Genomic DNA, 447,039 nt, shown 5'->3' on the forward strand with positions numbered 1-447,039 from the left:
GACAACCTGAAGTTCACGGTCGAACTCATCGCGCCCATTGCGATGGAAGACGGCCTGCGCTTCGCCATCCGCGAAGGCGGCCGCACCGTCGGCGCAGGCGTCGTCAGCAAAATCCTCGAGTGATCATATACTCCGGGTTCGAAGAGGGAGGCCGGGTGGTCCGGCCTCCCTCCTATCAACTCCAACGCCGCGAAAGGCTAAGACAATGCAAAGCCAAAATATTCGCATTCGGCTAAAGGCATTCGATTACCGCGTACTGGATGCCAGCACGCAGGAAATCGTCAACACCGCAAAGCGCACCGGCGCTGATGTGCGTGGCCCGATCCCGCTGCCGAACAAGATTGAGAAATTCACCGTTCTGCGTGGTCCCCACGTGAACAAGAAATCCCGCGATCAGTTCGAGATCCGCACGCACAAGCGTCTTCTCGACATCGTGGACCCGACCCCGCAAACCGTGGACGCGCTTATGAAGCTCGACCTCGCGGCGGGTGTCGATGTTCAGATTTCGGTGTAAGGAGGGCAGTGGATCATGTTGCGCTCTGGTGTAATCGCAAAGAAAGTCGGTATGACCCGGCTTTTCATGGAAGACGGTAAACAGGTTCCTGTCACCGTTCTTCAATTGGACAAACTTCAGGTCGTCGCTCAGCGCACGCCCGAGGATCATGGGTATTCGGCGGTTCAGCTGGGCTCCGGATCGATCAAGGCGAAGCGTGTTTCAAAGGCCATGCGTGGGCATTTCTCGGTCGCTAAGGTCGAGCCCAAGCGCAAGGTCGCGGAATTCCGCGTCGCGCCTGAAAACCTGATCAATGTCGGTGAAGAAATCACGGCGGACCATTATTTCGAAGGTCAGTTCGTGGACGTCTCGGGCACGTCGATCGGTAAAGGTTTTGCCGGTGCCATGAAGCGGCACAATTTCGGCGGCTTGCGGGCCACGCACGGTGTGTCGATCTCGCACCGCTCGCACGGCTCCACCGGGCAGTGTCAGGATCCTGGCAAGGTCTTCAAAGGCAAGAAAATGGCCGGTCACATGGGGGCTGCGAAGGTGACGACGCAGAACCTTCAGGTGGTCAAGACCGACGCGGACCGTGGCCTGATCATGATCAAGGGCGCGGTTCCGGGCTCCAAGGGTGGCTGGGTGACGATCAAGGATGCGGTCAAGAAGCCGTTCCCCGAGAACGCGATCCTGCCCGCGGCCCTGAGATCGGCCGCCGAGGAAGCCGCGAAAGCCGCTGAGGAAGCCGCCGCACAGGCCGCAGCCGAAGAAGAAGCCGCAGCCAAGGCCGCAGCCGAAGAACAGGCCGCAGCCGAGGCCGAGGCCCTCAAAGAAGCGGAGGCCGAAATCGAGGCCGAGAAGAAGGAAGGCGAAGAATGAAACTCGACGTGATCAAACTGGACGGCGGCAAGGCCGGCTCGGTCGATCTGGGCGAAGACATCTTCGGCCTGGACCCGCGCGCGGACATCCTGCACCGTGTCGTCCGCTGGCAGCGCAACAAGGCGCAGCAGGGGACGCACAAGGTCAAGACCCGCTCGGAAGTGAGCTACTCGACCAAGAAGATCTATCGCCAGAAGGGCACCGGCGGCGCACGCCACGGCGCGCGGTCGGCCCCGATTTTCCGCAAGGGTGGTATCTACAAGGGCCCCGTACCGCGCAGCCATGCGCATGATCTGCCTAAAAAGGTTCGTATGCTTGGTCTCAAGCACGCGCTCAGCGCCAAGGCGAAAGCCGGTGAGCTGGTCGTGATCGACACGGCCGAAGCGGAGGGCAAGACCGCCGCATTGGCCAAGCAGGTCAGGGATCTGGGCTGGAAACGTGCCCTGGTGATCGACGGTGCCGCGGTGAACGAAGGCTTCGCCAAGGCCGCACGCAACATCGAGGGGCTCGATGTGCTGCCGTCGGTGGGCGCAAATGTCTATGACATCCTCAAGCGCGATACGCTCGTGCTGACCAAGGCGGGTGTCGAAGCACTGGAGGCTCGACTGAAATGAGCGCGAAGGCAGAACATTACGATGTGATCCGCAAGCCGGTGATCACCGAGAAGGCGACCATGGCGTCCGAGAACGGCGCGGTTGTGTTCGAGGTCTCGATCGACGCGGCCAAGCCCCAGATCAAAGAGGCCATTGAGGCGCTCTTTGGTGTGAAGGTGAAAGCGGTGAACACGACGATCACCAAAGGCAAGACCAAGCGTTTCCGTGGCCAACCCGGCAAGCGGAAAGACGTGAAGAAAGCCTATGTGACGCTCGAAGAGGGCAACACGATCGACGTGACCACGGGTCTGTGACCCGAGGTGGGGTGAAACCCCACCCTACGGAATGAAACCCCCGGCTGCCGAAAGGTAGTCGGGGTTTTTTTCGTTCTGGTCTCGTCGGGGACTGCGCAGTGGCAAGGGCGACACCTGCCGCTTGAACTCCATAGGGATTTGGCCTGGGATAAAGTGCCCCGAACCAGCGTTGAACCGCCCCCGCGGGCGTCGTTCACGCGGCTTGGGGGCTTTGTTTCTGCCCACATTTACACTGGGACGTCGTCATAGCCGCGCTTCGTGCTGGTCTTGGCGTCCTTGACCGTGTCGCCCGTGGCCTCGGTCATGATGTCATACATCCGCTGCGCCTCGGAGGTGTATTGCTCCACAGCCTTGCGGAAAGATTCCGATTGCAGTTGCACCAGATCGGCCGGGTTCTGGCAGTGCAGCAGCGCCTGCTGAGTCTCGAAATCGTTCTGTAGACGTTCAGAGATGAAGCGGGTGCTTTCGGCCATGATGTCGAGCCAGAGCGTGGCCGCCGGGTGCCCGATCGCCATAGCGGAGGTGAAGGCCGTGGTGTCGGTTTTGGGGGCGGTTTTCTTTGCGGATTTTGTCATGATCTTTCTCCCTTGTCCGGGCTGATCGTGGGCCCGCTTGATGTCGCGTGCGTTCTCGCTGTCTTGTTGTTCCAGAAGCGTAGTTTAAACAGGTTCGGTGGGGTCGGCCTTGATCTGTGTCTAATGGTGGCGCGATAGGCGTGTTTGGGGCGCGATTGTGTGTCCACCCCCTTGACCGCACCCGCCACCTCCCCTATCAGACCCCATCCGCAAGGCCCCGGATTCGTCCGGGGCTTCGCTGTTGTTCGCAAGAACAAAGAGTCGGGCACCTTCGGGGGCCTATAACGATGGTGGGTTGAAAACTCACCCTACATAGGAGGAATTGGTTTCACCAATCCCTTCGTTTGCTAAACGGAAGACAGAAAGCATGGCACTCAAGTCGTATAAGCCAACGACGCCGGGCCAGCGCGGGCTGGTGCTGATCGACCGTTCGGAGCTCTGGAAAGGACGCCCCGTCAAATCCCTCACCGAGGGTCTGACGAAATCGGGTGGCCGGAACAATACCGGACGTATCACATCACGCCGACGCGGTGGTGGGGCGAAACGCCTTTACCGGATCGTTGATTTCAAACGCAACAAGTTTGACGTGGCGGCCACGGTCGTTCGCATCGAATATGATCCGAACCGGACCGCGTTCATCGCGCTGTTGCAATACGAGGACGGCGAAAAGTCGTATATCCTCGCGCCTCAGCGCCTCGCCATCGGCGACAGGATTTACTCGGGCAACAAGGTCGACATCAAGCCGGGCAACTGCATGCCATTTGCCGGCATGCCGATCGGCACGATCGTTCACAACATCGAGCTCAAGCCCGGTAAGGGTGGTCAGATCGCACGCGCCGCGGGCACATATGCTCAATTCGTCGGCCGCGATGGTGGCTATGCTCAGATCCGTCTGTCTTCGGGCGAGCTGCGCATGGTGCGCCAAGAGTGCAAGGCGACCGTCGGTGCCGTTAGCAACCCCGACAACAGCAACCAGAATTACGGCAAAGCCGGCCGCATGCGTCACAAGGGCATCCGCCCGAGCGTCCGCGGCGTGGTCATGAACCCCATCGATCACCCCCATGGCGGTGGTGAAGGTCGGACCTCGGGTGGCCGTCACCCGGTCACGCCTTGGGGCAAGCCGACAAAGGGTGCGCGCACCCGTAACAAGAACAAGGCGTCGCAGAAGCTTATCATCCGCTCGCGTCACGCCAAGAAGAAGGGCCGCTAACACATGGCACGTTCTGTATGGAAAGGCCCCTTCGTCGATGCCTACGTCCTGAAAAAGGCCGAGGCAGCGCGCGAGTCGGGCCGCAACGAAGTCATCAAAATCTGGTCGCGCCGTTCGACCATCCTGCCCCAGTTCGTGGGCCTGACGTTCGGCGTTTACAATGGTCACAAGCATGTTCCCGTCAACGTGAGCGAGGACATGATCGGTCAGAAGTTCGGTGAGTATTCGCCGACGCGCACCTATTACGGGCATGCGGCCGACAAAAAAGCGAAGCGGAAGTAAGTCATGGGCAAGGAAAAGAACCCCCGCCGCGTGGCAGACAACGAAGCAATGGCGAAATTGCGCATGCTTCGCACCAGCCCGCAAAAACTCAATCTGGTTGCGGCGATGATCCGTGGCAAGAAGGTGGACAAGGCGCTCAACGACCTCACCTTTAGCCAAAAGCGTATCGCGGCAGACGTGAAGAAGTGCCTTCAGTCGGCCATCGCCAACGCTGAAAACAACCATAACCTTGATGTGGACGAGCTTATCGTCGCCGAGGCCTATGTCGGCAAGAACCTTGTCATGAAGCGCGGACGCCCGCGTGCCCGTGGCCGGTTTGGCGCGTTGCGCAAGCCGTTCTCGGAACTGACAATCAAGGTGCGTGAAGTTGAGGAGCAAGCCTAATGGGTAACAAAGTCAATCCGATTGGCATGCGCCTGCAGGTGAACCGCACCTGGGACAGCCGCTGGTATGCCAACACCAAGGACTACGGCAATCTTCTGCTTGAGGATATCGCGATCCGCGAGTTCATCGAGAAAGAGTGCAAGCAAGCCGGCATCAGCCGCGTGATCATCGAGCGTCCGCACAAAAAGTGCCGCGTCACGGTGCACACTGCGCGTCCCGGCGTGATCATCGGCAAAAAAGGCGCCGATATCGAAGGTTTGCGCAAGAAGCTGGCCAATATCACCGACAGCGAACTGCATCTCAATATCGTTGAAGTGCGCAAGCCTGAGCTGGATGCGGCCCTTGTGGGTGACAGCATCGCACAACAGCTTGAGCGTCGTGTGTCCTTCCGCCGTGCGATGAAGCGCGCCGTGCAGAACGCCATGCGCATGGGGGCCCTTGGTATCCGGGTCACCGTGTCCGGTCGTCTTGGCGGGGCCGAGATCGCCCGGACCGAATGGTATCGTGAAGGCCGGGTTCCGCTGCATACGCTGCGCGCGGACATCGACTATGCGAACTCCGAAGCCATGACGCCCTACGGCATCATCGGCATCAAGGTATGGATCTTCAAGGGTGAGATCATGGAGCACGATCCCGGTGCCCGTGATCGCAAGGCCCAAGAGCTCCAGGATGGTCCCGCGCCCCGTGGCGCCGGCGGCCGTCGCTAAGGAGGACTGGATATGCTGCAACCGAAGCGTACAAAATTCCGCAAGATGCACAAAGGCCGGATCAAGGGCGAAGCCAAGGGCGGCTCTGATCTCAACTTTGGGTCTTTCGGTCTGAAAGCCACCCAGCCCGAGCGTGTCACCGCCCGGCAGATCGAGGCCGCACGCCGTGCCATGACGCGTCACATGAAGCGTCAGGGCCGCGTCTGGATCCGTATCTTCCCGGACACCCCGGTAACCGCGAAGCCCATCGAAGTACGTATGGGTAAAGGTAAGGGATCGGTCGATCGTTGGGCCTGCAAGGTCAAACCGGGCCGTGTGATGTTCGAGATCGACGGCGTCAGCGAAGGCATCGCGATGGAGGCCCTGCGCCTTGCCGCGATGAAGCTTCCGATCAAGACACGGGTCGTCGTTCGCGAGGACTGGTAATCGGTGGGGTGAAACCCCACCCTACGGTTTGCCCCCGTGCGAGCGATCGCGCGGGGGCTTTCGTTTGAGCGCTACCAGCAAGCCCGTTGCAACGGGCCTCTATCGCGGCGTCCAAGCCGCGTGTGAAGCGCCTTGCAAGACGCTTGGCCATGCCGCCTGCAAGCGGCCTGCACGGTGAATTTGCCTCTCGCCTCGGGGCAGAGGCTGCGCTAGGAACGGGGCATGTCCCAGATCCGCTCCCTCTTCGTGACCCGCCTTTACCGTGCCGCCCTCAACGAGCACGCGCCCACCATCGACGCCGCCGAGCTTGAGGCGTCTTGTTATTCCATCGCCGAGGATGACGAGGCAGGGCAAGCGTGGTGCGAAACCGAGGGTTATCCCGGCTATACCTCCTATGCGTCGCTGACCGATCTGCCTTGGCGGTTTCCCATCTTTGCCGATCTGGTGAGGGTGCTCGATGCGCATGTGGCGGCCTTTGCCGAGGATCTCGAGTTCGATCTTGATGGGCGGGACCTGAAGCTAGAAGATATCTGGATCAATATCCTTCCTGAAGGTGGCACCCATGGCAGCCATATTCACCCGCATTCGGTGATATCCGGGACCACATATGTCTCCATGCCCGGTGGCGCCAGCGCGCTCAAGCTCGAAGATCCGCGGTCGTCCCGGATGATGGCGGCTCCAGCCCGCAAGAAGGGCGCGCGCGAGGAGCTGCGGACGTTTGTTTATGCGACACCCAAGGTGGGTGATGTCTTGCTCTGGGAATCCTGGCTGCGCCACGAGGTGCCCATGAACATGTCCGAAGACGACCGGATTTCGGTCAGCTTCAACTACGCGTGGGAATGATCGACGTTCTTTCTGATCTCGGGCTCAAGACTCGCGTGTTTTGCAAACAAGCCGGTTAAACCCCAAGTACAACACATATTAAAAATTATATATGTTTTAGGGTTCACACCTACGCTCGAATGAATAGATTGTCATCATGGGAGGAGGAGCAAATTTATGTCTAACGAAACAACATTGAAAAACCTCAATACCGCGCTGCAAATGGAACTGACGGCAGCCCATCAATACCAATTGCATGGGCATCTTCTGGATGATTGGGGGCTCGACAAGCTTGCCACCCAAATGCGTGGTGAATTTGAAGAAGAGAACGGCCACGCCGACCGTTTTCTTGAACGTATTTTCAGCTTGGGCGGTTCGCCGGAAATGGCGTTCGCCGCAACGCCGAAAGTTTCAAAATCCCTTCGCGACATGTTCGAAAGCGATCTGGTCGACGAAAAAGAGGCGATCAAATTCTATACCCGAGCCGCCAAAGCCGCATATGAAGCAGATGACTTGGCCTCGAAGGCGTTGTTTGAAACCATCGCGATCGAAGAAGAAGGGCACCGCGAATGGCTTGAGCTACAGCTAAGCCTGCTGGATCGCTTGGGCGAAGAGCGGTATTCCTCCAAATACGTCTCGGCAGGCGATACCGAAGGCGAATAATGGCCCTTCGCAGGGTAAGGCGTAGTTTACGGTAAACTCCCCCTTGCCCTAACTCCCCACCTCGCTTATAGAGCGCCAATCCATGGGTTCCCCGCGTTGCGGGGATTCGTGTTTTGCAATTCATCCACCGGGCTACCGCGTGACCCTGAGCCGAAATCAGGGGCCGGCCGGTGTTTTGAGAAAGGAATAGGCGATGAACGCCAGTGAACTGCGTGAAAAGACGCCGGACCAGCTTCGCGAGGAGCTGTCCAACCTCAAGAAAGAGCACTTCAACCTGCGCTTTCAGGCCGCGACCGGCCAGCTGGAAAACCCGGCCCGGATGCGTCAGGCCCGTCGTGACGCCGCGCGCGTCAAGACAATCCTCAATGAAAAAGCCCACGCCGCAGCCGAGTAAGGAGCGAGAGACATGCCCAAACGTATCCTTCAAGGCCGCGTGACCAGCGACGCCAACGAACAGACCGTCACCGTTTCGGTCGAACGCCGTTTCAAGCACCCTGTGCTTCAGAAAACCATCCGTAAGTCCAAGAAATACCGGGCTCACGATGAACAGAATACCTACAAAGTAGGTGACAAGGTCCGCATCATCGAATGCGCACCCAAATCCAAGACGAAACGCTGGGAGGTTCTGGAGGCGTAAGCCCTCAGAGCCTTTCAGTTTGATCGAAACCATGGGGCCAACGACACGCAAGTGCGACCCCAAAGGTCAGGAGAAACCAAATGATCCAGATGCAGACCAATCTGGATGTTGCTGACAACTCCGGCGCCCGCCGGGTTCAGTGCATCAAGGTCCTGGGTGGTTCCAAGCGTAAATACGCGTCCGTGGGCGACATCATCGTCGTCTCGGTCAAGGAAGCCATCCCGCGCGGCCGCGTAAAGAAGGGCGATGTCCGCAAGGCCGTCGTCGTGCGCACCGCCAAAGAAGTTCGCCGTGAAGACGGCACCGCCATCCGTTTCGACCGCAATGCCGCCGTCATCCTGAATAACGCAGGTGAACCGCTCGGCACGCGGATTTTCGGCCCGGTGGTGCGCGAATTGCGCGCCAAGAACTTCATGAAGATCATCTCGCTCGCCCCGGAGGTGCTGTGACATGGCTGCCAAACTGAAAAAAGGCGATAAAGTCGTCGTTCTTGCCGGCAAGGACAAGGGCAAGGAAGGCACAATCTCATCCGTCGATCCCAAGGCTGGAAAGGCCGTTGTGGACGGCGTGAACATGGTTGTTCGTCACACCCGCCAGAGCCAAACGAGTCAGGGTGGGCGCATCCCGAAGGCGATGCCAATCGACCTGAGCAACCTTGCACTGCTTGATGCCAACGGCAAACCCACGCGCGTTGGCTTTAAAATCGACGGCGAAAAGAAAGTCCGTTTCGCCAAGACCACGGGGGACGTGATCGATGCTTGATACCGAAACCTATACCCCGCGTCTGCGCGAGGCATTTCGCGAAACCGTTCGCCCCGCGCTCAAGGAAGAGTTCGGCTATAAGAACGACATGCAGATCCCGCGTCTGGACAAGATCGTCCTCAACATCGGCTGTGGCCGTGAGGCGGTGAAGGACAGCAAGAAGGCCAAATCGGCTGTTGAGGATCTGACGCTCATCGCTGGCCAGCGCGCCGTGATGACCGTTGCGAAAAACTCGATCGCTGGCTTTCGCGTTCGTGATGGCATGCCCATGGGCGCCAAGGTCACGCTGCGCGGCGACCGGATGTATGATTTCCTCGACAGGCTGATCACAATCGCTTTGCCCCGTGTCCGCGACTTCCGCGGCGTTTCGGGCAAAAGCTTTGACGGTCGCGGAAATTATGCCATGGGCCTCAAAGAGCACATGGTTTTCCCCGAGATCAACTTCGACAACATCGATGAATCCTGGGGCATGGACATCGTTATCACAACCACGGCTCAGACTGATGCCGAAGCCAAGGCGCTGTTGAAGCATTTCAACATGCCCTTCACTAGCTGATGCCGCGGGAGGATTTGAAAAATGGCTAAGAAAGCAATGATCGAACGCGAGAAGAAGCGTCAGAAACTGGTGGAAAAATATGCCGCCAAGCGCGCCGCGTTGAAAGAGATCATCTCTGATGAGAGCAAGCCGATGGAGGAGCGTTTCCGCGCGTCTCTCAAGCTTGCGCAACTGCCGCGCAACAGCTCGGCAACCCGGCTGCATAACCGCTGCCAGCTCACCGGGCGTCCGCACGCCTACTACCGTAAACTCAAGATCAGCCGGATCGCTCTGCGCGACCTCGGTTCCGCCGGGCAACTGCCCGGTGTGGTCAAGTCGAGCTGGTAAGGAGGGTACGAGATGAACGATCCAATCGGCGATATGCTCACCCGTCTCCGCAATGCGGGGATGCGTGGCAAATCCACCGTCATGGTTCCAGCGTCGAAAATGCGTGTACGCGTTCTCGATGTTCTGGCGGACGAAGGCTATATCCGTGGCTACGAAGAAGCCCCGGGCAAGAACGGCCACCCGGCCCTCGAAGTCAGCCTGAAGTATTTCGAAGGCGCTCCTGTCATTCGCGAAATGAAGCGGGTCTCCAAACCCGGTCGTCGCGTCTATATGGGCGTTAAGGACATTCCCACGGTTCGTCAGGGCCTGGGCGTGTCGATTGTCTCCACCCCGAAGGGTGTGATGTCGGATGCAGCCGCGCGCGCAGCCAATGTTGGCGGCGAAGTGCTCTGCACGGTATTCTGAGGAGGCCCAGATTATGTCTCGTATCGGAAAACAGCCCGTGGCCCTTCCCGATGGCGTTTCGGCCAGTGTATCTGGCCAGACCATCGAAGTGAAAGGCCCCAAGGACAGCAAGTCCTTCACCGCCACCGACGATGTCACAATCGAAGTGGCCGACGGTTCGATCACTGTGACGCCGCGCGGCAAGTCCAAGCGCGCCCGTCAGCAGTGGGGAATGACCCGCACCGTCGTGGCCAACATGGTCCATGGGGCGAATGAAACGTTCAAGAAAGAGCTGGAAATTCGCGGTGTTGGGTATCGGGCACAGCTTCAGGGCAACGTCCTGAAACTGAACCTCGGGCTTAGCCACGATGTCGATTTTCAAATTCCGGAAGGTGTGACTGTCACCGTGCCGAAGCCGACGGAACTGACCGTCGAAGGCACGGACAAGCAGCTCGTCGGTCAGGTTGCGGCCAACATCCGCGACTGGCGGCGGCCCGAGCCCTACAAGGGCAAAGGCATCCGCTACAAGGACGAGTATATCTTCCAGAAGGAAGGCAAGAAGAAGTAAGGACGCGAAAAGATGGCAAACAGCAAACTACAACTGTTTCAGAAACGCCGCCTGCGCGTTCGAAGCAAGCTTCGTAAGGTCAATTCCGGGCGTCCGCGCCTGAGCGTTCACCGTTCCAACAAGAATATCAGTGTTCAGCTGATTGACGATGTGAACGGTGTCACTCTCGCGGCGGCCTCGAGCCTTGAGAAGGATCTTGGGGTTGTCGGCAAGAACAATGCCGAAGCCGCGACCAAGGTGGGCACGGCAATCGCCGAGCGCGCCAAAAAGGCCGGTGTGACCGAGGCACAGTTCGACCGTGGTGGATTCCTCTTCCACGGCAATATCGAGGCTCTGGCCGATGCCGCCCGCGAGGGTGGTCTGAAAATCTGAAGGTGCAGGCGGCCTTTCGGGGCCGCCTCGATGATCCGGGGGCGCATAATCTGCCCACTGGGATCGAGAGTAGACCGGGGCCAATGTGCGCCTCGACTGGAAAGGAAGCCGAATGGCAAGAGATGATAACCGCCGGGGTGGTCGCGATCGCGATGAAACCCCAGAATTCGCTGATCGCCTTGTTGCGATCAATCGCGTCAGCAAAACCGTCAAGGGTGGTAAGCGTTTCGGCTTCGCCGCGCTTGTCGTGGTTGGCGATCAGAAAGGCCGCGTCGGCTTTGGCAAGGGTAAGGCCAAGGAGGTCCCCGAGGCCATCCGCAAGGCCACCGAGCAGGCCAAGCGTCAGATGATCCGTGTGCCGCTGCGCGAAGGCCGCACGCTGCACCATGACATGCAGGGCCGTCATGGCGCCGGCAAGGTTGTGATGCGCACCGCGCCCACCGGGACCGGTATCATCGCAGGTGGTCCGATGCGGGCTGTCTTCGAGATGCTGGGTGTTCAGGACGTGGTGGCGAAATCCGTCGGGTCGCAAAACCCCTACAACATGATCCGCGCCACGCTGAACGGTCTTCAGAAAGAAACCAGCCCGCGCATGGTCGCACAACGTCGTGGCAAGAAGGTCGCTGATATCCTGCGTAAGGATGACGCACCCCAAGCCAGCCCGCCGGACGCTCCGGTCGACATGGCCTCGCCGAGCTAAGGAGACGGAACCATGGCAAAAACCATTATCGTCAAGCAGGTGGGTTCACCGATCCGCCGCCCCGCCAAGCAGCGTCAGACGCTGATCGGCCTCGGCCTCAACAAGATGCACAAGACAAGCGAGCTTGAGGATACCCCCTCGGTTCGCGGCATGATCCGCAAGATCCCGCATCTGGTTCAGGTCGTCGAAGAAAAAGGTTGAGGGTCAGCCTCGACTTGAAAATGAGTGCGCCCCGGTCAGCGATGTCCGGGGCGTTTCGCGTCTTGTGGGCAGCTGGGTGACGCGGCCCTCAAAGCGCTTCTTTTCCGCCGTCCAAGGCACCCACGAAAGACAGCGCAATGGTGGTATTCGACCGGTCCGCTAAGATGTGATAATCTCTCATCTGAGTTCGAGGCTGGTCCAAGCGTCAGCGGGGCTTGATCCACCTATCCATCCCGTCTATACGCGCCCGGTGGCCCGGCACGGGCGACTCGAAAAATCAAGAAACGCCGCGGTTGGCCCATACGCTTCGGGGGTCACATCCGGCAAAGGAGAAGCGACATGAAACTCAATGAATTGCGCGACAATCCCGGCGCAACCCAAAAGAAAAAGCGCGTTGGCCGCGGCCCTGGTTCGGGCATGGGCAAAACCGCCGGCCGCGGGATCAAAGGTCAGAAATCCCGCTCGGGTGTGGCGATCAAGGGCTACGAGGGTGGCCAGATGCCACTCTACCAACGTCTGCCCAAGCGCGGCTTCAACAAGCCGAACCGCAAGAAATACGCGGTGGTCAACCTTGGTATGATCCAGAAATTCGTGGATGCCGAGAAACTTGACGCCAAAGGCACGATCAACGAAGAATCACTGATCGAGGCGGGCCTCGTGCGCCGCAAACTCGATGGGGTGCGTGTTCTGGCCAAAGGCGACGTGACCGCCAAGCTGACTCTGGAAGTCTCCGGGGCTTCGAAATCCGCGGTCGACGCGGTCGAGAAGGCGGGCGGCTCACTCAAGGTCACTTCCGCGCAGGCGGCCGAATAAGAGGTTGTGGGCGCCGTCCGCGGCGCTTACATAACCTCCAGTTTTCCCATTGACGCCGCCTGAGCCGGAAAACGGCTTTGGCGGCGTCTGCACATGAAAGAGACGCCTGAATGGTTTCCGCAGCAGAGCAAATGGCGGCCAACACGAGCTGGTCCGCATTCGGCAAGGCCACCGACCTTCGCAAACGTATCTTCTTCACGATCGGGCTTCTGATCATTTACCGGCTGGGCACGTTTATCCCGGTGCCGGGGATCGACGGTGCCGAGCTTCGCGAGTTCATGGAAGGTGCAGCGGCAAGTATCGGCGGCATGCTCAGCATGTTCACCGGCGGCGCGCTCGGGCGGATGGGCATCTTTGCTCTGGGCATCATGCCTTACATCTCGGCCTCGATCATCGTTCAGCTTTTGACAGCCATGGTGCCGAAGCTTGAACAGCTCAAGAAAGAGGGTGAGCAGGGGCGCAAGAAAATCAACCAATACACGCGCTATGGCACTGTGGGCCTTGCGACACTGCAATCCTACGGGCTTGCCGTCAGCCTGCAATCCGGCGGGCTCGTGACCGATCCGGGCATGTTCTTCATCGCGTCCTGCATGATTACCCTCGTCGGGGGCACAATGTTCCTAATGTGGATCGGGGAGCAGATCACGGCGCGTGGCATCGGCAACGGCATCTCGCTCATCATTTTTGTTGGCATCATCGCCGAAGTTCCCGCGGCACTGGCACAGTTCTTCGCCAGTGGTCGCAGTGGTGCGATCAGTCCTGCGGTGATCGTAGGCGTGATCGTGATGGTCGTGGCGGTCATCGCTTTCGTGGTGTTCATGGAGCGTAGCCTCCGCAAGATTCATATTCAGTATCCGCGTCGGCAGGTGGGTATGAAAGTCTATGACGGAGGCTCGTCGCATCTTCCGGTCAAGGTGAACCCGGCGGGCGTCATCCCCGCGATCTTCGCCTCGTCGCTCCTGCTTCTTCCGACGACGATCAGCACGTTCTCGGGGGGCGAGGGGGCAAGCCCGGTCATGTCGACCATCCTTGCGTATTTTGGACCCGGACAGCCGCTTTACCTTGTGTTCTTTACCGGCATGATCGTGTTCTTCGCGTATTTCTATACATATAACGTGGCCTTCAAGACCGACGACGTTGCCGACAACCTCAAGAACCAGAATGGTTTCATTCCCGGTATCCGTCCGGGCAAGAAAACCGCCGAGTATCTTGAGTATGTCGTGACGCGTGTTCTTGTTCTGGGCTCGGCTTACCTTGCGGCAGTTTGTCTCCTTCCTGAAATTCTGCGTTCACAATTTGCCATTCCCTTCTATTTTGGGGGCACTTCGGTCTTGATCGTGGTTTCGGTCACGATGGATACGATCCAGCAGGTGCAGTCGCATCTGCTGGCTCATCAGTATGAGGGCCTCATTGAAAAGTCGCAGCTTAGCGGTAAAGGAAAACGCCGCGCGCGCAGAAAAGGGACACAACGCAAATGAACATTATCCTTCTCGGACCGCCGGGCGCGGGCAAAGGCACGCAGGCGCATCTTCTAGTGGAAGAACGCGACATGATCCAGCTCAGCACGGGCGACATGCTTCGCGAAGCCAAGGACAGCGGTACCGAGATGGGTAAGGTTGTGGCGGATGTGATGGCGCGGGGCGATCTTGTGACAGACGAGATCGTGATCGGCCTCATTCGCGAAAAGCTTCAGGGCGAGAAGGGTGGCGGTTTCATCTTTGACGGTTTCCCGCGCACGCTTGCTCAGGCTGATGCTCTGGGCGATCTGCTTGGCGAATGCGGTGAAACGCTCGACGCCGTGATCGAAATGCGCGTCGATGACGATGCACTCGTTGATCGGATTACCGCGCGGTCAACCTGTGGCGGTTGCGGTGAGGTTTATAACGACAACACCAAACCCATCCCCGCCGACGGCAAATGCATCAAATGCGGTGGGACCGAGTTCAATCGCCGCGCGGATGACAACGAGGAAGCGCTGCGCAACCGCCTCATGGAATATTACAAGAAAACGTCGCCGCTTATCGGTTACTACTACGCCAAGGACATGCTGCGCACTGTCGATGGTCTGGGTGAGATTGACGACGTGAAGATGGCCATCGCCGGTCTGCTCGACTGAAGATTTCAGCGCAGCGGCGGCTTTGCGCCGCCACGCGCCAAGCCACCTTATTTTTTGTTGCCACTGGAACGGTGTGAACAATCATGCCTTAATAGGGTCGTTAAAACGGCCGAGGCATCGCGTTGCCGAAACGCATTGGTCGCCATGACACACCGAGAAGGTGATTTATGCGAAGTTTTTTGAGTGACATCTTGATTTTTGCGTCCGTTTCCTTGCTCGGAACCACAGCTTGGGCCGAAGAGATATGGACCTCGCGACCGGATATCTGCGGCGCGGGGTTCCCCATTCAGGAACTCGAAGGCGTGACCTTTCTGCGTGCAGGTGTTGTGTCGGACCATTTCATCGATTGCCGCTGGTCCCCTGATCTTGATTTGACGGCGGATGCGCCGGCCCGTCAGCCGCGCAAGGCCCGCTGTGCCAACGGCACGAATGAATGGGGTGTGGACACTGTTTTCATACGCACCGCTGACGGCCAGTTGTCACTGCGTTCCGCCGATAAGCGTTTGCCACGGAAAACATACGGACCTTGCCCCGAAGCGCCGGATGCCAAGTCGCATGATCGCGCCACATCGATAAAGCCAAAGGAAGAGACCGCAGATGATTGATCGACTGATCCGAGGGGGTGCGATGGCCGTCGCTTTCGGCCTTGGGACCATCGCCCAGGGCGAGGCCAATCTCATGTATGTCAAAGAGGGCACGCCGGCCATCGTGGACAACCCCGGCTTCTGTGAGGCACCGGGCGAGGAGCAGGAACTGGTGGATCTTGCCTTTCTGGCTCCCGACGGCATCTATAGCCATTCCGAAAGTTGCACGTGGATCGACACACCGCTTTCCTATGTTACGGGGCTTGAAATCCAAGTCGATGCAAAATGTGACGACGGTGCCGGACAGTGGGCGGCACCCTTTGAAATCACCGTGAACGCGCGTGGTCGTGTTCATGCCGCCGCCTATGCTCAAAGCAGCTTGTCGGGATACTATTTCCCCTGTGAGCAATGGGGATGGAAGGGCGATGACGGGACGGCCAAGCAATAAGAGAGGGGGCTGTCGAGGAACCTTGTGCTCAGGGGTTGACGCTCCTGGCTTATGGCTCTAACCAGCGCTATCTCGATAGAGAGTTGATTCCCGAACGGGTCGCACCCGTGGCGAATCGATCACCTTAAATCAGCTGCGGCCCGGAGCGTTATGCCTCGGGCCTACGTTGTGAAAAAAGGGTCTGGAACTACGGATCCGCAACGAAAAGGAAAGTGACACGTGGCACGTATCGCCGGCGTAAACATCCCGACCCACAAACGGGTCCCGATCGCCCTTACTTATATCACCGGAATTGGCGACACTTCCGCCAAAGACATCTGCGATGCCGTCGGCATCGAGCAGAGCCGTCGCGTCAACGAACTCTCGGACTCCGAGCTTCTCGCGGTGCGCGAACATATCGACGCCAACTACATGGTCGAAGGCGACCTGCGCCGTGAAAGGCAGATGAACATCAAGCGTCTGATGGATCTCGGCAGCTATCGTGGTCTGCGTCATCGTCGCAACCTTCCCGTCCGCGGTCAGCGGACTCATACCAATGCGCGCACGCGCAAAGGTCCGGCGAAAGCTATCGCCGGCAAGAAGAAGTAAGGGAGGGCATTCGACATGGCACGTGATACCCGTCGCACAAAGCGCAAGGTCTCCAAGAACATCGCCACAGGCGTGGCGCATGTGAACTCTTCGTTCAACAACACCAAGATCCTGATCTCGGATGTGCAAGGCAATGCGATCGCTTGGTCGTCGGCTGGCACCATGGGGTTTAAGGGATCGCGCAAATCAACCCCCTACGCCGCCCAGATGGCCGCAGAAGACGCGGGCCGCAAGGCGCAGGAACATGGCATGCGCACGCTCGAAGTCGAAGTGCAGGGGCCCGGTTCGGGCCGCGAGTCCGCGCTGCGCGCACTCGCTGCTGTCGGTTTCAACATCACCTCGATCCGTGATGTGACCCCGATGGCGCATAACGGCTGCCGCCCGCCGAAACGCCGCCGGGTCTGAGACGTATTTCCGGAGTGGGGCCGCGTGTTTTGGCACGGCCCCATTCCGTCTTTTTGAAACCTCGGGCGTTTCCGGCCTTTGGACATGGGGCCGGAAACAGGAATGGAGGGACGCATGATCCATAAGAATTGGGCAGAATTGATCAAGCCGACACAGCTTGACGTTAAGCCGGGCAATGACCCGCTGCGTCAGGCAACCGTCGTTGCCGAACCGCTTGAGCGTGGTTTTGGCCTGACTCTGGGCAACGCGCTGCGCCGTGTGTTGCTCAGCTCACTTCAGGGGGCCGCGATCACCAGCGTTCAAATCGACAACGTGCTTCACGAGTTCTCGTCGGTTGCTGGTGTCCGTGAAGATGTCACCGATGTGGTGCTGAACCTCAAGGGTGTCGCGCTGCGCATGGATGTCGAAGGGCCCAAGCGTATCTCGGTGTCCGCCAAGGGACCGGGCGTTGTCACCGCCGCCGACATCTCTGAAACCGCCGGGATCGAAGTCCTGAACCGCGATCACGTGATCTGTCACCTCGACGATGGTGCGGACCTCTACATGGAACTGACGGTTAATACCGGCAAGGGCTATGTCGCGGCGGACAAGAACAAACCCGAGGACGCGCCCATCGGCATGATCCCCGTGGATGCGATCTATAGTCCCGTGCGCCGTGTCAGCTATGACGTACAGCCCACCCGCGAGGGACAGGTGCTCGATTATGACAAGCTGACGATGAAGATCGAAACCGACGGTTCGATCTCGCCCGATGACGCGGTGGCATTCGCCGCCCGCATCCTTCAGGATCAGCTGAGCATCTTCGTCAACTTCGACGAGCCGGAATCGGCCCAGCGTCAGGATGATGACGACGGTCTCGAGTTCAATCCGCTGCTGCTCAAGAAAGTCGATGAGCTTGAGCTTTCGGTGCGTTCCGCCAACTGCCTCAAGAACGACAACATCGTTTATATCGGCGATCTGATTCAGAAGACCGAAGCAGAGATGCTCCGCACTCCGAACTTTGGCCGCAAATCCTTGAACGAAATCAAGGAAGTGCTGTCGGGCATGGGGCTGCATCTTGGTATGGACGTCGAGGACTGGCCGCCGGACAACATCGAGGATCTGGCGAAGAAGTTCGAAGACGCCTTTTAAGATTTCGCAAGCCGGGGATGACCCGGCTTGCGCTCACCCCCGGGCAATCCCGCCCCAAGGACAGCGGCTGACACGCATCAGACCGCCGGACAAAGCAAAATCAAGCTAGGAGATAGAAAATGCGTCACGCAAGAGGATACCGCCGCCTGAACCGCACCCATGAGCACCGCAAGGCGCTCTTTGCGAACATGGCAGGCTCGCTCATCGAACATGAGCAGATCAAGACCACGCTGCCGAAGGCCAAAGAACTGCGCCGGATCGTGGAAAAGCTTGTGACACTGGGCAAACGCGGTGATGTTCACGCCCGTCGTCAGGCCGCAGCTCAACTCAAGCAGGACATGCATGTGTCCAAACTCTTTGATGTGCTTGGGCCGCGCTACAAGGACCGTCAGGGCGGTTATGTCCGCGTCCTCAAGGCCGGATTCCGCTATGGTGACATGGCGCCCATGGCGATCATCGAGTTCGTTGAGCGTGATGTGGATGCCAAAGGCGCGGCCGACAAGGCGCGTATGGCAGAAGAAGACATGGCAGACGACGACGCATAAATCGCGCGTATCTGTTTAAAACGCATTAAAAAGCCGCCGGAGAGATCCGGCGGCTTTTTCAGTCTCGGGGCCAAGTATCAGGCCGCGTCAAGTTCGGCCTTGATGATGGTCTCGATTTCGTCGACCGGATGATTGGTTAGCGTCTTGGGGATATCCATCACCAGCTTGCTAAGCACTTCCTTGTGCATTTCGTCGCGCAGAACACCCAGAACCTGTGGCGATGCGGCGATGACCAAATGTTCGAAATCTCCCGCGTGTGCCTCTTTGTAAAGAAGATCGGACAGGTCTTTTGCAAAGCGGTCCTTGGCCAATTCGTGCCAATCCGTGTCATCCATTGCCGATCTGTGACCAACACCGGTGTCGGGCATGCGGCCCGGTCGATTGGCGGACTGATCAATATCCGAGGGATTATTTTGCCCTTCCTGATCCTTAACCTCAAAATTCGGATTCTGGTGGTCCGTCAGGTTGCGCAGAAAGAGGGCTTTTTCACTGTCCATGACCACGACCAGCGTGTTCTTCTTGAGTTTCGCCATATTCACTTCTCCTTGCCTTTGTCCTCGCCAGTGCCGTGATGGCCGCCAAGATTGCCTTCGCCCTTTTCGTCGGACTTGTGGACGCGGGTTGCGCCTGCATCGGCGTCGCGGCTTCGTTTCAGGGTGTCACGCGTTCCAACCTTGCGCTCAAGATTGCCTTGGGCGCGGCCTTGCTGCGACGGCGTCTCTGCCTTGTCTAGAAACTCTTCGGTTTCACTTTTTCCGTCTTGGCTTCGTTTGCGATCTGCCATGATGCACCTTCCTTTCTTGCCTCTCAACGTGCGAAGGTGTGCCCGGGTTCCGGTGTCCGCGCTTGCATTTTGGGCGTGCGCCGACATATCAGACGGCATCGTCATCCGCCCCCGGGAGGGACCATGCGACGCGTTTTATTCTCTCTTTCGATGTTTCTTGCAGCGCTGCCTACGGCGCTGAGGCGGGCGCCGTTCCACGCCTTTAGTGTCGGAGTCTGAGGTATGGCCGATCTTTTCGACACATCCTCGGACACCGGAAAAGAGACGCAGGGAAGCGCGCCGCGTCCGTTGGCCGATCTGTTGCGGCCCAAATCGCTGGGTGAGGTCATCGGACAGGAGCAGGTTCTCGGTCCTGATGCTCCACTTGGCGTTATGCTGGCCAATGGCAGCCTTGGATCGCTCGTGTTCTGGGGGCCACCGGGCGTGGGCAAGACAACCATCGCGCGGCTATTAGCAGATGAGACGGATTTGCATTTCATTCAGATCAGCGCGATTTTCACGGGCGTGCCGGAGCTTCGCAAGGTCTTCGATGAAGCCCGTCTCAGGCGCACGAACGGGCGTGGCACCCTTCTGTTTGTTGATGAGATACACCGCTTCAACAAGGCGCAGCAGGACAGTTTCCTGCCGCATATGGAGGACGGGACGATCCTTCTGGTCGGTGCGACGACCGAAAACCCGAGTTTCGAACTGAACGCGGCGCTTCTTAGCCGGTCACAGGTTCTGGTGCTTGAACGTCTTTCTCCCGCCGATCTGGAACGGCTCGTGCAGCGTGCGGAAAAGGCGCTGGACAAAGCTTTGCCATTGACCGGAGAGGCGCGCGAGGCGCTTCTTGACATGGCTGATGGCGACGGGCGCGCATTGCTTAATCTGGTTGAGCAGATCGCCGCATGGAAAGTTGACGGCAAACTTGATCCGACCGCGCTTTCGACACGGTTGATGAAGCGCGCGACGGTATATGACAAAAGCGGGGACGAGCATTTCAACCTGATATCCGCGCTGCACAAATCAGTGCGCGGATCGGACCCTGACGCGGCGCTTTATTGGCTTGCGCGCATGCTGAAGGGTGGGGAAGATCCACGCTACCTTGCCCGGCGCATCACCCGTATGGCGATCGAGGATATCGGCCTTGCCGACCCACAGGCGCAGGCGCATTGCCTTCAGGCATGGCAAACCTTCGAAAGATTGGGCAGCCCAGAGGGCGAATTGGCGCTGGCACAGGCAGTGATCTATCTCGCTCTGGCACCCAAATCGAACGCGGCATACGCGGCCTACAAGGCGGCCATGCGCGAGGCCGGCAAAACGGGAAGCCTGCGACCGCCGAAACACATTCTGAATGCGCCGACCAAACTGATGAAAGAGCAGGGGTATGGCGATGGCTATGCCTATGATCACGATGCCGAAGCCGGCTTCTCGGGTCAGAACTATTTTCCCGATGGGATGGACCGGCTACAGGCCTATTTTCCTGTCGAAAGGGGCTTCGAACGTGAGCTCAAAAAGCGGTTGGATTGGTTCACCAAGCAGCGTTTGAAGCGGGACTGACCCACCGCGTTCGCCGGTCGATTTGCCCCGGCGGCGGGGCTTGGAAACAGTCAAGTTTGCTTGATGGGGTAGAAACTTGGGCATTTTCGTGTTTGTCTAAGACATAATGTGGAGGGGACGCTGCCCTGCGCGCACGAAATTTATGTGTCAAGCAGGGGGTCCAGTGGGCCCACCACGACAACGAAACCCAAGGAGATATGATGACAAAGCCAAGAGATAACGCTCTTATTGACAAGCTGGCGAGCGCAGCGCGCCAAGGAACCATTTCCCGCCGGTCCTTTATGCATTACTCCATGGCCGCAGGTATGACGGCCTCGGCGGCGACGGGACTTTGGACCTCCAAGGCCAATGCACAGCCCTCGCGCGGCGGCACCTTCCGCTTTGGTGTTCATGACGGGAATACGTCTGACACACACGATCCCGGCACATATGTGACCCGTCAGATGATCTATCTGGCGCATCAGTATCGCAGCTATCTGACCATGATCAATCCTGACGGATCGCTTGGCCCGGACCTTGCGACCGAATGGGCCGCCAATGACGACGCGTCGCAGTGGACGTTCGAGATCAATTCCGATGCGTCGTTCCACAGCGGCAAGCCGGTAACGGCGGAAGACGTGATCGCCTCGATGAACCATCACCGTGGCGAGGATAGCGGGTCGGCGGCCAAGGCGCTGCTGTCATCCGTGACCGACGTCAAGGCCGATGGCGATCATACGGTTGTCGTGACCCTGAGCAGCGGTAACGCGGACCTTCCATGGCTGATGACCGACTATCACCTTGCGATCTGCCCGGCAGATGGCAACGGCGGCATCGACTGGAAATCCGGCGACGGCTCGGGCCCCTACAAGATTGATTCGGGCGAATTCGGCGTTCAGTGGCGTCTCAGCCGTCATGAAGGCTGGCACCTTGAAGGCGCCTATTTCGACAATCTGGTCATGCTGGTGCTGAACGATTCGAACGCACGTCAGACCGCACTTGTTACGGGCGATGTGGACGCTGTTTCCCTGGTCGATCTCAAGACCAAGTCGCTGCTTGAACGTGACCCGACCATCGTGGTCGAGAGTGTGCCATCCGCGGCCGCGATCACCATGCCGATGCACTGTGACACCGCACCCTATGACGATGTGAATGTGCGTAACGCGCTGAAGCTTACGATGGACCGTGACGAGGTGATCAACAAGATCGCCTTTGGCGAAGCCACCAAAGGCAACGACTTCCACCATTCGCCGGCCATGCCATACTGGCCCGACGACATCGAACAGCGCGAGTATGATCCGGACAAGGCGAAGTCGCTGCTCAAGAAAGCTGGAGCCGAAGGGCTCGAGGTTTCGATCAGCACTGCGGATTCGGTCTTCTCGGGTGCGGTCGACATGGCTGTGCTCTATGCAGAGCAATCCAAGGCGGCGGGTATCACGGTCAATGTTGTCCGTGAACCAAGCGACGGCTACTACTCGGATGTCTGGCTCAAGAAGCCCTACAGCCTCGTGTCCTGGGGCGCGCGTCCCACGCCGGATGTCATGTACACGCTGGCCTACAAGGACGACGCCGCATGGAACGAAAGCCGGTGGCAGAACGAGAGGTTCAACGAACTTCTGCTTCAGGCGAAATCGGAACTCGACAACAGCCTGCGTGCGGAAATGTATCGCGAAATGGCGCAGATCGCACGGGACGATGGCGGCACGCTTCTGCCGTTCTTCAACAACTTCGTCTATGCGCGCCGCGACAATGTGATGCGCGGCGAAAACCTTGCGGCAAGCTGGGAACTGGATGGGGGCCGTGCCCCGAGCCGGTGGTGGTTCGCGAGCTAAGCTGAACTTTCCGGGGGCCCGTTATCACTATGGGCCCCCGATTTGCCAAGCGGCGCATGATACGAAAACGACACGAACATGCGGCGTGGACCCGAAAGCGACAGGCAATGGCGCTCACAAAAGGGTTAGTAAGCCGATATAAGGCTGGAACGAAAGAAAATTTCGTGTTTTGGTAAATGCATGTCGTTTTTGTGCCGCCAAAAAAACTCAATACAGGAAATTCTCGGCCACTAGCCGCGACCGATCTACGGACGCGGCAGGCGACTTTCGCTCAATAAGAACTCAGGGAGATGATATGAGCTATTCGGAAAAAGATTTCATGATTGACCGGCTTGCGGCCGAGGCCAAGACGGGCCGCATTTCGCGCCGGTCATTCATGCACTATTCGATGGCGGCGGGCCTCACGGCATCGGCTGCAACGGGTCTTTGGACCGGGTCGGCAAAGGCCGCCCCTCAGCGCGGCGGCACGTTGCGTGTCGCCCAGCACGACGGCAACACCTCGGATCAGCATGATCCCGGCCAGTATCAGTCGAACTTCGAGATTGGCTATGGCCACACGGTGCGCGCCTATTTGACCATGATCAATTCCGACGGCACGCTTGGCCCCGACGTGGCCAAGGAATGGACGGCAACGCCCGATGCTGCCGAATGGACCTTCATGATCGACGGCAACGCCACGTTCCATGACGGCAACAAGGTGACGGCAGCGGATGTGATCGCCTCGCTCAACCACCATCGCGGAGACACCACTTCGGCGGCCAAATCGCTTCTGACCGACGTGGTAGACCTCAAGGACAATGGCGACAACTCGGTCACAGTGGTGCTTTCGGGTGCGAACGCGGATCTTCCATGGCTCATGACCGATTATCACCTTACGATTCTGCCAGCCAACGAAGATGGCACGATCAACTGGCAATCAGGTATCGGCTGTGGCCCTTACAAGACGGTCGAGCTTGAATTCGGTGTGGGCGGCAGGTTTGTCCGCCACGAGGAGTGGCACGGCGAAGGCGCGTATTTCGACGAAGTTCAGGTGCTTGTCATCAACGACCCGAACGCGCGTCAGACGGCACTGGTGACCGGTGATGTGGATACCGCCAGCCTTCTCGACAACAAGACGCTGTCGCTTCTATCGCGCAACCCGAATGTCGAAATCGACAATATTGCGTCGGCACAGGCCATCACGATGCCGATGCATTGCGATGTGGCGCCGTTCGACAATGTCGATGTGCGCAACGCCCTGAAACTCGCAATCAACCGCGAAGAACTAGTCGAGAAGATCACCTTCGGTGCGGCCACGGTCGGTAACGATTTTCACCACTCGCCCGCTATGCCCTATTTCCCTGAGGAGATTCCGCAGCGCGAATACGACCCCGAGCAAGCCAAGGCGCTGCTCAAGAAGGCCGGGATGGAAGGGCTCACAGTCAACTTCTCGACCGCCGATTCGATCACCACGGGCGCCGTCGACGCCGCGGTCCTTTATGCCGAGCATGCCAAGGCAGCGGGCATCACGATCAACGTCATCCGTGAACCAAACGATGGCTATTGGTCGGATGTCTGGCTGAACAAACCTTGGTGCATGGTCACTTGGGGCGCGCGCCCAACGCCGGACGTGATGTACAGCCTTGCCTACAAGGAAGGCGCGGACTGGAACGAATCGCACTGGGTCAATGACGAGTTCAACAAGCTGCTTCAGCAGGGCAAGGCCGAGCTCGACAACGAGAAGCGCAAGGAAATCTATCACGACATGGGGATGTTGGCCCGTAATGATGGTGGCACTGTCATTCCGTACTTCCCGAACTTCATCTACGGTCGCCGTTCCAACGTGAAGCATATCGGCAAACTGGCTCCGGCCTGGCAGATGGATGGCTATCGTTATGCCAGCCGCTGGTGGTTCGAGGGCTGATTGAAATACCGGGCCCGGCGCTGAAAGGCGCCGGGCTTTTCAATGGCAGGAGCCGGCCGCCCGCAATAAGAGGCCCGCTACATAGCGACCCCCCAATGTCAATGACAATATCCGGCACCGAAAAGACATGATTTCGGGACAATTCATTGACGCATGGCATCATTTGCCTAAGCTGGGACAAAATAAATAAAAACAACAGGAGGGATACATGGGAGACATACTGAGCCTCGTTGCGAAACGACTCGGTCTCGGTCTTTTCATCTTGTTCGTAATCTCGATCATCATTTTCTTTATGGTCGAATTGCTGCCAGGTGACATCGCACAGGCCGTTTTGGGACAGGGTGCAACACCTGAGAACCTTGCCGCGCTGCGCAAGGAGATGGGCCTAGATCAACCCGCGATACTGCGCTATTTCGATTGGCTCAAAGGCGCTGTGACCTTTGACTTCGGCCAGTCGATTGTCACCGGGAATTCAGTTTCCGCAATTATTGGCGATCGCTTCACCAAGACCTTGTTCCTTGCGGCATATGCCGCGGTGATCGCGGTTCCGGTCGCGATCGTCCTCGGGGTCGTCGTCGCGCTTCTGCGCAACTCGATCTTCGACCGGGTGGCCAACGTCGTGACGCTGAGCTTCATCTCGTCGCCCGAATTCTTTCTGGGCTATATCCTGATCCTCTACTTCGCCGTCAATTGGGGCATGTTCCCGGCGATTTCGACCGTCCGGGAGGGGATGGGCTTTTTCGAGCTTCTTGAGCGCACATTCCTGCCGGCCCTGACGCTGGTTCTGGTTGTCGTGGCGCATATGATGCGCATGACCCGAGCCTCGATCATCAACCTTCTCGCCTCGCCATATGTCGAGATGGCAAAGCTCAAGGGGGCGCCCCCTTGGAAGGTGATCGTGCGGCACGCGCTGCCCAATGCCTGGGCCCCGATCATCAACGTGATCGCCCTGAACCTCGCCTATTTGATTACCGGCGTGGTTCTGGTCGAGGTGGTGTTCGTCTATCCGGGCATCGGTCAGGCACTTGTCGATGCGGTGTCCAAGCGTGACTTCCCCATCGTTCAGGCGGTGTGCCTTATCTTCGCGGGGACATTCATTCTGCTCAATCTTGCGGCGGATGTCGGCTCCATTCTCACCAACCCGCGTTTGCGGCATCCGAAGTAAGGAGGGCTGAGATATGGACGGAACAGAACAGTCGACAATATTCGGCATCTCAACAATAGCTTTCTTGCTCTTTTACTTCGCGATCATTCTCGGGGGGGCATGCATAGCGGCTTATAATGACAAGAGAGCGCCTTTCATGCTTCTCTTTGGCCTGACGCTCGTGTCCATCGTAATGGGCATTGTCGGAGGGGCAGATGCACTACGGTCGGTGTCTATCGGGGCGTTCCTGCTGGCATTCGCCGCAATGGTTTCCTACGGCTTCCGAGAGTTCCTTGTGAACATAGTGAGCACGGAAATGGCGAAGGAGTTGCGCACCGCGCCGCTCACGGCCGGATTCGGGATGTTCGTGATCTTCGTGTATGCGGTCGCGGCCATCTTCGCGCCATTCATCGCGCCCTATGGTGAGGCCGAGGTCATCTCGTCGGCGTTTGCGCCGGCGGATGAAAACATGCTTCTGGGCGCCGATCAGCTTGGCAGGGACATGTTCAGCCGATTGATCTATGGCGCGCGGAACACGGTTTCGCTGGCTCTGGTGGGAACGATCCTGGCCTTCATGCTGGGCGCGTTGGCCGGACTTCTGGCCGCTGTGCGCGGCGGTTGGTTCGATCAGGCGATGGGCCGCACGGCAGACGTCATCATGTCGATCCCGTCGTTGATCTTCGGGCTTCTGATGGTGTCGATCTTCGGGTCACTCGCGACGAACCCCGCATGGTTGCGGATGTTCGGTGGCAATGTGGGGCAGGCGGATTTTGCCCTCGGCGTGGCGCTCATGTGCTTCTTCGGTCTGCTTGTGGGGCTTCTCGTCCTCGCGACAGTAGCAGAGTCGTTCGTGGGCTGGCTCATCGCCGGTGCGATCACCGCGGGCGTCGTGCTTGCCTTCGCAATGGGCATCTCGACGATCTTCAACTCATCCGAGGTCATCCTGATCCTCGTCGTGTCGATCATCTACTCTCCGCGCGTCTATCGACTTACGCGGGCGGTGGCGGGCAACGTCGTCGTAATGGACTATATCGAGGCCGCCCGTCTTCGTGGTGAGCGTCGGTGGTACCTGATCCGTCGCGAAATCCTGCCCAATTCGACCGCCCCGCTGGTGGCCGAGTTCGGTTTGGAGTTCTGCTTCGTGTTCCTGTTGATTTCCGGCCTGTCGTTCCTTGGCCTTGGCATTCAGCCGCCCACGGCGGACTGGGGATCCATGGTGAAGGAAAACGCGACCCTGATCTCGTTCGGGGAAATCACGCCGCTCATTCCGGCGGCTGCGATCGCTCTTTTGACGGTTGCGGTAAACTTCGTGGTTGACTGGATGTTGTTCCGGTCCTCTGGACTGAAGGAGCAATAAGATGCCGAAAGAAAAAAGTGTTCTTCTGGAGATCGAAAACCTGAGAATCCAGGGTTATTCGGATGAAACGTGGGTCGACATCATCAAGGGTGTCGACCTGACCCTCCACCGCGGCGAGGTGATGGGCCTGATCGGGGAATCCGGCGCAGGCAAATCGACCATCGGCGCGGCGGCTATGGGCTATGCCCGAGATGGCACGCGGATCGTCGAGGGATCGTCGATCGAGTTTGACGGCATGGAACTGACAACTGCGTCAGAGGCCGACAAACGCAGTTTGCGTGGGTCCCGGATCGCTTATGTGGCACAATCCGCCGCGGCGTCGTTCAACCCTGCGCACAAGCTGATTGATCAGCATACAGAAGCACCGCTTCAGTATCGGATCAAAAAACGCATGGAGGCGCAGGAGGACGCGGTTGACCTCTACCGTCGTCTCAGGCTGCCCAATCCCGAAGAGATCGGGTTTCGCTATCCGCATCAGGTTTCGGGTGGACAGTTGCAAAGGGCAATGACGGCCATGGCGATGTCATGTCGTCCCGACCTGATCATCTTCGATGAGCCGACCACCGCGCTTGACGTGACAACGCAGATCGAGGTTCTGGCCGCGATTCGCGACATCGTTGAGCAGTTTGATACAGCCGCGCTCTACATCACTCATGACCTTGCGGTCGTGGCGCAGATGGCGGACACGATCAAGGTTCTGCTGAAGGGCAACGAGGTTGAGCAGGCGCCGACCGATGAGATGCTGAAGAATCCCAAGGAGGACTATACAAAGTCGCTTTGGGCCGTGCGCAGCTTCGAGAGCCCGCAACGGTATCGCAAGGAAGGCGCGACGCCGCTCATTTCGGTGCAGAATGTGGATGCCTCTTATACCGGGGGTGAGAAGGTGCTCGACGATGTGTCCTTCGATATCCACGAGGGTATGACCGTCGCGGTGGTGGGCGAATCCGGCTCGGGTAAATCTACGACGGCGCGGGTCATAACCGGCCTTTTGCCACCGTCGAGCGGTCAGGTGCTTTTCAAGGGTGAACCGCTTCCGCCAAGCTACAAACAGCGGACACGCGAACAGTTGCGCCAGTCTCAGATGATCTATCAGATGGCTGATACCGCCTTGAATCCAAAGGTGAAAATCCATGAGATCATCGGTCGTCCTGCCTCATTCTATTCGGGGCTGAAGGGGGCGGCGCTCAAGAACCGGGTGGATGAGTTGCTCGACCTGATCGAGCTTGAACCGGCGCAGTATTACAACCGCTATCCGCCGGAGCTGTCGGGCGGCCAGAAACAGCGTATCGGGATTGCCCGCGCGCTTGCCGCTGAGCCGACTTTCATCGTGTGTGACGAGGTCACATCGGCGCTCGACCAACTCGTCGCCGAGGGTATCCTTCGGCTTCTGGACCGGCTTCAGAACGAGCTTAACCTTGCCTACATGTTCATCACACATGACCTTGCGACGGTTCGGGCCATCTCGGACGAGGTGGTCGTGATGCAGCAGGGTAAAGTTATCGAACAGGGTCCGAAGGACGATATGTTCACCCCGCCGCACCATCCTTACACCGATCTGCTTCTTAGTTCGGTGCCGGAAATGGATCCCAACTGGCTTACCACGCTGCTTGAAGAACGGGGTGTGGACAACGTTGGAGATGCGGCATCGTCCAAGATTGATCCCAAGGATGAAAAGGTTAAGTAATCCTACGATAAATATATGAAAAGGGCGCCCAATGGGCGCCCTTTTATTTTTAGAATCAGCGGGTTATCGGGTCAGGTGATGGCCATAGCCGACAGGACCAGCGTGGCCACGATAGACCCGTACACAATCACCACAGCTTGCCATGTGGCGCTGTGCATACGCAGTTCACGGTTCAGTTCATCGCGTGTCATGGCGATCTCCCTCAAAGCAGGGGACCCCTTGGGGTGTTTTCAATTAAAAACGACGCATGGAGCAAAGCCCAGACGCCGTTTAACGGTGATTTGTGTGAAAAGGCTTTCGCCTTTTATTTCAATGGGTTGACCGTCTTAGACGATTGCCATTGCGGACAGCACCAGTGCGCCTACCATGCCGCCATATACGACGACGACGGCCTGCCAAGAGGCGCTGTGCATACGAAGTTCGCGGTTAAGTTCGTCGCGGGTCATTTTGGCCTCCTGCATTCTTGAGCTTCCAGTCGCGAGAGACGCGTTTGCACCTCTGACCCCCATTTAGTCGAAAAATCTTAATGCGCAATTAAAATCGTATGAAAAATACATGCGTTTCTTGCATGCCTGAAAGACCCGGAACGCATGGCTCGGAGTTTCTGTCTTACCTGTTGAAAACATGGGTAATTTTCAGCATCAAAAAAATGCGTATCGTCAAGCGGGCCGGTTGATTGCCGTCCGCTTGCCGCGTGCAATGCAGTCTTTGGCGCAAAATGTCCAGAGGTTAACGGGCCGAACACGACGTCGGTATTCACATCGGTATTCACGTCGGTATTGCGTCGGTGCGCTGCGATTCGCGAAACCTGTGAACAAAGCGTTCGGTCCTTGCCCGAAAGAGGTGTGGCAGAACGTGCGAGGGCCGCTTGAACATGGCGTTGACGCGGGCTACCCATCGTCAACTGGAATGCCGGACACACGGGGTGATCGACCATGGCCGAAACGCGCAGCCAAGCGCCCGAATATGACTATATCATTGTTGGTGCCGGCTCGGCCGGTGGTCCGCTTGCCGATCGGCTTAGCGAGAGCGGTGCGGCATCCGTTCTTGTCCTCGAGGCGGGGGGCAGCGACCTGCATCCGTGGGTCCGCATGCCCATCGGATACGGCAAAGCCTACTACCACAAGAGGCTCAACTGGAAATTCTCGACCCAGCCGGTTGAGGCGCTGGGCGGGCGTGAAAGCTATTGGCCGCGCGGGAAGGTGATCGGCGGATCGAGTTCGATCAACGCAATGGTCTGGGCCCGTGGCCACCGTGAGGATTTCGACGACTGGGCCGAACAGGCGAACGCACCGGGATGGAATTGGAGCGAAGTCGCCCGAGTCTATCGCCGGGTCGAAGACTGGCGGGGTGCCCCGGATCAGATCAGGGGGCAGGATGGAAAGGTGTCGGTCGAACCGATCGCGGACCGTATGCACCCGCTATGCCATACCTATCTTGAGGCGGCCGAACAGGCGGGCATCCCGTTCAACCCCGATTACAACGGCGCAGAGATGAACGGCGCGTCGATCTATCAGATTTCCACCAAGGGCGGGGTGCGTGCCTCGACCGCCGCGGCCTATCTGCGGCCTGCGTTACGCCGTGCGAACCTGCGGCTTGAAACGGGGGCGCACGTGACCCGTGTGCTGTTCGACGGGCGGCGCGCGGTGGGTGTCGCTTATCGCAGGGGCGGGCGTGATCATGTCGCGCGCGTGCGCGGCGAGGTTATCCTTGCGGCGGGAGCGATCATGAGCCCGGCCATCCTTCAGCATTCAGGCGTTGGCGCTGGCGCGCATCTTCGGGACCTTGGGATCGATGTGGTGCATGACGCGCCTCACGTGGGGCAGAACCTTCAGGATCATTTGGGGGCCGACAATCTTTATCGTGCGAATACCCCGACGCTCAATCAGGAACTGGGCCCTTGGTGGGGCAAGCTGCGAGCCGGGTTGCGCTATGTGCTGACGCGCGGCGGCCCCCTGAGCCTGAGTGTCAATCAGGGCGGCGGATTCGTGCGGTTGCACGATGGGCCGGGTCGGCCCGACCTGCAACTCTATTTCTCACCCGTCAGCTATACGCGCGCGCCCAAGGGCAAGCGGGCGCTGATGTCGCCCGATCCGTTTCCGGGGTTCCTCATGGGGATGAATCCGTGCCGCCCGACAAGCAAGGGGCATCTCGGCATCACCTCGCCCGATCCGATGGCCGCGCCGGAGATACATCCCAACTATCTTGATACCGAAGAGGACCGTGCGGCGATGGTCGAAGGGTTGCACCTTGTGCGGAAGATCGCCGGGTCGCCGGCCATGGCGCAGGTCATCGAGGAGGAGATCGCGCCCGGCCCGGCGGCGACGGATGATGCCACGCTCCTGCAATATGCGCGCGATGCGGCATGGACGGTTTTTCATCCGTGCGGCACCTGCCGGATGGGGCGCGATGCGGCGCAGGCCGTTGTCGATCCGCGCCTGAAGGTGCATGGGGTCGAGGGGCTTCGGGTGGCGGATGCGTCGATCTTTCCGGTTATCCCGTCGGGCAATACCAACGCACCGGCGATCATGGTGGGTGAAAAGGCCGCCGAGATGGTGCTTGAGGACGCGCGCTGAGTCCAAGGACCTGTCAGGCGGCGGGCCTGCTGTCGCGGGCGATGTCCATGAAGGCCCGGATGACGCGCACGTCTCGCCGCTGGGTCAGGTGGGCCATCACCTCGGTCATCGAAAGGTCGGCATCGGTCAGAGGCAAGAGGCGCATCCGGTCGTCGTGGCGATATTCGGCGCGGGAGACAAAGCCGATGCCAGCCCCCGAGGCCACCACCTCGCGCACGGTTTCACGGCCTTCGGCAGAGATGGCGGGACGTAGTTTGATTTTCTGACGGGCGGCCTCATCCGCGAGTTTCTGACGGGTCTTGGAGCCTTCTTCACGCCAGATGAGGGGCCAGTCGGCAAGCTCGCGGAAACGAAAGCTCTGACGGGAGGGGGGAACGAGGTCATGCGCCGCGAAGGCCACGATCTCGGTCGTGGAAAGTTCGAGCGTTTCCATGTCGCCGCCGGGTGGGGGGCTTCCCACCACGCCGATCTCAGCTTTGTAGGAGCGGAGCGCATCGAGGATTTCCTCGGTGTTTCCGGCGCTCAGGGTGACGGTGATACCGGGATGGCGGCGGCGAAAGCGGGTCAGGATATCGGTGATGTGGTGGGCCGCGTCCGCGATGATGCGAAGCTCTCCTTCCAGGGCGGCGCGCGATTCCGACAGGTAATCCTCGATCTGGCGCTCGGTCTCGAAGAAGCCGCGTGTCAGGCGCAGAAGCTCTTCTCCTGCGGTTGTGAGGCGCACGTTGCGGCGGTCGCGATAAAAGAGGAGGACGTCGTGGTCCTGCTCAAGCTTGCGCACCTGTTCGGAGATGGCCGGTTGGGAGATCCTGAGCGCCTCGGCGGCGCGGGAAAACCCCCCGAGCAGGGCGACGTGGTGAAAGGCGCGGAGTTGGCTGTAGCGCATGGGGGCTCTTATATAGGTTAAGCTTATAATATCATCTGAATTAGATATTTCACATATATTCGTGACTCGGTCATTGAGTGAATGCAAGATGCCAGAGGAGGTCCGCATGAGCACCACATCCACCCAGATCGAAGCCCCCCCTCTGGGCGAGCCGTATTTGCTGACGCCCGGACCCCTGACCACGGCCTATGCCACCAAGCAGGCGATGCTGCGCGATTGGGGAAGCTGGGACGCGGATTTCCGTGCCATGACCCGCGAGATGCGCGACCGGCTTCTGGCTCTGCTGGGGCCGGGGGGCGAGGCCTATGATTGCGTGCCGATACAGGGGTCCGGATCATACTGCGTGGAGGCGATGCTGGGATCTTTCGTACCACGCGATGGTAAGGTTCTGGTTCTTGCGAACGGGGCTTACGGGCTTCGCGCCGCCAAGACGATGGAGTATCTCGGGCGCGCGTTTCACACGCTGGACAAGGGCGATTACCTACCTCCAAGAGGCGCGGAAGTGGCGCGGATACTGGCGGATGATCCGGCGATCACCCATGTTCTGGCCATTCATTGCGAGACGTCCTCGGGCATTCTGAACCCGGTTCACGAAATCGCCGAGGCGACCTATGCGGCGGGGCGCAAGCTCTTGATTGACAGCATGTCGGCCTTTGGCGCGATCGAGCTGCGGCCCGACGATATCCGCTATGAGGCGATGGTCAGTTCCGCCAACAAATGCATCGAGGGCGTGCCGGGCTTCGGCTTCGTCATCGCCAAGACCGCCGAGCTTGAGGCCGCCCAAGGCAACAGCCATTCGCTGAGCCTCGATGTGCATGCGCAATGGGCGCATATGGAGAAGACCGGACAGTGGCGGTTCACCCCGCCCACCCATGTGGTTGCCGCCTTCCTTGAGGCGCTGCGCCTGCATGAGGCGGAAGGCGGGGTTGCGGGGCGCGGCGCGCGGTATGTGCGAAACCGTGATGTGATGGTGCAGGGGATGCGCGATCTGGGTTTTGAGACGTTGTTGGCAGAACGGTGGCTGAGCCCGATCATCGTGACCTTTTTCTGCCCCGCCGACGACAGGTTCGTCTTTGACCGCTTTTACGAGTTGATGAAGGACAAGGGGTTCATCATCTATCCCGGCAAACTGACCGTGGTGGAGAGCTTTCGTGTCGGTTGTATCGGACGGATGGACGAGGCGGTGATGCGGCAGGTTGTCGAAGCCGCGAAGCATTCTCTGGCGGACATGGGTGTCGCGAGCGCCGCACCCCCCGCCAAGGCATTGGAAGAACGGGCCAAACTGGCCGCGTGAGCAGGAGATAACACATGAATATTCAAGCGCCCGTGGAGGCCAATCAACGTATCTACCCCGGCCCAAAGGTGGCCGCCATTGCGATCTGTCTTGATGGGTGTGAGCCGGAGTATCTTGAGGTTGCCATTGCCGAAGGGTTGATGCCGACGCTCGCGCGGATGCGCGCGGAGGGGACCGACCGGCTTGCGCATTCGGTGATCCCGAGCTTCACCAACCCCAACAACCTGAGCATCGCGACGGGCCGTCCGCCAGCGGTGCACGGCATTTGCGGCAATTACCTCATCGACCCGGACAGCGGCGAGGAGGTGATGATGAACGACGTGCGGTTCCTGCGCGCGCCGACGATCTTCAAGCAGTTCTACGATGCGGGCGCGAAAGTGGCCGTTGTGACCGCCAAGGACAAGCTGCGCGCGCTTCTTGGGGCCGGGCTTCGGTTTGATGACGGACGGGCCAAATGTTTTTCGGCCGAGAAATCCGACAGCACGACGCAGGCCGAGCATGGGCAGGAGAAGGCAAGCGAATGGTTGGGCATGGCGCAGCCTGAGGTGTATTCCGCCGAGCTTTCGGAATTTGTCTTTGCGGCGGGGGTCAAGCTTCTGAAGGAGTGGCAGCCCGACGTGATGTACCTGACCACGACGGATTATATCCAGCACAAGTTCGCCCCCGAGGATGCCGAGGCGAAAGCATTCTACGAGATGTTCGACCGCTATCTCGCACAGCTTGACGAGATGGGAGCCGCGATTGTCGTGACCGCAGACCACGGGATGAAACCCAAGCATCACGCCGATGGCAGCCCCAACGTGATCTATGTTCAGGACCTGATGGACGAGTGGCTGGGCGTAGGACAGGCCCGGGTGATCCTGCCCATCACCGACCCCTATGTGGTGCATCATGGTGCGCTGGGCAGCTTTGCCACCGCCTATCTTCCCGAGGGCGCGGACCGCGACGAGATCATTGCCAAGCTGCAAGCGCAAGACGCGCTGATCCTCGTGGTGGACAAGGAGGAGGCGATGCGGAAATTCGAGCTTCCGGGTGATCGGATCGGGGATATCGTCATGATTTCAGGAGAGAATATCTGTATCGGGACCAGTGCGGACCGGCACGACCTTGCCGCGCTCAAGGAGCCGCTGCGCAGCCATGGCGGCCTGACCGAGCAGGAGGTTCCCTTCATCGTGAACCGCAAGATGGACCTGCCTGACGCCCCCGAGCTGCGCAACTTCGACGCGTTTTTCTGTGTCACCACAGCGGCGGCGCTTTGATATGGGCGGGGTCATGGCCAAGGATGAGATACGCCACGACGGCATGCGGATCGGCGGCGAGGTGGTGCATACCGATGACGTGATCGAGGTGCGATATCCCTATACCGATGAGGTGGTGGGCACAGTGCCCGCCGGGCAAGCCGAGCATGCCCGGCGCGCCTTCGACATCGCGGCGCGCTACACCCCAAAGCTGACGCGCTATGAGCGCAGTCAGATTTTGCGCCGCGCCGGTGGTCTTATCGGAGAGCGGCGCGCGTATCTGGCGAAATGGCTGGTGCTGGAGCTTGGCATCTGTCACCAGCACGCGATCTACGAGACCAAGCGCGCGCAGGATGTGTATGATTTCGCGGCCGCGGAAGCGATGAAGGATGATGGTGAGATTTTCTCGTGCGACCTGACCCATAACGGCAAGGATCGCAAGATATTCACCAAGCGCGAGCCGGTGCGCGCGATCAGCGCGATCACACCGTTCAATCACCCGCTCAACATGGTGAGCCACAAGATCGCACCGTCGATCGCCACGAATAATTGCATGGTTTGCAAGCCTACGGACCTGACACCGCTGACCTGTCTGGCCCTGGCCGACATCCTTTATGAGGCGGGTCTGCCGCCCGAGATGTTTCAGGTGGTGACCGGACGGCCCGACGCGATCGGCGAGGAGATGATCACCAACGAGCATATCGACATCATCACCTTCACCGGCGGCGTGCAGGTGGGCAAGATGATCGCCGCCAAGGCGGTCTACAAGCGGCAGGCGCTGGAGTTGGGGGGGAATGATCCGCTCATCGTGTGCAATGACCTTGGTCCGGCCGATCTTGACCGTGCCGCGCAGATCGCGGTGGCCGGCGCCACCGGCAATTCGGGCCAGCGCTGCACGGCGATCAAGCGCATCCTCGTGCAGGAGAGCGTGGCCGACAGGTTCGTGCCACTGGTGCTTGAGAAAGCCAAAGCCATCAGGTTCGGCGATCCGCAAGACCCCGAGACGGAGCTGGGCTGTGTGATCCATGCCGAGGCCGCCGCGCTTTTCGAAACGCGGGTGACCATGGCCGAGACGCAGGGCGCGAAGGTGCTTTACAATCCCGGTCGGCGGGGCGCGCTCCTGCCGCCCATCGTGGTGGACCATGTGCCCCATGACAGCGAGCTGGTGATGGAGGAGACCTTCGGGCCCATCGTGCCGATCGTGCGGGTGCCCGATGACGATGCCGAGGTGATGCGTATTTCTAACGGCACCGATTTCGGGCTGTCGTCGGGGGTTTGCACCAACGACCTGAACCGCGCCATCGCCTATATCAACGGGCTCGACGTCGGCACCTGCAACATCTGGGAGCAACCGGGATACCGGATCGAGATGTCGCCCTTCGGCGGCATCAAGGATAGCGGTAACGGCGTGAAGGAAGGGGTCATCGAGGCGATGAAGTTCTTCACCAACGTCAAGACCTATTCGCTACCCTGGCCGCGCTGAGGGTCGCGGGCACAGTGACACCGCCTCCGGCGGGGATATTTTGAGCAAGAAGAAAGGGCGGGCGCGTGCAGCATACCGAAGGTGAGGCCAACACCAGCGCCGCCCGGGCAACCTGGCGTGCGGCGCAGGGCGAGGGACCGGGTGAGGCGCTTTTGGCGCGGGATGCCGGGGCGTTTTTGCACCAAAGCCTGTCGAGCCCCTGTGTGAGCACCATCGCGCGCGCCGAGGGCATCTGGATCGAGGACGTCGCGGGGCGGCGCTTCATGGATTTCCATGGGAACTCGGTGCATCATATCGGCTATGGGCATCCGCGCCTTGTGCGGGCGATCAAGGATCAGCTGGACAGTTTGCCGTTTTCGCCGCGCCGTTTCACCAATGAGGTGGCGGTAGAGCTTGCCGAGAAGCTGGGCGCGATCGCGCCGGGGGCGTTGTCGAAGGTGCTGTTCACGACCGGTGGGTCGGATGCCAACGAGGTGGCGCTTCGCATTGCGCGTGCGGCGACGGGGCGGTTCAAGACGCTGAGTTTCTGGGATGCGTTTCATGGTGCGGGGTTCGGCGCGTCGAGCGTGGGCGGCGAGGCGACGTTCCGCAGCCATATCGCCGGGCCGCTTCTGCCCGGAGCCGAGCATGTGGCGCCATTTCACTGTTATCACTGCGCTTATGGGCACCCGGGGCCCGAGAATTGTGGATTGGCCTGCGCGAAGATGGTGGATTACGTGCTGGGCCGAGAGGGCGATGTGGCGGCGGTCATTGCCGAGCCGATGCGCGCAGTGCCCGTTGTGCCGCCGCCGGGCTACTGGAAAGCGGTGCAGGAGGCCTGTCACAGGCATGGCGCGTTGCTGATCATGGATGAAATTCCCACCGGACTTGGCAAGACCGGCGAGATGTTCGCGTTTGAACATGACGGGATCGTTCCCGATATCGTGACGTTGGGCAAGGCGCTTGGCGGGGGTGTCCTGCCGGTGGCGGCGGTGGTGGCGCGGCGCGATCTTGACGTGTGTGGCGATTATGCGATCGGGCATTATACCCATGAGAAGAACCCCGTGACGGCGCGTGCGGCGCTTACCACGCTGCAGATCATCGAAGATGAAGGGCTTGTGGCGCGGTCGGCGCGGCTGGGCGCGTGGGCGCAGGAGATGCTGCACGACCGTCTGGAGCGGCACCCGAACGTGGGCGATATCCGGGGCCGGGGCCTCATGTTCGGCGTGGAGATGGTCGAGGACCGCGCCACGAGGGCGCCCGCGAGCGAACTGGCCGAGCGGGTGTATTACCGGGCGCTTGAGAATGGGGTGAGTTTCAAGATCAGCGCGGGCAGCACCCTGACGCTATCACCGCCCCTGACCATCGAAGAGAGTGATCTTGAACAGGCGCTGAATGTTGTGATGTCGGCCATCGAAGACATCTGCCCCGAGCGTTAAAGCGTTTCGCGACACGCTCCGGACAACAAAAACCGCGCGCAGACCGGACTGGCTCTGCGCGCGGTTTTGGCTTTCGTGGCACAAGAGGCCTTTGCTTAAAACGGTTCGCCTTTGACCTGAGACATCAGCGAAACGCTTTAGGTGTCGGCCTCGATGGCCGCATCAGTGACGGCCTCGCCGGCATCTTCAACATCTTGACCGGCGCCTTTCACGGTTTCGCAGGCTGCGACGCCGAGAAACGCGGTCAACGAGAGAGCGGTCATCAAGAAACGGGTCATGGTATCCTCCTGTAATGCGTCACTTGGCGAACGCAGCGTCGGAACAATGGTTCCGTGAGGACCCGCCTTTCGTGTGGCTGTCACTTCCGATCGGTGAAATAGCGGTCTTCGTCATAGCGGGCATGGAGCGGATCCTCCACTTCGAGGGGGGTGAAGGTCACGTGAAGCTCGTAATGTTCTTCGTTTTCTTCGATCTCGAGCGTGCCATTGAGCTGTGACGCGAAGGATTCGATGAGTTTGGAGCCGAGTCCGCTTGACGCGAGATCCGAGGCATCGACCGCGCGCGTGCCATCAGGTGAGAGCGAATTGACCACGCTGAGTGTCACCTCGCCATTGGGGGTGCGTTTGAGCGCCACGTTGATCCACGCGTGCCCGCTGCTGTCATGGCCGCAATACTTGACCGCATTCATCGTGGCCTCGGTCGCCAGAAGGGTCAGCGGCACGGATTGGTCGGGGTCGATATTGATCTTGTCGAGGGCGGTGGCAAAGTCGATCTTGCCGCCCTGACCTTCGACAAAACTAACCACGACAAGCTTTTGTATGATCTCTTCGAGAAGTTCGTCGGCCTCGATCACAGCGAGTTTGCGTGCCATGTAGAGGTGGCGGTGGATGGAGGAGAGCGCCAGCACCCGGTCCTGAACCCGGCGCAGGAGGCGTTTGGCCTCCTCGCTCTGGGTGGTTCTGATCTGCATGTTCATCATGCTCGAGATGAGTTGAAGGTTGTTTTTGACCCTGTGATGGACCTCTTTGAACAATGTGGAAATCTGATTCAGATCTTCCTGTTGTCGCCGTTCGTGTTCGGAGATGCGCCAAGTCATCGCTCGGAACGCGTCGGCCAAGACTTCGATTTCGGACGGTGCATTGTCGAGCGTGGCATTGTCCAGACCGCCATGGCCTGCGGAATAGAGATACATCCAGTGCCTGAGGCGCTTCACATGGCGGATCACGAGGCGGTTGATTCCGGCATATCCGATGACGAGCGCGATGACCCACATCACGAGCGGGAAGAACAGGGCAAACACCTCGTCAGGGCCTGAGAAAAAACTGCGGCTGTTGATCTGTGGCCAGCTTCCCAAGGCATAGACGCGATCATCAATGATCGGCACGACAGCGAAATCGCGGGTTTCGCCCGCGCGGTTCACACCCCGGAAGGCGTTGCGGCCGCGCTCGGCCAATTCGGCGGGGGTAATATCGACGGGAAGCAGCTCTCGGCGGTCATTGTCGTCGTTCCGTCTGGCAAGAACGTCGCCATCGGCGTTGAACACCGCGAGATCGACCGTGACGCCGGGCCCAGTCAGGGTTTCGCTGGCGACGTCGAGTGGCACCGCAATCCAGATAACGCCGAGCCGCTCACCATCAGAATAGACGGGGGCGGTCGCGCTCAGGGTCGCGAAATTGGCAAAGAATGCCTGTGGTAGAACCACCAAATTACTAGAATCACTGGAAAAATCGGTGTTCAATATGTCGATCCCGCTCAGGTCGCGACGCTCTCCGGTGGAGGAGCAGACGACCTGCATGTCATTATCGACAAACCCGGCAAAGACGTAGTGAGGTGCGGCCTTCACCAGTTCGGAGAAGACGCGATTGCATTGATCGTCTTCGGTTTGCAGCATGATCGTAGACGCGGTGAGCGCCTGGGCCGCGCTGATGGCGGAGCGGATGAGTTCGCGGCTGGAGGCCACCGAGCGTTGTGTCCGTTCCAGCAGGGCGGCTTCGGAGGCGGCGCGGCGTTCGGCCATGACCGATGAAGTTTGATAAACCGAGATAAGTCCGAGTGGCAGCAATGCCAACGAAAGCACAAGGCCGAGTTTCAATGCCAGCCCCAGCCGCGGCGAGCGCGGCGAAGACGGGGATGGCTTGGTCATGCTGCGGAAATCTGGGAAATGACGGCCAGTGTCGCGGAGTCCGTCATCACGAGTTCGTCATCGTCGTCAAGTTTCATCAATTCCGCCAGACGCTTGCGCGCCCGGTTGGTGCGGCTTTTGATGGTTCCGACGGCGCATCCGCACATCTTGGCGGCATCGTCGTAGGAGAAGCCCTCGGCCCCGACGAGAATCAGCACTTCGCGCTGCTCGTCGGTGAGCTGTGCAAAGGCTTCGCGGAACTCATTCATGGCAAGCCGCCCGTCATGCGCCGGTTTTTCCGACAAGGCGCCGGCCATCACGCCATCGGGGTCCTCGACCTCGCGGCGGCGTTTGCGATACTGCGAATAATAGGTATTGCGCAGGATCGTGAAGAGCCAGGCGCGCATGTTCGTGCCGACCGTGAATTTATCGAGATTACCCCAGGCTTTGACGACCGTGTCCTGAACCAGATCGTCGGCGCCGGCGGTGTTGCGTGTCAACGACATGGCGAAGGCACGCAAGGCCTGAAGGTGTTCAACCATTTCTTCTTTGGGGTCGCGATGTTCAGACGTCACTTAGAACCCTCCGATGAATCGCCCGGATCTATGGCTGCATCGGTCTCGGCTTCCTTATCGCGTAATTGCTGCAAAAGAGCAGTCAGCCGGTCCGGGACCGGCTCTTGCGTCATTTCCGAATACACACGACGGAGGTTTTCGTCTATTTGTCTGTCCAACACGGTTTGCCTGCGTTTTTGCGTCATTTCAATTTTGCCCACGCTGAAGGGTTTGCTTTTTTCCCATCAAGCGGGAACCTAACATGCGCAACGGAGTTTGGTTCCAATGAAGCGAAAAAAAATTGAGGATGTCCATGATTGATGCACCGAAACAAGGCGATCTAACCAACGCGATCGCACAGGAGTTGCCTTACCTGAGGCGGTACGCACGGGCCTTGACCGGAAATCAGCAAAGCGGCGATCACTATGCCGCTGTAACTCTGGAGGCCATTTTGCAGGACATGGATGCCGTTTCGGGGGCCTCGACAACACGCGTGGGCCTCTTTCGGACATTTCATCATATCTGGTCGACCTCCGGGTCGCCCGTCGAGGAGGCCGGGACCGGGGAGTCGCCCGAGGCGCAGACGCAGAAACGGTTGGCCTCGTTGACATCGAATACACGCGAAGCGTTGCTTCTTAACAGCATCGAGGGATTTTCGGCGGCGCAGATCGGGGAGATTGTGGACGTCCCCAAAAGCGAGGCGATCGAATTGATCAATATCGCGCGCATCGAGATGGCGCAGGGCGTGAAAGGTCGCATCATGATCATCGAAGACGAGGCCATCATCGCGATGGACATTTCGGCCATCGTCGAAAGCATGGGGCATGACGTGACCGGGATCGCGCGCACACGCGATCAGGCGGTGGACCTTGCCCGCAAACATCCGCCAGAGATGATCCTTGCCGACATTCAACTTGCCGACAAGTCGTCGGGCATTGATGCCGTGGCGCATATTCTTGAGGAAATGGGCGATATCCCGGTGGTCTTCATCACCGCCTTCCCCGAGCGTCTTTTGACAGGAGAGCGGCCCGAGCCTGCCTTCCTGATCACCAAGCCCTATTCCGAGGATCAGGTGCAATCGGCCGTGAGCCAAGCGATGTTCTTTGCCAGCACAGAGACGCTCAAAGCCGGCTGAGCCGGAGGGCCCTGTGAACGGCGCGAAAATGAAAGCCCGGTCGCGTGGCGACCGGGCCTTGTCATGCCGTTTGAATGAGTCGTGTGTCAGCGTCGTCCACGCACCACGTGGGTGATGATGGCCACGATGAACAGTACCAGAAAGATAGTGAACAACACCTGTGCGATACCGGCGGACGCCGAAGCGACCCCGCCAAAACCGAAGATACCGGCCACGATGGCCACGATTAGAAAGAGAATTGCCCAGTACAGCATTTGTTTACTCCTTACTCACATTTACTTCACTCGTTGCGATGAATGGCCAACGTGCCGTCTGGCGGTGCGGTTCCATAAGGGACCAGTTTGTCCGCGCGCCTTGAGGCGATTCTCTCGGGCGTTTAGCATGCAGTCATTTTGCCTGTTGTTTCTGCGGCTGCGTAAAAAATGAGGCCCGCCGTGGAACCCATTGGCGAGCTTGACGTTTGAGCAAGAAGATCGAGAATTTTAAAATCAGGAGCGATATCATGGCACAAACCAAAGCCGCAGACCCGAAAAAGGACTTCGAAGAGCTGTCAGAACAGATTGCCACTTTGCGCAATGATCTGGGCGCGATCACCGAGACGCTGAAGAATGCCGGAGTTCACAGCCGTGACGCCGCGGTGAACAACGCGCGCCAAACCGCGGCCGATCTTCAGGCCCGTGGACAGGACGGCCTTCGCCACGCGCAATCCTCGGCCGAGGAGATGGGTGCGCAGGCCGCACAAGCGGTTCGCAATCAGCCTGCGGCGGCTGTCGGCCTTGCGGTCGGTGTGGGCTTCCTTCTCGGCTTCATGTCGGGCCGGAAGTAACGGATGCTGGGTATCGTCAATGACGTCAAACAGCGCGCGCGCCAAACGGCGCGTGCGGCCGCTCTGTCGGTCGTGGGGGCCGTTTTCTGCCTCGTGGGGTTGGGATTTCTGACCACGGCACTGTGGATCATCATCGAGATTGAATACGGTGCGTTGATGGCGGCACTTCTGCTTGGGGGATTATACCTTGTGCTGGGTGGCGCGATCTTGGCCTTTGGGGGAAAATCCCAGAGCGACGTGGATTACGGCCCGTCCGACACACATCCCGAGTCGCCCCCTGCGGGCCAAGCCAAAGACCCGATCTTTCAAATGGCGGAGGGATTTGCCGTAGGTCTTCAGGCGGGCCGGGAAGCACGAAAACGGGGCTGACGCGGATCATATCGTGCCATGTCTGTTCAGATGTTGAAGCGTGACAGCGCCTCTTCGAGCATTTCATCGTTGAACGGTCTGGGCAGCATTGCCCAGCCCCGAGCTGCGGCAAGCTGTTGTTCATCCTCGCCGTTGGTAAAGATGACGTTGGTCGTTCGCAGAGCTTGATCAAGCTGATTCTGGTAGCTTTCGTATTCGCTGGGCCGAAGCTCGACAATCGCGGCGTGCAACTGTTTGATCCCGTGAAGTGCCTTGGCGCAGTCCTCGGGTGAGGCGACGTGTATCACATGCAGGTTTCGACGTGACTTCAGCGCCTCAGTAAGATCGGCGGCAATAATCATGTCCCGTTCCAAAATCAGAACGACCATATCGCTCGAATCATTTCCGTGCATGTGGCTCATCGTGCGGTGGGATTCAAAATCTTTCATGACAAGGTCCATGGTGGAACATTCACGGCTGCTGCGCATTTAACTATGACATATGCGGGAGCAAAGAAATGAGTACCAAATGCGTGAACTGTCCACTTCGAAACCTGCCGATCTTTGATCCGATGTCGGCTGAAGAGGTCAAATTCATGCAGCACTTCAAATCAGGAGAGATGCGTGTCGAGCCCGGCACGACACTCATGCTTGAGGGATCGAACAGCCCGCAACTTTATACGGCATTGGAAGGTCTCGGTCTTAGATACAAGACCCTCGCATCAGGCCACCGGCAAGTTATAAACTTTGTATTCCCCGGCGATTTCATTGGGTTGCAGGCCGGTGTGATGAAAAAAATGCAGCATTCAGTGGAGGCAAGCACCCCCATGACGCTATGCGTGTTTGACCGCCGGTCGCTGTGGGATTTGTTCCAGAACCACCCGGACCGCGCTTATGATCTGACATGGGTTGCAGCCGTGGAAGAACATATCCTAGGCGAGAGCCTTGCCATGGTTGGTCATATGAGCGGAATTGAGCGCATCGCCCGTGCCTTCGTAAGGCTGCATGACCGCGCCGCGGCCACCGGCCTTGTTAAAGGCAAGGGGATGCCGCTCCCCTACAAGCAACAGGATCTGGCCGATGCGCTTGGCCTGTCACTTGTTCATACCAACAAGACATTGGCCAAGCTTCGGGAAAAGGGTGCCGTCGACTGGAGCGGTGGCACACTGACAATTCATCAATATGAAATGCTTTGCGACATCGCGGATATAGACCCCGGACGCGCCCCCATGAAGCGGCCCCTTATCTGAAATAGACTCACCAACACCGCCGCAAAAATGACGGAGCGCGAACCAGTGGGAGTCGTGAGATGAGACAACCTTTTGAAGACCCGGTGGCGCGGGTTTCCCTGATCTTGATCGCGGCGACCGTGACGCTGGCCGCGCTCAAGATCGCAGCGGATATCTTTGCGCCACTGGTTCTCGCGCTGGTGACCGGCGTCATTCTCGCGCCTGTTACCGACTTCCTTGAGCGGCTTGGCCTTCCAAGCCGCTTTGCCGCCGTGACGGTGCTGATTGTCGGACTTGTCTGTTTCGGCGCGCTGGTCTTTCTGCTTGAACCGATGATCTGGCGCATTGCCGATGCCTTGCCGCAGATACGGCTCGAGCTTCGAAGCTGGGTGGCGGAGTTTCGCGGCCTGGTGCGTGGCCTTGATGAGGTTAACCGCGAAGTCGAGGAGGCGCTTGGAGGAAACGGAAGCGAAAAGGAAAACGGCGAGGCGGCTGCGAGCGGGGTGCCTGATATGTCTACCGCGCTTTTCCACGCGCCGGTGATCATCATGCAGGTGCTGATATTCGTCGGGACGTTGTTTTTCTTTTTGATGACGCGCAAGGGCATCTATCGCTGGCTGTCGGGGCATATCGGCACGGAGGCTGAAACCGACATGATCCTCAATCGGTTCACCACGGTCGAGCGGCTTATCTCGCAATATTTTGTCGCCATTTCCTCGATCAATGCAGCGCTTGGGGCCGCGCTCGGGGCGGCACTCATGGCGATCGGGATGCCCGGCGCCTGGATCTGGGGCGTGGCCGCGTTCCTGCTTAACTTCATCCTTTACCTTGGCCCGGTTGTCGTGATTCTGGGGCTTCTGGTGTCGGGCGTGGTTGTCTTCAGCGGTCTAATGAGCCTTGTTCCGGCGGCGATCTTCCTGTTTCTCAACATGATGGAAGCACAGTTCGTGACGCCCACGCTTGTCGGGCGATATATTTCGGTCAATCCGCTTTTGATCTTTGTTTCGCTCGTGTTCTGGTTGTGGCTCTGGGGGCCGATCGGCGGCATCATCGCGATCCCCATTCTGGTGTTCGTGCTGGTGATGCCGGACATTTTCGACCCAGGCGAGAAAACGGATGTCTCGGCGGCGAAAGCGGACTGAGCCAAGGCGCGGTCAATCGGGGGTCATACGGCCTCTTCTGGGATGCCGGGCACCGTAACCGCCGCGTCGCGCGCGGCATCGGAATCGTAACGGACCAGAAACCCCCTGCGTGACTTCGGCGGCAGGTTGCTGTTGCCCTCAATGAGGGCTTTCCACGACTCGAACCCCTGTTTTGTATCGAAAAACCTGTCGCGGTTGGCCAAGTCCTTTGGAAGCCAATGCCCCATGACCCGGCTGCGAAGATGCGCGACTTGATCAGGGTCGGTCAGGTGCAAACCTGCCTCGGTATCCCATTTCATGCTGCGACCGTTGAGATTGCCAGAGGAGACGATGCCGCGCGTATCGTCAAAGATCGACACTTTGGAATGCACATATATGAGGGGCGCCTGGTGAAGTGTCGCGCGGCCATCGTGATCTTCGTGATCTGTGCGTGGCTGAACCGGGGAGGCGATCATCATCCGGTGCCTGCCAAAGCCGCGGCTGAGGATCGACACACAGCGCGTCTGAAGCGCCTCGCCATAGCGGGCGTCGAGCCCCCAGTTGCCTGAAAAGGCCATGTCTTCCGGTGCGGCGGGCAGAACGAGCAGAATGCGCAGAGAGGGGCATTCGCCGGCCCGGCGGGCAAGCGCGCGGGCAATCGGGACGTGCCTGAGGAACTGCGTTTCAAGATAGATGAAGTGTTCGGCCTTGGCGATATTTTCGAGATGTTGCTGACAGAGTTCGTCAACCAGTGTTTCAGGTGCGACGCGCCAGAGATTGCGCAAGCGCACCTTCGAGATCGTGCGCAGAAAATTGTCTGCCTGCGGCTGCGGACTGGTCTCACCGGCGACGTTGTCGAGGAAGGTGTCGAGATGCCGGGCCACGGTTTCGGCAATGGGGCCGGTCACGAAGGCCTGAACGTCATGCCATGTCTGTTCTGCGGCACGGTCATGGGCCCGCGTGTCATAGCGGCGTTCATTTACGTCGAGCCCCCCGATCGACACGTAACGCCTGTCGAATACGGCAATCTTCTGATGATGGGTGGCGGGCACTAGGGTCACACGACGCGGAAACATGCGCAACTCGCCGCCCTTTTCCGGATGTATGACGTCGCGCAGGCGCGGGGTCTCATCGCGAAACCGGCTGCGCTGTGGATGGGTCATGTTGTTCCAGAGCTGACGTATCTCTTTCAACTTCCGGCGCACGAGTGGCGCGAAGAGAAGGCGCGGGAACGGACCGATAGCGGCGTTGTGCAGCGCCCCGATATAGGTCAGGTTGTGAGCGCTGCCGCTCAGTTCTTGCAACGCCGCCACTTGGCGACATGTGCGCCATGTATTCTGATGCAGTTTAGGCGCGGCGACCGGATCGAAATCCGAAATGACAAGGCGAACCTTGATGCCGCGGTCCAGTGTATGCTCCATCAGATCGAACCACGTCTCACCGATCTTGCGGGCCTCTGCGGACCGCAGCCCTGTGCAAAAATCGAACATCCGAAAGCTGCAACTGATCTCTTGCGTTGCGTTCAGGAAGGCCTGCTCGAGCTTGGGATAAGCCTCGCCCGCTGTGAGAGCGATTTCAAGGTCGTCGATCGTGTCGTCGCCGGATCTGTTCTCCGGGCGACCGGTGTTGTCCATCGTGCTGGTTTCAATCGGGCGCATGATGGCGGTCAGCCTCCTGTCACATTTAAAGTCGGTCAGGCAACGGCGCATCCTGCCGACATTTGGAATCGTCGTCGCAGTCTTTTTTCCGTCTATTCGGTCGCCGCTATCTTGGGCGCGCCCAAGGCGGGGCGCTTCGCATGGATCAAAAAGAATGCCCCCGCCAAGTAAGTGACGGGGGCAGTCATCCGAGGGACAGTCGGATGAAAGCACGCGTGGTTAAATGGGATGGGACGCCACGCGCGCAGGGGAAGACGCAATTTTCAACGCCTTGTAATCTAAACAAATCAACTGCGGCTTGGTTCCCGTTTGTGTCATGTTTTTTTCACCTCTTCGGAGTCGCTCTCGTCGTGGTCTTCGGCAGGCGCTTCGGGGCCCGTCGCGTCAAGCACCTCGGCGGGGGCGGCGGGGTGGACGTCCCCTTCGTCATTTACCATGTAATCGGCCACAAACGCCTCTCGATCACCGGGGGGACGGTGCGCGCCGACGGTCGTGTCTTCGGCGGTTTGCAGTTCAAGCTCGGCATTGATTTGTGCCCCGATCAGCACGACGAAGGCGCTTAGATAAAGCCAAAATAACAGCGCGACCAATGCCCCGAGCGAGCCATAAACCTCGTTGAATGAGCCGAAGTTGCGCAGGTAGATGGAAAAGGCGATGGACCCGGCCAGCCACGTCACCAGAGCGAAGACCGCGCCCGGTGTGAGCCATGGCATTACCGCGCCACGGCGGTTCGGGCCATAGCGATAGAGCAGTCCGATGCACAGCAGCATCACGCCCAAGAGCACCATCCATTTGAGACCGGTAATAAGAAGTTCAACCTTGAACGGGAGGTTCAACAAGGCCAGCGCCACCGGCAGCGCGATTACGAGGCCGACAGCGATGATCGCGGCTATCATCATCAGAAGCGTCAGACCGATGGAAACGCCGTAGCGGATCAATGTATTCTGACGGTGACTTTCGCGGTAAACCGAGTTCAGGCCACGGATGATCGCAGCTGTGGCGTTTTTGGCGGACCAGATCGACACCGCAAGCGACAGCAGCGAGGTCCATTGAAGTGTGGTGCTGTCGGTGCTCACCAGTTTGTTCACCTGATCGAAGATCAGCATATAGGCTTCTTCGGGCAGGAATTGCCGCGCCATTTCGAATTGTCCCATCAGCACGGCGGGGTCACCCGCAAAGCCCCAGATCGCAACCAGCGCTGCAATCGCGGGAAAGAGGGACAGAAGCGCATAGAACGCCACCCCGGCGGAGATGAGGCCAAGGTTGCGATTGTCGATCTCGGTGATCACGCGCAACAGAACGTGCCACCACACCTTTGGGGAAAACTGTCCCGGGGTCACGACAAACTTCCGGTTCACCGCGCTGTCGCTGTGGATCGGGGCCCGGCAATGAGCCAAATGATGAAGCCCAGAAGAGGCAGCAATATGACCAGCAAGACCCAAAGCACCTTCTTGCCCGTGGAAACAGATGATCCGACGATGGACACGATGGCCCAGATATCGAGGACCAACAGGATCAGCCCGCCGATTCCACTTACTTCTAACATGGATTTACCCTTTCGTCTTTGACCGGCGCAGGCGCGCGCGGAGTGTCAAACGACGAACGCGCGCTTGGCGGATTGGTTCCGAAAGGCGCAGGCGGAAAAGGGGCAGGGGGCGCGACCTTTTAGCGGTCACGCTCTCCCTGAAGGGGCAGGACGCCGAGATCGCCTTCAAGCCGCGCCTGCATGGCCTGTGCGGCGGCATGGGCAGCGGCGGCGGTGGTGAAATACGGAAGTTTGTCATAGAGCGCGACCGACCGGATTTCGCGGCTGTCCTCGACCGATTGCGCGCCCTCGGTGGTGTTGATCACGAGGTCGATCTGACTGTCCTTGAGCATGTCAACGATGTTGGGGCGGCCCTCGTAGACCTTGTTCACAACGTCACAGGCCAGCCCGGCCTCGGTCAGGAAGGCAGCGGTGCCGCGTGTCGCCACGAGGCTGAAGCCCAGGTCGGTGAGCACTTGGGCTGCGTCTACAAGCTGTGGGGTTTTGTCGCTGTCCTTGATCGAGATGAACACCCGCCCGCTTTGGGGCAGGTCCACCCCCGCGCCCATCTGTGCCTTGAGGAAGGCGCGCGGGAAGGACACGTCCCAGCCCATCACCTCGCCTGTGGAGCGCATTTCCGGCCCAAGGATCGTATCGACGCCGGGGAAGCGTGCGAAGGGCAGCACCGCTTCCTTGACCGAGAACCACGGCATCGCCGGATCGGCGAGGGACAACGGATCGGCCATGGGCAGGGTGCCGGGTTTGGTGTCCGCCGGATAAGCGCCGCGATGGGGGAAGTTCGACATCGGTTCGCCCGCCATGAGGCGCGCCGCGATGGACGCGATGGCGCTGTCGGTGGCCTTGGCCACGAAGGGCACGGTGCGCGAGGCGCGGGGGTTTACCTCGATCAGGTAGATCTCACCGTCCTTAACCGCGAATTGCACGTTCATCAGGCCCACGACATTGAGCGCGAGCGCCAGATCGCGGGTTTGCCGCTCGATCTCGTCTATGATGTCACGCGAGAGCGAATAGGGGGGCAGTGAACAGGCGCTGTCGCCGGAATGAACGCCCGCCTCCTCGATGTGCTGCATGATGCCTGCGACATGCACGGTTTTACCATCCGAAAGCGCATCCACGTCGCATTCGATGGCCCCCGAGAGATAGCCGTCGAGCAATACCGGACTTTTGCCCGAAACGACGACCGCCTCGGCGATGTAGCGTTCGAGATGGGCCATGTCGCGCACGATTTCCATCGCCCGGCCGCCCAGAACATAGGACGGACGGATGACCAGCGGAAATCCAATATCCTTGGCGATTTCAAGCGCCTGTGCGTCAGTCGAGGCGATGCCGTTCTGCGGTTGCTTGAGGTCCAGCTTGGTCACGAGCGCCTGAAACCGTTCACGATCCTCGGCGAGGTCGATGGCGTCGGGTGTGGTGCCAAGGATTGGTATCCCCTCGGCCTCGAGCGCGTTGGCAAGCTTGAGCGGGGTTTGGCCACCGAACTGAACGATGACACCATGCAGCGTGCCGCGCTCCTGCTCGACGCGCAGGATTTCCATCACGTGCTCAAATGTCAGCGGTTCGAAGTAGAGCCGATCTGAGGTGTCGTAATCGGTCGACACCGTCTCGGGGTTGCAGTTGACCATGATCGTTTCATAGCCCGCATCCGATAGCGCGAAACAGGCGTGACAACAGCAGTAATCGAACTCGATCCCCTGACCGATCCGGTTCGGACCACCGCCGAGGATCACGACCTTTTTGGCGTCCGAGGGCCGCGCCTCGCATTCCACGTCCCCCATCATCGGGGCCTCGTAGGTGGAATACATGTAGGGGGTCTGCGCCTCGAATTCGGCGGCGCAGGTGTCGATCCGCTTGAAGACCGCGGTGACGCCGGCGGCATGGCGCGCGGCGCGCACATCGTGTTCGGAGATATCGGTGAGCATGGCCAGCCGCGCATCGGTGAAGCCCATCATCTTGAGGTGCCGCAATCCGGCCTCGTCGGTGGGCAGGCCGTTGGCGCGGACGCGGGCTTCGGCATCGACGATTTCGCGAATCCGGGCAAGGAACCACGGATCAAAAGAGGTGGCGGCGTGAATGTCGTCATCCGACAGGCCTTCGCGCATCGCCTGCGCGATGGTGCGCATCCGGTCCGGGGTCTGTGCGCTTATGGCGCGGATGATGGCGGCGTGATCCGGGGCCCCTTCGATGGCCACCTCGTCAAAACCCGACAGGCCGGTCTCCATCGAGGCCAGCGCCTTTTGCAGCGATTCATGGATCGTGCGGCCGATGGCCATGGCCTCTCCGACCGATTTCATCGCCGTCGTCAGGTTGGGCTCGGCGCCGGGGAATTTTTCGAAGGCGAAGCGCGGAATCTTGGTCACGACATAGTCGATGGTTGGCTCGAAAGACGCGGGCGTCACCTTGGTGATGTCGTTGTCCAACTCATCGAGCGTATAGCCAACCGCAAGCTTGGCCGCGATCTTGGCAATCGGGAAACCCGTGGCCTTCGAGGCCAGCGCCGAGGAGCGCGACACGCGCGGGTTCATCTCGATCACCACCATGCGGCCATCGTCGGGGTTCACCGCCCATTGCACGTTCGAGCCGCCGGTCTCGACCCCGATCTCGCGCAGCACGGCGATGGAGCCGTTGCGCATGATCTGATATTCCTTGTCCGTGAGCGTGAGGGCAGGGGCCACGGTGATCGAATCGCCAGTGTGCACGCCCATCGGGTCGACGTTTTCGATGGCGCAGACGATGATCGCGTTGTCCGCCTTGTCGCGGACGACCTCCATCTCGAACTCTTTCCAGCCCAGCAGAGACTCGTCGATGAGGATCTGGCTGACCGGTGAGGCATCAAGGCCGGATTTGCAGTAAAACTCGTAATCGTCGCGATTATAGGCGACACCGCCGCCGGTCCCCCCAAGGGTAAAGGCGGGGCGGATAATCGCGGGCAGACCCACGTAATCAATCGCCGCCATGCATTCTTCCATGTTGTTGGCGATGGTGGCCTTGGGGTTTTCAATGCCTAGCCGGTCCATCGCCTCGCGGAAGAGTTTGCGATCCTCGGCCATCTCGATGGCCTCGCGGTTGGCACCGATCAGTTCCACGTCGAATTTTTCGAGCACGCCCATATCGGCCACGGCGAGCGCGGTGTTGAGCCCGGTCTGCCCGCCCATGGTGGGCAAAAGCGCGTCTGGACGTTCCTTTTCGATGATCTTGGCGACAATCTCGGGGGTGATGGGTTCGATATAGGTCGCGTCGGCCAGCTCGGGGTCGGTCATGATCGTGGCCGGGTTGGAATTCACGAGGATGACGCGATACCCTTCTTCGCGAAGAGCCTTGCAAGCCTGTGCGCCGGAGTAGTCGAATTCGCAAGCCTGACCGATTATGATGGGGCCGGCTCCGATGATCATGATGGATTTGATATCGGTTCTTTTCGGCATGACGACCCCCGGGTGATGCGCAAATTGAAGCGGGTTATATCCATCGCGCGAGGCGGCGCAAGGGGGCGAAGGCCGTTTTCAGGGTGTCAATGGCGCGCGGGGGTATTACATAGCGCGAAGTCGAGCAAGAAGGGTGGCGCTGACGTGCGAATTCGCTTTGATCATGGACCCGAAGGCGAAGCGTGTGTCTTTGCCGGGGCTGAGCATGAGATCGTCGCCGAAGCGGCCGACGAGGTGCCTGATGCGCTGAAGGCTCTGGAAGCGGCGCGGGATGCGGGGTTTTGGCTTGCGGGGTATGCCAGCTATGAATTGGGCTATGTGCTGGAACCCAAGCTTGCGCCGTTGTTGCCGGAGGGGCGGCGGCTCCCGCTTTTGCGATTCGGCGCCTTCTGCCGCCCCGATGCGGCGGCGCCGCTCGTGGCGGGCAAGGCGGGGCTGACCGGATTCGCGCCGCGCTGGACCGCGGCGCGCTATGAGGCGGCCTTTGCGAAGGTGCAGGACTATATCAGCGCGGGTGATATCTATCAGGTGAACCTGACCTTTCCCATCGAGGTCGGGACCGAGGGTTCACCGCAAGCGATTCATGCCGCGCTGAGTGCCGTGCAACCGGTCCGCTATGGCGTGATGATCGAGGCCGAGGATACGCCCGCCATTTTGTCGCGCTCCCCCGAGCTTTTCTTTCGAACCGACCGAAAAGGCCGGATCGAGACGCGCCCGATGAAAGGCACGCAACCGCGCAGTGATGACCCGACCGAGGATGCGCGGCGGCGGTATTTCCTGCAATCGGACGAGAAAAACCGCGCCGAGAACCTGATGATCGTGGACCTTCTCCGCAACGACCTGAGCCGGGTGAGCGAGGCGGGTAGCGTGCGCGTGCCAGAGCTTTTTACCGTTGAAAGCTATGAGACGGTGCATCAGATGACGTCGCTCATTTCGGCGCAGATGGTGCCGGGAACCGGGCTGGGTGAAATCTTTGCCGCGCTCTTTCCCTGTGGGTCGATTACCGGCGCGCCCAAGGTTCGGGCGATGGAGATCATCCGCGAACTGGAGCCGTGGCCGCGTGATGTTTACTGTGGCACGATCGGCTGGGCCGCGCCGGATGGCCGGTCGGAGTTCAACGTGGCCATTCGCACGCTTCTGGTCGAGCAGGACGGCACGGCGCGGCTTAATGTCGGCGGTGGCGTGGTCCATGACAGCACCGGCGAAGGAGAATATGAGGAGGCGCTGTGGAAGGCCCGGTTTGCCCGCCAGATGACCCCGGTTTCCGCCTGATCGAAACGCTGCACTGGGCGCCGGATGCGGGGTTTCGCCATGGCGCGCGGCATCTTGCGCGTCTTGAGCGGGCGGCGGCGCGCATGGGCATCGACACCACGCAGGTGCCGGACGCGATGGCGGCGGTAAGAGGCGACGGGCCATTGCGCGTGCGTCTGACGGTCGCGGCAGATGGCCGCGCCGAGACGACCGCCGCGCCCTTCACGCCGCTTGAGGACGGGGCGGTATGGCGTGTGGCGATCACACATCACGGTATCATCAACGCGGATGACCCATGGCGTCGGGTGAAAAGCACGCAGCGCGGGCTTTATGACGCGGCGCGGGCCGACCTGCCCGAAAACGTGGACGAGGTGATCTTTCTCAACGATCGGGGCCGCCTGTGCGAGGGGAGCATCACCAGCCTTTTCGTGGCGCGAGAGGGTCACCTCTTGACGCCGCCAGTCAGCGAAGGCGCGCTTCCGGGTATTTTGCGCGAGGTGTTGCTGAGCGAAGGCCGCGCACGTGAAGCGCCGCTTGAGCCCGAGGATTTGCAAGGCGCTGCGCTTTACGTGGGAAACGCGCTCAGGGGGTTGATCCCGGCGAGGATGACAGATGACTGACTGTCATTCTGCCGCCTCCCGCGTGGTGGTGTCATCCTCCTGTGGGGCATACATGTAATCGCGCGTCTGTGGCACCGCATACCGGTCGCGCGTGAGCTGAAACTGAAAGACGACCTGCGCCGCGTGACGAAACATCATTTCGCAGGCCAGCAGATAGAACCGCCACATCCGGCAAAACCGCTCGTCATAGAGCGCGCGTGCCTTGTCTTCGTTTTCGACGAAGCGAGTGTGCCAGTGTTTGAGCGTTTCGGCATAGTGAAGGCGCCAGATTTCGACATCCGTTGCGATCAGTTCCTGTTTTTCCACGGCGCGCATGGTTTCGGACATGGCGGGCACATAGCCGCCGGGGAAGATATACTTCCTGAGCCAAGGACTTGTGGTTCCCGGCGGATCGGCGCGCCCGATGGTATGGATGAGCGCCACGCCGTCGGAAGTGAGCAGATCATGCACCGACCGGAAATAGGTGTTGTAATGCGGAACGCCCACATGTTCGAACATCCCGACAGAGACGATACGGTCGAACCTGCCCTGAACGTCGCGGTAGTCGATCATCTCAAAGCGGGCACTGTCCGAAAGACCGGCCTTTTGGGCGCGGGCATTCGCCATTGCGTGCTGTTCGGTTGAAAGGGTAACCCCGGTGACGTCGGCGCCGTAATCCCGCGCAAGTGTCAGGCCCATCCCGCCCCAACCACAGCCGATATCGAGGACGCGCATCCCCGGCTCGATCATGAGCTTGCGGGCGATGTGGTGCTTTTTGGCCTCCTGCGCGGCCTCAAGCGACATGTCGGGATCCCGAAAGTAGGCGCATGAATACTGCCGGTCCGTGTCGAGGAAAAGGTCGTAAAGCTCACCCGAGAGATCGTAGTGATGTGCGACATTGGCGCGGGCACGCGGCGCCGGGTTGAACTGTTGCAAGAAGCGTCCGGCGTTCCGGGCCCATTCCATCGGCGTCCGATACCAGGGTTCACCGGCCAGCGACATGTTGAACACCGTGAGGTCGAGGAAGCCGCGCAGGTCGTCGTTCTCGATCGTCAGACGTTTGTCCATATACGCCTCGCCCGCCGCGAGGTCGGGGCTCATGACGATCTTGCGGGGCAAGGTTTCGTCATGAAAGGCAATCGCCACGGACGGACCGAGAGAGGCGTCGCCGTATCTGCGTGTCTGGCCATCCGCCAGCGTCACGGTCAGTTCTCCTCGCTGAATCATATGCGCGAGAAAAGTATCCAATACGCGTGTCCACATACTCTTGTCTCCCTTGGCGTCCGATGTTCCTTTCCCTCGGTTCGGCATCGGGTTATGAATGTAAGGTGCCCTGCGAGCCAAGCGGACCTGACCGCCCGTAAGAAGCACCATGTGATCTGTGCGTGCTCCGAATACCGCGTGGCGACACGGAACACCTTACCCAAAACCCTGCTACATTTACCCAAACGCCCGATTTTGTAAACGGGCTTGAACGTCGGGCCGGGACCATGCCGTGGCGGTTCTGTCCGGCGCATGGTCTTGACTTTGCCCGCGTGGCAAGGTGTATCGGCGCGACCACTGACACCAGAGCGCACGCCGCACCAAGGACGACATCATGCACGCATATCGCAGCCACACCTGCGCCGACCTCGACAAGAGCCATGTAGGAGAGACAGTGCGTCTTTCGGGATGGGTTCACCGTATCCGTGACCACGGCGGGGTGCTCTTCGTAGATCTGCGGGACCATTACGGCGTGACGCAAGTGCTGTGCGATTCCGACAGCCCCGTCTTTGCCGAGGTGGAGAAGTTGCGTAGTGAATGGTGCATTCGTATCGACGGTGAGGTCAAGGCACGCGACGAAAGCCTTGTGAACCCCAAGCTGCCGACCGGCGAGATCGAGGTCTATATCCGTGACATGGCGGTTCTGGGCGCGGCACAGGAGCTTCCTCTGCTGGTCTTCGGCGATCAGGAATACCCCGAGGAGACGCGCCTGCGCTATCGCTATCTCGACCTGCGCCGCGAGGCGATGCAGCGCAACATGGCGCTGCGGTCGGATGTTGTCGCGTCTATCCGGCGACGCATGTGGGACACCGGATTCCGTGAATATCAGACGCCGATCATCACCGCCTCTTCGCCCGAGGGCGCGCGCGACTTTCTCGTGCCGTCGCGCCTGCATCCCGGCAAGTTCTATGCGTTGCCGCAGGCACCGCAGCTTTTCAAACAGCTGATCATGGTGTCGGGCTTTGACCGGTATTTCCAGATCGCGCCGTGTTTCCGCGACGAAGATCCGCGCGCCGACCGGTCGCCCACGGATTTCTATCAGCTTGACATGGAAATGAGCTTTGTCGAGCAGCAGGACGTGTTCGATACGATCCAGCCGGTGATCCAAAGCATCTTTGAAGAGTTCGGCGGGGGCCGCAAGGTTGACGCGGTCTGGCCGCAGATTTCCTATGCCGATGCGGCACTCTGGTATGGGTCGGACAAGCCCGACCTGCGCAACCCGATCAAGATGGAGCGGGTGAGCGAGCATTTCCGCGGCTCGGGCTTTGCGATCTTTGCCAAGCTTCTTGAGCAGGACGGCACCGAGATCCGTGCCATTCCGGCGCCGGGTGGCGGCAGCCGCAAGTTCTGTGACCGGATGAACGCCTTCGCCCAGAAAGAGGGCTTGCCGGGGATGGGGTATATCTTCTGGCGCGATCAAGGTGATGGGCTTGAAGCCGCAGGCCCCCTTGCCAAGAACATCGGGCCCGAGCGGACCGAGGCGATCCGTCAGCAGCTTGGCCTTGGCGTGGGCGATGCGGCGTTTTTCCTTGGGGGCAAGCCTAAGGCGTTCGAGGCTGTCGCGGGACGTGCGCGCAATGTCATCGGGGAAGAGCTTAACCTGACCGAGACCGACCGTTTCGCCTTTGCGTGGGTGGTGGATTTCCCGATCTACGAGCGCGACGAAGAGACCGGCGAAATTGATTTCGAGCACAACCCGTTCTCGATGCCGCAAGGCGGGATGGCCGCGCTTGAGGGTGATCCGCTCGAGGTGAAGGGCTATCAGTACGATCTGGCCTGCAACGGCTATGAGCTTGTCTCGGGTGCGATCCGGAATCACAGGCCCGAAGTCATGCTCAAGGCGTTCGAGATCGCGGGCTACGGCGAGGACGAGGTAAAGAAACGCTTCGGCGGCCTTTACGGGGCGTTCCAATACGGCGCCCCGCCGCATGGCGGCTGTGCCGCCGGGATCGACCGGATCGTGATGCTTCTGGCCGACACTGCCAATATCCGCGAAGTGATCATGTTCCCGATGAACCAGCGTGCCGAAGACCTGATGATGGACGCACCGAGCGAGCCCATGTCTGATCAGCTGATGGAGCTGGGGCTGCGGGTGCTGCCGCGGGAGGAGTGAGCGGTGTATGAGCGTCTGCGATCCCTCGGTTTTGCCTTCGAGACGAAGAACCATGCCGAGGCGATACTGACGGTTGACTTCCCTGATGTTGCCTCAGATCTTGTTGAAGTTCTTTCGGAATTTCACATTGCGGCAAAGGAAATCATCGGTAGCGGTGGTGGGCAGGCGGCTTCCACGATGCGGCTGCGTGATGCACTATATTCGCGCGGTTGGCCGAAGCATGAATTTACCGTCCAAACGATTGTTGATGGTTCAGAACGGGAAGCCATTACTCATGAAATTGATCATGTATTGAGTGCTGACAACGGAACGTTGGCGCTCGAGATCGAGTGGAACAACAAAGACCCTTTCTTTGATCGCGACCTTGAGAACTTCCAGCGACTTCACGCGCAGGGTGCAATTTCGCTGGGAATACTGATCACGCGTGGACCGGACATGCAGGCGCGGATGGCCGATATCGTCGAATGGGTTATCTGCGATGCAGGGATTAACGATGTGGCCGAATTGGAAGCTTGGGGTATGAAAGAACGCACTGCGCGACAGAAGAAGATGCTCGAGGAACGCATCGGACGCAACGTCTCGTTCGCCCGCGCCTTTGCCGAATCGTTTGTCAGCGACAAATACGGCATGGCAACAACTCATTGGGATAAACTGATGACACGTGTATCGCGTGGTGTCGGTAACCCTTGCCCTCTACTACTAATCGGATTGCCGGTGAGCGTGGTTGCCGACTACTCCGCTGCGACACTTGAATTGTAAGCATAAGTTTTCCAGCCCGGCTTGTAGTCAGCATCGGCCTGATTGCCCCACACCGTCCAGCCTTCACGAATACCGCGCCCGAAGAGTTCCAGATACGGACCCCATGAGCAGCTTTCAATCAATTCGTACTGCTCATCCGGTTTTCGCGAATGTTCGCGTTTGCGGGTCTGCATCATGTTGACCTGACGCCGACCGGGTGGAAGCGTGCGAACACTTTTCCCACGGGTGCCGAACAACAATATTTCGGTAACGTTGCGGAAATAGAAACCCACGCCTCGCCCGTCGGAACCACCGTCTTTCCGGATTTTATGCCAGATTATGTTTGATTTGTATTCAAAGCCCCAAGCCGACAAGACGCGCAACCCCTCCGGCAAGAGCGCGTTTGGAACCCATATGTAACAATGCGCGCGGTCTCCCATGAAATCAGCGACCGGCAAATGACAGATATCGTCAACGGTCATCGTCGGGTATCGGGAAAGCCGCTTATGCTCAGGGGCGACCTTGCCTGTCCGGTTCGTGAAGCGCCAAGGTGGATCTGCCATCACGGTACCAAAGCGATCATCGCCCAAGAAGTTGCACAAATCTTGTGAAGCACCGTGTTGCATGTCCAACATATTGCCGATCCAGTTGCTGATGTCACTAGAACATTAGTAGAACAAATGATCTTTCGCAAATGTTAATGCAGCCACTGCATATCCAGCTCGTCAATCCTCCAGGCTGTCTTCGCGCTTTTTCGCGATCAGGGCGCGTTCCTCTTCCTTGCGTTTGAGGAAGCGTTCGCCGTAGCCCTTGATCTCGTTGTCGTCGATGATCTTGCGGGCGCGGCCGAAGACCTCGTCTTCTTCCTCGTCGATATGATGCTGATAGTCGTGGTCGAGCTTCTTGAACTTCTCGAGCCAGGCGCCTTCGGACATGTCCATTTCGTTCAGCTCTTCCATGATATCGTCAAGCTGCTGATGTTCGTGAACGGAGTGCCGGGCGGAATCCTGACCCCATGTCTTGGAGATGAGCTTGGAATAGAAGGTTTCCTCTTCGGCGGCGGCGTGGCTTTTGACGTCGTGATAGAGTTCGTCCCACGCCTCGCGCCGCTTGGCGCTGTCGCCGCTGGTGTCGCCAATCGTGTCGAGCAGTTGGCGATGGCGCTCATGGTCGGATTTGATGGCTGTGTAGATATCTGTCATGGCAGGTCTCCGCTTGGGGTGACCTCAGAACGCTCCAATGTGCTGCCAAGTTCCGCTCGGATCGCTCAGAGGTCGGGATCATCCGCCGCCCGGACGAGCCTTGTCAGATCCGAAAGCGCCTCGTGCTGTTGGCCCGTCGCGTTGAAATTCGCGGGGTCGAGCCAGAGACGGAAAGCTTCGGACAGGGCGGGCCATTCGGTGTCGATGACCGAGAACCACGCGGTATCGCGGTTGCGGCCTTTGACCACGGTCGCCTGCCGAAAGATGCCCTCGAAGCTGAAGCCGAGGCGCTGCGCCGCGCGGCGTGATGGCCGGTTGAGCGCGTCGCATTTCCATTCGTAGCGACGGTATCCGGCCTCGAATGCCCAGCGCATCATCAGATACATCGCTTCGGTCGCGGCGCGTGTGCGTTGCAGGGCGGGGGCCATGGCGATGAAGCCGACCTCGATCGCGCCCGAGGCAGGCTTGATCCTCAGATAGGAGGCAAAGCCGCCCCAGCGGTCACGCTCGGTGTCGTGGATGGCGAAAAAGAGCGGATCGTCACCCGCCGCCGCCTCGCGCATCCAGCGGTGAAACTGCGCGGCGGAGGCGAATGGCCCGACGGGCATGTAATCCCAGACCCAGTCATGCCCGTCATAAGCATTGAACAGAAGTGCGGCATGCGCCTCGGCGTTCAATGCCACAAGCCGGGCATAGCGCCCCTCAAGCGTGAGGGTGCTGTCGGGGCGGGGCGGCGGGGCCCAGTTTCGAAGAGTGGGCCCAACCGGGCGCGGGTCGGTCATGTGGTGATCTCCGTGCGTGTTGCGCAGAGACTACTGTGGAACGCGCGAAACTGGAACCGGAACCATGCTTCTGATGGCGGTGGCCGTGTGGCCGCCGATCAGATCGCCGCGCGCCCCGCGAGACGTTGTTGCACAAGGCCCGCGATCTGGGCCACCGGGCCGGTGGCGGGGGCGCCTTTCTTGCGGGTCTGTGCCAACAAGCTTGCGGCGCAGGCCATTTGCCTGTCATCCGCCGCGCGCGCCACGCCCGCCAGAAACTGCGCCACGTAGTCGAGCATCGCGCCCTCGGGCTGTTCATCGAGAAGGCTTGCGACATGGGCCATGTCATCCCGGTAGGCCACTGGATCAGCCTCGATCACGTCAGTCCTGAACCGGCGGGGGCCGTTTGGCTGACGCTCGGGCGGGAGAAGGCGGAGCACGGTTTCCTGAAACCGGCCCAGATGGGTCACCGGTTTCGGCAGGAAGGCATCGGCACCCGCCGCCATGGCCAGATCCTCGGCCCCGTCATCGCCGCTTGTTCCGATGATGACCGCGACACGCGGCACCCCGTCGTTCAGTTCGGTTATGAGATCGGCGCCCGACCCGTCAGGCAAGCCGAGGTCGATCACCACCGCAGAGGGGCGATACACCTGAAGGTGGCGGCGTGCCGAGCGGAGGCAATCGGCGCGCCGGATGCGCGCGCCGGAATGCAAACACATCAGCCGCATCGCGTCACAGGCAAAAAGGCTGTCCTCGACCACGAGGATGGTCATGCCGAGAAGCGGGCGACCCGCGGTCGGCGCATAGGGCGGGGGGAATGTCGTGTCGTCATCCATTGTAGAGAGCCTCCTGAAAGGGTGTGCCCCAAGGATTACGCAGCCATGGTGAACGTGGGGTTAACCGCTGGATGCTGTTCGCGACGGTGGTGGGCTGCGGCGGTTCGTCCCTTGTCTCGGACGGCTCATATCCCCATAACAACACCAAACGAGAGCTATGAGGAGCCATCCATGATCGGCCGTCTGAACCATGTCGCCATTGCCGTGCCCGATCTCGAGGCCGCAGCCGCGCAATACCGGGGTGCTTTGGGGGCCCAAGTGGGCGCGCCGCAGGACGAACCGGATCACGGCGTCACCGTCATCTTCATCGAGTTGCCCAACACCAAGATCGAGCTTCTGTATCCACTGGGCGAGGACAGCCCGATCAACAGCTTTCTTGAGAAGAACCCGGCGGGGGGCATCCATCATATCTGTTATGAGGTCGATGATATCATTGCCGCGCGCGACCGGCTTGAGCAAAGCGGGGCGCGGGTGCTGGGCAGTGGTGACCCCAAGATCGGGGCACATGGCAAGCCCGTCCTGTTTTTGCACCCCAAGGATTTCAATGGCTGCCTTGTGGAACTGGAGGAAGTCTGATGGGAATTGCGTCGGGGATCGTGCTCTATCTTGTCGTGTGGTTCATGACATTCTTCGTGGCTTTGCCTATCCGGATCGAAACCCAAGGCGAGGCCGGAGACATCGTGGACGGCACGCATTCAGGGTCGCCCCAGCAGCACCACCTCAAGAAGAAAGCCTGGATCACCACGTGGATCGCCTTGGCGATATGGGCGGTGCTGGCCTATATCATCATCACCGGCACGATCTCGGTGCGCGATTTTGACTGGTTCAACCGGATGGGGTGATCGCCTTGTCGCGCGTGACCGCGTGAAAGAGGTGGGTGAACGTCGCCGCGCCGAGGATCGGGATCACGAGATTCAACAGCGGAATCGAAAGCGGCATCGCCATGAGCGTGCCTGCGAGCCAAATCTTGCCACGGTGTTCGCGCCGAAGCTCTTTGGCGCGGGCCCGCCCGATGCGGCGCATCGCGGCGAGTTGAAAATATTCCCGTCCGAGCAAAAACCCGTTCACCGCCCAGAAGATGAATATCGCGGCGGGCGCGAAGAGCAGGTAGAGGATGATCGCGAGAAGATTGACGACGATCAGCACCCCCAGAAACGACAGCGTGTCTGTCAGCGCATCGGTCCATGAAATGCGGGGCACCGGCGGTAGATCGGGATAATGCCGGTCTTCGACCGCCTGCGCCACATCCTCGAGGAACATGGACGTGATGGCCGATGCCACGGGCACCATCAGGAAAACCGACAGCACGAGCATCAGGAAAAGGCTTCCCCAGCTTAGCAGGTCGTCGACCCATGTGACCTGTCCGATCAGCGGAAGTTCGGCCCCGTCGCCGAGTATCCATTGCAGCCACACCAGAAAAAGCGCGTAGACCGCCACCAGAAGCGCAAAGGTGAGGCCGATCCCAAGATAGAGCACGCGGCGGAAGCGCGGGTCACTGATTTGAGATACAGCTTTGATAAAGCTCGAAAATATCATTCCGGCATCCATGTGGTGATCGCCTCGACTTCGGGGCGGGGCCGGTCTGGAGGAGTGGAAGAGGCGGTGCCAATATGAATGACACCCGCCACCCGTTCATGCGGCGCAAGCCCGAGGCCCGTTTCAACGAAGGACCTGTCGAAGACCGGCCAACCGGTAAGCCAATTCGCCCCCCAGCCCGAGGCCAGCGCGGCATTGAGCAGCGCAAGGCACACGGCGCCGGCGGAGTAGGTCTGTTCGATTTCGGGGATGTTGTCCGAGGTTTGCGGCGCTTCGACCACGACCACCGCAAGATGGCTGCCGTCATAAGCCGAGCGCGCCTTGGCGATGTCCTCGGGGTCGCGGCCCAAGGCGGTGCCGCGCATCTCCACAAGGTCCGCCAGCCGCGACAGGGCCCCGCGCTCAAGCACGACAAAGCGCCACGGCACCAGCTTTCCGTGATCCGGCGTGCGGGCTGCGGCGGTCAGAATGGGGGCCAGGGCCGCGCGGTCGGGAACGGGGGCCCGCAGAAGCTTGGCAGGACGCGACCGGCGGTTGAGCAGAAATTCCATCACTGGATTGGTCTCGGACATTTGGGGCGGGCCTCCTTCGCGGTGTGAGCGATATGTCGGATGTGGCGCGCGTGGGGTCAAGCCCCGTGCTTGCCCGGTTTCTCGATTCGGCGCAGTATCCGGTGCATGTCCCGCCCCGACCTGAGCCATCTTGCCGTGCCCGGAGCGCGCATCGCGGTGCGCGCCACGCCACGCGCGTCCCGTGACCGGATCGAAGCCGCGAATGGCGAATTGCGGGTCTATGTCACCGCACCGCCGGACAAGGGCAAGGCCAACACGGCGATCCGCACTCTTCTGGCGCGGGCGATCGGAGTGCCCAAAACGCGGCTGCGCCTTGTCTCGGGCGCGCTCTCGCGGGAGAAGGTGTTCGTGCTTGAGCCGGATTAGAGCATCTCGCCCGGTCTTCTGCGGATGAGCGGCGACGAGGGCCTGTGCCCTCAAAGCGGTCGTTGCATGCCGCGCCGTTCACAAGGTGCGGTGGTGGGGCCGGATCATCAACGGCTTGCCCGGCAAAGGCCGCCGCCAATCGGCACCGCCCGCCCGCAGCGTAAAAGCCAGACCCATAAATCAATTCATTGGATCGGCACCATTTCTTGAAAGATCAAGTTTGGTTGTCTTGAAGTGACTTGGCGCGGGTCACGCCTCGCCCTGACTGGGATGCGCCGCGATGTCGCGCCGATCACGGGTCATCATTCGGGTCAGCATAAAGCCCGCGAACAACAAGAGGCCGCCGCCAAAGATCATCCCCTTGGCCGGCACCTCGCCAAAAATCAGGAAGCCCAGCGTGCTCGCGACGATGGGCGAGACAATGATGTCGACCAGGGAATAGACATTCGCGTTGAGCCGTTTGAGGACGATCGAGATGCCGAAATAGGCAAACCCCGTGGACACCAGCCCAAGCGCCAGCGCCCAAAGACCGGCGGGTGCGGTGATGCCCAGCCTCTCGTTGTCCACCATGCTGAGAATATTTCCGGTCCCGTAAATCAAAAGCGCCGGTGACAATACGAGAGCCGCAGTGAGCATCGACCAGGCGATGTCATTGCCGGTTTCGGTTTTGCCTTCGTAGCGCATGTAGGTCACCATCGCCGCATAAATCGCGCCATCCGCAAGGGCGACAAGATTGCCCATCATGTATCCGCCCGCCAAGGGCTTGGCGATAACGATGCCGACAATGGCGATGCCGAACACCACGACATGACCCAAACCTGCCTTCTCGCCCAGAAAAATCGCCGAGAATATGAAGGTAAAGAATGGTGCCACGCTCCAGAAAATGACGGCATTGGCAATCGGCACCAGCGTCATTGCGTAATTGAATACGCTGATCTGCGCCGCGATAAGAACACCGATAACGAGAGTGTCCTTCAGGTTTCCCCAAGGCACGCGGATCGGCCGACCTGTTGCAAGTGGCAATGCGATCATCAGGAATGCGGCTGCGGTCAGAACCGCATAGAAGTTCAACGTCTGAATCGGGATTCTGCCATCGGTCAATTTGACGAATACGCCGATCGTCGCCTCCGACAAGGTGATCAGCATTAGCAGAAAAATGGTTCGCATATCCGGTGTCCGGTCATGAGATCGCGAGGCCGACGATCAGCGCCGCAGTCTATCTGCAACTCCGTGCGGGCGTGCTGGTTCTGGCCTGCGGGCGAAAACGTCGCAAGATCGGGCACGGCCCTCTGGCAAAAGCATCGCGCGCGTGCCCGATTCCCGTTTTTTCACCCATACCCAAGACGCCGTCCGACCCCGCCGGTTTATTCGGCCTTTCCGCGCGCGCGCTGATAGACGCCCTCGGGAAGGTCGAGCGCGGCGCCCAGATCGTGCAACTGCGTAACTGAGAGCGTGATCGTCTGGGTGCGGTCGGTGCGCGGATCGTGCTGAGTGATGGTCACACACTCTTCGAAGGCGTTGATGATCACGTCCTCCCCAAGGGGTGCGTCCCCTTCATCGACAAGGGTGATGACGGTGGAATCGAATTCGTGCTCGATGGAAAACATGGTGGTAACGTGACCCGCGCGGCGGCGGATTGCAAGTCCACAAGGCGGGGGCTGGTGCTTGGCCGCTGCCATGCTAAATTAAGCGAAACACAAGTTCTCCGAGGGTCTCATGCGCAAACTTATCTGTGTCAGTTTATTCGTTCTTGCGGCGTGTGGCGCACCGCCTGCGGATGCGCCCAGCACCTCGCAGCCACAGGGGCAGCAGGCGACCCGCGCACTGACGCCGACCAGCGCCGAGATGAACCGCTTTCGCACCGTGGTGAGCCGGGTTGAGCCGGTGGCCGAGCGGATCTGCCGGGCGCAGTCACAGGGCATCAACTGTGACTTCAAGGTGGTGATCGACGACCGACCGCAGAAATCGCCCAACGCCTTTCAGACCGTGGATAAAAGCGGGCGCCCGATACTCGCCTTCAACCTTCCGATCATCGCGTCGGTGCGCAATGGCGACGAGCTTGCCTTTGTGATGGGGCACGAGGCGGCGCACCATATCGAGAAGCACCTCGCACAACAGCGCAACAACGCGATTGCGGGTGCGATCATTCTTGGCGGGTTGGCCGCTCTGACCGGCGCAAGCTCGAGCGGGGTGGATGCCGCCGCCGATCTGGGCGCCAATGTCGGTGCGCGCAGCTATTCCAAGGATCACGAACTTGAGGCCGATGCGCTGGGCACGGTGATCACCCGGCGGGCTGGCTATAACCCGGTCAAAGGCGCGGAATTCTTCACCCAGATCGCCGATCCGGGCGACCGTTTTCTCGGGACGCATCCACGCAACAAGGACCGGATCGACACCGTGCGGCGGGTGGATGCCTCTCTGCAATGAACCAACTGATGAACGTGGTCAGTGACCGGGGCTCGAAATACGCGGTCTCGGGCGCGCCGGCTCGGGACCGAGAGTCCGCCGAGGCATTTCTCAAGGAGCTGAAGAGAAACAAGAAGTTCGCCAAGGCCACGCATAACAGCTGGGCCCTGATCCTGAAGGATGGCACGCAGATCAAGGTCGATGACGGCGAATCGGGCGCGGGTGCGGTCATTCTCAGGATGCAGGAGCGCGAAGACCTGCTTGGGCATGTCATCGTCGTGACCCGGTGGTATGGCGGCAAGCACCTTGGTGGAGATCGCTTTCGCCATGTTCAGGACTGCGTGCGCGCCTATCTTGAGAGCTTTGTCTGAACGCTCGGGCGCGATTGATCTGGGTCAATGTCAGTAGCGCAGAGCTATGCGAGCATCGTGTGTGCGGTGCATGTCGTTGTGCCGCTCAGACAGGGAGATGTGATCATGAGCACTCAGACACGGTTCAAACAGGCTGCTGACCTTGTTGACAGGATGGCGTCGCAGCAGGCGCTCGATCTGGAGACGTTGGTGTTGCGCGGGCAGCTTTCGATGGATGCGATCGGCGAGGCGGTTGTCCGCTGTGCCGGCTGCACGGACCCCGAAGGATGCGATGCGTGGCTTGGCTTGCAGACGGTGCCGGTGGCACGCGGCCCGGAGATGTGCCGCAATCAGCCGTTGTTCGATCTTCTGAAAGACGGCAAATCCGCCTGAGCGCGGGGAATGGTCAACGTCAGGTGAGCCGGCAGCGATGCTAAGCTGGTCAACCTGCGGCGGCACGCAGCGCGGATGCGATGCCGGTGAACACGCAGCCCGAGGCCAGCAGGATGAAGCCGTGCCAGATGGCCGTGGCGAAGCGCAGCTTTTCGGTCGTGTAGAACACGATGCCGGCACAATACAGTAATCCGCCGATGCAGAGCGACCACAGGCTGAGGGCCGGCAAAATATCCATCAGCGGGATGATCAGGGCAATCGCGATCCAGCCCAATGCGACGTAAGAGACCCAGCCCGAAGTCATCTTACCCCGTTCGGCGCGAAACTTGGCCCACATGCCCAAAAGCGCCAGTCCCCAGACCAAAATCAGCACACCATAGCCAAGTGCGGTGCCCAGCAGCACCCCGAGCGGAGTGATCGTGCCGGCAATCTTCATGTAGATCGCCGCGTGATCAAGCCGGCGCAGAAGGGGCCGGGCCCGGGTGTGCGCGGCGAGGTGATAGGCGGCGGAGGCACCAAGCATGCACAGAAGACCCACGGCATAGACCACGGCGGCAGTCAGCGCGCCACCGCTCAGCTGCGCGCCGGAGGCCACGAAAAGGACCACGACCGCGGCGATTGCCGCGATGACACCGATCACGTGGATAATCCCGTCGGCAACGCGTTCAGCCCGTGTATATGCAGGATAAGTCATATTTGGCGCCTTCGTCTCGGGGTTTGCGGTTCCGGAATATCCCGGATCATATCGCCATCCGCCATGAAGTTCGTGTTGATTTCCGCCACGGGTCAGTCTGAACACATGGCGCGGTGCAGAAAGGATCGCACACCTTTGTGCCGCCAGCGTGGCACAAAGTCGTGATGAATTGGTTCACGGGATGGGCCGGTATGTTTACGTTCCACAAACTGTCGCCAAAGCTGGCTCAGAGCCGTCCCCAAAGGTCATATTCGCCCGCTTCGTCGACGGTGACCGTGACGATGTCCCCCACGCGCAGCCGATCTGTGCCTTCATCAATGAACAGACAGCCGTCGATCTCGGGGGCGTCGGCCTTGGTTCGGCAGGTGGCGACACCATCTTCGTCGATGTCATCGATAATCACCTCTTGCCGGGAACCAACCTTGGATGCCAGCTTATCCACAGAAATGGCCTGTGCTTTTTCCATAAACCGCTGCCAGCGTTCTTCTTTCACAGGCTCGGGCACATGGTCGGGAAGGTCGTTCGACCGCGCCCCGGCCACGTTCTCGTATTTGAAACAGCCGACCCGGTCGAGCTTGGCCTCGTCGAGCCAATCAAGAAGGGTCTCGAACTCCTGTTCGGTTTCACCGGGATAGCCCACGATGAACGTCGAGCGCAGGGTGATGTCGGGACACATATCGCGCCACGCGGCGATTTCGTCGAGGGTCTTGGCCGCGGCGGCGGGCCGTGCCATGCGCCTTAGTGTTTCGGGATGGGCATGCTGAAACGGGATGTCGAGATAGGGCAGGACAAGCCCTTCGGCCATCAGCGGCACGAGGTTGCGAACATGCGGATAAGGATAGACATAATGCAGCCGGACCCACGCCCCGAGCGAGCCCAGATCGCGTGCAAGATCGGTGATATGCGCACGGTGGCCGCGATCTTCGTTATGTTTTATGTCAACGCCATAGGCCGAGGTGTCCTGAGAGATCACCAGCAATTCGCGCACGCCGCTGTCGACCAGCTTTTCGGCTTCGCGCAGCACGGCGTGTGCCGGTCGCGAGGCAAGACGACCGCGCATGTCGGGAATGATGCAGAACTTGCACTTGTGGTTACAGCCCTCTGAAATCTTGAGATAACTGTAATGCCGCGGTGTCAGTTTCACACCCGATGCCGGTAGCAGATCGACGAACGGATCGGGTGCGGGCGGCACGGCCTGATGAACCGCGTCGAGAACCTGTTCGTATTGGTGCGGGCCGGTCACCGCGAGAACGCGGGGATGCGCGCCGGTGATGTAGTCGGGTTCGGCCCCGAGACACCCCGTGACGATCACGCGGCCGTTTTCGGCCAGTGCTTCTCCGATGGCTTCGAGGCTTTCGGCCTTGGCGCTGTCGAGAAAGCCGCAGGTGTTCACGATGACCGCGTCCGCGCCGCTGTAATCCGGCGAGATGCCGTAGCCTTCGGCGCGGAGCCGCGTGAGGATACGCTCACTGTCCACCAGCGCCTTGGGACAGCCCAGTGACACCATGCCGATGCTGGGTTGTCCGGTGCGGGTGGTTTCGCTCACGCGCGCACGGGCGAGGTCGGGGCGGAGGTCTGGGGGATTGGTGCTCATATCGGCGCCATATAAGCCCGCAGAGGGCGCACGAAAAGCCTTAAACGGTTGTTCATGTCGTGCAGGCGATCTAAATCTTCGACATAAGACTAATAACAAGAGCAGTAGGGAGGCCCTTGTCATGCTGCGCTGGCTTATTCGGCTTGTGGTTCTTGTCATCCTGGTGGTGGCTGTCGCCCTTGTTTCTTTCATCATGCTGCCCGGAGAGCGGATTGCGGGTATCGCGGCGGACCAGATTGCCAAGGCGACGGGCCGGACCGTTGAGATGGAAGGCGACACGACAGTCAGTTTCTATCCCATTCTGGGTGTCAGCACGGGGCGCACTACCGTGTCCAACGCCGATTGGTCGGATAATGGTCCGATGTTCGTGGCCGATAGCTTTAAGGTGGGGGTCGATCCCATTGGCCTGATCAAGGGCTCGATCCGGATCACCGGACTCGAGGCGGTCAACCCCGACATCCTTCTTGAACGGTCCAAGGACGGGCGCGTGAATTGGGAACTCAATGTCGAGGGGGTTGCGCCATCGGGGCAGGGAGATGCTGAGCAGCCCGCGCGCTCGGATCAGCTTGCCCTGACGCTTGATCGCGCGCTGATCACCGGGGCGTCGCTGCGCTATGTGGATGGGCAGGCCGGAACCGAAACGACGGTCAATGATATCGACCTCGATCTGCGTTGGCCGTCCTATACCGGTGAGGCGACGTTCGATGTCTCGCTCAATCCCGCCGGTGAACAGGTCAATCTGAACGGCACGGTCGCACGCCTCGATCAGTTGATCGAAGGCGAGCTTTCTGCGGTGAGTGTGCAGGCCGGAACGCGGGGCGGCGAGATCGCGTTTGACGGACGGGTCAGTTCCCGCCCGAGCCTTGCCGGCAGTTTGCGTGCCAATCTGAGCAGCACATCGCGGTTTCTGGCCTCGCTTGGACTTGGAGCGGTGGAACTGCCCGAAGGGTTGGGCCGCACCGCAGAGATGCGCGGAGAGTTGACCGTCACCGAAGGGCCGGTCATCGCGCTGAGGAATATGACCGCAACGCTGGATCAGAATACATTGACCGGCGGCATGGATATTACGCTCGGAGGGGATCGCCCGCGCGTCACGGCGCAATTGAATGCAGGCGCGCTCGATCTGAGTGCGCTTGACCCGAAAAGCGGCGGCGAAAGCGATGCGGCGGCAAGCGGCACGGCGGTTGATACAGGTTGGTCAAAGGCCCCCATAGATGCCAGCGCGCTTGGTCTTGCAGACGCGGAAATCGCGCTGTCCGCCGAAAGTCTGGACCTTGGGACATTCAAGTTCGGCAGGGCGCGTGTTCTGACCACCGTTGACCGCTCGCGCGCCGTCTTCGCGCTGAACGACCTCAGCGGCTATGGCGGGCGTGTTTCCGGAGAGTTCGTGGCGAATAATCGCAACGGCCTGTCTGTGGGTGGGGACATGACTGCGCGGAATATCGACATGGAGGCGCTTTTGACGGACGCGGCGGGCATTACGCGGTTCGCGACCGATGGCAATGTCACACTGGATTTTCTTGGGGTTGGGCAATCTGTCGATGCGATCATGAACAGCCTGCGGGGCAGCGTCTCGCTTTCGACCGGCAAGGGCGTCATTTCCGGGATCGACCTTGATCGGCTGATGCGATCAGGAGATGTGAGCGGTGGCACGACGGTATTTGATGAAATGTCGGCAAGCTTTGATATCGAGGACGGCAATATGCGGGGCGACGACCTTAGCATGTCGATGCCGCTTGCCAAGGCCACGGGTGAGGGGCGCATCGGCCTTGGGGCCCGCGACCTGAATTATACTTTCACGCCCAGCCTTCTTGAAGGCGAAAACCGCAAGGGGCTTGCCATTCCGGTTCGGATCAAGGGGCCATGGGCCGATCCGAAAATCTATCCCGATATCGAGGCCGCCATAGACCTCAATTTCAAGGAAGAGAAGGAGGAGCTTGAGAAGAAGGCGCGCGAGGAGGTCGACAAGGAGATCAACAAGCTTGTCGAGAAAGAGCTTGGCGTTACTGTCGAGGAGGGACAGTCGGTCGAAGATGCGATCCGCGACGAGGCTGAAGGCGCGCTCAAGAAAGAGTTGCTGAAATTGTTCGAGTGATCGGGTGGCGCATTGTATTTTGGCGCCCGGTGCCTTGGTGTGCATGACCAAAAACAAAGGGTGCGCGCCGAACGCACACCCTTCGCTGTTTCAGGCGGCTGAACCGAGTTAGCGGCGGCGGTCGCGGCGCGAGCTCATCGGTTGAAACGCGACGCCCACATGTGCCTCGCAGTAGGGTTTGCCGGATTGCACTGGTAGTCCGCAGAACCAGAACTCCTCGGTGGCGGGGTCGCCAACGGGCCATTTGCAGGTCCGCGAGGTCAGTTCCATCAGGGTCAGCTTCTTGGCCTTCTTTTCGATCTCGGACACCTTTGCCAGCGCCTTGGGATCAATCTCGTTCGCCGAAGGCTGCGGCGGAAGCGGCTGACCAGCAGGGATGATCGGTTTCATGCGGCTGACCGGGGCGGGCGCGGCCGCCGGCGTCTCCTCGGTTTCCGGCGTCGGCTCTGGCTGAGCGGGTTTCTTGGCCTTGGGGGCGGGCTTTGGCGCGGCCTTCGCTGGTTTCGGCTTGGCCTCGGCGGCGGGGCTTGCCGCTGCTGCTGCACCGCCCCCGCCGTTACGGTTCGAAAGACCGAGGCGGTGAACCTTGCCTATGACGGCGTTGCGCGTGACGCCCCCCAGTTCCTTGGCGATCTGGCTGGCGGACTGGCCTTCTCCCCACATTTTCTTGAGTATCTCGACGCGCTCATCGTTCCAGGACATAGCTTTCGCTCCAATGGGGCGGCGCGATCCGCTCGGGCCACCCTGAAAAATTCGTATGAGGCCCTATTCTAATCACTGAGTGCCGAGATACAAGGCAAGAGCAGCGGATTCGGCGGGGGATTGCGATGGCATATCAACAGATGGGTGAACGGCGTTTCGGGCGCATGAACTGGCTTGGCCTCGCGACGCTGGCCGAGCGTGAAGTCCTGCGCTTCCTTGCGGTCTGGACCCAAACGGTTCTCGCGCCGCTGGTGACGTCGGCGCTTTTCCTTTTGATCTTTACCATCGCGATCGGACCGCGCCGGGGCGAGGTGATGGGGGTGAGTTTCACCACATTCATCGCGCCCGGCATCCTGATGATGACGGTGATACAGAACGCATTCGCCAACACTTCGTCCTCGATCGTGATCTCGAAGGTGCAGGGCAATATCGTCGACACGCTCATGCCGCCGCTCAGCGCCTTCGAAATGGTGCTGGGATATCTTGCCGGTTCTGTCGCGCGCGGCGTGATCGTGGCGCTTGCCATCGCGCTTGGCCTTTGGGCCGTGCTTGGCATCGTCCCGGCGCATCCGGTCTGGGCCTTTGTTTTTGTCATGCTGGGCGCGATCTTCGTGGGCGGCCTCGGTATCGTGGCCGGCATTTTCGCCAACAAGTTCGATCAGATGGCCGCGATCACGAATTTCGTGGTGACGCCGCTCGCATTTCTGTCGGGCACGTTCTACTCGGTCGAGGCGTTGCCGCCGGTGCTGCGTGATATCACCAATGTGAATCCGATCTTCTACGTGATCGACGGTGTGCGATTTGGCGTAATCGGGGTGTCGGACGCCAGCCCGTGGCTGGGCCTTGCGATCGCTGTTGGATCATCTTTCGCCATTGTCGGGGCTGGCTGGGCGATGTTCGCGCGCGGCTATAGGCTCAAATCCTGATGCGACAGTCTTGGCCGGACCGCGCACAAGAGGGCCACATCGTTCGTCATTGAAATTGGCGAGTGGCGGGTTCTGACGGGCGGCGCCGGGGAAGCTTTGCCAAACTGATCCCACGAGGCACCACGAAGTCGCGCGGACGTGGATTTTTTGCTTCCCCCAACGTCATGCGGAAGCTAAAGACGTCTCATGACATTGCGACGCCCTCATCTCCCCGCCCGACGCCGACGCCTTAGCGCCTGACGTCCACGTCGCCTGTCGCGTCGCACCGTGTTAGGTGCCTATCCTTCAAATCATCGCCGGTGCATGCCGCACCCCCTCTCGTTCAGCAAAGGATATGTCCGATGATCCCGTCTATTCTGCCGACCTATAACCGCGCCCCCCTCAGCTTTGTCAAAGGCGAGGGCAGCTGGCTCATCGAGGCGGATGGGCGACGGTTTCTGGACCTTGGCGCGGGCATTGCCGTGAATGCGATGGGTCACGCGCATCCGGCGCTTGTCGAGGCGCTGACCACTCAGGCACAGGCGCTGTGGCACACCTCGAACCTGTATCACATACCGGCGCAGGAGGCGCTGGCCGATGCGCTGGTCGAGGCCACGTTCGCCGACACGGTCTTTTTCACCAATTCCGGCACCGAGTCCTGCGAGTTGGCGGTCAAGATGGTGCGCAAGTTCTTTCACGACGCAGGTTCGCCGGAGCGGACCGAGATCATCGCTTTCGAGGCCTCGTTCCATGGCCGGTCAAGCGCGGGCATCGCCGCCGCAGGCTCCGAGAAGATGACCAAGGGGTTTGGCCCCCTTTTGCCCGGTTTCAAGCATGTGGCGTGGGGGGATCACGATGCGCTCCATGCCGCGATCGACAAGAACACCGCCGCGATCCTGATCGAGCCGGTGCAGGGCGAAGGCGGCATCCGACCGCTACCCGATCAGTGCCTCAAGGGGTTGCGCGATCTGTGTGATGAGCATGGTATCCTGCTTGTCCTTGACGAGGTGCAATGCGGTGTGGGCCGGACCGGGCGGCTTTTCGCCCATGAGTGGGCCGGGGTCGACCCCGATATCATGATGGTCGCGAAGGGGATCGGCGGTGGTTTTCCTTTGGGTGCGGTGCTGGCCACAGAGCGCGCCGCACGGGGTATGGTCGCGGGCACCCACGGTTCGACCTATGGGGGTAATCCGCTGGGGTGTGCGGTTGGTTATGCGGTGATGCAGCATGTGACCGCCCCCGAATTCCTTGAGGAGGTGCGGCGCAAGTCGGGCCTTTTGCGGCAAAAGTTGGAAGGGCTGGTGGCGGCCCATCCCGACATCTTCGAAGACGTGCGCGGCAGTGGTCTCATGCTGGGTCTGATCTGCAAAGCAACCAACACCGATGTGGTGCAGGCCGGGTATGATGCGCTTGTCGTGACGGTGCCGGCGGCCGACAACGTGGTGCGCCTTTTGCCGCCTCTCACGATTTCGGATGACGAGATCGCGGAGGCCGTAAAGCGCCTTGATCATGCGGCAACGCAACTTGAAGGGGCGGCATGATCCGCTTGTCTTTTCCTTGAACACACGAACATGATCCGGTCGAACGAAAGGACCGCAAATATGGCTGATTTTCTCGACATCAACAAAACCTCTCCCGAAGATTTGCGGGCGATTATCGACACTGCGCAGGCGATGAAAATCGCGCGTCAGGGCGCAAAACGCGGCACCTTTGATGCCGAGCAACCCTTGTCGGACCACATGGTCGCGCTCATCTTCGAAAAACCGTCGACGCGAACCCGGGTCAGTTTTGATGTCGGCGTGCGCCAGATGGGCGGTCAGACCATGACCCTTTCGGGGGCCGAACTTCAGCTGGGCCATGGTGAGACGATCGCCGATACCGCCCGTGTTCTGAGCCGTTACGTCGACCTGATCATGATCCGCACATTCGACGAATCCGTTCTGCTCGAGCTATCCGAATATGCCGAGGTGCCGGTGATCAACGGCCTGACGGACCGCACCCACCCCTGTCAGATCATGGCCGACGTCATGACCTACGAAGAGCATCGCGGGCCGATCGCAGGCAAGAAGGTCGTATGGTCGGGTGACGGAAACAACGTCTGCGCGTCGTTCCTGCATGCGGCAGGCCGGTTCGGGTTCGATTTCACCTTTACCGGCCCGCACCAATTCGACCCCGAAGATGCGTTTGTGGGCGAGGCGCGCCGCGCGGGATCAAAGGTCACCATCGAGCGCGACCCGGTCAAGGCCGTCGAGGACGCGGACCTGATTGTCACCGACACATGGGTGAGCATGCATGACAGCCAGTCCACCAAGGAGCGGCGTCACAACACGTTGCGTCCCTATCAAGTGAACGACGCGCTGATGGCGCATGCGAAACCCGATGCGCTTTTCATGCACTGCCTGCCCGCCCACCGCGAGGATGAGGTCACAAGCTCGGTCATGGACGGGCCCAATTCAGTCATCTGGGACGAGGCCGAAAACCGGTTGCATGCGCAAAAGGCGATCATGCGCTGGTGCCTTGGTGTCTGACTTGGGATATCGTGCGCGTTACGCGGCGATCATGTAGATCTTGCGCAGCGTCTCGGTGATTTCCCAGAGAACAGGCGTGCCCTTGGCGATGAAGAACGTATCGCCGGGGCCGAACTCTTCGACCCGGCCATCGGCGTGGGTGAGCCTCAGCTTTCCGGACAGGACGGTCATCATTTCATGCACCGGGTAGCCGTCGATCTTTTCTCGGCACGGGGCGCATTCCCACGTGCCGGTCAGGATCGACTCGTCCCCGGTGGCGAAATGGGTGTGGTTGAGTTCGGTTGTGTCGTCCGTGGTGAAGGCGCTTTTGTCGGTCATGTCCGAGGGATCGAGCCCGCCTGCGGGGGCCGGTGAAATCAGAAATCCTTGCTCACTCATTGCGGTTCTCCTTTGGAATGGATGATCGTCCATCACCAAAGCACATTCTGCGCCTCTTGCAAATCCCGTGCGACAGCCTAGCCTGAGCGCAGGCAAATCACGGGGGCCACATGGGCAAGGCGCAAATCGGTGTTTACGGTCTGGGCACCATGGGCAGCGCCCTGGCCCTCAACATCGCCGGGCACGGTTTCCGCGTCGCGGTGACCAACCGCGAGACTGAGTGGGTCGATGATTTCCTGAACGAATCCGGGGAGTTGTCCGACAACTTTGTCGGAACAAAAACGCTTGACGCTTTCGTTGCGGCGCTGGATGTGCCGCGGGTGATCTTGTTCATGATCCCGTCGGGCGCCCCGATGGACGCGATGATAGACGCGGTGGCCCCGATGCTGACCGCCGGTGACACGATCATCGACGGCGGCAATGCCGATTTCCACGACACGCGCAGGCGCGCCGCCATGCTGGCGGAACAGGATTTGCATTTTGTCGGCATGGGCGTCTCGGGTGGCGAGGCCGGGGCGCGGCGTGGGCCGTCGATGATGGTGGGGGGAAGTGATCACAGCTGGACACAGCTTAGACCGGTGTTGGAGGCCATCGCCGCGCGCTATGAGGGCGCGCCGTGTGTGGCGCATCTGGGGCCTGACGGCGCAGGGCATTTCGTCAAGACCGTGCATAACGGAATCGAATATGCCGACATGCAGGCGATCGCGGAAATCTACGGCTTGGAACGCTATGGCGCGGCCCGGTCCCCGGCCGAGATCGGCGAGATGTTCGAGCGTTGGAATGCCGGGCGACTGCGATCCTACCTTATTGAAATAACCGGTAAAATCCTGTCCTATACCGACCCTGTGACCGGTCACCCGATGGTCGATGTGATCAAGGATGCGGCGGGGCAGAAGGGGACCGGGCGCTGGACCGTGGTCGAAGCGGTGAAGATGGGGCAGGCGGCCAGCACGATCGAGGCCGCCGTGGGGGCGCGAAGCTGGTCTTCGGAAAAGGCGACCCGCCTGAAATCACAGGATATTCTGGGCGGCGCCCGCGGTGCGGTCCACTGTGACGAGGAGACATTGGCCGAGGCCTTTTTGGCCGTGCGTATCCTGTGCCATGCACAAGGGTTCCGCATTCTCGAGGCGGCATCGCGAGACTATGACTGGGAGCTGGATCATGCGCGGATCGCGGAAATCTGGCGTGCGGGATGTATCATCCGCTCGGCCCTTCTGGACGATATTTCCGAGGCTTTTCAAGAAGGTGCGCCCGAGGGCGAGCTTATCCTAGCCCCCGCCTTCGCGGCGATGCTGGCGCAGTGTGTGCCGGCGCTGCGGCAGGTGGTGGGGCAGGCGGTGCATGCGGGGCACGCGGTGCCGGTGCTGGCTTCTGCGCTGAGCTTTTATGACAGTATGCGGCAGGGATACGGCACCGCGAACATCATACAGGCGCAGCGGGATTTCTTCGGTCATCACGGGTTTGAACGGCTGGGCGAAGACGGCAAACATCACGGCCCTTGGTGGGACTGATACCCAAAGGTTAACAGGGTGCCCGCCACGTCGGTATTGCGTCGGTATCATGTCTGTATCGCGTCGGTCCCGGGTGAGTCTGGGCAATCGTGAAGTGACCGGACGGTGCGGTGCCCATCCGCCGCGTTATCCTGTGGATCGCGACGCCTCTGGCGGGGATATTTTGAGCAAGAAGAAGGGCGGGGCGTTACCCGACGATGAGCGCCTGCGCGGCGGGGGTGGACGCCCAGTCACGCAGCGCGTCCAGCATGGCGGCTGCGGCCCGGCGGGGGTGTTTGACGGCGGTGCCGCAGGAAAGACGCAGGCGCGGCAGCGCCGGTTCGAGCGGGATGGCGCGCAGCGTATCCCCCGCATATGACAGGTCCGTCGCCGGACGCATGGCCAGAACCGCAAGACCCAAGCCCGCGCCCACAAGGCTCCGCACCATTTCGGTCGAACCAGCCCGTGCCACGATACGCGGTGAGAGCGCGGCCTGGGCAAAGAGCGCATCGGTGAAGGGCCGGGCAAGCGGACGGTCAAGCAGCACCATGGGATATCGCGCCACCGTGTCGAGCGCGACCGGCGATCCGTCGCAGACCGGATGCCCGTCCGGGGCCAGAACATAGGGTGGCAGATCGAACAGCGGGTGTGCGGTGATCCCCGGCCGCACGTCGTTGCCGGCAAAGAGGATGACATCAAGTTGACCGGCGAGCAGAGCCTCCTGCACGCTGTCATTGTCATGTTCATGCAGGGCCACGTCGAGCGCCGGATGGTCGCGCATCAGCGGGGCGAGCAATCCGGGCAGGAAGGCCGGTGCGACAGGCGCGTAATAGCCGATCCGCAAGGTTCCGGTCAGACCTTGCGCCGTGTCGCGCCCTGCCGCGAGCGCGCCGGTGTAGGTTTCGAACACGTCGCGGAACCGCGCGGCGAGCTGATGCGCCTCGGGGGTGGCGGAAATGCCCCGCGCCCGGGTGCGCACCAGAAGTTGCGCGCCCAGTTCTTCTTCGACCTGGGTGAGGGCGGCGGCGACCGCCGAGGGCGCGATGTTGAGCCGCGATGCTGCGCCGGTGATCGACCCTTCCTCGACCACGGCGACGAAAGCGCGGAGGGCACGCAGGGACAGGCGGAGATCGGGGAGCATGGCATAACCTCGGAAAATCAGAGGTAGTGTTGCGATAAATTCTATTTTTTCAAGGTATGGGTGTTGTGCCATCTTATGCAGGTCAGCACAGGAGGGCCGGGCATGACCGACGAAACCGCGAAACGGGACAACGAGCTACCGGGGTGGAACCACGTGCCGGATGTGCCGATCGAGGTTTCGCCTTTCTTCTCATGGCCGCCCGATCCGGGCCGGATGCTTCGGTGGCTGCGCCTGCGCTGGTTCGCGGTGGCGGAAAACGTGATCATCGCGGGCATCGCGCTCATTGCCTGGACATGGTTTCAGCCATCGCTTGAGACGACGAAGACGCTTGGCTTTGGCTGGATCGCCGGCATCTGGCTACGCAATATGGTGCTGATGATCCTGATTGCGGGCGGATTGCACTGGTTTTTCTACATGCGCAAGGCGCAGGGCAAAGACCTGCGATACGACGCGCGGCCACTGATGATAAAGGGGCGGCAGTTCAACCTTGGCGGACAGGTGCGGGACAACATGTTCTGGAGCCTGACAAGCGGCGTGGGCTTCTGGACCGCGTATGAAGTGCTGATGTTCTGGGCCATGGGCAATGGCTGGGCGCCGGCTCTGGTGTGGTCGGACAGCCCGGTCTGGTTCTTGGCGCTGTTCCTTCTCACGCCGGTGTGGATTTCATTCCATTTCTACTGGATACACCGTGCGCTGCATTGGGGGCCGCTTTACCGGATGGCCCACGCGCTGCATCACCGGAATGTCAATGTTGGCCCGTGGTCTGGCCTGTCGATGCATCCCGTCGAGCACGCGATCTTTTTCAGTGCGGTCCTCATTCATTTCGTCGTGCCTGCAAATCCGTTGCATATCCTCTTTCACATGCAGCATCAGGCGTTGACCGCCGCCACGTCGCATACCGGATATGAAAGTCTTCTGGTTCGGGATCGCAAGGCGCTGGCGCTGGGCACGTTCCATCACCAGATGCACCACCGTTTCTTCGAGGTGAATTACGGCAATCTGGAGGTGCCGTGGGACAAGTGGTTCGGATCGTTCCATGACGGCACGGCCGAAGCGCATGAGCGGCTTAAGTCGCGGCGGGGGCGGCGGGCCTGATGGCGGGCCGGATCAAATGGCGAGCATGTTCAGAAGATAAAAGATCACCGCCGACATGAGCGCCGCCGCCGGCACTGTGATGACCCAGGCCGCGACGATGGTCAGAAAGTGGCTGCGCCGCACGAGCTTGCGCCGGGCGCGTTCCTCGGCTGGCAGGCGGCGCAGGTTGCCCTGCCCGGTGAGGCCCTTCTTGAGGCGCCGTTCCATATACCATTCGCGGAAGAACCCAACGCCAAAAACACCGCCCACGGCGATATGGGTCGAGCTGACCGGGAGGCCCAGCCAACTTGCCACGATGACGGTGATCGCCGCCGAGAGCGCCACGCAATAGGCGCGCATCGGGTTCAGCTTGGTGATCTGGCTGCCCACCATGCGGATCAGTTTGGGCCCGAAGAGAAAGAGCCCGAAGGAAATGCCGAGCGCGCCGATCACCATGACCCAGAGCGGGATCGAGACCTGACCGGCGAACCCGCCCGCTTCGGAGGCGTGAACGATCGCCGCAAGTGGCCCGACCGCGTTGGCCACGTCATTGGCGCCGTGAGCAAAGGACAGCAGTGCCGCCGACAGGATGAGCGGCAGGCCAAACAGCGTCTTGAGCGAGCGGTTGCGGTTTTCGAGGCCGCGCGATTGGCGGCGGATGAGCGGGATCGTGACGAGCCATGACGCCACCCCGAGCGCGACCCCGATGGCGAGCGCCATTGGCAGGTCGATGTTGATCACACGTTTGAGCCCCTTGAGCGCGAGATAGGCGGCAAAGGCCCCGGCCATGATGCCGACGAGGATCGGCACCCAGCGGCGCGCCGCCGCGATCTTGTCCTCGCGGTAGATGATGCGCGACTTGATCAGTGCGAGGAACGCCGCCGCGATGGCACCGCCCAGCACCGGGCTGATCACCCACGAAGCCGCGATCATGGTCATGGTGGCCCAGTTGACCGCCGCGAAGCCCGCCGCCGCAATCCCGGCGCCCATGACGCCGCCCACCACCGAGTGGGTGGTCGAGACGGGTGCGCCGACGCGCGTTGCGAGATTGACCCAGAGCGCGGCCGACAGCAGCGCCGCCATCATCGCCCAGATGAAAATGTGTGCCTCGGCGACGCTCCGGGGGTCGATGATGTCCTTGGAGATGGTCGAGACCACGTCACCGCCCGCCAGCAGCGCCCCCGCGCTTTCGCAGATGGCCGCGATAATGATGGCCCCGCCCATCGAAAGCGCATTGGCGCCCACGGCGGGGCCCATGTTGTTGGCGACATCGTTCGCGCCGATATTGAGCGCCATGTAGGCGCCGAAGACCGCTGCGGCGATCACCACGATGCTGGAGGAGGACGTGTCGAAGAAAAAGCCCGCCGCGAGCCCGGTCAGCACGATGAATATCAGCGCGATACCCATGCCCACCAAGGGCCGCGAGACATAGGCGGTCGCATATTCGACATGGGAAATGCGCCCGAGATCGGTGTCGAGGGTTTTCCACTGGTTGGTGTCTGGGGTCTCGCTCACGCGGGCCTCACGCTTTGGTTCGGTGTCGGGGGCTACCGGGCGCGGGCGCGAAGTTCAACCATGTTGCCGAACAACAGCAGGGGCCGGATCAGAGATTGCGCAGGATCGCGGCAAGCTCGGGTTCGTCAACGCGACTGGCGGCCTGTTCGGGGCTGAGCCACAGGCGGGCCCGTTCATCCGCTTCGGGATAGCTGTCGGAAAGCTCGGGGGCATCGACCTGATAAAGCTCGACCCGGACCGGGGCGGAATATCCACCGTCAAGTTGCTTGTCGTAATGGTAGTGGCCGATATGGACGGGCGCGGATTTGGGCGGCTGCACACCGGCCTCTTCCCATGCTTCCTGCAATGCGGCCTCATATGCGGCCATCCCTTCGATGGGCCATCCCTTCGGGACGATCCAGCGCCCGGTGTCGCGGCTCGTGATCATGAGAACCTCGGTCTGGCCGTTCTCACCCTTGCGCAGACAAAGGGCCGCCACCTGCAATTCCGGCGGGCGGCGCAGGAGGGGGGCAACAACTTCGGTCAAGGCACGTCTTAATCCATCGTTCATAGCGTCTGGGTCCGTTCGGCTGCTCTTTTTCTTTATTATTGAGGTAACTTAGGGCGTCACGCGGCAGATTTCAAACCGATGGCTCGGGACGCAGCACAGATTGGCCTATCACCGCTTCGTTCTGAGCGTCGGATCGGCCTGCGTGGGGTCCTCGGGCCAAGGGTGTTTGGGGTAGCGTCCGCGCATGTCGCGGCGGACATCGGCGTAGGACGATGCCCAGAAGCCGGGCAGGTCCATTGTCGTCTGCACCGGCCGCCCTGCGGGCGACAGCAGCGTCACGCGCAGCGGTGTGCCGCCCACGCTGGGATGGGTGGTCTGGCCGAACATCTCTTGCAGGCGGAGCGAAATTTCGGGGTGTTCGCCCGAATAGTCGATGGGGATATCGCGCCCCAGCGGCGTGGTGAAGGCGGCGGGCACGGCCCGGTCAAGCGCCCGCATCGCGTTCCAGTCGAGCATGGCGCGCAGCGCCGGCAGCATATCGAACCGCTTCCAGTCCTGCGCGGTGCGGATGCCCGCAAGATGCGGCAAGAGCCAGTGTTCGAGCGTGTCCATCAGGGCGGTCTCGGACATGTCGGGCAGGTCGAGCCCGGAGGACCGCGCCAGTGTGACGCGCGCGACGAAGCGTCGGGGCGCGTCCGACCATGCAAGACCGAGTTCGCGCACACCATCGAGCATGGCGCGCGCAAGGGCATCGGGGGGCGCGTCCTTCCAGATGCGATCATCGAGGACGAGCGCGACGAAGCATTCCTGCCGCCGGGCGGTGACGCGCCTTTCGCGGCTGTCCCACCGGCAGATGTCATGCCACGAGATTTCACCCGCAAAAAGATCGCGCAGGTCGCTTTCGGACAGGGCGACCGCTGCGCGAATACGGGCCTCGCGCCGGTCGCCATCGAGATCGGTGGCGACGAGCAGGCGGGTTGCGGCGAGTGTGTCGTCCTCGGGCAGCACGGCCCCCTTGCCGCCCGAGAGCACGTAGCGGGGGACATCGCCGGGCCGGCGCAGGCCGACGCGGTCGGGATAGGCGAGTGCGACCATCTGGGCCGCGCTGAGGGCGGGGGCGGCAGGGGTGCGCCCCGCCGCCCGGGCAAGGCGACCGGCCTCGGTGCGGACACGCGCAAGGGCGGCGCGGTTGGGCGTAAAGGGATACCGGTTCGCAAAGCCCTTGGGATCCTCAAGCGCGGCAAGCCTCAGGGTCAGGTCCACGGGTGCGCCTCGCGGTAGCGGATCGCGGTCAGCCATGAGCGCGGCGAGCGGGGCAGCATCACGTCCGGCGATGGTCAGCATATGTCCAAGGCGCGGATGCAGCGGCAGCGCCGCCAGTGCGCGGCCGTGTTCGGTGATCAGGCCACCGGGATCGAGCGCGCCGAGCAATCTCAGGAGCGATTGAGCTTCGGAGAAGCTTTTGGCGTTGGGCTGGGTGAGAAAGGGCATGTCAGCCGGGGATGCCCCCCAGAGCGCGAGGTCGAGGGCGAGACCGGCAAGGTCCGCGGCCTCGATCTCGGCGGGTGGGAAGGCGGCGAGCGCGCCCTCTTCGCCGCGCGTCCAGAGCCGGTAGGCCGCCCCCGGCGCAACGCGGCCCGCCCGGCCCGCCCGCTGGGTCGCCTCGGCGCGGGTGACGCGCTCGGTCACGAGGCGGGACATGCCTGAGCCGGGATCGAAGCGGGCGCGCCGGGCGCGACCCGCGTCGATCACCACGCGGATATCCTCGATGGTGAGCGAGGTTTCGGCGATGGCTGTGGCCAGCACGATCTTGCGACCCGAGGGCGCGGGGGCGATCGCCGCGCGCTGATCCGCGAAGGGCATCGCCCCGTAAAGCGGGCGCAGGTGGCAGTCCGGTGGCAGGCGTCCCTTCAAAAGCGCCTCGGTGCGGCGGATTTCCCCCTCACCCGGCAGAAAGACGAGCGCGCCACCCCGCGTTTCGGTCAATGCGGTCAGGACAAGCTCGGCCGTGGCCTCTTCGATCCGGACGCGTGGCCCGAGTGGCCGGTCGCGCCAGTGGATGTCTACCGGGTATGTGCGCCCTTCGGAGGTGACAACCGGCGCGCCGCCCATCAGGTCGGCGACCGGGGCTGCGTCAAGCGTGGCGGACATGGGCAGCACGATCAGATCGTCGCGCAGCGCCTCGGCGATCTCAAGGCACAGGGCAAGCCCCAGATCGGCATTGAGAGAGCGTTCGTGAAATTCGTCAAAGAGGACGGCGCCGATGCCGGGCAGGTCCGGTTCGGACTGGATCATGCGGGTGAGGATGCCTTCGGTCACGACCTCGATCCGTGTGGCGGCGGAGGTCACGCGTTCGCCCCGAATGCGGTAGCCCACGGTTTCGCCCGTCCGCTCGCCCAGCGTTTCGGCCATCCGCTCGGCTGCGGCGCGGGCGGCGAGGCGGCGCGGCTCAAGCATGAGGATGCGCCCTTCGGTCAGGCCCGCATCGAGCAGTGCGAGCGGCACCACGGTCGTTTTGCCTGCGCCGGGAGGGGCCTGAAGCACAGCACGGCGGTGGCGCCGCAGCGCGGCCACGAGATCGGGAATGCAGTCATGGATGGGCAGGCGTGTCATGCAGGGGTTATTGCCGGGACAGGGTGACTTTGCCATAGGAGGATTGCATTTCCATCGTTTCCGCCCGCATCAGCCCGCCGCGCGGCGCATAGGTGATCGCGAAGGGAAAGACCGTCTGACGCCTGAGTTCTTTGTCGGAAAACCCCTTGAGCCGTCGGTAGGTTCCTGAACAGGTGATCCGGCCCTGCGCCCCGGCCCGACGGTCCGTGAAGGCAAAGCCCGAGCGGCGCGCGCCGTCGAAGATGGTCGCACGAAGATCGCAGAGCCCCTCGCGCGGCTGGGTGCGCAAGGCGGAAAAGAGCGCGGTCATCGGATCGAGCGAGCCGCGCTCGTCCTTTGGGTCGAGGCGGTCGGTCTTGGAGGCGAGCGTGCCGCCGATAACGCGCGGGGTGCCCCCTTGGTAAGTCATGCGCGCCGACGATTGCCGGCGGCCCGTGTCCACATCCTCGGAATAGCGGCGCGGGGCAAGGCCAGATGCCGCGGCGCGCCCGGAGGACCGCGTGGTAAAGCGCGCGCGGGCAAGCGCCCCGGCCACGCCTGTCGACCGAAAGGATGAGGCGGCGGTGTAGTGCCCACGCGCAACGCGCCCGACGATCTGCATCTCGCCCAGCTTGAGCCCCAGAAGGCGCAGATCGAAGGTGGCGCGGGTGTCCTGTGCCTGCGCCTCGGGCGGCGTAAGGCAAAGCGCGAGGATGAGGGTCAGGGCATGTCGCATCAAGGTTCCTCTTCGAGGCTGGACAACGGCGCGGGCGCCGGGGCATGGTCCGCGCGAAATTAACAAACGGACCCGCCCATGGACATTGCACAACTGAGCGAGCGGATTGTCAAAGGGGACCGGCGTGCGCTGGCCCGTGCCATCACGTTGATCGAGAGCCGCAGGCCGGATCACCGCGAGACGGCGACCGAACTTCTGGACAGTCTGCGCGGCACAGGGCGTCAGGCGATGCGCGTCGGGCTTTCGGGCACGCCCGGTGTGGGAAAATCGACCTTCATCGAAGGGTTCGGCATGTATCTGACCGGGCAGGGCCTCAAGGTGGCGGTGCTGGCGGTCGATCCGTCGAGCGCGCGCTCGGGCGGGTCGATCCTTGGGGATAAAACGCGGATGGAGCGGCTGAGCCGGGATCCCCGCGCGTTCATCCGCCCCTCGCCCAGCCAGAGCCAGTTGGGCGGTGTGGCCCGGCGCACGCGCGAAGCGGTGAGCCTGTGCGAGGCGGCGGGGTTCGACGTGGTGCTGATCGAGACCGTGGGGGTGGGTCAGTCGGAAACCATGGTGGCCGAGATGGCCGATCTGTTCGTGCTCTTGCTCGCGCCGGCGGGCGGGGACGAGTTGCAGGGCGTGAAGCGCGGGATCATGGAGATCGCCGACATGATCCTCATCAACAAGGCCGATGGCGATCTGAAAGCCGCCGCCGTGCGCACCTGTGCCGACTATGCCGGGGCGCTGCGCCTGTTGCGCAAGCGACCGCAGGACCCCAAGGGGTTTCCCAAGGCGATGACGGTCTCGGCGCTCGAGGAGGACGGGTTCGAACCGGCGTGGCACGAGATGCAGGCCCTGACCGACTGGCGCCGCGAGAACGGATTCTTCGATGCCCGCCGGGCCGAGCAGGCGCGCTACTGGTTCGGGGAGGAAGTGCGCCACGCGCTTCTGGCGCAGCTTGAAACCGGCGCGGCGCGGGCCGAAATGGCGCGGCTGGCCGAAGCGGTGGCCGAGGGTGAGATCGCCATCGGCCTCGCCGCCCGCGAGATGGTGGAGACGCTCGGACGAGAGTGAACCGCGCGGACCGGGGCGGCGCTGAGCAGGCTTTGATGGCCGGTGTGACGGGAGGCAGGTTCTGAGCCCGGTTCGGACCCGAATGCAAAGCGTAGCGTTTGTGGCTGTGGGGGGAGGGGGTGATAGGTGCATTCGCGAGCTGATAAATATTAGGAGCAGAAAGCCGACCCTCGTAGACCGATCACAAAGAGAGCCCCATCGGGACATTTTGTTGGTTGTTGAGTTGATGGAATGTGTTTGCGCGATACAATCCAACGCGGCGCACAGTAGTCTAGTTCGCCAAGTGTTCTGTCTTTAGTCTGATGAGTGAAGCCCGAGTGGTCTGTCAGCCGAGTTGGCTTCACATGGTCGATTTTTGAACCAAAAAATGAACCGGGGCGGCTAAAGCGTTTCACGAAAAACTGTGAGTCAGGCTTTTCGTGAAACGCTTTAGATGACGGTCAGATAGAAGAATTGGTAGCGAGATGATCTGAATTGGAATGATCCATGCGGGGTCGCTACTCGCGTGCTGTGCAATGGTCAGGATCGCTAGTCTATGCGTTGCGTTGTCGCTTTGTGACTGACTATCTTGGACCGATAATTTCCGTCAGGAACACCGAACGCGCTAGACGGCGCTACAGTCAGCACGCCCGCAGATGGACAACCTCCTGCGGACGCGCCATAACATCAAGCCAGACGAGGTTAGTTTTGGAGCTTGGAGGTCAACTCGGCCTGCAGATCGGGATCAGCCTGCGCGAGCTCCACGATTTCGATATAGCGATCAACCTCGATATCCGGAGCGTCTTCGACGGCCTGCGTCATCTTGGTCTGCGCCTCTTTGATCAGCGCCTGCTTTTCGGCTTCGTCCGAAACGGTCTGCAGTCGGCTGTTGTAGTCCTGTTCGATGGCGAGGACATTTTCAAAAGCGATGACGAAAGCATCAAGCTCTGACTCCGAAACCTCAGCTTGTGTGCTGCTTTGCTGAGCCATGGCGGGCATCGTGGTAACAGGTGCGCCTGCAATCATCAGGGCGGCGATAGCGGTGGTGACCGTCTTGGCCTTGAGCATTTCAATAATCTCCTTCAACGTTGCGTTCGACAGACAACCTAATCGCCCTGAATATGGACACAAATCGACCGTGCGGGAATTTGCCGACGCGAACATAGAGACCTACGCGAACGGTTCGCGGAAATCCGCCACTGCACCCTCGGCGCGCATGAAACCGTGTTGAACATCCGAAGGGCGACGATACTTTCGGTTCCATGATCACTGCACCCAGCCCTATCGGCGCAGTCTGCGCCGTGGCCCCGCCCCGCACCGTGATAGACGGTTTTTCATTTCGTCGACTTCGCGGTCACGTCAGGGACATGCTCTTCGGCCTTGTGCTGTCTCTCTTCGCGACGGTGATCGTCTATGCCGATGAGATGCCCCAAGGCTGGGTGCCAGAGGTGCTGACGCTGCCCGGTGACGCCGAGGTGCAAATGGATCGGGCAATCGGGTCCAGCATCCGGATGTTTTCATTCAGCACCGCTGCTGATGTGAATGAACTCTTCGGAGACTGGTCTGCGGCTCTTGAGAATCACGGCTATAATATCCGTCCACAACAGGCCGATCTCGAAGAAACGGCGATCGAGTTCTCGGGACGAAACATCCTGAATGCCAAGATCGCGACCGAGGTCGCGAGTGACGGTGACCGCGTGGTGATCACCTTTGATGCAACGCTTGAGTAGCTGACTGGCCGGATCGCGAATTCGTTGATGCGTTGAACGAACCGGTATTTTATTGCCGATCAATTTACCAGTAGCGGCACCTTCATGCTCAGAAACCAGCATAATAGTCGATGGTTGTTCCGCGAGCCGAAGCGCGTGCCTACCTTCATGCATATGAAAGGAGGACGTCATGTATCCACCCAATGAAGAACTGCAACGCTATCCTCGACACGGGACGGACCCTTACAATTCACCGGTTACCAGCACGTCGGGGCGCGGCGGTCTTATCACGATGCTAGTCATTGTAGTGTTCGTCGGCAGTCTGATCGCCTACAGCAGCCTGAGCGGGCCGCCGGCAGACGCTCCGCCTGCTGTCGATACTGAGGCCCCTGAAAGTATTACCGGCAGCGGCGCAACCGAGATTAACTAAGCCGTTCTCCCCGTGGTCGCGCGCCCTGTCGCTTTGTTCAAAAAGGGCACGCGACCATCACTTCGTAGATGCAGTCACCTTTGTAGCAAACACACGAGCGGATCAGTGGAATCTGACGTCAGCTTTGTCCGCACAGCTGACGCTGTGGCGTGTCGCGGGGAATGACGGGTCGCCCTTATCCGACCGGTTGATGCGCGCATCGCGCCGTGGACATGGCCGGAACAGAAACCCATCGGCCACATGCCCGGCCCCTTGAGCGCAAAGCGGCGTGACAGGCGCGCGGGCTTGCGCTAGGAGTATGTCCAGACATGCAAGGAGGGTGCGCGATGTACAGAGGGATCTCGAACAGCTTTAGCTGAGACACCCGGAGTCCGTCTGATGGCCGGGTGATTTCACACCGCTGCCACCGCATCGCATTTTCCCTGAGTAATCGCCCGTGAAAGGCGTTCGACATGTCCCCGCTTTATCGTTTCTTCGAATCCCTCATCAATCCTTTTGCGACCTTTGCTGCGCGCACACCGCCGGATAGCCTCTGGGCCTATCTGCGCACGCAATATGCGCCGTTTCGTAAATGGATGGTGGCGCTTGCCGCCTCCGGCGTGCTTGTGGCGCTGATTGAGACCGGGCTCATTTTCTATTCCGGCCGGGTCATCGACCTGATCAGCGAGGGCCGGCCCGAAACCTTCTGGAGCCGGCATGGCGCCGAGCTTTTGCTGGCCGGGCTGTTCATCCTGCTTCTGCGGCCGGTGTTCATTGTCCTCAATCACCTGCTGCTCGAGCAGATGCTGGCTTCGAACATGCAAGAGCAGGTGCGCTGGCGGGCGCATAAGCACTTGCTGGGCCAATCCTCGGGGTTCTTTCAGAACGAGTTCGCCGGGCGGCTCACCAACCGGGTGATGCAGGTGGGCGAGGCCGTCGAGGACGGCACCTATATGGCGTTCGAGGGTATCTGGTATGCCCTGACCTATGTGCTGAGCGCGGCGGTCATTCTGGGCGGGGTCGATCCTGTGCTGGCGCTGCCGCTTTTGGGGTGGGTCGTGCTCTATTCCGGCTATGTGCGCTATGTCGCGCGGCGGGTCGGGATCGCGTCGGAAAAATGGTCGGATGCGCGGTCAATGGTGACGGCGCGGATCGTGGATGCCTATGCCAATATCGAGACCATCAAGCTTTTCGCGCGGGACGGGGCCGAGGAACGCTATGTTCTGAGCGCGATGCGGCGGCTGCGGCTGAGGTTTCAGCGGTTCCTGCGGCTGATGACCGAGCTGACGCTTGGGCTGAACCTGATCAACGGGGTGCTGATCCTGGGGGTGCTGGGCCCGGCGCTGTGGCTGTGGTCAACGGGTGCGATCACGGTGGGCGAGGTCTCGGCGGCGGCGGCGCTGACGATCCGGCTGAACGGGATGAGCGGCTGGATCATGTGGGTCGTGATCCGCCTCTTTGAGCATGCGGGCGTCATCCGCGAGGCGCTTCGGTCGCTTTCGGTGCCGCATGCGGTGGTGGATGCCGAGGATGCCCGGCCCCTGCAGGTGCGGGACACGGCCATCGCGTTTGAGGGGGTGACGCATCACTACGGCAAGGGGCATGGCGGTCTGGACGATGTCACCCTGCGGATCGCGCCGGGCGAGAAGGTCGGCCTTGTGGGCCGGTCAGGCGCCGGTAAATCGAGCCTTGTCAATCTTCTCTTGCGGTTCCGCGACGCCGAGGCCGGGCGGATCGAGATCGACGGGCAGGATGTGAGCCGCGTCACTCAAAGTTCGCTCAGGCAGGCGATCGGGATGGTCAGTCAGGACAGCTCGCTTCTGCATCGGTCGATCCGGGCGAACATCCTGATCGGCAACCCGGATGCGGGCGACGACGCGATGATCGCCGCCGCGCGCCGGGCCGAGGCCGACACGTTCATCCGCGAACTGGCCGATGCGGAGGGACGCCGGGGGTATGCCGCCCATGTGGGCGAACGGGGTGTCAAGCTTTCGGGGGGTCAGCGTCAGCGTATCGCGATCGCGCGGGTGATCCTGAAGGATGCGCCGATCCTTGTGCTGGATGAAGCGACGAGCGCGCTTGACAGCGAGGTCGAGGCCGCCATTCAGGGCACGCTTTTCGGACTGATGGAGGGCAAGACCGTGATCGCCATTGCGCACCGTCTGTCGACCATCGCGCAGATGGACCGGATCGTTGTTCTGGATCGGGGCCGGACCGTCGAAGAGGGCACGCATGACGCGCTGCTGGCACGGGGCGGGGTATATGCGGGGCTCTGGGCGCGGCAATCGGGCGGGTTCCTTGGCGCTGGCGATGGGTGATGCAGGGAGGGGGCGCTGCCCCCTCGGCCTGCGGCCTCACCCCCGGGATATTTCCGGCAAGAAGAAAGACGCGCGTAACTGCAAGAAGCGGGGGAGGCGGGTCTTGACGGGGCGGGCGATTCCGCCTAATAACCCGCAACGGATTTAAGGGCGCTGCCTGTGGCGGTGCCCGTTTCATTTCCCGGCAGGCCCCGGCCTGCATGGACTAGCTACGAGGATGACCCCATGTCGCGCCGCTGCGAACTAACCGGAAAAGGCCCGATGGTTGGCAATAATTCCAGCCATGCCAACAACAAGACCAAGCGTCGGTATCTGCCGAACCTGAATGATGTGACGTTGCAGTCGGAATCGCTGAAGCGCGGCATCAAGCTGCGGATCTCGGCGCATGCGCTGCGCTCTGTCGATCACCGTGGCGGGCTTGACGCCTATCTCGCCAAGGCGAAGGACACCGACCTGTCGGCTGCCGCCCTGAAGGTGAAGAAAGAAATCGCCAAGGCGCTGACCGCCGAGGCGTAAGCCACAGCGACCCTATCGGTATTGAGACCTCGCCCCATTGGGCGGGGTCTTTGCATTTTGGGGGGCAGCATGGCGGGACACTGCACCTTGCGCCCGGGCGCGGCTTGAAGTGTGAGGGGTGGGGTCGCTCGGGATGAGCCGATGCTGTGGTTTGCGGGCTAAGACCCTTAACCGACAGTTGCCCCGGTTGCCGCGCAGACCAAAGGCGCGCAATCGCCGAGACCGGGCCGCCGCGATTGGCCTCAGCGGTGGTCGGGCGGGATCCAGTCTTGGGCCGGTCTGTTCCAGAAGCGATTCGGATTGTCCTCGTCCATGCCGCGAATATGCAGCGTGCGCAGGCAGTCGGACACATGGATCACGGGTTCTTCGTAGGGGTGCGCGGCATAGATCGCCTCGATGCAGCGGCGCGCGAGTGCCGTATCCTCGGGCAGGAAAACGGCAAGCTCGGTGCAGGGCACCTCGACCGTTTCAGCCGTGGCGCTGTTGCGGCCCGTGCCGAGCGAGCGGAAGCGTTGCCGACCGGGTGCCGTGACGTAGGTAACGCGATCATAATCACCATGCTTGAGCGGGCAGACCGACAGGATCGCGGCGGTCACCTCGTCGAGGTGGGCCTCGGGTATCTGCACGGCAAGGCGCAGGCCGCGCTCGGTCTCGTACCTGGGCGAGGCGGGGAGGGTGCGGGTCATGGGCGGAGTCCTTGTTGTTGCCGCCTGACCCTAGCGCCGCGCGGGCGGATTGTGCAGGCGATCGCTTCGCTGTGAGCCGAACTGTGGTGAGGTGGGCAGAAGCCCCAGCCTACGCACCCAACAGGCGATCGACCCACGCCGGCACAACCTCGCTTGCCGGTCCGTAGGCGCGCTCATTGAAGTCGCGTGCGCCGCGCGACGGTTCAAGGTTGAGTTCGACCGTATGCGCGCCGAGGCGGTGGCAATGCTGGGCGTAGGCGGCGGCGGGATAGACCTGACCCGAGGTGCCGATGGAAACGAAGGTCGAGGCCGTGGCCAGGGCCGCGTCGATCACCTCGGCGCCATAGGGGATTTCCCCGAACCAGACGACATCGGGCCGGGTGGCGGCGGCGCTACAGGCCGGACAGGGGGCCTCCGCAGTCATCTCGGGCGGGGCCGTCCAGCGGTGATCGCAGGCATGGCAGAGCGCGCCGGCAAGCGTGCCGTGCATGTGCAGAACGTTGCGTGACCCCGCGCGTTTATGCAGGTCGTCGATATTCTGGGTGATGATCAGCACCTCACCGGGATAGCCGGCCTCAAGCCGGGCCAGCGCCGCATGTGCGGGGTTCGGTGTGGCGGCGGCGGCCTGCGCGCGGCGCGCATTGTAGAAGGCATGGACGAGGCCGGGGTCGCGGGCGAAGCCTTCGGGTGTGGCGACATCTTCGATCGCATGGCGGGCCCAGAGCCCGTCTTCGTCGCGAAAGGTGCCAAGCCCGCTTTCGGCCGAGATGCCTGCGCCGGTGAGGATGACGATATTGCCCTGTCCCATGTCGCGCCCCCGAAAATCGCTGCTGCAACGTATAGCATAAGGCGCTGTGCGATATGCGCAAACGCCCGGCTCACCTTTTTGGTTGGGGATGCGTGTTGGCGGACGGAGCTTCGGGTTTTCTGAAACTGTGCTTCCGCACGCGAAAAATGACTGTGCGCAAGTCGGCAGAGGGGTTGCCCATCACAGGCCGAGAGGCCCATTCCTCTGGGTGAGGAGAATGCCGATGACAGTGACCTATCTCAAGCATGCGGATGGCAACGCGCCCGCGAGCGGGACCGACGTGGCCGACACGGTTCAGGTGATGCTCGCGCGGTTGAAGGCCGGGGGCGCTCAGGTGGCGCTCGACTATGCCCGGGAGCTGGATGGCTGGACCGCGGAGATCGTTGTCACGCGGGCCGAGATCGAGGCCGCCAAGGCCCGCGTTCCGGAGGCGCTCAGGGCTGATATAGACTGGGCGCATGGCAATATCCGTCGTTTTGCCGAGGCCCAACGCGCCACGGCGCAGGACATGGAGATCGAGCTTCGCCCCGGCCTTGTGGCGGGACAGAAGCAGATTCCGGTAAGGGCTGCGGGATGTTACGTGCCCGGGGGGCGGTATACCCATGTCGCCAGCGCGCTGATGAGCATCGCGACCGCGCAGGTTGCCGGGGTGGCCGACATCACCGCCGTCTCACCGCCAAGCGGGGGGCGGGGCATACCGGATGAAATGCTCTATGCGATGGATGTTGCGGGGGCCACACGCATCCTGTGTCTGGGGGGTGTGCAAGGCATTGCCGCCATGGCCTTTGGCCTGTTCGAGGCCCCCGAGGCGGACATCCTTGTCGGTCCGGGCAATGCCTATGTGGCCGAGGCAAAGCGACAGCTTTTCGGGCCCTTGGGGATCGACATGTTCGCAGGCCCCACCGACAGCCTTGTTCTGGCTGATGAAACGGCGGATCCAGACGTGGTTGCCATCGACCTTGTGGGACAGGCCGAACACGGCGCGACAAGCCCGGTTTGGATGGCGACGACGCACCGGCCATTGGCCGAGGCGGTGATGGCGCGTATTCCGAACCTCATCAACGAGTTACCCGAACCCAACCGAAGCGTTGCGCATACCGCCTGGGCCGATCTTGGCGAGGTTGTCCTGTGCGACACCCGCGAGACGATGGCCGCTTATGCCGATGACAAGGGGGCCGAGCACCTGCATGTGCAGGCGCGCGATCTTGTTTGGTGGCTGGACCGGTTGGCCTGTTACGGGTCGCTCTTTCTTGGAGAAGAGACCACGGTGGCGTTCGGGGACAAGGCATCTGGCCCCAATCACGTGCTACCCACCAGTGGCGCGGCACGCTATACCGGGGGTCTGTCGGTGCATAAGTTCCTCAAGACCGTGACATGGCAGCGTGTCGACGCGCGGGTTCTTCCCGACCTCGTGCGGGTCAGCGGAGAGATCAGCCGCGCCGAACGCATGGAAGGCCATGCACGGTCGGCGGATATCCGGCTTGAAAAATTCACAACGCCCGCGGTGCGGGCCGTCAACACCTGAGCGCGCCGCGTCTCAGCCAATCAGAAAGAGACAGTCTCATGAATCTCGCCAAGTTTCCCCGTGTCCGTCTGGCGCATCTGGCCACGCCGCTTGAATACATGCCGCGCCTGACCGAGGCACTGGGGGGCCCTGAAATCTGGATCAAGCGCGACGACTGCACGGGGCTTTCGACCGGGGGCAACAAGACCCGAAAGCTGGAATTCCTGATGGCCGAGGCGCAGGCGCAGGAGGCCGACCTTGTGATGACGCAAGGGGCCACGCAATCAAACCACGCGCGGCAAACGGCGGCGGCGGCGGCCAAGCTTGGCATGGAGTGTCATATCCTGCTTGAGGACCGGACCGGCTATAATCACGAGAACTACAAGTATAACGGTAATGTCCTTCTGGATCACCTGCATGGTGCGACGATGGAGCATCGCGGCCCCGACCTTGATATGAATGCCGAGATGGAAGCGGCCGCCGAAAAGGCGCGCGCGCAGGGGCGCAACGTTTACACAATTCCCGGCGGCGGGTCGAATGCGACGGGCGCGCTGGGGTATGTGAACTGTGCGTTCGAGCTTTTGCATCAGTTTGTCGAGATGGAACTGAATGTGGATCACATTGTGCATGCCACCGGCAGTGCTGGCACGCAGGCAGGGCTGATCACCGGGCTTAAGGCGATGAACGCGCAGATCCCGCTTCTGGGGATCGGGGTGCGGGCACCGAAGGACAAGCAGGAGGCGAATGTCTTTGCCCTGGCCGAGAAGACCGCCGAAAAGCTTGGCTGTCCGGGTGTCGTCACGCGCGAGGATGTGGTGGCCAACACCGATTATGTCGGACCGGGCTATGGCATGCCCGCCGAAGATACGCTTGAGGCGATTGATATTTTTGCGAGGACCGAGGCGATCCTGCTTGATCCGGTCTATTCGGCCAAGGGGGCCGCGGGCCTCATCGACCTCATTCGCAAGGGGCAGTTCAAGAAGGGTGAGCGTATCGTCTTTCTGCATACCGGGGGCGCGATCGGCCTTACGGGCTATACGCATTGTTTTGACGTTCCGAAATGAGACCGGTGGGCATCCTTGGCGGGATGGGGCCTGAGGCCACCATCCTGCTGATGCAGAAGGTTCTGGAGGCCGTGCCGGCACGGGATGACGCGGATCACATACCGTTGATCGTGCATCAGAACCCACAAGTGCCGAGCCGGATTTCCGCGCTGATCGACGGGGCGGGCGACGATCCCGGCCCGGTGCTAGAGCGAATGACGCACGATCTAGAGCGCGCCGGGGCTCAAGCGCTGGCGATGCCGTGCAACACCGCGCATCATTATGCGGGGGCCGTGCGTGCGGCGAGCGATCTGCCGTTTCTCGACATGCTGGCGCTGACCACTGCCGCGCTGAGTGCGAAGGGCGCGCGACGGATCGGAATGCTTGCCTCGCCGGCGGTGCGGCAGGTGGGGATCTTTGCCCCGCATTTTGAGAGCGCGGGGCTTGTGCCGGTATGGACACAAGACGAGGCCGAGATGCTGGCCATTATCCGCAGCGTAAAGGCGGGCGCGCAGACCGGTCCGCTTGAGCCGCGGCTTGCGGCGCTGGCGCAGGGAATGCTGCGCGACGGCGCGGATCATCTGCTTGTGGCCTGCACCGAGCTATCACTTCTGACACAGGCGCTTGGCCCGGCGGAAGGCTGGACCGACAGCCTGGATTGCCTTGTGACGGGGATCACGGTCTTTGCGCGGGGCGATGACGAGGCGGCGCTTTCTTGAAAAGAAAGCGGTGCGAAATCTTTTCAGGATTTCAGGCTGTGGGTCACACGTGCTGTCCGCCGTTCACCTCGATCTCGGTCCCCGAGACGTAGGCGCTGGCGTCGGCGCAAAGAAAATAGATGACATCGGCCACTTCGGAGGGTTGTCCGAGGCGGCGCAGAGGCAGGCCCTCGACGATCTTGTCGGTGCCGTCGCTGAGGATCGAGGTTTCGACCTCGCCCGGGGCGATGGCATTGACGCGCACGCCCAAGGGGCCGAAATCATGCGCCATTTCGCGGGTGAGGGCGGCCAGCGCGGCCTTGGAGGTGGCATAGGCCGCACCGGCGAAAGGATGCACCCGCGCGCCCGCGATGGAGGTGACGTTCACCACCGCGCCACGCGCTGCCGCCAGTTCCTCCTTGAGCCCCCGCGCGAGGACGACGGAGGCGAAGAAGTTGACGTGGAACACATGTCCCCATGTGCGCAGGTCGGTGTCGAGCGTGTTGAGCCGCCCGCCATCGTCTGATTTGGGTGATATGCCCGCGTTGTTGACCAGCGCGTGCAGCCGCCCGCCATCCAGCCGTGCGCGTATGTCTTCGACCGCCGCGATGGTCGCCTCGGGGTCGCTCAGGTCAAGCTGAATGTGGTTGCGCTCGCCGCCGGGCCACGGGCAGTCGGACGAGAACGGCTGCCGTGAACAGGTGAGCACGCGCCACCCTTCGGCCGCGAACTTGCGTACCGTGGCATGGCCGATGCCGCGACTGGCACCAGTCAGGAGCAGCGTCTTCTGGTCCGGGGTGTCAGGCATGGCAGGTCCGATCTGTTGGCTGGCGCTTGACGGGAATGTAGCGGGCCGCAGGGTTTCGGCAATCGCAATCACGCTGGCCTGTCGGAACGACCCGCCTTATCGCGTCGGCACCGGCTCGTCTCCGCGATAGTCGTAGAACCCGCGCCCCGTTTTGCGGCCAAGCCAGCCGGCCTCGACATATTTCGTCAGGAGGGGGCAGGGGCGATACTTGGTGTCGGCCAGCCCGTCATGCAGCACGTTCATGATCGCAAGGCAGGTGTCGAGCCCGATGAAATCGGCCAGTTCGAGCGGCCCCATCGGGTGATTGGTGCCAAGCTTCATCGCCTTGTCGATGGACGAGACATTGCCGACGCCTTCGTAGAGCGTATAGACCGCCTCGTTGATCATGGGCATAAGAATGCGGTTCACGATGAACGCCGGGAAATCTTCGGCAGAGGCGGCGGTCTTGCCAAGCTTCTGAACGACTTCGTGACAGGCGTCGAAGGTTTCCTTGTCGGTGGCGATGCCCCGGATAAGCTCAACCAAGCTCATTACCGGGACCGGGTTCATGAAGTGAAACCCCATGAATTTCTCGGGCCGGTCGGTCCGGCTCGCCAGCCGGGTGATCGATATGGACGAGGTGTTGGAGGTCAGAATCGTATGGTCGGCCAGATGCGGCACGAGATCCTCGAAGATCGCCTGCTTGAGGGTCTCTTTTTCGGTCGCGGCCTCGATCACCAGATCGGATTTGCCCAGATCGGCAAGCGTGAGGGTGGTCGAGATACGCGCGAGTGCCGCGTCACGGTCGCTTTGCTCGGCTTTGCCGCGGCTCACCTGCCTGTCCATATTGGCGGTGATCGTCTCGATGGCGCGGTCTAGCGCCTCCTGGCTGATATCGGTCATCAGCACGTCATAGCCGGCCAGTGCCATGACATGAGCAATGCCGTTGCCCATCTGGCCCGCGCCTACGACGCCTATTTTCCGGATGTCCATACTGCTGCGCTCCGCGTTCTTGAGTTGGCCGCAGGATAGGCATGCCCGGCGAGTGGCCGCAAGGGGCGGCAATGTGGAAAGATTGAGACGAATGCACGCATTAGCCTTTTCTCAACGGGATTGGCCGAATCTCTCCTCGGGAAAATTTGGTGGGTGACATGGCTTATGAACGTCCGGGGGAAACCTCGCTTGATTACATGCCGTGCCGGTATGGTGCGTCAAAATTACTCTTTCGTGGTCCACGAAGAAGCCTGAGCGGGCGATACGCCGCGTTCCTTGGCGGGACCGAAACATATGGGAAATTTGTGCCGCGCCCCTATCCGGCACTGGTTGAGGCGCGAACCGGGTTAAAATGTGTGAATTTCGGCTGGCCGAATGCGGGGATCGACGTGTTTCTGAACGACGCCGACGTGCTGGCCGCGGCGGCAAACAGTGCGGTCAGTGTTCTTCAGGTTCCGCCTGCGCAGAACATGTCGAACCGGTTTTACCGGGTGCATCCGCGACGCAATGATCGTTTTCTCGAAGCGTCGGCCATGCTGCGTGCGATCTATCCCGAGGTGGATTTCACCGAATTTCACTTTAACCGGCACATGCTCGCGCGGTTACAGGAGACTTCACCCGAGCGGTTTTGCCTGCTGCGCGAGGAGTTGCAGACGGCATGGCGCGCCCGGATGCGCCTTCTGATTGAGCAGATCGCGGCCCCGGTCATCCTTCTGTGGATGTCGCGCCACCCGATGGAAGGGGCGGCGGAGGTGCCGGATATCTGCGCCGATCCGGCCTTTGTCACGCGCGAGATGATTGACGATCTTGCACGCGTCGCGTTGACGGTGGTGGATGCCACGGCCAGCGTGAACGCGATCCGCGCAGGCACGCATGGCATGGTATTTTCCGAGTTTGAGACGGTCGCGGCAGGTGAGCTTCTGGGCCCTGCGGCGCATGACGAGGCGGCGGCGAAGCTTGCCGCCGTGCTGGCGGACCGGGCAGGCCCAAATGAAAAGGCCCGCCGGTAAGGGCGGGCCTTTGATCTTGTGTCGCAGCCGTCACGGCTTCAGAGTTTCTCGGTCAGTTCCGGGACAGCTTCGAAAAGGTCGGCCACGAGGCCATAATCGGCCACCTGGAAGATCGGCGCCTCTTCGTCCTTGTTGATCGCGACGATGACCTTGGAGTCCTTCATGCCGGCAAGGTGCTGAATAGCGCCCGAGATGCCAACCGCGATATAGAGGTCCGGTGCCACGACCTTGCCGGTTTGACCAACCTGCCAGTCATTGGGTGCATAGCCCGAATCGACAGCGGCACGCGAAGCCCCGACAGCGGCGCCAAGCTTGTCGGCGAGGCCCTCGATCATCTTGAAGTCTTCTTCCGAGCCGACACCGCGGCCGCCCGAGACGACGATCCCCGCCGAGGTGAGGTCGGGGCGGTCGCTTTCGGCGACCTTGTCCTCGACCCATTCGGACAGGCCGGGGTTGTCGGCCGCCGAAATGGTTTCGACCGAAGCCGAGCCACCTTCGCCCGCGGCATCGAAGGTCGATGTGCGGATCGAGACGACTTTCTTGGCGTCCGAGGATTTGACCGTCTGGACCGCGTTACCGGCATAGATCGGACGTTCAAACGTGTTGCCGTCGACAACGCCGGACACATCCGAGATGACCATCGCGTCCAGAAGCGCCGCAACGCGGGGCAGGACGTTCTTGGCGTCGGTGGTGGCGGGCGCGACGATATGCTCGTAATCGCCGGCGAGGCTGACCATCAGCGCGGCCGTCGGTTCGGCGAGGCGATGCCCCAGCGACGCGTCCTCGGCCACGAGAACCTTGGCCACGCCGTCGATCTTGGCGGCGGCCTCACCGGCCGCAGCCGCGGACGCCCCGGCACACAGGACGGTCACATCGCCCATCTTGGTGGCGGCGGTCACGGCCTTGGCGGTCGCGTCCATGTTGAGTTCGCCATCGGTGACTTCTGCGAGAAGAAGAACAGCCATTATACAGCCCCCGCTTCCTTGAGTTTCGACACAAGCTCATCGACCGAGCCCACGATTTCGCCGGCCTTCCGGGCCTCGGGTTCGTCGGTCTTGACGATTTCGAGACGCGGGCTGACATCGACGCCGTAATCATCGGCGGTCTTTTCGTCGAGCGGCTTTTTCTTGGCTTTCATGATGTTGGGAAGCGACGCGTAGCGCGGATCGTTGAGGCGCAAGTCAACGGTGATGATCGCCGGCATCTTGACGCTGATCGTCTGAAGGCCGCCATCCACTTCGCGTGTCACCTTGGCACTGTCGCCGTCGATGTCGAGACCGGAGGCAAAGGTGCCTTGGCTCCAGCCGAGCAGCGCGGAGAGCATCTGACCGGTGGCGTTCATGTCGTTGTCGATCGCCTGTTTGCCCGCGAGAACAAGGCCGGGCTGCTCTTCCTCGACGATCTTGGCGAGGATTTTGGCCACGGCGAGCGGCTCGATATCGGTGTGGACATCATCGGCGGCGACGACAAGGATCGCGCGGTCCGCGCCCATCGCAAGTGCCGTGCGCAGCGTTTCCTGCGCCTGTTTGACGCCGATTGAGACGGCGATGACTTCGTCCGCCTTGCCGGCTTCCTTGAGGCGGATGGCCTCTTCGACGGCAATCTCGTCAAAGGGGTTCATCGACATTTTCACATTGGCGAGATCGACACCCGATCCGTCCGCCTTGACGCGGACTTTCACGTTGTAGTCGATCACGCGCTTGACAGGCACGAGCACCTTCATTGGCATGGTCTCCTCATTTTGCCACCGCGCCCCGTAGAGTCGGGAGCGCAGTCTCCGGCGTGGTTCTACAGGCTCAGTCCCATGCGGGACAGTGCAAAATCGTCACGTTTGGGCCCTGTGACGTCGTGTTGCGGTGCGTATCGGAAACTGCGTTGCTTTCGGCACCGGGTTTCGGTTGGGCCTAAGCCCCGGGTCTCAGCCGTTCGCCCCCGGCTCCCACAGCACATCGGCGCGGCCATTGTCGTTGGCGATGCGCGAGGCCACAAAGAACCAGTCGCTCAGACGGTTGAGGTATTTGACCGCAGCGGGGTTCACCTCTTCCATGGTGGCGAGTTCGACCGACATCCGCTCGGCGCGGCGCGAGACGGTGCGGCAGAGATGCAACTGCGCCGCGAGGCGTGAACCGCCCGGCAGCACGAAGCTTCGCAGCGGTTCGAGGTCGGCATTCATCTTGTCGATCTCGGCTTCGAGGCGCGCAACCTGAGCGTCGGTGACACGCAGTGGGGTGTATTCGGCCTCGGCGTCGCTGGCCATGTCCGGGCGGCAGAGATCTGCGCCCAGATCGAAAAGGTCGTTCTGGATGCGCCCGAGTGCCGTGTGCATGTCGCCCTCGGCTTCGAGGCTGGCAAGCCCGACGGCGGCGTTGGTTTCATCCACGGTGCCATAGGCCGTAACGCGCATCGAATGCTTGGCCACGCGAATGCCGTTGCCCAGCGCGGTTTCCCCTGCGTCGCCGGTTTTCGTGTAAATCTTGTTGAGAACGATCATGTCATTGCCCCCCAGAGCGCAGCCAGACAAATGCGAGAATCACGATCACGGCGATGAATTGCGCCCCGATTCGCCAACGCATGATCCGGTTTGCATGTTTGCGGTTGAATTCGCCGCCACGTCCGAACGTGCCGATCCCGAAGATCAGGATGGCACCGACGCCAAGGCAGGCGATTGCCACCACCCAGAAGAGGGGATCATTGGCCATGGACCGGTCCTTTCCGTGCGTTTCTGAGGCCCATGTAGTCCGCCCCGCACAAAAAGCGAAAGGGAAAATCGCGCGGGCGCGACGAAATGCGCGGCGCCGCGGTTCAGTCGCCCTCGAAGGCGCAAAGCACCTGCACATCGAGGCCCATCGCCTCAAGCCGGGCATGTCCGCCAAGGTCCGGCAGATCGACAAGAAAGCTACAGGCGACGATTTGACCGCCCAGACGCTCGATCAGGCGCACGCCCGCCGCTGCGGTGCCGCCGGTCGCCAGCAAATCGTCCATGACAAGGATTCGCGCACCGGGCTCGATGGCATCCTCGTGCAGCTCCAGTTCGGCTTCGCCATATTCAAGGGAATAGCGTTCGGAAATCGTGGCACCCGGAAGCTTGCCCGCCTTGCGGACAGGGACAAAGGCGGTGCCCAGCCGGTCGGCCACCGCACCGCCGAGGATGAAGCCGCGCGCCTCGAGCCCGGCCACGGCATCCACCGTGTGCCCGTCCAGCCGCTCGACCAGTTGTTCGATCGCCATGCGAAAGCCCGCGGCGTTGCTGAACAGCGTGGTCACGTCGCGGAACATGATGCCCGGCTTGGGGAAATCCGGGATGGTGCGAATATAGTCGCGAACTGTTTTGTCGGTCATGGGAGCGTCCTTACCAAAGTGCGGGTTTCGTGACCATGAGCCAGAACACCACGAGAAGGGCAGCGAAAGCAGGCCAGCCCAGCGCGAACCAGACCCGATAGGCACGGTGCGCCGCGTCGGGAAGGGGCGCGTTCGCCGCCGATGCCGCGCCTGCAAGGTCGCGGATGCGCATTTGCAGGTGGACCACCGGCACCCAGCAGGCGAACGCCAAGGCATAAAGCGCATAACTGGTAAGCAGCCACGGCTCGGTCAGTGAATATCCCGCGAGATGGACGAGCCATACCCCGGTGAGAGGCTGCACGATCCCTGCGGGAGTGGTGAATAGCCAGTCGGCCACGACAACGCCGGAGGCCACGGAGCGCACCGTCTCGGCCCGCGCGCCGCGCATGGCCCAGACCATCTGAAACGCGGTGCCGATCCCGGTGCCGAAGAGGACGGTCGCAGACAGGATGTGAAGCCATTTGGCGATGAGATAGGGGTCGCTCATCTTTCATCCTCGAGAATGCCATGAACCCATATGAGCACAAGCAGCAAGGGATTCTTGAGCAGGCCACCGAGTGGCAGCAGCCAGAGCGCCGGGTTGAGCATTGTGAAAGCCACGGTATAGCCCAGAACGACCGCCGCTTGCCCCCAGGCCATGAGCCGGGGCCGCCAGCCGCGCAGGAGGGCCACCGCGATACCGAGGTCAAGCACACCCCCCAGCCGCGCCATCGCGATGAGGGTGCCGTCAGACAAAGGTGCTTCGGGCAGAAGCGGCAGGAAATCCGCGGCAGGCAACAGCAGGCCCACAAGGCCCGAGGCCAGCCACAAGAGCGCCAGCGCGATGCGCAAAAGCGGTCGCATCAAATAGAGGCGGGCATGCCACAGGTCTTGTGTGCCTGCGGGGCGCGACGCGATGAAGTCCGAGAAGGCGCGCGGTGGCCGGGGCAAGGTGCTGATGGCGGGGCCGGGATTGGCCAAAACGCCGGACTGAAGCTGTGTGACCGCCGTGGCCGAGATGGGCCCCATGCGCAGCGCATCGCCAATTCGGCCCATGGCGCGGGCCAGAGGCACGGGCAGGCGTATGAGCCACGCGGGCCGCAGGCCCAGCCAGCGGCGCAGACCGCGCGCCATTTCGGCCTGTGTCACCGTTTCGGGGCCGCCGATCTCATGCACGCCCGGACCGGGCGGGTGACGCAGAAGGTGGTCGACAGCTTGGGTCAGGTCGGCGGCGTGGACCGGGTTGAAGGGCTGTGTTCCGTCCCCGACGACCGGCGTGACCAGAGGCAGTGCGGCCAGCGCCCGCGCAAGGGATGATCCGCCGTAGGACGTCTCGCCCAGCACAAGCCCGGCGCGCAGGATGGTGATATCCTGTGCGGCTGCCACGGCTTCGGCCTCGCGGCGGATGCGGGCAAAGCCGGTCTCGCTCCAGTCGATGCCCACGGCCGAGATGAGCAGGCCCGCCGCACCCTCGGGCAATGCGGCGTAGAGCGCGGATGGTGCGGTAACATGGACCGTGCGGGCCGCCGCATCCGGGGCCGACAGGACGCCCGCGGCATTCACCACATGTGTCACATCCTGCAGATGCGGGGCCCAGAAGGCCGGGTCATGCGTGGCCGGATCCGTCAGGTCCGCGGTCAGTGTTTCAAACCCCATACGCGCAAGCCGCGCACTACGTCGCGCCGAGGCGATCACCCGCCATCCCTTGGTGCGCAGCCCGAAGGCGAGGTGCCGCCCGATGAACCCGTCGGCTCCGAGAACGAGGATTGTGCCGGGTGAGGTCATCCGGCGCGCCGCATGGTGGCGGTGAGAAGCCCCATGGCGACGAGCGCGGCCCCGCCTGCGCGGGTGATCCATGTGATCACTCCGGGGCGGCGGATCACTGCGCGCAGCCTGTCGGCCAGAAGCGCGTAGGCCAGCGCGTTGAGCGCCGCGAGGGTCACGAAGGTGCCGACAAGGATCGTGAACTGTGGCAGCAGCGGCGCATCGAGTGTTACGAATTGCGGCACGAAGGCGATGAAAAATGCGATGGATTTGGGATTGAGCGCGGTCACCGCCGCCGCGTGCCAGAAGATGCTACGCCCTGTAATGTCACGGGGTCCAGACACGGCAAGCCTCGTGGAGGGTGCGCTTCGCAGAAGCCTGATCCCGAGCCAGACGAGATAGATCGCGCCAATCCATTTGAGCATCGTAAAGAGCGCCGCCGAGGCAAGAACAAGCGCGCCAAGCCCGGCAAGTGATGCCGTCATCGCGACGAAATCGCCAAGTGCCACCCCTGCGGCGCTGGCCACTGCGACACTGCGCCCCTTGGAAAGCGCGTAACTCAGCACCAGAAGGACGGTCGGGCCGGGGATAAGCAGAAGCGCCGTGGTCGCGGCGCAGAAGGTCAGCCAAAGATCGAGGGGCATTGCGTAACTCCTTGCAGCTTGGGTGATAAAGCCCCAAGAGATGTGCCTCGATCAAGGTGGATTCACACTAAGTCCGGGTCATGCGCCGGCGAAACGCCTGATTGCATGGGTCCGGCCCGCGGCGAACCCTCTGCCCCTATGCCTCTGGCGCCGCATCTCAGAGCACGCGCCCCGCCACCGCATCGAGCCGGGCGACAAGGCCCGGATCGCGCGATTCGGGTGCTGTGAGCACGGCGAAATCGAGGGCGCGGTCACAACCATGCGGGCAAGGCGCGCGGTCAGGCGCGAGCGTTGTCGCGATCCGGCGGACCATGTTGCGGGCCTTTTCGGCATTGCCGCTTAGCGTGGCGATGATTTGGGCCACGTCCACCTCTCCGTGATCGGGATGCCAACTGTCGTAATCCGTGACCATGGCGGCGGAGGCGTAGCAAAGCTCGGCCTCGCGGGCGAGCTTGGCTTCGGGCATGCCGGTCATGCCGATGACATCCGCGCCCCAATGGTCGCGATACATCCGGCTTTCGGCCAGAGTCGAGAATTGTGGACCTTCCATGGCAAGGTATGTGCCACTGTCATGCACGGTGACACCGCTGGCGCGGGCGGCGTCTGCACAGACCCCAGAGAGACGGGGGCAGGTCGGATGGGCCACCGAAACATGCCCCACACAGCCCGGCCCGAAGAAGGATTTCGCACGGTCAAAGGTGCGGTCGATATACTGATCCACGATGACGAAATCCCCCGGCGCCATCTCGTCGCGGAATGAGCCGCAGGCCGAGACCGAGATCACATCGGTCACGCCCAGCCGTTTGAGCGCGTCGATATTGGCGCGATAGGGGACAGAGCCGGGGGTGTGCACATGTCCGCGCCCGTGCCGGGGCAGGAAGACAACATCGAGGCCCGAGAGCCGCCCGGTGAGCAGCGCATCCGAGGGCGGACCCCATGGCGTCTCGACCGTTTGCCACTCTGTGGCCTCAAGTCCGTCCATGTCGTAAACGCCCGAGCCGCCGATAATGCCGAGTTTTGTCTGTGTCATATGCCTGCCTCCTGCACCCTGCCGGATCGTGGCCGGGTGCGCAGGGGAATTCAACCACGTTCCAAGATGTGCGGACGTGGACAGGTCGCGTGGCGTTCTCGTGGAATGCGGCATGCACCCCGGCGCGGACCGCCGCGCCGGGGGCTTTGGTCAGGCCAGCATGTCGGCCACCTCATCGGTGGTCCAGACAGCGTTGGCCATATAGCGGAAATTGGTCAAAGCGGCGAGATAGCCATCCCCCTCGGGCAACATGGCCGCGGCGGTGGCATCCTTGACCACGGCCACCTCAAAGCCCTGTTCCAGCAATTCGCGCATGTGGCTTTCGGTGCAAAGGTTGGCGGACATACCGGCCAAAATTACCTGATCCACACCATTCTTGCGCAGTTGCAAGGTCAGGTCGTTGCTTTCGTTGCCATAAAGCTTGTGCGGTGAGGTGATGATGGTCTTGCCGTCCTCGATATAGGGTTTGTATTGCGGCATGAAATCGGCACCAGACCCTTCGAACCCGTCGGTCGTCAGCGGGCCTTTCCGGTCGAACATGCCGATCTTGTGCATCAACTTTTCCAGCGCACCCTCAAAGCGCCATCCCTTGTCGGTGGGATAGTAGTAGTGCGGCGAGACGGCGACGGTTATGTCGGCGGCCTTGGCAGCCTTGAACAGATTTTCGATGTTGGCGACCGTGTTGTTGCGTTCGACCGATGCGCCGACCACGCCCCAGGTCACGCCATCGGGGCTTAGAAAGTCGATCTGCGGGTCGGTCACCACCAGCGCGGCGCGCGACGGATCAAGCTTCATGGTGCTGGGCGGCAGTGCCGGTTCGGCCGGGGCGGCGTAGGGGTTTTCCTGCGCCTCCGCGGCTCCGGCGGTGAGCCCCGCGCCAGCGGCGAGCGCGGCCGTCCCTGTCAGGGCCGCCCGGCGGGTAAATCTGGGGGAGTCGTCGTTATCGTGACAATTGCACATTGTGGTCTCCTTGGTTCGTGTGGTGTCATCCAGACAAAGGGTGGCAGGGCCAATGTGCCTTTGCGTCCCGGATACGTGGCACACGGGGTTGTGAATATGCCTTTCCCGCTTTCACGTGGCATCGTGGCGGGGATGACAGCCTCGGACGATCATGAACGACTGCTCGGTGAACTCGAGATCAGCGCGGACCCCTTCGCGGTCTGTGCGCTTGAGGGCGCCTGTAGCTTGGGGCTTGGTCGAAATCCGGGGGCGACGTTGCATTACGTGCTTGGCGGGCGTGGAGACCTGCGGCTTCAGTCTTGGGCTCCTATCCCGTTGATGCCGGGGCGCCTTGTTCTGGTTCCGTCGAGCATGCGCCATAGCCTTCTGAATGCCGGGGGGCCGCAAACGGGGTTGTCGACATGTGAGCCTGCGGGTCTGAACCTTGCCAGTCATGTTGCGAAGGGGGCCAAAGACGGCAACATGCTGGTGCTGTGTTCGACCATATCGCTGGGGTTGCGCAATACGCACGGCCTCATTGATTTGTTGCGAACGCCGCTTAGCCTTGACCTTGCCGCCTCACCGCTTGCTGATCGTGCGATGGAGGGTCTGATCATGGAAATGACGCATCCGCGCCCCGGACGCCGGGCGATGATCCGCGCCCTGCTTCTGCAATGCATGATCGAGATGCTGCGCAGCCGGCTTGAGGCGAGAGATACGGCAGTGACATGGATGCGGGGTCTGGTGGATCCGGGGTTGTGGCAGGCCTTGCGCGTGATGCTGGATGATCCCGGCGCGCCCCATTCTCTGGAAACGCTCGCGATTGAGGCCGGCATGAGCCGGTCCCGGTTCGCGGCCCGGTTTCAGACCGCCTATGGGCAGGGCCCGATGGGGTTTCTGCGTGCATTACGGCTGGCGCGTGCGGCGCAACTTCTCACCCAAGGGCAAGAGCCGGTGGAGCGTATCGCGCGGAAAGTCGGGTTTGCCAGCCGCAGCGCATTTACCCGCGCCTTTACCGAGGTTTGGGGTGTCACCCCCCGGGGGTTGCGCCGGGACGCGGCGGCCTCGGCTACGACTCGGGACGGGGGAGCGTGAATATCTCGCGCACGGCGGTGTAATCCATGTAACCTAGCCGCGCGATGGGCACATAGGCCGCCGGGTCGATCCGACCGTCCTTTAGGATATCGTCGCGGATATGCACGCCCGTGACCTCACCAAAGACCACGATATTGGCAACGCCCGGAAGAGTCACCATCTGTGTCAGGCGGCATTCGAGAGCGGCGGGGGCATCCGCGACACGCGGACAGGCCACCGTGTCGCAGGCGACCGGGGTGAGGCCCGCGCGCTGAAATTCGTCCGCGTCACGCGGCATGGTGGCCGAGCTTTCGTTCATGGCGGTCAGCATCGCCTCGCCCACCACGTTGACACAGAAAACGCCGGTGTCACGAATGTTGGCCACGCTGTCCTTGGTGCCATCTGCGTCCGGCTTCTCGCCGGTGGAGGCGAACATCACCTGTGGTGGAACATAGGCCACGGCGTTGAAGAAGGAGTAGGGCGCGAGGTTGAACCTGCCATCAGCCTCTTGGCTGGATATCCAGCCGATGGGCCGTGGCGTGACGATGGCATTGAAGGGGTTGTGCGGCAGGCCGTGGCCGTCCTCGGGGCGATAAAACATCGGTGATACGCTTCCTTGCAACAGGGTTTGTGCAAGGCTTACGCGCGTGCTAACCGCTTGGCCAGCCAGAAACACTTGCCCGAGACGCGATGGAACTGACCCCGGAAACCGATGACGACTGGTGGGAGGTCGAAGCACTTTACGATCTGTGCTTTGCCCCCGGTCGCGAGGCGCTGTCGTCTTACCGGCTGCGCGATGGTGTGCCGCCGGTCGCCGGGTTGAGCCTTGTGGCGCGCGACCCGGACGGTATTCTGGGCGGGGCGATCAGATATTGGCCGGTGCGGCTTGGGGACCATCGCGCGCTTCTGCTGGGCCCTGTGGCCGTACACCCGACGCGGCAGGGCGAGGGGCTGGGCGGATGGCTGATCCGTGACAGCCTTGGGCGCGCGGGGGCGCAGGGCTGGTCGCGGGTGATGCTGGTGGGTGACGCGCCTTACTACTCGCGCTTCGGCTTTGAGCGGTTGCCGGGGGTCGAGATGCCGCCGCCGACAAACCCGGCGCGCGTTCTGGGCGTGGCTATCGAGCCCGGCGCCTGGACCGGGATAAGGGGTAAAGTCACGCGGGCGGCTTGAATTTCGCGGCCCGCACGCCGATCTATTGCCCGACACAGGAGGCGCATATGCAGGTTCTTGGGCCGCCGCCCGCCGAAGAAGAGATTGACGCCCGGCTGCGCGCCCTCGCCGACCGTCATGCGCGGGCGGAAAATCTCGGGATGCAACTCCTTAATGCCATTGGCGGGTCGGCCTCGAACCTTCTCGACCGGCTTCCGCGTGAGGTGCGTGGGCGCCTTGACGGGGCCACAGCCGAGGCGCTCCGCCTCGCGATGGAGGCGGCGCACCGGTCGCGCGGCGTCGTCAAAGGTCAGCCCGGTTGGCTTAACCGCGCGGTGACCACCGCAATGGGCGCGGCGGGCGGCTTTGGCGGTTTGCCAAGCGCGATGGCCGAGCTTCCGGTTACCACCGCGATCCTGCTGCGTACGATTCAGGACGTCGCCGAGGAATATGGCTTTGATCCCGAAGAGGAAAGCGTGCGGTTCGACTGTGTTCAGGTCTTCGCGGCGGCGGGTCCGCTTGAGGATGATGACGATGCTGATCTCGCTTTTCTCAGCACACGGGTGGCTGTCTCGGGGGCCGCGGTTCAGGCGGTGATTGCGCGCGTCGCGCCGCGCCTTGCTATGGTGCTGGGTCAGAAACTCGCCGCTCAGACGATTCCGGTGCTGGGCGCCGCGGCGGGGGCGGCCACCAATTATGCCTTTACCGGCTATTACAGCCAGATGGCGCATGTCCATTTCGGCCTGCGTCAACTTGCCATTGAAGCCGACCGCGATCATGCAGAATTGGTTGCGGAGTTTCGCAAACTCATTGTCAAAACGCCGGTCGCGCGCGCCTGATCTTTTTGGTCTTGGTGCCTGATGCCCTCCGCCGGGGGCCCTTGAAACCGGGTCAGAGTTTGCCGCGCAAATAGTCCATGACCGCCGGGCGCACCGATTGATCGCCACGCGCACGGGCCTCGACGATGATATCGTAGAGTTCGGTCAGATCGGTGCGGCGCAGGATCGACTTCACAGGGCCGATCGAAGCGGGCCGCATTGAGAGTGTGCGCATTCCTATGGCGGCAAGGCAGGCGGCCTCGATCGGGCGGCCCGCATCCTCGCCACAGAAGCTGAGGGGGGTGTTGCTGGCCTTGCAGCGCGCGACAATGGTTTCAAGAAAGGTCAGGAAAGAGACGTTGAGCGTGTCATAGCGACGGCGCACCAGTTCGTTCTCACGGTCGGCGGCGAAGAAGAACTGCTTGAGATCGTTGCCCCCGATCGAAAGGAAATCGACCTTGGCGTAGAACGCGTCAGGCGCATAGGCGAGCGAGGGCGTCTCGAGCATTGCCCCGACCTTCAGCTCGGAGGGCAGGGGGTGTCCCAACCTGCGCTCACGATCCAGCGCCTTGTCCATTTCGGCGCGCGCGGCGTCGTATTCCTCGCGCTGGGCGACGAAGGGAAACATCACCGAAAGCGGTCGTCCGGCGGCCGCGCGCACCAGCGCCTGAAGCTGCATGCGCATGACGCCCGGTCGGTCGAGGCCGATGCGGATCGCCCGCCATCCCAGAGCGGGGTTGGGCTCATCGACCGCCTTCATGTAAGGCAGCACCTTGTCCGAGCCGATATCGAGTGTTCGGAACACCACGTGCTTGCCCATCGCCGCATCCATCACCCGCGCATAAAGCTCGCTCAGTTCGGCGCGTTTGGGCATGTGGTTGCGGATCAGGAACTGAAGCTCGGTGCGAAATAGCCCGACACCCTCTGCCCCTGACCCGGCAAGGCTGGGAAGATCGGCCATAAGCCCCGCGTTCATGTGAAGCGCGATACGCGCCCCGCAAAGCGTTTTGGCCGGTTTCTCGCGAATCGAGGCGTAGCGTTCCTGTGCTTTGGCCTGCATCGCCATCTTGTCGCGGAACGCGGTCTGCACGCTGTCATCGGGGCGTAGATGCACGATCCCCTGTTCGCCATCCACAAGAATTGTGTCACCGTTAAGCGCCTCGGTCGTGATCCGTTCGGCATGAATGACGAGCGGAATGGCCAGCGCGCGCGCCACGATGGTCGCGTGACTGCCCACCGCACCCTCTTCGAGCACGATCCCCTTGAGGGAGCGACCATAATCCAGCAGTTCCGCAGGCCCGATATTGCGTGCGATGAGGATCGGATCGGCAGGCATTTCCGCTCCGGTTTCCTTGCCTTGCCCTGTCAGGATGCGCAAAAGGCGGTTCGACAGATCGTCGAGATCATGAAGCCGGTCGCGAAGGTAAGGGTCTGTGGCCTTTTCCATACGCGCCCGTGCGGTGGATTGCTCTTTTTCCACGGCAGCCTCGGCCGAAAGACCGCGCTCGATGTCCTCTTCCATGCGCCGCATCCAGCCCTTGGAGTTGGCGAACATGCGATATGTTTCGAGCACTTGAAGCTGTTCGCTATCGCCCGAGCGCGCGCCCGTCAGCATTCGGTCAACGCCGATGCGAAGCTCGTCCACAGCCTCGGTCAGTCGCTCGGTTTCACGAACCGGATCCTCGGCGATGGGGTTGGTGACGACGACACGCGGTTCGTGCAGCCAGACATGGCCCTGCGCCACGCCTTCCTGTGCCGCGTGGCCGCGAAAGAGCACAGCCTGCTGGTGACGTGCGGACATCGCGGCGCCTTCGCCCACGAAGGCGCCAAGTTCGGCCATCTCGGCGATGACCATGGCCACGACTTCGACGGCGTAGACTTCTTCATCCGAGAAGATGCGTGAATCCTTGGATTGCACGATGAGCACGCCCAGACGTTCTCCGAGCCGCTGGATCGGGACACCCAGAAACGAGCTATAGGCCTCTTCCCCGGTTTCGGGCATGTAGCGAAAGCCGCGCGTGCCGGGTGCGTCATCGGTATTGATGAGTTTGCCTGTGCGGGCGACCTGACCCACCAGCCCTTCGCCGAGGCGCATTCGCGTCTGGTGCACCGCGTCCGGGTTGAGACCTTCGGTCGCGCATAGCTCAAGCGTGTCCTCGTCCCGAAAAAGGTAGATTGAGCAGACCTCGGTATGCATCTCCTGAGAGATGAGCGCGGTGATCGCGTCAAGCCGATCCTGACCGCCCGTGTCGGCCGAAAGAGCCTCGCGGAGACGGCCAAGCATCTGCCTGCTGTCGGTGACAGCATCGCCCTGTGCGGTGCTGGACATGTGATGCACCTCCCCCGGTGGTGCCGGCCTCCGTCAGGCGCGGCTCGGGCCACCATGCCGTTTTTTGGCAGTGAATTCCATGGCTTTCCATGTGAATTCAAGGCCGAGCGTGCAAGCGCTCAAAAAAGCGGCATCACCTTGCAGTTGAATCGGCAATATTCGCCGTATCGCGCGTTTTTTCAACGCCGCGCGCATATGGTTGGCTGTTTCGTAGCTCTTGCTGGCGCGCGGGTCATGTCTGATCTGGGCTTGCTGCGGAGTGGTTTATCCCGCCTTGTCCAGTTCGAATGCATCATGCAGCGCCTGCACGGCCAACTCCATGTATTTCCTGTCGATCAGCACGGAAATCTTGATCTCGGAGGTGGCGATGACCTTGATGTTGACGCCTTCATCCGAGAGTGTCTTGAACATCTTGGCGGCGACGCCCGACTGGCTGCGCATGCCGATGCCCACCGCCGAGACCTTGGATACATCGGTATCTGCCACGAAATCGTGATAGTTGATCTCACCGCGTGTCTTGGCCGCCTGAATCGCCTTTTCCGCGCGCATCACCTGATCGGTGGGACACGAAAAAGTCATGTCGGTGCGCCCTTCTTCGGAAATGTTCTGAATGATCATATCCACGTTGACGCCGGCATCCGAGAGCGGTCCGAAGATCGCAGCGGCGATACCGGGTCGGTCGGCGACCGAAATGAGCGTCATCTTCGCCTCGTCGCGGCTGTAGGCGATCCCGTTCACGACGTTTGATTCCATGATTTCCTCCTCGGCGCAGACCAGCGTGCCCGCCTCGTCCGACTGTTCTTCGAAACTGCTCAGCACCCGCAGCTTCACATTGTAGCGCATCGCCAGCTCGACCGAGCGGGTTTGCAGAACCTTGGCCCCGAGCGAGGCCAGTTCGAGCATCTCCTCGAAGGCGATCCGGTCAAGCTTGCGGGCCTTCGACGTGATGCGCGGATCGGTGGTATAGACGCCGTCCACATCGGTATATATGTCGCAGCGTTCAGCCTCGAACGCGGCAGCGAAGGCCACAGCCGTGGTGTCTGATCCGCCCCGGCCAAGCGTGGTGATCCGGCCTTCGGGGCTAATTCCCTGAAAGCCCGCGACAACGGCCACGCGCATGCCTTCGCCGAACTTGGCGTTGATGTTGTCGGGGGGGATGTCTTCGATCCGCGCTGCCGAATGCGCCGATGTGGTGCGCAGTGGCACCTGCCAGCCCTGCCACGAGCGGGCGGGAACATCCATTTCCTGAAGGGTCAGTGCCATGAGGCCCGCCGTTACGTTTTCGCCCGAACTCACCACCGCGTCGTATTCGCGCGCATCATAAAGCGGTGACGTCTCGTTGACCCAGCCGACCAGCTCGTTCGTCTTGCCGGACATGGCCGATACGATAACGATCACGTCATAGCCTTTGGCCACCTCCACGCCCACGCGTTTGGCGGCACGGCGGATGCGGTCGGGATTGGCAACTGAGGTGCCGCCGAATTTCATCACGAGAACGGGCATGGTCCGGGTCCTTGGCCTTGCGGTCGCGCGGGGTTTAGCCGTGGTTGCGCGCAAGAGCAAGCGTGGCCGAGGGCGGGCTCGCAAAATGGATCGCATGTTCGCGTCGGCTTTCCAGCCCCTTATCCGGGCAAGAGGGCTGTCGCGCCATCAGCCCCGGGACGTGAGCGATATGAGAATCGCCATTGCCTCGTCGGCCCGGTCCGCCGGCACGAAAAGGTGGTCATGAAAGAAACCCGCCACGGGATTGACGCCCATCCCCTGCGCGGCAAGCTCAGAGGCGATGCGCGCGATGAACCCCACGGCCTCAAGCGCGGAATGCACGTTGAGCGTGATCATGCGGCAGGGGAAATGATGCGCGATACTGGCGGCGCGGGCTTGGCTTTGCGTCAAGATAAGGGTTGTGCCCTCGCTCTCGTGGAAGATCATGCGCGGGGTCAGATCTTTGGGCCATGTGCCATCGGGCCGTGTCGCGAAGACATAAATCTCGGGGGCCAGCGCGGGCGACATGCCGGCAAGCAACGTATCAAGCTTCGTTTCACCCTGCATGCGGGGCCCCCTTTGATGGTGTTCGCGTCAGAACGGATGATCCTGTCCGTCCCATGTCCGAAACGCGCCCGTGCTTGCAAGCGACAGGGCGGTGAATTCAGACATCAGCCCCTTGGCGGCCTCGGCAGCACCGATATCGGCGGCGTCACCGCCCATGTCGGTGCGCACCCAGCCGGGATGATAAATGCCCACGGCAATGCCGCGTGGCCCGAGATCCACCGCAAGGTTGCGCCCGAGATTGAGCGCCGCCGCCTTGGAGGCGCGGTAGATGTAACTGCCGCCTGGGGCGCGGCTGTCACTGGCCATCTGGCTCGAGATGATGGCGATCTTGGGCGCGGTCGCCCGGGCCAGATGCGGCAGAAGTGCCTGAACCGTGAGGAAAACGCCCGTGACATTTGTCGCGAACGCTTCGGCCCACATTTCGGGCGGATATCCTGTGTCGAGGTTCTGGCCCTTGTCCGGATAGACGCCCGCGTTGCACACCAGAAGATCAACGGCCCGGTCCCCGAGCCCCCGGGCGAACGCCGCGCAGCTTTCGGGGTCGGTGACGTCAAGGCGGGGGCCATCATCGCCGCTTCGGGCCGTGCCGGTTACGTCCTCTCCGGCCTGAGCATACCCTTGGGCCAGCGCGCGCCCGATGCCCCGGTTGGCCCCCGTGATCACCACATGCATGGCGGCTCCTTCTCTCAATTGGTTTTGCGGTTCGGGATGAAGGGCAGGGGCGCAACTGGCACCCCCTCCTCGATCAAGCGTTTGGCCTCGTCGGGGCGCGCTTCGCCGTAAATCGCGCGTGTGGGGATCACCCCGTCATGCATGTCACGCGCTTCGCGTGCGAAATTGCCGCCGACATAATCGGAATTGGCCTCGACATGCTTGCGCAGCTCGGCCAGTGCCTGAGTCCTGATATCCGGCGCGGATGCTTCGGTTGGAGCCGGCGGCGCGCCTCGGGCTTCGTGAACGCGCGGCGCCATCAGCGCCTTGTCGACATCGGAGGATCCGCAAACGGCGCAAGTCACGTGCCCCGCCTTGTGCAGCGTCTCGTAGGCGTCGGTCGACTGGAACCAGCTTTCGAACCGGTGGTCGTTATCGCATTTCAACGTGAACTTGATCATCTTGCATCCGCAGAAAACCCTAAGGTTTAAATAGCCATCCGGCGCCCAAGATCAACCTTGGACGCGTGCGGATTTGCGAAGGGCGCTTGGATCGAAACCGCGTAGGATCTGGGATAGCTCGGGTTCGCTGACCTTCTCGGCCGCGGCCTTGAGGCGGAACCATTTGCGCCTGCGCTGTCCCATTTCGGGGTATTTCCGCGATATGGAATCAACTTTTACCGGGTAAACAAGCGCGAGGCATGGCGCCTCGTGAATCGGAGTCAGTTCCTTGTGATAGGAAAAGACGCCAAGGCATTGATCATAAACCCTTCCCTTGACGCCAGCTTCTTCCCACGCTTCGGTCAGCGCGGCCTCGGCGGGGGTTTTGCCCTGCATGGGCCAGCCCTTTGGCACGATCCAGCGCCCGGTGCCGCGCGTGGTGATCAACAGCACCTCGGGTTTGTTCTTGCGCATCCGAAAACATAGCGCGGCGAACTGCGAACGCATGTCGCGCTTGTCGCCTATGTCGAGTGCGAGAGGGGCCTGTCTGATCATCGCTTTTTTCATCCCGGAGCAGTCCGCACGGGTGTCTGCGCAATAAAGGTATGACCACAATATATTGTGGTCAGGGGGATTCTGACCAGAGGCTTCTTGCCCCGGCGTCGCCTGACGGTAAAATCGCCACAGAGGGCGTCTTGTGCCGGCGTTACGTTTGAGAGAAACTTTAGCTATGATACGAATTTTCGCTCTTCTGACAGGTGTTTGGACCCTCATCGCGGGGGCCGCAATAGGTGAGCCTCTCAGGGTGTTCGCGGCTGCCTCGCTGAGTGATGCGCTGGAGGATGTCGCCGAAGGATGGTCCGGCGAGGTTGTTGCCTCCTACGGTGGCTCCGGGGGCATCGCCCGGCAGATCGCGCTGGGCGCCCCAGCGGATGTGGTGATTCTCGCCAATACCGACTGGCTTGACTGGCTGGCCGAACAGGGCGTGCTGCGCGCGGGAAGCATGACCGCAGTAGCGGCCAACCGGCTCGTGCTGATCGGTCCGGCGAATGCACCCGACCTTGACCGAGCAGATGCCCCGGGGCTGATCGGGCGATTGGCTGGACGGCGTATGGCCCTGGGGCAGGTTTTATCCGTTCCCGCAGGTATTTACGCGAAGGAATGGATGCAAGCGGCGGACCTGTGGGAGGCGCTTGTGCCCCATCTGGCCGAAACCGAGAATGTCCGCGCGGCGCTGGCCCTTGTCGAACGCGCGGAAACGCCGCTCGGTGTGGTCTATGCGAGCGATGCACAAGCCGGCCATGTGCGTGTGCTGCATGAGATTGACCCCGGTCTGCACGGTCCCATCCGCTATGGTGCTGCGGTTGTCGACTCGAGCTCACACCCCGAAGCCGCTGATTTCCTGAGATTTATCCTGAGCGACGGTCAGGTGATTCTCAAAAAATACGGATTTTTGCCCGTGGCGGACGGATGACGTTGCGCCCGGACGAATGGCAGGCGCTTATTCTGTCGTTAAAGGTCTCTTTCTGGGCGACGGTGCTTACCTTGCCGTTGGCTCTCGCCGTGGCGTGGCTTCTGGCGCGGCGTGAATTTCCGGGCAAGTCGGTGCTGAGCGCGCTGGTGCATTTGCCGCTGGTGCTCCCGCCGGTGGTGGTTGGTTATCTTCTCTTGCTGACATTCGGGCGGCAAGGGGCCATCGGCGGGTTTCTCGAAGAGATCGGGATCGTGCTGGCGTTCCGCTGGACCGGCGCCGCGCTTGCTGCGGGGGTTATGGGATTTCCGTTGATGGTAAGGGCGATACGTCTCGCTTTTGAAGCTGTGGATCCACGGCTTGAGGCGGCGGCCGAGACGCTGGGCGCGGGGCGGGCGCAGGTTTTCGGGCTGATCACATTGCCGCTGATCGCACCGGGGATCCTTGCGGGCGCGTTACTTGGTTTCGCGAAGGCCATGGGCGAATTCGGCGCGACCATTACCTTCGTCGCGAACATTCCCGGTGAGACGCGCACCCTGCCATCGGCAATCTACACCTTTCTTCAGGTGCCGGGCGGCGAGGAAGGGGCAATTCGCCTTCTCGTGCTCTCGGTGGTTGTGGCGGTCGGCGCCGTCCTTGTCTCCGAATGGCTGGCGCGGCGGGTCGCGCGCAGGATCGGTCGGCCATGATACTCTCGGTCGATATTCGCCATGCCTTCGCGGGCTTTGACATCGAAGCCCGGTTCGACGCCGGACCGGGGGTCACGGCGATTTTCGGACCCTCCGGCTCGGGCAAGACCACGGTCGTGAACGCCGTTGCGGGGCTTTTGCGGCCACAAGGGGGGCGGATCACACTGCGTGACAGGGTGCTCTTTGATGCGCAGGCGGGCCGGTCGGTGCCGGTCGCGCGCAGGCGCGTGGGATATGTTTTTCAGGACAGCCGCCTTTTCCCGCACATGAGCGTTGCGCGCAATATTCGCTTCGGTCAGCGATTCGCGCGGGGCGTGACGCCGCCCGAGGACGAACGCGGGATCATCGACATGCTGGGGCTTGGCCCCTTGATGGAGCGACGCACCCAGACGCTTTCAGGCGGTGAAACTCAGCGTGTCGCATTGGCGCGGGCGTTGCTGTCGCGACCTGATATTCTTCTTATGGATGAACCGCTTGCGGCACTCGACGCCCGGCGGAAGGAAGATATCCTTCCCTACCTCGAAGGGCTTCGCGACCGGTTCGACATTCCTATCCTTTACGTGAGTCATGCGCTCTCGGAGGTGACGCGGCTGGCGGACCGGATTGTCGTGATGAACGAGGGGCGCGTCATGCTGAACGGACCGGTGCGCGAGGTGCTAAGCGATCCTGCGGCGCTGCCCTTCGTAGGTGTGCGCGAGGCAGGCGCGGTGCTTGAGGCGCGGGTGATCGCGCATGACCATGATGGGCTGACGCGGCTTGGGCTTGAGACAGGCGAGCTTCTTTTGCCGCATATCGGTGCGGCGCCCGGAACCTCGGTGCGCGTGCGCATCATGGCAAGCGACGTGCTCATTTCCCTTGGTCGGCCCGAGGGCCTTTCGTCGCGCAACGTTCTGCGGGCGGTCGTCCGGTCGCTGCACAAGGGGGTGGGACCGGGCGTTGCCGTTCAGCTTGCGCTTGGGCGCGACCTGATCCTCGCGCGGATTACGGCCCGGGCGGCGGAGGAGCTAGATTTGCGGCCCGGACGCGAGGTTTTCGCGATCCTGAAGGCCACCGCCGTGCCACGAGGAGATATCTCAAGCGTTCGGAACGACTGAGTTATCCACAGATTCACCGGTCGATTTGTCCAAAGGCAACTTTAGGCGCAGTTGTGCATAGCGCGCGTTATTCCGTATGATGACAGGCAACCTGCGTGGCCGTAGTCTCAAGCTGGCGGAGGCGCGGGCGTTCCTTCCGGCACAGATCTGTGGCCAGCGGGCAGCGCGCTGCGAAGGGGCAGCCCTTGGGCAGGTTCACCGGATCGGGAAGTTCACCCGGTGTGCGAGGTTTGTCGAACGATCCGCCCTCAAGCTGTGGAATGGCGTCAAGTAGGAGGCGCGTGTAAGGGTGCTTGGGCGTGGCGAAAAGTGTTGTGGTATCCGCAAGCTCCATCACCTGACCGAGATACATCACGGCGACGCGGGTGCCGAAATGCTCAACCACGCTAAGATCGTGGGTGATAAACAGGTAGGTCAGGCCGCGCTCGGTCTGCAAATCGGTCAGCAAGTTGAGAATCTGCGCCTGAATCGACACGTCGAGCGCCGAAATAGGCTCGTCCGCGACAATAAAGGCCGGGTTCGTCACCAGCGCGCGGGCGATCGCGATACGCTGGCGCTGACCGCCGGAAAACTCGTGCGGCAGGCGGCGCTGCCATGAGGGGTCGCATCCCGTCGCGCTCAGCACGTCTTCAACCTGTGCGCGCACCTCGCTCGAGGATTTTTCGGGCATCAGGTGGCGCACCGGCTCGGCCAGCGTGTCAAATACGTTGCGGCGCGGGTTGAGCGATGCGTAGGGGTTCTGAAACACCATCTGCATATCGCGGCGGATGGGTTTGCGGGTGCGCTCGTCCATCTGGTCGATGCGCTGACCGTTGAAATAGATCTCGCCTGCCGATGGCTCTTGGAGGCCGATGATCGCGCGGCCGAGCGTTGTCTTGCCACAGCCGGATTCGCCTACGACACAGAAGGTTTCACCGGGTTTGATCGCCACGTCCACGGTGTTGAGCGCGTGCAGCACGGGCTTTTCACGGCTGAGAAAATGCGTGGGCAGGGCGAAACGCACCTCAAGGCCGCGCGTCTCGACGATGGGCTGATCGGTTTCGCCGCCGGTCGCGGCCATTGGTTCGGGGGCGGTCTTGACCTCGGTCATACGGTTTCCTCCGCGCTGAGCAGCGGGTGATAGCAGGCAACGCCCTGTTTCATGTCAGGCATGAAGGCGCGGCATTCCTCGGTCGCGCGCGGACAGCGCGGATGATAGGGACAGCCGTTCGGCAGGGCGGTGATCGGCGGCATGGAGCCGGGAATCTGATAGAGTTTCGTGCCGCGTTCTGCTTTCTGCGGCAGAGCTTGCAGCAACCCCGAGGTGTAGGGGTGCTTGGGATTTCCGATGATCGTCTGGGTGTCGCCCGCCTCGACACATTTTCCGGCATACATGATCATGAGTTTCTGCGTCACCTCGGCCACGACACCAAGATCATGGGTGATCAGGATGAGCGCCACGTCATTTTCGCGGCAAAGCTTGAGGATGAGGGCCATGATTTCGGCCTGAATCGTCACGTCGAGCGCGGTCGTGGGTTCGTCGGCGATGATCAACTCGGGATCTGTCAGCAACGCGATGGCGATCACCACCCGCTGACGCAGACCGCCACTGAGTTCGTGCGGATAGGCGTCCATGCGGCTTTCGGCCGAGGGGATGGCCACCATCTTGAGCTTTTCGACAGAAAGGCGGTGCGCCTCGCGGCGCGAGATGCGGCGATGCGCCTTCAGGGTTTCGATCATCTGTTGGCCGATCGTCAGCACGGGATTCAGTGTGACCATCGGATCCTGAAAGATCATCGAGATGCGATTACCCCGGATCGACCGAATCTGGCGGTCCGACAAGTCGAGAAGGTTCTCGCCCTCGAACCGCACCTCACCATGGCTTACGCGGCCCGGTTCGGCGATCAGGTTGAGGATCGCGAAGGCCAGCATGGATTTGCCCGCGCCGCTCTCGCCCACGACGCCCAGCCGCTCGCCTTTTTCAAGCCTGAGAGAGACGCCGCGAAGGGCCTCGATCTCGTCCGTCTTGCCACGCGGGAAGGCCACGCGAAGATCGTCGATTTCCAGCATCGCCATCAGTCGTCCCCCCTGCGAAGTTTGGGATTAAGCACGTCACGCAGCCAGTCCCCCAGCAGGTTCAATGCCAACACCAGCGCGATCAGAACGAGCGCGGGATAGAGCGTGATCCAATACTGTCCCGAGAACACGAATTCGAAACCCGACCGGATGAGCGAGCCGAGCGAGGGCCGGTCCACTGGCATACCGAGCCCGAGAAAGCTGAGAGCGGCCTCGGTCATGATCGCTTCGGCCACCTGAATCGTCGAGATCACCAGCACCGGGGTCAGAGTGTTGGGCAGGATATGGCCCCACATGACCTTGCGCGGGGGCAGTCCGATAACGCGGGCAGCGTCGACATATTCCTTCTTCCGCTCGCCCAGAACCGACGAGCGCACGGTGCGGGCGAATTTGGGCCATTCGGCCATGCCGATGATCAGGATCAGCATGAAGATCGCGTAGTCGGCATAGATATTCGCGTCGAACGCCGCCTGAAACAGCGCGAGCACGATGATTGCGATCATAAGCGTCGAGAGCGACATCTGAATATCTGCAAGCCGCATCAGGAAGCTGTCGATCCAGCCACCCTTGTAGCCAGCAATCAGGCCCAGCGTGACGCCGAGAATACCCTGAACCACCACGGCGCCGATCCCGATGATAAGCGAGATGCCAGTGCCATACATGATGGTCGACAGAACACCGCGCCCTTGCGTGTCGGTGCCAAGCAGGTAGCGCGGATCGCCTTCGCCGGTCCACACCGGCGGCAGTTCACTGTCCATGATGTCGAGCTGCATCAGGTCATAGGGATTCTGCGGCGCAAGAAGCGGCGCGAACACGGCCATCAGCACGAGGATGAGAAGGACACCGCCGGCGGCGACCGCCACAGGGTCCGACATGAAGCGTTTGAAAAGGGTGCGCCAGTTGATCATGCCTTGGCCCCCGGCAGTTTCACCATCGGATTGATGAGTGTGTAGATGAAATCGACAATGGTGTTCACGACCACAAAGATCAGACCCACGACGATGATATAGGCAATGATGAGCGGTGTATCGACACGGTTCACGGCCTCAAGAAAGAGAAAGCCCATGCCCGGCCACTGAAACACGGTTTCGGTCAGGATCGTATAGGCGATGAGCGTCCCGATCATCAGGCCACCCACGGTTACGACCGGCAGGAGCGTATTGCGGAAGGCGTGGACATAGCGCACGCGCGCGGTGCTGAGGCCCTTGGCCCTAGCGAAGCGCACATAATCGGTGCCCATGGTCTCCATCATCTCGGCCCGGATAAGCCGGATGAAAAGCGGTAGCATGATCGAGCTGAGCGCGACCGAGGGCAGGATCAGATGCGACAGCCCATCCAGCGTCAGGAACCCGGTTTCCCAGCCCCATGGCAACTCATAGGTGTCGCCGCGCCCGAAAGCCGGGAGCCAGCCGAGTTCCACCCCGAAAAGCCAGACCAAGAGGATCGCAGTCAGGAACACAGGCACCGAAATACCGATGATCGAGCCGGTCATGATGATCCGCGTCAGCCACGAATCGCGGTGGATCGCACAATAGATGCCTGCGGGGATCGACAAGCTGAGGAAGATGAAGACCGCGCCAATGACAAGTTCGAAGGTGGCCGGAAACTTGTCCATGATCACCTCGAGCGCCGGGCGCTTGAAGAAATAGGAGGTGCCAAGGTCGCCCTGAACGGCATTACCGAGAAAACGGAAATATTGCACGAAGAACGGATCGTTCAGGCCCAACTGCTCGCGGAGCGCCTGCCGTTCGGCTTCGGATACGGATTGACCCACCAATTCGCGCAGTGGATCGCCAAGGTTGCCTTGAATTGAGAACCCGATAATCGAGATGACGAACATCACGATCACCGCCTGAAGCGTGCGTCGGATGAGGAAGGCGAGAATATGCATGGCGTCTCTGGCGTGGGGGCTTGAGGATGTGGCGGATAGTTGTTCGGGAAAACCGGCCCCATTCGGTATCTTGGGGCCGCCTGCCGATCATGATGTCCCGGGATGCGCCCGGAAGGGATAGAGTTGGGTCGGGCGGCCTGGGCCGCCCCACCCGAATGCTATTATTCCTCGATGACCAGATCGCCCAGATAGGGGAAGTTCATCACATTGAGGACCGGCTCGATTTTCACGCCATTGCGTGCGGCCCAAGCAAGATCCTGCCAATGCAGCGGGATAAAGGCTGCTTCCTCATAGAGGATCTTCTCGACCTCCTGAAGCATCTCGGCACGCTTTTCCGGGTCCGTCTCGGTAAGCGATGCCTCGGTGAGTTCGTCCACGCGCGGGTTCGAGTAGTTGCCCGAGTTATACTGGCCACGGCCCGTGTCTTCGTTGGGCGTCATGGTCAGGAACTCGTTGAAGTTGGCGCTGTCCTCGGTGTCCGAATGCCAGCCGATCATCATGATGTCAGCTGCGCGCTCGTCGAATTTGGGCCAGTATTGCGCCTTGGGCATGGTGGTCAGGTCAACGTCGATGTTGATCTTGGCCAGCATCGCCGCCGCCGCTTCGCAGATTTTGAAATCGTTCACGTAGCGGTTGTTCGGGCACATCATCGTGGCCGAGAACCCATCGGCGTAACCGGCTTCTTCCATCAACGACTTGGCTTTGGCCACGTCGAAGCGGGGCTCGAGGTTGGGGTTATGGCCGACATAGCCCTCGGGCGACTGTTGTGCCGCCACGGTGCCGAAGCCTTTCATGATCTTCTGCACGATGCCTTCGTTGTTGATGGCATAGGCGATGGCCTGACGCACCTTGGGATTGGCAAGGGCCTCGCTGCGCTTCTGGTTGAGCTGAAGCGTGATGATCCGCGTGCCGGTCATGGTCACGAGGTTCACGTCTTCGTTGTTCTCGATACGCTCAAGGTCTGTCGGCGGCACCGGCGCGATGAAATCGACGTCCCCGGCCAAGAGGGCGGCGACGCGTGTCGGCGCTTCCTTGATCGGCGTCAGAACGGCGGTCTCGACGTTGCCCGGGCTGTTTTCATCCCAATAGTCGGGATTGCGTTCGAAAACGACTTTCACACCCTGCTCACGCTCGGAGATGGTGAAAGGGCCGGTGCCCGAGATGTTCTGGCTGGCGAAGCTGTCGCCATGCTTCACGATCTCGTCGCCACCCTCGGTGTAGAAATCCTTGTCCATTGGAAAGACATAGGTCGCCGTGTGCAGCACGAGCGGCGAGGGGCCGGCCGTTTTGATTTCAACGGTGTAGTCATCAACCGCGGTGGCCGATGTCCAGCCCGAGAAGATGCCTTTGAAGTCGGGCGAGGATTTCAGGCGTTCGATGGTATAGACCACGTCTTCGGCTGTCATCTCGTCGCCGGAGTGGAACTTGACGCCTTCACGCAGATTGAAACGCATCGTGGTCTCGTCCACGCGCTCCCAGCTTTTCGCAAGGCGCGGGTCAAAGCCCAGATCCTTGTTCCAGCGGACCAGCGGGTCAAACACCATGTGAGACAGTTGCAATGTGCCGCCGGAAAGCTGCTCATGCGGATCGAGCGAGACCGGATCGGCGTCGTACGCGAAGGTAAGAGTCTGCGCCGACGCAAGCCCTGCGGCACCAAGCATCAGCGCCGTCGCAGCGGCAAGGTTACGGATTGTTTTCATGAAGTATCTCCCTGAATGGATGGTCGGAAACAGCCCTGAAAGACCTGTTCCAGCCAGTCATGTGCGCCAAGGTGTCGCAATTGTAAGGGACTGTAAAGGTTCATGGAGCAAAGGTAACTTTAGGTCATTTTTGACCGGATGGTTGGAATCTTGTGTTCCCAACGGCTTGTCCGGATTTGGCAAAATTTCCCGTGCCAGTTGCGCGCGGCCTGTGCGTTGAGGGAATCACCCGGCCTCCTGTGTGCGGCGTGCGATTGACCCGGCGGGCGGGGGCGAATATTGATCGAAAAGCTCGGAATTAAGGGCGTGTCAGCAGGATGCGCCATTGGAAAGGACCCATGACCGAACGTCTTTTGCATGGCCTGGCCTGGATCGTGGCGCTTTTGTGCGTGGCGCCTATCGTGGCGGCCGCACTCGCCGCTGTGACCGGCGATATGAGTGTCTGGCGCGATATCCTCGCGCCGGTGCTGCCGCGATATACCGCGACGACTCTCGTTCTTGTGGCGATCGTGGGGGTGGCGACGGCGGCCATCGGAACCGGCGCTGCGTGGCTCGTGACGGTCTACCGGTTCCCCGGTGCCCGTCTGCTTGAAATCGCTTTGGCGCTGCCTCTTGCCTTTCCGGCCTATGTGCTCGCCTATGCGTATACGTCGTTCCTTGATCATTCCGGCCCGGTTCAAAGCCTCTTGCGTGAGGTGATGGGGTGGGGTCCGCGTGGCTACTGGTTCCCCGAAATCCGGAGCCTCGGCGGTGCGGCGGCGATGTTGACCGTCGTTCTATACCCCTATGTCTATCTTCTGGCGCGGGCCTCGTTCCGGCAGCAATCCTCTAACGCATATCTCGTGGCGCGCACGCTGGGTCACAGCCCGATGGCGGCGTTCTGGCGGGTGGCCTTGCCCATGGCCCGGCCCGCCATTGTGGGCGGTGTGCTTCTGGCGATCATGGAAACCATCGCGGATTTTGGCACCGTGGCGTTCTTCAACGTGGATACCTTCGCCACCGGCATCTATCAGGCATGGTTCAGCCTTGGTGATCGCGCGGCGGCGGCGCAACTGGCGCTCTGCCTGCTGAGTTTCGCGCTGCTTCTCGCAGGGCTTGAGCGCGCGCAACGCGGCCGCGTGCGCACGGCGGGGCGGGGCGCGCGATTCGACGCGATGGAGCGCGGGCACCTGACAGGGCTTCGCGGCTGGCTCGTGACGGCGCTTTGCGCCGCGCCCGTTGTGGTCGGCTTCGTGATCCCCGTTGTTATGCTGGGCTCGATGGCGATTGATTCCGGGCAAAGCCTTCTGACCGCGCGCTATCGTGACCTGATGATCAACTCGGTGACGCTTGCGGGGCTTGCGGCGGTGCTGACCGTGGCGGGTGCGATTATCATCGGCTTTCGGGCGCGCACCCGGCCCACACGCGCGTCAAAGGGTCTCGTGATCGGTGCGGGACTTGGATATGCGGTGCCGGGCGGCGTGATCGCGGTGGGTCTCATGGTGCCCTTTGCGGCGCTTGATAATGCCATCGACGCGGTGATGGAGGCGCGGTTCGGAATCGATACCGGTCTCCTGATCACCGGGTCCATCTGGCTCATGGTGTTGGCCTATATGGCGCGGTTCATGGCCGCCGCACTCAACGCCTATGACAGCGGGATGGCCACCGTGCCCGCGCATTTCGACGCGATTGGCCGGTCGCTTGGCCAAAGCGGGCCGCGCCTGTTGATGCGGGTGCATCTGCCGGTGGCGCGGACGAGTGTTCTGACAGCACTTCTGATCGTGTTCGTGGACGTGATGAAGGAGTTGCCCGCGACGCTGATTCTACATCCTTTCAACTTTCAGACCCTCGCGGTTCAGGCCCACAGGCTCGCCGCCGACGAGCGTCTGGCCGAGGCGGCGGTGCCATCGCTCGCGCTCATGGCGTTCGGGCTGATCCCCGTGCTCATCCTCTGCCGGTCCATCGGACGTGAGGAGCCGGGTCGCCGGGCGGCGCGCATGGGGGTTGCGGTCAAACCGGGGTGAGAGCGACATTTCAACTCATGTCATCACTATGCCTGTATGACCAAGATTTGCGGCGACTTTGCTGCTTTGCCGCAGGTGCCACCGCGATTCCGCCCCTTGCGGGTCCATGGGCGCAATACTAAGACTCCCTTAGCACATCGGACGTATGGTCCGGCGACAACATCAGCAGGCAGGCGAATATGAAAGATCCTTTTGAGACGTATATGAACACACTCGTGCCCATGGTGGTCGAACAGACCAGCCGGGGTGAACGCGCCTATGATATTTTCTCGCGCCTGCTCAAGGAGCGGATCATCTTTCTCAACGGCCCGGTTCATGATGGCATGTCCTCGCTCATCGTGGCGCAGCTTCTCCATCTCGAGGCCGAGAATCCCTCGAAAGAGATCAGCATGTATATCAACAGCCCCGGCGGCGTCGTGACGTCCGGCCTGTCGATTTACGACACGATGCAGTATATCCGGCCCGCCGTTTCGACGCTGGTGATTGGGCAGGCGGCCTCGATGGGATCGCTCCTTCTTACGGCCGGTCAGTCCGGCATGCGCTATTCGCTTCCCAACAGCCGGATCATGGTCCACCAGCCCTCCGGCGGCTATCAGGGTCAGGCGACGGATATCATGATTCACGCCGAAGAAACGCTCAAGCTCAAGCGGCGGCTCAATGAAATTTACGTGAAGCACACGGGTCAAGGCCTCAAGAAAGTCGAGGAGGCGCTTGAGCGCGACAATTTCATGTCCCCAGAGGAAGCCAAGGAATGGGGCCTCATCGACGACATCGTAGAAAGCCGCGAGAAGCCGGAAGGCGACGACAAGTCATAGGAGCGTGCGGGTGCGGATTTTCGGATTGTGGCGGCAAGGCACCTGTCCTAAGCTGCCACGACATGACACCGACCCGCGCCCCAAAAGGTGAGAGACCGAAAGGTAAGAAATGTCCCAAAGCTCAGGCAATGACAGCAAGAACACCCTCTATTGCAGCTTTTGCGGAAAGAGCCAGCATGAGGTGCGAAAGCTTATCGCGGGCCCGACGGTGTTCATCTGCGACGAATGCGTCGAGCTGTGCATGGACATCATCCGCGAGGAAACGCGCACGGCTGGCCTCAAATCCGGCGAAGGCGTGCCAAGCCCGCGGGAAATCTGCGATGTGCTCGATGACTATGTGATTGGGCAGGCGATGGCCAAGCGTGTGCTGTCGGTCGCGGTGCACAACCACTACAAGCGGCTCAATCACGCGGGCAAAAGCGACATCGAGCTTCAGAAGTCGAATATCCTGCTCATCGGGCCTACCGGCTGCGGCAAGACGCTTCTGGCGCAGACGTTGGCGCGAATCCTCGATGTGCCCTTCACCATGGCCGATGCGACCACGCTGACCGAGGCCGGGTATGTGGGCGAGGATGTCGAGAATATCATTCTCAAGCTTCTCCAATCCTCGGAGTATAATGTCGAACGCGCGCAGCGCGGCATCGTCTATATCGACGAGGTCGACAAGATCACCCGCAAGTCGGAAAACCCCTCGATCACCCGCGACGTGTCGGGCGAGGGCGTGCAGCAGGCGCTTCTGAAACTGATGGAAGGGACCGTGGCCGCGGTGCCGCCGCAGGGCGGGCGCAAGCATCCACAGCAGGAATTCCTGCAGGTGGACACCACGAACATCCTCTTCATTTGCGGTGGTGCCTTTGCCGGGCTCGACAAGATCATTGCACAGCGCGGCAAGGGGAGCGCGATGGGCTTTGGCGCCGATGTGCGGGGCGATGACGAACGCGGCGTAGGCGAAATCTTCCGCGATCTGGAACCTGAGGACCTTTTGAAGTTCGGTCTTATCCCCGAATTCGTGGGTCGTTTGCCGGTGATCGCGACGCTCGAAGACCTTGATGAGGACGCGCTTGTCACCATTCTGACCGAGCCCAAGAACGCGCTTGTCAAACAGTATCAGCGCCTCTTCGAACTTGAGAGTGCGGAACTCAACTTCACCGACGACGCCCTCAAGGCCATTGCCAAGCGCGCGATCGCGCGCAAAACCGGCGCTCGGGGTCTGCGGTCGATCCTCGAAGATATCCTGCTTGATACGATGTTCGAACTGCCGGGCATGGAAAGCGTGGAAGAGGTTGTCGTGAATGAGGAGGCCGTGACGTCAGAAGCGGCCCCCCTGATGATCTATGCCGATGCCAAGAAGGAAGAGGCGAGCGCCAGCGCGGGCTAAGCCCGCATTGGCCTTGCCTCTCGGACCGGTTCGGGCGGCGACACCCGGCAAAGAGCGCCGCCGCGCTGCCTCAGCCACTGGACCTTTGGCCACCAATGCGCCATATCTGGGGCAATCAAATCCGGAGGACCCGATGGGCATTCTCAAGTCGCTATTGCGCGCGGCCACATGGTGGCACGGCGGCACGCTCAATACCCAGTTCTATACTTGGCGCAAGGGCGTCAAGGTGGGCGAGGATAACGAGGGCAATATCTTTTATCGCAACGCTGACGATACCCGACGGTGGGTCATGTTCAACGGCGAGGCCGAGGCGAGCCGGGTGAGCCCTGATTGGCATGGCTGGCTGCATCACACCTATCGGGAACCGCCGACTGACCGCCCGCTGCCGCGCAAGGCGTGGGAAAAACCACATCAGGAAAATCTGACAGGCACCGCGCTGGCGTATGCGCCGGCCGGGTCGATCCGGCGGGCCGAACCTGCCAAACGGTCGGATTACGAGGCTTGGAGCCCGGAGTAACACAATGTCGGAAAACAAGACCGAAGTCGCGGTCGGCGGTGTCGTCCTTGCGGTGGCCATCGGCTTTCTTGTCTATGCAGGACAGCTTACCGGCCTGAGCCGCGCACCCGAAGGCTATGAACTGCATGCCAGTTTCCGGTCTGCGGACGGGGTGAGCATCGGAACGGATGTGCGCATGGCGGGCGTCAAGGTGGGGCGTGTGACCGGTCTCGATCTTGATCCACAGACCTTCCGCGCAAGTGCGACCTTCACCGTTCAGAACGATATCGAGCTTCCGGATGACAGCGCCGTCGCCGTCGCGTCCGAAGGTCTTTTGGGCGGCAATTTCGTCGAGCTTCTGCCGGGCGGATCGCCCTTCGCTTTCGAACCGGGCGACACGGTCGAGTTCACCCAAGGGTCGGTCAGCCTGATCTCGCTTTTGATGAAGTTCGTCTCGGGTGATGGGTCATCGGAGAGCGACGGATGAAACGACTGATGTCGCTTGTGCTCTGTGCCGGGCTTGCTGTTGCGGGCCCGCTGGCGGCGCAAGAAGAGGTCGAGACCGGCGCAGGCGCGACATTGCGCGCGCTGGACAAGGTCAATGGCTCTGTCCGCGATATCAAAATGCGCAACGCCAGTTCAGCCCGGTTCGGGCGGCTCACGATCAATCTGGGCGAATGCCGCTATCCGGTAGGCGATCCGGCGGGCGATGCCTATGCCTTTCTCACGATCCAGGAAGACGGCCGTGCCGAGCCTCGTTTCTCGGGCTGGATGGTGGCCTCGGCGCCCGCTCTGAACGCGCTGGATCATCCGCGCTACGACGTTTGGGTCATGCGCTGCAACACCAACGCGTGATCAGGGTCCAGCGGTAGGGCGGTGATATCCGCATCATGGGCCAGCGCATCCGCCAGCGCGAGGTGATATGCCGCGCGGCTTATCTCCACCGCGCCCAATGACGCGAGATGATCGGTCAAAAACTGCGTGTCGAAGAGGCGAAATCCACAGCGTCCCAAGTGATCGACAAGGTGCAGCAAGGCGCGCTTTGACCCGTCGGTCCTGAGTGAGAACATCGACTCGCCGAAAAATGCGGCTCCGAGACTCACTCCATAAACGCCACCGCAAAGCACGCCACCCTCGTATATTTCAAGGCTGTGGGCGTGACCGGCGCGATGCAAATCAAGGTAAAGCGCCCGGATCGTCGCGTTGATCCATGTGTTTTCGCGATCCGCGCAGGCATCCATCACGCCCGCGAAATCGCTGTTGAGGGCGGCGCGATAGGCCCCGCGCCGCACCCGCCGGGCAAGGCTCCGCGACACGTGAAAGCCATTGAGGGGGATGATCCCGCGCATTTCGGGATCGACCCAGAAAAGCTCGGGATCGTCGCGGCCTTCGGCCATCGGAAAGATACCAGCCGCATAGGCCCTGAGCACAAGGCCGGGGGTCAGGTCGGGCAGGCCGGACATTCAGGCCTACCCCTGCACGCGAACGACACGCGCGCTCACGATAGCGGGTTGGTCTCCAACCATTGTTCCAGCCAGTGAATGTTATAATCCCCCTCAAGCACGGCTTCTTCCTGAAGCAGCGCATGGAAGAGCGGCACGGTGGTATCCACGCCATCAACGATCAACTCGCCCAGTGCCCGGTGTAGACGGGCGAGCGCCGCCTTGCGGTTCGGGCCATGCACGATCAGCTTGGCGATCAGGCTGTCGTAATAAGGTGGAATCGAATAGCCGTCATAGAGTGCCGAATCCATGCGCACACCAAGCCCGCCGGGGGCGTGAAACTGAGTGATGCGCCCGGGGCGAGGTGAAAACTCCGGCACCTTCTCGGCATTGATGCGAACTTCGATCGCGTGCCCGTTGATGCTTAGGTCTTCTTGCGTGAACGACATGGGAAGTCCCTCGGCCACGCGAATCTGCTCCTGAACGAGATCGACACCAAAGATGGCTTCGGTCACCGGATGCTCAACCTGTAGGCGGGTGTTCATCTCGATGAAATAGAACTCACCTTTTTCATACAGAAATTCGACCGTGCCCGCGCCAGCATAGTTGATCCGCGCCACCGCGTCGGCACAGACCTTGCCGATGCGCGCACGCTCTTCTTCGGTGATGCAGGGGCCGGGGGCCTCTTCGAAAACCTTTTGGTGACGCCGCTGAAGCGAGCAGTCACGCTCGCCCAGATGAACAGCGCGGCCTTTGCCGTCACCGAAGACCTGTATTTCGATATGACGCGGCGTGGTGAGGTATTTCTCGATATAGACTTCGTCATTGCCGAATGCCGCCTTGGCCTCGGAGCGCGCGGTCAGGAAGGCGCGCTCGATCTCGGAGGCCGATTGCGCCACTTTCATGCCGCGCCCGCCGCCACCCGCAGTGGCCTTGACGATCACCGGATAGCCGATCTCGTCACACAGCGCCTTGGCGGCGGCCACGTCGGTGATACCACCTTCCGAACCGGGCACGCAGGGCACGCCAAGTTCTTTCATGGTCTCCTTGGCGGCGATCTTGTCGCCCATAACGCGGATATGCTCGGCGGTGGGGCCGATAAACGTGAGATCGTGGTCTTCGACAATCTGCACGAAATTGGCATTCTCGCTTAGAAAGCCATAGCCGGGATGGATCGCCTGTGCGCCCGTCACCTCGCAGGCCGCGATGATTGACGGTATCGACAAATAGCTGTCGGTGCTCGGCGGGGGGCCGATACAGACGGATTCATCGGCCATGCGCACATGCATCGCGTCGGTGTCGGCGGTGGAGTGTACGGCGACGGATCTGATGCCCATCTCGCGGGCGGCGCGGATGACTCGGAGGGCGATCTCGCCCCGGTTGGCCACAAGGATCTTGTCAAACATGACGCGGCGGGCCTTATTCGATGATCATCAGGGGCGCGCCATATTCGACCGCCGCGCCATCCTCGACAAGGATACGGTTGACGGTACCGGCACGCGGGGCGGGGATGTGGTTCATCGTCTTCATCGCCTCGACGATAAGGAGGGTGTCTCCTTCGCTGACCTTGTCGCCCACCTTGACGAAGCTGGGCGCGCCCGGCTCGGCCTGCATGTAGATTGTGCCCACCATCGGTGACGTGACGGCACCCGGATGGCTTGCCGGATCCTCGGCAACCTCGGTCGGGGCGGAGGGAGTGGTGCCTCCCGTTGGCTGTGGTGCCGACGGGGCAGCGTGCGGTGCTGCTGCGGGAGCGGCGGAGACGTGGTTCACGATCTCCTGGCGGCGGCTGACACGCACGTTGAGGCTGTCATCCTCGCCATAGTCGCGTTTGACCTGAAGTTCGGTCAGGTCGTTTTCGTTCAGGAGCTCCGCCAGCGCCTTGATGAAGGCGACATCGTCTTCGTGCTTGTTCTGTGCCATCAGGTTCCTCGACCAATGCAGCGGCCCTGTCTCGTCCCCGGACCCTGCCTTTTGTTTTCTGCCGCCTATATGCAGCTTATTTGCCGCTTATAGGCCAAGCGCGGGGCCGATGAAAGCGGGGTTGTGAGGTTCAAAATGGGGTAATCGGGGGGAAATTGCGAGAGGTTTAGGTAAAAAACTGCCCTTGCGTCAGCATCAGAAGGCCATACCCGAAAGTTTCGCCACCGGTTCGGCCAATTTGGCCGCCTGAAACGTCGTGAGATAGGGGGCGGGTCGCGCGCATGATGTCGGGGCTGCGCGCACCGACGTGATACCGACGTGACTACCGACGTGAATACCGATAACGAGTCTGATCGATTTCAGAGGGTGGGACGTGCGGATATTGCCTTGGGTCAGACATGTGGCGGTGGGCGTTTGCGCCGAGCCCCCAGCATTGCGTTTCCGGCGATCGCGGCCAGAAGAACCGCGCCGCCTATCAGCGTGTTACGGGAAACTTGCTCACCTAGGGCGAGCCAGACCCACACAGGCCCGAGCACGACCTCGGCCAGCGACAGAAGCGTCAATTCCGCAGCGGGTACGGATTTTGATCCGATCGTATAAAGCACAAGCCCTGCGCCTACCTGAAAGACACCCATCGTCAGCGCGATGCCGGTGTCCCGCGCGGCCATGACCAAGGGCAGTCCGAGAGCAAGGCAAACAGCCACCATGAGCACGATGCCAGCAAGGCCCGAGATGAACACCAGCGGCAGCATGTCGCCCATGCGCCCCTTGCGGATGATCACGGTGAACACCGCAAATCCGACAGCCGCACCAAGCGCGGCAAGGTTGCCCGTAAGCGAGGCGGCGGCGGTTTGGTCGCGCACCATCATCGCAATGCCAAGCATTGCCACCCCGATGGCGATCCAAGTGTGCGGGCGCACACGTTCGGCCAGAAAGATTTGCCCCAAAACTGCGGCCATGAACGGTGCGCTGGCAAACAGCAGCATCGCGTTGGCGACGGAAGTCGTCTGAATCGCATAGATGCCGCCGCCGTAGGCCCCGACAAGCGAAAGGCCACCCAACAGGCCCGACCACCCTGTCGCACGGGCAAGCCCGAACGGGTCGCGCCCGGTGCGCAGGCGAATGACAACATAAAGAAGCACGCACAGCCCCACCGACCGGACGAGCAGGATTTGCCACGCCGCGCCGTCTTCGATCATACGGATGCCGAGCCCCACGGTGGACCAGAGTACACCGGCCATGAACACAAGCGCCATACCACGGCCGCGCCCGGCCTCAGGTGCGATGGATATGTCGGCATGGGTGCTCATGTATGGGGGCTGTCTGTGACGAATGGTGCGGTGGGCGCGATATGCACCGCTTTGGCGCGTCGGGCGGTCACGATCTCGCGGTAGCCGATGAACACGCCGCTGCCGACGATGAGGGTCATCCCCGCCAGCGTGTTCCATGGCGGCACCTCGCCCCAAAGCACGAAGCCCAGCACCGCGGCGATGGGAAGATAGGAATAATCGAACGGCGCCATGAGACTTGCCGGGGCCACCTGATAGGCGCGGGAATTGAGAAGGTAACCGATCATCCCGGTCACGCCGATGCCGATCAGCCAGATCGCACCTTCGGCATCGGGCATGGGAAAGGCAAAGCGCAGATGCGAAAATTCGGGTTCGATATCGACCAGTTGATTTAGCCCCCAGCCCACAAGCGCCACGATCGGTGCCGATGGAGCAAGCGTATAGAGCCCCACAGTCAGAGTGCTTTCCCGATCACCGATCTTGCGCGCGACAATTTGGCTGGCCGCGTAGGAGACCGCACAGAAAAGTGGCAGGGTCGCCACCCATGTGAACGTATCTCCGCCCGGCTTCATCGCGATCAATACGCCCACAAAGCCGATGATCAATGCGGCCCCGCGCAAGAAACCGATGCTTTCACGCAAAAACAGCGCGGCGAAGATAGCGGTTATGAGCGGCGCGGAAAAGAAGATCGTGGTGACTTCGGCCAGCCCCATGAAGGGAAAGGCGGTGTAGAACAGGCTGAATCCCAAGGCGAACAAGGTCGCGCGGATCAGGTGCAAGGGCCAGAGCGGTGTAAGCAGGCGGTGCGGACCGCCAAGAAAGGCGATGAGCGGCAAGAGAATCGACACGCTGACCAAGGCGCGCGCACCGATCAGCATCCAAACCGAATAATCGCCCAACAGCCATTTCATCATGGCGTCTTGACCCACAAAGAAGAACATACCGACGATGAGGCATGTCATTCCTTCGCTGAATCGAAGACCTGTGCTGTGTGTGATGGCCGTCATGCGCCTTGAATGGAGCGCCAAAGCGACCATGTCTTGCTGGTTTCCGACAGCCGAGTCGCAAAAAACCCCGCACACCTAAGGAATGCGGGGTAATGCTTTGAATTATAGCGCTTTTACTGTCCGCGATTCATCCGGTTTTCGATCAGATCTTCGACCACGGACGGATCTGCCAAGGTCGAGGTGTCGCCAAGGCTGCCGTAGTCATTTTCGGCGATCTTGCGCAGGATGCGGCGCATGATCTTGCCCGAGCGCGTTTTGGGAAGGCCGGGGGCCCATTGGATGAGATCGGGGCTGGCTATGGGGCCGATTTCCTGACGCACCCAGTTGCGCAATTCTGTCTTGAGCTCGTCGCTGTAGGTCTCGCCGCCCATGAGCGTGACATAGCAGTAGATGCCTTGGCCCTTGATCTCGTGGGGGTAGCCGACGACCGCGGCCTCTGAGACCTTGGGATGAGCCACCAGCGCGCTTTCGACTTCGGCGGTGCCCATCCGGTGCCCGGAGACGTTGATCACGTCATCCACGCGCCCGGTGATCCAATAATCGCCATCGGCGTCACGGCGACACCCGTCGCCAGCAAAATAGTAGCCTTTGTAGTCCGAGAAATAGGTCTTCTCGAACCTTTGATGATCGCCCCATATCGTGCGCATCTGGCCAGGCCAGCTGTCCTTGATGCAAAGCACGCCTTCGGTCGGGCTTTCGTCGATTTCCTTGCCCGATTGCGGATCGAGCACGACCGGCTGAACGCCGAAGAACGGCTTCATTGCCGCGCCCGGCTTGGTCGCATGGGCGCCGGGCAGCGGGGTCATCATGTGACCACCGGTCTCGGTCTGCCACCAGGTGTCGACGATGGGGCAGGTGCCTTTGCCCACCACCTCGTTATACCAGTTCCAAGCCTCCGGGTTGATCGGCTCGCCCACGGTGCCCAGCACCTTGAGCGAGGACAGATCGCATTTGGTGACGTAGTCGTCGCCCTGTCCCATCAGGGCGCGGATCGCGGTAGGGGCGGTATAGAACTGGTTGACCTTGTGCTTCTCACAGACCTGCCAAAAGCGCGAAGCGTCCGGGTAGGTCGGCACACCCTCGAACATGAGCGTCGTGGCTCCATTGGCCAGCGGCCCGTAGACGATATAGCTGTGGCCCGTGACCCAGCCCACATCCGCGGTGCACCAATAAACGTCGCCTTGATGATAATCGAAGGTGATCTCGTGGGTCATCGCGGCCCAGGCAAGATAGCCGCCTGAGCTGTGGACCACGCCCTTGGGTTGGCCGGTTGAGCCCGATGTGTAAAGGATGAAGAGCGGATCTTCGGCGTTCATGTCTTCGGGCGGGCAATCTGCGCTGACGTTCTCGGCCTCTTCATGCCACCAGAAATCCAAGTCTGGACGCCAGGCCACCTGATCGCCGGTGCGCTGAACCACGAGGCATTTGACGTCGTCGGTGTCATGCAGCAGCGCTTGGTTTACGTTGTCCTTGAGCTTGGTACTGCGACCGCCGCGCGGAGCATGATCAGCCGTGATCACCAGCTTGGCGTCACAGCCGTTTACCCGCGCGGAGAGCGCATCGGGCGAGAAGCCCGCGAAAACGACAGAATGAATGGCGCCAATACGGGCGCAGGCCAGCATGGCATAGGCGGCCTCGGGGATCATCGGCATGTAGATGACGACCCGGTCGCCACGGCCCACGCCAAGCGCCTTGAGGACATTGGCCATTGTGCCGACCTGTTCGGCCAACTCGTTATAGGTGATGTGCAGGGCGTCGGCATCGGGGTCATCGGGTTCCCAGATGATCGCGGTTTGCGTTCCGCGATCCTTGAGGTGGCGATCAACACAGTTTGCCGCGACGTTGAGCTTTCCATCCTCGAACCATTTGATCGACACGTTGCCGAGATCAAAGTTGACGTCTTTCACCTTGGTGAAGGGTTTGGTCCAATCGATGCGCTGGGCGTGCTCGGACCAGAAGGTATCGGGGTCGCTGATGGATGCCGCATACATCTTGTCGTAGGTCGCGGCATCGACATGCGCGTTTGCTGCGAAATCGTCGGAGGGCGGGTAGGTTTTATCGGACATTGTGTCCCCTTTGTCTCTGGGTGACGCTATGGGAAGCGATACTGGCGCGGGAAAGGCGGGCTTGCAACCCGCCCTTCATCGGCGCCTCAGATCGCAAGGTATTCGGAGCGAAGCTCTTCGTTCTCGAGCACTTCGGCGGCACTACCGTCAAATACGATGCCCCCGGTATCGAGAATGATCGCACGATCCGCGAGGTTGAGCGCACGCACCGCGTTCTGTTCAACCAGCACGGTGGTGATACCCTGATCCTTGATGATCGACAGGGTCTTTTCGATTTCATCCACGATCACGGGTGCGAGCCCTTCATAAGGTTCGTCCAGAAGCAGAACCTTGATGTCACGGGCAAGCGCGCGGGCCACGGCAAGCATCTGCTGTTCGCCGCCAGATAGAGTCACGCCTTCCTGCCTGCGCCGTTCGGCAAGCCGGGGGAACAGGTCGTAAAGACGCTCGATTGACCAGCCCACCGGGGGGGCGATCTGGGCCAGTTGCAGATTTTCCTCGACGGTGAGGCCGGGGATGATGGACCGATCTTCGGGCACGAGGCCGATCCCCGCGATCGAGGCCTCATGCGATCTCATGTTGTGAAGCGGCTGATGGTCCAGCCAGATTTCTCCATGCAAGACCTGCGGATTGTCCATGCGTGCGATAGAGCGCAGCGTGGTGGTCTTGCCGGCGCCATTGCGGCCCAGAAGTGCGAGGATCTCACCTTCGTGGACGTTAAAGCTGATGTCCTGAACGATATAGCTTTCGCCGTAATAGGACTGAAGCCCCCAGACCGAAAGGAAGGCAGGTGCCGTCGAGGCCATGTTGCGGTTCTTGGAATAGTCGGTTTTCGCGTTCATGTCATTCATCCCTCATGCCGCGCTCAAGCGGTTTCGCCAAGATAGGCTTCGCGCACCTTGGGGTGGCCCTTGATTTTTTCCGGCGTATCCTCGACCAGCGGACTGCCCTGCGCCAGAACGGTGATCCGTTCCGCCAAAGAGAAGACCACGTGCATGTCATGCTCGATCACCGCGATGGTGATGTCGCGCTCGTCCCGGATCTGCTTGAGCAGGTCGATCGTGTTGTTGGTGTCCGCCCGCGCCATGCCTGCTGTCGGCTCATCGAGAAGCAGAAGGCGGGGGTTTTGCGACAGGCACATCCCGATTTCGAGGCGTCGCTTGTCACCCCGGCTCATGGAGGCGGAGTGCATGTGGCGCTTGTCTGCCATGTTGAGGCTTTCGAGGATATGCTCGGCCTGTTCGATGATCTCGCGCTCGCTTCCGGTCATTTCGATCGCGTGCATGCGGAAGGCCCCGTCACGCTTGGCGAAGATCGGGATCATCATGTTTTCCAGCACACTCAGGTCGGCAAATATCTCGGGCGTTTGAAACACGCGGGAGATTCCCATCTGGCAAATCTCATAGGGTTTGCGCCCCAGCACCGATTGACCGTCGAACATGACGCTTCCGGTGTCGGGGATAAGCTTTCCGATGAGGCAGTTGAGCAAGGTGGATTTGCCCGCGCCGTTCGGTCCGATAATTGCATGGACCGAGTTTTCTTCGATGCTGAGGTTCACGTCACCCAGGGCCTGTAGCCCGCCGAAGCGTTTGTTCACGTTCTTGACTTCGAGAATTCCCATCTGTCGGTCTCCTTATTCGGCGGGGTTGCGTTTTTTGGCGGCGTCGCCTTCGGCGTCGCCAGCGTTCTTGTCACGACGGCGGAACATACCACCGATGCGTTGCCCCCCCTCGACAAGGCCGCCCGGCAGGAAGATCACCACCAGCATGAACATAAGGCCAAGCGTCAGGTGCCAGCCTTTGCCGACAAAGGGGTAGATGATTGCGACGACCACGTCCTCAAGTCCGTCAGGCATCCAGTAGACCCACTGGTGCAGGATTTCGCTGTTGATCTTGGAGACGATGTTTTCCATGTAGCGGATCATACCAGCGCCCAGAACCGGCCCGATAAGTGATCCGGCACCGCCAAGGATGGTCATCAGAACAACCTCGCCGGAGGCCGTCCAGAACATCCGCTCGGGACCGACCTGTGTGTCCATCGCGACGAGAAGCCCACCGGCAAGCCCCGCATACATGCCCGAAATCACGAACGCCGCCAGCGTATAGGGCCGGGTGTTGAGGCCGGTATAATTCATCCGCTGCTGGTTCGATTTGACCGCCCGGAGCATCATCCCGAAAGGCGACCGGAAGATGCGGATCGAGAGGTAGAAGCTAAGCAGCATGATCAGCGCGGCGATGTAATATCCCGCGTTGAAGGTGAAGAGCCAGCTGCCCGCCGACATCTCATAGCTTGCGCCCATGTCTAGGCCGAAGAGGTTGGCCTGCGGCGTGGTCCCTGTGGGAATCGCCCCGTCGAGGATACGCGGATCTGAGTATTTGGGTTGAAGCCCGGTTTCGCCGCCGGTGATCGGCGTCAGAACCGAATAGGCCAGCGCATAGGACATCTGGGCGAAGGCCAGTGTCAGGATCGAAAAGTAGATGCCCGATCTGCGCAGTGAAATCCAGCCCACGAGGAGAGAGAAAATGCCGGCCACCACGATCGCCATGATCATTGCGGGCAGAACGTTCATCGTCAGCAGTTTCATCATCCAGATCGCGGCGTATGAACCCACCCCGAGGAAGGCTGCATGGCCGAAGGAGAGGTATCCGGTAAGCCCGAAGAGGATGTTGAAACCGATGGCGAAGATGCCGAAGATCACGAACCGCTGCATCAGGTCGGGATAGCCCGCGTTGAACTGTGCCATGCCGGAGCCTTCGGGGAAAGGGTTCAGGATGAACGGTGCGAGGATCGTTATCACCGCCACCAGTGCGAGAAGGGTGAAATCTTTCTTTGAAAGTCCGAGCATGGGTTAGTCCTCCATCACGCCCTTGCGACCCATGAGGCCACGCGGACGTGTGAGCAGAATGATGATTGCCACGAGATAGATGATGATCTGGTTCAGGCCCGGCAGGGTCTCGAGAACGATCGACATGGATGCGAAACTTTCGAGGATGCCAAGCAGGAACCCGGCCAGAACCGCACCGGGCAGCGATCCCATGCCGCCCACCACGACCACCACGAAGCTGAGGACCAGAAAGTCCATGCCCATGTGATAGTTTGGTGAGTTGATGGGCGTGTACATAACCCCGGCGAGCCCGGCCACCGCGGCGGCGATGCCGAACATAATGGTGAACCGCTTGTCGATATTGATGCCCAGAAGTTGCACCGTCTCGCGGTCGGCCATGCCGGCGCGCACCACCATGCCGAAAGTGGTGAATTGCAGGAAGGCGAAGACGGCTCCGATGATCAGCACCGCGAAGGCGAAATAGACAAGGCGCCAGTAGGGATAGATGATCGTGTTGATGTCAAAACCCAGCATCGCGCCGAAATCGAACGACCCCCGGAAGGCGTCGGGCGCAGGTGTCGGGATCGGGTTGGCGCCGTAGAAATACTTGATGATCTCTTGCAACACGATCGCAAGGCCGAAGGTCACGAGAATCTGATCGGCATGGGGGCGCTTGTAGAAGTGCTTGATCAGGCCGCGTTCCATCAGCACACCAATCCCGATCATGACGGGAATGGCGAAAAGTATCGACAGGGGGACCGCCCAATCTATGATCGCGTCGCCCGTTTCCTTGCCCAGCCAATCGTGCAGGTAAGGCACCTGAACTTTGAGCGGATTGCCGAGAAAGTCGGTCTGTGTCTCATCTATGACGGTCCGACTGAGCGTGAGGATGCGGCTGAGGGTGACGGAGCAGAATGCACCGATCATGAAAAGCGCCCCATGCGCGAAGTTGACCACGCCAAGGGTGCCGAAAATGAGGGTCAGGCCAAGGGCGATCAGCGCATAGGCCGAACCTTTGTCCAGTCCGTTCAGAATTTGCAGGATGATTGCGTCCATGTCGTCCGTCCCACCATGTCAGGTTTTGGCCCGAGACATCGTTGTCGCGGGATGCTTGGGTCGTGTCGCGCCACGTTGCCGCGTATGACCTGTGTCAGGGGTAGGCCGCCCCGGTGAGGGGGCGGCCGGGCGGCGCTTATGCGCCGTTATTGCAGGTGCCGAGGCTTGCGTCCGCGCCACCCATTTGCGGGTGATCGGGGGGATACATGACCTGTTCCACCGGGGTGACTTCGACCACTTCGAGAAGGTCGAACTCCGAAGTCGGGTTCTCTTTCCCTTTCACGACCAGCACGTCCTTGAAGCACTGGTGATCTTCGGCGCGATAAAGCGTCTTGCCGTTGCCAAGCCCGTCGAATTCGTAACCTTCGAGAGCTTCGGCCACGGCGCAGGGCGCGAAGGAGCCGGCACGTTCGACCGCATCCGCATAAAGCAGGGTCTGCACATAGGTGGTGTGCGCGGCCTGGCTCGGCGGGAAGCCGTATTTCTCACCGAAGGATTTGACGAAGGTCTTGGAGCCCTCATCGCTGAGCGACCAGTGCCAGTTGGTCGAGCCGAAGATGCCCTTGACGTTCTCGCCGGCACCGCGTGCCATTAGGCGCGAGTAGAGCGGGACGACGATCTGGAAGTCCTTGCCGTTGACTTGCTTGTCGCGCAGGCCGAACTGCACGGCGTTGGTCAGCGAGTTGACCATGTTGCCGCCGTAGTGGTTGAGCACGAGCGTATCCGCACCCGACTGCAGGACGGGTGTGATGTAGGCAGAGAAGTCTGTCGCCGTCAGCGGTGTCTTGACCGCGTTGACCGTCTCCCAGCCCATCGCCTCGGTCGAGGCGCGCACGGCTTCTTCGGTTGTGTAGCCCCAGTTGTAGTCCGCGGTCAGGTGATACGCCTTGCGGTCGGTGCCGTAGTTGGCCGCCAGAACCGGCGCGAGCGCCGCGCCCGACATGTAGGAGTTGAAGAAGTGGCGGAAGCCATTGGCCTTGCGGTCCTTGCCGGTCGTGTCGTTCGAGTGGGTGAGACCCGCCATGAAGATGACACCGGCCTCTTGGCAGAGGGCCTGAACGGCCACGGCCACGCCCGAGGACGAGCCGCCGGTGATCATGATGGCGCCGTCTTTTTCGATCATCGACTTGGCCGAGGCGCGCGCGGCGTCCGACTTGGTCTGTGTGTCGCCGGTGACGTATTCGACCTTCTTGCCCAGAATACCGTTGCCCTGAAGAGCCTTGGACGAGAACGTGTTCATCATGCCGCCGTCACCACCACCATTGAGGTGTTCGACCGCGAGCTTGTAGGCACGCAGCTCATCCGCGCCTTCATCTGCATAAGCGCCCGTTTGGGGCACGTTGAAGCCCAGCGTGACAGTGCTGCCAGTGGGTTCATTGGTGAAGGCGTGGGCCGAAGATGCCGTGAAGATGGTCGGCATCGCGAGACCAACACCGGCGATGGTGCCGGTCTTGAGCAGGCCACGACGCGTGAAATTGGATTGTGACATGTAGTCCTCCCAGTGAGTTGAAAGCTTGGGAGCTGCACTCCTCCATGAAGCGCCCAAGCAGCAATTTAATGCAAAGAGAATATGACACGAGGTAGGAAAATTACTCAACAAGTAGTTATGGGGTAACGATTATTTTGTAAAGAAATCCACATTTGGATGTTGTAAACTGTAAATAACTTCTCTTATTCCCGGCTAGGGCTTTTGAAACATGGCAAAAAATGACGTAGCGGCAAGCGGTCTTGCCGGCACGCGAATCCGCGAACGGCGGCTTCTGGCGGGGATCAAGCAGGCGGAACTGGCCGTTCGTGCGGAAATCTCACCATCCTATCTTAACCTGATCGAGCACAACCGGCGTAGAATCGGCGGGAGCGTTCTACTGCGTCTTGCCGAGGCTTTGGGCGTGGAACCCGCGGTTCTTACCCAAGGCCCCGCAGCGGCACTCGTGAGTGGATTGCGAGAAATTGCCGCCCGTGCGCCCGAGCGCGCCGATGAGGCGGAAACCGTTGAAGAGTTCGCGGAGCGGTTTCCGGTGTGGGCAGGACGATTGATCCAGAGCCAGGCCGAGATCGCTCGGCTGGAACAGTCGGTGGACGCGCTGACCGATCGTCTGACACATGACCCGGACCTTGCCGGGCGTCTTCACGAAGTTTTGAGCGTGGTGACCGCCATCCGCTCCACGGCCTCGATCCTTGTCGAGACACCCGAGATCGAACCACAATGGCGCGATCGCTTCCATCGCAATATCCATCAGGACAGTCGCAGGCTTGCCGAAGGGGCCGAGGCGCTTGTCAGCTATCTGGATGCCGCGCCGGGCGAGGCGCTTGGCGCGGTCAGCCCGCAGGAGGAGCTTGACGCGTTTCTTGATGTGCATGGCCATCATTTTCCCCCGCTTGAGCGCCGCGATGGCGGTACGGTGGCACGCATTCTTGACGGTGCCGAGGAGTTGAGATCGGATGCGGCGCGCATGATGGCGCTTGAGTGGTTGAACCAATATCGGCGTGATGCGCGCGATCTGCCTCTTGATGCGATGGCGCGCGCCGTGGCCGATCTCGGGCCGGACCCGTTGGCGATTGCTGCGCATCTTAAAGCGGATGCTGTCATGGTGTGCCGAAGGCTTGCCGCATTGCCACAGGATATGGTGGGGGAGATCGGCTATGTGCTTTGTGACGGGGCGGGGGCACTTGTCCGGCGCCGGGCCGTCGCCGGTTTTGCCACCCCGCGCGGCACCGGTGCTTGCCCGTTGTGGCCAGTGTTCCATGCGCTGGGCCAGGCAAGCACGCCGTTGAAAGCAACCGTCATGCAGGCAACGCGGGACGCCCGGCCCATGACCGCATATGCGGTGTGCGAGGTGACGGGGCCAAGCACATATGGAAGCCCTGCTCCGCGCCGCGCGCATATGCTGCTCATTCCTGAACGACAACCGAGCGAGAGCGTGCCCGAGGCGGCCGAAGAGGTCGGTATCACCTGCCGGGTCTGTTCACGATCGGCGTGCCCCGCCCGGCGCGAGCCGTCGATCCTTCGAGAGGCCTTTTGACAGGGCCGTTCGCTTTGGTGATAGTGCATCACCAGTATCTGATCGGAGGGGAGGCCGATTGAATGGCCGCCAAGGTCCTTCTCATCGAGGATGAGCCCAACATCATCGAGGCTATAGGGTTCGTTCTCAAGCGTGACGGCCTGAACGTGCGGACGCATTCCAACGGCGTCGACGCGATCGAGGCCGTCCGCCGCGAAAGCCCGGATTTGGTTATACTCGATGTGATGCTGCCCGGGCGCAGCGGATACGAAATTCTAGAAGAGTTGCGCGACGATGCCCAGATCGGCGACATACCTGTTCTGATGCTGACGGCACGCGGGCAGGCGCGCGATCGCGAGATGGCAGAACGCGCCGGAGCGAGCCGATATATGACCAAGCCTTTTGCAAATGCCGCCGTCCTCGAGGCTGTGCGGGAGTTGCTTGGGCAATGAACGGGGACCACGACACCGCCTTTTATACAGAGCGGCGCACCTACCGGCGCCGTCGCATGGCGGATGCCGCAACCTTCGTTCCCTTCCTTGGTGGCGCGTTGTTCTTGTTGCCGGTGATCTGGACTGGCCCGGCTGTGTTGACCAGTTCGGTGATGATCTATCTTTTTCCGGTCTGGGCGGGCTTGAGTGTGCTGTCGGTCGTTCTGTCGCGTGACCTTGCGCGCGGCGACGCGGACGAGGCCGACGCGAGCGATGCCTCGCCCCAAGGTCCGGCTGACGAAGACCCGCAGGAATGAGCGTTCTCAACCTGCTTCTTGTCGTGGCGCTGGCCTATGTGGTGCTGCTTTTCTCGGTGGCATTTGCCGCGGATCGCGCGGCCCGGCTTGGCCGCGGTGGGTGGCTGCGATCGCCGGTGGTCTACACGCTGTCCTTGTCGATCTACTGCACGGCATGGACGTTTTACGGCGCCGTGGGCTTTGCCGCGCGTTCAGGCCTCGAATTCGTGACGATCTATCTTGGGCCGACGCTCGTGATGATCGGCTGGTGGACTCTTCTGCGCAAGATGGTCCGTATCGGACGATCGCAAAGGATCACCTCGATCGCCGACATGATGTCGTCGCGCTATGGCAAGTCCAACCTGCTGGCGGTGTTCGTGACGATCATAGCGGTCATCGGCACCACGCCTTATATCGCCCTGCAATTGCAATCGGTGACGCTGTCGATCAACGCCTTTGCGCAAATGGACCCGGCGGGCGGTGCTGCTCCCGACACGGCCACAACGGCGCTTTGGATCGCGGCGGGGCTTGCGGTATTCACTGTGCTTTTCGGCACCCGCAATCTCGACGTGAACGAGCGCCATCACGGCGTCGTCATGGCTATTGCGCTCGAAGCGGTGGTCAAGTTGTGTGCCCTTCTTGCTGTCGGCGTGTTCGTGGTCTGGGGACTGGGGCAGGGGCCCGGCGACGTGATGGCGCGGATCGACGCCTCGAAAATCGCGATGTGGGAGGTCTCCGGCGGACGTTGGGTGGGGCTTACAATGCTGTCGGCGGCCGCGTTCCTGTGTCTGCCGCGCATGTTTCAGGTGATGATCGTGGAAAATCAGGACGAAGGCCACCTGCGCACCGCATCCTGGGCGTTTCCGGCTTATCTCATGCTCATGAGCCTTTTTGTGGTGCCGATCGCGGTCACGGGCCTTGATCTTTTGCCGCCGGGCTCGAACCCAGACCTTTTCGTGCTGACGCTACCGCTGACTGCGGGACAGGACGGGTTGGCGATCTTCAGCTTTCTCGGAGGCTTCTCTTCGGCCACGTCGATGGTGATCGTGGCCGCGATCGCGCTGTCGACGATGGTATCGAACCATATCGTGATGCCGGTCTGGCTTCGGCTTACGGGGGGAACGGCGATGATGTCGGGCGACGTGCGGAGCGTGGCCCTTCTGGCCCGCCGGTTTTCAATCGCGGCTGTGGTGTTGCTGGGGTATCTTTACTTCCGCGTCTCGGGCGGGGGCGCGGCGCTTGCGGCCATCGGCCTGATCGCCTTTGTCGGTGTGGCTCAGTTTCTTCCGGCGCTGGTTGGCGGACTTGTCTGGCGGGGCGCCTCCCGTAACGGCGCGATGGCCGGGCTTGCCGCCGGTTTTGTGCTTTGGCTTTATTGTCTGTTCCTGCCGGGGTTGGGGCCCGGCGTCGTGTTGCCGCAATCGGTGTTCGATACGGGCCTGTTCGGGGTAGGCTGGTTGCGACCTTACGCCATGTTCGGGGCCGAGGGTCTCGATGTCGTGTTGCACGCAATGCTCTGGAGCCTGTCGTTCAATCTGCTGGCATTTGTGCTGGTATCGCTGCTCAGCTTTCCATCACCGCAGGAGCGATTGCAGGGCGCGCAATTCGTGAATGTGTTCGATCATTCACGCACCACCGGTGGCTGGAGCGCCGGTATGGCGCAGAGCGAAGATCTGCTGATCATGGCGCAGCGTATCATGGGCCCTGAAGAAGCCCGCAAGCTCTTTTCGCGTGCCGCCACGGTTCAGGGTCTGCCCGGGTTCCTGCCGGAGCCGACGACGGATTTCATCGAACTGCTTGAGCGGGAACTGTCGGGCTCGGTCGGGTCGGCGACCGCGCACGCGATGATTTCACAGATCATCGGCGGGGCGAATGTGTCTGTCGAGGATCTTTTGGCGGTGGCGGATGAAACAGCCCAGATCATGCAGTATTCATCGCAACTTGAGGCGAAATCGGCCGAGCTTGCCGATACGGCCCGGCAGCTCAGGGTTGTGAACACCAAGTTGACTCAGATTTCGGTGCAAAAAGACGCCTTCCTATCGCAGATCAGCCATGAGCTTCGAACCCCGATGACTTCGATCCGCGCGTTTTCCGAGATCATGCGTGACACCGCTGGCCTCAGCGACGAGGAGCAGGCGAAGTATTCCGGCATCATTCATGACGAGGCGTTGCGACTGACCCGGTTGCTGGATGATCTTCTGGACCTCAGCGTGCTGGAAAGCGGCGAGGTGGTCTTGCATCGCCGTGAGGGCGCGCTTGCGGACCTTCTGGATCGGGCGATTGCTGTCACGGGTGGGTCAGGGCCCGGTATGATCATCCGGCGTGACCGACCTGAGGAAGACGTCATGCTGAACACCGATCAGGACAGGCTGGCGCAGGTTTTCATCAACCTTATCGCCAATGCGCGGAAATATTGCGACGCGGAAGCCCCGGAACTCAGGATCGAGGTTCGAAAGACGGATCACGCATTGACCATCGACTTTCTGGACAACGGATCGGGGGTGCCGGATGATCACCAAAGCGTCATTTTCGAAAAGTTTTCGCGGGTGGGTGAAACCAAGGCCGGGGGCGCCGGTCTCGGTCTGGCGATTTGCCGCGAGATCATGGTGCGGCTCGGAGGCGACATCACCTATCTGCCGGGGCGTGGCGGTGCGGGCTTCCGCGTGAGGCTCCCGCTTGGGGAAAGCATGACACCTTCCGCACCAGAGTGAGGCGGGATTTCACGGCTGTAAGGGTTTTGGTAACCCCGGTTGCGGTAGGCTCGTCAAAACGAAAAACACCCGGCAAGGTTGGACGCTTCATGGAAACGGCTGCTGCCGATACTGTCATTCACAGAAAGGCCCGCGTCGCGCGCGAAGAGTTCGATGCGCGCGCGATGTCCCCTGCCAAAGCGTTGCGGCTTGGTCTTGCCAAGGCCGCTGATGTCGAAATGGACCTTGCGCTTTCCGTGACGACGCTGGAACAGACGATGGTCGCGCGTGCGGACCTCTCTCCCGCTTGTGGCGAATCCGGCTTGCTCCTTCTGGTTGAGGGGGAGGCAGGCCGCCGAGGGGCCGTTCGGATCGATTTCGCCGCTCTGACCTCGGTGATCGAGCAACTGACCATCGGTCATGTGACCGAAAGACAGGTGACTGAGCGCGCCTTGACAAGGACGGATGCGGCCCTGATCGCGCCGCTGATCGACGCGACATTCAAGGAGTTCGATGCACGTCTTGCCGAGTTGCCTGAGGCCGAAGCTTGGGTGGGATATCGCTTTGGCGCCATGCTTGAAGATGTGCACGCACTGGAGCTGTCCCTTGATGGAGAAACTTTTCAACACTTCCGTGTGTCGGTTTCACTCGCCAATGGGAGGCGTGCGGGCGTGTTGGATTTTATAATTCCGAATTGTGCTGCGGTCCGAACAGAAACCGAAGGCCCCCCGTCTGACACGGCCCTCGCCGAGGCGTTGGGCGCAATCGTCATGGAGGCGCCCGTGGCACTTCAGGCGGTGCTGGGACGGGTCACAATGCCTCTTGAACAGGCGCTTGGCCTCACTGTGGGCGATAGTGTCCAGGTGCAGGGTGGCTCGGCGCTAAGCTTGCGACTTGAAGGGACGCGGGGGCATCTGGTCTCTGAGGCGCGATTGGGCCAGTTGAACGGCGCGCGCGCGGTGCGGTTGCTTTCGGATGTGCGCGGGCCCGAAGACTCGATGCCGAAGCGTGATGCCCCCGCGCAAGACGACGGAATGCAGGCATTGACCAATGCAATGACCACGCCGGATAGGCCCGGGAAAGAGGTGAAGGGCAACCCTGCCGCGACCACTGACATCGGTAAGGCGCCAGAGCACGCCGCTGACAAATCCAAGCATGAAAGCACCAGTTACATCGAAGCACAGGATGCGCAACAGCCTGACCAAGCGCCGCTTCCGACGGACCCCTGACAAGATGAGGAGAGTGAACAGGCGGAGTTTCGCAGGAACGGCGCGTATTTGATACCAGTCAAACTGTTGGCGACATTCCTGTGTTACACTCTTGGGTAGAATAGGCGAACGTGCAGACCGCACGTTGCAAGATCGGGGGGATCACACATGTCGACTCAGCACCAAGAAAGCCTGACGAGCCTGATGCGGACCATTGAAACATGCCCGCCAAACGCGCGCTATACGCATATACCCAAGTTGCGCCGCATGATCGCACAGCGTGAAGCCCATGGCGATACGCCCCCACAAGGCGCGCGCCACATGCTCAAATCACTTGAGGAAGAGGCGATCGAATCGCTGTTCGATAACATGCCGATTTGACACTTCGTTATTGAGACGTTTCGCCTTTAACCTGAGCCATCAGCGAAGGGCGAAACGCCTGCAACGCCTGAATGTCGGGCTGCGCTTCGCGAAACGCTTTAATCACACTTGCCCAAGCTGCTCCGGATCGGTCAAATGAAACCGGGTTATGCAAGGGCACAAAAGTGTGAGTGTTGAAGCGCGCCAAGAAGGCGATATCGCCGTCCTGACGATACTGCACCCGCCGGCAAACGGCCTGACCGAGGGCGTTCGGCGGGACTTGGAAGATGCCTTCTCCAAGGCGATCGCGATGCCGGGTGTGGCGGGCGTGGTGCTGTGCGGCGCGAACGGGAATTTCTCGGCCGGGCTCGACATCGAGTCGCTGGCCCGTCCCGAAGCCCTGTCGGATGTGGCAAATCTTTGCGACATGATCGAAGCTTCGGAGGTTCCGGTCGTTGCGGCCCTTTCGGGTCTGGTGAGCGGAGCCGGGGCCTCGCTCGCGCTTGCCGCTCATGCGCGCATTGCCGCGCCAACGGCTCGGTTGGCCTGGCCCGAGGTGAAGATGCACCTGATCCCATGTGGCGGTGCGACACAGCGCTTACCCCGGCTGATCGGTGCGCAGAGGGCCTTGCAGCTTATGTTGTCGGGACAGCCGACGGCGGCATCGGATCCGATCCTAAAGCGGGTGATCAACGGCATTGCGGGCGGTGACGTTGTCGCACAATCGGTCGCCCATGCGCGTAAGATGGCGCAACCGCTGCAAACACGGCTCCAAACTGCGGGCTTCTCGGACCCCGGTGCGTATCTCCTGTCGATGCGTGACATCGAAAATCAGATCACCCAGCAGTCAGGCGGGGCCGCCGCCGCAATCGTGCGGGCGGTAGAGACCGCACTTTTGCTTCCCTTTGATCAGGGTGTCGCATTGGAAACCTGTCTCGGCGAAGACTGCGCAATGTCCAAAGCGGCGCAGACGGCCCGTCACCTTGCCAAGGCACGGCAACGCGCCCGAAGCTTACCCGGCTTGAGGCCGGTTCCGAATAACGCGCGGCACCTTTGCCTTGGTGGGAATGGCGCCGAGTTGCCGGATCTGATCCGGCTTGCGCTTGATACCGGTTGGGCGGTGGCCGTAAAGGGCCCCGAAGCGCGGGCCGCGTCCCAGAGAGTCGAGCAGATGTATAGACAGGCAGAGGCCAAAGGGGCCTTGCCGCCCGAGACCCGTGCGGCACGCCTGTCGCGTCTGTCGTTGCAGGATGAAGGTGGCGATCAAGCGGCGCTCACGATACATACGGGCACCGCGCCGCTTTCCCAAGGGGATGCTGTGATGCGGCTTGGCCCGCCACCTGATCTGGCAACGCCCGCGATCTGGTTCAGGACACTCGCGCAGGGGACCGGTATCGCAGAGATTTCGGCCCCAAGCGGCACCAATGACAGCGTGCTGTCCAAGGCTGTCGCCTTTGCGCGTGGAGCAGGGAAACTGCTTCTGCGGTCCGATCTTGGGGCCGGAAATGCGACGGCATGGATCGAATACGGGCTCTACGCCTCGGCCCTCGATTTGCGGGTGGCCGGTTGGCAGGAAGCACAGATTGATGCGGCGGCCCGTGATCTGGGCTGTTCGCAGAGGCCTTTCGCGGCCATGAACGCGATGGGACAGACCCGACTTGCTCAGGCGGTCACGCGGTTTTCGGATTTGACGGGCTGGCCAATTCCCGAGGCCGCACCCCAAGACCCGCCATCAGAGGTGCCATTGACGCAGGCGTTGCATGCCGCGATGGTCAATGTCGCGCTGCATGGTTTGGCGCGCGGGGCGGTGATGCGCCCATCCGACATTGATCTTATCCATGTTGTTGCGCTCGGGCATGACGTTTCTCGTGGCGGGCCACTTTTCGAGGCGGACGAAGTGGGGTTGCTGCCCCTGTTGCGGACGCTCGAAAAGGTGAATGCGCCGCAGCACAGCACGCTATCGCCTGTGGACGCCTGGAGTTTGATGATCCGCGAGGGGCAGGACTTCTATTCCCGGCCCTACAGCTTTGAAGCGCAGGTCAGGACGTCAGAATGATCCCGAGCACGACAAGCATCAGCCCCGACATCGAGAGCAGAAGAGCCGCGGTGTTGACCGGGACGACCTTCTGAACCTCGGCGCGCAAGGCTTCATCGGAAAGGCCCGCTTTGCGTGCCTTCCATATGCGGAAGATGCACCACAAAAGCCCGAGTAGCCCGACCAGTGATACGGCGGCTCCAAGCCAGATCAGCGTCTCCATAACGGCATCTCTCCTTTGGTGCGCGCGTGACCGGTATCCGAGGTTTCGCTGTCTGACAAGAGGCGGGGGAGACTGCGGGCGTAGGGTTCTTTGATGCCTTTGCGAATGTCAGGTTGCGCGCGCGCCCCGAAACGCACTAAAGCGTGCGATGAATAGATGCCGCGAACCCACGTGTTGGCGCGTCATGACCCGAACGCCTTGCCGGCCAAGATATATCAGAGGAGATGCCCCATGCAGGATGCAGCCGACAGCACCTATCGCGTGACCGCCGACGAACTTCGACAGTTTATCGAACGCTTCGAACGCCTCGAGGCCGAGAAAAAGGATCTCGCGGATCAGCAGAAAGAGGTGATGGCCGAAGCTAAGGCACGCGGCTATGACACCAAGGTAATGCGCAAGGTGATTTCGCTGCGCAAGCGCGACAAGGACGATATCGCCGAAGAAGAGGCGGTGCTGGAGATGTATAAGGAAGCTCTGGGCATGAGCTGATTTCGGTTGGCGCTTGAAACCGGTCGCCGATACCTGAAAAGAGAAAGCCGCGCAAAGGATGCGCGGCTTTCTGCATTTCAGAGGCGTGTCGATTGAAGATCAGTCGTTCGACCGGTCTTCGTCCCCATCTTCGGGAAGGGCCTCTTCGACAGTCTCGGCAAGGTCTTCGTCGTCGGATGCCGCAGCACCGATATCGTCGAAGAGTTCGGCGATTTCGTAATCCGCCGCCGCTTCTTCTTCGGCTGCGAGTTCCTGGATCGACTTGCCAGATGCCTGAAGTTCGGCTTCTTCGGGCGAGCGTGCGACATTCAGAATGATCGTGGCTTCCACTTCGGGGTGAAGCGTCACATGCACTTCGTGCAGACCCAGTTCCTTGATCGGCTGCCGGATGAGCACTTGCTTGCGGTCTAGCGAGAAACCTTCGGCGGTTGCGGTCTGTGCCGCGTCGCGCGTCGTGACCGACCCGTAGAGAGCACCCGAGTCCGCCGCCTGACGAATCACGGTGAACTGTTTGCCGTCGAGATCGGAGGCCAGCTTCTCGGCCTCTTTCTTGGTTTCGAGGTTGCGCGCCTCAAGCTGTGCCTTCTGCTCTTCGAAAGCGGCGATGTTGGCTTCGGAAGCACTCAGCGCCTTGCCCTGAAGCAGGAGGTAGTTGCGGGCATAACCGGGTTTCACGTCCACGACTTCGCCCATTTGGCCAAGCTTGGCGACGCGTTCAAGAAGAATAACTTGCATGTCTCTCTCCTTACTTCACGGCGTAGGGCAGAAGGGCGAGGAAGCGTGCGCGCTTGATGGCGCGGGCCAGTTCGCGTTGCTTCTTGGCTGATACCGCGGTGATGCGCGAGGGCACGATCTTGCCGCGTTCGCTGACGTAGCGTTGCAGCAGCTTGGTGTCCTTGTAGTCGATCTTGGGTGCATTCTCACCAGAGAAGGGGCAGACCTTGCGACGGCGGAAAAATGGTTTTGCAGCCATGAGTTAGTCTCCTTCTCTTAGGCGCGGCGTTCGCGGCGTTCGCCACGTTCTTCGCGTTTTTGCATCTGGACCGAGGGGCCTTCGGCGTGCTCGTCCACCTTGATCGTCAGAACGCGCATGACATCGTCATGCAGACGCATCAGGCGTTCCATTTCCTGCACGGCCCCTGCGGGCGCGTCGGTACGCATGAACGCGTAATGGCCCTTGCGGTTCTTGTTGATCTTGTAGGCCATTGTCTTGATACCCCAGTATTCGGTATCAACGACTTTGCCATCATTGTCGGTCACGACCCCGCTGAAGTGCTCCACGAGGCCCTCGGCCTGCGTGTTCGACAGGTCCTGACGCGAGATAAACACATGCTCATAAAGCGGCATGTCAGCTCCATTTTTATCAAGGCGCATTTCAAAGGACGGGTCTGTTACATCCGGATCGCGACCCATCCACGAGAGACTGCGCGGTTCAACTTTTCTGCGACCGGACGCGCGCTGTTACCGCGAATCCGGCAGGCGCACAAGAGCCGGGGACCAGCACCGCGCAAGGCCGTCCGACAATGGCCAAGCCCGCGCCCAAATCAGGTCGCATTTGCCCCTCATGGTTAACACGATCTGAACGAAGGACGCACCATGACAGCTTTGCCCGATACGATCATGCCGGAACGAGCACGACCTCCGATGATGGAGATAACGCTACCTGACGGGATGGACGCGACGCACCTTATCAAGGTGGTGGTCTGGCGCTTTCTCAGTGTTGTCTCGCTGCTTGCCGCGATTGGTGTATGGATCGTGCCAAGCGCACCGCAAGATACGCTGATGCCGCTTATCAAGCTTGTTTTTTCCGTAGGGTTCGCCGGCGGCGCCTTGTATTTTATCACGGCGACGCCCCAAGAGACGACGCCAGAGATCACCATCGACCCCCGGAACCGCCGGATCAGCATGTGTGAATACGATGCCAAGGGAGCCCGCAGCAAAGAAATCGTCCACGATTTCGATATGTTGAGCGATGTCGTGCTGCGCGATGGGTGGCTGACGGCGCAGGATGTCGACGGGCGCAGGGTTCTTTCGCTCCCGGTGCGTGATCCCGCGGCGGTCGCGGCACTACGTGAGGCGTTCGCTCCGACGCGCGCCTGAGTGCTGACATGCAAGTCAACGGCGCGAATGTTCGCCAGCACACAGGTTTTGTGACCACCTGAGGGATTGTCCAAAGCCCAATCGCGATTACACTCCTTGTCATGCGTAAAACATATCCGGGAGATACCTAATGAAATCTTTAGTAATGGCAGCCGCCGCCGCGTTGACACTGACGGCGGGGACGGCGTTGGCCGGGCCTGAAAAATACACGCTGGATGCGAGCCACAGCCAAGTCCTATTTACCTACAACCATCTTGGCTATTCCACGACTTACAATATTTTTTCGGGCTTTAACGGCGAGATCATGTTCGATCAGGAGGACCCGGCAAATTCTTCTGTGAACGTGTCGATCCCTGTGATGTCACTTTTTACCGGCTGGGAGGAGCGGTTCAAGCACCTCATGTCGGATGACTTTTTCGGGGCGAGCGAAGGCGACTTGATCACTTTCACGTCCACTGGGATTGAGGTGACGGGCGATGAGACCGCCAAGATCACCGGCGATCTGACAATCAACGGTGAAACAAAATCCGTGACGCTTGATGCGTCGCTGAACAAATCGGCTGAACATCCGATGAGCGGCAAGATGACCGCGGGGTTTGATGCTACGACCACGATCAACCGGTCTGATTATGGTCTGGGCAAATTTGCCCCGCCGGTCAGCGATGAGTTGGAGGTCATGATCTCGATCGAGGCGCAGAAAGCCGAATAAGGCACGCGCGATAAGTGTTATAGCCGCCCCGTCATGTCGACGGGGCGGCTTTTTTGTGCATCACTCCTGCCGTGTGGCGGTCAGATCGAACATGATGACCACCTCATAGGCAAGGGAGTCTGCATCATTGACGCTTTGCCCGATATTGAACTCACGCCGGTCAACGGTGACGCGACCCGAGGCTGTCGCCGTGCCGTTCTCGATCGCGAGGTCGACAGGAATGTCGAGCGGTTGTGTCATGTCGCGAATGGTCAGAGTGCCGTCTGCCATCAGCCCCTCGGGCGTTTCAACAAGGTCTGCTTCGTAGCGGGCCGTGGGGTGTTCCTCGGTTGCCAGAAAATCGCTACCCATCGCCTGATCCGTTACTGATCCGAGTGAGAGCGTCGGCGTGGCGACCGTGACATCCACAGAGCCGTGACGCCCTTCGGCATCGGCAGTTTCCTCATACGAGATATCCGCGCTCCAGTCCGAAAACTGCCCCCGAACAGTAGAGCCCATCTGAGTGATCTCGATGGCGAGCGTGCCGGATTGAACCTGCCACTGGCTGTTGACTGCGCTGGCTCCTGAAGCCTGAGTTGCGGCGTGGTGTTGTGGAAACCAGCCAAGCCAGGCCCCACCGCCGAGCGCCGCCATCCAGATGATCAAAGCCGCCACAGCGGGAAGGGCATGGCCGGGTTGTTCGCGTGTTGGCTCAGCGCCGCCATGCCCCGGCAGCATACGCCGCAATGTTGCGTCGCCATCAAGGACATGGTGCTTGATCGCGCCCGCGACGTGGGCGGCGATCGCGCCGATCAGAACCCATTGCAGGATATAGTGCAGGGTCGAAGCCGTTTCCGAGACGAACGCGCTTTTGGGGACGAATGGCAGGCCTTGACCAAAGGGCCACCAGATCGGAGCGAAACCCGTGGCCGCCGCGTGATGGACCCAGCCGGTAAGCGGCACGAGGACGAGCGAGCCATAGAGTAACCAGTGAACGGTCTCCGCCAGCCACGCCTCGGGCCGGTTGTCACCGTTCAGAAGGCCGGGTTTGACATGTGTCACCGCCCACAGGATACGCGCAAGTGCGACGAAGAAGATGGTCACGCCAATCGTCTTGTGCAGGGAAAAGAGAAATGTGGCACGCGCGACCATCGCATCGGTCGAGGTTATGGCCGGATCCTCGATGGCTTCGGCAATATTGGTGGCCCATAAGCCCAGACCCAGATTGCTCAGGATCAGCAAGGCGGTCAGCCAGTGAAATGTCTTGGAGACTGCCCCGTAGGTGGTGTGGGAATTGGTCAGTTGCATCTGTTTTCCTTGTCGCCACGCTTTGAGTCAAAAGGTCCTGTTTCAACATAGCTTACTGTCGCACTGCCGCAATCCGCGCCTCCGCACATCGCAGGTGCGAGGATGATTGCGTTGCCGTGGCCTGCGTGGCACGCTATCCGACGGGCAGAACACGCAAGGGAGCGCGCAGGATGAGCCGAGCATTTGTTTTTCCGGGGCAGGGGGCACAAACCATCGGGATGGGGCGTGCCCTGACCGAAACATATTCGGCGTCCCGCGCTATTTTTGAAGAGGTGGACGATGCTCTGGGCGAGAAGTTATCGCACCTGATCTGGGAAGGCGATCAAGATGCACTCACCCTCACCCGGAACGCACAGCCTGCGCTGATGGCGACCTCCTTGGCTGCGATGGCGGCGCTCGAATCGGAGGGCGTGAACGTCGAGGCGGCGCGTTTCGTGGCTGGGCACTCGTTGGGTGAGTATTCGGCATTGGCGGCGGCCGGGTCGCTCTCGGTGGCCGATACGGCGCGGCTTCTGCGCACGCGAGGCGCGGCCATGCAGGAGGCGGTGCCGGTCGGAGTAGGGGCAATGGCAGCTATTCTGGGTCTTGGCCTTGACGATGTCCGTGCGATCGCGGCCGAGGCCGCTGATGATGATGTCTGTCAGGCCGCAAACGACAACGATCCCGGACAAGTTGTTGTGTCGGGCGACAAGGCCGCGGTCGAGCGTGCCGTGACGCTCGCCAAGGAGAAGGGCGCGAAGAGAGCCATGCTTTTGCCTGTCAGTGCGCCCTTCCATTGCGAGTTGATGGCGCCTGCCGCCAAGGTGATGGCCGAGGCGCTTGAAAGTGTCGAGATCAAGACGCCACGTGTGCCACTCGTGGCGAATGTGGAGGCCAGCGAGGTTGAAGACCCGGATAAGATCCGCGCGCTCTTGGTTCGGCAGGTCACCGGTGCGGTACGCTGGCGCGAGTCGGTGAAGTTCATGGTGGCGCAAGGTGTCACGGAAATCTGGGAGATCGGTGCGGGCAAAGCCCTGAGCGGCATGATCCGGCGCATCGCGCGTGACGTGACCTGCCGCACGGTGGGTGCCCCGGACGATGTCACGGCGGCGGTCGAGGCTGCGAACGCAGAGTAAACCGGCGCTCGCAAAGGAGAGGAATATACCGTGTGCCAACACACGGTCCGGCTGGGCAGAAAGGAAGAACCATGTTTGATCTGACGGGAAAGCGGGCGCTTGTCACAGGTGCATCCGGGGGAATTGGCGGCGCTATCGCGCGGGCTTTGCACGGGGCTGGCGCAACTGTCAGCCTGAGTGGCACGCGGGTCGAGCCGCTTGAGGCGCTGGCCGCAGAGCTGGGCGAGCGGGCGCATGTGCTGCCCTGCAATCTTGGCGATGCCGAGGCGGTCGACGCCTTGCCGAAACAAGCGATTGAGGCGATGGGCGGGCTCGATATTCTTGTGAACAACGCCGGGATCACCAAGGATCAGATTTTCATGCGCATGTCGGATGAGGAATGGCAGTCGGTCATCGACGTCAACCTCACCAGCACGATGCGGCTTTGCCGCGCCGTGATGCGGCCGATGATGAAGGCGCGCTGGGGCCGGATCGTCAACATAAGCTCGATCGTGGGCGCCACGGGCAACCCCGGTCAGGTGAACTATGCCGCGTCAAAGGCCGGCATGGTAGGGATGACCAAATCCATCGCCTACGAGGTGGCCAGCCGGGGCATCACGGCGAATGCGGTTGCGCCGGGTTTCATCGCCACGGCCATGACCCAGAAGCTGACGGATGAGCAGAAAGCCGCCATCAACGAGAAGATCCCGGCTGCGCGCATGGGCGAGCCCGATGAAATTGCCGCGGCCGTCGTCTATTTGGCCAGCAACGAGGCAGGCTATGTCACAGGTGCCACACTGCATGTGAACGGCGGTATGGCAATGCTCTGAAATGCGTCTGCGGAGGGCGCCCTCTTGCCATTCCGGCTCCGAGTGCCCACACTGGACAAATCATTTGCCAACGGCGTGGCATGTGCTATAGGCGGCGCTGATTGGCCGGGGCGGTTCTGAGGGAGCCGGGCCGCGAACGCTGCCCGTAGGGCAAAACCGAAACCCGGAGCCGGACAAAACCGGGACCGGCGAATGGGCCAAGAGCCCGAGAGAAACGAAAAGGATTTTGGCATGAGCGATATCGCAGACCGCGTGAAAAAGATCGTTGTGGAACATCTGGGCGTTGACGAAGACAAGGTCACCGAAAACGCATCTTTCATCGACGATCTGGGCGCAGACAGCCTAGACACGGTCGAACTGGTCATGGCGTTCGAAGAAGAGTTCGGTATCGAAATCCCGGATGATGCCGCCGAGAACATCCAGACCTTCGGTGATGCGGTGAAGTTCATCAAAGAAGCCTCGTAAGGCGACTTTGACTGGCTGGCGTCCAAGCCGCCGGACGAAAGATTGAAAAGAGGCGCGGGTGCTCCCCGCGCCTTTTTTCGTTTCAATGCAGGTTTGCTGTCGGGTGGACAGTCAATCCCAAAAACCTTCATCAACGCTGGTCAATGCTTCGAGCTCTTCCTCGCTCAGGCGCGTGACATAGGCATAAGACCTGTCGTCGACCGGCACGAGTTTCATGTCGTCGATCGCAATGGCCACATGCTTGTCACCGACGTCAAGAAATCCGCCGACTTCGGCGACAACGCCCACGAGTTGTCCGTCCTTCGACAGGACCAGATCCTCGACTTCACCCACTTCGTTCCAGTCCGCGCCGACATTTTCGTAGGTGGCCTCGTCGGTCCATCCTTCATCATCGGCGGCATCTGTGGTATAGATTTCTGCATCGGTTATGTCACGGCTACGGATAAGTTCACCCTTTTTCGAACCAAGATCCGTCATGTCACCGTACTCATCTGCCATAAGGCCAGTGGCGGTCATAGTCATGGCGATTGCTGTCGTCGTAAGGAATTTCATTGCGTAGTGCTCCGTGTGCTTGGTTTTGTTTCCACTGCGTTACCAACGGAGCCCTGTGGCACAGGTTCCTGAATTTCTCTGCCGAAGGATAATTTCTGTTCCGCCGCGAATTGACGTGTCGATGCCGATTTGAGAACATCTGAACCGTCAAAATCCCCACATACATGCGATGCCGACCGCCCGGTCGCGGAGCTGTCATTAAAAGGGCCAAAGACTCATGATCATCTATCCCACCCTTGAACTTCTGAACGGCAAATGCGTTTCGCTTGTGCGGGGGCGTATCGACGAGCCCGTATTGTGGCATGTCGATCCGGTTGAAACCGCGCGCAGCTTTGTGGAAGCCGGCGCCGAGTGGATGCATATCACCGACATGGACGGTCTTTCCGGTGAAAACGGCAATCACGATTTGATCGAGAACATCATTCGCAGCGTGGGAATTCCCGTTCAACTGGGTGGCGGTTTTCGCACGCGTGAACAGGTCGAGCAATGGATCGACAAGGGCGCGGGCCGGATCGTCATCGGGACCATGGCCGCTCATGACCCTGATCTTCTCAAGGAGATGGCCAAATTCCATCCCGATCAGATTGTTCTTGCCGTGGACGTATTCGAAGGATCGGTGATGACCGAGGGTTGGCGCAGCAAAAGCGCCTTTGACCCGGCCGACTTCATCAGATCATTCGAAGAGGCGCCTCTCGCGGGGGTGATCGTGACCGACATCGACGCCAATATCGCAGATGCCGATTCCAGCCTTGGTCTGATCACCAGCCTTGCGGGGCAGACTCGCCATCCGGTGATCGCCCGCGGTACGGTCCGTAACGTCGATGACGTGGCACGCCTGAGATATGTGCAGAACGTGGCCGGCACGCTGATCGGTCGCGCGCTTCTGTCGCGTGATGTCGATCTGAAAGAGGCGCTGGCCATTGCTCAGCCCTCTTCCGAGCCCACGGCTGAATTCACCTGAGGCCCGCAAGGCTCCGCCGATTTGCGGGGCAGATACGTTCCGGCCTGCAGCCGGTCTTGCCCATTGGGGGCAAGCCGGGGTATGAGGCGCAGAACTTGACTGAAAAAAGGGCAGCATCATGCGTCGTGTCGTCGTAACGGGTCTGGGATTGGTCACGCCTCTCGCGGATGGCGTGGAAGATAGCTGGAGCCGTCTTCTGGAAGGGCAATCAGGGGCGGGCACGATTACGCGGTTCGATCCCTCCCGCGTCGCAACGACCTACGCCTGCGAGGTGCCGCTTGGCGATGGCAGCGACGGCACATTCAACGCCGACGCCTACATGGAGCCGAAAGAACGGCGCAAGGTCGATGATTTCATTCTTTACGGCATTGCCGCTGCGGATCAGGCGGTGCGCGACGCCGGCTGGCTTCCCGAAGACGAAGAAGATCGACTGCGTACGGGTGTCATGCTCGGGTCGGGCATCGGCGGATTGCGGTCGATCGAAGAAACAACGCTTATTATCAATGAAAAAGGGCCCCGCCGTGTCTCGCCGTTCTTTATTCCTGGGGCGCTTATCAACCTGATCTCGGGACAGGTGGGTATCCGCTTTGGCTTCAAGGGCCCGAACCACTCGGTCGTGACGGCCTGTTCAACGGGCGCACATGCGATTGGTGATGCCGCGCGGCTGATCATGTTCGGGGATGCTGAAGTGATGGTGGCAGGCGGGGCTGAGGCGGCGATCTGTGAAATCGGCATCGCGGGCTTCAACGCCTGCAAGGCGCTGTCGACCAAGCGCGCGGACGATCCCAAAGCCGCGAGCCGCCCCTATGATGCCGATCGCGACGGATTCGTGATGGGCGAGGGTGCAGGCGTGGTCGTGCTTGAGGAATACGAACATGCCAAGGCCCGTGGAGCCAAGATCTATGCTGAAATTTTGGGATATGGCCTCTCTGGCGACGCCTACCATATCACCGCGCCCAGCGAAGATGGCGACGGTGGGTTCCGGGCCATGAAAATGGCTTTGGGCCACGCAGGCATAGAGCCTTCGGAAGTCGATTACATCAATGCTCACGGCACATCGACGATGGCCGATACCATTGAACTGAAGGCGGTCGAGCGTCTGCTTGGGGATGCGGCCTCGGGCGCGGCCATGAGTTCGACCAAATCCGCCACCGGCCATCTGCTTGGTGCTGCGGGCGCGATCGAAGCGATCTTCACGATTCTCGCGGTCCGCGATCAGGTCGTGCCGCCAACGATCAACCTCGACAATCCGGCGGTTGAAACACCACTGGATCTTGTGCCGAACACCAAGAAAGAGCGTCAGGTGCGCGTGGTCATGTCCAACAGCTTCGGCTTTGGGGGCACGAACGCAAGCTTGTGTATCGGAGCTCTCCGCTGATGTGGCGGCATATCGCCTCGAACGCGCTTACTTTCTTAGTGGTCATCGCCTTCCTTCTGGGAGGCGTAATCCTCTGGGGGCAAAGCACTTATCACGCGGAAGGATCGTTGGACGAAGCCATGTGCCTCCGGGTGAAGAGTGGCGCGAACATGCGTGGCGTGTCGCAGCAACTTGCCGTAGAGGGGGCGATCTCTCATCCTTCGATCCTTCGGGTTGGCGCGGATTACACTGACAAGACCCAGTTGCTGAAGGCCGGGAGCTGGCTCATTCCCGAAAACGCGAGCATGAGCGAGATTGTCGATATCATCACCCGTGGTGGCGCCAGCACCTGTGGCACCGAAGTCATTTACCGGATCGGTGTTACGAGTTCGGAAATCGAAGTGCGCGAACTTGATCCCACGACGAATCGCTTCGTCGAAAAGGCGGAATTTACGCCGGGTGAGGGTGAGCCACCGGCGGAATACGTCAAAGTGCGTGATCAGGCGGATACGCGTTACCGTGTCGCGATCGCCGAAGGCACGACAAGCTGGCAGATCGTAAATGCGTTGCAATCGGTCGATGCCCTGAGCGGTGACGTCGAGGAGGTGCCGGCGGAAGGCATGCTTGCGCCCGACAGCTACGAGGTGAGCGAAGGTGACGAGCGGACCGCCCTGCTTGACCGGATGCGAGCGGCTCAGGAGGCCATTCTCGCCGCCGTATGGGAGGATCGCGATCCCGATCTGCCGCTTGAGACGCCTGAAGATTTGCTCAAGCTTGCGTCGATTGTGGAAAAAGAAACCGGCCTAGCCGAGGAGCGCGAGCAGGTGGCCAGCGTGTTCGTGAACCGGCTGAATCAGGGCATGCGGCTTCAGACCGACCCAACGGTGATCTACGGGATCACCGAGGGGCAGGGCACGCTGGGACGCGGGCTTCGTCAGTCGGAATTGCGCAAGGAAACGCCTTGGAACACCTATGTGATCAATGGGCTGCCTGCGACGCCTATCGCAAACCCCGGTCGTGCCAGCATCGAAGCAGCGGCCCAGCCCGCAAGCACCGACTTTATCTTCTTCGTGGCGGACGGGTCCGGCGGGCACGCTTTCGCGGAAACGCTGGCCGAGCATAACGAGAATGTTGCGCGCTGGCGTCAGATCGAGGCGGAGCGCAACAACCAGTAATCCGTGCCGTATCGGGTTCTCAAGCGCGGCATCTTGGCGCTTGACCCAGCGGCGGGCCCGCTTCAAGAACGGGCAGAAAAAAGGGGACTGCAATGCCACGGCGCGCCGCAAGCGACGCAAAAATCGCCGACCGCGAAACGTCGAAGCGCGTTGGGTCTCTGTCCGCGCTCTGGCCGTTCCTGAGGCCTTACAAACTTCTGATGGGCGCAGCAGTCCTTGCGCTTGTTCTAACGGCCTGCATCTCGTTGATCCTGCCCATGGCGGTGCGGCGCGTTGTCGATAATTTCAATGCGCAGAGCGGTGAAATCCTAGATCAGTATTTTACCGCCGCACTCGCGGTGGCGGCGCTTCTCGCGTTGGGAACCGGCCTGCGTTACGCATTGGTCACCCGACTTGGCGAGCGGGTCGTCGCGGATATCCGCAAGGGTGTTTTCGATCGTGTCATCGAGATGAGCCCGGCGTTCTTCGAGCGGATCATGACCGGAGAGGTGCTTAGCCGCATCACCACCGACACCACGCTCATTCTGAGCGTCATCGGATCGTCCGTGTCGATCGCCCTACGCAATTTCCTGATCTTCTTGGGCGGCCTTGTCCTCATGGTCTTCACCTCGGCCAAGCTGACCGGTCTGGTGTTGCTGATCGTGCCGCTGATCATCGTGCCCATCCTCACCTTGGGGCGGCGTCTTCGCGGCCTGAGCCGTGAGAATCAGGATTGGATCGCGCAAAGCTCGGGCAATGCGTCCGAGGCGCTGCTGAGCGTGCAGACGGTGCAGGCCTTCACCCATGAACGGGCGAGCCGAAAGCTCTTTGCGGTGCTGACCGAACAAAGTTTTGATGCCGCGCGCCGCCGTATTTTCACACGCGCGCTTATGACGGTGATCGTGATCTTTCTTGTCTTTGCGGGCGTGGTTTCCGTGCTCTGGATCGGCGCGCGCGATGTGCGCGAGGGGACAATGACGGCCGGAATGTTGGTGCAATTCGTGATTTACGCGATCATGGTCGCGGGCTCGGTTGCGGCCTTGTCGGAAATTTGGGGTGAGCTTCAGCGTGCCGCCGGGGCGACCGAACGGCTGGTCGAACTTCTGGGAACCGATGACGCGGTGCAAGACCCCGAAAATCCGGTTCAGGTGCCGTCACCAGTGGCGGGCGCGCTGCGCTTTGAGAATGTACAGTTTTCCTATCCTGCGCGCCGTGATTTGCCCGCTCTGAACGACCTTGATCTTGATATCGCACCGGGCGAAACGGTGGCGCTCGTGGGCCCTTCGGGTGCGGGCAAGACCACGATCATCCAACTGCTTCAGCGCTTTTATGATCCGGACGAAGGCACGGTCACGCTTGATGGGGTGGCGTTGCGTGACATGGCGCGCCGTGAGTTCCGCGCGCACATGGCGCTTGTCCCCCAAGATCCTGTGATCTTCGCCACGTCCGCGCGTGAAAACATTCGTTTCGGCCGCCTTGATGCCAGTGACGAAGAGGTGGAGGATGCCGCCCGCGCCGCTGCTGCGCATGATTTCATCGCCGCTCTGCCCGAAGGGTATAATACCTATGTCGGTGAGCGGGGCGTGATGCTCTCGGGTGGTCAGAAACAGCGCATCGCCATTGCGCGTGCCATCCTGCGCGATGCCCCCGTGTTGCTTCTGGACGAGGCCACAAGCGCACTGGATGCTGAAAGCGAACGGGCGGTTCAGCAAGCTGTCGATGCCATGGCGCGCACCCGGACCACGGTGATCGTGGCGCATAGGCTTGCCACTGTGAAAAAGGCCGATCGGATCGTCGTCATGGACGAGGGCCGCATCGTCGCAACCGGGTCCCACGACAGTCTCGTGGCCGAAGGTGGGCTCTATGCACGGCTTGCGCGCCTTCAGTTCACCGATGGTGAGGCGGCCTGAGACGGCTGACCATTGCGCCTGCATTCTGCGCACGCTACCCGTAGGGCAAAGCGTTTCGCGAAACGCTATGTGCCTTTGAAAGAGAGCCCGACATGAGAGTTGCTACCGCTGCATATCCGCTTGACCCCGTTGAAAGCTGGGACGCTTACGCCGAAAAGCTTGAACGCTGGGTGGCCAGCGGCGCCAAAACCGGGGCTGAGCTTCTGGTTTTCCCCGAGTATGGCATCATGGAGCTTGCCATGCTGGCAGGGGCGAAGGTGGCCAATGATCTCGAAGGTTGTCTGCATGCTGTTTCGGACCGTATCCCAGACGCCGATTCGCTGCATTCCGACCTTGCGACAAAGTACAAGGTTCACATCCTTGCCGCCTCGGCTCCGGTCTTTGATGCGCAATATGGCGAACGGCCGGTGAATCGCGCGCGTCTTTTCACACCAACCGGCGCAATGGGCATTCAGGACAAGCAGATCATGACCCGGTTCGAGCGTGATCCATGGGGTGTGGTTCCGGGTGGGCCACTCCGCCTTTTTGACACTGCCTTGGGCAGGATCGGCGTGCTGATATGCTATGATGCCGAGTATCCGCTTTTTGGCCGCGCCCTGAGCGATGCGGAGGTCATCCTTGTTCCGTCCTGCACCGAGGCGCTGGCGGGCTACTGGCGGGTGCGTGTCGGGGCGATGGCCCGGGCGCTCGAGCAGCAATGCGTAACGGTCATGTCGTCGATTGTAGGCCCTGCTCCCTGGTGCGAGGCGGTGGACGAAAATACCGGCATGGGCGGCGTGTTTGGCCCGCCCGATACCGGGTTTCCGTCGACGGGGGTGTTCGCCGAGGGAACGCTTGATGCGCCGGGCTGGACCATCGCAGATATCGACCTTGGGGCCATCGAACATGTCCGCCGTGACGGTGGTGTTCTCAACCGCGCGCACTGGGATGAACAGCCGGCACGCGACGGGCATGTCACACCTGAGGCCCTGAGGTAACAATGTGCTTGAAAAAGGCTGAGAACCGCACCATTTAAGGGTCGATCCGCGAGAAGGCGGAATTCATGTCAATGAGGAGACAACATGGCCAAGGAAGATACGCTCGAATTTCCCGGTGTCGTGAAGGAACTCCTGCCCAATGCGACATTTCGGGTCGAGCTTGAGAACGGCCATGAGATCATCGCACACACGGCAGGCAAGATGCGCAAGAACCGCATCCGTGTTCTGGCTGGCGACAAAGTGCAAGTCGAGATGACCCCCTATGATTTGACCAAGGGTCGGATCAACTATCGCTTTAAATAAGTACGAAACGGCGCGGCCCGACCCATGCGACTGATCCTCGGATCCGCAAGCCCGCGCCGTCGCGATCTGCTGGCGCAGATCGGTGTGACACCTGATGATATTCGCCCTGCGGATATCGACGAAACTCCCTTGAAAACCGAGCTTCCTCGGCCCTAGTGCCTGCGCATGGCCACCGAGAAGGCGCATGCCATCGCAACCGCTGAGGACGACCTGGATTAGTCGGCGGACACGACCGTCGCTTTGGGGCGCCGCATTCTGGGTAAGCCCGAGAACGCGGCCGAGGCGCGGGCGTTTCTTCGTGCTTTGTCGGGGCGCAGGCACCGGGTGATCACCGCTGTGGCCCTGCGCCGGGGCAACACCCTCTGGCAAACCGATGTCGTCACTGCGGTCCGGATGAAACGTCTTTCCGAGCCCGAAATCTCTGGCTATCTCGCCACTGGCGACTGGCACGGCAAGGCCGGCGGGTATGGCATTCAGGGCCCCGCCGGGGCATTCGTGCCGTGGATCAGCGGCTCGTTTTCGGCCGTTGTCGGCCTGCCCCTGGCCGAGACCGCCAACCTCCTGCAAACTGCAGGGTATCCTATCTGGAAAGTTTAATCATGAGACGCCACACCATCATTCTTGATCATATCGATGGCCGTGAGGCGGCGGCCCTGCTCGAGAATGGACGTCTTGACGATCTGCTGTTGGCGATGGATGCCACACCAGCCGTAGGCACGATCTATAGGGCCGTGGCACAGAGGCCGGTCAAAGGGCAGGGGGGGATGTTCGTCTCGACGCCTGATGGCCCTGCGTTCCTGCGTCAGGTCAAGGGGCTGTCCCCTGGTCAAACTGTTCTGGTGCAAGTCACAGGCCGCGCGGAACCCGGCAAGGCGATCCCCGTGACGTCCAAAGTGCTGTTCAAAAGCCGCTATGCAATTGTCACGCCCGAGGCGCCGGGACTCAATATTTCGCGCAGCATCAAGGACGAGGCGCGGAGAGACGCGCTTCTCGAACTGGCGCACGAGATGATGGAGGCCGATGGAATGGGGCTGATCCTGCGATCCTCCTGTCTTGAGGCAGGGGATGCCGAGATCGCCGAGGATATCGAGGCCATGGCCGCAACCGCGGGCCGGATCATGCCAGAGAATGAGGGCACGGAGGCGACCCTTCTTGAAGGGGACGGGCCGCATGCTCTGGCTTGGCGTGAATGGGCCATGCCGGCCGATGTGATCACCCAAGCTGGCGGCTTTGCGCGCGAAGGAGTTTTGGATCAACTTGAGAACCTTGAGGTCGCCTGTGCGGATCTGCCCGGTGCCGGATCGCTCTGGATCGAGCCGACGCGCGCGCTCATTGCCGTGGACGTCAATACTGGCGGCGATACATCGCCCGCCGCCGGCCTCAAAGCCAATCTAGCAGCGGCCCGCGAACTTCCACGCCAACTGCGCCTGCGCGGCCTCGGGGGGCAGGTGACGGTTGACCTTGCGCCCATGACCAAGAAAGATCGCAAAGCGTTCGAGAGTACGCTCCGCGTCGCCTTCCGAACCGATCAGATTGAAACTGCGCTCGTCGGCTGGACGCCCCTTGGCCATTTCGAGCTTCAGCGCAAACGCGATCGCATTCCGATATCGGAGATCCTGTCATGAGTTGTCCCATCTGCGCAAAACCCACCGACCCCAAGACGCGCCCATTCTGTTCACGACGGTGCGCAGACGTCGATCTGGCCAAGTGGCTGTCGGGGGATTACGCTGTTCCCTCGCGCGAGCCCGAGGACATCGAGGCGGCCATCGAGGCGGTGGAAAACCTTCCGCCAAAACCGCATTGATTTTTTACACAAATCCTCTGGACACCCTATCTGCGCTGCCCTAGAACGCCTGCACCCGAACGGTCTTCCGTTCCCCGTGCCCGGGTAGCTCAGGGGTAGAGCAGTGGATTGAAAATCCTCGTGTCGGTGGTTCGATTCCGCCCCCGGGCACCACTTTAAGTCATAACCTGCTGTTCTCCCTCAGTCTCTTTGGGAAGCCGCGCGGGCGTAGGTTGCGTATGGCAATTCGGTGCTTTTCTCTGTCACCAAGCACCACGTCTCATGGTTCGAGAAACGGGGCCCAGCGGACCTCTTGACGCGCCGTGACACACGGAAATTTGTTATTCTCTGAGGCCATGTTCCGCGACCCTTGCGCAAGAAAACGAGCAAAGCCCTGATGCAATGGGCTACGTTCGCATGCGCTCATCGCTCAAACCCGTGACGCCAGGCGAACTTGCGGCGATGCAGGACATGACCATACCGATCCCGCAAAAGAGTGGCGTATCAGGAATCGAAACCGACACCGAACCTGTCCATCAGCTTCAGAAAAGTTGAGCGTTTCCCGGTCTGATCCTCATGGGCCAGATCGCGCTGTGCACGGCCAATGGCCAGCGCCCTGAAAGGCTCGGGGGGGAAGGGGACGGCACGGCTGCGCACCATCCTGAGTGCCGTGCGCTCGGTCGTCTTTCCCTCGATCAGGTCAAGCATGGTCAGCGCGGCAAAGCGCGACGCCGATACCCCCTGCCCGGTGAAGCCCATCGCATAGGCCAGCCGCCCGCCATGAGCGGATCCGGCAAAGAATGTGGTGCGTGCCGATGTGTCGATGACCCCGCCCCAGGAATGACTGAAATGAATGGTCTCAAGGCTCGGGAATGCCGCGTCGAAATTCGCGGCCAGACGCTCAAGGCTTTCGGGCCGATGCAGCAGTGCCGCATCGCGTCGGCTCCCTTTTTGGTAGATCGCGTCGAAGCCGCCCCAGAGTATGCGGTTGTCATCGGTTTTGCGAAAATAGTGAAACTGATTGCCGCTGTCGGCGATGCCATGCGCCCCCGTCCAGCCGATCTGCGCCAGTTGTGCATCGGTCAAGGGGGCGGTTACCAGCGTATAGTCGAAGATCGGAACAACCGTCTGACGCAACCGCCGGAGAAGCGGCACAGATGCGTTTGACGCGAGCACGACCCGCCCGGCGTGCACCCGTCCCGTGGGTGTGCGCAGAACAAGCGTGTCCCCGTCGCGCATCAGTGCGGTGGCCTCGGTGCTTTCGTGGATGAGCACCCTAGCTGCCAGCGCTGCGGCCCGAAGCCCGTAAACAAGCTTGCCGGGGTGAACCAGCGCATAATTCGGCTCGAACAGGCCCGCGGAATAGACCGGACTGTCGAACCGTTCTCGCAGTGCGTCTCCCTCAAGGAACGTGCTGTCGATGCCAAGGCGGGTATAGGTGTCGTGCATGGACCGCAGGCCTGCCACTTGCCAAGGGGTCGCGGCCACGCTGAGCTTGCCGGGTCTCGCAAACCCTCCGTCGATACCATGGTGGTCGAGATCACGTTCCAGACCGTCGAGGTTTTCACGCCCCAGACGGATCAAACTCTCGGCCTCGTTTGGCCAGCGTTGTAGCGCGTTGCCCACTCCGTGCGAGATGCTGGGCGCGCAAAATCCGCCATTGCGCCCGCTTGCCGCGTGCCCGCATGCTGCGGCCTCGATCACCACGATCCGGGCCTCGGGCCATCGCTCGCGCGCCTTGATCGCAGTCCAAAGCCCGGTGAAGCCGCCGCCCACGATGGCGAGGTCGGCTCGCACCTCTCCTGTCAGCGGAGAGAGGTTTGGCCCCGTGGCCATGTCATCGAACCAGACCGGATGCCGCGCGGCCCCGTCAAAGCGGGCCGCGCGCGAGGCGGGCTCAGGCATGTTTGCGACCACCGGATTCCAGAAACCAGTCATCGGGATAGGGATACCACCAGTCATGACGTACCGGCTTGTGATCGAGGATCACCATCTTGGAACGGCGGAAGGTATCAAGGCCCATCCGCCCCAATTCGCGCCCAAGGCCGCTTGCCTTCCAGCCGCCAAAGGGCAGGGCGTCGTTGTCGATCAAGGGGTTGTTGATCCAGACCATCCCCGACTCCAGCCGTTCGGAGGCCTCATGCGTTTCGGCCAGATCGGTCGTGAAAATCGACGCACCCAGCCCGAAGCGCGTGGCATTCGCACCGTTGAGCGCGGCCTCGAAATCCGGCACGCGCACAATGGCCACCACCGGTCCGAAGGCCTCTTCGTTGAGGATATCCATCTTGGGCGTGCATCCGGTCAGAATCGTGGGCTCATAGAACCAACCTGTGTTTCTGTCCTCGGGCCGCTTGCCGCCGCACGCGATCGTCGCGCCCTTCGCGGTGGCGTCGGCGACAAGCCTTTCGACCTTGTCGCGCGCGGCTTCGCTGACAAGCGGGCCGATCTCGGACTTGTCGAGGCCGTTGCCGATCCGCAGGCGCCGGGTTTCGGCCACGAAAGCTTCGACAAAGGCGTCATGCACGGCATCCACCGCATAAATCCGCTCGGTCGAGGTGCAGACCTGCCCTGACATGTGAAAGGCGCCGGTCACGGCCCCGGCGGCGGCAATCTCGACGGGCGCGTGTGCGCTTATGATCATCGGGTCTGATCCGCCCGCCTCGATCACGGCAGGTTTCAGTCGCGCCCCCGCCGCTTCGGCCACAGCGCGGCCTGCGGCCACCGAGCCGGTGAACGCCACCGCATGCGTGTGGTCGCTTTCGACAAGAGCGCGGCCAAGATCGGCCCCGCCCGGCAGACAGGCCACCAGATCTGAGGGAAGGTCGTTGAAGACCTCCATAAACTTGAGCGTCGAAAGCGTCGTGGCCTCGGCGGGCTTGATCACACAGGCATTTCCAGCCGCCAATGATGCCGCCACGGTCCAGCACATGAGCAGGATGGGAAAGTTGAACGGCATGATATGGGCCGACACGCCCAGCGGTTCATAGCGGGCATATTGCAGCGATCCGGCCTGTGTGGTTCCGGCGAGCTTGCCCGCCTCGTCGCGCGCCATTTCCGCGAAATACCGGAAGACCGGTGCGCAATTGGCCACCTCACCAATCGCTTCGGGATAGGGCTTGCCCATCTCGCGGCTCATCAGGATGGCGCAGTCGGTCATGTCCGTGGCTTCGATCCGATTGGCAAGCCGGTGCAGCGCCTGCGCGCGGCTTTTGGCATCCAGCGCGGCCCATTCTTTCTGAGCAGCGTTCAACCGGTCCAGCACCTGTGCCAACTCGGCCTTGGTCACGGTGGCGCGGGCGCCAACGCGGTCAAGCGTGGCGGGGTCTATGACATCGCGCGTGGCGCCTTCGCTCGCGTGATGGTCCGGGCAAATATAGTAGCGTGCCTCGGTCATGCCGGTCATGGGCTGTCCTTTCGCTTAGCGGATCATGTAAACCTTCTTGACGGTCTCGTGCACGGTGCACACGCCTTTCCAGTCTTTGGGAAAGAAGGCGGCGGTGTCGGGTGTGATCTCGATCACGTTGCCCGAGTCGTGCTCGTAGGTGCAGCGTCCTTCAAGGAAATGGCAGAACTCGTCCGAGGTCACGTGGCAGGTCCACTTGCCGGGCGTACAGATCCAGAGGCCGCATTCGCTTTGGCCATCGGGGCCCTTGTGAAGAACCTTGCCGCTTGTCCGGCTTTCGCCTTCGATCATGGTCGGGATCACGCCCCAATCCACGACATCCGTGATGTCGCACGGGTTGTGCATTACGGGTGTTTTCATTCTCACGGTTCCTTCAGGTCAGCATGTAGATGTTTCGGATCGTCTCGTGAACGTCGCACTCGCCTGTCCAACCCTGCGGAAAAAGAACGCAGGTTCCGGGGCTTACCTCGATTTTCTCACCTGTGTCGGGCTGGTAGGTCGCGCGGCCCGAGACGAAATGGCAAAACTCATCGCGCGGCAGGCTGAGCCGCCAGCGTCCGGGGGTGCAGACCCAGATGCCGGTCTCGGGCGAGTTTCCCGGCCCCTTGTAGAGGAGCCGGCCTGTCGACTGTGATTGCCCCTCGGTCATGTCGGGCTGAGGCCCCCAATCCGCGAGATCATCAAAAGTGGTCGCCCCGTGGATATGCGGGGCGCTTGAGGCAAGATCCGTCACGCCTGTTTCTCCGCCACGTCGATCAGGAGTCGCGCGGCTTTTTCCTGACCGTTCTCGGCCTGCATATGGCGTGACGTTTTTTCAAGGCGCGCTGCCATCTCCTTGTCATTAAGGCACTTTTCGATCTTTTCGATCATCTCGTCTTCGGTCCACTCATAGCGATCGGACCGGAAGCCATGGCCGGTTTCCTGCACGCGCATGGCGTTGTCGTGGCCGTCCCAGACATAGGACATGATGATCGCGGGTTTGCCGAAATACAGGCACTCGGTGAACGAATTGTTGCCGCCGTGGTGGATCACCAGATCGACCTGCGGAATGACAGACGGTTGTGGATACCAGCCGGCCAGATGAACATTTCCCGGAACCTCGCCATACTCCTCCATGTAGTCGCCCACATTGACCAGAGCGCGGTATCGTGTCTTGCCGATCAGCTCGATAAGGCGCTTGATCAGATCGGTGTCACCCGCCCCGAGTGAGCCGAACGAGATGTAGAGCAGAGGGCCGTCGTTGTTCTTGTCGAACTGTGGCACCTCGTAGGGTTCGTCCTGACGCACGCAGCCCTCAAGATACTGAAAGCGCTTGGGGTCAAGTGGCTCCTCGCGGTCGTATTTCACCTGTTCGGGATAGAGCAAAAGATTGAGATAGGGGGAGGCTTCGAAGAATTCGCCCACCGGATACGGGTCTTCTCCGGTTGATTTCAGGAATTCGTTGAAATCGTCATGGATGGGCTTGATTACCTCGTTGAATTTACTGCGAAATTCGGCGTGTCCCTCGGTGTCGTTCTCGGACATACCCGACAGGTGGGGCGGGATGGCGGCGTCTTCGATTTCGTTCTCTGAGCAGGAAATGATCCGCACCCAAGGCACGCCATGCTGCTTGATCGCGGGGAAGAGAATGACATTATCCACCGAGATCACATCGGGTTTGATCTTGGCCAGAATACCGGGGAGATCCTGCTCGGCCCACTTGGCGCTGTCGACGATCGCTTCCCAGCATTCCTTGACGTAATTGTCGATCTGGTCGATCGGTTTCTTGCGGAAGTTGGGAATGTGCGAGTTGATGAAATCCTCCCAGAATTTTGCCATCTTCTCGGGTGGCATCGGCTCGGACAGGGCGACGGGATGGGCCTCGAAACCGTAGCCTTCGTAGATCTCCACAAAGCCCGGATCGCTGAGGAATACTGCCTTGTGGCCCATGCGCTCGACGGCCTGAGCGATGCCGACGGAGTTCAGCGCGGGACCGAATGCGGCCTCGGGGAAGAATGCGAATGTTTTCTGTGCCATGGTCTCTCTCCTGTCAGTTTTCAGTGTCGGCATTCACGTCGGTATTCACGTCGGTATTGCGTCGGTGCATTGGTTAATCAGGCGTTAAAGACCCGCGTATCCCGCGCGGTCCAGCCCAAGGTAATCGCGGTGCCGGTTTCAAGGGTCTGGCCCTCGGCCTCGGAGGCGGTGAGGCGGACGAGAATGGGCTCCTGAGACAAACCCGTCTCAAGGTGCAGTTGCAGATCGAGGCCGTGATAGGCTTTGGCGATGAGGCGCCCGTGCAATCGGTTTTCATGTGTGCCTTCGCCGAGATGCAGGCGCTCGGGGCGAACGGCGGCGATCATCCGGTCGCCGTTATGCGCGTCGTCGGGCAGGGGGGCGACAATGCGGCTTCCGTCACGGGCGAGCAGCGCCCCATCGGCAACGGTTGCCGGCATGAAGTTCATCAGCCCGATGAAATCGGCGGCAAACCGACTTTGCGGGTGTTCGTAAATCTCGCGCGGGGTGCCGCATTGCAGAAGTCCGCCATCCTTGAGGATCGCGACGCGGTCGGCCATCACGAGCGCCTCTTCCTGATCGTGGGTCACGACGATGAAGGTGATGCCGAACTGATCCTGAATGCGCTTCAACTCAAGCTGCATGGCGCCGCGCAACTTCTTGTCGAGGGCGCCGAGAGGTTCATCGAGCAAGAGCAGGCGGGGGCGTTTGACCAATGCGCGGGCCAGCGCCACGCGCTGACGCTGACCGCCCGAAAGCTGATCCGGTTTGCGCCCGGCCAGATCCGAAAGCTGGATCATCTCGAGTATTTCATCGACACGGGCGTTGATCTCGGAGCGTGGCAGGCGCTCCATCTCAAGGCCGTAGGCGATGTTTCGGGCGACACTCATATGCGGGAAAAGCGCGTAGGACTGAAACATCAGATTCACGGGCCGGTGGTTGGGTGAAACATGGGATATGTCGCGCCCATCGAGCCGGACTTCGCCGCTTGTCGGTGTTTCGAACCCGGCCAGCATTCGCAGCAGAGTCGTCTTGCCTGAACCGGATGCGCCCAGCAGCGCGAAGAATTCATTCTCGGCGATGTCGAGGTTCACGCCATCGACGGCGCGGACCGATCCAAATTCCTTCGTGACATTCGACAGCGATAGAAGAGGTTCACTCATTGGCCCGGAAGCCTCCCCCGGTTGAGACGTTGCGACAAGGTGAGCATGAGGACCGACAGCCCCATGACGATGGTCGAGAGCGCGTTGATCTCGGGTGTTACGCCAAAGCGGATCATTGCGAAAATCTGCATTGGCAGGGTGATTGAATCCCGGCCCGCGCCCGCCGTGAAAAAGGCGATGATGAACTCATCGACCGAGAGGGTGAAGGCCAGAAGCGCCCCCGCGACTACCGCCGGGCTGAGGACCGGCAAGACCACGCGGCGGAGCGTTGTCAGGGTGGATGCGCCAAGATCCTGTGAGGCTTCGACCACGGACCAGTCGAAGGTCTTGAGCCGTGCGCGCACAACAGCGCAGACGAAAGCGAGGTTGAAGACCACATGGCTCACGATGATGGTGTGCAGACCCATCGTCACGTTAAGCAGGGAAAAGAAACTGAGAAGTGCAATGGCCAGCACGATGTCGGGGATGATCATTGGCGCAAAGATGATGGTTTCGAGGAAGCGGCCCTTGCGGCGGCGGATTTCGACCCCGACAGCGAGCAGGGTGCCAAGCGTCGTCGCCACCACGGTCGAGGCAAGCGCGACAATAAGCGTGTTGCCTGCAGCCTTGAGGATGTCACCATTGCGCGCCAGTTCCCCGTACCATTTCACCGAGAAGCCGGTCCACGCGGTGGGCAGGCCGCTTTCGTTGAACGAAAGCGCGACAAGCACCGAAATCGGCACGTAGAGAAACGCGTAAGTCAGCCCGAGGATGAGCAGCATGAGAGGCAGGGGCGCCGATTTCATGTCAGCGCTCCTCGGTCCGGCCGCCAGAGCCGCGCTCGGCGGCAAAGGTCTGGGCGGTGAGCAGCATCATCATGATCGCGATGAGCACCATCGACAGCGCCGCGCCGAAAGGCCAATCATTCGCGGTGAGGAACTGGGCATAGATGAGATTGCCGATCATCTGAAACTGCCCGCCCCCCAGAAGCGCGGGGGTGACGAAATTGCCGATGGAGAGGACAAAGACGAAGACAAAGCCCGTGGCGATCCCCGGCACCGTCATCGGCAGGGTCACACGGCGGAAGGTGGTCCAGCCCGATCCGCCAAGGTCGCGCGATGCCTCTTCGATCTCGGGGTTGAGGCGCGAGAGGGGCGCATAGCAGGCAAGGATCACGAAGGGCAGGTAGTTGTAGACAAGCCCCACCACGACGGCGGGTTCGGTATAAAGCATCTTGGGCAATTCGCCTTCGAACCCGAACCAGCGGGCCAGCGCGGTGATCAACCCCTCGCGGTTGAGAAGGACAATCCACGCGTAGGTCCGCACGAGGTAGTTTGACCAGAAGGGCAACACCGCCAGAAACAGCAGCTTGGGCTGATGCTTGCGTGGCATTGCGGAGATGGCGTAGGCCGCTGCATAGCCGATCACCACCGCGATGAGGGCCGAAAGCCCGGCGATCCATGCCGATTTGAGGAAGATCGACGCATAGAGCGGATCGACCACGAGCGCGAGGTTTTCAAGCGTCAGGGTGTATTCGATCCCGCCGTAAAGCCCCCGCCGGAAGAATGCGAGCGCGAGGATCAGCACGCAGGGCACGACCATGAAGGCGCTGAGCCACATGAGGGCTGGCGACATCAGGTAAAGCGGCTTGCGGTCATTCATCGGGGCGGTCGCAATCGGAATGAGGAGAGAGGAAGGCTATGGGCCGGCGCGAGGGAGAGCGCACGCCGGCCCGGTCGTTCAAGGCGTTCCGGTCAGTCGGCGGCCTTGATCTCGGACACGGTGCGCGAATAGGCGCGCTGTGCCTCGCCCACGTCGCGAAGCTGTTCGTATTGCATCATCTCGTCGGGGGAGAGACCCATGTTGGGGAATGTCTCGATCAGGCTCGGGTCGAGTCCGTCCATCGCGGCCTTGTTGGGCACCTTGTAAAGGATGTTTTCCGCCGCCCAGCGATGGGTCTCGGCACCAAGGATGTAGTTCACGAAATCATAGGCCGCGTCTTTGTTTTCGGACGCCTTGAGGATGACCATCGTGTCCACCCAAAGGTCCGATCCTTCTTCGGGGATCACGTATTTGATGTCGCTGTTCTCGGCGATGCCGTAGTTGCACCAACCGTCCCATGCGTGGACCATCTCGGCCTCGCCCGAGACGAGCTTGGCGTAGAAGGTCGTGTCGTCATAGGCCAGTAGCGTGTCCTTGGCCTCGATCAGGAGGTCGCGCACCTCGGCCATCTTCTCGGGGTCGGTTTCGTTGACCGAATACCCCTTGGCCAGTTGCCCCGCCGCCAGAAGCCAGCGGTCGGTGGCCAGCATCGTTGTTTTGCCGGCAAGCTCATCGGACGGTTGCAGCAGCGCCATCCAGCTTTGCGGCGCGTCGGTAAGGTCGGAACGATAGCACAGGCCCGTCGTGCCCCATGCATAGGGGACCGAGAACTGATTGCCGGTGTCGTGCTCAAGCTGGGTCGCGGCGTCGTAGAGGTTATCGAGATTGGGGAGCCTGGAATGGTCGAGCTCTTCTGCGAGGCCGAGGTTGTGCAGCACTTCGGCGAAGGGCGACGAGACGAAGACCACGTCATATCCCTTGCCCTTGGAGGCGATGAGCTTGCCCATGATCTCTTCGTTGGTGGCGTGCAGGACAAGCTCGGCGTCGTGGCCGGTTTCCTGATTGAATGCGTCGATCGCGTCGGGGGCCATGTAGCCGTCCCAGTTCGAGACGACGAGGTCTTCGGCCATTGCTGTGCCGGCACCCAAGGCAAGGCCGGTGGTCAGCAGGGCGGGGGTGATGAATTTCTGTCGGATCATTCCGAACCTCCATTCTGTCGGACATGCGCCCGGTGGTCGGGCGCTGAAAATGTTTGGCACGGTTCTTTTTGACCGCTATGCAGAGAGTATTCTTGACCGAAAAAATACGTCAATGTGTATTCGGTGTTCTTTTGTGGAATGCCCGGCGGCGGATAGGGGTCACGGCACGGAGGGCGAGATCATGGCAGAGGTGCGGCGCAATGCGCGGCAGAACCACATCGCGCTGGCCAAGCAGGTACTGGATGCGGTGCTAGAGCATGGTCTGCGGGCGGGTGATCATCTTCCCGAGCAGAGGTTCTCAAAGGTATGCGGCGTGTCGCGGACGCCTATGCGCGCTGCCTTCAAGCTTCTTGAAAGCAAGGAAATTCTTGAGTGGCGGGAGGAAGAGGGATTTTTTCTGACGGTGGCCGAACCCGATGCCCTGGCCGAGGCGGCGAGGGGGCTTGAGGATATGGACGGCTCGCTTGCGGCGCGTATTCTTTCGGACCGGGCGGACCGGCGGATTGGCGATGTGCAGTCGGTAAGCGGGCTTGTGCGGCGATACAATGCGTCGCGCCACATGGTATTAAATGCATTAAAAATACTTTCTCGTGACGGCGTTTTGACCCAACTTCCCGGACGTGCATGGGCATTTCAGCCGATGTTCGATTCCCCCAAGGCCATTGATGACAGCTTTGCCATGCGGCTTACGCTTGAACCGCAGGCGATCACGGCGCCCGGTTTCGCGCTTGATCCCAAGCGGGCGGGCCTCATGCGCGGGCAGATGGATGAACTTCTGCGCAGCCGTGAGGGCGCGATCACCGCTGCCGGGTTTCTGCGTGTGGACACGGATTTCCACGGGCTGATTGCCGAATGCTGCCGGAACCGCTTTCTGCGCGGCACGTTGCTCACCCATCATAGATTGCGCCAAGCCACGCAAAAGGATACGGCCATCCCCGATTTCCGTTTGCGACAGGCGCTTGAGGAACATCTCGATATCCTCGACAGCCTGGAGCGGGGGCAATTCGACCTTGCCGCAGATCAGATGACGCTGCACCTGCGCAGGTCACGCAACCGCCGGTCCGAGGCCGCAACCCGGGGCTTTGCACCCATGATGAGAGGCCCGCGCCGATGACCGCACCGACCATCGCCCTCTTTCCCGAGGCGAGCTTTGGCGCCGCTTTGAATTGCGTGGGGATCGCGCAACAGCTTCAGCGGATGGGCGCGCGGCCCGTATTCATCTGCCATCCGGGGTTCACCGGCGTATTCGCGGAATACGGGTTCAGGGAATATCACCTGCCCGACCCACCGAGTGAGCAAAGCGAGGATGCCGAAGATTATTGGCAAGGGTTCATAAACACCCACCTGCCGCATTTCGATCTGGACCCGCTGGCGCAATTGCCGGCCTATGTGGCCCCCACTTGGGAGGCGATCGTCGATACCGCGGAAACAGCCGAGCCCGGGCTTCGGGCCCTTCTCGACCGGATTCGCCCGGATGCCATACTTCTTGACAATGTGATCATGTTTCCCGCCATCGCCAACGCGGGATGTCCTTGGGTGCGCATCGTGTCCTGTGCTGAAACCGAAATCCCCGACCCGGCTGTGCCGCCCTATCTGTCGGGGCTCGCGCCGGAGGAGACGGCGGCCTGTGCCACCTTCGACAGAGCCTATCGCGCGGCCACCGCATCGGCGCATATGCGCTATAACCAGTTTCGTGCGCGCAACGGCCTGACGACCCTGCCCGACGGTGAGTTTCTTGAGCCGTCGCCGTCGCTCAACCTGCTTCTGGCGCCTTCGGCGGTGCGGTATGACCGCGATGTGCCGCTACGCGAGGACAGTTTCGTCTTTCTTGAGGGTTGTGTCCGCGAGGAAACGCGCTTTGATCCGCCGCCATTCGCGGTCGGGGAGGGGCCTCTGATCTATATGAGTTTCGGGAGCCTTGGAGCCATCGACACGGCCCTGACGCGGCGCATGCTGAATGTATTCGCCGGAATGGATGCGCGGTTTCTGGTGAATGCGGGCGGGTTTCTTGAGGCCTATGACGCGGTGCCAGACAATGTCAGCCTTGCCAGTTGGTTTCCGCAGCCTTCGGTGGTGGCCCAATCGGCGTTATTCATCCATCACGGTGGCAATAACAGCTTTTGCGAGGCGCTGTATTACGGTGTGCCGTCATTGGTGATGCCCTATTGCTGGGATGGTCATGACAATGCACAGCGGGCCGAGGCCACGGGCACGGGCCGGCGTCTTGACCGGGCGAATTGGGACGAAGATGACCTGCGCTATGCGATCCTCGGGCTTTTGAACGATCACCCCATGCATGCCCGTCTGTCGGGCATTTCGCGGCAGATGCAGGACACCCCCGGCACGCATGTCGCCGCCCGCGCGGTCCTGTCGCTTCTGTAAGACACCTGTGCGGTAAGGCGTTTGCGTGCGCCGCTCTGTCAGGGCCGGGGCCCTTACACTTGGGTGGACGGTTTCAGCATGGCCAAGGCCGAGATCACGCTGTCGATCTTGGCCAGAAGGTCGGGCGAGGGGGCGCCGGTTGCCGGGTCGCGCTGATCTATGGCGTCGTCAATCTCGGACGCTTGGGCCCCCAGTTCGGGATATCCGAGTGTGGCCGCCGTGCCCGCGATCTTGTGGGTGATTTGCCCGATTTCCTTTAACGCCGCCTGGTCTTGCGTCATTTCCGAGAGTTGCTGTCTCAACACTCTGAGCCGCGCACAGCGAAGGTTCGCTTCTGTCAGGAAGCTTTGCTGGATGCGGGCAAGACCGGCGGATATGCGTGCATGATCTGTCGTGTGCTGCATCGAACCCTTCATTCTCACTACCACCCAAAGAGCTGCTTGAGGGCGCTGGTGGGGGCCGTTTCCCGTTGGGTGCGTGGCGCGCGTGCGACCGCCTCGGCATCGGCCAGCGCCTGCACCAACACATTCGCAACGCCGCGCGACGATTTCAACTGTAAAGAAATCGGGTTGCCGACCACCGGCTCAAGGGTCATGGCGCGACCATCGCAGAAGTGCAGATCCATATCCCGGATCGTTTCGCACAGCGTGGTTTCGAATGCGACCGGATCAATCGTGTCACCATCTGTGAGCACGCAGACAAATTCGCCCGACCCGGCATGAGCCGCCAGAAAGCTTCGGGGTTTCAGGCAATCCGAGATCGCCTCGGCGAAGTCTGAAACCGTGGATTGGTATTCGTAGACGCTGCTGGCCTGAAAGGCGCGCTCCAGCCCCGGAACCACGATGCCGAAGGCGCGCATGCCAAAGAGCGAAACGCGGGACACCTGAAAAAGGTAATTTTCAAGCGCAAGGTATTCGACGAAGGCGTCGATATCCGAAAGCGGCAGCCGCGATTGAAAGTCGGATGCGGTGACGATCGACGTGGCATCGCGCGGGGCCGAGACCGGATTGCGGTCTTCGCGTTGTTTGTGGGCGAGCACGCGTTCGTGGATTTGACCCAGCCGCGCGTGAACCTCGCCGATTTCAAAGGGTTTGGTCACATAATCGCTGGCACCCGCAGCGAAGGCGTTGTCGATATAGGAGCGATCGGACATCGCGGTGATCATCACGATGGGGCTGACCTTGTGCGCGGGGAGTTTGCGAATGGCCCGCGTAAGCTCAATCCCGTCCATGCCGGGCATCTGGATGTCGAGCAGAAAACAGTCGAACGGCACATCGGCGCGTTCGATTTCGCCAAGTGCATCATGTGCTGACTCACATGTCGTCAGATTGGTGAAGCCCACCACCCGCAGCACCTCGGTGAGCAGTTGGAGAATGAGGGGATCGTCGTCGACAGCAAGAATTTTCATTTTGGCCTCCATCTCGTCTGTGCGGGGCCTGAACAAGTGGCGCCCGCAACGGATACCCCATAATCGCAGCAGAATTGGACGAAACTAGGGTCATCAGAGGAGAATTGGCAGATATGCAGGAGGTGGCGGGCATCCTGTAATGAATTGATAATAAATGTTTTATATTGGGTCGGGTGATCCCGCTGGCGCCCGCCGCTCTCAGGACGCCTTATTTATGACGCTTCTCAGCGGGCTTTGCGGGGCTCTGACGTCGCTTCGGGCGGCAAGATCGCGGGCCGGGGTATTGGTCGCGCCGGCAATCCTGGGCAGGTCGATGTAGAAAGTCGTGCCTTCGCCCTCGTTCTTGTAATAATCGAGATTGCCGCAATGGGCATCGACGATACGTTTGGAGATGTTCATCCCAAGGCCGGTTCCGCCAATCTTGCGGCGATCCGATGAGTCAAGCTGACTGAACCTCTCGAACACGGTTTCACGATCGTCATCATCCAACCCGATACCATGATCGCTGACTTCGATCCGGACCCATTTGTCACCGAGCGGTTTGGCATTGATGGTCACGGTGTCACCCGCGCTTGAGAATTTGGCGGCGTTGGACAGGATGTTGGCCACGACCTGTTCCAGCCTCTTCTCATCGCCATAGACATAAAGGTCGTCCGGCACAGATCCGAGCACAAGCTCAACCTCGAGGTTTGTCGCGAATGGCTGATTGGAGGAGACGACCTGTGAGAGGAAGGGGGCCATCGACAGGGTGTCGCAATCAAAAGTCATCCGCCCCGCGTCAAGCTTTTGCAGATCAAGCAGGTCATTGATCAGCGTGTTCAGGCGGTTGGCGTTCCGTTGTGCGATATTCAGCGTCTTGTCCATCTGATCGGGGATTTTGCCGAATGCGCCATGCCCGATCAGATCGAGCGATCCCTTTATCGAGGTGAGCGGTGTTCGCAGTTCGTGGCTGACCGTGGCGAGGAACTGGGATTTGGCGGTGTAGGCCGCTTTGGTCTTTTCATGCTCGCGCTTGATCTCTTCCATATGCTCGAGCGTTTTTGCATAGAGCCCCGTCGAGACGCGTGAGGAGTCGACGATGAAGAACATCACGAAAATGCTCGTGAAGAACTGTGCCCAAAGCTCGGATGAGAGGGGCGCGCTTGTGGCGACGATGTCGTAGATCGGAATAAAGAGGAAGGCCGCAAGGTAGATCGCGAGGCGGAGATGCAATACCGGCCTGATCTGATTGTTATTCATAGTGGCAAAGAGGCCTGCCGCGAAGAGGAAGAAGAGCGGCAAGAAATGAGTTGTATGCCCTTGGATAAGCGCAACCGATACCGCGAGCCCGGCGATGTTCGCCGCACTCAAAACCGTTGACAAAAGCACCATCCGAAAGCACTTGCGTGTGTCTTCGACGTCGCGTTTTTTCAGGCGCATGATGCGGTGATATGTCCGTCGGTCGAACCATTCGGACACGGTCAGGATCAGTGCGGCGATCGCGGCGAGGACGGTGCTGTAATAGAACGCCACAAGCACCAGGGCCGCGACGTAGATGACGATCCGCTGGGCCAAGAGCCCGAATCCTGCGCGTGCGTAGTCCTTGAGCTCGGCATTCAGGAGAAAGAGATGCCGAGAGCTTCGGACGTTGATCTGATAAAAATCGGAAAGTGTCATCGTTACCCGCTTATGCCTTTCGCCTCATATTCGCGGCAGTCGTTCCAAAGACGTAATCCGCAACGTTGCGGATATTTTTCTTTTTTCCGCTTTACTTAGTTGTCTCCATAGATAGTTCTTGAAAGTGGCAGGACTATGGTTATTTGATGCAACTATTGGTTTTTGAATTAGGAGGTCGAGCAACCATAGGGAATGCACAACGATGCAGAGCCAACTACAGCGCAACCACGAAACCTACGAGGCTTTTCCGGATATCCTTCCTCAGGCAAGTATCTCACCGCCTGTAGCCGTTCGAAAAGTCGAACATCAGGAAAACCAGTTCTCGCGCTTGGCGCCCGAGATGACGGGCGAAGTTCAGGGGACGACGTTGTCTTTCGGCAACATGCACCGATATGGCACCCTCTGTGCCAATTACCTCAAGGCCCGCCGCAAGGTGTTCATCGACGACAAGGGATGGGACCTGCCGCAGACCGAGGGAATGGAATTCGACCAATACGACACACCACAGAGCCGTTGGGTCGTGATCCATGAATACGGGCGGGTTCTTGCCGGTATGCGGCTGTTGCCGACCACGGCCAGGTGTGGCCAATATACCTACATGCTGAAGGATGCGCAGGAAGGGCTGCTGGACAACATTCCGCGCGATATCCTGTTTTTCGATGCACCTGTGCGGCCCGACATATGGGAGGCGACGCGGCTTTTCCTCGCTCCGTCTGTCGGAGCGAAGCGGCGGCTGATCATTCAGACCATACTTCTTGAACATATGGCCGCCGCCGCCAGAGAGATGGGCGCGAGCGCGGTGATAGGGATCGTTCCGGCGGTCTTTCACCGCTGGATGAAGCGTATTCGGATGAGTGCGACCCCTGTGGGCCCCGCGATGACCATCGACGGAGACAAAATTCAGGCCGCGCTTATGATCGTGGCCAAGCGAGAGGAACGCTGACCCCTGCTTCGGGATGCGGCGGGGGCATACATCAAAGTGTTTCGCCTTTGACCCGGACCTGATGCGCCATTGCGCACAAAGCGGCGCATCAGGACATTCGCGAACCGCTTCAGTCACTGTCAAAGCTCGCTCCTTCGAATTCTTCGATCTTGGCAAAGATCCGGTCTTCGATGAGATTGACCTCGGGCAGGCCCGTCGGAGATGCGTCGCCGACGGCTTTGAATTCTTCGCGCACAAGCGACAGCGCGACATCCCTTTGCAGAACGTTCTGACGGGACAGCGCGGTCACCTCGAGCGGCGGTTCGTTGTTGGCGTCGGTCGCTAGACCTTGAAGCGCATCGCATGCCGAAGCCTGCTGTGAATTTGCGAAGATGCCTGAAACATTGGCCCCGCGCCCCACGATGCAACAGACGAAATGGCCGTGCCCAATATAGCTGAGCAGCATGTGCCGGGCAGGAACCTCTTCGGAGATGCGGGTGCTGACGGCGTGCAACTCCTTGAGAAGTTTTGCACGGTCCGTCCGCCGGTTCCGCTTGTTGAAATTCTTTATCCTGATGCGGAACACGGCCAGATGATATTGCCCCCGCTGCATCGTGAGAAGCTGGTTTTCGAGCTGATAGTAGTCGAGCATGCCATCGACATCGGGAAAACAGACCCGTTCCCCAAGGTCGATCAGGTTGAAATTGGACCCGTAGGAAATGAGTGCGCGCAAGGCGCTGCGGCCGCGCTTCTCTTGTTTGGCCGTCTGGACAAGAAGCATCGCCATCTTGATGCGGCCCGCGATCTCGATTTCATCGAGCGGCTTGCGCAGGAAATCGGTGGCTCCTGCCGCGAATGCGCGGTCCATCAGGTGCGTCGCCTTGTTGGACGTGATCATGATGATGGGCGCCAGACGCGCATCGACGCGGTCACGCAGGCGGCGGCAAAGCTCGATCCCGTCCATTTCGCCCAGCATGATGTCGAGCAGATAACAATCGAATGGTATCCGCTGCGCTTCGACGATCTCGAGCGCCTCCTCGGCCGAGCAGGCAAAGGTGATCTGGGTCAGGTTCTGAGCCGTCAGCTTGCCCGCGGCCAGTTCCCGGAATATCGGATCATCGTCGACCAAGAGAATCCGCATGTTGAAGACCTCCCCCCAAGGGAATGGATGAGTTCGCTATTCTTTAGAGTGAATACAGAGAAATATTGGCATTTTATGGGTGACAGGTGAAAACCGCAAAAAATGTTAATATTCGTGTAACCTTATGAAATGCAAAGAAAACTTTCGAATTCGAGAAAACTTGGCGAAGATTCGAGCCCAAATGTCGCCTTTCTTTGCCGCGGGGGGCGCCGGCGGGCGGCGCGTTGAGGGGCCTAATCGCCATGCAAATAAGGGTTTTTTGCCTTCGATACACCTAAGTGACTTCTTCCTTAATTTGGTCAAACTGAGCGGATATCAAAGTTATAAGCGCGACAGCGCATTCGGAAGGGCAACGCACCATAAAAACAAATAACGGTGACACGTAAGGAGCGAAAAACCCATGAAAATTATGGTTGTCGATGATGACAAGGTTGCACTGGACTTGCTGAATGAATGTCTGACGCAGGGCGGCTATGAGCATGTGACGTTGATGGATTCGTCCTGCAAGGTCATTCGAAAGATCACGGACACGGCGATTGCCTATGACTGCATCCTTCTGGATGTGGAGATGCCCGGCAAGAACGGCATAGACCTTTGTGCCGAGATACGAGAGTTGGCGCGTTATCGGAACACGCCGATCATCATGATCACGAAACACAAGGATCGTGTCGCGGTGGAGCAGGCGTTCAAGAATGGCGCCACGGATTACGTGACCAAACCCTTCGAGTTTTTCGAGGTGTTGACCCGTATGCGCGTCGCCGAGCGTCTCGTGCAGGAGCGGCAGGCGGCGATGGACAGCTATGTCGCCGTGCAATCGGCGACGCGGCAGGAAAACCGGCAGGAGCCCGCAGCCGCCGCATACAGGGCCGGGCGCGCGCAGGTCGTGCCGCAGCAGGAGATCACGAGCGAGGAAATCATGTCGCTCGCGACCTTCCAGAACTATCTCGAGCAGGTCACGCGGACCGAGGATTGCGCGATCAACCTCCTCGCGGTAAAGGTTCGCAGGATCGCCGAGATATTCGCCAAATCCGACCCCGTCGAGTTCGTGGCGTTTCTGAAGGCCACGGCGGACGCGATGATCGAGCACACCGCCCCCGAAAAGGCGTTCGTGACACATTTCGGCAACGGAATCTTTCTTTGGGCGGCGGCGCCTGAGGACGGGCAGGGCAGTTTGAGAACTGAACAGTCGTTGCACGCTCTTCTGGCCAAGGCGAAACTGCCTGTGATCTGTCAGAAAGACATCCCGCCCGAGGTGATCGTGGGCGAGCCACTCACGCTGACCACGACGCCCAAGCTCAATTTCAAGCGCGCCTGCAAGGCCGCGGTGGCGCGCGTGGAGCAGCGCGACCGAGGTCGGGCGAATGTCACCCCGCTGAAGTCGCGCGGAAAAGACACACGTGCGTCCGAAAACGAGCGGCTCGCCAAAGCACAGGGCCGTTGACGCGGCGCGACCGTTAAGGGCGCTTGCCGGCCACCCTGTAGTCGCTGACCCACATGACCTTCTTGCAAGAGACCGTGATCCCACTGATCACGGTCTTTTCCGTATGACCGGGGCGTTTTCGGTATTGCGATGCCGCGCGAGACTTGCAAGCGTCTGCGTGGCGGCGCGCGGTGCGGGTCCTAAAATGGGTTTGCTTCCCGGGGCACAGACAAAAACGGAGGCTTTGGTGATGTGGCAATTTTGGGTGGATCGTGGCGGCACATTTACCGATATCGTGGCCCGCAGGCCCGATGGCAGCCTCGAGACGCGCAAGCTTTTGTCCGAAAACCCTGAGCAATATCGCGATGCCGCTGTGCAGGGCATTCGGGATTGTCTTGAGTTGACAGCAGGAGAGCCGGTTCCTGATGGGGTGATAGACGCGGTCAAGATGGGCACGACCGTTGCCACCAACGCGCTTCTTGAGCGCAAGGGCGACCGGACGCTTTTGTTGATTACCAAGGGGTTTGGCGATCTACTGCGGATCGGGTATCAGAATAGGCCCCGGATTTTCGATCTGAACATCCGGCTGCCCGAAATGCTGTTTGAGCGTGTGGGAGAGATCGACGAGCGGGTCGATGCACAGGGCGATGTGGTGCGCCCCTTTGACGAAACCGGCACGCGCGAGGTTTTGCAGAAGGCCTATGACGACGGTATTCGCGCTGTCGCGATTGCCTTCATGCATGGCTACAAGATGCCCGATCACGAAAAGCAGGCCGCCGGGATCGCGGAGGATATCGGGTTCACCCAGATATCGACCAGCCATGGCACATCCCCTTTGATGAAACTGGTGGGGCGCGGCGATACGACCGTGGTGGATGCCTATCTCAGCCCGATCCTGCGGCGCTATGTGGGGCAGGTGCGTGATGCGCTTGATAACGGAACCGAGACTGAGGACCGCAAGCGCCTCTTGTTCATGCAGTCGAGCGGTGGATTGACCGATGCCGATCTCTTTCAGGGCAAGGATGCCATCCTTTCGGGGCCAGCGGGGGGCGTCGTGGGGATGGTCAAGACGGCGGAACATGCGGGCCATGAGAAGCTGATCGGGTTCGATATGGGCGGCACCTCGACGGATGTGTGTCACTATGCCGGACAGTTCGAGCGCAGCCTTGAGACAGAGATCGCGGGCGTTCGGATGCGCGCGCCGATGATGAACATCCACACGGTTGCAGCCGGGGGTGGCTCGATCCTGAGTTTTCGGGATGGCCGTTTTCAGGTGGGACCGGAAAGCGCGGGCGCCGATCCCGGTCCGGCCTGCTATCGCCGGGGTGGGCCGCTTACGGTTACGGATTGCAATGTTCTTCTGGGCAAGCTTCAGCCACAGCATTTTCCTCATGTCTTTGGCCCCGGCGCGGACGAGGCGCTTGATACAGATGCAGTGCGCGAGAAGTTCGCCGAGATGGCGCAGGTGATCGCGGATGACACCGGGGAAGCGCCCAAACCCGTCGAGGAGGTGGCCGAAGGGTTCCTGCGAATCGCGGTCGAGAACATGGCGCGCGCCATCAAGAAGATCAGCGTCGAGCGCGGCTATGACGTGACTGGCTACACGCTCAATTGTTTTGGCGGCGCGGGGGGGCAACACGCCTGCCTTGTGGCGGATTCGCTGGGGATGAAGCGGGTCTTCCTGCATCCGTTTTCGGGTGTCTTGTCGGCCTATGGCATGGGGCTGGCCGAAGTGCGGGGCCTGAGGCAGGTGCAGTTCGACAGGACGCTGAGCCCAGACAGCCACGATGAGGCCGAGGGCCTGCTTGGCGATATGGCCGATGAGGCCAAGTCGGAACTCAGGGCTCAGGGCAACGCGGAAAACGACATGACGACTGTGGCGCAGGCGCTTTTGCGGTATTCCGGGTCGCATCAGACGCTTGCCGTGGATTTCGGTGCCGAAGCCGGCATGCGCGAGGCGTTCGAGAGTGCCCACAAACAGCTTTATGGCTTTGCCGACAGCGCGCGGGATGTCTATTTTGAGGCGCTGACACTGGAGGCGATCGGCGCGCAATCCGCGCTTCCCGAGGACAAGACCGAGACATCGGACAGCACACCCGACCCGATTGACCGCGTGGACATGGTGGCCGATGGCGCGGCCACGCAAACGCCGCTTTATGATCGCGAGACCCTGCGCCACGGCCATGCGATCGACGGCCCCGCAATCATCCGCGAGGAGACCGGCACCGTCATCGTCGAGCCGGAATGGCGCGCCCGTGTCGATGCTTTCGCCAATCTGGTTCTTGAGCGGGCGGTGCCGCGCAAAGGGTCTGAAAACATTGGCAAGACCGCCGATCCGGTCATGCTTGAGGTGTTCAACAACCTGTTCATGTCCATCGCCGAGCAGATGGGTGCGACACTGGCCAAGACGGCCTATTCGGTCAACATCAAGGAGCGGCTCGATTTTTCCTGTGCGCTCTTTGATCCCGAAGGGGGCCTTGTGGCCAATGCGCCGCATGTGCCCGTGCATCTGGGCTCAATGGGCGAGGCGGTGCGCACCGTGATCCGCGAGAACCCCGATATGCAGGCGGGCGATGTCTTTATGCTGAACGCGCCGTTCAACGGCGGGACGCATTTGCCGGATGTGACGGTGATCACGCCTGTCTTTGATACCGACGAAGAAACGGTGCTGTTCTACGTGGGCTCGCGCGGGCATCATGCGGATATCGGTGGCCGCACGCCCGGATCGGCCCCGCCGGATAGCACGCATATCGATGAAGAGGGCGTGTTGATCGACAATTTCAAGATGGTCGATCGCGGGCGATTCCTTGAGGAGAAAACCCGCGCGCTTCTGGCGTCGGGAGCCTATCCGTGCCGCAACATCGACGACAATGTTGCCGACCTTCTGGCGCAGATGGCCGCGAACGAGACCGGCGCGCGCGAGGTGCGCAAGACGCTGGATCAGTTCGGGGTGGATGTGGTTCAGGCCTATATGCACCACGTACAGGACAACGCAGAGGAAAGCGTGCGCCGGGTCATCGACAAGTTGAAGGCGGGGCACAACGTCTATGAACTCGATAGCGGGGCGACCATCGAGGTCGATATCTCGGTGGATCGCGAGGCGCGAACCGCGATGCTCGATTTCACGGGGACAAGTCCGCAGGATGACGGCAATTACAACGCGCCGCTCTCGATCTGTCGCGCGGTCGCGCTTTATGTGTTCCGCACACTCGTGGGTAGTGACATCCCCCTGAACGAAGGATGTCTCAAGCCGCTCAACCTGATCGTGCCGGAGGGGTGTTTCATCAATCCCCAATACCCTGCGGCGGTGATCGCCGGGAATACCGAAGTCAGCCAGTCGATTGCGGATGCGCTTTATGGCGCGCTTGGTGTGATCGCCGGGTCGCAGGGCACGATGAACAATCACATCTGGGGAAATGACACGTTTCAGAACTATGAGACGATTTGCGGCGGCACTGGGGCGGGCCCCGATTTCGATGGCACGGATGCTGTGCATTCGCACATGACCAACACGCGGATGACGGACCCCGAGGTTCTTGAATGGCGGTTCCCTGTGCGGATCGAGGAATTCACCATACGGCAGGGTTCGGGCGGTGAGGGCCGTCATCGCGGGGGCAACGGAATCACGCGCAAGCTCAGGTTTCTGGAACCGATGACCACCACTGTTCTGACCTCGCATCGCGTTGTGCCGCCACGGGGCATGGAGGGCGGTGCGCCCGGCGCGCTTGGGCGGAATGCGATCATCCGCAAGGATGGCACGCGCGAGGAATTGGGCGGCAATGACATGGCCGAGGTCGCCGAGGGCGACGTCTTTGTGATGGAGACCCCCGGTGGTGGTGGCTATGGTGCTTCGGAGGGATGATCGCGATAGATGCGGGCATCAAGCGGCGTGCGGGCGATGCGCGCCTCCAAGTTGTCGACAAAGAGCGCCTCGGCGCGATTGAGGCGTTTGCGCGGACTGCGGATCAGGAAAATGTCCACCTCGGGGGGGTCGTCATAGGGCGGCAGGCGCCACAACAGGCCGCGCGCCACGTCCTGTTCCACCACATGGATCGGCAGTGAGCCGATGCCCATGCCGCATTGTATCATCCGGCGCACCTCCTCAAGCTGGGAAGAGCGTCCGACAATGTCGTAATCCAGTCCCCATTTGCTTCGCAACAAGGCCACCGGGCGCAGCGCGTCGTTGAGGTCGTCGGTGTCGAAGGACACGGCCGGGTATTGCCGCAGATCGTGCAGCGATAGCCCCTTTCGACCGAAGAGAGGGTGCGTCGGACCACAATAGAAGCCGAAAAATTCGCGATACATATGCGTGTATGTCAGGTCAGAGAACCGGCGGTTCACGAGGCAGATGCCGAAGCTCGCCATGCGTTCGCGCACCGAATGGATGACGCGCGCGCTGGTGTCGATGCGGATGCTGAAGCGCATCTTGGGATGCGCGGCGCTCATCGCGCTCAACTCCGCATCAAGAAGCGGGGTGACCACGTGGCTGGCAAGCAAGATGTTCACCTCGCCCGACACTTCGTTCGAGGCGGCATGCGTCAACTCGGGGATGCGGGCGACACCGGAGAAAAGCTCGGTGCATTCGGTGTGAAGCTGTCGACCTGCGGCGGTGAGGCGAAAGGTGCCGTGACCGCGATCAATGAGACGGCAGCCAAGATCGGTTTCGAGGCGCTGCAAGGCGAGACTGACAGAGGGCTGTCCCCGCAACAGACGGTGCGCGGCGCCGGTGATGCTGCCTTCTTCGGCAATCACGAGAAAGGTGCGGAGCAGGTTCCAATCAAGCTGAAACGCGAATTTGGTGTCGAGGTCGAATGACATTAACAAAATCAATCTTGTGTATTCCCAGTATCAATTTTGGCAATTTGCAGTCATCATGCAATGGTGAATCAGGGAGTGTTTGAAACTTGTCTCAACAAAGTCTGATCGCGGATCGCCGCCCATGGATACTTTTGTCGCCTGCGCTTGTGTTTATCACGGCTCTGGTGGTGATCCCGATGGGGTTCATCCTTGTCTATTCTTTCTATGAAAACATCGACCTCGCGGTGGATCGCCCGGCCTTTCAGTTCGGCAACTGGCAAGAGATTTTAACCGATGGATACTATCACACCGCGATCTGGAAAACCTTGCGGCTTTCGGTGATCGTGACGGTTCTGGCCGCCGTGATGGGATATATTCCGGCCTATGTGATCGCGATGACGCGATACCGGCACAAATGGCTTTTGCTGCTTCTTCTGATCCTGCCGTTCTGGATCAGCTTCATCATCAGAACGCTGAGCTGGATTCATATTTTCGGCAATCAGGGCGCGCTCAACGGTCTTTTGACATGGCTGGGTCTGATCGATGTGCCGCTTCAGGTGATGTATACCGAGTTCACCGTGATCGTCGGCTTCATCCACGTGTTCCTGCCCTACATGATCCTGAACATATATGTCAGCCTTGAGGGGATCGACACCAACCTTGAGCCAGCCGCGCGCACCCTTGGGGCGACACCATGGCAAGCCTTTCGCGAGGTGACTTTGCCGCTGTCGATGCCGGGGCTGGCGGCGGGAAGCCTTCTGGTCTTTGTTCTGACCGGCGGAAGCTATGTGACGCCGCTGATCCTCGGGGGGCCGGGTGATTATCTGTTCGGCAACCTTGTCTACGATGCGATCGTGACCGAGTTGAACTGGCCGATGGGTGCCACGCTGTCGTTCACCCTGCTGATCCTGCTGGGGAGTGTCGTTGTTCTTTACAGCCGGCTCATGGGTATGAACCAGCTGTCCAAGGCATTCGGGTAAGGGGGCGGATATGCGGGTCTGGTCGCTTCTGAAATTCTATACGTTCCTTGTCTATGCGTTCATGTTCGCGCCGATCGCCGTGGTGCTGATCCTCGCGTTCAACTCGTCGCAATTCGGCGGCTTTCCGATCGAAGGGTTTTCGCTACGGTGGTTCCGCGAGCTAGCCGAGAACGATGCGATCATTCGCGCGCTGCGCACATCGATCCTTTTGGGCCTGCTGACCGCGCTCATTGCCACGACGCTTGGCGTGCTCGCCAGTGTGGCGCTGGTGCGCTATAAATTCCGTGGAAAGCAGTGGATCACCACGTTTCTCATCACCCCTGTGCTGGTGCCTGAAACGGTGCTGGCCGTGGGTCTTCTCATTTTCCTGAGATGGCTGCACATGCCGCGCAGTTTCGGCCTGCTTTTGATCGGGCATTCGATCATTGCATTGCCGTTTGTCGTGCTTGTCGTGCAGGCCCGGCTTGTCGGTATTCGCAAGGATTACGAAGAGGCGGCGCGGTCGCTGGGGGCAAGCCCGCTTCAGACATTTTTTCAGGTGACGCTTCCGCTCCTGCTTCCTGCGGTTTTTGCGGGTGCGCTTTTCGCCTTCACCATTTCGTTCGACAATATCACCGCGACGATCTTCTGGCGGCCATCAGGCATGGAAACCGTGCCGACACAAATCTTCGGCATGCTGCGCAACTCGGTCAGCCCCGAGATCAACGCATTGGGCTTCGTGATGATCTGTATCACCGTCGGCCTGCCGCTTCTGGCGGGCGCGGTGGCACGGTATTTCTCACGCAAGAAAGTATGAAACCAAGTCAACAAGGGAGACTGACAATGAAAAAGATAGACAATACCACCCGCTATGAGCGGCTGCGCGAAAGGATGGGCAATGGCGACATTGACCGCCGTTCGTTCTTTGGGTTGCTGGGGGCTGCGGGGATCACCGCGGGTGTGTCCGGCGGCATGATGACGGCCATGACCACGCAGGCGCGTGCCATGGGCAAAGAGCTTCACTTCGAAGGGTGGGGCGGTGTCGTCTCCGAGGCGTTGCGCGAACACGCCTTCAACCCCTACGAGGAAGCGACCGGCAATGAGGTTATTGATGCGACCTTCGGTGGCGAAAGCGAAGTTCTGACCAAGGTAAAGGCCGCAGGCAATACCAGTGGGCATAACATTCTGCATAGTTCCGGGGTCACATGGTACAAGCGCTGGGTCGATAGCGGCTACAACGTCAAGCTGAACCTCGATAATATTCCGAACATGCAATACGTCATGGAGGCGATGATCGAGCCCTTCCGCGCGATTACGCCCGATGGGCTTTCGGCGGTGCCTTATGACTATGGCACGACGGGGATCGCGTATAACAAGAAATACGTCTCCGAAGAGAAAGCCCGCGAACTGGGCGCCGACCTTCTGCTCGACAAGGAGCTCAAGGGCAAGATCGGCGGCTGGGGTGGCGACTGGGCCAACCGGGCATGGTACGGGGCGCTTCAGACCGGGCAAGACCCCAACAACATTCAGGATTGGGATGCTGTCTGGGACAAGGCACGAGAGCATCGCGACCTTGTGCTGAAATACTGGTCTTCGGGTGCCGAGCTTATGGATCTGCTGGCCAAGGAAGAGATCTATGTGACCGAAGCCTGGTCCGGTCGTGTGGCCGCGCTTCAGGCACAGGGGCATCCGATCGGCTATATCGATCCGCCCAACGGCCTTGCCTGGATGGAAACGATGTTCGTGCTCGAAGGGTCGCCGATGGAGGCCGCGGAGGAGCTTCTGAACTTCATGCTTGAACCCGAGACCGCCATCGCCGTGGCCGTGGGTCAGAAATATCCGCCATCGCTTGATCCGACCAAGGTCGACATGCCCGAGGAGGTCAAGAACCTGCCGGCCTTCGATCCGACCGGTGAACTCGAGGGGCTCGTGTTCCGCGATCCGGCCAAGTGGAACACGGTCGAGAAAGAGCAAAGCAAGATGTGGAACAGGGTCCAGAAGGGCGCCTGATCCATTCTCCCGGACGGGCCGTTCCCTAGGTGGGGCGGCCCGTTTCCCAGAACAGAATTTGGAAACTATTCATGGCACGTGTCGAACTGAACGATATCCGCAAGTCCTTTGGCGCCGTGCAGGCGGTCAGGGATGCCAATATCGTTTTCGAGGAAGGCTCGTTCACCACGCTGCTGGGCCCGTCGGGCTGTGGCAAGACGACGATCCTGCGCATGATTTCGGGCCTCGAGTCACCGACGAGCGGTGACATCCTGGTTGCGGGACAAAGGGTGAATGATGTGCCCATCCACAAGCGCAACCTGGGGCTCGTCTTTCAGAACTATGCGTTGTTTCCGCATCGCACCATCGGTGAGAATATCGCCTTTGGCCTGAAATATCGCGACGTGTCCAAGTCTGACGTGGCGCGCAAGGTGACCGAGGCGCTTGAGATCGTGCGCCTGCCCGGTGTCGAGGATCGTTATCCCAGCCAGCTTTCGGGGGGGCAGCAACAACGTATCGCGCTGGCGCGGGCCATCGTGATCGAGCCGGACGTGCTTTTGCTCGATGAGCCGCTTTCGGCGCTTGATGCCAACCTGCGCGAGGATATGCGCGTGGAGTTGAAGGCCATTCAGGACCGGATCGGGGTGACTTCGATTTTCGTGACGCATGATCAATCCGAGGCGCTTGCCATGTCCGACAAGATCATCGTGATGAGCTCGGGTCGGGTCGAGCAGGTCGGCTCTCCTTCTGAGGTTTACAACACGCCGGCATCCGAGTTTGTCGCGCGGTTTCTCGGGGCGTCAAACCTTCTTGATGCGCGGGTCGTGGCGCGCGAGGCGGACCACGTCGTGCTTGAGACCACCGAGTTCGGCAAGACCCCGGTCCCGATGTCGCATGCCGCCACGCTGGGTGAACGTGCGGATGCCAAGCTCATGGTGCGCGCCGAAAAGCTCACGCTGGGCCCGACGGGGCAGGAGGGTGCCGAGGCCGTGGTCGAGGCGGTCGATTATCAGGGTCAGCTTGCGCGCTATTTCCTGCGGGTGGGTGACACGCAGCTTCAGGCGATGAACATGATCGACGAGGCGCCATATCGCGCTGGCGACACCGTGTCTCTCGCGCTTAATCCCAATGCGTGCAGCGCGCTTCCGCCAGACGAGGACCGGGATGTCTGATCACCTTTTCTATCAGTCCCGGCTTGAGCGACCGCATCTTGACCGGGCTGACGGCATCTACATGTGGGACAAAAGCGGCAAGCGCTATATCGACGGATCAAGCGGAGCGATGGTCAGCAACATAGGCCATTCGAACCCCCGCGTTCTCGAGGCGATGCGCCGCCAGATGGATCAATCCACATTCGGCTATCGCCTGCATTTTCAGACCGAGGCGTCCGAAGCGTTGGCCAGCCGTGCGGCGGCGCTGGCGCCTGAGGGCCTGAACCGCGTGTTCTTTGTGTCGGGTGGTTCCGAGGCCACGGAAAGTGCGATGAAGCTGGCGCGGCAATACGCGCTGGCCCGTGGCGAGGCACAAAGGTCCAAGGTCATTGCGCGGCATCCCGGTTATCACGGGTCCACGCTTGGCGCGCTTTCGGTCACTGGCTATGCGCCGCTTTCCGCGCCTTTTGATCCGATGATGCGGGCGATGCCCAAGATCCCTGCGCCGCGCGCCTATCTTGACGGGCTTGATCCCGAGGATCCGGCCACCGGCGCATATTACGCGCAGATGCTGGAGGACCGTATTCTCGAAGAAGGACCGCAGACCGTGCTGGCCTTCATCGTGGAGCCCATTGGCGGGGCATCCACCGGCGCGCTTGTGCCACCGGCGGGATACCTCACGCGTATCCGGAAGATTTGCGACCGCTATGGCGTGCTTTTGATCCACGATGAGGTGATGAGCGGCGGCGGGCGCACAGGCCTCTTTTTCGGGGCGGACCACTGGCAGGTGACGCCTGATTTGATCTGCCTTTCCAAGGGGTTCGGTGGCGGCTATGTGCCGCTTGGTGCCGTGATCGCCAAGGACGGGATCGTTGACGCCGTGCTTGATGCGGGCGGGTTTGCGCATGGCCATACATATGCGGGCAACCCGCTGGCCTGTGCCGCAGGCCTTGCGGTGCTTGATGAGATCGAGCGCGGTGACCTGACCGCCAATGCCGCGCGGGTGGGTGCGATTCTGGCCGAGCGGTTGCGCGACATGATGCAGAAATACCCGGTGATTGGCGATGTGCGCGGCAAGGGCCTTTTGATGGCATTCGAACTCATGCAGGACCGGCAGAGCAAGGCACCGCTGCCGCCCGAGTTGAACGCTTACAACCGGCTGGTGGATATCGCATATGCCAATGGGCTGATCATCTATTCACGGCGCACGCGGGGCGGCCTGAGCGGGGATCATTTCATGGTGTGTCCGCCGATGATCACAACCGATGAGCAGCTTGAGGAAATAACCGAGCTTCTGGACCGGTCATTGGGTGAATTCGTGGAGACGCTTCCGGCGTCGGCCCTCTCGGAAACCTGAGGCGGGCGCATGAAGAAGACGATCATCACCTGCGCGATCACCGGCTCGATCCATACGCCGTCCATGTCGCCCTACCTGCCTTACCGGTCCGACGATATCGCGGATCAGGCAATCGACGCGGCGGTGGCGGGGGCCACGATCCTGCATCTTCATGCCCGCGACCCGGAGGACGGGCGCCCTTCGGGCGACCCCGATCATTATGCGGCCTTTCTGCCGAAGATCACCCAAGCGTGTGACGCCGTGGTGAACCTGACCACTGGGGGCAGCGCGATCATGACACTTGAGGACCGGTTGCGCGCGGCGGTGCGGTTCTGTCCCGAGATGTGTTCGCTCAACATGGGCACGATGAATTTCGCCTTGTATCCCATGGCCGAGAAGCCGCGCGACTGGCGCTTTGAGTGGGAAGAGCCGTTCCTGCGCGCGTCCGACGATCTGGTTTTCAAGAACACGCCGCGTGACATCGCGGGTGTGCTGAACCTCATGGGGCGTGAGCGCGGCGCGCGCTTTGAATTCGAATGCTATGATATCGGCCATCTCTATATGTTGCGGCATTTCGCGGATCGGGGCCTCGTGGAGCCGCCTTATTTCATCCAGTTCGTCTTTGGCGTTCTGGGCGGTATGGGGCCGGATGCCGATACGCTTGATCATATGGTCGATCTCGCGGGCAAGCTTTTTGGTGACGATTACATGTTCTCGGTTCTGGCGGCAGGGCGTCACCAGATACCGATGGCGACACGCAGCCTTGAGCGGGGGGGGCATGTGCGCGTGGGCCTTGAGGATAATTTGATGATCGCGCGGGGCGAACTTGCGCGCTCAAACGCGCAGCAGGTCACGCAGATACGTCGCATCATCGAAGATATGGGCCGCGAGGTGGCCAGCCCCGAAGAGGCGCGGGCGATGCTTGCGCTCAAGGGTGCCGACAAGATAGCGGTCGGCGCATGAAACCGGTGATCGACCCTGTCACGCCCGAGACATTGGGACTTCTGGAGCGTGGCCTGCGCGCGCTGGCCACGGATATCGGCGATCCGTTCCATGCGGATGCGAAAACGCTTTCGGCGGCACTGTTCGGTGACGCTCCGGCGTGTCACGGACTTGTTGCCCATCTCTCCTCCGAGGATGCCCCGCTGGGTGTTGCGCTCTATTCTCCGGTCTTTTCAACCGTGGGCGGCGCGGCGGGTGTCTACGTGTCGGACCTATGGGTGGCCGAGCGGGCGCGCGGCCAAGCCTTGGGTCGGCAGCTTCTGGCACGGGTGGCGGATGACGGCGCACGGCTGTGGCAGGCTGGATATATCCGTCTGGCGGCGTATGACGACAATCACGGCGCGCTCGCGGCTTATGACAGCATGGGGTTCGACGTGGTCCGCGGCGAAACCGGCCTCCGCCTCAGCGGTGCGGCCTTCGACAAGATCAGGAGCAGTTGAATGAAAGCTTTTTTCGACGAGCGTCAGTGGACACATGACCCCAAGCATTTCATGGCCAACGGCACCCTACAGCCGAGCCCGGAACAGCCCGAGCGCATTGCGCGGCTCAAGTCCGGTGCCGAGGCGGCGGGCTGTGCGTTCGAGGCCCCCGTAGATGCGGGGCTTGGTCCCATCGCGGCGGTGCATTCTTCGGAATACCTGACATTTCTGCAAAACATCTACACGCGCTGGCAGCGGATCGAGGGCGCGGGCGCCGAAGTCATACCGAACATTCACCCCGCCAACCGCAGCGACAGCTATCCGAAATCCGCCGTGGGGCAGGCCGGCTATCATCAGGCGGACACAGCCTGTCCCATCGCCGAGCATACATGGGATGCCGCCTATTGGTCGGCTCAATCGGCTGTGGCGGGTGCCGATGCACTGATAGGCGGCACGCGCGCGGCCTATGTCCTGTCGCGTCCCCCGGGGCATCACGCCTTTGGAGACCTTGCCGGTGGGTTCTGCTTTTTGAACAACTCGGGCATCGCCGCCCAGCGGCTGCGCGCGGCGGGCTACCGGCCCGCCATTCTTGACGTGGATGTGCATCACGGCAACGGCACGCAAGGCATGTTCTATGGGCGCGATGATATTTTGACCGTCTCGATTCATGCCGATCCGGCACGGTTCTACCCGTTCTTTTGGGGCCATGCCCAAGAGCGGGGAGAGGGCGCCGGTTTGGGGGCCAATCTAAACCTGCCATTGCCGCGCGGCACCGGGGATGACGACTATCTCGAGACGCTTCGGGCGGCGTTTCGGCGCATCAGCGCCTTTGGCTGTGATGCGCTTGTCGTTGCTCTGGGGCTTGATGCGCATATCGACGATCCGTTCAAGGGGCTGGCGATCACGACGCCGGGATTTGCCCGGATCGGAGCGGCCATTGCCGAGGCTGGCCTTCCAACACTTCTGGTGCAGGAGGGCGGCTATCTGTCCGACGCGCTGAGCGAGAACCTGACAAGTGTGCTAACGGGGTTTAAGGGCAAATGACCGAGACCACGGATATTCTTGTTATCGGCGGGGGCATCGCCGGGATCAGCGCGGCAGCCGAACTTGCTCAGGATGCTTCTGTCACGGTGCTCGAGTCCGAGGCGCAGCTTGGCTATCATTCCACGGGACGGTCGGCGGCGATCTTCATCCGCAATTATGGCAATGATACCTTGCGCGGACTGAATGACCTGTCGCACCCGGCCTTGTCAGGTGATCTTCTGGGGGAAAGCGTTCTGAGCCCGCGGGGCGAGATGCTTGTCGTGCAGGACCACGAGTTGGATACGCTCGCCTCGTATCTTGAGGGCACGGCAAATGTCGAACGTCTCAGCGCCGCCGAAGCGGTCGCGCTTGTGCCCATTCTACGGCGCGACAAGATAGCGGCGGCTGTGATCGAACGCGATGCGCAGGATATCGACGTAGACCGGCTTCTTCAGGGGTGTGCGCGCCTTTTGCGGGCCCGCGCGGGCACCGTGCGCACGGGCCAGACCATCACAGCCATTTCCAAGGATGGCGATGGCTGGCGGGTCGAAACCGGCGATGACGTGTATTCCGCGAAGATCGTGATCAACGCGGCAGGCGCATGGGCCGATCCGGTTGCGAAGCTTGCCGGTCTGGCGCCCATGGGCATTCAGCCGATGCGCCGGTCCGCCGTTCTGATGGCGGTGCCCGAAGATGTCGGGCCGATTGCCCACTGGCCCCTCTTTGGGTCCGTCGTCGAGGGGGAGGGATGGTATGCCAAGCCCGATGGCAATCGCCTGATGATCTCACCCGCCGATGAAGACCCGGTCGATCCCGGGGATGCGTGGCCCGATGACATGGTGCTTGCCGAAGGGCTTTACCGGTTTGAGCAGATGGTGGATCTGCCTATTGTCAAACCCTCGCATAGCTGGGCTGGGCTGCGAAGTTTCGCGCCAGACCGCACGCCTGTCGTGGGGTTCGACCCCGATGCAAGCGGGTTTTTCTGGCTTGCCGGTCAGGGAGGATACGGCGTGCAGACCGCCCCCGCGCTTGCCGCGATCGTGCGGGCGCTTTGCACCGGCGGTGGGTCCGGGGCCGCGAAGCCCGACCTTGTTCAGGCGCTGTCGCCTGAGCGGCTCAGGTCCTGAAGCGTCGCGCGCTGGGCCGCCTGCGCGCGTTTCTCCTGCTGATGACTTGCGCACGTCCAGAAGGGCGATACCAGCCATCAAGCTCTCACGAAACGCGTTGCTTCCCCCGGTGTCAGGCGGGCGACGATGTGACGTCTGCGCCGTGGCGCTTGGCGCGTCTCGCTTCGCGCCAGTCTTTGAGATTTTCACCCAACATGAGCATCGCCGGCGTCACGACGAGCGTGAGAATTGTCGCCACGACCAGCCCGCCCGCGATCGCGCTGGAAAGTTCGGTCCACCATTGTGTCGAGGGCGCGCCGTAGACCACCTCGCGGGTGAAGAAGTTGAGGTTGAGACCGATCACCATCGGCATCAGCCCCAATGCGGTTGTCACCGAGGTCAGAACGACTGGCCTGAGGCGCTGTGCCCCGGTGCGCAGTGCCGCCTCCAGCGCGGACTGACCATTGGCCCGAAGGTCGTTGTAGGTGTCGATCAGGACGATGTTGTTGTTGACCACGATCCCGGCAAGAGCGATTACACCGACGCCCCCCATCACGATCCCGAAGGGCCGCCCGGTGACGATCAGCCCAAGCAGGACACCGGCGATCGAAAAGATGATCGCACTCATGACCACGAAGGCTTGGTAGAAGCTGTTGAATTGCATCACGAGCATCACGAGCATGAGAAAGATCGCCGCGATGAACGCGCCGATAAGGAAGGTCATGGCCTCCTGCTGATCCTCGGCTTCGCCCGCGAATTCATAGCTGACGTCTTCGGGAAGGTCGGCGGCCTCCAGCGCGGTGCGCAGGGCGGTGATCTGATCGTTGACCAGAACGCCCGGAGCCACGTTCGCTTCGATCGTGACCACGCGGCGTTCGTCCACCCGGCGCAGTGTGCCGACGCGCTCGGACGGCTCGAACGTCACGAAATTCGAAATCGGCACGAGGCCCGCCTGTGTCGGCACCCGAAGATTGCCCAACTGGGACAGGGACCGTTCGTCACGCGGAAACCGCACGCGGATGTCCATTTCGCCATCCGTGTCATCGGGCCGGTAATCGGCCACCGTGATCCCCTGAGTCAGAAGTTGGACCGCCTGTCCAAGCAGGCTCACATCCGCGCCATAGCGCGCGGCCTCGGCCCGGTTCACGAGGATTGAAACCTCCACTCCGGGAAGGGGGCGTGTGTCTGTGACATCGGTGAACCCGCCAATGCGTTCCATGATCTCGCGCACGTTTTCGACCACATCGGCCTGTGTTTCGGGGGTGCGCGCCTGAATTTGAAGCTTGACCGGTTTTCCGGAATTCGGGCCGCCGCTTTCGGTTTGCACCTGAACGTCGATACCGGCGATGTCCGCCACGTCTTGCCGGATGTCCTTACCGATCTCTTGGGCGGGGGGGCGTTCATCCCATTCGATCAGGTCGAGTTGCAGTGTCCCGATGGTTTCCTCATCGCCCTGACCCGCGCTCATGGTTGAGCGGGCATAGATGCTCTCGATGGCCTCATACCCGATCAGCCGGCTTTCGACCTCACGCACCAGCGCGTCCCGCTCCCAGATCGAGAAATTATCGCGGGCGCGCACCTGAACCTGCATGAACTCGGGCTCGACAGAGGGAAAGAAGCTAACCCCGCGACCGAAATCAGCATAGAGCGCGGCCCCGCCCAGAAGCAGCGCGATTGCGAAGAGCAGCGTGGCGCCGGGGCGCAGGATGGCACGTTCCAACAGGCGGACATAGGCCCCTGTCAGGCCGGAAATCTCGCGCGGGTCGCCCGTTTCCGCGGCGTGCAGAGCGCGTTTGGCCGTGGCTGTCTGCGGCTGACGTTTGCCGATCATGCCGCCGGTGACCGGAATGAAGATGAGCGCCATGAAGAGGGAGGCGAAAAGGGTGAAGATCACTGTCGTGGGCAGAAACTTCATGAATTCGCCGGTAAGGCCGGTCCAGAACAACAGTGGAAAGAACACACTGAGCGTGGTGGCCGTGGACGCGATGATCGGCCAGGCCATGCGCTTGGCCGCGAACGCGTAGGCGGTGCGCGGGTCGTCCCCTTCCTGCAATCGCCGGTCGGCCAGTTCAACGGTTACGATGGCCCCGTCCACCAGCATCCCGACCACGAGAATGAGCGAGAACAGCACAACGATATTCATCGTGTAATCGAGCACCCAAAGCATGGCGACACCCGCAAGAAACGCACCGGGAATGGCCAGTCCGACAAGGATCGCCGAGCGAAACCCAAGCGCAAAGACGATCACGATCATCACGAGTATGATCGCGGCGATGACATTCGCCTCAAGATCGGAAAGCAGGGTTTTCACCTGATCGCTCTGGTCCTGAAGATAGGTCACTTCAAGGCTTTCGGGCCAGTCCTTGCGCATCTCCTCGATCAATGCGCGGGATTCGGACACGGTGTCGATGATGTTGGCACCCGATCGCTTTTTGATTTCGAGCGCCAGTGCCGGCTGTCCGTCGATGCGGGCAAAGCCTGTGGGGTCTTCGAAACTGCGGCGCACGGTGGCCACGTCCCCGAAGGTGACAACCGCGTTGCCATCCACCTTGATGGGCATGGACATCACATCGCCGACCCCTTCGATCAGCCCCGGCACCTTGAGCACGATCCGGCCGCCGCCGGTCTCGATGGCGCCCGCCGCGATCAGGCGGTTATTGCGCTGAAGCTGACCTATGACTTCGTCAAAGCTCAGGTTGTAGGTCTGAAAGATCGTGGGGTCGATCAACACTTCGAGAAACTCATCGCGCGCCCCGCCGATATCCACCTCGAGCACACCGGAAAGCCCTTCGAGCTTGTCCTGCATATCCTCGGCCAGCGAATTCAACGTGCGTTCGGGCACAGGGCCGGACAGAACGGCGGTGATGATGGGGAAAAGCGCGGTGTTGATCTCGGTGATCGTGAGGTCATAGGCGTCTTCGGGCACTTCATTCTCGGCCCGGTCCGCGGCTTCCCGAACCTTGTCGAGGGCCTCGTCGATGTCGCCCCCGGCCGTGAACTCAAGCTGGACGCTGGCAAAGCCTTCGGCGGCCTCGCTTGTCATTTTCTCCAACCCCTCGATGGCCCCGAACTCGGTTTCCATGGGTTCGATCAGAAGGCGTTCGGCGTCTGCAGGACTGATTCCGTCAAGGCCCGTTGACACATAGACAAGCGGCAGAGGCACTTCGGGATTGGCCTCCTTGGGGATGAAGACATAAGCCGAGGCACCCACGGTCAGGATCATGACCAATGCCATGATCACCACGCGCGAGCGGGAGAATGCGGCGTCGATGATCCGGTTCATTGTTTCTTGTCCTCGGCAAGTTGTTCGGCGCTCTGATCCACCTCTTTAGGGCGGGCGCGGACGGCTTCGCCATCCCGGACAAAGCCCTGGCCCACAGTGATAAGCGCCGCCTCCTGAGGGAGGCCCTTGACCCACACCCCGTCAACTTCGGCGCGCACGACTTCGATCTCGTGAAAGGCGACCTTGCCGTCCTGAACCGTTTTCACGCCTGTCTCACCTTCTGGGCTGAGTGAGACGATGGAGGGCGAGATGAAATGCGCGGCTTCCTCGCCTGTCGGTATCCGGACATTGGCCGAAATGCCCGCCGGGATCGTTCCGTCCTCATTGGCCACGGTGATTTCCGCAAGAAACGTCCGCGTTGCCGAGGCCGCCGACGTGCCAACGAAGGTCACTCTGCCTTGACGCTTCTCGCCGGTGATGAAGGTCACCCTCGCCATCTGTCCGCTTTTGATACGGTTCAACATCTGCTGGGGCACCCGGATTTCGACGGTCAGGGGGTGGTTGTCCACGATCCGGCCGACATCGCTGCCGGCCTGAACAAATTCGCCCTCATCAAGAATGAGGGTTTCGATCCGCCCGGCGAAGGGGGCCACGATCTGTGCGTTTTCAAGGGCTTCCTGTGCGGTGGCCACCTGTGATTTCGCAGCGGCGAGGGCGGCGCGGGCCTGTGCCACGCGATCCTTGGTCGCGACCCCGCGTTGAAGAAGCTCGGTGGCGTTGTCGAATTCCCGCTGGGCGCGGGCGCGCTCTTGCTGTGCGCTGCGCAGGTTCGCCTCGACCCGGTCGGTCGTGAGCCGGGCAATCAGGCCCCCGGCTTCAATGTCGTCGCCCTTTTCCACCAGAACCTCGGCCACGTCGCCTGAAGCTTCGGCACGGATCGTCGTGTCACGGTCTGGCATAGCCTGACCCTCGGCTTGAAAATAAAGCGTCACGACCTCGGCGCGCGATTGCGTTACGGCGACCGAAACCGGGGCAGGGTCTGACCTGTCTGCGGTCTCCTGAGAGGGGTCCTCTGAAGGAAAGATGAAGCCGCTTCCCATCCACGCAATGATCGCCACGAGAATAGCCGCGGCAACCCACGTGGATCGTGACGCGCCTTTGTCGTCCTTGAATTCAAGCGTCGTGTGCCCGGATGACTTGGTGTCCTGATCAGCCATGTTTCTTGCCTTTTGAATGATCCTGCCTGCCGTGTTGGCCGGGCAGTGCGGTGCGTGCCTGTGTCAGGCCGCCGTTGATGGCTTCGTAGAAATTGTAATAGGCGGTCAGCCGTTCGCGCGGTCCCGTCGCGTCATCCGGGAGCGAGGCCAGACTTTGCCCGATATCGTCGCGGGCGCGCTCTGTCCGGCGCACCGCATCTTCGAGCAGGCCGGTGAAGGGCTGCGACGCGAACTCGAAATAATCCTGACGGTCGCCCGGTTTGCCGACCCGCCGGATCACATTGCGATCCTCAAGCAGCCGGACCGACGAGCTGACGCTGCCGCGGCTGATCCCGAGTTGATTGGCCAGATCGCCAAAGGAAACGGCCGTTCCGTCGAACATCAGGAGCCCGAAAATGCGCCCCGCGCTGCGCGGCATACCCTCGGCTTGGGCAATCTGCCCGACCCGTTCAATGAAATCCTGCCTGATGTCGTCTGTTTCGGCCAAAATTTCGCCTCCATCGCCAATGAGCTTGACGGCTAGATAGGTGCGCAAGCCAAGATGTCAAATTCGTTCAGAATAAAATGAACACTAAGTCACGTAAATGCCGATCCCAGGCACAGAGAGTGACGCAAGGCATGGACGTGAATTTTGGATATAAGTGGTAGCCCGTAGGGCCGCCATGATACATACTGGCGTTTTCCGATGTGAGCCCTATATGTCCATAAAAATAGGCGCTTTCATACCTTCTCTTGTGCGTGAAAGGGGGTGACAGCGTGAAGGTAGTGCCCGCCGATCAGCGCGCCGACGATTGAAGGGATCGCGAAGCACCTGCCCGAACTGCGCGCAAGCCTCGGGATCATGACCGAGGAAGGCGGCGCGCTGATCGGCCAGCATAGCATGAAGGCGGAGAACCGCCTCGCCACCTGCGCCAGCTTTTCGGCAATGTGGGATGGCCAGCCGCTCGACAGGTGGCGCGCAGGCGATGGCGTCGAAAGCTACACCGGACGGCGCTTCTCGGCGCATACTCTTGTGCAGCCGGTCGCAGCTGAGGCGCTGCTATCCGATCCGATGGCGAGCGGGCAAGGGCTTCTCGCCGGCTTCCTGACATGCCGCCCCGCCTCGCGCACCGGCACCCGCTTGCGAATGGAAAGGGACGCGGAGGCCGAAACCGGGATTGCCCGCTTTGCCGCGCGCATCCGGTTGCTTCTGTCTCGCGATCTGCCTTTGGCGGATGCCAACCGCAACGAACTGTTGCCGACGGTCCTGTCCTTGTCGCCGGGCGCGCGGGACGTGCTGACCGCCTTCGCCCGTGAGGTGGAGAAGGCGCAGGCAAGCGGCGGACCTTTCAAGGATGCGCGCGCCTTCGCGTCGAAAACCGCCGAACACGCCGCACGCCTCTCAGCGGTGCTGACGATCTACGCGAACCCGGACGCCCCCGAGGTGACAGGCGAGACAATGGCCGGGGCAACGGAGATTGCGACCTTCTACGCAAACGAGGCCGCGCGCCTCGCGGATGCTGCGATCGTGCCGCCCGAGGTGGCCGACGCGGAGCGGATGCGCCTTTGGCTTCTGCGCTCATGGGGCGAGTCGTGTATCTCGGCAGGCATCGCCGCGCAGCGCGGACCCTTGAAGGTCACGGATCGAGCACGCAAGGCGCTGCAACGGCTTCAAGGGCATGGCTGGTTGATCGAGGCTAACGGCGCGGAGGTGGCAGGCAAGTCGCGCAAGGAAGCGTGGCGGATCGTGTGCGCGCGGGCAGGCATGACCGGCTTTACCTTCGACGCCAAGGCCGCATTGGAAGCCGCGCAGAAATGCCAGACCCTTCCTAATCGTTCTAATCGGAGTGCATCTGGTGGGGCAGGATTGGGAGGAATAGGAGCATTAGGAACGGTGCCCGTTTCTGATCCTGAAATGACGACCGAACAACTCGCCCGCGACATATTCGAGGAAAGGGCGGCGATCCGCGAATTCGTTGGCGGGGCAGGGTCGAGATACTGCAGAGCGCGAAGCCTGGGCAGAGGCCCGGTGTGCGGCAATAATCACGCCGCTTGATGACTGGCGCGCAGCCGAAGACGATCCGCACAACCCGGGCGCATGGCAGAGACCATTACACGAAAGGACCAGACATGGCCCGTTCGGCGAAGGTCCGAGCGTCGGCTAGGCGCAGCGAGTGGACACTGCAAAGTTGCGAATTGTGGTCGTCTTTCAAAACACGCCCAGCCCGGGGCGGACATTGGACCACAAACCGAGATGTTTCTTTCGTAGCGCTCATTGCCGTCATTCGCGGCATGATGAGTTTCGGAGGCTATGCCGGGCAGGCAACTACACCTCGGTGAGGGCCCCATCGATCATCAGGGCAGCCATCTCCTTGGCGATCTGCGCCGCTTCGGGCATACCGCGCACATGGGCGGTGGCGATGGCCCCCTCCTTGAGCAGGGCCAGTTGCTCGGCCAGGTGCCGTGGCGCCGGCGCGCCTGCTTCGGAACACAGTCTTTCGAGATAGGTCACGATGCTGTGCTTGTGTTCAGCGGCGGCGCGGTGCGCGGGGTGGGCGTGGTCGCCGAATTCACCGGCGGCGTTTATGAAGGCGCAGCCGTGGAACCCCATGCCCTTGAACGCGCGTCCGCTGAACCACACGCCCAACGCGTCGAACATCGCCAGCAGCCGCCCACGCGGATCGGGCGCGGCCTTTTCCATCTCGCCCATCAGCCAGTTGCGGAACTGCTCGTCACGTCGATGCAGCACGGCGAGAATCAGTTCGTCCTTGGACCGGAAGTGCTTGTAGAGCGTCATCTTCGCGACGCCGGATTCGGCCAGAATCTTGTCGATCCCGGTGGCGTTGAAGCCGCCCGCATAAAAAAGTTTCAGGGCGGTATCCACCAGATCGTCACGGCGGGATTTCGGCATATTTATAAACCTTACCAGACAGTTCTGTATACTTCTCGCAGAAATATCACTGGGATTCAAGGGCTGGTTTCATAGTCTGCGGGAAGAAACAGGGTGTTGAAGAATTGACAGAAATACAGACCGATCTGTATATATCACTCCACTAACTTATCCAAAGCGAGAACCCTCATGACACGTATTTCTCTTCCCCCCTCGATCGACGCCGCCCCTACTGCGGCACAACCGCTGCTTAACGGCGTGCGTCAAATGCTCGGCAGCGTGCCGAACCTGTTTCGTATCACCGCGAACAGCCCCGCCGCACTCGAAGGCTATCTCGGGCTCAACGGGGCGCTCGCCAAGGGCAGCCTCGACGCCAAGACCCGCGAGCGCATCGCACTCGCCGTGGCGCAAGTGAATGGCTGCGAGTATTGCCTTGCCGCGCACACCTATCTCGGCACCCATGTGGCCAAGCTCGACGCGGCGGAAATCGCCGCCAACCGCAACGCCTCCTCTTTTGACCCCAAGGCCGATGTCGCCGTCGGTTTAGCGGTCAAGCTCGTCAGCGAGCGCGGCCATATCGGTGACGCCGATATCACCGCGCTTAAGTCTGCGGGCTATACCGAGGCCGAGCTCGTCGAGATCGTGGCGCATGTCGCGCTCAACACGCTGACCAACTACATCAATTCGGCGTTCGAGACGCCGGTCGACTTCCCGGTGGTCAGCGCCAAGGTGGCCTGATCCCGGCGGCGCCCCGGCATCCCCCAAGCGGATCGCTCCCTGTCCCGGCCGGGGCGCCATAATTCCACCACACAGGAGACCGCCCGATGACACGCCCCCCGCTGCCGCCCTTTGACGAAACCGCCGCCGTCACCAAGGTCCGCATGGCCGAGGATGGCTGGAACAGCCGTGACCCCGAGAAAGTCTCGCTCGCCTATACGCCCGACTGCCAGTGGCGCAATCGTGCGGAGATCTTTCAGGGCCGCGACCGGATCGTCGATTTCCTCACCCGCAAATGGGCGCGCGAACTCGATTATCGCCTGATCAAGGAACTGTGGGCCTCCCACGGCAACCGGATCGCCGTGCGGTTCGCCTATGAATATCGCGACGACAGCGGCGCGTGGTTCCGCGCCTATGGCAACGAGAACTGGGAGTTTGCCGAACACGGCCTGATGCGGCAGCGCATCGCCTCGATCAACGACCTGCCGATCAGCGAGGATCAGCGTCTGTTTCACTGGCCGCTCGGGCGTCGCCCGGACGATCATCCCGGCCTGTCGGCCCTTGGCCTCTAAGGAGTTGAGCCATGCCTCTCGGAGTTGCCGATATCGCCTTCACCCCGACCGTCCGCGCCGAGCAGGAGCGTCTTGGCTCTGCCGCGCTCTACGCCAGTGCCCTCTCGCCCGACCGCGATGGCGGGCGCAGCCTGACCGAGCGCGAGGCCAGCTTTCTCGAGGCCCGCGACGGGGTGTTCCAGGCCACCGTCTCGGAAACCGGCTGGCCCTAGGTGCAGTTCCGCGGCGGCGCGCCCGGGTTTCTCAGGGTGATCGACCCGCAGACCGTCGCCTATGCCGATTATCGCGGCAACCGGCAATATATCAGCACCGGAAACCTGCGCACCAATCCCCGCATCGCGATCATCGCGGTCGATTACCCGGCGCGCAAGCGGCTCAAGCTGTGGGGTGAGGTTGAAATCTCGGAGGATGCCAGGATCATCGAGTTGCTGTCATCTGCGGATGCCCCGCCGGCCGAACGCGCGATCATCATCCGCATCGCGGCCTATGACTGGAACTGCCCCCAGCACATCCCGGTGCGCCGTACCGATGCCGAGCATGGCGACGAGATTGCCAGGCTTCAGGCCCGTATCGACGCATTGGAAGACAGACTGACCAAGGCCGGGATTTCCCCGACCTGACCGGAAGGATCAAACCCAAGGGCGCAGGCCCGGATTTCAAGCCACGAAGTGGATCATTAAAATGAAAGACAGAAACTCGCTTCTCATCTCGGCCCTCGCCATGGCGATTACCGTCGGCAACATCGCGATACCGTCGGCCATGACGGAGCCCGATCAAGCCCGGATAGAGGTGGCCGCCAAAGCCGCACCCGACCGCCACGCGCCCACGAAAACAGCCGCCTGCGCCCTCGCATTGACCGAAGTACCGGCGGACTGATCCCGATTTCGGCACCCCGTCGACGGTGCCGATCCCAAAGGAAAGCGGACATCGCTCCCTCTCGCCCGCGGCGTGACCCACGACCGCGACCAGGTGACGGCTGTCTCCTGATGCGGTCGGTGTGATCCCCCCAACCTGGCATCGCGGCAAGGCCGCCGCGCTGTCCTCACCCCTGAACAGGAGACTGACCATGACACACGACCATGACCACGACTGCGGCTGCGGAATCACGCACGAGCATGTCGACCTCGCCCGCCGCCGGGTTCTTGCCGGGGCTGCGGCCGGGGCCGCCGCCGGGGCCGCGGCTCTGACCGGCGGGGCCGCCACGGCGGCCACCGACGAGGCCCGCGCCTATTACGCAGACCCCGAGACACCGGGCCTGCCGCAGATCGACATGGAGATCGACCCCGGGCGCACCGCGCTTGTCGTCACCGACCCGCAGATCGACTTTCTGTCCGAGGATGGCGTGACCTGGGGCGTCGTCGGTGAAAGCGTGACCGAGCAGGGCACAGTGGACAATATCGAGCGTCTCTTCGCCGCCGCCAAGGCGGCCGGTATGCCGGTCTTCATATCGCCCCACTACTACTATCCGCACGACCACAAGTGGCACTTCGAGGGCACGCTGGAAAAAACCATGCACTCGATCGGCATGTTCGACCGTCTCGGCCCGCTCAACCTCGACAACTTTGAAGGCTCCGGCGCCGACTGGATGCCGCAATACAAGAAGTACATCGAGGACGGAAAAACCATCGTCTGTTCGCCGCGCAAGGTCTACGGCCCCGCGCAGAACGACCTGAACCTGCAAATGCGCAAGCGCGGCATCGACAAGGTGATCCTCGCGGGGATGTCCGCCAACCTCTGCACGCAGGCGCATCTCTACGAGTTGCTGGAGCTTGGCTACGAAGTGGCAGTGGTGCGCGATGCCACGGCGGGGGCCAAGGTGCCTGAGGGCGATGGCTACCTCGCCGCCGTCATCAATTTCCGCATGGTCGCCAACGGCGTGTGGTGGACGGACGACGCCGTGAAACGCATCGCCGCCGCAGGCTGAGCTTTCTTCCCAATCCCAATCATACAATCAACCAAGAAGGAGACGTCCAATGAAACCCCAACTCATCAAGGATATCGCGAACTGGGCAACCATCCTCACGGTCGCCTCGGCGGCCATGCTCACCCTTGCGACATGGGCTTATGCCGCCGACGAATACAACGTCGTCAACGGCACTACCCTCGCGGGGCAACCGCTGGGCCTGCACGGGGTCGACCCGGTGTCGATGTTCGGCGACCAGGGGCCGTTGACCGGCGACGCCTCACTCACCGCGAGCCATGACGGCATCGACTACTACTTTGCCTCTGCGGCGGCAAAGCAGGCGTTCGAAGCGAGCCCGACACGCTACCTGCCTCAATTCGGCGGCTTCTGCGCCTTTGGCGTCTTCGTCGGAAAGAAACTCGATGGTGATGTTCGATATGCCGATATCGTCGAGGGGAAGCTCTACCTTTTCGTGAACGCCGCGATTCTGGCGAAATACCGCGAAGATCCGGAGGCGGTTATCGCGGGCGCCAACGCCAAGTGGCTAGGTATTGTGAATACGCCTGTGCGCGACCTCTGATCCAGGCAACCAGAAAATCTGGCGGCTCGTGCAGATGGCCGGGCCGCTCGCCACGCCGACGGTGATGGATAGCGGACGTTCGCGGTTTGCGCAGCGAATGACCTGAGTCCGCCCGCTGACTGCCGGACCGTCACGAACGGCCCGAAGCTGACCTTCGCTCGGGTCGCCGCCGCCGCGATGCGGCTTCATCAAAGCTGCCGTTCGCACACCCCGCGGCATGCGCGGCCCGCTCAACGTCAGGTGAGCGGGACAAACTGGCCATTCAGCGAAATGCCATCAAGGTCCGCTTTGTGCGGTTCGTGGCTGCGCGAAAGTTTCCAAGTGCGAGATGTCGTCCTTTGCCGCCTGTGCAAGGCAAACTCTTTGCTTATGTGTATACCGACATTCAAATGGAACAACGTGCCACCACTTTCTAAAAATATGCGGCGGTGTCCGGACCCTCAAGGGACCTTCGAATTTGGTGCGTCCTACAAACGCAGTTCATGGCAGTCAGCTGGACCCGGTATCTTGCGCCGAGTGATGCTGAGATTTCTGAGTGTCCCTTCAAGCTCTGTTTCTTTTTAGTGCTTTAATTTGGCCGCGTCCGCCAAGGCCTGATCGAGGCTGTTTGTCACTTGGTCGACATCCGTCATAGCAAAGCATAAGGGCGGAACCATGCGCAGGCATTGCTGAAACGGGCCGGACTTCGAGAGGATAATGCCTTGCGTACGGCAAGCTTCGAATACCTCAGTCGTCATTTCCTTATCAGGTGTTTTGCTGTCACGGTCGGTCACGAACTCAAGGGCCAGCATTAGCCCATGGCCGCGCACATCGCCTATGGCCTGGTGTTTGTCCTTGAGGTCATGCAAACGCTCCAAGAGCTTACCGCCGACGGTCTTGGCGTTCTCTTGCAAGCCCTCGTCTCGCAATACCTCAAGCACAGCGCGAGCTGCAGCGGCGGAGGTCGGATTGGCGCCGTAGGTGTGGAACATGAACTTCTCGGCCATCGGGCCGGCGATGTGTTTCTTGGCCACAACCGCGCCAATGGGGAACCCGTTGCCAAGGCCTTTGGCCATGACAACAATGTCAGGGACAACTTCATCAGCCTCAAACCCCCAGAAATGCTCGCCGGTCCGACCGAAGCCCGATTGCACCTCATCAGCAATATAGAGCCCGCCCGCTGCACGTACACGTTCCGCCGCGCCCGACATATAGCCCTTGGGCATTTGGTGTATGCCTCCATAGCCCTGCACGCTTTCGACAAAGATCCCCGCGACCTGGCCTGATGTGGCCGCGTTGATCGTGTTGGTGATCTCATCCAGATAGGGCTGCGTGACAGCGCCAAAGATGCCGCGGTATTGGTTGGGATCAGCGACGAACGCCACGTTTCCGGGCATGCCGGGATGTCGCCAACCGGAAATGCCGGTGATCGATTGCGCCGCTGCGGTGGGGCCGTGGTAAGCCGTGCGTAACGCCAGTAAATCAAGATTGCCTGTGTAGGTGCGCGCCATGGTCATGGCCAGGTCAATCGCCTCAGCCCCCGAATTGGTCAGATGCACCACCCAATCGTGGCCTTTGGGCATGGTCGCGGCCAGTTCTTCCGCCAGATGTGCTGGGGTCGGATGATAGAACATGGTGGTGCAATGGGTCAGTTCTTGCGCCTGGGCGGTCGCGGCGGCCACCACACGAGGATGAGAGTGACCGACTGAGATGCAAACATTCATGCCAAGCAGGTCCGTGTACTGCCGTCCCTCTGTGTCCCAAAGGTATTGGCCCCGGCCTTTCTGAAAGACGATAGGTTCCCGGAAAGGGGTAAAGCGTGTCAGTGAGGCCGCATAGAATTGATCGCGCCGCGCCGCTGTGCTGTCAAAGTTCCAATCGGTGTGCAGAGGGTGTTCGGTCATGTGGATACTCCAGATTTCATACGAGCGTTGTCGGGGTCATAGGGCGGGCGCGGCAGGATCACGGCCTTGCGATGCTGCCCAAGGATGGAAATGGTCAGGTTGTCGCGTGCAGTGACTTCCCGCAGATAGGCTAACGCCAACACCTTGCCTGTGCGGTGGCCATAAGCGCCTGAGGTCACGATTCCGACTGTCTTGTCACCCTGCCACAGCCCGTGGGCATAAAAAGGGTCGATCTCTCCGGCCTCGATCTCAAGCAATACCATGTCCCATGCGTTTTCTCCGGTCAGGTCCGGTCGCAGTTCTTTGCGGACAAAGGGTTGCAGTCCGGCCTCAAGCGGGCTGCGTTCCGTAGTCAAATCGCTGCCCCATCCGCGATACCCCTTTTCAAGCCGCATAGAATTCGCCGCGTAGGCCCCATAGTAGCCAAGGCCATGCGGTTTGGCGATGCCTTCAAGCTGCGTGAACAAAGCGACAGCCTGCGCCTTGGCAACATGCAGTTCCCAGCCGCATTCGCCGATGTATGAGACCCGCAAGGCGCGCACGGGCACACCTGCCAGCACAGTTAGTTGCGCTGAAAGCCAAGGCATATTTGCCAGTTCAGGCAATACATCGGGCGACTTTGGCCCCATGACACCGATCACGGCCAGCTCGTTGCAAACATTCTTGACCGTAACGTCAAATCGTTTGGCCGTGCGGATAAGCAGATTGACGTCGATCTCTTCGGCCGCTGCGGCGGACGTCAGATAGGCGTGATCTTCTGCTAACCTTGTCACGGTGAATTCGGACAAAACCCCTCCTGCCGGGGTCAGTGCATGCGTGAGACCGATGCGTCCGGGCGGGGGCGCGCGATTGGCACCCAAGGCCTCAAGGAAAGCGCCTACGTCTGGTCCTATCACATCGAACTTCGAAAAGACCGAAAGGTCCGCCATCGCGACACAAGCGGATGCGGCCTCAACCTCTCGCGCAACCGGTTCGAACCAATTGGCCCGGCGGAATGTTTCATCCGCTTTCGCTCCGGGTGCATCTGCGAACCAATTGGGCCGCTCCCAACCATATGCCGCGCCCATCACCGCGCCGCGTTCCACCATGAGATCATGCAAGGGCGACAAGCGCAGGCCGCGCCCGGCGGGGCGTTCTTCGTGTGGATAGTGGACCCCGAATTGCAGGCCAAAACATTCAATTGCTTTTGCCACGCGGTAATTCCGGTCGGCCCAAGAGCCAAAGCGGCGGCTATCGACTGCAAGCGCATCCATGGGTGGCGCGCCATGTGTCATCCAATGGGCCAGGAACCATCCAGCGCCGCCACCTTCCATCACGCCCATCGACGAGCCCGTCAGCAGCCATGCATTCTGCAACCCATGTGCGGGCCCGATCAATGGGTTTGCATCGGGCGTGAAGGTGATCGGTCCGTTGATCACGGACTTTACCCCGCCTGTTTCTAACGCCGGGATGCGGTCCATCGCAGCCATTATGATGTGTTCGACACTGTCCAGATCGGGCGGCATCAGGTCCGCACCAAAGTCGGGCGGAACCCCGTCGACCGACCAGACCTTGGCGTCTTTCTCATAGGGTCCAAGGATCAGCCCGTCCCGTTCCTGGCGGACATACCAGCTTTCTTCGGGGTCGCGGATCATTGGCAGTTCAGGCAGCCCTTGCGCGATCCGATCCGCAACCACTTCAACGGTATCAGTGACCAGATACTGATGCAGGACCGGCACTGAAGGGATGTTGAGCCCCATCATATGTCCAATTTCCCACCCCCAAGTGCCTGCCGCATTTACAACATGTATCGTTTCAACTGCACCCTTGGGTGTGTCCAATAACCAAGCAGCGCCTTCACGCCTGATGGCCGTCACCGGGCAGTTGCGCCAAATTTGTGCGCCACCTTTACGGGCAACCTCTGCCATCGCTTGTGTGGCAAGTGTTGGGTCAACGTGGCCATCGTCAGGCTCATAGATGCCGCCGATCAGCCCATCCAACTTGGCCAGTGGGTGCAGCTCTGCAATGCGTTCGGGGGTTAGAATTTCCAACGGGTAGCCGGTGAAATCCGACAATCCTGCAACATGACGAAACTCGTCCATCCGGTCAGGATTGCTTGTAATCCGCATCGCGCCGGAGCGATGAAAGCCACAATCGCGACCCGTTTCTTGGGGAAGAATATCTCGGTAGAGCCGCACGGATGTTGCGCGCAACTCTTGTATGGTTGGGTTGTGGGCAAAGTGGGTGCAAAGCCCCGCAGCATGCCATGTTGACCCGTGCGTTAGATCGTTTTTCTCAACCAAAAGCACGTCCGACCAGCCGGCCTTTACCAGATGATACATCAGCGAAACGCCCATGGCCCCGCCGCCAATGATGACAACCTGCGCTTTGGTCATCCGCGCATCCTTTCGTTCTTGGGGTCAAAGGGCGCGCGCCTTAAGGGCATCGCCGTATAGTCCTGTCCGGCGACCCGAACAGTGAAGTGCCGCTGGCAGGTTTCGGCCAGTGTTTCGCCGGGCCGTACCGCAACCATTGCATAGCACAAGTTCAGCCCCGTGCGGGGCCCGCGCGCCCCAGAGGTGGTAAATCCGACATGAGCCGTGTCTTCGAACACCGGTTCGTCATGCAGCATTAGGGCGTCGCCGTCGATCTGCATCAGGATAAGCCGACGTTGGACACCCTCTGCCTTTTGGGCCTCGAGCACCGGCTTTCCGACGAAATCCTTGCTCCAATCGATGGTAAAGCCCAAGCCCGCTTCTAGGGGGGTAATCGTTGGGTCAAGATCATGGCCCCAATGCTTGAAGCCTTTCTCAATCCGGCAGCCATCCACCGCGAAATGCCCCAAGGGTTTGGCACCCGCAGCGACAAGCTTATCAAAAACGCGCGGCGCAATACTGTTGGGCAGGGTCAGTTCCCAGCCGTATTCCCCCACAAAGCTAATCCGAGTTCCGCGTATGCACAGACCTTCAATGGTGGTGTCACGCACATCGCCCATGACTGCGTTGGTCCAATTCATATCGGAGACAAGTCCCTTCATGACCTGGTCCAAGCCCGCGCCCATGACACCGAGCGTACAGAAGTCTTCGGTTATATCGGTCTGGGTCAAAGTATCGGGAAGGTTTCGACGCAGGAATGCAATATCCCGTGCTCTGGTCGCCGCGCCTGACGTGATGTGGAAATGGTCAGTTGCAAGACGTGAGATGGTGACATCCATCTCGATCCCACCTTGCGCATTGAGAACCTGCGCGTAAACCGCCCGCCCGACAGCGACGTCCATCTGCGCCGTACAAAGCCGGTTGAGTGCATTGGCAGCGCCTGGACCTTGCACATCAATTTTCGTGAATGGGCTAAGGTCGATCAAAGCCGCACCTTCGGCCATGACTTTGGCCTCAGCTTCAGCAATGGGCCACCAGCCTTGCCTACTGACGGCATAAGGCTGCGCCTCGCCATACCAGAGGCCGCGTTCCCACCCGGCGGTTTGACCAAAATGCGCCCCGGCGGCGGCCCAATTGTTATGCAGCGCGGACCTGCGCAAATCGCGCCCCGCTTGCGGCTGTTTGTATGGCCAATGCAGCGCAAAGAGATCGGCGACCGCCTCTTGCATGCGCGCGGCCATGTGCGCTGGCGTGGCTGTTACAGGATCGACGCGGGCCACGTCGACCTCCCACATATTCATGGGCGGGCGGCCATCCACCATCCAATCGGCCAGCGCGCGACCGATACCTGCCGAGGACATAACCCCAACCGAGTTCATGCCTGCGGCGACGAATAGCCCGTCGACTGATGTCTCTCCAACCAAGGGACGGGTATCGCAAGTGAAGCTCTCAGGCCCATTCATGAAGTGCTGGATGCCTACAGCTTCAAGGGTGGGGCACAACTCAAGGGCTGCCTCCATGAAAGGCGCAAATTGGTCCCAGTCTTCGGCCATTTCAAGGAAAGCGCGATTGCCTTCGGGCCCGTAAGGGTTCCAACATTTGGCATCCGGCTCAAATCCGCCGATCACCAACTTCCCCGCGTCGCCCTTGATGTAGATGCCGCGATCCAGATCGCGAATGACCGGGAATGGCTCCGGCAAATCGGCCATCGGTTCGGTCACCACATACATGTGTTCCACGGCCTGCAGCGGCAGGGCTACGCCAGCGGTCGCAGCAAGTTCGCGTGACCAGGCCCCGGTGGCGATGACCACCTGATCGGCCTGCATTTTTGTACCATCCGCCAACTCCAAACCCGAAATTTGGGTGCCACGTTTCAGCAACCGCGCGACCTCGACGCTTTCGCGGATCGTCACACCCCGGTCCTTGGCCGCGCGGGCGTAGGCCATACACAGATCAACAGGGTTCACGTTGGCGTCCTCAGGCACATGCAGCGCGCCAACGTGACCAGCCAGATCCAACATAGGCAGTTGCACATCCTGCGCCGAAATCACCTGCGGTGAAAGACCTTGGGTGGCACCGAGATCTGCGATGCGGTACAGTTCATCCATTCGCTCAGGCTCTCGCGCAAGCCAATAGCCGCCAGTCCTTTTGTAACCGGTCGACATGCCAGTCTCCGCCTCTAAGGCCGGAAACACTTCCAAAGCGGCAGAGGCCAGCGTCGTCATGTTGGGCGTTGCGCGCAAGGGGCCCACGATCCCAGCAGCATGCCAAGATGTGCCTGAGGTCAGCTGGTTGCGTTCGACTAGCGTGACATCATCCGCACCGCGTTTCGCCAAATGATAGGCCACGCTTAACCCGATAGCCCCACCGCCTATGATCAGAATACGGCCCATTAGAAATAGTCCTGATCCGGTTTCTCGGACTTGCGCGCCGCGATGTAATCCTGCAGAGCATTATCGATATCCGGATCAAGGCCTGGATCTTGGTACGCCTCAAGCTGTTGCTTCCAAAGCGCATTTGCTCGGGTCGCTGCATCCTTTTCCCCGGCGGCATGCCATTGTTCAAACGAGTTGTCGTCTGGCGTCCAAGGCCGGAACAAGGCAGACATGAAGTTGGCCTGCGTGTGTTCAGAGCCAAGGAAGTGTTGGCCGGGGCCCGTGGTGGCGATTGCTTCCATCGCTTGGGCATTTTCGCTCATATCGATCCCGTCGAAGAAGCGCCCGATCTTACCGCAAAGATCATGATCTAGAATGGTTTTTTCAAACGAGGTCACTAACCCGCCTTCAAGCCAACCTGTGGCATGGTTGATAAGGTTGGCGCCAGCAAACATGGACATCATCAAACCCCAGGCAGCTTCTTGCTGGCTTTGCGCGTCTGGTACTTTTGACGCGCTTAGCGTGCCGACGGTATGAAGAGGCACGCCGAGCCTGCGGGCCAATTGACCGGCAGCCAAAACCATAAGCCCGGCTTCAGGAGTGCCAAACGTGGGCGCACCCGATTTCATCGACATGGTAGATGCAAAGCTGCCCATCAGGCAGGGCGCGCCGGGATTAACAAGTTGGGTTAGGGTCATGGTGGCCATGGTTTCGGCCAAAACTTGGGCCAGCGTGCCTGCCACCGTTGACGGTGACATGGCCCCGGTGAGAACCCAAGGTGTGCAAGCCACCGGTTGCCCGGCACGCGCATAGGTCTTCAGCGCGCCAGACATATGGCTGTCCATCACCAGCGGGGCGTTGGTGTTGGATACACAGTACAAAACCGCGTTTTCCGCAACGAAGGCTTCACCAAAAACGATCCGCGCCATATCAATCGCATGCCCAGCCCGTTCGGCCCCAATGAAAGCCCCCATAAATGCGCGGTCCGAGTACCGGATATGGCCGTAAAGCATGTCGAGATGCCGTTTGTTGGCGGGCAAATCCATCGGCTCGCACACCACACCGCCTGAATGGTGCAGCCAAGGCAATGTATGGTGCAGTTTGATGAGATTGATGAAATCCTCATGCGAAGCATAACGACGCCCGCGCTGCAGATCATGCACAAAAGGCGGGCCCCAAGATGGACACAGAACGCTCGCGTCACCGCCAAGTTGCACGTTACTCAACCGATTGCGGGCGTGTTGGACAAATTGTGCTGGCGCGGTTGCGGTGATGGTCTTTCGGCAAAATCCGCGCGCGAACCGGACCCGGGAGCCTTCTACGTCGCAGCCAGCCTCGGCAAATATCTGCAAGATCTCTGGGTCGTCCTGAAATTCCATCCCCGTTTCGGCAAGGATCGTGTCAGCATTTGCCTCGATCTGCTCAAGGCCTGCTTCACTCAGCACGTTGAATGTGCCCAGCTTGCGCAGGATGAAAGGAGACCGAGGCGCTGGCGCTGTGCGACTTGCGGCCCCGTGTCGGCGTCGGTTGGATCGAGTTCTTGTCATTTAGAAACACTGCGCTTCCGCTTGATCAAAACAAAGAAAATCTAAACAGTATAAGAAATTATTATACTATGGATGCGAAATGTTGGACCAACAAAAACTAACGCCCGCGCTTATACGCTCGTTGGAAGTGTTCATCGCAGTGGCTGAAACCGGACAGATGCGAGCCGGTGCAAAACTGCTCAACCTGACACAACCCGCAGCGTCACAGCACATCTTAGCATTGGAAAAGGCATTCGACACCGCGCTGCTTGATCGCGGTACGCGCCCAGCTCGGCTGACTCACGCGGGTGCGCGTTTGCTGGGCAAAGCTCAGAAGATTTTGGATGCAATTTCGGACATGGAAACCGAACTACGCCATATCGGTGAAAAGTCGCTGTCTCTGTTGCGGGTCGGACTGCAAGCCTCCATTGCAACGACCTTGACGCCCTCACTGATCGATTTGGCCCAACAGACCTTCGGTGTCGAGGACATCACCCTGTACGCCGGGCAAAGCGGCAACCATGAACATCTGCTGCGGACAAAACGCGCGGATTTGGCGATCACGTCCAACCCATTCCTCGACATGGACGGGCTGGAGCGGCACCATGTCTTGACCGAAAAGTACCTTCTCGTTTTGCCAGGATCCTATAATGGTCCAACTGACAAACTAGATGCCATTCAGGCGAACTTGCCACTTGTCAGATTTGGCGACACGACAAATGCAGGCCGTCAGATTGCCCAACACTTGCGGCGTCTGAGGTTCGAGCCGAGGAAAGTCATCCTTGCAGACAGGTCCAGCATGGTAACATCCTGCGTATCCGCTGGACAGGGTTTCAGCATGCTGACACCAACGTTGCTGATCGATGGAATGGTCGAGAATATGAACCTGCAATTGAAGGAGCTGCCGGTGTCGGGCCTATCGCGCACTTTGACGGTTGTGGCTCGAAAGGCAGAGTTACGGGATCTTCCAAGAGCGTTTGCAATCAGATCAAGCCAAGAACTGATCAAACAGATCAGGGCACAAATGGGTAGTATGGCTGAAGCGAATGTGACTCTTAGCTGATCGCCGTATCGGGGCAAAACACTAATCCAGAGCATGCAACGTCTCAGATCGGGAATGGCGAATGTACGCAAAGCGGGCTGCCTCCGCCACATCGTGAGTGTCCGCCTGATGTCTGAAATGGTCGGTATTGCCAGCAGCAAAAAACCGCTTCTTTAAAGCGGACTTTCGCTGCGATCCAGCAATTCAAAAGTATGGGCTCAAAGCGGACCTGTGGCAGCGCGGCATGGTATGATGTAGCGCCGACTCCGGGTCGGAGATGGGGTGGCATGCGGCGGAACGGAGGAAACGTCATGCCCGCTGCCAATCTTCCCGCCATCCGTGCCTGCCGCCCAGCCTGGAACAAGGGCCGCATCATCGGCCAGAAACGACCGCTCATGCCAAAGCACGTCTGGGCGATCCGTGTGCGTCTCGAAATTGCAGGACGCACCCGCGATCTTGCGCTTTTCAACCTCGCCATCGACAGCATGCTCCGCGGCTGTGACCTCGCCAGGCTGAAAGTCGCGGACATCTACGCCGCTGGCCTGGTCAAGGAACGGGCGTCGATCACACAGAGCAAGACCCGCCAGCCCGGTCGCTTCGAGATTACAGAAGAAACGCGGAAGTCGCTGGTTTACTGCTCGACGATCCGCTCATGGTCGGGTCCGAGCACCTCTGGCCCGGGCGTTTCCATGAAAGACGCCACATCTCGACGCGGCAATACGCCCGCTTGGTCCGGGAATGGGTGACCTCAATCGGCCTGGAGCCGAACTCCTACGGTACGCATTCGATGCGCCGCACCAAAGTCGCCCAGATTTACCGGAAGACTGTGAACCTTCGAGCCGTGCAACTGCTGCTGGGTCACACGAAGATGGGCAGCACCGTCCGTTATCTTGGGGTCGAACTCGAGGGCGCCCTGGCAATATCAGAGGCGGTGGAGATATGAACGATCGGGCCGTCCTGCGCGGACGGCCCATATGTATGTGTCGGCTGCTGTTCGCAATCGAGAATTTGGCACGATTTCGGAAATCGCTCATATGTATCCGGCCTGTTGATCGGCTCGCGGGCCGTGGCCTCGATGGGGTTACGCACGCGCCGTGGTCTCAATAGCGGCAAGGTCTATTATGACCCAATGGGCCGTCAGACTTTGGGGGCGTATATTTTCCGTTCCATGCTGTCCTCTCTATCGCGAACTCCTTGGTGGCCGTGGAAGGCTTCAGATCTCTTCCATGGCCGCGTCTTTTGGCGCGTCGAACCGGGTGCCATTGCGCAGAATGCTCCAGGCGGTTCGAGCGAGCTTGTTGGCAAGCGCGATGGCCGCCTTGTTTCGAGGCATGCGTGCCACCGCTTCGGTCAGCCACGGGCCAAAGCTGAAGTCGGCCCATCGGTGTGGCCGCATCATGATCACTTTCGCCGCCTGCACGAACAGCATCCTCAAGTAGCGACTGCCGCGCTTGGTGATCCGGCCGAGGATCGTTCGCCCGCCGGTGCTGAATTGTCGGGGCACCAAGCCGACCCAGGCTGCAAAATCGCGCCCTCGCTCGAAGGCCTCACCTTTGCCGACGGCCGCGACCATCGCCGTCGATATCATCGGCCCGATGCCGGGGATTGTCATGATGTTGGCGCAGTTCTCTTCGGTGCGGCTGATCTCTTCGATCTCGCCCGAGACATCCTCGATCCGTTTGTCCAGCCAGAGCCAGTCGCCATAGAGCCCAATCAGAATGCCGCGCATCCGGGGCGATATCTCATCCCGTCGCTGTTCGAGGATCGTCTCGAAGGAATTCTTGAGCGCCCGCAGTCCCGACCTGACAGTGATGCCCTGTTCGATCAGGAAGGCCCGGATCTGGTTGATGGTAGCGGTGCGCCGCGAAACCAGCCGTGCCCGGACCCGGTGAAGGGCCTGAAGATCGAGCTGATCTTGGTCCTTCTCTGAAACGGTCCGAAGGTTGGGCCGCAACGCGGCTTCTGCGATCGCCTCGGCGTCATTGTAATCGTTCTTCTGGCCCTTGTTGAACGGCTTCACGTAAATCGCCGGAATGATCCGCGGCTCGAACCCCATGCCTCGCAGCGTTCGGCTGACAAAATGGGCGCTGAGGCAAGCCTCCAGTCCCACGATGCAGCGTGGGAGTTGCTCGAACGTGGCGTTCAGGGCCAAGCGCTAGATCTGTTTGCGTATGACCAACTGGCCGGACCGGTCGAACCCGACCAGGTGAAACGTATCCTTCCCGATGTCGATCCCGACGACGGCGAGGTCTTCGATGCTTCCTGTCTTCTTTGCACACATGGCTACTTCTCCTTGTTGCGCGGTTGATCCCGGTTCAGGATAACCCAACGGCGGGGAAGCAGCCGACACATCCCATTAGCGGAGCTTTGCCCTACCAAAAAGATGCTGCGGTTGCCTCCCGCATTCCGGCCATTCGCTGTGGGGGTAAAATAGAACCGTTGCCGAACTGGTAGTGTACGCGATAGACCCGACCTTGGGTTTTTCACCTGCGCTTAAGCAGCATCGCTTTGCAGATGCACCGAGCTTCCTTGTGCGTTGCGGCTCAAATCGCGGAAGCGATCATTGCCCGCTGGTTTCACAGGCCTGATCTAAATCGCGCTTTCGCGGCATGGTGTTTTGATACGAAAGGCGTGGTTTCTACTGGCCTTCGCTACAGCCGCTCCAATGTTTGTTAGTGGGATGCCGCACACCTCGATTTGGTTTGGTATTGTGCCCTGACCGTGGCCCTAAAGAACTACCCAATGGCAGTCTAATGACGAAACCCCACCCTGATCCGGAAAGGCACCGCGCTTGGCCCGCCATGCAGACTGAGGCTCTGGTCCCGGCTCAGGGGCTAAAGCGGCCACTCCCGCCTTCGCCCCTTAGGTCAGTGCATAGCTGATCACAATATAGACATCCTCGAGCGTTGAGCCGATCTCTGACAGAATCGCATCGGCGTCGGCATCGAGCGTGATCGGACCGGGCTCCAGATCGTCGAGCTCGAGTGTGTGCTCAGCGCCCGCGGTATTCGGCGCCTTTGGCACCCCGATGAGCTTGACCGCATGCAGCCCTACCCGGCGCAGCCCCGCCAGATAGGGGAACAGCTCTGCCTTCAGGTCGAGGGTCCGGTCCGGCGCAGACATGTCGAGCGCGCCCTGATTGGCATTGGTCCAGGCCGCCCAGTGATCCGCGAAATCAAATCGCAGGCTCAGAAGCAGATCATAGCGATCTTCGGGGCGGCCGAAGCTGGCCGAGGTCAGGGCATTTTCGACATCAATCCGTTGGGTGCCATCAGATACCGAAGTGTAATGGATATGCAGCACCACATCTGAAATGCTGCGATAATCGAACTGCGCGATTGTCGGTTTCGGCAAGGTCAGTTTCCAGTGGCTGACGACACCGGCCCCTTCAAAGGGCAAGTAGCGTTCGTCGCGGAAGTCGAAGTGGAATAGCCCGCTGTCATTCTGTCCGCTACTGGTAGCTATTGCGTGCACCGCCGGTTGCGCGGTCAACCCCTCGGGAGTGACGCCGGTGGTATCGTTTCGGATCCAGCTTCCGTCGATCTGCAGATCGCAGCCGATGGTTGTTTGTGGTCCCGCAAGCGCAGGCAAGGTCACCGCCACCGACTTGATGCGGCGCCGATAGTGCCCGGGATGGTCGAGGTCGAAAATCACCTCTGGCAGTGCGAATTCGCAGGCCCCTGTGGCGCGCAAGGCGATCAGTTGCGCGGGGTCCAACCTGGCCAGGGAGACATGCTTTACCAACTCATGCCGACGCCCGTTCTTGGCCAGGTAATGCGCTTCGAGGCGGCGCAGATCAAGGGTGAGTTTTTCGCCGGAAAGCAGCCCTTTGCGCAGGCTGTCCCAATGCCCAAAGCCAAGGATGCTGTCGCCGTCCTCATCCAATTCGAAATTCATACATGCCTCAGCCTGGCGCGCCAGATCAAGCGCCAGCTGAAAGGCTTGGTAGTGCAGCGTCGACATCTCACTGACCATCCAGCCATAAAGCTCGGCATTGGTGAATTTGTCGGCAAGGAAGGTTTCGGCCTCCTTGCTTTGCGCGATCCGAAGCTCTTGATCCGCGATTTCCTTCTCGGCGATGGCAATACGGATTTCGCTGGCGATCTGATCTTTTTCAAGCCGATCCACATCGCGCGCGGCGAGGTTGCGTTGCAGGGTCCAGTCTTGCCCGCGGCGGATGTTGGCGGCATCACGCGCGTTCATGGCGGCGGCGTGGCTTGCCTGATTGGCAAACAGGCGGACCGCTTCGCCGGCGGCCCGTAGGCCGCTGCCCAGATGGATACCGCCGAATTTGAAGGTCGGCTGTACCCCGGTCGCACCGGAATCCGGCACATAATTCAGCGCTGAGGAGACCGCTAGGATGGACCCGCTTGCGTGGTTGAGCAGGTTGGCCTTGTTCAGGTTGGCGCGTTCTTTTTCTTCCTGCGGCAGGATGTCTTCGTCGATCAGGTTCTGATAATGGTCGCGCCGGTCCATGGCCGAAAAGAGCGATTGCATGAGGGCCTCATGAGCCGTCTGCGCTTCGGTAAGACGCTCTGCGCGGATCTCCAGCATGCGGACATTCATTGCAACCTCATGAGAGGCGCGCAGATGTGCCAACGTCTCGGCGTCCTTTTTTTCAAGCGCGGCAAGCAGGCCCGCGCCAAGCGCCCGGACATCGGCGGTAAATTCCAGCGCCTTTTGGATCATGAAGCTAAAACGGTAATGCGGTCTTGGTGCGCTTAGCCCCGCGACCGCCGCGCCGATATCGACGCCCGCCGCCGCAGCGCGGACCAACAGGGCCGGATCGATCGGCGGCTGGTACAGCGCCAGCGTGCGTTCGACCCCTTCGATGTTCATACAATGGCGGATCTTGAACAGCCTGTCGGCGATCTGATCCCAATAGCCAAGCATCTTGTCGCTTTGTGGGACGCAGAACTCCCCAAAGAGTTTGAAGAAGTCGTTTGGCGGCTCTTCGGGCGGGGCGATGTTGGTGACGGAACTTGCCGCGATCAGCGGATGGACCGCGCGCGCGCCAGCAAGATGTTCTTCGGCACTGACCGCGCGCCCGGGTTCGTCATAGGCCGGCATGATGAACGGTGCCGGACCCATAAGCTGGGCTGCGTGGATATAAAGCTGCGCGGCTTCCGCGACGCTTTCCATCGTGTCGCGGCGAAACAGGTCGTCGGCCCAGGCCAAGAGGTTCTCTATATAAGCGATAAACGTTGCCCGCATGTAGGACACGTTGCGCAGTCGCGCAACCGCATGGGGGTTGAACGGATTGCGCTCCCATTCTTCGACATTTGCCTCGAACTCAGCGAAGTCCTCTTCGGCGCTGTCGATCAGATCGGCGCTGTCGCCCTGTTGCAGGGCGCGATGGGTCTCATGGAACGGACCAAAGCGCCAGGCCGAGGCATTGAGCGGACCATCCTTGTTCACCGGGTCAAAGACGAAATGCAGCCAACGCCGAGCCTCTTCATATTGCCGGTTGCGGGTCAGTTGCCGGGCAATCGCAAAGGGCGCGTGGAAGAACAATTCCCAATTGTAGATGCTGTAGGGATAGGCGCGGTTGAACACGAATTTCTCATCCGGGCCTTCGGCGATTTCTAACCCGTCGAGCAGCGTGTAACTCTCGGCAAAGACGGTATCGGTATGGCTTTGCCGAAATAACTTTGCCGCATTGCCACCAGCCTGTGTGCGGGGCGCATAAAGACCGGTCAATCCGCGGGCGAACAACTCGGTTACCACGACATCCGAGAACGGGTGATAAAACAGCGTTGTGGTCCAATGCTGCCCGGTCGTCAGGCTGCCTGTGGCACGCGCGGGCGTTGTCGGGGGCGTCAGCACCTTCTCGACCGCGGCCCATTGGCCGACCGCGACCGGCGATTGGTTCAGGGTCGCGGTGGAGCTAAGCGCGCCGTCGAACAGGCGTTTGTTCGATGTGCCGACGGCAAAGGCGGCGGGTCGAATGGGCTGTGCCCCGAAACTGGCAGGCAATGGCTGCACCTGGAGCGACGCACCAGCGACCGCTGACAATGAGAGTGTTGGGGCGACATTGCGCTGTGCCGCCTCGGATACACCGAGTGAGGCCACGGGTCCGCCAACAAAGCCCTGAGAGGGCTCGACGATATAGGCCCTGTTGTGGCTAGCCATTAGGAACGGACGTCGGGTCGGCGCGTAACCGACAATCTCTTCGGCATAGACCCGGATATGCTGCTCATTCGGATCCCATCGCATCAGTTCAACGGGAAGCTCGTCGACCTCGATCTCAAAGCGCGGCAACGCGTGAAGGGAAGAGAGTTTCTGGCCGTAGCGAACCAATGTAGGGAAGTGGTTGGTGCGGCGCAGTTTTTCTGCCTCACGCTCATCCTCCACGGTCAATCCTTCAAGCAGGGGGTCGAACGTGAAGGTGCCCAAGCGATAGTCGAGCAGATCGCCATCTTCATACCCCGCTGAGCGGCGCAATTCGACGCAGATGCTGTCGCCCGAGACGCGGGCGCGTAGCCAAACGCTTCGTTCGTGGCGCAGATGCACTTGGTCCGCATTTTCGTCGATATAGATGGTGTCGATATGTTCGGTCGCGCGCACGGGCGCACGCCAGCCTATGACTGGGTGATAATAGCTCCAACTTAGGTGGACCTCGAAATAGGTGTATTTGATGTCGAGATAGCCTTTGCTCGACTTTACCGCCGTTAGATCCTCGGTGATGGTGATCAGATCGGCCTCGGCGTTGTTTTTGTGTATGCCGAACGCATTGGCGAGCGCCTGCCAAAGCGGGCGCATCCCGGCATATTGTTCGTTGGCTTGCTCCTGATATTCTTGCTGTTTCTTGTCATAATCGTCGATCCGACGCTTCACCTCATTCAATTCGGTGCGCAGGACCTCTTCATCAGCCTCAATCCCCGACAACTCGGTGCGGTAGGCCTGATTTCGGTTGTCCACTTTCGGCGTGAGATGGGCCCAGAAAAGGAACAACCGTCCTCCGTGGAACACAGGCAGCACGTGGTTGCTTTCGATCTCGAAATCAAGCGGCTCCCATCCGCTCCAAAGCCCATTCTTGCAACGCATGGCCATGTAGAATTTGCGCGGATGGCCGCTGGTGCGGGCAAAAACCCATTGCGCGCCTTTGTCGGAGTCCTTGACCGTCGCCACCATCTCCAGCCGCGATAGCGCGTGCAAACCGCGCGCGTAGTTCATCAGGGCAACCTCGGCGCTGTCTTTGGTTACTTCGCCCTCCAGCAGTAAATCCTCCAACTCTTTAAAGAGGGGGGTCTTGTTGTCGCGCAATTCGGGTTCGATCCAATTCTCGGGGTAGAGAAACACCTTTCGGTTGGCTTCCCACACGCGGTAGTTTTTGCGCCAAACCCACTGCCGTTGAGCCTCCGGCGCAAAGCCGTTACCCGCTTCAAGGTTCAATTGAATGCGCTGCACCAGTTGTTGCGCCGAGGCGATCGCCTGTTTGGTGCGCGAGGTGTCGAAACACGCGCCCATCTCGGGGTCGATCAAGTAGTGCTCATAGACATCGGCTGTGTTGCGGAAGCCGCGATTGTCGTTGAGGATTTTGGCAAGAAGCGCGTCTCGTTGCCGTTCCCGCAACGGATCGTTGATCTGTTTGAGGGCCGCGAAGTAATCGTCTTCGGCGATCTGGTCTTGCAGGGTGGATTGGGCAAGATCGCCTTCGGGCGTCCGGGCCAGGGACCAAACCGTTGCCGCGGAGCTGCCCAATGCGCTGGCTACTGCCATCAGCCGCTCCACGGCCAGAAGGCCGTCTTGATTGCGAAACTGGGCCATGGTTGAGAAGTTGAACCCGTCAGCCCCGAACGCGAAGCTCAGGTCCGATGCGTCCCATCCGCCCGGTGCCGCGCCAAGGGCCGCTTGCATCGCGGCAAGATCGCTTTGACCGATCTTCAGCCGCTCAAACAACCCGAGGTCGGAGTCCGAGGTCTGGGTGGAGAACCAAAGCACATTGACGCGCTGATAGTCGAGCAGCCGCAATAGCCCGCTAAGGCCATGGTGACCATCGGTCGGGGCCACTGGTAATCCGGTCACATCCTGCCAGTTCATCGTATTGGCAAGCTGGGCACTGACCGCGATGTCCAAATGCGTCAGCCCCGCGGCGTCGGCGATCTGGGCCTGTTTGCCGAACCGCGCAAGCTCGTCCGCGGTGATGGACTGGGCTGCCATCGTCGATAGGGTAACGCCCGCCGTTCGAAGGATCGAGGCGAGTTTCTCTGGCGTGTTGAGCAGATCGTTCAGCACGTCCTCGGCGATGTCCCAGCCTTGGCTCAGAACCTCGGTCGCGGCTTCCAGGGCCGCCGAGAGCGTCTCCGACACCTCCGCGTCCTCAACAAGAATTTCGCCGGTTGGCGTGGCCTCGGGGAGCCCGATCCGGCTGATCGCATCGACAAGGTCGGCCAACAGCGCCGCTGCCTGTGTCGGATGGAATGGGCTGTCATCGGCCGGCATCTGGATCAGCGCGATCGCCGTGTCGACCGTGAGGTTGTGGAAGTCCAAAACCACAAGCGCATCGACGATAAGGCGCAGCTCTTCCAGTACTGTCGGATCAAACCCAATTTCATCTGCCAACGTGATGATCGCATCGGCATCGGCATCGCTACCCATGGCCAGCAGAGTTGCCACATCGCGCGCCGTGCCCGTCAGCGCGGTGGTGAGGTCAGAAAAGCTGCAGCCCACGGTGCCACTTAACTCCTGCAGCATTGCAAGCCGGATGATCTGATCGCGGTGCCCCACATTGGCCACCTGGGGCAGCTTCAAGAACTGGTCCAGATCGTCAAGCGGCAGGTCGGTTTGCTGAAGAAGCCGTCCAAGATACTGCATCCTGTCCAGCATGGCCGCGAGATTGGTTTGATTGTTTGGCCAGCTTAGGCTGCCATCCTGAAGGACAAGCGTGGTGGCTTGCGGGTTGACAAAGGCGCTGTTCAGAAGCGCAAGCGTCGTTTCTGCGGGCAGTTGTAGCAAGCGCGCCAATGCGTTGAGGTCGCCATGGGTTTCGAACTGCCCCTGGTTCTGGACACCCCAATTGCCTTGCCATTTCGGCGCTTGGCCAAGCGTGATTTTCCCAGCATCGGCAATCCCAAGGACTGCGGCGGCGTCTGCCAACTGCGCGGCCGCGACCACGGTGTTCAGGCGTGTCGCGCGGCGAAGCTGGCCATGCCCCAAGCCGAGATGGTGCAGATAGGCGCGGGTTCGATCCAGGTCAATATTGTAGGGCAGGACCCAGGGAAACCGCGCGGTGGCAATCACATCATAGGCGGCGTCGAACCGATGCTGAGGCTCGGCGGCGAGTTGGTCCGCCTCCCAAGTGGTTTGCAGGTCTTCGTGGTCGCTTTGGCGGTTGCCGACCACGCCTTCCAGCACTTCTAGCGTCAGGTCGATATAGGGCATCAAGGTGTGACTGTTGGCGCAATCCAGACGCAGCTTCAACAGATCGGGTCGGCGGTCGCTTAACAACGCGAGCCCCGTGTCTTGCACGCCGTTCAACGCCGCTTCGTCGAGGTATTTCAGCAGATCGACATAATAGGCGGACGGACTGAATATGGACCGGCACTCAGAACAGCCGCCTTCCAAGGCGCCGTCGAAGAGTTGTCCGACCATGGTGCTCGGCGGATCGTTATCGCGATCCTCATCGCGCAGCCCAAGGGCGGTGGACATGCTGCCCAGATGAGCGGCCTTGAGGTAGACATCGCTGGCGATTTCGCGCCCGTTATCGCCGATCTTCGTCTCAACCAAATCGATGAACCGCTCAAGCCCCTGATCGCGCACCGCATTGCTGGAATACAGCCCCACATCCATGACGATCTCAGCGATCCGACCACGGCCGCTGGCAGGGGCGATCACGAATAGCGTCGCCAGATCGGCCAGCCCGTTCGAGGCGTCGGTGCTGTCGAGCATATCTTCGTGGGCCAGCATCCGCAGATCGGCCGGACGCGTCAGATCGATATTCGGCCGCCGGGCCATCTCATCGGCGCGTTCTTGCGCGATCTTCACATCGGATTTCTGCAAATAGGTGACGAAGGCCGCCGTGGGGAAGGCCGCTTCGATCCGCTCCAACAAAGCGGTGGCGTAATTTCCAAGCCGGGCGTTTTCCGTAGCCCCTTCGATCTCGGCGGGCATCTCATGCCCTTCGCGCAAATAGCCGATCATCGCGGCCCGATCGATGCTGACCAGGTTTTCCGCGCTTTTCAGGCCGATCGACTTCACCAAGGTGATTGTGAGGGTGGCGTCATGGCCAAGCACCCGCCAACTGTCCACTGCCGCCCGAAGCTGCGCCGCATTTCGGTTGCTGATAATCTCCGAGATCACATCCCACTTCTCGGGCTGCGGTCGTTCGGACAACGCCACATCGAGCACCGTCCCCAGATCACGCTGCCTGACCGAGCAGGCCCGCATGAGGCGCACCAGATCGCCCTGGCTGTCGGCAGCGTGGGCTTTGCGCAACTCTGACAGGGTCGCAAATATCGTGTCGAAATCGATCGCGGGGATCCAATTTGCCGCGCGCGCATCTTCCAGCAGTTTGCGTAGCCGCAAATTGGCGGTGGTGATGATGGTATCGACGCTCAAAGCCAAGCCGCCAAGGGCCCAGCCAAAGGGGGCCGCCGCAACCTTGTCGGACAAAGCCGGTAAGCCAAACTCCTCGACCATATCCCAGGCCCGGACGAAATGCGCCAGCGCCACGGCGTTCTCACCGGTTTTCGACGCCAGCCAGGCCACGTCTTCCGCGTCAAACGCAGAGGGGTTGTCCCCTTCTACAAACGGCTCCACCGCTTGGAAAAGCCGGAAATAGAGCGACAATTCGCGTGTCGCCCCTTCCGCCAGGACGAAATCGACCTTTTCGGATTTGCCGGCATCCATGATCAGGCCGGATTTCGACAGGACCGTGTTGTACTTCGGCGGGCCGGACAGCCGCACCAGAAGGTTCCGCTCCCGCGGCGTGATCAGATGATCATCGGCATACATGATGTGGTAGCGGCCGTTCTTTGCCGTCGGTTGCGCGCCAAGGCGCCGTTCCTTCTTTAAGGCGCGATCCACGACTTCGACGTAATAATCCGGCAGCGGCGTGCCTTCGGCATCGGTCACACCGCCTGAGACCGAATAGGGGCCATCGCGATACAGCGGGTCCGGCATGCCCGTGCTTGGGGGCCGGGGGGGTCTCGGCGGCTCGGGGGGCTCCGGTGGTTGCGGGGGCCGGGGATTTGTCGATCCAAGTGGCTCCATGGCCACGTTGATGATCCAGCCGGTGTCCGATCGCTCGATCTTGCCATCGCCCCGGCTCTGATAGGTGTGCTCCGCGCGCTCGGCGATCACCTCAAAGGTCTCCGGCGCGACATCGGTGGGTTCGAGATGCTCCAGCCTGACCACCGCTTGGCCCCGTTCAGAAGCCTCTCCCCTCGTGATGAACCGGCCGCCCTTGGCATCGGCATAGGTCAAGGTCGGCACCAGCCCGTTGAGCGGCTGCCCATTTGCGCCTGTCATCACCAGCACGACCTCCAGAAAGGTCTCGGCCCGCGGTTTGCGTCCGCTCAGCCCTTTTGCGGGAAGGATGTAGCGAAAATGCCCTTTGTCGACGCGTTGGGGTTTGCCCAGGGGCAGTTTCGGGGTCGATTTCCCCTCATGAGTAATTTGATATTGGCTCGCCTCGAAATCGATCTGCTGCATGATCCGCGATGGCAGATCCTCTTGGACAAGCTCCCCCCGGTTGTTCGCCTCACGCGGCCCAAGGGTCATCGGTTTGCCGTCCTTCAACACCAGAAAGAGCGTCAGTTCCCCATGCGCCAGGGCGCGTTCCTCTGGGGATGTGATCAACCTGATTTCGAGTTTCATTACCACTCCTCTGGCCAAACCATGTTGACGCCGAATTCAAACGGGCTACCGAGATAAATCGCACCGTTGTTATAATCGTATATTTCTTCAATTTGCTCTTTCGAGAAATCCCAGTTCTCTTTTGCAGTGCTGCAAGCTGCGCGCTCTTTAAGAGTTTCTTCGTTGGAGCAGGAATAATACCCCATCACGTCGCCCTTAAAGAGTTCATCGGCCTCGGAAAAACCCAAGGGCAACATTAGTGTTGTCATTTCCGAAAAGGGGTGGTCCAAGCCAAGAGAATGCCCGATTTGTGTTCAAGCGTTCGCTTGACACTTAAGGCCTTTCCACCACCTGGCAGGGGCCTATTTTCAATTTTATCAACATCTATTGTGACTTGCCGGCCGCCTTGGCTGGCAACACCTACCACCACTCCGTGACTGCTCTCAATGTCAATAGTTCCAAAAACAACTTGAATTTCGCCGGGCCCTACATCCATTTCATCAGATGTCACACGCGTTTGCGTTTCAATGGTCCACTGTGTTTTCTGGTTTGTCTCGTAGTCAAATGAACTCCCTGTATATGCTTGATAGAGTTCATCTTTGACTGTTTGTTCAAGGTCACTATACGTGTATCCGAGAGACTTTAGTCGCGCATCCAGCTTTTTGTTTTCAATTATTACCAGGTCAATCTCTATTGTATAATTCAGGCCATCTTCGCTTCTTGTTACGGTCTTTGGGGAGAATTCAAGCAAGTGAGATTGGAAACCTTGATAATCGGGTTTTGTTGGCGCTTCCGCGACGTTGGGCAAAAGCAGCAAAGGGGCCAACAATAGCTGGGCCCACTTCCCAGTTTGATCGACATAGCTAATCGGATTGCCGCGTACATAGGCATAGAGGTTTGGGCCATCGACCATTCCCGCCGGGTCGGCACTGGTCCAACGCGCAAGCCACGGCATGTAATAGCGCGCGCCGTGGTAGGAAAAGCCGCTTTCCTCGTCGCGTTCCTTGCCGGTGTAGCCATAGCGTTTGGCCGGCGGGGCGCGCTGGCCATTGACCGCGCGGTAGGCGAGCGTGCCATAGGGGTGATACTCATCGTAGGAGATGACTTGGGCGCCATCATCCAGTTCCAATGTTGCCGATCCCAGATGGTCCCCCATCTGGTAACGCACCAAGGGCTCGGGCGATGCGACCGGTGCGCCGTTTTCGACAGTCAGCGTTTCGACCAAGGCGATGCGGCTCTCGCCCTCCATCACATGCAGGCTCTCTCGTTCTTTCTGAAGCACCCCGTTGATCCGCTCGCGGTAAATCTCCACCCCGCCGAGATAAAGCCGCTCCGTCTCGCGCCCGCCGGGGAAGCGGCGCAGTTTGCGCACGCGCTGCCCGTCTGAACCATAGGTATAGAGCGCCGTCTCTCCCGCGCCCGTGTCGAGCGAGACAAGCTGCTCGGCAAAGTTCCAACCCAAGGCGCTCAGGTGGCCTAGTTCGGTCAAACTGCCGTTGGCGTTGTGCTCGAACCGGCTTTCCACGGGCGCATCCGCCGCGCCAAGCCGAGTGGCCTTAAGGCGGTTGCTGGCCTGATCATATTCGAAATGGCGCGTCCATTGCCCGCCCGGCGCGATATGGCGCATCAGGATGAGGTTGCCGCCCGCGTCATAATCGTAAATCTGAGAGTAGCGCCGCATGCGCTGACCGTCTTCGGGATGGCTGCGGATTAGACCGGCGATCTGCCAATCGGGCGCGCCGTTTTGGTCGATATGCTCGCGGCCATTGGCCTCTCGCAGGCGCCCAAGCGGGTCGTAGCGGTATTCGGCCAAGGGCTCGACAACGTCATTGCGGAAATACACCGCTTGCTGCGCGTGGTCGCGTTTGGTGGTGATTTGTCCTGTGATATCATAGGTATAGACGATGTCCTGCAGCACATCGCTATCCGAGATCGCGGTCATACGCGTCAGCCGATAGCTGAGTGGGTCATGCTCATAACTCGTTGTGACCTGATTGCCGTAGCGGATCCATGTTCGCTGGCCTTTGGCGTCGTAATCCAATTCTTCGACGAAATCGGAATAGGGCACACCACGCACGGATACTTCGATGCGGGCCAGCACGCCGCCCGTATCGTAATGCAGGCGGGTTTGGTTGAGGGGCGGCGCAGCCCCGGGTGTGGCGGGTTCTGGATAGGGGGCTATGGCATGGATCACCCGATCCAGCGCATCATAGGAGGTTTCAGCGAGAAACGCCTCCGGTTCGAGCAAGGCGGTCCGGTCAACGGCATCCTCCGGCCAATCCACTGGGTCAAGATCGGGCCGGACAAGCTGCCGACGGGTTTCCAAAGGTTGCCCCGTCAGGCTGACACGCCGGGTTTCGCTGAGCCCCGATTGATCCCAAGATCGCCAGACACGACCGATCAGATTGCGCGCGATGGCATCCTCATGCGCGTCGCCATATTCGGTGACCGCCACCCGTTTAGGGGCGGCCCAGGTGGGGTAGGTGACCTCAACCGTGACGGGCCGCCCAAGCCCGTCATAGGTTGTTTCACTGCGAAACCCGCGCGCGTCCCAGGCCAGCATCAGCCGCCCAAGCGCATCCTGGAACACCCAATTCTCCCCGCTATCCATGCTCTCGGCGTGCAGCACGGGCTTGGGGGTCTCTTCATCGGGTGGCGGCAGAAGGTTGTGGTGGTTGCGCACCGCCAGATTGCCACGGCCATCGGTGACCGAAACCAAATTGCCCTCGATATCCAGCGCGGTGAGAGAGGTAATTTTGCCGAATGCGCCGTTGTCACCGACCTCGCAGATCGTGCGGCCCAAGACGTCGCTGAATTGAGTCGACGGCGTTCCGGCATAATCAAGCGACAGCTCCGCCGCGCGCCTTGCGTCTTCGCCTAGCTGCTGGTCCACGCGCTCGGCGGCCCAACTCGGGGCATGGCTGTTTAGGCTCAGCGAGGAGAAATGCGCCCCAAGATCCTCATCTAAGGCCGGGTCCGCGATATCGGCCAAATCGCCCGCGTCCCAGGTGACTGTCTTCCAGGGCGTGATCTGCACCTTCTGCCAGGACTTGTCGGCGGCCAGCGCGCCGATGGCCCGATCGGCGGCATCGTAGAATTGCCAGCCGCTGGCGCCGAGGTCGTCCAGCCCATCGCCGGTTTCATACCCATCATTGTCCGAGAAATAGGGCTCGAACTGGCGCAGCGGCGCGCCCTTGTTGTTGAACACCGTGCGACCCGTCGCGACCCATCGCTCCGCCGCGTCGACCGTCTCCACCAGACCGGAAGGCTCCAACCGCAGGGCCGGGCCGGGCTTGGCCTGGGCCTTGGTCAGGACGGTTTCGCCAAAGCCGTTGAAATAGCTGTGCGAGACTTGGGTTTTCGTGCGCTCAGGGGTGCTGAAAAAGAACTCTTCATAGGTGGTCTGGGTCACCCGAACCGACGCGCCATCGCGCGACCATGCGAACAGATCGTAGCTCATGAATGCGCTTGGATGGTCAAGATTGTCGGCCTCGGCACTTTCGCGGCCAGTTTCGGGATCACCGCCGTCGACCTTGCCCATCGCCGCCGTGGCCACGACATAGCCCAAGGCGTCATGGGCCACCGCGCTCCAATTATGGTTGGCGTCGCGGACCAGCTTTGGGGCCATCACCCGGTAGTCGTTCTTGGCCAAGACCTGATGGCCAAGCGCGTCGGTGGAGGAGATAGGCAGCAACCCGTAAGCGTCCGTTTTTTGCCAGCTTTCAAAACCGAATACATCGCGCGCGCCTACGGGTATGAAAAAGCGATCGGCGGTGTCGGCGGGGAAAATGGCTGTGCCCGAGGCAACCCAATAGGTGCCGTCGTCCCCTTCGACATAGCCGGCGCGGGCCAGATCCGCCGCGCTGACCTTATCGCCATAAAGCGAGGTGAGCAGAGCCGAGGTGAAGGCCAGCTGCTCGGTGTGATGCGACAGGCGGAGCAGACCGGCTTCGCCAAGGGGCAGGGCGTCGGTCAGCGTGTCGTTCCAAAAGAAGCTGCGGCTGTGCGAGATCAACCGCTTGGCGGGCGTGTCCAGATCCGCAGGGACGGCGTAATCCCGGCTTGGCAGGGTGCTCAGGAAATCCGCCAGCTCAGCGACCTCGATCCAATCGCCGGAGGTCTGCAGGCCGGTCACCTCGCTGACGCGGCTCTCACAAACCTTGGGGAGACGATGCACCCGATCTTCACTCAGCAGCGACAGCGGCACCGGCCCCGAGGGGGTGAGTTGATCCTGCGTCATCGTCACTTCGGTCACGATCATTCGGGTGGCGGTTTGCGCGGCGACAACCGCGGCGGGGGCGTTGGCGTCGACCAACCCGCGACCATAGGCTAGCGAGGCCGTCGAGACCGGCTGCCCGAACGCATCGCGGGCCAGCACAAGGTCATGGGACAGGCGCGGGTCGTCGGGGTTGCGATCCAAGGTGATACTGAAGCTTTCCTCCTCCAGCATCTGGAACACCGCCCAATCGCGCAGCCGCGACCGGTCGGACGCCCCGCGCGCCTGTCGTTTGATCAAGCTATGGTGGGTGATCGCCACGCTATAGGGGTGGTTCTGGGCCTCGGTTCCGTCGAGCGCATAGGTCTCGCTTCGCAACACGCTTCCCCTGAGAGCGTGGATTGCGTCGCGTCGCTCAAGCGCCGAAAGGCCACCGGGCAGGGCCGACCAAGCCGAGGGCATCTTCAGCGCGTCGGTTGAATAAAACTCGGCATCGAGTCCCTGCAACAGATCGCGCCCCTCCTTCTCGGCCCCGGTGTGATACCAAGTCCGCGTTAGGTGTTGCGGCTGTGTGTAAACCCGGTTCGTCGCGTCATCCACGGTCTCGAGATCATAGCGGTCAACCCGCGCAAAGCCCCGGAACTCTCGATCATCTGGGTCGAACCACCCGTGATGATAGCTGTAGGTTTGCGTGGCTTTCAGCCCGGTAATCCGATCCTCGGTCTCGGCACTCGAAAGGCAGTGTACCGGAAACGGCAGACGGGTCAGCCAGGGGCGGCCCGCATCGCGGTCCTGAAGGTAGTAATAGGTAGATGGTAAATAGGAAAAGCGGTTGATGCCGCCCATCGCATTGTCCACCTCGGCCAAAAGATAGGGCTTCTTAGCGCCCACGATCTCGGCGTACTTGGTAACGCCGTCGGGCCCCAGCCAAACTAACTGCGCCACGCCCTTGCCAAGGATATCGGCGAATTGGACCTCTTCGGGCGCGGGCATTGCCGGCAGGGCCACGTCAAGCTCTACCGGCGCGGTCCACCCGGCGCCGCCTCTGTTCAGCCAGATCGTCAACTTGCCGCGGGTGTAGTAGGCGATATCACTGGTCCCGCTGCCATCGAAATCGGCAAGGTAGATCCGCGACAGATCGAACTGATCAGGGCGGTCGAAGCTTGGCGCATCAGCCATGGCGACCTCGGCACCGAACCGGCCATAGCCGAGATTGGGCCAGTAACTGACGGATCCGCGTCGAATTCGCACGATATCGCTCAGCCCATCACCGCTCATATCCGACAGGAAAACAGTCGCTTGGTCCGTATAACTGAGCCATCTGGTGCCCGCGCCGATTGCCAGCTTGGTGGTACGTGGTGCCTTGTCGCCGGATAACCCATCCGACGGCACCCATGTTAGCCGCTCCCCGTCGGAGGCAAGCTTGTCGGGAAGCCCATCACCAGTGATGTCTATGGGCCGCCACGCGCCAAAATCTCCTGAAACGCGCGCGCGCCGCGACAAGACAACGGCGGTCTCGCTGTCCAGGATGTCCGTCGCGTTATAGACGCTGTCGATCCCGTCAAAGGCAGCCCGGAGGTATCGGCGCTGCGATCCATCCACCGAAGCGGGGGTGAGCGTTTGGCCAAGCGTGCCCACATTGCCCGACTTCGGCATTGCTTGGGCGTCGGCCAAGACACCACCGCCAAGGTTGCGTTGGAAATGAAGCGCGCTGCCTGACTGTGTGAGAAGTCCGGGGATGCCTTCGGCCCAAAGATCGATCCAAGTCTCCTGCGCTTCGGATGTCGGGACCCGCATCGGATCGCCGGTTGTGTTGCGCAGGCTTTGGACGCTCCCCCCCCAATCCGTACGCTGATAGGTGAAGCGCAACTCCGGTGTCGCCTTGATCCGGTCCGCCAGCACCGGTACCGCGGGATCGAAGCCAACCTGACGCGCGGTGATCAATTCTGAAAGCCCGGCATCATTGGTTTGATAGCCGAACTCCAAGGCGCGTACCGCAACGGGCTCGGCACCCAACTCGGCGAAATTGTGAAAGGCGATCACCCTGTCGCAACGGCGCCGCCAGACCTGCTCGAATCCCGCGCGGCCGCGGCGGAACGGGTCGGGGCGGGTCGACCAGGTTTGTGCTTCTGTGTGTCCAGGAATCTCTCCCGTATGCTCGCCATAGTCGAAGACCAGCGAAAAGGCGAAGGCTTCGGGCGCCAGGCCGGAGCCGCGATAGGGAAGGGTGTTCCCGTAAAAAACCCGTTTCGGGTAAAGGACAGAGGTTCCTCCCGATTCCGATTTGTAGTGAAACTCGATGACATTGCCGAGTGTATCGAACCGCCGCTGTAGCTTCCATTCGAACACGTGCTCGGGGGTGTCCGGCTGTGCGACGCGGCTGTCGGGGTCAAGCCCGAACAGCGAGACGACATTGTCACTGTCCCACACCCGCCAATGGCTGGGGCTGCCGTCCAAAGGGCGCCAATGTTCGATCCGAGAGTGGCCGCGTTCGACGCGTGTGCGGTAGCGGTAGACGGCGTAATTAATGCGATCATCGGTAATAACCGTGCGAGCGTCGTCGCGGTGCGGAACAAATTCTTCGCCGGTCACGAAGGTGAAGACATCCTCGGCGTCGGAATAGGTCGGGATCGATTGCGAGACACGACGTTGGATGGACCGGATCGGCACCCCCCAGCCCAAGCCAAAAAAGGACGCACTGTTACCGGAATCGTAGCTGAGTTGCAGATTTGGCGGCAGCGCGCGCGGACTGCTTTGCGGCAATGGCAGAGAAAACCCGACCGTCCCAGTCGCTGGATTGCTGGAAAATTTTTCGCCAAGCCCGCGAAGCCCTCCACCGCCTTGTGGCAGCGAGGCTGTGTCCAATATGCCTTGCTGGCTCATTGGGCTGCCATCCAAAGTCTTCTCTCAAATTTATATAGTATGGGCCAAGTTGACGATATTGTTGCCCTAGGGTCAAGGGCGACGCGGCTGGATCTAAGCCGACGTTCCCAAGTGACCTGCCGTTTGATCGCAAAATCGCCTGATGATTACAGCGGGTCCAATCAAGAGAGTTGGTCCCAGAATTTCGACCAGTTTGCAGCCTTGTTAAGATGGATCAAGGTTTCATGTCAGGCTGCTGATTTCATTGGCTCCTTGTTGTTGGCATAGGCTTCGATTGGGATCAATATGCCATGGGTCGAGTTTGGGGCTCGGAGTTGTAGTAGGTCAGCCATTTGCCGATCCAAGTACGCATGACCGGATCGAGGGCCAGTCGGTCGACATAGGTGACGTCCTCCTGGCCCGCCAACCGGCCGTAGACGGTCTGTACGAATGGCAGGTTTCATAGCAGCATAGTAACACCGAGATTCTCGCTCATGCGGCAGTTCCCACGCCGCGAGCGCGCGCAGCGGGAAATCCGAATTTACAGAATGGGCTCGAAGCCGCCTTGCGGCGGCGCAAAGCAGAGCCCGGGAATCTCACCGACTGAATGGCGGCTTTGATCATTTCGGCCACGTTGGCTCAGGGTTGCGGCGAATGATCGGAGTCCGCCCTCCTTTTCGGTGGTCAGAGTTGTCCTGCACCTTGCATGAGAGTCCAGCTCCGGGCTGGCTGCCGCCATCTGACATTTTTGCTCGGAAAACTTGCCTCATGACATCACGCCTGCTTTCACAAGGGCACTTGTGTCAGGTGAAGACTAGATGAATGGCGGCGAAGCTCAGACGGAAACGCGCACGGACGATTCTCATGGAAAATGGAGAGGGCAGCGATGAGTGATAGAAGAAAATGGGGCCACCATATTTCAGCCGACTTCGCGCGCGCGGGGTGAGGTCTTAGGTGCCGCTGGGCAGTCATTGCGGCAGTCGTCGCCTATCCTTAGCGGTGCACGCACTCGAAAGGGAACGCTCTGCAAAGCGAAAGCGCTACACGGCAACGCGCGATGCAGGTTTTACGGCGGGGCGTCGACCGGACCAAAGACGCCAGAGGGCCGCGCACGAATAGCAGAGGCGCAACGGCAGCGCTGGGCGAAGTGGCGGATGGGCCGGTTGGATTAGTCGCCCGCCTACGTAGGAATCTCAACGCCCAACCTTTCGAGCGCATCGCGGTAGCGGTCGAAGCGCGCAAAATCCCGTGCTCTCGGGTTGGCGATCCGTGAAAGGTCAAGATTGTCGTGAAGGTCTGCGATCTTCACCGTGCGACCGATCTCGTTTCGGGCCGCGCGCTCAATGAACTCCGAATAGGTCTCGTGATCGCGGCGCGTCACCGTGTCCAGTGCGGCGAGGATCGCATCCGAGGCGCCTGCCGCGCGCAACGCATCTGGCGTCCAGTCCGTATCCTCGATCACATCGTGCAGGACCGCAACGATTTGGGTCGTCTCTCCCTCGCAGGCCAACATCACGCGAAGTGGGTGTAGAATGTAGGGCTTGCCCGCCTTGTCAGTCTGTCCGCGATGGGCGGCGGTGGCTATTTCGATGGCACGTTCTAAGTCGAAAGGTCGCATAGCGTGTCTCCGGAAAAAAGGAAATGCCATTGCTCAATCGGCGATGAAGTCCTGGCGACAGGCTTCAGCCATTCTTGCGGCGAACGCCTCATGGTAGCTTTCAAGACTTCGGGAAATTGGACCTTCAACGCTATTTAGTTGAACAAGTCCTCTCTGAACGGGCCCCTGATCTACCGCAGCCATGAGTTCCCTAGCGAGCATGACTATGCCCTCGTCGCCAACGCTACCCTCGGTCAAGAAGGAGTGACCATGAAACTCCGCGACGATACCAAACAGCCTTTTATCGCGTTCGAAATGAGCTAAAGCAGTTCGAAACATGTCGCCCTCTCTTGCCACCCAATACAGTTTCGCGGAGGCAACGACAGCAGCGAGGGAAGAGAGATACTGTTCGCAAGAACAAGCTGTAGCGACGCGGGGGTGAGTGGCATCTGCGCAAGGGCTATCCGCTTGAGCAGCTTGACTGGACAGGCAAACCATCATTGCCAAGAGCAAAGCTAGGGTGCGGATTTTTTCCTTACTCCCAAACATAGTGAATGCCTCTCCGTCACCCAAGCTCTGCATTCAGCTTACTGAAAGACGCTCTTGAAAATCCAGCGAGTTCCGAAGCAGTCCCTGTCGCGCTGGGGGATAAATAGGGGGATGCTGTCGGCTTGGCGCACCATTTTCCATGGAATATCAATGTCTTGTATGGAGCAAGTGGTAGCCCGTAGGGGAATCGAACCCCTCTTTCCAGGTTGAAAACCTGGCGTCCTAACCGATAGACGAACGGGCCATACCGTGGCGTGACGGCGTAGTAGGCAAAAGCGGGGGCGCGCGCAAGAGGGTTTTACACCAAAAAGAAACGCCGGGACGAATTTTCTCTCAGGGCTCTCCGTCATGCCCTTGCGGCGTCTTCAAGGCGAAGCTGCACGGTTTGTCGGCCTCCCCAGTGATTGATGTCGAGCCGCCCGGCGAGATGAAACCGCGCGCCGCCATGATCCCGTAGCGCGGCCCCAAGAGGGCCGTCGAAGGCCCCGAAGGCAATCGCATCAAGCTGTGGCCCGGTGCCGTCTCCGAAGCGCAGTTTAAGGTGGCCGTCGCCCACTTGTTTTACAAAGGTGATCTGCATGTCGGCAAACGCATAGCGCGGCCCCGGCGCGCCCGCGCCAAAAGGGCCAGCCGCGTCGATCTGATCAATCAATTCGGGGTTTGCCGCGCCCGGCATGAGCAGGCCATCAAGGCGAAGATCCGCGGCACCGGCCGCACCCGCGCCCTGTTTGTCCAGAAGCTCGGCAAGGCGGGTCATCGCCGGGTCCAGCTTGTCGCGCGCCACGGTCAGACCGGCGGCCATGCGGTGACCCCCCCCCTTGATCAGCAGGCCCTCCGCCGTGAGACGTTGAATACAGGCGCCAAGGTCCACGCCCGAGATCGAGCGCCCCGATCCCTTGCCTTCGTCGCCCTCAAAGCCGATCACGATGGCGGGGCGGTTTGCTTGTTCCTTGAGGCGGCTTGCGACGATTCCGACGACGCCGGGGTGCCATCCATCGCCCGCCGCCCAGACCAAAGGTCTGTCCAGTCCTCGCGATTCGGCTTGTTCTAGGGCGCTTGCGCGGACGGCCGCCTCGACCTCGCGACGTTCGGAGTTGAGCGTTTCGAGACGTTCTGCCAGCGCGCGGGCCTCGGAGGGGTCCTGTGTGGCCAGAAGCCGGGCCCCGAGATCGGCACGGCCGATCCGTCCGCCCGCATTGACGCGGGGCCCGAGCACGTAGCCAAGATGATACGCCTCGGGGGGGCGGTCGAGCCGGGCCATATCGGCCAACGCGGCGAGGCCGGGGCGCGCGCGCCGCGCCATGACACGGAGCCCCTGCCGCACGAAGGCACGGTTCACCCCGATCAACGGCGCCACATCGGCGACGGTGGCCAGAGCCACGAGATCGAGCATGTTCAGAAGGTCAGGGCCCTGTTGCCCGGCCTCGCGCATCTGTCGCCCGGCCTCGACCAGCATCAAAAAGACCACACCGGCGGCGCAGAGATGTGCCAGAGTGCCTTCCTCGTCCTGACGGTTGGGATTCACCACGGCCACCGCGGGGGGGAGTGTTTCGCCCCCGAGGTGATGATCGAGGATCACCACGTCCGCGCCCTTGGCGGCGGCCACGGGTCCATGGCTGAGCGTGCCGCAATCGACGCATACGATAAGATCGTGATCCTGCGCGAGCATGGCCATCGCCGCATCGTTGGGCCCATAGCCTTCGTCTATGCGGTCAGGAATATAGAGCGTGGTCTCGTGGCCCAACTGGCGGAACCAGTCGATGAGAAGCGCCGCCGAGGCACCGCCGTCAACATCGTAGTCCGCGAAGATCGCGATTCGCTGACGCGCGTTCACCGCGGCCAGAACCCGGTGCGCCGCCGTTTCCATGTCGCGCAGGCTTCGGGGGTCGGGAAGAAGGTCGCGTATCTGCGGGGTCAGGAAACTTTCGGCGGCCTGCGGCTCTACGCCGCGCCGGGCCAGTATCTGGCACAGGGGCCGGGGCAGGCCGGTTTGCTGGGCCATCGCCTCGGACAGGCGGTCGATCTCGGTGTCCGGTCCGACCCAACGGCGGCCCGACAGAGATTGAGCGACGTCGAGAAAGCTCATGAGCGGGCAAGGATGTCGGCGGTGGCGCGGGCGATCGCGAATTCGCCATGCAGATGCGAGATCGCTGCGCGGTGGAGCGCCTCGGGGGTCATCGTGGGCAGGTCCCGCGCCCAGCCTGTATCTGCGTTGGCCGCGAAGGCGGCGCAGGCGTCATGAGCGAGCGTGACAGCGAATCCGAGATTGGCCGCCATGCGCACGGTGGTGGACACGCAATGCGGTGTGGTCAGGCCGCAGATCGTGACCTTGTCTTCACCCAATGCATGAAGGTGCGCCTCTAACCCCGTGCCGATAAAGGCGGAGTTCACAGATTTATCAAAGTTGGGCTCATCGCCCTGCGGGGTTAACCCTGCCTTGAACATGGTGCCGCCCGTGTCGGGGCCAAGCGGACTCCCGGATTCGGTGCTGATGTGGCGGACGTGGCAAACAGGCGCATCTGCCCCCCGCCATGCGCCCAGCAAATGCGCGGCATTCGCCTCGGCATCGGGATTGTTGCGCGCGCCCCAGACGGGGCTCTCGAACCCGGTCTGAAAATCCACGAGTATGAGCGCGCCTGCGACCATCACATCGGGTTGCGATAGACCATCCGGCGCAGCGAGCCTGATTTCGACCGCATCAGAACGGTTTCGGTTTCCACATAGGTGGGGCGCATCTTGATGCCCGCCGCGAGCGAGCCGTCGGTGACGCCGGTGGCGGCAAAGATGACATCGGACGTGACCATCTCGTCCCGCGCATAGATGCGGTCGAGATCGGTGATCCCGGCCTTGGCCGCGCGCCCCTTTTCATCGTCGTTGCGGAACAGAAGCCGGCCCCAGATCTGGCCACCCATGCATTTGAGCGCGGAGGCCGCGAGCACCCCTTCGGGCGCACCGCCGGTGCCCATATACATGTCGATGCCGGTCAGTCGCGCCTCGGCGCAATGGATCACGCCCGCGACATCGCCATCCGGAATGAGAAACACGGCGGCACCGGTTTCACGGATTTCGGCGATCATGTCTTCGTGCCGGGGACGTTCAAGGACGCACACGGTGATCTCGGAGGGTTTCACCCCTTTTCCACGGGCCAGTGCCTCGACCCGTTCGCGTGGGGACATCTCAAGGCTGATCACGTCACGATCATAGCCCGGCCCGATGGCCAGCTTGTCCATATAGGTGTCGGGCGCGTGCAGCAGGCTGCCGCGCGGGGCCATCGCGATGACGGTCAGGGCGTTGGGCATGGCCTTGGCGGTGAGTGTTGTGCCTTCGAGCGGATCAAGCGCGATATCCACGCCGGGCCCTTGTCCGGTGCCGACTTCTTCGCCGATATAAAGCATCGGCGCTTCGTCGCGTTCCCCTTCGCCGATGACCACGGTGCCGGCGATACCCAGTTTGTTCAGCTCATCGCGCATCGCGTTGACGGCGGCCTGATCGGCGGCTTTCTCGTCACCGCGCCCAATGAGGTGCGCACAGGCGAGCGCGGCCTGTTCCGAGACGCGGGCAAGGCCCAGAGAGAGCATGCGGTCGTCGAAATCGGGCGAGGCGGACATGGGCGGTATTCCTTGAAACTATGGATCTTTGACAGGTTTAGCGAGGGGCCGGTTACGGCACAAGAGCCGCCTCAGACCTTCTCGATCCTGAGCACGACCGGGCTTTGCGCCATAACGTCGAGCCCGGCAATATGTGCGAGCGCCTCATCAAGCGCGGCGCGCGTCGTCTTGTGCGTGACAATGAGGACGGGCGCGGTGGTTTCGTCATGGCGGGTCTGGCGCATGCGGTCGATGGACACGCCCGCCTCACCCAAGGCCGTGGCAACCTTGGCCAAGGCGCCGGGTTTGTCATCGAGAGCGAGCCGCAGGTAATAGGGGGCGGGTGTCACGGCCTTGGCCGGTTTGGCGCGGCTAAGCGTGGCGGCGGGCACGCCGAATGTGGGGATACGCATGCCGCGCGCGATGTCCATCACGTCGCCCATCACCGCGCTTGCGGTGGGGCCTTCGCCCGCGCCGGGGCCGCGCAGCACGATCTGTTCGATTGCGTCGCCTTCGAGCACGCACATGTTGGTGCCGCCCTCAAGCTGTCCAAGCGGGCTGTCATCAGGCACGAGGCAAGGCGACATGCGTTGTTCAAGGCCGCGGCCCGTCATTTGGCAAACCCCCAGAAGCTTGATTCTGAAGCCCATTCCGGCGGCGTGATGAATGTCGTCGATGGTGATCTGCTCGATGCCTTCAAGCTCGACCGCGTCGAAATCCACTTGCGTTCCAAAGGCGATCGAGGCCAGCAGCGCCAGCTTGTGACCCGCGTCGATTCCTCCGACATCGAGCGTCGGATCAGCCTCGAGAAAGCCAAGGGTGTTGGCCTCTTCGAATACCTCGACATAGGGCAGACCGGCAGATTGCATGCGTGTCAGGATATAGTTGCAGGTGCCGTTCATCACGCCCATGACACGGGTGATATCGTTACCGGCAAGCCCCTCGGTCAGAGCCTTGATCACCGGGATGCCACCGGCCACGGCCGCTTCGAAACGGATCACGGCACCGGCCTTTTCGGCGGCAAGCGCGAGGGCATGCCCGTGATGCGCCAGCAGCGCCTTGTTCGCGGTGACAACATCCTTGCCGGCGGCGATTGCGGCCTCGGTCGCGGCCTTGGCGGGGCCGTCGCTTCCGCCCATGAGTTCAATGAAAACATCCACATCGTCACGCGCGGCAAGTGTCGATGGATCGTCTTCCCATGCATATTGCGACAGGTTGACGCCGCGGTCCTTGTCGCGCGACCGGGCGCAGACGGCGGTGATCTCGACGGGCCGACCGGCGCGGGCGGCCAGAAGATTGGCCTTCTGGCGCACGATCTTGACGACACCTGTGCCAACCGTGCCCAGACCGGCGATTCCAAGGCGCAAAGGCTGACCCATGTGACATCTCCCCATTTGGTATTCAGGAGGCGATGTAGCGGGTATCGCAAGGCCGTGCAACGCGGGTTTTCAAGGGGATCACTGCACGCCGTCGCGCATCCGGCCGTGGGTGGCATCATCGACCACGCTTTGCCGTTTGAGCCCGGCGGCACGGGCCTTGAGCCGCGCGACGCGGGCATCGAAGGAGGCGGCGGCGGTGGGCGACAGGGTGGGTGCGTCCATCCGGGCCCTGAGCGTTTCAAGAGGCACAAGTTCGGGATAGGCGGCATCGCGCGTGGCATCCGAGACCGAGGCGTCGACCTCGGGGAACTGGCTGCACCCGGTGACAGCGAGAAGGGCGGCAAGGGCAAGGGGCAGGGCGCGCATGGCGGGGCCTCGGTCTGGGCGGAACGATGTGACCATGCCACCTTTGGGCGGGTATGAGCAAGCGGGGTATTGATTTGAACGCTTGTTCAGTTAAACCTCACTCATGGCAAGAACCCAAGGCTCGCATTCCGATATCACGGGGCCGCGCGTGCGCGATGCCGCGCTGCGTCTGATCGCGCAGCACGGGTATGCCGCCGTGTCGATGCGCAAGATCGCGGCGGAGGTCGGTGTTCAGGCCGGCGCGCTATATAATTACACACCGGACAAGCAAAGCCTGCTGTTCGAGATTATGCAGGCGCATATGCAGGATTTGTTAACGGCCCGCGCCTCATTGCCGGATGCGGCGGACGCGGTGCGCGCGCTTGAACAATTCACCCGGTTCCATATCCGGTTTCATTCGCGACGGCCCGCCGAGGTTTTCATCGCCTACATGGAGCTGCGCAATCTCACTCCGGAAAATTTCGCCCGCATCGAGGAGATGCGCCGGACGTATGAAGGCCAGCTTGAGGCGATCCTGCGCCGGGGTGTTGAGGAGGGTGTCTTTCGCGTGGCCGAACCCAAGGTCGCGACCATGGCGGTGATTGCCATGCTCACCGGGGTGAACACGTGGTTCCGTGAAGAAGGACGTCTAAGCCTAGACGCTGTCGAGGAAATTTACTGGGACATGGTGCGCCGGTCGGTCACGGCCTGATCCCTGTGGGGCGGCGCTGTCGGATTTCGCGCCGTGGTTGGCGGAAACCATCGGTTTTGGTGTCGCAAATCGAGGCGCAAAGGTTGCGCATGACTTCCAAACTGCGGCGAAACGCGGGGAGATATCCATATGAAGAAAATCGGATTTATCGGGCTGGGCAATGTCGGCGGCAAACTGTCGGGCAGCCTTGTTCGAAACGGAATGGACGTGCGGGTTCACGATTTGAATCCTGAATTCGTCGATACTTTTGTGACCAAAGGGGCAAAGTTGGGCGGTGGCCCGGCGGCTATGATGCGCGAATGCGATGCCGTGATCACCTGTTTGCCCAGCCCTGCGGCAAGTGAAGCTGTCGTTCAGGAGATGTTGCCAGAGGTGACGAAAGACAAGGTTTGGCTTGAGATGTCCACGACCGACGAGGCCGAGGTCAAGAGACTGGGCGCGATGGTCATCGCGCAGGGCGGCGCGGCGGTGGATTGTCCCGTTTCAGGCGGGTGTCATCGCGCCGACACGGGCAATATCAGCATTTTCGCGGGCTGCGACCGGCCCACATTTGAGCGTGTGCTGCCGCTTCTGACGATCATGGGGCGGCGGGTTTTGCACACGGGTGATATCGGAAGTGCAAGCATTCTCAAAGTGTTGACCAATTACCTTGCGACTGCGAACCTTGTCAGTTGCATTGAGGCGCTGACCGTGGCCAAGGGCGCCAACATGGATCTTGGTGTGGCCTTCGAGGCGATGCGCATCTCGTCTGGGACATCGTTTGTGCATGAAACCGAAAGTCAGGTGATCCTGAACGGGAGCCGTGACATCAGCTTTACCATGGACCTTGTGGCAAAGGATATCGGCCTGTTTCAGGAAGTTGCGGACCGGGCGGGCATTGCGCTTGAACTCAATCCGCTGCTGATTTCGATCTTTCAGGACGGAATCTCGCGCTATGGTCCGCGTGAGTTTTCGCCGAATATCATCCGGCGGCTCGAGGATGCGACGGGACTCGATATTACTGCCCCCGGCTTCCCCGCCGAGCTAACGGATGATGAGCCAGAAGAGCCGGGCACCGAAGTCCATCCCAGATATTGAGCGACGCGGCTTTGCCCCGGCCCGGTTTCACGCTAGAGGGAAACCGGGCAAGGGGGATGGCGCATGAATGACGAGGTTCTGATCACGATACGGGCGTCCGCCCCACGGCGGGCCTTCGGCCTGTTCGTGTTGGTGGCATTGGCGTTCCTGCTTCTTTATCTTGGGATCAAGAGTGCTGATCAATCCCTTGGTTTGAAGGCATTTATTGTTCTTATTGGGTTCTTTTCTCTCTATGTCGCACAACGCATGTGGCAGGCCACCGGTGCGGTTCTCGAACTTACGGAGAATGCGCTTCGGACGAGTGATGGCGAAGAGGTCGCGCGGATGGCCGAGATTGCGCGGCTTGACCGGGGCACGTTCGCCTTCAAGCCGTCGAACGGCTTTATCCTGGTGCTTCGCAAGTCGCGGTCGGCGCGCTGGCGGCCGGGGATGTGGTGGCGCGTGAACCGCCGTGTGGGGGTCGGGGGCGTGACCTCGGCCGGGCAGGCCAAGGCGATGGCCGAGATCATCGCCGCAAAGATCGCCGTGCGGGAAGATTGAAGCCACGCGTGCCGCGGTGGCGCGCCATCATGCGACTCAGGCACGAACCCCAAGGTTAAAAGGGTTTTGGGCGCGATTCCGACTGTCGGTATCCACGTCGGCATTCACGTCGGTATCACGTCGGTGCATGACGCGGAAACGCCCCGCGTAAACGGGGCGTTCGATGGATCAGGTGTAAGCAGTGGTTAAGGCGCGATCAACTGTCCCAGACGACCTGTGGCGCGAAACGCGGGCTGGTGATCATCCGGGTCACAACCGAGACACCATCGCCGAAGCCCACGTCGAACATCGGTTGATAGTCGGATTCTGACTCGACAAGAATAATCTCCTCACCATCTCCCATATTGGGCAGTTCGGAATGGCGGTCCCTGACCAGATCAGTCGTGAGAACGGGCATGTTGCCTGTGCCGCGCACCGCCGACCAAGCGACGGAATACTGATCCTGATCGGCGTCATACTTGATCACCGTCACGCGGATTTGTGTTGGGGCGCTGTCATTGGCCACACTATCGAAAAGCGCCTTGGTGTTGTCGATATAGGTGTCGTCCACAGGCGCCATTTCCCGCGAGATCATGTCGGCGACGGTATAGGTCGCCTTGTCGCGCGCGCTGTTGTAGCGGTGGATTTCGTAGAATTCATAGGTCAAGGCGACCACGAGGAAGAGGATCGGAAGGGTCAGCACCACCTCGACCATGACGGTGCCACATTCATCACGCGAGAACCGGCTCAGGCGGTTTTTGAGGGATTGAAACATGGGCATCAGAGCGGCTCCTGAACGAACGCGGTTTTGGACGCGATGGAAATCTGACCCGCGGCATCCGTGGACAGAGCACGCGCCAGATCCCATTTCGGAAAGATCGGATCGTATTTCAGGCAGGCGCGCAGAAGCATGAGTTCGTTCTGCTGACCGGGCACGAAGGCCTTGACCGGATTGCTTTCGGCCGATTTGTCGGTGCAGTCCACGCTGTCATCCAGCGCGGTAAAGCTTCGGATGTTGGTGGGCACCATTTCGAGCCGGAGGCTGGTTTCACATTTGGAGATCACGAGCGCGTTGTCGCAGATGATCTGCTTGATATCGTCATGCTGCGGCGCCGAGCCGGTGCCGAGGCGCAATTCGCGTACCGCGATGTCAAGACCCCGTTCCAGCATGGTGTGACGCAGGGTGATCATGCTGAGTTCGAGAGACATGACCAGAAGCGCGAAGTAGAGCGGGAAGGCGATGATGAATTCGACGGACGAGTTGCCGTCCTCATCGCGCCAGATCCGGGCGAAAGTTGTGCGGATGCGATCAATCATTGGGTCAACCTCAGGTTCACGACGTTCGAGGCGATCGAACTGAACGCGTCATTGATGCTTATGCCCTCGGCCCGGTAATAGTGGGCATAGGAGGAGGCGCAGTCCTTGAGCGTGGTCTCGGCGGTGCCGCCCCGGCTGATTTCGAAGCCGATGGAATAGACCACCACGCCTTCGCGCTTGGTCGCCGCGCAGGAATTCAACATGTGCGTGTTCTTGGTCGACCCTGTGAGAGGATTGCCGGTGTAGTCATTGAATGCCGACCAATCACCGGTCACGTCGCGATAGAATTCCGGTGTCATCAGGCCCCAGGCCTGTTCCCAGCTCAACCGCTCAAGGCTGACGAAGCTGGTATCGTTCTGGATATCCGAGAAGTCACCGCTGGTGATCCAATACCGATCGTCGATGTTGTAATACTCGTTGTTGTATTCGAGATAATACGTGCTCTCGATCGTGCCGGTGTTGGAATAGACGCATTCCCAACGATGATGCGAGCACCTGCTCTCATTGTTGCTGGTCTTGTTCTTCTTGTACTTGTGATAGGCGTATTCGAAGACGCGCTCTTGGGTCTTGACGAGGTAGAGGTCGGAATTCTGACCGCGCCAATGGCCGCCGGTGCGGAAAAAATATGACGAGGTGTTCTGACCGTCGCCCATCATGACGATGATCTTGAGTGTTTCCCCCTGATCATAGTTCGAGGGAATGTCGGACAGGGAGGCGTCAACCTCACCTGCGGTGATCAGATCGTCGGTGATGTCACGGAACGTCGGGTCAAGCAATGCCGCGCCCCAGTTCATACCTTGATGGCCCGAAGTGTTGCCGCTTGCCTGAAACGCGTCAATCTTGTTGTGCAGAGCGGTTTCGCTGGCCGAGTAGGGCAGGATTTCCATGTAATCTTCGGCATAGCACGAGCGCCAGCCCGAGGAGTCGAAATTCTCGAACCCGCCATAGACTGAGGTATAGACCATCTGATCTATGGGCACGCCGCTTGAGAAGCCGGAGCTGCCACTGGCTAGCGAGGCATGATTGTAGTCGTTGTCCTTGAACCGGAGGCAGGTCGAATATTGATGGGTTTCTTCGATGGCGAGGGCGCTATACATCGCATTTGTGGGTGTCACCGACCAACTGAAGGGCACGAGCGAGATCACGGTATTGCCCTGCTCGGAGCTGGACAGCACGGTGGAAACGAAGTCTTTCGCCGCGCTTTTGAGGTTCGTGAGCTTGCTGTTGCGGCCCATCGACCCGGACACGTCGAGGACGAGAACGACCTCAAGCTTGGGCACACGGCGCTCGGCCACGGATGAGCCGCTCGTGGAGAGTGTTTTTACGCCGCTGAGCTTCATCAGGTAGGTGTTCATTGTCATCGAGGCGCTTGCCTTGACCTTGGAGGCGGTCACCGTTGAGGTGATGTCGCCCGCTTCCTCGGCATTGAGGTAGTCCGACATGCCGGCGGTTTCGAAGTAATCCTCGACGATCGTGCGGCTGTCCGATCCGAAGGGCGAACCCGCGGCGGCCAACACGGCGGAATCGAGTGTCGTCTGGATACGGGCGCGTTCCATCTCGTAGCGCATCATGTCGATGGCAATGCCGCCCGCGGCGATCATGATGAGGAAGAAAAAGAGCGACAAGATCGTGACCGTGCCGTCTTCGTCGCGTCGGAAGGTCCGCGCGTGACGCTTGATACGATCAAACCGGGAGCGGCTGCGCTCGGTCAGAGTGTCGGCCGGAAACAGCTTTGAATGGGGGCTCAATGTCATTTTTCTACCTCGCTAGACCGGAATTGGTCAGGCCGAGTCGGACTTCGGCAAGAAGCTTTTTCACCTTGCAGTGTGGCGGAATTAGGGCCGAAACCAGCTTAATTTTAAGGAAAAACAACAAGTTTGGAGACGATAGGCCCGGCTGCACGGGATTGTTATCCAGCCGTGTACAATCAGGGTGCAGAGTGTTCCGGGGCGGCTGCGCCAGTGGCCCCGGGCCATTCAATTGCTGGACAAATAGCAGTCTTACTTTAACCATGCACAAAGAGATTGCGAATAACTCGACGTCAAAGCGCGATCCGGGACACTATAGGGAGGACCATGATGACCACAGCCAAAGAGCCGACATTCCGCGAGAGCGTGGATCTGATGTTCAATCGCGCAGTATCACTCATGGACCTGCCGCCGGGACTTGAAGAGAAAATCCGCGTCTGCAATGCCACGTATACGGTGCGGTTTGGTGTGCGGCTCAGGGGGCAGATACACACCTTCACTGGCTATCGCAGCGTCCATTCCGAACACATGGAGCCCGTGAAGGGCGGTATCCGGTATGCGATGGGCGTGAACCAGGACGAGGTCGAGGCGCTGGCGGCGCTGATGACGTATAAATGTGCCTTGGTCGAGGCGCCGTTCGGCGGCTCAAAGGGCGGGCTGCGCATCGACCCGCGCGAATGGGACGAGCACGAGCTTGAGCGGATCACGCGGCGCTTCGCCTATGAGCTGGCCAAGCGCGACCTGATCCACCCCAGCCAGAACGTTCCGGCCCCGGACATGGGCACCAGCGAGCGCGAGATGGCGTGGATCGCGGATCAGTACAAGCGGATGAACACCACCGATATCAACGCGCGCGCCTGTGTGACGGGCAAACCGATCAACGCGGGCGGCATTCAGGGCCGGACCGAGGCCACGGGCCGCGGAGTGCAATACGCGCTTCAGGAATTCTTTCGCCATCCCGAGGATATCAAGGCCGCCGGCCTTAGCGGCTCGCTGGATGGCAAGCGTGTGATTGTTCAGGGCCTTGGCAACGTGGGATATCATGCCGCCAAGTTCCTGAGCGAGGAGGATGGCTGCAAGGTGACCGCAGTGATCGAGCGCGATGGCGGCCTGCTTGACGAGGACGGTCTCGATGTCGAGGCGGTGCGCAACTGGATCGCGAAACACGGCGGGGTCGATGGCTATCCCAAGGGCAAATATGTCAGCGACGGATCGAAATACCTTGAACATGAGTGTGACATCCTCATCCCGGCGGCCCTTGAGGGTGTGATCAACCTGAGCAACGCCGACAAGATCAAAGCGCCGCTGATCATCGAGGCGGCGAATGGTCCTGTCACGGCTGGCGCGGATGAAATCCTGCGTGAAAAGGGCTGTGTCATCATCCCCGACATGTATGCCAACGCCGGCGGTGTGACGGTCAGCTATTTCGAATGGGTCAAGAACCTCAGCCATATCCGCTTTGGCCGGATGGGCCGCAGGCAGGAGGAAGCGCGCCATCAGCTTATCGTGGACGAGCTTGAGCAACTGAGTGCGGACCGGAATCTGGGCTGGTCGCTCACGCCCGGATTCAAACAGCAATATCTGCGTGGCGCAGGCGAGCTTGAACTTGTGCGTTCGGGCCTCGATGACACGATGCGCGCGGCGTATCAATCGATGCGCGAAGTGTGGCATGGCCGCGAAGATGTCACCGACCTGAGGACCGCAGCCTATCTGGTGTCGATCGACAAGGTCGCGGCAAGCTATCAGGCCGCCGGGCTCTAGGGCTCGGACACCGTGACGTGAGCATCGTCACTCATAGGTGCCGCTGTGGGACGGCCCGGTTCGAAATCAACGTGCCGGGCCGCAGAGCGGGGTCGCGCGTGCGCTGCTTCTGCCGGGATTGCCAGACTGCCGCGCGCCTGCACGAGGATGGGGCGGACATGCTTACCCGGGCGGGTGGCACCGATATCTGGCAGACCACGCCAGACCGGCTTGGCATCGTGGCGGGTGAGGATCACCTCGAGGTGCTGCGTCTGTCGCCACGGGGCACATATCGCTGGCATGCCGCCTGTTGCGGCACGCCGATGGCCAACACCACCCCGAGGCTGGGCCTGCCCTTTGTGGGCATTCCGCTACGCCAGTCCGAACTGCCGGAGGCCGACAAGGTGCTGGGTCCGGTGACCTGTTGCGCCTTCACCGCAACGGCCCGGCCCGACGCGGGCGCGCCGCTACGCGATCGCGGCTTTAACGGCGCTGTGGCACGGGTCATGACCCGGATGGCCGCCGCGTGGATCAGCGGGCGCGCGCGGCACAATCCGTTGCGCCGCGCCGATGGTGCGCCCATCGCGCCGGTGCGGATCATTTCGTTGGAGGAGCGGATCGCCGCGCGGCCTGAGCTTGCCGACTGAGCGGTGTGATGGTCCCCGAAGCGGGACCGCACCGGGCAACCCCATTGCCATTTCCGCCCCGAGTTGGTTGAGTTGCGCAAATGTGACTCGGCGTGGAGAACGGGATGGGATTTTCAGGCTGGCGTATCCTCAAGGAAGGGCTGACCGGCAACAGGGGCTGGGGCCCGCATTGGCAAGATGCCGAGCCGAAATCCGACTATGACGTGGTGATCATCGGCGGTGGTGGTCATGGGCTTGCCACCGCGTATTACCTCGCGCGTGAGCATGGGATCACCAATGTGGCCGTGCTGGAAAAAGGCTGGATCGGCGGCGGCAATGTCGGCCGCAACACCACGATCGTGAGGGCTAACTATTTCCTGCCGGGCAATTCGGAATTTTACAGCCATTCGCTGAAGCTTTGGGAAGGGCTGGAACAGGAGCTGAACTATAACGTGATGCTGTCGCAGCGCGGGCAGATCGTGCTGTTTCATTCCGACGGGCAGCGCGATGCCGCCGCGCGCCGGGGCAACGCGATGCGCAATCAGGGCGACGATGCCGAGCTTCTGTCGGTGAGCGACCTGAAGCGTGTTCTGCCCTATCTGAACTATGATCAGGCGCGGTTTCCGATCTATGGCGGCCTGTTACAGCGCCGCGCGGGCACGGCGCGTCACGATGCCGTGGCGTGGGGCTATGCGCGGGGGGCCAGTGAGCGGGGTGTCGATATCGTGCAGAACTGTGAGGTCACGGGGATCGATACCAAGGATGGCCGGGTGACCGGCGTGCAGACGAACCGGGGCGCAATTCGCGCCAAGAAGGTTGCGATGGTCGTTGCCGGACGCTCGAGCCAGGTGGCGGCGATGGCGGGGATGCGCCTGCCTATTGAAAGCCATGTTTTGCAGGCGTTCGTGACCGAGGGGATCAAGCCTTGTATCGATCATGTGGTGAGTTTCGGCATGGGGCATTTCTATATCAGCCAGTCGGACAAGGGTGGCCTCGTTTTTGGTGGCGACCTCGATATGTATGCCTCCTATGCGCAGCGGGGCAATCTGCCGTTGGTCGAGCATGTGATGGAGGCGGGCATGACGCTCATGCCGATGATCGGCAAGGCGCGGGTGCTGCGCAGTTGGGGCGGGATCATGGACATGAGCCCCGATGGCAGCCCGATCATCGACAAGACCCATGTCGAGGGTCTCTATCTCAATTGCGGGTGGTGCTATGGCGGGTTCAAGGCGGTGCCGGGATCGGGGTATTCCACGGCGCATCTGGTGGCGACGGGCACGCCGCATGCCCCTGCTGCGCGGCTCAGGCTTGACCGGTTCCGCACCGGCCTGGGGCTTATGGACGAAGAAGGCACGGGCGCGCAGCACAACCTGCACTGAGCGCGAACGGAGAGGATGGAATTTTGAGTATTTTCGGAAAGATGAAGCAGGGTGGGGCGCGATGAGGATCACCTGTCCGCTATGCGGAGATCGCGACCGGCGCGAGTTTTATTATCAGGGCGCGGCGGTGGCGCTTGAGCGTCCCGCGCCCGAGGCCGGGGCCGAGGCGTGGGACGATTATGTACACAACCGCGACAACCCGGCGGGCGTGACGCGCGATCTTTGGTATCACGAGACGGGGTGCGGGGCGTGGATTGTCGTGACGCGGGACACGCGCGACCATGCGATCCATGAGACGGCGCTTGCCCGCGATGTGACGGGGCGGGGCGCATGAGGATTTCGGGCAAGGGGCTGATCGACCGGGGGCGGCGCGTCGGGTTCCGCTTTGATGGCGCGCGCTATGAGGGGGTCGAGGGTGACACGCTTGCCTCGGCGCTGCTGGCGAATGGTGTGCGCCTGATGGGGCGGTCGTTCAAGTATCATCGGCCGCGCGGCGTTCTAAGCGCCGGGAGCGAGGAGCCCAATGCGCTGGTGACTGTCGGGCTTGGTCCCGCGCAGGAGCCCAATGTCCGCGCCACGGTGCTTGAGTTGCACGAGGGGCTTGAGGCGCGCAGTCAGAACCGCTGGCCCTCGCTTGGGCTTGATGCGCTTGCGGTCAACGATCTTGGCGCGCGGTTTCTGGGCGCGGGGTTCTACTACAAGACATTCATGTGGCCCAAATCCTTCTGGGAGCGGGTCTATGAGCCGATCATCCGGCGGGCCGCCGGGCTGGGCGCGCTCTCGGGTGAGGCCAATACCGACCGCTATGAGAAGGCGTTCGCCCAGTGTGATCTGTTGATCATCGGGGCCGGGCCCGCGGGCCTGATGGCGGCGAAACGCGCGGCGGAGGCCGGGGCGGATGTGATCCTGTGCGACGAGGATGTCGTGACGGGGGGGCGGCTCAACGCCGAGCGCGACGAGATCGCGGGGCAGCCGGGGCGCGACTGGGCCGCTGCGGTGACCCGTGATCTGCAGACCATGGACAATGTGCGCATCATGACCCGCACCGCCGTGGTCGGGGCCTATGATCAGGGCACCTATGGCGCGCTTGAGCGGGTGCCGCATGATGTGGCGATGCGACATGGCGCGCCGCGAGAATGTTTCTGGCGGATCGTGGCCAAGCGGGCGGTACTGGCGGCGGGTGCGATCGAGCGGCCGGTGGCCTTTGCCAACAACGACAGGCCCGGCATCTTGATGGCGGGCGCGGTGCGCGCCTATCTCAACCGCTGGCGCGTGGCTGCGGGTGAGAGGGTGGCGGTGTTCGGAAACACCGATGACGCCCACCGAACAGCCCGCGACCTGATTGCGGCGGGTGTGCATGTGAGCGCGCTTGTCGATGCGCGGCCGCACGCGACCTGTGATCTGGATGTGCCGTTCCATCCGGGCGCACAGGTTTGTGACGCGCAGGGGCGCTGCGCGCTTGAGGCGGTGACCATCCGCACGGCGCGCGGTGAAACGCGGGTGCGGGCCGATTGCCTTGCCATGTCGGGCGGCTGGAACCCTTCGGTGCATCTGACCTGTCACACCGGGGCAAGGCCGGTTTGGGACGGCGGCATCGCGGGCTTTGTGCCGCGAGAGGGCGCGGTGCCGGGGCTGCATGTGGCGGGCGCGGCGCGGGGTGTCTTTTCGACCGAGGGCTGTCTTGAGAGCGGAGCCGAGGCCGCTGCGGAGGCGCTTCGGGCGCTTGGGCGCAAGGTGCCCGATGTGACCTGTCCCGAAGCCGAAAGCGCGCGCTATGACATCTGGCCGGTCTGGTCCTTGCCGGGCCGGGGGCGCGCGTGGCTCGATTTCCAGAATGACGTCACGGTCAAGGACGTGAAACAGGCGGCCACCGAGAATTTCCGCTCGGTCGAGCATATGAAGCGTTACACGACGCAGGGCATGGCCACCGATCAGGGAAAGAATTCCAATGTCGTCGCTCTGGCCGTGCTGGCCGATGTCACGGGGCGCAGCATCGAGGAGACGGGTGTCACGACATTCCGGCCGCCCTTCGTGCCCGTCAGTATCGCGGCGCTGGGCGCGGGCGCACAGGGCAAGGGATTTGCCCCCGAGCGCCTGACCACGAGCCATGAAGACAGCACGCGCCGCAAGGCTCCGATGATCGAGGCGGGGCTGTGGTACAGGCCAAGCTATTTCCCGTGGGCCGGGGAGACCCATTGGCGGCAGTCCTGTGATCGTGAGGTTGGGCTGGTCCGTGGTGCCGTGGGCGTTGCGGATGTAAGCACGCTGGGCAAGATCGACATTCAGGGGCCGGATGCCGCCCGGTTCCTCGATTTCGTCTATACCAACATGTTTTCGACCCTGAAGGTGGGGCGCGTGCGCTATGGGCTGATGCTGCGCGAGGATGGGCACGTCATGGATGACGGCACCACCGCGCGGCTGGGAGAGACGCATTTCGTGATGACCACGACCACCGCCGCCGCCGGGCAGGTGATGCGGCATCTGGATTTCGTGCATCAATGCCTGTGTCCCGGGATGGACGTGCGGTTCATCTCGGTCACCGAGCAATGGGCGCAGTTCACGGTGGCGGGGCCAAAGGCGCGGGTCTTGCTTGATGAGATGCTCGATACGCCTCTGGAAGGCGAGGCGTGGCCCTTCATGGCCTGTGGCGAGATCACATTGAGCGGGGTTGCCGCGCGGCTTTTCCGGATCTCGTTTTCGGGTGAGGAAGGGTATGAGATCGCCGTGCCCGCGCGGTATGGCGCGAGCCTGTTCGAGGCGCTGGTCACGCGGGCCGAGGCGCTTGGGGGTGGTGCTTACGGGATGGAGGCGCTCAATGTGCTGCGCATCGAGAAGGGGTTCATCACCCATGCGGAAATCCATGGTCGGGTGACCGCCTTCGATATCGGCATGCAAGGCATGGTCAGCCGCAAGAAGGATTGCGTGGGCAAGACGATGTCCGAGCGTCCGGGCCTCATGGATGAAGAGCGCGAACAATTGATCGGCTTGCGGCCCGTGGGAGCCGTGAAGGAAATTCCCGCCGGTGCGCATATTTTTGACGAGGGGGCCGAGGCGATCAGCGAAAACGATCAGGGGTATGTGACGAGCACATGCTATTCGCCCAGTTGCGACAGTGTTCTGGCGCTGGGGTTTCTGCGGCGGGGCCTTGCCCGGCACGGGGAGCGGGTGCGCGTGGTTGATCATTTGCGGGGCGTGGTGACGTTGTGTGAGGTGACGCCGCCCGGCCCGTTCGATCCAGAGGGAGGGCGGATGCGTGGTTGACCTGATTGCAAGGCCCCCCGGCGCGGATGTTTTCCCGCTTGAGGTGGGCGGCTTACGCGCCGTGGAAGAGGATCTGGGCCATGTTACGGCGCTTCAGCCCTATGCGGGATCGCAGTCAGCCTTGGCGGAGGCGTTGCGCGCCGTGCATGGCATGGCGTGGCCCGCGCCGAACCGTGCCACCGGCAAGGCGGGGGGGCGTGCCGTCTGGTTCGGGCGCGATACGGTGATGCTGATGGGGCCCGCGCCCGATGCGGCGCTAAGGCGGCACGCGGCGGTGGTGACACATTCGGACGCATGGTGTGCCGTGCGTCTTGAGGGCGCGGGCGCGCGCGACGTTCTGGCGCGGCTCACGCCGATTGATCTGCGGGACACGGAATTCAAACGCGGCCATACGGCGCGCTCAGAGCTGGCGCATATGGCCGGGTCGGTGACGCGGGTTGGGCGCGATGCCTATCTGTTACTCGTGTTCCGATCATTTGCGCGGACATTCGCGCATGATCTGAGGGACGCGATGCGCGGCGTTGCGGCGCGCGAGAGGCCATGAGCATATCCGCCCCTGTCAGTCCGAGGAGTTTGCCCCTTATGAACCTGCGATCCGCCATGGCCGTCGCGCTCATCGCGCTTGCCCAACCTGCCCTCGCCAGCGACGATCCGAAAGTGGCCAATTGCGAGGCCACCGCCGATATCGCCCGCATGGCCATGCTTGAACGCAAGAAGGGCCAAAATCAGGACGAGGCAACGGCCTTCCTGATGTCGGATGCGGCCCAGATCGATGCGCTTTATCATCAGGTTGTGCCGGCGATGGTCGGCTGGATCTACACGCTCGAGGCACAGCACCTGAATGAAAGTGCGGTGACAGCGTTTCGCGCACAATGCCTCGATTATGCCTCCTGATGCGGGGGGCGGTGCCGGCTCTCTCGCTTCGTGGCAGAGAGAGGTGCGGGTGGCCTGCGGGGCAGGATATTTTTAGCAAGAAGAAAGCGGCGTGTGCCCCAAGGGCTTGGCGATGGCGATGCGGTTGGCCATATAGGATAGTATGAGTCTGCCACCCGGCTTCCTTGATGAGTTGCGCACACGAACGTCCATCGCACAGGTGGTCGGGCGCAAGGTCATGTGGGATACGCGCAAATCCAATCAGGGCAAGGGCGACATGTGGGCCCCGTGCCCGTTCCATCAGGAGAAGACCGCCAGTTTCCATGTCGATGACAAGAAGGGGTATTATTACTGCTTCGGCTGCCACGCCAAGGGTGACGCGATCAGTTTCGTGCGCGAGACCGAGAACGTGGAGTTCATGGAGGCGGTGCGCATTCTGGCGCAGGAGGCGGGCATGCCGGTGCCAGAGCGCGACCCGGAGGCCCAGCAGAAGGCCGACCGGATGTCGGAGCTTGCGCAGGTCATGGAGCAGGCGGTGCGGCATTTCCGCATGGCGCTGCGCGCGGGCGGCGGGCGCGAGGCGCGCGCCTATCTTGAGCGGCGCGGTCTGAGCGAGGCGACGCTTGACCGGTTCGAGATCGGCTTTGCGCCCGAGGGCTGGCAGGGGTTGTGGGATCATCTCACAGGGCAGGGCGTTGCGCCCGGGATGATCCTTGACTGCGGGCTTGCACGGGAAAGCCAGAAAGGCGGCAAGCCGTATGATGTGTTCCGAAACCGGATCATGTTTCCCATTCGTGACACGCGCGGGCGCTGTATCGCCTTTGGCGGGCGGGCGATGGACCCGACCGATAACGCGAAATACCTGAATTCGCCCGAAACGGTTCTGTTCGACAAGTCACGCACGCTTTTCAACCTTGGTCAGGCGCGTGAGGCGGCGGGCAAGGGTGAACCGCTTGTCGTGGCGGAAGGATACATGGATGTGATCGCCATGGCGCAGGCCGGGATCGGGGCCGCAGTGGCGCCGCTGGGAACCGCGGTCACCGACACGCAGCTTTCGATGCTCTGGCGGGTGGCCGATGAGCCGGTGATCGCGCTTGATGGCGATCGGGCGGGGGTTCAGGCGGCTTACCGTGTCATTGATCATGCATTGCCGCTTCTGGAGGCGGGCAAGAGCCTGCGTTTCGCGCTGATGCCGGAGGGACAGGACCCGGACGACCTGATTCGCACCTCCGGGGTGGCGGCGCTGCGCGAGCGGCTGGCCGAGGCTGTGCCGATGGTGGTGCTGTTGTGGCGGCGCGAGACCGAGGGACGTGATTTTGACAGCCCCGAGCGGAAGGCCGCGCTCGACAAGGCGCTGCGCGAGGTGATCGGGCGTATCCGTGACCCGCACATCCGGCGCCACTACGGCCAAGCCATCAAGGACATGCGCTGGCAGCTTTTCGCACCGAAACGGGCGTCGGGCGGCGGCCGGCCCGGCCCGTGGCGCGCACCCGATCACGCGCCGCGCCCCGGCACCAAAAGCTCGGCCCTTGCCGCGGCGGATGCGGCCACGCAGGAACGGCTGCGCGAGGCGGTGATTCTCGCGGCGCTGATTCGGACCCCCGAGGTGGCGGCGGAATTCGACGGCCCACTTGAGCGACTAGAGTGTCGCGACGCGGTTCACGCGCGCCTGCGGGACGTAATCCTGCGCCATGCCGAGGAAGGGCCGGGTGCGCTTGTCAAAGAGGCGGAGGCGGCACTTGGTGCCGAAGCCCTTGAAAACCTCCTGCGCCTGCCCCATGTCGCGCTTATCCCGGCCGTGCGCCGCGCCGGGGATGCCGAGCTTGCGCGCATGACGGTGGCCGAGGAATTGGCCAAGATCAACGCCCTGAAGGGAATCGCCGCCGAGATATCGGACGCGGTCGAGGATATGGGTGGCGTCGCGGACGAGGCATTGACCTGGCGGCTGGGACAGGCGGCTGAGGCCCGCAACCGCGCCTTGCGCAGCCAGCAAGAAGACAAGACGGAGTACGACACCGCAGATAATGGTGCCCGGGTGAGCCGGGATGAACGCGAGGCGTTTGACGCGCTATTGCACAAGATTACCTTTTCCAAGAGGAAGCGATAGCGACCTTCGTGCCTCTCTGATGAGGAAAAGGTAAACGAATCAACGTAAACAGGTTGCGAATCACTTCCCCGCGCGGATGATTCGGTTTATTCGAATCACCCGTCGCGCCCCCAGCTGAGGAGCTATACATGGCCGCCAAGGACACCGACGAGCAAAAATCCGAAGATCAGGATGCAGAGATCTCGCTGGATATGAGCCAGGCCGCGATCAAGAAGATGATCGGAGATGCGCGCGAAAAGGGATATATCACCTACGATCAGCTCAATCAGGTTTTGCCGCCTGATCAGGTATCCTCGGAGCAGATCGAGGACGTGATGTCGATGCTGAGCGAAATGGGCATCAACATCATCGAAGCCGACGACGTCGAGGAAGAAGAGCAGAAAGTCACCGCGATTGCCGAAATCGGCAAGAAGGGTGAACTGGCGCTTGGCGCGGGCAAGGAAGAAAAGCTCGACCGGACGGATGATCCGGTGCGGATGTATCTGCGCGAAATGGGGTCGGTCGAACTTCTGAGCCGCGAGGGCGAAATCGCCATCGCCAAGCGGATCGAAGCGGGTCGGAACACGATGATCGCGGGGCTTTGCGAAAGCCCGTTGACCTTTCAGGCGATCACGATCTGGCGCGACGAACTTCTGAGTGAAGACATTCTTCTGCGCGATGTGATCGACCTTGAGACCACGTTTGGCAATCAACTGGGCGACGTCGAGGAAGGTGTCGAAGCGCCGGTCGTCGCGGCGAACGTCACGCAGGCGCCGGGCAAGAAGACCGAAGAAACCCAAGAGCTTGATGCCGACGGAAACCCGATTTCCAGCGACAATGACGACGAAGATGACGAGGACGAACAGGCCAATATGAGCCTCGCGGCGATGGAAGCCGCGCTCAAGCCTCGCGTTCTTGAGACGCTGGACCGCATCGCCGATGACTACATCAAGCTCAGCGAGATGCAGGACAGCCGCATCTCGGCCACGTTGAACGAGGATGGGTCATTCTCGACAAAGCAGGAAGAGACCTATCAGACGCTGCGTTCGGAGATTGTTGAACTGGTGAACGAGCTTCACCTGCACAACAACCGTATCGAAGCCCTCATAGATCAGCTTTACGGTATCAATCAGCGGATCATGTCCATCGACTCGGCCATGGTGAAGCTTGCCGATCAGGCGCGCATCAACCGGCGTGAGTTCATCGATGCCTATCGCGGTCGCGAGCTCGATCCCAACTGGCTTGAGGATATGGCCCAGAAATCGGGCCGTGGTTGGCAGATGTTCATGGAACGCTCGCCCGAGAAGGTCAATGAACTGCGCGCTGACATGGCGCAGGTCGGGCAGTATGTCGGTCTCGACATCAGCGAATTCCGTCGCATCGTCGGTCAGGTCCAGAAGGGCGAACAAGAGGCGCGGATGGCCAAGAAGGAGATGGTCGAGGCGAACCTGCGTCTCGTGATCTCGATCGCCAAGAAATACACCAACCGCGGATTGCAATTTCTTGACCTTATTCAGGAAGGCAATATCGGCCTGATGAAGGCCGTCGACAAGTTCGAGTATCGCCGCGGTTACAAGTTCTCGACTTATGCGACATGGTGGATCCGGCAGGCGATCACCCGTTCGATCGCTGATCAGGCGCGCACGATCCGTATTCCTGTCCACATGATAGAGACGATCAACAAACTGGTGCGCACCGGGCGTCAGATGCTGCACGAGATCGGTCGCGAACCGACGCCGGAAGAACTGGCGGAAAAGCTTCAGATGCCGCTGGAAAAAGTCCGCAAGGTGATGAAGATCGCCAAGGAGCCGATCAGCCTCGAGACGCCGATCGGCGACGAGGAAGACAGCCAACTTGGCGATTTCATCGAGGACAAGAATGCCGTTCTGCCGCTTGATTCAGCTATTCAGGACAACCTCAAGGAAACCACCACGCGGGTTCTTTCAAGCCTTACGCCGCGCGAGGAGCGTGTGCTCCGGATGCGCTTTGGCATCGGTATGAACACCGATCACACGCTTGAGGAAGTGGGCCAGCAATTCAGCGTGACACGCGAGCGTATCCGGCAGATCGAGGCAAAGGCGCTGCGCAAGCTCAAGCACCCGAGCCGGAGCCGGAAGTTGCGGTCGTTCCTGGATCAGTGAGCGGGTGCCGGGCTGAAGCCCGGCCTACCCAAATGATAACGCCGGGTCATTGACCCGGCGTTTTAATATCTCAATCATCGAGAACGAAGGTCACCGCGAGGTTCACGCGGTAATGTTTGACAGTGCCGTTTTCGACATCGACGTTCTGATCCTTGACCCATGCGCTTGTCATCCCGCGCAAGGTTTTGGACGCACGTTCAAGGCCCTGCTTCACGGCGTCATCAAAGCTTTGGGTGGATGTGGCGGAAATTTCGGTTACGCGTGCAACTGTCATCATGTCCTCCTTTTGGTTTAGGTGACATGACAACGAAATGGCGGGGCCGTTGTTCCAGATGTGTCGTTTTTACGGCGTCAGCGCTATCGCGACGAACATCCAGACGGGCAGCGTGACCGCGCTGAGCAGGGTAGATTGCGCGATGAGCGTGGCCACGAGCCGCCGGTCGGCCCCAAAGCCCGCCGCCAGCACATGCGCGGCCGACGCGGTGGGCAGGGCGGCGAAGGCGATCAGCGCGGGCACCAGCGGATCGTGAAATCCGAACCCCCAGGCGATGCCGCTGACCAAGAGGGGCAGAGCGATCAGCTTGGTCGCCGTGATATGCGCGGAAAACCGGTCGAGCCGCGCCAGCGCGCGCCAGTCCAGCGTCGCCCCGATGGAGATGAGCGCAACCGGGATCGCCGCACCTGCGAGCATGGTGACCGGGGCCAGCACCGGCTCGGGGATGGTAAGACCGGAGAGCCCCACCGCCACGCCCGAGAGACTTGCCAGAAGGAACGGGTTGAGCGCGATGCGTTTGAGCGCCGCGCGAAGCGTGAGGCCGGTGCCGCGCGACAGCGCCGAGACCGCGAAAATGTTGGCCATCGGGATGGCCATCCCGATGATCACCGAGAAAAGCCCGAGATCGGCACCGGGCAAGGCGCCCACCACCACGAAGCCAAGTGCGGTATTGAAACGCCACGCCGTCTGCCAGCCGCCGGCAAAGTCCAGAAAGCGCGCGGGCCCATGCGGTCGTGCGAGCCAGCCAAGGGCCAGGCCCGCGCCAAGGATCGCCCAGACGAGCGGTCCGACGACAAGCAGGCTTGACGGGGCGATGGGGCGGCTTGCGGCGGCGGTAAAGATAAGTGCGGGAAAAAGAATTTCGAAGTTCAGCCGATCGAGCCCGTGCCAAGCGGTTTCGGACAAACGGTTTCTGACGCCGCCGCCAAGGATCACCAGAAGGAAACTGGGCAAAAGCCCCATGAGGATCGGCCAGAACATGAGAGCGTTCTTGGGCAATTGCGCAAAGGGTGCAAGCGGGAAATGCCGGGCCTGCCGGATATGACCGGGATGGGCAAAACGCCGACGGGATGGTGACGGGATGGCGACGGGGCGCTTGACCCCGGCGGCCCCCTGCGGGAGCATCTGCACATGCAGACAATCATTGATGTCGCGACCCGTGGGCAGGGTCTTTATGAAATCACAAAGGATGTGGCCGCGTGGGTGACCGGTGCGGGCGCGGATGAAGGTATGCTCACGCTTTTCATCCGGCACACTTCGGCCAGTCTGCTCATACAGGAGAATGCGGACCCGGATGTGCAGAGCGACCTGCGCGCCTTCTTCGGCAGGCTGGTTCCGCCGACCTCTCATGAGGCGATGGGTTATATCACCCACACAAGCGAAGGCCCGGACGACATGCCCGCCCATATAAAGGCGGCGATGACGCCTGTCAGCCTTTCGATTCCGGTTGCATCCGGGCGAATGATGTTGGGCCGGTGGCAGGGCATCTATGTGTTCGAGCACCGTGATGCCCCCCACCGAAGAGAGGTGGTGGCGCATCTACGCTAGCGTGTCGAAAGCAAGCCGGGACGTCAGCCCGTGGGCATGAGCACAATCTCTTGCACGTTGGCCCGTTCCGGACGGTCAAGCGCGTGGATCACCGCCTCGGCCACATCCGCAGGCTGAAGCTTATCCGGCTTTGGGTCGTCGAAAAAGGGTGTGTCGACCATGCCCGGCGCGATCACTGTGCAGCGTCCGCCCCATTCGCGCATATCCTGTGCCATATTCCCGGCAAAGCCATGCACGAACCATTTGGAGGCGCTGTAGACCGAGCCGGGGATATGGATGCGCCCGGCAACCGATCCTGTCAGAACAAGATGCCCGCCGGTGTCCTTGAGCGCGCCGTAAACGGCCTTGGTGGTGAGAAGCACGCCGTTGATATTCACATCCACAAGCTTGCGCCACGCCTTTGGATCACCCTCCTCGATGCCGGCGATATCGAGACCGGTGCCAGCATTGGCGAAGGCCGCGTGGAGTGCGCCGAAGTGCTGAACCGTTTTGCCGACGGCGCCGCTGAGACTGTCGAGGTCGGTCACATCGCCTTCGAGCGGCAGGGCGCGGTCGCTGCCCAACTCATTCGCGAGCGCGCGCAGTTTGCCGCCGCTACGGGCAAACAGCGCGACGTTCCAGCCTGACGCGACGGCGTGTCGCGCGGTTTCGGCACCGATCCCCGAGGACGCGCCGGTGATGAAAACTGTCTTTGTCGTCATGAAAATCTCCTGATCCGTGGTGTCGAAACGCAACGGATCGAAAAAAGGTCCGTCTCCATCATATGGGGGGCGAATTTCCCTACTACCCAAAACCTTGCGGAGTCCCTATAGTCGCTGTGGATAAGTGGGCCCAAGACCCACAACACCAGAGGCAGAGAAGAAAAGGGGACAAGCCCATGCGCTGTCCGTTTTGCGGAAATATCGAAACCCAAGTGAAGGATTCCCGGCCCGCGGAGGAGCATGTCTCGATCCGCAGGCGACGGTTCTGTCCGGCGTGTGGCGGACGGTTCACCACCTATGAGCGTGTGCAGTTACGCGATCTGGTGGTGGTCAAGACAAATGGCCGGCGCGAGGATTTCGACCGTGACAAGTTGGAACGCTCGATCCGTATCGCGCTTCAGAAGCGGCCGGTGGAGCCCGAACGCGTCGAGCAGATGATTTCGGGCATCGTGCGGCGGCTCGAAAGCATGGGCGAGACGGATATCCCCTCCAAGACCGTGGGCGAAATCGTGATGGAAAGCCTCGCGCGGATCGACACGGTGGCCTATGTGCGCTTTGCCAGTGTCTACAAGAACTTTCAGGCCGCGGATGATTTCGATAAGTTCGTCAGCGAACTGCGCCCCAAGGACGCGGCCACGGACGACACGACCGACGCGTGAGCGAGGACGACATCCGATATATGCACGAGGCCCTAGAGCTGGGCCGAAAGGGGCAGGGCAATACCTGGCCCAACCCTGCCGTGGGGTGTGTCATCGTGCGCGACGGGCGGGTCGTGGGACGTGGCCGGACCCAGCCGGGCGGCCGGCCCCATGCCGAGGTCGTGGCGCTGAGCGAGGCGGGTGAGGCCGCAGAGGGCGCCGTGGCCTATGTCACGCTTGAGCCTTGCGCCCACGAGGGAGAGACGCCGCCCTGCGCGCGCGCTCTGATCGCGGCGGGTGTGGCGCGCGTGGTCGTCCCGCTTTCCGACAACGATCCGCGGGTCGACGGCAAAGGCATCGCCATGCTGGAGACAGCGGGCATCGAGGTGACACAGGGTGTGTTGCGCGATGTGGCGGCGGGGGATCATGCGGGCTTTTTCATGCGGGTTTCCCAAGGGCGCCCCCGGGTCACGCTGAAGCTTGCGGCGTCATTCGATGGGCGGATCGCGACCGCCACGGGCCATAGTCAGTGGATCACCGGCCCCGATGCGCGGGCGCGGGTTCAGGAGATGCGCGCAAGCCATGATGCCGTGATGGTCGGGGCGGGCACTGCGCGTGCCGATGATCCGCAATTGACCGTGCGTGACCGCGACGTGCCGCGCCAGCCGGTGCGCGTGGTGGTGTCGCGCAGGCTTGATGTGCCGCTCATGTCGCATCTGGCGCGCACGGCGCGGGATGTCCCGGTATGGCTGTGCCATGGGCCGGACGCGGATCCGGCGCTTTGTGACGCGTGGGACGGTGTGGGCGCGCGCTTGGTGCCCGCACAGCTAAATGGTCGGCAGTTGGATATGAACTCGGTTCTGTCCGCGTTGGGCGATGCGGGGCTGACACGGGTGCTCTGTGAAGGTGGTGGTGCGCTGGCGGCGTCGCTGCTTGGTGCGGGGCTTGTTGACGATCTGGTCGGGTTCACTGCGGGCACGATCATCGGCGCCGAGGGCCTTCCGGCTGTGGGCGCGCTGGGTCTGGCGCGGCTTGATGACGCGCCGCGTTTCGAACTGGTCGAGGCCGAGGCGGTGGGCGGTGACATCATGCATCGGTGGCGCCGTAAGGATTGAGGCGTTTCGACATGAATGTGCATTTTCGGCCAAGAGTGCGCAACAGACCGCTGCGCGTCGCGACCGTCGCTGCGTGACGCCTTTCGCGATACGCTCTAGCGCCAGAGACCGGCGTGGGAGGCGAACACCCCCTGAAGCTTGGCCAGAAGTCGGTTGCCTGCGCCTGCGCGGGGGATCGCGCCGGTGGCCAGCCGGTCCACGATCACCTCGACCGGGCAGGGCGTGCCTGTGACCGGATCGCGATAGCGCGGATAGTCGATCAATGTCGCATGGATCAGTCCGGGTAGCGTGGGCCGGGCCACACGCCGGGCGGGCACGGTGCCGCGATCCGTGGTCAGGCCCCAGCCCGCATAAAAAGGCGCGCCTGTGGCGGTCACACTCACGCCGCGCAAGAGCGCCTCGAAGCCCATGAGTGAGGTCATGGTCCAAACCTCATCGACCTGTGCCAGAAGCGCGGCGGGATCGCTTCGGGGGAGGACCATGTCGGCAAGCTCGGTAAGGGCATCGGGCGGGACGGCGCCGGTGCGGAGCCCTGCCTCCACATCCGGGTGGGGTTTGTAGAGGATCACCGCGTCGGGGTTGGCGGCGCGCGCCGCGCGAAGCAGCGCGAGATTGGTGTTGATCGCGCCCGCGCCAAGCCGGATCGAGGCGTCATCCTCGACTTGGCCGGGCACGAGGATGCGGTGCCCCTTGGGCAGGTCCGGCGCCCCGAGGCCGAGATTGTATTTCGACAGGCCAAGCGCAATCAGCCGCTTTTGCAACGCCTCGGCGCGGCGGGTTTCGTCGGCGCGCAGGGCAGAGCGCCGGGTGATCCAATGCTCGAGCCGCGATGGGCGGGTCGGATCGTAATAGATGCCCAGATCGTCCGCGACCAGCGACAGCGGCGGCACCAGCTCGGCCCCGAGACCGCGTGAGCGGAGAAACCCGTCCTCGAGCCGCACCGCATCGGGCGCGCGTTCGGCATGGGCCGCCCAGACCATATGCCGCCGCCCCGGGGCCGTGCGGTCAAAGACCATGCGCCGATGCGCGCTGAAAAACCCCTGTAGCGGCCGCCGTTTCCAGAGCCGCATCGCGTGACCGGACCAGCCTCGGTGATCCTCGCGCCATGCGCGGGTGGCGGCCTCGAGCGCGGCGATGGCGTCTTCGATTTCGCACAGCCGGTTGCGGTGGGGATCATACCAGACGGGGTAGAGGATCATCGCCGCCGCGAAAAGCTGTGCGCGTGTAAGGCTGCGGCCCCGGCGCGGCAGGCCGATCGGGTGGCGGTCTTCGGTGAGGCCCCATCCGGCATAGAAGGGCTGACCGAAGACCCGGGGGCGATGGCCCGCGAGAATCGCCTCGAAGCCCAGTTGAGAGCTGACAGTATAAACGCCGACAGCGCCTTCCATCAGATGCCACGGACTTACCCGATCGGTGAAAAGCGAGACGCGGTCACCGGTGTCGGCATCGCTGTAATACCCGCTGCGATGACCGGCGAGGGTTTCTGGATGGCTCTTGATCAGGATGCGTGCGCCGGGGTTTTCCTCCTGCGCGTAATAAAGCGCCTCGCGGAAGCTGTTGGCGTCGGCGCCACCATGGGTGACCGAAGCGTCGCCGCGGGTCTGGTCGATCACCAGCACATAGCCCGGATCGGGGCAGGGGGTTTCGGGATCGAAGGCGGTGTATTTTGTCAGATGTGCCTCTTGCAGCCGGGTGATGGCCGCGCGCGCCCGGTCAAGAAGTGCCGTGTCGTCCAGCGAATGCGTGGCGAGAAGCATTTCGAGGTCCGAGGGCGCGCCGCCTGCGAAATGCGCGCCGCTGTGGTCGATGACGAGGCCGATGGGCGGCTCTCCGTCGCGGCCGGGAAAGAGAGACCGCAGGAAGGTGTCTTCGACACGGAGGAGCGGTGCGCCGGTCTTCGCGGCGACCGCTTCGCCGCGATGGGCATAGGGGGAATGGCCCCAAACCCCGACCAGATCGCCCTCGCGCGGTGTGCCGAGCGCGAGGGGGTAGCCCGCAAGCTCCATGATCCGGCGCACGCGCGCCTGTCTCAGAAAGCCCGCGTTGAAATAACGAACCCGCCGATCCGGGGGGAGATCGGCGGGTTCATCATGACGTGATCCTGAGATCATATATCGCCGCTGAGCGTGCTGCTTGCGGTGGAAACCGAGCCCACGGCACTGAGCGTGCCGGTGAGGGCCGCGATCACCTTGGTCCACTGGGTGAACGGTGCTTCGGTCACATAGAGCGTGTCATCGTCGCGCACGGAGAAATCACGCGCCATGAACATCCCGTTGGGTTTGGTCAGATCGAGCACGTAGACCATGCGCTGCGCGCCGACGAGGTCGTTGCGGCCAAGCACCTGATTGGCGATCTCGGCAGGCTCGTTGCGGAGGATGAAGACGCCGGTGGGATCCGCAGTGGCCGAACTGAGCCCGCCAACCTGAGCGATGGCCTCGACCGCGCTGAGGGTCTGGGTTTCGAAGGGCACGCGCGCCTGACCGGCGGTCGCCCCGAGCGCCGTGAAGGCGCGGCTGTCCTCTTCGACAAGAATGCGGTCGCCACCGCGCAAGGCGATGTCAAACTCGGGCGTCTTGTAGAGATCCTGAAACCAGATCTTGGACCGCTCCGTGCCCCGCATGACCGTGATCTGAGCCACCTCAGGCGGAATCGCGATGCCCCCCGCCGCTGACAGCATGGTCGAGAGCGTTCGCGTGGGCCGCTCAATCGGGTAGACGCCCTGACCGCCGACCGCACCGACCAGCGAGACGGTCGCGCCATCACCCGCAAGGCGGCGCACCTGCACCTGTGGATCGGGTGTCTGTTCATCGAGCTTGGAGGTGATGATCTGACGAATACGCTCGGGCGTGTTGCCGGAGGCGCGGATACGGCCCGCATAGGGCACGAATATGAAGCCCGCGCCATCGACCTGCACCTCTTCGAGCACGGTCTGGTTCGCGCCTTCACCGGCCAGAAGCCCGTCATCGACGTTTTCCCAGATGGTCAGACCAAGCGTGTCGCCTGGTCGGATCGTGTCCGACCCAAGCTGACCCGCGTTCTTGAAACTTTCGGAAAAGCCCAGAGCGGGTTGAACGGAGGTGGCGCGTGTCACGCGGTCATTGACCGACACGACGAAGGCGTCACCCGACCGCTGCACGGATCCTTCGTAAAGCTCCCGTTTGTTGGGGCCTACGCGCGGCAGGCCACAGGACGACACCACCGCCACCATGGCCAAAAGGGCGACGGACCTCGCCCATCGGGTTGTCTTGATTTTCACTGCCCGGTCTCCTCGACCTTGTTATTTTTACTGCCTCAGGTTTTTTGTGTAACGTAGCTGAATCCGTTTGATAAATCCAGTCCCAGAGATTGTGCCTGTCATGTCACGATGCGCAACTGTTGCCTCGGGGCCGCGGTGCCGCGACGAAGCGCGTCATAGGGATCATCGCCACTGAGCATCATGTCGACCGCCTGCCGCAGGAGTTGCCGGCGTCCGCGAGCCGAGTAGAACCCGCCCGCAATTTGGCTGGTTTCAAGGAGATAACGGCGATAATCGCCATAGGCCTTGCGGTCAGGACGATCCGCCCCTGCAAAGAAATCGCGCAGGGGTTTGGTCGAGACGAATTCGGGCTTGGCATAGACCGCTTCTCCGAAGGTCTTGAGCGGGATACCGCGCCAGAGCACCTGCTGGGCCGCGGTGGAATTCACGGTGACGGCGCTGCGCGCCTCGTCGAGAAGCTGGGCCAGTTTGCCGCCCCGCACGTAATGCACCCGGTCGGCCACGCCGTGATCCTGCGCCAGTTGCCTCAGGGTGCGGCGCACCGGCACGCGCCCATCCTCGAGCGGGTGAGCCTTGACCACGAGGTGATGATGCCCGGGCGCTCCCTTGGCAAAGCCGGTGATGATGGTTTCGAGAAATTCGGCCATGGTGTCGAAAGGCGAGTGCATCTGGAACGAACTGTCATGTTCCAGCTGCAAAAGCGCAAGGTGATAGGGAAAGCCGCCGTGCCGGACGCGCCATGTGGCGATGCGCCGTTCGATCGCCAGAAACGGCATGAAGGCCAGACGTTTGAGATAGAGACGGAATTCCGCGCTGACGGTGAGCGCGCGATGTGGGCGAAACCCGCGATAGGGCCGATTGAACAGCATCACGAACCAATGATAGAGTGCGCCATAGAAGATATGATGACGCATGTCGCCCCAACTTGCCGGCGGCAGGGCGGTGTCCATGTCCGAAAGCTCGAGATCGCGGCGCATATCCTCGACGCTCATCTCCATGAGGCGCGAATGCCCGTTCGAACCGCCGCGTTCATACGTGACCCAGTAGGGGCGCAGATACCCTTCTTCGAAGACATGCACGGTCAGCCCTTGCGCGCGGGCGTGCCGGACCGCCGTGGTGTGGATGGGCCGTGTATCGCCATAAAGAACAATGTCGGTCACCCCCTTCTCGGCGACGATGCGGGCAAAGGTCGCCTGCCAGTTCTCAAGACCGTCGCGATAGGGGATATAGCTGGAGCGATCTGGCCAAAAGACGCGGTCGCCGGCATTGAAGCCGACGCGCCAGACCTCGGCTCCGGCCCGGCCGAGCATCCGGCCAAGGCGGGCGAAGAACGGTCCGTGTGGCCCCTGTAGGAACAGGAACACGCGTGATGTGCCTGTAGGATGCACCATACCTCGTCTTTCCCCAGCTCTTTTCGCTGCAATTAAACCTAAAATTGGGCAAAATTAAGACTTGGCCCGCACGGCTTGCGAGAATGGGGCATATAGTCCAAATAAGTGATGAAGAGGAGAGGCCCAATGTTCACCGGCATCATCACCGACCAAGGCAATATCCGCACGCTGGACCAGCGCGGCGATCTGCGGGCGCGGATCGGCTGTGGCTATGACATGGCCGGCGTGGACATGGGCGCGTCGATCGCGTGCGATGGCGTGTGCCTGACGGTTGTGGGCATCGGCCCCGACTGGTTCGAGGTGGATGTGAGCGCCGAGACCGTGTCGAAGTCAAACCTCGATCTTTGGGAGGCGGGCCGCGTCGTCAATCTGGAGCGTGCGCTCAAGGTCGGGGATGAGTTGGGCGGGCATATCGTCTCGGGGCATGTGGATGGCGTGGCCGAGGTGATTGCCGTGAAAGATGAAGGGGATAGCACCCGTGTCACATTGCGCGCACCCGATGCGCTGGCGCGCTATGTGGCGCCCAAAGGGTCGGTCGCGCTCAATGGTGTGTCGCTGACCGTGAACGAGGTGGACGGGTGCGATTTCGGCATCAACTTCATCCCGCACACCAAAGAGGTCACAACTTGGGGTCGGGTGGCACTGGGTGACCGTGTGAACCTTGAGATCGACACGCTGGCGCGCTACGTCGCGCGCCTGCGCGAGTGGGGCTGACCCGTCAGACGGAGAAGCGGCGGGTGAGCGTGCGCGCCACCCACCATGCGGCCACAGCGATTGCGGCGCCAAGATACCCGTCGATCGCATAGTGCCATGCCAGATGCACCGAGCCGATCATGATCATTGCCGCATAGGCCGCCATGATCCACCCGAGCCAGCGGCGGATCGTGAAGGCATAGAGCGCGATAACGACGGCGATGGTCACATGCATCGAGGGCATGGCGGAGATCCCGCGCAGCGCACCGTCGTTCTGAAATCCATCAAGAAGTGCGGCCTGCGTGCTGAGCGCCCAAACGGGGTAGATGTCGGAGAAGTCACGGAGCATGGCCATCTGTGGCGCAAAGAGGTCGCCATAGCCGAAATCGGCGTAGAAGGCGGGCCCGACGGAGGAGAGCACCGTCGCAAGGAGATTGCCACCGACGATCCAGCACAGGGCGAAGGCGATGAGGAACGTCAGAGAGCGCGCGCGATTGTTGATGTCGAAGCAGGCGTAGAAGGCCACGAAGTAGAGCAGCAGGAACCACACGTTATAGAATACATTCAGCACAAAGGTGATGAGTGGTGTGCCGGTCAGTGGCTGAAGGATGCGCCATGGGTCGACGCCGCCGTGCAAGGTCCGGTCCCAAAGGGCGAAGGTGGTGTCCCAGGCAAAGTAATTGAGGACGGGGATCATTTCCTTGAGGTAGGAAAAGGTGCCGAACATGACGGCGACGCAGCCGAAGGTCACGGCGCCAAAGGCCAGCCTGTCGGGGTCGAAGATGATCGTGCGGATGTCATTGATGAACCATTTTGTGGGCTGAGCAGGGCGCACCGTGCAGGCCATCCAGACAAAACGCATCAGGAACAGCATGAGCAGGAATGTCGGGAAAAGCAGCTTGAGCGCGGTGAGCAATATGCCCGTCGTTGTCGAGGCGAAGGGCGTTTCGGCCCAGATCGAAATGCCGATGCCCGCGGCGAGGTGACACGCGGCGATCAGCACGAGAATGCGGGCATGATAAAGGGCCCGACCCAGCGGTTGCAGAAGAGCGAGTGGTCGCGCCGCCGCATGTTGGGGGATCTGGACATAGGGTTCTGCGTGCATCGTCATCGGCTCAGCCTCCAGTTAATGACCCGGATATTTGCCGCGAAATGGGACGATTATGGGGCGATTTCAGACCTTTTGGGTGGTTCTCAGGCCCAAATGTCACCGATGGTGAAGCCCTCCTGAAACGGATCGGTCGGGTCAAGCGTGTATTCCGCGCGGCCATAGAGCCAGCCCTGACCGGCGAGGGTGGCCACACTGGCCGGGGAGGCACCGATGTGGACGTCGCCGATGATGTCGCCCCGGGGGTGCTATGGGACAGAGAGACGTCAACAGACCCAGATTGCAGCGTCGGTATCCACGTCGGCATTCACGTCGGTATCACGTCGGTGCGTTTGCGCGGCGCGGTCAGGTTTCGTTAAAGCGTTTCGGCGTTCGCTGATGTCTCAGGTCAAAGGCAAAACGCCTTAGCTGCGCGACGGCGCGATGTCAGGTCAGCGCTTCAGTCGTTGTCGGTCAGACCGGCCCCCGCCCCGGCAAGGCGGCTTTGCTCGGTTTCGGGCGCATAGGTGCGGTGCGCCAGACCTTGCAGGATTTGCGCCGTGTCCGCCGAAATCTCGCCCCGCCACGCCCGGCGTGCGGGGCGGCCCGTTGGTGCGCCCGCGATGCCGGCTCGAACCTTTTCGGCCATTGGCGTATCGGGCCCATCGCTGTCGAGGAAGGAGGTTGCATCGGCGCGGGTGATCGTCGTCCCGTCCCATTCAAGCGCGAGGGACGTGCCGGTCATGTCGGCGGCGGCGGCAAGGTATGGATAGAGAAGCAGCGGATGTGCCGTACGCCCGAGCGTGATCGGCTCACCGTCCGCCAACACGCCGGCCATGTCGGTCAGACAGGCCCCGGCCACGAGAGGACAAAGCGTGCCGCCGGGTGCGCGCCATGGGTTGCCAAGCGATTGCGGTGCGATTTCGGTGTAGGCGACGCCGTCGATTTCGGTCAGCACACTGGCCAGTTCATCGGCGCCGGGAAGCCCCATCGCACAGAGCCAGCGGGTTGCGCGACCCGCGTCCTCGGCCAGCCCCCAACTAAGCCCCGCGCCGCGTGTCGCCTTTCTGGCCAGCCCCTCGATCTCGTTCAGTGACCAACTCATTCCGCGGCCTTCCTCAGGTAAGGGTAGGTCCAGTCATCGGCATTTCCGGAGGCCAGTTCCGCCGGGTAGGGGGCGTGTTGAAACATGTTGATGCGGAGCCAGCGGTCGGAGCGTGGATCAAAATGACAGGCGCCGAAGAAGCTTAGCTTGGCGCGCAGCAGGTCGATGGGCATCATGCCCGCATCAATCGTGTTGTCGCGGATTTCGGCATAGGGGAATTGCCCCGCAACCTGTGCGCGGCGCACCACATGGCGGTGCTCGGGGTGTTTGAGAAGGAAGCCCGCCACAGGCCCGTCGGGGAAATCGCGCAGATCGGCATACATGCGGGCCGCGTCCCGGCCCGGACAGAGCGGTTGCTCATAGGGTTCTATCGGCTCTTCGAAGCGTTCGCCCATGCGGGGCTCAAGCTTGGCCTCTGAGACATACCAGACGCGAGCCTGCGAGTCGCGCTGATCCCAGTCGATGGCGAGGGCCCATGCATAGATGTCCCGCGTGAGCGCACGCAGTTCGGAGACCGGCATGGCCCCGTCGATGCGCATGACCTCCTGTTCGTTGGCATACATGCAGGAGCTGAGGCCATCCACGAGGTCGCCATAGGGTTCGAGCAGGAGCGACGCGACCTGTTCCTGACCTTCGAGGGAGCAATTGTCCTCGGCCCAGCGCCAGAGGCGGTTCCAAGGTTGATTTCCGGTCAGGTCGGCAGTGTCGAGATGCCCCGCGAGATGCGCCATGTCCGAGCGCAGATCGGCGAGCTTGGCGATCTGAACGGGATGGTCGGAATTCCAGTCTTCGGCATGGAGGCGCGCGCGCGCAGCATATGCGCGGAAGGCGTCGGCCTCATCCTGCGTGGCGGACGGGAGAGAGCGCACACGGGCGATCGCCTCTTCTCGGGCGGCCATCCAGTGATTGATGAGAACCGGGTGCGTCATGAGGAAGGGCGCCATGCCAAGGCCCGTGGAATTGCCGATGCCGAACTTGCGCCGAAGCGCGGGATCAAGGGGCACCGCGGTGTCGGGTGCGCGCATCCGGGCGACATGTTCCACGAGGTCCATCACGAAGGCACGGGTGAGGTAGACCGACAGCATTTCCACCTGAAAGGGGCCGCGGCATTCGTCGCGGTGGGCCGATTGTTCGCGATCGGCCGCGCCGAACTTGCCCGAGCCGTAGACGGCGGTGGTCCGCATGAGGTAGCCCACGTCGCGGACCTTGGCCTCGTCCGGCTGATGTCCGGCTGCGAGGCTGTCGACCACGTGGTCCCAAAGGCGCACGGAGCGGTTGGCGCGGCTGAGTGACAATTCGCGGTCCGAGACGCGGCCGGCCTCCTGTTTGGGGACATTGTCGCGCAGCCGGGCGATATCGGTTTTGGTTGGCACCCCGTCGAAAAGTGTGAAGGTCGCGTCCCATGCGGTGGCGATCACCCGATCCGAGCGCATGTCCGGCGGCAGGTCGTGGGCGAAGGCCACGAGTGAATAGCTGTGATCGGGGCCATGGGCGGTATAGACCGCGTGCCCGACCCCTTTGGCGTCAATCTCGAACGCGTGGGTTTCAAAGCGCCAGTGCTGGGATTGCAGACGTCGCAGCAGGGTTCGCATGAAGCTGAGTCTGCATTGATGCAGTGAGCCCATGCGTGCAAGGCGCATCACGGTGCGGGGATCGCGGGGCGGGATGGGTGTGGTCATCGGGCGGTCTCCGTCAGGCGGGTGTCTGTCGCAGGATTGGCGCGGGTCAGTGATCCATGTGTCGTAACGGGTTTCAAGACAAATAGGGCGGCCCGTCAGGGCCGCCCGGTTGGTTTCGATCTATGCGGTGCCGCGCCCCTTCGCGATGGTGATGCGCAGCGCATCCCAGAGCGAAGGCAGCAGGATGAGCGAGACCGGCACGGCGGTCACCACGATGAAGCTTTGCAGTTTTCCGATGCCGCCGGACCCGGTGTAGATCAGGATCAGCGCCATGACCCCCATGGCAATCCCCCAGAAGATGCGAACGGGCAGCGCCGGACGATCCTCGTTCGACATGGACACGGAGATGACATAGGACATCGAGTCGCCGGTGGTGGCCACGAAGACCGTGGTCAGGATCAGGAACAGCACCGACACGATAAAGCCCATCGGCAAGGATTGCGTGATGGCCAGCAGGGCGGCGGGCAGGTTGAAGCCTTCGAATGCGGTGGAGATCGTGCCGGGATTGGTCAGTTCGGCGTTGATGCCGGTGCCGCCGACGATGGTGAACCAGAAGGCGGTGACGATGGGTGCCACGATCGACAGCATGATCACGATCGAGCGGATCGACCGGCCCCGCGAGATGCGGGCGATGAAAATCGCCATCAGCGGGCCATATCCCAGGAACCAGCCCCAGAAGAACACGGTCCACCAGCCCAGCCAGCCCGGCTCGCCAAAGACGCCGGCGTCACCGCGGAAGAGGGCCATCCCGAAGAAATCGGTGAAGTATGTCGTCAAGCCGCTGAAAAAGCCTGTGAAGATAAAGACCGTGGGGCCCGCCACCAGAATGAACAGGAGCAGCAGGGCCCCGAGGATGATGTTGAAGCGGCTGAGGATCTGGATGCCTTTCGACAGGCCGGTGGCCGCCGATGTGGTGTAGATCGCCACCAGTCCGAGGATCACCGCGGCCTGTGTGCCGAATGTATCGGGGATGCCGAACAGCGCGTTAAGCCCATAGCTGACCTGCAAGCCAAGGAAGCCGATGGGGCCAACGGTGCCCGCCACGACAGCGATGATGCAGCTTGCATCCGCGATCAGGCCGATGGGGCCCTTGATCGCCTTGTCGCCAAAGAGCGGATAAAGCAGGGTGCGCGGGGCCAGTGGCAAGCCCTTTTCATAGTGATAATGCATCAGCATGACGGTGGTCAGGGCCCCCAAGATGGCCCAGGCCAGAAACCCCCAGTGCATGAAGCTTTGCGCAAGTGCGGAACTGACCGCATCCATGGTGCCGCTTTCGTCGCCGAAATAGGGCGGTGAGGACAGGAAATGCGCCATCGGCTCGCCCGCGGCCCAGAAAACGCCGCCGCCGGCCAGCAGGGTACACATGATCATGGACCCCCACTGAAAGATCGGGAATTCCGGGGTCGCCAGATTGCCCATGATCGCCTTCCCACCGGGCAAAAAGATCAGCACGATACCGATCAGGAAGGTCGCCAGAAGCAAGAGTTGCCAGTAGAGGCCGAAGTATTTGGCCGAGAAGGCAAAGCTGGAGTCGACCATGCCGGACAGCAGGTCGAGGTCATAGAGCGCCACCAGACAGAAGAGGGCGATAAAGCCGCCTGTGATGGCGAAGAGCGGTTTGTTGATGTGGTGCAAGTGGCCTTGGCCGCCTTGCGTTTCGGTGGTTTCGGACATTCTTTCCTCCCTGTGAGTATCCCGAGGACGGGCGCGGTGGCCCCTAGGTTTCCGGTTGCGTGTTTGCCGGTGTGAAATTTTCGTCGAAGAAGCGATGCCAATTGTCGCCCATCAGACCGGCGACTTCCGTGTCGGAAAAGCCCACGGCGCGCAGCCCGTCTTCGACGTTGGTGAAGTCGCGATTGTCGCGGAACCAGTCGGGCTGTGGCGGGAAACCGGGGTTTGAGGCCGAACCTTCGCCATAGTCGATTTCCTTGGACCAGCGCCCGACGCGCATCCATTGGACGATGCTGTCGGGTTGGTCCTGACACAGGTCCGAGCCAAGGCCGAAATGCTCGACCCCGAAGCGGTCTGCGGCGGTTGCGATCATTTCACAGAAGCTTTGCAGCGTGCAGGCGGACTTGTCCTTGAGGTGATGGGGATACATGGAAAAGCCCATCATGCCGCCATTCCCGGTGACCGCGCGAACCACGTCATCACGCTTGTTCCTGAGTGCGGGTTGCCAGCTGTGAAGGTTGGCGTGAGTGATGGCGATGGGCCGTTCCGACAGGTCCGCCGCCTCGATGGTGGAGCGGTCGGCGGAATGTGACATGTCGATCACGAGTCCGACGCGGTTCATCTCCTTGATGACCTGTTTGCCCATCCGGGTGATGCCGGGATCCTCGTCTTCGTAACAGCCGGTCGCGAGAAGCGACTGATTGTTGTAAGTCAGCTGCATGAAACGGGCGCCAAGGTCGTGGAGGATTTCGACAAGGCCGATATCATCCTCGATCGGGGCCGGGTTCTGAAAGCCGAAGAAGATGGCCGTGCGCCCGGTTTCACGCGCGGTGCGCACATCCTCGGCCCAACGGCCCTTCATGATCAGGTCGGGGTATTGTTCGAACCAGCGGTTCCATTGCTCCATGTTGAGCACGGTTTCGCGAAAATTCTCGTGATAGGAAATGGTGACATGCACGGCATCGACACCCCCCTCGCGCATTTCGCGAAAGATCTTTTCCGACCAGTTGGCGTATTGAAGGCAGTCGATGCGATAGGTCACGCGGGCGTGCCCGCAGCGATATAGGCGGTTTTCACGACGGTATAGAATTCACGGGCGTGGATGCCCTGTTCACGGGGGCCGTAGGAACTGTCGCCGCGGCCGCCGAAGGGCACGTGATAGTCGGTGCCGGCGGTGGGCAGGTTGACCGTCACGACGCCGGTGCGGGCATTGCGCCGGAAATGGGTGGCGCGCGCCAGACTGGTGGTCACAATCCCCGAGGTGAGGCCAAAATTGGTGTCGTTGACGGTGGCAAGTGCCTCGTCATAGCTGCCTACCTTGATGACCGAGGTGAGCGGCGCGAACATCTCTTCGCGGTTGATTTTCATGTCGTTGGTGGTGTTGAGGAACACACCGGGAGACATGTAATAGCCCTCATGTGGCATCTCGAGGCGGGTGCCGCCGCAGGCCAGCTCCGCGCCTTCGGATTTGCCAGTGTCCACCCAAGACAGGTTCTCGCGCAGTTGGTCTTCGGAAACGACGGGGCCCATCTGTGTGCCCGCCTCAAGCGCGTGGCCAACCTTCATGTCCTTAGCGCCCTGCACCAGTTTTTTGACAAAGGCGTCGTGGATACCTTCCTGCACGACGATCCGCGAGGACGCGGTGCATTTCTGGCCGGTGCCGCCGAAGGCGCCCCCAAGAGCGAGCGATACGGCAAGATCAAGATCGGCGTCGTCCATCACGGCCAGCGCGTTCTTGGAGCCCATTTCCATTTGCACGCGGGTGAAGTTCCCGATCGCGGCCTGCGCGATACCGCGGCCCACGGGGACCGAACCGGTAAAGGAAATGGCATCCACCTTGGGCGATTCGACAAGACGCTGACCCACATCGCGGCCCGAGCCCATCACGAGGTTGAACAGTCCTTCGGGGATGTCCTGTTTGGCGATGATCTCGGTCAGGGCGTGGGCCGAGGCGGGTGTCATGTTGGCCGGTTTCCACAGCACGGCGTTGCCATAGGCGAGCGCGGGCGCGATCTTCCAGCTGGCGGTCGCGGTGGGGAAGTTCCACGGGCTGATGACAGCGACGGTGCCCACCGGTTCGCGGCGCACGTCGATTTCAACGCCGGCACGAACGGAATCCGCGTTTTCACCGATCTGGCGCAGGATTTCGTGGGCATAGTAAGTGAAGAACTGACCGGCGCGGAACACTTCGCCTTTGCCTTCGGCGAGGGGCTTGCCCTCTTCGCGGCTGAGCAGGGTGCCAAGTTCTTCTGCGCGGGCCTTCATCTCGTTGCCGATGGCCATGAGCACGGCCTGCTTGCGCTCAAGCGCGTAACCGGCCCATTCCGTCTGGGCGCGGGCGGCGGCGTCAAGGGCCTGATCAAGTTGATCGGCGCTGGCCTGTGCGAACGTTCCGACAAGGTCGGACAGATCGGAGGGGTTGCGGTTCTCGACCTCGGCGGTGCCCGTGATCCAGCCACCTGCGATGTAGTTTTTCCGAATATCCGTCATGACGATCCTTGGCTCTGCATCTCGTTTCAAAAGGCGTTGGCCACCATCAAGACAGTTTTGCAATATTAAGGCAAACGCAAAGTAATTGAAAATAATTCAGATTTACTGAAGTTTCGGCGTCACCTAGCGGTTGCGGGGAAATTCAGCGGTCCGAATGGTGCGCACGAGTGCGCGGGTCGCCGGCGTCATCAGCTTGTCGGGCGGTGTCAGCATCCAGACTTCACGCCGTATCGAGCAGTCGGTGAGCGGCAGAAACTCCAGATCCAGAAATTCCGGCAGGACGGCCATTTCGGGCAGGATCGTTACGCCCACGCCTGAGCGCACAAGGCTTAGGATCGAGGCGGTGTTGCGCACCATGAGCGTCGAGGCGTCGAGGATCGGGCGAAAGCCGTCATCGGTGATCTGTTTGCAAAGCCCGTTGGCGATGAGGGTGTAGCCGGTCATATCGGCCCATGTCAGGTGTGACCAGTCGCGCGCAAGGGGATGGTCAACAGGGCAGACCACACCAAAGGCATCCGAGAAAACCAACTCACGCTCGAACCCGGAGAGCGGACCGATCGAGGCCATGCCGATATCGGCGCGGCCCGCTTCGAGGTCACGCTCGATCGTGGCGCTGTCGGTGTCGCTCATCTCGATGCGGACACCGGGATGATCGGCCATGAAACGGCGCAGGATCGGCGGCATGATCACTTGCGCGACCGATGGGGTTGCCGAAATGCGCACGTTGCCATGCTCGGCCCGGGACAGCCCTTCGATATTGGTGACCGTGCGTTCGAAATGCGCAAGCTCGCGCTCGACCTCGGCCCGGATCATCATGCCAAGGGGTGTCAGATGGGATTTGCGGGCGGATTCGAACAGGGGCGCGCCGATGTGATCCTCGAACTGACGCAGCATCATCGAGACCGCGGAGGGTGTGCGGCCCAGTGTTTCGGCCGCGTCGGCGAGGCTGCCATGTTCGGCGACCGCACGAAAGCAGCGAAGCATTTCGATCTTGATAGCCAGCTTCAATCCCCCTTTACTCGGCTCGAGATACTTGAGTTTGGTTTATTTTGCCATAACCTACGCCGAGGTGTCGCGCGGCGATTTCGCATCTTGCCCGGCGCGGTTGAATTTGGGATAACCGCGACCAAGCCAAGGAGTGACCTATGCCAGCACGTATCTACAGCCCCGCCCGGACCGCCATGTCCTCGGGCACCGCAAAGACCAAGGTCTGGGTTCTCGAACATGTGGCCGAGAGTTCGCGCGAGGTTGATCCGCTGATGGGGTGGACATCGTCCGCCGATACGCAGGCGCAGGTGCGCATGACCTTTCCCACGAAAGAAGCGGCGCTTGAATACGCCAAAGAGCATGGGATTGATGCCGTCGTGCAGGAGCCGACACGGCGCAAAACCAATATCCGCCCCGGCGGCTATGGCGAGAATTTCGCCACCAACCGGCGCGGCACCTGGACCCACTGAGCCTGAGCCGCCAAGCGCCCGGGGCGTGATTTGAGCCAAGTCAAGGACTGACCTGCGTAATCCCGTTACTTTGACCTTTTCAAGGGAAGGGATAGCAACATGACAGGCACAGCCGCGAGCTCAGTAAAAGCCAAGCCGAAACAACCGACGGCAAAGGCACCCGCCGATACAGCGCGCATCGAGCCTGAAACCCGGGAGGAGGCATCGCTTTCGTTCGAGGCCGGGGCCTATCCTTATGCCGACCGGATGGGGCGCAAGGAATACGACGCCAAAAAAGCCAAGTTGCAAGCCGAGCTTTTGAAAGTGCAGCATTGGTTCGCGGAGACGGACCAGAAATGTGTGCTTTTGTTCGAGGGGCGCGACGCGGCGGGCAAGGGCGGCACGATCAAACGGTTCACCGAGCATCTGAACCCCCGGCAGTCGCGTGTCGTGGCGCTTAACAAGCCAACCGAAGAGGCGCGCGGCCAGTGGTTTTTTCAGCGTTATGTCGAGCACCTCCCGACCTGCGGCGAAATGGTGTTTTATGACCGCTCCTGGTATAACCGGGCGGGTGTCGAGCGGGTCATGGGGTTTTGCGACCCGGCCGAATACCTGGAATTCATGCGGCAGACCCCCGAGCTTGAGCGGATGCTGGTCCGGTCGGGAATTCAGCTTTACAAATACTGGTTTTCGGTCACGCAGGAAGAACAGAAACGCCGTTTCGACAGCCGCGCGACGGACCCTCTCAAGCAATGGAAACTAAGCCCGATCGACAAGCAGAGCCTTGGCAAATGGGATGAATATACCGAGGCCAAGGAGGCGATGTTCTTTTACACCGACACCGCCGATGCGCCGTGGGTTGTGATCAAGTCGAACGACAAGAAGCGCGCGCGGCTTGGCTGTATGCAGCATTTCCTCAACTCGCTCGATTATCCGGGCAAGGATCATTCGGTGGTGACGCCACCCGATCCTTTGATCGTGGGATCGGCCGCGCATGTGATCCATAAATCCGGTCACATTCTGGGCGTGTCGATGCATCCCGAACACCGCAAGGCCAAATAGCCACACGCTTAGCCCTCCGCCCTTGCCCAAGTCATACCCGTTGCGTAGGGGACAGGTATGGACGGGGTGATGGGATACAGGGCGCACGGAGCGCGCGTGCTTCGGCTGGGGGTGCCACTGGTGGGCAGCCACCTTGCGCAGATCGCCATTCACCTGAGCGATACCGTCATGCTGGGCCGCTACAGCGTCGAGGCTCTGGCGGGGCAGGTGCTGGGCGCGACGTTCTTTTTTGTCATATTCATCGTGGGATCGGGTTTCGCGCTGGCGGTGATGCCGATGGTGGCACGGGCCGAAGCGGGCAACGATGCGACGCAGGTCCGCCGGGTCACGCGCATGGGGCTGTGGATTTCGGTGGTCTATGGTGTGATCATGGTTGCGCCGCTCTGGTGGTCGGAACCGCTTTTCCGGGCGATGGGGCAAACCGATGCTGTCGCGAGCGTGGCGGGCGCCTATCTGCGCATCGCGGGCTTGGCGCTTGTTCCGGCGCTTCTGGTGATGGTGCTGAAATCCTATCTTTCCGCGCTTGAGCGGACGCAGATCGTGCTTTGGGTGACGGTGGCGGCGGTGCTTCTCAATATCGCGGTCAACTGGCTTTTGATCTTCGGCAATCTGGGCTTTCCCGAACTGGGCGTGAGGGGTGCGGCGCTTGCTTCCTTGGCGGTCAATATCGCGAGTTTCATCGCGCTGGCCATCTATGCGGCGGCGATGCGGGAAGGGCATGACCTTTTTGCGCGGCTTTGGCGGATGGACGGGCAGGCGTTATCGGGGCTGGTGCGTGTCGGGGCGCCCATCGGTCTTACCAATCTTGCCGAATCCGGTCTTTTCGCGGCGTCGACGGTGATGATGGGGTGGCTTGGCACTGTGCCGCTGGCTGCGCATGGCATCGTGATGGAACTGTCATCAATCACGTTCATGATCCATCTGGGCCTGTCGAATGCCGCCACGATCCGCGTCGGGCAGGCCATGGGCCGGCGCGACGGGATCGAGCTCAGGCGGGGGGCATTGGTGGCGACGGCAATCTCGGTCGGGGTCGCGCTGATGGCGGTTGTCGTGTTCCTGACGATGCCCGGCCTGCTTGTCGGGCTGTTCATGGGGAGTCATGTGCCCGCACGTGCGGAGGTTCTGGAAGTGGGGATGGTGCTTGTTCTGGGCGCGGCACTCTTTCAGCTGGCCGATGGCGCGCAAGTCATGGCGCTGGGTCTGTTGCGCGGGGTGGAGGACACGGTGGTCCCGCTTGTCATCGCGATCATCTGTTACTGGGGCGTGGGCATCACGGCGAGCTATGTCCTTGGTTTCTCTCTCGGATACGGGGGGATCGGCGTGTGGCTCGGTCTGGCCCTGGGGCTTGCCCTTGCGGCGATCTTTCTGATGCTGCGCTTTGCGCGGTGGTCGAACCGGCATCTGGCGGTGGCCGCCTGAGCCGGCCACGCGGCCGCATCCGCACGCCTGAGATGGGCTCAGTCGTCTTTGAGAAGCCTGTCGGTCTTCTTGCGCACAAGCACGGTGCGCAGGTCGTGCATCGCCAGCAGAAGCGCGTCAGTCACCGCCTCGAGTTGTTCATCGCTGGCCTTGGACTGAGCCCAGTGGGCGGTGGTGTTGAGGTAATCCACGGCCCGGTGAATGTCGTCGATGTCACGCCACGCCAGAAGCTCGGCCCGGTCGTCCATCCATTGCTGGATGGCGGCCATGTCCTCTTCGCTGAGGTCGCGGTCGCCGTGAGGCTTGATCTGACCGTTGCGGATATTGATGACCGCGATCTGATCCATTTCGATGCGCCGCTGACGGTTCTGGGTGTCCACGCGGTAGGCAAAGGCGCCGTTTTCACGGACGCGGAAATAGTAGTCGGGCAGGTCGCCGCTCATGCCCGGTCACCGGTTTCGAGGACGCGCCAGAGAGAGCCGTCGGGGTCATGCACCGTGAACATGCGCGGAGCATCGCCGCCCAGTTCGAACGGGTGGGCCGCCATGCAGGGCAGGTCAGAGCCTCCGGTGGCGACGCCCTTTGCCGACCATTCGGCGTGCCTCGCGTCGATATCACCAAGCCACATGCAGGCCGAAAACCAGCTTTGTGCCGGATCGAGATCGGGATGCGGAAAGAATTCGATCACCATGCCGTCACGCTCCAGCGCCATCCAGCCATCACCGCGATAGCGCGTCCCGAAGCCGAGACGCCGATAGAACGCCTCGGTCACGTCGAAATCGCGGCTGGGCAGATTGGCGGTGATCCGGCCGTCGGTCATGTCAATCCTTCGCAGAACTCCTGAATGCGGGTGCATGCCTTTTCAAGGGCGTCATCCGACGTAGCGTAACTGATGCGGAAATTTGGCGAAAGCCCGAAGGCCGCGCCGAAGACGACGGCGACGCCCATTTCCTCGAGCAGCGCCTTGGCGAAATCCTCGTCCGTATCGATGCTGGCACCACCTTGCGAGGTTTTTCCAATCAACCCGGCGATGGAGGGATAGACATAGAAGGCCCCGTCAGGGATCGGGCAGGTGATCCCGTCGATGGCATTCATCGCGCGCACCACAAGATCGCGCCGGCGTTTGAACACGGCGTTGTTGTCGGCGATGAAATCATGCGGCCCGTTAAGCGCCTCGACCGCGGCCCATTGTGAGATCGTGCAGGGGTTCGAGGTGGATTGCGACTGAATCTTGCGCATGGCGGCGATGAGGTTCTCGGGCCCCGCCGCGAAGCCGATCCGCCAGCCGGTCATGCAATAGGCCTTGGAGACCCCATTACAGGTCAGGGTGCGGTCATAGAGCGCGGGCTCGACCTGTGCCGGGGTGCAGAAGGCGAACCCGTCATAGGTGAGGTGTTCATACATGTCGTCGGTCATCACCCAGACATGATCATGCCGGAGCAACACATCCGTCAGCGCCTTGAGTTCGTCACGGGTATAGCCCGCGCCGGTGGGATTCGAAGGTGAATTGAAGATGAACCACTTGGTTTTAGGCGTGATCGCCGCCTCGAGTTGATCCGGGGTGATCTTGAAATCATGCTCAAGCGACGCTTCGACGAAGACGGGTTCACCCCCGGCAAGAAGCGCCATGTCGGGATAGCTGACCCAGTAGGGGGCGGGGATGATCACCTCGTCGCCCGGATTGAGCGTGGCCATCAGCGCATTGTAGAGGATCTGTTTGCCCCCGGTGCCGACGCTGACCTGCGAGGGGGTGTAATCAAGGTCGTTGTCGCGTTTGAACTTGGCGCAGATCGCCTGTTTCAGTTCAGCGATGCCATCGGGCGCGGTATAGCGCGTCTTGCCGTCGTCGATGGCGCGCTTGCCGGCGTCGCGGATATGCTCGGGCGTGTCGAAGTCGGGTTCGCCCGCGCCAAGGCCGATCACGTCCTTGCCTGCCGCTTTCAACTCGTTCGCCAGAGTGGTCACGGCAACCGTGGGCGAGGGCTTGACGCGTGAAAGTGTCGCGGAGAGGAAGGACATGTGAAACTCCGGTTTGTAAGCTGGATAAGGATGTCTTAAGTTTGTGCCAAGCATTGATCAAGCCGGCAAGGCAGAAAGGATACCCATGAGCTCGCAGACCGATGAGAAATGGTTCGACCCCTCCAGCACAACCTTCGGGGACCGACTGGCCGGTGCGCGAGAGGATGCGGGTATGACGCAAGATCAGCTCGCGCGGCGACTCGGTGTAAAGATCAAATCGCTTGAGCGGTGGGAGAATGACCACACCTTCCCGCGCGCCAACCATCTTTCGATGCTCGCCGGGCTTTTGAACGTGTCGATTCTCTGGCTGCTGTCGGGCGAAGGTCCGGGACCGAGCGCACCCGCCGAGGTGGTGGACCCGCAAGCCAACCTCAATGATCTCCTGCGCGAGGTGAGCGCGCTTCGGGGGCTGATGGATGCCGCCGCCGAGCGCATGACCCGGCTCGAAACGCGGCTGGAGTCTGCGATCGACCGTGCCTGAGGCGCGCGACACGCGGCTGCGGCGTCTGAGGATGCGCTCGATGCGTCGGGGCACCAAGGAGATGGACATCATCCTGATGCGCTTTGCCGAGGCGCGTCTGGACGCTCTGAGCGACTCGATGCTCGATCTTTATGACCGCCTTCTCGAAGAGAACGATCAGGATCTCTATCAGTGGGTGACGGGACAGGCGCAACCTCCTGTCCCCTACGCACCGCTGATGGATGAGATCGCAGGGTTGGCGCATCACGTGAAATAGATCGGATTTTACCCGTTTCTGGCCGGGTTTACCGAATGTTGGGCAATTTGGGCCAATGCTCTGTGCGAGCAGTATTGCATGGAGAGTATCATGAGTTTTCACCACCCCCCGGCGCCGACGGCGTCAGACCATGGCTTCATGTCGGGTTATCTGGATGCGCTGTCACTGGTTGAGCGGTTGCACCGTCTTCTTCTGGACGTGATCAAGGATGAGTTCGAGCGCGTCGGCGTGATCGAAATCAACGCGGTTCAGGCGCTTTTGCTGTTCAACATCGGCGATAACGAGGTGACGGCGGGCGAACTGAAGACGCGCGGATATTACCAAGGCAGCAATGTCAGTTACAACCTCAAGAAACTGGTCGAGATGGGTTATATGCACCATCAGCGGTGCGAGATCGACCGCAGGTCGGTGCGGGTGCGCCTGACGCAGAAGGGGCGCGACATCCGTGATCTTGTCGCCAAGCTTTTTGAACGGCATGCCGATGGGTTGCAGGGCAACGGTGTTCTCGGGGCCGACGGAATCGATGTGATCGCCGCCTCGCTCCGCCGGGTCGAACGGTATTGGACCGATCAAATCCGCTATATCTATTGAATCGGTTGAGGGGTGCGCCGTGACGACACCGCCACCGGCCGCAATTCTCGCAGGAGCTTGGCTGTCATGGCGCGGCGATAATCGTCATAGCCGGTGGCGGTGATGACAAACGCGCCGGGCCCACGCAAGACGCGATCGCGGTAATATGTCAGGAGCGTTCCGGCATTGGCGAGGTTCTTGGTGATGTTGTCACGCGCGTCAGGCCCGATGACAAGCGCGTTGATGGTCAGGCCCGGGGGGCCGTCCGACCCGATGGTTTCGGGGAAGGGGCCGTTGTTCGACGGGCCGTCGCCCGAGATATCCATCACATGCGTCCAGCACGCATCGCGATCTTGCAGCCGGTCAAGACCATAAAGCATCGCGGCCCCGATGGCTGTCTGCGGGTTTTCGAAAGGCGCCGCCGTGTCGCGCAGCCGCGCGGCAGCGGCGCTCAGCGCCTCGGCGCGGTGGATCGGGGTCCAGTCCAGAAGCATGCTCTGCTGAGACTTGGCGCCCCATTGAAAGGCCGCAAGCTCAACATGGGTGCCGGGCAGGGCGAGAAAGGCCGCTTGCATCTCGGGGTCGTCCAATGCCGCCGCCGTGCCATCAAGCTGTTGGCGATATTCGCGGGCGTCCACGGACCCCGAAACATCGAAGGCGAGGATGAGCGCAAGACGACACTGGCTCTGGGCCGTGGCGGCCGGGGCCGCCGACAGAAGAAAGCCGAGAGCAAGCCCCGTCGCCCGGCTGATCGCCCTGAGAAGCCCGACGTTCAGGGCTTTGATCCCGCGGTGTCGCATTACCTCGGATCCCCGGCCAGCGCGGTGCGGCGGGGGCGCACCTCAGGTCGCGCGTCGCCAAAGACAAGGTCGTTGATTTCGCGGTAAAGTTTACGGGACATCGCCTCCTGAAACCCTTGGAAATCCGGGGTGACGATCATGAAGGCGCTTGGGCCCCGCATCACCGTTTCACGATAATAGCTCACGACCTTTTTCACATCGCGGCTGATCACCAGCGCATTGACGGTCACACCGTCGAAGGGAAAATTGCGATAAGCGGCGAGGGGGCCGAAGCCGAAATTGTTGATCCCGTCGCCAGACACGTCAAGCACCTTGCGCGCGCAATTGGGCGCCCGGCGCAGGGTGGTGGCCCCAAAGCCCAAGGCCTGACCGATTGCTGTGGGAAAATCATCGTGGCTACGTTCCATGCGGCCAAGCGCCAGAACCGCACGATCAATGTCGGCTTCGCTTCGCAGGCGCGTCCAGTCAAGATGCAGGGTCTGTTGGTTGAAGCCACTCCATTCATAGACCGCAAGCGCCACGTCGCCGGGGGCGCCCGACAGGATGGCATGGCGCACCTCGAGCGCATTCAGCGCCGCAGCAAGGCCGAGGCGCTGAAGCTCGTATTCATCGGCATTGACCGACGATGACACATCCAGCGCCAGCGCGAGGGCCAGCCGGCAGGGGGCCGCCTGTGCCTGAGCGCCCCCTGTCAGCAGGGCAAGCCAGAGTGTCAACGCCCACCTTACCAATGGCCGGTATTCTCCATGCTGGCCCAAGGCTCGCGCGGGGCGAGTGAATCGCCCGCCTGCAACAGCTCGATCGAGATATTGTCGGGCGAGCGCACAAAGGCCATGTGGCCGTCGCGCGGGGGACGGTTGATGGTCACGCCGTTGTCCATAAGGTGCTGGCAGGTGGCATAGATATCGTCCACCTGATAGGCGAGATGCCCGAAATGGCGGCTGTCGGAGGGCAAGGCATCATCGCCGTCCCAGTTCCAGGTCAGTTCAACCGGGCATTCCTCTTGGCCGGGAGGGGCCATGAACACCAATGTGAAGCGGCCTCCATCATTGTCCCAGCGTCGCGTTTCCTCGAGCCCGAGGAGGCGATAGAAGGCCATGGAAGCTTCAAGATCCTTTACGCGGACCATGGTGTGCAGATACTTGATCGCCATGCGGGGTCTCCTGTGATTTGGGTCAGTGTCAAAGATAGTGGTCCGCGCCACGGTGTCGAGAGTGGAATTCAGGCCCATATTGCCGTTCTCTCGCGTGGCCGCCCAAGATATAGTGGAAAGCGACTCGGCCCTCCCGTGTAGAAGAAAGGACGCCCCTCATGCCGCTCAGCCCCGACCAGCAGGCCGAAATCGACGCCCAGCGTGCCGAGACCCGGCCCACCGCCCGCACAGTCTCGGAGGGGATGGAAAGCCATCTTTACACCGCCTACCCGGTGCTCGATCACGGGTTCGTGCGGGTGATCGACTACATGGGCGACGACGCGGCGATCTGTCAGGCCGCGCGGGTGAGCTATGGCAAGGGCACCAAGAGCGTTCAGAACGACGAAGGGCTTATCCGCTATCTCATGCGGCACTGGCACTCGACCCCGTTCGAGATGTGCGAGGTTAAGCTGCATGTAAAACTTCCGGTCTTTGTGGCGCGGCAGTGGATCCGGCACCGCACCGCCAATGTGAACGAGTATTCCGCGCGGTATTCGATCCTTGACCGGGAATTTTACGTGCCCGCACCGGAGCATCTGGCGGCGCAATCTGTGATCAACAACCAAGGCCGGGGCGCGGCACTTGAGGGTGAGGAGGCAGACCGCGTGCTGCGGTATCTGCGCGATGATGCAATGCGGGCCTATGACCATTACGAAGAGATGATCAGCCAAGAGGGGCAGCAGGGTCTGGCGCGCGAACTGGCGCGGATGAACCTGCCCGCCAATGTCTATACGCAATGGTACTGGAAGGTTGATCTTCACAATCTTCTGCATTTCCTGCGGCTCAGGGCGGATGCGCATGCGCAGTATGAAATCCGCGTTTACGCCGACGAAATCTGCAAGATCGTGGCGGATTGGGTGCCTGCCGCCTATCGCGCGTTCGAGGATTACCGCATGGGGGGTGCGACCCTGTCGTCAACCGCGCTCGACTGTGTGCGCCGGATGTTGAAGGGCGAAGAGGTCACGCAGGAGAATTCCGGCATGTCCAAGGGCGAATGGCGGGAATTTCAGGGAATGTTGGGCGAGACCGTGTGATCGATGTGCCGGGCTGAAGCCCGGCCTACGGGGGTCTCCCACGCGCGTTACTACGATGCCGCTCCCAGCACCACCGCCTGTGTCCACCAGCCCGGATGTGTCTCGGCGAGGCGGCCAGCGGCCGAACGGGCGGTCTCCATATCGGCATAAAGGCCAAAGCAGGTGCCGCCGGACCCTGACATGCGGGTCAGAAGACAGCCGGGCGTGACTTCGAGCGCCGAGAAGGCCTGTTCGACCACCGGCTCGGCGGCGATGGCCGCTTCTTGCAGGTCATTGCGCATGGTCTTGAGCCAGTCGATCATTTCGCTCGCGTCAAGCCCGGCGGGTATTTCCTCGGGCATCGGGGTGTTGTCGGGGCTGGCGAGGTTTGCAAAGACCGTGTCGGTCAGGACCGGGATGTTTGGATTCACCAGCAGCGCGTGCAACTGTGGCAGGTCGTGCAGGGGGGTCACGTCTTCGCCAATGCCGCGCATCCGGGCCGAAACACCGCCCAGACAGACAGGGACATCCGCGCCAAGGCGTGTCGTTTCGTCCGGGATAGGCTTGCCGGTCAGCATCGAGAGCGCGCGGAACGTGGCCGCCGCGTCGGATGACCCGCCGCCCAGTCCGGCCGCGCGAGGGAGGCGTTTGTCGAGTGTGATGGCCCCGGTTGCGCCCATCATGGCCGCAGCCCGCATCACGAGGTTGCTTGTGTCTTCGGGCACGCCGGAGGCCATGGGGCCAGTGACGTTGAGAGACGTTTCGGACGCTGATTTCGCGGTGATCGTGTCGCCCACATCGGCGAACATCACCAGACTGTCGAGCAGGTGATAGCCGTCATCGCGGCGTCCGGTCACATGCAGTGTCAGATTGACCTTGGCCGGGGCGAAGACCTCAACCATCGTCTTTGGCCACTTTGATCGGGGGCGCGCCTTCGCTGGCAAGCACCTGATCCAACCCGACCTCAAGCTTGCGCCGGATGCGTTCGGGGTCGATATCCTGTTCGGGCGTGTCTTCGGTGATGAAGCTCAGGGCGCGCTTCCACTGAAACTCGGCCTCGGTTTCGCGGCCAACGGCCCAGAGCACATCACCGAGATGGTCGTTCACGACCGGATCGACAGGGGAAAGCGAGGCGGCGCGTTCCATTGGATCCACGGCCTCCTCATAGCGGCCAAGGCGATAGAGGGCCCAGCCGAAGCTGTCCTGAATGGCACCGCTTTCGGGGCGCTGTTGAACGGCGCGTTCGATCATGTCGAGTGCTTCGTCCAGATGTTTGCGCTGTTCCACGAGCGAATAACCGAGATAATTGAGGACTTCCGGTTGTTCGGGGCTGAGATCGAGCGCGCGGCGGAAATCGGACTCGGCCTCGGGCCATTCGCCCAGCCGCTCATACGAGATGGCGCGGGTGTAATAGACGAACCAAAGGGGGTCTTCGCGCTCTTCATAGATGGCGATGGCGCGGTCATAGGCTTCAACGGCTTTGCCGAACTCTTCGAGTTGCCGAAAGAGATCGCCGGCCGAGGCGTGGACAACAGGCAACTGAGGATGGCTTTTGCCAAGCTGTTTGAGCACTTCGACCGCGGCGTCGAGGCGACCGCTCTGGCGCAGGGCCTCGGCGCGGCCGAGTTCGGCCATGTGAAAGGAGGGGTGATCGCGCGGCACGCGCGAATAGGCTTCGGTCGCGAGATCGTAGCGCCCCTGCTCTTCGAGCAGTTCGGCGCTCATGATCTGGGCATCGACATGATCAGGGCTGAGGTATTCGGCAAAGCGCGAATAGACGAGCACGTATTCAGGGCTGGTTTCCTGAAGCAGCGCGCGACCCAGCGAATAGAGCATTTCGGCGACGCCGTCCCGTGCGCTGGAGATCCGGCTGAAGGGCACGCGCTCACCGGTCGCGAGGCGGGAGCGCAGATCGCTCAGTTCAGGGTCGAGCCCCTTGCCGAACGTGTCGTCGATCACATTGATCGCGTCCTCGTTGCGCTCAAGCTGGCTCAGGGCCTCGGCCCATGCGATGGCGCCACGGCGTGTCGTCTGAACCGCGCCAACCGCGTCACCGGCGAAGATGGCGACCGTGCCTTCGAAGTCTCCGACGGTGGCGAGGGCGAGCGCCTTGTGATAGGCGGCAAAATCGCTCATGCCCGGCTCTTTCATGACCCGGTCGAAAAGATCGAGAGCGGTTGACATGTCGCCCTTGCCGAGGCTGGCCCAAGCCGCGAGCAGGCCGTCGGCCAGAGGGCTGATGGCGCGATCCTGACCGACGCGTTCAAGAACGGCGTCGTAATCACCCTCTTTCACAAGCTCCGACACCAGCGTCATGCTGGCGATTTGGCTTCTCACGCCGATCTCTTCGATCCGGCGGGCGACGGGAAGCGCCTGATTGACACGTCCGAGCGAAACGAAGGCGGCGGCGGAATGTTCGAGCAATTCGGGATTTGCCGGATCGCGCGCAAGCGCCTGTGTGAGATATTCTGCCGCGGCGGAATAATCGCTATTGTAGCGGGCCTGCCGTGCCGCCAGATAGGCGCCCGGCGCCGCATCGGACAGGGCGGGAAGGGCCATTGGCCCGGTGATGGCGGCGGCCGCCACTAGTGAAGAGATCAATCTGGAAATCACGGGTATTCGGTGCCTCGGGTCTCATGCTCGTTTCCGGCAACGTAATGCGCCCCGGGCCGTAACGCAATGCGGGGCGGTCCTTTGACCGCCCCGGAACACGAACTATTCATGCACGTGTTACATGTTGGGATAATTCGGCCCATCTCCGCCCTGCGGAGCCGTCCATTTGATGTTCTGGGGCGGATCCTTGATGTCGCATGTCTTGCAGTGCACGCAGTTCTGGAAGTTGATGACGAAGCGCGGCTCTTTGCTCTCTTCATGCACGAATTCATAGACGCCCGCCGGGCAATAACGCGCCGAGAGGCCCGCGTATTTCGGCAGATTGACCTCGACCGGGATGCTGGGATCCTTGAGCTTGAGGTGGGACGGCTGACTTTCCTCGTGGTTGGTCATCGAGAAGCTGACATTGGTGAGCCTGTCGAAGCTGAGCTTGCCATCGGGCTTGGGATAGTCGATCGGCTTGTGCTTTGAGGCTTCCTCGGTGGCTTCGGCATCGGATTTGCCGTGCTTGAGCGTGCCCAGAAGCGAAAAGCCCAGCGTATTGGTCCACATATCGAAACCGCCAAGACCGAGCGAGGCCATCAGGCCGTATTTCGACCAGAGCGGTTTGACGTTGCGAACCTTCTTGAGATCGGCACCGATGTCGCCTTCGCGGACGTTCTTTTCATAATCGTTGAGTTCGTCGCCGGCGCGGTCGGCCTTGATCGCCTCGTGTGCGGCTTCGGCGGCGGCCATGCCCGACAGCATCGCGTTATGGTTGCCCTTGATGCGCGGCACGTTGACCATGCCCACAGTGCACCCCAGAAGCGCCACGCCGGGCGCGACCATCTTGGGCATCGACTGATATCCGCCCTCGGAAATGGCGCGCGCGCCATAGGCCACGCGCTTGCCGCCCTTGAGAAGCTCGGCCACCATCGGGTGATGCTTGAACCGCTGGAACTCCATGTAGGGGTAGAGGTGCGGGTTCTTGTAGTTCAGGTGGACCACGAAGCCCACATAGACCTGATTGTTGTCGAGATGGTAGATGAACGATCCGCCGCCCGCATTCTTGCCCAGCGGCCAGCCCATGGTGTGCGTGACGCTGCCTTCGCGATGCTTGTCGGGGTCTATTTCCCAGATTTCCTTCATACCGAGGCCGAATTTCTGTGGCTCCTTGCCGGCAGAAAGATCGTATTTGGCGATCACCTCCTTGGAGAGAGAGCCGCGCACCCCCTCGCAGAGGAAGACGTATTTGCCATGCAGTTCCATTCCTGGCTCGGTGTCGGGGCCGATGGAGCCGTCAGCTTCGAGCCCGAAGACCCCCGCAACGACGCCCTTGACCTCGCCATTCTCGCCATAGACCAGTTCGGAACAGGCCATGCCGGGGAAAATCTCGACGCCCAATTCCTCGGCCTGCTCGGCCATCCAGCGACAGACATTGCCCATCGACACGATGTAATTGCCGTGGTTGTTCATCAGGGGGGGCATCGGAAAGTTGGGCACGCGCACCTTGCCTGCCTCGCCCAACATATAGAAATTATCGTCTTTTACCGGCACGTTGACCGGCGCGCCCTTATCCTTCCAGTCGGGGATGAGCCGGTTCAGGCCGACCGGATCGAGAACCGCGCCGGACAGGATATGTGCCCCCACTTCCGAGCCTTTTTCCAGCACGACGACGTTCAGGTCGGCATCCAGCTGTTTAAGGCGGATCGCGGCGCTCAGGCCCGCAGGCCCCGCGCCGACGATCACGACATCGTATTCCATGGCTTCGCGTTCAATCTCGGACATGTGTGTCGATCCTTTCCCGAGGCGTGGCGTTCTGGGTCATAAAGTTTCGCACGTGGTTATCGTGCGGGGCGCGTAAAGGTCAATTCAAACACGACGTCATTGCCTGTCTAATGCGGCAAATTTTCTCTGACAGGGCGCGAAAGCGCGTGCAAACGCAGTTCTTCATTGCAAAGACCCCTGCCTTCGGGGCAGTTTGCCGTGACATCCGCGCCTCGCCCTTTGACTGCGACGCGCAGACCAAGACATGAATTACGGAAACCGGACAAATGGACAAAATCCCGATGACCCGCAGGGGCCACGCGGCGCTCGAGGCGGAACTGAAGCACCTCAAATCCGAGGAACGCCCGGCCATCATCCGCGCCATCTCGGAGGCGCGTGAGCATGGTGACCTGTCCGAGAATGCCGAGTATCATTCGGCCAAGGAAAAGCAGAGCTTTATCGAGGGCCGGATCAAGGAGCTTGAGAGTGTGATCGGTCTGGCCGACGTGATCGACACAGCCAAGCTTTCCGGTCCGATCAAGTTTGGCGCGACCGTCACTCTGGTCGATGAGGACACCGAGGAAGAGAAGACCTGGCAAATCGTGGGTGAACATGAGGCCAATATCGAAACTGGCCTTCTCAATATCAAGTCACCCATTGCCCGCGCTTTGATCGGCAAGGACGAAGGCGACAGCGTCGAGGTGCGCACGCCCGGCGGCGAGCGGTCTTACGAAGTGGTCAAGATCGAATATACCTGACAGGCACGAGCCCATGGCCGACCCGACCCAGCCCGGCAACGGGCGCGACGACACTCATGAGAAGGAGCCGATGACCGGTATCGAACTGGTCGCGGTGGTCCTTTCTGTCTTGTGGCTGGTGGCTGCTGCGGCGTTTTTTCTGTTGATCGACAGCGGAGCAGGCGGCGGCACCGGTCTCTTCCGGTTTGTCATGACCATGCTGGCGATTTTCATGCCGGTTGCGATGATCTGGATCGCGGCCATGTCGGCGCGCACGACCCGCGTGATGCGTGAGGAAAGCCGCAGGTTGCAGGCTGCGATCGACGCGATCCGCAAGGCCTATGTCACGCAGGCGCGTCAAAGCGATCAGGGCTCGGGCGATCAGAGCGTGAGCAAGAAACTCGAGGAGATCGCCGCCGCGCAGCGCAAGACCGAAACCGCGTTGGCGACGTTTTCCACCGTCCGGCAGGCGGCACCTGCGATCACCCGCGTGTCAGCCCCGTTGCAGCACCCCGCCAGCAGCGATGAGCAGGGTGCGTTGCCCCTTGGAACCTCGGCAGAGGACATGACCCCGCCGCTGGCCACCGCGGATTTCATCCGGGCGCTCAATTTTCCGGAAAATCCGCAAGACAAGGCCGGGTTCGATGCGCTGCGCCGCGCCCTCAAGGACCGGCCCACGGCCCAATTGGTGCGGGCGGCGCAGGACATTCTGACCCTGATGAGCCAGGACGGCATATATATGGACGATCTGCGCCCAGATCTGGCGCGTCCTGAATTGTGGCGTAGGTTCGCGGCGGGCGAGCGCGGGCGCGAACTCGCGGCGCTTGGCGGAATACGCGACCGTTCGTCATTGGCGCTGACAGCGGCACGGATGAAGAACGACACGATCTTTCGCGACGCAGCGCATCATTTCCTGCGGCTCTTTGACCGGATGATCGCGCGCTTTGCCGAGACCGCCGACGACGGTGAACTGACCGAGCTTTCGAATACACGCACCGCCCGGGCCTTCATGCTTCTGGGCCGTGTTGCGGGCACGTTCGACTGAGCGTCTTCCCCCTTAGCCGAACAGGGTCAGCCCGGCGTAAAGCGTGATTCCACCGGCCAGGATCGCGCCAAGCACGCTGCGTGTCAGAAGCCCCACACCCAATGCCACCAGTGCCGCGAGAAGCCGCGCGGGATCGGGTTCCCCGCCGGTGGCGGGCGGCCAGAGCACAAGCGGCGCGATGAGCGCGGGCAGAACCGCGACCGCAGTGTAGCGCAGGTGCCGCAGAAGCCAGCCCGGCAAGGGACGATCCCCGACCAGCCCGAGAAATGCGAAGCGCAGCGCGAAGCTTCCGATGCCGATACCTGCGATGACGGTCCAGAGCGTTGTCTTGTCGATCATGTCCATGTCCCCCTGAGCACCATGCGGCGCTCGATCTCGGCGCCGACGGTCATGCCGATGAAGCCGGCGAAGATCACCCCGAGGCTGTAGGGCAGCCAAGTCAGGCAGAGCGACGCCGCGATCCCGGCCAGTGCCGCCGCCCGGTGCGCCCCGGTGCGCAACATTGGTGTCACGATCGCAATGAAGGTGATGGGAATCGCGAAGTCGAGCGCCATGCTGTCGGGAACCGAGCCACCAAGCAAGGCGCCGACCACCGTAAAGCCCAGCCAGCAAGGCATGATCGGCGTGGCCACGCCAAGAAAATATCCCAGCTTGCGCGAAAGATCCCACTCGGGATGCGCTTCGTAGGCCGCGACCGAACAGGCATAGGTCTGATCGACCGTGAAATAGGCGGCAAGGGCGCGTTTGGGCAGCGAAAGCTGACCCAGGTAGGGCGTGAGAGCGGCGGAATACATCGCCATGCGCAGATTGACCGTCAGGGCCGCTGCGAGCACGATCAGGACCGGCACCTGTTCGGTCATGAGCTGCACGGCGGTGAACTGGGCCGCGCCCGCCACCACCAGCGCCGACATCACCAGCGCCTCGGTCACGTTCAGCCCGGCCTCGGTCGCGATGACGCCGAAAAGCGTGCTGAACGGGACAAGGATCAGTATAAAGGGCGCGCCCGCGCGCATGCCTTGCCAGTAGATGGATTTGATGCTTTGCATGGAGTGTGCCTTGTCCCGAATTCACCATTGGCCTAGCGCGAAGTCCGAGGAGACGCAATTGCCCCCGAGCGACCCGACTGACAGCTATATCATCGCCCCCGATCCGGCGCGCGCGGACCTGACGCGCGCGGTCGACGGCGTGGACCATGACGGCGCGCCGATCCGCATCCCGGTGGTCGAGGAACGTCCCCTGACGATCTTTCTCAATGGACAGGAGATCGTGACCGCGATGACCATCGGGGATTATCCCGATTATCTCGCGCTTGGGTTTCTGCGCAATCAGGGCATGTTGCGCGACGACGAATCCGTGACCGGTGTCGACTATGACGAAGAGCTTGAGACCGTGGTGGTCCGCACCGATGGGCAGACCACCTATGAGGACAAGCTGCGCAAGAAGACGCGCACATCCGGGTGTGCGGTGGGCACGGTCTTTGGTGACATGATGGAGGGGCTCGAAGGATTGCGCCTGCCGGAAGCGCAGGTGCGCGCCTCGGACCTCTATGCGCTTGCCAACGTGATCAACCGGACGCCATCGCTCTATCTCGAGGCGGGGGCGATCCACGGAACGGTTCTGTGCAAAGATGACCGACCGCTTGTCTACATGGAGGATGTGGGCCGTCACAACGCGGTGGACAAGATCGCGGGCTGGATGCTCTCGGAGCGTGTCGGCCCCGAGGACAAGCTGCTTTACACCACGGGGCGCCTCACGTCGGAGATGGTGATCAAGACGGCACTTATGGGTATACCGGTGCTGGCCTCGCGCTCGGGCTTTACCGCATGGGGGGTCGAGATCGCGCGGCAGGTCGGGCTGACACTTATCGGGCGGATGCGCGGCAAGCGGTTCGTGTGCCTCTCGGGCAATGAGCGGCTGATCAGGGATGTCGATCCCGCCACGCTTCCCGAGGAAGAGCGCAAGCACCGCCGCAAGAGCGCGCCAGACTGAGGGGCGAATGATGAAACAGCCATTTGGTATCATTCTGGCCGGCGGGCTGGCCACGCGCATGGGGGGCGGCGACAAGGCGCTGCTGACGCTGGGCGGGCGGCCCATCCTGAGCCATGTCATCGACCGGCTCGCGCCGCAGGTGGCGCAGGTGGCGCTCAATGCGAATGGCCCGGCCGACAGGTTCGCCGCGTTTGGTCTGCCCGTCTTGCCGGACAGTATCGCGGAGTTTCCCGGCCCTTTGGCGGGGGTTCTGGCGGGGCTCGACTGGGCCGCGGCGCAAGGCGCGGACACGGTGGTGAGCGTCGCGGGAGACACGCCGTTCTTTCCCTGCGATCTGGTGCCGGTGCTTCAACGTGCGGCGGAAGGGATGGCGCACCCGCTTGTTCTGGCGGCGACGCCGCGGGACGATACCGAGGTGACGCGCTCCAAGACCCGGACGGGCCTTATCCGGCATCCGACATTCGGGCTTTGGCCTGTTGCCCTGCGCGACGATCTGCGCGAGGCCCTGAACGGTGGTTTGCGCAAGGTCGTGCTCTGGACCGAGCGGCATGGCGGGCGCGAGGCGCTGTTTGACGGGCCGGGTGATCCGTTTTTCAATGTGAATACCCCCGAGGACCTGACCGAGGCGCGGGCCATGGCAGGGCTTTGTGAATGAAGGTATTCGGGGTCACGGGGTGGAAGAACGCGGGCAAGACGGGCCTTGTCGAACGGCTTGTCACAGAAATCACGGCGCGCGGTTTCAGTGTTTCGACCGTGAAGCATGCGCATCACAGTTTCGACGTTGATCAGCCGGGACGGGACAGCCACCGCCACCGCGAGGCCGGGGCGCAGGAGGTGATGTTGTCATCGGGTGCCCGCTGGGCGCTCATGCATGAATTGCGGGGGGCGGAGGAGTTGTCGCTCGGGGATCTTCTTGCCCGCTTGTCGCCAGTCGATCTGGTGCTGATCGAAGGGTTCAAGCGTGAAGGACACCCCAAGATCGAGGCGTGGCGCGCCGAAACGGGCCATCCCCTGATCGCGCCGGGTGATGCGACGATCCGGGCGCTGGCCGCCGACACGCCGCCCGAGACGGACCGGCCTGTCTTTGACCTGAACGACACGGCGGCCATTGCCGATTTCATCCTGTCGGAGGTCGAGCTTTGAGCGGGTTTGACACAATCCTGATTGTGGATTGGTCGGCCGCGAACACGCGCGCTCCTCAAAGGCCCTCCAAGAATGCCATCTGGATGGGGCTTGTCAGAGAGGGTGAGCCGCAGGCGCCGATCTATTGCCGCACCCGGATCGAGGCGGAGGCCCGCATCGCCGCGATATTCGAACAGGAAATGCAGGCCGGGCGGCGCGTGCTGGCCGCCTTTGATTTTCCATTCGGCTATCCGCGTGGTTTTGCACGGGCTATCACCGGATCGGATGACCCCTTGCGGCTATGGGACTGGCTTGCATCGCGAATAGAGGATTCCGAGCGAGGCGCGAATAATCGCTTCGATGTGGCAGAGGAGATGAACGCGGCCTTCGACGGCCCCGGCCCGCTCTGGGGCAAAACGCACCCGGACCGCTGGCCGGGTATCCCCTATGATAAGCAGGCCATCCTTTACGGCGAGGTGCCGGAGAAGCGGACCTGCGACCGCATCGCGCGCACGTCGAGCAGCTGCTTTCAGCTCTGCTACAATCCCACCGTTGGCAGTCAGGTGCTGATGGGATTGCCGATGCTGTCACGCCTGCGGCGGATGGATGGGGTTTCCGTCTGGCCGTTCGAGGAGTGGCAGGATGCGCGCGTCGTGCTGGCAGAAATCTGGCCGGGCGTCATTAACCGTGCCGTCAAGCGCGCCGAGGCGGCGGGGGGGATTCGTGACGCCCATCAGGTGCGCTTGCTGTCCCTCGCCCTGTCCCGGCTGCCGGCGTCCCGGCTTGACCGCATGATGACAGACCTGCCGCCTGAGGCGGCAGAGGAGGCCTGGGTGCTGGGTGCTGAACATGAAGAAGAACTAATGGCCGGCTGCGACGACACGCTGAAACCGCCGCCGCTGCGTGACGATTGTTTCGCGATGCCCGCCGGCGTGGATTGGACCCCGGTGGACGAAGCGCTGACTGCGTTGCGCAATCGTCTGACCCCCGTCGCGCCCGTGCGGGAGGCCCCCGTCGCGGAGACGCTGGGCCTTGTGCTCGCCGCGCGGGTGGAGGCACGCCGCGCCAATCCCCCAAGCGCGAATTCCGCCGTTGATGGCTATGGGTTTGCCCATGACAGCCTACCTCCCGACGATCCGGTTTTGCCGCTGATCGCGGGGCGCGCCGCTGCGGGCGTGCCGTTTGACGGGACAGTGCCCGCGGGCCATGCCATTCGCATCCTCACCGGTGCGGCGCTTCCGCCCGGTGTCGATACCGTCATTCTTGAGGAAGACGTGCGGCTGGGCGAGGGGGCCATCGCCTTTCGCGCCGGGATCAAGCCCCGCGCCAATGCCCGCCGCGCCGGGGAGGATGTCGAGGAGGGAGAGACGATCCTTGAGGCGGGCCGCGTTGTGACCCCTGCGGATATGGCGCTCATGTCGGCCACCGGCGTGCGGAGCGTCAGCGTGCGTGATCGGCTTCGAGTGGCCGTGATCTCGACCGGGGACGAATTGATCGAGGCGGGGGGTACCGCTTTGTCGGGGCAGATATTCGATGCCAACCGGCCCATGTTGCTTGGGCTGCTCCGGCGTTTTGGATATGAGGCCATCGACCTTGGCCGAGTGCGGGATGAGCGTGCGGCGCTGCGGGACACGCTTGACCGGGCGGCGCGAGAGGCGGACGCGATCCTGACCTCGGGTGGCGCGTCGGCAGGTGACGAGGACCACGTTTCAGCACTCCTGCGTGAGGCCGGGGCGATGACCGAGTGGCGCATCGCACTTAAACCGGGGCGCCCTCTGGCGCTCGGCCTCTGGCAGGGCGCGCCGGTTTTCGGGCTGCCGGGCAATCCGGTGGCGGCGTTGGTCTGCACGTTGATCTTTGCGCGGCCCGCCCTGCGGTCGCTGGCCGGAGAGGCGTGGCAGGCACCGCAGGGGTTCAAGGTGCCTGCCGCCTTCACGAAATCCAAGAAACCGGGGCGCCGCGAATATCTGCGCGCGCGTATCCGCGATGGTCAGGCCGAGGCGTTCGCCTCCGAAGGATCGGGCCGCATCAGCGGGCTGAGCTGGGCCGAAGGTCTGGTTGAGTTGCCCGACGAGGCGCAAGAGATCACTCTGGGCGATCCGGTTCACTACATCCCGTTCTCCAGTTTCCTGTAACCTCCCGCGACGATGCGGCCACCCCAAGCCAAGGCCGCCACGGTATGCCTCAAAACGACAGGGCCCGCGTTGCTACGCGGGCCCCCGTTTCGTTTGGCGACATGATCCTTGTTCGGGTTAGCCTATGGCGGCTGCGCGGACATCCTCGTCGATGTAAGGCAGGTATTGCTCGAAATTCTTCGAGAACATGTTGACGAGTTTCGCGGCCTGCCGGCCATATGCCTCGGGGTTGTCCCATGTGCGGCGCGGATCAAGAAGCACCTCGGGCACGCCGGGGGCGTCGACGGGGACGTCAAAACCGAAATTCGGATCCTTGCGGAACGACACCTTCGACAGAGAGCCGTCAAGCGCCGCGGTGAGGAGCGCACGGGTTGCGCGGATCGGCATCCGCGAGCCGGTGCCATAGGCGCCACCTGTCCAGCCGGTGTTCACAAGCCAGCAAGTCGCACCATGCTTGGCGATCTTTTCGCGCAGGAGGTTGCCATAGGCTTCGGGCCGGCGCGGCATGAAGGGCGCGCCAAAGCAGGTCGAGAAGGTCGGTTGCGGTTCTGTCACGCCGCGCTCGGTTCCCGCCACCTTGGCGGTAAAGCCTGACAGGAAATGATACATCGCTTGCGCCGGTGTCAGGCGCGCGATGGGCGGCAGCACACCGAAGGCGTCACAAGTCAGCATGATGATGTTCTTGGGGTGCCCGCCGATCGACGTCGGCGATGCGTTCGAGATATAGTCGAGCGGATAGGCGCAGCGCATGTTCGCGGTAAGCGAATCATCGTCGAAATCCAGCTCCTTGGTCTCGGGGTCGTAGACCATGTTCTCGATCACGGTGCCGAATTTGGACGTGGTGGCGTAGATCTCGGGCTCGGCCTCGGCGTTGAGGTTGATCGTTTTGGCATAACAGCCGCCTTCGAAATTGAAGGTGCCGCGATCCGACCAGCCGTGTTCATCGTCACCGATCAGCACGCGATCGGGATCGGCCGAGAGCGTCGTCTTACCTGTGCCCGACAAGCCGAAGAATACGGCGGTATCCACCGGGTTGCCCTTGGCATGATTGGCCGAACAGTGCATCGGCATGATGTTCTTCTCGGGCAGCAGGTAGTTGAGCAGGGTGAAAACGGATTTCTTGTTCTCGCCCGCGTATTCGGTGCCGCCGATCAGGATGATCTTGCGGTCGAAATTCATCGCGATCACGGTTTCTGAACGGCAATCGTGCTTTTTGGGGTCCGCCTGAAAGCTCGGGCAGTTGATCACGGTGAAATCGGCCACGAAATGATCCAGGGCATCGCGCCCGGGGCGCCGCAGAAGATGCCGGATGAACAGGCCGTGCCAAGCCAGCTCGGTGATCATCCGCACCTTGATCGAATGGGCCGGATCGGCGCCGCCGGTGAGATCCTGAACGTAGTAACGCCCACCTTCCATATGCGCGACCATGTCGGTGTAGAGCGCATCGAACCCTTCGGGCGACATCTCGGCGTTGTTGTCCCACCAGATGTTTTCGGCCACGTCATCGGTCTTGACGACATGCTTGTCCTTGGGAGAGCGCCCCGTGAACTTGCCGGTGGACACGAGGAATGCACCGCCGCGGCCAAGTTCTCCTTCGCCGTTCTTCAACGCGGCTTCGATCAGCGCCGGTTCGATCAGGTTGTAGTGGACTTCTCCCAGTCCGGTGATGCCTTGATCCTCAACACGGAATTGCGGGTTCACCCGTCCGACTGTCATTGGCTTCGTTCTCCACTTGGTAGGGCCGGCGTTGGCGGCCTGATAGCAAGGGCCAAGGGTGGTATGCGACGGCCCACCGGCCCGGACAGCGCCCTCTTAACATGGGCTCGGAAGAAAAGAACAGGGCGCTTGCAGGCAGTTAGCGCAACCAAGGCCAAGTTAGCGCAATCAGCGGGGTGGTGGCCATGTGGAGCCCGAGGTGCGGCGCGTGAAGTGAGTCAATTTAGCCATTCCTAAGGAAATTCTGCGTCAAATGGGCCGCAGATATCCGGCGATTCGGAAAATTGGATTGATTGCGTCCGGTAAATACGCGCATATTGGCGAAAAAAGCAGGCAACAAAGAGCAGTACAAGGAATTCAAAAATGTCGAAAATCGCCCTTGTGGACGATGACAGGAATATCCTGACATCGGTGTCGATGACTCTTGAGGCAGAAGGGTTCGAAGTCGAAACTTACAATGATGGTCAGCAAGCCTTTGACGCGTTTAGCAAAAAGCTTCCTGACATGGCCGTTCTGGACATCAAGATGCCACGGATGGACGGAATGGACCTGTTGCAGCGGCTGCGCCAGAAATCGGCAATGCCGGTGATCTTTCTCACATCCAAGGATGACGAGATCGACGAGGTGCTGGGGCTGCGTATGGGAGCGGACGACTATGTGAAAAAGCCGTTTTCGCAGAGACTTCTGGTGGAGCGTATTCGCGCGCTTCTGCGCCGGCAGGATGCGGTTGATGGCAAGATAACGGCCGCCGATGTCGAAGACGGAAAGGTGATCGAACGTGGCGAGCTGCGCATGGATCCGTTGCGCCACGCGGTGGCATGGAAAAGCAAGGACGTGTCGCTCACCGTGACCGAATTCCTGCTTTTGCAGGCACTTGCCCAGCGTCCCGGTTTCGTCAAGAGCCGCGATCAGCTTATGGATGTGGCCTATGACGACCAGGTTTACGTGGATGACCGGACGATCGACAGCCATATCAAGCGGCTGAGGAAGAAGCTGCGCAATGTCGATCCGGATTTCTCGGCGATTGAGACGCTCTACGGTATCGGCTACAGATATAACGACGACTGAGTATGGCACTGGTCGAGGGGGCGCATGTGCGTGACGCGGCACCGGGGCGAAGAGGGGACGTCGTTCTAGGCGACGACTTCGTCGCGCCCGACAGGGTGGTTGAGGACGAGGTGCGCCAGCGCCGCCAAAGGCGCGGGCTTTCCTCGCTGCGGTCTTCGCCGCTCACGCGGAAGATCATCATCTTCAACCTCATCGCGCTCAATATCCTTGTCGCGGGCATCCTTTACCTCAACTCTTCGCGCGATGGGCTTGCGGTACAGCGTATCGACGGGCTGCTGAGCGAAGCCCAACTTGTCGCCAACGTGTTCGAGGCGCAGCTCCCGGTTGGGGGCCCCGTCAACATGGTGACCGGGGATGGCATCGACGTAAGCGAAACGCTTGATGGGCTGGACCTGCGGCGCGGGGCGGAGGTTTTCGTCTTCGACACCGAGGGTGTGCCGGTCGGGAATGTGACCGGAACCCGAAGCGACGCCGAGATCGGGGCCGCGACCGGGCCGACGGTGATTACCGATGCGCTCAACTGGATTTGGGACAAGCTTGCCGGGCCTTTCCGGCGCACACCCAAGGCCGACCTCCCCGATACAGAGACCCTCTTGCGCGGCATGGTCGACCCCGCGGTGGCGGAGGGCACTCAGGTAAAGACTGGCCAAACCGCGACTGGCAGTGTCTTTGCCGTGGCTGCACCGATCATGCAGAGCGGCACGCCGGTAGGCGTCGTCACCATGACCAGCGCGGCAGGCGAGATTGACAGCCTCGTCAAGTCCGAGCGCGAGCGAGTTCTTCAGATGTTCATCATCGCCACGCTCGTGTCCATCGGTCTGAGCCTTATCCTTGCGTCGACAATCGCGCATCCGCTGGCCGATCTTGCCGCGGCGGCCGAGGTAGGTGGCGCGCGCAATCGCGGGCGGGGCGGGTCATCGCGCATCCGCATTCCCGATCTCACCTCGCGGCCCGACGAGATTGGCCGCCTTTCGGGTGCGCTTCGGGGCATGGTGGGCGCGCTTTACAACCGGATTGATGGCAACGAACAGTTCGCCGCTGACGTCGCGCACGAGATCAAGAACCCGTTGGCGTCGCTGCGCTCAGCGGTCGGCACGCTGCGCGTGGCCAAGCGCGAAGATCAGCGCGACCAACTTCTCGATGTGATCGACCACGATGTGCGCCGGCTTGACCGGCTGGTGAGCGATATCTCCAACGCGTCGCGGCTGGACAGCGAATTGGTCAAGGAAGAAGAAGAGCCGTTCGACCTTTTGACCATGCTGGGCAATCTGGGCCAGTATCTGGGTGAGGACGCCAAGGGCAAGGGCATAGATTTCATTGTCGACTTCCCGAAAGATCCGATCGTGATCAACGGGCTTGAGGCGCGGTTGGCACAGGTCTTTGTCAATCTCATCACAAACGCCATAAGCTTCTGCGAAGAAGGCGACGCGATCCGAATTTGGGCGCGCACCCGTGAGAACAGAGTGCTGGTGGTGGTCGAGGATACCGGCCCCGGCGTGCCTGAACAGGCGCTCGCCAAGATTTTCCAGCGTTTCTATTCGCAACGCGCCGAAAAGGATTTCGGCAATAACTCCGGCCTCGGGCTTGCCATTTCAAAGCAGATCGTGGAGGCGCATGGCGGTGTGATCTGGGCCGAGAACATCCGCCCGACCGAGGCCGATGTGACGTCGGATCCGCTTGGTGCGCGCTTTGTCGTGGGTCTGCCTATCTGAGGATGCCAAGCGGATGGACGACCCCGCCGTGCAGCCTGACATGGAAACCGTGCATGGCTCCTGTGTGGCTCTGGCGGGCCGGGCGCTTCTGATCCGGGGAGCCTCGGGACAGGGCAAAAGCGCGCTGGCGCTCGATCTTCTTAGCCGTGGCGCGATGCTGATTTCCGATGACCGGACGATCCTGCGCCGGAAGAAGGCCCAAATCATCGCCGCCGCACCCGAAGCGATCGCCGGTCGGATCGAAGCGCGGGGCGTGGGCATCCTGCATGTTTCCGCCGCCGAACCGGCACCGCTTGTGGCCATCGTCGACCTTGATACGCCTGAAACCGAACGCCTGCCGCCGGAGCGATCAACCAAGCTTCTTGGCGTCACCTTACCACTTGTGCGAAATAGTGAGATGACCTGTTTTCCCGCGGCTCTTATCCTATATGTCACGCATGGACGATTTGCCTGATCCCTCAACCGTACCTGAACGGTTTAACGCGCTTACGCCGCTGGTTTTGATCACCGGTCCTTCGGGGGCGGGCCGCACCACCGCGATTCATGCGCTCGAAGATTTCGGATATGAGGCGATTGATAACCTCCCACTGAGTCTGCTGCCGCGTCTCTTGGCCGGGCCGAGACCGGAGCGACCGCTCGCTCTTGGGATAGATGTGCGCAATCGCGATTTCTCGACCCAAGCGCTGATCGAGGCGATCGACGGGCTTGGAGCGCTGGCGGGAAATCCGATGCAGGTGCTTTATCTGGACGCGGAGGCCGACACGCTGGTGCGCCGCTACTCCGAAACGCGGCGGCGGCATCCTCTCGCACCTGAGGAGAGTGCGGCGATGGGGATCACCCGCGAGCTTGACCTTCTGGGGCCGATCCGCGCGCGGGCGGATGTGCTGATAGATACCTCTGAACTGAGTCCGCATGACCTGCGTGCCGAGCTGAGCCGATGGTTCGCGGCCCCCGATGACGCGTCACTGTCTGTTCTGGTGCAATCGTTTTCCTATAAGCGCGGCCTGCCGCGCAATGCCGATCTGGTGCTGGATTGCCGGTTTCTGCGCAATCCGCACTGGGATGCCGATCTTCGCGCCCTTGATGGCCGCGACCCGGCGGTTGACGCCTATATCGCTGCCGATGAGCGGGCCGAGGAGTTTCGCGACCGCATCCTGTCGCTCGTGCGGTTCCTGCTTCCGGCCTACAAGAACGAGGGCAAATCCTATCTTACGGTCGCTTTTGGGTGTACCGGAGGCCAGCATCGGTCGGTGGCGATGGCAGAAACCCTTGCAAGGGCCCTTGCGAAAGAGGGCTGGCCAGTGTCAATAAGGCATCGGGAACTGGAACGGCATGCTGACCGGTCCGCACCGGGCGGACCCAACACCGCAAGCCGGGACGAAGGGGACGGAACGCAGTGATCGGAATAGTGATCGTGGCGCATGGCGGCTTGGCGCGCGAGTATCTCGCGGCCATCGAGCACGTGGTGGGAGATCAGCCGGGTATCCGCGCCATCAGCATCGATCGCGATCACGACCGTGCCGAGAAACAGGCTGAGATTTGCCGGGCCGCGGATGCGGTCGATACCGGGGCGGGTGTGGTGATCGTCACCGACATGTTCGGCGGCTCCCCCTCGAACCTGTCGCTGATGGCCTGCCGCCCCGAGGACCGCCGTATCCTGTACGGAGCGAACTTGCCGATGCTCATCAAGCTTGCGAAATCCCGCCACAAGGCCGTTCCCGACGCGGTGGCACATGCGCTTGACGCCGGACGCAAGTATATCGACAGCCAGAACATCTCGGCGGAATAGGAACGGTTATGACGCATTCGGCAACGCGCACGGTTGAGATCGTGAACGAAAAGGGGCTGCACGCCCGCGCCTCCGCCCGCCTTGTCGAGGTGGTCGAGGGGTTCGACGCGAATGCGGAGGTATCGCGGGATGGTCAATCGGCCAGCGGTGACAGCATCATGGGCCTTTTGATGTTGGCAGCCTCGCGCGGAACAACTATTGACGTGCAAACGCGTGGACCAGATGCCGAGGCGTTGGCGGATGCCATCGAGAAACTGGTAGCGAACCGATTTGGCGAAGAGATGTGAGGGTGAGTGGCCGGGCAACCGGGCGCCGGAATGTAGATGGGACAGGAGCGGGTGACGGACAAGTTTGCGGAACAGGCGCGTGTCGACACGCCCGAGGTAGTCACCTTTACCAAGTATGACCGCCGCAGCCTGACCTATGCCAATTCCTTTGACAGCCCGCTCACCGCGCGGATCATCCGCACCGTCGAGTGGGTGACCGGCAAGATCAGCATCATCCGCATGATCCGTGAGTTCGAGAAGCGGGGCGCCCCGACAGGACAGCCTTTCTGGCGGGCCGCGCTTGATACGATGGGGGTCAGTCTTCTGACGCCTGCCGAGCAGATCGAGAACATTCCGCGCGACGGGCCGGTGGTGGTGGTTGCCAATCATCCCCATGGGCTTGTCGATGGCATGATCCTAGCCGATCTGATTGGCCGTCGGCGCACGGATTACAAGATACTGACCCGCGCGCTTCTCACGGGGATCGACGAGGTGGCGGCGTCCTACATGATATCGGTGCCGTTCCCACACGAGCCGGACGCGCAGCGCAAATCGGTCGAGATGCGCGCCAAGGCGATGTCGCACCTCAAGGATGGTGGCGTGATCAGCGTGTTTCCCTCCGGTGTGGTGGCGTCTTCGGATACGCTTTTCGGCCCGGTGAAAGAACGCGAATGGAACGTGTTCACGGCACAGATGATCCGCCGGTCGGGCGCGCGCGTGGTGCCGATCTATTTCCCCGGTGCGAATTCGCGGTGGTATCAGATGGCCAACTGCATTTCCGCCACGATGCGCCAGAGCCTGCTGCTTCACGAGGTGGTGCGAAGCTGTAACACGCCACAAGCCCCGGTGGTCGGCGCCCCCATCACTGATGAGCAGATGCAGCTTCTTGAAAGTGATCCGCGCGGCTTCATGATGTGGCTGCGCGAACATACGCTGTCCCTTGGTCAGCGCGACGCACAAACCCGAGACACAGCCTGAAACAGAGGAGCAGGACATGAACGACATTACCCGTATGGGCACCGGCCAGCGCATGAGCCAGATCGTCATTCACGACAACACCGCCTATTTGGCGGGGCAGGTCGGCAATGTTGGCGACAGCGTGGCCGACCAGACCAAAACCTGCCTTCAGGGCATCGAGAAGCTTCTGGCGCAGGCGGGGTCGGATACCACGCGCATCCTTCAGGCGACGATCTGGCTGGCTGACATGGCCGATTTCGCCGAAATGAACGCGGTCTGGGATGCTTGGGTGCCCGAAGGGCACGCGCCTGCACGCGCCTGCGGAGAAGCGAAGCTCGCGCATCCCGAACTCAAGGTCGAATTCATGATCACCGCCGCCGTCAACAGCCGCACAGACGGCCCGCGGTAAGAGATCACCAAAAGCTTCCGGCGCCTTCGGTCATGTCGGAGGCGCCCGCTTAAAGCGTTTCGCGAAAATCTGTGGTCCGGGGTTTTCGCGAAACGCTCTAGCAGGCGATCCAGCGGTTTGTCGCCCACGAAACCCAGCCTATCGTCCCGTTCGTCAACCGAACAAGGTGCCAGTTGCCTTGCTGTGAGCCCAGCATCTCGAGCGCCGTGCCCGAGGGCAGCTTGGCCAGCCGGGTTCCCGTGCGTGTGCTGGGTTCGGTGCGGATGGCCAACCAGTCGTCCGGTGGCCGCACGTCATGGACATGGCAAACGCGATTGGCCGGCGGGGCAGGGGCCTCTGGGGCGCTGCTCTCCTCTTGGGGTTCAGCAGGGTCATCGGGGGTGCCGATGTCAATTTTCATCTGGGGTTGTTCGCCGGTATCGCCCGCCTCGTCACAGGTGCCGAGGCCGGGATAGCACTCCTGCGTGGTTTGGGCAGTGCCTGCGCCAGCGGTAAGCAAGGCGATGGAGAGTGCGAGAATACATTTCATGGTGATCATCGCCTAAAGCGTTTTGAGAAAATCCTGACACCCAGACTGTCGCGAAAGGCGGCAGAGTGGTCAACCATCGCACCCCTGTGCCGTGTGTTCGATTGCCCGGATCAAAGTCGACACCCCGTAGATTTCGCTTGTCCGAGAAGTCCGAAAACAGAGGTCATTCTGGGCAACATGCTCTAGTAATTTGGAAAGACGTCCGTGACGAAGGCTTCGCCCTCGGTCAGGGCTGCGGCGATGTCGCGTGTCGGATTTTCAAGATAATAGCGAAACCCGGCGCGAAGCGCGACGTGCCGTTCCTGCGGGGTGCCATGATGGCCGATATTCGTGAAATTGTTATCACCCAGCTCGAAAATCTTGCGTGACAGCGTGTCGAGGTCGTCAGGCTGTTGAGAGAATTTCGTTCCCATATAGTAGCCGGCCATGAAATCGGCGTGCAACTCAAGGAATTTCACCGTGTCATGGCGGTTCTGAAGCCGGTCAAAGATGCCTTGATCCTGCATCTGGAGAATGTGGGAAAATTCATGTGCGATCACGCCCGACACGATTGAGCCGCCAAACCTCGCCGATGTGAGATGCGCTTCGAGAAGGTCGAGTTGGTAGAGGATGGTTCCGTCCGTGCCGGGCGTCGAGGGAAATGTTTGCTGCGTCGCCATGGCATTCTGAATACCCTGCGCATAGACATAAAAAGCGGGCCGGACACCGAAGAACGCCGACTGCGCTTGGAGCTCTTCGATAAGAGCACGGTCGATCGAGGGGGTTCCTGTCCCGCTCAGAAGGCGCAATGAGTGCAGATCGAAGCCCGCATCCGTGCCGCACAGCACAACAGGCCTGTCGGCGTGATTTGATTGTGCGGCACTTGGGCCGGTGCTGATCAGGATCGCCCAGACGCAGAGCCCGACGCGCGAGAGAATACGCCCGGCGGTCGCTTTGATCTTTGTAGAAATCATGTATGTCATATCACCCCCCTTGCACCAGGATGACACGGGACGCGCATGTTTGTCGACATTCCTCCGCATCAGACGGCCACCGACCCCGGACAAGAAAACGCCGCGACCCTTGAAAGAGCCGCGGCGCAAAAGTGCAAAAGGCGTCGGGATCAGTTCAGCGCCTTGTCCGTGATCTCATGCGTCCAAGCGGCGTCGCCGGGATGTTCGGTGATCACCGGGTCCGAGCCGCCCGAGAGCAGCGAGTCGACCGTGCGTTCGAAATCGGCCGGATCGAGCGCGCCGTTGGACCCCTCGGTCAATTTGGCGATCTCGCGCATCATGTGAAGCTGATGCGCCTCTGTCTGGGCCCCGGTCGAGTCATTGTCGAGCACGATCATCGCGGCGTCCTCGGGGTTCTCCTCGGCCCATTTCCAGCCCTTCATGGAGGCCCGGACAAACCGCGCAATCTTGTCCACGAAGGCGGGATCGTCAAGGTTGTCCTCGAGCACATACATTCCGTCCTCGAGGGTGGCGACACCCTGATCTTCATACTTGAAGACGGTCAGATCGTCCTCGGTGAGGCCAGCATTCAGAACCTGCCAGTATTCGTTGTAAGTCATTGTCGAAATACAGGCCGCCTGTTTTTGCAGAAGCGGATCGACGTTGAAGCCCTGCTTGAGCACGGTCACGCCGTCCTCGCCGCCATCGGTCGGGATTTCGAGTTTGCTCATCCAGCTGAGGAAAGGATATTCGTTTCCGAAGAACCATACGCCCAGTGTTTCGCCGGGAAAGTCCTCGGGGCTGGTGACGCCGCTGTCGTTGCGGCAGGTGAGCATCATGCCCGACCGTTTGAAGGGTTGCGCGATATTCACGAGCGGCAATCCCTTCTCGCGCGAGGCGAGGGCCGACGGCATCCAGTCGATGACCACATCCGCCCCACCGCCGGCGATCACCTGCGCGGGGGCGATATCGGGGCCACCCGGCTTGATCGTGACGTCGAGGTTCTCTTCGTCGTAAAAGCCCTTGTCCTGGGCCACGTAATACCCGGCGAACTGTGCCTGCGTCACCCATTTGAGTTGCAAGGTCACGTCGTCCGCGGCCTGGGCCATTCCGGCCCATAAGCCGGCAGCGGCCAGGCTGACTGTTTTGGCTAGCTTGATCATCTTCCTCTCCTTTTTTGGTTATCTTTATCTTACGCCCTGCGGCGCTGTGATGGGTGCCAGAATGTCACCCGCGCTTCGAGAAATGCAACCCCGCCGTAGAGGGCGGAGCCGACGATGGCAGCGACGACGATTTCCGCCCAGACCAAATCCATCGCGAGTTGGCCGACCGACGTCGAGATGCGGAACCCCATGCCGCGGGTGGGCGAGCCGAAGAATTCGGCCACGATGGCCCCGATGAGCGCGAGCGTCGTGGCGATCTTGAGGCCGTTGAAGATGAACGGCATCGCCGCGGGCAGCCGTAGTTTGAGAAGTGTCTGGGTATAGCTTGCCCCGTAGGTGCGCATGAGATCGCGCTGCATCGTGTCGGTGTCGCGCAAGCCTGCCACGGTGTTCACGAGGACGGGAAAAAACACCATCACCACCACCACCGCCGCCTTGGATTCCCAATCGAAACCGAACCACATGACAAGGATGGGCGCCATCCCGACGATCGGCAGCGCGGCCACGAAATTGCCCACCGGCAAAAGCCCGCGTTGCAGGAAAGGTGAGCGGTCGACTGCGATTCCCATAAGGATCGCGGCGCCACAGCCGATGGCATAGCCCGAAAAGGCCCCCTTGAACACGGTTTGGACGAGGTCGCCCCAAAGCAGCCCGAGGTTGTTTGAAAAGGTCTCCGCGATTGCAGTGGGGGCAGGCAGGAGGACGGGATTGATCCCAAGGCCACGCACCATGCCTTCCCACAAAACCAGTATCGTGATGCCAAAAAGCGCCGGCACGACGAAGGGCGCAACAGGCGATCCGCTGCGGCTGAGGCGGACGTTGATCCACCAGGCGACGGCCCAAAAGGCGAGCGATCCCAGAATCCAGATCATGCCGTCATCCCCATCCGTGTGAGCGTCATGCGCTGCATGACCCCTATGGTCATGACCAGAAGCGCCGCCAGAATCGCCGCCCCGATGAGCGCGCTCCAGATTTGAATGGTCTGGCCATAGTAGCTTCCCACCAGCATGCGCGCGCCCAGCCCGCCGTCCTGACTGAGCGAGAGCTCCGCCACCACCGCGCCGATCAGGCTGGCCGCGATGCCGACCTTGAGCGAGGCGAAGAGATAGGGCGTCGAGGACGGAAGCCGCAGTTTCCAGAAGGTTTGGGTGCGGCTGGCGTTCCAGGTTTTCATCTGGTCCATTTGCATCGTCGATGGGCTGCGCAGGCCCTTGACCATGCCCACAACCACCGGGAAAAAGCTCAGATACATCGAAATGACGCCCTTCGCGATCAGGTCATCCACTTGCATCGATGCCAGAACGACCACGATCATCGGCGCGATGGCAAGGATAGGCACCGTCTGGCTCGCGATGACCCATGGCATCACCGACATGTCCATCGCCCGGCTGTGGACGATCCCCACGGCCAACAGGATACCAAGACCGGTTCCGAACACGAAGCCCAGCAATGTCGAACTGAGCGTGATCCATCCATGCCAGAGAAGCGACCGTTTCGAGAACGCGCGACCGCGCTGCACCATCGCGCCGGTCGTCTTCCACAGCTCTGCCGCAACCTGATGCGGGACGGGCAGGCGGGGCTTGTCCTGGCTCCATGTGTCGGCCACGAGGTCTGACGCGTTAAGCTCGATCCCCGCGCGCTCGGCCTTGTCATAGGCCCACGCCTTGTTGAGCCCGATGGCCGCGGCATACCAGATCGCGAAGATGGCGAGCACGACGGTCAGGACTGGCAGAATGTTGCGCATCACGCCCCCCTTGTTTTCATCTTTCCCCAAATACTCATTCGCCGGTCCCGGTTGCGCGCGGCGACGCTGAGTATTTTTAGAAAGATGAAGGGATTTGTCGGTTCGCTGGACGCCCCGTACAGGCTGGAGAGCCGATGACCGCAAAAGGTGGAAACGCCCCGTCCGACATGGCCGGCAGGGGCAGTTCCGATGATGATGCGCTTACCCATCGCCATGCCCCGCGCGAAGGCCATCGCGGACGCGGTGGGCGATCTCGATGAATTCGGGCGTGTCGCGGATATCGAGCGGGCGTTCGCGCGGCAGCGGGCTTTCGATCACGTCGGTGATCCGGCCGGGGCGCGGTGACATGACGACGATCTTGGTCGAAAGATAGACCGCCTCGGGGATCGAGTGGGTGACAAAGCAGATCGTCTTGTTTGTCCGCTCCCAAAGCTTGAGAAGCTGTTCGTTCAAATGGTCACGCACGATCTCGTCCAGCGCGCCGAAGGGTTCGTCCATCAACAGGATATCGGCATCGAAGGCAAGCGCGCGGGCGATGGAGGCGCGTTGCTGCATCCCACCCGAAAGCTGCCATGGGAACTTCTTTTCGAACCCGGCGAGATCAACCAGTTCGAGCACCCGGGCGACACGCTCGGCCTGTTCGGCCTTGGAATAGCCCATGATCTGAAGCGGCAGGCGGATATTGCCCCCGATGGTGCGCCACGGGTAAAGCCCCGCCGCCTGAAAGACATAGCCATAAGCACGCGCGCGGCGCGCCTCTTCCGCGCTCACGCCGTTGACGGTAATGCTGCCGCCGGTGGGATGCTCAAGGTCTGCCATGCAGCGCAGAAAGGTGGTCTTGCCACAGCCCGAGGGACCGATGAAGCTGACGAATTCGCCGCGGTCGACCTCTAGGTTGATGTCCTTGAGGGCATGGACGGGGCCGTCATTGGTTTCAAAGGTCAGGCTCAGGTCGCGGGCCGATATGACGGTGTCGTTCACGTGTCAAAATCCCATAGTTTAGCTTCGGCGAACTCCACCGAGTTTTGCGCCGGATCACGAACATAGAGCGATCGGACGCCGTTCGGCCAGTGGAAATCGGCCTCGATCCCGATGCCATGGGCGGTCAGGTGGTCGGCCCAGTCCTGCGTTTCGCCCTTGCCGACACGGAAACACACATGCCCCGGCCCGTGCGCGCCATGAGGCGGAACGGGAAACTTGCCGCCCGAAGCCTCTGCGGTGGCTTCGGGGTTGAAAAGCATGAGCATGGATGTCTCACAGCGCAGGAACACATGCCGGCCTTCGACCCGGACATGCTCGGTCAGGCCCACGATATCGGTATAGAACCGGGCCGCCGCGTCGAGATCGCTAACGTAGAGCGCGGTTTCCAGTATAGCCGCAGGGGCGGTCGGCGCGGCCATCGGGTCAGATGCCCGCCGGGATGTTCATTGGATCACGCTCGATCATTTTGGGTGAGTTGAGTGCCTTCCATTTGCTCAGGGCTTTATGCGCCGAGGGGAAGGCCGGGCGCGGCACGAAACGGCCTCGACCGGGCTGAGGCTGAGAATTCTGACCCCAAGCCCAGATCACCTCGCCGCGCGAGATCGTGTAGCGCGAGTTGGCCGTCACGGTGAACCCTTCGAACACGTTGTAATCAAGGATCGAATGATGGTTTGCCGGGCTGATCGTCTTGGTGATATTGGGATCCCAAACGACGATATCGGCATCCGCACCTTCGACGATCGCACCTTTCTTGGGGTAGATGTTGAGGATCTTGGCCACGTTCGTGGATGTCATGGCGACAAATTCGTTGGGGGTGAGGCGACCGGTTTCAACCCCACGGGTCCAGAGCACGGGGAGCCGTTCCTCAAGCCCGTTCGAGCCGTTGGGGATGATGCGGAAATCGTCGCGACCGCGCCGTTTCTGCTCGGTCGAGAAGGCCGCGTGGTCGGTCGCGACAACCTGAAGAGAGCCCGCCTGAAGCCCCGCCCAGAGCCCGTCCTGATGCTCCTTCGAGCGGAAGGGGGGCGACATGACGCGGCGTGCGGCGTGGTCCCAATCGGTGTTGAAATACTCGGACTCGTCCAGCGTCAGGAACTGGATCAGCGGCTCACCATAGACGCGCATGCCCTTTTGGCGCGCGCGCCGGATGGCTTCGTGCGCCTGTTCGCAGGAGACATGCACGATATAGAGCGGCACGCCCGCCGCGTCCGCGATGGTGATCGCGCGATTGGCGGCCTCGCCCTCGAACTCGGGCGGGCGCGAATAGGCATGGCCTTCGGGGCCGGTGATGCCCTGATCGAAATATTTCTGCTGCATCTCGGCGACAAGATCACCGTTTTCGGCATGGACCATGGGCAGCGCGCCCAACTCGGCACAGCGTTTGAACGAGGCGAACATCTCGTCATCCTCGATCATCAGCGCGCCCTTGTAGGCCATGAAGTGCTTGAACGAGTTGACGCCCATCTCGACGGCGTCCTTCATCTCGTTGAAAACGTTCTCGTTCCAGCCGGTGACGGCCATGTGATAGCCGATATCGGTGCAAATCTGCGGTGCGGATTTGCGGTGCCATTCGTTGATGGCGTTCTTGATGCTGCCATCCTCACCGGGCAGGCAGAAATCCACCAGCATCGTTGTGCCGCCACAGGCCGCGGCCCATGTCCCGGTCTCGAAGGTTTCGGCCGCCGTGGTGCCCATGAAGGGCATTTCCATATGCGTGTGCGGATCGATGCCGCCGGGGATGACATAGGCGCCCTCGGCGTCGATCACCTCGTCGCCCGTGAGGTTTTCGCCGATCCGGCTGATCTTTTCGTCCTCGATGAGGACATCGGCCTTCCACGTGCGATCCGCCGTGCAGACGGTGCCGTTCTTGATGACTTTGGTGGTCATTGGTTTTCTCCCTGTGACGCGCCATTTGAGCGCCATTCGACTTATCTTCTAACTGGCTGACTAAATTCCGAGTGGCCCAAACGTTTTGTAGGGACCGACGCTGGTGTCCCAATCTTTGATAAACGGTTTCGGATCGTAACCTAAGCGCGACGGTTTGCCGTCAATCACAAACCAATGGCCTGGATTGCTAGTTTTTGACCGGACCAAAGTCCGAAATTCCTTCTTCTCGTAGACGGGATACCACAAACGACGATAGCGAACCACTTTCGTTCCATCTGTGGTGCGATATCCTAACGAACGATAGATCGTTTTGGCGTGCATTTCTTTGCCGTTTCGGGAGACGACGTAGATAGGAGATTGCTCTATCCTAGGCATCACTCCACAATCTCCGCCGTTTCCACCACGGCGTGCATCAGCACATCGGCTCCTGCCGTGGCCCAGTCCTTGGAAATCTCCTCGGCCTCGTTATGGCTGAGGCCGTCGACGCAGGGGCACATCACCATCGCCGTTGGCGCCACGCGGTTGATCCAGCAGGCGTCGTGGCCTGCGCCCGAGACGAGGTCGCGGTGGGAATAGCCGAGGCGTTCGGCGGCGTTGCGGATGGCGGTGACACAGCCTTCGTCGAAGGTGACGGGGTCAAAGCCGCCGGCCACTTCAAATTCGACCTGCAAGCCCATGTCATCACATATCTTTTGCGATTCTTTCTTCATCCGCGCCACCATATCCTCGAGCACGGCCTTGTCGGGTGATCGCTGATCCACGGTGAAGACGGTCTTGCCCGGGATCACGTTGCGTGAGTTGGGATAGACCTCGATATGGCCTGCGGCGCCGACCGCGTTCGGGGCGTTGTCGAGGGCGATTTCGTTCACCTTCTCCAGCACCCGCGCCATGCCGAGGCCGGCGTCGCGGCGCATGGGCATGGGGGTGGAGCCGGTGTGGCTGTCCTTGCCGGTGATCGTCAGTTGTGTCCAGCTCAGGCCCTGACCATGTGTGACGACGCCGATATCCTTGCCTTCGGCTTCGAGGATGGGGCCCTGTTCGATATGCAGCTCAAAGAAGGCGTGCATCTTGCGTTCGCCCACGGGCTCGTCCCCGCGCCAACCGATGCGGTCAAGCTCGTCGCCGAAGCGTTTACCCTCGGTGTCGCGGCGATCTTCGGCCCAGTCTTGTTCATGCATCCCGGCGAAGACGCCGGAGGCGAGCATGGCAGGCGCAAACCGCGTGCCTTCTTCGTTGGTCCAGTTGGTGACCACGATGGGGTGTTTGGTCTTGATATCAAGGTCGTTCAGGGTGCGGACCAGTTCAAGCCCCGCCAGCACGCCGAGAACCCCGTCGTATTTGCCACCCGTCGGCTGCGTGTCGAGGTGGCTGCCCACATAGACGGGCAGGGCATCGGGATCGGTGCCTTCGCGCCGGGCGAACATGTTGCCAAGCGTGTCGAGCCCCATGGTCAGGCCCGCATCTTCGCACCATTTCTGAAAAAGCGCGCGGCCTTCGGCATCTTCGTCGGTCAGGGTCTGACGGTTGTTGCCCCCGGCAACGCCCGGCCCGATGCGGGCCATTTCCATCAGGCTGTCCCAGAGCCGGTCTCCGTCGATTTTCAGATTTTCGCCTGGCGCTGACATGCTGGGCCCCCGTGCTGTTGTTCACCTGTCGCAATTTTACCATTTGGTAAAAGCACGATCAGGCCAACGGCTGCGCGAGTCAAGTTTCGTGTTGGGAAAATCGGGGGGGATCGCTAGTCTCATCCGTAGTTTGCCCTGCCATGATCGAGGAGGCGATGCAAGACGCATGCCCGACACCGCCCCCCAGGACCAAGACGATGCCACCCCCCGGACAAGTCGAATTCAGCAGCGCAATCGCGCCCGAATTCTCGAGGCGGCTCTCGATGTCTTTGCCCGGCATGGCTATCGCGGGGCGACGCTTGATCAGATCGCCGCGCAGGCCGGTCTGAGCAAGCCCAATATTCTCTATTATTTTGACGGCAAAGAAGCGATTCACGTCTCGCTGCTCAATCATCTGATGGACACGTGGCTCGCCCCCATGCGCGAAATTGATCCGGCTGGCGATCCGCTTGATGAAATTCTGCGCTATGTGCATCGCAAACTTGAGATGAGTCGGGAATTCCCGCGTGAAAGCCGCCTTTTCGCCAATGAAATCCTGCAAGGTGCGCCGCGCATGCGGCCGCATCTGGAAACCGGACTCAAGCCTCTGGTGGACCGAACGGCGGCCATGATCGAGGGTTGGATGGCCGCGGGCTTACTGGCGCGGACAGACCCGCGGCACCTGATTTTTTCAATCTGGGCCACGACGCAGCATTACGCGGATTTCGAAGCTCAGGTTTCGGTGTTGATGGACGGCGAGGACGGCTTCGAAGGCGCGGCACGCTATCTTGATCGCCTGTATCGGCGGATGCTGATGCCGTGAGGCCTTGGACTACATGAAATCTTCATAGGCCCGTTGGCCCGCTGTCATCTTTCGGTGAGATGCGCGGAGTGAGGCACCCGAACCCGTTGGGTGCCGTCATTCATTGCGATCAATCGCCATGGTCGTCGGCCCGTGGCGTGATCCGGGTCAGGGTGCTTTGCGGTCATTCATCAGTTTTAATCGGCGCTGGCTGCTTGCCTGCATGGCTGCGCTTCTGGGTCTATGGGGGCACGGCGCGGATGCGCTTGAGGCATCCAAGGACACGCATCCCCTTCTGGCTGAAATGGGTATACCCGTAACATTCGGCGCGGCGGCAGGATATGTTCCTGACGCGGTCTGCGCCGATTGCCATGCCGACAAGGCGGAAACATTTGCCGAGATGGGCATGGCGCGCAGTTTTTACCGCCCATCGCGCGAGAAGGTCATCGAAGATTTCGGCGCTATGCCCTTTCATCACGAGCCAAGCGACCGCTACTACGAAATGGAGTTGCGCGACGGCGACTATTGGTTTCAGCGTTACGGGCTGACCGCTGAGGGCGCACGGATCGACGGTTTTTCGGTCAAGGTGGACTGGATTCTCGGATCGGGGAACCATTCACGCATCTATCTTTACCAGACCCCTGATGGCGCTCTCTTTCAGCTTCCGATCTCGTGGTATACGCAAAGCCAAACTTGGGCGATGGCGCCGGGCTATGAGTTCAAGCAGCATTTCGGCGTTCTGCGCGCGGTCCCGCCGCGCTGTATGGCCTGCCACAATGGCTTTGCAGACTATCCCCAGAAAAGCGGGCTGCCCGGCTATCCCTGGACCTATCCCACTGACTTGCCCGAGGGGATAGGCTGTCAGCGGTGTCATGGACCCGGGGCCGAACATGTGCGCCGGGGGTTCAGCGGTGAGGGCGGGGTTGCCGATCTGCGCGCGGCGATCGTTCAGCCCGGGAAGCTTGAGGACGAAAAGCTCTATGGAATCTGCTATGGGTGCCACATGCAGCCCACCGTGACGGTCAACTCACCGCTCAGGCTGGGACGTGGGCATTTTTCGTTTCGACCGGGGGAGGACATCGAGGCGTTCGTGATGCAATTGGACATCACGGACCCCAATATGCCCAAACCCGAACGGTTCGAGATCAATCACCATCCTTACCGGATGAAGCAAAGCGCATGTTATACTCAGGGCGAGGGCGAACTGGGCTGCCTGAGCTGTCATGATCCGCATGTGAAGATCAAGCCCAAGGCACGCGCGGCGCATTACCGCAAGGCCTGTCTGAGTTGTCATGAAACCGACGACCGGGGACTGCCGCGCATGACAACGGCCGGGGCGGCGCATCCGACCATCACGCAAGAGGATGATTGCACCGCATGCCACATGCCCGAGCGCCGCACACAAGACGTGGTCGAGGTTTGGATGACCGATCACAAGATCACACGCCGCGCCGACCCTTTAGCGGAACGACTGGCCCCGATCCCGAGTGTCAACGCAGAGGTGTCCGATATTTACCTGCATGATCCTGAGGCGGATGTCGCGACTGACGAGGCGTTGATTCTCAAGCTTGTTTCGATCCTCCAATATAGTGGCGACCGTGCCGGATATGCGGCGACCGACCTTGGCGAAGTCCTCGCTCGAAGTGGCAACCGTGATCTGGCGCCCTGGGTGCGCTTGATGGAAGCCTATGTTCGGCAGGATCGCTGGACCGAAGCCCATGCAGTGTCGAATCGCGCTCTGTCTATCGACCCTGACAATCCGTCGCTTCTGGGCAATACGGCAATGGCCAGCTTCGCGATGGGAGAGCATGCCGAAGGAATTGACGCGATCCGCGAACGGCTTTCGCGTGATCCCGAACTGGTCGAACTGCGGTTCAAGCTGGTGCGTCTTCTGGCCATAGCCGGGCACGCGGATGATGCCATGACCGAGGCCGAAACGCTTTTGCAGTATCGGCCAAATCATATGCAGACTTGGCGATTACTAGGTACGCTCGCCATGCAAGGCGGGGATCAGGAACTGGCGATCCGGGCCTATCTCAATACGCTTGAATTGGAACCCGATGCGCAGAAGGTGCGCGCGACAGCCGCGCAACTCCTGCGCGCCAAGGGCCGTGCCGACGCGGCCGATCGGCACGAAGGACAGCTGTCGCGCTAAAGCGTTTCGCCTTTAACCTGAGACGTCAGCGAAAGGCGAAACGCGTGCAACGCCTGACTGTCGCGCTGCGTTTCGCGAAAGGCTGTGCGTAAGGTTTTTCGCGAAACGCTTTAAAGCTTATTCCGCCGCGCAGGCCCCCGGGTTGTTGGGGTGCGTCGTCCAGTTTGCATACTCTTTTTCGACCACCTTGCCGGTGCGTTCGTCCATGGCTCCGGGTTCAAGCTCTACCATGGTGATACAATCTTCCACGGGGCAGACATTGACGCACAGGTTACAGGCCACGCACTCGGCGTCGATCACTTCGAAGGTGCGGTCTTCGGACATCGAGATCGCCTGATGAGAGGTGTCTTCGCAGGCTGCATAGCAGCGGCCGCATTTGATACAGGCGTCCTGATCGATGCGCGCCTTGGTGACGTAGTTGAGGTTCAGATGCTTCCAGTCGCTAACGTTGGGGACGGCGCGTCCCACGAGCTCGTCGGTTGAGGTGAAGCCTTTCTCGTCCATGTATTGCGACAGGCCGGAAATCATCTCCTGCACGATCTTGAAGCCATAGGTCATGGCGGCGGTGCAAACCTGCACGTTGCCGGCGCCGAGGGCCATGAACTCGGCCGCGTCGCGCCATGTGGTCACGCCTCCGATCCCGGATATGGGCATGCCTTGGGTGGCCGGATCGCGTGCGATCTCGGCCACCATGTTGAGCGCGATGGGTTTCACGGCGGGGCCGCAATAGCCCCCATGCGCGCCCTTGCCGTCAATCATCGGCTCGGGAGAAAAGCTGTCGAGATTGACGGATGTGATCGAGTTGATCGTGTTGATGAGGCTCACCGCGTCAGCGCCGCCATCTTTCGCGGCCTGTGCGGGTTTGCGAACATCGGTGATGTTCGGCGTCAGCTTGACGATAACCGGCAGGTCGGTGTGTTTCTTGCACCATTCGGCGATCTGATGGATGTAGTCGGGCACTTGGCCCACGGCCGAGCCCATGCCGCGTTCACTCATGCCGTGGGGGCAGCCGAAGTTGAGTTCGACCCCGTCACAGCCGGTTTCGGCGACGCGCGAGAGGATATGTTTCCAGCTGTCTTCGTTCACCGGGACCATGAGCGAGGCGATGATCGCGCGATCGGGATAGTCCTTCTTGACGCGAGTCATTTCCTCGAGATTGGTCTCGAGCGGTCGATCGGTGATCAACTCGATATTGTTGAGCCCGAGCAGGCGCCGGTCGGCCCCCCAGATCGCGCCATAGCGGGGGCCGTTCACGTTCACGACCGGCGGATCTTCTCCGAGAGTTTTCCAGACCACACCGCCCCATCCGGCCTCAAAGGCGCGGCGGACGTTATATTCCTTGTCGGTCGGCGGTGCCGAGGCGAGCCAGAACGGATTAGGGGACGTGATACCAATGAAATTTGTTGTTAAGTCAGCCATTTATGCCTCCTTTGCGCCGGTCAGCGCGGCATGAATATCCATCGCCGCATCGCGGCCTTCGGCCACGGCGGTCACGGTCAGATCGTCGCCACCGGCGGCACAATCGCCCCCGGCCCAGACGCCGGACACCGAGGTGCGCCCCGTGTCCGTCACGGTGATCTTGCGGCCATCGAGATCGGGAAGGGTGTCCCCTGCAAGCGCCTGACCGATGGCTTTGAACACCTGATCGGCGGGGATGCGCACGGTTTCACCCGTGGGGGTGAGCGTGTCGTCGGTGTATTCGAATTCGATCTCGCGCACCGCGCCATTGCCGTGGATCGCGACGGGTTGCGCGCGGGTGATGATATGCACACCGCGCGCCGCCGCGAGATCCTGTTCGAACACGCTTGCATTCATGCGTTCGCGGCCACGGCGGTAGACGAGCGTCACGTTGAGCGCGCCAAGCGCCTTGGCCTGAACCGCGGCGTCTATGGCGGTCATGCCGCCTCCGATCACCACCACGTCGCGCCCGATAGGCAGTTTTGATACATCCTCGGCCTGACGAAGTTCAGCAATGAAATCAACGGCATCTCGCATGCCATCCTTGTCTTCGCCGCCAAGCCCCAAGGCATTGACCGCGCCAAGCCCGAGCCCGAGAAAGACCGCGTCGTAATCCGACTGAAGACTGTCGAGCGTTACGTCCCGGCCCAGTGCCACGCCATTCTCAAGTGTGATGCCGCCGATTTGCATGAGCCAGTTCACCTCGCGCAGGGCGAAGTCATCGACGGTCTTATAGGCGGCGATGCCGTATTCGTTGAGACCACCGGGCTTGGGCCGCGCATCCATGAGCGTCACGTCGTGCCCCAGCATGGCAAGGCGGTGGGCACAGGCAAGGCCGGCGGGCCCGGCCCCCACCACCGCGATGCGCTTGCCCGTGGGATCGGCGCGGGTGAAGGGGTGTTCGTTCTTCTCCATAAGGATATCGGTCGCGTATCGCTGAAGCTGACCGATGATCACCGGCTTGCCCTCGGCGATCTCGCGGACGCAGACCTCTTCGCAGAGTGTCTCGGTGGGGCAGACGCGGGCGCACATGCCGCCGAGTATGTTCTGGGTCAGGATCGTCTTGGCCGCCGCTTCGGGTGTGCCGGTGGCGATCTGGCGGATAAAGAGCGGGATGTCGATATCCGTCGGGCAGGCCGTGACGCAGGGTGCATCATGGCAGAAATAGCACCGATCCGCCGCCACGGTCGCCTCATGCGCATCCAGCGGCGCATGCAAATCGGCAAAATTATCCGCGTATTCAGAGGGTTCCAGTCGATCGGCGGTGATGCCGGGGGTCAGAGGGCTGTGGCTCATGGGGGTCTCCATTGGCTGACAGGCTGGCCGACAGTAAAGCACATTCAAAAATTTTATCAATTGGTAAAATAAAGAGGATGTCAGTTTTTTTCCGGTCTACCCCCTATTTGTTTAAAGCGTTCGAGCCCTGCGCCGCGTTGTGCGACCATCGGTGTTACAGGGTCGTCTCGCAATGTGTTAATGGCGTTGATCCCGGGTCGGTATCGCGTCGGCACCCATGTCGGTATTCACGTCGGTGCAGGGGCCGTCACGCAAGACGTTAACGGCGCGTGCGGCCATTGTCCTCGTGCCGTCCAATTAAAGCGTTTCGCCTTTAACCTGAGACATCAGCGAAAGGCGAAACGCGTGCAACGCCTGAATGTTGCGCTGCGTTTCGCGCAAATCTGTGATTCAGGTTTTTCGCGAAACGCTTTAATCACTACCCGAGAGCCCCGGTGACCTTCGAAATATTCCTTGCCGTTGGTCTGCACGAAATCCCGGTCAATGCCGGATCAGCGCGCGCTTTCGTGGTCGAGGCGTTGCCGTGCAATCGCTTCGTTCCTTTCGGAGGTGCGCAGATCGCGCAGGGTGTCCTCGACGAAAGTCAGATGCGCGTCGACCGCGGCGCGCGCGGCGGGAGCGTCGCGCGCCTGTAGTGCCGTGTTGATGGCGCGGTGCTGATCGAGGATGGTGGTGCGGGTGGTGCGTTGTCGGAACATCTGTTGCCGATTATAGAACACACCCTCGCGCAGCATCTGAAACATCGAGCGCATCATGTGCAACATCACGACATTATGGCTCGCCTCGATGATGGAAAGGTGAAACTCGGCATCCAGTCGGGCCTCGGTTTCGGAGTTCGGTTTGGTGTGGGCCGCTTCCATCTTGGCGAAGATCGAGCCGATGACGCGCAAATCGGTGTCGGAGGCCAGTGTGGCCGCGCGTTCGGCGGCAAGCCCTTCGAGGTCACGGCGGAACGAGACATAATCGAACACCGCTTCGTCATGATCCGAGAAAAGCCGGACAAGCGCCTCGGAAAAGGCGCTGCCCAAGACGTCGGCCACGAAGATACCCGCACCTGCGCGGCTGGCCAGAAGGCCCTTTTCGCGCAGCTCGGCGATAGCTTCGCGGAGGGAGGGGCGCGACACGCCCATCCGCTCGGCAAGGTCGCGCTCGGACGGGAGCCGTTCCCCGGGGCGCAGGATGCCGCGCAGGATCAGCAACTCGATCTGGCGGGTGACGGCTGAGGACAGCTTTTCGGAGGTGATCTTTTCGAATGGCATGGGGCACCTTTAACACACTGGTCAGATGATATGACCGCGGGGCCCTTGCTGGCAAGCGTGGGCTTGGTGCGTGATGCGGGGATCAGGCCGGTTTGCGGGCCACGAGTGTTGCCACGGGCTGAAATCCCTGAAGCAGGCCATGTGCTGAGCGCCGGTCGTATTCTTCGACAAGTGCGTCGGCCAGCGCGCTGCCGATCTCGTCGCGCTCGACCATCTTCTGGGTTGTGACCTGCACCCATGGGAGCATCCCCGGCCCATCGGTCACGAGACGATTTGAGATGTGAAAAGCCTCTGTGACAAGACCGGCGTCTTGTGCGAGCCGCTTCAGCTTGGACACCACGTATGGGTCGGTGACGCAGGTGTCGATGAAGGCACCGGCGCAGGCCTGTAGCGGATCGTTTCGGAACCCGGCCAGCGATGCCTTGGAAAAATCCATGTCGCACACGACCACGCGACCGCCGGGGCGCAGAATGCGTGCGGCTTCGGCCAGAAGGGCGGAGGGATCGGTGACATGGGTCAGAACGGTATGCAGGACGGTATTGTCGGCGCTTGCATCGTCGTGCGGGAGCGCGGTGCCATCGGCCACCTCGAAGTCGAGGTTGGGGCGGTTTCCGGCGCGGGCGCGCGCCTCAGCGATGAAACCGGCGGATGGATCATGGCCGATCACACGGCCAGGCGCGGCGGCGTCGGCGATGCGCCGTGTGACCGCTCCGGCCCCCGCGCCGATTTCGACGGTAAGACCATCGGCCCGGAATTCCAGCATGCCGAGATATGCGGCGACGATCCGTTCCATCGTAGGGTCGGACTGTCTGGCGTCCATCGCGTCGGCGAACATCGCGATGAACTCCGGCCCGGCCGCGTCTACATCCTGAAAGGGATCGCTCATGAAAATGCACTTGGTCTGATAAAATCCCGGTCCTGACCGGCGTTTAGGCCAGCCAGTGCCGCGACGAGATTATAGACCGAAAGCCCGTTTTCACAAAGCAATATCGTGGCGAGGCTATGCCGCCCCGGCGGACACCCCCCGCCTTGCGTTCAGCCCGCCCGCCACCTTGCGGATTGATCGGGCAGGAACGCCTCAACCGCGGCCGTGGCGATGACGAGCGTTTCGCCAGTGTCCGGGTTGGTCACGTTCTGGCCGCCGCGAACGGCCGTGACGGTGGCGCGTCCGCGTGGCAGGCGCGCGGCGAGCGCGTCGGTGTCAAGCTTGTCCGGTTCCTGCACGCCGATGGTGACAGCGACACGCATGTCGGTGTGTGGGATGCCCGTTGCGGCAAAGATCGGCAGGGTGGAGTGGCGGATCGCGTCCTCGATCGCGCGGATTGCGGCCTTCTGATAATCCATGCCGTGAAGGTCGTTGCCCATGCCCATTTCGATGATGAAACGCTGATCATTCATTGGGAGGGCTCCATGTCGAAGCTGACGGAGATGGCGGCATTGGCGATGACAGTCGGCGCGCCATCGGGGCGCGGCACATCGAGCCCGCCATGCGTTGCGGTGATCCGCACCCGTCCGTAGGGGAAGGTTGATTCGAGCGTTGCGCAATCGACGGCGTCGGGCTGTTGCACCGCGATTTCCACGTCGATGAGCATCTCGGATTTGTCGAGCCCGAAAAGCTCGGCCATGTTGATCGAATTGCGCCAGAGCGCATCCCTCAGGGCGCGGCGCGCGGCTTCGGTATAGTCCTGCCGACGCAAGGAGGTGCCCATGCCGAATTCGGTGAGGACGCGGGTCTTGGGCATGTTGGATGTCCTTTGGTCAGTGGGGCGCTGCCTCTGGTTGGTTTGAGGGGGCTCGGCCTCTGGTCGGTTTGAGGGGGCTCCGCCCCCGGCCTTCGGCCTCCCCCGAGATATTTAGGGCAAGAAGAAACTCGGGATGTTTCTGGCCTGTTCGAGACGTCACGTCAATGCAGGGCAAAAAGCGACAGGCCGCCCACGAGAATGAGGCTGAGCGCCCAGACGATATCGAGGTTGAACCAGCCCTTGGACAGGAAGGCGAGGCCGAGCCAGTGATAGACGCCAAGCGCCAGCGCGCCGCCGGCCACCGTCATCGCCAGCGTATGCAGAAGCGCCACGACGATGGCGGTGCCGCCGTGGGTTTGCATCAGGTCGTAAGCCGCCGCATGACCCGCGTCCGTTTCGAGCGTGCCGCAAATCCCGAGATAGATCGGCACCAGCATCAACCCGGCACCATGCGCCATGGCGGCCAAAAAGGACCAGAGCGCCAGTCGCGAGGGTGGCACCCGCGAGAGAAATCTCGGGTGGCGCCGGTTGATGAGAAGATAGACCCCGAGGGCGATCACCAGACAGGCCGCGCCGATCTGAATCTCGCGCTGCCAGTCGGCAAGCCACAACAGTGCCGAGAACGGCAGAAGCACCAGCGCCATGGCCAGAAGATGCCCCCCGGCCAGCGCGAGCAGCGCCTTGTAAAGGCTGGAATATTCCCGCTCCATCAGGGCGGAGGACACGGCCAGGGGCCAGCCCATGCCGGGATTGACGCCATGGTAAAGGCCCGAGGCGACAACGGCCCACCACAGGGCCGCGACATGAGGGGTTGCGTCGATCATCGCGGCGGAAACACCCCGCCCCGGGCCAAAGCCGGAGCGGGGTTATGTCCCTGTCTCAGACGGAGGGGTAGCAGAAGCTGTCGGTCGAGCAATCGCCGCCCTCGAGCCGAATCTGGTGGGCGCGATAGCCTTTTGGGGCGTCTACATAGAAGTCCTTGTTCAGGGTGAGCCCGCCATCGGCGCCGACATCGGCCATGACCATCTGGCCACCTTCGTCACCGGGATAGAACTGATCGTCCCAAGTGGAATAGAGCGAGTTGGTCCAGTAGACGCGTTTGCCATCCCGGCTTATCTCGACCATCTGGGGCCCGAAGGCGAAGGGCTTGCCATTGGGGTGGTCGGTGTTGCGCGCGATGCCGCCGAGTTCGACCTTGCCTGCCAGCTTGGGGTTCATCGGGTCGGAGACATCGTATTGATGCATCTCGCCCAGCCCCCAGCAGGCGACGTAGAGGAAGCGGTCGTCAAGGCTCAGGTCGATATCCGTCACGAGCGGCGGCACGGCCTCGAACCCTTGCAGGAGCGGCGGCAGGTTGTCCGCCTTTTCGGGGCGCGGGTCGATGGTGATGGTTTTCTTGGCCTCGAACGCGCCGTCGTCTTTCTGCCACCACGTGAAGATCGCACCCTGAAGGTTGGAGGTATCGACGACGACGCCGCAGAAGCCGTAATCCTTGGACGGATCATGGGCGGGGCGGATTTCCAGCGCCATCTGGTAGTTTTCGCCAAAATCGATGGTCTGAACATTCTTGCGTTCGCGCAGGTTCCAGAAGTGGATCGAGTGGCCGTACTTGTTGCCCAGCAGATCCTCGGGGACGATCCCGTTCTCGAATTGCGGCGGCAGGCCCCATTCCGAGCTGACCATGTAGTCGCGGGGCAGGTTCCACCAGAAATCGTAATGCTTGTCCTGCTTGCCGCGATCCATCTCGTAGCGGCCGAGGATTTCGAAGGTCTCGCAATCCATGAGGAAAATACCCGGAGGTCCGTCTGTGCCGTCCTCGCCGCCGCCGCCCAAGGTGCTGACATAGATGCCCTCGGGGCCGCAGTGGATGGTGTGCGGACGGGAATATCCCGTCTTCTCAAAGAGTTCCTCGGGTTCAATGATCTTGTGGATCTTCGCGTCGAGCGGGTCTTTCACGTCGATCACATAGATGCGGCTGGACCGGATGCCAGGGATGATCAGGTAGCGCCGCTCAAGGAAGGCGTGCCCGGTCAACGGCGACAATGACGACGAGCAGGCGTTCCAGCCGAAATGGTGAAACTCGTCACCTTTGTTGGGCATGAAGAGACTGTGAACAATCTCGCCATAGGTCTTGGATTTGGGATCGACATCCACAACGGCAAGCCCGTCGGGCTGAGAGCCATCGGGGCTGAGCAGAAGGGTGAAAGCCAAGGTTTCTGCCGGGGCCTTCATGGCCAGTTTCGGCGTCGCGTGAAATGTGGGGTCTGGTCTAAGATTCATGAAATATATCCTCCCATTCGGCGGGCCGGATCATGCGGCTGTCCGGGTCTCGCATGTCGGAAATGGTGGCACAGAATAAATTGTCTGACAAATGAATTCGCGCGTATCCGCGCGCTAGCGTGACCGGTCGGGAGGACCACTTGATGACAATTGCCTTTGCAGGGGGCGGTTTGTGCCGTGATGTTGAAGTGTCCGTCGGGGCAGGGACGGGCACGCGAAAGGAAGTGTTAACCGGTTCCTGCGCAGGGTGGCGGGCATGTGGCGACTCATCTTGCCGATTTTCCTTGGCCTTGTGGCCTGTGACACCCCGAGCGAGGCGTTTCGCGGGCAGCCCGTGACGCGCGTCGCCATCGACGGCAACCTTTTTGATATTCGGATAAGGGGGCGGCGTGCCGAAGCGATCCGGATCAATGCGCGCTGGGCCCCGAACCGGCTGAGCGTGGCCGATGCCGCCACCCGCGCGATCATGGCGGTGAGCGGTTGTCGCGTGGCCGGGCTTGGCGGGGATCAAGCGATGATCACCGCGCGGCTTGATTGTGGACAGGGCGCGCCGCCACCGGTGCCCCCGCCGCACTATCTTGATTGCGATCTTTATCTGGACGATGAGGGGTTTGGCGAGGCGATCTGTCGGCGCATGCCGGGCTAGGCCCAAGATTATCCTTCGCCGCCAAAGCCTTCGGTGCGGGGCAGGTCATCGGCGATTTCGAACCACGGCAGACGCTCTTCGTGATGCACATGTTCGCGTGGTCTTATCGCGGCGGGATCGTCGAGGGAGGCGATATAGAGGTGAACCTCACCGGGGTAGTGATCGGCCTCGAATGCCATGGGTGTGCCACAGGTGGCGCAGAAGTGCCGCCGGGCGCCGGGGCTGCTTTCATAGGAGGCGGGTATGGCGCCGGTCCAGCGAAAGCCGGATGCCGGCCCCGTCAGGAAGGCGGTCACAGGCGCGGAGCAGTTGCGCCGACAGCTTTCGCAATGGCAGTAGCCGGCCCAATCGGGCGGGGCGTCGAGAGTGAAGGTGATGGCGCCGCAAAGACATCGTCCTGTGATGGTCATGTAAGGCCTCGAAAATGAGCGGAATAGTCGGGTCTGATGGGCCGGATCGAGTGTTTGAACGACACTGAACACCGCGCGCCTTAGCCGGTGAGGGTTTTTTCCATGTAAAGGCTTGTTTCGTTCGGTGCATAGTCGCCGAATATCGCGCAAGGCGCAAAGCCGTGGCGCTCATATAGACGAATGGCGGCGGCAAGGGACGCACCGGTTTCGAGGCGGAGCAGAGACAAGCCGCGTTCGCGGGCACGATCCTCGATCCGGCGCAGCAGGGCGGCAGCCACGCCGCGACCGCGCGCCTGAGATGCGGTGAACATGGATTTCACCTCGCCGTAGCCTTCTTTCTCGGCCAGTGCGCCGGTGCCGAGCACGGTGTCGCCTTCGCGGGCGGAAAAGAAATGGATGCCGGGCCGTGACAGCTCCGCGAGGTTCAGGGCATAGATGTCGTCCGCCGGAAAGCTGGCCTGCATCAATGCGTGGCTCGCTTCGAGCAGGGCGCGCGGGCCGGGTGCGCAGGGGTCCGCGTCTTCGATTATGAGCATGGGATCACTCGATGGTCAGAGGCACGGAGGCGGTGATGGGCACGCCATCCTTTGCCAGTTGCGCATGGTCGTTGGTGTTGAGCGTGACACGGATCATGTGATCGCCCTCGGGCAGGGCCTGAAGCTGAACATGGGGGCTATAGGCGCGCATGACCTTGACGTCGTTCACATAGACATGGGCGTGGCCGTGGCCGGGCTGATGCGGGCCATTCACTCCGAGCGGATCGAAGGTGAAATTGGTGGTCTCAATGTGCAGATTGCGGCTTTGGGGGCCATCAGGACGCAGCACGAGGCGCAAAGTCGGGGCCGGGGATGTGGCCTCGACCCGTTGATCGTGATCCATACCTGTTTCACCGGCGCCGTGATCGTGCGCGGTGTGATCATGCACCATGGCGGGGGCCTCGGTGGCGGGCATCAATGCCTGCCCGGCCAGAAAGCCCGCGCCCGCGCCGAAGAACAGGCCGATGAGCAGAAAAGCGACCGATTTTGACATGTGTGAGGTTCGTTTTCCGATATGTGACTCGATCTGAGCCTAGCGTATCGACAGGCGCGAGCCTAGGGTGGAGATGGACGAAGCGCCCCCTTGGAAATGCGCAATATCTTGTGGATAACTACATCTTTGGCGCCATATCGTGGGGTTTTGCGTTGACAGGGCCGCGCGCGCCTCGTCACATTGCGGGTCAAGCACCGGAATCACCGGGGCGGGACGTCGAAATCACCAAAGGCCCTTGTGGTGCATTTTTCAAAGCTCAGACTGACCGGCTTCAAAAGCTTCGTCGACCCGACGGACCTGATCATCCATGACGGTCTGACCGGGGTTGTTGGGCCGAATGGCTGTGGCAAGTCGAACCTTCTGGAGGCGCTGCGCTGGGTCATGGGCGAAAACCGCCCGACCGCGATGCGTGGCGGCGGGATGGAGGATGTGATCTTTGCGGGGTCCGCGTCGCGGCCTGCGCGCAACTTTGCCGAGGTGGCGCTTCATATCGACAATTCCGAGCGTCTGGCCCCGGCGGGGTTCAACGACGAGGACACGCTTGAGGTGACGCGGCGCATCACCCGCGACGTGGGCAGCGCCTATCAGGTGAACGGCAAGGACGTGCGTGCGCGCGACGTTCAGATGCTGTTTGCGGATGCCTCGACGGGTGCGCATTCGCCCGCGCTGGTGCGGCAGGGGCAGATCAGCGAATTGATCAATGCCAAGCCCAAATCGCGGCGCCGTATTCTGGAAGAAGCCGCAGGGATTTCAGGACTTTACCAGAGGCGGCACGAGGCCGAACTGAAGCTGAAATCGGCGGAGACGAATCTCACGCGGGTGGATGACGTGATCGAGCAACTGGCCCAGCAACTGGCGCAATTGGCACGTCAGGCGCGTCAGGCGGCCCGGTATCGGGCCATCGGCGAGGAGCTTCGGCAGGCCGAGGGAATGTTGCTTTACCGGCGCTGGAAAGAGGCTGACGAGGCGGTGGCGCGGGCCGAGACGGCGCTTCGCGAGCGCACCACGGAAGCGGCCCGCGCGGAGACCACAGCGCGCGAGGCGGGCAAGGCGCGCGAGGCCGCAGATGAGGCGCTGCCGGCGCTGCGCGAGGAAGAGGCCATCGCCTCGGCGGTGGTGCAGCGGCTTCAGGTTCAGCATGACACGCTGGCCGATCAGGAACAGGGCGCGCGCGACCGGATCGAGACGCTGGAAAAGCGGATCGGGCAGCTTGCCCATGACATCGAGCGGGAGGCCGCGCTCAACCGGGATGCGGGCGAGACGATCGAGCGGCTGGACTGGGAGGCGCGAGAACTTGCCAAGGCCGGGGAGGGGCATGACGACAGGCTGGCCGAGGCCAGCGAGGCCGCAAGCGATGCGGCGGGCGTGTTGCAAGAGCGCGAGGGCGCGCTTTCGACCCTGACCGAGGATGTTGCGCGTCTGGCCGCGCGGCACCAATCGGCGCAAAGGCTTTTGGATGATAGCCGCAAGACATTAACGAAAAGTGAAGCCGAAGCCGAGCGCGCCCGTGACGCTGTGAACGCGTCGCGCGAGGCCATGGACCGGGCAGGCCGTGAGTTCGAGGCCGCCACCGAGGCAGAGCATGCCGCGCAACGGCAGGCCCGCGAGGCCGACGAGGCGTTGAACCGGACCGACGAGGCGCGGGCCGAATGCCAAACCCGCGAGGCCGACGCGCGCGCCGAACGCTCGGAGGCCGAGGGTGAGGTGAACGCGCTTTCGGCCGAGGTGACGGCCTTGGCGCGGCTGGTGGACCGGGATACAGGCGAAAGCGGTCAGATCCTGGATCGGCTTCAGGTCGAGCAGGGCTTTGAGAAGGCGCTGGGTGCGGCGTTGGCCGACGATCTGCGCGCGCCCGAGGTTGAGGCGGACGGACCATCGGGCTGGACCCTATTACCGGATTATGACGCGCATCAGCCGTTGCCGGGCGGGGTGCAGGCCATCACTCATCATGTCTCAGTGCCCGACGTGCTGGCCCGGCGGATGAGCCAGGTGGGCGTGATCGAGGTCGAGGACGCCGCGCATTTGCAGCCGCTATTGAAGCCCGGTCAGAGGCTGGTCAGCCCGCAGGGCGATCTGTGGCGCTGGGACGGCTACCGGACATGGGGCGAGGAGGCGCCTTCGGCGGCCGCGCTCAGGCTGGAACAGCTCAACCGTCTGGAAGAGTTGAAACAATTGCTGGCCCATGCCAGCGCCCGAGCAGATGGCGCGCGGCAGGCGCATGAGACGCTGACTGCGCGGCTCAAGGCGCTCAATGAGGACGATGCGGAGGCCCGGCGCGCCCGCAAGGCGGCGGATGCCGCGCTCAACGAGGCAAGCCGCGCCCTGAGCCGGACCGAGGCCGACCGCAATCTCGCGCAGTCACGGCTCGAGGCGCTTGGGCTGGCGGTGACGCGCCACGAGGAAGAGGCGATGGCGGCGCGTCAGCAAGCGACCGAAGCCGAGCAGGGGCTGAAGTATCTGGGCGATCTGAACGCGGCGCGCGCCGAGGTCGAGGATGTGCGTATGACCGTCGAGGCGGCGCGGATCACGATGATGTCCAAACGCTCGGCGCATGATGAGCTACGCCGCGAGGGCGAGGCGCGAACACGGCGCGCCCAAGAGGTGGCAAAAGAGTTGAGCGGTTGGCGGCATCGCCTTGAAACCGCTGAGAAAAGAAGTGCCGAACTGGCCGAGCGCAAAGAGGCGTCGGAGGCGGAACTGACCGAGGCGCGCGCGCAGCCCGAGGAGATCGCGAAGACGCGCGAGGAGCTTGCCGGCAAGATTACGGACGCCGAGGCGCGCCGGGCGCGGGCGGCGGATGCGCTGAGTTCCGGGGAAGGGGCGGCACGCAGGGCCTCGGAGGCTGAGCGCAATGCCGAGCGGAGCGCCGGCGAGGCGCGCGAGGCGCGTGCCGCCGCAGAGGCGCGCCGGGATGGCGTCACGGAGACCCGGGCGCAAGCTGCGCATCGGATCGAGGAGGAGCTTGACAGCACGCCAGAGCGCCTTTTGGAACAGCTGAACACCCTGCCCGACGAGATGCCACAGGCCGACGCGATCGAGGCCGATGTGAACCGCCTCAAGCGGCAGCGCGATGCGCTGGGTGCGGTGAACCTGCGGGCCGAGGAAGACGCGCGCGAGGTCGAGGTCGAGCATGACGCTCTGATCAGTGAGAAGACCGATCTTGAGGAGGCGATCAAGACTCTTCGGTCGGGGATTGCATCGCTTAACCGGGAGGGTCGCGAGCGACTGTTGACCGCGTTCGAGCAGGTGAATTCGAATTTCTCTTTGCTTTTCAAGCACCTGTTTGGCGGAGGTGACGCGAACCTCGTGATGGTTGAAAGCGATGATCCGCTGGAAGCCGGTCTTGAGATCATGTGCCAGCCACCGGGCAAGAAGCTGGCCACTCTGAGCCTTCTGTCGGGCGGTGAGCAGACGCTGACCGCGCTGGCGCTCATCTTTGCGGTATTCCTTGCAAACCCCGCGCCGATCTGTGTGCTCGACGAGGTGGACGCGCCGCTTGACGATGCCAATGTGGGACGGTTCTGTGACCTTCTGGACGAGATGTGCCGCCGGACCGAGACGCGGTTCCTGATCATCACGCACAATGCCGTGTCGATGAGCCGGATGGACCGGCTTTTCGGGGTTACGATGGCCGAGCAGGGGGTAAGCCAGCTTGTGTCGGTGGACCTCAAGAAGGCCGAGGCGATGGTCGCCTGACCAGAAGGTTAACGCGCGGTGCTGTATGTTGGCGCCCTCGCGCCGCGAATCGGGTGCGGAATCGCACGGTTAACGAGGGAAATCGGCGGATTTCGAACGTCGGCATCCATGTCGGCATTCACGTCGGTATTACGTCGGTGCGATACGGCGAAGTTGCCGTGGTTAATGGACCGCCCGCCGAAACCTTCACGATTTGCAAACAATTGCACGGATTGGGTTCGTTCACTGCGATCTGTCGCAGTGGAAGGAGGTGAGATATTTGAACGAAAGTTCTTTTCGGAATTGGATGGTGGCCATCGCGGCGGCGACGCTGATCGCGACCATCATCCGCCTTTGGATCGCGCCCTAGGCGCGTGACAAAAAAAGACCCTGCCGAGTAGCCGCTCGGCAGGGTCGATTATTTGGTGAGATGCGTGAACAGCTCTTTTCGCAATACTGTAATACTAGGCTTTCCCTACCGAAAAGTAAAGATCGCCCCGCGCTCAGGGAAGGGGAGCGGTTTGCCAGAGGCGCACCTTGAGCCCGCCATGGGCGACCGGCGGACCGGGGGGCGCGAAGGGGAGCGTTGTCGCGCGGGCAAGGCCGCCTTCGGTCGTAATGAGACCCACGCGCCAGCCCTGGAAGTTTGCCAGCAGCGTCTTGCCGAGCGCGGCATAGAGGCCGTAGATCAGCCGCTTGTTGCCGACGCGGCCGCCATAAGGCGGGTTGACGATGACAAGGCCGGGTGGCCCATCGGGGCGGGTGAGGTCGCTGATCGCGTGGCAGGAAAAGTGACACATATCCGCCACGCCGGCGCGCGCGGCATTGGCGGCGGCGCCCCGCACGGCGCCTGCATCGCGGTCCGAGCCGAAAAACCGCATCTCCGTGGGTCGTGGGTTCGAGTTGCGCAGGCCCGCGACCGCCTCGGCGTCGAAATTCGTCAGATGTTCGAAGGCAAAGTTGCGTGAGCGACCGGGCAGCAGGCCACATGCCATATCGGCCGCCTCGAGCAGAAACGTGCCCGAGCCGCACATCGGGTCAAGCACGGGTTCGCCCCCGTCATAGCCGCATTCACGCAGGAAGAGTGCCGCCATCGTTTCGCGCAAAGGGGCCTTGCCGACGAATTCCTTGTGGCCGCGCCGGTGGAGTGGGTCGCCGGAACTGTCGAGCGAGAGGGTGCAGAGATCATCCTCGATCCGCACCATGACGCGCAGGGGCGCATCCTTGGCGATTGGTGCGCCGAGGGTTTCGGTGATCGCCCGTTCGATCCGTTGGGTGGCCGCGCCCGCATGATATATCTTGGACCGTTTGCATGTGGCCTCGACCCGGATCGGCGTGTCGGGGCCGAAGAAATCACCCCACGGGAACTTGAGCGCGCGCTTGTGAAGCTGGGCCACGTGGAAAGCGCGGAAAGAACCGATGCGCACCAGGACGCGGGACGCGCCACGCAGGGTGATGTTGGCGCGCCAGACCTCGGGCCAGCCGCCGGAAATGGCGACGCCGCCGGGCTGTGATTTGACATCGTTGAAGCCTGCTTCGCGCGCCTCGTTGGCGAGCGCGCCTTCGAGGCCGGGCGGTGCGGTGAGAAAAATCTCTTGCGGGGTGCCGGGCGCGGGTCCGGCCATCACAGACGATCAAGCAAAGCGCGTGTCGGCCATGCGTCCGCGGGCATGCCAAGTTCCTGCTGGATGTCCTGTACGGCGGCGCGGGTGCCCGCCCCGAGAATGCCATCGGCGCCGCCCACGTCATAGCCGCGCGCCTGAAGCTTGCGCTGAAGCGCCTTGAGCTGATTGCCGGAGAGGCCCGGCTCGGGAGTGCCGGCGTTGAAAATCGGTGCGCCCTGAAGGCGGTTGGCGAAGTAAGCCGCGGTTAAGACGTAGGTAAAGCTTTGGTTCCATTCGAAATAGACGCTGAAATTCGGGTAGGCCATGAAGGCCGGCCCGTTGCGCCCTTCGGGCAGGATGATCGAGGCGGGCAGCGCGCCCGCCACCTCGCCGTGGCGGGGTGTCACGCCGCGGGCGACCCATTCAGCGGCGGGCATCGTGGTGCGCAGACCGGTCTTGGACCAGTCGAGCGTGTCGGGCACCGTGACCTCCTGAAGCCCAGGCTCGTTCGCACGCCAGCCCAGATGCGAGAGCATCTTGCCGCCTGACATGAGCGCGTCGGGGGCGGATGTCTTGAGCGAGACCTTGCCATCGCCATCGGCATCGACACCGTTGTCGATGATGTCGCGGGGGAGCATCTGAACCATGCCGATCTCGCCCGCCCATGCGCCGGTTGTGCGGCGGGGATCAAAATCGCCCATTTCGTAAAGTTCAAGCGCGGCAAAGACTTGCGGGCGGAAAAGCTCGGGTCGGCGGCAGTCATGCGAGAGGGTGACAAGCGCGTTGAGCGTGTTGAAATCCCCCTGAAAGCCGCCGAAATCCGTCTCGAACGCCCAGAAGGCGAGGAGGACGCCGCGATCAACGCCATACGTGGCTTCGATCCGGTCGAAGGTGGCGGCGTGCTGTTTGGCCTTGGCGCGCCCGGTGTTGAGCCTGTTGGCCGAGATCAGGCGGCGGGCGAACTCGGTAAAGGGTTTCTGAAAGACGCCCTGTTGGCGGTCGGCCCTGAGCACTGCGCTATCCTGCCGGACCGGGGCGAAGAACGCGTCCACGCTGGATTCGGCATGGCCGCGGGCGATCGCCTCATCCTTGAGGTTGGCGACGAAGGTGGAAAACGCGCCGCCACAGGATTGGGCTGTCGCGGCTGAGGCGAGGCCGAGAAAGGCGGCTGACATAACTGAGATAAATCGCATGGAAAAGGCCCTGTTGTTTTCATTTGATCCGACTCTAGTGCGTTTCGCGACAAACGTGAATCACGAGTTTGAAGGAAACGCGGCGCGCGCCCAGAGGCGTCAGAGCACGACCCCGAGAAGGACCGTGACCGCGAGGGTCACGCCCCATGCCCGCCAGAGAACACGGATCGCGGCCTCGATGTCGCTGGTGCCGGGGGCGCGGTTTCCGCCCGGATTGACGAAGGGAAAGTCGCGCATCCGACCGTTATATGAGCGCGGGCCGGAGAGGGCCACGCCAAGGGCGCGGGCCATGGCCGCCTCGGGCCAGCCCGCGTTTGGAGAGCGGTGGCGCCGCGCATCGCGGGCGATGGCGCGCCAGTCATGCGCAACCCCTTGGGTGGCCGCGATAAGCAGCGCGGTCAGGCGCGCAGGGATCACGTTGAGCACATCGTCGAGCCGCGCCGCCGCCCAGCCGAACGCCTCGTGGCGGGGGGTGCGGTGGCCGATCATGCTGTCGGCGGTGTTGGTGATCTTGTAGAGCAGGAGCCCCGGAAGCCCCGCGACGGCAAACCAGAAGGCCGGTGCGATGACCCCGTCCGAGAAGTTTTCGGCGCCGGATTCGATGGCGGCGCGGGTGATGGCGGCGTCGTCCATCGTGGCGGTGTCGCGCCCGACGATCATCGCGACGGCGCGCCTACCATCGCCGGTGGAAGTGGCCAAGCCCTGTGCGACGGCGCGCACATGCTCGATCAGGGATCTGTGGGCAAGCAATATGGCCGCGACGATCACCGCGACACCCCAACCGAGCTGTGCGAGCAGGAGCCCAAGCAGGATTGCGCCCGCCCCGAGCCCCATCATGCAGAGCAGACCTGCAAGGCGTGGCGCTCGGGGCCCGTTGAACCGGGTGTCGCACCAGCCCACCGCGCGGCCCATCAGCACCGCGGGATGTGGCAGGCGGGACCAGAGCCAGCGCGGTTCGCCCAGTGCGGCGTCAAGCAGGAGCGCAAGTGTCAGGGCGAGGCTCATATCGCCTCCTCGAGCCGGGGCCAATCGGAGGGGCCGGGTATCCCGAGGCGCAACCAATGTGGATCATAGGGAAACACACGCGACCAGATTTGTGCGTGGGCCAGCCGGTCTTGCCAGCGCGCCGCGTCATCCACGCGGTAGAGGCGAAAGAGCGGCGTGCCGCCAAGGGTTTCGGCCCCCGCGCCGGTCATCAGCGCATCGAGGCGGTGCGCATCGCGTCCAAGACGCTCACGGGTCCGTGCGGCCCAGTCGGCATCGGAAAGCGCCTGAGTTGCGATGGCGAGTGCCGGGCCGGACACGGGCCACGGCCCCAGCATCTCGGACAGCCTGTCGGTCAGGGCGCGCGGACCGATGGCAAAGCCCAGACGCAACCCCGCCAGCCCCCAGAACTTGCCAAAGCTTTTGAGGATGAGCGTATCGGAGCGGGTCGACATCCCGATCAGGCTGTGATCGGGGGCCACGTCGCAAAAGCTTTCGTCGAGGACAAGCCGGGGCATGTCGAGCTGTGCGTCGTGTGCGAAATGCCCCGTGGGATTGTTGGGATGCACCAAAACGCGCGTGTCTGCGCGATCTTTGGTGATGTCCCAGCCATGGGCGGCAAAGCTTGCCGCGTGTTCGTTATAGGTGGGTGCGGGGATGTCGACGCGACCCGACGGCCAGAGCGCGGGCAGGCGCGCGATAAGCGCCGAGGCGCCGGGCGCGGCCACCACCCCCGCCGTGTCGGGCACCGCCCAGAAGGCGCGCGCGGCAAGGTCGAGTGCCTGCATGGCCGCCGTGTCGGGCAGGGCGGTCCACGCGTCGCCGGACAAGTCGGGACGCGGGTAAGGCACGGGATTGATCCCGGTCGAGAGGTCAAGCCACTCGGCGCGTATTCCGCCATGCGCGCGGATCGCGGCATCAAGACCGCCGCCATGATCGCGGGTGGGCTGCTTTGGTTTTGTGGTCCGTGTGGTGGTCATGCGGTCCCCGGCATCCGATACCTATATCGTTTCGCGAAAAACCTGACCCACAGATTTTCGCGAAACGCAGCGCGACATTCAGGCGTTGCACGCATTTCGCCTTTCGCGTTGAACCGTAAATCATCGGCGGAAACAAGCCGCCACGCGCGCCCGAGTGGCTGAAAATCGCGCGCGGTGGCCGGCTTGGCTGTGGGGGCGGGTGCCGTTAACCATTTGTTAACCGAGTCGGGCGCAGGCAGGGCCATTCGCGGGCGCAGAACCCGCATCCGGGGGAGTTACGATGAATGTGCTGATCGTTCAGAGCGATACCGCGCTTGGCGGGATATGGCAGCGACACATGCAACGGCAGGGCCTTGCTGTCACGCTTGCCGCCGGGCAGGACGCCGCCATCGCGGCGCTGCGTGCGCAGGACTACGAGGTTCTTGTTCTCGATCTCGTGTTGCGGGATGGCAGCGCGTTGGCTGTGGCGGATTTCGCGAGCTATCGCCGCCCGGAGGCGCGGATCGTGTTCGTCACCAACACCAGCTTCTTTTCCGACGGGTCGATCTTTTCGATCTGTGCCAATGCGCAGGCGTTTCTGCAAGCCGACATGCCGCCCGAGGATCTGACGGCGATGGTGGCCCATTACGGCGCGCGGGGTTGAACGCCTGCGCGCTTGTTACTCCGCCGTCAGGTGATCGCGCCCGTGTGGGGCATCGAAATCCGGCGCGGGGTTGATCGGGATGATCTGATGCGGGTTCACCGTGGTCTGGCTGACGTGGTAGTGGCGCACGATGTGATCGAAATCGACCGTGTCGCGCACGCCGGGCCATTGATAGAGGTCGCGCAGGTAGCCCCAGAGGTTGGGAAGGTCGACGATCCGGGCGCGGTTGCATTTGAAATGGGTGTGATACACCAGATCGAAGCGGATCAGCGTTGTGAAAAGCCGCCAGTCTGCTTCGGTGATGCGTCCGCCCATGAGATAGCGGCGCGAAGCAAGGCGATCTTCAAGCCAGTCGAGACTGTCGAAGAGGGGATGCACCGCGTCGTCATATGCCTCTTGCGAGGTGGCGAAGCCCGCCTTGTAGACGCCGTTGTTGACGGTGTCGTAGATGCGTGAATTGACGGGCTCGATCGCGTCGCGCAGCTCTTGCGGCCAGTAATCGTCGGAATTGCCGGTGATGCCATCGAAGGCACCGTTGAACATGCGGATGATTTCGGCGCTTTCGTTGGACACGATGGTTTCGCGCGATTTGTCCCAGAGCACCGGCACCGTGACCCGCCCCGAGATGTCGGGATCGGCGCGAATATAGATGTCGCGCAGGAAGGGCAGATCATAGAGCTTGTCACCCGTGGCCCCCGGATAATCGGTGCGGAACTCCCAGCCTTCGCTGAGCATGTCGGGATGCACGACCGATACGTCGATGTGGTCTTCGAGCTCCTTGAGCCTGCGGAACACAAGGGTGCGGTGCGCCCAAGGGCACGCGAGAGAGACATAAAGGTGGTAGCGCCCGCTTTCAGCCGGGAAGCCGCCCTCGCCGGAGGGGCCGGGACTGCCATCGGTGGTAATCCAGTTGCGAAAGCGTGATGTGTCACGCTGAAACGCGCCTCCATGGCTTTCTGTATCATACCATTCGTCGCGCCACGTGCCTTCGACAAGCTTGCCCATGTCGGTCTCTCCTTTGTCGTGTGACACCTTTCAACGTAATGCGGCAGACGGGGCGCGCCAGTGGGGCCATCGCGCAGGCCATGTGCGGTGATGCACCGCAGGCGAGCACCCGCGCTTGACTGTGCGACGCGGCTCTGCTCGGGTGACGCGAGCATGAGGGGGAGACGCGCCAATGCGGGATTTTCTGACGGAATATGCCAACCGGATGGCGGATGCCGGGGCGTCGGCCATGCCCCGCAACTACAAGCGGCTTGTTCGGGCCGGGCGCGCGCATCTGCGGGAGGCCGCGGCGTTTGATCGGGAGGCGGTCACGGGCTTTGCGCTTGACCTTGAGACGGGTGTCCTCACCCTTGACATGGGACGCGCGGAGGTCCGGGTCGAGGCACAGGTCGTGGGCACGTGGTCGGACGAGGGATCATTCATGTGGGGCTGGGGCCATCCATCCGTGCCCGCGCCGCTTCAGCAGGCGGCATGGGCCGCGCAGCGGTTCGGTGAGCGGCAGGGGATCGAGGAATTGCTGACCCGTGGCGGCGACACGAGCGAGGCGCAGGTCGCGGAGTTCTGTGCGATCACGGCCTATCTTGCCAATGCGGATGGAGTATTTATCGGAGATCATGGCGGCGGCGGCAAGGTGTGCTGCGTCTGGTTTGGCGCGCCGGATGCAGGCAGCCCACAGCCTTGATCTGTCATGGAAATTTTGGCCGGCTTTAACTTGACTTTCACATGGTGGCGGTAATGCTGGGCGCGGGAGGATGTCGCCATGACGGAATTTTTGCCAAAAGATGTGCAGGCCGGTCTGGACCGCGCGCGCAAGCAGGCGATGCGCAAGGCATCGCGTCTGCGGGTGCATGACGGCCCCGACATCCATCGCGTCCTGCGCGTTTGGGACGGCGGATTCGCGCTTGACGCCGAAACGGCGCCGCAGTTGCGCGGGCTGGTCGATCTCTATGATGGGGCGCGGCACCTCTCGCAATGCCTGATCGTCGCCTCGTCCGAGGAAGAGGGCGAGCGATGCTTTGAATACAAGCGCATGACCGACGCAAGTGGCGAGCAACCTCTTGATTTCTATCGCGCGCCGGACGCGCCCGTGGCACTTCTGCCGGACGTGTGAAGCGGGCCGCGCGCGCCTGCCATATCGCCCTCAGATCAGGGCGTGATAATCACGCGGGTTCCGATGGGTGTGACGCGCCATAGTTCCTCGATCTCGGCGTTGGTGAGCGCGATGCAACCTTCGGTCCAGTCGCCCTTGCGCCGGATAATGTCGGGCAGGAGGTTGGGCTGACCATGAAAGAAGATGTCGCCGCCCGGTGAAACACCAAGCGCCGCAGCATGGGCGCGGTCCTGCGCGCGGGAATAATCGATGCCGAGCGAGAGGTGAAAGGCGCTTTGCGGATTGCGGCGGTCGATGGTGAATTCACCCTCGGGTGTCTTGCCATCGCCTTGCCGTTCCTTGCTGCCGTCGGGCGCGAAGCCGAGTGCGACATTATAGCTGCGCAGCGCCTTGCCATCGCGAAAGACGGTCATGCGGCGGTCGGATTTGTCCAGCACGATCAGGTCAATCTCACCGGTGAGCGGCACGGGCGGCGGCGGCGCGGGGCGCGGCGCGAAGTGCTGCCAGAGCGCCACGGCGAGCAGCACCAAAAGGGCGAGCGCCGCCGTCCGGATCAGCCAGCGTGTCATTGCAGATCGGCGAAAGCATCCTGAAGGCGTGCGACCGCCTCTTTGACGCGCGTGCGGGGTGTCGCGATGTTGAAACGCAGGAAGCTTTCGCCCCCCAGCCCGAAGGTGTGCCCGTGGTTCGGAGCCACGCGCGCCTTGCTCTGGACGCGATCCAGGATTTCCGACATCTCCATGCCGGTGCCGGAAAAGTCGATCCAAGTCAGATAGGTCGACTCGAGCGGCATGGGCGCGACGCCGGGGATGGCGGCCATCCCGGCCTCGAACAGGCGGCGGTTTTCATCGAGATAGGGCACGAGCGCATCGACCCATGCGGCACCCTCGGGGGAATAGGCGGCCTCGGCCATGAAAATCCCGAAGGAATTGGGCGAAATCCCCAGCCCACCCATCCGTGTCGCGAAGCGCGCGCGCAGGGCTTCGTCGGGGATGATCACGTTGCCGATATGGCTGCCGGCGATGTTGAACGTCTTGGTTGTGGCCGTCATCATCACGAGGCGGTCCATGATGCCCGCATCCACGAGTGGCATGGGGATGTGCGTGTGCCCCGGCATCACGAGATCGTGGTGAATTTCGTCGGAGACGAGGATCAGGTCATGGCGGCGGGCAAAATCGGCGACGCCCTGCAATTCCGCGCGCGTCCAGACGCGCCCACCGGGATTGTGCGGCGAACAGAGGATGGCCATGCGCGCGGTGCCGTCCATCTGTGCGTCCCACGCGTCGAAATCCATTTCATAGCGGCCGTCATTGTTGCTCAACTGGCATTCGATCACCCGGCGGTCCGCCGCTTTGATCACCCGCGCGAAGGCGTGGTAGACAGGCGTGAAAAGGACGACGCCATCGCCCGGATCGGTATAGGCATCGACACAAAGGCCGGTGCCGTTGACCAACCCGTGGGTCGAGAAGATCTCATTCCGTGCGACATCCCAGCCGTGGCGTTCGGCCATCCACCAGCGGATCGCGTCGCGATACCCTTGATCTTCACCGTAATAGCCGTAGAGGCCGTGTGCAGCCATGCCATCGACCGCGGCCTGAACGCAGGCGGGAGGGCGGAAATCCATGTCGGCCACCCACATCGCCAGCCCGTCATCGGGCGAGACGCCGTAGAGCGCCTCCATGCTGTCCCATTTCGAGGAATGGGTTCCGCGGCGGTCGATGATCTCGTCGAAATTCATGGGTTGGTTCCTTCTTGCCTGCGGCGGCAAGCTAAAGCGTTTCGCGAAGAACTTGAATCACAAATTTTCGCGAAACGCGGCGCGATATTCAGGCGTTGCGCGCGTTTTGCCTTTCGCTGATATCTCGGGTTAATGGCAAAACCATTTAGCCGAATTGCGCGCAGGCGCAAGACACGTTGCGAAGTGACGCGCGATCGCCTAAATCGACGCCATGAAACGGCCCATTCTCATCCATCCCGACCCGCGCCTGAAGAAGGCCTGTGCCCCCGTGTCCGAGATCACCGACGATCTGCGGGCGCTGGCGGGCGATATGCTGGAAACCATGTATGACGCCCCCGGCATCGGGCTGGCGGCGCCACAGGTCGGTGTGCTGAACCGGCTTATCGTGATGGATTGTGAAAAGGACGAGGAGACCGAGCCCGCCCCGGTGGTCATGATCAACCCCGAGATCGTGGCCGCCTCGGACGAGGTGAATGTCTATGAGGAAGGCTGCCTTTCAATTCCCGAGCAATTTGCCGAGGTGACGCGCCCCCGCGAGGTCGAGGTGCGATGGATCGGACTGGACGGCGAGGAGCACAAGGCGGCCTATGACGGGCTGTGGGCGACCTGTGTTCAGCACGAGATCGACCATCTGGATGGCAAGCTGTTCATTGATTATCTGGGCGCGATGAAGCGGCAGATGATCACGCGCAAGATGGTCAAGCTCAAGCGTGAGAAGGCCCGCGCGTGAGCGTGCGCCCGGTCCTGCGCTGGCCCGACAGGCGGCTTCGGACGCCGGCAGCGGAGGTTGAGGCCATCACCGACAGCGAGCGTGCCGTTTGGGACGACATGATCGACACGATGGAGGCGATGCCCGGTGTGGGGCTTGCCGCGCCGCAAATCGGCGTGATGCGGCGCCTTGCCGTCGTTGACGCGAGCGAGGCGCGCGGGCAGGCGGTGCGCATGGCCAATCCCGAGATCCTACATGCAAGTATCGAGCCGCGCGAGCACGAAGAGGCGAGTCCCTGCCTGCCCGGCGTGAGCGCCACCGTGACCCGCCCGCGCGCCGTTACCGTGAGATTTCTGAACGAGGCGGGCGAGGTGGAGGAGCGTGATTTCGTCGGGCTCTGGGCCACCAGCGTTCAGCATCAGATGGATCATCTGGCGGGGCGCATGTATTTTGACAGGCTGGGCCGCGTGAAGCGGGACATGCTGCTGCGCAAAGCGCGCAAACTGGCATAGGCGTGCGCGGGCGGCTGGGGCTGGATATTGAGTATTTGGGGAAAGATGAAGGACCGTGCGGGTCGTGATGGTTCTTCCCGGCAGTTTGCGGTGAGCCGTAAAACGGAGGCAAAGACGCGATGCGTGTGATCTTCATGGGAACGCCCGATTTCTCGGTGCCGGCGCTGGATGCGCTGATCGAAGCCGGTCACGAGGTGGTGGCGGTTTATTGTCAACCGCCGCGTCCCGCAGGCCGGGGCAAGAAGGAGCGCCCGAGCCCGGTTCAGGCGCGCGCCGAAGACCTTGGCCTTGAGCTGCGCCATCCCGTCAGCCTGAAGACTGCGGACGAGCAGGCGGCCTTTGCGGCGCTTGAAGCGGATGTGGCGGTGGTGGTGGCTTATGGGTTGATCTTGCCGCAGGCCATCTTGCGGGCTCCGGTGCATGGGTGTCTCAACATCCACGCGAGCCTTTTGCCGCGCTGGCGGGGGGCGGCGCCACTTCATCGGGCGATCATGGCCGGGGATGCCGAGACCGGCGTTTCGATCATGCAGATGGATGAGGGGCTGGATACAGGTGCGGTTCTCATGTGCGAAGCGACGCCGATCGGGGCGGAGGAGACCACGGGCGAACTGCATGACCGGCTTTCGGCGATGGGCGCGCGGCTTATTGTCGAGGCATTGGCCCGGCTGGACCGCCTGACACCTGAACCGCAGCCCGCCGCGGGCGTGACCTATGCCGCGAAGATCGACAAGGCCGAGGCGCGGATCGACTGGACCCGGCCCGCGCCGGAGGTCGATGCGATGATCCGCGGTCTGAGCCCGTTTCCGGGGGCGTGGACCGAAATGGAAGGTCCGCGGGTCAAGCTTCTGGCGTCGCGCGTGAGCGTGGGCGAGGGCGTTCCGGGCGAGGTTTTGGACGGTGCCTTGCGCGTGGCCTGTGGCAGGGGAGCGGTTCAGCTTTTGCGCTTGCAACGGGCCGGGGGCGCTGTGCAGGATGCCGAGGACTTCCAGCGCGGCATGCGGCTGTTGCCCGGAACAAGGCTCTGAGGGAGGGCGTGCGATGTTTCCCATGCTGATCGGGACCGTGGTGATCGCGGGGATCGTTGGCTATGTCAGCGAGAAGTCCGGCTTTACCCATAACGGCATCTTGCAGAGCATCATCATCTGTGTGGGCGGCGCGTTCCTTTTCTATTTCGTGCGGATCATGTTCGGCATCCGGTTCGGCGCGCCGGGCATCGACGCGATCCTGTCATCGGTGGGGGCGCTGATCATCGTGCCGACCCATTGGCGCGGACGGAGGTGAGCGGCTTGGGTGTGGTCTATTTGATTGTCATCGGCGCTGCCGCCGGGTTTCTGGCGACCCGGCTGATGAAGATCGAAGCCGGATTGCTGCCTACTGTGGCCATTGGCATCGCAGGCGCGCTGCTGGGTGGTTTTCTTCTTGAACTGGTGCTGACGGCGATGGGATTTCTGGGCGGGCTCGTTGGCGCCGTGCTGGGCGCGCTTGTCCTCATTTGGTTGTGGCAGCGATTTGGACCGCGCGGGTAGCGAGCGCCTTAGCTGCGCGGGGGCCGTGCGCGATAGACCGGCAGCCGCCATCCGAAGGCGAGCGACCCCGCGCGCAGGGCAAAGGTGGCCAGCGCACATGAGCCGAGGATCAGCATCGCATCATCAGTGTGCCGGGCCGTGAACCATGCCGCGAGCGACCCGGCGAGAGCGGCGGTGACGTAAAGCTCTCCTTCGCGCAGGACGAGCGGCACTTGCCCGACCACGACATCGCGCATGAGGCCGCCGAAACAGCCGGTGGCGACGCCCATCAGCACTACGATGACGCCGGGTTGAAGCATTTGAAGCGCAAGCCCCGCGCCTGCCGGCACCGCCACGGCGAGCGCCAGCGCATCAAGCCAGAGCAGCCAGCGGAACCGGCTTTCGACAAGGTGCGCGGTGAAGAAGATCACGATCGCCGCGCCGCAGGCGATGAGGATGTAATCGGGGTTGCCGATCCAGAAGACCGGGTTGCGATCGAGCAGCACGTCGCGCACCGTACCGCCGCCCACCCCGGTGAGCGCCGCGAGAAAGGCGAAGCCCACGATGTCGAGCTGGGCGCGGCTGGCCACCAGCGCACCGGTGAGCGCGAAGACGAGCACCGCGCCGTAATCAAGCAGATCGAGCGCGGTCATGTGCCCTTGCCCGGTTTGAAGGGGGCCATCCCGGCGCGCGCGAGTTCGTCGGCGCGCTCGTTCTCGGGGTGGCCGGCGTGGCCCTTGACCCATTCCCATGTCACATTGTGCCGCTCTTGCGCGGTGTCGAGACGTTGCCAGAGTTCGGCGTTCTTGACCGGCTTTTTCGCCGAGGTTTTCCAGCCGTTCCGTTTCCAGCCGTGAATCCAGCCGGTGACGCCGTTTTTCACATACTGGCTATCGGTGATGATGGTGATGGCGGAGGGTTTGGCCAGCGTCTCAAGCGCGGTGATCGCGGCCATAAGTTCCATCTGGTTGTTGGTGGTTTCGGCCTCGCCGCCCTTGAGTTCGCGCTCTTTCACGACCGCTCGGCCGCGCTTGGCCTGAAGCAGCACGCCCCAGCCGCCGGGGCCGGGATTGCCCGAGCAGGCCCCGTCGGTATAGGCCACAAGCTCAGCCATGGGCGGCCGTCGTGAGGCCGGTCTTGTTTCTTGGTTCGGTCAATGCGTCCTCGTCGTCTTGGGCGATGGTGCGGGCCGGGCCGTCATGCCCTGTGCTGGGCCCGGTGCCATGCCCATATTGAGCCTGTCCGCCGGGCGCAAGATGTGGTCCGGCCAGACGAGCGTTTCGGGCAGGCGGGCGCGGACAGAGCGGTGACCGCGTCTTTGCATCAGCCATGAGCGGCGATCGTGATCCAGTGCGCGGTGGTGCCGTCAAGCCCCGCGTCGGCGCCGGTGCGTGACGAAATCGGGGTAAGGCCCGCTGCGCGCAGCAGGGCGTAGATTTCGTCCTCGGTATAGTAGGTATAGAGCCGCCCGATGGAATCGCGTCGCGCACCGGTGCCGGTTTTCAAGCCGATATGAAAGCGGCCGTCGGGCTTCAAAGCGTGTGCGAGTGCCGCAAGATGGCGCGGCATGTCGGCGCGTGGCGCATGGAGCAGCGAGAAATTGGCCCAGATGCCGTCATAAAGGGCGTCGCCCGCGATGTCGTCGAACGTGGCGACATGGGCGGTGACGCCGGGGTGGGCGCCGGCAAGGCGGACCATTTCGGACGAGGCGTCGGTCGCGGTGACCACATGCCCGGCGCGGGCCATGATCGCTGCGGCGTTGCCCGGCCCACAGCCGAGGTCCAGCACATGCGCGCCATCGGGCAGGGCGGCGATGAAGGCGGAAAGTGCCGTGTCCTTGCCCGTGTCCGAAACCATGGCGGTGTAATCGTCGGCGCGCGCGTCATAGACCGCGATGGTTTTCGGATCGATGCTCATGCCGTGACCGTCACGAAAAGACAGGCCAGCACCACGGCGGTGAGGATGAGGCGCAGGTGCATCCACCATGGCGGCGTGACGCCCGCCCTTGAGAAATACCAGTCGAGCAGCAGCAGCGCGAGAAACCCCGCCATGAGCGCGACGCCCGCCCGTGTCGCACCGCCGCCGGTGGTGAAAAACACCCAGAGCGCGGGCAGCACCGAGAGCGTATAGCCCAACGCCGCCTGCCTGCCTTCGAGTTTCGTCGCGAAGCCCCAAAGGACGCCGGACATGAAGCTGAGGATCACGGCACCGTAGAACAGCATGACATAGGGGGCCACGAAGCGCGGGCCGATGGTGGCGGTGGTCCATGCCGACAGCGTGTCGGATTGCAGCGTCGCGACCCCCCAGAGGAAGGGCAGGAGCCCGGCAAGGCCGAGGATCAGGGGGGCGCGGGGGATGCTCCGGGACATGACCTGCAAATTGGCGCGCTGGCGCGGCGTTGGCAAGGGCGGATGAGGGAGTTTGTTGAGGGGCCGGTGTGTGGGGCTTTGCGGCTGTGCATTAACTGTCGCCGATGACGGCAGTCAGCCCCTAAGCGGACCCACTGACCTTGGTGTGGAACTGCGATAGCTGACTTTCGCCGCGCTGGTGGTGAATTGGGAACTTGCGGGGTTAAGTATGTCTCTGCGAAATGCACAAAGTTCGTTAAGCAGAGCGTCAGGATAGAACCGACCTCTCACAGAGATAAATATCCGAGACGGGAGAAGACAATGAACTCACACCGACTTTCGACACGTAGCATTGGTCAATTTTCGCCTAAAAATTGGCTTCAGGAAGGCGATGGACTTTTTGCATCCTCTCGCAAAACTCGTGAGGTTTGGGAAGAGCATCGCCGTCAATTTTCCAAAACGGTTGCGGACGAAGGACAGCTACGATTCCCAGAAAGGGCTGGCGACATGACTCTATTGACGGGGTTGCCTCGAGCATCGATGCTGCTCCTTGGTTATGCTGTCGAGATGTATCTAAAGGCTGGTATTGCGAAAGCTTACGTTGGTTGTGCAGAGAACATGTTTTCGCGTGATATCAGAAAGCGTTTTGGCCATCATTTCTCATTGATGGCGGAAGAATTGTGCTTTCCCCTATCCGAAGCTGATAGAAAAAACTTAGAGAGATTGAAGAAGATGGTATTGGTGGACGCTCGCTATCCTGTTGAGGTCGGCGAAAACGAAACTCATGCCTCTGCGGTAAACAATCAAACCAGTAGAATATGGTCAAAAGATTCCTACGATGAGCTTGCCGATCTAGTGAAAAGAGTTAACCAACATTCAAGATTAATTGACAGTGATGAAAATGATCCAGCAAACATTTGCGCCTTCGATATAGATCAGGACGGCTACCTTGCATTTCGAGTTGGAGGGCGGTTACCCCCAAGAATTACTTACAAAATCAGCTCAGCTATGAGGGCGAACGGCGAGTCAACAACTGTTGCTGATATAAAGGCACTATTTCATCCTGAAGACCCCAGATTCACACGAATTCTCCACTATTGGGACCACTCCTTCATTTACGAAGATGGCCACGTTAAGCAAAATGGTCACGTCGTGACGAAGTGCCACAGCCGCCCCGCTTCTGAGAATAGCTGACATTCATTCCTACAAGGCGCAAAGTCCTTCACCCTGGGCTCTCACCCAGCTTAGGCACAAGCTATGCGAGCGACCGCTCTGGGGAAACAGTTCAAGCTTTGCAAACTCCACTCCCTGTGCATAGCCGTCCTTCGACCTTACCGCGGTATTTGGCAACGTGGGACTCCTCGCCGTCACCCGAAACACCGCATCCGCCACCAAGGTCAGGCTGGCTCGCGCAGGACGCGGGGCACTTTGAAATGCACGTTCTCGGTGGCGGTTTCGACCTGTTCGATGGTCACGTCGTACCGGTCCGAGAGGGCCGTGATCACCTCGTCCACGAGCACTTCGGGCGCGGAGGCTCCGGCGGTGACGCCGATTGATGTGACGCCTTCGAGGGCGCGCCAGTCGATGTCGGTGGCGCGCTGCACGAGCTGCGAATAGGCGCAGCCAGCCTTGGCGCCCACTTCCACCAGACGGCGCGAGTTCGAGGAGTTGGGCGCGCCCACGACGAGCATCGCCTGCGCCTTGGCGCCGATGGCTTTCACCGCCTCCTGCCGGTTGGTCGTGGCATAGCAGATATCTTCCTTGTGGGGGCCGACGATGGCCGGGAAGCGCGCCTTGAGTGCCGTGACGATGTCGGCCGTGTCATCAATCGACAGAGTGGTCTGGGTGACGTAAGCGAGCTTTGTAGGGTCTTCGACCTTGACCTTCGTGACGTCCTCGACCGTTTCGACCAGAAGAACCGCACCGGGGGGGAGCTGACCCATGGTGCCCACCGTTTCGGGGTGACCGGCATGGCCGATCATGATGATCTGAAGCCCTGACTGATGATGGCGCTCGGCCTCGATATGAACCTTCGAGACGAGCGGGCAGGTGGCATCGACATAGATCATCTCGCGCCGGGCGGCTTCGGCGGGAACGGATTTGGCGACGCCGTGGGCGGAGAAAATGACCGGGCGGTCATCCGGGCAATCTTCAAGCTCTTCGACGAAGACGGCCCCCTTGGCGCGCAGATCGTCGACCACGTATTTGTTGTGCACGATCTCGTGGCGCACATAGACCGGAGCGCCCCATTTCTCGAGCGCGATCTCGACGATCTTGATGGCACGGTCGACGCCTGCGCAGAATCCGCGCGGCGCGGCGAGATAGAGGGTAAGGGGGGGCTTGGCGGTCATGATGTCTCCTGTTGGGAGAGAGGTAAGTCGCGTGACGGGAGCTGTCCAGTGGTGGGGTGGCGCTGAAAGCAGAAGGGCGCCCCGGTGGACGCCCTTCTGTCTGTCAGTCCTGACGCTCGTAAGCTCTTGCGCCGTCGGCCGCGGTTTCACGCGGGGGGCGGCCAATCACCTCTTTGAGGTCATCAAGCTCGATGAAGTTGTCGGCCTGCCTGCGCAGATCGTCCGAGATCATCGGCGGCTGACTGCGGATCGTGGAGACCACGGAAACGCGCACGCCCTGCCGTTGCAGCGACTCGACGAGGGGGCGGAAATCGCCGTCACCCGAGAAGAGCACGATATGATCGACGCGCGGTGCAAGTTCCATCGCGTCAACGGCAAGCTCGATGTCCATGTTGCCCTTGACCTTACGCCGGCCCTGACTGTCGGTGTATTCCTTGGCGGGTTTGGTGACCATGGAGAACCCGTTATAATGCAACCAGTCCACCAGAGGGCGGATCGGCGAATATTCGTCGTTCTCCAGAAGCGCGGTGTAGTAAAACGCGCGCAATAGCTTGCCCCGACGCATGAATTCGGAACGTAGCAGCTTGTAGTCGATATCGAATCCCAGCGATTTGCCCGCTGCGTAGAGATTCGACCCGTCGATGAACAGCGCCAGCCGTTCGTCCTTGTAAAACATCTAAAAATCCTTTCGAATGCCGGATGCCCGCTTGACTGTGCCCCTTGGTAAACTGAGTGGCTTTCGGGGCGCGGAAGGGTTAGAAATAGTTCCACTTCTCGGGATCGGCAAGTAGACCGGCGGGAAATAGCGCAAATATGAACGTTATGTTACAAACCCCGATCCTGATCGCGCTCGGCGGCAACCTTCCGTCCAAGGCCGGCCCCCCCGAGGCCACGTTGCGCGCGGCGCTTGATCTTCTGACCGAGCGCGGTGTGGCCATCGAAGCGGTGAGCCGGTTTTACGACACGCCATGCTTTCCACCCGGTGCCGGACCGGATTACGTGAACGCGGCGGTGCGTGTCGGCTTCGCAGGATCGGCCGCCGAACTTCTGACGCGGATGCATGATGTCGAGACCGAGTTCGGCCGTGCGCGCGAAACGCGCTGGGGGCGGCGCACACTCGATCTTGACCTGATTGCGATGGGTGACACGGTGCTGCCGGATGTGGCGACGCACCGGCGATGGCGCGACCTTGATCCCGGGGAGCAGCGGCGCGTGGCGCCCGACCGACTGATCCTGCCGCATCCTCGCCTTCAGGAGCGCGGCTTCGTGCTGATTCCACTTCTTGACGTTGCACCCGGCTGGCGGCATCCGGTTGAGATGCTCACAGTGCGGGAAATGGCCGAAAATCTGCCGGAAAGCGCCGTCAAAGAGGTGATCCCGCGCTGATTCGGCGCTTGTAAATCACCGTACGGGCGCGTAGATACAAGCCTCTGATACATGCCCATACCGGAGGTCTCATGGCCCGCGTTACGACAGAAGATTGTGTTGACAAGGTTCCGAACCGCTTTGAACTGGTGATGCTCGCGGCCCATCGGGCGCGCGAAATTTCGGCCGGATCGCCGCTGACGGTGGAGCGTGACAATGACAAGAACCCGGTCGTGGCCCTGCGCGAGATCGCGGAGGAAACCCAAAGCGCCGACGATCTGCGCGAGCGTCTGATCGAGTCGAATCAGACCGAGATCGAGGTCGACGAGCCGGAAGACGATTCCATGGCTCTGCTGATGGGTGGCGAAAGCGACAAGCCCGAGGATGACGACATGTCCGAGGAAAAGTTGCTCAGGGCGCTGATGGAGGCTCAGGGCCAAGGTTGATCCGGCCCGGGCCGCACGCGGGGTGAGCAGTCATGATTCCCGTCGAAGACCTCATCACGCTTGTCCGCGACTATAACCCCAAGACCGACGAAAAGCTGATCCGCGCGGCCTATAAGTATGGCCGCGAGATGCACGAGGGCCAGACCCGGCATTCAGGCGAGCCGTATTTCAGCCACCCTGTCGCAGTGGCGGCCATTCTGGCCAGTCAGCGGCTTGACGATGCGACGATCATCACAGCCCTGCTACATGACACGATCGAGGACACCCCGGCGTCCTATGCGACGGTGGAAAAGCAATTCGGCCGACAGGTCGCGGATTTGGTGGATGGGGTCACGAAACTGACCAATCTGCAACTGTCGAGCAGCGAAACCAAGCAGGCCGAGAATTTCCGCAAGCTTTTCATGGCGATGTCCAAAGACCTTCGGGTCATTTTGGTGAAGCTTGCCGACCGGTTGCACAACATGCGCACCATCAAGGCGATGCGCCCCGAAAAACAGGTTCAGAAGGCGCGCGAGACCATGGACATCTTTGCCCCGCTGGCGGGCCGGATGGGCATGCAGTGGATGCGCGAAGAACTCGAGGATCTGGCGTTCCGGGTGATCAATCCCGAGGCGCGGGCCTCGATCATGCGGCGGTTTATCACGCTGACCAAGGAAACCGGCGACGTGATCGAGCGGATCACCGGCGACATGCGTCACGAACTTGACGCGGCGGGGATCGAGGCCGAGGTGTTTGGCCGCGCCAAGAAACCCTATTCGATCTGGCGGAAGATGCAGGAAAAGGAGATGGGGTTTTCCCGTCTCTCCGATATTTACGGATTTCGCATCATCACCGGCAGCGAAGCCGACTGCTATGCGGTGCTGGGGGCCATCCATCAGCGGTGGCGCGCGGTGCCGGGGCGGTTCAAGGATTACATCAGTCAGCCCAAATCGAACGGATACCGGTCGATCCACACCACCGTTTCGGGCCGGGACGGCAAGCGCGTGGAGGTGCAAATCCGCACACAGGCGATGCATGACGTGGCCGAAAGCGGGGTCGCCGCGCATTGGTCCTATCGCGATGGGGTCCGGAGCGAGAACCCCTTTGCCGTCGATCCCGCCAAATGGATCAGTACCCTGACCGAGCAATTTGACGCGGAAGAGGATCACGAGGATTTTCTCGAGGCGGTGAAGCTCGAGATGTATGCCGACAAGGTCTTTTGCTTCACGCCGAAGGGGGATGTTGTCAAACTCCCGCGCGGCGCGACGCCCATCGACTTTGCCTATGCCATCCACACGCGGATCGGCAATGCCTGTGTGGGGTCCAAGGTCGATGGCATGCGCGTGCCGCTCTGGACACGGATCAAGAACGGGCAATCGGTCGAGGTGATCACCGCCGAAGGGCAGATGCCGCAGGTGACATGGCTGGACATCGCCACGACGGGCAAGGCCAAGTCGGCCATCCGGCGGGCGCTGCGCGAACAGGATCGCGATCGGTTCATCAAGCTTGGTCGCGAACTGGCGCGGGCCGCGTTCGAACATGTGGGCAAGAAGGCCACCGACAAGGCGCTCGAAACCGCGGCGCGGACCCTCAGACTTGGGGGGGCGGACACGATTCTCGCGCGGCTTGGGAGTGCTGAACTTACAGCCCGTGAAGTTCTGAACGCCGTCTATCCCGAACTTGTTGCGGAGGAGCATGACCATATCCGGTCGGAGGCGGCGGTCATCGGTCTGAGCCCGGATCAGCATTTCGACCGCGCGCTGTGCTGTCAGCCGCTTCCGGGTGAGCGCATTGTCGGCATCACCTATCGCGGCAAGGGCGTGGTCGTGCATTCCATTGACTGTGAGACGCTGGCCGATTTCGAGGATCAGCCGGGCAGGTGGCTTGACCTGCATTGGCATTCCGGATCGCACCCGCCGATCTATTCCGTGGCGCTTGATGTCACGATCGGAAACGATGCGGGCGTTCTGGGGCGGATTTGCACCTTGATCGGCGAACGTAAGGCAAATATCTCGAACCTGACAATCTTTGACCGCAAACCTGACTTCTATCGGATGATGGTGGATGTCGAGCTTCGCGACGTCGAGCATCTGCACAGCGTGATTTCCACACTGGAGGCCGAGAGCGACGTCGCGGCGGTTGAACGGCATCGTGATCCTGCCCGCGCGGCGGGCAGTGCCGCGGCAATGGAACGGCAGGAGCCCCGGGGTGGTTTTCAAGCGGCGCAATAAGCAAAGTTGGCTGCAATGGCTGGCTGGTCTTGTCTGGCCCAAGGGGGGCTGGGGCCGGGCGATACGCTATGTGAACCACAGGTTGTTCCGACTCCCCGATCCGCCACACCGGATCGCGCGGGGGATTTTCGCCGGCGTGTTCGTGACCTTCACACCGTTCTTCGGGCTGCATTTTTTTCTTGCGGTACTTCTGTCGTGGATCATGCGGGGCAATATCATCGCCGCCCTTCTGGCGACGTTCGTGGGCAATCCGCCCACCTTTGTGGTGATCGCCGCGGTTTCGTTGGAAACCGGCCATTGGCTTCTTGGGCGGCCACCGCCCGCCGAGGTGGACGAGGGCATGTTCGAGCTTTTCTGGCATGCGATCCGAGACTTCTTCTGGAACATCTATGCGCTTCTGACCGGAACCGAGCCGGAATGGGGATCGCTTCCGGTTTTCTATCATGAGGTGTTTTTGCCCTATATGGTCGGCGGCCTTATTCCCGGCGCCATTTGCGCGCTCGCGGCCTATTACTTTTCGCTGCCGTTCATTCAGGCGTATCAGAATCGCCGGCAGGGTCGGATCAAGTCCAAGCTTGCCGAGTTGAAGGAAAAGGCGGCGGCGAAAAAGGCCGCGAAGAAGACCGATTGATGCGGGTCAATTTCGCAATTCAGTCGCGCGGCAAAAGGCTTTAGGCTGAGCCCGACTCGGAATTGGGAGGGCGGAGAATGAAGCCTTTGGGAAAACTGCGCCTTGGCATCAATATCGACCATGTGGCCACGGTGCGCAACGCACGCGGCGGCGAGACGCCAGATCCGGTGCGCGCCGCCAAACTGGCCGAGGCGGCGGGGGCCGATGGGATCACCGCGCATCTGCGCGAGGACCGCCGTCATATCGCGGATGCGGATATCGATGCGCTGATGGCGGCGCTGAACGTGCCGCTTAATTTCGAGATGGCCGCCACCGAGGAGATGCGCGAGATCGCCCTGCGTCACAAGCCGCATGCCGTTTGCATCGTGCCGGAAAAACGCGAGGAGCGCACCACCGAAGGCGGGCTCGAGGTCGCCCGCGAGGAAAATCGGTTGGCCCATTACATCACGCCGCTGCGTGAGGCCGGGTGCCGGGTGTCGATCTTCATTGCCGCCGACAAGCGGCAGATCGAGGCCGCGCATCGCATAGGCGCCGAGGTGATCGAATTGCATACGGGGGCGTATTGTGACGCCCATGCCGAGGGCCGGCTCGAGGATCGGGACCGCGAGTTAGAGGCGCTGCGCGAGATGGCGCGGTTTGCCCATGACCTCGATCTGGAGGTGCATGCCGGGCACGGTCTGACCTATGATACGGTGACACCGGTTGCGGCCCTGCCCGAGGTGATGGAGCTGAACATCGGACATTTCCTGATCGGCGAGGCCATTTTCCGTGGCCTCGAACCCGCGATACAGGAAATGCGCGCGCTCATGGACGCCGCGCGGGCATGATGATCTGGCCGCTACGCTATGCACTGATCTTTCTGGCCACGGCGTTGGGCGTGGGATTTGTTGTGGGCGCAATGGGAAGCGAAGGCAGCACCGGCATCATGGTCACGCTGCATCTTATGGTGCCCGCGATGATCGCGGCGCTGATCGAGGGGATGCAGGCGGCACGCGCACGCGGAGCGGTGCCCCCCCGGACCGCGCTTTGGCGGTTCGCGGTGGTTGCGACGGTCGTCGCGGTGGCCCTCGCGCTGGGGGTTGGGCATCTGGCGGGCGGTATCGCACCGGCCTTTGCCGGGCTGGCCATGGTCGAGAGCGGCGATGCCGCGCGCCTGATCGCCATCTGCGCGGGGGGATACCTACTGTGTAATCGGTTCCTCTATGGACTTGGAGCTGCCAACCATCTCAATACCATGCGCAAACGGGGGGATATCGAATGAAAACCACGATCCTGGCATTGTCCGCACTGATGGCGGCGGGGCAGGCCGCCGCACAAACCGCTGTGGCGTGCGATTGGCGGGCGCGTGCCAGCGCGCTGGCCGAGCCTTGGTCCGAAAACACCGCCACATTCGCGAACGGGAAGGTGCGGCTTGCGCTATTGGACACGGGCGAGCCTGTGTCCGGCGCCTATCACATCCTGATCCTGTCGCCGCCTTACGGAGAACTGGGTGACCGGCAATGTCGGGCCCTTAGCCTGGGCGAGGATATCGGTTTTGCGGGGCTCGATTTCAGCACTCTGGAGTCCGCATACGACCCTGAAACAGGGTTGATCTTCACGATGGACGCAAAACGGTATGATGGCGGATCATTCCTGCCTGCGCGCTTGCGCTTCACGCTCAATCAGGCGACGGGACAGATACGTGGAAGGCTGCGGTGACGGTGGCATGATACTCGGGATCGGCACCGACCTGGCCAATATCGAGAGGATCGAGCGCACGCTCTTGCGGTTCGGGGACCGGTTTCGCAACCGTGTCTTTACCGAGATCGAACAGCGCAAGGCCGAGCGTCGCGCCGACGTGGCGGGGACCTATGCCAAAAGATGGGCCGCGAAGGAGGCCTGTTCCAAGGCGCTGGGCACCGGGCTTCGGATGGGAATCGCATGGAAGGACATGGGGGTCAGCAACCTCGGCACCGGGCAGCCGGTGATGGCGGTGACCGGTTGGGCCGCCGATCGTCTTGCCGAGATGACGCCAGAGGGGCATACGGCGATCATCCATGTCACGCTGACCGATGATCATCCCTGGGCGCAGGCCTTCGTCGTGATCGAGGCGCGACCGCTTGGCGCGGGAGAAGAGGGTCGGAGTGAGGGGCCTGCCCCTCACACTCCCCGGGATATTTGACGCAAGAAGAAAGGGCACCCGCAGGCGCGTCTTGACACCGCGGGTATTGGCCCGCATGTAGCGGCAACCCATGCAACGCGGAGCGACAGATGGCAGAGGCCAAGAAGAAGAACGGCATTCTCGAGGCCCTGAAGACCGTGTTCTGGGCGCTGTTGATCGCGGGGCTGTTCCGCACGATATTTTTTCAACCGTTCTGGATTCCCTCAGGGTCGATGAAGGATACGCTGCTGGTCGGTGATTTCCTTTTCGTAAACAAGATGGCCTATGGCTATTCCTATGCGTCCTGCCCGACGATCCGTATCGCGCGGTTGGGCATCAACATTGACGCGAAGGACATCTGCGGCTTTCTTGACGGTGACAACACGCGGCTTTGGGGCGATGAACCGGTGCGCGGGGATATCGTCGTCTTCCGGCATCCGGTGACCGGGACCGATTTCATCAAGCGCGTGGTTGGCCTTCCGGGTGACAAGATTCAGGTCAAGGACGGTGTGCTGCATATCAACGGCACCGCCGCGAAGATCGAAGAGGCGGGTCAGTTCAAGGAAGAATATGCACCGCAGGGACCGATGAGGTCGCGCCCGCGTTGTGAGAACGGCATCGTGGGGCAGGGGGGAACCTGTATAAAATCGCGCTACCGCGAGACTTTGCCCGGCGGGCACACCCATAACATCCTCAACATCAACGATCAGCGGTCAGACAACACCAACGTGTTCACGGTGCCCGAAGGCCATTACTTCTTCATGGGCGACAATCGCGACAATTCAACCGACTCGCGATTCCCGCAATCCGTCGGCGGTGTGGGCTTCGTGCCTTACGAAAACCTGATCGGTCGGGCGGACCGGGTCATTTTCTCTTCTGCCGGGAGCTCGATGCTGGCGTTCTGGACGTGGCGGGGGGATCGGTTCTTCGAGGCGCTGGAGTGAAACTTTCTGCTGAGTTGAAAGCGATTTCAGGACGGCTTGGACACAAGTTCGAGCAGCCTGCGTTGCTGGTGCAGGCAGTGACGCATTCGTCGATGTCTTCGCCGCATCGGGACGATAACCAAAGACTGGAATTTCTGGGTGACCGGGTGCTTGGGCTGGTGATGGCCGAGGCGCTTTTGCGGCAGGACCCGAATGCCGCCGAAGGCCTTCTGGCGCCGCGCTATAATGCGCTGGTGCGCAAGGAAACCTGTGCCGAGGTGGCCCGCGAAGTGGATCTCGGGGCTGTGCTCAAGCTGGGACGCTCGGAGATGATCTCGGGTGGGCGACGCAAGCAGGCACTTCTGGGCGACGCGATGGAGGCGGTGATTGCCGCCGTTTACCTTGATGCCGGATACGAGGCCGCGCGCGACATGGTCCTGCACCTTTGGGGCGACCGGGTGGGCCGCGTGGAGGATGATGCCCGCGACGCGAAGACCGCGCTTCAGGAATGGGCGCAGGCGCGCGGCATGCAGCCGCCCGCCTATGTTGAAACGGCCCGCACGGGGCCGGACCACGCGCCGCAGTTCACCATCGCGGCCCGCCTTGACAGCGGAGACGAAGCCAAGGCCACGGCCGGCTCGAAGCGTCAGGCGGAACAGGCCGCCGCACGCGCGCTTCTGGAACGGGTCGAACGCGGTCGGAGCTGAGCCGACAAGCGCGCGGCCTTTCCCCGGGGCAGGTCAGAGCACGGCAAGAATGGCGGCGGGCAGGCCCAGCATGCCAGCAAGGATGAGCGATATGGACAGTCCGAGACCCTTGAACATGAGTTTTCTCCCTTTGATGTCTTGTGACATACGAGTTAGGCCGCGTGCGGCGTCGGCCGATGCGACGCGGCGCCGCAGGTTCGGCTGGCCTTGGGCGCGCGCATGGGGTAGGGGCTGTGCCACGCCAAAGCAGGACAGATCATGACCACACGCGCCGGATTCATTGCCCTCATCGGAGAGCCCAACGCGGGTAAATCCACGCTTCTCAACCGGATGGTGGGGGCGAAGGTAAGCATTGTCACCCATAAGGTTCAGACCACCCGCGCGCGCATCCGGGGGGTCGCGATCGAGGGCGACAGCCAGCTTGTCTTTGTGGACACACCCGGGCTTTTCCTCCCGCGTCGCAGGCTTGATCGGGCGATGGTCGCGGCAGCATGGGGCGGGGCCGCGGATGCGGATGTGATCGTCTTGCTGATCGAGGCGCACCGGGGCATCACCGAGGGCGTGGAACGCATTCTTGAAAACCTTGGCGAAGTGGCCGGCAAGACGCCCGTGGCCTTGGCCATCAACAAGATAGACCGGGTGAAATCCGAAACGCTTCTGGCGCTGACGCAGGACATGAACGCGCGGTTCGGCTTTGCCAAGACATTCATGATCTCGGCGGAACGCGGGCACGGCGTTGACGATTTGCGTGGGTGGCTGGCCGGGGAAATGCCCGAGGGACCATGGCTTTACCCCGAGGATCAGATCGCGGACCTGCCGGTTCGGATGATCGCCGCCGAGATCACCCGAGAGAAGCTTACTTTGCGGCTGCATCAGGAGCTGCCCTATCAGCTGACCGTCGAAACCGAGAATTGGGAAGAGCGCAAGGACGGTTCGGCCCGCATCGATCAGGTGATCTATGTCACCCGGGATGGGCACAAGGGGATCGTGCTGGGCCGGAAGGGTGAGACGATGAAGGCGGTCGGGCGAGCCGCCCGTGAAGAGCTTGAGGAGTTTCTGGGGCGGCGCGTGCATCTTTTCACGCAGGTGAAGGTGCGCCCCGGCTGGCTTGACGAAGCCGAACGGTATTCGGAGATGGGCCTCAACATCAAGGACGGAAACTGAGCCGTGACACCGCGCCTTACCGCGAAATTCTGGGTTGATGCCTATCTCGCGCGGCTGCGGTTTCAAGATATTCCCGCCTTTGTCACCGCCCATGGCGATGACACGAGCGGCGCGGTGATCGTCAAGCTGAACACGCTCGACGGTGAGGCCGTGGCGCACACACGCATGTTCGACCTGATGAGCGGGCACCGGCGATGGGACATTCTGACCAAGGGCGCGGAACGTGATGTGGACGCGGCCATCGCCCGTCAGAAGGAGTTCGACCCCGATCTTTGGGTGATCGAGGTCGAGGATCGCGCCGGGCGGCATCTTCTGGACGAGCCGGGGCTCGACGGTTAAGGCGGTTCGAGACAGACCTGAGACACGGATGTTCGCGAAACGCCTAGGTGCGGATCACTCCACGGTGATGATCTTGCGCGCGAGAACCTCCTGTTCCGTGACATCGAGAAAGCGCAGTTCGAAGGTGCCGGGCGTATCGGGCAGGGTGAGCCTGACCGAGGCTTCGTCGTCGATCTTGACCGCATTGACCCAAGTGAAAATCGCCTGATCGGCGCGCGCGAGGGTGATGCGCCGGTCGGTCGAGGTGCTGGCGGTGGTAAAACCCACGTCGATCGTGCTTCCCGCAGCCGCGGTCTCAGGGGCCTCGATCGTGGCACCGCTTTGTAGCTGGGCATCGGCGGGCAGCACTTCGATCATGTTCGAGGCAAGGACACGCCCCCCTTCGCGCAGGATGTAGCGGATTTCATACATGCCAGCTTCATCCGGCGCCTCGAGCTTGCCCTCGGTTTCGGCACGCACGAGGATATAGGTCACTTGGCTTCCCGGTTCGGACCCGACCGGGGCAAGTGCGATATAGTCACGTGAATCGACCGGCGTGCTCCACCCCACCTTGATCGTATCGCCCGCGCGGATTTTATCCGGTGCCGTGAGGCTCACCTCGGGTTCGGTGATCTCAAGCGTCCGGCGCGCCATGGTGCGGCGGCCTTCGCGCAGGATATAGCGGATTTCATACAGGCCGGGGTCGGCGGGGGCCTTGACCTCGCCCTCGGTATTGTCACGGGCAAGGATATAGTTGGTGTGGGTGCCCTCTTCGGCGCCGGCGGGGACGATGGTGATATAGTCGCGGTCATCGACAGTGCCTGTCCAACTCACCTTGACGTCGGAGCCTGCCAGCGCGGTGTCGGGCGCGCTGAGCGTGACCTCGGGTTCGGTCAGTTCAAGCGCGTGGCGCGCGATGACACGGCGGCCTTCGCGCAACACATAACGAAGCTCATACATTCCCGGGACGGCGGGCATCTGAAGCGCGCCTTTCGAATTGTCGCGGGTCAGGATGTAATTGGTATATTGCGAGTCCTCGGCCCCGACCGAGACCACGGTGATATAGTCCTGGGGCGCGATCGTATCGCTCCATTCCACGACAACCGAAGAGCCGACAAGCGCCGTATCGGGCGCGGTGAGTGTGACGTTGACATCGGTGACTTCGACGGGTTGCGAAAGCGCCGTGGTTTCGTCGATGTTGAAGAGATACCGCACCTCGTAGAGCCCGGCGTCCGCAGGGGCCGTGAGGGTGCCGGATGAATTGTCCCGGACCGAGAGATAGTCGCCATAGGTGCCCTGATCCGCGCCTTGCGGGACGATCGTGATATAGTCGGACGGGTGCGATGCGTCGGTCCAACTGACTTCGAACTCAGCGCCGGTTGCGACGCTCTCGAGGGCCGTGAGGGTGATCTGATGCTCGGTCACGGCGATATCGCGGCGCCCGAGGATATCGCCGGTCCCGGCATGGACATACCGCAACTCATAGGTGCCGGGTGTGGTCGCGGCACGCAGCTCGCCTTCGGATTTGTCGTTGGTCGAGACGTGGCTGATGTAGTTTTCGGCGTCCATGTCGGGGGCGGCGAAAGTGACATAGTCGCCGCGTTCCACGACCGTGCTCCATCCCGCGGTGAGCGATCCGCCCGCCACGACGCTGTCTGGGGCAGTGAGCGTGACATCGGGGAGTTCGGGTTCCGGCTCGGGCTCGGCCACTGCGGTGCCGATGTCGCTGAGCGCATCGCCCAGTTCCGAGGCGTTGGAGGCCGAAATATACTGGCCGCCGGTTTCTTCGGCGATACAGGCGAGCGAAGCCGCGTCTTCGTCATTGGCAAGCCCGAAGCCCACCACATGCGCGGTAAAGCCGACACCGCCCTTTTCGAGGGCGCGGGCAAGCTCGCACGGGTCACGTTCGCAGCTTTCCAGCCCGTCGGAGATGAGCACCACTGTCGCGGGCCGGTCGGTATAGGCCAACGCCGTTGCGGCCTGTTCGACCGCGTCGGTCAGAGGTGTCTTGCCCGTTGGCGTGATTGCGTTGATCCGCTCGAGGATATCGGGGGCCGTGCCCGAGGCCGGGGTGATCAGCGTTTCGATATCGGAACAGTCGCCGCGGCGGCGGTGGCCATATGCCATGAGGCCGATCTGACGATCCGCAGTCCAGTCGCCCAGCAGGTTGCCCATGACCGAGCGTGCAATCTCGATCTTGGCGGTGCCGTCGATCTGGCCCCACATCGAATTGGACCCATCGAAGACGACCATTACGTCCTCTTGATCGGTGGCCTGTGCATGGGCCATGCCCGTGGCGGCGATGAGAGCGAAGCAGCTTGTCATATGGCGAAATGCGGACATGATGAAAGTATCCCCTGTGTCGGCGTTGTTGCCGTTGAGTTAACCACAGCCGGGGGCGCCTGTCCAAGTCATGTAAACCGCACCCCTTTCATGGGCGTCCCCCTTGGCATTTGGCGCGAATTGCGCCTCTATCGCACCCGGAGGGAGACAGGCATGGATTGGCGTGATCAGGGGATACTGCTTTCGGTGCGGCCGCATGGCGAGACATCGGCGATCATCGACGTGCTGACCCGGTCGCATGGGCGTCATGCCGGGGTTGTGCGGGGCGGCGTGTCGCGCCGGATGACGCCCATCCTGCAACCAGGGGCCGAGCTTGATGTGACGTGGCGGGCCCGGCTTGAGGCGCATATCGGCAGCTTCACCGTCGAGCCTCTGAGCACAAGCGCCGCACTGGCGATGGAGGACCGCCTGATGCTTGCGGGGTTGAACGCGGTGACGTCGCTTTTGCGGTTCTCTTTGCCTGAGCGGGAGGCGCATCCGGCGCTATACGAGAAAAGCCGTGCGTTGCTGGATATGCTTGACCGCCCCGAGCATTGGCCTCTGGCCTATCTTCACTGGGAGTTGGCCTTGCTTGAAGAGTTGGGTTTCGGGCTTGACCTTCGGGAATGCGCGGTTCTGGGACGTGGGGCCAACGACCTGAGCTATGTCTCGCCCAAGAGCGGGCGGGCCGTGTCGCGCAAGGGCGCGGGGGAATGGGCGGACAAGCTTCTGCCGCTGCCACGCTGCCTGATCGAGATCGGGGCGGCGGACGCGGGAGAGCTAGCAAAGGGGTTTGCCATCACGGGCCATTTCCTTGCCCATCACATGGCGCCCGAGATTGCTGGCAAACCCCTGCCGGATGCGCGGCAACGATTCGTTGGTTTGGTGGCGCGGCGCGGATAGGGCGGTGTCGGCTCAGGGGGCGGTGCTGAACACCATGCGGTTGCCATCGTCATCCGACAGGATGAGCGTGTCGTCCGCAACCTCGGCGAGGGTCATGGTGGCGAGACGCGCAAAGAGCGCGGTTTCCGTCGCACGCCCGGGACAGGAGTGTTCGGTCGCCTCGAATCGGTCCAGATCAAACCAAGGATAGGGGGCCGTCTGGGTGGCTGTGAAGCTGTTGCACGGACCACGTCCCGAGACCTTGCCACCTGTGCCAAAGCGCAGGGTGAGACGCGCCGTGTCAAGGTGCCAGTCGCGATCGGCGGCACCATAGCCGGTCAGAGTTTCGTCCCCGCGGCAGGCGGCAAGCGCGATGATCATGGCAAGCGTGGTTAAAGTTGCCCGGGCAAGCCAGTTAGCGCAGCGCAAGGATCAGGTCCACGAGTGAGCCGATATCGTCGGCCGCCGCATCCTCGTTTCCGAGGGCCTTGAGCCCCGAGGCCGCCGCGTGCAGGCAGCGCGCCATGGCCGGATTGGTCACGCCGATGACGCGCAGATGCGCGGTCAGAAGATCGAGCCGGGCCGCATCGACGCGCCCAAGCGCGGCGGCGGCCCCGGCATGCGAGAGCGCCCAGCCCCGCATCGCGGTTTCGGTTGCGTCCGGCGCGGCGATGCAATCGGCCAGCGCCCGGAGGCGGGCCGTTGCCGTATCGCCGTCGACCTGTGTCAGCGCGGTGAGTGCAGCCCCTTCCCAGCCGGCGATAAGTGCATCGTGAAAGGCGGGCAGATCACGAAAGTGCCAGTAGAACGACCCCTTGGTGGTGTTGAGCTTGCGGGCGAGCGGCTCTGCCGCGAGGGCGGGCGCGCCCGAGATCGCCAAAGCGGCATGCCCGGCGGCAAGCCAGTCATCTCGGGTCAGTCGGGGGGGGCGAGCTTTGGTCATGATATAGGTGATACGCTGACATGGCGCGTCCAACAAGCGTCAGTCCTTGGAAAATAAGGGCGACCCGGCGACGGGCCGCCCTGCCAAAATCTGAAATCGGGGACATCTAAATGCCAATGCGATAGCCGATCCGCGTAACAGGGACATGACGATCAACCAGTGAGCGGGTGCCGCGCCAGCAAGTGAAAGCGGCCCTCGGTATCTTCACCCACGAGACTCAGCGCGTCGAGCATGAGACAATGAGGCAGGCGCGGCGCAAGCTGAGCGTCGAGCACCGAAAGCGCCATTGCACGGGTGTCATCCCCAAGCCGGTCGGTCAGGGTGATATGGTAGCGGAACGCGTCCATCACATGCGGATAGCCCCAGCGGAAGAGGTTGTCCTGCTGTGCCGAACTGAGCCTTGCGGCGCGACGGCGGGTCAGTTCCGCATCGGTCAACGGTGCGCGGAACCTGTCGAAGCCACGGACGATCCGGGCGGCGAGATCGGTCAGCTCCGTGGTCTGGGTTTGAGGCATGAGCGCGAGGAAGCGACCAAGCGCCACCGGCCGAAGCCGCCCTACGGGCACAGGTGCATGATCGGCGCAGAATGCGGCGACGGCGATACGAAGCGCTTCGGGGGTTTGCCCCGAGGCCAGCCGGAAGGGCGGCTTGAGCGTCGCGTGAAGGCCATAGCGGCGCGGCGTCCGGGTGAGCGGTTCGGGGTCGAGCGGCAGGTCATGCGGCGGCGGTGCGGCCCGGCCTGTCGACATGTCCCATCCCAGCCAACCCACAGCCCAATCGGACCATGGGGCGGGCGCAAAGCTGTGATATATGGCGTAGCGGTCAAACTTCATGAGCGTCTCTTGCCACGGTTCCGCATGGCGAGCCAATCGTTTTGACCTTTGGCTGGGTGCGCCGCATAAAGCCCCGGAAAAAGGAGACAACCATGACCGAAACCTATCTGTTCGACCCGCCCGCGCAACCCGCTCTTGCCCTTGTTGGAGAGATCCCCAAGTTCCCGGTGCGTCGGATTTTCTGTGTCGGGCGCAACTATGCCGCCCATGCCGCCGAGATGGGCAACGAAGTGGACCGTGAGGCGACGTTTTATTTCACCAAATCGGCCCATACGGTCTGCCCCTCCGGTTCGGAGATCGCCTATCCGGCGGGCACGCGGGATTGTCACTATGAAATGGAGTTTGTCGTGGCGCTCGGGGGGGACCTGTTTCAGGCTGAGGGCGCAGAGGCGATGGAGGCCGTTCTGGGATATGCCTGCGGGATCGACCTGACCCGGCGGGACCTTCAGGGCCAGGCCAAGGAAAAACGCCGTCCATGGGATCTGGGTAAGGATTTCGAGGATGCGGCCATCCTCGGGCCGATCACGCGGCGCGATGCGTTCGGAGAGATCGCGGATCAGCGTCTTAAGCTGTTTATGGATGACCGGGAGGTGCAAAGCGCGACACTTGACGAAATGGTCTGGTCGGTGCCCGAAATCCTGTCGCACCTGTCGCGGTTTTATCACCTCACAGCGGGAGACCTGATCATGACCGGCACGCCCGCAGGCGTCGGCCCGGTTCATCCGGGGGCCCGGCTTGAGGGGCGTATTGACGGGCTTGAGCCGGTAGAGGTCACGATTGCCAACGCCTGACGCATCGGGCGCCATCTGTTCGATCACGGTTTGAATCCGGGTGGTTGAACCCGGATCGAAGCCCGGTGACGATGCCGGCCCCGCGACGATGGCGCGGGGCCGGAGACCGATTTCAGCCCAGAAGCCGCCGGGTGATGACCTGTGCCTGAATTTCAGCGGCCCCTTCGAAAATGTTCAGGATGCGCGCGTCACACAGGATGCGGCTAATCTTGTATTCGGTGGCAAAGCCGTTGCCGCCGTGGATTTGCAAGCCGTTATCTGCAGCAGCCCAGGCCACGCGCGCGCCAAGAAGCTTGGCCATGCCGGCCTCAAGGTCGCAGCGGCGGTCATTGTCCTTTTCCCATGCGCTGAAATACGTGAGCTGCCGGGCGACCATGATTTCGACGGCCATCATCGCGAGCTTGCCCGACACGCGGGGAAACTCGATCAGCGACTTGCCGAATTGCTTGCGGTCTTGGGCGTATTGCATCGCCACGTCCAGCGCGGCCTGTGCCACGCCAACGGCGCGGGCCGCGGTCTGAATGCGGGCGGCCTCGAAGGTCTGCATGAGTTGTTTGAACCCCTTGCCTTCGTCACCACCAAGCAGATTGGCCCCGTCCACGTGGAAATTGTCGAAGCCAAGCTCGTATTCCTTCATGCCCCGATAGCCCAGCACCTCGATCTCGCCGCCGGTCATGCCGGGGGTGGGAAAGGGGGCGTCGTCGGTGCCCGGTGTCTTCTCGGCGAGGAACATGGACAGGCCGCGATGATCGGTCGTTTCGGGGTCTGTGCGCGCCAGAAGCGTCATCACATGGGTGCGGGCGGCGTGGGTGATCCATGTCTTGTTGCCGGTAATCTTCCAGTCGCCGTTTTCATCCTTGACGGCGCGGGTGCGCAGGGCGCCCAGATCGGACCCTGTGTTGGGTTCGGTAAAGACGGCGGTGGGCAGGATTTCGGCGCTGGCGAGTTTGGGCAGCCAATCGGCCTTTTGTGCGTCGGTGCCGCCACAGAGGATCAGTTCGGCGGCAATTTCCGAGCGGGTGCCAAGCGAACCCACGCCGATATAACCACGGCTGAGTTCTTCGGAGACCACGACCATCGACGCCTTGGTCAGGCCCAGCCCGCCGAATTCCTCGGGAATGGTAAGACCGAAAACGCCCATTTCGGCCAGTTCCTCGATGATCTCCATCGGGATAAGCTCATCCTTGAGATGCCAATCATGGGCGTGCGGCTCGACCTTTTCGATCGCGAAGCGCCGGAATTGCTCACGGATCATCTCAAGCTCGTCATCAAGACCGGTGCGGCCCACCGTGATCTCGGCGCTGCGCTCTTGCATGAGGGTGACAAGCCGGGTGCGCGCAGCTTGGGAATTGCCCTGCGCCATGAGGGTCTGAACCTCGGCGCATTGAAAGCCAGAGAGCGCGTCCCAGCCGAGGCCAAGATCGGCGAGGCGCACAATCTCGGTCTGGTTCATCGGGATGCCGCCGGCGATCTGATGCAGATACTCGCCAAAGGCGATCTGGTGGATAAGCGCCTCGACCTCGGAGAACTCGCCCGTTTCGCTCAGGCGGTCAGCCCAGCCCTGCATTTGGCGGAGGGCTTCGACATAGGTCGCAAGCCAGGCAAGGCCATGGGCGGCGGTCTGATTGGTGTCGAGCGCGCTACCGGATACGCGCCCGTCCTTGGTGACGATATCGCGCAGGCGTTCCGTCGCCAGATTGAGCACCTGTTCCGCTGCTGGCAGGGCGGCGCGGGTAAGGGCAGTCAGATCGTTCAGAAGGGCGGGCGATTCCGCCGTGATATCCTGTCCGTCATGTGCCATGGTGGCGGTCCTTTCGCTATGCTCGAAACTGTCGGAGACGGTGTAGCTATTTCGCACGTGCAGCGCAACTATTTTGCCTTGGCAGCAAAGTTTTTGTTCTTTAGTTGCGTGTTGACTTGGCGGCGTCTTGCCCTAGCAGAACTCGTTCCCCCTGAAGGAGGCCGGAGATGGATATTGCCAGTCTGACGCTCCTTCTTGCCGCCTCGGTGATTACCTGTCTTGCGGGGGTTCTCAAGGGGAGTGTGGGGTTCGGTCTTCCGACCGTGATGATCGCCGGGCTGAGCCTGATCATGGCGCCTGATGTGGCGCTTGCCGCGCTTGCGTTTCCGGCCCTGGTTTCAAACGGTTTGCAGGCACTGAGGGGCGGCGGCGGTGCGGCGCTCGCGGCGATCCGGCGCTTTGCGCCATTCCTGATCGCGGGCTTCGTGCTGATGGTCTGTGCCGCGCAGATGGTGCCGTATCTTGCGGCTTGGTTCATGCTTCTTCTGATCGGCGTGCCGGTCAGTCTTGTTTCGGGTTTTGCGCTGGTGGGGCGCATCCTGCCGATTCCCAGCCCGCCGACCACGCCGGTGCAGGTGATGGTGGGCACGGTCGCGGGGTTCTTTGGTGGAATCACCGGTATCTGGGGGCCGCCGACCGTGGCGCTTCTGACGTCGATGCACACGCCCAAGGTTGAGCAGGTGCGCATTCAGGGTGTCGTCTATGGGCTGGGGGCGCTCACCCTCGTGGCGTCGCACGCGGTGTCGGGTGTGCTCAATGCTGCGACGCTGCCGCTCTCGCTTTTCTTATGTCTGCCTGCGCTGGCCGGGCTTTATGCGGGATTCCGGATTCAGGACAAGCTCGGTCAGCAAGGGTTCGAGCGACTCACCCATATCGTGTTGCTGCTGGCAGGGCTTTTTCTTGTCGTGCGCGGGCTTTGGCTTGCGTCATGAACACGGTCCCGAAGGCTGTGCGAATCGTTGCTGGGACATTTTGTCCATATCGGCATTCTAGGGGGTCAATGTGCGGTTGCGCTGGTATTTTGCAGCGACAAGCGCCCGTTGGGGCGGCAAAAGCGGGCATGGTGGGCGCACTGGTTGCGGTTTCCATTTTAGTTTTGAGACGTTTATGCCTATAGTTTCCGACAAGCCGTCTAGGGCAAATAGAGAACAAGCCGGGGGGAACCGATGATCCGATCGGAGCTGATTCAAAAGATCGCCGATGAGAACCCACATCTTTATCAGAGAGATGTGGAAAAAATCGTCAACACGATCTTCAACGAGATCACCGATGCCATGGCCCGGGGGCACCGTGTGGAGCTTCGCGGGTTCGGGGCATTCTCGGTCAAGAAGCGCGATGCGCGAACAGGCCGGAACCCGAGGACGGGTGAGGCGGTTGAAGTCGAAGAAAAGCATGTGCCGTTCTTCAAGACCGGCAAATTGCTCAGGGATCGTCTGAACGGGAACAACTGATGCGTTATATTCGTTACGCCTGTATCGCCATCTTCGCGGTGGCGCTTATTCTTGTCGCCCTCGCCAATCGTCAGATGGTGTCGGTCAAGCTTTTGCCTGCCGAACTTGATGGCGTGGCAGCCGTCAATCCAGGATATCAGGTCCCGCTTTTCGTGGTGATTTTCGGGGGTATTCTGGCGGGTCTGATCCTTGGATTTTTGTGGGAGTATATCCGCGAAGCCAAAGAGCGCGCGGCGGCGGCGCGGCAGGCGCGTGAAATGGCGCGGATGCGGGCCGAGTTGCGCCGCCTCAAGGGGGAGCGCAAGCAAAGTCAGGATGATGTCCTGACACTTTTTGACGAGACGGCCTGAGACCCCCAAATGACTTCGGACATTCGAACCAAGATTTGCGGGCTGACCCGGCCCGGCGATGTCGATGCGGCCGTGCAGGCGGGCGCAGCTTATCTGGGGTTCAATTTCTTTGAAAGATCGCCGCGATACACGTCGCCCGAGGCCGCGCGCGCCTTGGCGCTGAGGGTGCCTGTTGGTGTGGCCAAGGTGGCGCTTGTGGTGGATGCCGATGACGATACGATCCGGGCGATCACCAAGCGCGTGCCGCTTGATATGCTGCAACTGCATGGTCATGAAAGCCCCGCGCGCGTGGCCGAGGTGAAGGCCATGTTCGGCCTGCCGGTGATGAAGGTGATCGGCATCGCCGAGGATGCCGATCTGGCCGAGATCGACCGGCACGCGGAGGCGGCCGATCAACTTCTTGTCGATACGAAGCCGCCCAAGGGCGCGGACCGTCCGGGGGGCAATGCCTTGGCTTTCGACTGGTCCCTTGTGGCTGGGCGGCGCTGGGCCGTGCCTTGGATGTTGGCCGGGGGGCTTACCGCGGACAACGTGGCGCGGGCCATCGCCCAAACGGGCGCGCGCCAAGTGGATGTGGCGTCGGGGGTTGAAACCGCCCCGGGCGAGAAAGATGCCGGCCTCATCAAGGCGTTTATCGACGCGACCGCGGCGTGACCCTCTTTCGTGAGGCATGTCGCGAAGACGTGCCCGATATCTGCGCGCTTATGTCGGATGACGTTTTGGGGTGCACGCGCGAGACCCGCGACGAAGACGCCTATCTTGTTGCCTTCGACAATATCGCCTCGGAACCGCAGAACCATATCATTGTGGGTGTGCGTTCAGATGGGCGGATCGTGGCCACCTATCAGATCACTTTCATCTCGGGCCTGTCGCTTGGCGCCGCGCGGCGTGCGCAGGTCGAGACGGTGCGCGTGACGGGCGACAGCAGGGGGCAGGGCATCGGACAGGAGATGTTCGCGGATGTTGAGCGGCGCGCCCGCGCGGCGGGCTGTCACCTGATTCAACTGACGATGAATGCGTCGCGGCAGGACGCGCACCGGTTCTATGAGTCGCTGGGATTTGCCGCGAGCCATACCGGGTTCAAGAAAGACCTGCGCGCGGGATAGCCTGTCACACCCGGCTTTTCGGCCCGGCGGCGCGTTGGGCTTTCTGGCGCTATGCGCGGTTTTTTAGGGTCAAACGACATCGAAGCACAAAGAATCGCGGCATTTTGTCGCGAACCTGCTAAAGTCGTGCAGCCCCGGCCAGGGGTGAACCAACAAGAAGGAGGGTAGAAAATGCCCGATAAAATCGTCGTCGGATATGACGGCAGTGACGGAGCGAAGAGGGCGCTGGATTTCGCGGTGGAGAAGGCCAAGGCACAGGGGGGGAGCATTGTCGTCGCCCATGTGCTGGAGTGGTCACCCTATTCCTTTCTCACGCCGACCGAGCTTGAGGAGCGGCACATGCGGCGCGGAGAAGAGCTTTCGCGCGCCGAGGAACACGTGCTGTCCCCGGTGGTGGATCAACTCAAGGGCAGTGGTGTCGAGATAGATACCGCGCTCAAATACGGCAATATCGCCGACACGCTGATCGCGATCGCCAAGGAGGCCAAGGCCAATCAGATCGTGACCGGTCGACAGGGCGAAAGCGGGCTTGCCTCGCGGCTTTTTGGTTCGGTGGCGGGGTCACTCGCACAGTCGAGCCCCGTGCCCGTCACCATCGTGCCCTGATTGCGGAGACATCATATGACACAATTTATCAAAGTTCCGGCGATGGCGACCGCCATTGCCATATGCGCCGCACCTGTCATGGCGCAATCACTTGACGACCGGGTGAACGAGATCTTCGCGAACTCGACCGGATGGTTCGTCAGCCTGATCTTCAGCCCGTTCCCCGGCACAACTTTTCCGTGGATCGTGGCATGGCTGGTGGTCGCGGCAACGATCTTTACCGTCTATTTCGGGCTGGTGCAGTTTCGTGCCTTCCCGCATTCCATCGCATTGGTGAAAGGGGATTATTCGGACCCGGATGACGCGGGCGAGGTAAGCCACTTTCAGGCGCTGGCCACGGCGCTTTCGGGCACGGTGGGCCTTGGGAATATCGCCGGTGTGGCGGTGGCCGTGGGCATCGGCGGGCCGGGCGCGACATTCTGGATGATCCTCGCGGGTTTGATGGGCATGGCGTCAAAGTTCACCGAATGCACATTGGGCGTGAAATATCGCAACGAGTATCCCGATGGCAAAGTCTCGGGCGGACCGATGTATTACATGACCAAGGGGTTCGAGGAGCGGGGCCTGCCAGCGGGTAAGTTCCTTGCGATCCTGTTCTCGGTTTTCTGTATTCTCGGGGCACTTGGCGGCGGCAACATGTTCCAGGCCAACCAGGCACATGCGCAGATATCGAACGTGGTGGGCGATTATCCGGGCTGGATCACCGGGCTTGTGTTCGCCGCCGTTGTCTTTGCGGTGATCGTGGGTGGGCTCAAATCCATTGCCAAGGTCACGGAGAAGGTCGTTCCGTTCATGGGGATCCTTTATGTCGCAACTGCGCTCGTCATCCTTTTGTTGAACTTCGACAAGATCGGCTGGGCTTTCGGGCAGATATTCGAAGGGGCCTTTACCGGTCTCGGCGTTGCCGGTGGCATGGTCGGGGCGCTGATCCAAGGGTTCAAGCGGGCTGCATTCTCGAACGAGGCGGGCGTCGGATCGGCTGCGATTGCCCACTCGGCGGTGCGCACCAAGGAACCGATCACGGAAGGTTATGTGTCACTGCTTGAGCCGTTCATCGACACGGTGGTGATCTGCACCATGACGGCGCTTGTGATCATAATCACCGGGCAACTCGTGAGCGATCCCGAAACGGGGCTCTACATCCTCAACGAAGCCGGGTCAGCGATTCAGACGGTGGATGGCAACTCGGGCGTGGCATTAACTTCTGCGGCGTTCTCGGCGAGCTTTGGCTGGTTCCAGTATGTGCTGGCGCTTGCGGTGGTTCTCTTTGCCTTCTCCACGATGATCAGCTGGTCCTATTACGGCCTCAAGGCCTGGACATTCCTGTTCGGTGAGGGGGAGACCAAGGAGCTTATCTTCAAGGTGATCTTCTGTGTCTTCGTGGTGATCGGCGCGGCGGCGAGCCTCGGGCCGGTGATCGACTTCTCGGATGCGGCGATCTTTGCAATGGCGGTGGTCAACATCGTCGCGCTGTATTGCCTGATGCCGATCGTGAAGCGCGAATTGCAAAGCTACAATTCGCGGCTCAAGTCAGGTGAAATCAAGAAATACACCTGATCGAAATCGAAATTGAAAACCGATGCCGGGCGGCCACCGCCCGGCATTTTCGCGCCCGGCTTGGCACTTTTGCCGGGCAATCTGGCGAAAATCTCCGGCTGGAAAAAGCTTTGGCCGCGTTTGCGCTGGAAATCCTGTGCCACGTCCCATATTCACACGAAGAAACATCAAGGGGCACTGGCGCGATGAACGATCTCTTCAATTCTTTCATGACGGGACCAGACGAGAAGGGCCGTTTCGGTGATTTTGGCGGACGTTTCGTAAGCGAGACGCTCATGCCGCTGATCCTCGAGCTTGAGGAGCAGTATGAGCACGCCAAGACCGATCAGTCCTTCTGGGACGAGATGCAGGATCTCTGGACGCATTACGTGGGGCGCCCCAGCCCGCTTTATTATGCCGCCGGTCTGACAGAACATCTGGGCGGGGCAAAGATTTACCTCAAGCGCGATGAGCTGAACCACACCGGCGCGCACAAGATCAACAACGTGCTGGGCCAAATCCTGCTGGCGCGGCGCATGGGCAAGACGCGCATTATTGCCGAAACCGGTGCGGGCCAGCATGGCGTGGCTACGGCGACGGTCTGTGCCAAGTTCGGGTTGAAATGCGTGGTCTACATGGGCGCGCATGACGTCGAACGCCAGCGCCCCAACGTCTTCCGCATGAAGCTTTTGGGCGCCGAGGTGGTGCCGGTGACATCCGGGCGCGGCACGCTCAAGGACGCGATGAACGACGCGCTGCGCGACTGGGTGACCAATGTGCGCGACACGTTCTACTGCATCGGCACGGTGGCGGGGCCGCATCCCTATCCGGCGATGGTGCGCGATTTCCAGTCGATCATCGGCAAGGAAACCAAGAAACAGATGCAGGCGGCCGAAGGGCGCCTGCCCGACACGATCATCGCCGCCATCGGGGGTGGATCGAACGCGATGGGCCTGTTTTATCCGTTTCTCGACGACAAGGATGTGCGGATCATCGGGGTCGAGGCCGGTGGCAAGGGTGTCAATGAGAAGATGGAGCATTGCGCCTCGCTGACCGGCGGTCGCCCCGGCGTGCTGCATGGCAACCGGACCTACCTTTTGCAGGATGATGACGGTCAGATCCTTGAGGGGTATTCGATCTCGGCAGGGCTCGACTATCCCGGTATCGGACCTGAGCATAGCTGGCTGCATGATACCAAGCGGGCCGAATATGTGTCGATCACCGACAAGGAGGCGCTGAAAGCGTTTCAGCTTTCGTGTGAGAAAGAGGGGATCATTCCGGCGCTTGAACCCTGTCATGCGTTGGCGCATGTGATGAAAATCGCCCCCGACCTGCCCCGCGATCATCTTCTGGTGATGAACATGTGCGGACGCGGCGACAAGGACATCTTCACCGTGGCCAAGCATCTGGGCTTTGACATGGACGAAGGCGACTGAAGCGAAGCCGTGCACGAGGCCCGCGCGGGCGTGATCCTAAACCACGGTTTAGGGCGCCTGTTTTAAGCCGCTGTGCAATGGCTCTGGGGCAATCCCGAGGGCAGGGTTGGAACGCTCGGTGATGACATCGGGCGTTTCATCACGAAGGGCTCTCTTATGAAATATTTTCTATTGGCCGGTATTACGGCAATCGCACCTGTCTCGGCGCTGGCGGGCACGATCATGGATGACCATGTCACAAGGCTGCAAACCGAAGGATACGATACGGTCGAGATCAAAACCGGCCCAAGCCAGACCAAGATCGAAGCCATTCGCGGGCTGCGCAAGCTCGAAGTGATCTATGATACGCGCTCGGGCACGGTGCTCAAGCGTGAGGTTGAGCAGGTGGATTGGAGCGACGATATCCGCCCCGGCGTGCGAGTGCGCAGCCGGGATCGCGACTTCCTCGACTCCGACGACCTTTATGACGATTGACCAAGGCCTCGCACGCGGCGAAGCTGTTGACGTCGCGCCCCGCGTGCCACGCCGCATGCGGGGCCGTTTCACTGGAGGCCTGAAGATGCCGCGCCGTTTGACCGTTTTGCTGTTTGTGGCCCTGTTCGCGGCAGAGGCGCAGCCGGCGCGCGCGCAGACCGGTGAGGACCGGATCATCGCGCAATTACGCGATCAGGGCTTCGATGAGATCGTAGTGAGCCGAACCTTGTTGGGACGGGTTCGAATTGTCGCCATAGAGGACGATACGATCCGCGAGATCGTGTTGAACCCCGCGACGGGCGCCATCCTGCGCGACTACTGGTCCGAGATCGAGGAGGATGACGACAAAGGCCGGGGGCGCGGTCGTGGTGGCGATGATGACGATGACGAGGAAGACGACACCGACGGCGAAGCGCGCCTTTTGGATAACGACGACGATGATGATGACGATAAAGATGATGACTGATGCGGACAGGATATCGGCGTGAAAAGCCGTGTTGTTTATATCCTGCTCTTCGCGGTGCAATTCGCCTGCGCGTTCTTCTTCCTCTACGAGATTTTCGTCAACCTGTTGGGCTTGCGCGCCGCGCCGATCAGTTGGCGGCTCTATGAGTTTATTGAAATCGGCGCCGCCCTTGGCCTTGTCATCGGGGTGCTGGTCACGGCGAGGATGCTTGTTCTGTCACATCGCCGGGAGAGGAAGGCCGCGGCCAACCTGCGCTTGGCTTCGGGGGCCTTCATGCAGGTTCTGGAAGAACGGTTCGATGCGTGGGGTCTGACGCCCGCCGAGCGTGATGTCGCGTTGCTTTCGGTCAAGGGGCTCAGCCTTGGTGAAATCGCGGCGCTGCGCAGCACGTCCGGCGGCACGGTAAAGGCGCAGAGCACGGCCGTTTATCGCAAGGCTGGAGTGAACAGCAGGGCCCAGCTTTTGAGCCTTTTCATTGACGATCTTATGGGCGACGGCCTACCGGGGGTGCAGCCCGCCGCGACACCCATCGAGAAAGCCGGGTAAATGTCCTGCGCGATACGGGGCCGTATAGGGCGACCCGGCACGCCGTTGGCGAAACGATGATTGTCCCGCCACTGGCTGCGCGCCGCGCGGCATCAGGCGGGCCTTTTGTCATCCCAAGCTCTCAGCGGCAGATACGCTCGGCCGATTTCGCGTAATTTGTATAGGTCTTCCAGAACCGTTCATCCGACAGGTCGTCGGATTGGCGCACTTCCTGTGCGCTGTGGGGGTCTTTGTAGAAGCCAACGGCGCGGGATTGTTCGCTGTTGCTGAGGGTTTCATCCGCGACGGCCTGAATGCAGCCACAAAGCTCACGCGAGCGCGCCTTGCGGTCGGAATTTGCGCAGGCCCGTTGAATAGGGCCATTGGCAAAAGGTTTCACATCCGGAGCCTGGTAGCTGGCCTCTGTGGCACCTGCCGACGTGTTGGCGTTGGGGGTGATCGCAATTGGCGCTGAAATGGTGCGCGGTGCGGCGCTTCGGCCTACCTCGCGCTTGGCTTTGTGATAGCCGCCGCACCCTGCCAAAAGCAGGGCGAGGCCCAGAATAATGGGTTTTTTCATGGCTCTGCCTCATTCGCGTTGATGCCGGGACCGGCCCGGCTGCGCCTTGTTTTGCGCGTAGTTTGCCGCAAATCCCGGTGCTTTTCAATTGGCGATGCGCGAGGTTTGGCGCAGGGGGCTTGCACCGGGGGCGGCGCTGGCCTAACTGGGCGCAGATTTGAGGAATAAAGCCGAGGCTCCGACATGACACAGACGATGGAACGCGCCGCGATGGCGCTGATTGCCCTGACGCTGATTGCGACGGTGTGGGTCTATGTCCGCGACAAGGTTTATTTCTATGAGGTGTTTGCCGCCGAAGACGGGCTTGTCGAGTATGGCACGGCGCTGTTTTTGTTGGTGGCGAGTGTCATTCTGGCGGTGCATGCTTGGGGTATGCGCGGGCGTGCCAGAACTATCGCTATCGGTCTTACGCTATTGTATTCATTGATTTTTTTCATGGCCGCAGGCGAAGAAATTAGCTGGGGTCAGCGCATTTTCGGGTGGGCTTCGGGCGAGTTTTTCATGGAAAACAACAAGCAGTACGAGACCAATTTTCACAATCTCGTGGTTGGCGATCTGCATCTTGCCAAGACGCTTTTCGGAAGCGTCCTGACCGTGGTCATCCTGCTTTATCTGGTTGTTTTGCCGCTCCTTTATCCCCGTGGTGGATGGGTGATGCGGTGGGCCGACCGATTGGCCGTTCCGGTGCCGTGGCTCAAGCATGGGGTGATCGCACTTCTGGCGAGCATCGTGATCGCCCTCATTGACGTTCACCGGAAATGGGAGGTCTACGAGTTGATTTTCTCGCTTCTGGTGGTGTCGATTTTCCTCATCCCGCAGAACCGTGAGAAGGTTTCCTGAGAGGCCGGCCCTGATGGGGTAACGCGGCGCACGGAACGTCGGTAGTCACGTCAGTATCGCGTCGGTGCGATTTCAGCGCGAAATGTCAGGAATCAGAAGGCAGGCCGAGAGCAATTTGCGCGTGTCGTCGAAGACCGTGGGCTTTTCCCCGCGCCAACGTGAGGCATGGCGGTGCGCGCCTGCGCCCCTGAGCGTTTCACCTGTTTCCGCCGCGAAAGCCGAGAGCCGTTTGCGCAAATTGGCATGGTAGGTGTCGCGGTGGCGCGCCTCCATGCGAAGGTGAAAAAGCGACGAGCGCGCGCGTGGGCGGATTTCGAGCGTTTCGATATAGGCGGCGACCCCGCCCCATTCGCGCAAGGCGCGGTCGCGGAGCCGTTCGGTGCCCTTGAGACGCCAGCGTGCGGCGGGCCCGGTGGCGCGGCGCGGATCGCCCTTGGCAAAGCGCGCGCGGGCCAAAAGATCGGCGGCGAGAAAGCAGCGCGACGCAGCCTTGAAAAGACTGCGATCCGAAGTCTTTTCAAGCCTTCGGCACCCAGTTTCCATCAGGCGTTCCCACGCAAGATCGGCGCGTGACCAGCCCGCCTCGCGGGCGGTGCGCCATTCGGCGTCGGCGCGGTCAAACCCCCAGATACGCGGCGCGAACATGTTCATTGTCATGAAGCTCATCTGCGGGGCCCTCCAGTGCAAGGTTTCCGGATTCCAGAACATAGGCGTGATCGGCCAGTTCCAGCGCCAGTTCGGCATTCTGTTCCACGAGCACGACCGACAGGCCCTGTCCGTTGATCTCTTCGATGATCGCGGCGATCTCCTCGACGATGACGGGGGCAAGGCCCATTGACGGTTCATCCATCAGCAAAAGGCGCGGTCGCGACATCAGCGCGCGCCCGATGGCGAGCATTTGTTGTTCGCCCCCCGACATGGTCTGGGCCCGCTGGCCGCGCCGTTCCTTGAGGCGGGCAAAGCGGGTGTAGACATCGTCAAGATCGGCGGCAATCGCATCCTTGTCACGGCGCAGGAAGGCGCCCGTGCGCAAGTTCTCCTCGACCGTCATGTTGGGAAAGATACGGCGCCCTTCGGGCACGTGGGCAATGCCGTGAGCCACCACCTTGGAGGCGGGGAGCCCGTCGATGCGCTGACCTTCGAAGGTGATCTCACCGGCGGCGATGGGGCGCATCCCGGACATGGCCCGCAATGTCGTTGTCTTGCCCGCGCCGTTGCCGCCGATGATCGTGACGATCTTGCCCTCGGGCACGGCTATGGAAATGTCGCGGATGGCGTTGATCTTACCGTAGTTGACGGCCACGCCCTTCATCTCAAGCAACATGGCGCGCGCCCCCGAGATAGGCTTCGATCACGGCCGGGTGGTTGCGGATTTCTGCGGGATTGCCTTCGGCCAGAAATTTGCCGAAGCTCATGCAGGTGATCGCGTCGCAGAGCCCCATGATGGCCTGCATGTCGTGTTCAACCAGAAGGATGGTCATGCCATCGGCCTTGAGCCGACGCATGAGGTCCATCATTTGCCGCGTCTCTTCGGGATTCATGCCGGTGAAGGGCTCATCGAGCAGGATCACGTCAGGATGGCTTGCATAGGCCACGGCCATACCGAGCGCCCGCTGATGACCATGGCTGAGATCACCCGCGCGTTCGGTTGCCAGATGATCAAGCCCGAAGAATTCGAGTGACTCGCGGGCGCGGGCCTCGGCGCCGCGCCGGTCCTCACGGTCCCAGCCGATGATCGCGGCAAAGACGTTGGGCCGGAACGGCATATGCGTGCCGACGAGCGCGTTTTCCATAACGGTGAGTTCGGCAAACAACGTGGAATGCTGAAAGGTGCGCACCACGCCGCGGCGCGCCACCTCGTGCATTTTCAACCCTGAGACGTCTTCGCCGCGCAGAAGAACCTGACCGCTGGTGGGGGTGTAGAACCCGGAAATCATGTTGAAAGTCGTGGTTTTGCCCGCACCGTTGGGTCCGATCAGGCCATGGATCGTGCCATGTTCGACCCGAAAGCCAAGCGCGTCCACCGCGACAAGGCCACCAAAACGCATGGTCAGGTCGCGAACTTCGAGCAGGGACGTCATGGTGTGGCCTCCTTTGAGCGTGATTTGCCGCGAAGCGCGCGCATGCCCTTTTGCACAAGGCTTTCAAGCCCGTTCGGCAGGAACAGGATCGACAGGATCAGCACCGCACCATAGATCAGCGGGCGCATCTGTTCGAAGCCCATTTCACGCAGGACAATTTCGTTGAGGATGGTGAGAACGACACAGCCGAGGATCGGACCATAGAATGTGCCGGTGCCGCCGACGATGGCCCATGTCAGAACGAACACCATCAGGTCGATATCAAAGGAGTTGGGGTTGATCGTGCCCACATAATGCCCAAGCAATGCGCCGCCTATCCCGGCGAAGCCCGAGGCGATGGCAAAGGCGAGTGTCCGGTAGGCCCGCAGGTTGACCCCCGATGCCTCGGCCAGCTTGTCCTGCCAGTGGACGGCATGAAAAGTCAGGCCCACAGGGCTTCGTTCGATCCGCCACAGGATCCAGAGGCAGGCGGCCACGACGACACCGGCAAAGTAGTAATAGCTGACCGGTTCGAAGAAATCGAAATCGTAGATGCCGATCGAGAAATCGGGCATCGGGTCGATCCCCTTGATCCCCTTGGGCCCGCCGAAGGGATCGCGGAAGCGTTTCCAGAGCAGCCGGATGATCTCGCCCGCCGCGAACGAGCCGATGAGAAAGTAGAACCCTTTCATGCGAAAGAGTGGAAAGCTGAGCAGGACGGCAAGCAGCGCCGCCGTCACCCCGCCGAGGATCATCGAGACGGGCACCCAGATGCCCAGTTCCTTGGTGTAGAGCGCGCTTGCGTAGGCGCCGACACCCATGATCACAACATGGCCCAGCGACCATTCGCCGGTCAGGGTCAGCAGCCGGTAGGAGGAGACGACCAGCACGTTGATGGTGAGAAATACGAGGATTTCCTGCTGCGAAAAGCTCAGCCCGTGAGGCAGGGCGATGAGGGCGGCGCCGAAAAGCGGCCAGAGGAGGAGTTTATGCACGGTCCGCACTCCCGAAAAGGCCGGTCGGTTTCACGATCAGCACCAGAAGCATAAGCGACAGGCCGGTAATGTCGGCGATCACCCCGTCGAAGAAGGTTGTCACGAAGGTATGCACGAAAGCATAGGCGATGGATGCGAGCACCGCGCCCTCGAGGCTACCGACTCCGCCGACGATGATGACGATGAAGGCGGTGACGATGACCGAGTGGCCCATATGCGGATTGACCGAAATGAGCGGCGCGGTGAGCGCACCGGCCACACCCGCGAGTGCCGCGCCGATGAACATCGCGATCTGGGCGGTGCGGGCAATGGAAATGCCCTGAAGCTCGGCCGCCTCGGGGTCTTGGGCCGAGGCGCGCAGGGCCCAGCCGAAGCGCGTTCGCTTGAGAAAGAACCACAGCGCCGAGAGAAGCACGACCGCCGCGATGATGACATAGAGCCGCGAGACGGGCAGGCGGACCTTATCGGAGAAGATGAGCACCTCTTGGGTGACGGGGGGAATGTGTTCCATCCGCACGCCGAAGCCCATGGTGGCGAGGGCCTGAAGGATCATCAGGAACCCGATCGACGCCACGAGCCCGCCCAGCGGATTGTCCCGTAAGGGTCGAAAGAGCGCGCGTTCCATCAAAAGGCCCAGAAGCCCCACAAAGATCAGCCCCACGGCCACGGCCATGAAAAAGGGCAGGTGCATGTCGGCATAAAGCGCGACGATAGCGTAGGCCCCCGCCATGAAAAGCTCTCCGTGGGCGAAATTGACAACACCCATGACACCGAAGATGAGCACAAGGCCCACGGCGACGAGGGAGATGTAGCTTGCGGCGTAGACGGCGTTGAGGCCGGTTTGCGCCAGTAGTTCCAGCATGGCGAAGCTCTTTCTGATGGTGGGATCGCGCGCGTCAGGCGCGGCGCGGGCATGAGGCCCGCGCCACAGGTGGTTTCGGCGGGAAGCGCGGCGTTCTAGCCGCGCTGGTCCCACATCTGGTCATAGGCCTGCATATGCTTGATCAGCAGATCGCCATGCTTGTCATACCATGCCGGGATATTGCGGAAGCCCTTGATCGTGGCCTTCCCGTCCTCGATCACGACGACAGGCCAGTCGCCCACAAGGGCATTGTCGATGCCGAACAGCTCCTTGCCCCACCAATTCGCGTCGCCGAAGGCATGCTTGCCGGTGCCGTCTTCCTGCATCGCTGCGATCACCGCGTCGGGATCGGCCGAACCGGCCTTTTCGGCAGCGGCTTTCCAAAGGTCCATGATCGAGGCGTATTCCCAGCTTACCGCGCCCCATTGGCCGGGGTGCCGTTCGTTGTATTCGGCATAGAACCCGTTGGGATCGTCGAAGTTGATGTTGTCGCCGTTGAGTGCAGGGTCGTCGAAATCGGGGAACTGGAAGACGAAGCCTTCCATGAACTCTTTCGACGTCTTGTCGATCATCTGGTCGTAGAAATCGGCGGTGCAGGAGATAATCTGGCCCTCGTATCCCTGCTGGAAAAGCTGTTCAGCGATGGGATGCACATAATCCGAATAGCATGTGTCGAGGCAGACGATATCGGGATTGGACGACAAGAGGCGGGTGACGACAGGCGCGAAATCGGTCGTGGCCGGATCAAAGAGAAGCGGATCGCCCTGCATTTCGATGCCCGCGGCCTCGAACGCGGCGAGGTAGGTGGCGACCGATGGCAAGCCAAGCGCGTCGTCCTGTGCGCACATCACGGCGGTCTTGAGCTCGGGCTTGTTCTCGGCCAGCCATTCGACGCCGGTGACGTTGTAGATCGGATGCACCTCGGCGGGCGCGATCAGCGTGGTGGTGTCGGGGCTGAGATCCGAAGGCAGGAGGGTCGAGAAAAGCATGCCAGTCTTGTCGGCCACCGGCTGAACGCCCGGCCATGTGTCGCCGCCCAGCATCATGATGAAGCTGACGCCGTCCTCGCGGATGAGCTTGGTCGCGCCGGTGCGGGCCTTGGCGGGGTCGTATTCGTTGTCATAGCTCACGAATTCAACCATGTGCTTGGTGCCGCCCAGGTCGATGCCGCCCGCGGCATTCACCCGCTCGGCCCAGATTTCACAGCCGTCGAGGCCGGGCTTGCCCCAAGCCGCGACAGCGCCGGTCAATGGCGCGAGAAAGCCGATCTTGATCGGGTCGCCCGCAGCCAGCGCGGCACCGGGAAGGCCCGCGGCGGCGGCCGTGGCGGCGGTTGATTTGAGGAACGTGCGGCGTGTGAGGCCGGAGGCGCGGAATTTGGATAGCATGTCGTAACTCCCTTGTTGGCACGGCCGGAACCTCCCGGCGCATGGCTGACAGTGAAACGGAGTGTCGGTCCGGGATTGTTTGTCCCCCGGTAGGATACCAATTTCATACCAATTGGCGGCGCGCTCCGAATTCAGGGGAAGCGTAGCAAGAAAATTGCGGCATACAAAGAAATTCTGACGGAACCGGTTCAATTAATCCCATAAATTGGTCTTATTTGGACCTGTTTGGCGCAGAATTGGATTTCAAAATGGTGTGAGACGCGTCCGAATCAGACCAGCGCACGCCGCCCAAGGGGGCGCATGTGCCGATCATCACAGATGACAGGGTGTCGCAGGATCAGATGATTTCGTCTTCGTCAAAGAGCGGCGCGGCGTCGATATGGGCATTCATGCCTTCGGCCGCGTGTTCCGCCCGCAGTGTCGAAGCGATGTGAAAAAGCGCGTCACCCTCATAGACCACCGGCATGTTGGTGCGGCCGATCACGATGCCGGCCTCTTCGCTGCTCACTTCGATCTCGACCTCGCCGAAGGGGTCGGCCACAGCGCCCAGCACGGTTCCCGGCTCGACCGTGTCGCCGGCCCCGACATATCCTCGGAAAAGTCCGCCGGCGGGAGCGCGATACCAGTGCGAACTGGTGCATAGGACCGGTTCGATCTCGGGGAGGGGCGCGAAATCGTCCTCGATCATCCCAAGAGAGTTCATCACCCGCAAGACGCCCGACACCCCGGCCCGCGCGCTCAGCTCGTCAAAGCGCAGTCCTTCGCCGCCTTCATAAAGCAGAACGTCGATCCCCTCGGCTTCGGCGGCCATGCGCAGCGAGCCGTCGCGCAGTTTCGACGTCATCATGACGGGCGCGCCGAAGATGCGACCGAGCCGGCGCAGACGGCTGTTTTCGGGGGATAGGCGGATCTGGGGCAGGTTGCTGCGGTGAATGGCAGCCGAGTGCAGGTCGATCCCAACCTCCGAGCGCAGCACCACCTCGCGCAAGAAGACATCCGCAAGCCGTGCCGCCATTGAGCCTTCGGCGCTACCGGGAAAGCACCGGTTGAGATCGCGCCGGTCGGGCAGGTAACGAGAGTGGTTGAGAAATCCGAACGTATTGACGATCGGCACCGCGAGGAGGGTGCCGCAAAGTTCATCAAGCCCTTCGGCGCGAAGCAGGCGGCGCACGATTTCAACGCCGATCACCTCGTCACCGTGGATTGCAGCCGAGACGAAAAGCACGGGGCCGGGCTTCTTGCCGTGGATCACGTCGACCGAAAGCGTGACAGGCGTATGATCGGGAAGCGTTGATACAGGAATGTTCACCGTTGACCGAGTGCCGGGCGCCACGCGCGTATCGCCGATGAAAAAGGGGGAGCGTTCCATGAAATATCAGCCCGAACCGTTAAAGTTCGGGCTGATTTATGCGGGGCGGACCCGTTTGTCCATGCCGACCGTGTCAGACCGCGCGGCGCAGGAGGCGTTCGCCGACGATGAGATCAGCCAGATATGCGGGGCTGCGATCTTCGGCACGGGCGCGGGTGAGAACCCGTTCCATCGTGTCCGAGAGCGCCGAAAGTTTCTCGGCGACCCAGCGGTCGCCCCCGTCGAGGCGCAGGATTTCGGCGGCCACGTTGATGATGCCGCCGCCGTTTGCCACGTAGTCGGGCAGATAAAGGATGCCACGCTCACGCAGCGCGTCTGCGGCGTCCGGCGAGGCGAGCTGATTGTTGGCCGCACCGGCCACAAGCCGTGCGCGCAACTCCGGGATCGTCGCGGCGTTCAGGGTGCCGCCGATGGCGCAGGGTGCGAAGATGTCGGCGTCGGTGGTGTGGATCGTCTCGACATCGCCCGCTTCGGCCCCGAAATCGGCACAGGTTTGGGCGACGCGCGCCGCGTCGGTGTCGGCCACGGTGAGGTCCGCGCCGACCTGATGCAGAAGGCGGCAGAGATGCCAACCGACATGGCCGAGCCCCTGCACAGCGATGCGACGCCCGACAAGAGAATCGTCACCGAAGGCGTGCCGCGCCCCGACGCACATCGCGTTGAGCACGCCGCGCGCAGTCACCGGCGAGGGATCGCCACTGGCGAAGGGGCCACTGTCACGCCCGGCGACATAAGGTGTTTCGCGGGCGATCTGCGCCATGTCCTCGGGTGACATGCCCATGTCCTCGGCGGTCCAGTAGCGCCCGCCAAGCGTGTGGATGGCCCGGCCCATGGCACGCAGAAGCGCGGGTGTCTTGGTGGCGGGATCGCCAAGGATCACCGCTTTGCCCCCGCCGAGCGGCAGATTGGCCGCCGCGTTCTTGAAGCTCATCCCGCGTGAGAGGTTCAGAACGTCGGCCAGCGCCGCGTCACTGTCGGGATAGCTGCGCATCCGCAGGCCACCGGCCGCCGGGCCCAGTTGGGTGGAATGCAGGGCGATGAAGCCCAGAAGCCCGGTTTCCGCGTCCTCGACGCGCCAGACCTCTTCGTGACCTTCGATTGCCACACGTGTGAGCACGGCTGATCCTCCTTGTTTCGATCACGGGAATTCGATTCGCGCGGAGCATAGCCAAACCGGCTTGCGGATAATCGGCAAAGGTGGATATGCTTTTGGGGAGGTTTTGGTGAAAAATCGCGTGGAAAGGTGGATTGTTGGCGAAAATCGACAAGATCGACCGTCAGGTCATAACCGCGCTTCAGCGCGACGGTCGCCGCACGCTGTCGGACCTGTCCGAGGAGGTGGGGCTTTCGGCGACGCCGCTGGCGCGGCGGATCGCGCGGCTTGAGCGTGAGGGGGTGATCACCGGGTACTCCGCGCGGGTGGATGCCGAGCGGCTGGGCCTTGACCTGACGGCGTTCATCCTCGTGGAGCTTGAGACACAGACGCGCGCGGCACTTGACCGGTTCGAAGCTGAGTTGCGGCGCTTTGACGAGGTGATGGAGTGTCACCTGATGACCGGCAGCCGCGATATCCTGATCCGGGCGGTGGCCGCAGACCTCAAAGCTTTTGACCGGTTTCTGGAGGAGGGGCTCATGCAGGTGGGCAACATCCGGTCAATGCGATCGAGTTTCGCGCTGCGAACGATGATCCGAAAGGACGAGCTTCCGTTGGGGTAGGCCATTGACCGGCCATGCCGTCATGCCCGGCTTGCCTGTGGCTCAGCTCACGACAGACCGTTGCGTCATATGTCACGCCCCTCGGGGAGCGAAAGACCGGTCCCGGCGTTTTCGCGGGTGTGTGCCATGTGCATTACCGCAGAATGTCGAATCCGTCGTCCTCGGGTGGCTCGGTCGAACTTGCTTCGACGCTGCGCACCACGGCGGCGGGCGGGCCCTGATGCAGCGCCTTCAGCATTTCATCCACGGCCTCGGGCTCTCCTGCGATCACGGCGGTCACAGCGCCGTCCTCTTCGTTGCGGACCCAGCCTTTCAGCCCCCGATTCTTGGCCTCGAGCTGAGTCCAGGCCCGGAATGACACGCCCTGCACACGTCCTTCGATGCGCGTGTGAATCGCTTTTTGCTCTGCCATTGGCTCTCTCCTTCGACCTCATTCTATCATATTTCGCCGGTCGTTTGGTGCGGGATTTCCCGCGCTTGCCTTGGGGCTTGGCGCGAGAAATGCTGCCGGGTGCCGCCGCGAAGCCTGACCTGCCGCCGCGCGTGGGTGCGCGCCAACAGGGCGCTTTGCGGGGGAGGGGGCACGCGGTCATCGACCGGCAGAAACCTCCCGGCGCGGTCCCCCAAGGCTTTCACTCAGGGCGCTTTGGCGTCAATCAAGACACTGCGCCGGGCAGTTGGTCACCTTGATCAGGCTGATGTCTCATAACAGGGCCTTGGCAATGCTCCAATCACCTTGACCGCCCCCGAAAACCTCGACATATCCCAACAGCATGACACCACTCTCGCACATTCGCAATTTCTCGATCGTGGCGCATATCGACCACGGCAAATCCACGCTCGCAGACCGTCTGATCCAGATGACAGACACTGTGGCGGAGCGTGATATGAAAGAGCAGCTTCTCGACGCGATGGACATTGAGCGGGAACGCGGCATCACCATCAAGGCCAACACCGTGCGGATCGATTACACCGCCCGAAGCGGTGAGCAATACGTGCTCAACCTGATCGACACACCCGGCCACGTGGACTTTGCCTATGAGGTCAGCCGCTCGATGCGGGCGGTCGAAGGGTCGCTGCTGGTGGTGGACAGCACCCAAGGCGTTGAGGCGCAGACGCTGGCCAATGTCTATCAGGCCATCGACGCGGATCACGAGTTGATCCCCGTGCTCAACAAGATCGACCTTCCGGCGAGCGATGTCGACCGGGTGGCCGAACAGATCGAGGATGTGATCGGCATCGACGCGTCCGGGGCCATACCGGTCAGCGCCAAGACCGGGCAGGGCATTGTCGAAACACTCGAGGCGATCGTGCGCGATCTGCCCGCGCCGACGGGTGATGCAGATGCACCGCTCAAGGCGATGCTGGTCGACAGCAAATACGATCCCTATCTGGGCGTGGTCGTTCTGGTGCGGATCATGGACGGGGTGATGAAGAAGGGCGACCGCATCCGTATGATGCAGACCGGCGCGACCTATAACGTCGAGCGTATCGGCGTCTTCCGTCCCGCCATGACCGTTGTCGATGCGCTGGGGCCGGGCGAGATCGGGTTCATCACCGCGTCGATCAAACAGGTGCGCGACACTCGCGTGGGCGACACGATCACCCATGAGAAACGCAAGTGCGAAAAACCCTTGCCGGGGTTCAAGCCGTCCGTGCCGGTGGTGTTCTGCGGTCTTTTCCCGGTCGATTCGGCCGAGTTCGAGGATCTGCGCGACGCCATCGACAAGCTTGCGCTCAATGACGCGTCCTTTACCTATGAGATGGAAAGCTCGGCGGCGCTCGGGTTCGGGTTCCGCTGTGGGTTCCTCGGGCTTCTGCACCTCGAGGTCATCCGCGACCGGATCGAGCGTGAATACGATATCGAGCTGATCACAACCGCGCCGTCGGTCATCTATCACGTCTATATGAAAGACGGTGAGATGATCCACCTGCACAACCCGGCGGACATGCCCGACATGACCCATGTGGACCATGTGGAGGAGCCGCGGATCAAGGCGACGATCCTTGTTCCCGACGAGTTTCTGGGCGACGTGCTCAAGCTCTGCCAAGACCGGCGGGGCATTCAGATGGACCTGACCTATGCGGGGTCACGGGCGATGGTGGTCTATGACCTGCCGCTCAACGAGGTGGTGTTCGACTTCTACGACCGGCTGAAATCCGTAACCAAGGGCTATGCCAGCTTCGACTATCAGCTTGAAGGGTATCGCACCGACAACCTTGTGAAGATGCAGATCCTCGTGAACGATGAGCCTGTCGATGCGCTTTCGATGATGGTACACCGCGACCGCGCCGAGATGCGGGGGCGGGCCATGTGCGAAAAGCTCAAGGATCTCATCCCGCGCCACATGTTCAAGATCCCGATTCAAGCGGCCATCGGCGGCAAGGTCATCGCGCGCGAAACCCTCTCGGCGCTGCGTAAGGACGTGACGGCCAAATGCTACGGCGGCGACGCGTCCCGGAAGCGCAAGCTTCTGGACAAGCAAAAGGCCGGCAAAAAGAAAATGCGTCAGTTCGGGAAAGTGGAGATTCCGCAGGAGGCGTTTATATCAGCGTTAAAGATGGATGAGTGAAGTTAACTAAACCCACTCAACAAAGGCGTAATACGTTCCTCAAGGTAAGTTACTAGGATCGCAATAAACAAATTTAGCAATATGACAGCCACAAACCGAGGCCACCTCTTTTCATAAGACTTAAGCTTTTCTGTTTTTCGTCTATTGTCTCCTTCATTAAGGGAAATGAAGGACGGTTTTGGCTGCTTAATCGAGTTCGTTACAGCCGAAACTAAAGCACTGAACAGCACAAAAAATACGACCGATACAACTAAACTCGCGACAATATACTTAGCGATGTGTCCATTGACCAAATAGGTTGCCGCAGTCTCTATGATTTTTTCAGGAGCGTTCGCGCCATCGGTCCGGTACAAAAACCAAAAAAACGAATCGATAATTAAGTTAACAATGTAAAGACCTACAAAAAGTGTTGTAAATAAATTCAGAGGACCCGTCGCGCGCATTAAAAAACGATCACTCTTGTTCGGTTCGATCATCAAAGACTCGATGTGACCTCGGATGTGGCCTTCAAGATCAAGCCCCCAAGAAATTTGCGAGTGATTGATTGTGTAGTTGATGATCCCAAATTTGCTTTCATCTTTTCCAACGCCCATCTGAACCTTGTCGCTAGACATTCTGACACGCGCATCGTCCGCAACCATATCAACAGTTTCGGACGTACTTTCAGAAGATCGAATGACAATATCAATTTCTTGTATTTCTGGTTCTTGCGCGTCTGGAAACTCTATAAAATAGCTTGTGTGAACTGTTACTACCGTCGGAAACCGTTTTCGTGTTTCAGAATAGTTCGAGAATTCAGCCAAATCAGGGAATCGACGCGAAGTACCATCGCTGTAATATACTGCAATTTCGCAGACATAAGCGCCGCAGGTATTTTGCTCAGCGACCCGTTGGTCGACAAGGTGGACGAAATTCTCAATATCTAAAAGTGACAGATCAAACACACCGCGGTGTGCACCAAAAATTACCTTGTGGTCTCGCGTTGCGCTTCGAAGAATTGATTGAAGTTGTCTGCTCTCGACAGTCTCTTCAGCCGCCGGAGTAGATCCATTATTAGCTGATGGAAGTCCATTCATAGTCTCCTCTTTGCTCCGCTCGGAACAACCTCACACATAATTCTTAATCATGTGTTGACTACCCGGTTACGCGATTTTTTGACAAGTGTACAGGCAAAGTTAACGCGTAACTAGGGCGCAGTCTGCGCGTATAGGGAGTGTGGATTTTGCCAATCTTCAGCACCTCCAAACCTTCCTAAAACAAACCTCACCCCCCGCATCAACCATCAACCATCAACCCAGCGGGCAACCCCGGTAACGCACTTGGCGTCACCCCCAACTTGACCCAAATCAATGCGCGCCCGTCGGGGGTGGGGCATGGAATGGCAACGCTGACACTAGGAGGCCTCTCATGCTGCGTCTTGCCATTATCCTGCATCTTTTCATCGGGTCATCCATGGCCGGGGCAGGGGTGATTGCCGTGCTCGCGGCGGGGTATATGGGGCCGATGCCCATCGTTTGGGGCGCGCTGATCGGGTTTCTCGCGGCGATCCCACTTACGTGGATTGTGGCGAAAATGATCTATGACGGCTCATGACGGGCCCGCAACAGCCTGTTTCCCATCAAAGAAATTGACAGGACCACTGGCCTTGCTACCATATCTGGCAACAACAGGCGGAACATAGCGAAGCGAGGGTATGATGGGACGTAAGGCGATACTGGCGGCGGGCATGGCCCTTGGCCTTTTCGGAGCCACGGGTGCGCAGGCGGGCGAGATGAAGATCTATCCCTATGCGACCAACGTGAATTATTGCCCCGCAGGGCTTCAGCCCGTGGTGCTGAACGGAGTGATCTGTTGTGGCCAGCCGACAACGCATATGAGCTATCAGCAGGTGATGCGCCACCCGGTGCAGCCGCGCAAGTGGACCGTGCGCTATTCGGCACAGGCGGATTGCGCCGAAGGCACCAAAGGCTGCTCATGATCCTTTGAGGACGGGCGCGCCCGGTCGGGCGGGCCTTGGCAGAACTTTCGGAGCCGCCCGGACACAAGTCGCGGGCGGATCCTTTTGTGTTGTGCGTGGCCGGGGTATCAGAGCGGGGTGAGGTCGCCTGCCATTTGGCGGCCGTCGCGGCCTTCTTGCAACTCGTAGCTGACCTTCTGATCGTCGGCGAGGCCGGTGAGCCCCGACCGTTCGACCGCAGAGATATGCACGAAGACATCCTTGCCGCCATCATCGGGTGCAATGAAGCCGTAGCCTTTGGTGGTGTTGAACCATTTCACGGTGCCGGTGGGCATGCCGCTTCTCCTTTATCTTCTCGTCCCCGGGACCACATGCCGGGCCATGGCACCCCGGATAACGCGGCAGCAGGAGCGCGGCCGCCCCCCGGGGTCGCTCGTATAAAGATCGCACGGATGAGCCAAAAGGCAAGAAAATCCGCGTGACGATTTCGTGTCAGGCCGCTATGGCGCATTGAAATGGTTGGAGGAACCGATGCAGTTCTATGGGCTAAAAACCTGTGATACCTGCCGCAAAGCGGTGTCGGCGCTCAGGGCGGCGGGGCAGGTGCCGGAGATATATGACGTGCGTGGCGACGGGGTGCCCCCTGCGGTGCTTGAGGCCGCGCTGACGCGGTTCGGTGCGCCGATGGTCAACCGGCGGTCGACAACTTGGCGAGACCTGAGCGAGGCGGAGCGCCAAGAGGAGGCGGCAACGCTTTTGTCGCGGTATCCGGCGTTGATGAAGCGCCCCCTGATCGTGGATGGCGACGACATGACCCTTGGCTGGGATGCCGCCGCACAGGCGAAATGGCTTGGATAAAGCGTTTGGACGTCGGGCTTGGAATGCTTATGTGAGCCTTTGACAACGCAGGAGAAGCAAGATGCGCAACGCAGCGGCGGTTCTGGGGATCATCGGTGGTCTCCTTGCCCTGATCGTGGGGTTCTTCGGGTATGGCTATACCACGCTCATTGAGCGGCACGGAGAGATCGAGGGGCTGGCCCGTCAGGTCGACAATGTCGGGCTTGTGCGGGTCGTGAGCTTTGCCGCGCCGATCCTCGCGATCGCGGGGGGCGCGATGGCAAGGATACGGGCGCTTTGGGCCGGTGTGCTTCTGCTGATTTCGGCGGGAATGATCTATGCCGGATTTCAGTTCACGGTCTTTACGATGTTTCCCATCGGCATGACCGCGCTGGCCGGTATTCTGGCGCTGGCGGCGGGCAAGCCGGACGAGCCCAAGGCGCATTTCTAGGGCAGATCAGGCCGGCACTATCATAGGCGGTCGCGCAATGAGCCGGTCCAGCGAGAACGGACCGGCGCCGCGGATCACGAGTACCAGAAGCACGAAGACCCAGAATGCGCGCTGATCGAGGATGAGCCCGTCGGAATAGCGGTCGAACCACGTATCATTCGCAGCCGCGCCGATGCTGACTCCGTGGCCGACAATGTCGGTGACAGACTGCACGATCACAAAGCCGATCATGCCAAGCGCGGCGAGCCGCGTCAGCAACCCAGTCACGACGAGCAGCGGCAGCGCCAGTTCGGCCCAGCCCCCGGCAAGTGCTACGAGCCGCTGAAAGAAGGTCATCTTCGACACGTCGTAAAACGCAGCTTCGGCAGCCGTCGGGAAAATCTGCGCGAAGGCGCTGTCTGTGGGCGTGAAGAGCCCGCTAAAGCCCTGATCGAACGCTATTTTCGACACACCGGATTGCCAGAAATAGTAAAACAACACGGTAAGGAATATGACGCGCGCCAAGGTCGGCACGAGCCAATCCATCCGTTCGAGCCTTTGGGTGAGAGACGTATAGAGATCAATGATCCGGGTCATGGCGCGGTCCTTGGAGTTGGGCAGAAACGATGGCTGCGTCTGAGAGCAAGAGGCCGAGAATGGCCGTGAGGTCGAACGCCTCGTCCGTGGCATGGGCCGCGTCGGTGGCCTCGCCCAGCGTCTGGCCAAGCGAAAGCGCCGAGATGAATTCCGCACCACCCAGCGGCAGGAGCCGTGGGATCGGGTCGAAATCGGGCCGGGTGATCAGAACGTCCTGTGCCACGGCACGCGGTTTTGGCGCGTTGTCATGGGTGTTGAACGTCCAGATGTCATGGATTGGCCAAGGCGAGCGCAGCAGCCGCAGCGCCGGGGCCAGCCCCAGCGTCAGCGCCGGAAGATCATCCGGCGCGACACGGCCCAGCATCTCGGGATCGAGCGGTGCCGCGTCGGCGGCGTGATAGGCGTGCCGCATCGCCATTTCGAGCGCGGCCACATCGCCCAGATAGCCCAGATGCGCCAGCGGCTCAAAGCCGCGCAGGAAATCGGGGAACTCGTCGCCATACAAGAAGAGCACGGGTGACTTGGGGGGATGGCGGCGCAGGAAAATGCCGCAAATCGCCGAGAAATTCTCCTCTCCGATGAGTTTGCGGATAACCGGAAAGCCTGTTTCCAAAGCCTCGGTCAGGCCCACGGCGACGTTGTTGCGGTAGACATCGAACCGGGCCCCGGCAGGGCGCCCGGCCGCATCGCTGAGGCCGTGGGGAGCGGGTTGCTCCGGGTCGAACACGGCGGCGCGAAAATTGGTCTGGGTGACGGTCATGCGGCAACTCCGGTCACGGTTTTTGTCCGGGCGAGGGCGCGCGCCGCGCGTGCCGCTTCGGCCTCAAGCTCGGGCCATGGCGGGATGTCGTCGTCGCGTTCGATAAGGACCGGGCAGGCCCCCAGACGGGCCAAGGTATAGTCGAGAAGCGACCAGACCGGATCGGCAACGTCGTGATCGTGACTGTCGATCAACAGCGGCGCGCCGTGGTCGTCCTCGTCTTCGTGGTGGCCGCCAAGATGCACCTCGCCGACGCGGTCGAGGGGAAAGGCATCGATATAGGCGGTTTCGCTGAGGCCCAGATTGGTCGCCGAGACAAAGACGTTGTTCACATCAAGCAGGAGGCCGCAGCCGGTGCGGTGGCTGATCTCGCGCAGGAATTGGGTTTCGCTGAGGGTGCTTTCGTCGAAGGCGAGATAGCTTGAGGGGTTTTCCAGAAGCATCGGGCGGTCGAGTGTCTCTTGCAGCTCGTCGATGTGATCGGCCACGCGGGTGAGCGTCGCTTCGGTATAAGGCAGTGGCAGGAGATCGTTCAGGAAGGCGCTTTCGTGGGTGGACCAAGCGAGATGTTCCGAGAAGCTGGCGGGCTGAAGCCAGTCGCAGAGGTGTTTGAGCCGTGCGAGGTGATCGGGATCAAGGCGGGTTTCGCCGCCGATCGACAGGCCCACACCATGCACAGAGATCGGGAATTGTTCGGCAAGATGGCGAAGCTGTGCGATGGGGCGACCACCGTCGCCCATGTAGTTTTCGGCATGTATCTCAAGCCATCCAACGGACCCTGCATTATTTGTAATGTCCTGAAAATGCTGAGGTTTGTATCCAACACCAGGTTTGGCGGGCAGTGTGGGCGCGCGGTATCTCTGGGGTGAGGTCATACATCGACTCCTACAGGTAGAGTGACCGGGGCACAGCGATGTCGCGCGCCCCGGTCCGAAAATTTACGCGGGAAGATCGCGCTCAAGCGGTTCGAGCGAGCCATTGCGCTCGGAGCCATCGGCCATATCGGGCAGGTCGATAGACGTGCAGGAGCCCGAATCGACGAGCGTCCAGGCATTGCCCTGATAGTCGACCTTGGAGGTCCCTTTGCAGGTTGTGCCTTCACCGGCGGCGCAATCGTTCTCACCGGCCAGCGAAACGCCGTAGCATTTGACCTTTTCGGCGGCGACGGCAGTGGAGGTGTGCGCGCCGAGGGCGGCGGTCATTGCACCGGCAATCGCGACGGTTTTTACAAGTTTGGACATACATATTCTCCCTTTGAGGTCATGTTCCTGTCGCCCGTGTTCCAGAATGGAGCCACGAAAGGGCGACAGGGGGAGAATGCGGGCATGTCGCGCCGCAAAGCCACTCACAGCCGCGCGATGCACGCGTCTGTGAGCGTGTGTGATGGCGCGGAGCAGTATATAGTATTGTAATTAAACGATAAAAATAACGAAAGCCGCGCGATTGTTACACCTGCGCGGCCTTCGGATCGCGGGAATGTTACAGCAGATCGGGTGGCGTTGCCTCACGCGCGAGGGCGGTTGTAACTTCGCTGAGCGGTTCGACATGCGTCTGTTTTTCGCCAAGACGGCGCACCGAAACGGTCTTGTCCTCGACTTCGCGCATGCCGCAGGCAAGGATGACCGGCACCTTGCCGACCGAATGCTCGCGCACCTTGTAGTTGATCTTTTCGTTGCGAATATCCGCCTCGGCGCGGATGCCGTCGGCACGAAGTTGCGCGACCACGTCATGCACGTAATCGTCGGCCTCGGACACGATGGACGCAACGACCACCTGACGAGGGGCGAGCCAGAAGGGGAGCTTGCCCGCATGTTCCTCGATCAGGATACCGATGAACCGCTCAAAGCTTCCAAGGGTGGCGCGGTGCAGCATGACGGGGCGATGTTTGGCCCCATCCTCGGCGATATAGGTGGCATCGAGCCGTTCGGGCAGAACGAAATCCACCTGATGTGTGCCGCATTGCCAATCGCGGCCAATGGCGTCGGTCAGCACGAATTCGAGTTTGGGGCCATAAAACGCCCCCTCTCCGGGGTTGAGTTCGGGCTCGATTCCGGCGGCGCGGGTGGCGGCCAGAAGGGCCGTTTCGGCCTTGTCCCAGACCTCGTCACTGCCGGAGCGTTTCTCGGGGCGGTCCGAGAATTTCACCTTGAAGCTCTCAAACCCCAGATCGCGATAAACTTCGGAAAGAAACCGAATGAATTCAGCGGTTTCGCTTTCGATCTGATCTTCGCGGCAGAAGATGTGCCCATCATCCTGCGTGAAGCCGCGCACGCGCATGATCCCGTGCAGCGCGCCCGACGGCTCATACCGGTTGCACGAGCCGAATTCGGCCATGCGCAGGGGCAGGTCGCGATAGGATTTAAGCCCCTGATTGAAGATTTGCACGTGGCAGGGGCAGTTCATCGGTTTGAGCGCATTGATCGCCTTTTCGCGGGCGTGTTCCTCGTCAACTTCGACGATAAACATGTGCTCTTGATATTTTTCCCAGTGACCGGACTGTTCCCAAAGTTTGCGTTCAACCACCTGTGGGGTGTTCACCTCGACATAGCCGCCGGCGCGCTGTTTGCGGCGCATGTAATCCTGAAGCTGGGTGTAGATGGTCCAGCCGTTGGGGTGCCAGAAAATCTGACCGCGCGCCTCTTCCTGCATGTGGAAAAGGTCCATCTCGCGGCCGAGTTTGCGGTGATCGCGCTTGGCGGCCTCTTCGAGCATGTGAAGATGCGCCTTGAGCTTTTCCTTGTTGGTGAAGGCCACGCCGTAGATACGCTGAAGCATCTGGCGGTCACTGTCGCCGCGCCAATAGGCGCCGGCCACGGACATGAGCTTGAACGCGTCGGCAGGCACCTGTCCGGTGTGCTGAAGATGTGGGCCACGGCAGAGATCCTGCCAGTGCCCGTGCCAATACATGCGCAGCGGCTCATCGCCCGGGATGGCCTCGATCAACTCGACCTTGAAGGGCTCTGCGTTGTCTTCGTAATGCTTGATCGCGCGCGCGCGGTCCCAGACCTCGGTGCGGACGGGATCACGCAAGTTGATGATTTCCTTCATCTTCTTTTCGATGAGGCCGAGATCTTCGGGGGTGAAAGGCTCCTCCCGGTCGAAATCGTAATACCAGCCGTTCTCGATCACCGGGCCGATGGTCACTTTGACGTCGGGCCATATCTCCTGCACGGCGCGGGCCATGATATGGGCAAGGTCGTGGCGGACAAGCTCGTTGGCCTGAGCCTCGTCCTGCATGGTGTGAATGGCGATCTGCGCGTCGTGGTCGATGGGCCACTGCAAATCCCAGTGCTTGCCATCGACGGTGGCCGAAATAGCCTTCTTCGCAAGGGATTTCGAAATATCGGCGGCCACGTCAGCGGGGGTTACGCCCGCCGCGAATTCGCGTGCATTGCCATCGGGGAAAGTCAGGGAAATCTGGGCCATCGGCCTTGCTCCTCGTCGGTTTGGCGCCCACGGAACGCCCGGTTGCGGGTATGTCTGTCGCGACGTCTTTTGGCGGCTGCGTGCGATGCTGTCAAGCGGGGCAGGCATTTCACGGAGTTTGCGGGCCGAATCAGACGGACTCGCCTGATTTACAGTGGATAACGGGGAGTTTTCGATGTCGGTATACACGTCGGCATTCACGTCGGTATCACGTCGGTGCGCGCGTCATTCATCGCCATGGTGAACGCGGCGCACGGTCGGGAAAGGTCAGACCTCTTGTCGCGTGAAGCGCAAACCGGTTGCCTTGCCCGCCGCTTGGCATGATCTACTTGGATCGCGGAACAGGAGGGAGAGGGGCATGCAACGCGATCTGAGTGACGATCTTTTCGACGCGCTGGTCGAGAACCCGGACGACACCAGTGATCTGAGCGAGGCGCAACACGCGGCGGAGCCCGGCAATTTCTTGCGTCACGTCATGGCCCTTTCGGCCAGCAAGGTGGCTGACGGTCTTCTCAATCCAAAGCTGGTGCTGAGTTGGTTGCTTGAGCATTTAGGCGCGGGCGCGCTTTGGGCCGGGCTTCTGGTGCCGGTGCGTGAGGCCGGGGCGCTTTTGCCGCAATTGTTTACCGCCGGGGCCATTCACGGCATGGCGCGGCGCAAATGGGCTTGGGCCGCAGGATCGGCGGGACAGGGGATCGCGGCGGCGGGGATCGTCCTTGCCGCGATGACGCTTGAGGGCGCTGTCGCGGGGGCTGTGATTGTCGGACTTTTGGCATTGCTGGCGCTGGCGCGGTCGGTCTGTTCGGTGAGTTACAAGGACGTACTGGGCAAGACCGTGGGCAAGACACGGCGCGGGACCGCCACCGGCGCGGCGGCGGGCGCAGCCTCGATCGCGGTGATCGCTTTCGCGGTGTTGCTGATGCTGGGGGCTGCGGATCGGCTCGCGCTTGTGCTCGGGGCGTTGGCCATCGCGGCGGCGGGCTGGATCGTGGCGGCGGTGATCATGGCGCTCATGCAGGAGCACGCGCAGAAAGGCGAGGCAAAGAGCGTCGGCGCCTCGGTGGCGCAGATGCGGCTGTTGCGCGAGGCACCACAGCTTAGCCGGTTCATCGTCGCGCGGTCCGCCCTTGTCGGGACGGCGCTTGCGCCGCCTTACCTCGTGTTGCTGGCGTCGGGCGATAATGCGGCGCGGCAACTGGGCGCGCTTGTGCTGGCTTCGGCGGTGGCGTCGCTTCTGTCGTCCTATGTTTGGGGCCGGCTGAGCGACCGGTCGTCGCGGCGGGTTCTGATGTATGCCGGGGTCGCCGGAGCCGGGGCGCTGGCGCTTGCTCTGGTGTTTCATATGGCGGGGCTTGGCGGCACGGTCTGGGCGATCCCGCTTGCCCTTTTCGCGCTGATGGTGGCCTATCACGGGGTGCGGCGGGCCCGGTCGACCTATCTCGTGGATATGGCCCCCGAGGACAGCCGCCCCGCCTATACGGCGGTGTCCAACACGGCGGTCGGGGTTTTCCTTCTGCTGGCGGGTGCCGCTGCGGCAGGGGTCGCCGCGCTGTCGGTTCCGCTTGCGCTTGGCCTATTTCTCGTGATGTCACTGGGGGGCGCGTGGATTGCGCGTGGCTTGGACGAGGTCGAGGATGCCTGACATATTCGAGACGCCGCAGGGACGGCGCATTGCCTATGAGCGCACCAAGGGCGATGGCCCGGGCGTGATTTTCCTTGGCGGATTCAAATCCGACATGGAGGGCACCAAGGCGGTGCATCTTGAGGACTGGGCGCGGCGGACCGGGCGGGCCTTCCTGCGGTTTGACTATTCGGGGCATGGCCAAAGTTCGGGCGCGTTCGAGGATGGCTGCATCGGGGAGTGGTTCGCGGATGCGCGGGCCGCGATCGAGGCGCTGACCGAGGGGCCACAGATCCTTGTCGGGTCATCCATGGGCGGTTGGATCGCGCTTTTGTGCGTGCGAGCGATGCCGGAGCATATCGCGGGCCTTGTCACTATCGCGGCCGCACCGAACTTTACCGAGGACAGCATGTGGGCGGGCTTCTCGGAGGCGCAGCGTGCCGAGCTTATCGAGACAGGGCGCGTCTCGCTTCCGAGCGAGTATGGCGAGCCTTACGTCATCACGAGAAAACTCATCGAAGAAGGGCGCGACAACCTGGTGCTTCGGGAGTCCCTTGAAATTGACGTGCCTGTTCGATTTCTGCAAGGAACCTCCGATGAGGACGTTGAAACGGCGGTTGCAATGCGTGTTTTAGAACATTGTGAGGGTCGTGACCTTCGGCTTGTTCTGGTCAAGGGGGCCGATCATCGGTTCTCCACGCCGGACTGTCTCGAGCTGATCGAGGGGGCAATCGAAGAGGTGATTGCCCGGGGTGCAAGCGCGTGAGGCGTTGGCTCGCGCGGGGGGTGGCCGCAATTGCGCTGGCCTTGGCGGCGCTTTTCATTGTCGGCCCTTATGAGCCGGTGGAGGTGCGCGCCGATTTTGATCCGCGCAAGTTTGGCGAAGGGATCGGGGTTTACCTTGAGAGCATCGAAGCGGCCCATGACGATATTCGACCGGGATCGCAGAAGCGTGTGATCTGGGCCGGGGCGCGGGAAACGCGCACGCCGCTTTCCATCGTCTATTTTCACGGATTTTCAGCCTCGTCCGAGGAAATCCGCCCGGTGCCTGATCGTGTGGCCAAGGCGCTGGGGGCGAACCTTGTCTATACCCGGTTCCGCGGGCATGGCCGCGGGGGCGACGCCATGGCCGAGGGCGGTGTGGGGCCGTGGATGCAGGACGCCGCCGAGGCGCTTGCGGTGGCCCGCGCGGTGGGGGACCGTGTCGTGATCCTTGCCACCTCGACCGGGGGCACCATCGCGACGGTCGCGCTCCATGATGCGGGAATGTCCGAGGCGGTTGCGGGGGTGGTCCTCATCTCGCCCAATTACGGGATACAGAACCGGATGGCCGGGTTGCTCACCTTGCCGGCGGCGCGCCACTGGGTGCCGTTGCTGGCAGGAGAACGGCGCAGTTTTGAGCCGCGCAATCCCGAGCAGGCGGCCCACTGGACCACGGAATATCCAAGTGTCGCGGTTTTTCCGATGGTCGCCATCGTCAAATATGCGCGCGCCCTTGAGCATGCGCAGGTCAGCGTTCCAGCGATGTTCATTTATTCAAGTGAAGACAAGGTGGTGCGCGCCGAAGTTACCGCAAAAGTAGAAGAGCGTTGGGGCGGTGAAACGACGCGGATTTCGCCCGATCTCGGGCCGGACGACGATCCGTTCGCGCATGTGATCGCGGGCGATATCATGTCACCCGGCGCAACCGATATGGTGACGCGGGCAATCATCGAGTGGGTCGAGGGTTTGCAGCTTTGAGGCCTCCGCGCCGCCGATCTTGCCTGTGTGAATGACCGAAACACCATGAGGGTTTTTCGCCGTTTCGGGCGCTTGCCGCGCCCCGAGGCTTGACCGGCTGCGTGACTATGGCACAGTGATCAAAGGCAGTGACGACAGGCGGATATCGGGAGTTCTTTTCATGCAGGAGCCATTGGTGCTGTTGCCGGGCGCGTTGTGCGATGCGCGGGTGTTCGGCCCGCAACTGGCCGCGCTTAGCCCCGAGATGGCCCTGACGGTGGCCCCGATCACGCGCGGTGAGCGGATCGAGGAAATCGCGTCGGGATTGCTTGATGTGTTGCCCCGGCGGTTTGCGCTTTTGGGAAGCGCGCTTGGTGGGAATGTCGCGATGGAGCTGTTGCGGCGGGCGCCCGACCGGGTCACGCGGATCGCGTTGATGAGCGCCAACGCACTGGCCGAAACGCCGCAAAGCTCGGCCGATCTGGAGCCGCTGATCATCAAGGCGCGGGCCGGTCGGGTGAGCGAGGTGGTCGATGGCATGATCGGGCCCGACTGTCTGGCGCCCGGAGCTTCGCGCGGGGAGGTAAAGGCGCTGGTGCGGGATATGGCCGAGCATCTTGGCGCGGAAACCATTCACCGGCAACTCAAGGCGATGCAACGGCGGCGCGACTATCAGGTGGCGCTCCGGCGCTGCAAGGTGCCTGCGTTGGTTCTGTGTGGTGAGCACGATGGCGTGACACCCATCAAGCGCAATTCGTTTCTGGCGGATCTGATCCCCTATGGCGATTTCGAGGTGACCGAGGGAGCGGGGCATTTTCCCATGCTCGAGCAACCCGACGCAACGACCGAGGCGCTGCGTGTCTGGTTGCGCAAACCCCTTGTCCTGCGCAGCCCTGTGGAGGCGTGAGCCGGCATATGCGCACGCCCCGGTAGGTATGGCGGGGCGCGGCAGGGCTCAGGCGGACGACTTCTGAGGTTCGCATGAGCGGCGGCGATTGACCGGAAAGAGGTCACACCTTCAAAAGCCTGCATCGTATCGAAGGTCAGCATTTTGCGACGCCTACTAAATCCGAGGGCGGGATCGCAGTTGTCTCCTTGTAAGTCTCGACCGCGAAGAGGGTCGTATAGCGCACCACCTCCGGGTCGCTGTCGAACAGCCGGTCGCACAGTGCCTGATATTCCTCCATGTCGTTGAAGTGCCCGATCAGCACGGCATCGAGGTCACCTGTTACGCCATAGGCTTGGGTGATCGCCGCTTCCTTTGAAATTCGCGCCGCGAAGCCGGTTCGCCGGTCCTTGGTGTGATCGCGCGTCGTAACCGTGATGATGGCGCGGATGCCACGCCCGAGCTTGGCGGGATCGGCCAGATAGACGCAGCCGGTCAAAACACCACTCCGACGGAGATCGGCCACGCGGCGTAGGCAGGTAGAGGGAGTCGAACCGACGGCCTCCGCCAACTTTGCCTTGGTGAGTGTGCCGTCCGTTTGAAGGGCGGTGATAATCCGAAGGTCCAAATCATCCATCGTCTGTTTCCCGCGGTCCAATCCGCCGAATATTCGGTTAATTTGACCACCTTTGCCATCAGTTTCGCCGTATCAGGGCTGAAAAAGGAGCTGGTGACTATGAACTCTGCACATTTCGGCCTGATCTGGGCCTTCTCTTTCGTCATCCTCGAAGCTGCGCAGGCTGTCTTTTTCGGGGGCGTTTTCCAGGACTACGATTCCTTCCTGATAGGCGCGGCGGTGTTTGGGGTAACGGCGGTAGGGACGCTGATCTGGGCGGGTGTCCGCACGCCAGGCCAATTGGTCACGGCCCGGGCGAACCCTGCCAGCCTTCTCGGGCTGAACCTTTCGACGGTTTTCGTCTGGGTCGCCTATTTCTTCGCGCTGCAAATGATCGAACCGGCGATCGTCTTTACGATCTTCTCGGGCCTGATCCCGGTTTCCATACTCGTCGCAGCGGCATTCGGTGTGCCCGAAGCCGCGCGGTTGCGGACCCGCACCGAAGGCTTGGGCCTCGGCGTGGTTGTGATCGGCATGGGCTTTCTCGCGGCAATCACCCTGCTTGGGCAATCCGGCTTCGTGCGTGGCGGCTGGACGGTCGCTTTGGCCGGGTTGCTTCTAACCTGCGTGTCAGCGGTCAGCCTTGCGGCCATGATGATCTACAGCCAGCGGCTCGACCGTCTTGGCGTCGCGTCGGTCGCGCAATACGGGCTTCGCTTTCCGCTTTATGTAGTGGTTGCTCTGGTGTCTGTATGGCTCGGTCTCGATGAAAAAGGCCCGGTCGATCCGGGCGGGCTGTTTGTTGTCGTGCTGATCGGCTTTGCGATCATGGCCTTTCCTGTCTTTGCGATGCAAAAGGCGATCTCGTTGATGTCCACCCTGACACTGGCCGCGATCACTGCGCTTGGGCCGCTGTTTGTCTTTCTGTTCCAGATCGTTGAAGGTCGCGTGGACTACGCTCCTGCGACACTGACAGGTCTCATGATCTACTTCGCGGGCGCGGTTTTCGCGGCCTATGGAGGGGCCAGGCGCTCTAATGGAAAGGCAGCGCGAACATGACGGACATTGGACCAGCCTATCGCACGGGTTTTGCGGTCATCGCCGTCATCATCGCGGTTCTGGCGCTGTCACTTGGCGATGCGATCATAAAAGCGACATCCTTGGAGCTGCCGCTCTGGCAGATGTATGTCCTGCGGTCGGCTCTGGTCTTGCCGGTCCTGTGGTTGTTGGCCCGGCGGAGCGGCCCGCGCGCAGTCGGTTCGTTGGTCTGGGTGGCGGTGCGGAGTGCGCTGCTGGTCGCGATGTGGCTCTGCTACTATTCCGCCCTGCCACTCATGCCGCTCTCGCTGGCGGCGGCGTCCTACTACACCTCGCCCATCCTGATTACCGTTCTCACAACCCTTCTGGCCCGGCGGCAGCCTCCGTTGCGTGTCTTATTGGCGGTCTGTCTGGGCTTTGCGGGTGTGGTGCTGATTTTGCGCCCCAACACCTCCGGGTTTCAAATCTCCGGCCTTCTGCCGGTGCTGGCCGCGTTTCTCTATGCCTGTGCGATGGTGCTGACCTCGCTCAAGTGCCGTGACGACGATCCGTTCGCGCTGGCGCTGGCGCTCAACATCGCGTTCATCGTCGCCGGAGCCGGTCTGGGCCTTTTCGCCGGGCAGGAGGGCTCTTTTATCTTCGGGCCGTGGCAAAGCCTGGATTTCGCGCTTATCGGGACCGTCGCGGCACTCTCGGCTGTGATCCTCATCGGCAGTGTGGGCGCTGCCATTGCCTACCAGAACGGCCCGCCCGCGACGGTGGCTGCGTTTGATTACAGCTATCTCGTGTTCAGCCTGTTCTGGGGTAGCCTGTTCTTTGCGGAACTGCCGGACGCCCTGTCGCTGGCCGGTATCGTCGTCATCGTTCTGGCGGGGTTCCTGTCGCTGCCGCGTGCGGAAAGGCGGGCCACATGACGCAGTATCCAAAGCTCGCCGCTCTTGCGGTCTTGTTGAGAGACGATCAGGTGCTTCTCGTCAAACGGCGTAACGAGCCAGATGCCGGGCTCTGGGGCTTTCCCGGTGGGCATGTAGAACTCGGTGAAACCGCGATGGAGGCGGCGGCGCGTGAGCTGTGCGAAGAGACGGGCGTTATCGGCCGTCCCGTTCGCTACCTGACGAATGTGGACGTAATTGACCGGGATAGAGACGGGTCAATCCGCTTTCATTTCCTGCTGGCGGCGGTTCTTTGTGACTACTGCTCGGGCAATCCTATAGCGCAGGACGATGTGAGCGATGCGCGGTGGTGGGATGTTGCCGATGTCCTAGGCGGTCAAGTGGACTGTAGCCAGCACGTCGATCTGGTTGTGAAAATGGCTGCGACCTGACGCGGTCATTGACGCCGCCGCAGGGAAGGGCGCGCAACATATGAGTGTTTCGCGGCATTTCGCGAAACGCTGTAAGCGCCGTTCAAATCGGATCTTGTCCTTGGCGCTTTGGTATATCTGGTGGGGCCGTCCGGGGCGGTGCTCAGACCGCCTTGAGGGCGGGGCCGTCGCCGGCGTCCGGCGCGTTCTTGCGGCGGGGGCGTGTGCGGTTGCGCTTGGCGGGATCCTCGGAGTTCGCGTCGATGAAATCGAGCACGAGAGGCCGGATATTGTTGCGCCATGAGCGGCCCGCGAAAATGCCGTAATGGCCAGCCTCGGGTTCAATGTGGCTCGCTTTCTTGTCGTCGGGCAGGCCGGTGAGCAGATCAAGCGCGGCAACGCATTGGCCGGGCGCCGATATGTCATCCTTGCCGCCTTCGACAGTCTTGACGGCGACGCGGGTGATGGCGGCGATGTCGATCTTGTGACCATCCACGACGAACGCGTTCTGGGCGACTTCGAGCCCCTTGAAGATGCGTTCCACCGTGGAGAGGTAAAATTCGGCGGGCATGTCCATGACGGCGAGGTATTCGTCGTAGAACTTATTATGCGGGTCGCGGTCACTGGCCTCGCCGCGTGATACGCGGCCGATCTGATCGGAGAAGGCCGTGGCGTGACGATCGGAGTTCATCGACATGAAGGAGGCGAGTTGCAGAAGGCCGGGATAGACCATGCGCCCGACGCCCTTGTATTTGAAGCCGACACGTTGAATCATCGTCTCTTCGAGTTGACCCATGGTGACGCGGCGCCCGAAATCGGTCACGTCGGTGGGGCTTGCGTCCGGGTTGACCGGCCCGCCGATCAGGGTGAGCGAGCGGGGCTGTGCATCAGGATCCTGTTCCGCCAGATAGGCCGTCGCCGCCAGCGCGAGCGGCGCGGGCTGACATACGGCGATCACGTGCAGATCGGAGCCCAGAGCCCGCATGAAATCAGTCAGGTAAAGGGTATAATCCTCGATGTCGAACTTGCCTTCGCTGACGGGAATGTCGCGGGCATTGTGCCAGTCGGTCACCCAGACATCGCAATCGGGTAGGAGTGATTTCACCGTCGAGCGCAGGAGCGTGGCATAATGGCCCGACATCGGCGCGACGAGCAGGACGCGGCGGTCCATGTCATCGCGGCCCGCCACATTGAAGCGGATGAGATCGCCGAAGGGGCGCGACACGACCGGCTCGACCGTGATGAGGTGATCGCGACCGTCTTCGCCGGTGATCGATTCGATGCCCCAGTCCGGTTTGGTGACCATGCGCTGAAATGTCCGTTCGGTCACTTCGCCCCATGCCGAGATCCATTGAAATACAGGGTTTGGAGCCATGCTGAAAATCGGATAGGATGCAAATGACAGGGCGCTTGCGCCGAGCCACTGATTGGTGTTGCGGATAGTCTCCATGAGATCATATGTCGCCATATACCGCATCTGGTCTCCTTTCCCGGGCTTGGCCGGATTTTGTAACAGCAAGTCATCAGAGCCGAAACAACCGATGCTGCATAGCAGCGAGAGTAAGAGGTAAATCAAGGAATGGCAACGCAAGAGGGTGGTCCGGCGGCGGATGTGGAACGGTTAAACGCCAATTTGCAGCGGATAGAGGCACTTACAGAGCGATTGGTGACAGCGTTCTCGCGATCAAACCCTGCCAATCCGACCCTCAATAGCCCCTCTCATGAGCTTTATGCGCATGCAGCAATGTCGGCTTGGTCCGAAATGGTGGAAAATCCCGGCAAGATTTACGAACAGCAGCTCGAGTACTGGGGCAAATCGGTGCGGCATTTCATCGAGGCGCAGCAGGCGTTGCTTCAGGGGGGCGGGCCCGAGGACGAAAATGAGCCCGACCCTCTGGCGGGAGACAAGCGATTTGCCAACCCGATGTGGGAGACGCATCCCTATTTCCGCTATATCAAACAGCAATATGTGATCAATGCGCAGGCCCTCCAACAGGCTGTGGACGACCTTGAAGACATGCCGCCCAAGGAGAAGCAGAGACTGGAATACTTTGTCCGCCAGATCGCGGACATGATGGCGCCGACGAACTTTCTTGGAACGAATCCCGACGCGCTCGAGAAAGCGGTGGAGACCGAAGGGGAGAGCCTTGTGAAGGGACTTGAGAATCTCGTGGCCGACCTTGAGGCGAATAATGGCGAGCTTGTCGTGCGGCTGGCCGATGACAGCGCCTTCAAATTGGGTGAAAACATCGCCACCGCGCAGGGCGAGGTTGTGCATCGCAACGACATGATGGAGTTGATCCAGTATGCCCCGACCACCGAAGAGGTTCACGCGACGCCGATCGTCCTGTTTCCTCCGTGGATCAACAAGTTCTATATCCTTGATCTCAAGGCACAAAACAGTCTCATCCGCTGGATCGTTGATCAGGGTTATACGCTGTTCGTCGTCTCTTGGGTCAATCCCGATGTGAGCTATGCCGAAACCGGCATGGAAGACTATGTGGAGCAAGGGTTTCTTGAGGCGATTCGCATCGCCAAGAAGATCACCAGCCAGCAGAAGGTGAATGCGGTTGGCTATTGTATCGCCGGCACCACGCTTGGGCTGGTTCTGTCGCTGTTGAAGGCACGCGGCGACAAGTCGATCAAGTCTGCGACTTTCTTTACCGCGCTCACCGATTTTTCCGAGCAGGGCGAATTCACGCCGTTCCTTCAGGACGATTTCGTGGACGGGATCGAGGCCGAGATCGCGGCGCAGGGTGTGCTGCGGTCGTTTATTCTGGGCCGGACGATGAGCTTTCTGCGGTCGAACGACCTGATCTATACGCCTGCGATCCGGTCCTACATGATGGGCGAGGCCCCACCGGCCTTCGATCTGCTTTATTGGAACGGGGACGGCTCGAACCTGCCGGGCAAAATGGCGATGCAGTATTTGCGCGGGCTGTGTCAGCGCAACGAATTCGCCAAAGACGGGTTCAATCTTTTGGGAGAGACGCTCAGGGTCAGCGATGTCGAGGTGCCGTTGATGGCGATCACCTGTGAGACCGACCATATCGCCGCGTGGAAGGATTGTTACCGGGGTGTGCAGAAGATGGGGTCCAAGGACAAGACATTCATCGTCTCTCAGTCGGGCCATATTGCGGGTATCGTCAATCCGCCAAGCAAGAAGAAATATGGACATTACACGAATGACGATCTGACACTCGGGGCCGACGAATGGTTCGAGAGCGCGGAGTTCCACGAAGGGTCATGGTGGGGCCGCTGGGAGGCCTGGCTTCGGAAACGGTCGGGCAAGAAAGTGGAGGCGAGACAGCCAGGATCGAAGGAGTATCCGCCCATCGCCCCGGCCCCCGGCACCTATGTGCTCCGCAATGCAGGCCAACTTTCCGAGTGACTCCAACGCGGTAGTTGCGAATTGCTGCAATGCAGAAAAAATCCTTGAAATGCTGCAGCGCGGCGTCTATATTGTTTCCAGACGCAGCAATCCGGGGCAACCCGCACACAGTATCGAGGATTTTACCAATGGCAAAAGCACAAGACTTCAACACGATGATGAAAGACTTCATGGGCGCGTTCCCGATGGACACCAAAGCTCTTGAAGACGCTTTCAAGCACCAAGCCGACCTGAGCGAGAAGTTCTCGGGCGTGGCGCTCGAGGCAGTCGAGCAATCGGCCGATATTTCGAGCAAATGGACCAAGGAAACTCTGTCTCGCATGAACGATGTGAGCAAAGCCAAGTCCGATCCTGCCGACTACGCCAAGGCCGTGACCGATTTCGCATCGGCCAACGCCGAAGTCGCAGCCGAGAACATGGCCGCCTTCGCCGAAATCGCGAAGAAAGTTCAAATGGAAACCGTCGACCTGATGATGGCAAACGGCAAAACCATGCAGGACGATGCCGCCAAAGCGGTCAAAAAGGCCACTGACGATGTGTCGGCCGCCGCCAAGAAAGCATCGGCTTCGGCTTCGAAGTAAGCACAGATTAGGGTTTCGTGGCACGACGACCTCCCAGTCAGTGTCACGACCTGTGAAGGGCGAGCGTAATGCTCGCCCTTTCTTTTTTCGCATCATAGGTTAAGCTATGCTGCACCGCTGCATCATGGGAGGGTCTTGCGTGGCAGATACCGACAAACCGCTGTTGATCAAACGCTATGCGAGCCGGCGGCTCTATAACACCGAGACGTCCGATTATGTCACCCTCGAGGATATCGCCCATTTCATCCGGGACGGGCGCGAGGTGCAGATCATCGACCTGAAATCGGGCGATGACCTGACCCGGCAATACCTGCTTCAGATCATTGCCGAACACGAGAGCCGGGGCGAGAATGTTCTTCCGATCAACGTGTTGACCGATCTTGTCCGAACCTATTCGACGCAAGCAGGCTCGATGGTGCCGGAGTTTCTGGCGCAGAGCTTTGACCTGCTCCGCGAGGGGCAGAGCCAGATGATGGAAAATATGACCCGGGCCAACCCGTTGGCGAACATGCCGGGCATGGACGCCTTTCGCGCACAGCAGGAGGCCTTTCTCAAGGCGGTGAGCAGCGGCTATGGCGCGCCGGGATCGACCATGCCGGGCATGCCGGGGGCGGACACACCCGAGGCCGGCGACGACAGCCGTGCTGCGGATGAAAACCTTGACGAGATCAAAGAGCAGCTGGCCGAATTGCAGCGAAAGCTTTCCAAGCTGGACAAGTAGAACAGATGGTCGAGAGCCCGGGCCGGATCACCCTTTGGGGCATCGAGATTTTCATGGCTGCTGCCGATGAGCGCTCGATCTCTGCCGCTGCGCGGCGGTTGGGGGCCAGCCCCTCGACCGTGAGTCAGCAGCTTACCAATCTTGAGAGTGCCGTGGGCGCGACCCTTTTGGATCGCAATGCCCGTCCGGTCCGCCTTACCAAGGCGGGCGAGATCATGCATCGTCGCGCGCAGGCCATCCTGAACGAGGCCGCGCAGGCCCGGGCCGAACTGGCGATGTCGGACCTGTCGATGTTGACGCGGTTCCGGCTTGGTATGATCGAGGATTTCGAGGCGGATGTGACGCCGCAACTTCTGACTCACATGGCCGGAGAGATCAGGGGATGCCAGTTCCTGCTTGAGACCGGGGCGAGCCATCATCTTTACGATCTGCTCGATTCGCGGGCGCTTGACGTGATCGTGGCCGCCGAGCTTGGTGGTGAGGCGGAGTGGGTCGAGGTGCACCCGCTTCTGCGTGAACCCTTTGTGGTGGCGGCCCCGCGCGGAGTGATGCCGACCGAGAGTGACCGGCTTTTGCGGCATCTTCGGCGTATGCCGCTCATTCAGTATACACAGCGGCATTACATGGGCCGTCTGGTCAGTTCACATATTGCGCGGCAGAATATCACCCTGCCGCATCGTTTCGAGTTGGACAGCTATCATGCGATCCTTGCGCTGGTCGGGCAGGGGCAGGGGTGGACCATCCTTACACCGCTCGCGCTTAGGCGGGCGCAGCGGTTCGCGGCGCAGATAGATGTGTTCGACCTGCCGTTCGAACCTCTGAGCCGGACGATAAGCCTGACCGCGCGGCGCGGTATCTTGCAGGACATGCCGACGAATGTGGCGGCGACGCTCAAGCCGATCCTGCAAGAGACGGTGATTGCGCCGTCTGTCGCGCGGCATCCGTTCCTGCGCGAAACGCTCAAGCTTTTGTAAGGTGTTTCGAGTGCGATCCGTGGCACGGGCTTGCGCGAAGTGCTCTATGACGGCGCTTCAAACCGTATGTCCGTGCGATAGGCCGGATCGTCCAGAAGTTCGAAATACCGCGCCCTGAGTTTGCGGGCCACGGGGCCGGCCGCGCCGTTCGACACATGCCGGTCATTCAGGCGCGCCACGGGAATGACCCCGCCCCCGGAGGTTGAGAGAAACACCTCGTCTGCCTTAAGGAGCGCGGTGGCGGACAGGGGCTCTTCGCTGACGTCATGGCCTTCGGCGCGGGCCATTTCGATAACCGTCTTGCGGGTGATTCCATGCAGCACGCCGTCGCGCGGGGTGACAATCCGGTTGCCGGTGAGCGCAAAAACATTGAAGCCCGGACCTTCGGTCACATGGCCCGTGTGATCGGGCAGGAGAACGGTTTCAAAACCTGCGTCCTTTGCCTCGAACAGGCCGGCGGTGAAATCACCCCAATGATAGTTCTTGATCAGGGGATCGACACTTGTTGGTGGAATGCGGTGGGTCGTGTCGGAGAGGCGCACCGCCACGCCATCATCGGCCTGTTCGGGGCGGACCACGTGGATATAGGGCACGCACCACGCATAGAAGTGGTTGGCACAGTCACGTGGGTCACGGCTCCCCGGGATCACGGGTGTGCCACGCGCAGCAACCATGGCCACGTAGGCGTGACGCAGCCCCGCGCGGGCGACCATATCGTGCAGGGCCGCTTTGATGGTTGCCGGGGTCATGCCGGTGTCCATCCGCGCGGCGGCCATCGAGGCCATGAACCTTTCCAGATAGTCGGAGAGGCGGAAGAAGCCGCCATTCCAGACAGGCACGACATCATAGGTGACATCGCTATGGGTGACCCCCCAGTCCGTCACGCCGATGGTGGCCTGTTCGATTGGCACGATGTCGCCGCGCATCCAGGCGGCACCTTTGGAAAAATCTGTCATGCGCGATGTTGGTGGTCTTGTGGCATGGGACGCAATGGAAAACCCACCGAAACAAGAAAAAAGGCCCCCTTGGTAGGGGCCTTTCCGGTGATCCATGCGCAGTTTCGGACGTTATTCCGCGTCGCTGTCTGTGCGCTATTCCGCGTCAACGGCCGAGTGGTAATGCTCGTCCTTGCCGTATTTGGCGATCTTGTCGCGGTGATACTGCTTTTCCCATCTGATGCACCAGATGTGCCAGCCGATCCATGCTGCGACGCAGATCACGAGCAGGATGAATTCGGTGCCCTGCATCGGGTAGATCGGCCCCACTTCGGCCAGGTCAACGGCCCAACTGTCGATTCCGGTTGTAGACATGATGTCTTTCCTTTCGTGTCAGGTTTGGCTCAGGTGCCGATTTCTTCGCGGATCGCTTCGCGCACTTCACGCGCGGCGCGGGTCTCTTCCTGCTGGCTGCTGAAGTCGAGACCCAGAAGTTCGACTTCGCGCGGGATGCGCAGCAATCCGAAGGCGTGCAGGATCTTCGAGACGATATAGCCCGGCAGGAAGCCCAGCACACCGAACATGATCACAGCGCCGATCGTGTTGCCCAGCGGGTTGATCGCGGCGTAGCCCTCATAGGGCGACGACGGATGACCCCAGAGCATGAAACCGCAGATCACGAGGCCGATGAAGCCCGCGTAACCATGCACGGCCACAGCACCCACAGCATCGTCGATCTTGAACTTGCGTTCGACCCAGAAGTGCAGCTTGTAGGCCGCCGCCGCGCCGATGCCGCCGATAATCATCGCCTGCATCGGGTGGTAGAGGTCATTGCCGGCCGAGGCCGTGATGATCCCTGCGAGACCGCCCGAATAGGTCCAGAACGCATCGCCCTTGGACACCATGAACGCCGCCAGCATGCCGCCCGAAAGGGACATGAGGAAGTTGAACGTGATCGCACCAAGCGTGGTGGGTGTGAGATAGATCGTCGTTGCCGTCCATGTGTCGCCGGCGATCTGGCCACCGATGCCTTCGGGGCTGATCAGCGGGACGTTACAGGCCACGTAGAAGCCCCAGAAGCCGGTATAGATGATGAAGAGACCGACGCAGACCATCCACGGGTTATGTGGCAGAATATCGCGCGGCACGCCTTCCTTGGAGAACTTGCCAAGGCGCGGTCCGAGCACCACCAGCACACCAAGCGCGAAACCGCCCGCGATGGCATGGATCACGCCCGAGGCATAGGCATCGTGGTAGCCCAGAAGCTGAACCATCCAGCCGCCGTAATGCCACCCCCAAGCCGCATCGACAATCCACGCGCCCGAGCCGATGACCACGGCGAGTATCCAGAACGCGCCAGAGTTGATCCGTTCGATTACTGCCCCAGAGACGATCGAGGCCGCCGTCCAGGAAAACAGCAGGAACGCCGCCCAGAAGACCCCTGTGATCCGGTCTTGCAGGTTTGTGGCCATGATGTCGGAGGTCGGGCCGTTCGGCGCCGCATCATCCCAGAGAATGCCGCCCGTGAACCCCGGACCATTGGGCAGCGCCCAGTAGATCCACCAGCCAAAGAAGAAGAATGTGATCGTGACCAGCGGAATGATCATCGAGTTCTTCAGAAGCGTATGCATGTGATTTTTGCGGCGGCTGGCGCCGACTTCGTACATGCAGAAGCCCACATGGATCAAAAACATGAGTGGTATCGTCACCCAGTAATAGAACTCCGTGAACACCGTTGTCAGTGCATCGATGTTATTTCCCATTCAATTGTCCTCCCGTTTTTTCGCGTGCCCGAGATCGTGTCTCTTTTAGTCAGGGCATTGGATCAAAATTGGATCAGTAACGTGATACCGATATTACGCCAATCTTTTCTGAATCCCGAATATTTTTGATCCAGACGTGCGAAAATATTAAACCGGATTCGCGTCATTCACATAGGGAATATTTTATTCATTTTGATTGGGATGCGCGAAATGCTGAGATGTGCCAGATAAACATCTGGGATGGTTGGAAAATCCACTTATTTGAATGAGGCTTTGGGCGCCGGCGCTGATCAGGGCTGAATTGGGTTCGAGCGCGCATACCACGATTGGCCGCTCAGTGGGCGGGCCAAAAACGCGATGCGATTCGCGGGTGATGCGATTCAGGTGCCGAAGGCGCGGGTGTCTGCGGTCACGTCTTGGGCAGCCCCGAGAAGGGCCTCGGCGATCAGTGTCAGCTCATCGCGTGAAAGGCGCACGGGCAGCCGCACGTCGCAAGCCCGCATCAGCATGGCACGGGTTCCGGGAAGCTCGGGGGTGCCGCCGGGCAGGAAGTTCCAGTTCCAGAACGCGCGGGCATTATCCGCGCTTTGACCGAAAACCTGCACTTTGATGCCGCGTGCGGCCGCGGCCTCGGCGAAGGCCAGTGTTTCGGCATCGCTGAGGGATACGAGATTGAACTGAATGGAATCCGGTGCCCGGCGTTCCGGTGTCAGGGGGGCGGGCACGGAAATGATCGGCGACGCGCTGATGAGGTCCGCCACGAAATCATGATTGTCGCGTCCGCGTGCCACACGGTCCGCCAGCAGCGGAAGCTGTGGCCGGATTACCGCCGCCGAGAGGTTGGACAGGCGCAGGTTGTAAAGTGGAAGGCGGTTTTGCCAGCGGCCGAAGGCATCGCGCAGGGCGGCATCATCGGCAGCCATATGCTTGGCCCAGTTATGCTCATACGCCCCCGACATGATAATCGCGCGCGCGATGAGATCGGGGTCGTCGCTGATCATGATGCCGCCTTCGCCGGCATTGACCATCTTGTAGGACTGAAACGAGAAACATCCCACGCGGCCCAGCGTGCCGATGTTGCGACCATTCCATGTCGTGCCGAGTGAATGGGCCGCGTCCTCGATCACGGGGATGTCGCGCGCCGCGCAGGCCCGCATGATCGCATCCATGTCCGAGGTGTGGCCACGCATGTGACTGACGATCACCGCCGAGATACCGTCAAGCCGGGCGGTGAAATCCGCGATGTCGATGCGGTAATCCTCGCCCACTTCGCACAGGACCGGTTGGCAATCGGCATGTACCACCGAAGAGGGCACGGCGGCAAAGGTGAAGCCGGGAATGAGCACGCGGGCATCGCGCGGCAGATCAAGCGCCTTGAGCGACAGGAAAAGCGCGGCCGAGCAGCTTGAGACCGCGAGGGCATAGCGGCTTCCGAGCAGGTCCGCGAATTCCCGCTCAAGCAGTGCAACAGGGGCGTCCGACGGGGCCGTGTAGCGGAAAAGGTCGCCTGATAGGAGCAGGCGGTCGATTTCGGCGCGCGCCTCTTCGGGGATCGGTTCGGCGTCATGGACGTTGGGCATCTGGCTCATGTTCATCATATCCGAATGTTACTTTCGGATTTTCTAAACGATTTTGGCGCGGGCGAAAAGCCCTAATGCCCGGCGCTATTTCAGCTCGACCTCAACAAAGGCCATGGGCGCGGCACCTGCGTTGATCACGTTATGCTCGACGCCTTCGTCGCGGGCATAGGCCGTTCCGGCGGGCACGGTAACGTCCCGCGTTTCACCGCCGGGCAGTTCGAGACGCATGTTGCAGTCCGTGAGGGCGGTGATCACGTAATTCATCTCGTGGCGGTGCCAGCCCGTCTGATCTCCGGGGGCGAAGTCAAAACGGGTGACGCGCGTGCGGGCGTCGTCGATAAGCGTGGTGGCCGAGCAGGTCATGGTCATGGCGCGGTCTCTCCTGAATCGTGGATTGGTCGGGGCATTCTGCACAGGCGCGCGTGATTGGACAGGGTGATCGTGCGGCGCCTTCGGCTTGAGTCCGCGCGGGGGATCACTTTGCATGGCTCGGCAAGGCCGCGGTTCAGGCTAGGGCAGGCTATTCCTTGCGCGCCCGATGCTCTTTCCAGCGCAGAACCATGTTGGCGCCCAGCGTCGCGACGGGCTCGGGCGGGAGGCGTTTGGGTGCGGCTTCGGTGGTGAAGCGGCGGCTGATGTCGCTTTGGTGTCCACAGGCTGCCTCGGCGGCGGCGATGCCGGTCAGGGTTCCGCGCGCGGTGCCGAGCCCGTTTTGAACGCAGGCGGAATAGAGGCCGTCATCCAGCGCTCCGGTGACCGATACATTGTTCAGCGACAGGCAGAGATGGCCGGCCCAGACATATTCCTGACCGATCCCGGAAAGCGCCGGGAAGCGGGCCGCGAAGTTTTCACGCATCCGGCGCGCGGCACGGGCAAAGCCGGCGCGGCTGGCCTCCATGCCGGGGCGGAATTCGGTGCAGGTGCGGGTGATGATGCGGTTGCCGCCTTGCGCGGTGTCGATGCGGCGCATGGTGGTGCCCATTGGATCAGACGGGGTGATCCCCCAGCGGGACGCGCCGCCGAGGGTTGCGAGGGTGGCCGGCTCGAGGTCCTGTGTCATGGAGGCGAAAAGGATCACATGCATGAGGCGCCCGCGCGCGAAGCCGAAGCTTTCGATATGGCCGTTGGTGGCCATGATCACCTGTGGCGCGGTGACGGTATGACCGTTCGATGTGACCGACCAGTCGGGGCCGCGCCGTTCAATGGCTGTGACGGGGCTGTCTTCGTGAAGCGTCATACGGGGGGCAAGCCCCGAGGCGAGGCCACGGATATAGCCTGCGGGTTGGAGCATGGCGGTGCCGGGGGTGTATAGGCCGGAATGGTAATAGTCTGACCCGGTCATCTCGCGCATGGCGTGCGCGTCGAGCATTTCGTGCGGTTCATTCAGCGATGCGAGGTGGCGCGCATAGGAGAGGTTGGCGGCATGGGCGTGTTCGCCTGCCGCGCCGTTCACCTTGCCTGCCGGGTCGAAATAGGCGGGGGCGATGCCGTATTCTTGAACCGCCTCGGCGGCAAAGGCGATGGCGCTCCGGTTGAGCCGGGTCATCAGGCGATCGTTGTCGCCGCCGCCGTGGCCAGCGTAGTCATCCGATTGAAGGTCGTGGGGCAGGTCGATCATGAAGCCCGAGTTGCGGCCCGAGGGGCCTTCGGCCACGCGCCCGGCCTCGAGCATCACGATACGGATATCGGGGCGAAGTTGCAGAAGGCGCCGCGCCGCCGACAGCCCGGCAAAGCCCGCGCCGATGATCACGATATCCGCCGTCGCGTCCGAGTCGATCGGCCGGGCGGGCGGCGCTGCGGGCAGGATCGCGTTCCAGCCCGCCGGCCCGGTCTGACGCGGAAGGCGGCGCGCGGTGATCTGCGTCATGGGCTTGCCCTTAGCTGATGCGGTCGGGGCCGCTGTCGGTGAGGTCGAGCCAGATGGTCTTGAGCTGGGTATACTGGTCATGGGCATGAACCGAGTTGTCGCGTCCGCCAAAGCCGGACTGCTTGTAGCCGCCGAAGGGCGTGGAGATGTCGCCCTCGCCGAAGCTGTTCACGGTGACGGTGCCGGCGCGCAGGGCGCGCGCGCCGCGTATGGCGCGCTTGGCGTTGGCGGTGAAGATCGACGCGGCGAGGCCGTATTTCGTGTCATTGGCCACCACGATGGCCTCGTCGAAGCCTTTTACGGTGATCACCGACAGCACGGGACCAAAGATTTCCTCGCGGGCGAGGGGTGTGTCATTGCCGGGGACAGATATGACCGTCGGTTCGACAAACGCGTCGCCCGAGGTGCCGCCACCCATGATCACATCGGCCTTCTTGGCCTTGTTCAGGTAGCCACAGACCTTGGTGTAGTGGTCCTGGCTCACGAGCGCGCCGATGCGGGTTTCGGGGTCGAGCGGGTCGCCCACGATCCATTCGCGGGCGGCTGCCTGAACCTTGTCGAGGAGCCGTTCTTTCACGTCCTCGTGGACGATGAGGCGTGACGCCGCCGAGCAGTTTTCGCCCATGTTCCAGAAGGCGCCGTTGACCACGTGTTCGGCCACGGTATCCAAATCCTCGGCGTCGTCCATAACGATGCAGGGGTTTTTGCCACCCATTTCGAGGACAACCTCCTTGAGGTTGCTGTCGGCGGAGTAGTGAAGGAAGCGGCGGCCCGTTTCGGTCGAGCCTGTGAACGACACCATGTCCACATCCGGGTGCAGGCCCAACGGTTCGCCCACGTCCGGCCCCGTGCCGGGAACCACATTGAGCACACCCGCCGGCACGCCGGCCTCATAGGCGAGTTCGGCAAGGCGCAGCGCGGTGAGCGAGGTTTCCTCGGCAGGTTTGACCACCACCGAGCAGCCCGCCGCAAGCGCCGGGCCAATTTTCCACGCCAGCATCAGGAGCGGGAAGTTCCATGGCAGGACAAGCCCCGCCACGCCCACCGGCTCGCGCACGACCATCGCGATGTGATCGTCCGACGCAGGGCTGACCTGATCGTAGATCTTGTCGATCAGTTCGGCGTGCCATTTGATGCAGTGAATGGTTTCGGGGATATCCACGGTTTCACAGTCGAAAATGGTCTTGCCCGAGTCGAGGCTTTCCATGACCGCCAGTTCGCGGGCGTTGCGTGTCATCAGCTTGGAGAGGCGAATGAGCACGTCCTTGCGCTCGGACGGGTGCAGCCGCGACCAGCGGCCACCCTCAAAAGCGTCGCGTGCCTTTTCGACCGCGAAATCCACGTCCTCGGACGCGCAGGCGGCGATATCGGCCAGCTTGGCCCCGGTGGCGGGGTTCAGCGTTTCGAAAATGTTGCCGGATTTGGCAGGCCGGAAGCTTCCGTCGATGAACGCGTTGACTGGGAGGGTGAGATCGGCGGCGATGGCTTCGTATTCGCCGCGTGTCAGAAGATCGCTCATGGCTCAGTTCTCCGCCTTGATGTCTGCGATGGTGCGTTTGAGGACGCGGATGACCTGTTCAAGCTCGCGCTTGTCATCCTTGTTGAGGGGGCGCAGGGGCGGGCGCACGGTGCCCGCGTCAAGGCCCGCCATGGTGGTGCCGTGTTTGACGCATTGGATGAATTTCCCGCCCTGTTCGAGCACGCGCATGAGCGGCATCATGGCCGACATGATGCGCCGCCCCTTGGAGAAATCACCCTGAACGGCGCAGGTTTCATAAAGGAATACATGCTCTTCCGGCAGGAAGTTGGATCCAGCGCAAATCCAGCTTCGGGCGCCCCAAGCGAAGAATTCGAGCGCCTGATCATCCATGCCGCAGGACATCTGGATATGAGGGTAATCGCGGGCCAGAAGATGCACGCGGTTGATGTCGCCCGAGCTTTCCTTGATGCCGATGACATTGCGCGAGCGGCCCACGCGGTCGAGGAATTCCTCACCCATGTTGACGCCCATCCGGCCGGGATAGTTGTAGAGGATGATCGGCAGGTCGGCGGCGCGATCCACCGCGAGCGTGTTGAGCGCGTTTTCCCGTTCGGTCGGCACCGAATAGGGCGGGGTGCCGTGCAGGATGCCATCAAGACCGAGGTCGCGCGCGCCCTGTGCCAAAGCGATGCTGTCATCGGTTCGCATCATGCCCGTCCCGAGAAAGAGCGGCAGCCGACCATTGAGCCGATCCCGCGTGGCGCGGGCGATTTCAAGGCGCTCTTCGACCGTCTGGGTATAATTCTCGCCTGTTGAGCCGCCGGTGATCAGCCCATGAACGCCTGCGTTGACGAGGTGATCGACGACGTCTCCGAGCGCGTCATGATTGACGGTGAAATCGTCGTTGAGCGGGGTCACGACGGGGGTGTAGATCCCTTCGAGCGTGAAGCGTGGTGCCATGGCGGCCTCCCATAGGTGTCGGCGGTGCGGGCCTGTGTTGGTATAAGCCAAACCTAGGGCCCGTGGTCGTGAAGCGGTTGCCCGGCGGTGTATCGCAGATTCGGAGGCGGAAAAAGCGAGAATGCCCTTGGGGTGTGCATAAGGTATACCTTATGGCGCGACCTGCGGCACGGCGGATCGGACCGCTGTGCCATCGCGAAAAATGTGTCGATTATGCGCGCGCGCGTCTGGCGGCAGCGCGACAGGTCACATAGGATGAAACGATGAGCAGCAAACCCAGATTCATCCACCTTCGCGTTCACACCGAATATTCGCTTCTTGAAGGCGCGGTGCGGCTTAAGAAACTGCCCGAACTTTGCGGGAAAATGGGCATGCCTGCGGTGGCGGTGACAGACAGCAACAACATGTTTGCCGCGCTCGAATTCTCGGTCGCTGCACAGGGGGCGGGGGTTCAGCCGATCATGGGCTGTCAGGTCGATCTGGCCTATGGCGCGTCGGGCAAGGGCGAGGCCACGGCGCCGGTTGTCCTTCTGGCGCAGAACGAGGCCGGATACGAGAACCTCATGAAGCTCAATTCCTGTCTTTATCTGAGGGGTGATGGCGCGCTTGCGCATGTGCTTCCCGAGGAGTTGGAGCGGCATAACGAAGGGTTGATCTGTCTGACGGGTGGGCCGGAGGGCCCGATCGGCCTTTTGTTGCGGGCCGGGCAGAGACCGTCGGCCGAGGCACTTTTGGAGCGGCTGGCGCGGGCCTTTCCCGACCGGCTTTATGTTGAGCTACAGCGGCATCCGGGGGAAAACGGCCCGCCAGAGAGCGAGAAGTTGAGCGAGCGGGGTCATGTTGAGATGGCCTATGCCATGGACCTGCCGCTTGTCGCGACGAACGACGTCTATTTCCCCGAGAAGGACATGTTCGAGGCACATGACGCGATGCTTTGCGTGGCCGACGGGGCCTATGTGGATCAGTCGGGGCCGCGCCGCCGCCTGACGCCTGAGCATTATTTCAAAAGCCCGCAGGAAATGGCGACGCTTTTCGCCGATCTGCCGGAGGCTTTGGAGAATACGGTCGAGATCGCGCGGCGCTGCGCCTTTGGTGCATACCGGCGTGATCCGATCCTGCCGCGGTTTGCGGATGACGAGGTGGATGAGCTTCGCCGGCAGGCTCAGAAGGGTCTGGCCGAGCGGCTTGCCGTCATTCCGCACGCGGCCCCGGTCGAGGACTATGAAAAGCGGCTCGATTTCGAGCTGGGTATCATCGAGGGGATGGGATTCCCGGGTTATTTTCTGATCGTTGCGGATTTCATCAAATGGGCCAAGGAGCGGGATATTCCGGTGGGGCCCGGACGGGGGTCGGGCGCTGGCAGCCTCGTGGCCTATGCGCTGACCATCACGGACCTTGATCCGCTGCGCTACAGCCTTCTGTTTGAGCGGTTTCTCAACCCCGAGCGGGTGAGCATGCCCGACTTCGATATCGACTTCTGCATGGATCGCCGCGAGGAGGTGATCCAGTATGTGCAAGAGAAATACGGTCGCGACCGGGTCGGGCAGATCATCACCTTCGGCGCGCTTCTGTCGAAGGCGGCGGTGCGCGACCTCGGCCGGGTCTTGCAGATGCCTTATGGGCAGGTCGACCGGCTTTCGAAGATGATCCCCGTCGAAGGCGTGAAACCCGTGAGCATCAGCCAAGCGCTGGCGCAGGAGGATCGCCTGCGCGAGGAGGCCCGGCGCGAGGAGGTGGTGGACCGCCTTCTGAATTACGGCATGAAGGTGGAAGGTTTGCTTCGCAACGCCTCGACCCACGCGGCGGGTGTGGTGATCGGGGATCGTCCCCTTGATGAGCTGGTGCCGGTTTATCAGGATCCGCGCTCGGACATGCCCGCGACGCAGTTCAACATGAAGTGGGTTGAGCAGGCGGGGCTGGTGAAGTTCGACTTTCTGGGTCTCAAGACGCTGACGGTGATCCAGAACGCGATCGAACAGATCCACGGCGAGGGGCGCGACCTGCATATCGCGCAGGATGGCAGCACCATCTATGAGCCGTTCGAGGGCGCGGAGAACGATATCGGGCAAATCCCACTCGATGATGCCAAGACCTATAAGCTTTATGCCAAGGCCCGCACGGTGGCGGTGTTTCAGGTGGAAAGTTCGGGGATGATGGATGCGCTCAAGCGCATGAAGCCCGACTGCATCGAGGACATCATCGCGCTTGTCGCGCTTTACCGGCCCGGCCCGATGGAGAACATTCCCAAGTTCTGCGAGGTCAAGAACGAGCTTTCGGAACGCGAGACCCTGCATCCCAGCATCGACCACATCCTCGACGAGACGCAGGGCATCATCGTCTATCAGGAACAGGTTATGCAGATCGCGCAGGAAATGGCGGGGTATTCGCTTGGCGGCGCCGACCTGCTTCGTCGGGCGATGGGCAAGAAGATTCAGGAGGCGATGGACGCCGAGCGACCCAAGTTCATTGCCGGTGCCAAGGAAAACGGCGTCGATGACGCGAAGGCGCTTGAGGTTTGGAACCTTCTGGACAAGTTCGCCAATTACGGCTTCAACAAGTCCCACGCTGCGGCCTATGCGGTGGTGAGCTATCAGACCGCCTGGCTTAAGGCCAATCACCCGGTGGAATTCATGGCGGGCGTCATGAATTGCGATATTCACCTCACCGACAAGCTGGCCGTGTATTTCGAAGAGGTGAAGAAGGGGCTGAAGCTTGATTGGCTGCCGCCTTGTGTGAACCGGTCGGACGCGCATTTCGTGGTTCGGGACGGCGTGCTTCACTATGGGCTGGGCGCGCTCAAGAACGTGGGTGTGGAGGCGATGAAGCTGATCGTCGCGGGGCGCGAAGAGAGGCCCTTTTCGACGGTGTTCGATTTTGCACGCCGCGTGGATATCAAGCGGATTGGCAAGCGGCCGCTCGAGATGCTGGCGCGGGCGGGTGCCTTTGATGAGCTTGATCGCAATCGGCGTCGGGTATTCGAGTGTCTGGAGGCGCTGATGAATTACTCGGCCGCCGTGCATGAGCAACGCAATTCGAGCCAAGTCTCGCTTTTTGGTGAGGCGGGCGACGATTTGCCCGAACCGCGCATCGCGCCGGTGGAGGACTGGCTTCCCGCCGAGCGGCTGACAGAGGAATTCAAGGCGGTTGGGTTCTACCTTTCGGGTCATCCCCTTGACGATTACATGGGCGCGCTCAGGCGCAAGGACGTGAAGACCCTTGATGAAGTGACCGAGATGGTCAGGAATACCCCCGCTGTGGTCAAGATCGCGGGTGTGGTCGCAGGACGACAGGAGCGCAAATCCGCGCGCGGCAACCGTTTCGCCTTTGTTCAGCTCAGTGACGTGACTGGCGGTTACGAGGTGACGATGTTCTCGGAAACGCTTGAGACCTCGCGCGAGTTGCTGGAGACCGGATCGCAGGTTGTGATCACTGTGGAGGCGACATCAGAGGCCGATCAACTCAAGCTCTTGGCGCGCTCAGTCGCGCCGATTGACGGGGTGGTCGCCGATGCGGGCGCGATGGGCTTGCGCATCTTCGTAGAGACGCCAAGCGCGATTGCCACGGTGGCGAGTGTTCTGGAGCGCGCGCAAGAGGCCGCGCGAAACGCGAGCCGGGGCCCGGTGAGGTTTTGCCTTCTGGATCAAGGGCTTCCCGGTGAGGTTGAGATGGACGCAGGCCGAGAATTTGCCGTCAATCCGCAGATCAAGGGCGCGCTGAAGCATCTGGACGGGGTTTGGGACGTTCAGGAATTCTGAAGCTCGCTTGCCTGAAGGCCCCAAAAACCGGGCCTCATGTTTGAACAACATGCGCCAAGCGTAGCCGCCCGTCCGTTCCCAAGGAACGGGCGGTGCGACTTGAGGTCAGAACCGGTCGAGCGGGATGCGAAGATAGGCGTTGCCGTCATCCTCGGCCTGCGGCGGACGACCGGCGCGCAAGTTCATTTGCAGCACATGCAGCATACGATCGGGCAGGGAGAGCGTGGCATCGCGCGCTTCACGGATTTTCACATATTCGTCGCGCGGGGTTCCGCCGCCGAGATGAATGTTATGGCGACGTTGGTCCGCGACGGTCGATTCCCATTCCGGACCCGGTCGGGTTTCGGTCCCGTAATCATGCCCGATAAATATCCGTGTCATGTCGGGCAGGTTCAGAATTTCCATCAGCGAGCTATAGAGATCATCGGCGGTGCCGCCCGGGAAATCGGCCCGCGACGTGCCGGCATCGGGCTGCATGAACGTGTCATGCACGAAGGCCGCGTCATCGCCCACCACATAGGTGATGGAGCCGAGCGTGTGCCCGTCCGAAAGCATGACGCGCACCGGCAGGTTGCCGATTTCGAACGTGTCACCATCTTCGAAAAGACGCGTGAAATCGCGTTCGGGGTCGAAGGCATCGGGAAGGTTATAATAGTCGCGCCACAGGGCCGCGATATCGGGAAGGCGCGCGCCTATGGCGTTGGGCACTCCCAGTTTTTCGGCGAGATAGGCCGACGCCATGAGGTGATCGGCGTGAGGGTGCGTATCGAGCACCCATTTGATCGAATACCCCTCCGATTGCGCAAGGGCGACGATCGCATCGGCACCGCTCGGGTCGGTGCGGGCGTGGGCCGGATCAAAGCCCATCACGACGTCGATGAGTGCGGCCTCTCGGGTTTCGGGGCAGGCGACGATGTACTGAATGCTGCCGGTCGGGGCGTCATAGATGCCGATAATCTCGGCCGACCCGGGACCGGCGGAGGGGCTGCTGCGTGACAAGGCCATGGTCGTGTGTCTCCTCTGTTTGCGAATGCAACGACACAAGTGGCACGATGTTCCTTGTGGTCAAAGCGTTTCGAGGAAAACCTGAGATACGGGTGGTCGCGAAACGCTCTAATCCAGCCGTTGCGTCAATTCCGCCAATGCGTCGCGGTCCGTGTTGGTCATCTCCGCCGCGCGCGACAGAAAAAGCGTTGCCTGACTTCGCAGGATCAGCCCGTCATCAAGCACTTTGAGGTGATTTGCGCGCAATGTGTCGCCCGAGGATGTGATATCGGCGATAGCCTCGGCTGTTTCGTTCTTGACCGTGCCTTCCGTGGCGCCTTGACTGTCGACAAGCTGATAATCCGCGACCCCCCCACTGCGCAGGAAGTCGCGGGTCAGCCGGTGATATTTCGTGGCGATGCGCAGCCGGAAACCATGTGTCGCGCGGAACGCCGCCGCCACCGCGTCAAGATCGTCGAGTGTCGAGACATCGACCCAGGCCTGAGGCACGGCGAGAACAAGATCGGCATGGCCAAATCCAAGCTCGGCCAGTTCCTCGACCCGTGAGGTCCAGCCGCCCAGCTTTTCGCGCACGAGATCGGTGCCGGTCACGCCAAGATGGATGCGACCCGCCGCCATTTCGCGGGGAATTTCGCCGGCCGAGAGCAGGACGAGTTCGACATTGTCGATGCCTTCGACGCGGCCCGCGTATTCGCGCTCAGAGCCGGTCCGGGCGAGGTCGATGCCGCGCGCGCCGAACCATTCGAAGGTCTTCTCCATCAGCCGGCCCTTGGAGGGAACGCCGAGTTTCAGGCTCATGCCGCATCTCCCAGTTCGAGGGTGAGGCCGGGCCGGATCACGCCGCCCACCGCCGGAATTTCGCGCCCCGCGCCAAGCTGACGGGTGAGCGCGTCATAGCGTCCGCCGGTGGCCACCGGCGGAAGGGCCGGACGACGCGGCGCGGTAAAGCCGAAGACGAACCCATCGTAATACTCCATCTGGGTGCGTCCGTAGGATGCTTCAAAGGGCAGGGCGCGGGCGTCAATCCCGCGCGCCGAGATCGCATCGAGCCGGTCGGCAAGCCGGTCCACGGCGGGGGCGATGGCGGGCAGGTCCACGGCGATGTCGCGCAAGTGTTCAAGCGCGTCCGCCGCGGTGCCTCGTACAGAAAGAAGCGCCTCGATGAGAGCCACTTCGTTTTCGGAAATGGGGTCGGCGGCGGCGTCTTCGTGAAGGGCTTCGATCCGTGCGGTGATCTCGGCGGCGCCGCGCAGGCCGATCAGGGCGCCCAGGCCCGAGAACGGATCGGCGGCGGCGAGAAGCGCCTCGCGCCCCGGCGGGACCGGCGCGCGCCCCGCGAACCTGTCGATCAGGGCGCGAAACCGGCGGGGCCGCCAGATATGCCGTTGCAGCGCCGCCTTGCGCCGATCGGTCGTGTTGAGCCCGGTTACAGCGGCCATCAGGATACCGATATCGCCCATCGCCGCAGTCAACCCGAGCGGTGCGAGCATGTCGTGGATCGAGGCGAACACCTCGGCGTCGGCCTGAGCGGGATCGTCGCGGGCAAAAACCTCGTATCCGACCTGAATATATTCATTAGCGCGGTCGGGGTCGTCCTCCTGTCGGCGAAACACTTCGCCAGTATAGGTGTAGCGGGCGGGTTCGGCCCCGTGCTCCATGTGCATCTGGACCACGGGCACGGTGAAATCGGGGCGCAGCATCTGTTCGCCGCGCAGGGCGTCGGATGTCACATAGGCACGGGCGCGAATGTCTTCGCCGTAAAGGTCGAGCAGCGTTCCGGCGGGTTGCAGCACGGTGGTTTCCACCGGCTGCGCGCCCAAGCCCTCGAAGCGGGCACGCAGGCGGGCGGCCTCGGACAGAATGGCGGCGCGACTGGGCATCAGGCGTGGCTTTCGATGATCTCGAGCGTTTTCGCGACAAGCTGATCGCGGGGCACCTCGAATTGCGAGGGGCGCTCTTTCCATTCCTCGAGGGTGGCATTCTCCGCGATTTTTGCCCCGAGGATCAGATCCTTGATCTGAATGACGCCGCGCTCATGTTCGTCCGTGCCTTCGATGATGGCGACGGGAGAGGCGCGTTTGTCCGCATATTTGAGTTGGTTGCCGAAATTCTTGGGGTTCCCGAGATAGACCTCGGCGCGGATGCCGGCCTGACGCAGCTCGGCGACCATGGCCTGATAGTCGGCCATCCGGGTCTTGTCCATGACGGTGACGACGACAGGACCGCGCGCGTCGCTTTGGATGCGGCCCTTTTCAGCGAGCGCCGCCAAAAGGCGGTCGACCCCGATCGAGATGCCGGTGGCTGGGACGGCCTGACCGGTGAAACGCTTGACCAGATCGTCATAGCGGCCACCGCCCGCGACCGAGCCGAATTGGCGCTTGCGGCCTTTCTCGTCAAGGATTTCGAAGGTCAGCTCCGCCTCGAAGACCGGGCCGGTATAATAGCCGAGACCGCGCACGACCGAGGGGTCGATGACGATGCGGTCGGGGCCATAGCCTTGGGCGTCGAGGAGGGAGGCGATGGTTTCGAGTTCTTCGACGCCTTTCTCGCCCTGCTGTGAGCCTTGGACAAGGCCCTTTAGGTTCGCCACAGTTTCGGTATTCGTTTCGGCCTTCGACCCAAGAAATTTGATGAGTCCTTCGACTACGATAGGCGGCATGCTCAGACCGGGAATGAACGCGCCCGAGGCGTCCTTCCTTCCGTCTGTCAACAGTTCAACAACCCCAGCTACGCCGATTTTGTCGAATTTGTCGAGGGTTCGCATTATGTCATCGGCAATATCATAGGCTTTTTTCCGCCCGACCTTCATCGACTTTTCGATGACTGCAGGATTGCCCTCCAGCGGGTCGTTACCGAAGACACGGTCCATTACACTATCAATGACTCCGTTCAGCACCTTCCTATTGTTCACCCGCACCACGTAATCCCCGCGCGCGATCCCGACCGCCTCCAGCGTGTCGGCCAGCATGGCGCAGATCTCGGCATCCGCCGCCACGGACGGCGCGCCCACCGTATCCGCATCACATTGGTAAAACTGCCGATAGCGCCCCGGCCCCGGCTTTTCATTGCGCCAGACCGGGCCCATCGCGTAGCGCCGATAGGGCGTGGGCAGATCGTTGCGATACTGCGCATAGACCCGGGCCAGCGGCGCGGTCAGGTCATAGCGCAACGCCAGCCAGTCGCCCTTGTCACCGTCGTCGGCCTCCTGCCATGCAAAGACGCCGGCGTTCGGGCGGTCCACATCGGGCAGGAACTTGCCCAAGGCCTCGACGGTTTCAACCGCCGAACTTTCCAGCGCGTCGAAGCCATAGCGATGATAGACCCCTGCGATGGTGTCGAGCATCGCCTTGCGATCTCTGACTTCGGCGCCGAAATGGTCGCGGAACCCTTTGGGCGTCGCGGCTTTGGGGCGGGGGGCTTTCTTGTCTTTGGCCATGGCAGCAATCCTTGCCGGGTTACGTCGCCTGCGGGATAGCGGATGGGGCCAAGGGGGGCAAGACACGCCGTGGCCCAAGCCGAACGACTTGTCGGGCGATGCCGAAACCCTTAAGGAATTTCGCGACACACCTGCGACACGGATTTTCGCGAAACGAAGCGCAACATCCAAGCACTGCACGCGGGGTGTTTTAACCGATGTCCGGGGTCAAACGCTTTGGGAAGGTCGTATGGAACATCTCGAGGAAAAGATCGCGCATCTGACACGGCAGGTCGACGACCTGTCGGAGGTGGTGGCGCAGCAACAAGATCAACTGGACCGGCTCGCGCTGTTTATGGACAGGCTTCTGGACCGTGAGCGCGGGCGCGACGCCGAAGGCTCGGGCGGGATTGTTCTGGGGGACGAACGTCCGCCGCCACATTACTGAGACATGAAGACCGTGCTGCGGCGGGGCGCACGATCGGTGCGATATAAAAAGGCCGGACCCGCGCTTGGCGGGCCCGACCTTGGGCCATTCATGATCAGGCATGATCAGGTTCAGAAGCGGAAGCTCATCCGGGCCTGAACCGTCGTGGCTTCGACGTCGGTGGTGGTGGCCCCGAAGTCATCGAATTCATGGTAGAGCACTTCGCCGCCAAGGCTGATGTTTTCGGTCAGCATGTGTTCGTAACCGGCACCGACGAAATAGCCGTCTTCACTCCCGAGGTTGTCGGTGTCCGCCTGGGCGAAGCCACCGGTCCCATAGAGCAGACCATTGCCGATCTTGTAGCCGCCGCGCAGTTTCACGCGGAACACGCTTTCAAGGCTGTTGCCGCCGCCAAGGCCGATGTCGGCGAAGTCATAGTCGAGACCGCCACCAACAACGAAGCCGTTGCCGAAGTCATAGTCGTAACCGACGATGAGACCGCCGATCGCACCATCGCCGCTGGGGGCGGCGTTGCTTGTTACATCGGCATAGCCAAGCTCGGCACCGCCGTAAAAGCCGGTCCAGTCAGGCGAGGCGGGAACCACCGGTGCCGGTGCCACGGCCACGGGGTCTTCGATCACAGGCTCTTCGATATTGCCTGCGAAGGCCGGGGTGGTAAGTGCCAAGCCCGCGGCGAGCGCGGGAAGTGCTGTCAGTGTCCTCAACATGGAGATCTCCTCCGTTAATCGTTGTTGTGTCCCGCCCGGTCCCGGACCGGGCGTTCGCCCTGCCGGGAATTTTTCCCGGGCAGAACATCGTATTCTCGGCGCGTTGCCGATATGGGCTCAACTGGTGATTTCGGGGGCGAGTTCCAAGGGTCTGTTTCCGCGTCGGCGGCGTGTTGCCGTTATGCGACGAATGCTGGGCGGAAATTGGCGTGAGGCAGGGGGTGTCACAAAGAAGTTATTTCGCGTCAATGGTTTGTGCGCGCCCGGTGCGTCTGCGCCAAGAGGGGCACAGCCACGATGCCGGGTCAGAGAACACCAATATCCGCAAGCGCCGCAGACAGGCCCGGAGGCAGCGCGTCATCCTCATCGCGACCCGCGCTCAGGTCGGCGGGCGCATCGCTGGGAGCGAGATAGCGCCATCCCTGAAACGGGCGCTTGCGCGCAGCGGTGGTGCGCGTCACCTCGGGGTCGAGCACGATACCGCAGCGGCGGATTCCGTCCTGTCCAATGATCTCGTCAAGGCGGAGAATGCGTTGACGGCATTGAACGAAGCCCTGAATGACCCAATAGATCGAGCCGCCCGCCAGCACCTCGCTGGCGCGTTTGGGCCACATGCGGGTCACATGCCGGGGCAGTCCGTCCTCGCGCTCGGCGCGGCGGGCGTCTTGCCAGCGTATGAGGTCCTCGACCGAGTCGGTGCCGACGCTGAGCTTGATCAGGTTTACATGGGTTTCAGGCATGACGCCCCCGGTTCATATTCCTGTCATGCACTATGGCCCGTCGCCGCGCAAATTCAACCACGACAGGGCGCGATTCTCTGCTACGCAGGGGCAAACGCGCGAGGGAGGGGCCTGAATGACTGTGCGAGACGATGCCGAGGCGCTGCTTGATGCGGCAAGAGCGGCTTATGGTGATCATGTGAGCGATCCCGACGCCCGTGCCTCGCTGGACCGGATATTCGCGTCGGTCACGCGACCGGTCACGGTGCGGGACGGCGCAGGCGAGCGGCGCGAGGTGTGCGCGCATCTCGAAGCTTTGCCGCGCGGTGCGGCGCTTGGCAGTGAGACGCTTCAGAACCTTGTCGGGGCGTTCCTGCGGCTTGAGCCGTCGCTGAGATGGTATAAACGCGGTGGCGATGCGCCCAATGCCAACGAGGCGTATTTCGATGGTCATGCAAATGCGATGATCGTCGGGCCGGGCGGGCTCGTGCCACATGGCAACGCATGGCTTGGCGTGTCGCTTCTGGCGCCGGGGGTGCGCTATCCTGATCATACCCATCCGCCCGAGGAAACCTATCTTGTGCTGAGTGACGGAGAGTTCAGTCAAGACGGGGTGACGTGGTTCACACCCGGCATCGGCGGGACGTTCTACAACCCGCCGGGGATATTGCATGCTATGCGGTCCGGTGCTGTTCCGCTGTTCGCGATGTGGGCGCTTTGGGCGGACACCCGCGACTGAGGCGCGCGCGTCAGTCGCGCGCGCCAACAGGGTCACAACAGTGACTTGGCCTTTTCGGCCACGGCCTCGGCGGTGATGCCGAACTTCTCAAAAAGAGTTTCAGCCGGGGCAGAGGCGCCGAAACTTTCCATGCCGACAAAGCCCGCGCGCGCCTCGCGTCCGCGCTCACCACACAGCCAGCGATCCCAGCCTTGGCGAACCGCCGCCTCGACGCCGACGCGGACGGCCTGACCGCCGGGGAGCACGCGCTTGCGGTATTTCTCGTCCTGCTGCTCGAACAGTTCCCAGCAGGGCATGGAGACAACACGCGTGCCGATTCCGTCGGCTTGCAGCAGATCGCGCGCTGTCATGGCAATCTCGACCTCGGAGCCGGTGGCAAGGAGGATCGCTTCGCGCTTGCCCTCGGCATCGGCCAGCACATAGGCGCCCTGCGCCGTCAGGTTCTTGGTCTTGTGCTCGGTCCGCAGCGTCGGCAGGCCCTGACGGGTCAGCGACAGAACCGACGGCGTGTCCTTTGAGGTCAGCGCGATTTCCCACGCCTCGGCGGTTTCGATCGTGTCGCAGGGACGGAACACCATCATGTTCGGCGTGGCACGCGAAATGGCCAGATGCTCGACCGGCTGATGGGTCGGGCCGTCTTCGCCAAGGCCGATGCTGTCATGGGTCATGACGAAGACGCTGGGCACCTTCATCAACGCGGCGAGGCGCATCGAGGGGCGGGCGTAATCGGTGAAGCACATGAAGGTGCCGCCATAGGGGCGGATGCCGCCATGCAGCACCATGCCGTTCATCGCCGCCGCCATGCCGTGCTCGCGGATGCCGTAGTGAATATAGCGGCCCTTGCGGTTGTCGGTGTCAAAAATGCCAAGGTCGCCCGTCTTGGTGTTGTTCGATCCAGTGAGGTCGGCCGAGCCGCCAAGCGTTTCGGGCATGACCGGATTGATCACCTCAAGCACCATTTCGGAGGATTTGCGCGTGGCCACCTTCGGGCCTTCGGCGCTTACCTGTTTCTTGAGTGCCTTGATCCGCGCCGAAAGCTGTTTGGGGGGATCGAGGGCAAAGACACGGGCGAATTCGGCCTGTCGACGCTCGGACGCGCTGGAAAGGCGCGCCTCCCATGCCTTGCGATCCGATTCGCCGCGTGTGCCGATCTCTTCCCATGCCGATTTGATATCGGCGGGCACTTCGAACGGCCCCGCGGTCCAGCCATAAGCCTCTTTTGCGGCGGCCAGCTGATCGTCGTCGGTCAGCGCGCCATGGCCCTTGGACGTGTCCTGTGCGGCGTGGCCAAGCGCGATATGCGTCTTGCACGCGATCATCGAGGGCTTGGAGGATTTCTTGGCCGCCGTGATGGCATCGTCGATGGCCTGCGGGTCGTGACCGTCGATTTCCTGAACATGCCAACCGGCTGATTTGAACCGTTTGACCTGATCAGTATTGTCGGCCAGCGAGACCTCGCCGTCGATGGTGATGTTGTTGTTGTCCCAGAAGACCACCAGCTTGCGCAGCGCCTGCCGCCCGGCAAGGGTGATCGCCTCTTGGCTTACGCCTTCCATCAGGCAGCCGTCGCCCGCGATCACATAGGTGTAGTGATCGACCAGCTTGGCCCCGTAACGGCCGCGCAGGTTTTCTTCGGCGATGGCAAAGCCGACCGAGTTCGCGATGCCCTGACCCAGCGGGCCTGTTGTCGTCTCGATGGCCGGGTGCAGAAAGTTCTCGGGGTGGCCCGCGGTGGGCGCGCCCCATTGACGGAACGCTTTGATCTTGTCGATCTCCATACCCTCATGACCGGTGAGGTGCAAAAGAGAGTAGAGCAGCATCGAGCCGTGTCCGGCAGACAGGATGAACCTGTCGCGGTCGGGCCAATTCGGGGCCGCGGCATCGAACTTGAGGTGTTTTTCATAAAGCACGGTGGCCACGTCGGCCATGCCCATCGGCATGCCGGAGTGGCCCGAGTTCGCCGCGTTGACCGCATCGAGCGTCAAGGCGCGAATGGCGGCGGCTTTCATCCAGTGATCGGGGTTTGCAGAGCGGAGGGCAGCGATATCCACGGGGGCGCATCCTTTGGAAGGGGGGTATCTGATGCGTGGTGAATACCAGCGTGCGGGCAAAGTTCAACCTCTGCCGTGGCGTGGCGGGGCGCCACTTTGCATAAGACGCGCATTTTTGGCAGGCTTTGGGTAAAGTCGGGGCACAATCCGTGGAACCGCGATTCGCAGTCGCGGGTTGGACGGGTGAACCGGCAGTTTAAAAGCCTCCGGCACGAAAAAGACGAAGGGACGAGGATAGATGAGCGAGATCGAGGCGCTTCAGGGGCGCATCATGGCGGCGTTGGACAGGATTGGCGAAGGTGTCGAATCCATCCGGTCTGAACCCGCCCCACAGGACAGCGACAACGATGATGCCGCGCAGCTTCGTCAGGAGCTTGAGGACGAGCGCCTTGCCAATGCGCAGCTTGAGGAGCGTGTGAAATCGCTCAGCAGCAGGGTCAGGCAGATGGAAGAGGCGGGGCAGACCGCCGAGGCGAGTCGCGACACCAGCGACGCCACGCGCAAGGAGGCGATGCGCCGCATGGACGCCGAGCTTCAGGCGCTGCGTCTGGCCAATCAACAGCTTCGCGACAACAACGCCGCCCTACGCGAGGCGAACGAGACGGGCGTTGTCGAACCGCATCTGATCAACAAGGCGATGATGGCCGAGCTTGACGGGCTCAGGGCGGCGCGTGCGGCGGACCGCGCCGAGATGGATCTGGTGCTTGCTGAGCTGGATCAGACGCTTGCCAACTCAAATGGTGCGGCCGATGACGCGCCGCGGACGGAGGACATCTGATGCCCGAGGTGGAAATCGAAATCGGCGGCCGCAGCTTCGAAGTCTCCTGTCAGGAAGGCGAAGAGCATTACCTGCAGGCCGCCTCGAAGATGCTTGACGAGGAAGCCGCGGTTCTGACCGCGCAGATCGGGCGCATTCCCGAGGCGCGTATGCTTCTTATGGCGGGTCTCATGCTTGCCGATAAGACGGCGGGAATGCAGGACAAGCTGCGCGAAGCCGAGGACAAGCTCGCCGAGAAGGAGGCGGAGCTTGCGCAGCTTCGCGATGCAGAACCGCAGAAGATCGAAGTGCCGGTCATGCCCGACGGTGTTCGCGATACGCTCGCCGAGATTGCGGCGCGCGCCGAGGCGCTGGCCGATGAGGTCGATGGCAAACAGGCGGGATAGGATCAGGGCATGTTAACCCTGCGCCGTGGTCGAATGCCCGAACGCGGTTTCGATCGCGTTTGTCATTGCCCGCGCCGCAGGATCATCCACCTCCTTGGCCGAGGCCAGAATCAGCGTTGAAACCGGCATGTCCGGAAAACCCGCCGCTTTTGGCACCGGAACGAGCTTTGTGCCCGGCGTGCATGTGCCCAGAAGACCCACCGCGATGCCCGCTTCGATGGCCGCCGTGACGCCTGCGACGCTCTGGCTTGAATAGACCACGCGATAGGGGCGGGACATCGTATCGAGCGCCGCAAGTGCCACGTCGCGCCACCAACAGGCCTGATCGAACAGAGCGACCGGCAAAGGCTCGTGTTCCAGCACATCGCACCCCTCGCGCATCATCCAAGCGGTGGGATCGCGCATCAGGATACGATCGCCGGGACCGGCGTGCTCCACTTCATAGACAGCAAGATCAAGTGCCCCCCGGGCCAGCGCGTTGGGAAAACCCGCGCTGAGCGCGCAGGTGACCTCGAGTTCGACCTGTGGGTGCGATTGTGCGAAATGTGAAATGATGCGGGTCAGCCGTCCCTGTGTGTGATCGTCGGGAATACCAAGGCGGAGATGCCCGCCAAGCGCATCCGCGGTAAGCTGCCGGTATGCCGAATCGAGCGTCGCCGTCACCTCGCGCGCTACGGGCAATAGCCGCCGACCAAGAGCCGTCGGCGCGACGCCACGGGCGTGACGATCGAAGACCTGCGCGCCAAGCAAAGTCTCAAGCCGCTTGATCTGAAGGCTGGCTGCGGATTGCGTGCGTCCGATCCGGGCCGCTCCTTCGGTCATACTGCCGGTTTCGGCAATGGCCACAAAGCTGCGCAAAAGATCCGTGTCCAGATTTTCCATGAGATAATCTCATACCTTGAATTTGTAATATTCGTTTTAATTGTGAATTGGCGCGTGTCAGGATGCAAGCTGTCATCTGATCGGGGAACACATACGTGACACAGCCATCCAAAACGTCGATCCGGCTTTCGCGCGCGGTGATATGGCGGGTCGCCGTTGCCGTTCTGCTGCTGGCGGCCCTGGTTTCTTGGCCGGACACCGTGACTGCCATGGTGGGTTTCATCCTTCAAAGTTTCGTAGTGATTTCGCCGCTTGTCGTGCCGGGCATTCTTTTGGCCGCGTGGATCATCGCGAGCGGCGCGGATGCGCATGTGGCCCGTATCTTTGCGGCGCGCCCCGGTCGGGCCATTGTCGCCGCGTCGACCATCGGCGCGCTCACGCCGGTATGCGGGGTCACGGTGCTTCCGCTTATGGCGGGGCTTTTGGCGGCACGCGTGCCGCTGGCCCCGGTCATGGCCTTCTGGCTGTCGTCGCCGGTGACCGACCCTGCGATGCTGGCCACAACGGTGGCTATGCTCGGGGTCGGGTTCGCAGTGGGTAAAACCCTCGCGGCGTTCGCGCTTGGCCTCATGGGCGGGGCGGTGACGCACGCGATGCGGGGCGCCCCCTGGGCGCGCTTCGCGCTTCGTGACAACGGAATTGTGCGCGCCGTGGTGGCACGCCAAAGCGGCTGCGGCCCGCAGGACTTCATGCCGATGGTATGGCGCACGCCCGAGCGCCGCAGCATCTTTGTCGCGCAAACTTGGGCGACGACACGGCTTATGCTGGTTTGTCTCTCGCCCGCGTTCGCGGCTGAATATCTCTTGCATCTTTGGCTTGATCCGCGCGCGCTGAGCGGGGTTCTGGGGGCCCAGTCGGCTTGGGCCATTCCGTTGGCTGTGACGGTGGGTGCGCCGGCCTATCTTGACGGGTTCGCCGCGCTGCCGCTCACGCGGGGGCTCATGGCGCACGGTATGTCGCCCGGCGCGGCGATGGGTTTTCTCGTGTCGGGCGGAGTGGTCAGCATTTGGGGCGCGATGGCGATCTTTCCGGTGTTGCGGCTTAAGCCCTTCCTGCTTTATCTCGCGCTCGCGGTTTGCGGATCTTTGCTCGTGGCTTATGTGTTCGAGGCGGTGATGGCGCTTTGAAAGGATGATGGCGAAGATGCGAACAATCGCGGAACATCTCTTTATTTCATCTGAATGACGGACTAATATCCCCGCCATGAGCAGTTTCAGCGACTCCGACGCCTTCGAGGGCGCCTCTCTTTCGTCCCGCGCGATGGCAGCGCGGCCGATGCCATATCTTGACGGTCTCAACCCCGAGCAGCGCGAGGCGGTCGAGCGACTTTCGGGCCCTGTCCTCATGCTGGCGGGGGCGGGTACGGGCAAGACCAAGGCGCTGACCAGCCGGATCGCGCATCTGTTGAACACCGGCACGGCGCGGCCCAACGAAATCCTTGCCGTCACCTTCACCAACAAGGCCGCGCGCGAGATGAAATCGCGTGTCGGAAGCCATCTGGGGGAGGCGGTTGAGGGGATGCCCTGGCTCGGCACGTTTCATTCGATCTGTGTGAAGCTGCTGCGCCGGCATGCCGAGCTTGTGGGGCTCAAGTCGAACTTCACCATTCTGGACACCGACGATCAGCTGCGCCTTCTCAAGCAACTGGTGCAGGCGGCGGGCATTGACGACAAACGCTGGCCCGCGCGGCAACTGGCGGGAATCATCGACCAGTGGAAAAACCGGGCCTGGACACCCGAGACGGTGCCGGCAAGTGAGGCGAGCGCATATGATGGCAAGGCGCCGGGGCTCTACCGGCTGTATCAGGCCCGTCTGCGCGAGTTGAACGCGGTGGATTTCGGCGATCTGCTTTTGCATATGGTGGTGATCTTTCAGACCCATGCGGATGTTCTCGAGCAGTATCAACGCTGGTTCCGATATATCCTCGTGGACGAATATCAGGATACGAATGTCGCGCAATACATGTGGCTGCGTCTGCTTGCGGAGGGCCACAAGAACATCTGTTGTGTGGGCGATGACGATCAATCGATCTATGGCTGGCGCGGCGCCGAGGTGGGCAATATCCTGCGGTTCGAAAAGGATTTCCCGGGCGCGCATGTGGTTAGGCTTGAGCAGAATTACCGCTCGACCGAACATATTCTGGCCGCTGCCGGAGGCGTGATCGCGGGCAACAAGGGGCGGCTTGGCAAAGAGCTTTGGACCGACGCACGGGGCGGTGAGAAAGTGCGCCTGATCGGTCATTGGGACGGTGAGGAAGAGGCGCGCTGGATCGGTGAAGAGATCGAGGCGATGCAGAGCGGCACACGCGGAATGCGGGCCTTTTCGCTGGATGAGATGGCGATCCTCGTGCGAGCCAGCCACCAGATGCGCGCCTTCGAGGACCGGTTCCTGACCATCGGCATGCCTTACCGCGTGATCGGTGGCCCGCGTTTTTATGAGCGCAAGGAAATCCGCGATGCGATGGCCTATTTCCGGCTGGTCGTCTCGCCCGCCGATGATCTGGCGTTCGAGCGGATCGTGAACACGCCCAAACGCGGCCTTGGCGACAAGGCGCAACAGACGATTCAGCGGATTGCGCGTGACAACGGAATATCGCTCGTGGATGGGGCCGCGCAGGCGGTCGAGCAGGGTGCGATCAAGGGCAAGGGCGCGCAGGCACTGGGCAAGCTTGTCGTGGATCTGAGCCGCTGGGGCCGGATGACCGGCGACAAGAGCCTGAGCCATGTGGAGCTTGCCGAGATCATCCTTGACGAAAGCGGCTACACCGAGATGTGGCAAAACGACAAGACACCAGAAGCGCCGGGTCGTCTTGAAAACCTCAAGGAACTGGTCAAGGCCCTGGAAGGGTTTGAAAACCTTGGTGGGTTCCTTGAGCATGTCAGCCTTGTCATGGACAACGAGAGCGACGAGGCCGGTGAGAAGGTCAGCATCATGACCCTGCATGCGGCCAAGGGTCTGGAATTTCCCGCTGTGTTCCTGCCGGGATGGGAAGACGGGCTTTTCCCGTCGCAGCGCAGCATGGATGAGAGCGGCCTCAAGGGCGTCGAGGAAGAGCGGCGTCTTGCCTATGTGGGCATCACGCGGGCCGAAGAGGTCTGCACCATTTCCTTTGCGGGCAACCGGCGGGTCTTTGGCCAATGGCAAAGCGCGCTGCCGTCGCGGTTCATCGACGAACTGCCCGAGGGACATGTCGAAGTCCTGACGCCGCCCGGCCTTTATGGCGGTGGCTATGGCGCGGCGGGGATGGGCGGCGCCTCGAGCGGACTTGATGAGCGCGCGGCCAAGGCCGATGCCTATAATTCACCCGGCTGGCGCAGGCTTCAGGCGCGGGCGAGTGAACGCCCGATCAGCCAACCGCGCGAATCGAAATCGAGCGTCATCGACATGCAGGCGGTGAGCGCACACACGATCGGCCAACGGGTGTTTCACCAGAAGTTCGGCTATGGCACCGTCGAGGGTATTGAGGGCGACAAGCTTGAGATCGCCTTTGAAAAGGCCGGGCCCAAGAAGGTGGTGGCGCGATTTGTCACAGGTGTAGATGATGTGCCATTTTGAGCGTCGTCCACCATATATTGTGTGATCTGGCGCAAAGATTGCCTTCGATGGTCGCAATCAGGACTTGCGCGGTTGTGCGCTTCGGTTAATCTGATTGCCTCAGGGTGCCGTCCCCGCAAGGGGCCGGAGAATTGGGAAGCCGGTGAAAGCCCGGCGCTGCCCCCGCAACGGTAGGAAGGGGCGACAGGCGTAAGACCACTGGACCGCATGGTCCGGGAAGGTGCCCGTCGCAGGCCATCGGCCAACCTTCGAGCCCGGAAACCAGCCTTGGGATAACGTCAAACCGCGGGGGGCGGATAAGGCGGCACATGCCAGACTTATCAAGGCATAAGCCCCCAAATCTCACCTCGCCCCATCCGGCCCGGGGTGTGGCCGGGGAGAAGACAGACATGACGATGACACGTATCCTGAACGGGCTTGAGGACAGCGACGCGCATGGTGCAGAGGCGCGGGCCATGGCGCGGCTTGGGTTTCTTGAATGGGCGTTTGCCGCCGAAGGGCAGGTGACACCACAAGTGGCGCGCGACGCGCTTGCGCATCCGGCGGCGCAGCGGGCGGAAAGCGATGCCGCGCAGGCCTTCGTAGGGTATCTGCGAGAAGCGACACGGGCGTTTTCAGCAGCGCGCGGACGCCGGGGTCGAATGCGCGCTATTCACTGAATATCTTTTGAACGCAGATGGTTGAGGGCTATTTCGCATGTTTCTCGGCATAGGTCACGGCCTCATCGACCTCGGCCTGTGACGGATGGCGACCGGTGAAGCCATAGAGATAGCCCGCAACCCGTCCCTGACGGTCGGCCAGCGGTTCATCTATATCGAGCGCATAATAGCCAATCTGCTGATAATACAGGATGCGGGCGCGGATGTCGGCCTCGTCCGCGGGGTAGCCATGGCGCTCGAACATGGACTGGATCGCGGCCTGACGGATCGCGTCATTCGCGGCCATCTTGGCGTGAACGGTGGCATCGCGGCGTGACCACTCGCGAATAGCGAAGTCAAGTTTCTGTTGAAAAAGCAATGGGTTAATAAAGCATCTGAAAAACTGAGCCACCGCTTGCGTGATGGCGGCGGCGGGCAAGTCGCAATGCGCCACGAGCTGGGCCGTGGTGGCGGATTCCCAGTCTGCCAGAAGCGCGTCGAGCAGATCCTGACGGGAGATGAAATACCAGTAGAAGCTGGAGCGCGAGACGCCGAGCCGACGGCCGAGCGTGAGGATCTTGACCTCGCTCACGCCGTCCTCGATCAGCACCTTTCGCGCCGCATCAAGCCAGTCCTGACGGCTGACCTTGGCGTGGGGCGCGGGGCCGGTGTCGGGGGCATTTTCGCTGTCGGTATCCACGTCGGTATCCACGTCGGTATCGCGTCGGTGCGTCATATCGGGATGCACCCCACGTCGAAAGGTTCAACTTTCGGGCGCGGCGCCGCCCGCACGGGTAAGCCGCGCCACGCGGTCGCGGAACGCTTCCAGCCGGTCGGGATCGCAGATCGGGTCGGGGGCCGCATGCACGATCTCTTGCCACTTGGCGGTGGCGCGGGCCGACGCATCGAGCGCGCCGCGTTCGGTCCATGTGCCGAAATTCGACAAATCCCCGATGAGCGGTTCGTAGAATTCGGTCTGATAACGCTCCATCGTATGCGCCGCACCGAAGAAATGGCCGCCGGGCTTAACCTCGGCCAATGCGTCCAGGCCGATTTCCGCGTCGCCGGCTTGGGCTCCGGCGCAAAGCTCGGCGACCATCTGGAGCACTTCGAGATCGGTGATGAGCTTTTCGTAGGAGACGGTGAGCCCGCCTTCGAGCCAGCCGGCGGAGTGGACCACCACGGTGGCCCCGGCAAGGAAGCACCCCCAATTGCCGAACTGGGTTTCATTCGCGGCCTGCGCATCGTTGATGTTGGCGGCGGACCCGGAGGCGCAGCGCCACGGCAGCCCCAGCTTGCGCGCCAGTTGCCCCGCCGCGAGCGAGGCGCGGAAATGCTCGGGCGTGCCAAAGGCCGGGGCGCCCGACTTCATGTCCACGTTCGAGGTGAAGGTGCCATAGCAGACCGGCGCGCCGGGGCGGGCCAATTGCGTGAGGGTGATCGCGGCCAGTGCTTCGGCATGACTGAGGGTGATCGCGCCCGCCACGGTGATCGGTGCCATGGCCCCCATCAGCGTGAAAGGCGTCACGATCGAGACCTGCCCCGCGCGCGCGAAATCGATCAGCCCCTGCGCCATAGGGATGTCGAGCGTGCGCGGGGAATTGGTGTTGATGATCGTGTAACAATGCGACTCTGCGGTAAATTCATCATCGCTGAGACCGCGGAAGTCCTGAAGGAGTTCAAAGCTTTGCCTGACCTGCGGCGTGCCGCGCGAGAAGACGAAGGGGAGCTTGTCGGTCAGCGAGAATTGCGCGTCCAGCGTGGCGTAGTGGCGCAGATGTATCGGCACGTCCTGCGGCTCGATCAGGGGCGGGATCATGTGCAGGACATCGAACGCCTGTGTGAGCTTCAGCAACTCCCGGAAATCGGTTTCCGTGCCGGGGCGTCGGCCACGGGTGAGGTCGGTCGCGTGGGGGGCGCCTGCGCCCGGCTGAAACACCATGCGGCCCAGTTCGAGCGTGAGGTCACGGTCGCGGCTGGCGGCGCGGCATGTGATGCTGCGGGGCGCGATGGCAAGCGCCGCCTCGACGATGTCGCGGCCCAGATAGACCATTTCGCTATCTTCATCGACATGCGCCCCGGCGCGGGCGAGAATCGTCCGGGCCTCGGGGAGTAGCACCTTGATTCCGAGCCGTTCGAGCACATCGAGCGCGGCCTCGTGCATCGCCTCGATCCGGTCGTCGGAAAAGACGTTCATGGTGGGAAAGGGGTTGCGCAGGTTGCGGTAATCGACCGTGCGGGCCGAGGTCTCGGCGGCGGCGTGCTTGGCGCGGCGGCCCCGGCGACGAGTTGGGGTGTCGAGCGTCATGATGGCCCTCTTTGGTGAGTCGCCACGACTCTAGACACATGTGTCCAGTGCGCCAAGAAAATTCAGTCGGCTTGCGCGCGTCCGGGTAATGCCGGAGGATGGCATTTTGCGGTATCGTCGCGCGGTGAAACCGTCCCTTAGCGGTTCGGGAATAGCTTCACGATGTGCGCAACAGGACTGGAAAGGACAGTGTATGATCAATTTTGAAACCTTCGGCGATCTGGCCGGTGTCGATGTGGGCCCCTTCGGACCGAAACCCACCACGCTGACAGAAGGTCAGGAGGAGGCGGCGGTCAAACTGTGGAGTTCGGCGGACGGGCACACGACGATCGGGGTCTGGGAGTGCACGCCCGGTCATTTCACCGCGGATCGGACCAAGGCGGGAGAATATTGCCACATCGTCTCGGGTCGTGCGACGGTGCGCGACAGCGACGGATCGCGTGAGCGCGAAATCGGGCCGGGTGATCTTTTGATCCTGCCCCAAGGGTGGACGGGTGAGTGGATCCTGCACGAGCACATGCGCAAGCTTTTCGTGATCAGCGCCTCGCCGCAGTGATCGAAAAAGCGGTGGCGGAAATGGTAGGCCCGGAGGGACTCGAACCCCCAACCAAAGCGTTATGAGCGCTCTGCTCTAACCAGTTGAGCTACAGGCCCGCCTGCCTTGCCTCCTAGGGGCAGGCGGAACCTGCGTCAAGGCTTTGACGATTGCGGGGGTGCGGTCTATCGGATAGAGGCAGGCCAGATCGGACGAGAGGGCACGGTATGAGCCAGAAGAAGAACGGCATCACCTATGCGGATGCGGGCGTCGACATAGATGCGGGCAATGCGCTCGTGGATCGGATCAAGCCAGCGGCGAAGCGCACGACACGCCCCGGTGTCATGTCCGGGCTTGGTGGTTTTGGTGCGCTTTTCGATCTCAAGGCGGCCGGATATTCCGATCCGGTTCTGGTGGCCGCCACCGACGGGGTGGGCACCAAGCTTCGTATCGCGATTGACACGGGGCATGTGGACGGCGTCGGGATCGACCTTGTCGCGATGTGCGTCAATGACCTTGTGTGTCAGGGAGCCGAGCCGCTTTTCTTTCTGGATTATTTCGCGACCGGGCGGCTTGAGACCGAAAGCGCGGCGCGCATTGTCGAAGGCATCGCCGAGGGATGTGTGCGCTCGGGTGCCGCGTTGATCGGGGGGGAGACCGCCGAGATGCCGGGCATGTATCCCGATGGCGATTTTGACCTTGCGGGATTTGCCGTGGGCGCGATGGAGCGCGGTGCCGCTCTTCCCGAGGGCGTGGGAGAGGGCGATGTCCTTCTGGGTCTGGCGAGCGATGGGGTGCATTCGAACGGATACAGTTTGGTGCGGAAAATTGTCGAGATGTCGGGCCTTGGCTGGGGGGCTGACTGCCCTTGGAGCGACGGCACGCTTGGTGAGGCGCTGCTGGCCCCGACGCGGCTTTATGTGACGCAGGCGCTTGCCGCGGTGCGCGAGGGTGGGGTTCATGCGTTGGCCCATATCACCGGCGGTGGCCTCACCGAGAACCTGCCGCGTGTCCTGCCCGAGGGATTGGGCGCGCGCATCGACCTTGGGTCATGGGCTCTGCCGGGGGTGTTTCAATGGCTGCGCCAAGAGGGCGGCATGGATGAGGCGGAAATGCTCAAGACCTTCAACTGTGGCATCGGCATGATCCTCGTGGTCGAGGCGGGGCGCGCTGACGCGCTCACCGCGCTCTTGGAAAACGTGGGTGAGGGTGTGACGCGGCTCGGTCACGTGGTGAGTGGTGAAGGCGTGACCTATGAGGGCGCGTTGAGATGACCGAGCGGGTCGCCATCCTGATTTCGGGCGGCGGATCGAACATGGCCGCGCTTATCGACAGTATGGCCGAAGAGGGGCATCCGGCCGAGCCCGTGCTTGTCGTTTCGAACAACCCTGAGGCGGGCGGGCTAGAAAAGGCGCGTGACCGCGGGGTCGAGACCGCGGTGGTCGATCATCGCACGTTTCACGGTGATCGCGCCGCCTTTGAGGACGCGCTCCACGAGCGGCTTGAAGAGGCCGCGCCCGATATCTTGTGCCTTGCGGGGTTCATGCGCATTCTGGACGAGCCGTTCGTTGCGCGCTGGGATGGCAGGATGCTCAATATCCATCCGTCCCTTTTGCCGAAATACCCCGGCCTCGACACCCATGGCCGTGCGTTGCGGGCGGGCGACGCGGAGGCGGGCTGCACAGTACATGAGGTCACTTCCGAGCTTGATGGCGGTCCGATCCTTGGGCAGGCGCGGGTGCCGGTGCGGTCGGACGATACGCCTGACACGCTGGCTGCGCGGGTGCTTGAGAAAGAACACATCCTGTATCCGAGGGTTCTGCGCCGCTTTGCCAAAGGTGAAAAAAGTCCAATTTTCTGCTCCTGAACCGGGAATGTGAGGCACGAGGTCCGCGACCTGCACCCGCTTCCTTGCAATTTCCGCGCTCTGGCGTATAAGGGGCCACCGCCAAGGCGCGCGCCCCGACATGCAACCGCGAGCATCCATGAAGACAATCACCAAGACTGACGATCTGGCCGCCTTTTGCAGCGCGGCACGCAAGCATCCCTATGTGACCGTCGACACCGAATTTCTGCGAGAGCGAACGTATTATTCCAAGCTTTGCCTCGTGCAGCTTGCCATGCCCGGTGAGGATGATGAGGGGGCGGTTCTGGTCGATCCGCTGATGGGTGACCTGTCGCTTGAGCCGCTCTACGATCTGTTCCGGGACGAAAGCGTCGTGAAGGTGTTTCACGCGGCGCGGCAAGACCTTGAGATTTTCTATGTGGATGCTGGGGTGATTCCCGCGCCGCTGTTCGATACGCAAATCGCGGCAATGGTTTGCGGTTTTGGAGAGCAGGTCGGCTATGAAACGCTGGTGCGCCGGATCGCGCGGCAGCAACTCGACAAATCTTCGCGATTTACCGATTGGTCGCGCCGTCCGTTGAGCGATGCACAGAAAAAATACGCGCTGGGCGACGTGACGCATCTGCGACGCATTTACGAATATCTTGCCGCCGAACTGCAAAAGAGTGGGCGTGATGCATGGGTCAAGGAAGAGTTGGCGGTTCTGACCGCCCCGGAAACCTATGTCACACATCCCGAAGACGCGTGGGAGCGGATCAAGACGCGCAACAACTCGGGAAAATACCTGGCGATTGTGCGGGAACTGGCGCAGTTCCGCGAAGCGCATGCCCAAGAGCGCAACATTCCGCGCAATCGTGTCTTCAAGGACGACGCGCTTCTGGAATTGGCGGCGACCAAGCCGCGCAGCACCGAAGACCTTGGCCGGTCGCGCCTGCTGTTGCGCGAGGCGCGCAAGGGGCCCGTCGCCGAAGGTATCCTTGGGGCGGTTGAACGCGGCCTTAATTGCGCACCGGCGGATCAGCCGCAGAAAGACGGTGCCGATGGCAAGCTTAACGTCAATCCGGCGGTGGCCGACATGCTGCGTGTGCTTCTCAAGGGCAAATCGGAAGAATTCGGCGTGGCCTCCAAGCTTGTCGCGACCGCATCGGACCTTGACGCTATCGCCGCTGGCAAGCGTGACGTTGCCGCACTAAGCGGATGGCGGGCCGAAGTGTTCGGGCGCGATGCGATCAAGCTGTGCGATGGCAAAATCGGTCTGCGTGTGAATGGCAGCCGGATCGAGGCGGTCGAACTCTAAACCGTTGCGCGGGTTTCGCGGGTCAGGCATCACGCAGGCGCGTGCGCTCGGCTTCGAGTGGGAGTGACTGATTGGCATGAAGCTGCGCCAGTTTCGCCATGGCAAGTGCCGCCTCGTTGACGCGCTCATCGGGCGATTGGGCCAAGCGGTGCAGCGCACCGCGCAGGTGGGCCGCGACTTCGATCAGACCGGCCCCGTCGCGGGCGGTGGCGGCAAAAGCCGCATCCATCAGATCATGCGCCGAGGGCACCTTGATGAACACATGGGGGCACTGTGCCCCGTCGCCTATGCCGGACTCCTGTGCGTATTCCCAGATCAGCGCCTCGAGCCGGGTTACGGCCTCGATCGCGGTGCCGGGATCGTTGACACCGGGCGAGAGGGCGCGCGATGAGATTTCCGACAGCACGGTCAGACCGAAAGCCGGATCCTGTTCATAGGTTCGCATATCACCGACCACAAAACAGTCGGAGAGATCAGTTATCACGTCGTCAGAAACATGTCCCGAGACCCGTGCGATGGGTTGGCCACGCAACACCGGTGAGCCCGGGTTGAGCGTCACGTAAACGAAAGACCTGTCCGGCAGGCTTTCTTCAAGACCCGGGACGTCGATCAACTGCACATAGCCCGAATTTCTTGCGCAAAGTTCGGTCAGATGTTCGGGCAGGATCGTGTCGGAGGTGAGTGGATTGCCGCCAAGCGCAGGGGTATGAGCGAAGGCCCGCAGCCCGCTCTGGGCCAGATCATGGACGTTGCGCATGCTTTCATCAATGCTGCCCAGCTTGCTCAAATGGTCGATCCAGCGCAGCATCGCAGCGATCACGCCGAACACCACCAGCACCGTCACCAGCATGGTGATCACGCTTGAATTATCCGCGAAAAGCCCCGACTGAATGAGGATGATGGTGCTGAGCGCATAAACGAACGCGCCGATGAATACTGCGAGCACCGATTGAGTGGTCGTATCCTCGAGCAACAGGCGGTGTATCCGAGGCGTTGCCGATTGCGCCGCGCCGCGATGGGCGGTGACCATCACATTGAGCGAGAAGGTCGAGACAGCCAGCATCGAGGAGGCGACAATCGTGAGCACGGTCATCACGGCATCCGGGCCGATCTGCACCGTGAAATCGGGATCAATCCAGCGTGCGAAAAGAGGCTCGGCAACCGCGACCATGAGCGACAGCGCGGCATAGGCCGAAACGCGAATCCAGAGTTTCCGGTAATAGCGCCGAAAGATCAGGATCGGCATGCGCAGGTAATCACCCAAGGTCGCGCCCTTTCCACAAGCGTGCCGACGCGACGGTGAGTTGGGGCAGAATGTTGGTCTGGGCCCCGGTTTTGTGGGGTCCGCTGCCTTTGCTCAACTCAGCGGCGGCTTGTCAGAACATTACCCACGCCACGCACCTGGATTTGAGTGACATCGCGCAACACCTGATCTGACACGTAGCGCGCGGCATGCACGCGGCGTGTCTGTTGCGGGCCTTGCGGGGTATTCGTGGGCTGTAGTGCTTCGAGTCTGTAGGCGAGCACGCCATTCACCGCCTCGTCCTCTTGTCCGTTGAGCGGGTTAAGCCGGACATCGAAGGCGCCTTGCCGCAGGGGCAGGCCGGTCACACGGATGATAGCCCCACCCGAGCTTCGTTCGACCGACAGGCTGGTGATGGATTGCACCGGCGTGCCCTCGTATGTCTCCTCATCGGATTTGAGGCGAAAAATACTGGGCCGTTGTTCGGGAATCAGCGGGTTTACCTCGGCTTCGGCGGGCGTGGTTCTGGCCACGCGTTTCGAACTGCTGTTGCCGAACCAGTTGCCGGGGTTCACGCGGCTATCGCGCCACCCAGAGCATCCGGCGAGCGTAAGCGAGGAGATCACCAGAAGTGCCACAAGAATGCGCATGTCGTGCCTTGTCCCTTTGTGCCCCGGGGGCCTTGGCTGCACAGTATGACGCATCGGGAAGCGGTGCAAGCGGGGGCTGGACGTTTGCGGGGTGCAGGCTTAGGTCAATGGTGAGACCCAAAGCGTTTCGCGAAGAACTTGAAGCACAGATTTTCGTGAAACGCAGCGCGACAGTCAGGCGTTGCACTCGTTTCGCTGATGTCTCAGGTCAAAGGCGAAACGCTTTAAGAGGATATCCCATGGCACAACAGGCATTCGAAGACATCGTAGAGGATTTCGAATTTCTCGAGGATTGGGAGGATCGTTATCGCCATGTGATCGAACAAGGCAAGGCGATGGACCCACTCGATGACGCGCTCAAGGTGCCCGCAACCAAGGTTGAGGGCTGTGCGAGTCAGGTCTGGCTTCATCCCCGTATCGAGGACGGACGGTTTCACTTCGAAGGCGACAGCGACGCGATGATTGTGCGTGGCCTGATCGCCGTGTTGCGTGCGCTTTACAACGGATTGCCCGTGCGCGAGGTGCCGCAGGTGGATGCGGGAGGTGAGTTGGCGCGGCTGGGCCTCAACGATCATCTGTCGGCGCAGCGTTCGAACGGGCTGCGCGCGATGATCGAGCGTATCCGACTGGTGGCGGCAGAGGCCGCCGCGTGAGCAATGTTCAGTAGGCGCGGGTCAAGCGCATATTGTAGTCTTTCTTCGACGCCTTCCGCTTGCTGACTGCGGCCCATGTCTTTTGGAATGTAAGCCGGAAGCTTGTCCTGTATTCGCTGCGCAACTGGATGTCGTCAGAGGCCAGAAGCGCGTCACCGTCGGATTTTCCCTCGACCTCTATCTTCCAGTGATACTTTTCGTTGTCCGGCACATATTCGGCCAGACCGATGGCCCATGCCTTGCTTGAATAGTAGATTTCATAGCTTTGATAGGCTTCGTCCGCGCCGTTTTTCGGATAGCGGATGCGCACGATGTCACCGACATTGAGCGTCTCGCCTTCCCCGTCGTTTGATTTGCGCGAGATCTGATACGGGGGCGTGCCGCTGGTCGAGACCGAGACGTAGGGGTATTTTTTGCTGCCGTCAGGTTCGGTCATTTCTTCCCAAAGCTCCTTGGATATGCCCTTGGGGCGGCTGGCGGAAGGTTCGTCGAAATACTTTCCGCTGAGCGGAAAGGCGACCCGGTAGGTGGCGCCAGCGATGATCTGTTCCTTAAGCGTGGCGCGCACCTCGGTCACGAGCTGGCGGAAGTGGGCGGGGGGCAAGAGGCGCTTGTCGTCGATATCGCCGGGGGTTTTGTAACTGTCGAGATCCTTCATGAGCGCATAGTGCTCGCGCAGGGCGGTGATCGCATCGGGCACGTCCGCCTCAAGGGCTTTGAGTTTGTTCTCGCCCGCTTCGGTGATCGTGCAGGTTTTTGATTGGACAAGGGCCCGGATGGACACCACGCTGTCGAGAATATCTTCGTATTCCGCCGCGCGCTCGGCCAGCGCGGTGACCTTTTCGGCGGCCTCCGCGACCATCTTCTCCACGATCATGAGGTCTGGATTGACGTCGCTATAGACTGTCGCCTCGGCGCCGATAGGGCAGGGGCTCTTTTTGACGTCCTGTTCGAATTTGTTCAGATATGTCGTGATTTTCTCGATCGCATCATCAAGATCGTCAGAGTTGAAGCTGGGGACATCCGGAACCGCCGCGACGAGGAACTTCTCGATATGGACCGAGGCGTGTTCATCCACCTCGGCCATCTTGCGCTTGAGCTCGGCCAGGAAAGTGGTGGTGACGATTTCGCCCTTGCTGCCTTTCAGTTTGCCCATGAGGCTCTCGGCGGCGTCGGTCGTGTGATACTGGATGTTGATCGAGATGAAGAGTTCGCCGCCCTTGTGGACCTTCGAGATGTAGTAGGCGCCGAAATCCTTGTGAAACTGGTTCCAGTTGCCATTCTGGATGTAGTCTTTCGCCGTCTTGTTGAAGTCAATCTTGCCCTCGCCGTGGATAAGACACTCGTTCTCGACGAAGCAATGCGCGTAGGCCGCGATGCGGACCGAGGTTTCCGAGCTTTTGAAGGTGTTGAGCATCTCGGCCGCGACGCTGTTTTCCGGGTCTTCCACCAGAAGGGCCTGCTCGAAGCTGAGGTTGACGCTGTGATCCTTCGTCAACTCGCTCTTGTTTCGGACCACGGTCATGTAGCCGTTGAAGATGGGGGTGCCATCAGGC

General features: G+C 61.5%; 451 protein-coding genes, 3 tRNA genes, 4 pseudogenes and 1 riboswitch (1 of these 459 only partly in view). Of the genes and pseudogenes, 238 read left to right on the plus strand and 220 right to left on the minus strand.

What is annotated here, in order from left to right; translation table 11 throughout:
* From tuf to V8359_RS00025, 5 genes and pseudogenes are all read left to right on the plus strand, one after another.
* Positions 1–123 (plus strand): annotated as a pseudogene (gene tuf, locus V8359_RS00005) (elongation factor Tu); the annotation flags it as partial.
* An 82-nt stretch (positions 124–205) separates the two neighbouring features.
* Complete coding sequence (gene rpsJ / locus V8359_RS00010) at positions 206–514, plus strand: 30S ribosomal protein S10 (RefSeq protein ID WP_057795293.1); 309 nt, start codon at positions 206–208, stop codon at positions 512–514.
* Positions 515–529: 15 nt separating this feature from the next.
* On the plus strand, positions 530–1,372 hold the full coding sequence (gene rplC / locus V8359_RS00015) for a 50S ribosomal protein L3 (protein ID WP_336426643.1): 843 nt from the start codon (positions 530–532) through the stop codon (positions 1,370–1,372).
* Positions 1,369–1,986 (plus strand): 50S ribosomal protein L4, encoded by a 618-nt coding sequence (gene rplD / locus V8359_RS00020; RefSeq protein ID WP_336426644.1) that lies wholly within the window; start codon positions 1,369–1,371, stop codon positions 1,984–1,986. The genes rplC and rplD overlap by 4 nt, the downstream gene beginning before the upstream one ends.
* Positions 1,983–2,279 (plus strand): 50S ribosomal protein L23, encoded by a 297-nt coding sequence (locus V8359_RS00025; RefSeq protein ID WP_336426645.1) that lies wholly within the window; start codon positions 1,983–1,985, stop codon positions 2,277–2,279. The genes rplD and V8359_RS00025 overlap by 4 nt, the downstream gene beginning before the upstream one ends.
* Positions 2,280–2,506: 227 nt before the next feature.
* On the opposite strand, the gene V8359_RS00030 is transcribed toward V8359_RS00025, so the two are convergent.
* Positions 2,507–2,854 (minus strand): phasin family protein, encoded by a 348-nt coding sequence (locus V8359_RS00030; RefSeq protein WP_336426646.1) that lies wholly within the window; start codon positions 2,852–2,854, stop codon positions 2,507–2,509.
* Positions 2,855–3,221: 367 nt separating this feature from the next.
* On the opposite strand from V8359_RS00030, the gene rplB reads away from it, so the two are divergent.
* From rplB to rplQ, 27 genes are all read left to right on the plus strand, one after another.
* Positions 3,222–4,064, plus strand: a complete 843-nt coding sequence (rplB, locus tag V8359_RS00035) for a 50S ribosomal protein L2 (protein ID WP_336426647.1) — start codon at positions 3,222–3,224, stop codon at positions 4,062–4,064.
* A gap of 3 nt (positions 4,065–4,067) precedes the next feature.
* Positions 4,068–4,346 carry a 30S ribosomal protein S19 gene (rpsS, locus tag V8359_RS00040; protein WP_216336671.1) on the plus strand — a complete coding sequence of 93 codons (279 nt, stop codon included), beginning with the start codon at positions 4,068–4,070 and terminating at the stop codon, positions 4,344–4,346.
* 3 nt (positions 4,347–4,349) lie between these two features.
* A complete protein-coding gene (gene rplV / locus V8359_RS00045; protein WP_336426648.1) occupies positions 4,350–4,730 on the plus strand; it encodes a 50S ribosomal protein L22 in 381 nt (126 codons plus the stop codon).
* On the plus strand, positions 4,730–5,437 hold the full coding sequence (rpsC, locus tag V8359_RS00050; protein WP_336426649.1) for a 30S ribosomal protein S3: 708 nt from the start codon (positions 4,730–4,732) through the stop codon (positions 5,435–5,437). The genes rplV and rpsC overlap by 1 nt, the downstream gene beginning before the upstream one ends.
* 12 nt (positions 5,438–5,449) lie before the next feature.
* Positions 5,450–5,863 carry a 50S ribosomal protein L16 gene (gene rplP / locus V8359_RS00055; RefSeq protein WP_336426650.1) on the plus strand — a complete coding sequence of 138 codons (414 nt, stop codon included), beginning with the start codon at positions 5,450–5,452 and terminating at the stop codon, positions 5,861–5,863.
* A gap of 222 nt (positions 5,864–6,085) precedes the next feature.
* On the plus strand, positions 6,086–6,706 hold the full coding sequence (locus tag V8359_RS00060; RefSeq protein WP_336426651.1) for a 2OG-Fe(II) oxygenase family protein: 621 nt from the start codon (positions 6,086–6,088) through the stop codon (positions 6,704–6,706).
* Between the two features lie 156 nt (positions 6,707–6,862).
* Positions 6,863–7,348 carry a bacterioferritin gene (locus V8359_RS00065; RefSeq protein ID WP_336426652.1) on the plus strand — a complete coding sequence of 162 codons (486 nt, stop codon included), beginning with the start codon at positions 6,863–6,865 and terminating at the stop codon, positions 7,346–7,348.
* A gap of 193 nt (positions 7,349–7,541) precedes the next feature.
* Positions 7,542–7,742, plus strand: a complete 201-nt coding sequence (gene rpmC, locus V8359_RS00070; RefSeq protein ID WP_336426653.1) for a 50S ribosomal protein L29 — start codon at positions 7,542–7,544, stop codon at positions 7,740–7,742.
* A gap of 12 nt (positions 7,743–7,754) precedes the next feature.
* Entirely contained in the window at positions 7,755–7,985 is a 231-nt protein-coding gene (gene rpsQ, locus V8359_RS00075) for a 30S ribosomal protein S17 (protein WP_336426654.1), read from the plus strand.
* Positions 7,986–8,065: 80 nt separating this feature from the next.
* Complete coding sequence (gene rplN / locus V8359_RS00080; RefSeq protein WP_336426655.1) at positions 8,066–8,434, plus strand: 50S ribosomal protein L14; 369 nt, start codon at positions 8,066–8,068, stop codon at positions 8,432–8,434.
* A 1-nt stretch (position 8,435) separates the two neighbouring features.
* Positions 8,436–8,747 carry a 50S ribosomal protein L24 gene (rplX, locus tag V8359_RS00085; protein ID WP_336426656.1) on the plus strand — a complete coding sequence of 104 codons (312 nt, stop codon included), beginning with the start codon at positions 8,436–8,438 and terminating at the stop codon, positions 8,745–8,747.
* Positions 8,740–9,303 (plus strand): 50S ribosomal protein L5, encoded by a 564-nt coding sequence (rplE, locus tag V8359_RS00090; protein ID WP_336426657.1) that lies wholly within the window; start codon positions 8,740–8,742, stop codon positions 9,301–9,303. Before rplX ends, rplE begins: the two co-directional genes overlap by 8 nt.
* A 21-nt stretch (positions 9,304–9,324) precedes the next feature.
* On the plus strand, positions 9,325–9,630 hold the full coding sequence (gene rpsN / locus V8359_RS00095) for a 30S ribosomal protein S14 (protein WP_336426658.1): 306 nt from the start codon (positions 9,325–9,327) through the stop codon (positions 9,628–9,630).
* Between the two features lie 12 nt (positions 9,631–9,642).
* Positions 9,643–10,035, plus strand: a complete 393-nt coding sequence (rpsH, locus tag V8359_RS00100; RefSeq protein ID WP_336426659.1) for a 30S ribosomal protein S8 — start codon at positions 9,643–9,645, stop codon at positions 10,033–10,035.
* Positions 10,036–10,048: 13 nt separating this feature from the next.
* Positions 10,049–10,582: a 50S ribosomal protein L6 gene (rplF, locus tag V8359_RS00105; protein WP_336426660.1), complete on the plus strand. Its 534-nt coding sequence runs from the start codon at positions 10,049–10,051 to the stop codon at positions 10,580–10,582.
* A 12-nt stretch (positions 10,583–10,594) separates the two neighbouring features.
* Positions 10,595–10,954, plus strand: a complete 360-nt coding sequence (gene rplR / locus V8359_RS00110; RefSeq protein ID WP_336426661.1) for a 50S ribosomal protein L18 — start codon at positions 10,595–10,597, stop codon at positions 10,952–10,954.
* A 112-nt stretch (positions 10,955–11,066) separates the two neighbouring features.
* The gene (rpsE, locus tag V8359_RS00115; RefSeq protein WP_336426662.1) at positions 11,067–11,654 is read left to right on the plus strand and encodes a 30S ribosomal protein S5; all 588 of its coding nucleotides are present in this window, start codon (positions 11,067–11,069) and stop codon (positions 11,652–11,654) included.
* A gap of 12 nt (positions 11,655–11,666) precedes the next feature.
* Complete coding sequence (rpmD, locus tag V8359_RS00120; protein ID WP_336426663.1) at positions 11,667–11,855, plus strand: 50S ribosomal protein L30; 189 nt, start codon at positions 11,667–11,669, stop codon at positions 11,853–11,855.
* Between the two features lie 339 nt (positions 11,856–12,194).
* A complete protein-coding gene (gene rplO / locus V8359_RS00125; RefSeq protein WP_336426664.1) occupies positions 12,195–12,668 on the plus strand; it encodes a 50S ribosomal protein L15 in 474 nt (157 codons plus the stop codon).
* Positions 12,669–12,778: 110 nt separating this feature from the next.
* Positions 12,779–14,146 carry a preprotein translocase subunit SecY gene (secY, locus tag V8359_RS00130; RefSeq protein WP_336426665.1) on the plus strand — a complete coding sequence of 456 codons (1,368 nt, stop codon included), beginning with the start codon at positions 12,779–12,781 and terminating at the stop codon, positions 14,144–14,146.
* Complete coding sequence (locus tag V8359_RS00135) at positions 14,143–14,784, plus strand: adenylate kinase (RefSeq protein WP_336426666.1); 642 nt, start codon at positions 14,143–14,145, stop codon at positions 14,782–14,784. The genes secY and V8359_RS00135 overlap by 4 nt, the downstream gene beginning before the upstream one ends.
* A gap of 191 nt (positions 14,785–14,975) precedes the next feature.
* Positions 14,976–15,389 (plus strand): hypothetical protein, encoded by a 414-nt coding sequence (locus V8359_RS00140; RefSeq protein ID WP_336426667.1) that lies wholly within the window; start codon positions 14,976–14,978, stop codon positions 15,387–15,389.
* On the plus strand, positions 15,382–15,816 hold the full coding sequence (locus V8359_RS00145) for a hypothetical protein (protein WP_336426668.1): 435 nt from the start codon (positions 15,382–15,384) through the stop codon (positions 15,814–15,816). Before V8359_RS00140 ends, V8359_RS00145 begins: the two co-directional genes overlap by 8 nt.
* Before the next feature lie 219 nt (positions 15,817–16,035).
* Complete coding sequence (gene rpsM / locus V8359_RS00150) at positions 16,036–16,404, plus strand: 30S ribosomal protein S13 (RefSeq protein WP_336426669.1); 369 nt, start codon at positions 16,036–16,038, stop codon at positions 16,402–16,404.
* A gap of 15 nt (positions 16,405–16,419) precedes the next feature.
* On the plus strand, positions 16,420–16,809 hold the full coding sequence (gene rpsK / locus V8359_RS00155) for a 30S ribosomal protein S11 (RefSeq protein ID WP_121163565.1): 390 nt from the start codon (positions 16,420–16,422) through the stop codon (positions 16,807–16,809).
* A gap of 114 nt (positions 16,810–16,923) precedes the next feature.
* A complete protein-coding gene (locus V8359_RS00160) occupies positions 16,924–17,940 on the plus strand; it encodes a DNA-directed RNA polymerase subunit alpha (protein ID WP_336426670.1) in 1,017 nt (338 codons plus the stop codon).
* A gap of 119 nt (positions 17,941–18,059) precedes the next feature.
* Entirely contained in the window at positions 18,060–18,485 is a 426-nt protein-coding gene (gene rplQ, locus V8359_RS00165) for a 50S ribosomal protein L17 (RefSeq protein ID WP_336426671.1), read from the plus strand.
* Between the two features lie 77 nt (positions 18,486–18,562).
* Here the strand turns inward: rplQ and V8359_RS00170 are convergent, their stop codons facing one another.
* Positions 18,563–19,018, minus strand: a complete 456-nt coding sequence (locus V8359_RS00170) for a host attachment family protein (RefSeq protein ID WP_336426672.1) — start codon at positions 19,016–19,018, stop codon at positions 18,563–18,565.
* Between the two features lie 2 nt (positions 19,019–19,020).
* Entirely contained in the window at positions 19,021–19,269 is a 249-nt protein-coding gene (locus V8359_RS00175) for a hypothetical protein (protein ID WP_336426673.1), read from the minus strand.
* A 222-nt stretch (positions 19,270–19,491) separates the two neighbouring features.
* On the opposite strand from V8359_RS00175, the gene V8359_RS00180 reads away from it, so the two are divergent.
* The 7 genes from V8359_RS00180 (at position 19,492) to V8359_RS00210 (ending at position 31,283) form a co-directional block, all read left to right on the plus strand.
* Positions 19,492–20,808 carry a replication-associated recombination protein A gene (locus V8359_RS00180; protein WP_336426674.1) on the plus strand — a complete coding sequence of 439 codons (1,317 nt, stop codon included), beginning with the start codon at positions 19,492–19,494 and terminating at the stop codon, positions 20,806–20,808.
* Between the two features lie 200 nt (positions 20,809–21,008).
* Positions 21,009–22,619 carry an ABC transporter substrate-binding protein gene (locus V8359_RS00185; protein WP_336426675.1) on the plus strand — a complete coding sequence of 537 codons (1,611 nt, stop codon included), beginning with the start codon at positions 21,009–21,011 and terminating at the stop codon, positions 22,617–22,619.
* 295 nt (positions 22,620–22,914) lie between these two features.
* Positions 22,915–24,522, plus strand: coding sequence for an ABC transporter substrate-binding protein (locus V8359_RS00190; RefSeq protein WP_336426676.1), 1,608 nt, complete (start codon positions 22,915–22,917; stop codon positions 24,520–24,522).
* Positions 24,523–24,730: 208 nt separating this feature from the next.
* On the plus strand, positions 24,731–25,687 hold the full coding sequence (locus V8359_RS00195) for an ABC transporter permease (protein WP_336426677.1): 957 nt from the start codon (positions 24,731–24,733) through the stop codon (positions 25,685–25,687).
* A gap of 136 nt (positions 25,688–25,823) precedes the next feature.
* Positions 25,824–27,023 carry an ABC transporter permease gene (locus tag V8359_RS00200; protein WP_442970299.1) on the plus strand — a complete coding sequence of 400 codons (1,200 nt, stop codon included), beginning with the start codon at positions 25,824–25,826 and terminating at the stop codon, positions 27,021–27,023.
* A 1-nt stretch (position 27,024) separates the two neighbouring features.
* A complete protein-coding gene (locus tag V8359_RS00205; protein WP_336426679.1) occupies positions 27,025–28,707 on the plus strand; it encodes an ABC transporter ATP-binding protein in 1,683 nt (560 codons plus the stop codon).
* 935 nt (positions 28,708–29,642) lie between these two features.
* The gene (locus tag V8359_RS00210) at positions 29,643–31,283 is read left to right on the plus strand and encodes a GMC family oxidoreductase (RefSeq protein ID WP_336426680.1); all 1,641 of its coding nucleotides are present in this window, start codon (positions 29,643–29,645) and stop codon (positions 31,281–31,283) included.
* A 13-nt stretch (positions 31,284–31,296) separates the two neighbouring features.
* On the opposite strand, the gene V8359_RS00215 is transcribed toward V8359_RS00210, so the two are convergent.
* On the minus strand, positions 31,297–32,169 hold the full coding sequence (locus tag V8359_RS00215; protein ID WP_336426681.1) for a LysR substrate-binding domain-containing protein: 873 nt from the start codon (positions 32,167–32,169) through the stop codon (positions 31,297–31,299).
* A gap of 106 nt (positions 32,170–32,275) precedes the next feature.
* Between V8359_RS00215 and V8359_RS00220 the strand changes: the two genes are divergently transcribed.
* From V8359_RS00220 to pbfA, 4 genes are all read left to right on the plus strand, one after another.
* Positions 32,276–33,463: a 2-aminoethylphosphonate--pyruvate transaminase gene (locus V8359_RS00220; RefSeq protein ID WP_336426682.1), complete on the plus strand. Its 1,188-nt coding sequence runs from the start codon at positions 32,276–32,278 to the stop codon at positions 33,461–33,463.
* Between the two features lie 14 nt (positions 33,464–33,477).
* Complete coding sequence (phnA, locus tag V8359_RS00225; protein WP_336426683.1) at positions 33,478–34,722, plus strand: phosphonoacetate hydrolase; 1,245 nt, start codon at positions 33,478–33,480, stop codon at positions 34,720–34,722.
* A 13-nt stretch (positions 34,723–34,735) separates the two neighbouring features.
* Entirely contained in the window at positions 34,736–36,184 is a 1,449-nt protein-coding gene (gene phnY / locus V8359_RS00230; protein WP_336426684.1) for a phosphonoacetaldehyde dehydrogenase, read from the plus strand.
* Between the two features lie 65 nt (positions 36,185–36,249).
* Entirely contained in the window at positions 36,250–37,602 is a 1,353-nt protein-coding gene (gene pbfA / locus V8359_RS00235; protein WP_336426685.1) for a (R)-1-hydroxy-2-aminoethylphosphonate ammonia-lyase, read from the plus strand.
* 137 nt (positions 37,603–37,739) lie between these two features.
* Here the strand turns inward: pbfA and V8359_RS00240 are convergent, their stop codons facing one another.
* The 4 genes from V8359_RS00240 to V8359_RS00255 form a co-directional block, all read right to left on the minus strand.
* A complete protein-coding gene (locus V8359_RS00240) occupies positions 37,740–37,880 on the minus strand; it encodes an entericidin A/B family lipoprotein (protein ID WP_336426686.1) in 141 nt (46 codons plus the stop codon).
* Positions 37,881–37,960: 80 nt separating this feature from the next.
* Complete coding sequence (locus tag V8359_RS00245; RefSeq protein ID WP_336426687.1) at positions 37,961–39,745, minus strand: histidine kinase dimerization/phosphoacceptor domain -containing protein; 1,785 nt, start codon at positions 39,743–39,745, stop codon at positions 37,961–37,963.
* Positions 39,742–40,299, minus strand: coding sequence for an RNA polymerase sigma factor (locus tag V8359_RS00250; protein ID WP_336426688.1), 558 nt, complete (start codon positions 40,297–40,299; stop codon positions 39,742–39,744). The genes V8359_RS00245 and V8359_RS00250 overlap by 4 nt, the downstream gene beginning before the upstream one ends.
* The gene (locus V8359_RS00255) at positions 40,296–40,484 is read right to left on the minus strand and encodes a NepR family anti-sigma factor (protein WP_336427897.1); all 189 of its coding nucleotides are present in this window, start codon (positions 40,482–40,484) and stop codon (positions 40,296–40,298) included. Before V8359_RS00255 ends, V8359_RS00250 begins: the two co-directional genes overlap by 4 nt.
* 107 nt (positions 40,485–40,591) lie before the next feature.
* Between V8359_RS00255 and V8359_RS00260 the strand changes: the two genes are divergently transcribed.
* Complete coding sequence (locus tag V8359_RS00260; RefSeq protein ID WP_336426689.1) at positions 40,592–41,413, plus strand: response regulator; 822 nt, start codon at positions 40,592–40,594, stop codon at positions 41,411–41,413.
* Positions 41,414–41,499: 86 nt separating this feature from the next.
* Here the strand turns inward: V8359_RS00260 and V8359_RS00265 are convergent, their stop codons facing one another.
* The gene (locus V8359_RS00265; protein ID WP_336426690.1) at positions 41,500–41,667 is read right to left on the minus strand and encodes a DUF1328 domain-containing protein; all 168 of its coding nucleotides are present in this window, start codon (positions 41,665–41,667) and stop codon (positions 41,500–41,502) included.
* Between the two features lie 248 nt (positions 41,668–41,915).
* On the opposite strand from V8359_RS00265, the gene V8359_RS00270 reads away from it, so the two are divergent.
* Both V8359_RS00270 and V8359_RS00275 read left to right on the plus strand, forming a co-directional pair.
* Positions 41,916–42,239 (plus strand): DUF883 family protein, encoded by a 324-nt coding sequence (locus V8359_RS00270; RefSeq protein ID WP_336426691.1) that lies wholly within the window; start codon positions 41,916–41,918, stop codon positions 42,237–42,239.
* A gap of 3 nt (positions 42,240–42,242) precedes the next feature.
* Positions 42,243–42,608, plus strand: a complete 366-nt coding sequence (locus V8359_RS00275; protein ID WP_336426692.1) for a phage holin family protein — start codon at positions 42,243–42,245, stop codon at positions 42,606–42,608.
* 26 nt (positions 42,609–42,634) lie between these two features.
* Here V8359_RS00275 and V8359_RS00280 read toward each other — a convergent pair whose 3' ends face one another.
* Positions 42,635–43,036 carry a hypothetical protein gene (locus tag V8359_RS00280; RefSeq protein WP_336426693.1) on the minus strand — a complete coding sequence of 134 codons (402 nt, stop codon included), beginning with the start codon at positions 43,034–43,036 and terminating at the stop codon, positions 42,635–42,637.
* A gap of 68 nt (positions 43,037–43,104) precedes the next feature.
* Between V8359_RS00280 and V8359_RS00285 the strand changes: the two genes are divergently transcribed.
* Together V8359_RS00285 and V8359_RS00290 are read left to right on the plus strand one after the other, a co-directional pair.
* On the plus strand, positions 43,105–43,836 hold the full coding sequence (locus V8359_RS00285; protein WP_336426694.1) for a Crp/Fnr family transcriptional regulator: 732 nt from the start codon (positions 43,105–43,107) through the stop codon (positions 43,834–43,836).
* Positions 43,837–43,895: 59 nt separating this feature from the next.
* Positions 43,896–44,957 (plus strand): AI-2E family transporter, encoded by a 1,062-nt coding sequence (locus V8359_RS00290; protein ID WP_336426695.1) that lies wholly within the window; start codon positions 43,896–43,898, stop codon positions 44,955–44,957.
* A gap of 23 nt (positions 44,958–44,980) precedes the next feature.
* Here V8359_RS00290 and V8359_RS00295 read toward each other — a convergent pair whose 3' ends face one another.
* From V8359_RS00295 to carB, 4 genes are all read right to left on the minus strand, one after another.
* Positions 44,981–46,594, minus strand: a complete 1,614-nt coding sequence (locus V8359_RS00295; protein WP_336426696.1) for a phospholipase D-like domain-containing protein — start codon at positions 46,592–46,594, stop codon at positions 44,981–44,983.
* 314 nt (positions 46,595–46,908) lie between these two features.
* Entirely contained in the window at positions 46,909–47,934 is a 1,026-nt protein-coding gene (locus tag V8359_RS00300) for a YihY/virulence factor BrkB family protein (protein WP_336426697.1), read from the minus strand.
* Between the two features lie 14 nt (positions 47,935–47,948).
* The gene (locus V8359_RS00305) at positions 47,949–48,140 is read right to left on the minus strand and encodes a PLDc N-terminal domain-containing protein (protein WP_336426698.1); all 192 of its coding nucleotides are present in this window, start codon (positions 48,138–48,140) and stop codon (positions 47,949–47,951) included.
* A gap of 119 nt (positions 48,141–48,259) precedes the next feature.
* The gene (gene carB / locus V8359_RS00310) at positions 48,260–51,562 is read right to left on the minus strand and encodes a carbamoyl-phosphate synthase large subunit (RefSeq protein ID WP_336426699.1); all 3,303 of its coding nucleotides are present in this window, start codon (positions 51,560–51,562) and stop codon (positions 48,260–48,262) included.
* Between the two features lie 144 nt (positions 51,563–51,706).
* On the opposite strand from carB, the gene V8359_RS00315 reads away from it, so the two are divergent.
* Positions 51,707–52,834 (plus strand): aminodeoxychorismate synthase component I, encoded by a 1,128-nt coding sequence (locus V8359_RS00315; protein WP_336426700.1) that lies wholly within the window; start codon positions 51,707–51,709, stop codon positions 52,832–52,834.
* Positions 52,789–53,433, plus strand: coding sequence for an aminotransferase class IV family protein (locus tag V8359_RS00320; protein WP_336426701.1), 645 nt, complete (start codon positions 52,789–52,791; stop codon positions 53,431–53,433). The genes V8359_RS00315 and V8359_RS00320 overlap by 46 nt, the downstream gene beginning before the upstream one ends.
* A 3-nt stretch (positions 53,434–53,436) precedes the next feature.
* Here V8359_RS00320 and V8359_RS00325 read toward each other — a convergent pair whose 3' ends face one another.
* Positions 53,437–54,675: a cyclopropane-fatty-acyl-phospholipid synthase family protein gene (locus V8359_RS00325; protein ID WP_336426702.1), complete on the minus strand. Its 1,239-nt coding sequence runs from the start codon at positions 54,673–54,675 to the stop codon at positions 53,437–53,439.
* A 334-nt stretch (positions 54,676–55,009) separates the two neighbouring features.
* On the opposite strand from V8359_RS00325, the gene aspS reads away from it, so the two are divergent.
* Together aspS and V8359_RS00335 are read left to right on the plus strand one after the other, a co-directional pair.
* The gene (gene aspS / locus V8359_RS00330; protein ID WP_336426703.1) at positions 55,010–56,788 is read left to right on the plus strand and encodes an aspartate--tRNA ligase; all 1,779 of its coding nucleotides are present in this window, start codon (positions 55,010–55,012) and stop codon (positions 56,786–56,788) included.
* Positions 56,789–56,791: 3 nt separating this feature from the next.
* Positions 56,792–57,547: a BglII/BstYI family type II restriction endonuclease gene (locus V8359_RS00335; RefSeq protein ID WP_336426704.1), complete on the plus strand. Its 756-nt coding sequence runs from the start codon at positions 56,792–56,794 to the stop codon at positions 57,545–57,547.
* Here V8359_RS00335 and V8359_RS00340 read toward each other — a convergent pair.
* The 4 genes from V8359_RS00340 to V8359_RS00355 all read right to left on the minus strand — a co-directional run bounded on the left by V8359_RS00340 (position 57,520) and on the right by V8359_RS00355 (position 60,325).
* Complete coding sequence (locus V8359_RS00340; protein ID WP_336427899.1) at positions 57,520–58,152, minus strand: MT-A70 family methyltransferase; 633 nt, start codon at positions 58,150–58,152, stop codon at positions 57,520–57,522. The two genes, V8359_RS00335 and V8359_RS00340, sit on opposite strands and share 28 nt — an antisense overlap.
* A gap of 99 nt (positions 58,153–58,251) precedes the next feature.
* Positions 58,252–58,728, minus strand: a complete 477-nt coding sequence (locus V8359_RS00345; RefSeq protein ID WP_336426705.1) for a hemerythrin domain-containing protein — start codon at positions 58,726–58,728, stop codon at positions 58,252–58,254.
* A 65-nt stretch (positions 58,729–58,793) separates the two neighbouring features.
* Positions 58,794–59,510 (minus strand): GNAT family N-acetyltransferase, encoded by a 717-nt coding sequence (locus tag V8359_RS00350; protein ID WP_336426706.1) that lies wholly within the window; start codon positions 59,508–59,510, stop codon positions 58,794–58,796.
* A 98-nt stretch (positions 59,511–59,608) separates the two neighbouring features.
* Complete coding sequence (locus V8359_RS00355; RefSeq protein WP_336426707.1) at positions 59,609–60,325, minus strand: response regulator; 717 nt, start codon at positions 60,323–60,325, stop codon at positions 59,609–59,611.
* A gap of 171 nt (positions 60,326–60,496) precedes the next feature.
* Between V8359_RS00355 and mce the strand changes: the two genes are divergently transcribed.
* Together mce and V8359_RS00365 are read left to right on the plus strand one after the other, a co-directional pair.
* Complete coding sequence (mce, locus tag V8359_RS00360) at positions 60,497–60,901, plus strand: methylmalonyl-CoA epimerase (protein WP_336426708.1); 405 nt, start codon at positions 60,497–60,499, stop codon at positions 60,899–60,901.
* Entirely contained in the window at positions 60,901–61,167 is a 267-nt protein-coding gene (locus tag V8359_RS00365; protein ID WP_336426709.1) for a DUF1467 family protein, read from the plus strand. Before mce ends, V8359_RS00365 begins: the two co-directional genes overlap by 1 nt.
* Here V8359_RS00365 and V8359_RS00370 read toward each other — a convergent pair.
* Positions 61,151–61,861: an EI24 domain-containing protein gene (locus tag V8359_RS00370; RefSeq protein WP_336426710.1), complete on the minus strand. Its 711-nt coding sequence runs from the start codon at positions 61,859–61,861 to the stop codon at positions 61,151–61,153. The two genes, V8359_RS00365 and V8359_RS00370, sit on opposite strands and share 17 nt — an antisense overlap.
* Positions 61,858–62,433, minus strand: a complete 576-nt coding sequence (locus tag V8359_RS00375) for a nitroreductase family protein (protein WP_336426711.1) — start codon at positions 62,431–62,433, stop codon at positions 61,858–61,860. Before V8359_RS00375 ends, V8359_RS00370 begins: the two co-directional genes overlap by 4 nt.
* Before the next feature lie 105 nt (positions 62,434–62,538).
* Between V8359_RS00375 and V8359_RS00380 the strand changes: the two genes are divergently transcribed.
* Entirely contained in the window at positions 62,539–62,799 is a 261-nt protein-coding gene (locus V8359_RS00380) for a DUF167 domain-containing protein (protein ID WP_336426712.1), read from the plus strand.
* Positions 62,800–63,048: 249 nt separating this feature from the next.
* Here V8359_RS00380 and V8359_RS00385 read toward each other — a convergent pair whose 3' ends face one another.
* Together V8359_RS00385 and V8359_RS00390 are read right to left on the minus strand one after the other, a co-directional pair.
* Positions 63,049–63,966: a DMT family transporter gene (locus V8359_RS00385; RefSeq protein WP_336426713.1), complete on the minus strand. Its 918-nt coding sequence runs from the start codon at positions 63,964–63,966 to the stop codon at positions 63,049–63,051.
* A gap of 197 nt (positions 63,967–64,163) precedes the next feature.
* Complete coding sequence (locus V8359_RS00390; RefSeq protein ID WP_336426714.1) at positions 64,164–64,406, minus strand: hypothetical protein; 243 nt, start codon at positions 64,404–64,406, stop codon at positions 64,164–64,166.
* Between the two features lie 109 nt (positions 64,407–64,515).
* Between V8359_RS00390 and V8359_RS00395 the strand changes: the two genes are divergently transcribed.
* From V8359_RS00395 to V8359_RS00405, 3 genes are all read left to right on the plus strand, one after another.
* Entirely contained in the window at positions 64,516–65,226 is a 711-nt protein-coding gene (locus tag V8359_RS00395) for a M48 family metallopeptidase (protein WP_336426715.1), read from the plus strand.
* Positions 65,223–65,576, plus strand: coding sequence for a YigZ family protein (locus V8359_RS00400; RefSeq protein ID WP_336426716.1), 354 nt, complete (start codon positions 65,223–65,225; stop codon positions 65,574–65,576). Before V8359_RS00395 ends, V8359_RS00400 begins: the two co-directional genes overlap by 4 nt.
* 105 nt (positions 65,577–65,681) lie before the next feature.
* Complete coding sequence (locus V8359_RS00405) at positions 65,682–65,948, plus strand: DUF6455 family protein (protein ID WP_336426717.1); 267 nt, start codon at positions 65,682–65,684, stop codon at positions 65,946–65,948.
* Between the two features lie 49 nt (positions 65,949–65,997).
* Here the strand turns inward: V8359_RS00405 and trhA are convergent, their stop codons facing one another.
* Positions 65,998–66,642 (minus strand): PAQR family membrane homeostasis protein TrhA, encoded by a 645-nt coding sequence (gene trhA / locus V8359_RS00410; RefSeq protein WP_336426718.1) that lies wholly within the window; start codon positions 66,640–66,642, stop codon positions 65,998–66,000.
* Positions 66,643–66,868: 226 nt separating this feature from the next.
* A complete protein-coding gene (gene rimO / locus V8359_RS00415; RefSeq protein ID WP_336426719.1) occupies positions 66,869–68,236 on the minus strand; it encodes a 30S ribosomal protein S12 methylthiotransferase RimO in 1,368 nt (455 codons plus the stop codon).
* Between the two features lie 121 nt (positions 68,237–68,357).
* Here rimO and V8359_RS00420 point away from each other — a divergent pair, with 121 nt between their 5' ends.
* The gene (locus V8359_RS00420) at positions 68,358–70,331 is read left to right on the plus strand and encodes an AsmA family protein (protein WP_336426720.1); all 1,974 of its coding nucleotides are present in this window, start codon (positions 68,358–68,360) and stop codon (positions 70,329–70,331) included.
* Positions 70,332–70,439: 108 nt separating this feature from the next.
* Here the strand turns inward: V8359_RS00420 and V8359_RS00425 are convergent, their stop codons facing one another.
* A complete protein-coding gene (locus V8359_RS00425; RefSeq protein ID WP_336426721.1) occupies positions 70,440–71,033 on the minus strand; it encodes a GcrA family cell cycle regulator in 594 nt (197 codons plus the stop codon).
* 125 nt (positions 71,034–71,158) lie between these two features.
* Between V8359_RS00425 and V8359_RS00430 the strand changes: the two genes are divergently transcribed.
* The 3 genes from V8359_RS00430 to argF all read left to right on the plus strand — a co-directional run bounded on the left by V8359_RS00430 (position 71,159) and on the right by argF (position 74,466).
* A complete protein-coding gene (locus tag V8359_RS00430; RefSeq protein ID WP_336426722.1) occupies positions 71,159–71,959 on the plus strand; it encodes an ABC transporter permease in 801 nt (266 codons plus the stop codon).
* A gap of 341 nt (positions 71,960–72,300) precedes the next feature.
* Positions 72,301–73,479, plus strand: coding sequence for an aspartate aminotransferase family protein (locus V8359_RS00435; RefSeq protein WP_336426723.1), 1,179 nt, complete (start codon positions 72,301–72,303; stop codon positions 73,477–73,479).
* Between the two features lie 60 nt (positions 73,480–73,539).
* Positions 73,540–74,466 carry an ornithine carbamoyltransferase gene (argF, locus tag V8359_RS00440; protein WP_336426724.1) on the plus strand — a complete coding sequence of 309 codons (927 nt, stop codon included), beginning with the start codon at positions 73,540–73,542 and terminating at the stop codon, positions 74,464–74,466.
* Between the two features lie 18 nt (positions 74,467–74,484).
* Here the strand turns inward: argF and V8359_RS00445 are convergent, their stop codons facing one another.
* Complete coding sequence (locus V8359_RS00445; protein WP_336426725.1) at positions 74,485–74,844, minus strand: cupin domain-containing protein; 360 nt, start codon at positions 74,842–74,844, stop codon at positions 74,485–74,487.
* A gap of 110 nt (positions 74,845–74,954) precedes the next feature.
* On the opposite strand from V8359_RS00445, the gene gndA reads away from it, so the two are divergent.
* Entirely contained in the window at positions 74,955–76,355 is a 1,401-nt protein-coding gene (gene gndA / locus V8359_RS00450; RefSeq protein WP_336426726.1) for an NADP-dependent phosphogluconate dehydrogenase, read from the plus strand.
* Between the two features lie 187 nt (positions 76,356–76,542).
* Here the strand turns inward: gndA and V8359_RS00455 are convergent, their stop codons facing one another.
* Positions 76,543–77,475 carry a LysR family transcriptional regulator gene (locus V8359_RS00455; protein WP_336426727.1) on the minus strand — a complete coding sequence of 311 codons (933 nt, stop codon included), beginning with the start codon at positions 77,473–77,475 and terminating at the stop codon, positions 76,543–76,545.
* Between the two features lie 102 nt (positions 77,476–77,577).
* Here V8359_RS00455 and V8359_RS00460 point away from each other — a divergent pair, with 102 nt between their 5' ends.
* On the plus strand, positions 77,578–78,570 hold the full coding sequence (locus V8359_RS00460; protein WP_336426728.1) for a sterol desaturase family protein: 993 nt from the start codon (positions 77,578–77,580) through the stop codon (positions 78,568–78,570).
* 12 nt (positions 78,571–78,582) lie between these two features.
* On the opposite strand, the gene V8359_RS00465 is transcribed toward V8359_RS00460, so the two are convergent.
* The 4 genes from V8359_RS00465 to V8359_RS00480 form a co-directional block, all read right to left on the minus strand.
* Positions 78,583–80,064: an inorganic phosphate transporter gene (locus V8359_RS00465; RefSeq protein WP_336426729.1), complete on the minus strand. Its 1,482-nt coding sequence runs from the start codon at positions 80,062–80,064 to the stop codon at positions 78,583–78,585.
* 88 nt (positions 80,065–80,152) lie between these two features.
* Positions 80,153–80,590 carry an NUDIX hydrolase gene (locus V8359_RS00470; protein ID WP_336426730.1) on the minus strand — a complete coding sequence of 146 codons (438 nt, stop codon included), beginning with the start codon at positions 80,588–80,590 and terminating at the stop codon, positions 80,153–80,155.
* Between the two features lie 132 nt (positions 80,591–80,722).
* A complete protein-coding gene (gene hrpB / locus V8359_RS00475; RefSeq protein ID WP_336426731.1) occupies positions 80,723–83,167 on the minus strand; it encodes an ATP-dependent helicase HrpB in 2,445 nt (814 codons plus the stop codon).
* Between the two features lie 7 nt (positions 83,168–83,174).
* Positions 83,175–83,882: a DUF3108 domain-containing protein gene (locus tag V8359_RS00480; protein ID WP_336426732.1), complete on the minus strand. Its 708-nt coding sequence runs from the start codon at positions 83,880–83,882 to the stop codon at positions 83,175–83,177.
* Between the two features lie 78 nt (positions 83,883–83,960).
* Between V8359_RS00480 and meaB the strand changes: the two genes are divergently transcribed.
* Positions 83,961–84,938, plus strand: coding sequence for a methylmalonyl Co-A mutase-associated GTPase MeaB (gene meaB / locus V8359_RS00485; RefSeq protein WP_336426733.1), 978 nt, complete (start codon positions 83,961–83,963; stop codon positions 84,936–84,938).
* 681 nt (positions 84,939–85,619) lie between these two features.
* Here meaB and V8359_RS00490 read toward each other — a convergent pair.
* Positions 85,620–85,985 carry a DUF4168 domain-containing protein gene (locus V8359_RS00490; protein ID WP_336426734.1) on the minus strand — a complete coding sequence of 122 codons (366 nt, stop codon included), beginning with the start codon at positions 85,983–85,985 and terminating at the stop codon, positions 85,620–85,622.
* A 194-nt stretch (positions 85,986–86,179) separates the two neighbouring features.
* On the opposite strand from V8359_RS00490, the gene V8359_RS00495 reads away from it, so the two are divergent.
* From V8359_RS00495 to rpmB, 3 genes are all read left to right on the plus strand, one after another.
* Complete coding sequence (locus tag V8359_RS00495) at positions 86,180–86,647, plus strand: hypothetical protein (protein WP_336426735.1); 468 nt, start codon at positions 86,180–86,182, stop codon at positions 86,645–86,647.
* An 861-nt stretch (positions 86,648–87,508) separates the two neighbouring features.
* A complete protein-coding gene (locus tag V8359_RS00500) occupies positions 87,509–89,353 on the plus strand; it encodes an ABC transporter ATP-binding protein (RefSeq protein ID WP_336426736.1) in 1,845 nt (614 codons plus the stop codon).
* A 225-nt stretch (positions 89,354–89,578) separates the two neighbouring features.
* Positions 89,579–89,869 carry a 50S ribosomal protein L28 gene (rpmB, locus tag V8359_RS00505; protein WP_336426737.1) on the plus strand — a complete coding sequence of 97 codons (291 nt, stop codon included), beginning with the start codon at positions 89,579–89,581 and terminating at the stop codon, positions 89,867–89,869.
* Between the two features lie 242 nt (positions 89,870–90,111).
* On the opposite strand, the gene V8359_RS00510 is transcribed toward rpmB, so the two are convergent.
* Entirely contained in the window at positions 90,112–90,555 is a 444-nt protein-coding gene (locus V8359_RS00510; RefSeq protein WP_336426738.1) for a hypothetical protein, read from the minus strand.
* Between the two features lie 109 nt (positions 90,556–90,664).
* Positions 90,665–91,363, minus strand: a complete 699-nt coding sequence (locus tag V8359_RS00515; RefSeq protein WP_336426739.1) for an NAD-dependent deacylase — start codon at positions 91,361–91,363, stop codon at positions 90,665–90,667.
* A 223-nt stretch (positions 91,364–91,586) separates the two neighbouring features.
* Between V8359_RS00515 and hisD the strand changes: the two genes are divergently transcribed.
* From hisD to V8359_RS00530, 3 genes are read left to right on the plus strand one after another with little or no spacing between them, the layout of a single operon-like run.
* Entirely contained in the window at positions 91,587–92,888 is a 1,302-nt protein-coding gene (gene hisD, locus V8359_RS00520) for a histidinol dehydrogenase (protein WP_336426740.1), read from the plus strand.
* A gap of 38 nt (positions 92,889–92,926) precedes the next feature.
* On the plus strand, positions 92,927–93,931 hold the full coding sequence (locus tag V8359_RS00525; RefSeq protein ID WP_336426741.1) for a D-cysteine desulfhydrase: 1,005 nt from the start codon (positions 92,927–92,929) through the stop codon (positions 93,929–93,931).
* Positions 93,928–94,629, plus strand: coding sequence for an aspartate/glutamate racemase family protein (locus tag V8359_RS00530; RefSeq protein WP_336426742.1), 702 nt, complete (start codon positions 93,928–93,930; stop codon positions 94,627–94,629). Before V8359_RS00525 ends, V8359_RS00530 begins: the two co-directional genes overlap by 4 nt.
* A 43-nt stretch (positions 94,630–94,672) precedes the next feature.
* Here the strand turns inward: V8359_RS00530 and V8359_RS00535 are convergent, their stop codons facing one another.
* The gene (locus V8359_RS00535; RefSeq protein ID WP_336426743.1) at positions 94,673–95,416 is read right to left on the minus strand and encodes an SDR family NAD(P)-dependent oxidoreductase; all 744 of its coding nucleotides are present in this window, start codon (positions 95,414–95,416) and stop codon (positions 94,673–94,675) included.
* A 96-nt stretch (positions 95,417–95,512) separates the two neighbouring features.
* Positions 95,513–96,388 (minus strand): 3-hydroxybutyryl-CoA dehydrogenase, encoded by an 876-nt coding sequence (locus V8359_RS00540; protein ID WP_336426744.1) that lies wholly within the window; start codon positions 96,386–96,388, stop codon positions 95,513–95,515.
* Between the two features lie 158 nt (positions 96,389–96,546).
* On the opposite strand from V8359_RS00540, the gene V8359_RS00545 reads away from it, so the two are divergent.
* Positions 96,547–97,398, plus strand: a complete 852-nt coding sequence (locus tag V8359_RS00545; protein WP_336426745.1) for a DUF6473 family protein — start codon at positions 96,547–96,549, stop codon at positions 97,396–97,398.
* Positions 97,399–97,436: 38 nt separating this feature from the next.
* Here the strand turns inward: V8359_RS00545 and V8359_RS00550 are convergent, their stop codons facing one another.
* The 10 genes from V8359_RS00550 to V8359_RS00595 form a co-directional block, all read right to left on the minus strand.
* The gene (locus tag V8359_RS00550) at positions 97,437–98,363 is read right to left on the minus strand and encodes an electron transfer flavoprotein subunit alpha/FixB family protein (RefSeq protein WP_336426746.1); all 927 of its coding nucleotides are present in this window, start codon (positions 98,361–98,363) and stop codon (positions 97,437–97,439) included.
* The gene (locus V8359_RS00555) at positions 98,363–99,121 is read right to left on the minus strand and encodes an electron transfer flavoprotein subunit beta/FixA family protein (RefSeq protein WP_336426747.1); all 759 of its coding nucleotides are present in this window, start codon (positions 99,119–99,121) and stop codon (positions 98,363–98,365) included. Before V8359_RS00555 ends, V8359_RS00550 begins: the two co-directional genes overlap by 1 nt.
* Before the next feature lie 195 nt (positions 99,122–99,316).
* Positions 99,317–99,889 carry a cob(I)yrinic acid a,c-diamide adenosyltransferase gene (locus V8359_RS00560; protein WP_336426748.1) on the minus strand — a complete coding sequence of 191 codons (573 nt, stop codon included), beginning with the start codon at positions 99,887–99,889 and terminating at the stop codon, positions 99,317–99,319.
* 1 nt (position 99,890) lies between these two features.
* Positions 99,891–100,097 carry a twin transmembrane helix small protein gene (locus V8359_RS00565; protein WP_336426749.1) on the minus strand — a complete coding sequence of 69 codons (207 nt, stop codon included), beginning with the start codon at positions 100,095–100,097 and terminating at the stop codon, positions 99,891–99,893.
* 103 nt (positions 100,098–100,200) lie between these two features.
* Positions 100,201–100,737: an adenine phosphoribosyltransferase gene (locus V8359_RS00570; protein WP_336426750.1), complete on the minus strand. Its 537-nt coding sequence runs from the start codon at positions 100,735–100,737 to the stop codon at positions 100,201–100,203.
* 10 nt (positions 100,738–100,747) lie between these two features.
* Positions 100,748–101,224, minus strand: coding sequence for a DUF2269 family protein (locus V8359_RS00575; protein ID WP_336426751.1), 477 nt, complete (start codon positions 101,222–101,224; stop codon positions 100,748–100,750).
* Complete coding sequence (locus tag V8359_RS00580; RefSeq protein ID WP_336426752.1) at positions 101,221–102,501, minus strand: SDR family oxidoreductase; 1,281 nt, start codon at positions 102,499–102,501, stop codon at positions 101,221–101,223. The genes V8359_RS00575 and V8359_RS00580 overlap by 4 nt, the downstream gene beginning before the upstream one ends.
* Positions 102,498–103,124: a LysE family translocator gene (locus tag V8359_RS00585; protein WP_336426753.1), complete on the minus strand. Its 627-nt coding sequence runs from the start codon at positions 103,122–103,124 to the stop codon at positions 102,498–102,500. The genes V8359_RS00580 and V8359_RS00585 overlap by 4 nt, the downstream gene beginning before the upstream one ends.
* A gap of 157 nt (positions 103,125–103,281) precedes the next feature.
* Positions 103,282–104,154 (minus strand): S-methyl-5'-thioadenosine phosphorylase, encoded by an 873-nt coding sequence (locus tag V8359_RS00590; protein WP_336426754.1) that lies wholly within the window; start codon positions 104,152–104,154, stop codon positions 103,282–103,284.
* A gap of 150 nt (positions 104,155–104,304) precedes the next feature.
* Positions 104,305–105,114 carry a cysteine hydrolase gene (locus V8359_RS00595; protein ID WP_336426755.1) on the minus strand — a complete coding sequence of 270 codons (810 nt, stop codon included), beginning with the start codon at positions 105,112–105,114 and terminating at the stop codon, positions 104,305–104,307.
* Positions 105,115–105,210: 96 nt separating this feature from the next.
* Between V8359_RS00595 and V8359_RS00600 the strand changes: the two genes are divergently transcribed.
* A complete protein-coding gene (locus tag V8359_RS00600; RefSeq protein ID WP_336426756.1) occupies positions 105,211–106,188 on the plus strand; it encodes an AraC family transcriptional regulator in 978 nt (325 codons plus the stop codon).
* On the opposite strand, the gene V8359_RS00605 is transcribed toward V8359_RS00600, so the two are convergent.
* Entirely contained in the window at positions 106,163–106,768 is a 606-nt protein-coding gene (locus tag V8359_RS00605; RefSeq protein WP_336426757.1) for a flavin reductase family protein, read from the minus strand. The genes V8359_RS00600 and V8359_RS00605 overlap by 26 nt on opposite strands.
* Positions 106,769–106,857: 89 nt before the next feature.
* Between V8359_RS00605 and V8359_RS00610 the strand changes: the two genes are divergently transcribed.
* Both V8359_RS00610 and V8359_RS00615 read left to right on the plus strand, forming a co-directional pair.
* A complete protein-coding gene (locus V8359_RS00610; protein ID WP_336426758.1) occupies positions 106,858–107,340 on the plus strand; it encodes a GNAT family N-acetyltransferase in 483 nt (160 codons plus the stop codon).
* A 47-nt stretch (positions 107,341–107,387) separates the two neighbouring features.
* Positions 107,388–108,158: an EcsC family protein gene (locus V8359_RS00615; RefSeq protein ID WP_336427900.1), complete on the plus strand. Its 771-nt coding sequence runs from the start codon at positions 107,388–107,390 to the stop codon at positions 108,156–108,158.
* Between the two features lie 52 nt (positions 108,159–108,210).
* Here the strand turns inward: V8359_RS00615 and ptsP are convergent, their stop codons facing one another.
* From ptsP to V8359_RS00645, 6 genes are all read right to left on the minus strand, one after another.
* On the minus strand, positions 108,211–110,466 hold the full coding sequence (gene ptsP, locus V8359_RS00620; protein ID WP_336426759.1) for a phosphoenolpyruvate--protein phosphotransferase: 2,256 nt from the start codon (positions 110,464–110,466) through the stop codon (positions 108,211–108,213).
* Positions 110,467–110,730: 264 nt separating this feature from the next.
* Positions 110,731–111,969, minus strand: a complete 1,239-nt coding sequence (locus V8359_RS00625; protein WP_336426760.1) for an aspartate kinase — start codon at positions 111,967–111,969, stop codon at positions 110,731–110,733.
* A gap of 147 nt (positions 111,970–112,116) precedes the next feature.
* Complete coding sequence (locus tag V8359_RS00630; protein ID WP_336426761.1) at positions 112,117–112,515, minus strand: ACT domain-containing protein; 399 nt, start codon at positions 112,513–112,515, stop codon at positions 112,117–112,119.
* Positions 112,516–112,542: 27 nt separating this feature from the next.
* Positions 112,543–113,187 carry an SDR family NAD(P)-dependent oxidoreductase gene (locus V8359_RS00635; RefSeq protein WP_336426762.1) on the minus strand — a complete coding sequence of 215 codons (645 nt, stop codon included), beginning with the start codon at positions 113,185–113,187 and terminating at the stop codon, positions 112,543–112,545.
* A 14-nt stretch (positions 113,188–113,201) separates the two neighbouring features.
* Positions 113,202–113,627, minus strand: coding sequence for a DUF1178 family protein (locus tag V8359_RS00640; protein ID WP_336426763.1), 426 nt, complete (start codon positions 113,625–113,627; stop codon positions 113,202–113,204).
* 51 nt (positions 113,628–113,678) lie between these two features.
* Entirely contained in the window at positions 113,679–114,161 is a 483-nt protein-coding gene (locus V8359_RS00645) for an NUDIX hydrolase (protein ID WP_336426764.1), read from the minus strand.
* A gap of 175 nt (positions 114,162–114,336) precedes the next feature.
* Between V8359_RS00645 and modA the strand changes: the two genes are divergently transcribed.
* Genes modA through modC form a run of 3 tightly spaced genes read left to right on the plus strand, consistent with a single transcriptional unit; the run spans position 114,337 to position 116,860 of the window.
* The gene (gene modA, locus V8359_RS00650; protein ID WP_336426765.1) at positions 114,337–115,080 is read left to right on the plus strand and encodes a molybdate ABC transporter substrate-binding protein; all 744 of its coding nucleotides are present in this window, start codon (positions 114,337–114,339) and stop codon (positions 115,078–115,080) included.
* Entirely contained in the window at positions 115,077–115,766 is a 690-nt protein-coding gene (gene modB, locus V8359_RS00655) for a molybdate ABC transporter permease subunit (RefSeq protein WP_336426766.1), read from the plus strand. Before modA ends, modB begins: the two co-directional genes overlap by 4 nt.
* Positions 115,763–116,860, plus strand: a complete 1,098-nt coding sequence (modC, locus tag V8359_RS00660) for a molybdenum ABC transporter ATP-binding protein (protein ID WP_336426767.1) — start codon at positions 115,763–115,765, stop codon at positions 116,858–116,860. The genes modB and modC overlap by 4 nt, the downstream gene beginning before the upstream one ends.
* Positions 116,861–116,927: 67 nt before the next feature.
* Here modC and V8359_RS00665 read toward each other — a convergent pair whose 3' ends face one another.
* From V8359_RS00665 to V8359_RS00685, 5 genes are all read right to left on the minus strand, one after another.
* Positions 116,928–117,950, minus strand: a complete 1,023-nt coding sequence (locus tag V8359_RS00665) for an ABC transporter ATP-binding protein (RefSeq protein ID WP_336426768.1) — start codon at positions 117,948–117,950, stop codon at positions 116,928–116,930.
* The gene (locus V8359_RS00670) at positions 117,947–118,915 is read right to left on the minus strand and encodes an ABC transporter ATP-binding protein (RefSeq protein ID WP_336426769.1); all 969 of its coding nucleotides are present in this window, start codon (positions 118,913–118,915) and stop codon (positions 117,947–117,949) included. The genes V8359_RS00665 and V8359_RS00670 overlap by 4 nt, the downstream gene beginning before the upstream one ends.
* Positions 118,915–119,823 (minus strand): ABC transporter permease, encoded by a 909-nt coding sequence (locus V8359_RS00675; RefSeq protein WP_336426770.1) that lies wholly within the window; start codon positions 119,821–119,823, stop codon positions 118,915–118,917. The genes V8359_RS00670 and V8359_RS00675 overlap by 1 nt, the downstream gene beginning before the upstream one ends.
* Positions 119,820–120,806, minus strand: a complete 987-nt coding sequence (locus tag V8359_RS00680; RefSeq protein ID WP_336426771.1) for an ABC transporter permease — start codon at positions 120,804–120,806, stop codon at positions 119,820–119,822. Before V8359_RS00680 ends, V8359_RS00675 begins: the two co-directional genes overlap by 4 nt.
* A 161-nt stretch (positions 120,807–120,967) precedes the next feature.
* Positions 120,968–122,506, minus strand: a complete 1,539-nt coding sequence (locus tag V8359_RS00685; RefSeq protein WP_336426772.1) for an ABC transporter substrate-binding protein — start codon at positions 122,504–122,506, stop codon at positions 120,968–120,970.
* Positions 122,507–122,844: 338 nt separating this feature from the next.
* Here V8359_RS00685 and V8359_RS00690 point away from each other — a divergent pair, with 338 nt between their 5' ends.
* The 6 genes from V8359_RS00690 to V8359_RS00715 all read left to right on the plus strand — a co-directional run bounded on the left by V8359_RS00690 (position 122,845) and on the right by V8359_RS00715 (position 128,053).
* Complete coding sequence (locus tag V8359_RS00690; protein ID WP_336426773.1) at positions 122,845–124,509, plus strand: ABC transporter permease; 1,665 nt, start codon at positions 122,845–122,847, stop codon at positions 124,507–124,509.
* Between the two features lie 179 nt (positions 124,510–124,688).
* Positions 124,689–125,324: an ATP-dependent Clp protease proteolytic subunit gene (locus V8359_RS00695; protein ID WP_336426774.1), complete on the plus strand. Its 636-nt coding sequence runs from the start codon at positions 124,689–124,691 to the stop codon at positions 125,322–125,324.
* A 109-nt stretch (positions 125,325–125,433) separates the two neighbouring features.
* Positions 125,434–126,702, plus strand: coding sequence for an ATP-dependent Clp protease ATP-binding subunit ClpX (gene clpX / locus V8359_RS00700; protein WP_336426775.1), 1,269 nt, complete (start codon positions 125,434–125,436; stop codon positions 126,700–126,702).
* 133 nt (positions 126,703–126,835) lie between these two features.
* Positions 126,836–127,219, plus strand: coding sequence for an NADH:ubiquinone oxidoreductase subunit NDUFA12 (locus tag V8359_RS00705; RefSeq protein ID WP_336426776.1), 384 nt, complete (start codon positions 126,836–126,838; stop codon positions 127,217–127,219).
* Between the two features lie 4 nt (positions 127,220–127,223).
* Positions 127,224–127,685, plus strand: a complete 462-nt coding sequence (mlaD, locus tag V8359_RS00710) for an outer membrane lipid asymmetry maintenance protein MlaD (protein ID WP_336426777.1) — start codon at positions 127,224–127,226, stop codon at positions 127,683–127,685.
* Complete coding sequence (locus V8359_RS00715; protein ID WP_336426778.1) at positions 127,682–128,053, plus strand: DUF2155 domain-containing protein; 372 nt, start codon at positions 127,682–127,684, stop codon at positions 128,051–128,053. Before mlaD ends, V8359_RS00715 begins: the two co-directional genes overlap by 4 nt.
* On the opposite strand, the gene aat is transcribed toward V8359_RS00715, so the two are convergent.
* From aat to V8359_RS00770, 11 genes are all read right to left on the minus strand, one after another.
* A complete protein-coding gene (gene aat, locus V8359_RS00720; RefSeq protein ID WP_336426779.1) occupies positions 128,014–128,661 on the minus strand; it encodes a leucyl/phenylalanyl-tRNA--protein transferase in 648 nt (215 codons plus the stop codon). The two genes, V8359_RS00715 and aat, sit on opposite strands and share 40 nt — an antisense overlap.
* Before the next feature lie 35 nt (positions 128,662–128,696).
* Positions 128,697–130,046 (minus strand): acetyl-CoA carboxylase biotin carboxylase subunit, encoded by a 1,350-nt coding sequence (gene accC, locus V8359_RS00725; protein ID WP_336426780.1) that lies wholly within the window; start codon positions 130,044–130,046, stop codon positions 128,697–128,699.
* 13 nt (positions 130,047–130,059) lie between these two features.
* Positions 130,060–130,563, minus strand: a complete 504-nt coding sequence (accB, locus tag V8359_RS00730) for an acetyl-CoA carboxylase biotin carboxyl carrier protein (RefSeq protein ID WP_336426781.1) — start codon at positions 130,561–130,563, stop codon at positions 130,060–130,062.
* Positions 130,564–130,955: 392 nt separating this feature from the next.
* Positions 130,956–131,873: a DMT family transporter gene (locus V8359_RS00735; RefSeq protein WP_336426782.1), complete on the minus strand. Its 918-nt coding sequence runs from the start codon at positions 131,871–131,873 to the stop codon at positions 130,956–130,958.
* Positions 131,870–132,814, minus strand: coding sequence for a DMT family transporter (locus V8359_RS00740; protein ID WP_336426783.1), 945 nt, complete (start codon positions 132,812–132,814; stop codon positions 131,870–131,872). Before V8359_RS00740 ends, V8359_RS00735 begins: the two co-directional genes overlap by 4 nt.
* Before the next feature lie 158 nt (positions 132,815–132,972).
* On the minus strand, positions 132,973–134,925 hold the full coding sequence (gene acs, locus V8359_RS00745; protein ID WP_336426784.1) for an acetate--CoA ligase: 1,953 nt from the start codon (positions 134,923–134,925) through the stop codon (positions 132,973–132,975).
* An 86-nt stretch (positions 134,926–135,011) separates the two neighbouring features.
* A complete protein-coding gene (locus tag V8359_RS00750; protein WP_336426785.1) occupies positions 135,012–135,767 on the minus strand; it encodes an ABC transporter ATP-binding protein in 756 nt (251 codons plus the stop codon).
* Between the two features lie 23 nt (positions 135,768–135,790).
* Positions 135,791–136,546: an ABC transporter ATP-binding protein gene (locus tag V8359_RS00755; RefSeq protein WP_336426786.1), complete on the minus strand. Its 756-nt coding sequence runs from the start codon at positions 136,544–136,546 to the stop codon at positions 135,791–135,793.
* Between the two features lie 12 nt (positions 136,547–136,558).
* Complete coding sequence (locus V8359_RS00760; protein WP_336426787.1) at positions 136,559–137,770, minus strand: branched-chain amino acid ABC transporter permease; 1,212 nt, start codon at positions 137,768–137,770, stop codon at positions 136,559–136,561.
* Positions 137,771–137,773: 3 nt separating this feature from the next.
* Positions 137,774–138,805 carry a branched-chain amino acid ABC transporter permease gene (locus tag V8359_RS00765; RefSeq protein ID WP_336426788.1) on the minus strand — a complete coding sequence of 344 codons (1,032 nt, stop codon included), beginning with the start codon at positions 138,803–138,805 and terminating at the stop codon, positions 137,774–137,776.
* A gap of 136 nt (positions 138,806–138,941) precedes the next feature.
* Positions 138,942–140,294: a substrate-binding protein gene (locus V8359_RS00770; protein WP_336426789.1), complete on the minus strand. Its 1,353-nt coding sequence runs from the start codon at positions 140,292–140,294 to the stop codon at positions 138,942–138,944.
* A 208-nt stretch (positions 140,295–140,502) separates the two neighbouring features.
* Here V8359_RS00770 and V8359_RS00775 point away from each other — a divergent pair, with 208 nt between their 5' ends.
* The 7 genes from V8359_RS00775 to V8359_RS00805 all read left to right on the plus strand — a co-directional run bounded on the left by V8359_RS00775 (position 140,503) and on the right by V8359_RS00805 (position 148,848).
* Entirely contained in the window at positions 140,503–141,828 is a 1,326-nt protein-coding gene (locus tag V8359_RS00775) for a helix-turn-helix domain-containing protein (protein WP_336426790.1), read from the plus strand.
* Between the two features lie 62 nt (positions 141,829–141,890).
* The gene (locus V8359_RS00780; RefSeq protein ID WP_336426791.1) at positions 141,891–142,259 is read left to right on the plus strand and encodes a response regulator transcription factor; all 369 of its coding nucleotides are present in this window, start codon (positions 141,891–141,893) and stop codon (positions 142,257–142,259) included.
* Positions 142,256–142,555: a hypothetical protein gene (locus V8359_RS00785; RefSeq protein ID WP_336426792.1), complete on the plus strand. Its 300-nt coding sequence runs from the start codon at positions 142,256–142,258 to the stop codon at positions 142,553–142,555. The genes V8359_RS00780 and V8359_RS00785 overlap by 4 nt, the downstream gene beginning before the upstream one ends.
* A complete protein-coding gene (locus tag V8359_RS00790; protein WP_336426793.1) occupies positions 142,552–145,245 on the plus strand; it encodes an ATP-binding protein in 2,694 nt (897 codons plus the stop codon). Before V8359_RS00785 ends, V8359_RS00790 begins: the two co-directional genes overlap by 4 nt.
* Positions 145,246–145,334: 89 nt before the next feature.
* Complete coding sequence (locus tag V8359_RS00795) at positions 145,335–146,453, plus strand: FliM/FliN family flagellar motor C-terminal domain-containing protein (RefSeq protein WP_336426794.1); 1,119 nt, start codon at positions 145,335–145,337, stop codon at positions 146,451–146,453.
* Between the two features lie 147 nt (positions 146,454–146,600).
* Positions 146,601–146,813, plus strand: a complete 213-nt coding sequence (locus V8359_RS00800) for a hypothetical protein (RefSeq protein ID WP_336426795.1) — start codon at positions 146,601–146,603, stop codon at positions 146,811–146,813.
* A gap of 166 nt (positions 146,814–146,979) precedes the next feature.
* Complete coding sequence (locus V8359_RS00805; protein WP_336426796.1) at positions 146,980–148,848, plus strand: enoyl-CoA hydratase/isomerase family protein; 1,869 nt, start codon at positions 146,980–146,982, stop codon at positions 148,846–148,848.
* On the opposite strand, the gene V8359_RS00810 is transcribed toward V8359_RS00805, so the two are convergent.
* Positions 148,832–149,050, minus strand: a complete 219-nt coding sequence (locus V8359_RS00810; RefSeq protein ID WP_336426797.1) for a hypothetical protein — start codon at positions 149,048–149,050, stop codon at positions 148,832–148,834. The genes V8359_RS00805 and V8359_RS00810 overlap by 17 nt on opposite strands.
* Before the next feature lie 231 nt (positions 149,051–149,281).
* Between V8359_RS00810 and V8359_RS00815 the strand changes: the two genes are divergently transcribed.
* Complete coding sequence (locus V8359_RS00815; RefSeq protein ID WP_336426798.1) at positions 149,282–149,539, plus strand: DUF2312 domain-containing protein; 258 nt, start codon at positions 149,282–149,284, stop codon at positions 149,537–149,539.
* A 99-nt stretch (positions 149,540–149,638) separates the two neighbouring features.
* On the opposite strand, the gene rplI is transcribed toward V8359_RS00815, so the two are convergent.
* Genes rplI through rpsF form a run of 3 tightly spaced genes read right to left on the minus strand, consistent with a single transcriptional unit; the run spans position 149,639 to position 150,886 of the window.
* Positions 149,639–150,274 (minus strand): 50S ribosomal protein L9, encoded by a 636-nt coding sequence (rplI, locus tag V8359_RS00820; RefSeq protein WP_336426799.1) that lies wholly within the window; start codon positions 150,272–150,274, stop codon positions 149,639–149,641.
* 10 nt (positions 150,275–150,284) lie between these two features.
* The gene (gene rpsR, locus V8359_RS00825; protein WP_093009826.1) at positions 150,285–150,512 is read right to left on the minus strand and encodes a 30S ribosomal protein S18; all 228 of its coding nucleotides are present in this window, start codon (positions 150,510–150,512) and stop codon (positions 150,285–150,287) included.
* A gap of 17 nt (positions 150,513–150,529) precedes the next feature.
* Positions 150,530–150,886, minus strand: a complete 357-nt coding sequence (gene rpsF, locus V8359_RS00830) for a 30S ribosomal protein S6 (protein ID WP_336426800.1) — start codon at positions 150,884–150,886, stop codon at positions 150,530–150,532.
* A 249-nt stretch (positions 150,887–151,135) separates the two neighbouring features.
* Here rpsF and V8359_RS00835 point away from each other — a divergent pair, with 249 nt between their 5' ends.
* Entirely contained in the window at positions 151,136–151,639 is a 504-nt protein-coding gene (locus V8359_RS00835; protein ID WP_336426801.1) for a hypothetical protein, read from the plus strand.
* A gap of 130 nt (positions 151,640–151,769) precedes the next feature.
* The gene (locus tag V8359_RS00840) at positions 151,770–152,348 is read left to right on the plus strand and encodes a YceI family protein (RefSeq protein WP_336426802.1); all 579 of its coding nucleotides are present in this window, start codon (positions 151,770–151,772) and stop codon (positions 152,346–152,348) included.
* A gap of 60 nt (positions 152,349–152,408) precedes the next feature.
* Here the strand turns inward: V8359_RS00840 and V8359_RS00845 are convergent, their stop codons facing one another.
* Positions 152,409–153,635 (minus strand): cytochrome b/b6 domain-containing protein, encoded by a 1,227-nt coding sequence (locus tag V8359_RS00845; RefSeq protein WP_336426803.1) that lies wholly within the window; start codon positions 153,633–153,635, stop codon positions 152,409–152,411.
* Positions 153,636–153,805: 170 nt separating this feature from the next.
* Here V8359_RS00845 and fabD point away from each other — a divergent pair, with 170 nt between their 5' ends.
* The 3 genes from fabD to V8359_RS00860 all read left to right on the plus strand — a co-directional run bounded on the left by fabD (position 153,806) and on the right by V8359_RS00860 (position 156,024).
* Entirely contained in the window at positions 153,806–154,750 is a 945-nt protein-coding gene (fabD, locus tag V8359_RS00850) for an ACP S-malonyltransferase (protein WP_336426804.1), read from the plus strand.
* A gap of 71 nt (positions 154,751–154,821) precedes the next feature.
* Positions 154,822–155,559, plus strand: coding sequence for a 3-oxoacyl-[acyl-carrier-protein] reductase (gene fabG, locus V8359_RS00855; protein ID WP_336426805.1), 738 nt, complete (start codon positions 154,822–154,824; stop codon positions 155,557–155,559).
* A gap of 231 nt (positions 155,560–155,790) precedes the next feature.
* The gene (locus V8359_RS00860; RefSeq protein WP_336426806.1) at positions 155,791–156,024 is read left to right on the plus strand and encodes an acyl carrier protein; all 234 of its coding nucleotides are present in this window, start codon (positions 155,791–155,793) and stop codon (positions 156,022–156,024) included.
* A 111-nt stretch (positions 156,025–156,135) separates the two neighbouring features.
* On the opposite strand, the gene V8359_RS00865 is transcribed toward V8359_RS00860, so the two are convergent.
* Positions 156,136–156,576, minus strand: coding sequence for a PRC-barrel domain-containing protein (locus V8359_RS00865; RefSeq protein ID WP_336426807.1), 441 nt, complete (start codon positions 156,574–156,576; stop codon positions 156,136–156,138).
* A 217-nt stretch (positions 156,577–156,793) separates the two neighbouring features.
* Here V8359_RS00865 and V8359_RS00870 point away from each other — a divergent pair, with 217 nt between their 5' ends.
* The 10 genes and pseudogenes from V8359_RS00870 to V8359_RS00915 all read left to right on the plus strand — a co-directional run bounded on the left by V8359_RS00870 (position 156,794) and on the right by V8359_RS00915 (position 165,195).
* Entirely contained in the window at positions 156,794–157,537 is a 744-nt protein-coding gene (locus tag V8359_RS00870; protein WP_336426808.1) for a 1-(5-phosphoribosyl)-5-[(5-phosphoribosylamino)methylideneamino] imidazole-4-carboxamide isomerase, read from the plus strand.
* A gap of 118 nt (positions 157,538–157,655) precedes the next feature.
* The gene (fabF, locus tag V8359_RS00875) at positions 157,656–158,915 is read left to right on the plus strand and encodes a beta-ketoacyl-ACP synthase II (RefSeq protein ID WP_336426809.1); all 1,260 of its coding nucleotides are present in this window, start codon (positions 157,656–157,658) and stop codon (positions 158,913–158,915) included.
* Positions 158,915–160,069, plus strand: coding sequence for an endolytic transglycosylase MltG (gene mltG, locus V8359_RS00880; protein WP_336426810.1), 1,155 nt, complete (start codon positions 158,915–158,917; stop codon positions 160,067–160,069). The genes fabF and mltG overlap by 1 nt, the downstream gene beginning before the upstream one ends.
* 92 nt (positions 160,070–160,161) lie before the next feature.
* Positions 160,162–161,958 (plus strand): ABC transporter transmembrane domain-containing protein, encoded by a 1,797-nt coding sequence (locus V8359_RS00885; RefSeq protein ID WP_336426811.1) that lies wholly within the window; start codon positions 160,162–160,164, stop codon positions 161,956–161,958.
* 92 nt (positions 161,959–162,050) lie between these two features.
* Complete coding sequence (locus V8359_RS00890) at positions 162,051–162,935, plus strand: carbon-nitrogen hydrolase family protein (RefSeq protein ID WP_336426812.1); 885 nt, start codon at positions 162,051–162,053, stop codon at positions 162,933–162,935.
* 84 nt (positions 162,936–163,019) lie between these two features.
* Positions 163,020–163,238 (plus strand): translation initiation factor IF-1, encoded by a 219-nt coding sequence (gene infA, locus V8359_RS00895; RefSeq protein WP_005978431.1) that lies wholly within the window; start codon positions 163,020–163,022, stop codon positions 163,236–163,238.
* A gap of 24 nt (positions 163,239–163,262) precedes the next feature.
* Positions 163,263–163,835: pseudogene (locus V8359_RS00900) on the plus strand (Maf family protein).
* Positions 163,836–163,837: 2 nt separating this feature from the next.
* Positions 163,838–164,863, plus strand: coding sequence for a ribonuclease E/G (locus tag V8359_RS00905; protein ID WP_336426813.1), 1,026 nt, complete (start codon positions 163,838–163,840; stop codon positions 164,861–164,863).
* On the plus strand, positions 164,860–165,042 hold the full coding sequence (locus tag V8359_RS00910) for a DNA gyrase inhibitor YacG (protein WP_336426814.1): 183 nt from the start codon (positions 164,860–164,862) through the stop codon (positions 165,040–165,042). Before V8359_RS00905 ends, V8359_RS00910 begins: the two co-directional genes overlap by 4 nt.
* Before the next feature lie 78 nt (positions 165,043–165,120).
* Positions 165,121–165,195 (plus strand) — tRNA-Phe (locus V8359_RS00915).
* Between the two features lie 330 nt (positions 165,196–165,525).
* On the opposite strand, the gene V8359_RS00920 is transcribed toward V8359_RS00915, so the two are convergent.
* The 9 genes from V8359_RS00920 to V8359_RS00960 all read right to left on the minus strand — a co-directional run bounded on the left by V8359_RS00920 (position 165,526) and on the right by V8359_RS00960 (position 174,362).
* Positions 165,526–166,926: an NAD(P)/FAD-dependent oxidoreductase gene (locus tag V8359_RS00920; RefSeq protein WP_336426815.1), complete on the minus strand. Its 1,401-nt coding sequence runs from the start codon at positions 166,924–166,926 to the stop codon at positions 165,526–165,528.
* Positions 166,919–168,424, minus strand: coding sequence for an aldehyde dehydrogenase family protein (locus tag V8359_RS00925; protein WP_336426816.1), 1,506 nt, complete (start codon positions 168,422–168,424; stop codon positions 166,919–166,921). The genes V8359_RS00920 and V8359_RS00925 overlap by 8 nt, the downstream gene beginning before the upstream one ends.
* 15 nt (positions 168,425–168,439) lie before the next feature.
* Positions 168,440–168,784: a cupin domain-containing protein gene (locus V8359_RS00930; RefSeq protein ID WP_336426817.1), complete on the minus strand. Its 345-nt coding sequence runs from the start codon at positions 168,782–168,784 to the stop codon at positions 168,440–168,442.
* A gap of 13 nt (positions 168,785–168,797) precedes the next feature.
* Positions 168,798–169,157, minus strand: coding sequence for a cupin domain-containing protein (locus tag V8359_RS00935; RefSeq protein WP_336426818.1), 360 nt, complete (start codon positions 169,155–169,157; stop codon positions 168,798–168,800).
* On the minus strand, positions 169,154–170,440 hold the full coding sequence (locus tag V8359_RS00940; protein WP_336426819.1) for a glycosyltransferase: 1,287 nt from the start codon (positions 170,438–170,440) through the stop codon (positions 169,154–169,156). The genes V8359_RS00935 and V8359_RS00940 overlap by 4 nt, the downstream gene beginning before the upstream one ends.
* Before the next feature lie 77 nt (positions 170,441–170,517).
* Positions 170,518–171,582: an ABC transporter ATP-binding protein gene (locus V8359_RS00945; RefSeq protein WP_336426820.1), complete on the minus strand. Its 1,065-nt coding sequence runs from the start codon at positions 171,580–171,582 to the stop codon at positions 170,518–170,520.
* Positions 171,579–172,367, minus strand: a complete 789-nt coding sequence (locus V8359_RS00950) for an ABC transporter permease (protein WP_336426821.1) — start codon at positions 172,365–172,367, stop codon at positions 171,579–171,581. Before V8359_RS00950 ends, V8359_RS00945 begins: the two co-directional genes overlap by 4 nt.
* Before the next feature lies 1 nt (position 172,368).
* Entirely contained in the window at positions 172,369–173,223 is an 855-nt protein-coding gene (locus V8359_RS00955; protein ID WP_336426822.1) for an ABC transporter permease, read from the minus strand.
* Positions 173,224–173,315: 92 nt separating this feature from the next.
* Positions 173,316–174,362 (minus strand): polyamine ABC transporter substrate-binding protein, encoded by a 1,047-nt coding sequence (locus V8359_RS00960; protein WP_336426823.1) that lies wholly within the window; start codon positions 174,360–174,362, stop codon positions 173,316–173,318.
* Between the two features lie 181 nt (positions 174,363–174,543).
* Here V8359_RS00960 and V8359_RS00965 point away from each other — a divergent pair, with 181 nt between their 5' ends.
* Positions 174,544–175,476, plus strand: a complete 933-nt coding sequence (locus V8359_RS00965; RefSeq protein ID WP_336426824.1) for a GntR family transcriptional regulator — start codon at positions 174,544–174,546, stop codon at positions 175,474–175,476.
* Entirely contained in the window at positions 175,473–176,744 is a 1,272-nt protein-coding gene (locus V8359_RS00970; RefSeq protein WP_336426825.1) for a glycosyltransferase, read from the plus strand. Before V8359_RS00965 ends, V8359_RS00970 begins: the two co-directional genes overlap by 4 nt.
* Before the next feature lie 53 nt (positions 176,745–176,797).
* On the opposite strand, the gene V8359_RS00975 is transcribed toward V8359_RS00970, so the two are convergent.
* From V8359_RS00975 to V8359_RS00985, 3 genes are all read right to left on the minus strand, one after another.
* A complete protein-coding gene (locus V8359_RS00975; protein WP_336426826.1) occupies positions 176,798–177,148 on the minus strand; it encodes an Hpt domain-containing protein in 351 nt (116 codons plus the stop codon).
* Positions 177,149–177,165: 17 nt separating this feature from the next.
* Positions 177,166–178,152 (minus strand): response regulator, encoded by a 987-nt coding sequence (locus V8359_RS00980; RefSeq protein ID WP_336426827.1) that lies wholly within the window; start codon positions 178,150–178,152, stop codon positions 177,166–177,168.
* A 198-nt stretch (positions 178,153–178,350) separates the two neighbouring features.
* Entirely contained in the window at positions 178,351–179,808 is a 1,458-nt protein-coding gene (locus V8359_RS00985; protein ID WP_336426828.1) for an ATP-binding protein, read from the minus strand.
* 202 nt (positions 179,809–180,010) lie between these two features.
* Between V8359_RS00985 and V8359_RS00990 the strand changes: the two genes are divergently transcribed.
* A complete protein-coding gene (locus V8359_RS00990; protein ID WP_336426829.1) occupies positions 180,011–180,751 on the plus strand; it encodes an acyl-homoserine-lactone synthase in 741 nt (246 codons plus the stop codon).
* A 109-nt stretch (positions 180,752–180,860) separates the two neighbouring features.
* Here the strand turns inward: V8359_RS00990 and V8359_RS00995 are convergent, their stop codons facing one another.
* Positions 180,861–181,871, minus strand: coding sequence for a response regulator (locus tag V8359_RS00995; protein WP_336426830.1), 1,011 nt, complete (start codon positions 181,869–181,871; stop codon positions 180,861–180,863).
* A 400-nt stretch (positions 181,872–182,271) separates the two neighbouring features.
* On the opposite strand from V8359_RS00995, the gene V8359_RS01000 reads away from it, so the two are divergent.
* Positions 182,272–183,312, plus strand: coding sequence for a response regulator (locus V8359_RS01000; RefSeq protein WP_336426831.1), 1,041 nt, complete (start codon positions 182,272–182,274; stop codon positions 183,310–183,312).
* A gap of 229 nt (positions 183,313–183,541) precedes the next feature.
* Positions 183,542–187,153: a hydantoinase B/oxoprolinase family protein gene (locus V8359_RS01005; protein WP_336427901.1), complete on the plus strand. Its 3,612-nt coding sequence runs from the start codon at positions 183,542–183,544 to the stop codon at positions 187,151–187,153.
* Here V8359_RS01005 and V8359_RS01010 read toward each other — a convergent pair.
* The gene (locus tag V8359_RS01010; RefSeq protein WP_336426832.1) at positions 187,132–188,109 is read right to left on the minus strand and encodes a LysR family transcriptional regulator; all 978 of its coding nucleotides are present in this window, start codon (positions 188,107–188,109) and stop codon (positions 187,132–187,134) included. The two genes, V8359_RS01005 and V8359_RS01010, sit on opposite strands and share 22 nt — an antisense overlap.
* Positions 188,110–188,195: 86 nt before the next feature.
* Here V8359_RS01010 and V8359_RS01015 point away from each other — a divergent pair, with 86 nt between their 5' ends.
* The 9 genes from V8359_RS01015 (at position 188,196) to V8359_RS01055 (ending at position 197,094) form a co-directional block, all read left to right on the plus strand.
* Positions 188,196–189,068 carry an ABC transporter permease gene (locus tag V8359_RS01015; protein ID WP_336426833.1) on the plus strand — a complete coding sequence of 291 codons (873 nt, stop codon included), beginning with the start codon at positions 188,196–188,198 and terminating at the stop codon, positions 189,066–189,068.
* 10 nt (positions 189,069–189,078) lie between these two features.
* Positions 189,079–189,864: an ABC transporter permease gene (locus V8359_RS01020; RefSeq protein WP_336426834.1), complete on the plus strand. Its 786-nt coding sequence runs from the start codon at positions 189,079–189,081 to the stop codon at positions 189,862–189,864.
* Positions 189,865–189,890: 26 nt separating this feature from the next.
* Positions 189,891–191,057 carry an ABC transporter substrate-binding protein gene (locus V8359_RS01025; RefSeq protein ID WP_336426835.1) on the plus strand — a complete coding sequence of 389 codons (1,167 nt, stop codon included), beginning with the start codon at positions 189,891–189,893 and terminating at the stop codon, positions 191,055–191,057.
* Positions 191,058–191,128: 71 nt separating this feature from the next.
* Positions 191,129–192,208 (plus strand): ABC transporter ATP-binding protein, encoded by a 1,080-nt coding sequence (locus tag V8359_RS01030; protein WP_336426836.1) that lies wholly within the window; start codon positions 191,129–191,131, stop codon positions 192,206–192,208.
* Positions 192,201–193,544, plus strand: coding sequence for an aminotransferase family protein (locus V8359_RS01035; protein WP_336426837.1), 1,344 nt, complete (start codon positions 192,201–192,203; stop codon positions 193,542–193,544). The genes V8359_RS01030 and V8359_RS01035 overlap by 8 nt, the downstream gene beginning before the upstream one ends.
* Positions 193,545–193,553: 9 nt before the next feature.
* The gene (locus V8359_RS01040; protein WP_336426838.1) at positions 193,554–194,486 is read left to right on the plus strand and encodes a 3-keto-5-aminohexanoate cleavage protein; all 933 of its coding nucleotides are present in this window, start codon (positions 193,554–193,556) and stop codon (positions 194,484–194,486) included.
* Complete coding sequence (locus tag V8359_RS01045) at positions 194,483–194,965, plus strand: GNAT family N-acetyltransferase (protein WP_336426839.1); 483 nt, start codon at positions 194,483–194,485, stop codon at positions 194,963–194,965. The genes V8359_RS01040 and V8359_RS01045 overlap by 4 nt, the downstream gene beginning before the upstream one ends.
* Positions 194,966–195,988: a histone deacetylase family protein gene (locus tag V8359_RS01050; RefSeq protein ID WP_336426840.1), complete on the plus strand. Its 1,023-nt coding sequence runs from the start codon at positions 194,966–194,968 to the stop codon at positions 195,986–195,988.
* Positions 195,985–197,094, plus strand: coding sequence for an NAD(P)/FAD-dependent oxidoreductase (locus V8359_RS01055; protein WP_336426841.1), 1,110 nt, complete (start codon positions 195,985–195,987; stop codon positions 197,092–197,094). Before V8359_RS01050 ends, V8359_RS01055 begins: the two co-directional genes overlap by 4 nt.
* A gap of 112 nt (positions 197,095–197,206) precedes the next feature.
* Here the strand turns inward: V8359_RS01055 and V8359_RS01060 are convergent, their stop codons facing one another.
* Genes V8359_RS01060 through V8359_RS01070 form a run of 3 tightly spaced genes read right to left on the minus strand, consistent with a single transcriptional unit; the run spans position 197,207 to position 202,000 of the window.
* Positions 197,207–200,356, minus strand: coding sequence for an efflux RND transporter permease subunit (locus V8359_RS01060; protein ID WP_336426842.1), 3,150 nt, complete (start codon positions 200,354–200,356; stop codon positions 197,207–197,209).
* The gene (locus V8359_RS01065; protein WP_336426843.1) at positions 200,353–201,513 is read right to left on the minus strand and encodes an efflux RND transporter periplasmic adaptor subunit; all 1,161 of its coding nucleotides are present in this window, start codon (positions 201,511–201,513) and stop codon (positions 200,353–200,355) included. Before V8359_RS01065 ends, V8359_RS01060 begins: the two co-directional genes overlap by 4 nt.
* Positions 201,506–202,000 (minus strand): GbsR/MarR family transcriptional regulator, encoded by a 495-nt coding sequence (locus V8359_RS01070; RefSeq protein ID WP_336426844.1) that lies wholly within the window; start codon positions 201,998–202,000, stop codon positions 201,506–201,508. The genes V8359_RS01065 and V8359_RS01070 overlap by 8 nt, the downstream gene beginning before the upstream one ends.
* Positions 202,001–202,303: 303 nt before the next feature.
* Here V8359_RS01070 and V8359_RS01075 point away from each other — a divergent pair, with 303 nt between their 5' ends.
* Positions 202,304–203,548: a DUF3987 domain-containing protein gene (locus V8359_RS01075; protein WP_336427902.1), complete on the plus strand. Its 1,245-nt coding sequence runs from the start codon at positions 202,304–202,306 to the stop codon at positions 203,546–203,548.
* A 270-nt stretch (positions 203,549–203,818) separates the two neighbouring features.
* Here the strand turns inward: V8359_RS01075 and V8359_RS01080 are convergent, their stop codons facing one another.
* A complete protein-coding gene (locus V8359_RS01080) occupies positions 203,819–204,403 on the minus strand; it encodes a TetR/AcrR family transcriptional regulator (protein WP_336426845.1) in 585 nt (194 codons plus the stop codon).
* A gap of 168 nt (positions 204,404–204,571) precedes the next feature.
* Here V8359_RS01080 and V8359_RS01085 point away from each other — a divergent pair, with 168 nt between their 5' ends.
* The 7 genes from V8359_RS01085 to V8359_RS01115 all read left to right on the plus strand — a co-directional run bounded on the left by V8359_RS01085 (position 204,572) and on the right by V8359_RS01115 (position 208,154).
* A complete protein-coding gene (locus V8359_RS01085; protein ID WP_336426846.1) occupies positions 204,572–205,120 on the plus strand; it encodes a carboxymuconolactone decarboxylase family protein in 549 nt (182 codons plus the stop codon).
* Between the two features lie 86 nt (positions 205,121–205,206).
* Positions 205,207–205,671: a nuclear transport factor 2 family protein gene (locus V8359_RS01090; protein ID WP_336426847.1), complete on the plus strand. Its 465-nt coding sequence runs from the start codon at positions 205,207–205,209 to the stop codon at positions 205,669–205,671.
* An 11-nt stretch (positions 205,672–205,682) separates the two neighbouring features.
* On the plus strand, positions 205,683–205,883 hold the full coding sequence (locus V8359_RS01095; RefSeq protein WP_336426848.1) for a hypothetical protein: 201 nt from the start codon (positions 205,683–205,685) through the stop codon (positions 205,881–205,883).
* Positions 205,884–206,291: a pyridoxamine 5'-phosphate oxidase family protein gene (locus tag V8359_RS01100; protein ID WP_336426849.1), complete on the plus strand. Its 408-nt coding sequence runs from the start codon at positions 205,884–205,886 to the stop codon at positions 206,289–206,291.
* 61 nt (positions 206,292–206,352) lie between these two features.
* Complete coding sequence (locus V8359_RS01105) at positions 206,353–206,547, plus strand: hypothetical protein (RefSeq protein ID WP_336426850.1); 195 nt, start codon at positions 206,353–206,355, stop codon at positions 206,545–206,547.
* 190 nt (positions 206,548–206,737) lie between these two features.
* A complete protein-coding gene (locus V8359_RS01110; protein ID WP_336426851.1) occupies positions 206,738–207,595 on the plus strand; it encodes a cysteine hydrolase in 858 nt (285 codons plus the stop codon).
* 49 nt (positions 207,596–207,644) lie between these two features.
* A complete protein-coding gene (locus tag V8359_RS01115) occupies positions 207,645–208,154 on the plus strand; it encodes a YHS domain-containing (seleno)protein (protein WP_336426852.1) in 510 nt (169 codons plus the stop codon).
* 560 nt (positions 208,155–208,714) lie between these two features.
* On the opposite strand, the gene V8359_RS01120 is transcribed toward V8359_RS01115, so the two are convergent.
* The 4 genes from V8359_RS01120 to V8359_RS01135 are packed head-to-tail and all read right to left on the minus strand — an operon-like array spanning position 208,715 to position 216,313.
* Positions 208,715–210,037: an aspartate aminotransferase family protein gene (locus tag V8359_RS01120; RefSeq protein ID WP_336426853.1), complete on the minus strand. Its 1,323-nt coding sequence runs from the start codon at positions 210,035–210,037 to the stop codon at positions 208,715–208,717.
* Positions 210,034–212,412 (minus strand): GcvT family protein, encoded by a 2,379-nt coding sequence (locus tag V8359_RS01125; RefSeq protein ID WP_336426854.1) that lies wholly within the window; start codon positions 212,410–212,412, stop codon positions 210,034–210,036. The genes V8359_RS01120 and V8359_RS01125 overlap by 4 nt, the downstream gene beginning before the upstream one ends.
* Complete coding sequence (locus V8359_RS01130; RefSeq protein WP_336426855.1) at positions 212,409–214,784, minus strand: GcvT family protein; 2,376 nt, start codon at positions 214,782–214,784, stop codon at positions 212,409–212,411. Before V8359_RS01130 ends, V8359_RS01125 begins: the two co-directional genes overlap by 4 nt.
* Positions 214,784–216,313, minus strand: a complete 1,530-nt coding sequence (locus V8359_RS01135; protein ID WP_336426856.1) for a trimethylamine methyltransferase family protein — start codon at positions 216,311–216,313, stop codon at positions 214,784–214,786. Before V8359_RS01135 ends, V8359_RS01130 begins: the two co-directional genes overlap by 1 nt.
* Positions 216,314–216,392: 79 nt before the next feature.
* Here V8359_RS01135 and V8359_RS01140 point away from each other — a divergent pair, with 79 nt between their 5' ends.
* Both V8359_RS01140 and V8359_RS01145 read left to right on the plus strand, forming a co-directional pair.
* Complete coding sequence (locus V8359_RS01140) at positions 216,393–217,355, plus strand: LysR family transcriptional regulator (RefSeq protein WP_336426857.1); 963 nt, start codon at positions 216,393–216,395, stop codon at positions 217,353–217,355.
* 290 nt (positions 217,356–217,645) lie between these two features.
* Positions 217,646–218,277: pseudogene (locus V8359_RS01145) on the plus strand (tyrosine-type recombinase/integrase).
* 270 nt (positions 218,278–218,547) lie between these two features.
* Here V8359_RS01145 and V8359_RS01150 read toward each other — a convergent pair.
* The 4 genes and pseudogenes from V8359_RS01150 to V8359_RS01165 all read right to left on the minus strand — a co-directional run bounded on the left by V8359_RS01150 (position 218,548) and on the right by V8359_RS01165 (position 236,232).
* A pseudogene (locus tag V8359_RS01150) lies at positions 218,548–219,615 on the minus strand (IS110 family transposase).
* A gap of 581 nt (positions 219,616–220,196) precedes the next feature.
* Positions 220,197–229,154, minus strand: a complete 8,958-nt coding sequence (locus V8359_RS01155; protein WP_336426858.1) for a neuraminidase-like domain-containing protein — start codon at positions 229,152–229,154, stop codon at positions 220,197–220,199.
* Complete coding sequence (locus tag V8359_RS01160; protein ID WP_336426859.1) at positions 229,154–229,390, minus strand: hypothetical protein; 237 nt, start codon at positions 229,388–229,390, stop codon at positions 229,154–229,156. Before V8359_RS01160 ends, V8359_RS01155 begins: the two co-directional genes overlap by 1 nt.
* A gap of 8 nt (positions 229,391–229,398) precedes the next feature.
* The gene (locus V8359_RS01165; RefSeq protein WP_336426860.1) at positions 229,399–236,232 is read right to left on the minus strand and encodes a SpvB/TcaC N-terminal domain-containing protein; all 6,834 of its coding nucleotides are present in this window, start codon (positions 236,230–236,232) and stop codon (positions 229,399–229,401) included.
* 869 nt (positions 236,233–237,101) lie between these two features.
* Here V8359_RS01165 and V8359_RS01170 point away from each other — a divergent pair.
* On the plus strand, positions 237,102–237,383 hold the full coding sequence (locus V8359_RS01170) for an HGGxSTG domain-containing protein (protein ID WP_336426861.1): 282 nt from the start codon (positions 237,102–237,104) through the stop codon (positions 237,381–237,383).
* An 8-nt stretch (positions 237,384–237,391) separates the two neighbouring features.
* Here the strand turns inward: V8359_RS01170 and V8359_RS01175 are convergent, their stop codons facing one another.
* The 8 genes from V8359_RS01175 to V8359_RS01210 all read right to left on the minus strand — a co-directional run bounded on the left by V8359_RS01175 (position 237,392) and on the right by V8359_RS01210 (position 243,689).
* Positions 237,392–237,829 (minus strand): phosphohydrolase, encoded by a 438-nt coding sequence (locus V8359_RS01175; RefSeq protein ID WP_336426862.1) that lies wholly within the window; start codon positions 237,827–237,829, stop codon positions 237,392–237,394.
* Between the two features lie 33 nt (positions 237,830–237,862).
* On the minus strand, positions 237,863–238,147 hold the full coding sequence (locus V8359_RS01180) for a hypothetical protein (protein WP_336426863.1): 285 nt from the start codon (positions 238,145–238,147) through the stop codon (positions 237,863–237,865).
* Positions 238,148–238,526: 379 nt separating this feature from the next.
* Positions 238,527–238,601, minus strand: a tRNA-Glu gene (locus V8359_RS01185).
* Positions 238,602–238,703: 102 nt separating this feature from the next.
* On the minus strand, positions 238,704–240,443 hold the full coding sequence (gene recJ, locus V8359_RS01190; protein WP_336426864.1) for a single-stranded-DNA-specific exonuclease RecJ: 1,740 nt from the start codon (positions 240,441–240,443) through the stop codon (positions 238,704–238,706).
* A complete protein-coding gene (locus V8359_RS01195) occupies positions 240,440–240,979 on the minus strand; it encodes an isochorismatase family protein (protein ID WP_336426865.1) in 540 nt (179 codons plus the stop codon). The genes recJ and V8359_RS01195 overlap by 4 nt, the downstream gene beginning before the upstream one ends.
* A gap of 23 nt (positions 240,980–241,002) precedes the next feature.
* Entirely contained in the window at positions 241,003–241,965 is a 963-nt protein-coding gene (gene glpX / locus V8359_RS01200) for a class II fructose-bisphosphatase (protein ID WP_336426866.1), read from the minus strand.
* Between the two features lie 71 nt (positions 241,966–242,036).
* Complete coding sequence (locus tag V8359_RS01205; RefSeq protein ID WP_336426867.1) at positions 242,037–243,323, minus strand: homoserine dehydrogenase; 1,287 nt, start codon at positions 243,321–243,323, stop codon at positions 242,037–242,039.
* Between the two features lie 78 nt (positions 243,324–243,401).
* Positions 243,402–243,689 carry a hypothetical protein gene (locus V8359_RS01210; protein ID WP_336426868.1) on the minus strand — a complete coding sequence of 96 codons (288 nt, stop codon included), beginning with the start codon at positions 243,687–243,689 and terminating at the stop codon, positions 243,402–243,404.
* Between the two features lie 103 nt (positions 243,690–243,792).
* Here V8359_RS01210 and V8359_RS01215 point away from each other — a divergent pair, with 103 nt between their 5' ends.
* The 3 genes from V8359_RS01215 (at position 243,793) to V8359_RS01225 (ending at position 245,997) form a co-directional block, all read left to right on the plus strand.
* The gene (locus V8359_RS01215) at positions 243,793–244,380 is read left to right on the plus strand and encodes a TetR/AcrR family transcriptional regulator (protein ID WP_336426869.1); all 588 of its coding nucleotides are present in this window, start codon (positions 243,793–243,795) and stop codon (positions 244,378–244,380) included.
* Between the two features lie 129 nt (positions 244,381–244,509).
* A complete protein-coding gene (locus V8359_RS01220; RefSeq protein ID WP_336426870.1) occupies positions 244,510–245,457 on the plus strand; it encodes an NAD(P)-dependent oxidoreductase in 948 nt (315 codons plus the stop codon).
* Between the two features lie 63 nt (positions 245,458–245,520).
* Complete coding sequence (locus tag V8359_RS01225; protein WP_336426871.1) at positions 245,521–245,997, plus strand: hypothetical protein; 477 nt, start codon at positions 245,521–245,523, stop codon at positions 245,995–245,997.
* Positions 245,998–246,193: 196 nt separating this feature from the next.
* On the opposite strand, the gene V8359_RS01230 is transcribed toward V8359_RS01225, so the two are convergent.
* The 3 genes from V8359_RS01230 to V8359_RS01240 are packed head-to-tail and all read right to left on the minus strand — an operon-like array spanning position 246,194 to position 249,047.
* The gene (locus V8359_RS01230; protein ID WP_336426872.1) at positions 246,194–246,757 is read right to left on the minus strand and encodes a TadE/TadG family type IV pilus assembly protein; all 564 of its coding nucleotides are present in this window, start codon (positions 246,755–246,757) and stop codon (positions 246,194–246,196) included.
* Positions 246,757–247,293, minus strand: coding sequence for a TadE/TadG family type IV pilus assembly protein (locus V8359_RS01235; protein ID WP_336426873.1), 537 nt, complete (start codon positions 247,291–247,293; stop codon positions 246,757–246,759). The genes V8359_RS01230 and V8359_RS01235 overlap by 1 nt, the downstream gene beginning before the upstream one ends.
* Positions 247,290–249,047 carry a TadE/TadG family type IV pilus assembly protein gene (locus V8359_RS01240; RefSeq protein ID WP_336426874.1) on the minus strand — a complete coding sequence of 586 codons (1,758 nt, stop codon included), beginning with the start codon at positions 249,045–249,047 and terminating at the stop codon, positions 247,290–247,292. The genes V8359_RS01235 and V8359_RS01240 overlap by 4 nt, the downstream gene beginning before the upstream one ends.
* Before the next feature lie 324 nt (positions 249,048–249,371).
* On the opposite strand from V8359_RS01240, the gene V8359_RS01245 reads away from it, so the two are divergent.
* The 9 genes from V8359_RS01245 (at position 249,372) to rpoD (ending at position 261,147) form a co-directional block, all read left to right on the plus strand.
* Positions 249,372–250,802, plus strand: coding sequence for a Glu/Leu/Phe/Val family dehydrogenase (locus V8359_RS01245; RefSeq protein ID WP_336426875.1), 1,431 nt, complete (start codon positions 249,372–249,374; stop codon positions 250,800–250,802).
* A gap of 17 nt (positions 250,803–250,819) precedes the next feature.
* Positions 250,820–251,428 (plus strand): DUF6151 family protein, encoded by a 609-nt coding sequence (locus V8359_RS01250; protein ID WP_336426876.1) that lies wholly within the window; start codon positions 250,820–250,822, stop codon positions 251,426–251,428.
* A gap of 104 nt (positions 251,429–251,532) precedes the next feature.
* A complete protein-coding gene (locus V8359_RS01255; RefSeq protein ID WP_336426877.1) occupies positions 251,533–252,786 on the plus strand; it encodes a sarcosine oxidase subunit beta family protein in 1,254 nt (417 codons plus the stop codon).
* 61 nt (positions 252,787–252,847) lie between these two features.
* Complete coding sequence (locus tag V8359_RS01260; protein WP_336426878.1) at positions 252,848–253,120, plus strand: sarcosine oxidase subunit delta; 273 nt, start codon at positions 252,848–252,850, stop codon at positions 253,118–253,120.
* Complete coding sequence (locus V8359_RS01265) at positions 253,117–256,047, plus strand: sarcosine oxidase subunit alpha family protein (RefSeq protein WP_336426879.1); 2,931 nt, start codon at positions 253,117–253,119, stop codon at positions 256,045–256,047. The genes V8359_RS01260 and V8359_RS01265 overlap by 4 nt, the downstream gene beginning before the upstream one ends.
* Positions 256,040–256,591 (plus strand): sarcosine oxidase subunit gamma, encoded by a 552-nt coding sequence (locus V8359_RS01270; RefSeq protein WP_336426880.1) that lies wholly within the window; start codon positions 256,040–256,042, stop codon positions 256,589–256,591. Before V8359_RS01265 ends, V8359_RS01270 begins: the two co-directional genes overlap by 8 nt.
* A 38-nt stretch (positions 256,592–256,629) precedes the next feature.
* Positions 256,630–256,941, plus strand: coding sequence for a hypothetical protein (locus tag V8359_RS01275; RefSeq protein WP_336426881.1), 312 nt, complete (start codon positions 256,630–256,632; stop codon positions 256,939–256,941).
* Positions 256,942–257,083: 142 nt separating this feature from the next.
* Positions 257,084–259,027 carry a DNA primase gene (dnaG, locus tag V8359_RS01280; protein WP_336426882.1) on the plus strand — a complete coding sequence of 648 codons (1,944 nt, stop codon included), beginning with the start codon at positions 257,084–257,086 and terminating at the stop codon, positions 259,025–259,027.
* A gap of 128 nt (positions 259,028–259,155) precedes the next feature.
* Positions 259,156–261,147, plus strand: a complete 1,992-nt coding sequence (gene rpoD / locus V8359_RS01285; RefSeq protein WP_336426883.1) for an RNA polymerase sigma factor RpoD — start codon at positions 259,156–259,158, stop codon at positions 261,145–261,147.
* A 70-nt stretch (positions 261,148–261,217) separates the two neighbouring features.
* Here rpoD and V8359_RS01290 read toward each other — a convergent pair whose 3' ends face one another.
* Complete coding sequence (locus tag V8359_RS01290) at positions 261,218–261,421, minus strand: dodecin family protein (protein ID WP_336426884.1); 204 nt, start codon at positions 261,419–261,421, stop codon at positions 261,218–261,220.
* A 69-nt stretch (positions 261,422–261,490) separates the two neighbouring features.
* Positions 261,491–262,546 (minus strand): AEC family transporter, encoded by a 1,056-nt coding sequence (locus V8359_RS01295; protein ID WP_336427903.1) that lies wholly within the window; start codon positions 262,544–262,546, stop codon positions 261,491–261,493.
* 6 nt (positions 262,547–262,552) lie between these two features.
* Here V8359_RS01295 and V8359_RS01300 point away from each other — a divergent pair, with 6 nt between their 5' ends.
* Positions 262,553–262,969, plus strand: a complete 417-nt coding sequence (locus V8359_RS01300; RefSeq protein ID WP_336426885.1) for a secondary thiamine-phosphate synthase enzyme YjbQ — start codon at positions 262,553–262,555, stop codon at positions 262,967–262,969.
* Positions 262,970–262,992: 23 nt separating this feature from the next.
* Here the strand turns inward: V8359_RS01300 and V8359_RS01305 are convergent, their stop codons facing one another.
* Positions 262,993–263,670, minus strand: a complete 678-nt coding sequence (locus tag V8359_RS01305; protein ID WP_336426886.1) for an SDR family oxidoreductase — start codon at positions 263,668–263,670, stop codon at positions 262,993–262,995.
* 176 nt (positions 263,671–263,846) lie between these two features.
* Here V8359_RS01305 and nrdR point away from each other — a divergent pair, with 176 nt between their 5' ends.
* Both nrdR and ribD read left to right on the plus strand, forming a co-directional pair.
* Positions 263,847–264,329 (plus strand): transcriptional regulator NrdR, encoded by a 483-nt coding sequence (gene nrdR / locus V8359_RS01310; RefSeq protein ID WP_336426887.1) that lies wholly within the window; start codon positions 263,847–263,849, stop codon positions 264,327–264,329.
* Positions 264,326–265,423: a bifunctional diaminohydroxyphosphoribosylaminopyrimidine deaminase/5-amino-6-(5-phosphoribosylamino)uracil reductase RibD gene (gene ribD, locus V8359_RS01315; protein ID WP_336426888.1), complete on the plus strand. Its 1,098-nt coding sequence runs from the start codon at positions 264,326–264,328 to the stop codon at positions 265,421–265,423. Before nrdR ends, ribD begins: the two co-directional genes overlap by 4 nt.
* 95 nt (positions 265,424–265,518) lie before the next feature.
* Here ribD and V8359_RS01320 read toward each other — a convergent pair whose 3' ends face one another.
* From V8359_RS01320 to V8359_RS01330, 3 genes are all read right to left on the minus strand, one after another.
* On the minus strand, positions 265,519–267,534 hold the full coding sequence (locus V8359_RS01320; protein WP_336426889.1) for a capsular polysaccharide biosynthesis protein: 2,016 nt from the start codon (positions 267,532–267,534) through the stop codon (positions 265,519–265,521).
* Positions 267,531–268,631 carry a polysaccharide biosynthesis/export family protein gene (locus tag V8359_RS01325; RefSeq protein WP_336427905.1) on the minus strand — a complete coding sequence of 367 codons (1,101 nt, stop codon included), beginning with the start codon at positions 268,629–268,631 and terminating at the stop codon, positions 267,531–267,533. The genes V8359_RS01320 and V8359_RS01325 overlap by 4 nt, the downstream gene beginning before the upstream one ends.
* Positions 268,632–268,777: 146 nt before the next feature.
* Positions 268,778–270,070, minus strand: coding sequence for a capsule biosynthesis protein (locus V8359_RS01330; RefSeq protein WP_336426890.1), 1,293 nt, complete (start codon positions 270,068–270,070; stop codon positions 268,778–268,780).
* Between the two features lie 126 nt (positions 270,071–270,196).
* Between V8359_RS01330 and V8359_RS01335 the strand changes: the two genes are divergently transcribed.
* Positions 270,197–270,784, plus strand: a complete 588-nt coding sequence (locus tag V8359_RS01335) for a riboflavin synthase (RefSeq protein ID WP_336426891.1) — start codon at positions 270,197–270,199, stop codon at positions 270,782–270,784.
* A gap of 4 nt (positions 270,785–270,788) precedes the next feature.
* Here the strand turns inward: V8359_RS01335 and V8359_RS01340 are convergent, their stop codons facing one another.
* The 8 genes from V8359_RS01340 to V8359_RS01375 all read right to left on the minus strand — a co-directional run bounded on the left by V8359_RS01340 (position 270,789) and on the right by V8359_RS01375 (position 279,803).
* Complete coding sequence (locus V8359_RS01340) at positions 270,789–271,874, minus strand: phosphatase PAP2 family protein (RefSeq protein WP_336426892.1); 1,086 nt, start codon at positions 271,872–271,874, stop codon at positions 270,789–270,791.
* A gap of 83 nt (positions 271,875–271,957) precedes the next feature.
* Entirely contained in the window at positions 271,958–272,104 is a 147-nt protein-coding gene (locus tag V8359_RS01345) for a proline racemase family protein (RefSeq protein ID WP_336427906.1), read from the minus strand.
* 206 nt (positions 272,105–272,310) lie between these two features.
* Positions 272,311–272,955 (minus strand): DUF3726 domain-containing protein, encoded by a 645-nt coding sequence (locus tag V8359_RS01350; protein ID WP_336426893.1) that lies wholly within the window; start codon positions 272,953–272,955, stop codon positions 272,311–272,313.
* Entirely contained in the window at positions 272,952–274,634 is a 1,683-nt protein-coding gene (locus V8359_RS01355; RefSeq protein WP_336426894.1) for a hypothetical protein, read from the minus strand. The genes V8359_RS01350 and V8359_RS01355 overlap by 4 nt, the downstream gene beginning before the upstream one ends.
* Before the next feature lie 120 nt (positions 274,635–274,754).
* Positions 274,755–276,308 (minus strand): BCCT family transporter, encoded by a 1,554-nt coding sequence (locus tag V8359_RS01360; protein WP_336426895.1) that lies wholly within the window; start codon positions 276,306–276,308, stop codon positions 274,755–274,757.
* Between the two features lie 43 nt (positions 276,309–276,351).
* Entirely contained in the window at positions 276,352–277,347 is a 996-nt protein-coding gene (locus tag V8359_RS01365) for a membrane dipeptidase (RefSeq protein ID WP_336426896.1), read from the minus strand.
* Positions 277,344–278,795, minus strand: coding sequence for an aldehyde dehydrogenase family protein (locus V8359_RS01370; protein WP_336426897.1), 1,452 nt, complete (start codon positions 278,793–278,795; stop codon positions 277,344–277,346). Before V8359_RS01370 ends, V8359_RS01365 begins: the two co-directional genes overlap by 4 nt.
* Before the next feature lie 123 nt (positions 278,796–278,918).
* Positions 278,919–279,803, minus strand: a complete 885-nt coding sequence (locus tag V8359_RS01375) for a LysR family transcriptional regulator (RefSeq protein WP_336426898.1) — start codon at positions 279,801–279,803, stop codon at positions 278,919–278,921.
* A 137-nt stretch (positions 279,804–279,940) separates the two neighbouring features.
* Here V8359_RS01375 and V8359_RS01380 point away from each other — a divergent pair, with 137 nt between their 5' ends.
* From V8359_RS01380 to V8359_RS01390, 3 genes are all read left to right on the plus strand, one after another.
* On the plus strand, positions 279,941–280,252 hold the full coding sequence (locus tag V8359_RS01380) for an ETC complex I subunit (RefSeq protein WP_336426899.1): 312 nt from the start codon (positions 279,941–279,943) through the stop codon (positions 280,250–280,252).
* A 99-nt stretch (positions 280,253–280,351) separates the two neighbouring features.
* Positions 280,352–281,293: a polyphosphate kinase 2 gene (gene ppk2, locus V8359_RS01385; protein ID WP_336426900.1), complete on the plus strand. Its 942-nt coding sequence runs from the start codon at positions 280,352–280,354 to the stop codon at positions 281,291–281,293.
* 57 nt (positions 281,294–281,350) lie between these two features.
* Complete coding sequence (locus V8359_RS01390) at positions 281,351–282,712, plus strand: MATE family efflux transporter (protein ID WP_336426901.1); 1,362 nt, start codon at positions 281,351–281,353, stop codon at positions 282,710–282,712.
* A 38-nt stretch (positions 282,713–282,750) separates the two neighbouring features.
* Here the strand turns inward: V8359_RS01390 and V8359_RS01395 are convergent, their stop codons facing one another.
* The 3 genes from V8359_RS01395 to V8359_RS01405 are packed head-to-tail and all read right to left on the minus strand — an operon-like array spanning position 282,751 to position 284,731.
* Positions 282,751–283,155: a hypothetical protein gene (locus V8359_RS01395; RefSeq protein ID WP_336426902.1), complete on the minus strand. Its 405-nt coding sequence runs from the start codon at positions 283,153–283,155 to the stop codon at positions 282,751–282,753.
* Positions 283,152–283,532 carry a bleomycin resistance protein gene (locus V8359_RS01400; RefSeq protein ID WP_336426903.1) on the minus strand — a complete coding sequence of 127 codons (381 nt, stop codon included), beginning with the start codon at positions 283,530–283,532 and terminating at the stop codon, positions 283,152–283,154. Before V8359_RS01400 ends, V8359_RS01395 begins: the two co-directional genes overlap by 4 nt.
* Complete coding sequence (locus tag V8359_RS01405; RefSeq protein WP_336426904.1) at positions 283,529–284,731, minus strand: pyridoxal phosphate-dependent aminotransferase; 1,203 nt, start codon at positions 284,729–284,731, stop codon at positions 283,529–283,531. The genes V8359_RS01400 and V8359_RS01405 overlap by 4 nt, the downstream gene beginning before the upstream one ends.
* 85 nt (positions 284,732–284,816) lie before the next feature.
* On the opposite strand from V8359_RS01405, the gene V8359_RS01410 reads away from it, so the two are divergent.
* The 3 genes from V8359_RS01410 to V8359_RS01420 all read left to right on the plus strand — a co-directional run bounded on the left by V8359_RS01410 (position 284,817) and on the right by V8359_RS01420 (position 286,059).
* On the plus strand, positions 284,817–285,212 hold the full coding sequence (locus V8359_RS01410; RefSeq protein WP_336426905.1) for a helix-turn-helix domain-containing protein: 396 nt from the start codon (positions 284,817–284,819) through the stop codon (positions 285,210–285,212).
* A gap of 31 nt (positions 285,213–285,243) precedes the next feature.
* Complete coding sequence (locus tag V8359_RS01415; protein WP_336426906.1) at positions 285,244–285,468, plus strand: FAD assembly factor SdhE; 225 nt, start codon at positions 285,244–285,246, stop codon at positions 285,466–285,468.
* Between the two features lie 90 nt (positions 285,469–285,558).
* Positions 285,559–286,059 (plus strand): MarR family winged helix-turn-helix transcriptional regulator, encoded by a 501-nt coding sequence (locus V8359_RS01420; protein WP_442970301.1) that lies wholly within the window; start codon positions 285,559–285,561, stop codon positions 286,057–286,059.
* Here the strand turns inward: V8359_RS01420 and V8359_RS01425 are convergent.
* The 3 genes from V8359_RS01425 to V8359_RS01435 are packed head-to-tail and all read right to left on the minus strand — an operon-like array spanning position 286,053 to position 287,991.
* Entirely contained in the window at positions 286,053–286,838 is a 786-nt protein-coding gene (locus tag V8359_RS01425; RefSeq protein WP_336426908.1) for a DUF1194 domain-containing protein, read from the minus strand. The two genes, V8359_RS01420 and V8359_RS01425, sit on opposite strands and share 7 nt — an antisense overlap.
* Positions 286,838–287,554: a DUF1194 domain-containing protein gene (locus tag V8359_RS01430; protein WP_336426909.1), complete on the minus strand. Its 717-nt coding sequence runs from the start codon at positions 287,552–287,554 to the stop codon at positions 286,838–286,840. Before V8359_RS01430 ends, V8359_RS01425 begins: the two co-directional genes overlap by 1 nt.
* A gap of 8 nt (positions 287,555–287,562) precedes the next feature.
* On the minus strand, positions 287,563–287,991 hold the full coding sequence (locus tag V8359_RS01435; protein WP_336426910.1) for a VOC family protein: 429 nt from the start codon (positions 287,989–287,991) through the stop codon (positions 287,563–287,565).
* Positions 287,992–288,149: 158 nt separating this feature from the next.
* Here V8359_RS01435 and thyX point away from each other — a divergent pair, with 158 nt between their 5' ends.
* On the plus strand, positions 288,150–289,064 hold the full coding sequence (gene thyX / locus V8359_RS01440; RefSeq protein ID WP_336426911.1) for an FAD-dependent thymidylate synthase: 915 nt from the start codon (positions 288,150–288,152) through the stop codon (positions 289,062–289,064).
* 50 nt (positions 289,065–289,114) lie between these two features.
* Here the strand turns inward: thyX and V8359_RS01445 are convergent, their stop codons facing one another.
* From V8359_RS01445 to V8359_RS01455, 3 genes are all read right to left on the minus strand, one after another.
* Positions 289,115–289,945, minus strand: a complete 831-nt coding sequence (locus tag V8359_RS01445) for a 4-(cytidine 5'-diphospho)-2-C-methyl-D-erythritol kinase (RefSeq protein WP_336426912.1) — start codon at positions 289,943–289,945, stop codon at positions 289,115–289,117.
* Complete coding sequence (locus V8359_RS01450; RefSeq protein WP_336426913.1) at positions 289,938–291,644, minus strand: tetratricopeptide repeat protein; 1,707 nt, start codon at positions 291,642–291,644, stop codon at positions 289,938–289,940. The genes V8359_RS01445 and V8359_RS01450 overlap by 8 nt, the downstream gene beginning before the upstream one ends.
* A gap of 129 nt (positions 291,645–291,773) precedes the next feature.
* Complete coding sequence (locus V8359_RS01455; RefSeq protein ID WP_336426914.1) at positions 291,774–293,423, minus strand: electron transfer flavoprotein-ubiquinone oxidoreductase; 1,650 nt, start codon at positions 293,421–293,423, stop codon at positions 291,774–291,776.
* A gap of 266 nt (positions 293,424–293,689) precedes the next feature.
* On the opposite strand from V8359_RS01455, the gene greA reads away from it, so the two are divergent.
* Together greA and V8359_RS01465 are read left to right on the plus strand one after the other, a co-directional pair.
* Entirely contained in the window at positions 293,690–294,160 is a 471-nt protein-coding gene (greA, locus tag V8359_RS01460) for a transcription elongation factor GreA (protein WP_336426915.1), read from the plus strand.
* Between the two features lie 13 nt (positions 294,161–294,173).
* Positions 294,174–295,184: a hypothetical protein gene (locus tag V8359_RS01465; RefSeq protein WP_336426916.1), complete on the plus strand. Its 1,011-nt coding sequence runs from the start codon at positions 294,174–294,176 to the stop codon at positions 295,182–295,184.
* A 12-nt stretch (positions 295,185–295,196) separates the two neighbouring features.
* Here V8359_RS01465 and V8359_RS01470 read toward each other — a convergent pair whose 3' ends face one another.
* Both V8359_RS01470 and V8359_RS01475 read right to left on the minus strand, forming a co-directional pair.
* Positions 295,197–295,523, minus strand: a complete 327-nt coding sequence (locus V8359_RS01470; RefSeq protein ID WP_336426917.1) for an AzlD domain-containing protein — start codon at positions 295,521–295,523, stop codon at positions 295,197–295,199.
* Complete coding sequence (locus tag V8359_RS01475) at positions 295,520–296,230, minus strand: AzlC family ABC transporter permease (RefSeq protein ID WP_336426918.1); 711 nt, start codon at positions 296,228–296,230, stop codon at positions 295,520–295,522. The genes V8359_RS01470 and V8359_RS01475 overlap by 4 nt, the downstream gene beginning before the upstream one ends.
* A 58-nt stretch (positions 296,231–296,288) precedes the next feature.
* Here V8359_RS01475 and V8359_RS01480 point away from each other — a divergent pair, with 58 nt between their 5' ends.
* Genes V8359_RS01480 through V8359_RS01495 form a run of 4 tightly spaced genes read left to right on the plus strand, consistent with a single transcriptional unit; the run spans position 296,289 to position 300,430 of the window.
* The gene (locus tag V8359_RS01480; protein WP_336426919.1) at positions 296,289–297,173 is read left to right on the plus strand and encodes a formate dehydrogenase accessory sulfurtransferase FdhD; all 885 of its coding nucleotides are present in this window, start codon (positions 296,289–296,291) and stop codon (positions 297,171–297,173) included.
* A 10-nt stretch (positions 297,174–297,183) separates the two neighbouring features.
* On the plus strand, positions 297,184–297,828 hold the full coding sequence (gene mobA, locus V8359_RS01485; RefSeq protein WP_336426920.1) for a molybdenum cofactor guanylyltransferase MobA: 645 nt from the start codon (positions 297,184–297,186) through the stop codon (positions 297,826–297,828).
* Positions 297,825–298,316 (plus strand): molybdopterin-guanine dinucleotide biosynthesis protein B, encoded by a 492-nt coding sequence (gene mobB / locus V8359_RS01490; RefSeq protein ID WP_336426921.1) that lies wholly within the window; start codon positions 297,825–297,827, stop codon positions 298,314–298,316. The genes mobA and mobB overlap by 4 nt, the downstream gene beginning before the upstream one ends.
* Positions 298,313–300,430 (plus strand): molybdopterin-binding protein, encoded by a 2,118-nt coding sequence (locus V8359_RS01495; RefSeq protein WP_336426922.1) that lies wholly within the window; start codon positions 298,313–298,315, stop codon positions 300,428–300,430. The genes mobB and V8359_RS01495 overlap by 4 nt, the downstream gene beginning before the upstream one ends.
* Positions 300,431–300,547: 117 nt before the next feature.
* Here V8359_RS01495 and V8359_RS01500 read toward each other — a convergent pair whose 3' ends face one another.
* The gene (locus V8359_RS01500; RefSeq protein ID WP_336426923.1) at positions 300,548–302,146 is read right to left on the minus strand and encodes a phosphoenolpyruvate carboxykinase; all 1,599 of its coding nucleotides are present in this window, start codon (positions 302,144–302,146) and stop codon (positions 300,548–300,550) included.
* Positions 302,147–302,509: 363 nt separating this feature from the next.
* Between V8359_RS01500 and V8359_RS01505 the strand changes: the two genes are divergently transcribed.
* Genes V8359_RS01505 through V8359_RS01540 form a run of 8 tightly spaced genes read left to right on the plus strand, consistent with a single transcriptional unit; the run spans position 302,510 to position 308,347 of the window.
* A complete protein-coding gene (locus V8359_RS01505) occupies positions 302,510–303,214 on the plus strand; it encodes a response regulator transcription factor (protein ID WP_336426924.1) in 705 nt (234 codons plus the stop codon).
* Positions 303,215–303,216: 2 nt separating this feature from the next.
* Complete coding sequence (locus V8359_RS01510) at positions 303,217–304,926, plus strand: sensor histidine kinase (RefSeq protein ID WP_336426925.1); 1,710 nt, start codon at positions 303,217–303,219, stop codon at positions 304,924–304,926.
* Between the two features lie 13 nt (positions 304,927–304,939).
* Positions 304,940–305,380 (plus strand): HPr kinase/phosphorylase, encoded by a 441-nt coding sequence (locus V8359_RS01515; protein ID WP_336426926.1) that lies wholly within the window; start codon positions 304,940–304,942, stop codon positions 305,378–305,380.
* Positions 305,364–306,326: an RNase adapter RapZ gene (gene rapZ / locus V8359_RS01520; RefSeq protein ID WP_336427907.1), complete on the plus strand. Its 963-nt coding sequence runs from the start codon at positions 305,364–305,366 to the stop codon at positions 306,324–306,326. Before V8359_RS01515 ends, rapZ begins: the two co-directional genes overlap by 17 nt.
* Positions 306,323–306,715 (plus strand): PTS sugar transporter subunit IIA, encoded by a 393-nt coding sequence (locus V8359_RS01525; RefSeq protein ID WP_336426927.1) that lies wholly within the window; start codon positions 306,323–306,325, stop codon positions 306,713–306,715. The genes rapZ and V8359_RS01525 overlap by 4 nt, the downstream gene beginning before the upstream one ends.
* An 8-nt stretch (positions 306,716–306,723) precedes the next feature.
* On the plus strand, positions 306,724–307,002 hold the full coding sequence (locus V8359_RS01530) for an HPr family phosphocarrier protein (protein ID WP_336426928.1): 279 nt from the start codon (positions 306,724–306,726) through the stop codon (positions 307,000–307,002).
* Between the two features lie 36 nt (positions 307,003–307,038).
* Positions 307,039–307,959, plus strand: a complete 921-nt coding sequence (locus tag V8359_RS01535) for a lysophospholipid acyltransferase family protein (protein WP_336426929.1) — start codon at positions 307,039–307,041, stop codon at positions 307,957–307,959.
* 16 nt (positions 307,960–307,975) lie between these two features.
* Entirely contained in the window at positions 307,976–308,347 is a 372-nt protein-coding gene (locus V8359_RS01540; RefSeq protein ID WP_336426930.1) for a RidA family protein, read from the plus strand.
* Positions 308,348–308,444: 97 nt separating this feature from the next.
* Here the strand turns inward: V8359_RS01540 and V8359_RS01545 are convergent, their stop codons facing one another.
* The 9 genes from V8359_RS01545 to V8359_RS01585 all read right to left on the minus strand — a co-directional run bounded on the left by V8359_RS01545 (position 308,445) and on the right by V8359_RS01585 (position 317,208).
* Positions 308,445–308,876: an SH3 domain-containing protein gene (locus tag V8359_RS01545; RefSeq protein ID WP_336426931.1), complete on the minus strand. Its 432-nt coding sequence runs from the start codon at positions 308,874–308,876 to the stop codon at positions 308,445–308,447.
* A gap of 182 nt (positions 308,877–309,058) precedes the next feature.
* On the minus strand, positions 309,059–309,838 hold the full coding sequence (locus V8359_RS01550) for a hypothetical protein (RefSeq protein WP_336426932.1): 780 nt from the start codon (positions 309,836–309,838) through the stop codon (positions 309,059–309,061).
* Between the two features lie 140 nt (positions 309,839–309,978).
* On the minus strand, positions 309,979–310,971 hold the full coding sequence (locus V8359_RS01555; RefSeq protein WP_336426933.1) for an ABC transporter substrate-binding protein: 993 nt from the start codon (positions 310,969–310,971) through the stop codon (positions 309,979–309,981).
* 29 nt (positions 310,972–311,000) lie between these two features.
* The gene (locus tag V8359_RS01560; RefSeq protein ID WP_336426934.1) at positions 311,001–311,843 is read right to left on the minus strand and encodes an ABC transporter permease; all 843 of its coding nucleotides are present in this window, start codon (positions 311,841–311,843) and stop codon (positions 311,001–311,003) included.
* Positions 311,840–312,715 (minus strand): ABC transporter permease, encoded by an 876-nt coding sequence (locus V8359_RS01565; protein ID WP_336426935.1) that lies wholly within the window; start codon positions 312,713–312,715, stop codon positions 311,840–311,842. Before V8359_RS01565 ends, V8359_RS01560 begins: the two co-directional genes overlap by 4 nt.
* 201 nt (positions 312,716–312,916) lie before the next feature.
* Positions 312,917–313,696 carry an ABC transporter ATP-binding protein gene (locus V8359_RS01570; RefSeq protein ID WP_336426936.1) on the minus strand — a complete coding sequence of 260 codons (780 nt, stop codon included), beginning with the start codon at positions 313,694–313,696 and terminating at the stop codon, positions 312,917–312,919.
* A complete protein-coding gene (locus V8359_RS01575; RefSeq protein WP_336426937.1) occupies positions 313,693–314,115 on the minus strand; it encodes a VOC family protein in 423 nt (140 codons plus the stop codon). The genes V8359_RS01570 and V8359_RS01575 overlap by 4 nt, the downstream gene beginning before the upstream one ends.
* A 4-nt stretch (positions 314,116–314,119) precedes the next feature.
* Positions 314,120–315,583 (minus strand): dihydropyrimidinase, encoded by a 1,464-nt coding sequence (hydA, locus tag V8359_RS01580; RefSeq protein ID WP_336426938.1) that lies wholly within the window; start codon positions 315,581–315,583, stop codon positions 314,120–314,122.
* A gap of 374 nt (positions 315,584–315,957) precedes the next feature.
* Positions 315,958–317,208: a Zn-dependent hydrolase gene (locus V8359_RS01585; RefSeq protein WP_336426939.1), complete on the minus strand. Its 1,251-nt coding sequence runs from the start codon at positions 317,206–317,208 to the stop codon at positions 315,958–315,960.
* A 166-nt stretch (positions 317,209–317,374) separates the two neighbouring features.
* Here V8359_RS01585 and V8359_RS01590 point away from each other — a divergent pair, with 166 nt between their 5' ends.
* Positions 317,375–318,010, plus strand: coding sequence for a TetR family transcriptional regulator C-terminal domain-containing protein (locus tag V8359_RS01590; protein ID WP_336426940.1), 636 nt, complete (start codon positions 317,375–317,377; stop codon positions 318,008–318,010).
* Positions 318,011–318,212: 202 nt separating this feature from the next.
* Positions 318,213–320,144 (plus strand): cytochrome c3 family protein, encoded by a 1,932-nt coding sequence (locus V8359_RS01595; RefSeq protein ID WP_336426941.1) that lies wholly within the window; start codon positions 318,213–318,215, stop codon positions 320,142–320,144.
* Between the two features lie 117 nt (positions 320,145–320,261).
* On the opposite strand, the gene preA is transcribed toward V8359_RS01595, so the two are convergent.
* From preA to V8359_RS01635, 8 genes are all read right to left on the minus strand, one after another.
* A complete protein-coding gene (gene preA / locus V8359_RS01600; protein ID WP_336426942.1) occupies positions 320,262–321,563 on the minus strand; it encodes an NAD-dependent dihydropyrimidine dehydrogenase subunit PreA in 1,302 nt (433 codons plus the stop codon).
* Positions 321,564–322,898, minus strand: coding sequence for an NAD(P)-dependent oxidoreductase (locus tag V8359_RS01605; protein ID WP_336426943.1), 1,335 nt, complete (start codon positions 322,896–322,898; stop codon positions 321,564–321,566).
* Positions 322,899–323,389: 491 nt separating this feature from the next.
* Positions 323,390–324,157 carry an FCD domain-containing protein gene (locus tag V8359_RS01610; RefSeq protein ID WP_336426944.1) on the minus strand — a complete coding sequence of 256 codons (768 nt, stop codon included), beginning with the start codon at positions 324,155–324,157 and terminating at the stop codon, positions 323,390–323,392.
* An 82-nt stretch (positions 324,158–324,239) separates the two neighbouring features.
* Positions 324,240–325,043: a methyltransferase domain-containing protein gene (locus V8359_RS01615; protein WP_336426945.1), complete on the minus strand. Its 804-nt coding sequence runs from the start codon at positions 325,041–325,043 to the stop codon at positions 324,240–324,242.
* A 149-nt stretch (positions 325,044–325,192) separates the two neighbouring features.
* Positions 325,193–325,555 (minus strand): Lin0512 family protein, encoded by a 363-nt coding sequence (locus tag V8359_RS01620; RefSeq protein ID WP_336426946.1) that lies wholly within the window; start codon positions 325,553–325,555, stop codon positions 325,193–325,195.
* Complete coding sequence (locus V8359_RS01625) at positions 325,552–325,899, minus strand: Lin0512 family protein (protein WP_336426947.1); 348 nt, start codon at positions 325,897–325,899, stop codon at positions 325,552–325,554. The genes V8359_RS01620 and V8359_RS01625 overlap by 4 nt, the downstream gene beginning before the upstream one ends.
* 161 nt (positions 325,900–326,060) lie before the next feature.
* A complete protein-coding gene (locus V8359_RS01630; RefSeq protein ID WP_336426948.1) occupies positions 326,061–326,723 on the minus strand; it encodes a hypothetical protein in 663 nt (220 codons plus the stop codon).
* Between the two features lie 55 nt (positions 326,724–326,778).
* Positions 326,779–328,179 carry a selenium-binding protein SBP56-related protein gene (locus tag V8359_RS01635; protein ID WP_336426949.1) on the minus strand — a complete coding sequence of 467 codons (1,401 nt, stop codon included), beginning with the start codon at positions 328,177–328,179 and terminating at the stop codon, positions 326,779–326,781.
* Between the two features lie 256 nt (positions 328,180–328,435).
* Between V8359_RS01635 and V8359_RS01640 the strand changes: the two genes are divergently transcribed.
* Positions 328,436–328,825, plus strand: a complete 390-nt coding sequence (locus V8359_RS01640) for a hypothetical protein (RefSeq protein ID WP_336426950.1) — start codon at positions 328,436–328,438, stop codon at positions 328,823–328,825.
* Positions 328,826–328,833: 8 nt separating this feature from the next.
* Here V8359_RS01640 and V8359_RS01645 read toward each other — a convergent pair whose 3' ends face one another.
* The 3 genes from V8359_RS01645 to V8359_RS01655 form a co-directional block, all read right to left on the minus strand.
* Positions 328,834–329,235 (minus strand): GFA family protein, encoded by a 402-nt coding sequence (locus V8359_RS01645; protein ID WP_336426951.1) that lies wholly within the window; start codon positions 329,233–329,235, stop codon positions 328,834–328,836.
* A gap of 80 nt (positions 329,236–329,315) precedes the next feature.
* The gene (locus V8359_RS01650; RefSeq protein WP_336426952.1) at positions 329,316–329,771 is read right to left on the minus strand and encodes a GNAT family N-acetyltransferase; all 456 of its coding nucleotides are present in this window, start codon (positions 329,769–329,771) and stop codon (positions 329,316–329,318) included.
* A gap of 4 nt (positions 329,772–329,775) precedes the next feature.
* Complete coding sequence (locus tag V8359_RS01655; protein ID WP_336426953.1) at positions 329,776–330,264, minus strand: hypothetical protein; 489 nt, start codon at positions 330,262–330,264, stop codon at positions 329,776–329,778.
* Between the two features lie 240 nt (positions 330,265–330,504).
* On the opposite strand from V8359_RS01655, the gene smc reads away from it, so the two are divergent.
* Complete coding sequence (gene smc / locus V8359_RS01660; protein ID WP_336426954.1) at positions 330,505–333,960, plus strand: chromosome segregation protein SMC; 3,456 nt, start codon at positions 330,505–330,507, stop codon at positions 333,958–333,960.
* 482 nt (positions 333,961–334,442) lie between these two features.
* On the opposite strand, the gene V8359_RS01665 is transcribed toward smc, so the two are convergent.
* The 4 genes from V8359_RS01665 to V8359_RS01680 all read right to left on the minus strand — a co-directional run bounded on the left by V8359_RS01665 (position 334,443) and on the right by V8359_RS01680 (position 338,700).
* Complete coding sequence (locus V8359_RS01665) at positions 334,443–335,564, minus strand: THUMP domain-containing class I SAM-dependent RNA methyltransferase (protein ID WP_336426955.1); 1,122 nt, start codon at positions 335,562–335,564, stop codon at positions 334,443–334,445.
* Positions 335,564–336,736, minus strand: coding sequence for a lytic murein transglycosylase (locus tag V8359_RS01670; protein ID WP_336426956.1), 1,173 nt, complete (start codon positions 336,734–336,736; stop codon positions 335,564–335,566). Before V8359_RS01670 ends, V8359_RS01665 begins: the two co-directional genes overlap by 1 nt.
* A gap of 99 nt (positions 336,737–336,835) precedes the next feature.
* Positions 336,836–337,741 carry an adenosylcobinamide-phosphate synthase CbiB gene (cbiB, locus tag V8359_RS01675; protein ID WP_336426957.1) on the minus strand — a complete coding sequence of 302 codons (906 nt, stop codon included), beginning with the start codon at positions 337,739–337,741 and terminating at the stop codon, positions 336,836–336,838.
* Complete coding sequence (locus V8359_RS01680) at positions 337,738–338,700, minus strand: threonine-phosphate decarboxylase (protein ID WP_336426959.1); 963 nt, start codon at positions 338,698–338,700, stop codon at positions 337,738–337,740. Before V8359_RS01680 ends, cbiB begins: the two co-directional genes overlap by 4 nt.
* A gap of 280 nt (positions 338,701–338,980) precedes the next feature.
* On the opposite strand from V8359_RS01680, the gene V8359_RS01685 reads away from it, so the two are divergent.
* A complete protein-coding gene (locus tag V8359_RS01685) occupies positions 338,981–339,343 on the plus strand; it encodes a hypothetical protein (RefSeq protein ID WP_336426960.1) in 363 nt (120 codons plus the stop codon).
* 15 nt (positions 339,344–339,358) lie between these two features.
* Here the strand turns inward: V8359_RS01685 and V8359_RS01690 are convergent, their stop codons facing one another.
* Positions 339,359–340,348 (minus strand): glutathione S-transferase family protein, encoded by a 990-nt coding sequence (locus V8359_RS01690; RefSeq protein ID WP_336426961.1) that lies wholly within the window; start codon positions 340,346–340,348, stop codon positions 339,359–339,361.
* A gap of 172 nt (positions 340,349–340,520) precedes the next feature.
* Between V8359_RS01690 and V8359_RS01695 the strand changes: the two genes are divergently transcribed.
* Together V8359_RS01695 and V8359_RS01700 are read left to right on the plus strand one after the other, a co-directional pair.
* Entirely contained in the window at positions 340,521–341,030 is a 510-nt protein-coding gene (locus tag V8359_RS01695; RefSeq protein WP_336426962.1) for a DUF6882 domain-containing protein, read from the plus strand.
* 78 nt (positions 341,031–341,108) lie between these two features.
* A complete protein-coding gene (locus V8359_RS01700; RefSeq protein WP_336426963.1) occupies positions 341,109–341,459 on the plus strand; it encodes a hypothetical protein in 351 nt (116 codons plus the stop codon).
* 35 nt (positions 341,460–341,494) lie between these two features.
* Here the strand turns inward: V8359_RS01700 and V8359_RS01705 are convergent, their stop codons facing one another.
* Both V8359_RS01705 and V8359_RS01710 read right to left on the minus strand, forming a co-directional pair.
* Positions 341,495–342,028: a L,D-transpeptidase family protein gene (locus V8359_RS01705; RefSeq protein WP_336426964.1), complete on the minus strand. Its 534-nt coding sequence runs from the start codon at positions 342,026–342,028 to the stop codon at positions 341,495–341,497.
* Positions 342,025–343,197 (minus strand): MalY/PatB family protein, encoded by a 1,173-nt coding sequence (locus V8359_RS01710; RefSeq protein WP_336426965.1) that lies wholly within the window; start codon positions 343,195–343,197, stop codon positions 342,025–342,027. The genes V8359_RS01705 and V8359_RS01710 overlap by 4 nt, the downstream gene beginning before the upstream one ends.
* A 211-nt stretch (positions 343,198–343,408) precedes the next feature.
* On the opposite strand from V8359_RS01710, the gene def (V8359_RS01715) reads away from it, so the two are divergent.
* The 5 genes from def (V8359_RS01715) (at position 343,409) to V8359_RS01735 (ending at position 345,944) form a co-directional block, all read left to right on the plus strand.
* The gene (gene def / locus V8359_RS01715; protein WP_336426966.1) at positions 343,409–343,927 is read left to right on the plus strand and encodes a peptide deformylase; all 519 of its coding nucleotides are present in this window, start codon (positions 343,409–343,411) and stop codon (positions 343,925–343,927) included.
* Entirely contained in the window at positions 343,924–344,418 is a 495-nt protein-coding gene (gene def / locus V8359_RS01720) for a peptide deformylase (protein WP_336426967.1), read from the plus strand. Before def (V8359_RS01715) ends, def (V8359_RS01720) begins: the two co-directional genes overlap by 4 nt.
* A 119-nt stretch (positions 344,419–344,537) precedes the next feature.
* Positions 344,538–345,443 (plus strand): methionyl-tRNA formyltransferase, encoded by a 906-nt coding sequence (gene fmt, locus V8359_RS01725; RefSeq protein ID WP_336426968.1) that lies wholly within the window; start codon positions 344,538–344,540, stop codon positions 345,441–345,443.
* A gap of 13 nt (positions 345,444–345,456) precedes the next feature.
* Positions 345,457–345,699: a hypothetical protein gene (locus V8359_RS01730; RefSeq protein ID WP_336426969.1), complete on the plus strand. Its 243-nt coding sequence runs from the start codon at positions 345,457–345,459 to the stop codon at positions 345,697–345,699.
* A gap of 5 nt (positions 345,700–345,704) precedes the next feature.
* Complete coding sequence (locus tag V8359_RS01735; RefSeq protein ID WP_336426970.1) at positions 345,705–345,944, plus strand: GlsB/YeaQ/YmgE family stress response membrane protein; 240 nt, start codon at positions 345,705–345,707, stop codon at positions 345,942–345,944.
* 8 nt (positions 345,945–345,952) lie between these two features.
* Here V8359_RS01735 and V8359_RS01740 read toward each other — a convergent pair whose 3' ends face one another.
* The 5 genes from V8359_RS01740 to V8359_RS01760 are packed head-to-tail and all read right to left on the minus strand — an operon-like array spanning position 345,953 to position 348,292.
* Positions 345,953–346,576, minus strand: coding sequence for a trimeric intracellular cation channel family protein (locus tag V8359_RS01740; protein ID WP_336426971.1), 624 nt, complete (start codon positions 346,574–346,576; stop codon positions 345,953–345,955).
* On the minus strand, positions 346,573–347,037 hold the full coding sequence (rnhA, locus tag V8359_RS01745) for a ribonuclease HI (protein ID WP_336426972.1): 465 nt from the start codon (positions 347,035–347,037) through the stop codon (positions 346,573–346,575). Before rnhA ends, V8359_RS01740 begins: the two co-directional genes overlap by 4 nt.
* Positions 347,030–347,254 carry a hypothetical protein gene (locus tag V8359_RS01750; protein ID WP_336426973.1) on the minus strand — a complete coding sequence of 75 codons (225 nt, stop codon included), beginning with the start codon at positions 347,252–347,254 and terminating at the stop codon, positions 347,030–347,032. Before V8359_RS01750 ends, rnhA begins: the two co-directional genes overlap by 8 nt.
* On the minus strand, positions 347,247–347,840 hold the full coding sequence (locus V8359_RS01755) for a class I SAM-dependent DNA methyltransferase (RefSeq protein WP_336426974.1): 594 nt from the start codon (positions 347,838–347,840) through the stop codon (positions 347,247–347,249). The genes V8359_RS01750 and V8359_RS01755 overlap by 8 nt, the downstream gene beginning before the upstream one ends.
* Positions 347,837–348,292, minus strand: coding sequence for a DUF3429 domain-containing protein (locus V8359_RS01760; protein WP_336426975.1), 456 nt, complete (start codon positions 348,290–348,292; stop codon positions 347,837–347,839). The genes V8359_RS01755 and V8359_RS01760 overlap by 4 nt, the downstream gene beginning before the upstream one ends.
* A gap of 300 nt (positions 348,293–348,592) precedes the next feature.
* On the opposite strand from V8359_RS01760, the gene V8359_RS01765 reads away from it, so the two are divergent.
* The gene (locus V8359_RS01765; protein WP_336426976.1) at positions 348,593–349,465 is read left to right on the plus strand and encodes a hypothetical protein; all 873 of its coding nucleotides are present in this window, start codon (positions 348,593–348,595) and stop codon (positions 349,463–349,465) included.
* 203 nt (positions 349,466–349,668) lie between these two features.
* Here the strand turns inward: V8359_RS01765 and ispH are convergent, their stop codons facing one another.
* Both ispH and V8359_RS01775 read right to left on the minus strand, forming a co-directional pair.
* A complete protein-coding gene (gene ispH, locus V8359_RS01770; RefSeq protein ID WP_336426977.1) occupies positions 349,669–350,622 on the minus strand; it encodes a 4-hydroxy-3-methylbut-2-enyl diphosphate reductase in 954 nt (317 codons plus the stop codon).
* Between the two features lie 103 nt (positions 350,623–350,725).
* Positions 350,726–351,298, minus strand: coding sequence for a LabA-like NYN domain-containing protein (locus V8359_RS01775; protein WP_336426978.1), 573 nt, complete (start codon positions 351,296–351,298; stop codon positions 350,726–350,728).
* A gap of 137 nt (positions 351,299–351,435) precedes the next feature.
* Between V8359_RS01775 and folK the strand changes: the two genes are divergently transcribed.
* The 12 genes from folK to V8359_RS01835 all read left to right on the plus strand — a co-directional run bounded on the left by folK (position 351,436) and on the right by V8359_RS01835 (position 360,547).
* Positions 351,436–352,008 (plus strand): 2-amino-4-hydroxy-6-hydroxymethyldihydropteridine diphosphokinase, encoded by a 573-nt coding sequence (gene folK / locus V8359_RS01780; RefSeq protein WP_336426979.1) that lies wholly within the window; start codon positions 351,436–351,438, stop codon positions 352,006–352,008.
* A gap of 71 nt (positions 352,009–352,079) precedes the next feature.
* Positions 352,080–352,433 carry a DNA-directed RNA polymerase subunit omega gene (gene rpoZ / locus V8359_RS01785; RefSeq protein WP_336426980.1) on the plus strand — a complete coding sequence of 118 codons (354 nt, stop codon included), beginning with the start codon at positions 352,080–352,082 and terminating at the stop codon, positions 352,431–352,433.
* 32 nt (positions 352,434–352,465) lie between these two features.
* Positions 352,466–354,643: a RelA/SpoT family protein gene (locus tag V8359_RS01790; protein WP_336426981.1), complete on the plus strand. Its 2,178-nt coding sequence runs from the start codon at positions 352,466–352,468 to the stop codon at positions 354,641–354,643.
* The gene (locus tag V8359_RS01795) at positions 354,621–355,274 is read left to right on the plus strand and encodes a DUF2062 domain-containing protein (protein ID WP_336426982.1); all 654 of its coding nucleotides are present in this window, start codon (positions 354,621–354,623) and stop codon (positions 355,272–355,274) included. The genes V8359_RS01790 and V8359_RS01795 overlap by 23 nt, the downstream gene beginning before the upstream one ends.
* Before the next feature lie 77 nt (positions 355,275–355,351).
* Positions 355,352–356,101 carry a pyridoxine 5'-phosphate synthase gene (locus tag V8359_RS01800; RefSeq protein ID WP_336426983.1) on the plus strand — a complete coding sequence of 250 codons (750 nt, stop codon included), beginning with the start codon at positions 355,352–355,354 and terminating at the stop codon, positions 356,099–356,101.
* On the plus strand, positions 356,098–356,535 hold the full coding sequence (locus V8359_RS01805; protein ID WP_336426984.1) for an ABZJ_00895 family protein: 438 nt from the start codon (positions 356,098–356,100) through the stop codon (positions 356,533–356,535). Before V8359_RS01800 ends, V8359_RS01805 begins: the two co-directional genes overlap by 4 nt.
* Entirely contained in the window at positions 356,532–356,972 is a 441-nt protein-coding gene (locus tag V8359_RS01810; RefSeq protein WP_336426985.1) for a hypothetical protein, read from the plus strand. Before V8359_RS01805 ends, V8359_RS01810 begins: the two co-directional genes overlap by 4 nt.
* A 7-nt stretch (positions 356,973–356,979) precedes the next feature.
* Positions 356,980–357,435, plus strand: a complete 456-nt coding sequence (gene acpS, locus V8359_RS01815; RefSeq protein WP_336426986.1) for a holo-ACP synthase — start codon at positions 356,980–356,982, stop codon at positions 357,433–357,435.
* A gap of 89 nt (positions 357,436–357,524) precedes the next feature.
* Positions 357,525–358,358, plus strand: a complete 834-nt coding sequence (gene lepB / locus V8359_RS01820) for a signal peptidase I (RefSeq protein ID WP_336426987.1) — start codon at positions 357,525–357,527, stop codon at positions 358,356–358,358.
* Positions 358,355–359,044, plus strand: coding sequence for a ribonuclease III (gene rnc / locus V8359_RS01825; RefSeq protein ID WP_336426988.1), 690 nt, complete (start codon positions 358,355–358,357; stop codon positions 359,042–359,044). The genes lepB and rnc overlap by 4 nt, the downstream gene beginning before the upstream one ends.
* A gap of 258 nt (positions 359,045–359,302) precedes the next feature.
* Positions 359,303–360,208, plus strand: coding sequence for a GTPase Era (era, locus tag V8359_RS01830; protein WP_336426989.1), 906 nt, complete (start codon positions 359,303–359,305; stop codon positions 360,206–360,208).
* A gap of 3 nt (positions 360,209–360,211) precedes the next feature.
* Positions 360,212–360,547 carry a DUF1491 family protein gene (locus V8359_RS01835; protein ID WP_336426990.1) on the plus strand — a complete coding sequence of 112 codons (336 nt, stop codon included), beginning with the start codon at positions 360,212–360,214 and terminating at the stop codon, positions 360,545–360,547.
* A 54-nt stretch (positions 360,548–360,601) separates the two neighbouring features.
* On the opposite strand, the gene V8359_RS01840 is transcribed toward V8359_RS01835, so the two are convergent.
* A complete protein-coding gene (locus V8359_RS01840; protein ID WP_336426991.1) occupies positions 360,602–362,869 on the minus strand; it encodes a vWA domain-containing protein in 2,268 nt (755 codons plus the stop codon).
* Positions 362,870–363,022: 153 nt separating this feature from the next.
* Between V8359_RS01840 and recO the strand changes: the two genes are divergently transcribed.
* Positions 363,023–363,751: a DNA repair protein RecO gene (gene recO, locus V8359_RS01845; protein WP_336426992.1), complete on the plus strand. Its 729-nt coding sequence runs from the start codon at positions 363,023–363,025 to the stop codon at positions 363,749–363,751.
* Positions 363,752–363,763: 12 nt separating this feature from the next.
* Here the strand turns inward: recO and V8359_RS01850 are convergent, their stop codons facing one another.
* The 3 genes from V8359_RS01850 to V8359_RS01860 all read right to left on the minus strand — a co-directional run bounded on the left by V8359_RS01850 (position 363,764) and on the right by V8359_RS01860 (position 365,506).
* On the minus strand, positions 363,764–364,111 hold the full coding sequence (locus V8359_RS01850; protein ID WP_336426993.1) for an META domain-containing protein: 348 nt from the start codon (positions 364,109–364,111) through the stop codon (positions 363,764–363,766).
* Between the two features lie 34 nt (positions 364,112–364,145).
* Positions 364,146–364,709: a TetR/AcrR family transcriptional regulator gene (locus V8359_RS01855; RefSeq protein ID WP_336426994.1), complete on the minus strand. Its 564-nt coding sequence runs from the start codon at positions 364,707–364,709 to the stop codon at positions 364,146–364,148.
* Positions 364,710–364,825: 116 nt separating this feature from the next.
* Entirely contained in the window at positions 364,826–365,506 is a 681-nt protein-coding gene (locus V8359_RS01860) for a DUF1045 domain-containing protein (RefSeq protein ID WP_336426995.1), read from the minus strand.
* 92 nt (positions 365,507–365,598) lie between these two features.
* On the opposite strand from V8359_RS01860, the gene V8359_RS01865 reads away from it, so the two are divergent.
* Positions 365,599–366,297 carry a fumarylacetoacetate hydrolase family protein gene (locus tag V8359_RS01865; RefSeq protein WP_336426997.1) on the plus strand — a complete coding sequence of 233 codons (699 nt, stop codon included), beginning with the start codon at positions 365,599–365,601 and terminating at the stop codon, positions 366,295–366,297.
* Between the two features lie 112 nt (positions 366,298–366,409).
* Here V8359_RS01865 and V8359_RS01870 read toward each other — a convergent pair whose 3' ends face one another.
* Positions 366,410–368,098 (minus strand): acyl-CoA dehydrogenase family protein, encoded by a 1,689-nt coding sequence (locus V8359_RS01870; protein WP_336426998.1) that lies wholly within the window; start codon positions 368,096–368,098, stop codon positions 366,410–366,412.
* 167 nt (positions 368,099–368,265) lie between these two features.
* Between V8359_RS01870 and V8359_RS01875 the strand changes: the two genes are divergently transcribed.
* From V8359_RS01875 to V8359_RS01905, 7 genes are all read left to right on the plus strand, one after another.
* A complete protein-coding gene (locus tag V8359_RS01875; RefSeq protein WP_336426999.1) occupies positions 368,266–369,030 on the plus strand; it encodes a sulfite exporter TauE/SafE family protein in 765 nt (254 codons plus the stop codon).
* A gap of 234 nt (positions 369,031–369,264) precedes the next feature.
* On the plus strand, positions 369,265–369,549 hold the full coding sequence (ihfB, locus tag V8359_RS01880; RefSeq protein ID WP_336427000.1) for an integration host factor subunit beta: 285 nt from the start codon (positions 369,265–369,267) through the stop codon (positions 369,547–369,549).
* Complete coding sequence (locus V8359_RS01885) at positions 369,549–369,899, plus strand: lipopolysaccharide assembly protein LapA domain-containing protein (RefSeq protein ID WP_336427001.1); 351 nt, start codon at positions 369,549–369,551, stop codon at positions 369,897–369,899. Before ihfB ends, V8359_RS01885 begins: the two co-directional genes overlap by 1 nt.
* 9 nt (positions 369,900–369,908) lie before the next feature.
* Positions 369,909–370,553 (plus strand): phosphoribosylanthranilate isomerase, encoded by a 645-nt coding sequence (locus V8359_RS01890; RefSeq protein ID WP_336427002.1) that lies wholly within the window; start codon positions 369,909–369,911, stop codon positions 370,551–370,553.
* Between the two features lie 50 nt (positions 370,554–370,603).
* On the plus strand, positions 370,604–371,005 hold the full coding sequence (locus V8359_RS01895; protein WP_442970321.1) for a GNAT family N-acetyltransferase: 402 nt from the start codon (positions 370,604–370,606) through the stop codon (positions 371,003–371,005).
* Between the two features lie 171 nt (positions 371,006–371,176).
* Positions 371,177–371,611 carry a universal stress protein gene (locus tag V8359_RS01900; RefSeq protein ID WP_336427004.1) on the plus strand — a complete coding sequence of 145 codons (435 nt, stop codon included), beginning with the start codon at positions 371,177–371,179 and terminating at the stop codon, positions 371,609–371,611.
* 15 nt (positions 371,612–371,626) lie between these two features.
* Positions 371,627–373,168 carry an alanine/glycine:cation symporter family protein gene (locus tag V8359_RS01905; protein WP_336427005.1) on the plus strand — a complete coding sequence of 514 codons (1,542 nt, stop codon included), beginning with the start codon at positions 371,627–371,629 and terminating at the stop codon, positions 373,166–373,168.
* Here the strand turns inward: V8359_RS01905 and V8359_RS01910 are convergent.
* Positions 373,123–373,311 (minus strand): hypothetical protein, encoded by a 189-nt coding sequence (locus V8359_RS01910; protein WP_336427006.1) that lies wholly within the window; start codon positions 373,309–373,311, stop codon positions 373,123–373,125. The genes V8359_RS01905 and V8359_RS01910 overlap by 46 nt on opposite strands.
* Positions 373,312–373,353: 42 nt before the next feature.
* On the opposite strand from V8359_RS01910, the gene trpB reads away from it, so the two are divergent.
* From trpB to V8359_RS01930, 4 genes are all read left to right on the plus strand, one after another.
* The gene (gene trpB, locus V8359_RS01915; protein WP_336427007.1) at positions 373,354–374,583 is read left to right on the plus strand and encodes a tryptophan synthase subunit beta; all 1,230 of its coding nucleotides are present in this window, start codon (positions 373,354–373,356) and stop codon (positions 374,581–374,583) included.
* A gap of 156 nt (positions 374,584–374,739) precedes the next feature.
* Positions 374,740–375,057 (plus strand): hypothetical protein, encoded by a 318-nt coding sequence (locus V8359_RS01920; protein WP_336427008.1) that lies wholly within the window; start codon positions 374,740–374,742, stop codon positions 375,055–375,057.
* Positions 375,058–375,142: 85 nt separating this feature from the next.
* A complete protein-coding gene (locus tag V8359_RS01925; protein WP_336427009.1) occupies positions 375,143–375,523 on the plus strand; it encodes a hypothetical protein in 381 nt (126 codons plus the stop codon).
* An 18-nt stretch (positions 375,524–375,541) separates the two neighbouring features.
* Complete coding sequence (locus tag V8359_RS01930) at positions 375,542–376,069, plus strand: helix-turn-helix transcriptional regulator (protein ID WP_336427010.1); 528 nt, start codon at positions 375,542–375,544, stop codon at positions 376,067–376,069.
* Positions 376,070–376,190: 121 nt separating this feature from the next.
* Here V8359_RS01930 and V8359_RS01935 read toward each other — a convergent pair whose 3' ends face one another.
* Positions 376,191–376,628 (minus strand): hypothetical protein, encoded by a 438-nt coding sequence (locus V8359_RS01935; RefSeq protein WP_336427011.1) that lies wholly within the window; start codon positions 376,626–376,628, stop codon positions 376,191–376,193.
* A 183-nt stretch (positions 376,629–376,811) separates the two neighbouring features.
* Between V8359_RS01935 and V8359_RS01940 the strand changes: the two genes are divergently transcribed.
* Positions 376,812–377,468: a hypothetical protein gene (locus V8359_RS01940; protein ID WP_336427012.1), complete on the plus strand. Its 657-nt coding sequence runs from the start codon at positions 376,812–376,814 to the stop codon at positions 377,466–377,468.
* A gap of 72 nt (positions 377,469–377,540) precedes the next feature.
* Here V8359_RS01940 and V8359_RS01945 read toward each other — a convergent pair whose 3' ends face one another.
* The 8 genes from V8359_RS01945 to V8359_RS01980 all read right to left on the minus strand — a co-directional run bounded on the left by V8359_RS01945 (position 377,541) and on the right by V8359_RS01980 (position 385,259).
* On the minus strand, positions 377,541–378,134 hold the full coding sequence (locus V8359_RS01945; protein WP_336427013.1) for a tetratricopeptide repeat-containing protein: 594 nt from the start codon (positions 378,132–378,134) through the stop codon (positions 377,541–377,543).
* Complete coding sequence (locus tag V8359_RS01950; protein WP_442970302.1) at positions 378,085–378,792, minus strand: ABC transporter ATP-binding protein; 708 nt, start codon at positions 378,790–378,792, stop codon at positions 378,085–378,087. Before V8359_RS01950 ends, V8359_RS01945 begins: the two co-directional genes overlap by 50 nt.
* The gene (locus V8359_RS01955; RefSeq protein ID WP_336427014.1) at positions 378,782–379,549 is read right to left on the minus strand and encodes an ABC transporter ATP-binding protein; all 768 of its coding nucleotides are present in this window, start codon (positions 379,547–379,549) and stop codon (positions 378,782–378,784) included. The genes V8359_RS01950 and V8359_RS01955 overlap by 11 nt, the downstream gene beginning before the upstream one ends.
* On the minus strand, positions 379,546–380,523 hold the full coding sequence (locus V8359_RS01960) for a branched-chain amino acid ABC transporter permease (RefSeq protein WP_336427015.1): 978 nt from the start codon (positions 380,521–380,523) through the stop codon (positions 379,546–379,548). Before V8359_RS01960 ends, V8359_RS01955 begins: the two co-directional genes overlap by 4 nt.
* A complete protein-coding gene (locus V8359_RS01965; protein ID WP_336427016.1) occupies positions 380,516–381,385 on the minus strand; it encodes a branched-chain amino acid ABC transporter permease in 870 nt (289 codons plus the stop codon). The genes V8359_RS01960 and V8359_RS01965 overlap by 8 nt, the downstream gene beginning before the upstream one ends.
* A gap of 95 nt (positions 381,386–381,480) precedes the next feature.
* The gene (locus tag V8359_RS01970; protein WP_336427018.1) at positions 381,481–382,773 is read right to left on the minus strand and encodes an ABC transporter substrate-binding protein; all 1,293 of its coding nucleotides are present in this window, start codon (positions 382,771–382,773) and stop codon (positions 381,481–381,483) included.
* A gap of 337 nt (positions 382,774–383,110) precedes the next feature.
* Positions 383,111–384,142, minus strand: a complete 1,032-nt coding sequence (locus tag V8359_RS01975; protein ID WP_336427019.1) for a succinylglutamate desuccinylase/aspartoacylase family protein — start codon at positions 384,140–384,142, stop codon at positions 383,111–383,113.
* A gap of 73 nt (positions 384,143–384,215) precedes the next feature.
* Entirely contained in the window at positions 384,216–385,259 is a 1,044-nt protein-coding gene (locus V8359_RS01980; RefSeq protein WP_336427020.1) for a Leu/Phe/Val dehydrogenase, read from the minus strand.
* A gap of 143 nt (positions 385,260–385,402) precedes the next feature.
* On the opposite strand from V8359_RS01980, the gene V8359_RS01985 reads away from it, so the two are divergent.
* Positions 385,403–385,858: an Lrp/AsnC family transcriptional regulator gene (locus tag V8359_RS01985; protein ID WP_336427909.1), complete on the plus strand. Its 456-nt coding sequence runs from the start codon at positions 385,403–385,405 to the stop codon at positions 385,856–385,858.
* A 133-nt stretch (positions 385,859–385,991) separates the two neighbouring features.
* Here the strand turns inward: V8359_RS01985 and V8359_RS01990 are convergent, their stop codons facing one another.
* Positions 385,992–386,270 carry an acylphosphatase gene (locus tag V8359_RS01990; RefSeq protein WP_336427021.1) on the minus strand — a complete coding sequence of 93 codons (279 nt, stop codon included), beginning with the start codon at positions 386,268–386,270 and terminating at the stop codon, positions 385,992–385,994.
* A gap of 361 nt (positions 386,271–386,631) precedes the next feature.
* On the opposite strand from V8359_RS01990, the gene lepA reads away from it, so the two are divergent.
* Positions 386,632–388,431 (plus strand): translation elongation factor 4, encoded by a 1,800-nt coding sequence (gene lepA, locus V8359_RS01995; protein WP_336427022.1) that lies wholly within the window; start codon positions 386,632–386,634, stop codon positions 388,429–388,431.
* Between the two features lie 2 nt (positions 388,432–388,433).
* On the opposite strand, the gene V8359_RS02000 is transcribed toward lepA, so the two are convergent.
* Positions 388,434–389,507, minus strand: coding sequence for a hypothetical protein (locus V8359_RS02000; protein ID WP_336427023.1), 1,074 nt, complete (start codon positions 389,505–389,507; stop codon positions 388,434–388,436).
* Positions 389,508–389,838: 331 nt separating this feature from the next.
* Between V8359_RS02000 and V8359_RS02005 the strand changes: the two genes are divergently transcribed.
* Together V8359_RS02005 and V8359_RS02010 are read left to right on the plus strand one after the other, a co-directional pair.
* A complete protein-coding gene (locus V8359_RS02005; RefSeq protein WP_336427024.1) occupies positions 389,839–390,024 on the plus strand; it encodes a CTP synthetase in 186 nt (61 codons plus the stop codon).
* A 100-nt stretch (positions 390,025–390,124) separates the two neighbouring features.
* Complete coding sequence (locus tag V8359_RS02010; RefSeq protein ID WP_336427025.1) at positions 390,125–390,409, plus strand: hypothetical protein; 285 nt, start codon at positions 390,125–390,127, stop codon at positions 390,407–390,409.
* Positions 390,410–390,516: 107 nt separating this feature from the next.
* Here V8359_RS02010 and V8359_RS02015 read toward each other — a convergent pair whose 3' ends face one another.
* Positions 390,517–390,723, minus strand: a complete 207-nt coding sequence (locus V8359_RS02015; RefSeq protein ID WP_336427026.1) for a cold-shock protein — start codon at positions 390,721–390,723, stop codon at positions 390,517–390,519.
* Positions 390,724–390,919: 196 nt separating this feature from the next.
* Here V8359_RS02015 and V8359_RS02020 point away from each other — a divergent pair, with 196 nt between their 5' ends.
* Both V8359_RS02020 and V8359_RS02025 read left to right on the plus strand, forming a co-directional pair.
* Positions 390,920–391,246 (plus strand): arsenate reductase family protein, encoded by a 327-nt coding sequence (locus tag V8359_RS02020; protein WP_336427910.1) that lies wholly within the window; start codon positions 390,920–390,922, stop codon positions 391,244–391,246.
* Positions 391,247–391,307: 61 nt separating this feature from the next.
* Positions 391,308–391,676 carry a hypothetical protein gene (locus tag V8359_RS02025; protein WP_336427027.1) on the plus strand — a complete coding sequence of 123 codons (369 nt, stop codon included), beginning with the start codon at positions 391,308–391,310 and terminating at the stop codon, positions 391,674–391,676.
* Positions 391,677–391,682: 6 nt separating this feature from the next.
* Here the strand turns inward: V8359_RS02025 and V8359_RS02030 are convergent, their stop codons facing one another.
* From V8359_RS02030 to thrS, 5 genes are all read right to left on the minus strand, one after another.
* Positions 391,683–392,252: a DoxX family protein gene (locus V8359_RS02030; protein ID WP_336427028.1), complete on the minus strand. Its 570-nt coding sequence runs from the start codon at positions 392,250–392,252 to the stop codon at positions 391,683–391,685.
* Entirely contained in the window at positions 392,236–393,012 is a 777-nt protein-coding gene (locus V8359_RS02035; RefSeq protein WP_336427029.1) for an HvfC/BufC N-terminal domain-containing protein, read from the minus strand. Before V8359_RS02035 ends, V8359_RS02030 begins: the two co-directional genes overlap by 17 nt.
* A complete protein-coding gene (gene bufB / locus V8359_RS02040; protein ID WP_336427030.1) occupies positions 393,009–393,887 on the minus strand; it encodes an MNIO family bufferin maturase in 879 nt (292 codons plus the stop codon). The genes V8359_RS02035 and bufB overlap by 4 nt, the downstream gene beginning before the upstream one ends.
* Positions 393,888–393,950: 63 nt before the next feature.
* On the minus strand, positions 393,951–394,253 hold the full coding sequence (locus V8359_RS02045) for a BufA1 family periplasmic bufferin-type metallophore (protein ID WP_336427031.1): 303 nt from the start codon (positions 394,251–394,253) through the stop codon (positions 393,951–393,953).
* Positions 394,254–394,491: 238 nt separating this feature from the next.
* Positions 394,492–396,438 carry a threonine--tRNA ligase gene (thrS, locus tag V8359_RS02050; protein ID WP_336427032.1) on the minus strand — a complete coding sequence of 649 codons (1,947 nt, stop codon included), beginning with the start codon at positions 396,436–396,438 and terminating at the stop codon, positions 394,492–394,494.
* A 358-nt stretch (positions 396,439–396,796) separates the two neighbouring features.
* On the opposite strand from thrS, the gene V8359_RS02055 reads away from it, so the two are divergent.
* From V8359_RS02055 to V8359_RS02070, 4 genes are all read left to right on the plus strand, one after another.
* Positions 396,797–398,080, plus strand: coding sequence for an MFS transporter (locus V8359_RS02055; RefSeq protein ID WP_336427033.1), 1,284 nt, complete (start codon positions 396,797–396,799; stop codon positions 398,078–398,080).
* Entirely contained in the window at positions 398,073–398,825 is a 753-nt protein-coding gene (locus tag V8359_RS02060; RefSeq protein ID WP_336427034.1) for an alpha/beta hydrolase, read from the plus strand. Before V8359_RS02055 ends, V8359_RS02060 begins: the two co-directional genes overlap by 8 nt.
* Complete coding sequence (locus tag V8359_RS02065; RefSeq protein WP_336427035.1) at positions 398,822–399,799, plus strand: alpha/beta hydrolase; 978 nt, start codon at positions 398,822–398,824, stop codon at positions 399,797–399,799. The genes V8359_RS02060 and V8359_RS02065 overlap by 4 nt, the downstream gene beginning before the upstream one ends.
* Before the next feature lie 160 nt (positions 399,800–399,959).
* Positions 399,960–400,685 carry an alpha/beta fold hydrolase gene (locus V8359_RS02070; protein ID WP_336427036.1) on the plus strand — a complete coding sequence of 242 codons (726 nt, stop codon included), beginning with the start codon at positions 399,960–399,962 and terminating at the stop codon, positions 400,683–400,685.
* 136 nt (positions 400,686–400,821) lie between these two features.
* Here the strand turns inward: V8359_RS02070 and V8359_RS02075 are convergent, their stop codons facing one another.
* Positions 400,822–401,301 carry an Lrp/AsnC family transcriptional regulator gene (locus V8359_RS02075; protein WP_336427037.1) on the minus strand — a complete coding sequence of 160 codons (480 nt, stop codon included), beginning with the start codon at positions 401,299–401,301 and terminating at the stop codon, positions 400,822–400,824.
* A 99-nt stretch (positions 401,302–401,400) separates the two neighbouring features.
* Between V8359_RS02075 and V8359_RS02080 the strand changes: the two genes are divergently transcribed.
* From V8359_RS02080 to V8359_RS02090, 3 genes are read left to right on the plus strand one after another with little or no spacing between them, the layout of a single operon-like run.
* Entirely contained in the window at positions 401,401–402,339 is a 939-nt protein-coding gene (locus tag V8359_RS02080; RefSeq protein ID WP_336427038.1) for a DMT family transporter, read from the plus strand.
* Positions 402,336–403,232, plus strand: a complete 897-nt coding sequence (locus tag V8359_RS02085) for a DMT family transporter (RefSeq protein ID WP_336427039.1) — start codon at positions 402,336–402,338, stop codon at positions 403,230–403,232. Before V8359_RS02080 ends, V8359_RS02085 begins: the two co-directional genes overlap by 4 nt.
* Positions 403,229–403,642 carry an NUDIX hydrolase gene (locus V8359_RS02090; protein WP_336427040.1) on the plus strand — a complete coding sequence of 138 codons (414 nt, stop codon included), beginning with the start codon at positions 403,229–403,231 and terminating at the stop codon, positions 403,640–403,642. The genes V8359_RS02085 and V8359_RS02090 overlap by 4 nt, the downstream gene beginning before the upstream one ends.
* 142 nt (positions 403,643–403,784) lie before the next feature.
* Here V8359_RS02090 and phaZ read toward each other — a convergent pair whose 3' ends face one another.
* Positions 403,785–405,098, minus strand: a complete 1,314-nt coding sequence (phaZ, locus tag V8359_RS02095; RefSeq protein WP_336427041.1) for a polyhydroxyalkanoate depolymerase — start codon at positions 405,096–405,098, stop codon at positions 403,785–403,787.
* A gap of 102 nt (positions 405,099–405,200) precedes the next feature.
* Between phaZ and V8359_RS02100 the strand changes: the two genes are divergently transcribed.
* From V8359_RS02100 to V8359_RS02115, 4 genes are all read left to right on the plus strand, one after another.
* Positions 405,201–407,012 carry a PHA/PHB synthase family protein gene (locus V8359_RS02100; RefSeq protein ID WP_336427042.1) on the plus strand — a complete coding sequence of 604 codons (1,812 nt, stop codon included), beginning with the start codon at positions 405,201–405,203 and terminating at the stop codon, positions 407,010–407,012.
* Positions 407,013–407,140: 128 nt separating this feature from the next.
* On the plus strand, positions 407,141–407,593 hold the full coding sequence (locus tag V8359_RS02105) for a phasin family protein (protein WP_336427912.1): 453 nt from the start codon (positions 407,141–407,143) through the stop codon (positions 407,591–407,593).
* Positions 407,594–407,732: 139 nt separating this feature from the next.
* Positions 407,733–408,314, plus strand: coding sequence for a polyhydroxyalkanoate synthesis repressor PhaR (phaR, locus tag V8359_RS02110; RefSeq protein ID WP_336427043.1), 582 nt, complete (start codon positions 407,733–407,735; stop codon positions 408,312–408,314).
* A gap of 5 nt (positions 408,315–408,319) precedes the next feature.
* On the plus strand, positions 408,320–409,288 hold the full coding sequence (locus V8359_RS02115; RefSeq protein WP_336427044.1) for a LysR family transcriptional regulator: 969 nt from the start codon (positions 408,320–408,322) through the stop codon (positions 409,286–409,288).
* Positions 409,289–409,332: 44 nt separating this feature from the next.
* Here the strand turns inward: V8359_RS02115 and V8359_RS02120 are convergent, their stop codons facing one another.
* The 8 genes from V8359_RS02120 to V8359_RS02155 all read right to left on the minus strand — a co-directional run bounded on the left by V8359_RS02120 (position 409,333) and on the right by V8359_RS02155 (position 417,873).
* Positions 409,333–410,244 (minus strand): aminotransferase class IV, encoded by a 912-nt coding sequence (locus tag V8359_RS02120; protein WP_336427045.1) that lies wholly within the window; start codon positions 410,242–410,244, stop codon positions 409,333–409,335.
* A gap of 135 nt (positions 410,245–410,379) precedes the next feature.
* Positions 410,380–410,598, minus strand: coding sequence for a hypothetical protein (locus V8359_RS02125; RefSeq protein WP_336427046.1), 219 nt, complete (start codon positions 410,596–410,598; stop codon positions 410,380–410,382).
* 29 nt (positions 410,599–410,627) lie between these two features.
* A complete protein-coding gene (locus V8359_RS02130; RefSeq protein ID WP_336427047.1) occupies positions 410,628–411,986 on the minus strand; it encodes an ammonium transporter in 1,359 nt (452 codons plus the stop codon).
* Positions 411,987–412,366: 380 nt separating this feature from the next.
* Positions 412,367–413,575 carry a DegT/DnrJ/EryC1/StrS family aminotransferase gene (locus tag V8359_RS02135; RefSeq protein WP_336427048.1) on the minus strand — a complete coding sequence of 403 codons (1,209 nt, stop codon included), beginning with the start codon at positions 413,573–413,575 and terminating at the stop codon, positions 412,367–412,369.
* A 75-nt stretch (positions 413,576–413,650) separates the two neighbouring features.
* Complete coding sequence (locus V8359_RS02140) at positions 413,651–413,935, minus strand: cupin domain-containing protein (protein ID WP_336427049.1); 285 nt, start codon at positions 413,933–413,935, stop codon at positions 413,651–413,653.
* A gap of 151 nt (positions 413,936–414,086) precedes the next feature.
* A complete protein-coding gene (locus V8359_RS02145) occupies positions 414,087–415,433 on the minus strand; it encodes an NAD(P)/FAD-dependent oxidoreductase (RefSeq protein WP_336427050.1) in 1,347 nt (448 codons plus the stop codon).
* Between the two features lie 10 nt (positions 415,434–415,443).
* A complete protein-coding gene (locus V8359_RS02150; RefSeq protein WP_336427052.1) occupies positions 415,444–416,952 on the minus strand; it encodes an aldehyde dehydrogenase in 1,509 nt (502 codons plus the stop codon).
* A 3-nt stretch (positions 416,953–416,955) separates the two neighbouring features.
* Positions 416,956–417,873: a dihydrodipicolinate synthase family protein gene (locus V8359_RS02155; protein ID WP_336427053.1), complete on the minus strand. Its 918-nt coding sequence runs from the start codon at positions 417,871–417,873 to the stop codon at positions 416,956–416,958.
* 263 nt (positions 417,874–418,136) lie between these two features.
* On the opposite strand from V8359_RS02155, the gene dnaE reads away from it, so the two are divergent.
* Positions 418,137–421,628 (plus strand): DNA polymerase III subunit alpha, encoded by a 3,492-nt coding sequence (gene dnaE / locus V8359_RS02160; protein ID WP_336427054.1) that lies wholly within the window; start codon positions 418,137–418,139, stop codon positions 421,626–421,628.
* A gap of 105 nt (positions 421,629–421,733) precedes the next feature.
* Here dnaE and V8359_RS02165 read toward each other — a convergent pair whose 3' ends face one another.
* The 4 genes from V8359_RS02165 to hisS form a co-directional block, all read right to left on the minus strand.
* Positions 421,734–422,633, minus strand: a complete 900-nt coding sequence (locus tag V8359_RS02165) for an MBL fold metallo-hydrolase (RefSeq protein WP_336427055.1) — start codon at positions 422,631–422,633, stop codon at positions 421,734–421,736.
* A 108-nt stretch (positions 422,634–422,741) separates the two neighbouring features.
* Positions 422,742–423,431: an ATP phosphoribosyltransferase gene (gene hisG / locus V8359_RS02170; RefSeq protein WP_336427056.1), complete on the minus strand. Its 690-nt coding sequence runs from the start codon at positions 423,429–423,431 to the stop codon at positions 422,742–422,744.
* Positions 423,428–424,513, minus strand: coding sequence for an ATP phosphoribosyltransferase regulatory subunit (locus V8359_RS02175; protein ID WP_336427057.1), 1,086 nt, complete (start codon positions 424,511–424,513; stop codon positions 423,428–423,430). The genes hisG and V8359_RS02175 overlap by 4 nt, the downstream gene beginning before the upstream one ends.
* On the minus strand, positions 424,513–426,069 hold the full coding sequence (hisS, locus tag V8359_RS02180) for a histidine--tRNA ligase (RefSeq protein ID WP_336427058.1): 1,557 nt from the start codon (positions 426,067–426,069) through the stop codon (positions 424,513–424,515). Before hisS ends, V8359_RS02175 begins: the two co-directional genes overlap by 1 nt.
* 229 nt (positions 426,070–426,298) lie before the next feature.
* Here hisS and V8359_RS02185 point away from each other — a divergent pair, with 229 nt between their 5' ends.
* Positions 426,299–426,496 carry a SlyX family protein gene (locus V8359_RS02185; protein WP_336427059.1) on the plus strand — a complete coding sequence of 66 codons (198 nt, stop codon included), beginning with the start codon at positions 426,299–426,301 and terminating at the stop codon, positions 426,494–426,496.
* Between the two features lie 110 nt (positions 426,497–426,606).
* On the opposite strand, the gene V8359_RS02190 is transcribed toward V8359_RS02185, so the two are convergent.
* Both V8359_RS02190 and V8359_RS02195 read right to left on the minus strand, forming a co-directional pair.
* Entirely contained in the window at positions 426,607–427,203 is a 597-nt protein-coding gene (locus tag V8359_RS02190) for an outer membrane protein (protein WP_336427060.1), read from the minus strand.
* 305 nt (positions 427,204–427,508) lie between these two features.
* The gene (locus tag V8359_RS02195; RefSeq protein ID WP_336427061.1) at positions 427,509–427,943 is read right to left on the minus strand and encodes a DUF1489 family protein; all 435 of its coding nucleotides are present in this window, start codon (positions 427,941–427,943) and stop codon (positions 427,509–427,511) included.
* Between the two features lie 115 nt (positions 427,944–428,058).
* Between V8359_RS02195 and V8359_RS02200 the strand changes: the two genes are divergently transcribed.
* A complete protein-coding gene (locus tag V8359_RS02200; RefSeq protein ID WP_336427062.1) occupies positions 428,059–428,661 on the plus strand; it encodes a dimethylsulfonioproprionate lyase family protein in 603 nt (200 codons plus the stop codon).
* A gap of 32 nt (positions 428,662–428,693) precedes the next feature.
* On the opposite strand, the gene tkt is transcribed toward V8359_RS02200, so the two are convergent.
* Positions 428,694–430,712, minus strand: a complete 2,019-nt coding sequence (gene tkt, locus V8359_RS02205) for a transketolase (protein ID WP_336427063.1) — start codon at positions 430,710–430,712, stop codon at positions 428,694–428,696.
* A gap of 238 nt (positions 430,713–430,950) precedes the next feature.
* Here tkt and V8359_RS02210 point away from each other — a divergent pair, with 238 nt between their 5' ends.
* The gene (locus V8359_RS02210) at positions 430,951–431,490 is read left to right on the plus strand and encodes a hypothetical protein (RefSeq protein WP_336427065.1); all 540 of its coding nucleotides are present in this window, start codon (positions 430,951–430,953) and stop codon (positions 431,488–431,490) included.
* Positions 431,490–431,876 (plus strand): cell division protein ZapA, encoded by a 387-nt coding sequence (locus tag V8359_RS02215; RefSeq protein ID WP_336427066.1) that lies wholly within the window; start codon positions 431,490–431,492, stop codon positions 431,874–431,876. The genes V8359_RS02210 and V8359_RS02215 overlap by 1 nt, the downstream gene beginning before the upstream one ends.
* A 12-nt stretch (positions 431,877–431,888) precedes the next feature.
* Here the strand turns inward: V8359_RS02215 and V8359_RS02220 are convergent, their stop codons facing one another.
* Positions 431,889–432,758 carry a LysR family transcriptional regulator gene (locus tag V8359_RS02220; protein ID WP_336427067.1) on the minus strand — a complete coding sequence of 290 codons (870 nt, stop codon included), beginning with the start codon at positions 432,756–432,758 and terminating at the stop codon, positions 431,889–431,891.
* A 95-nt stretch (positions 432,759–432,853) separates the two neighbouring features.
* Between V8359_RS02220 and V8359_RS02225 the strand changes: the two genes are divergently transcribed.
* The 3 genes from V8359_RS02225 to V8359_RS02235 all read left to right on the plus strand — a co-directional run bounded on the left by V8359_RS02225 (position 432,854) and on the right by V8359_RS02235 (position 436,972).
* On the plus strand, positions 432,854–433,885 hold the full coding sequence (locus V8359_RS02225) for a permease (protein WP_336427069.1): 1,032 nt from the start codon (positions 432,854–432,856) through the stop codon (positions 433,883–433,885).
* Between the two features lie 76 nt (positions 433,886–433,961).
* Positions 433,962–436,313, plus strand: a complete 2,352-nt coding sequence (locus tag V8359_RS02230) for an ATP-dependent helicase (RefSeq protein ID WP_336427070.1) — start codon at positions 433,962–433,964, stop codon at positions 436,311–436,313.
* A gap of 85 nt (positions 436,314–436,398) precedes the next feature.
* Positions 436,399–436,597, plus strand: a riboswitch (cobalamin riboswitch).
* A 105-nt stretch (positions 436,598–436,702) separates the two neighbouring features.
* A complete protein-coding gene (locus V8359_RS02235) occupies positions 436,703–436,972 on the plus strand; it encodes a hypothetical protein (RefSeq protein WP_336427071.1) in 270 nt (89 codons plus the stop codon).
* Positions 436,973–437,000: 28 nt separating this feature from the next.
* Here V8359_RS02235 and V8359_RS02240 read toward each other — a convergent pair whose 3' ends face one another.
* Both V8359_RS02240 and V8359_RS02245 read right to left on the minus strand, forming a co-directional pair.
* Positions 437,001–437,687 carry a TetR/AcrR family transcriptional regulator gene (locus V8359_RS02240; protein ID WP_336427072.1) on the minus strand — a complete coding sequence of 229 codons (687 nt, stop codon included), beginning with the start codon at positions 437,685–437,687 and terminating at the stop codon, positions 437,001–437,003.
* A gap of 27 nt (positions 437,688–437,714) precedes the next feature.
* Complete coding sequence (locus tag V8359_RS02245) at positions 437,715–439,259, minus strand: trimethylamine methyltransferase family protein (protein WP_336427073.1); 1,545 nt, start codon at positions 439,257–439,259, stop codon at positions 437,715–437,717.
* A 193-nt stretch (positions 439,260–439,452) separates the two neighbouring features.
* Here V8359_RS02245 and V8359_RS02250 point away from each other — a divergent pair, with 193 nt between their 5' ends.
* A complete protein-coding gene (locus V8359_RS02250; protein WP_336427074.1) occupies positions 439,453–439,815 on the plus strand; it encodes a cupin domain-containing protein in 363 nt (120 codons plus the stop codon).
* Positions 439,816–439,836: 21 nt separating this feature from the next.
* On the opposite strand, the gene V8359_RS02255 is transcribed toward V8359_RS02250, so the two are convergent.
* Positions 439,837–439,913, minus strand: a tRNA-Ile gene (locus tag V8359_RS02255).
* A gap of 108 nt (positions 439,914–440,021) precedes the next feature.
* Between V8359_RS02255 and purM the strand changes: the two genes are divergently transcribed.
* The 3 genes from purM to rnd all read left to right on the plus strand — a co-directional run bounded on the left by purM (position 440,022) and on the right by rnd (position 442,937).
* Entirely contained in the window at positions 440,022–441,068 is a 1,047-nt protein-coding gene (gene purM / locus V8359_RS02260; protein ID WP_336427075.1) for a phosphoribosylformylglycinamidine cyclo-ligase, read from the plus strand.
* On the plus strand, positions 441,065–441,661 hold the full coding sequence (gene purN / locus V8359_RS02265; protein ID WP_336427076.1) for a phosphoribosylglycinamide formyltransferase: 597 nt from the start codon (positions 441,065–441,067) through the stop codon (positions 441,659–441,661). Before purM ends, purN begins: the two co-directional genes overlap by 4 nt.
* 118 nt (positions 441,662–441,779) lie before the next feature.
* Positions 441,780–442,937: a ribonuclease D gene (gene rnd, locus V8359_RS02270; RefSeq protein WP_336427077.1), complete on the plus strand. Its 1,158-nt coding sequence runs from the start codon at positions 441,780–441,782 to the stop codon at positions 442,935–442,937.
* A gap of 22 nt (positions 442,938–442,959) precedes the next feature.
* On the opposite strand, the gene V8359_RS02275 is transcribed toward rnd, so the two are convergent.
* Positions 442,960–444,201, minus strand: a complete 1,242-nt coding sequence (locus V8359_RS02275; protein ID WP_336427078.1) for a DUF2254 domain-containing protein — start codon at positions 444,199–444,201, stop codon at positions 442,960–442,962.
* Between the two features lie 98 nt (positions 444,202–444,299).
* Positions 444,300–444,830 (minus strand): hypothetical protein, encoded by a 531-nt coding sequence (locus V8359_RS02280; protein WP_336427079.1) that lies wholly within the window; start codon positions 444,828–444,830, stop codon positions 444,300–444,302.
* A 239-nt stretch (positions 444,831–445,069) separates the two neighbouring features.
* Here V8359_RS02280 and V8359_RS02285 point away from each other — a divergent pair, with 239 nt between their 5' ends.
* Positions 445,070–445,483, plus strand: coding sequence for a SufE family protein (locus V8359_RS02285; RefSeq protein WP_336427080.1), 414 nt, complete (start codon positions 445,070–445,072; stop codon positions 445,481–445,483).
* Between the two features lie 7 nt (positions 445,484–445,490).
* Here V8359_RS02285 and V8359_RS02290 read toward each other — a convergent pair whose 3' ends face one another.
* Positions 445,491–447,039 carry the 3' portion of a hypothetical protein gene (locus tag V8359_RS02290; protein WP_336427081.1) on the minus strand. The gene runs 152 nt beyond the window's last position, so 1,549 of the gene's 1,701 nt are visible here — the last part of the coding sequence; the start codon falls outside the window, past its right edge — the gene reads right to left on this strand; it ends in the stop codon at positions 445,491–445,493.

It is taken from the genome of Roseovarius sp. E0-M6 (assembly GCF_037083845.1).
Lineage (GTDB): Bacteria > Pseudomonadota > Alphaproteobacteria > Rhodobacterales > Rhodobacteraceae > Roseovarius.

Excerpts from the sequence above, each read along its gene's own strand:
- V8359_RS00265 (WP_336426690.1), bottom strand. The coding sequence starts at position 41,667 with ATGCTGTACTGGGCAATTCTCTTTCTAATCGTGGCCATCGTGGCCGGT.
- V8359_RS00480 (WP_336426732.1), bottom strand. The coding sequence starts at position 83,882 with ATGCGACATGCCCTGACCCTCATCCTCGCGCTTTGCCTTACGCCGCCC.
- V8359_RS00525 (WP_336426741.1), top strand. The coding sequence starts at position 92,927 with ATGAATCTCGCCAAGTTTCCCCGTGTCCGTCTGGCGCATCTGGCCACG.
- V8359_RS00530 (WP_336426742.1), top strand. The coding sequence starts at position 93,928 with ATGAGACCGGTGGGCATCCTTGGCGGGATGGGGCCTGAGGCCACCATC.
- V8359_RS02130 (WP_336427047.1), bottom strand. The coding sequence starts at position 411,986 with ATGGGAAATAACATCGATGCACTGACAACGGTGTTCACGGAGTTCTAT.
- V8359_RS01510 (WP_336426925.1), top strand. The coding sequence starts at position 303,217 with ATGGCACTGGTCGAGGGGGCGCATGTGCGTGACGCGGCACCGGGGCGA.
- V8359_RS01425 (WP_336426908.1), bottom strand. The coding sequence starts at position 286,838 with ATGCGACACCGCGGGATCAAAGCCCTGAACGTCGGGCTTCTCAGGGCG.
- V8359_RS01765 (WP_336426976.1), top strand. The coding sequence starts at position 348,593 with ATGAACTCACACCGACTTTCGACACGTAGCATTGGTCAATTTTCGCCT.
- purM (WP_336427075.1), top strand. The coding sequence starts at position 440,022 with ATGAGCCAGAAGAAGAACGGCATCACCTATGCGGATGCGGGCGTCGAC.
- V8359_RS00605 (WP_336426757.1), bottom strand. The coding sequence starts at position 106,768 with ATGTTTTATCGCCCCGAGGACGGCCACGGCCTGCCGCACAACCCCTTC.
- V8359_RS02080 (WP_336427038.1), top strand. The coding sequence starts at position 401,401 with ATGAACTCTGCACATTTCGGCCTGATCTGGGCCTTCTCTTTCGTCATC.
- V8359_RS01565 (WP_336426935.1), bottom strand. The coding sequence starts at position 312,715 with ATGCGCAACATTCTGCCAGTCCTGACCGTCGTGCTCGCCATCTTCGCG.
- rpmC (WP_336426653.1), top strand. The coding sequence starts at position 7,542 with ATGAACGCCAGTGAACTGCGTGAAAAGACGCCGGACCAGCTTCGCGAG.
- V8359_RS00610 (WP_336426758.1), top strand. The coding sequence starts at position 106,858 with ATGGAACTGACCCCGGAAACCGATGACGACTGGTGGGAGGTCGAAGCA.
- V8359_RS01340 (WP_336426892.1), bottom strand. The coding sequence starts at position 271,874 with ATGACGATGCACGCAGAACCCTATGTCCAGATCCCCCAACATGCGGCG.
- V8359_RS00430 (WP_336426722.1), top strand. The coding sequence starts at position 71,159 with ATGGCATATCAACAGATGGGTGAACGGCGTTTCGGGCGCATGAACTGG.
- V8359_RS02035 (WP_336427029.1), bottom strand. The coding sequence starts at position 393,012 with ATGACCGTCACCCAGACCAATTTTCGCGCCGCCGTGTTCGACCCGGAG.
- rpsQ (WP_336426654.1), top strand. The coding sequence starts at position 7,755 with ATGCCCAAACGTATCCTTCAAGGCCGCGTGACCAGCGACGCCAACGAA.
- V8359_RS02215 (WP_336427066.1), top strand. The coding sequence starts at position 431,490 with ATGCCCGAGGTGGAAATCGAAATCGGCGGCCGCAGCTTCGAAGTCTCC.
- argF (WP_336426724.1), top strand. The coding sequence starts at position 73,540 with ATGGCTGATTTTCTCGACATCAACAAAACCTCTCCCGAAGATTTGCGG.
- V8359_RS00355 (WP_336426707.1), bottom strand. The coding sequence starts at position 60,325 with ATGGATGACGACACGACATTCCCCCCGCCCTATGCGCCGACCGCGGGT.
- lepB (WP_336426987.1), top strand. The coding sequence starts at position 357,525 with ATGGCAGAGGCCAAGAAGAAGAACGGCATTCTCGAGGCCCTGAAGACC.
- V8359_RS02105 (WP_336427912.1), top strand. The coding sequence starts at position 407,141 with ATGGCAAAAGCACAAGACTTCAACACGATGATGAAAGACTTCATGGGC.
- V8359_RS02280 (WP_336427079.1), bottom strand. The coding sequence starts at position 444,830 with ATGCGCATTCTTGTGGCACTTCTGGTGATCTCCTCGCTTACGCTCGCC.
- recO (WP_336426992.1), top strand. The coding sequence starts at position 363,023 with ATGGATTGGCGTGATCAGGGGATACTGCTTTCGGTGCGGCCGCATGGC.
- V8359_RS00495 (WP_336426735.1), top strand. The coding sequence starts at position 86,180 with ATGATCACTGCACCCAGCCCTATCGGCGCAGTCTGCGCCGTGGCCCCG.
- V8359_RS02005 (WP_336427024.1), top strand. The coding sequence starts at position 389,839 with ATGCTGCGTCTTGCCATTATCCTGCATCTTTTCATCGGGTCATCCATG.
- V8359_RS00590 (WP_336426754.1), bottom strand. The coding sequence starts at position 104,154 with ATGACACAGACAAAACTCGGCATTATCGGCGGCTCGGGCGTTTACGAC.
- V8359_RS01870 (WP_336426998.1), bottom strand. The coding sequence starts at position 368,098 with ATGGCACATGACGGACAGGATATCACGGCGGAATCGCCCGCCCTTCTG.
- V8359_RS00740 (WP_336426783.1), bottom strand. The coding sequence starts at position 132,814 with ATGACATGCCTCATCGTCGGTATGTTCTTCTTTGTGGGTCAAGACGCC.
- V8359_RS01295 (WP_336427903.1), bottom strand. The coding sequence starts at position 262,546 with ATGCTCCCGCAGGGGGCCGCCGGGGTCAAGCGCCCCGTCGCCATCCCG.
- V8359_RS00770 (WP_336426789.1), bottom strand. The coding sequence starts at position 140,294 with ATGTCACAATCCAATTTCACGCGTCGTGGCCTGCTCAAGACCGGCACC.
- V8359_RS01465 (WP_336426916.1), top strand. The coding sequence starts at position 294,174 with ATGGCCGACCCGACCCAGCCCGGCAACGGGCGCGACGACACTCATGAG.
- V8359_RS02045 (WP_336427031.1), bottom strand. The coding sequence starts at position 394,253 with ATGTCCAAACTTGTAAAAACCGTCGCGATTGCCGGTGCAATGACCGCC.
- fabG (WP_336426805.1), top strand. The coding sequence starts at position 154,822 with ATGTTTGATCTGACGGGAAAGCGGGCGCTTGTCACAGGTGCATCCGGG.
- ihfB (WP_336427000.1), top strand. The coding sequence starts at position 369,265 with ATGATCCGATCGGAGCTGATTCAAAAGATCGCCGATGAGAACCCACAT.
- glpX (WP_336426866.1), bottom strand. The coding sequence starts at position 241,965 with ATGTCCGCCTCGCCCGATTTCGACGACCGCATGCTCTCTCTGGGCCTT.
- V8359_RS01710 (WP_336426965.1), bottom strand. The coding sequence starts at position 343,197 with ATGAATTTCGACGAGATCATCGACCGCCGCGGAACCCATTCCTCGAAA.
- rplE (WP_336426657.1), top strand. The coding sequence starts at position 8,740 with ATGCTTGATACCGAAACCTATACCCCGCGTCTGCGCGAGGCATTTCGC.
- V8359_RS01560 (WP_336426934.1), bottom strand. The coding sequence starts at position 311,843 with ATGATCTGGATTCTGGGATCGCTCGCCTTTTGGGCCGTCGCCTGGTGG.
- hisG (WP_336427056.1), bottom strand. The coding sequence starts at position 423,431 with ATGAGCCTGAAACTCGGCGTTCCCTCCAAGGGCCGGCTGATGGAGAAG.
- V8359_RS00735 (WP_336426782.1), bottom strand. The coding sequence starts at position 131,873 with ATGAGCACCCATGCCGACATATCCATCGCACCTGAGGCCGGGCGCGGC.
- V8359_RS01115 (WP_336426852.1), top strand. The coding sequence starts at position 207,645 with ATGAAACCCCAACTCATCAAGGATATCGCGAACTGGGCAACCATCCTC.
- greA (WP_336426915.1), top strand. The coding sequence starts at position 293,690 with ATGGACAAAATCCCGATGACCCGCAGGGGCCACGCGGCGCTCGAGGCG.
- V8359_RS00135 (WP_336426666.1), top strand. The coding sequence starts at position 14,143 with ATGAACATTATCCTTCTCGGACCGCCGGGCGCGGGCAAAGGCACGCAG.
- V8359_RS01290 (WP_336426884.1), bottom strand. The coding sequence starts at position 261,421 with ATGACAGTTGCACGCGTAACCGAAATTTCCGCCACATCCACCCAAAGC.
- V8359_RS01860 (WP_336426995.1), bottom strand. The coding sequence starts at position 365,506 with ATGAAGTTTGACCGCTACGCCATATATCACAGCTTTGCGCCCGCCCCA.
- V8359_RS01695 (WP_336426962.1), top strand. The coding sequence starts at position 340,521 with ATGCGGGATTTTCTGACGGAATATGCCAACCGGATGGCGGATGCCGGG.
- V8359_RS00705 (WP_336426776.1), top strand. The coding sequence starts at position 126,836 with ATGGGCATTCTCAAGTCGCTATTGCGCGCGGCCACATGGTGGCACGGC.
- V8359_RS00585 (WP_336426753.1), bottom strand. The coding sequence starts at position 103,124 with ATGCCCCTCGATCTTTGGCTGACCTTCTGCGCCGCGACCACGGCGCTT.
- V8359_RS00920 (WP_336426815.1), bottom strand. The coding sequence starts at position 166,926 with ATGCCTGAGCCCGCCTCGCGCGCGGCCCGCTTTGACGGGGCCGCGCGG.
- rpsK (WP_121163565.1), top strand. The coding sequence starts at position 16,420 with ATGGCACGTGATACCCGTCGCACAAAGCGCAAGGTCTCCAAGAACATC.
- V8359_RS02175 (WP_336427057.1), bottom strand. The coding sequence starts at position 424,513 with ATGCCCAGTCGCGCCGCCATTCTGTCCGAGGCCGCCCGCCTGCGTGCC.
- V8359_RS01630 (WP_336426948.1), bottom strand. The coding sequence starts at position 326,723 with ATGATCGACGCAACCCCTCATGTCGCGGCCCTGTGGTGGGCCGTTGTC.
- V8359_RS00950 (WP_336426821.1), bottom strand. The coding sequence starts at position 172,367 with ATGAAATCGGCGCCCCTGCCTCTCATGCTGCTCATCCTCGGGCTGACT.
- rpsE (WP_336426662.1), top strand. The coding sequence starts at position 11,067 with ATGGCAAGAGATGATAACCGCCGGGGTGGTCGCGATCGCGATGAAACC.
- V8359_RS00695 (WP_336426774.1), top strand. The coding sequence starts at position 124,689 with ATGAAAGATCCTTTTGAGACGTATATGAACACACTCGTGCCCATGGTG.
- V8359_RS01800 (WP_336426983.1), top strand. The coding sequence starts at position 355,352 with ATGAAGCCTTTGGGAAAACTGCGCCTTGGCATCAATATCGACCATGTG.
- V8359_RS00860 (WP_336426806.1), top strand. The coding sequence starts at position 155,791 with ATGAGCGATATCGCAGACCGCGTGAAAAAGATCGTTGTGGAACATCTG.
- V8359_RS01470 (WP_336426917.1), bottom strand. The coding sequence starts at position 295,523 with ATGATCGACAAGACAACGCTCTGGACCGTCATCGCAGGTATCGGCATC.
- V8359_RS00995 (WP_336426830.1), bottom strand. The coding sequence starts at position 181,871 with ATGCGGATTCTCTTGGTCGACGATGATCCGATATTCCGGGAACTGGCC.
- accB (WP_336426781.1), bottom strand. The coding sequence starts at position 130,563 with ATGGCACAGAACAAGCACGAAGACGATGTCGCCTTCATCAAGGCGCTG.
- V8359_RS00180 (WP_336426674.1), top strand. The coding sequence starts at position 19,492 with ATGGCCGATCTTTTCGACACATCCTCGGACACCGGAAAAGAGACGCAG.
- V8359_RS01215 (WP_336426869.1), top strand. The coding sequence starts at position 243,793 with ATGGCAAGAACCCAAGGCTCGCATTCCGATATCACGGGGCCGCGCGTG.
- V8359_RS02115 (WP_336427044.1), top strand. The coding sequence starts at position 408,320 with ATGGTCGAGAGCCCGGGCCGGATCACCCTTTGGGGCATCGAGATTTTC.
- V8359_RS02135 (WP_336427048.1), bottom strand. The coding sequence starts at position 413,575 with ATGAGCCAGATGCCCAACGTCCATGACGCCGAACCGATCCCCGAAGAG.
- V8359_RS00560 (WP_336426748.1), bottom strand. The coding sequence starts at position 99,889 with ATGATCGTTCTCAACAAGATTTACACGAAAACCGGCGACGCAGGGGAA.
- V8359_RS00975 (WP_336426826.1), bottom strand. The coding sequence starts at position 177,148 with ATGCAGCACACGACAGATCATGCACGCATATCCGCCGGTCTTGCCCGC.
- V8359_RS01640 (WP_336426950.1), top strand. The coding sequence starts at position 328,436 with ATGTGGCGACTCATCTTGCCGATTTTCCTTGGCCTTGTGGCCTGTGAC.
- V8359_RS00500 (WP_336426736.1), top strand. The coding sequence starts at position 87,509 with ATGTCCCCGCTTTATCGTTTCTTCGAATCCCTCATCAATCCTTTTGCG.
- V8359_RS00870 (WP_336426808.1), top strand. The coding sequence starts at position 156,794 with ATGATCATCTATCCCACCCTTGAACTTCTGAACGGCAAATGCGTTTCG.
- rplF (WP_336426660.1), top strand. The coding sequence starts at position 10,049 with ATGTCTCGTATCGGAAAACAGCCCGTGGCCCTTCCCGATGGCGTTTCG.
- V8359_RS01125 (WP_336426854.1), bottom strand. The coding sequence starts at position 212,412 with ATGACCAAAGCGCAGGTTGTCATCATTGGCGGCGGGGCCATGGGCGTT.
- V8359_RS00980 (WP_336426827.1), bottom strand. The coding sequence starts at position 178,152 with ATGAAAATTCTTGCTGTCGACGACGATCCCCTCATTCTCCAACTGCTC.
- phaZ (WP_336427041.1), bottom strand. The coding sequence starts at position 405,098 with ATGCGGTATATGGCGACATATGATCTCATGGAGACTATCCGCAACACC.
- V8359_RS00905 (WP_336426813.1), top strand. The coding sequence starts at position 163,838 with ATGAGACGCCACACCATCATTCTTGATCATATCGATGGCCGTGAGGCG.
- V8359_RS00255 (WP_336427897.1), bottom strand. The coding sequence starts at position 40,484 with ATGACGCAAAAACGCAGGCAAACCGTGTTGGACAGACAAATAGACGAA.
- V8359_RS00550 (WP_336426746.1), bottom strand. The coding sequence starts at position 98,363 with ATGGCTGTTCTTCTTCTCGCAGAAGTCACCGATGGCGAACTCAACATG.
- V8359_RS00885 (WP_336426811.1), top strand. The coding sequence starts at position 160,162 with ATGCCACGGCGCGCCGCAAGCGACGCAAAAATCGCCGACCGCGAAACG.
- V8359_RS00645 (WP_336426764.1), bottom strand. The coding sequence starts at position 114,161 with ATGATCAGACAGGCCCCTCTCGCACTCGACATAGGCGACAAGCGCGAC.
- V8359_RS01970 (WP_336427018.1), bottom strand. The coding sequence starts at position 382,773 with ATGCTATCCAAATTCCGCGCCTCCGGCCTCACACGCCGCACGTTCCTC.
- V8359_RS00345 (WP_336426705.1), bottom strand. The coding sequence starts at position 58,728 with ATGACAGATATCTACACAGCCATCAAATCCGACCATGAGCGCCATCGC.
- thyX (WP_336426911.1), top strand. The coding sequence starts at position 288,150 with ATGCCGCTCAGCCCCGACCAGCAGGCCGAAATCGACGCCCAGCGTGCC.
- rplQ (WP_336426671.1), top strand. The coding sequence starts at position 18,060 with ATGCGTCACGCAAGAGGATACCGCCGCCTGAACCGCACCCATGAGCAC.
- rpsF (WP_336426800.1), bottom strand. The coding sequence starts at position 150,886 with ATGCCGCTTTATGAGCATGTGTTTATCTCGCGTCAGGACCTGTCGAAC.
- lepA (WP_336427022.1), top strand. The coding sequence starts at position 386,632 with ATGACACCACTCTCGCACATTCGCAATTTCTCGATCGTGGCGCATATC.
- V8359_RS01220 (WP_336426870.1), top strand. The coding sequence starts at position 244,510 with ATGAAGAAAATCGGATTTATCGGGCTGGGCAATGTCGGCGGCAAACTG.
- hydA (WP_336426938.1), bottom strand. The coding sequence starts at position 315,583 with ATGACCACCAAAGTCATCAAGAACGGCACCGTCTGCACGGCGGATCGC.
- V8359_RS00960 (WP_336426823.1), bottom strand. The coding sequence starts at position 174,362 with ATGATCCGACAGAAATTCATCACCCCCGCCCTGCTGACCACCGGCCTT.
- V8359_RS01975 (WP_336427019.1), bottom strand. The coding sequence starts at position 384,142 with ATGGAACGCTCCCCCTTTTTCATCGGCGATACGCGCGTGGCGCCCGGC.
- secY (WP_336426665.1), top strand. The coding sequence starts at position 12,779 with ATGGTTTCCGCAGCAGAGCAAATGGCGGCCAACACGAGCTGGTCCGCA.
- V8359_RS01955 (WP_336427014.1), bottom strand. The coding sequence starts at position 379,549 with ATGACGTCCCTGCTCGAAGTTCGCGACCTGACCATGCGTTTTGGTGGC.
- rplN (WP_336426655.1), top strand. The coding sequence starts at position 8,066 with ATGATCCAGATGCAGACCAATCTGGATGTTGCTGACAACTCCGGCGCC.
- rpmB (WP_336426737.1), top strand. The coding sequence starts at position 89,579 with ATGTCGCGCCGCTGCGAACTAACCGGAAAAGGCCCGATGGTTGGCAAT.
- V8359_RS02075 (WP_336427037.1), bottom strand. The coding sequence starts at position 401,301 with ATGGATGATTTGGACCTTCGGATTATCACCGCCCTTCAAACGGACGGC.
- meaB (WP_336426733.1), top strand. The coding sequence starts at position 83,961 with ATGGACATTGCACAACTGAGCGAGCGGATTGTCAAAGGGGACCGGCGT.
- V8359_RS01700 (WP_336426963.1), top strand. The coding sequence starts at position 341,109 with ATGACGGAATTTTTGCCAAAAGATGTGCAGGCCGGTCTGGACCGCGCG.
- V8359_RS01620 (WP_336426946.1), bottom strand. The coding sequence starts at position 325,555 with ATGAATGATCAGCGTTTCATCATCGAAATGGGCATGGGCAACGACCTT.
- V8359_RS01920 (WP_336427008.1), top strand. The coding sequence starts at position 374,740 with ATGAAATATTTTCTATTGGCCGGTATTACGGCAATCGCACCTGTCTCG.
- rpsC (WP_336426649.1), top strand. The coding sequence starts at position 4,730 with ATGGGTAACAAAGTCAATCCGATTGGCATGCGCCTGCAGGTGAACCGC.
- V8359_RS01330 (WP_336426890.1), bottom strand. The coding sequence starts at position 270,070 with ATGGTGCATCCTACAGGCACATCACGCGTGTTCCTGTTCCTACAGGGG.
- V8359_RS01255 (WP_336426877.1), top strand. The coding sequence starts at position 251,533 with ATGGGATTTTCAGGCTGGCGTATCCTCAAGGAAGGGCTGACCGGCAAC.
- V8359_RS00985 (WP_336426828.1), bottom strand. The coding sequence starts at position 179,808 with ATGACACTTTCCGATTTTTATCAGATCAACGTCCGAAGCTCTCGGCAT.
- V8359_RS02230 (WP_336427070.1), top strand. The coding sequence starts at position 433,962 with ATGAGCAGTTTCAGCGACTCCGACGCCTTCGAGGGCGCCTCTCTTTCG.
- V8359_RS00445 (WP_336426725.1), bottom strand. The coding sequence starts at position 74,844 with ATGAGTGAGCAAGGATTTCTGATTTCACCGGCCCCCGCAGGCGGGCTC.
- V8359_RS01650 (WP_336426952.1), bottom strand. The coding sequence starts at position 329,771 with ATGCTCATAATCGAAGACGCGGACCCCTGCGCACCCGGCCCGCGCGCC.
- V8359_RS01550 (WP_336426932.1), bottom strand. The coding sequence starts at position 309,838 with ATGACATACATGATTTCTACAAAGATCAAAGCGACCGCCGGGCGTATT.
- V8359_RS00580 (WP_336426752.1), bottom strand. The coding sequence starts at position 102,501 with ATGACCTCACCCGGCACAATCCTCGTTCTCGGAGCCGACGGGTTCATC.
- V8359_RS02245 (WP_336427073.1), bottom strand. The coding sequence starts at position 439,259 with ATGACGCTCGACACCCCAACTCGTCGCCGGGGCCGCCGCGCCAAGCAC.
- V8359_RS00395 (WP_336426715.1), top strand. The coding sequence starts at position 64,516 with ATGCGCAAACTTATCTGTGTCAGTTTATTCGTTCTTGCGGCGTGTGGC.
- V8359_RS01690 (WP_336426961.1), bottom strand. The coding sequence starts at position 340,348 with ATGGGCAAGCTTGTCGAAGGCACGTGGCGCGACGAATGGTATGATACA.
- V8359_RS01875 (WP_336426999.1), top strand. The coding sequence starts at position 368,266 with ATGGATATTGCCAGTCTGACGCTCCTTCTTGCCGCCTCGGTGATTACC.
- V8359_RS02165 (WP_336427055.1), bottom strand. The coding sequence starts at position 422,633 with ATGGCCTTGTCACGCAGCAGCCCCTCCGCCGGTCCCGGGTCGGCCGAG.
- V8359_RS01300 (WP_336426885.1), top strand. The coding sequence starts at position 262,553 with ATGCAGACAATCATTGATGTCGCGACCCGTGGGCAGGGTCTTTATGAA.
- V8359_RS02055 (WP_336427033.1), top strand. The coding sequence starts at position 396,797 with ATGCAACGCGATCTGAGTGACGATCTTTTCGACGCGCTGGTCGAGAAC.
- V8359_RS00385 (WP_336426713.1), bottom strand. The coding sequence starts at position 63,966 with ATGCGAACCATTTTTCTGCTAATGCTGATCACCTTGTCGGAGGCGACG.
- V8359_RS01680 (WP_336426959.1), bottom strand. The coding sequence starts at position 338,700 with ATGACCACCACACGGACCACAAAACCAAAGCAGCCCACCCGCGATCAT.
- V8359_RS00290 (WP_336426695.1), top strand. The coding sequence starts at position 43,896 with ATGAGACAACCTTTTGAAGACCCGGTGGCGCGGGTTTCCCTGATCTTG.
- V8359_RS00555 (WP_336426747.1), bottom strand. The coding sequence starts at position 99,121 with ATGAAGGTGCTCGTGCCTGTCAAGCGCGTGATCGACTACAACGTGAAA.
- V8359_RS01000 (WP_336426831.1), top strand. The coding sequence starts at position 182,272 with ATGAAAATTATGGTTGTCGATGATGACAAGGTTGCACTGGACTTGCTG.
- V8359_RS00405 (WP_336426717.1), top strand. The coding sequence starts at position 65,682 with ATGAGCACTCAGACACGGTTCAAACAGGCTGCTGACCTTGTTGACAGG.
- phnY (WP_336426684.1), top strand. The coding sequence starts at position 34,736 with ATGGCCAAGGATGAGATACGCCACGACGGCATGCGGATCGGCGGCGAG.
- accC (WP_336426780.1), bottom strand. The coding sequence starts at position 130,046 with ATGTTTGACAAGATCCTTGTGGCCAACCGGGGCGAGATCGCCCTCCGA.
- mobA (WP_336426920.1), top strand. The coding sequence starts at position 297,184 with ATGAAACAGCCATTTGGTATCATTCTGGCCGGCGGGCTGGCCACGCGC.
- V8359_RS01805 (WP_336426984.1), top strand. The coding sequence starts at position 356,098 with ATGATGATCTGGCCGCTACGCTATGCACTGATCTTTCTGGCCACGGCG.
- V8359_RS01205 (WP_336426867.1), bottom strand. The coding sequence starts at position 243,323 with ATGGGTCAGCCTTTGCGCCTTGGAATCGCCGGTCTGGGCACGGTTGGC.
- V8359_RS01610 (WP_336426944.1), bottom strand. The coding sequence starts at position 324,157 with ATGCCATTCGAAAAGATCACCTCCGAAAAGCTGTCCTCAGCCGTCACC.
- V8359_RS01010 (WP_336426832.1), bottom strand. The coding sequence starts at position 188,109 with ATGTCATTCGACCTCGACACCAAATTCGCGTTTCAGCTTGATTGGAAC.
- V8359_RS00325 (WP_336426702.1), bottom strand. The coding sequence starts at position 54,675 with ATGTGGACACGCGTATTGGATACTTTTCTCGCGCATATGATTCAGCGA.
- V8359_RS01790 (WP_336426981.1), top strand. The coding sequence starts at position 352,466 with ATGATTCCCGTCGAAGACCTCATCACGCTTGTCCGCGACTATAACCCC.
- V8359_RS00615 (WP_336427900.1), top strand. The coding sequence starts at position 107,388 with ATGCAGGTTCTTGGGCCGCCGCCCGCCGAAGAAGAGATTGACGCCCGG.
- V8359_RS00390 (WP_336426714.1), bottom strand. The coding sequence starts at position 64,406 with ATGTTTTCCATCGAGCACGAATTCGATTCCACCGTCATCACCCTTGTC.
- V8359_RS02155 (WP_336427053.1), bottom strand. The coding sequence starts at position 417,873 with ATGGCACCACGCTTCACGCTCGAAGGGATCTACACCCCCGTCGTGACC.
- V8359_RS00755 (WP_336426786.1), bottom strand. The coding sequence starts at position 136,546 with ATGGGAATTCTCGAAGTCAAGAACGTGAACAAACGCTTCGGCGGGCTA.
- V8359_RS01235 (WP_336426873.1), bottom strand. The coding sequence starts at position 247,293 with ATGATTGATCGCATCCGCACAACTTTCGCCCGGATCTGGCGCGATGAG.
- V8359_RS01025 (WP_336426835.1), top strand. The coding sequence starts at position 189,891 with ATGAAAAAGATAGACAATACCACCCGCTATGAGCGGCTGCGCGAAAGG.
- V8359_RS02145 (WP_336427050.1), bottom strand. The coding sequence starts at position 415,433 with ATGACGCAGATCACCGCGCGCCGCCTTCCGCGTCAGACCGGGCCGGCG.
- fmt (WP_336426968.1), top strand. The coding sequence starts at position 344,538 with ATGCGTGTGATCTTCATGGGAACGCCCGATTTCTCGGTGCCGGCGCTG.
- rpmD (WP_336426663.1), top strand. The coding sequence starts at position 11,667 with ATGGCAAAAACCATTATCGTCAAGCAGGTGGGTTCACCGATCCGCCGC.
- V8359_RS00800 (WP_336426795.1), top strand. The coding sequence starts at position 146,601 with ATGTCGACTCAGCACCAAGAAAGCCTGACGAGCCTGATGCGGACCATT.
- V8359_RS00910 (WP_336426814.1), top strand. The coding sequence starts at position 164,860 with ATGAGTTGTCCCATCTGCGCAAAACCCACCGACCCCAAGACGCGCCCA.
- V8359_RS01445 (WP_336426912.1), bottom strand. The coding sequence starts at position 289,945 with ATGGTTGAGGTCTTCGCCCCGGCCAAGGTCAATCTGACACTGCATGTG.
- V8359_RS00625 (WP_336426760.1), bottom strand. The coding sequence starts at position 111,969 with ATGCCCGTTCTCGTGATGAAATTCGGCGGCACCTCAGTTGCCAATCCC.
- rplO (WP_336426664.1), top strand. The coding sequence starts at position 12,195 with ATGAAACTCAATGAATTGCGCGACAATCCCGGCGCAACCCAAAAGAAA.
- V8359_RS02200 (WP_336427062.1), top strand. The coding sequence starts at position 428,059 with ATGACTGTGCGAGACGATGCCGAGGCGCTGCTTGATGCGGCAAGAGCG.
- rplI (WP_336426799.1), bottom strand. The coding sequence starts at position 150,274 with ATGCAAGTTATTCTTCTTGAACGCGTCGCCAAGCTTGGCCAAATGGGC.
- rpsJ (WP_057795293.1), top strand. The coding sequence starts at position 206 with ATGCAAAGCCAAAATATTCGCATTCGGCTAAAGGCATTCGATTACCGC.
- V8359_RS02235 (WP_336427071.1), top strand. The coding sequence starts at position 436,703 with ATGACGATGACACGTATCCTGAACGGGCTTGAGGACAGCGACGCGCAT.
- V8359_RS01895 (WP_442970321.1), top strand. The coding sequence starts at position 370,604 with ATGTCGGATGACGTTTTGGGGTGCACGCGCGAGACCCGCGACGAAGAC.
- V8359_RS00240 (WP_336426686.1), bottom strand. The coding sequence starts at position 37,880 with ATGACCCGTTTCTTGATGACCGCTCTCTCGTTGACCGCGTTTCTCGGC.
- V8359_RS00455 (WP_336426727.1), bottom strand. The coding sequence starts at position 77,475 with ATGCTCCCCGATCTCCGCCTGTCCCTGCGTGCCCTCCGCGCTTTCGTC.
- V8359_RS00065 (WP_336426652.1), top strand. The coding sequence starts at position 6,863 with ATGTCTAACGAAACAACATTGAAAAACCTCAATACCGCGCTGCAAATG.
- V8359_RS01925 (WP_336427009.1), top strand. The coding sequence starts at position 375,143 with ATGCCGCGCCGTTTGACCGTTTTGCTGTTTGTGGCCCTGTTCGCGGCA.
- V8359_RS02195 (WP_336427061.1), bottom strand. The coding sequence starts at position 427,943 with ATGCCTGAAACCCATGTAAACCTGATCAAGCTCAGCGTCGGCACCGAC.
- V8359_RS00835 (WP_336426801.1), top strand. The coding sequence starts at position 151,136 with ATGACAGCTTTGCCCGATACGATCATGCCGGAACGAGCACGACCTCCG.
- V8359_RS00970 (WP_336426825.1), top strand. The coding sequence starts at position 175,473 with ATGACCGCACCGACCATCGCCCTCTTTCCCGAGGCGAGCTTTGGCGCC.
- V8359_RS01105 (WP_336426850.1), top strand. The coding sequence starts at position 206,353 with ATGAAAGACAGAAACTCGCTTCTCATCTCGGCCCTCGCCATGGCGATT.
- rplR (WP_336426661.1), top strand. The coding sequence starts at position 10,595 with ATGGCAAACAGCAAACTACAACTGTTTCAGAAACGCCGCCTGCGCGTT.
- V8359_RS01065 (WP_336426843.1), bottom strand. The coding sequence starts at position 201,513 with ATGGCTGATCAGGACACCAAGTCATCCGGGCACACGACGCTTGAATTC.
- V8359_RS02100 (WP_336427042.1), top strand. The coding sequence starts at position 405,201 with ATGGCAACGCAAGAGGGTGGTCCGGCGGCGGATGTGGAACGGTTAAAC.
- V8359_RS02090 (WP_336427040.1), top strand. The coding sequence starts at position 403,229 with ATGACGCAGTATCCAAAGCTCGCCGCTCTTGCGGTCTTGTTGAGAGAC.
- V8359_RS01655 (WP_336426953.1), bottom strand. The coding sequence starts at position 330,264 with ATGTCAAAATCGGTCGCTTTTCTGCTCATCGGCCTGTTCTTCGGCGCG.
- V8359_RS01945 (WP_336427013.1), bottom strand. The coding sequence starts at position 378,134 with ATGAGCTTCATGACAATGAACATGTTCGCGCCGCGTATCTGGGGGTTT.
- V8359_RS01455 (WP_336426914.1), bottom strand. The coding sequence starts at position 293,423 with ATGTCCGAGATTGAACGCGAAGCCATGGAATACGATGTCGTGATCGTC.
- V8359_RS01420 (WP_442970301.1), top strand. The coding sequence starts at position 285,559 with ATGAGTTTTCACCACCCCCCGGCGCCGACGGCGTCAGACCATGGCTTC.
- V8359_RS01055 (WP_336426841.1), top strand. The coding sequence starts at position 195,985 with ATGACCGAGACCACGGATATTCTTGTTATCGGCGGGGGCATCGCCGGG.
- V8359_RS00420 (WP_336426720.1), top strand. The coding sequence starts at position 68,358 with ATGCTGCGCTGGCTTATTCGGCTTGTGGTTCTTGTCATCCTGGTGGTG.
- era (WP_336426989.1), top strand. The coding sequence starts at position 359,303 with ATGACCACACGCGCCGGATTCATTGCCCTCATCGGAGAGCCCAACGCG.
- V8359_RS01175 (WP_336426862.1), bottom strand. The coding sequence starts at position 237,829 with ATGCGACCTTTCGACTTAGAACGTGCCATCGAAATAGCCACCGCCGCC.
- recJ (WP_336426864.1), bottom strand. The coding sequence starts at position 240,443 with ATGAGCTTTCTCGACGTCGCTCAATCTCTGTCGGGCCGCCGTTGGGTC.
- V8359_RS01605 (WP_336426943.1), bottom strand. The coding sequence starts at position 322,898 with ATGAGCCACAGCCCTCTGACCCCCGGCATCACCGCCGATCGACTGGAA.
- V8359_RS00175 (WP_336426673.1), bottom strand. The coding sequence starts at position 19,269 with ATGGCAGATCGCAAACGAAGCCAAGACGGAAAAAGTGAAACCGAAGAG.
- V8359_RS01045 (WP_336426839.1), top strand. The coding sequence starts at position 194,483 with ATGAAACCGGTGATCGACCCTGTCACGCCCGAGACATTGGGACTTCTG.
- V8359_RS01645 (WP_336426951.1), bottom strand. The coding sequence starts at position 329,235 with ATGACCATCACAGGACGATGTCTTTGCGGCGCCATCACCTTCACTCTC.
- trpB (WP_336427007.1), top strand. The coding sequence starts at position 373,354 with ATGAACGATCTCTTCAATTCTTTCATGACGGGACCAGACGAGAAGGGC.
- def (WP_336426966.1), top strand. The coding sequence starts at position 343,409 with ATGAAACGGCCCATTCTCATCCATCCCGACCCGCGCCTGAAGAAGGCC.
- modA (WP_336426765.1), top strand. The coding sequence starts at position 114,337 with ATGATACGAATTTTCGCTCTTCTGACAGGTGTTTGGACCCTCATCGCG.
- dnaG (WP_336426882.1), top strand. The coding sequence starts at position 257,084 with ATGAGTCTGCCACCCGGCTTCCTTGATGAGTTGCGCACACGAACGTCC.
- rimO (WP_336426719.1), bottom strand. The coding sequence starts at position 68,236 with ATGAGCACCAATCCCCCAGACCTCCGCCCCGACCTCGCCCGTGCGCGC.
- dnaE (WP_336427054.1), top strand. The coding sequence starts at position 418,137 with ATGAGCAGCAAACCCAGATTCATCCACCTTCGCGTTCACACCGAATAT.
- V8359_RS00195 (WP_336426677.1), top strand. The coding sequence starts at position 24,731 with ATGGGAGACATACTGAGCCTCGTTGCGAAACGACTCGGTCTCGGTCTT.
- purN (WP_336427076.1), top strand. The coding sequence starts at position 441,065 with ATGACCGAGCGGGTCGCCATCCTGATTTCGGGCGGCGGATCGAACATG.
- rapZ (WP_336427907.1), top strand. The coding sequence starts at position 305,364 with ATGGACGATTTGCCTGATCCCTCAACCGTACCTGAACGGTTTAACGCG.
- nrdR (WP_336426887.1), top strand. The coding sequence starts at position 263,847 with ATGCGCTGTCCGTTTTGCGGAAATATCGAAACCCAAGTGAAGGATTCC.
- V8359_RS01305 (WP_336426886.1), bottom strand. The coding sequence starts at position 263,670 with ATGACGACAAAGACAGTTTTCATCACCGGCGCGTCCTCGGGGATCGGT.
- V8359_RS01890 (WP_336427002.1), top strand. The coding sequence starts at position 369,909 with ATGACTTCGGACATTCGAACCAAGATTTGCGGGCTGACCCGGCCCGGC.
- V8359_RS01060 (WP_336426842.1), bottom strand. The coding sequence starts at position 200,356 with ATGAACCGGATCATCGACGCCGCATTCTCCCGCTCGCGCGTGGTGATC.
- V8359_RS00060 (WP_336426651.1), top strand. The coding sequence starts at position 6,086 with ATGTCCCAGATCCGCTCCCTCTTCGTGACCCGCCTTTACCGTGCCGCC.
- V8359_RS00375 (WP_336426711.1), bottom strand. The coding sequence starts at position 62,433 with ATGTCCGAGACCAATCCAGTGATGGAATTTCTGCTCAACCGCCGGTCG.
- V8359_RS01390 (WP_336426901.1), top strand. The coding sequence starts at position 281,351 with ATGGACGGGGTGATGGGATACAGGGCGCACGGAGCGCGCGTGCTTCGG.
- V8359_RS01155 (WP_336426858.1), bottom strand. The coding sequence starts at position 229,154 with ATGAAACTCGAAATCAGGTTGATCACATCCCCAGAGGAACGCGCCCTG.
- V8359_RS01350 (WP_336426893.1), bottom strand. The coding sequence starts at position 272,955 with ATGAGTTGGTCACTGAACGAGATCGAGGGGCTGGCCAGAAAGGCGACA.
- V8359_RS02285 (WP_336427080.1), top strand. The coding sequence starts at position 445,070 with ATGGCACAACAGGCATTCGAAGACATCGTAGAGGATTTCGAATTTCTC.
- V8359_RS00350 (WP_336426706.1), bottom strand. The coding sequence starts at position 59,510 with ATGACCGACCCGCGCCCGGTTGGGCCCACTCTTCGAAACTGGGCCCCG.
- mce (WP_336426708.1), top strand. The coding sequence starts at position 60,497 with ATGATCGGCCGTCTGAACCATGTCGCCATTGCCGTGCCCGATCTCGAG.
- V8359_RS00160 (WP_336426670.1), top strand. The coding sequence starts at position 16,924 with ATGATCCATAAGAATTGGGCAGAATTGATCAAGCCGACACAGCTTGAC.
- V8359_RS01225 (WP_336426871.1), top strand. The coding sequence starts at position 245,521 with ATGAATGACGAGGTTCTGATCACGATACGGGCGTCCGCCCCACGGCGG.
- V8359_RS00535 (WP_336426743.1), bottom strand. The coding sequence starts at position 95,416 with ATGCCTGACACCCCGGACCAGAAGACGCTGCTCCTGACTGGTGCCAGT.
- V8359_RS01705 (WP_336426964.1), bottom strand. The coding sequence starts at position 342,028 with ATGACACGCTGGCTGATCCGGACGGCGGCGCTCGCCCTTTTGGTGCTG.
- V8359_RS00340 (WP_336427899.1), bottom strand. The coding sequence starts at position 58,152 with ATGCAACACGGTGCTTCACAAGATTTGTGCAACTTCTTGGGCGATGAT.
- V8359_RS01130 (WP_336426855.1), bottom strand. The coding sequence starts at position 214,784 with ATGGGCCGTATTCTGATCATAGGCGGTGGGGCTATCGGGTTAAGCGTG.
- thrS (WP_336427032.1), bottom strand. The coding sequence starts at position 396,438 with ATGGCCCAGATTTCCCTGACTTTCCCCGATGGCAATGCACGCGAATTC.
- V8359_RS01850 (WP_336426993.1), bottom strand. The coding sequence starts at position 364,111 with ATGATCATCGCGCTTGCCGCCTGCCGCGGGGACGAAACTCTGACCGGC.
- V8359_RS00665 (WP_336426768.1), bottom strand. The coding sequence starts at position 117,950 with ATGACCGAGGTCAAGACCGCCCCCGAACCAATGGCCGCGACCGGCGGC.
- V8359_RS00990 (WP_336426829.1), top strand. The coding sequence starts at position 180,011 with ATGCAGAGCCAACTACAGCGCAACCACGAAACCTACGAGGCTTTTCCG.
- V8359_RS00690 (WP_336426773.1), top strand. The coding sequence starts at position 122,845 with ATGACCGAACGTCTTTTGCATGGCCTGGCCTGGATCGTGGCGCTTTTG.
- ppk2 (WP_336426900.1), top strand. The coding sequence starts at position 280,352 with ATGACAGGCACAGCCGCGAGCTCAGTAAAAGCCAAGCCGAAACAACCG.
- V8359_RS00845 (WP_336426803.1), bottom strand. The coding sequence starts at position 153,635 with ATGCAACTGACCAATTCCCACACCACCTACGGGGCAGTCTCCAAGACA.
- V8359_RS00940 (WP_336426819.1), bottom strand. The coding sequence starts at position 170,440 with ATGGCACAGAAAACATTCGCATTCTTCCCCGAGGCCGCATTCGGTCCC.
- V8359_RS01625 (WP_336426947.1), bottom strand. The coding sequence starts at position 325,899 with ATGCCCAAGACCCGCGTCCTCACCGAATTCGGCATGGGCACCTCCTTG.
- V8359_RS00890 (WP_336426812.1), top strand. The coding sequence starts at position 162,051 with ATGAGAGTTGCTACCGCTGCATATCCGCTTGACCCCGTTGAAAGCTGG.
- V8359_RS00540 (WP_336426744.1), bottom strand. The coding sequence starts at position 96,388 with ATGGACATCCGGAAAATAGGCGTCGTAGGCGCGGGCCAGATGGGCAAC.
- V8359_RS01545 (WP_336426931.1), bottom strand. The coding sequence starts at position 308,876 with ATGAAATGTATTCTCGCACTCTCCATCGCCTTGCTTACCGCTGGCGCA.
- V8359_RS01555 (WP_336426933.1), bottom strand. The coding sequence starts at position 310,971 with ATGATCAAGCTAGCCAAAACAGTCAGCCTGGCCGCTGCCGGCTTATGG.
- V8359_RS00370 (WP_336426710.1), bottom strand. The coding sequence starts at position 61,861 with ATGATATTTTCGAGCTTTATCAAAGCTGTATCTCAAATCAGTGACCCG.
- ispH (WP_336426977.1), bottom strand. The coding sequence starts at position 350,622 with ATGACCGCCAAGCCCCCCCTTACCCTCTATCTCGCCGCGCCGCGCGGA.
- V8359_RS00200 (WP_442970299.1), top strand. The coding sequence starts at position 25,824 with ATGCTTCTCTTTGGCCTGACGCTCGTGTCCATCGTAATGGGCATTGTC.
- V8359_RS01035 (WP_336426837.1), top strand. The coding sequence starts at position 192,201 with ATGTCTGATCACCTTTTCTATCAGTCCCGGCTTGAGCGACCGCATCTT.
- V8359_RS02250 (WP_336427074.1), top strand. The coding sequence starts at position 439,453 with ATGATCAATTTTGAAACCTTCGGCGATCTGGCCGGTGTCGATGTGGGC.
- V8359_RS00030 (WP_336426646.1), bottom strand. The coding sequence starts at position 2,854 with ATGACAAAATCCGCAAAGAAAACCGCCCCCAAAACCGACACCACGGCC.
- V8359_RS01040 (WP_336426838.1), top strand. The coding sequence starts at position 193,554 with ATGAAGAAGACGATCATCACCTGCGCGATCACCGGCTCGATCCATACG.
- hisS (WP_336427058.1), bottom strand. The coding sequence starts at position 426,069 with ATGGCCAAAGACAAGAAAGCCCCCCGCCCCAAAGCCGCGACGCCCAAA.
- V8359_RS02000 (WP_336427023.1), bottom strand. The coding sequence starts at position 389,507 with ATGAATGGACTTCCATCAGCTAATAATGGATCTACTCCGGCGGCTGAA.
- V8359_RS01515 (WP_336426926.1), top strand. The coding sequence starts at position 304,940 with ATGGACGACCCCGCCGTGCAGCCTGACATGGAAACCGTGCATGGCTCC.
- V8359_RS01400 (WP_336426903.1), bottom strand. The coding sequence starts at position 283,532 with ATGACCGACGGCCGGATCACCGCCAATCTGCCCAGCCGCGATTTCGAC.
- V8359_RS00205 (WP_336426679.1), top strand. The coding sequence starts at position 27,025 with ATGCCGAAAGAAAAAAGTGTTCTTCTGGAGATCGAAAACCTGAGAATC.
- V8359_RS00565 (WP_336426749.1), bottom strand. The coding sequence starts at position 100,097 with ATGGCCAATGATCCCCTCTTCTGGGTGGTGGCAATCGCCTGCCTTGGC.
- V8359_RS00380 (WP_336426712.1), top strand. The coding sequence starts at position 62,539 with ATGTCCCGCCCCGACCTGAGCCATCTTGCCGTGCCCGGAGCGCGCATC.
- V8359_RS00400 (WP_336426716.1), top strand. The coding sequence starts at position 65,223 with ATGAACCAACTGATGAACGTGGTCAGTGACCGGGGCTCGAAATACGCG.
- V8359_RS00685 (WP_336426772.1), bottom strand. The coding sequence starts at position 122,506 with ATGAAAACAATCCGTAACCTTGCCGCTGCGACGGCGCTGATGCTTGGT.
- infA (WP_005978431.1), top strand. The coding sequence starts at position 163,020 with ATGGCCAAGGAAGATACGCTCGAATTTCCCGGTGTCGTGAAGGAACTC.
- bufB (WP_336427030.1), bottom strand. The coding sequence starts at position 393,887 with ATGACCTCACCCCAGAGATACCGCGCGCCCACACTGCCCGCCAAACCT.
- V8359_RS01355 (WP_336426894.1), bottom strand. The coding sequence starts at position 274,634 with ATGACCACACCCATCCCGCCCCGCGATCCCCGCACCGTGATGCGCCTT.
- rnhA (WP_336426972.1), bottom strand. The coding sequence starts at position 347,037 with ATGGCTGAGCTTGTGGCCTATACCGACGGGGCCTGCTCGGGCAATCCC.
- V8359_RS02210 (WP_336427065.1), top strand. The coding sequence starts at position 430,951 with ATGAGCGAGATCGAGGCGCTTCAGGGGCGCATCATGGCGGCGTTGGAC.
- V8359_RS01435 (WP_336426910.1), bottom strand. The coding sequence starts at position 287,991 with ATGGCGATCAAGTATCTGCACACCATGGTCCGCGTAAAGGATCTTGAA.
- V8359_RS01325 (WP_336427905.1), bottom strand. The coding sequence starts at position 268,631 with ATGGTGGCGGTGGTGTCGTCCTGTGGCCTGCCGCGCGTAGGCCCCAAC.
- V8359_RS01615 (WP_336426945.1), bottom strand. The coding sequence starts at position 325,043 with ATGAGCGATCCCTTTCAGGATGTAGACGCGGCCGGGCCGGAGTTCATC.
- V8359_RS00670 (WP_336426769.1), bottom strand. The coding sequence starts at position 118,915 with ATGGCGATGCTGGAAATCGACGATCTTCGCGTGGCCTTCCCGCGTGGC.
- V8359_RS00295 (WP_336426696.1), bottom strand. The coding sequence starts at position 46,594 with ATGCGCCCGATTGAAACCAGCACGATGGACAACACCGGTCGCCCGGAG.
- V8359_RS00955 (WP_336426822.1), bottom strand. The coding sequence starts at position 173,223 with ATGAATGACCGCAAGCCGCTTTACCTGATGTCGCCAGCCCTCATGTGG.
- V8359_RS01905 (WP_336427005.1), top strand. The coding sequence starts at position 371,627 with ATGACACAATTTATCAAAGTTCCGGCGATGGCGACCGCCATTGCCATA.
- V8359_RS01840 (WP_336426991.1), bottom strand. The coding sequence starts at position 362,869 with ATGTCCGCATTTCGCCATATGACAAGCTGCTTCGCTCTCATCGCCGCC.
- aspS (WP_336426703.1), top strand. The coding sequence starts at position 55,010 with ATGCACGCATATCGCAGCCACACCTGCGCCGACCTCGACAAGAGCCAT.
- V8359_RS01935 (WP_336427011.1), bottom strand. The coding sequence starts at position 376,628 with ATGAAAAAACCCATTATTCTGGGCCTCGCCCTGCTTTTGGCAGGGTGC.
- rplD (WP_336426644.1), top strand. The coding sequence starts at position 1,369 with ATGAAACTCGACGTGATCAAACTGGACGGCGGCAAGGCCGGCTCGGTC.
- V8359_RS01685 (WP_336426960.1), top strand. The coding sequence starts at position 338,981 with ATGAATGTGCTGATCGTTCAGAGCGATACCGCGCTTGGCGGGATATGG.
- V8359_RS00305 (WP_336426698.1), bottom strand. The coding sequence starts at position 48,140 with ATGTTAGAAGTAAGTGGAATCGGCGGGCTGATCCTGTTGGTCCTCGAT.
- V8359_RS00930 (WP_336426817.1), bottom strand. The coding sequence starts at position 168,784 with ATGAAAACACCCGTAATGCACAACCCGTGCGACATCACGGATGTCGTG.
- V8359_RS01095 (WP_336426848.1), top strand. The coding sequence starts at position 205,683 with ATGCCTCTCGGAGTTGCCGATATCGCCTTCACCCCGACCGTCCGCGCC.
- rplV (WP_336426648.1), top strand. The coding sequence starts at position 4,350 with ATGGGCAAGGAAAAGAACCCCCGCCGCGTGGCAGACAACGAAGCAATG.
- V8359_RS01900 (WP_336427004.1), top strand. The coding sequence starts at position 371,177 with ATGCCCGATAAAATCGTCGTCGGATATGACGGCAGTGACGGAGCGAAG.
- V8359_RS02085 (WP_336427039.1), top strand. The coding sequence starts at position 402,336 with ATGACGGACATTGGACCAGCCTATCGCACGGGTTTTGCGGTCATCGCC.
- V8359_RS00260 (WP_336426689.1), top strand. The coding sequence starts at position 40,592 with ATGATTGATGCACCGAAACAAGGCGATCTAACCAACGCGATCGCACAG.
- V8359_RS00270 (WP_336426691.1), top strand. The coding sequence starts at position 41,916 with ATGGCACAAACCAAAGCCGCAGACCCGAAAAAGGACTTCGAAGAGCTG.
- V8359_RS01240 (WP_336426874.1), bottom strand. The coding sequence starts at position 249,047 with ATGACATTGAGCCCCCATTCAAAGCTGTTTCCGGCCGACACTCTGACC.
- V8359_RS00575 (WP_336426751.1), bottom strand. The coding sequence starts at position 101,224 with ATGAGCGACCCCTATCTCATCGCCAAATGGCTTCACATCCTGTCTGCG.
- V8359_RS01965 (WP_336427016.1), bottom strand. The coding sequence starts at position 381,385 with ATGCTGGAACTACTGGCGCAAACCGGCCTCAACGCCGTCTACGCCGCA.
- V8359_RS01475 (WP_336426918.1), bottom strand. The coding sequence starts at position 296,230 with ATGCAAAGCATCAAATCCATCTACTGGCAAGGCATGCGCGCGGGCGCG.
- V8359_RS00630 (WP_336426761.1), bottom strand. The coding sequence starts at position 112,515 with ATGCAGGGTGAAACGAAGCTTGATACGTTGCTTGCCGGCATGTCGCCC.
- V8359_RS01265 (WP_336426879.1), top strand. The coding sequence starts at position 253,117 with ATGAGGATTTCGGGCAAGGGGCTGATCGACCGGGGGCGGCGCGTCGGG.
- V8359_RS00840 (WP_336426802.1), top strand. The coding sequence starts at position 151,770 with ATGAAATCTTTAGTAATGGCAGCCGCCGCCGCGTTGACACTGACGGCG.
- V8359_RS01090 (WP_336426847.1), top strand. The coding sequence starts at position 205,207 with ATGACACGCCCCCCGCTGCCGCCCTTTGACGAAACCGCCGCCGTCACC.
- V8359_RS00365 (WP_336426709.1), top strand. The coding sequence starts at position 60,901 with ATGGGAATTGCGTCGGGGATCGTGCTCTATCTTGTCGTGTGGTTCATG.
- rpsS (WP_216336671.1), top strand. The coding sequence starts at position 4,068 with ATGGCACGTTCTGTATGGAAAGGCCCCTTCGTCGATGCCTACGTCCTG.
- V8359_RS01750 (WP_336426973.1), bottom strand. The coding sequence starts at position 347,254 with ATGGCTGATGCAAAGACGCGGTCACCGCTCTGTCCGCGCCCGCCTGCC.
- trhA (WP_336426718.1), bottom strand. The coding sequence starts at position 66,642 with ATGACTTATCCTGCATATACACGGGCTGAACGCGTTGCCGACGGGATT.
- V8359_RS01370 (WP_336426897.1), bottom strand. The coding sequence starts at position 278,795 with ATGACGGATATTCGGAAAAACTACATCGCAGGTGGCTGGATCACGGGC.
- gndA (WP_336426726.1), top strand. The coding sequence starts at position 74,955 with ATGGGCAAGGCGCAAATCGGTGTTTACGGTCTGGGCACCATGGGCAGC.
- V8359_RS01865 (WP_336426997.1), top strand. The coding sequence starts at position 365,599 with ATGACCGAAACCTATCTGTTCGACCCGCCCGCGCAACCCGCTCTTGCC.
- V8359_RS01135 (WP_336426856.1), bottom strand. The coding sequence starts at position 216,313 with ATGACAAGAACTCGATCCAACCGACGCCGACACGGGGCCGCAAGTCGC.
- V8359_RS00945 (WP_336426820.1), bottom strand. The coding sequence starts at position 171,582 with ATGAGTGAACCTCTTCTATCGCTGTCGAATGTCACGAAGGAATTTGGA.
- V8359_RS00635 (WP_336426762.1), bottom strand. The coding sequence starts at position 113,187 with ATGCATGTGGTGATCACGGGGGCCAACCGGGGCATCGGGCGCGCGCTG.
- V8359_RS00425 (WP_336426721.1), bottom strand. The coding sequence starts at position 71,033 with ATGTCCTGGAACGATGAGCGCGTCGAGATACTCAAGAAAATGTGGGGA.
- mltG (WP_336426810.1), top strand. The coding sequence starts at position 158,915 with ATGTGGCGGCATATCGCCTCGAACGCGCTTACTTTCTTAGTGGTCATC.
- V8359_RS00595 (WP_336426755.1), bottom strand. The coding sequence starts at position 105,114 with ATGTGCAATTGTCACGATAACGACGACTCCCCCAGATTTACCCGCCGG.
- V8359_RS01530 (WP_336426928.1), top strand. The coding sequence starts at position 306,724 with ATGACGCATTCGGCAACGCGCACGGTTGAGATCGTGAACGAAAAGGGG.
- V8359_RS01670 (WP_336426956.1), bottom strand. The coding sequence starts at position 336,736 with ATGCGATTTATCTCAGTTATGTCAGCCGCCTTTCTCGGCCTCGCCTCA.
- V8359_RS01595 (WP_336426941.1), top strand. The coding sequence starts at position 318,213 with ATGGCTGCGCTTCTGGGTCTATGGGGGCACGGCGCGGATGCGCTTGAG.
- V8359_RS01740 (WP_336426971.1), bottom strand. The coding sequence starts at position 346,576 with ATGACCGCGCTCGATCTGCTTGATTACGGCGCGGTGCTCGTCTTCGCG.
- V8359_RS01730 (WP_336426969.1), top strand. The coding sequence starts at position 345,457 with ATGTTTCCCATGCTGATCGGGACCGTGGTGATCGCGGGGATCGTTGGC.
- V8359_RS00025 (WP_336426645.1), top strand. The coding sequence starts at position 1,983 with ATGAGCGCGAAGGCAGAACATTACGATGTGATCCGCAAGCCGGTGATC.
- fabF (WP_336426809.1), top strand. The coding sequence starts at position 157,656 with ATGCGTCGTGTCGTCGTAACGGGTCTGGGATTGGTCACGCCTCTCGCG.
- V8359_RS01505 (WP_336426924.1), top strand. The coding sequence starts at position 302,510 with ATGTCGAAAATCGCCCTTGTGGACGATGACAGGAATATCCTGACATCG.
- V8359_RS01665 (WP_336426955.1), bottom strand. The coding sequence starts at position 335,564 with ATGGCCGGACCCGCGCCCGGCACCCCGCAAGAGATTTTTCTCACCGCA.
- V8359_RS01275 (WP_336426881.1), top strand. The coding sequence starts at position 256,630 with ATGAACCTGCGATCCGCCATGGCCGTCGCGCTCATCGCGCTTGCCCAA.
- V8359_RS00435 (WP_336426723.1), top strand. The coding sequence starts at position 72,301 with ATGATCCCGTCTATTCTGCCGACCTATAACCGCGCCCCCCTCAGCTTT.
- V8359_RS00795 (WP_336426794.1), top strand. The coding sequence starts at position 145,335 with ATGGAAACGGCTGCTGCCGATACTGTCATTCACAGAAAGGCCCGCGTC.
- V8359_RS02010 (WP_336427025.1), top strand. The coding sequence starts at position 390,125 with ATGATGGGACGTAAGGCGATACTGGCGGCGGGCATGGCCCTTGGCCTT.
- V8359_RS00965 (WP_336426824.1), top strand. The coding sequence starts at position 174,544 with ATGGCAGAGGTGCGGCGCAATGCGCGGCAGAACCACATCGCGCTGGCC.
- modC (WP_336426767.1), top strand. The coding sequence starts at position 115,763 with ATGATACTCTCGGTCGATATTCGCCATGCCTTCGCGGGCTTTGACATC.
- V8359_RS02120 (WP_336427045.1), bottom strand. The coding sequence starts at position 410,244 with ATGACAGATTTTTCCAAAGGTGCCGCCTGGATGCGCGGCGACATCGTG.
- V8359_RS01230 (WP_336426872.1), bottom strand. The coding sequence starts at position 246,757 with ATGCCCATGTTTCAATCCCTCAAAAACCGCCTGAGCCGGTTCTCGCGT.
- V8359_RS00780 (WP_336426791.1), top strand. The coding sequence starts at position 141,891 with ATGGCCGCCAAGGTCCTTCTCATCGAGGATGAGCCCAACATCATCGAG.
- V8359_RS01775 (WP_336426978.1), bottom strand. The coding sequence starts at position 351,298 with ATGTTTTACAAGGACGAACGGCTGGCGCTGTTCATCGACGGGTCGAAT.
- V8359_RS00810 (WP_336426797.1), bottom strand. The coding sequence starts at position 149,050 with ATGGAGACGCTGATCTGGCTTGGAGCCGCCGTATCACTGGTCGGGCTA.
- V8359_RS00815 (WP_336426798.1), top strand. The coding sequence starts at position 149,282 with ATGCAGGATGCAGCCGACAGCACCTATCGCGTGACCGCCGACGAACTT.
- V8359_RS01335 (WP_336426891.1), top strand. The coding sequence starts at position 270,197 with ATGTTCACCGGCATCATCACCGACCAAGGCAATATCCGCACGCTGGAC.
- V8359_RS01940 (WP_336427012.1), top strand. The coding sequence starts at position 376,812 with ATGACACAGACGATGGAACGCGCCGCGATGGCGCTGATTGCCCTGACG.
- V8359_RS01245 (WP_336426875.1), top strand. The coding sequence starts at position 249,372 with ATGACCACAGCCAAAGAGCCGACATTCCGCGAGAGCGTGGATCTGATG.
- V8359_RS01635 (WP_336426949.1), bottom strand. The coding sequence starts at position 328,179 with ATGAATCTTAGACCAGACCCCACATTTCACGCGACGCCGAAACTGGCC.
- V8359_RS01500 (WP_336426923.1), bottom strand. The coding sequence starts at position 302,146 with ATGACAGTCGGACGGGTGAACCCGCAATTCCGTGTTGAGGATCAAGGC.
- rplB (WP_336426647.1), top strand. The coding sequence starts at position 3,222 with ATGGCACTCAAGTCGTATAAGCCAACGACGCCGGGCCAGCGCGGGCTG.
- V8359_RS02070 (WP_336427036.1), top strand. The coding sequence starts at position 399,960 with ATGCAGGAGCCATTGGTGCTGTTGCCGGGCGCGTTGTGCGATGCGCGG.
- V8359_RS00760 (WP_336426787.1), bottom strand. The coding sequence starts at position 137,770 with ATGCTCGGACTTTCAAAGAAAGATTTCACCCTTCTCGCACTGGTGGCG.
- V8359_RS01005 (WP_336427901.1), top strand. The coding sequence starts at position 183,542 with ATGTGGCAATTTTGGGTGGATCGTGGCGGCACATTTACCGATATCGTG.
- V8359_RS02240 (WP_336427072.1), bottom strand. The coding sequence starts at position 437,687 with ATGACGCACCGACGCGATACCGACGTGGATACCGACGTGGATACCGAC.
- rnd (WP_336427077.1), top strand. The coding sequence starts at position 441,780 with ATGAAGACAATCACCAAGACTGACGATCTGGCCGCCTTTTGCAGCGCG.
- V8359_RS01535 (WP_336426929.1), top strand. The coding sequence starts at position 307,039 with ATGGGACAGGAGCGGGTGACGGACAAGTTTGCGGAACAGGCGCGTGTC.
- rplP (WP_336426650.1), top strand. The coding sequence starts at position 5,450 with ATGCTGCAACCGAAGCGTACAAAATTCCGCAAGATGCACAAAGGCCGG.
- V8359_RS02025 (WP_336427027.1), top strand. The coding sequence starts at position 391,308 with ATGCGCAACGCAGCGGCGGTTCTGGGGATCATCGGTGGTCTCCTTGCC.
- V8359_RS00790 (WP_336426793.1), top strand. The coding sequence starts at position 142,552 with ATGAGCGTTCTCAACCTGCTTCTTGTCGTGGCGCTGGCCTATGTGGTG.
- V8359_RS00220 (WP_336426682.1), top strand. The coding sequence starts at position 32,276 with ATGAGCACCACATCCACCCAGATCGAAGCCCCCCCTCTGGGCGAGCCG.
- rpoD (WP_336426883.1), top strand. The coding sequence starts at position 259,156 with ATGGCCGCCAAGGACACCGACGAGCAAAAATCCGAAGATCAGGATGCA.
- V8359_RS01180 (WP_336426863.1), bottom strand. The coding sequence starts at position 238,147 with ATGTTTCGAACTGCTTTAGCTCATTTCGAACGCGATAAAAGGCTGTTT.
- V8359_RS00925 (WP_336426816.1), bottom strand. The coding sequence starts at position 168,424 with ATGACCGGCATGACCGAGGCACGCTACTATATTTGCCCGGACCATCAC.
- V8359_RS00765 (WP_336426788.1), bottom strand. The coding sequence starts at position 138,805 with ATGGACGCAATCATCCTGCAAATTCTGAACGGACTGGACAAAGGTTCG.
- V8359_RS00275 (WP_336426692.1), top strand. The coding sequence starts at position 42,243 with ATGCTGGGTATCGTCAATGACGTCAAACAGCGCGCGCGCCAAACGGCG.
- rplC (WP_336426643.1), top strand. The coding sequence starts at position 530 with ATGTTGCGCTCTGGTGTAATCGCAAAGAAAGTCGGTATGACCCGGCTT.
- V8359_RS00460 (WP_336426728.1), top strand. The coding sequence starts at position 77,578 with ATGACCGACGAAACCGCGAAACGGGACAACGAGCTACCGGGGTGGAAC.
- V8359_RS01160 (WP_336426859.1), bottom strand. The coding sequence starts at position 229,390 with ATGTTGCCCTTGGGTTTTTCCGAGGCCGATGAACTCTTTAAGGGCGAC.
- phnA (WP_336426683.1), top strand. The coding sequence starts at position 33,478 with ATGAATATTCAAGCGCCCGTGGAGGCCAATCAACGTATCTACCCCGGC.
- fabD (WP_336426804.1), top strand. The coding sequence starts at position 153,806 with ATGAGCCGAGCATTTGTTTTTCCGGGGCAGGGGGCACAAACCATCGGG.
- V8359_RS01260 (WP_336426878.1), top strand. The coding sequence starts at position 252,848 with ATGAGGATCACCTGTCCGCTATGCGGAGATCGCGACCGGCGCGAGTTT.
- carB (WP_336426699.1), bottom strand. The coding sequence starts at position 51,562 with ATGCCGAAAAGAACCGATATCAAATCCATCATGATCATCGGAGCCGGC.
- clpX (WP_336426775.1), top strand. The coding sequence starts at position 125,434 with ATGTCCCAAAGCTCAGGCAATGACAGCAAGAACACCCTCTATTGCAGC.
- V8359_RS01110 (WP_336426851.1), top strand. The coding sequence starts at position 206,738 with ATGACACACGACCATGACCACGACTGCGGCTGCGGAATCACGCACGAG.
- V8359_RS01415 (WP_336426906.1), top strand. The coding sequence starts at position 285,244 with ATGCGCTCGATGCGTCGGGGCACCAAGGAGATGGACATCATCCTGATG.
- V8359_RS01885 (WP_336427001.1), top strand. The coding sequence starts at position 369,549 with ATGCGTTATATTCGTTACGCCTGTATCGCCATCTTCGCGGTGGCGCTT.
- cbiB (WP_336426957.1), bottom strand. The coding sequence starts at position 337,741 with ATGAGCCTCGCCCTGACACTTGCGCTCCTGCTTGACGCCGCACTGGGC.
- V8359_RS00145 (WP_336426668.1), top strand. The coding sequence starts at position 15,382 with ATGATTGATCGACTGATCCGAGGGGGTGCGATGGCCGTCGCTTTCGGC.
- V8359_RS01080 (WP_336426845.1), bottom strand. The coding sequence starts at position 204,403 with ATGCCGAAATCCCGCCGTGACGATCTGGTGGATACCGCCCTGAAACTT.
- V8359_RS02150 (WP_336427052.1), bottom strand. The coding sequence starts at position 416,952 with ATGAGCGATCTTCTGACACGCGGCGAATACGAAGCCATCGCCGCCGAT.
- ptsP (WP_336426759.1), bottom strand. The coding sequence starts at position 110,466 with ATGTCCAGCACCGCACAGGGCGATGCTGTCACCGACAGCAGGCAGATG.
- V8359_RS00190 (WP_336426676.1), top strand. The coding sequence starts at position 22,915 with ATGAGCTATTCGGAAAAAGATTTCATGATTGACCGGCTTGCGGCCGAG.
- V8359_RS00680 (WP_336426771.1), bottom strand. The coding sequence starts at position 120,806 with ATGCATATTCTCGCCTTCCTCATCCGACGCACGCTTCAGGCGGTGATC.
- V8359_RS02015 (WP_336427026.1), bottom strand. The coding sequence starts at position 390,723 with ATGCCCACCGGCACCGTGAAATGGTTCAACACCACCAAAGGCTACGGC.
- V8359_RS02020 (WP_336427910.1), top strand. The coding sequence starts at position 390,920 with ATGCAGTTCTATGGGCTAAAAACCTGTGATACCTGCCGCAAAGCGGTG.
- V8359_RS00865 (WP_336426807.1), bottom strand. The coding sequence starts at position 156,576 with ATGAAATTCCTTACGACGACAGCAATCGCCATGACTATGACCGCCACT.
- V8359_RS02060 (WP_336427034.1), top strand. The coding sequence starts at position 398,073 with ATGCCTGACATATTCGAGACGCCGCAGGGACGGCGCATTGCCTATGAG.
- hisD (WP_336426740.1), top strand. The coding sequence starts at position 91,587 with ATGACAGTGACCTATCTCAAGCATGCGGATGGCAACGCGCCCGCGAGC.
- V8359_RS00515 (WP_336426739.1), bottom strand. The coding sequence starts at position 91,363 with ATGGGACAGGGCAATATCGTCATCCTCACCGGCGCAGGCATCTCGGCC.
- V8359_RS01585 (WP_336426939.1), bottom strand. The coding sequence starts at position 317,208 with ATGTCAGCGCCAGGCGAAAATCTGAAAATCGACGGAGACCGGCTCTGG.
- V8359_RS01165 (WP_336426860.1), bottom strand. The coding sequence starts at position 236,232 with ATGAGCCAGCAAGGCATATTGGACACAGCCTCGCTGCCACAAGGCGGT.
- V8359_RS01540 (WP_336426930.1), top strand. The coding sequence starts at position 307,976 with ATGAACGACATTACCCGTATGGGCACCGGCCAGCGCATGAGCCAGATC.
- V8359_RS02185 (WP_336427059.1), top strand. The coding sequence starts at position 426,299 with ATGGAACATCTCGAGGAAAAGATCGCGCATCTGACACGGCAGGTCGAC.
- V8359_RS01410 (WP_336426905.1), top strand. The coding sequence starts at position 284,817 with ATGAGCTCGCAGACCGATGAGAAATGGTTCGACCCCTCCAGCACAACC.
- rpsH (WP_336426659.1), top strand. The coding sequence starts at position 9,643 with ATGAACGATCCAATCGGCGATATGCTCACCCGTCTCCGCAATGCGGGG.
- mobB (WP_336426921.1), top strand. The coding sequence starts at position 297,825 with ATGAAGGTATTCGGGGTCACGGGGTGGAAGAACGCGGGCAAGACGGGC.
- V8359_RS01810 (WP_336426985.1), top strand. The coding sequence starts at position 356,532 with ATGAAAACCACGATCCTGGCATTGTCCGCACTGATGGCGGCGGGGCAG.
- V8359_RS00675 (WP_336426770.1), bottom strand. The coding sequence starts at position 119,823 with ATGATCAACTGGCGCACCCTTTTCAAACGCTTCATGTCGGACCCTGTG.
- V8359_RS00775 (WP_336426790.1), top strand. The coding sequence starts at position 140,503 with ATGGCAAAAAATGACGTAGCGGCAAGCGGTCTTGCCGGCACGCGAATC.
- V8359_RS02125 (WP_336427046.1), bottom strand. The coding sequence starts at position 410,598 with ATGTCTACAACCGGAATCGACAGTTGGGCCGTTGACCTGGCCGAAGTG.
- V8359_RS02220 (WP_336427067.1), bottom strand. The coding sequence starts at position 432,758 with ATGGAAAATCTGGACACGGATCTTTTGCGCAGCTTTGTGGCCATTGCC.
- V8359_RS01405 (WP_336426904.1), bottom strand. The coding sequence starts at position 284,731 with ATGTCCTTCCTCTCCGCGACACTTTCACGCGTCAAGCCCTCGCCCACG.
- V8359_RS01575 (WP_336426937.1), bottom strand. The coding sequence starts at position 314,115 with ATGGCCGCGCCGACCGCCCCTGCGGCTATACTGGAAACCGCGCTCTAC.
- V8359_RS01760 (WP_336426975.1), bottom strand. The coding sequence starts at position 348,292 with ATGTCCCGGAGCATCCCCCGCGCCCCCCTGATCCTCGGCCTTGCCGGG.
- V8359_RS00570 (WP_336426750.1), bottom strand. The coding sequence starts at position 100,737 with ATGACCGACAAAACAGTTCGCGACTATATTCGCACCATCCCGGATTTC.
- V8359_RS00210 (WP_336426680.1), top strand. The coding sequence starts at position 29,643 with ATGGCCGAAACGCGCAGCCAAGCGCCCGAATATGACTATATCATTGTT.
- acpS (WP_336426986.1), top strand. The coding sequence starts at position 356,980 with ATGATACTCGGGATCGGCACCGACCTGGCCAATATCGAGAGGATCGAG.
- V8359_RS01030 (WP_336426836.1), top strand. The coding sequence starts at position 191,129 with ATGGCACGTGTCGAACTGAACGATATCCGCAAGTCCTTTGGCGCCGTG.
- V8359_RS01020 (WP_336426834.1), top strand. The coding sequence starts at position 189,079 with ATGCGGGTCTGGTCGCTTCTGAAATTCTATACGTTCCTTGTCTATGCG.
- V8359_RS01120 (WP_336426853.1), bottom strand. The coding sequence starts at position 210,037 with ATGACCGAACACCCTCTGCACACCGATTGGAACTTTGACAGCACAGCG.
- V8359_RS01140 (WP_336426857.1), top strand. The coding sequence starts at position 216,393 with ATGTTGGACCAACAAAAACTAACGCCCGCGCTTATACGCTCGTTGGAA.
- V8359_RS00490 (WP_336426734.1), bottom strand. The coding sequence starts at position 85,985 with ATGCTCAAGGCCAAGACGGTCACCACCGCTATCGCCGCCCTGATGATT.
- folK (WP_336426979.1), top strand. The coding sequence starts at position 351,436 with ATGAACGTTATGTTACAAACCCCGATCCTGATCGCGCTCGGCGGCAAC.
- V8359_RS00750 (WP_336426785.1), bottom strand. The coding sequence starts at position 135,767 with ATGAACGCGAAAACCGACTATTCCAAGAACCGCAACATGGCCTCGACG.
- V8359_RS00185 (WP_336426675.1), top strand. The coding sequence starts at position 21,009 with ATGACAAAGCCAAGAGATAACGCTCTTATTGACAAGCTGGCGAGCGCA.
- acs (WP_336426784.1), bottom strand. The coding sequence starts at position 134,925 with ATGTCCGATAAAACCTACCCGCCCTCCGACGATTTCGCAGCAAACGCG.
- V8359_RS00285 (WP_336426694.1), top strand. The coding sequence starts at position 43,105 with ATGAGTACCAAATGCGTGAACTGTCCACTTCGAAACCTGCCGATCTTT.
- V8359_RS00640 (WP_336426763.1), bottom strand. The coding sequence starts at position 113,627 with ATGATCAAGTTCACGTTGAAATGCGATAACGACCACCGGTTCGAAAGC.
- V8359_RS00600 (WP_336426756.1), top strand. The coding sequence starts at position 105,211 with ATGCCTTTCCCGCTTTCACGTGGCATCGTGGCGGGGATGACAGCCTCG.
- V8359_RS01380 (WP_336426899.1), top strand. The coding sequence starts at position 279,941 with ATGCCAGCACGTATCTACAGCCCCGCCCGGACCGCCATGTCCTCGGGC.
- V8359_RS01210 (WP_336426868.1), bottom strand. The coding sequence starts at position 243,689 with ATGCGCGCCCTGCCCCTTGCCCTTGCCGCCCTTCTCGCTGTCACCGGG.
- V8359_RS02030 (WP_336427028.1), bottom strand. The coding sequence starts at position 392,252 with ATGACCCGGATCATTGATCTCTATACGTCTCTCACCCAAAGGCTCGAA.
- rpoZ (WP_336426980.1), top strand. The coding sequence starts at position 352,080 with ATGGCCCGCGTTACGACAGAAGATTGTGTTGACAAGGTTCCGAACCGC.
- V8359_RS02190 (WP_336427060.1), bottom strand. The coding sequence starts at position 427,203 with ATGTTGAGGACACTGACAGCACTTCCCGCGCTCGCCGCGGGCTTGGCA.
- V8359_RS02140 (WP_336427049.1), bottom strand. The coding sequence starts at position 413,935 with ATGACCATGACCTGCTCGGCCACCACGCTTATCGACGACGCCCGCACG.
- V8359_RS01755 (WP_336426974.1), bottom strand. The coding sequence starts at position 347,840 with ATGAGCATCGATCCGAAAACCATCGCGGTCTATGACGCGCGCGCCGAC.
- rpsN (WP_336426658.1), top strand. The coding sequence starts at position 9,325 with ATGGCTAAGAAAGCAATGATCGAACGCGAGAAGAAGCGTCAGAAACTG.
- V8359_RS00280 (WP_336426693.1), bottom strand. The coding sequence starts at position 43,036 with ATGAAAGATTTTGAATCCCACCGCACGATGAGCCACATGCACGGAAAT.
- V8359_RS01950 (WP_442970302.1), bottom strand. The coding sequence starts at position 378,792 with ATGTTGCTTGAGATGAAGGGCGTGGCCGTCAACTACGGTAAGATCAAC.
- V8359_RS00715 (WP_336426778.1), top strand. The coding sequence starts at position 127,682 with ATGAAACGACTGATGTCGCTTGTGCTCTGTGCCGGGCTTGCTGTTGCG.
- modB (WP_336426766.1), top strand. The coding sequence starts at position 115,077 with ATGACGTTGCGCCCGGACGAATGGCAGGCGCTTATTCTGTCGTTAAAG.
- aat (WP_336426779.1), bottom strand. The coding sequence starts at position 128,661 with ATGTCCGGCCTGCCCGACCTGACCCCCGGCCTTGTGCTCAGGGCCTAT.
- V8359_RS01395 (WP_336426902.1), bottom strand. The coding sequence starts at position 283,155 with ATGAGCGGCGACCTGCCCGACTACTATTTCCGCGTCCGTGAAAACGGC.
- V8359_RS00785 (WP_336426792.1), top strand. The coding sequence starts at position 142,256 with ATGAACGGGGACCACGACACCGCCTTTTATACAGAGCGGCGCACCTAC.
- preA (WP_336426942.1), bottom strand. The coding sequence starts at position 321,563 with ATGGCTGACTTAACAACAAATTTCATTGGTATCACGTCCCCTAATCCG.
- V8359_RS00510 (WP_336426738.1), bottom strand. The coding sequence starts at position 90,555 with ATGACCCGCACCCTCCCCGCCTCGCCCAGGTACGAGACCGAGCGCGGC.
- rplX (WP_336426656.1), top strand. The coding sequence starts at position 8,436 with ATGGCTGCCAAACTGAAAAAAGGCGATAAAGTCGTCGTTCTTGCCGGC.
- V8359_RS01360 (WP_336426895.1), bottom strand. The coding sequence starts at position 276,308 with ATGTCCGAAACCACCGAAACGCAAGGCGGCCAAGGCCACTTGCACCAC.
- V8359_RS01320 (WP_336426889.1), bottom strand. The coding sequence starts at position 267,534 with ATGATCTCAGGATCACGTCATGATGAACCCGCCGATCTCCCCCCGGAT.
- V8359_RS00215 (WP_336426681.1), bottom strand. The coding sequence starts at position 32,169 with ATGCGCTACAGCCAACTCCGCGCCTTTCACCACGTCGCCCTGCTCGGG.
- V8359_RS00545 (WP_336426745.1), top strand. The coding sequence starts at position 96,547 with ATGGCTTATGAACGTCCGGGGGAAACCTCGCTTGATTACATGCCGTGC.
- V8359_RS01990 (WP_336427021.1), bottom strand. The coding sequence starts at position 386,270 with ATGGCAGAGCAAAAAGCGATTCACACGCGCATCGAAGGACGTGTGCAG.
- rpsR (WP_093009826.1), bottom strand. The coding sequence starts at position 150,512 with ATGGCTGCAAAACCATTTTTCCGCCGTCGCAAGGTCTGCCCCTTCTCT.
- V8359_RS01590 (WP_336426940.1), top strand. The coding sequence starts at position 317,375 with ATGCCCGACACCGCCCCCCAGGACCAAGACGATGCCACCCCCCGGACA.
- V8359_RS01050 (WP_336426840.1), top strand. The coding sequence starts at position 194,966 with ATGAAAGCTTTTTTCGACGAGCGTCAGTGGACACATGACCCCAAGCAT.
- V8359_RS00170 (WP_336426672.1), bottom strand. The coding sequence starts at position 19,018 with ATGGCGAAACTCAAGAAGAACACGCTGGTCGTGGTCATGGACAGTGAA.
- V8359_RS00245 (WP_336426687.1), bottom strand. The coding sequence starts at position 39,745 with ATGACCAAGCCATCCCCGTCTTCGCCGCGCTCGCCGCGGCTGGGGCTG.
- mlaD (WP_336426777.1), top strand. The coding sequence starts at position 127,224 with ATGTCGGAAAACAAGACCGAAGTCGCGGTCGGCGGTGTCGTCCTTGCG.
- hrpB (WP_336426731.1), bottom strand. The coding sequence starts at position 83,167 with ATGACACGCCTGCCCATCCATGACTGCATTCCCGATCTCGTGGCCGCG.
- V8359_RS01085 (WP_336426846.1), top strand. The coding sequence starts at position 204,572 with ATGACACGTATTTCTCTTCCCCCCTCGATCGACGCCGCCCCTACTGCG.